General features: G+C 64.4%; 370 protein-coding genes, 10 tRNA genes and 1 pseudogene. 182 read left to right on the top strand and 199 right to left on the bottom strand.

Annotated elements, in window-relative coordinates; genetic code table 11:
* Positions 1-253: 253 nt before the first annotated feature.
* A complete protein-coding gene (locus AADZ90_RS13820; protein ID WP_411997041.1) occupies positions 254-3,382 on the bottom strand; it encodes an HYR domain-containing protein in 3,129 nt (1,042 codons plus the stop codon).
* Between the two features lie 929 nt (positions 3,383-4,311).
* Positions 4,312-5,214, bottom strand: a complete 903-nt coding sequence (locus AADZ90_RS13815; protein WP_367312817.1) for a LysR family transcriptional regulator — start codon at positions 5,212-5,214, stop codon at positions 4,312-4,314.
* Between the two features lie 117 nt (positions 5,215-5,331).
* Here AADZ90_RS13815 and AADZ90_RS13810 point away from each other — a divergent pair, with 117 nt between their 5' ends.
* From AADZ90_RS13810 to AADZ90_RS13790, 5 genes are all read left to right on the top strand, one after another.
* Entirely contained in the window at positions 5,332-5,481 is a 150-nt protein-coding gene (locus AADZ90_RS13810) for a hypothetical protein (protein ID WP_367312816.1), read from the top strand.
* A 34-nt stretch (positions 5,482-5,515) separates the two neighbouring features.
* The gene (locus tag AADZ90_RS13805) at positions 5,516-6,001 is read left to right on the top strand and encodes a hypothetical protein (protein ID WP_411997040.1); all 486 of its coding nucleotides are present in this window, start codon (positions 5,516-5,518) and stop codon (positions 5,999-6,001) included.
* An 81-nt stretch (positions 6,002-6,082) separates the two neighbouring features.
* Positions 6,083-7,054, top strand: a complete 972-nt coding sequence (locus AADZ90_RS13800) for an SDR family NAD(P)-dependent oxidoreductase (protein WP_367310591.1) — start codon at positions 6,083-6,085, stop codon at positions 7,052-7,054.
* Positions 7,055-7,154: 100 nt separating this feature from the next.
* Complete coding sequence (locus AADZ90_RS13795) at positions 7,155-8,189, top strand: aldo/keto reductase (protein WP_367310590.1); 1,035 nt, start codon at positions 7,155-7,157, stop codon at positions 8,187-8,189.
* A gap of 591 nt (positions 8,190-8,780) precedes the next feature.
* Positions 8,781-9,875: an agmatine deiminase family protein gene (locus tag AADZ90_RS13790; RefSeq protein ID WP_367310589.1), complete on the top strand. Its 1,095-nt coding sequence runs from the start codon at positions 8,781-8,783 to the stop codon at positions 9,873-9,875.
* A 597-nt stretch (positions 9,876-10,472) separates the two neighbouring features.
* Here the strand turns inward: AADZ90_RS13790 and AADZ90_RS13785 are convergent.
* Both AADZ90_RS13785 and AADZ90_RS13780 read right to left on the bottom strand, forming a co-directional pair.
* The gene (locus AADZ90_RS13785; protein WP_367310588.1) at positions 10,473-11,795 is read right to left on the bottom strand and encodes an acetamidase/formamidase family protein; all 1,323 of its coding nucleotides are present in this window, start codon (positions 11,793-11,795) and stop codon (positions 10,473-10,475) included.
* 320 nt (positions 11,796-12,115) lie between these two features.
* Complete coding sequence (locus AADZ90_RS13780; RefSeq protein WP_367310587.1) at positions 12,116-12,745, bottom strand: hypothetical protein; 630 nt, start codon at positions 12,743-12,745, stop codon at positions 12,116-12,118.
* A 220-nt stretch (positions 12,746-12,965) separates the two neighbouring features.
* On the opposite strand from AADZ90_RS13780, the gene AADZ90_RS13775 reads away from it, so the two are divergent.
* Positions 12,966-13,298, top strand: coding sequence for a hypothetical protein (locus tag AADZ90_RS13775; protein ID WP_367310586.1), 333 nt, complete (start codon positions 12,966-12,968; stop codon positions 13,296-13,298).
* A gap of 99 nt (positions 13,299-13,397) precedes the next feature.
* On the opposite strand, the gene AADZ90_RS13770 is transcribed toward AADZ90_RS13775, so the two are convergent.
* Positions 13,398-14,114, bottom strand: coding sequence for an LrgB family protein (locus AADZ90_RS13770; RefSeq protein WP_367310585.1), 717 nt, complete (start codon positions 14,112-14,114; stop codon positions 13,398-13,400).
* Positions 14,111-14,464: a CidA/LrgA family protein gene (locus AADZ90_RS13765; protein ID WP_367310584.1), complete on the bottom strand. Its 354-nt coding sequence runs from the start codon at positions 14,462-14,464 to the stop codon at positions 14,111-14,113. Before AADZ90_RS13765 ends, AADZ90_RS13770 begins: the two co-directional genes overlap by 4 nt.
* Before the next feature lie 371 nt (positions 14,465-14,835).
* On the opposite strand from AADZ90_RS13765, the gene rpsF reads away from it, so the two are divergent.
* From rpsF to AADZ90_RS13740, 5 genes are all read left to right on the top strand, one after another.
* Positions 14,836-15,189, top strand: a complete 354-nt coding sequence (gene rpsF / locus AADZ90_RS13760) for a 30S ribosomal protein S6 (RefSeq protein WP_367310583.1) — start codon at positions 14,836-14,838, stop codon at positions 15,187-15,189.
* Positions 15,190-15,205: 16 nt separating this feature from the next.
* The gene (rpsR, locus tag AADZ90_RS13755; protein WP_367310582.1) at positions 15,206-15,433 is read left to right on the top strand and encodes a 30S ribosomal protein S18; all 228 of its coding nucleotides are present in this window, start codon (positions 15,206-15,208) and stop codon (positions 15,431-15,433) included.
* Between the two features lie 12 nt (positions 15,434-15,445).
* On the top strand, positions 15,446-16,099 hold the full coding sequence (gene rplI / locus AADZ90_RS13750; protein WP_367310581.1) for a 50S ribosomal protein L9: 654 nt from the start codon (positions 15,446-15,448) through the stop codon (positions 16,097-16,099).
* Positions 16,100-16,247: 148 nt separating this feature from the next.
* Positions 16,248-17,195 carry a 1-phosphofructokinase family hexose kinase gene (locus AADZ90_RS13745; protein WP_367310580.1) on the top strand — a complete coding sequence of 316 codons (948 nt, stop codon included), beginning with the start codon at positions 16,248-16,250 and terminating at the stop codon, positions 17,193-17,195.
* A gap of 226 nt (positions 17,196-17,421) precedes the next feature.
* The gene (locus AADZ90_RS13740; RefSeq protein WP_367310579.1) at positions 17,422-17,901 is read left to right on the top strand and encodes an SMI1/KNR4 family protein; all 480 of its coding nucleotides are present in this window, start codon (positions 17,422-17,424) and stop codon (positions 17,899-17,901) included.
* Positions 17,902-18,165: 264 nt separating this feature from the next.
* Here the strand turns inward: AADZ90_RS13740 and AADZ90_RS13735 are convergent, their stop codons facing one another.
* The gene (locus tag AADZ90_RS13735; protein ID WP_367310578.1) at positions 18,166-19,098 is read right to left on the bottom strand and encodes an L-lactate dehydrogenase; all 933 of its coding nucleotides are present in this window, start codon (positions 19,096-19,098) and stop codon (positions 18,166-18,168) included.
* Entirely contained in the window at positions 19,095-21,476 is a 2,382-nt protein-coding gene (ppsA, locus tag AADZ90_RS13730; RefSeq protein ID WP_367310577.1) for a phosphoenolpyruvate synthase, read from the bottom strand. The genes AADZ90_RS13735 and ppsA overlap by 4 nt, the downstream gene beginning before the upstream one ends.
* A 131-nt stretch (positions 21,477-21,607) precedes the next feature.
* Here ppsA and AADZ90_RS13725 point away from each other — a divergent pair, with 131 nt between their 5' ends.
* Positions 21,608-21,979, top strand: coding sequence for a hypothetical protein (locus tag AADZ90_RS13725; protein ID WP_367310576.1), 372 nt, complete (start codon positions 21,608-21,610; stop codon positions 21,977-21,979).
* A 54-nt stretch (positions 21,980-22,033) separates the two neighbouring features.
* Positions 22,034-22,744, top strand: coding sequence for a DUF1194 domain-containing protein (locus AADZ90_RS13720; protein ID WP_367310575.1), 711 nt, complete (start codon positions 22,034-22,036; stop codon positions 22,742-22,744).
* 51 nt (positions 22,745-22,795) lie between these two features.
* Here the strand turns inward: AADZ90_RS13720 and AADZ90_RS13715 are convergent, their stop codons facing one another.
* From AADZ90_RS13715 to AADZ90_RS13700, 4 genes are all read right to left on the bottom strand, one after another.
* Positions 22,796-23,215, bottom strand: coding sequence for a hypothetical protein (locus AADZ90_RS13715; protein WP_367310574.1), 420 nt, complete (start codon positions 23,213-23,215; stop codon positions 22,796-22,798).
* 23 nt (positions 23,216-23,238) lie between these two features.
* Positions 23,239-24,576 (bottom strand): CdiA family toxin C-terminal domain-containing protein, encoded by a 1,338-nt coding sequence (locus AADZ90_RS13710; RefSeq protein ID WP_411997039.1) that lies wholly within the window; start codon positions 24,574-24,576, stop codon positions 23,239-23,241.
* 868 nt (positions 24,577-25,444) lie between these two features.
* Positions 25,445-26,785 carry a trigger factor gene (gene tig / locus AADZ90_RS13705; RefSeq protein WP_367310572.1) on the bottom strand — a complete coding sequence of 447 codons (1,341 nt, stop codon included), beginning with the start codon at positions 26,783-26,785 and terminating at the stop codon, positions 25,445-25,447.
* Between the two features lie 23 nt (positions 26,786-26,808).
* Positions 26,809-26,893, bottom strand: a tRNA-Leu gene (locus AADZ90_RS13700).
* 196 nt (positions 26,894-27,089) lie between these two features.
* On the opposite strand from AADZ90_RS13700, the gene AADZ90_RS13695 reads away from it, so the two are divergent.
* Positions 27,090-27,575 (top strand): Hint domain-containing protein, encoded by a 486-nt coding sequence (locus AADZ90_RS13695; protein WP_367310571.1) that lies wholly within the window; start codon positions 27,090-27,092, stop codon positions 27,573-27,575.
* Positions 27,576-27,708: 133 nt separating this feature from the next.
* Positions 27,709-29,526, top strand: coding sequence for a translational GTPase TypA (typA, locus tag AADZ90_RS13690; protein WP_367310570.1), 1,818 nt, complete (start codon positions 27,709-27,711; stop codon positions 29,524-29,526).
* A gap of 72 nt (positions 29,527-29,598) precedes the next feature.
* On the opposite strand, the gene alaS is transcribed toward typA, so the two are convergent.
* Positions 29,599-32,256: an alanine--tRNA ligase gene (gene alaS, locus AADZ90_RS13685; protein ID WP_367310569.1), complete on the bottom strand. Its 2,658-nt coding sequence runs from the start codon at positions 32,254-32,256 to the stop codon at positions 29,599-29,601.
* Here alaS and alaE point away from each other — a divergent pair.
* Complete coding sequence (gene alaE / locus AADZ90_RS13680; protein ID WP_367310568.1) at positions 32,197-32,766, top strand: L-alanine exporter AlaE; 570 nt, start codon at positions 32,197-32,199, stop codon at positions 32,764-32,766. The two genes, alaS and alaE, sit on opposite strands and share 60 nt — an antisense overlap.
* Before the next feature lie 116 nt (positions 32,767-32,882).
* Here alaE and recA read toward each other — a convergent pair whose 3' ends face one another.
* The gene (gene recA, locus AADZ90_RS13675; protein WP_367310567.1) at positions 32,883-33,956 is read right to left on the bottom strand and encodes a recombinase RecA; all 1,074 of its coding nucleotides are present in this window, start codon (positions 33,954-33,956) and stop codon (positions 32,883-32,885) included.
* 29 nt (positions 33,957-33,985) lie between these two features.
* Here recA and AADZ90_RS13670 point away from each other — a divergent pair, with 29 nt between their 5' ends.
* Complete coding sequence (locus AADZ90_RS13670; RefSeq protein ID WP_367310566.1) at positions 33,986-34,810, top strand: gamma-glutamyl kinase; 825 nt, start codon at positions 33,986-33,988, stop codon at positions 34,808-34,810.
* Here the strand turns inward: AADZ90_RS13670 and AADZ90_RS13665 are convergent.
* The 4 genes from AADZ90_RS13665 to AADZ90_RS13650 form a co-directional block, all read right to left on the bottom strand.
* A complete protein-coding gene (locus tag AADZ90_RS13665; RefSeq protein WP_411997038.1) occupies positions 34,807-37,068 on the bottom strand; it encodes a hybrid sensor histidine kinase/response regulator in 2,262 nt (753 codons plus the stop codon). The two genes, AADZ90_RS13670 and AADZ90_RS13665, sit on opposite strands and share 4 nt — an antisense overlap.
* 147 nt (positions 37,069-37,215) lie before the next feature.
* Positions 37,216-38,385: an RsmB/NOP family class I SAM-dependent RNA methyltransferase gene (locus AADZ90_RS13660; RefSeq protein WP_367310563.1), complete on the bottom strand. Its 1,170-nt coding sequence runs from the start codon at positions 38,383-38,385 to the stop codon at positions 37,216-37,218.
* Complete coding sequence (guaB, locus tag AADZ90_RS13655; RefSeq protein ID WP_367310562.1) at positions 38,386-39,834, bottom strand: IMP dehydrogenase; 1,449 nt, start codon at positions 39,832-39,834, stop codon at positions 38,386-38,388.
* Between the two features lie 73 nt (positions 39,835-39,907).
* The gene (locus AADZ90_RS13650; protein ID WP_367310561.1) at positions 39,908-40,159 is read right to left on the bottom strand and encodes a DUF6356 family protein; all 252 of its coding nucleotides are present in this window, start codon (positions 40,157-40,159) and stop codon (positions 39,908-39,910) included.
* Between the two features lie 104 nt (positions 40,160-40,263).
* On the opposite strand from AADZ90_RS13650, the gene AADZ90_RS13645 reads away from it, so the two are divergent.
* The 5 genes from AADZ90_RS13645 to AADZ90_RS13625 all read left to right on the top strand — a co-directional run bounded on the left by AADZ90_RS13645 (position 40,264) and on the right by AADZ90_RS13625 (position 44,735).
* Positions 40,264-40,731 (top strand): Lrp/AsnC family transcriptional regulator, encoded by a 468-nt coding sequence (locus tag AADZ90_RS13645; protein WP_367310560.1) that lies wholly within the window; start codon positions 40,264-40,266, stop codon positions 40,729-40,731.
* A 202-nt stretch (positions 40,732-40,933) separates the two neighbouring features.
* A complete protein-coding gene (locus AADZ90_RS13640) occupies positions 40,934-42,925 on the top strand; it encodes an ASKHA domain-containing protein (RefSeq protein ID WP_367310559.1) in 1,992 nt (663 codons plus the stop codon).
* A 189-nt stretch (positions 42,926-43,114) separates the two neighbouring features.
* Positions 43,115-43,714 (top strand): fasciclin domain-containing protein, encoded by a 600-nt coding sequence (locus AADZ90_RS13635; protein ID WP_367310558.1) that lies wholly within the window; start codon positions 43,115-43,117, stop codon positions 43,712-43,714.
* Positions 43,715-43,792: 78 nt separating this feature from the next.
* Complete coding sequence (locus AADZ90_RS13630) at positions 43,793-44,623, top strand: class I SAM-dependent methyltransferase (RefSeq protein ID WP_367310557.1); 831 nt, start codon at positions 43,793-43,795, stop codon at positions 44,621-44,623.
* Positions 44,624-44,661: 38 nt separating this feature from the next.
* Positions 44,662-44,735 (top strand) — tRNA-Gly (locus AADZ90_RS13625).
* A 104-nt stretch (positions 44,736-44,839) separates the two neighbouring features.
* Here the strand turns inward: AADZ90_RS13625 and AADZ90_RS13620 are convergent.
* From AADZ90_RS13620 to AADZ90_RS13575, 10 genes are all read right to left on the bottom strand, one after another.
* Positions 44,840-46,024 carry an MFS transporter gene (locus tag AADZ90_RS13620; protein WP_367310556.1) on the bottom strand — a complete coding sequence of 395 codons (1,185 nt, stop codon included), beginning with the start codon at positions 46,022-46,024 and terminating at the stop codon, positions 44,840-44,842.
* Between the two features lie 16 nt (positions 46,025-46,040).
* Entirely contained in the window at positions 46,041-46,823 is a 783-nt protein-coding gene (locus tag AADZ90_RS13615) for a hypothetical protein (protein ID WP_367310555.1), read from the bottom strand.
* Positions 46,824-47,888: 1,065 nt separating this feature from the next.
* A complete protein-coding gene (locus AADZ90_RS13610; RefSeq protein WP_411997037.1) occupies positions 47,889-49,658 on the bottom strand; it encodes a sensor domain-containing protein in 1,770 nt (589 codons plus the stop codon).
* Between the two features lie 591 nt (positions 49,659-50,249).
* Positions 50,250-50,705, bottom strand: coding sequence for a hypothetical protein (locus tag AADZ90_RS13605; RefSeq protein ID WP_367310553.1), 456 nt, complete (start codon positions 50,703-50,705; stop codon positions 50,250-50,252).
* A gap of 267 nt (positions 50,706-50,972) precedes the next feature.
* A complete protein-coding gene (locus AADZ90_RS13600; RefSeq protein ID WP_367310552.1) occupies positions 50,973-52,772 on the bottom strand; it encodes an NAD(P)-binding domain-containing protein in 1,800 nt (599 codons plus the stop codon).
* Positions 52,773-52,979: 207 nt separating this feature from the next.
* A complete protein-coding gene (locus AADZ90_RS13595) occupies positions 52,980-54,041 on the bottom strand; it encodes a DUF1513 domain-containing protein (protein WP_367310551.1) in 1,062 nt (353 codons plus the stop codon).
* Positions 54,041-54,985, bottom strand: a complete 945-nt coding sequence (locus tag AADZ90_RS13590; protein ID WP_367310550.1) for an imelysin family protein — start codon at positions 54,983-54,985, stop codon at positions 54,041-54,043. The genes AADZ90_RS13595 and AADZ90_RS13590 overlap by 1 nt, the downstream gene beginning before the upstream one ends.
* A complete protein-coding gene (locus AADZ90_RS13585) occupies positions 54,985-56,526 on the bottom strand; it encodes a di-heme oxidoreductase family protein (protein ID WP_367310549.1) in 1,542 nt (513 codons plus the stop codon). Before AADZ90_RS13585 ends, AADZ90_RS13590 begins: the two co-directional genes overlap by 1 nt.
* 77 nt (positions 56,527-56,603) lie before the next feature.
* Entirely contained in the window at positions 56,604-57,008 is a 405-nt protein-coding gene (locus AADZ90_RS13580) for a hypothetical protein (RefSeq protein WP_367310548.1), read from the bottom strand.
* A gap of 21 nt (positions 57,009-57,029) precedes the next feature.
* A complete protein-coding gene (locus tag AADZ90_RS13575; RefSeq protein ID WP_367310547.1) occupies positions 57,030-58,301 on the bottom strand; it encodes an imelysin family protein in 1,272 nt (423 codons plus the stop codon).
* A gap of 581 nt (positions 58,302-58,882) precedes the next feature.
* Between AADZ90_RS13575 and AADZ90_RS13570 the strand changes: the two are divergent.
* The 4 genes and pseudogenes from AADZ90_RS13570 to AADZ90_RS13555 form a co-directional block, all read left to right on the top strand.
* Positions 58,883-59,266 (top strand): annotated as a pseudogene (locus tag AADZ90_RS13570) (integrase core domain-containing protein); the annotation flags it as partial.
* 179 nt (positions 59,267-59,445) lie between these two features.
* Positions 59,446-60,864 (top strand): DUF4123 domain-containing protein, encoded by a 1,419-nt coding sequence (locus tag AADZ90_RS13565; RefSeq protein ID WP_367310545.1) that lies wholly within the window; start codon positions 59,446-59,448, stop codon positions 60,862-60,864.
* On the top strand, positions 60,857-62,269 hold the full coding sequence (locus AADZ90_RS13560) for a hypothetical protein (protein ID WP_367310544.1): 1,413 nt from the start codon (positions 60,857-60,859) through the stop codon (positions 62,267-62,269). Before AADZ90_RS13565 ends, AADZ90_RS13560 begins: the two co-directional genes overlap by 8 nt.
* 2 nt (positions 62,270-62,271) lie before the next feature.
* Positions 62,272-62,586, top strand: a complete 315-nt coding sequence (locus AADZ90_RS13555) for a hypothetical protein (RefSeq protein WP_367310543.1) — start codon at positions 62,272-62,274, stop codon at positions 62,584-62,586.
* A gap of 356 nt (positions 62,587-62,942) precedes the next feature.
* On the opposite strand, the gene AADZ90_RS13550 is transcribed toward AADZ90_RS13555, so the two are convergent.
* From AADZ90_RS13550 to AADZ90_RS13540, 3 genes are all read right to left on the bottom strand, one after another.
* Entirely contained in the window at positions 62,943-63,254 is a 312-nt protein-coding gene (locus tag AADZ90_RS13550; RefSeq protein WP_411997036.1) for an integrase core domain-containing protein, read from the bottom strand.
* A 139-nt stretch (positions 63,255-63,393) separates the two neighbouring features.
* Positions 63,394-63,479: transfer RNA gene (locus AADZ90_RS13545), tRNA-Leu, on the bottom strand.
* Positions 63,480-63,674: 195 nt separating this feature from the next.
* Positions 63,675-67,298 (bottom strand): vitamin B12-dependent ribonucleotide reductase, encoded by a 3,624-nt coding sequence (locus tag AADZ90_RS13540; RefSeq protein WP_367310542.1) that lies wholly within the window; start codon positions 67,296-67,298, stop codon positions 63,675-63,677.
* Between the two features lie 410 nt (positions 67,299-67,708).
* Between AADZ90_RS13540 and AADZ90_RS13535 the strand changes: the two genes are divergently transcribed.
* On the top strand, positions 67,709-68,170 hold the full coding sequence (locus AADZ90_RS13535) for a hypothetical protein (RefSeq protein WP_367310541.1): 462 nt from the start codon (positions 67,709-67,711) through the stop codon (positions 68,168-68,170).
* A gap of 70 nt (positions 68,171-68,240) precedes the next feature.
* Here the strand turns inward: AADZ90_RS13535 and AADZ90_RS13530 are convergent, their stop codons facing one another.
* From AADZ90_RS13530 to pdxH, 5 genes are all read right to left on the bottom strand, one after another.
* Entirely contained in the window at positions 68,241-69,224 is a 984-nt protein-coding gene (locus AADZ90_RS13530) for a hypothetical protein (protein WP_367310540.1), read from the bottom strand.
* Between the two features lie 150 nt (positions 69,225-69,374).
* Positions 69,375-69,451 (bottom strand) — tRNA-Pro (locus tag AADZ90_RS13525).
* Positions 69,452-69,508: 57 nt separating this feature from the next.
* A complete protein-coding gene (locus AADZ90_RS13520; RefSeq protein WP_367310539.1) occupies positions 69,509-69,973 on the bottom strand; it encodes a DUF192 domain-containing protein in 465 nt (154 codons plus the stop codon).
* On the bottom strand, positions 69,970-70,494 hold the full coding sequence (locus AADZ90_RS13515) for a cold-shock protein (protein WP_367310599.1): 525 nt from the start codon (positions 70,492-70,494) through the stop codon (positions 69,970-69,972). The genes AADZ90_RS13520 and AADZ90_RS13515 overlap by 4 nt, the downstream gene beginning before the upstream one ends.
* 118 nt (positions 70,495-70,612) lie before the next feature.
* Positions 70,613-71,248: a pyridoxamine 5'-phosphate oxidase gene (gene pdxH, locus AADZ90_RS13510; protein WP_367310538.1), complete on the bottom strand. Its 636-nt coding sequence runs from the start codon at positions 71,246-71,248 to the stop codon at positions 70,613-70,615.
* Between the two features lie 111 nt (positions 71,249-71,359).
* Here pdxH and fabI point away from each other — a divergent pair, with 111 nt between their 5' ends.
* The 8 genes from fabI to trpE all read left to right on the top strand — a co-directional run bounded on the left by fabI (position 71,360) and on the right by trpE (position 79,493).
* On the top strand, positions 71,360-72,193 hold the full coding sequence (fabI, locus tag AADZ90_RS13505; RefSeq protein WP_367310537.1) for an enoyl-ACP reductase FabI: 834 nt from the start codon (positions 71,360-71,362) through the stop codon (positions 72,191-72,193).
* Positions 72,190-72,798 carry a LysE family translocator gene (locus tag AADZ90_RS13500; RefSeq protein ID WP_367310536.1) on the top strand — a complete coding sequence of 203 codons (609 nt, stop codon included), beginning with the start codon at positions 72,190-72,192 and terminating at the stop codon, positions 72,796-72,798. The genes fabI and AADZ90_RS13500 overlap by 4 nt, the downstream gene beginning before the upstream one ends.
* Positions 72,795-73,406: a LysE family translocator gene (locus tag AADZ90_RS13495; protein ID WP_367310535.1), complete on the top strand. Its 612-nt coding sequence runs from the start codon at positions 72,795-72,797 to the stop codon at positions 73,404-73,406. Before AADZ90_RS13500 ends, AADZ90_RS13495 begins: the two co-directional genes overlap by 4 nt.
* A gap of 12 nt (positions 73,407-73,418) precedes the next feature.
* Positions 73,419-73,922 (top strand): xanthine phosphoribosyltransferase, encoded by a 504-nt coding sequence (gene gpt / locus AADZ90_RS13490; RefSeq protein WP_367310534.1) that lies wholly within the window; start codon positions 73,419-73,421, stop codon positions 73,920-73,922.
* 200 nt (positions 73,923-74,122) lie between these two features.
* Positions 74,123-75,289, top strand: a complete 1,167-nt coding sequence (locus AADZ90_RS13485; RefSeq protein WP_367310533.1) for an aminotransferase — start codon at positions 74,123-74,125, stop codon at positions 75,287-75,289.
* A 15-nt stretch (positions 75,290-75,304) separates the two neighbouring features.
* On the top strand, positions 75,305-76,027 hold the full coding sequence (locus tag AADZ90_RS13480; RefSeq protein ID WP_367310532.1) for a hypothetical protein: 723 nt from the start codon (positions 75,305-75,307) through the stop codon (positions 76,025-76,027).
* A 111-nt stretch (positions 76,028-76,138) separates the two neighbouring features.
* A complete protein-coding gene (locus tag AADZ90_RS13475; protein WP_367310531.1) occupies positions 76,139-77,995 on the top strand; it encodes a peptidylprolyl isomerase in 1,857 nt (618 codons plus the stop codon).
* Entirely contained in the window at positions 77,985-79,493 is a 1,509-nt protein-coding gene (trpE, locus tag AADZ90_RS13470; RefSeq protein ID WP_367310530.1) for an anthranilate synthase component I, read from the top strand. Before AADZ90_RS13475 ends, trpE begins: the two co-directional genes overlap by 11 nt.
* A gap of 324 nt (positions 79,494-79,817) precedes the next feature.
* Here the strand turns inward: trpE and AADZ90_RS13465 are convergent, their stop codons facing one another.
* Complete coding sequence (locus AADZ90_RS13465) at positions 79,818-80,057, bottom strand: hypothetical protein (RefSeq protein WP_367310529.1); 240 nt, start codon at positions 80,055-80,057, stop codon at positions 79,818-79,820.
* Positions 80,058-80,206: 149 nt separating this feature from the next.
* On the opposite strand from AADZ90_RS13465, the gene AADZ90_RS13460 reads away from it, so the two are divergent.
* Positions 80,207-81,364, top strand: a complete 1,158-nt coding sequence (locus tag AADZ90_RS13460; RefSeq protein WP_367310528.1) for an aromatic ring-hydroxylating oxygenase subunit alpha — start codon at positions 80,207-80,209, stop codon at positions 81,362-81,364.
* Complete coding sequence (locus tag AADZ90_RS13455; protein ID WP_367310527.1) at positions 81,339-81,578, top strand: hypothetical protein; 240 nt, start codon at positions 81,339-81,341, stop codon at positions 81,576-81,578. Before AADZ90_RS13460 ends, AADZ90_RS13455 begins: the two co-directional genes overlap by 26 nt.
* Positions 81,579-81,661: 83 nt before the next feature.
* Here AADZ90_RS13455 and AADZ90_RS13450 read toward each other — a convergent pair whose 3' ends face one another.
* Complete coding sequence (locus AADZ90_RS13450) at positions 81,662-83,686, bottom strand: divergent polysaccharide deacetylase family protein (protein ID WP_367310526.1); 2,025 nt, start codon at positions 83,684-83,686, stop codon at positions 81,662-81,664.
* A gap of 150 nt (positions 83,687-83,836) precedes the next feature.
* Here AADZ90_RS13450 and AADZ90_RS13445 point away from each other — a divergent pair, with 150 nt between their 5' ends.
* The 6 genes from AADZ90_RS13445 to lexA all read left to right on the top strand — a co-directional run bounded on the left by AADZ90_RS13445 (position 83,837) and on the right by lexA (position 88,679).
* Complete coding sequence (locus AADZ90_RS13445; RefSeq protein ID WP_367310525.1) at positions 83,837-84,418, top strand: anthranilate synthase component II; 582 nt, start codon at positions 83,837-83,839, stop codon at positions 84,416-84,418.
* Positions 84,415-85,431: an anthranilate phosphoribosyltransferase gene (gene trpD, locus AADZ90_RS13440; protein WP_367310524.1), complete on the top strand. Its 1,017-nt coding sequence runs from the start codon at positions 84,415-84,417 to the stop codon at positions 85,429-85,431. The genes AADZ90_RS13445 and trpD overlap by 4 nt, the downstream gene beginning before the upstream one ends.
* Positions 85,432-85,438: 7 nt before the next feature.
* On the top strand, positions 85,439-86,251 hold the full coding sequence (trpC, locus tag AADZ90_RS13435; protein WP_367310523.1) for an indole-3-glycerol phosphate synthase TrpC: 813 nt from the start codon (positions 85,439-85,441) through the stop codon (positions 86,249-86,251).
* Positions 86,251-86,727: a cyclic pyranopterin monophosphate synthase MoaC gene (moaC, locus tag AADZ90_RS13430; protein ID WP_367310522.1), complete on the top strand. Its 477-nt coding sequence runs from the start codon at positions 86,251-86,253 to the stop codon at positions 86,725-86,727. Before trpC ends, moaC begins: the two co-directional genes overlap by 1 nt.
* Positions 86,724-87,896 carry a molybdopterin molybdotransferase MoeA gene (locus AADZ90_RS13425; RefSeq protein WP_367310521.1) on the top strand — a complete coding sequence of 391 codons (1,173 nt, stop codon included), beginning with the start codon at positions 86,724-86,726 and terminating at the stop codon, positions 87,894-87,896. Before moaC ends, AADZ90_RS13425 begins: the two co-directional genes overlap by 4 nt.
* A gap of 78 nt (positions 87,897-87,974) precedes the next feature.
* The gene (gene lexA, locus AADZ90_RS13420; RefSeq protein WP_367310520.1) at positions 87,975-88,679 is read left to right on the top strand and encodes a transcriptional repressor LexA; all 705 of its coding nucleotides are present in this window, start codon (positions 87,975-87,977) and stop codon (positions 88,677-88,679) included.
* Here lexA and AADZ90_RS13415 read toward each other — a convergent pair.
* Positions 88,663-90,747, bottom strand: coding sequence for a ComEC/Rec2 family competence protein (locus tag AADZ90_RS13415; protein WP_367310519.1), 2,085 nt, complete (start codon positions 90,745-90,747; stop codon positions 88,663-88,665). The two genes, lexA and AADZ90_RS13415, sit on opposite strands and share 17 nt — an antisense overlap.
* A gap of 75 nt (positions 90,748-90,822) precedes the next feature.
* Between AADZ90_RS13415 and gltX the strand changes: the two genes are divergently transcribed.
* The 4 genes from gltX to AADZ90_RS13395 all read left to right on the top strand — a co-directional run bounded on the left by gltX (position 90,823) and on the right by AADZ90_RS13395 (position 94,559).
* Entirely contained in the window at positions 90,823-92,223 is a 1,401-nt protein-coding gene (gene gltX / locus AADZ90_RS13410) for a glutamate--tRNA ligase (RefSeq protein WP_367310518.1), read from the top strand.
* 81 nt (positions 92,224-92,304) lie between these two features.
* Positions 92,305-93,594: a citrate synthase gene (gene gltA / locus AADZ90_RS13405; protein WP_367310517.1), complete on the top strand. Its 1,290-nt coding sequence runs from the start codon at positions 92,305-92,307 to the stop codon at positions 93,592-93,594.
* 114 nt (positions 93,595-93,708) lie between these two features.
* On the top strand, positions 93,709-94,161 hold the full coding sequence (locus tag AADZ90_RS13400; RefSeq protein WP_367310516.1) for a DUF6647 family protein: 453 nt from the start codon (positions 93,709-93,711) through the stop codon (positions 94,159-94,161).
* A gap of 98 nt (positions 94,162-94,259) precedes the next feature.
* Entirely contained in the window at positions 94,260-94,559 is a 300-nt protein-coding gene (locus AADZ90_RS13395) for a hypothetical protein (protein ID WP_367310515.1), read from the top strand.
* A gap of 3 nt (positions 94,560-94,562) precedes the next feature.
* Here the strand turns inward: AADZ90_RS13395 and AADZ90_RS13390 are convergent, their stop codons facing one another.
* The 10 genes from AADZ90_RS13390 to AADZ90_RS13345 form a co-directional block, all read right to left on the bottom strand.
* Positions 94,563-95,339, bottom strand: a complete 777-nt coding sequence (locus tag AADZ90_RS13390; RefSeq protein ID WP_367310514.1) for an enoyl-CoA hydratase-related protein — start codon at positions 95,337-95,339, stop codon at positions 94,563-94,565.
* 69 nt (positions 95,340-95,408) lie between these two features.
* The gene (locus AADZ90_RS13385; protein WP_367310513.1) at positions 95,409-95,849 is read right to left on the bottom strand and encodes a cytochrome c-type biogenesis protein; all 441 of its coding nucleotides are present in this window, start codon (positions 95,847-95,849) and stop codon (positions 95,409-95,411) included.
* Complete coding sequence (locus AADZ90_RS13380; RefSeq protein ID WP_367310512.1) at positions 95,846-97,813, bottom strand: heme lyase CcmF/NrfE family subunit; 1,968 nt, start codon at positions 97,811-97,813, stop codon at positions 95,846-95,848. The genes AADZ90_RS13385 and AADZ90_RS13380 overlap by 4 nt, the downstream gene beginning before the upstream one ends.
* A 52-nt stretch (positions 97,814-97,865) precedes the next feature.
* Complete coding sequence (locus AADZ90_RS13375; protein WP_367310511.1) at positions 97,866-98,438, bottom strand: holin family protein; 573 nt, start codon at positions 98,436-98,438, stop codon at positions 97,866-97,868.
* Positions 98,429-99,040 (bottom strand): holin-associated N-acetylmuramidase, encoded by a 612-nt coding sequence (locus AADZ90_RS13370; protein ID WP_367310510.1) that lies wholly within the window; start codon positions 99,038-99,040, stop codon positions 98,429-98,431. The genes AADZ90_RS13375 and AADZ90_RS13370 overlap by 10 nt, the downstream gene beginning before the upstream one ends.
* 149 nt (positions 99,041-99,189) lie before the next feature.
* Positions 99,190-99,648, bottom strand: coding sequence for a cytochrome c maturation protein CcmE (gene ccmE, locus AADZ90_RS13365; RefSeq protein WP_367310509.1), 459 nt, complete (start codon positions 99,646-99,648; stop codon positions 99,190-99,192).
* Positions 99,645-100,673, bottom strand: coding sequence for an N-acetyl-gamma-glutamyl-phosphate reductase (gene argC, locus AADZ90_RS13360; protein WP_367310508.1), 1,029 nt, complete (start codon positions 100,671-100,673; stop codon positions 99,645-99,647). The genes ccmE and argC overlap by 4 nt, the downstream gene beginning before the upstream one ends.
* Positions 100,674-100,747: 74 nt before the next feature.
* Positions 100,748-101,557, bottom strand: coding sequence for a glutamate racemase (locus AADZ90_RS13355; protein ID WP_367310507.1), 810 nt, complete (start codon positions 101,555-101,557; stop codon positions 100,748-100,750).
* On the bottom strand, positions 101,535-102,440 hold the full coding sequence (locus AADZ90_RS13350; RefSeq protein ID WP_367310506.1) for a lysophospholipid acyltransferase family protein: 906 nt from the start codon (positions 102,438-102,440) through the stop codon (positions 101,535-101,537). Before AADZ90_RS13350 ends, AADZ90_RS13355 begins: the two co-directional genes overlap by 23 nt.
* A gap of 65 nt (positions 102,441-102,505) precedes the next feature.
* The gene (locus AADZ90_RS13345) at positions 102,506-105,925 is read right to left on the bottom strand and encodes an indolepyruvate ferredoxin oxidoreductase family protein (protein WP_367310505.1); all 3,420 of its coding nucleotides are present in this window, start codon (positions 105,923-105,925) and stop codon (positions 102,506-102,508) included.
* Positions 105,926-106,071: 146 nt separating this feature from the next.
* Here AADZ90_RS13345 and AADZ90_RS13340 point away from each other — a divergent pair, with 146 nt between their 5' ends.
* Positions 106,072-106,971: a LysR family transcriptional regulator gene (locus AADZ90_RS13340; RefSeq protein WP_367310504.1), complete on the top strand. Its 900-nt coding sequence runs from the start codon at positions 106,072-106,074 to the stop codon at positions 106,969-106,971.
* Between the two features lie 450 nt (positions 106,972-107,421).
* Here the strand turns inward: AADZ90_RS13340 and AADZ90_RS13335 are convergent, their stop codons facing one another.
* Positions 107,422-108,558: a hypothetical protein gene (locus tag AADZ90_RS13335; RefSeq protein WP_367310503.1), complete on the bottom strand. Its 1,137-nt coding sequence runs from the start codon at positions 108,556-108,558 to the stop codon at positions 107,422-107,424.
* Between the two features lie 113 nt (positions 108,559-108,671).
* On the opposite strand from AADZ90_RS13335, the gene purL reads away from it, so the two are divergent.
* Together purL and AADZ90_RS13325 are read left to right on the top strand one after the other, a co-directional pair.
* Complete coding sequence (purL, locus tag AADZ90_RS13330; RefSeq protein WP_367310502.1) at positions 108,672-110,846, top strand: phosphoribosylformylglycinamidine synthase subunit PurL; 2,175 nt, start codon at positions 108,672-108,674, stop codon at positions 110,844-110,846.
* Positions 110,843-111,322, top strand: a complete 480-nt coding sequence (locus AADZ90_RS13325; protein ID WP_367310501.1) for a GNAT family N-acetyltransferase — start codon at positions 110,843-110,845, stop codon at positions 111,320-111,322. Before purL ends, AADZ90_RS13325 begins: the two co-directional genes overlap by 4 nt.
* Position 111,323: 1 nt before the next feature.
* Here the strand turns inward: AADZ90_RS13325 and AADZ90_RS13320 are convergent, their stop codons facing one another.
* The gene (locus AADZ90_RS13320; RefSeq protein WP_367310500.1) at positions 111,324-112,007 is read right to left on the bottom strand and encodes an ArsR/SmtB family transcription factor; all 684 of its coding nucleotides are present in this window, start codon (positions 112,005-112,007) and stop codon (positions 111,324-111,326) included.
* A 69-nt stretch (positions 112,008-112,076) separates the two neighbouring features.
* Between AADZ90_RS13320 and AADZ90_RS13315 the strand changes: the two genes are divergently transcribed.
* The 3 genes from AADZ90_RS13315 to AADZ90_RS13305 are packed head-to-tail and all read left to right on the top strand — an operon-like array spanning position 112,077 to position 113,959.
* Positions 112,077-112,406, top strand: coding sequence for an NIPSNAP family protein (locus tag AADZ90_RS13315; protein ID WP_367310499.1), 330 nt, complete (start codon positions 112,077-112,079; stop codon positions 112,404-112,406).
* Positions 112,403-113,215 carry an isocitrate lyase/PEP mutase family protein gene (locus AADZ90_RS13310; RefSeq protein ID WP_367310498.1) on the top strand — a complete coding sequence of 271 codons (813 nt, stop codon included), beginning with the start codon at positions 112,403-112,405 and terminating at the stop codon, positions 113,213-113,215. The genes AADZ90_RS13315 and AADZ90_RS13310 overlap by 4 nt, the downstream gene beginning before the upstream one ends.
* A gap of 9 nt (positions 113,216-113,224) precedes the next feature.
* Positions 113,225-113,959 (top strand): SDR family NAD(P)-dependent oxidoreductase, encoded by a 735-nt coding sequence (locus AADZ90_RS13305; RefSeq protein WP_367310497.1) that lies wholly within the window; start codon positions 113,225-113,227, stop codon positions 113,957-113,959.
* A gap of 7 nt (positions 113,960-113,966) precedes the next feature.
* Here the strand turns inward: AADZ90_RS13305 and modC are convergent, their stop codons facing one another.
* Genes modC through modA form a run of 3 tightly spaced genes read right to left on the bottom strand, consistent with a single transcriptional unit; the run spans position 113,967 to position 116,447 of the window.
* A complete protein-coding gene (modC, locus tag AADZ90_RS13300; protein WP_367310496.1) occupies positions 113,967-115,013 on the bottom strand; it encodes a molybdenum ABC transporter ATP-binding protein in 1,047 nt (348 codons plus the stop codon).
* The gene (gene modB, locus AADZ90_RS13295; RefSeq protein WP_367310495.1) at positions 115,010-115,711 is read right to left on the bottom strand and encodes a molybdate ABC transporter permease subunit; all 702 of its coding nucleotides are present in this window, start codon (positions 115,709-115,711) and stop codon (positions 115,010-115,012) included. The genes modC and modB overlap by 4 nt, the downstream gene beginning before the upstream one ends.
* Positions 115,701-116,447, bottom strand: a complete 747-nt coding sequence (gene modA / locus AADZ90_RS13290; RefSeq protein WP_367310494.1) for a molybdate ABC transporter substrate-binding protein — start codon at positions 116,445-116,447, stop codon at positions 115,701-115,703. Before modA ends, modB begins: the two co-directional genes overlap by 11 nt.
* A 131-nt stretch (positions 116,448-116,578) precedes the next feature.
* Between modA and AADZ90_RS13285 the strand changes: the two genes are divergently transcribed.
* Complete coding sequence (locus tag AADZ90_RS13285; protein WP_367310493.1) at positions 116,579-117,808, top strand: 3-deoxy-D-manno-octulosonic acid transferase; 1,230 nt, start codon at positions 116,579-116,581, stop codon at positions 117,806-117,808.
* Here the strand turns inward: AADZ90_RS13285 and AADZ90_RS13280 are convergent.
* On the bottom strand, positions 117,754-118,911 hold the full coding sequence (locus tag AADZ90_RS13280; RefSeq protein ID WP_367310492.1) for an acetoin utilization protein AcuC: 1,158 nt from the start codon (positions 118,909-118,911) through the stop codon (positions 117,754-117,756). The genes AADZ90_RS13285 and AADZ90_RS13280 overlap by 55 nt on opposite strands.
* A gap of 109 nt (positions 118,912-119,020) precedes the next feature.
* Here AADZ90_RS13280 and AADZ90_RS13275 point away from each other — a divergent pair, with 109 nt between their 5' ends.
* The 10 genes from AADZ90_RS13275 to AADZ90_RS13230 all read left to right on the top strand — a co-directional run bounded on the left by AADZ90_RS13275 (position 119,021) and on the right by AADZ90_RS13230 (position 129,408).
* Positions 119,021-119,497, top strand: coding sequence for an NUDIX hydrolase (locus AADZ90_RS13275; protein ID WP_367310491.1), 477 nt, complete (start codon positions 119,021-119,023; stop codon positions 119,495-119,497).
* Between the two features lie 54 nt (positions 119,498-119,551).
* Positions 119,552-119,989: a DUF1178 family protein gene (locus AADZ90_RS13270; protein WP_367310490.1), complete on the top strand. Its 438-nt coding sequence runs from the start codon at positions 119,552-119,554 to the stop codon at positions 119,987-119,989.
* A gap of 123 nt (positions 119,990-120,112) precedes the next feature.
* Positions 120,113-120,757, top strand: a complete 645-nt coding sequence (locus AADZ90_RS13265) for an SDR family NAD(P)-dependent oxidoreductase (protein ID WP_367310489.1) — start codon at positions 120,113-120,115, stop codon at positions 120,755-120,757.
* 182 nt (positions 120,758-120,939) lie between these two features.
* Positions 120,940-122,175 (top strand): aspartate kinase, encoded by a 1,236-nt coding sequence (locus AADZ90_RS13260; RefSeq protein WP_367310488.1) that lies wholly within the window; start codon positions 120,940-120,942, stop codon positions 122,173-122,175.
* A 277-nt stretch (positions 122,176-122,452) separates the two neighbouring features.
* Positions 122,453-123,682 (top strand): DEAD/DEAH box helicase, encoded by a 1,230-nt coding sequence (locus tag AADZ90_RS13255; protein ID WP_367310487.1) that lies wholly within the window; start codon positions 122,453-122,455, stop codon positions 123,680-123,682.
* A 159-nt stretch (positions 123,683-123,841) separates the two neighbouring features.
* A complete protein-coding gene (locus AADZ90_RS13250; protein ID WP_367310486.1) occupies positions 123,842-125,008 on the top strand; it encodes a sensor histidine kinase in 1,167 nt (388 codons plus the stop codon).
* A gap of 30 nt (positions 125,009-125,038) precedes the next feature.
* Positions 125,039-126,181, top strand: a complete 1,143-nt coding sequence (locus AADZ90_RS13245; RefSeq protein WP_367310485.1) for a cytochrome P450 — start codon at positions 125,039-125,041, stop codon at positions 126,179-126,181.
* Positions 126,182-126,327: 146 nt separating this feature from the next.
* The gene (locus AADZ90_RS13240) at positions 126,328-127,875 is read left to right on the top strand and encodes a phosphate ABC transporter substrate-binding/OmpA family protein (RefSeq protein ID WP_367310484.1); all 1,548 of its coding nucleotides are present in this window, start codon (positions 126,328-126,330) and stop codon (positions 127,873-127,875) included.
* Between the two features lie 200 nt (positions 127,876-128,075).
* Complete coding sequence (locus AADZ90_RS13235) at positions 128,076-128,387, top strand: ArsR/SmtB family transcription factor (RefSeq protein WP_367310483.1); 312 nt, start codon at positions 128,076-128,078, stop codon at positions 128,385-128,387.
* Complete coding sequence (locus AADZ90_RS13230; protein WP_367310482.1) at positions 128,380-129,408, top strand: permease; 1,029 nt, start codon at positions 128,380-128,382, stop codon at positions 129,406-129,408. Before AADZ90_RS13235 ends, AADZ90_RS13230 begins: the two co-directional genes overlap by 8 nt.
* Before the next feature lie 55 nt (positions 129,409-129,463).
* Here AADZ90_RS13230 and AADZ90_RS13225 read toward each other — a convergent pair whose 3' ends face one another.
* The gene (locus AADZ90_RS13225) at positions 129,464-129,925 is read right to left on the bottom strand and encodes an Lrp/AsnC family transcriptional regulator (protein WP_367310481.1); all 462 of its coding nucleotides are present in this window, start codon (positions 129,923-129,925) and stop codon (positions 129,464-129,466) included.
* A gap of 135 nt (positions 129,926-130,060) precedes the next feature.
* Between AADZ90_RS13225 and cysG the strand changes: the two genes are divergently transcribed.
* The 6 genes from cysG (at position 130,061) to AADZ90_RS13195 (ending at position 135,520) form a co-directional block, all read left to right on the top strand.
* The gene (cysG, locus tag AADZ90_RS13220; protein WP_367310480.1) at positions 130,061-131,455 is read left to right on the top strand and encodes a siroheme synthase CysG; all 1,395 of its coding nucleotides are present in this window, start codon (positions 130,061-130,063) and stop codon (positions 131,453-131,455) included.
* The gene (locus AADZ90_RS13215; RefSeq protein WP_367310479.1) at positions 131,455-131,760 is read left to right on the top strand and encodes a DUF2849 domain-containing protein; all 306 of its coding nucleotides are present in this window, start codon (positions 131,455-131,457) and stop codon (positions 131,758-131,760) included. Before cysG ends, AADZ90_RS13215 begins: the two co-directional genes overlap by 1 nt.
* Positions 131,757-133,427, top strand: a complete 1,671-nt coding sequence (locus tag AADZ90_RS13210; RefSeq protein ID WP_367310478.1) for a nitrite/sulfite reductase — start codon at positions 131,757-131,759, stop codon at positions 133,425-133,427. The genes AADZ90_RS13215 and AADZ90_RS13210 overlap by 4 nt, the downstream gene beginning before the upstream one ends.
* Positions 133,417-134,172 carry a phosphoadenylyl-sulfate reductase gene (locus tag AADZ90_RS13205; protein WP_367310477.1) on the top strand — a complete coding sequence of 252 codons (756 nt, stop codon included), beginning with the start codon at positions 133,417-133,419 and terminating at the stop codon, positions 134,170-134,172. The genes AADZ90_RS13210 and AADZ90_RS13205 overlap by 11 nt, the downstream gene beginning before the upstream one ends.
* A gap of 45 nt (positions 134,173-134,217) precedes the next feature.
* Positions 134,218-134,634, top strand: coding sequence for a DUF934 domain-containing protein (locus AADZ90_RS13200; RefSeq protein WP_367310476.1), 417 nt, complete (start codon positions 134,218-134,220; stop codon positions 134,632-134,634).
* Positions 134,635-134,701: 67 nt separating this feature from the next.
* Positions 134,702-135,520 (top strand): ferredoxin--NADP reductase, encoded by an 819-nt coding sequence (locus AADZ90_RS13195; protein WP_367310475.1) that lies wholly within the window; start codon positions 134,702-134,704, stop codon positions 135,518-135,520.
* A 7-nt stretch (positions 135,521-135,527) separates the two neighbouring features.
* Here AADZ90_RS13195 and AADZ90_RS13190 read toward each other — a convergent pair whose 3' ends face one another.
* Positions 135,528-136,397 carry a hypothetical protein gene (locus AADZ90_RS13190; RefSeq protein WP_367310474.1) on the bottom strand — a complete coding sequence of 290 codons (870 nt, stop codon included), beginning with the start codon at positions 136,395-136,397 and terminating at the stop codon, positions 135,528-135,530.
* 203 nt (positions 136,398-136,600) lie between these two features.
* Between AADZ90_RS13190 and infC the strand changes: the two genes are divergently transcribed.
* Together infC and AADZ90_RS13180 are read left to right on the top strand one after the other, a co-directional pair.
* Positions 136,601-137,116, top strand: a complete 516-nt coding sequence (gene infC, locus AADZ90_RS13185) for a translation initiation factor IF-3 (RefSeq protein WP_367310473.1) — start codon at positions 136,601-136,603, stop codon at positions 137,114-137,116.
* Positions 137,117-137,182: 66 nt separating this feature from the next.
* Positions 137,183-137,959, top strand: a complete 777-nt coding sequence (locus tag AADZ90_RS13180) for a transglutaminase-like domain-containing protein (RefSeq protein WP_367310472.1) — start codon at positions 137,183-137,185, stop codon at positions 137,957-137,959.
* Here AADZ90_RS13180 and AADZ90_RS13175 read toward each other — a convergent pair.
* Positions 137,940-138,959 carry a M20/M25/M40 family metallo-hydrolase gene (locus AADZ90_RS13175; RefSeq protein WP_367310471.1) on the bottom strand — a complete coding sequence of 340 codons (1,020 nt, stop codon included), beginning with the start codon at positions 138,957-138,959 and terminating at the stop codon, positions 137,940-137,942. The genes AADZ90_RS13180 and AADZ90_RS13175 overlap by 20 nt on opposite strands.
* Positions 138,960-139,118: 159 nt before the next feature.
* Between AADZ90_RS13175 and AADZ90_RS13170 the strand changes: the two genes are divergently transcribed.
* Entirely contained in the window at positions 139,119-141,077 is a 1,959-nt protein-coding gene (locus AADZ90_RS13170) for a DUF4139 domain-containing protein (RefSeq protein ID WP_367310470.1), read from the top strand.
* A gap of 669 nt (positions 141,078-141,746) precedes the next feature.
* On the opposite strand, the gene AADZ90_RS13165 is transcribed toward AADZ90_RS13170, so the two are convergent.
* From AADZ90_RS13165 to AADZ90_RS13150, 4 genes are all read right to left on the bottom strand, one after another.
* Positions 141,747-142,769, bottom strand: coding sequence for a molybdopterin-binding protein (locus AADZ90_RS13165; RefSeq protein ID WP_367310469.1), 1,023 nt, complete (start codon positions 142,767-142,769; stop codon positions 141,747-141,749).
* Positions 142,769-143,740 (bottom strand): XdhC family protein, encoded by a 972-nt coding sequence (locus AADZ90_RS13160; protein ID WP_367310468.1) that lies wholly within the window; start codon positions 143,738-143,740, stop codon positions 142,769-142,771. The genes AADZ90_RS13165 and AADZ90_RS13160 overlap by 1 nt, the downstream gene beginning before the upstream one ends.
* Positions 143,727-144,194 carry a DUF1203 domain-containing protein gene (locus tag AADZ90_RS13155; RefSeq protein ID WP_367310467.1) on the bottom strand — a complete coding sequence of 156 codons (468 nt, stop codon included), beginning with the start codon at positions 144,192-144,194 and terminating at the stop codon, positions 143,727-143,729. Before AADZ90_RS13155 ends, AADZ90_RS13160 begins: the two co-directional genes overlap by 14 nt.
* Before the next feature lie 188 nt (positions 144,195-144,382).
* Positions 144,383-145,636 carry a vWA domain-containing protein gene (locus tag AADZ90_RS13150; RefSeq protein ID WP_367310466.1) on the bottom strand — a complete coding sequence of 418 codons (1,254 nt, stop codon included), beginning with the start codon at positions 145,634-145,636 and terminating at the stop codon, positions 144,383-144,385.
* Positions 145,637-145,728: 92 nt separating this feature from the next.
* Between AADZ90_RS13150 and AADZ90_RS13145 the strand changes: the two genes are divergently transcribed.
* Positions 145,729-146,124, top strand: a complete 396-nt coding sequence (locus AADZ90_RS13145; RefSeq protein WP_367310465.1) for a hypothetical protein — start codon at positions 145,729-145,731, stop codon at positions 146,122-146,124.
* 2 nt (positions 146,125-146,126) lie between these two features.
* Here the strand turns inward: AADZ90_RS13145 and AADZ90_RS13140 are convergent, their stop codons facing one another.
* Entirely contained in the window at positions 146,127-147,026 is a 900-nt protein-coding gene (locus tag AADZ90_RS13140) for an AAA family ATPase (RefSeq protein WP_367310464.1), read from the bottom strand.
* A gap of 121 nt (positions 147,027-147,147) precedes the next feature.
* On the opposite strand from AADZ90_RS13140, the gene AADZ90_RS13135 reads away from it, so the two are divergent.
* Positions 147,148-148,368, top strand: a complete 1,221-nt coding sequence (locus AADZ90_RS13135) for an acyl-CoA dehydrogenase (RefSeq protein WP_367310463.1) — start codon at positions 147,148-147,150, stop codon at positions 148,366-148,368.
* A 100-nt stretch (positions 148,369-148,468) separates the two neighbouring features.
* Positions 148,469-149,395 (top strand): phosphoadenosine phosphosulfate reductase, encoded by a 927-nt coding sequence (locus AADZ90_RS13130; RefSeq protein ID WP_367310462.1) that lies wholly within the window; start codon positions 148,469-148,471, stop codon positions 149,393-149,395.
* On the opposite strand, the gene AADZ90_RS13125 is transcribed toward AADZ90_RS13130, so the two are convergent.
* A complete protein-coding gene (locus tag AADZ90_RS13125; protein WP_367310461.1) occupies positions 149,386-149,580 on the bottom strand; it encodes a hypothetical protein in 195 nt (64 codons plus the stop codon). The genes AADZ90_RS13130 and AADZ90_RS13125 overlap by 10 nt on opposite strands.
* A gap of 151 nt (positions 149,581-149,731) precedes the next feature.
* Here AADZ90_RS13125 and pyrC point away from each other — a divergent pair, with 151 nt between their 5' ends.
* From pyrC to AADZ90_RS13105, 4 genes are all read left to right on the top strand, one after another.
* Complete coding sequence (gene pyrC / locus AADZ90_RS13120) at positions 149,732-150,772, top strand: dihydroorotase (RefSeq protein ID WP_367310460.1); 1,041 nt, start codon at positions 149,732-149,734, stop codon at positions 150,770-150,772.
* Between the two features lie 40 nt (positions 150,773-150,812).
* Positions 150,813-151,487 (top strand): orotate phosphoribosyltransferase, encoded by a 675-nt coding sequence (locus AADZ90_RS13115; RefSeq protein ID WP_367310459.1) that lies wholly within the window; start codon positions 150,813-150,815, stop codon positions 151,485-151,487.
* Complete coding sequence (locus AADZ90_RS13110) at positions 151,484-152,431, top strand: hypothetical protein (protein WP_367310458.1); 948 nt, start codon at positions 151,484-151,486, stop codon at positions 152,429-152,431. The genes AADZ90_RS13115 and AADZ90_RS13110 overlap by 4 nt, the downstream gene beginning before the upstream one ends.
* Before the next feature lie 264 nt (positions 152,432-152,695).
* Positions 152,696-154,186 (top strand): replicative DNA helicase, encoded by a 1,491-nt coding sequence (locus AADZ90_RS13105; protein WP_367310457.1) that lies wholly within the window; start codon positions 152,696-152,698, stop codon positions 154,184-154,186.
* Positions 154,187-154,433: 247 nt separating this feature from the next.
* On the opposite strand, the gene AADZ90_RS13100 is transcribed toward AADZ90_RS13105, so the two are convergent.
* Entirely contained in the window at positions 154,434-155,411 is a 978-nt protein-coding gene (locus AADZ90_RS13100) for a DMT family transporter (RefSeq protein WP_367310456.1), read from the bottom strand.
* Positions 155,412-155,527: 116 nt separating this feature from the next.
* Here AADZ90_RS13100 and AADZ90_RS13095 point away from each other — a divergent pair, with 116 nt between their 5' ends.
* Entirely contained in the window at positions 155,528-155,962 is a 435-nt protein-coding gene (locus AADZ90_RS13095; RefSeq protein WP_367310455.1) for an Rrf2 family transcriptional regulator, read from the top strand.
* 325 nt (positions 155,963-156,287) lie between these two features.
* Here AADZ90_RS13095 and AADZ90_RS13090 read toward each other — a convergent pair whose 3' ends face one another.
* Both AADZ90_RS13090 and lon read right to left on the bottom strand, forming a co-directional pair.
* Positions 156,288-156,986, bottom strand: coding sequence for a putative DNA-mimic protein (locus AADZ90_RS13090; RefSeq protein ID WP_367310454.1), 699 nt, complete (start codon positions 156,984-156,986; stop codon positions 156,288-156,290).
* A 142-nt stretch (positions 156,987-157,128) separates the two neighbouring features.
* Positions 157,129-159,540 (bottom strand): endopeptidase La, encoded by a 2,412-nt coding sequence (gene lon, locus AADZ90_RS13085; protein WP_367310453.1) that lies wholly within the window; start codon positions 159,538-159,540, stop codon positions 157,129-157,131.
* A gap of 378 nt (positions 159,541-159,918) precedes the next feature.
* Here lon and AADZ90_RS13080 point away from each other — a divergent pair, with 378 nt between their 5' ends.
* Positions 159,919-160,947, top strand: coding sequence for a Hint domain-containing protein (locus AADZ90_RS13080; RefSeq protein ID WP_367310452.1), 1,029 nt, complete (start codon positions 159,919-159,921; stop codon positions 160,945-160,947).
* A 3-nt stretch (positions 160,948-160,950) separates the two neighbouring features.
* On the opposite strand, the gene tgt is transcribed toward AADZ90_RS13080, so the two are convergent.
* Positions 160,951-162,081, bottom strand: coding sequence for a tRNA guanosine(34) transglycosylase Tgt (tgt, locus tag AADZ90_RS13075; RefSeq protein WP_367310598.1), 1,131 nt, complete (start codon positions 162,079-162,081; stop codon positions 160,951-160,953).
* Between the two features lie 122 nt (positions 162,082-162,203).
* Between tgt and AADZ90_RS13070 the strand changes: the two genes are divergently transcribed.
* The 8 genes from AADZ90_RS13070 (at position 162,204) to AADZ90_RS13035 (ending at position 169,528) form a co-directional block, all read left to right on the top strand.
* Positions 162,204-162,566, top strand: coding sequence for an SUF system Fe-S cluster assembly protein (locus AADZ90_RS13070; RefSeq protein WP_367310451.1), 363 nt, complete (start codon positions 162,204-162,206; stop codon positions 162,564-162,566).
* Positions 162,567-162,588: 22 nt separating this feature from the next.
* Positions 162,589-163,020, top strand: a complete 432-nt coding sequence (locus AADZ90_RS13065) for a hypothetical protein (protein ID WP_367310450.1) — start codon at positions 162,589-162,591, stop codon at positions 163,018-163,020.
* Between the two features lie 355 nt (positions 163,021-163,375).
* The gene (locus tag AADZ90_RS13060) at positions 163,376-164,596 is read left to right on the top strand and encodes a glycerophosphodiester phosphodiesterase family protein (RefSeq protein ID WP_411997035.1); all 1,221 of its coding nucleotides are present in this window, start codon (positions 163,376-163,378) and stop codon (positions 164,594-164,596) included.
* Between the two features lie 183 nt (positions 164,597-164,779).
* Positions 164,780-166,423: a mechanosensitive ion channel family protein gene (locus AADZ90_RS13055; RefSeq protein ID WP_367310449.1), complete on the top strand. Its 1,644-nt coding sequence runs from the start codon at positions 164,780-164,782 to the stop codon at positions 166,421-166,423.
* Between the two features lie 234 nt (positions 166,424-166,657).
* Positions 166,658-167,503: a LysR family transcriptional regulator gene (locus tag AADZ90_RS13050; RefSeq protein ID WP_367310448.1), complete on the top strand. Its 846-nt coding sequence runs from the start codon at positions 166,658-166,660 to the stop codon at positions 167,501-167,503.
* Positions 167,504-167,545: 42 nt separating this feature from the next.
* Positions 167,546-168,169 (top strand): hypothetical protein, encoded by a 624-nt coding sequence (locus AADZ90_RS13045; protein ID WP_367310447.1) that lies wholly within the window; start codon positions 167,546-167,548, stop codon positions 168,167-168,169.
* 79 nt (positions 168,170-168,248) lie between these two features.
* On the top strand, positions 168,249-168,986 hold the full coding sequence (locus AADZ90_RS13040; RefSeq protein ID WP_367310446.1) for a DUF3307 domain-containing protein: 738 nt from the start codon (positions 168,249-168,251) through the stop codon (positions 168,984-168,986).
* Positions 168,983-169,528, top strand: coding sequence for a sugar O-acetyltransferase (locus tag AADZ90_RS13035; RefSeq protein ID WP_367310445.1), 546 nt, complete (start codon positions 168,983-168,985; stop codon positions 169,526-169,528). The genes AADZ90_RS13040 and AADZ90_RS13035 overlap by 4 nt, the downstream gene beginning before the upstream one ends.
* A 225-nt stretch (positions 169,529-169,753) precedes the next feature.
* On the opposite strand, the gene AADZ90_RS13030 is transcribed toward AADZ90_RS13035, so the two are convergent.
* Positions 169,754-170,680: an HNH endonuclease gene (locus AADZ90_RS13030; RefSeq protein WP_367310444.1), complete on the bottom strand. Its 927-nt coding sequence runs from the start codon at positions 170,678-170,680 to the stop codon at positions 169,754-169,756.
* Between the two features lie 429 nt (positions 170,681-171,109).
* Here AADZ90_RS13030 and AADZ90_RS13025 point away from each other — a divergent pair, with 429 nt between their 5' ends.
* Genes AADZ90_RS13025 through tpiA form a run of 3 tightly spaced genes read left to right on the top strand, consistent with a single transcriptional unit; the run spans position 171,110 to position 172,514 of the window.
* The gene (locus AADZ90_RS13025; RefSeq protein WP_367310443.1) at positions 171,110-171,472 is read left to right on the top strand and encodes a HesB/IscA family protein; all 363 of its coding nucleotides are present in this window, start codon (positions 171,110-171,112) and stop codon (positions 171,470-171,472) included.
* Between the two features lie 3 nt (positions 171,473-171,475).
* Positions 171,476-171,805 carry a TfoX/Sxy family protein gene (locus tag AADZ90_RS13020; RefSeq protein ID WP_367310442.1) on the top strand — a complete coding sequence of 110 codons (330 nt, stop codon included), beginning with the start codon at positions 171,476-171,478 and terminating at the stop codon, positions 171,803-171,805.
* A 1-nt stretch (position 171,806) separates the two neighbouring features.
* Complete coding sequence (gene tpiA / locus AADZ90_RS13015; RefSeq protein WP_367310441.1) at positions 171,807-172,514, top strand: triose-phosphate isomerase; 708 nt, start codon at positions 171,807-171,809, stop codon at positions 172,512-172,514.
* Here tpiA and AADZ90_RS13010 read toward each other — a convergent pair.
* The 8 genes from AADZ90_RS13010 to AADZ90_RS12975 all read right to left on the bottom strand — a co-directional run bounded on the left by AADZ90_RS13010 (position 172,511) and on the right by AADZ90_RS12975 (position 180,362).
* The gene (locus AADZ90_RS13010; protein WP_367310440.1) at positions 172,511-173,575 is read right to left on the bottom strand and encodes a tartrate dehydrogenase; all 1,065 of its coding nucleotides are present in this window, start codon (positions 173,573-173,575) and stop codon (positions 172,511-172,513) included. The genes tpiA and AADZ90_RS13010 overlap by 4 nt on opposite strands.
* Positions 173,576-173,663: 88 nt before the next feature.
* Positions 173,664-174,548, bottom strand: a complete 885-nt coding sequence (locus AADZ90_RS13005; protein WP_367310439.1) for a LysR substrate-binding domain-containing protein — start codon at positions 174,546-174,548, stop codon at positions 173,664-173,666.
* Positions 174,549-174,618: 70 nt separating this feature from the next.
* Positions 174,619-175,125: a hypothetical protein gene (locus AADZ90_RS13000; protein ID WP_367310600.1), complete on the bottom strand. Its 507-nt coding sequence runs from the start codon at positions 175,123-175,125 to the stop codon at positions 174,619-174,621.
* Complete coding sequence (gene hemP, locus AADZ90_RS12995) at positions 175,053-175,214, bottom strand: hemin uptake protein HemP (protein WP_367310438.1); 162 nt, start codon at positions 175,212-175,214, stop codon at positions 175,053-175,055. Before hemP ends, AADZ90_RS13000 begins: the two co-directional genes overlap by 73 nt.
* On the bottom strand, positions 175,214-175,381 hold the full coding sequence (locus AADZ90_RS12990; RefSeq protein WP_367310437.1) for a hypothetical protein: 168 nt from the start codon (positions 175,379-175,381) through the stop codon (positions 175,214-175,216). The genes hemP and AADZ90_RS12990 overlap by 1 nt, the downstream gene beginning before the upstream one ends.
* 380 nt (positions 175,382-175,761) lie before the next feature.
* Positions 175,762-178,116 (bottom strand): TRAP transporter large permease, encoded by a 2,355-nt coding sequence (locus tag AADZ90_RS12985; protein ID WP_367310436.1) that lies wholly within the window; start codon positions 178,114-178,116, stop codon positions 175,762-175,764.
* 18 nt (positions 178,117-178,134) lie between these two features.
* Positions 178,135-179,187 (bottom strand): TRAP transporter small permease subunit, encoded by a 1,053-nt coding sequence (locus AADZ90_RS12980; protein WP_367310435.1) that lies wholly within the window; start codon positions 179,185-179,187, stop codon positions 178,135-178,137.
* A gap of 92 nt (positions 179,188-179,279) precedes the next feature.
* Complete coding sequence (locus AADZ90_RS12975) at positions 179,280-180,362, bottom strand: TRAP transporter substrate-binding protein (protein ID WP_367310434.1); 1,083 nt, start codon at positions 180,360-180,362, stop codon at positions 179,280-179,282.
* A 631-nt stretch (positions 180,363-180,993) separates the two neighbouring features.
* Between AADZ90_RS12975 and AADZ90_RS12970 the strand changes: the two genes are divergently transcribed.
* A complete protein-coding gene (locus AADZ90_RS12970) occupies positions 180,994-182,739 on the top strand; it encodes an acetolactate synthase 3 large subunit (protein WP_367310433.1) in 1,746 nt (581 codons plus the stop codon).
* A gap of 389 nt (positions 182,740-183,128) precedes the next feature.
* On the top strand, positions 183,129-183,695 hold the full coding sequence (gene ilvN, locus AADZ90_RS12965; RefSeq protein ID WP_367310432.1) for an acetolactate synthase small subunit: 567 nt from the start codon (positions 183,129-183,131) through the stop codon (positions 183,693-183,695).
* A gap of 45 nt (positions 183,696-183,740) precedes the next feature.
* Here ilvN and AADZ90_RS12960 read toward each other — a convergent pair whose 3' ends face one another.
* Together AADZ90_RS12960 and AADZ90_RS12955 are read right to left on the bottom strand one after the other, a co-directional pair.
* A complete protein-coding gene (locus AADZ90_RS12960) occupies positions 183,741-183,986 on the bottom strand; it encodes an EF-hand domain-containing protein (protein WP_367310431.1) in 246 nt (81 codons plus the stop codon).
* 317 nt (positions 183,987-184,303) lie between these two features.
* Entirely contained in the window at positions 184,304-185,410 is a 1,107-nt protein-coding gene (locus tag AADZ90_RS12955; protein WP_367310596.1) for an anhydro-N-acetylmuramic acid kinase, read from the bottom strand.
* A gap of 68 nt (positions 185,411-185,478) precedes the next feature.
* Between AADZ90_RS12955 and tyrS the strand changes: the two genes are divergently transcribed.
* Complete coding sequence (gene tyrS, locus AADZ90_RS12950; protein ID WP_367310430.1) at positions 185,479-186,732, top strand: tyrosine--tRNA ligase; 1,254 nt, start codon at positions 185,479-185,481, stop codon at positions 186,730-186,732.
* Between the two features lie 79 nt (positions 186,733-186,811).
* The gene (locus tag AADZ90_RS12945) at positions 186,812-187,732 is read left to right on the top strand and encodes a GNAT family N-acetyltransferase (RefSeq protein ID WP_367310429.1); all 921 of its coding nucleotides are present in this window, start codon (positions 186,812-186,814) and stop codon (positions 187,730-187,732) included.
* Here the strand turns inward: AADZ90_RS12945 and AADZ90_RS12940 are convergent.
* From AADZ90_RS12940 to AADZ90_RS12930, 3 genes are all read right to left on the bottom strand, one after another.
* A complete protein-coding gene (locus AADZ90_RS12940) occupies positions 187,729-188,697 on the bottom strand; it encodes a DUF3179 domain-containing protein (protein ID WP_367310428.1) in 969 nt (322 codons plus the stop codon). The two genes, AADZ90_RS12945 and AADZ90_RS12940, sit on opposite strands and share 4 nt — an antisense overlap.
* 73 nt (positions 188,698-188,770) lie before the next feature.
* Positions 188,771-189,316 (bottom strand): peptidylprolyl isomerase, encoded by a 546-nt coding sequence (locus AADZ90_RS12935; RefSeq protein ID WP_367310427.1) that lies wholly within the window; start codon positions 189,314-189,316, stop codon positions 188,771-188,773.
* Positions 189,309-189,815 carry a peptidylprolyl isomerase gene (locus AADZ90_RS12930; RefSeq protein WP_367310426.1) on the bottom strand — a complete coding sequence of 169 codons (507 nt, stop codon included), beginning with the start codon at positions 189,813-189,815 and terminating at the stop codon, positions 189,309-189,311. Before AADZ90_RS12930 ends, AADZ90_RS12935 begins: the two co-directional genes overlap by 8 nt.
* Positions 189,816-189,944: 129 nt before the next feature.
* Here AADZ90_RS12930 and AADZ90_RS12925 point away from each other — a divergent pair, with 129 nt between their 5' ends.
* Together AADZ90_RS12925 and AADZ90_RS12920 are read left to right on the top strand one after the other, a co-directional pair.
* On the top strand, positions 189,945-191,135 hold the full coding sequence (locus AADZ90_RS12925; protein WP_367310425.1) for a phosphoglycerate kinase: 1,191 nt from the start codon (positions 189,945-189,947) through the stop codon (positions 191,133-191,135).
* Between the two features lie 153 nt (positions 191,136-191,288).
* Positions 191,289-192,218, top strand: a complete 930-nt coding sequence (locus AADZ90_RS12920) for a class I fructose-bisphosphate aldolase (protein ID WP_367310424.1) — start codon at positions 191,289-191,291, stop codon at positions 192,216-192,218.
* 196 nt (positions 192,219-192,414) lie between these two features.
* Here the strand turns inward: AADZ90_RS12920 and AADZ90_RS12915 are convergent, their stop codons facing one another.
* Positions 192,415-193,989: an acyl-CoA dehydrogenase family protein gene (locus AADZ90_RS12915; protein ID WP_367310423.1), complete on the bottom strand. Its 1,575-nt coding sequence runs from the start codon at positions 193,987-193,989 to the stop codon at positions 192,415-192,417.
* 101 nt (positions 193,990-194,090) lie between these two features.
* Here AADZ90_RS12915 and AADZ90_RS12910 point away from each other — a divergent pair, with 101 nt between their 5' ends.
* Positions 194,091-194,390 carry an FtsB family cell division protein gene (locus AADZ90_RS12910; RefSeq protein ID WP_367310595.1) on the top strand — a complete coding sequence of 100 codons (300 nt, stop codon included), beginning with the start codon at positions 194,091-194,093 and terminating at the stop codon, positions 194,388-194,390.
* On the opposite strand, the gene AADZ90_RS12905 is transcribed toward AADZ90_RS12910, so the two are convergent.
* Positions 194,387-194,719, bottom strand: a complete 333-nt coding sequence (locus tag AADZ90_RS12905; RefSeq protein WP_367310422.1) for a hypothetical protein — start codon at positions 194,717-194,719, stop codon at positions 194,387-194,389. The genes AADZ90_RS12910 and AADZ90_RS12905 overlap by 4 nt on opposite strands.
* Before the next feature lie 244 nt (positions 194,720-194,963).
* Between AADZ90_RS12905 and pdhA the strand changes: the two genes are divergently transcribed.
* The 6 genes from pdhA to AADZ90_RS12875 are packed head-to-tail and all read left to right on the top strand — an operon-like array spanning position 194,964 to position 199,847.
* Positions 194,964-195,977 carry a pyruvate dehydrogenase (acetyl-transferring) E1 component subunit alpha gene (gene pdhA / locus AADZ90_RS12900; protein WP_367310421.1) on the top strand — a complete coding sequence of 338 codons (1,014 nt, stop codon included), beginning with the start codon at positions 194,964-194,966 and terminating at the stop codon, positions 195,975-195,977.
* Entirely contained in the window at positions 195,977-196,543 is a 567-nt protein-coding gene (locus tag AADZ90_RS12895; protein ID WP_367310420.1) for a hypothetical protein, read from the top strand. Before pdhA ends, AADZ90_RS12895 begins: the two co-directional genes overlap by 1 nt.
* A gap of 16 nt (positions 196,544-196,559) precedes the next feature.
* On the top strand, positions 196,560-197,936 hold the full coding sequence (locus AADZ90_RS12890) for a pyruvate dehydrogenase complex E1 component subunit beta (RefSeq protein ID WP_367310419.1): 1,377 nt from the start codon (positions 196,560-196,562) through the stop codon (positions 197,934-197,936).
* A complete protein-coding gene (locus AADZ90_RS12885; protein WP_367310418.1) occupies positions 197,933-198,196 on the top strand; it encodes a hypothetical protein in 264 nt (87 codons plus the stop codon). Before AADZ90_RS12890 ends, AADZ90_RS12885 begins: the two co-directional genes overlap by 4 nt.
* Positions 198,186-198,491, top strand: coding sequence for a hypothetical protein (locus tag AADZ90_RS12880; RefSeq protein WP_367310417.1), 306 nt, complete (start codon positions 198,186-198,188; stop codon positions 198,489-198,491). Before AADZ90_RS12885 ends, AADZ90_RS12880 begins: the two co-directional genes overlap by 11 nt.
* An 18-nt stretch (positions 198,492-198,509) precedes the next feature.
* Positions 198,510-199,847, top strand: coding sequence for a pyruvate dehydrogenase complex dihydrolipoamide acetyltransferase (locus tag AADZ90_RS12875; protein WP_367310416.1), 1,338 nt, complete (start codon positions 198,510-198,512; stop codon positions 199,845-199,847).
* Positions 199,848-199,963: 116 nt separating this feature from the next.
* On the opposite strand, the gene AADZ90_RS12870 is transcribed toward AADZ90_RS12875, so the two are convergent.
* The 4 genes from AADZ90_RS12870 to cysE are packed head-to-tail and all read right to left on the bottom strand — an operon-like array spanning position 199,964 to position 203,004.
* Positions 199,964-200,578, bottom strand: coding sequence for a CDP-alcohol phosphatidyltransferase family protein (locus AADZ90_RS12870; protein ID WP_367310415.1), 615 nt, complete (start codon positions 200,576-200,578; stop codon positions 199,964-199,966).
* On the bottom strand, positions 200,575-201,525 hold the full coding sequence (locus AADZ90_RS12865; RefSeq protein WP_367310414.1) for a phosphatidate cytidylyltransferase: 951 nt from the start codon (positions 201,523-201,525) through the stop codon (positions 200,575-200,577). Before AADZ90_RS12865 ends, AADZ90_RS12870 begins: the two co-directional genes overlap by 4 nt.
* On the bottom strand, positions 201,522-202,190 hold the full coding sequence (locus tag AADZ90_RS12860) for a lysophospholipid acyltransferase family protein (protein WP_367310413.1): 669 nt from the start codon (positions 202,188-202,190) through the stop codon (positions 201,522-201,524). Before AADZ90_RS12860 ends, AADZ90_RS12865 begins: the two co-directional genes overlap by 4 nt.
* Positions 202,191-202,203: 13 nt before the next feature.
* A complete protein-coding gene (cysE, locus tag AADZ90_RS12855) occupies positions 202,204-203,004 on the bottom strand; it encodes a serine O-acetyltransferase (RefSeq protein ID WP_367310412.1) in 801 nt (266 codons plus the stop codon).
* A gap of 84 nt (positions 203,005-203,088) precedes the next feature.
* Between cysE and AADZ90_RS12850 the strand changes: the two genes are divergently transcribed.
* Positions 203,089-203,427 (top strand): TraR/DksA family transcriptional regulator, encoded by a 339-nt coding sequence (locus tag AADZ90_RS12850; RefSeq protein WP_367310411.1) that lies wholly within the window; start codon positions 203,089-203,091, stop codon positions 203,425-203,427.
* On the opposite strand, the gene AADZ90_RS12845 is transcribed toward AADZ90_RS12850, so the two are convergent.
* The 23 genes from AADZ90_RS12845 to argE form a co-directional block, all read right to left on the bottom strand.
* Positions 203,369-203,719 (bottom strand): DUF7742 family protein, encoded by a 351-nt coding sequence (locus AADZ90_RS12845; RefSeq protein ID WP_367310410.1) that lies wholly within the window; start codon positions 203,717-203,719, stop codon positions 203,369-203,371. The two genes, AADZ90_RS12850 and AADZ90_RS12845, sit on opposite strands and share 59 nt — an antisense overlap.
* A 6-nt stretch (positions 203,720-203,725) precedes the next feature.
* Complete coding sequence (locus tag AADZ90_RS12840; RefSeq protein ID WP_367310409.1) at positions 203,726-207,622, bottom strand: baseplate multidomain protein megatron; 3,897 nt, start codon at positions 207,620-207,622, stop codon at positions 203,726-203,728.
* Complete coding sequence (locus AADZ90_RS12835) at positions 207,622-208,056, bottom strand: NlpC/P60 family protein (protein ID WP_367310408.1); 435 nt, start codon at positions 208,054-208,056, stop codon at positions 207,622-207,624. The genes AADZ90_RS12840 and AADZ90_RS12835 overlap by 1 nt, the downstream gene beginning before the upstream one ends.
* On the bottom strand, positions 208,053-208,931 hold the full coding sequence (locus AADZ90_RS12830) for a DUF2163 domain-containing protein (RefSeq protein ID WP_367310407.1): 879 nt from the start codon (positions 208,929-208,931) through the stop codon (positions 208,053-208,055). The genes AADZ90_RS12835 and AADZ90_RS12830 overlap by 4 nt, the downstream gene beginning before the upstream one ends.
* The gene (locus AADZ90_RS12825; RefSeq protein ID WP_367310406.1) at positions 208,928-209,563 is read right to left on the bottom strand and encodes a phage distal tail protein, Rcc01695 family; all 636 of its coding nucleotides are present in this window, start codon (positions 209,561-209,563) and stop codon (positions 208,928-208,930) included. Before AADZ90_RS12825 ends, AADZ90_RS12830 begins: the two co-directional genes overlap by 4 nt.
* Positions 209,564-209,573: 10 nt before the next feature.
* Positions 209,574-210,224, bottom strand: coding sequence for a phage tail tape measure protein (locus AADZ90_RS12820; protein ID WP_367310405.1), 651 nt, complete (start codon positions 210,222-210,224; stop codon positions 209,574-209,576).
* Positions 210,211-210,420: a rcc01693 family protein gene (locus AADZ90_RS12815; protein ID WP_367310404.1), complete on the bottom strand. Its 210-nt coding sequence runs from the start codon at positions 210,418-210,420 to the stop codon at positions 210,211-210,213. Before AADZ90_RS12815 ends, AADZ90_RS12820 begins: the two co-directional genes overlap by 14 nt.
* Positions 210,417-210,728 (bottom strand): gene transfer agent family protein, encoded by a 312-nt coding sequence (locus AADZ90_RS12810; RefSeq protein ID WP_367310403.1) that lies wholly within the window; start codon positions 210,726-210,728, stop codon positions 210,417-210,419. The genes AADZ90_RS12815 and AADZ90_RS12810 overlap by 4 nt, the downstream gene beginning before the upstream one ends.
* Entirely contained in the window at positions 210,728-211,141 is a 414-nt protein-coding gene (locus AADZ90_RS12805) for a phage major tail protein, TP901-1 family (RefSeq protein ID WP_367310402.1), read from the bottom strand. The genes AADZ90_RS12810 and AADZ90_RS12805 overlap by 1 nt, the downstream gene beginning before the upstream one ends.
* A gap of 12 nt (positions 211,142-211,153) precedes the next feature.
* Positions 211,154-211,558, bottom strand: coding sequence for a DUF3168 domain-containing protein (locus AADZ90_RS12800; protein WP_367310401.1), 405 nt, complete (start codon positions 211,556-211,558; stop codon positions 211,154-211,156).
* Positions 211,555-211,887: a head-tail adaptor protein gene (locus tag AADZ90_RS12795; protein ID WP_367310400.1), complete on the bottom strand. Its 333-nt coding sequence runs from the start codon at positions 211,885-211,887 to the stop codon at positions 211,555-211,557. The genes AADZ90_RS12800 and AADZ90_RS12795 overlap by 4 nt, the downstream gene beginning before the upstream one ends.
* Complete coding sequence (locus AADZ90_RS12790) at positions 211,884-212,483, bottom strand: head-tail connector protein (protein ID WP_367310399.1); 600 nt, start codon at positions 212,481-212,483, stop codon at positions 211,884-211,886. The genes AADZ90_RS12795 and AADZ90_RS12790 overlap by 4 nt, the downstream gene beginning before the upstream one ends.
* A 145-nt stretch (positions 212,484-212,628) precedes the next feature.
* Positions 212,629-213,810 carry a phage major capsid protein gene (locus tag AADZ90_RS12785; protein WP_367310398.1) on the bottom strand — a complete coding sequence of 394 codons (1,182 nt, stop codon included), beginning with the start codon at positions 213,808-213,810 and terminating at the stop codon, positions 212,629-212,631.
* A 34-nt stretch (positions 213,811-213,844) separates the two neighbouring features.
* Positions 213,845-214,399, bottom strand: a complete 555-nt coding sequence (locus AADZ90_RS12780) for an HK97 family phage prohead protease (RefSeq protein ID WP_367310397.1) — start codon at positions 214,397-214,399, stop codon at positions 213,845-213,847.
* Positions 214,399-214,635, bottom strand: a complete 237-nt coding sequence (locus AADZ90_RS12775) for a GTA head formation protein, RCAP_rcc01685 family (protein ID WP_367310396.1) — start codon at positions 214,633-214,635, stop codon at positions 214,399-214,401. The genes AADZ90_RS12780 and AADZ90_RS12775 overlap by 1 nt, the downstream gene beginning before the upstream one ends.
* Entirely contained in the window at positions 214,628-215,788 is a 1,161-nt protein-coding gene (locus AADZ90_RS12770; RefSeq protein ID WP_367310395.1) for a phage portal protein, read from the bottom strand. Before AADZ90_RS12770 ends, AADZ90_RS12775 begins: the two co-directional genes overlap by 8 nt.
* A gap of 108 nt (positions 215,789-215,896) precedes the next feature.
* Entirely contained in the window at positions 215,897-216,334 is a 438-nt protein-coding gene (locus AADZ90_RS12765; protein ID WP_367310394.1) for a rhodanese-like domain-containing protein, read from the bottom strand.
* On the bottom strand, positions 216,324-216,839 hold the full coding sequence (locus AADZ90_RS12760; protein WP_367310393.1) for a YHS domain-containing (seleno)protein: 516 nt from the start codon (positions 216,837-216,839) through the stop codon (positions 216,324-216,326). The genes AADZ90_RS12765 and AADZ90_RS12760 overlap by 11 nt, the downstream gene beginning before the upstream one ends.
* 54 nt (positions 216,840-216,893) lie before the next feature.
* A complete protein-coding gene (locus AADZ90_RS12755) occupies positions 216,894-217,538 on the bottom strand; it encodes a DedA family protein (protein ID WP_367310392.1) in 645 nt (214 codons plus the stop codon).
* Positions 217,539-217,568: 30 nt separating this feature from the next.
* Positions 217,569-218,918 carry an MATE family efflux transporter gene (locus tag AADZ90_RS12750; RefSeq protein WP_367310391.1) on the bottom strand — a complete coding sequence of 450 codons (1,350 nt, stop codon included), beginning with the start codon at positions 218,916-218,918 and terminating at the stop codon, positions 217,569-217,571.
* Positions 218,919-219,020: 102 nt separating this feature from the next.
* Complete coding sequence (locus tag AADZ90_RS12745) at positions 219,021-219,293, bottom strand: hypothetical protein (RefSeq protein ID WP_367310390.1); 273 nt, start codon at positions 219,291-219,293, stop codon at positions 219,021-219,023.
* Positions 219,294-219,579: 286 nt separating this feature from the next.
* Entirely contained in the window at positions 219,580-220,740 is a 1,161-nt protein-coding gene (locus AADZ90_RS12740) for a M20 aminoacylase family protein (RefSeq protein ID WP_367310389.1), read from the bottom strand.
* Between the two features lie 81 nt (positions 220,741-220,821).
* Positions 220,822-221,988 carry an acetylornithine deacetylase gene (argE, locus tag AADZ90_RS12735; protein ID WP_367310388.1) on the bottom strand — a complete coding sequence of 389 codons (1,167 nt, stop codon included), beginning with the start codon at positions 221,986-221,988 and terminating at the stop codon, positions 220,822-220,824.
* Between the two features lie 223 nt (positions 221,989-222,211).
* Between argE and AADZ90_RS12730 the strand changes: the two genes are divergently transcribed.
* The 6 genes from AADZ90_RS12730 (at position 222,212) to AADZ90_RS12705 (ending at position 228,958) form a co-directional block, all read left to right on the top strand.
* Positions 222,212-223,222, top strand: coding sequence for an ABC transporter ATP-binding protein (locus tag AADZ90_RS12730; protein WP_367310387.1), 1,011 nt, complete (start codon positions 222,212-222,214; stop codon positions 223,220-223,222).
* Complete coding sequence (locus AADZ90_RS12725) at positions 223,215-224,276, top strand: ABC transporter ATP-binding protein (protein WP_367310386.1); 1,062 nt, start codon at positions 223,215-223,217, stop codon at positions 224,274-224,276. The genes AADZ90_RS12730 and AADZ90_RS12725 overlap by 8 nt, the downstream gene beginning before the upstream one ends.
* Positions 224,276-225,994 (top strand): peptide ABC transporter substrate-binding protein, encoded by a 1,719-nt coding sequence (locus AADZ90_RS12720; protein ID WP_367310385.1) that lies wholly within the window; start codon positions 224,276-224,278, stop codon positions 225,992-225,994. The genes AADZ90_RS12725 and AADZ90_RS12720 overlap by 1 nt, the downstream gene beginning before the upstream one ends.
* Positions 225,995-226,048: 54 nt before the next feature.
* Positions 226,049-227,086 carry an ABC transporter permease gene (locus AADZ90_RS12715; protein ID WP_367310384.1) on the top strand — a complete coding sequence of 346 codons (1,038 nt, stop codon included), beginning with the start codon at positions 226,049-226,051 and terminating at the stop codon, positions 227,084-227,086.
* Positions 227,079-228,095: an ABC transporter permease gene (locus AADZ90_RS12710; protein WP_367310383.1), complete on the top strand. Its 1,017-nt coding sequence runs from the start codon at positions 227,079-227,081 to the stop codon at positions 228,093-228,095. Before AADZ90_RS12715 ends, AADZ90_RS12710 begins: the two co-directional genes overlap by 8 nt.
* A gap of 89 nt (positions 228,096-228,184) precedes the next feature.
* Positions 228,185-228,958, top strand: coding sequence for a lysophospholipid acyltransferase family protein (locus tag AADZ90_RS12705; protein ID WP_367310382.1), 774 nt, complete (start codon positions 228,185-228,187; stop codon positions 228,956-228,958).
* A 20-nt stretch (positions 228,959-228,978) separates the two neighbouring features.
* Here the strand turns inward: AADZ90_RS12705 and AADZ90_RS12700 are convergent, their stop codons facing one another.
* The 10 genes from AADZ90_RS12700 to AADZ90_RS12655 all read right to left on the bottom strand — a co-directional run bounded on the left by AADZ90_RS12700 (position 228,979) and on the right by AADZ90_RS12655 (position 235,819).
* Complete coding sequence (locus tag AADZ90_RS12700) at positions 228,979-230,274, bottom strand: DUF3422 family protein (protein ID WP_367310381.1); 1,296 nt, start codon at positions 230,272-230,274, stop codon at positions 228,979-228,981.
* Between the two features lie 96 nt (positions 230,275-230,370).
* A tRNA-Asp gene (locus AADZ90_RS12695) sits at positions 230,371-230,447 on the bottom strand.
* 37 nt (positions 230,448-230,484) lie between these two features.
* Positions 230,485-230,561: transfer RNA gene (locus AADZ90_RS12690), tRNA-Asp, on the bottom strand.
* A gap of 122 nt (positions 230,562-230,683) precedes the next feature.
* A complete protein-coding gene (locus AADZ90_RS12685; RefSeq protein ID WP_411997034.1) occupies positions 230,684-231,637 on the bottom strand; it encodes an NAD-dependent epimerase/dehydratase family protein in 954 nt (317 codons plus the stop codon).
* 10 nt (positions 231,638-231,647) lie between these two features.
* Positions 231,648-232,619: a glycosyl transferase family 90 gene (locus tag AADZ90_RS12680; protein ID WP_367310380.1), complete on the bottom strand. Its 972-nt coding sequence runs from the start codon at positions 232,617-232,619 to the stop codon at positions 231,648-231,650.
* A 77-nt stretch (positions 232,620-232,696) separates the two neighbouring features.
* Entirely contained in the window at positions 232,697-233,635 is a 939-nt protein-coding gene (locus tag AADZ90_RS12675) for a pirin family protein (RefSeq protein WP_367310379.1), read from the bottom strand.
* A gap of 92 nt (positions 233,636-233,727) precedes the next feature.
* Positions 233,728-234,024, bottom strand: coding sequence for a hypothetical protein (locus tag AADZ90_RS12670; RefSeq protein WP_367310378.1), 297 nt, complete (start codon positions 234,022-234,024; stop codon positions 233,728-233,730).
* A 286-nt stretch (positions 234,025-234,310) separates the two neighbouring features.
* Positions 234,311-234,386: transfer RNA gene (locus AADZ90_RS12665), tRNA-Val, on the bottom strand.
* Between the two features lie 34 nt (positions 234,387-234,420).
* On the bottom strand, positions 234,421-234,987 hold the full coding sequence (locus AADZ90_RS12660; protein ID WP_367310377.1) for a histidine phosphatase family protein: 567 nt from the start codon (positions 234,985-234,987) through the stop codon (positions 234,421-234,423).
* A gap of 367 nt (positions 234,988-235,354) precedes the next feature.
* On the bottom strand, positions 235,355-235,819 hold the full coding sequence (locus AADZ90_RS12655; protein ID WP_367310376.1) for an Lrp/AsnC family transcriptional regulator: 465 nt from the start codon (positions 235,817-235,819) through the stop codon (positions 235,355-235,357).
* Positions 235,820-235,920: 101 nt separating this feature from the next.
* On the opposite strand from AADZ90_RS12655, the gene AADZ90_RS12650 reads away from it, so the two are divergent.
* The gene (locus tag AADZ90_RS12650; protein WP_367310375.1) at positions 235,921-237,111 is read left to right on the top strand and encodes a PrnB family protein; all 1,191 of its coding nucleotides are present in this window, start codon (positions 235,921-235,923) and stop codon (positions 237,109-237,111) included.
* Positions 237,112-237,315: 204 nt separating this feature from the next.
* Here the strand turns inward: AADZ90_RS12650 and AADZ90_RS12645 are convergent.
* Positions 237,316-237,390 (bottom strand) — tRNA-Val (locus AADZ90_RS12645).
* A 180-nt stretch (positions 237,391-237,570) separates the two neighbouring features.
* Here AADZ90_RS12645 and AADZ90_RS12640 point away from each other — a divergent pair.
* Both AADZ90_RS12640 and AADZ90_RS12635 read left to right on the top strand, forming a co-directional pair.
* A complete protein-coding gene (locus tag AADZ90_RS12640) occupies positions 237,571-238,473 on the top strand; it encodes a 5'-methylthioadenosine/S-adenosylhomocysteine nucleosidase (protein WP_367310374.1) in 903 nt (300 codons plus the stop codon).
* Positions 238,474-238,654: 181 nt separating this feature from the next.
* Positions 238,655-239,044 (top strand): tautomerase family protein, encoded by a 390-nt coding sequence (locus AADZ90_RS12635; protein WP_367310373.1) that lies wholly within the window; start codon positions 238,655-238,657, stop codon positions 239,042-239,044.
* A gap of 150 nt (positions 239,045-239,194) precedes the next feature.
* Here AADZ90_RS12635 and AADZ90_RS12630 read toward each other — a convergent pair whose 3' ends face one another.
* A complete protein-coding gene (locus tag AADZ90_RS12630) occupies positions 239,195-239,920 on the bottom strand; it encodes a hypothetical protein (RefSeq protein WP_367310372.1) in 726 nt (241 codons plus the stop codon).
* Positions 239,921-239,998: 78 nt separating this feature from the next.
* Here AADZ90_RS12630 and AADZ90_RS12625 point away from each other — a divergent pair, with 78 nt between their 5' ends.
* From AADZ90_RS12625 to AADZ90_RS12610, 4 genes are read left to right on the top strand one after another with little or no spacing between them, the layout of a single operon-like run.
* Entirely contained in the window at positions 239,999-240,190 is a 192-nt protein-coding gene (locus AADZ90_RS12625) for a DUF6494 family protein (RefSeq protein WP_367310371.1), read from the top strand.
* Positions 240,191-241,255, top strand: coding sequence for an iron-sulfur cluster carrier protein ApbC (apbC, locus tag AADZ90_RS12620; protein ID WP_367310370.1), 1,065 nt, complete (start codon positions 240,191-240,193; stop codon positions 241,253-241,255).
* Positions 241,252-241,959, top strand: coding sequence for a biotin/lipoate--protein ligase family protein (locus tag AADZ90_RS12615; RefSeq protein WP_367310369.1), 708 nt, complete (start codon positions 241,252-241,254; stop codon positions 241,957-241,959). The genes apbC and AADZ90_RS12615 overlap by 4 nt, the downstream gene beginning before the upstream one ends.
* A complete protein-coding gene (locus AADZ90_RS12610; protein ID WP_367310368.1) occupies positions 241,956-242,438 on the top strand; it encodes a DUF6505 family protein in 483 nt (160 codons plus the stop codon). Before AADZ90_RS12615 ends, AADZ90_RS12610 begins: the two co-directional genes overlap by 4 nt.
* A 15-nt stretch (positions 242,439-242,453) precedes the next feature.
* Here the strand turns inward: AADZ90_RS12610 and AADZ90_RS12605 are convergent, their stop codons facing one another.
* The 3 genes from AADZ90_RS12605 to fabF form a co-directional block, all read right to left on the bottom strand.
* Complete coding sequence (locus AADZ90_RS12605; RefSeq protein ID WP_367310367.1) at positions 242,454-243,158, bottom strand: hypothetical protein; 705 nt, start codon at positions 243,156-243,158, stop codon at positions 242,454-242,456.
* Between the two features lie 334 nt (positions 243,159-243,492).
* Positions 243,493-244,665: an endolytic transglycosylase MltG gene (gene mltG / locus AADZ90_RS12600; protein WP_367310366.1), complete on the bottom strand. Its 1,173-nt coding sequence runs from the start codon at positions 244,663-244,665 to the stop codon at positions 243,493-243,495.
* A gap of 3 nt (positions 244,666-244,668) precedes the next feature.
* On the bottom strand, positions 244,669-245,919 hold the full coding sequence (gene fabF, locus AADZ90_RS12595) for a beta-ketoacyl-ACP synthase II (protein ID WP_367310365.1): 1,251 nt from the start codon (positions 245,917-245,919) through the stop codon (positions 244,669-244,671).
* Positions 245,920-246,085: 166 nt separating this feature from the next.
* On the opposite strand from fabF, the gene AADZ90_RS12590 reads away from it, so the two are divergent.
* A complete protein-coding gene (locus tag AADZ90_RS12590; RefSeq protein WP_367310364.1) occupies positions 246,086-247,030 on the top strand; it encodes a PilZ domain-containing protein in 945 nt (314 codons plus the stop codon).
* 125 nt (positions 247,031-247,155) lie between these two features.
* Here the strand turns inward: AADZ90_RS12590 and AADZ90_RS12585 are convergent, their stop codons facing one another.
* From AADZ90_RS12585 to AADZ90_RS12565, 5 genes are all read right to left on the bottom strand, one after another.
* A complete protein-coding gene (locus tag AADZ90_RS12585; RefSeq protein ID WP_411997033.1) occupies positions 247,156-247,749 on the bottom strand; it encodes a hypothetical protein in 594 nt (197 codons plus the stop codon).
* A 104-nt stretch (positions 247,750-247,853) separates the two neighbouring features.
* Positions 247,854-248,087, bottom strand: coding sequence for an acyl carrier protein (locus AADZ90_RS12580; RefSeq protein ID WP_367310362.1), 234 nt, complete (start codon positions 248,085-248,087; stop codon positions 247,854-247,856).
* Positions 248,088-248,277: 190 nt separating this feature from the next.
* Positions 248,278-249,015 (bottom strand): 3-oxoacyl-[acyl-carrier-protein] reductase, encoded by a 738-nt coding sequence (gene fabG / locus AADZ90_RS12575; protein WP_367310361.1) that lies wholly within the window; start codon positions 249,013-249,015, stop codon positions 248,278-248,280.
* A gap of 45 nt (positions 249,016-249,060) precedes the next feature.
* Complete coding sequence (gene fabD, locus AADZ90_RS12570; RefSeq protein WP_367310360.1) at positions 249,061-249,990, bottom strand: ACP S-malonyltransferase; 930 nt, start codon at positions 249,988-249,990, stop codon at positions 249,061-249,063.
* 115 nt (positions 249,991-250,105) lie between these two features.
* Positions 250,106-251,821 carry an NAD(P)H-hydrate dehydratase gene (locus AADZ90_RS12565; RefSeq protein ID WP_367310359.1) on the bottom strand — a complete coding sequence of 572 codons (1,716 nt, stop codon included), beginning with the start codon at positions 251,819-251,821 and terminating at the stop codon, positions 250,106-250,108.
* 173 nt (positions 251,822-251,994) lie between these two features.
* Here AADZ90_RS12565 and AADZ90_RS12560 point away from each other — a divergent pair, with 173 nt between their 5' ends.
* The 4 genes from AADZ90_RS12560 (at position 251,995) to AADZ90_RS12545 (ending at position 255,666) form a co-directional block, all read left to right on the top strand.
* Positions 251,995-252,333 (top strand): P-II family nitrogen regulator, encoded by a 339-nt coding sequence (locus AADZ90_RS12560; RefSeq protein WP_367310358.1) that lies wholly within the window; start codon positions 251,995-251,997, stop codon positions 252,331-252,333.
* Between the two features lie 39 nt (positions 252,334-252,372).
* Positions 252,373-253,779: a type I glutamate--ammonia ligase gene (gene glnA / locus AADZ90_RS12555; protein WP_367310357.1), complete on the top strand. Its 1,407-nt coding sequence runs from the start codon at positions 252,373-252,375 to the stop codon at positions 253,777-253,779.
* A 444-nt stretch (positions 253,780-254,223) separates the two neighbouring features.
* Positions 254,224-255,264 carry a CE1 family esterase gene (locus tag AADZ90_RS12550; protein WP_367310356.1) on the top strand — a complete coding sequence of 347 codons (1,041 nt, stop codon included), beginning with the start codon at positions 254,224-254,226 and terminating at the stop codon, positions 255,262-255,264.
* 51 nt (positions 255,265-255,315) lie between these two features.
* Positions 255,316-255,666: a hypothetical protein gene (locus AADZ90_RS12545; RefSeq protein ID WP_367310355.1), complete on the top strand. Its 351-nt coding sequence runs from the start codon at positions 255,316-255,318 to the stop codon at positions 255,664-255,666.
* Between the two features lie 239 nt (positions 255,667-255,905).
* On the opposite strand, the gene AADZ90_RS12540 is transcribed toward AADZ90_RS12545, so the two are convergent.
* A complete protein-coding gene (locus AADZ90_RS12540) occupies positions 255,906-256,649 on the bottom strand; it encodes a heme-dependent oxidative N-demethylase family protein (protein WP_367310354.1) in 744 nt (247 codons plus the stop codon).
* A 60-nt stretch (positions 256,650-256,709) separates the two neighbouring features.
* Between AADZ90_RS12540 and dddP the strand changes: the two genes are divergently transcribed.
* From dddP to AADZ90_RS12525, 3 genes are all read left to right on the top strand, one after another.
* Positions 256,710-258,038 (top strand): dimethylsulfonioproprionate lyase DddP, encoded by a 1,329-nt coding sequence (gene dddP / locus AADZ90_RS12535; protein ID WP_367310353.1) that lies wholly within the window; start codon positions 256,710-256,712, stop codon positions 258,036-258,038.
* Positions 258,039-258,129: 91 nt separating this feature from the next.
* Complete coding sequence (locus tag AADZ90_RS12530; RefSeq protein WP_367310352.1) at positions 258,130-259,470, top strand: ABC transporter substrate-binding protein; 1,341 nt, start codon at positions 258,130-258,132, stop codon at positions 259,468-259,470.
* Between the two features lie 22 nt (positions 259,471-259,492).
* Positions 259,493-260,185 carry a metal-dependent hydrolase gene (locus AADZ90_RS12525; protein WP_367310351.1) on the top strand — a complete coding sequence of 231 codons (693 nt, stop codon included), beginning with the start codon at positions 259,493-259,495 and terminating at the stop codon, positions 260,183-260,185.
* 12 nt (positions 260,186-260,197) lie between these two features.
* Here AADZ90_RS12525 and AADZ90_RS12520 read toward each other — a convergent pair whose 3' ends face one another.
* The 4 genes from AADZ90_RS12520 to AADZ90_RS12505 form a co-directional block, all read right to left on the bottom strand.
* Positions 260,198-260,377 carry a hypothetical protein gene (locus tag AADZ90_RS12520; protein WP_367310350.1) on the bottom strand — a complete coding sequence of 60 codons (180 nt, stop codon included), beginning with the start codon at positions 260,375-260,377 and terminating at the stop codon, positions 260,198-260,200.
* A 22-nt stretch (positions 260,378-260,399) separates the two neighbouring features.
* Positions 260,400-261,281, bottom strand: coding sequence for an MBL fold metallo-hydrolase (locus tag AADZ90_RS12515; RefSeq protein WP_367310349.1), 882 nt, complete (start codon positions 261,279-261,281; stop codon positions 260,400-260,402).
* A 683-nt stretch (positions 261,282-261,964) separates the two neighbouring features.
* Positions 261,965-262,654, bottom strand: a complete 690-nt coding sequence (locus AADZ90_RS12510) for a Crp/Fnr family transcriptional regulator (RefSeq protein WP_367310348.1) — start codon at positions 262,652-262,654, stop codon at positions 261,965-261,967.
* 86 nt (positions 262,655-262,740) lie between these two features.
* Positions 262,741-265,812, bottom strand: coding sequence for an ATP-binding protein (locus AADZ90_RS12505; RefSeq protein WP_411997032.1), 3,072 nt, complete (start codon positions 265,810-265,812; stop codon positions 262,741-262,743).
* A gap of 112 nt (positions 265,813-265,924) precedes the next feature.
* On the opposite strand from AADZ90_RS12505, the gene AADZ90_RS12500 reads away from it, so the two are divergent.
* The gene (locus AADZ90_RS12500; RefSeq protein WP_367310346.1) at positions 265,925-266,488 is read left to right on the top strand and encodes a YybH family protein; all 564 of its coding nucleotides are present in this window, start codon (positions 265,925-265,927) and stop codon (positions 266,486-266,488) included.
* Positions 266,489-266,684: 196 nt separating this feature from the next.
* Positions 266,685-267,311, top strand: coding sequence for a TetR/AcrR family transcriptional regulator (locus AADZ90_RS12495; protein WP_367310345.1), 627 nt, complete (start codon positions 266,685-266,687; stop codon positions 267,309-267,311).
* On the opposite strand, the gene AADZ90_RS12490 is transcribed toward AADZ90_RS12495, so the two are convergent.
* Positions 267,308-268,003, bottom strand: a complete 696-nt coding sequence (locus AADZ90_RS12490; RefSeq protein WP_367310344.1) for an NAD(P)-dependent oxidoreductase — start codon at positions 268,001-268,003, stop codon at positions 267,308-267,310. The two genes, AADZ90_RS12495 and AADZ90_RS12490, sit on opposite strands and share 4 nt — an antisense overlap.
* An 83-nt stretch (positions 268,004-268,086) precedes the next feature.
* Here AADZ90_RS12490 and AADZ90_RS12485 point away from each other — a divergent pair, with 83 nt between their 5' ends.
* Complete coding sequence (locus tag AADZ90_RS12485) at positions 268,087-268,515, top strand: DUF1801 domain-containing protein (protein WP_367310343.1); 429 nt, start codon at positions 268,087-268,089, stop codon at positions 268,513-268,515.
* 120 nt (positions 268,516-268,635) lie between these two features.
* Positions 268,636-269,235: a YceI family protein gene (locus AADZ90_RS12480; RefSeq protein WP_367310342.1), complete on the top strand. Its 600-nt coding sequence runs from the start codon at positions 268,636-268,638 to the stop codon at positions 269,233-269,235.
* A gap of 52 nt (positions 269,236-269,287) precedes the next feature.
* Here AADZ90_RS12480 and AADZ90_RS12475 read toward each other — a convergent pair whose 3' ends face one another.
* Genes AADZ90_RS12475 through AADZ90_RS12460 form a run of 4 tightly spaced genes read right to left on the bottom strand, consistent with a single transcriptional unit; the run spans position 269,288 to position 272,582 of the window.
* A complete protein-coding gene (locus tag AADZ90_RS12475; RefSeq protein WP_367310341.1) occupies positions 269,288-270,565 on the bottom strand; it encodes a cytochrome b/b6 domain-containing protein in 1,278 nt (425 codons plus the stop codon).
* Positions 270,566-270,585: 20 nt separating this feature from the next.
* Positions 270,586-271,371, bottom strand: coding sequence for a metal ABC transporter permease (locus tag AADZ90_RS12470; RefSeq protein ID WP_367310340.1), 786 nt, complete (start codon positions 271,369-271,371; stop codon positions 270,586-270,588).
* Between the two features lie 21 nt (positions 271,372-271,392).
* Positions 271,393-272,115, bottom strand: coding sequence for an ATP-binding cassette domain-containing protein (locus AADZ90_RS12465; RefSeq protein ID WP_367310339.1), 723 nt, complete (start codon positions 272,113-272,115; stop codon positions 271,393-271,395).
* Positions 272,112-272,582 carry a Fur family transcriptional regulator gene (locus tag AADZ90_RS12460; RefSeq protein ID WP_367310338.1) on the bottom strand — a complete coding sequence of 157 codons (471 nt, stop codon included), beginning with the start codon at positions 272,580-272,582 and terminating at the stop codon, positions 272,112-272,114. The genes AADZ90_RS12465 and AADZ90_RS12460 overlap by 4 nt, the downstream gene beginning before the upstream one ends.
* A 67-nt stretch (positions 272,583-272,649) precedes the next feature.
* Between AADZ90_RS12460 and AADZ90_RS12455 the strand changes: the two genes are divergently transcribed.
* Positions 272,650-273,546, top strand: coding sequence for a zinc ABC transporter substrate-binding protein (locus AADZ90_RS12455; protein WP_367310337.1), 897 nt, complete (start codon positions 272,650-272,652; stop codon positions 273,544-273,546).
* Here AADZ90_RS12455 and AADZ90_RS12450 read toward each other — a convergent pair whose 3' ends face one another.
* From AADZ90_RS12450 to AADZ90_RS12435, 4 genes are all read right to left on the bottom strand, one after another.
* Positions 273,547-274,452, bottom strand: a complete 906-nt coding sequence (locus AADZ90_RS12450; protein WP_367310336.1) for a mechanosensitive ion channel family protein — start codon at positions 274,450-274,452, stop codon at positions 273,547-273,549.
* A gap of 23 nt (positions 274,453-274,475) precedes the next feature.
* Positions 274,476-275,030: an arsenate reductase ArsC gene (locus tag AADZ90_RS12445; RefSeq protein WP_367310335.1), complete on the bottom strand. Its 555-nt coding sequence runs from the start codon at positions 275,028-275,030 to the stop codon at positions 274,476-274,478.
* Positions 275,031-275,112: 82 nt separating this feature from the next.
* Positions 275,113-275,415 carry a hypothetical protein gene (locus AADZ90_RS12440; RefSeq protein ID WP_367310334.1) on the bottom strand — a complete coding sequence of 101 codons (303 nt, stop codon included), beginning with the start codon at positions 275,413-275,415 and terminating at the stop codon, positions 275,113-275,115.
* 545 nt (positions 275,416-275,960) lie between these two features.
* Positions 275,961-276,932, bottom strand: a complete 972-nt coding sequence (locus tag AADZ90_RS12435) for a Gfo/Idh/MocA family protein (protein WP_367310333.1) — start codon at positions 276,930-276,932, stop codon at positions 275,961-275,963.
* A gap of 108 nt (positions 276,933-277,040) precedes the next feature.
* Between AADZ90_RS12435 and AADZ90_RS12430 the strand changes: the two genes are divergently transcribed.
* The gene (locus AADZ90_RS12430) at positions 277,041-279,005 is read left to right on the top strand and encodes a calcineurin-like phosphoesterase C-terminal domain-containing protein (protein WP_367310332.1); all 1,965 of its coding nucleotides are present in this window, start codon (positions 277,041-277,043) and stop codon (positions 279,003-279,005) included.
* Positions 279,006-279,039: 34 nt separating this feature from the next.
* Here the strand turns inward: AADZ90_RS12430 and AADZ90_RS12425 are convergent, their stop codons facing one another.
* The gene (locus AADZ90_RS12425; protein ID WP_411997031.1) at positions 279,040-279,411 is read right to left on the bottom strand and encodes a DUF1428 domain-containing protein; all 372 of its coding nucleotides are present in this window, start codon (positions 279,409-279,411) and stop codon (positions 279,040-279,042) included.
* A 64-nt stretch (positions 279,412-279,475) separates the two neighbouring features.
* Here AADZ90_RS12425 and AADZ90_RS12420 point away from each other — a divergent pair, with 64 nt between their 5' ends.
* A complete protein-coding gene (locus tag AADZ90_RS12420; protein ID WP_367310330.1) occupies positions 279,476-279,928 on the top strand; it encodes a MarR family winged helix-turn-helix transcriptional regulator in 453 nt (150 codons plus the stop codon).
* A 135-nt stretch (positions 279,929-280,063) separates the two neighbouring features.
* On the opposite strand, the gene rpoH is transcribed toward AADZ90_RS12420, so the two are convergent.
* Together rpoH and AADZ90_RS12410 are read right to left on the bottom strand one after the other, a co-directional pair.
* Positions 280,064-280,966, bottom strand: coding sequence for an RNA polymerase sigma factor RpoH (gene rpoH, locus AADZ90_RS12415; protein ID WP_367310329.1), 903 nt, complete (start codon positions 280,964-280,966; stop codon positions 280,064-280,066).
* Positions 280,967-281,130: 164 nt separating this feature from the next.
* On the bottom strand, positions 281,131-282,150 hold the full coding sequence (locus AADZ90_RS12410; protein ID WP_367310328.1) for an RluA family pseudouridine synthase: 1,020 nt from the start codon (positions 282,148-282,150) through the stop codon (positions 281,131-281,133).
* Here AADZ90_RS12410 and AADZ90_RS12405 point away from each other — a divergent pair.
* On the top strand, positions 282,149-282,448 hold the full coding sequence (locus AADZ90_RS12405; protein ID WP_367310327.1) for a DUF6476 family protein: 300 nt from the start codon (positions 282,149-282,151) through the stop codon (positions 282,446-282,448). The two genes, AADZ90_RS12410 and AADZ90_RS12405, sit on opposite strands and share 2 nt — an antisense overlap.
* 5 nt (positions 282,449-282,453) lie before the next feature.
* On the opposite strand, the gene AADZ90_RS12400 is transcribed toward AADZ90_RS12405, so the two are convergent.
* A tRNA-His gene (locus AADZ90_RS12400) sits at positions 282,454-282,530 on the bottom strand.
* A 52-nt stretch (positions 282,531-282,582) separates the two neighbouring features.
* Complete coding sequence (locus AADZ90_RS12395) at positions 282,583-283,056, bottom strand: GNAT family N-acetyltransferase (RefSeq protein WP_367310326.1); 474 nt, start codon at positions 283,054-283,056, stop codon at positions 282,583-282,585.
* Positions 283,057-283,084: 28 nt separating this feature from the next.
* Here AADZ90_RS12395 and AADZ90_RS12390 point away from each other — a divergent pair, with 28 nt between their 5' ends.
* On the top strand, positions 283,085-283,279 hold the full coding sequence (locus tag AADZ90_RS12390) for a DUF6324 family protein (RefSeq protein ID WP_367310325.1): 195 nt from the start codon (positions 283,085-283,087) through the stop codon (positions 283,277-283,279).
* On the opposite strand, the gene AADZ90_RS12385 is transcribed toward AADZ90_RS12390, so the two are convergent.
* On the bottom strand, positions 283,263-283,721 hold the full coding sequence (locus tag AADZ90_RS12385) for an MmcB family DNA repair protein (protein ID WP_367310324.1): 459 nt from the start codon (positions 283,719-283,721) through the stop codon (positions 283,263-283,265). The two genes, AADZ90_RS12390 and AADZ90_RS12385, sit on opposite strands and share 17 nt — an antisense overlap.
* Positions 283,722-284,154: 433 nt before the next feature.
* Between AADZ90_RS12385 and AADZ90_RS12380 the strand changes: the two genes are divergently transcribed.
* From AADZ90_RS12380 to AADZ90_RS12370, 3 genes are read left to right on the top strand one after another with little or no spacing between them, the layout of a single operon-like run.
* On the top strand, positions 284,155-285,012 hold the full coding sequence (locus tag AADZ90_RS12380) for a glycosyltransferase family 2 protein (RefSeq protein WP_367310323.1): 858 nt from the start codon (positions 284,155-284,157) through the stop codon (positions 285,010-285,012).
* Positions 285,005-286,267 (top strand): hypothetical protein, encoded by a 1,263-nt coding sequence (locus tag AADZ90_RS12375; protein WP_367310322.1) that lies wholly within the window; start codon positions 285,005-285,007, stop codon positions 286,265-286,267. Before AADZ90_RS12380 ends, AADZ90_RS12375 begins: the two co-directional genes overlap by 8 nt.
* Complete coding sequence (locus AADZ90_RS12370; protein ID WP_367310321.1) at positions 286,264-286,989, top strand: COG3904 family protein; 726 nt, start codon at positions 286,264-286,266, stop codon at positions 286,987-286,989. Before AADZ90_RS12375 ends, AADZ90_RS12370 begins: the two co-directional genes overlap by 4 nt.
* On the opposite strand, the gene AADZ90_RS12365 is transcribed toward AADZ90_RS12370, so the two are convergent.
* The 7 genes from AADZ90_RS12365 to AADZ90_RS12335 form a co-directional block, all read right to left on the bottom strand.
* Positions 286,956-287,270, bottom strand: coding sequence for a hypothetical protein (locus AADZ90_RS12365; protein ID WP_367310320.1), 315 nt, complete (start codon positions 287,268-287,270; stop codon positions 286,956-286,958). The genes AADZ90_RS12370 and AADZ90_RS12365 overlap by 34 nt on opposite strands.
* On the bottom strand, positions 287,260-287,832 hold the full coding sequence (locus AADZ90_RS12360; protein ID WP_367310319.1) for an HdeD family acid-resistance protein: 573 nt from the start codon (positions 287,830-287,832) through the stop codon (positions 287,260-287,262). The genes AADZ90_RS12365 and AADZ90_RS12360 overlap by 11 nt, the downstream gene beginning before the upstream one ends.
* Positions 287,833-287,880: 48 nt before the next feature.
* Positions 287,881-288,318 (bottom strand): transcription antitermination factor NusB, encoded by a 438-nt coding sequence (gene nusB / locus AADZ90_RS12355; protein WP_367310593.1) that lies wholly within the window; start codon positions 288,316-288,318, stop codon positions 287,881-287,883.
* A gap of 35 nt (positions 288,319-288,353) precedes the next feature.
* A complete protein-coding gene (locus tag AADZ90_RS12350) occupies positions 288,354-288,884 on the bottom strand; it encodes a 6,7-dimethyl-8-ribityllumazine synthase (RefSeq protein WP_367310318.1) in 531 nt (176 codons plus the stop codon).
* Positions 288,884-290,008 carry a 3,4-dihydroxy-2-butanone-4-phosphate synthase gene (gene ribB / locus AADZ90_RS12345; protein WP_367310317.1) on the bottom strand — a complete coding sequence of 375 codons (1,125 nt, stop codon included), beginning with the start codon at positions 290,006-290,008 and terminating at the stop codon, positions 288,884-288,886. The genes AADZ90_RS12350 and ribB overlap by 1 nt, the downstream gene beginning before the upstream one ends.
* 126 nt (positions 290,009-290,134) lie before the next feature.
* Positions 290,135-290,695 carry a hypothetical protein gene (locus tag AADZ90_RS12340; protein WP_367310316.1) on the bottom strand — a complete coding sequence of 187 codons (561 nt, stop codon included), beginning with the start codon at positions 290,693-290,695 and terminating at the stop codon, positions 290,135-290,137.
* Positions 290,692-291,279: a riboflavin synthase gene (locus tag AADZ90_RS12335; protein ID WP_367310315.1), complete on the bottom strand. Its 588-nt coding sequence runs from the start codon at positions 291,277-291,279 to the stop codon at positions 290,692-290,694. The genes AADZ90_RS12340 and AADZ90_RS12335 overlap by 4 nt, the downstream gene beginning before the upstream one ends.
* A 139-nt stretch (positions 291,280-291,418) precedes the next feature.
* On the opposite strand from AADZ90_RS12335, the gene AADZ90_RS12330 reads away from it, so the two are divergent.
* Positions 291,419-292,711 (top strand): capsule polysaccharide biogenesis protein, encoded by a 1,293-nt coding sequence (locus AADZ90_RS12330; RefSeq protein ID WP_367310314.1) that lies wholly within the window; start codon positions 291,419-291,421, stop codon positions 292,709-292,711.
* A 369-nt stretch (positions 292,712-293,080) separates the two neighbouring features.
* Positions 293,081-295,102 carry a capsule polysaccharide biogenesis protein gene (locus AADZ90_RS12325; protein ID WP_367310313.1) on the top strand — a complete coding sequence of 674 codons (2,022 nt, stop codon included), beginning with the start codon at positions 293,081-293,083 and terminating at the stop codon, positions 295,100-295,102.
* 4 nt (positions 295,103-295,106) lie between these two features.
* Here AADZ90_RS12325 and AADZ90_RS12320 read toward each other — a convergent pair whose 3' ends face one another.
* The 4 genes from AADZ90_RS12320 to AADZ90_RS12305 form a co-directional block, all read right to left on the bottom strand.
* Positions 295,107-296,912, bottom strand: a complete 1,806-nt coding sequence (locus AADZ90_RS12320) for an ABCB family ABC transporter ATP-binding protein/permease (protein WP_367310312.1) — start codon at positions 296,910-296,912, stop codon at positions 295,107-295,109.
* A gap of 69 nt (positions 296,913-296,981) precedes the next feature.
* Positions 296,982-298,145, bottom strand: a complete 1,164-nt coding sequence (locus AADZ90_RS12315; RefSeq protein ID WP_367310311.1) for a LysM peptidoglycan-binding domain-containing protein — start codon at positions 298,143-298,145, stop codon at positions 296,982-296,984.
* Positions 298,146-298,269: 124 nt separating this feature from the next.
* Complete coding sequence (locus AADZ90_RS12310; RefSeq protein ID WP_367310310.1) at positions 298,270-298,731, bottom strand: host attachment family protein; 462 nt, start codon at positions 298,729-298,731, stop codon at positions 298,270-298,272.
* Positions 298,732-298,904: 173 nt separating this feature from the next.
* Positions 298,905-299,504, bottom strand: a complete 600-nt coding sequence (locus tag AADZ90_RS12305; protein ID WP_367310309.1) for a superoxide dismutase — start codon at positions 299,502-299,504, stop codon at positions 298,905-298,907.
* Positions 299,505-299,549: 45 nt separating this feature from the next.
* On the opposite strand from AADZ90_RS12305, the gene AADZ90_RS12300 reads away from it, so the two are divergent.
* Complete coding sequence (locus AADZ90_RS12300) at positions 299,550-300,830, top strand: glycosyltransferase family 61 protein (RefSeq protein WP_367310308.1); 1,281 nt, start codon at positions 299,550-299,552, stop codon at positions 300,828-300,830.
* Positions 300,831-300,834: 4 nt separating this feature from the next.
* Here the strand turns inward: AADZ90_RS12300 and AADZ90_RS12295 are convergent, their stop codons facing one another.
* The 7 genes from AADZ90_RS12295 to AADZ90_RS12265 all read right to left on the bottom strand — a co-directional run bounded on the left by AADZ90_RS12295 (position 300,835) and on the right by AADZ90_RS12265 (position 307,739).
* Complete coding sequence (locus tag AADZ90_RS12295) at positions 300,835-301,914, bottom strand: glycosyltransferase family 2 protein (protein ID WP_367310307.1); 1,080 nt, start codon at positions 301,912-301,914, stop codon at positions 300,835-300,837.
* A 76-nt stretch (positions 301,915-301,990) separates the two neighbouring features.
* Positions 301,991-302,521 (bottom strand): sarcosine oxidase subunit gamma, encoded by a 531-nt coding sequence (locus AADZ90_RS12290; RefSeq protein ID WP_367310306.1) that lies wholly within the window; start codon positions 302,519-302,521, stop codon positions 301,991-301,993.
* Entirely contained in the window at positions 302,514-305,519 is a 3,006-nt protein-coding gene (locus tag AADZ90_RS12285; protein WP_367310305.1) for a sarcosine oxidase subunit alpha family protein, read from the bottom strand. Before AADZ90_RS12285 ends, AADZ90_RS12290 begins: the two co-directional genes overlap by 8 nt.
* Positions 305,516-305,845 carry a sarcosine oxidase subunit delta gene (locus AADZ90_RS12280; protein ID WP_367310592.1) on the bottom strand — a complete coding sequence of 110 codons (330 nt, stop codon included), beginning with the start codon at positions 305,843-305,845 and terminating at the stop codon, positions 305,516-305,518. The genes AADZ90_RS12285 and AADZ90_RS12280 overlap by 4 nt, the downstream gene beginning before the upstream one ends.
* Positions 305,846-305,869: 24 nt before the next feature.
* Complete coding sequence (locus tag AADZ90_RS12275; protein ID WP_367310304.1) at positions 305,870-306,022, bottom strand: hypothetical protein; 153 nt, start codon at positions 306,020-306,022, stop codon at positions 305,870-305,872.
* A 57-nt stretch (positions 306,023-306,079) separates the two neighbouring features.
* Positions 306,080-306,337 (bottom strand): hypothetical protein, encoded by a 258-nt coding sequence (locus AADZ90_RS12270; protein WP_367310303.1) that lies wholly within the window; start codon positions 306,335-306,337, stop codon positions 306,080-306,082.
* Between the two features lie 154 nt (positions 306,338-306,491).
* A complete protein-coding gene (locus AADZ90_RS12265; protein ID WP_367310302.1) occupies positions 306,492-307,739 on the bottom strand; it encodes a sarcosine oxidase subunit beta family protein in 1,248 nt (415 codons plus the stop codon).
* A gap of 132 nt (positions 307,740-307,871) precedes the next feature.
* Between AADZ90_RS12265 and ccmI the strand changes: the two genes are divergently transcribed.
* The 4 genes from ccmI to AADZ90_RS12245 all read left to right on the top strand — a co-directional run bounded on the left by ccmI (position 307,872) and on the right by AADZ90_RS12245 (position 310,508).
* On the top strand, positions 307,872-309,038 hold the full coding sequence (ccmI, locus tag AADZ90_RS12260) for a c-type cytochrome biogenesis protein CcmI (RefSeq protein ID WP_367310301.1): 1,167 nt from the start codon (positions 307,872-307,874) through the stop codon (positions 309,036-309,038).
* A complete protein-coding gene (gene ruvX, locus AADZ90_RS12255; protein WP_367310300.1) occupies positions 309,038-309,511 on the top strand; it encodes a Holliday junction resolvase RuvX in 474 nt (157 codons plus the stop codon). Before ccmI ends, ruvX begins: the two co-directional genes overlap by 1 nt.
* Positions 309,508-309,756, top strand: coding sequence for a DUF1289 domain-containing protein (locus AADZ90_RS12250; RefSeq protein WP_367310299.1), 249 nt, complete (start codon positions 309,508-309,510; stop codon positions 309,754-309,756). The genes ruvX and AADZ90_RS12250 overlap by 4 nt, the downstream gene beginning before the upstream one ends.
* Before the next feature lie 317 nt (positions 309,757-310,073).
* Positions 310,074-310,508, top strand: a complete 435-nt coding sequence (locus AADZ90_RS12245; RefSeq protein WP_367310298.1) for a hypothetical protein — start codon at positions 310,074-310,076, stop codon at positions 310,506-310,508.
* A 253-nt stretch (positions 310,509-310,761) separates the two neighbouring features.
* Here AADZ90_RS12245 and AADZ90_RS12240 read toward each other — a convergent pair whose 3' ends face one another.
* Together AADZ90_RS12240 and dusA are read right to left on the bottom strand one after the other, a co-directional pair.
* Positions 310,762-311,583 (bottom strand): sulfite exporter TauE/SafE family protein, encoded by an 822-nt coding sequence (locus AADZ90_RS12240; RefSeq protein ID WP_367310297.1) that lies wholly within the window; start codon positions 311,581-311,583, stop codon positions 310,762-310,764.
* Positions 311,584-311,645: 62 nt separating this feature from the next.
* Positions 311,646-312,644 (bottom strand): tRNA dihydrouridine(20/20a) synthase DusA, encoded by a 999-nt coding sequence (gene dusA / locus AADZ90_RS12235; protein ID WP_367310296.1) that lies wholly within the window; start codon positions 312,642-312,644, stop codon positions 311,646-311,648.
* Positions 312,645-312,888: 244 nt separating this feature from the next.
* On the opposite strand from dusA, the gene AADZ90_RS12230 reads away from it, so the two are divergent.
* The 5 genes from AADZ90_RS12230 to AADZ90_RS12210 all read left to right on the top strand — a co-directional run bounded on the left by AADZ90_RS12230 (position 312,889) and on the right by AADZ90_RS12210 (position 318,876).
* Positions 312,889-313,953: a hypothetical protein gene (locus AADZ90_RS12230; protein WP_367310295.1), complete on the top strand. Its 1,065-nt coding sequence runs from the start codon at positions 312,889-312,891 to the stop codon at positions 313,951-313,953.
* Positions 313,950-315,497, top strand: a complete 1,548-nt coding sequence (locus AADZ90_RS12225; protein ID WP_367310294.1) for an ABC transporter transmembrane domain-containing protein — start codon at positions 313,950-313,952, stop codon at positions 315,495-315,497. Before AADZ90_RS12230 ends, AADZ90_RS12225 begins: the two co-directional genes overlap by 4 nt.
* Positions 315,498-315,499: 2 nt before the next feature.
* Positions 315,500-317,092, top strand: coding sequence for a sensor histidine kinase (locus AADZ90_RS12220; protein ID WP_367310293.1), 1,593 nt, complete (start codon positions 315,500-315,502; stop codon positions 317,090-317,092).
* Positions 317,093-317,209: 117 nt separating this feature from the next.
* The gene (locus AADZ90_RS12215) at positions 317,210-317,881 is read left to right on the top strand and encodes a response regulator transcription factor (RefSeq protein WP_367310292.1); all 672 of its coding nucleotides are present in this window, start codon (positions 317,210-317,212) and stop codon (positions 317,879-317,881) included.
* A 212-nt stretch (positions 317,882-318,093) separates the two neighbouring features.
* Complete coding sequence (locus AADZ90_RS12210; RefSeq protein ID WP_367310291.1) at positions 318,094-318,876, top strand: SDR family NAD(P)-dependent oxidoreductase; 783 nt, start codon at positions 318,094-318,096, stop codon at positions 318,874-318,876.
* On the opposite strand, the gene AADZ90_RS12205 is transcribed toward AADZ90_RS12210, so the two are convergent.
* A complete protein-coding gene (locus AADZ90_RS12205) occupies positions 318,873-319,409 on the bottom strand; it encodes an RSP_2648 family PIN domain-containing protein (RefSeq protein ID WP_367310290.1) in 537 nt (178 codons plus the stop codon). The genes AADZ90_RS12210 and AADZ90_RS12205 overlap by 4 nt on opposite strands.
* A complete protein-coding gene (locus AADZ90_RS12200; RefSeq protein ID WP_367310289.1) occupies positions 319,406-320,587 on the bottom strand; it encodes an RSP_2647 family RNA methyltransferase in 1,182 nt (393 codons plus the stop codon). The genes AADZ90_RS12205 and AADZ90_RS12200 overlap by 4 nt, the downstream gene beginning before the upstream one ends.
* Before the next feature lie 212 nt (positions 320,588-320,799).
* Between AADZ90_RS12200 and AADZ90_RS12195 the strand changes: the two genes are divergently transcribed.
* Complete coding sequence (locus AADZ90_RS12195; RefSeq protein ID WP_367310288.1) at positions 320,800-321,750, top strand: hypothetical protein; 951 nt, start codon at positions 320,800-320,802, stop codon at positions 321,748-321,750.
* A 152-nt stretch (positions 321,751-321,902) separates the two neighbouring features.
* The gene (locus tag AADZ90_RS12190) at positions 321,903-322,469 is read left to right on the top strand and encodes a porin family protein (RefSeq protein ID WP_367310287.1); all 567 of its coding nucleotides are present in this window, start codon (positions 321,903-321,905) and stop codon (positions 322,467-322,469) included.
* Positions 322,470-322,518: 49 nt separating this feature from the next.
* On the opposite strand, the gene AADZ90_RS12185 is transcribed toward AADZ90_RS12190, so the two are convergent.
* Positions 322,519-323,496, bottom strand: coding sequence for a threonine dehydratase (locus AADZ90_RS12185; protein ID WP_367310286.1), 978 nt, complete (start codon positions 323,494-323,496; stop codon positions 322,519-322,521).
* 140 nt (positions 323,497-323,636) lie between these two features.
* On the opposite strand from AADZ90_RS12185, the gene edd reads away from it, so the two are divergent.
* From edd to eda, 6 genes are all read left to right on the top strand, one after another.
* Complete coding sequence (edd, locus tag AADZ90_RS12180) at positions 323,637-325,439, top strand: phosphogluconate dehydratase (protein ID WP_367310285.1); 1,803 nt, start codon at positions 323,637-323,639, stop codon at positions 325,437-325,439.
* A gap of 53 nt (positions 325,440-325,492) precedes the next feature.
* Positions 325,493-326,092 (top strand): hypothetical protein, encoded by a 600-nt coding sequence (locus AADZ90_RS12175; RefSeq protein ID WP_367310284.1) that lies wholly within the window; start codon positions 325,493-325,495, stop codon positions 326,090-326,092.
* Between the two features lie 187 nt (positions 326,093-326,279).
* A complete protein-coding gene (locus AADZ90_RS12170) occupies positions 326,280-327,119 on the top strand; it encodes a glycosyltransferase (protein WP_367310283.1) in 840 nt (279 codons plus the stop codon).
* Between the two features lie 418 nt (positions 327,120-327,537).
* Positions 327,538-328,713 carry an ABC transporter substrate-binding protein gene (locus AADZ90_RS12165; RefSeq protein WP_367310282.1) on the top strand — a complete coding sequence of 392 codons (1,176 nt, stop codon included), beginning with the start codon at positions 327,538-327,540 and terminating at the stop codon, positions 328,711-328,713.
* Between the two features lie 109 nt (positions 328,714-328,822).
* Positions 328,823-329,428, top strand: a complete 606-nt coding sequence (locus AADZ90_RS12160; RefSeq protein WP_367310281.1) for a pyridoxamine 5'-phosphate oxidase family protein — start codon at positions 328,823-328,825, stop codon at positions 329,426-329,428.
* 98 nt (positions 329,429-329,526) lie between these two features.
* Positions 329,527-330,168 (top strand): bifunctional 4-hydroxy-2-oxoglutarate aldolase/2-dehydro-3-deoxy-phosphogluconate aldolase, encoded by a 642-nt coding sequence (gene eda / locus AADZ90_RS12155; RefSeq protein ID WP_367310280.1) that lies wholly within the window; start codon positions 329,527-329,529, stop codon positions 330,166-330,168.
* Here eda and AADZ90_RS12150 read toward each other — a convergent pair.
* Together AADZ90_RS12150 and glnE are read right to left on the bottom strand one after the other, a co-directional pair.
* The gene (locus AADZ90_RS12150; RefSeq protein WP_367310279.1) at positions 330,152-330,421 is read right to left on the bottom strand and encodes a hypothetical protein; all 270 of its coding nucleotides are present in this window, start codon (positions 330,419-330,421) and stop codon (positions 330,152-330,154) included. The genes eda and AADZ90_RS12150 overlap by 17 nt on opposite strands.
* 32 nt (positions 330,422-330,453) lie before the next feature.
* Positions 330,454-333,216, bottom strand: a complete 2,763-nt coding sequence (gene glnE, locus AADZ90_RS12145) for a bifunctional [glutamate--ammonia ligase]-adenylyl-L-tyrosine phosphorylase/[glutamate--ammonia-ligase] adenylyltransferase (protein WP_367310278.1) — start codon at positions 333,214-333,216, stop codon at positions 330,454-330,456.
* A 169-nt stretch (positions 333,217-333,385) separates the two neighbouring features.
* Between glnE and AADZ90_RS12140 the strand changes: the two genes are divergently transcribed.
* The 4 genes from AADZ90_RS12140 (at position 333,386) to AADZ90_RS12125 (ending at position 335,658) form a co-directional block, all read left to right on the top strand.
* Positions 333,386-333,835 (top strand): DUF2852 domain-containing protein, encoded by a 450-nt coding sequence (locus AADZ90_RS12140; RefSeq protein WP_367310277.1) that lies wholly within the window; start codon positions 333,386-333,388, stop codon positions 333,833-333,835.
* Between the two features lie 65 nt (positions 333,836-333,900).
* Entirely contained in the window at positions 333,901-334,350 is a 450-nt protein-coding gene (locus AADZ90_RS12135) for an RDD family protein (protein ID WP_411997029.1), read from the top strand.
* A 94-nt stretch (positions 334,351-334,444) separates the two neighbouring features.
* Positions 334,445-335,260 (top strand): arginyltransferase, encoded by an 816-nt coding sequence (locus AADZ90_RS12130; protein WP_367310275.1) that lies wholly within the window; start codon positions 334,445-334,447, stop codon positions 335,258-335,260.
* Positions 335,257-335,658, top strand: coding sequence for a VOC family protein (locus tag AADZ90_RS12125; RefSeq protein WP_367310274.1), 402 nt, complete (start codon positions 335,257-335,259; stop codon positions 335,656-335,658). Before AADZ90_RS12130 ends, AADZ90_RS12125 begins: the two co-directional genes overlap by 4 nt.
* On the opposite strand, the gene AADZ90_RS12120 is transcribed toward AADZ90_RS12125, so the two are convergent.
* Positions 335,655-337,214, bottom strand: coding sequence for a trimethylamine methyltransferase family protein (locus tag AADZ90_RS12120; protein WP_367310273.1), 1,560 nt, complete (start codon positions 337,212-337,214; stop codon positions 335,655-335,657). The genes AADZ90_RS12125 and AADZ90_RS12120 overlap by 4 nt on opposite strands.
* A gap of 121 nt (positions 337,215-337,335) precedes the next feature.
* A complete protein-coding gene (locus AADZ90_RS12115) occupies positions 337,336-337,614 on the bottom strand; it encodes a DUF3572 domain-containing protein (protein WP_411997028.1) in 279 nt (92 codons plus the stop codon).
* Positions 337,615-337,694: 80 nt separating this feature from the next.
* On the opposite strand from AADZ90_RS12115, the gene AADZ90_RS12110 reads away from it, so the two are divergent.
* Positions 337,695-339,071 carry a diguanylate cyclase gene (locus tag AADZ90_RS12110; RefSeq protein ID WP_367310271.1) on the top strand — a complete coding sequence of 459 codons (1,377 nt, stop codon included), beginning with the start codon at positions 337,695-337,697 and terminating at the stop codon, positions 339,069-339,071.
* 9 nt (positions 339,072-339,080) lie between these two features.
* On the opposite strand, the gene AADZ90_RS12105 is transcribed toward AADZ90_RS12110, so the two are convergent.
* The 4 genes from AADZ90_RS12105 to AADZ90_RS12090 form a co-directional block, all read right to left on the bottom strand.
* The gene (locus tag AADZ90_RS12105; RefSeq protein WP_367310270.1) at positions 339,081-339,485 is read right to left on the bottom strand and encodes a periplasmic heavy metal sensor; all 405 of its coding nucleotides are present in this window, start codon (positions 339,483-339,485) and stop codon (positions 339,081-339,083) included.
* A gap of 70 nt (positions 339,486-339,555) precedes the next feature.
* The gene (locus AADZ90_RS12100; RefSeq protein WP_367310269.1) at positions 339,556-339,900 is read right to left on the bottom strand and encodes a hypothetical protein; all 345 of its coding nucleotides are present in this window, start codon (positions 339,898-339,900) and stop codon (positions 339,556-339,558) included.
* Positions 339,890-340,483, bottom strand: coding sequence for a sigma-70 family RNA polymerase sigma factor (locus AADZ90_RS12095; protein ID WP_367310268.1), 594 nt, complete (start codon positions 340,481-340,483; stop codon positions 339,890-339,892). The genes AADZ90_RS12100 and AADZ90_RS12095 overlap by 11 nt, the downstream gene beginning before the upstream one ends.
* Positions 340,484-340,583: 100 nt before the next feature.
* Positions 340,584-340,994 carry an EF-hand domain-containing protein gene (locus AADZ90_RS12090; RefSeq protein ID WP_367310267.1) on the bottom strand — a complete coding sequence of 137 codons (411 nt, stop codon included), beginning with the start codon at positions 340,992-340,994 and terminating at the stop codon, positions 340,584-340,586.
* A 157-nt stretch (positions 340,995-341,151) separates the two neighbouring features.
* Between AADZ90_RS12090 and AADZ90_RS12085 the strand changes: the two genes are divergently transcribed.
* Together AADZ90_RS12085 and AADZ90_RS12080 are read left to right on the top strand one after the other, a co-directional pair.
* The gene (locus AADZ90_RS12085; RefSeq protein ID WP_367310266.1) at positions 341,152-341,544 is read left to right on the top strand and encodes a DUF983 domain-containing protein; all 393 of its coding nucleotides are present in this window, start codon (positions 341,152-341,154) and stop codon (positions 341,542-341,544) included.
* Positions 341,541-342,263: an NUDIX hydrolase gene (locus AADZ90_RS12080; RefSeq protein WP_367310265.1), complete on the top strand. Its 723-nt coding sequence runs from the start codon at positions 341,541-341,543 to the stop codon at positions 342,261-342,263. The genes AADZ90_RS12085 and AADZ90_RS12080 overlap by 4 nt, the downstream gene beginning before the upstream one ends.
* On the opposite strand, the gene AADZ90_RS12075 is transcribed toward AADZ90_RS12080, so the two are convergent.
* The gene (locus AADZ90_RS12075) at positions 342,202-343,029 is read right to left on the bottom strand and encodes a fatty acid desaturase (protein WP_367310264.1); all 828 of its coding nucleotides are present in this window, start codon (positions 343,027-343,029) and stop codon (positions 342,202-342,204) included. The two genes, AADZ90_RS12080 and AADZ90_RS12075, sit on opposite strands and share 62 nt — an antisense overlap.
* Before the next feature lie 177 nt (positions 343,030-343,206).
* Here AADZ90_RS12075 and AADZ90_RS12070 point away from each other — a divergent pair, with 177 nt between their 5' ends.
* A complete protein-coding gene (locus AADZ90_RS12070; RefSeq protein WP_367310263.1) occupies positions 343,207-344,067 on the top strand; it encodes a helix-turn-helix domain-containing protein in 861 nt (286 codons plus the stop codon).
* Here AADZ90_RS12070 and AADZ90_RS12065 read toward each other — a convergent pair whose 3' ends face one another.
* Together AADZ90_RS12065 and AADZ90_RS12060 are read right to left on the bottom strand one after the other, a co-directional pair.
* Positions 344,068-344,325, bottom strand: a complete 258-nt coding sequence (locus AADZ90_RS12065) for a hypothetical protein (protein ID WP_367310262.1) — start codon at positions 344,323-344,325, stop codon at positions 344,068-344,070.
* Positions 344,322-344,819, bottom strand: a complete 498-nt coding sequence (locus AADZ90_RS12060) for a lipocalin family protein (protein ID WP_367310261.1) — start codon at positions 344,817-344,819, stop codon at positions 344,322-344,324. Before AADZ90_RS12060 ends, AADZ90_RS12065 begins: the two co-directional genes overlap by 4 nt.
* A 38-nt stretch (positions 344,820-344,857) precedes the next feature.
* Here AADZ90_RS12060 and AADZ90_RS12055 point away from each other — a divergent pair, with 38 nt between their 5' ends.
* Positions 344,858-345,460: a YceI family protein gene (locus tag AADZ90_RS12055; RefSeq protein ID WP_367310260.1), complete on the top strand. Its 603-nt coding sequence runs from the start codon at positions 344,858-344,860 to the stop codon at positions 345,458-345,460.
* Positions 345,461-345,523: 63 nt separating this feature from the next.
* On the top strand, positions 345,524-347,236 hold the full coding sequence (gene metG, locus AADZ90_RS12050; protein WP_367310259.1) for a methionine--tRNA ligase: 1,713 nt from the start codon (positions 345,524-345,526) through the stop codon (positions 347,234-347,236).
* Here metG and AADZ90_RS12045 read toward each other — a convergent pair.
* Complete coding sequence (locus tag AADZ90_RS12045; RefSeq protein WP_367310258.1) at positions 347,233-348,369, bottom strand: AI-2E family transporter; 1,137 nt, start codon at positions 348,367-348,369, stop codon at positions 347,233-347,235. The two genes, metG and AADZ90_RS12045, sit on opposite strands and share 4 nt — an antisense overlap.
* Positions 348,370-348,498: 129 nt before the next feature.
* Between AADZ90_RS12045 and AADZ90_RS12040 the strand changes: the two genes are divergently transcribed.
* Together AADZ90_RS12040 and AADZ90_RS12035 are read left to right on the top strand one after the other, a co-directional pair.
* Complete coding sequence (locus AADZ90_RS12040; RefSeq protein WP_367310257.1) at positions 348,499-349,290, top strand: lytic murein transglycosylase; 792 nt, start codon at positions 348,499-348,501, stop codon at positions 349,288-349,290.
* Positions 349,290-349,880, top strand: coding sequence for a YdeI/OmpD-associated family protein (locus AADZ90_RS12035; RefSeq protein WP_411997027.1), 591 nt, complete (start codon positions 349,290-349,292; stop codon positions 349,878-349,880). The genes AADZ90_RS12040 and AADZ90_RS12035 overlap by 1 nt, the downstream gene beginning before the upstream one ends.
* A 73-nt stretch (positions 349,881-349,953) precedes the next feature.
* Here AADZ90_RS12035 and AADZ90_RS12030 read toward each other — a convergent pair.
* Positions 349,954-350,038: transfer RNA gene (locus tag AADZ90_RS12030), tRNA-Leu, on the bottom strand.
* Between the two features lie 41 nt (positions 350,039-350,079).
* Positions 350,080-350,622: a tetratricopeptide repeat protein gene (locus AADZ90_RS12025; RefSeq protein ID WP_367310255.1), complete on the bottom strand. Its 543-nt coding sequence runs from the start codon at positions 350,620-350,622 to the stop codon at positions 350,080-350,082.
* Between the two features lie 80 nt (positions 350,623-350,702).
* Here AADZ90_RS12025 and AADZ90_RS12020 point away from each other — a divergent pair, with 80 nt between their 5' ends.
* Positions 350,703-351,440, top strand: coding sequence for a rhomboid family intramembrane serine protease (locus tag AADZ90_RS12020; protein WP_367310254.1), 738 nt, complete (start codon positions 350,703-350,705; stop codon positions 351,438-351,440).
* A gap of 271 nt (positions 351,441-351,711) precedes the next feature.
* Positions 351,712-352,059: a GFA family protein gene (locus tag AADZ90_RS12015; protein ID WP_367310253.1), complete on the top strand. Its 348-nt coding sequence runs from the start codon at positions 351,712-351,714 to the stop codon at positions 352,057-352,059.
* An 8-nt stretch (positions 352,060-352,067) separates the two neighbouring features.
* Here AADZ90_RS12015 and AADZ90_RS12010 read toward each other — a convergent pair whose 3' ends face one another.
* Together AADZ90_RS12010 and AADZ90_RS12005 are read right to left on the bottom strand one after the other, a co-directional pair.
* On the bottom strand, positions 352,068-352,820 hold the full coding sequence (locus AADZ90_RS12010) for a Crp/Fnr family transcriptional regulator (protein WP_367310252.1): 753 nt from the start codon (positions 352,818-352,820) through the stop codon (positions 352,068-352,070).
* Between the two features lie 167 nt (positions 352,821-352,987).
* Positions 352,988-353,776 carry an inositol monophosphatase family protein gene (locus tag AADZ90_RS12005; protein ID WP_367310251.1) on the bottom strand — a complete coding sequence of 263 codons (789 nt, stop codon included), beginning with the start codon at positions 353,774-353,776 and terminating at the stop codon, positions 352,988-352,990.
* A gap of 70 nt (positions 353,777-353,846) precedes the next feature.
* Between AADZ90_RS12005 and AADZ90_RS12000 the strand changes: the two genes are divergently transcribed.
* Genes AADZ90_RS12000 through ygfZ form a run of 3 tightly spaced genes read left to right on the top strand, consistent with a single transcriptional unit; the run spans position 353,847 to position 357,123 of the window.
* A complete protein-coding gene (locus tag AADZ90_RS12000; RefSeq protein ID WP_411997026.1) occupies positions 353,847-354,605 on the top strand; it encodes a tyrosine-protein phosphatase in 759 nt (252 codons plus the stop codon).
* Positions 354,602-356,389 (top strand): ABC transporter ATP-binding protein, encoded by a 1,788-nt coding sequence (locus tag AADZ90_RS11995; RefSeq protein ID WP_367310249.1) that lies wholly within the window; start codon positions 354,602-354,604, stop codon positions 356,387-356,389. Before AADZ90_RS12000 ends, AADZ90_RS11995 begins: the two co-directional genes overlap by 4 nt.
* Positions 356,386-357,123 (top strand): CAF17-like 4Fe-4S cluster assembly/insertion protein YgfZ, encoded by a 738-nt coding sequence (ygfZ, locus tag AADZ90_RS11990; protein ID WP_367310248.1) that lies wholly within the window; start codon positions 356,386-356,388, stop codon positions 357,121-357,123. Before AADZ90_RS11995 ends, ygfZ begins: the two co-directional genes overlap by 4 nt.
* Before the next feature lie 26 nt (positions 357,124-357,149).
* Here ygfZ and AADZ90_RS11985 read toward each other — a convergent pair whose 3' ends face one another.
* Positions 357,150-357,695, bottom strand: coding sequence for a GNAT family N-acetyltransferase (locus tag AADZ90_RS11985; RefSeq protein ID WP_367310247.1), 546 nt, complete (start codon positions 357,693-357,695; stop codon positions 357,150-357,152).
* The gene (gene efp / locus AADZ90_RS11980; RefSeq protein ID WP_367310246.1) at positions 357,679-358,242 is read right to left on the bottom strand and encodes an elongation factor P; all 564 of its coding nucleotides are present in this window, start codon (positions 358,240-358,242) and stop codon (positions 357,679-357,681) included. Before efp ends, AADZ90_RS11985 begins: the two co-directional genes overlap by 17 nt.
* A gap of 222 nt (positions 358,243-358,464) precedes the next feature.
* On the opposite strand from efp, the gene AADZ90_RS11975 reads away from it, so the two are divergent.
* Entirely contained in the window at positions 358,465-358,794 is a 330-nt protein-coding gene (locus AADZ90_RS11975) for a DUF6280 family protein (RefSeq protein ID WP_367310245.1), read from the top strand.
* A gap of 64 nt (positions 358,795-358,858) precedes the next feature.
* On the opposite strand, the gene AADZ90_RS11970 is transcribed toward AADZ90_RS11975, so the two are convergent.
* Positions 358,859-359,428, bottom strand: a complete 570-nt coding sequence (locus tag AADZ90_RS11970) for a cobalamin biosynthesis protein CobQ (protein WP_367310244.1) — start codon at positions 359,426-359,428, stop codon at positions 358,859-358,861.
* Positions 359,429-359,474: 46 nt separating this feature from the next.
* Between AADZ90_RS11970 and AADZ90_RS11965 the strand changes: the two genes are divergently transcribed.
* Positions 359,475-360,929 (top strand): cobyric acid synthase, encoded by a 1,455-nt coding sequence (locus AADZ90_RS11965; RefSeq protein WP_367310243.1) that lies wholly within the window; start codon positions 359,475-359,477, stop codon positions 360,927-360,929.
* An 18-nt stretch (positions 360,930-360,947) separates the two neighbouring features.
* Here AADZ90_RS11965 and AADZ90_RS11960 read toward each other — a convergent pair whose 3' ends face one another.
* The 3 genes from AADZ90_RS11960 to AADZ90_RS11950 form a co-directional block, all read right to left on the bottom strand.
* The gene (locus tag AADZ90_RS11960) at positions 360,948-361,997 is read right to left on the bottom strand and encodes a hypothetical protein (RefSeq protein ID WP_367310242.1); all 1,050 of its coding nucleotides are present in this window, start codon (positions 361,995-361,997) and stop codon (positions 360,948-360,950) included.
* A gap of 73 nt (positions 361,998-362,070) precedes the next feature.
* Entirely contained in the window at positions 362,071-363,450 is a 1,380-nt protein-coding gene (locus AADZ90_RS11955) for a TolC family outer membrane protein (RefSeq protein WP_367310241.1), read from the bottom strand.
* 35 nt (positions 363,451-363,485) lie between these two features.
* Positions 363,486-364,139 carry a protein-L-isoaspartate O-methyltransferase family protein gene (locus AADZ90_RS11950; protein ID WP_367310240.1) on the bottom strand — a complete coding sequence of 218 codons (654 nt, stop codon included), beginning with the start codon at positions 364,137-364,139 and terminating at the stop codon, positions 363,486-363,488.
* Positions 364,140-364,225: 86 nt separating this feature from the next.
* Between AADZ90_RS11950 and AADZ90_RS11945 the strand changes: the two genes are divergently transcribed.
* From AADZ90_RS11945 to AADZ90_RS11935, 3 genes are all read left to right on the top strand, one after another.
* A complete protein-coding gene (locus AADZ90_RS11945) occupies positions 364,226-364,777 on the top strand; it encodes a hypothetical protein (RefSeq protein ID WP_411997025.1) in 552 nt (183 codons plus the stop codon).
* Positions 364,774-365,610: an AAA family ATPase gene (locus tag AADZ90_RS11940; protein ID WP_367310238.1), complete on the top strand. Its 837-nt coding sequence runs from the start codon at positions 364,774-364,776 to the stop codon at positions 365,608-365,610. The genes AADZ90_RS11945 and AADZ90_RS11940 overlap by 4 nt, the downstream gene beginning before the upstream one ends.
* A gap of 342 nt (positions 365,611-365,952) precedes the next feature.
* The gene (locus AADZ90_RS11935; RefSeq protein ID WP_367310237.1) at positions 365,953-366,129 is read left to right on the top strand and encodes a hypothetical protein; all 177 of its coding nucleotides are present in this window, start codon (positions 365,953-365,955) and stop codon (positions 366,127-366,129) included.
* Positions 366,130-366,698: 569 nt separating this feature from the next.
* On the opposite strand, the gene AADZ90_RS11930 is transcribed toward AADZ90_RS11935, so the two are convergent.
* From AADZ90_RS11930 to AADZ90_RS11920, 3 genes are all read right to left on the bottom strand, one after another.
* On the bottom strand, positions 366,699-367,973 hold the full coding sequence (locus AADZ90_RS11930) for a TRAP transporter large permease (RefSeq protein WP_367310236.1): 1,275 nt from the start codon (positions 367,971-367,973) through the stop codon (positions 366,699-366,701).
* Complete coding sequence (locus tag AADZ90_RS11925; RefSeq protein WP_367310235.1) at positions 367,973-368,500, bottom strand: TRAP transporter small permease subunit; 528 nt, start codon at positions 368,498-368,500, stop codon at positions 367,973-367,975. The genes AADZ90_RS11930 and AADZ90_RS11925 overlap by 1 nt, the downstream gene beginning before the upstream one ends.
* Before the next feature lie 78 nt (positions 368,501-368,578).
* Positions 368,579-369,574, bottom strand: coding sequence for a TRAP transporter substrate-binding protein (locus AADZ90_RS11920; protein ID WP_367310234.1), 996 nt, complete (start codon positions 369,572-369,574; stop codon positions 368,579-368,581).
* Positions 369,575-369,782 lie beyond the last annotated feature (208 nt).

Genomic DNA, 369,782 nt, shown 5'->3' with positions numbered 1-369,782 from the left:
AACTCGTAGAACAGTGCCGCCTGCGCTTCCTGCTTTGGTCCCATCATCCCCAATTCCTCCCTATGGAAAGAATTGAATCAGCGACTTACGCATCGATCAAGGACGAGTTCTTCAACGAAATACGCCGATCCTTGCTCTTTGGTCAAACGCGAGGCGCGGACTTGCCATACCTTCACCGATTCGACTTTTGCTTTCATTTGTGCATGCGGGTTCCCTTATATGAGCGGCATATCCGGGGTTTTGGGCTACCCCCTCAGAACGATATGTTGAAGCCAAGCGATAGCGCGACCGACTCGTAGCTGTCATCGCCCAACCCGTCATAGCTGACCCCAAATTCCAAGACTGAGCTGTTGTGGTTGGTTAGGCTGAACCCGGTATTGATCCGGCCACGCAAGCCTTCCTCGATGCTCGGCGCTGCCCCTGCGGCTGAGGTAGACTCGAATGTCCAAATGCCGTCGATGCCGAAATACGGCGCGAACATCTGGCCGCTCTTCACAGCCATATCGGTCGAGAATCGTGCTTTAACCTCCGCCTCACCCTGCCGGGTTTCCTGTTCAGGGATGGTTACGTTCACACCGTCAACATAAGCATCGGTCGTCTCCGTGAAGTACGTGAGTCTGAATTCCGGCTGCACATTCAGCATGCCGAAATCACGATCTCCGATAAGTGCAGCAGTAGCCAGGAACCGGGTCGAATCGAACGAATCCGAGAACGTGCCAAGAGGAGAAATCGTGTTATCGGCACGACCCCATTTCAACGACGCATCGAAGAACAGACGCTCGGCCATGCGCCGCGTGTAGTAGGGCCCGATCATCCAACCGGTGCCTTCGATACTGCTTGGACCTGCCGTGTCCATCTGCTCTGTGCGGTCGATCTGCGCGGCAAGCCCCATCAGCGTATTGTCCGAGATCCGCTTGTCGAAGCCGAAATGCAGAATGAAGAAGTCGCCGTCCGACGTGTCCTGATCAAAGCGGGCAACCGTGGCTTCGGTCCAAAAGTCCCAGAGTGCATCAGGCCCGTCGAATGATGAGGTCGAGAAGCCGAGCTTTGTTAAGTCTTGACCCACATTGACGCTCAGCGGCGTGTCAAACGGCAGACGTTGGCCAAACATGGTCACGCCTGCGTCGCCGGCTTGCCCCGTGAAACGGCCAATGCGGCGTGCAGCATCGGGCTGGTTGGCGATGATAAGGCGCCCCCGAGCATCGATAAACGACTGGATCATGTCGCTTGTCGTCTCAACAGAATCGACCAGTGTCACCGTGCAGACATAGCTTTCGCCCGGGGCGAATGTCAGGCCCAGCGTCTGCGCTCTGGTATCGACCGCGCCCGCGGGATTTGAGCAGTTACCACCGGTCACGCCGAAGCCGCCTGCAACTGTGAAGCTGGCAGCATAGGTGCCCGGCACGACCTGAAGCGCGCCCGAACTGCCGGTGCCGCCCGTCACTGCCACATCGACGTTGAAGGCCGGTGTGCCGGACGTAAAGCTGATCACCGTGTCCGCCGGGCTGTTGATGATGAACTCAACTGTACCCGGCGAAACAACCGCGATGGTCACTGTAAAGCTCTGGTCGGCGGTATTGCCCGATCCATCCGTCGCACGGTGGGTTACGGTCGTGGTCCCCACAGGGAAGGCGCTACCGGAGGCAGGGCCTGCGATCCGTGTCACTGTGACTGACTCACCATTATCGGTGGCTGTTGGCGTTGGATAATCTACTACCGCCGAGGTTTGATTGAAGTCGATATCGACGTTGATATCGGCTTGGGTCGAGGTGAAAACCGGCACCTCAGCATCCATCACCGTTACGGTGAAGCTTTGGTCAGCTGTGTTGCCAGCCCCGTCGGTCGCGCGATGGGTGACCGTGGTGGTGCCAAGCGGAAAAGCCGATCCCGAGGCGGGTCCCGCAATCCGGGTCACCATGGCCGGTCCCGCATTGTCGGTTGCCGTGGGGGTTGGATAACTGACCACAGCGGTGGTTTGCCCCGGATCAGTATTCACAGTGATCGGTGCTTGCGATGAGGTGAACACGGGCAGCTCGCCATCTGTCACCGTCACAGTAAAGCTCTGGTCGGTGGTGTTGCCCGCGCCATCGCTTGCCTGATGCGTGACAGTCGTGGCGCCGAGTGGGAAAGCAGAGCCCGAGGCCGGGCCAGCGGTTCGTGTCACGGTTGCCGTCCCTGAATTGTCGACCGCGGTCGGGGTTGGGTAGGTCACGATCGCAGTGTTCAGACCCGGATCGGTATCCACTGTGATCGGTGCCTGCGAAGAGGTGAATGCAGGTGCTTCGCCATCGTCCACCGTAATAGTAAAGCTGTGGTTGGCGGTGTTGCCAGCATCGTCGATGGCGGAAATAATGATAGTCGTGACGCCAATCGGGAAGGCGGATCCGGGCCCCAAGCCGGCTGTGGGAGATGAGATAATGGTGAATGAGACGGCGCCGGCATTATCGTCTGCAAAAGCGTTGAAGTTGACCACCGCTGTGGATTGACCTGGATCGGTGTTCACCGAGATATCGGCAGGCACTGTGATGAAGACCGGTGGCTCGTTGTCGACAACGGTCACTACGAAGTCTGCCTGTGCGGTGTTGCCTGCTGCATCCGAAGCGGTGTGCGTCACGGTGGTGGTACCGACCGGGAAGGCTGCACCCGAAGCCGGACCGGCGGTGCGTGTCGGGCCAGCGGTGACGCCGATGTTGTCGGTTGCGGTGACCGAGTAGGTGACTACCGCTGTGGGCTGACCTGGATCGGTGTTGACCGTGATATTGGCAGGCACGTTAATGACTGGCGGGGTCGTGTCCGTGACCGCACCGCCGGGAACGCCGGAGCAGCCGGTTGCAGCGAAGGCACCGCCACCCGCAGGATCAAACGCCGACGAGGTGAAAAGCGCCGGGCCACTGGCGGTGAACCTGTCGGTATTGGTTGGTGTCGTGCTTTCAAAGATCTGCATGCGGAATGGGCGCAGCGTTGGTGCCACGAGCGCATCGACGGATCTAGCCCTGTCGCCGACACGGATGCTCACACCGCTATTCAGGGTGGTGCCCACGGGAATGACGAAGCCATTGCTGGCGATTATATCATTATTGGCATCTATCAGCCGCACGATGAACCGATCACCCTGGGGGTTGAAAAGCCCGTCAGCGACATCGTTTGTCACCCCCGTAACATCCAGATTATAAGTGATTTCGGTATCTGAGCAGAATGCTCCGGTAGTACCAGCGGCATTCTGCGACCCGGAAACTGCTATCCCGCCATTAACAGTGATTGCCTCAGCGCCAACTGCCAAAAGCAGCAGCGCGATGATCCCGAAGCATTCTCGATACAGTCTGCGCGGGCGTTGTGCCCGCCAACCCGAAACCCAAGCTACAATCATCAGAACTGCTGTCAAAATTCGCCGCATTGAACGTTCCCATCCTTTTGGAGCCAGGCACATGTCCAACGGATGATTCATGTCCTCGACCAACAACACACGATTGACCCCGCGCCCGTGGCTCGGTTTCAAACTAGCCTGTTGTCTGCGCCGAAAGGGCCTTGGCCCCCGGATCGTCCTGAAATCGGCATCTTGGCGATGCGGCGTTTTAGCATCGCCGGTTCTCAGACGAATCCAATAAAACCGCTGGTCAGGATTCAGGCAAGCGTGTTTCCGCCGATGGCAATTAGGGGCCGCCTTTCGTGTCTTTTTGGCGACATTCTAACATCCGCTAAAAAAGCAGAATTTGCTGCACAATGCATTGATGACCGTTGGCAAAAGCGGGCATCAATTAAAGGTTGTTTCTTTCAGCGAAGATGCCTGTACAGATGATCATGTCGCGAACCGCCTAAATCATCCATTAGCTCAAATAGATTGAATGACTGAAAGGCCCCGAACTCCAATTCGGTCCGATTAGTCTCTCGCACTTGCAGCGAATGTCTCCTTCGACGGGCCGCGCCGCAGCGTGTCGGTCGCGTGGTCAAGGTCGGCTTCGGGCCGCTGATGCCCATAGTCGGATTTCTGAGCGCGTCGCGCGGCAGCGCAGCAAATTTGGATCGAGCCCACACTCACTGATGTTGCACGATGCTCGAATGGCGGGTTCGGCGGTCACGCAGCCCACATCGGAATGCGTATCGGCAGACCCTTCACCTGTCTTTGTATGCAGTCAAAGCGCGACGACCGACCCATCTGAAACGCAAAAGCTGTCTCGGCTGGTCGTTTCACCAGCCTGCTCTCGAGGCGACACTCTGAAAGTCGGGGGATGACCTAACCGTCCCTTTTCGGAGAGTTCGCAGGCATTTTCTGGGACGAGTCACCGAGCTTCGTGTTGGGGGAGCCCTCCAACCTCACGTGGCGGCCAGCGACGGTTCCGCCTTGGCCTGCGCCGCCATCGCGTCAAGGAAGACGCGCAGCTTCGCCGGGCGGAAGGGGCCTGGCAGGAAGACGCCGTGCAGCGGGAAGGCCGGGCTGTGCCAGTCCTCCAGCACCCGCACGACCCGGCCGTCCGCCAGCGCGTCCTCGCAGGCCCAGAGCGGCGACAGCACCATCCCCTGCCCCGAGAACATGAGCTCCCGGACCGCCGCCATGCTGTTCACCGCGATCCGGGATCGGCCGACCGCGACCGAGACCCGCTCCTCCCCGCGGACGAGGTGCAGCTTCATCTCGGGCGCGGGGCGGTAGAAGATGAAGGAGTGCCGCGCCAGGTCCTCCGGCCGCTCGGGCCGGTCGTACCGCTCGAAATAGGAGGGGGCAACGACGATGGCGCGCGGCACCTCGCCGAACCGGCGGGCGATCAGCGCGCTATCCGAAAGCGTGCCGATCCGCACCGCCACGTCCACGTTCGACTCGCGCAGGTCGGCGAACTCGCTCCCGAGGTTGAGTTCGACCGAGAGGTCCGGGTGCTCCGACAGGAGGCGGTCGACCACCGGTGTCACGAAGCGCGCGCCGAAATCGACCGGCGCCGTCACCCGCAAGAGGCCCCGCGGCGTATCGGCAAGCCCTGCGATCTCGGCCTCGAGCGCGGCCTGCTCGGCCACGATGCGCCGCACCCCGTCGTAATAGGCCTGCCCCGCTTCGGTGGGCCGCGACCGGCGGGTCGAGCGGATCAGAAGCTTCGCACCCAGCCGTTCCTCCAGCTTGGCGATCCGTCGCGTGACGGAGGACGGGTCCGCCTTCGCCTCGGCCGCGGCGGCCTTGAGGCTTCCGGTCTCCACCACGCGGAGGAAGAGCTCAACATTGGGGTCTGCCATAAATTGCATATAGCGCAATTAATAAGTGCATGACTAGGGGCTACTCGACACATCAGGCAATCGCTATTTCTCGGTCATCACAGACGGAAGACCAAGGATCACTCAAAGGAGCCAGTCATGCTGAAGATCGCCGCCCTCTCCATCGCCATCGCCCTCGGCAGTAGCCTCTCGGAAGAGGTCCGGCTTGCCCCGCAGGAGAACACCATCGCCACGCCCGAAATGCTCGCCGCCTACGAGGCCGCGGCCCGGGCCGACGCAACCAACTGACCTCACCCAACCCCCTCAGAAAGGACCCAGACCCATGTTCAAGATCCTCCTCCCCGCCGCTGTTGCCGCTCTCATCGCCGCTCCGGCGCTCGCCAGCGATCAGCTTGCCGCCCAGCTGGGCGTCGCCCCCGGCACCTACTCCACGAGCGAGCTGATCCAGCTCAGCCGCGCGGTCCAGGACAACGACCACCAGCGCATCCGCCAGATCACCGGCGGCGCGGTCCCCTCGACCCAGAGCGTCGGGATCTCCGCCGGTCATGCGCAACTTGCCGCCCAACTCGGCGTCGATCCGGCCAGCTACAGCGTGAACGAGCTGATCGTCCTGCGGCGGGCGCTGGAAGACAATGACAGCGTGACCGTGAACCGCCTGACCGGTGGCAGCAACGGCATCGTCTCGACCCGCAACACGCCGGGCGCCGGTCACCTGCAGCTTGCTGCGCAGCTGGGCGTCGACCCGATGGCCTACACCACGGCCGAGCTGACGCGGATGAAGTTCGACCGCTTCAGCGACGACGACTGAACCCACGGGTGGTGCGTGGAGGTGGCCCCCTCCACGCGCCGTCCCGAAACGTCACCCATTTCAGGATCAAGGACCCTCACCATGACCAAGGACACCGACATTAACACCGACCGCCCCGCCGATCCCTCCCGCCGCCTGGCCCTGGGCGGCGCGCTTGGCGCCACCGCGGCCGCCATGATCGGCGCTCGCGCCGCCAATGCCCAGGCCGCGCCCACAGGCGAGCTGACCGGCAAAACCGCCTTCATCACCGGCGGTGCACGCGGCATCGGCCTCGCCTCGGCCGAGGCGATGGCCCGCGCAGGCGCCAACATCGTCCTCTTCGATATCGCCACGCCGAACCTGCCCCACGTCAGCTACACCTTGCCCAGCGAGGCCGACCTTGCCGCGGCGCAGGCGCGGATCGAGGCGCTTGGTGCCGAGTGCATGACCTACAGAGGCGATGTGCGCAGCCTGGAGGACCAGCAGGCCGCGATGCGCCAAGCGGTGGACCGCTTCGGCAGCGTCGACATCGTGCTCGCCAATGCGGGCGTCGGCTATGCAGGCGCGATCGCCGGCGCCACGGCGGGCGAAATCTCGACGCTCTACGAGGTCAATGTCGGCGGCTACATGAAGACGACCCAGGCCGCCGTGCCGCATCTGCGGGCCGCCGGAGGGGGCCGGATCATCTACATATCCTCCGGACTTGCGCGCACGGGCAATGACATCTTCGGCGTCTATGGGTCGACCAAGTGGGCCGTGAACGGCTTCGCCAAGAGCGCGGCGATCGCCTATGGCCGCGACAACATCATGTGCAACGTCGTGGCGCCGGGCCTCGTGCGGACGCCGTTCGCGGACAACGCGGCCGTGCTGGGCCAGATGATGCCGGGTGCCGACAACCCCACCTTCGACGCGGTGTCGGCCATGATCGCGCAGGGCACCCCGATCGGCGTCGGCCACCTGGAGCCCGAGGAGGTTGCGGAATCGGTGATGTTCTTCACCAGCCACGCCACCCGGAGCATGACCGGCGAGGTGCTCGATGTCAGCTACGGCTCCGCCGCGACCAGCATCGCCTGACCGGCCCACGACGACCGCGCGCGTCGGCCCGAGGGTCGGCGCGCATCCCCGGCGCGGCTCGAACCCGCGCCACGCGACCCACATGACTAGGACTCACCCCATGCGTTACCGTCGTCTCGGCCAGTCTGGCCTCTTCGTCTCGGAACTCTGCCTCGGCACCATGACCTTCGGCGGATCCGAAGGGATGTGGGGCCAGATCGGCCGTCTCGGGCAGGCGGAGGCCGACGCCATCGTCGGCACCGCGCTCGATGCGGGGATCACCTTCATCGACACCGCCAACGTCTACGCCGAAGGCCGCAGCGAGGAGATCGTCGGCCAGGCGCTCCGCAACCTGAACGTGGCCCGCGACGACGTGGTGATCGCCACCAAGGTCCACGGCCCCATGGGCGACGGCCCGAACGCGCGTGGCGCTTCGCGCGGGCATATCATGACCCAGGTCGAGGCGAGCCTGCGGCGCCTTGGGCTCGATCATATCGACCTCTACCAGATCCACGGCTTCGACCCCGCGACGCCGATCCTCGAGACGCTGGACGCGCTCGACACGCTCGTCCGCCGGGGCGATGTGCGCTATCTCGGCCTCTCGAACTGGGCGGCCTGGCAGGTCGCCCGCGCGGTCGGCCTCGCGGAGGCGCGCCGCCTTGCGCCCATTATCTCGCTGCAAGCCTATTACAGCCTCGCCGGGCGCGACCTGGAGCGGGAGATCGTGCCGATGCTCCGCGCGGAAAACATCGGCCTGATGGTGTGGAGCCCGCTCGCGGGCGGCTTCCTGTCGGGCAAGTTCCGGCGCGACGGCGGGGCGGCCGAGGGGCGCCGCGCGAGCTTCGACTTCCCGCCCGTCGACAAGGACCGCGCCTATGGCATCATCGATGTCCTGGACGCGGTGGCCCGCCGCCGCGAGTGCACGGTCGCTCAAGCGGCCCTGGCATGGCTCCTCCACCGACCGGTCGTCACCAGCGTGCTCGTCGGCGCGAAGCGGGTCGATCAACTGAAGGACAATATCGGCGCGACAGAAGTGATCCTCGAACAGGACGATCTGAACGCCCTCGACGCTGCCAGCGCTTTGACGCCCGAATACCCGGGCTGGATGATCGCGACCCAGGGAGAGAGCCGTCAGGCCATGATCGACGCGGAGTAGTGAACGGTCTCCCCCAAGCTTCGATCCTTGCGGGCCACGGGCGGGATAATCGATGCCGAACCCTTCTCGTCTCGTCTGGCGCACGGGACAGGCGTGCCTGGCGCGCCAATTCGATGGACGCGGGAGGGTAAACCCAGAGAAACAGAAGGTCGTAGATACGCGGCGGAGGTCCGCTTCGGTCCCGCGATCCAGAATTGAACTGCTCACGCCTACTCGCAGCCGCGGCGAATGCCAGTAAACGGGACCGCCGCCGCAGCATCCTGGTTCCGTCGCCAAGGTCTGCAAAGGGCAGCCCTGCCACCGCCAGGAGCTGGCGCCATCGCACATGCTCCACCGCCTCTGAGGTCTGGTCTGAGCTCCAAACCTGCCGTTGATCAATGGGGCGAGATGCAGCGGTTGCAGCCCGCTTTGCTGCCGTTCGCTACAATAGCAAAATCCAGAGTTTCTCGAACTCGCGATCAGCGGGACGAAGCCGACATTCGACATCTGGAGCCGAAGGTCCGCATTAGGCCTGGTGTTCCAGACTGGTATGGTCTGCGGGACGTTCCGACGCCAAAGTGGGTCGACCGGTAGGGAGCTAGCACAGCAGCGATGATGACACGCAGAACGACATTGACCGCATTCGCGGGGGCTTCGATCGCGTTAGGCCTCGCGCACTCACTCGCGGCTGAACCGCCCCGGCGTTGGCGCGTGCCGGACGAGGGCGATCGCCATGAGAGGACCTTCATGCAGTGGCCGGTGAGCCGTGACGTGTACCCCGAGGCGTGGTTCCTTGACGACGTTCAGCAAGCCATCGCGCGCGTCGCAAACGCGATTGCGGCCTTCGAACCCGTTGTCATGCTGGCGGCGCACGAGCACCATGCGGCGGCAAGGCGGCGCCTGTCGGCGGCCGTCGAACTCTGGGACATTCCGACCGACGATCTGTGGGCGCGAGATAGCGGCCCCCTCTTCGTCTTGGACAATCGCGGCGGCCTTGCGGTGCGCCATCTGAACTTCAACGGATGGGGTGGCAAGCAGGCGCATCCACATGACGGGCTGGTCGCGGCGCGCGTGGCGCAGCGGTTGGGCGTGTCCCTCCTGGACAACGGTCTGGTCGGCGAACCGGGCGGCGTGGAGGCCGACGGCGACGGCACGCTGATCGCGCACGAAAGCTCCTGGGTGAACCCGAACCGTAATCCGGGCCGGACACGGACCGAGGTTGAGGCGCTGTTGCTCGATGCCTACGGTGCGGACCACATGATCTGGGCGCCTGGCCTCGCGGGCGAGGACATCACCGACTTCCACATCGACGCGCTCGCGCGTTTTGCTCGGCCCGGCGCAGTGATGATCCAGCTTCCTCCGTCCGATAATACGAACGATCCATGGGTCCGGTCTTCTTACCAGACACGCGACATTCTTGCGAATGTGACGGATGCAAAGGGGCGAGCGCTGGAGGTTGTGGAGATCGCCGACCCCCTTCACCCGCGGGTTCGCGATGCCGATTTCGTGCCGTCTTACGCTAACCATTACGTGTGCAACGGCGCAGTGGTGATGGCGCAGTTCGGTGACCGCGACGCAGACGCAGTGTCCTACGCGGCCATCGCGTCGCTCCATCCCAACCGGGAGATCGTCACGCTCAACGTCGACGCGCTTGGCTGGATCGGCGGGGGGATCCACTGCGCTACGCAACAGCAGCCGGCGGTGTAGAAGACTGATATGGTGTTCAAACTGGGTGCATCTGCGTAGGACTGACTTCTGAAACGCTTTGCCCGTCGCGATAGGGTTGGCTCCGAACATTTGAAACGTTTCCAGACGAGGGTCTAAGGGCTATTGAAACGGCCTTCCCGTGGCCTCATTCACCAAAGCAGCCATTCGCGGCGCAGCATCAGACACTCTGGGCTCATAATTGTCACCGGAGCATCTGCAGCATCCAAGCCTTTGCCATGAGGTCGACCTTCGAGGGCGGCCCAAAAGGTGCCACTGGCCACGTGATCAGATGACGCAATGCAACCTTGCCACAGCCGCTTTCGTGCAACTTGCACTTTTGTTGGCCTCACCGACCGTCAGCGAACAAGACTTATCTCCCCTGTTCGGGCAAGGCTTGCTTCGTCCCCTATCGCTGATGCCTCTTACGCCGTGAAGTGTCGGGCTGGATCCCAGCCGCCCAACGCGTTGTTGCCGAGTCTGGCACTCAACGCGCAGGGTCCAAGTTCGAGACGATAGGGCCTTACCTCGTTGTACGCGCTGGCGTCCCGTCCGATAGGAAGCGCGGCAGAGCACATCTGTCCCCTGCCGCACCTGCAATCAGAGTCCATATTGCTCCCGGGCGTAGTCGCCCAGACCCACGGTATCGAGCTTGCCCAGGGGCGCGAGGAACGTCACCTGGATCACGCCCGGTGCGCGTCCGATCTCGATGGCGCCGTTGACCGTCGCCCGGTTGCGGACTTCAGCCACCGTCATGTCCAAAAGCTTTGCCGCACGCGCCAGCCCGTTCTCGATCGCGTCGTTCAGGTTGGCCGCCGTCCCGATGACCGAAATCGGTGCCAGCGCCTCGATCTCGGACACTTGCCATTTCTCGGCCAGGCGCGCGCCCTTCGCCTTCTCGGCATCGGTGAACGGCTTCGCCAGGGGAGGCAGGTCTTCTTCCAGCGGAAAGAGGACCGGACCGTCCAGCGGGTAGTTCTTCACCACCTCGACCTGCAGCGTCACGCTGCCCGCGACATCCATCGTATGGCCAGCGATTTCACCATCACCCTGACCGGCATGCATGTCGCCCATATAGACGCCCGCCCCCTTCACCTTCACCGGACACACGAGGATCGCACCGGCGCGCACGGCATCGATATCCATATGTCCATCGGTCTTGTGTTCGGCCAATTGTTCGGCGGTGATGGCGTAATCATGGGGGGCGCCCACCAGAAATGCACCGAAATCGCCCGCATTGTGGCTGTCGGGCATCGGCATCGACGGGCAGGTGCCAAGTTGCCCCATGAAGGGCCGCATCCGCACCAGCGTGCCCGGCATGTCGGAGGGCGCAAAATTCAGGATCGAGTGCTGGCGGCTTTCATCCGGCAAGGCCGCATAATGATCGGCGCTCTTTGCAATCGTCTCGGCGCCGTCTTTCGGCAGCGTCAGGCCGACGCTGCGCGTGTCGTCGAAGGTGACGGTATAGCCGTGCACGATCTCGAACGGTTTGACCGCATTGCCGCACGCATCGCATTTGACCGCGTCTTGACCAATCCCCTCGATATGGGTCTCGGGCCAGACCGTGGCGCAGGTGGGGCAGCGCGCGGCCACATAGGGGTCTCCCAGGCAGAACCCCTCGGGAGAGCTGTCGTGGCCGGACGCCGTCGCGCTTGAGGTGACCGTTATGTCCCGAATGCGAATGGCGACGCCATCGCCGATCTCGGCGCCATCAACAAAGACAGGCTGTGTCACTTCGTGGCCGCCCCGCAGGCTTGGCGTGATCATCGGGCCCCAGCAACCTGGCGCGGTGTTGGCGATGATCGTGCCACCATCCTCGATCGGGCCTAGCATGGGAGCATCCGGGTCAAGGACGCTATTGGTGAATTCGTGGACGACCACGCTGCGCCGTGCCCGGTTTTTCGGTGTGCTTCCGTCCGCCATTCTACCTCACCTCCCGTTTGAAGCTCCGTCCCGCAAGGATAGGTTACAGGGTGCAAACCGCAAGATTTTACCTGCTCAACCGCGGTTAGTACCGGTACGGACTTTGCCTTGCGCAAGCCCGAGAGGGATACTGTGTTGCGGCCCGGAGCCGACCCTGAACACAAATGTCAAATGCGGCGGACCCGTCCGCAGAGCTGCCAAGAGCCGAACCAGCCCGGTCTCGGATACCGCCCCTGATCAAACCATCCGCCCACAAACAAAAACCGGCCGGGGCTGCCCTCCCCGGCCGGTCTTCCTGCCCGATCGCGCGTCCGCACCCCTCAGGCGGCCGCGTCCACATCGTCTCGCTGGATCCCGTCGACCGATCCGCCTTCCCCAAGCAGATCGACGCTCAGCCGGTCCCGCAGCTGCCGCAGGTAAACTTCATCCCCCGTCGCGATCAGAAGCATCGGCGCCCCGTCGCGGTAGCGCATCAGAAGCTGCGCCTGACCGGGCACGCCCGTGTTCCGGTCGAGCATCAGATCACTCACCGCCTGGAAGCCGTAGCGGTCAGCGATGGTGCGCCGTCCGGCGCGGGTGCGGAGCATCTCGCGGATCTCGCCCTTCACGATGTCGACATGCAGCTCCGGGATCGATCCGCGGGTGGCGAAATGCAGGCACAGGCCCGCGACCGATCCGAACGCGATGCTCGAGACCAGCTTCATCGTCATGATCCCCTCGGCGACCGAGCTGCCGGGCAGGAACAGAAGCGCCATCGAGGCGACGCCGAAGGCCATCGCCAGAACCAGCGCCAGAAGCTGCCCCAGCTGGACCGAGAATGACGGCGTCTCGCGCGAACAGATGATGTATCCGAACTCCGTCTCCTTGACGGAGAAGCCCGCCAGCAGGGCGGGATCGGCGGTCATGTTGATCGTCTGGTCGGGATTTCCGAATTGCGGCAGGGCCGTCATCGCTCCGATCCTCTCTTTCTGAGGGTCAATCCTGTCTTGTAGGCAATTTCCCGCCGGACGGTGGCGGAAAAGTGGCCGACGATGGGTATTGCGGGGGAATTGTCTTGCCTTAACGTCGGCGAAGCAGCGCCGATTGTGACAGCTTGCCGCAGCTGCAGACCTCCTTTTTTCGAGGCTCCACACCATTTCTCTCACATTAACCTTATGAAAGGACTCAACAATGCGTCTTGTTCTTGCCTCTGTTTTTGCGCTCGCCCCGTTTGCCGCCCTCGCCGCCACCCAGATCACCCCGATCTCCGACGTCCAGCGCGGATCGTCGGTGACGATCCAGGGCACGGTCGAGCGCATCCTCGACAGCGACGAATTCCGCATCGCCGACGCCACCGGCAACCTGCGCGTCTATGTCGGCCCGAACGTGGTCCCGGCGAATGTCGGCGAAACCGTCACCGTCTCCGGCATCATGGATGACGAGATCATCCGCCCCGAACTCTATGCCCGCGAAGTCGTCCGCGCCGACGGCACGACGGTTCGGCTGAACCGCAGCTACTACTAGGGCGATCGCCTGCGCCCGCCGCCGCCCGGCATCGGGACAGCGGCGGCGGGCAACCGCCCACGCGGCCCCGTCGTGAAGCGGGGATGCGTCGCAGCCGCCTCACACCCACCAACGGACAAGGATCGGGACGATCAGGCTGGTCAAAAGCGCGTTCAACGCCATTGCGATCCCCGCATACGCCCCCGCGACTGGGTTCACCTGAAACGCCCGCGCGGTCCCGATACCATGGGCCGCAACGCCGACCGAAAAGCCCCGGGCCCGCCAATCCGAGATCCGCATCAGGTTCATCATCGGCGTGACGGTCATCGCGCCGATGATACCGGTCAGGATGACCAGGACGGCGGTCAGCGTGGGGATGCCTCCGATTGCCTCGGATATACCCAGCGCGACTGGCGCCGTCGTCGATTTCGGCGCAAGTGACAGAAGAATGTCCTCCGGCAAGCCGAACGCCTGGGCCAGCAAGATGGCGGACCCTGCCGCCACGACGGACCCCGCGAACAGTGCAAGAGCGATCGGCGCGAGCGATCGGCGGATCGTGTCACGGTTGTCCCAGAGTGGAAGAGCCAGGGCCACGGTCGCGGGGCCAAGCAGGAAATGAATGAACTGTGCGCCCTCGAAATAGGTCGCGTAATCCGTATTCGAGACCCAGAGAACAGGCGCGATAAGCAGGACCGAGAACAGCACAGGGTTCGCCCAGGGAGGATTGCCGAGTTTGCGGGCACCGCCATCGGCGAGCAGATAGGCCAAAAGCGTGGCGGTCAGCCATGTCAGCGGAGAGGCGGAGAGATAACTCCAGAGCTCGGCAACCTCGGTCATGCGGGGTCCGCTCCCGTCCAGCGGCGCACCAGGAGAAAGGTCCCGACCGTCGCCATCATGGCGAGCCAGGTCGAAAGCACCAACACCGCGAGAAGCGGCGCCCAATCCCGTGACAGAACGTCGAGATTGCCGATGACACCGACACCTGCCGGGACAAACAAGAGAGACAGGTGCGCCAGCACGACGCTCGTGGTTGGCCGCAACCTGTCTGCTAGGGTCGGTCGCAAGGCAATAAGCGTGAGGAGAAGCGCCAGCCCCAGGACAGGACCGGGGATCGGCAAGCCGAGGCTTCGTGCCGCGACTTCCCCGATCAATTGACATCCCAGAAGGGTTCCGAGCGAAGGCAGCATCCTATGTCTCCACATCAGCGGGTGTTTGAAAGGGTCTCTTCCGTCCGAGTGTCCGGGAACGAGATCGCCAAGTCACGCGGGAATGCCGGATTTGTCCAGGCGCCTGACCGGCCGTCAGATTGACGGTTGATGTAAAGCACCGCATCCGAACCGGTGGCCAACGGAGGTCTGCCTTGCCCCCCAAGACGGGCCACAGCCCCAATTCAGGAACCGCTCCCCTACCCTCCACTTCCGCCTTGCACCACCGCCCACCTTCTGTATAACGCGCCGGTCCTTCCGCTGATCATATGAACGGCGTGGTCTCTCGTGGCCGGGTGCGGAAGGCGCATAGCCCGGTCTTTGAAACGCGCCTTGGAAAACAGGAACCTCTCATGCCGCTTTACGAGCATGTCTTTATCGCGCGTCAGGACTTGTCCAACACGCAGGCCGAAGGGCTCATCGAACACTTCGGAACCGTCCTCTCGGACAACGGCGGCAAGCTCGTCGAAAACGAGTATTGGGGCGTCAAGACGATGGCCTACAAGATCAACAAGAACCGCAAGGGCCATTACGCCTTCCTGCGCACCGACGCCCCTGCCCCCGCCGTGCAGGAGATGGAGCGTCTGATGCGCCTCCACGAAGACGTCATGCGCGTTCTGACCATCAAGGTCGACGCCCACGAGGAAGGCCCCTCGATCCAGATGCAAAAGCGCGACGACCGCGAGCGTCCGCGCCGCGACCGCTGAGAAGGAGATCAGACAGATGGCAGCCAAACCGTTTTTCCGCCGCCGCAAGAGCGATCCCTTCGCCGGCGACAACGCACCCAAGATCGACTACAAGGACACCAAGCTCCTGCAGCGTTACATCTCCGAACGGGGCAAGATCGTCCCCTCCCGGATCACCGCCGTCGGCGCCAAGAACCAGCGCAAGCTCGCCCAGGCGATCAAGCGTGCCCGGTTCCTGGCGCTCCTGCCCTACGCCGTGAAGTAAGGAGAGGCCGAAATGGATATCATCCTGCTAGAACGCGTCGCCAAGCTCGGCCAAATGGGCGAGGTCGTCTCGGTGAAAGAAGGCTACGCGCGCAACTTCCTCCTGCCCCAGGGCAAGGCGCTGCGCGCGAACGAGGCCAACATCAAGCGCTTCGAAAGCGAAAAGGCCCAGCTCGAGGCGCGCAACCTCGAAGGCAAGGCAGAGGCCGAGAAGCTCGCCGGAAAGCTCGACGGGGAAACCTTCGTCGTGATCCGCTCCGCCTCCGACGGCGGCTCGCTCTACGGGTCGGTCTCGACCCGTGACGCAGCCGACGCGGCGACCGAGGCGGGCTTCAGCCTCGACCGCAAGCAGGTCGCGCTGACCGCCCCGATCAAGGAACTCGGCATCCACGAGGTCCACGTGAACCTCCACCCGGAAGTCGACGCCGTGATCAAGCTGAACGTCGCCCGCTCCCAGGAAGAGGCAGAGCTTCAGGCCCAGGGCAAGTCGATCCAGGAACTGGCCGCGGAAGAAGAAGCTGCTGCCGAATTCGAGATCGAACAGCTCTTCGACGATATCGGCGCCGCCCAGCTCGACGAGTTCGAGACGGAGGATGAGCAGCGCACCGGAGAGCCCGCCGTTCAGGAAAAGGCGGAGCTCGACGAAAAGCTCGGCGACGACGACTAAGCCGACCGCCAGACCGTTCAGTTGAAAGCCGGGCCGCAAGGTCCGGCTTTTTTCGTCCTGCCCGCGGCATTTCGGCCCGCGACACCGCCTTGCCTCCGGCGGGCTCTTTGCCTCCTATGGCCGGGAAAGGACCCAGGAAGGAACGGCCATGACGCGGATCGTGACGGTCACCATGAACCCGGCGCTCGACGTGTCGGCCGATGCGCCCGCGATCGTCCCCGGCCCCAAGCTGCGCTGCACCGATGCGCGCCTCGATCCCGGCGGCGGCGGCGTCAACGTCTCCCGCGCGATCCGTTTCCTCGGCGGGCACTCCACCGCGCTGGTCGCCGCGGGCGGCATCACGGGCGATCTCTTGTGCGAGCTTCTGGCCGCCGAAGGGGTCGATGTGATCCGGCAGCCCATCGGTGGCCTCACCCGCCAATCCTTCGCCGTCCTCGCTGCCGATACCGGCGATCAATATCGCTTCGTCCTGCCAGGCCCCCTCTGGCTGGACCAGGAAATCGCGGCCCTCTTCACCACGATCGAACCGCACCTGACCGACGGCGCGCTCATCGTCGTCTCGGGCAGCCTGCCGCCCGGCGTCACGCCCGACACCCTGATCCGCCTCAACCGGCTGACCCGGCAGCACGGCGCGGGCCTGATCCTCGACACGTCCGGCGCAGCCCTGGTCCAGGCCGTGGCGACCACAGACACGCCGTTCCACGTCCTGCGCGTCGACGGGGAAGAGGCCGACCTCCTCGCAGGCCGCCCCCTCGACGGGCCCCAGGATATGGCAACCTTCGGCAGAACCCTCCTCGACCAGGGCAAGGCCGATCACATCGTCATGGCCTTCGGCGCCCAGGGCACCATGGGCCTCTCCGCCACCGATTGCTTCTTCTGCCGCCCGCCGCTCATCCAGACGCTCAGCGCGGTCGGCGCCGGCGACAGCCTCGTCGCCGCCGTCACCCTCGCCCTCTCCCGCGGCGAAACCTTCCGCGACGCCGTCCGCTTCGGCACCGCCGCCGCGGGGGCCGCCGTCATGACCCCCGCCACCGCCCTTTGCGAGCTCGAGCAGACCGAACGCCTCCTCCCCCAGATCGAGGTGACGCCGATCTAGAGAGACCCCGGACAGCCAGCTCCGTGGGATAGGTGGTTCCGATGCCACGGCATCGGTCTCATTTCATCATAAGAGTGCAGTTTTACGCATAATAATGTAAATCTCGCCGAGTGGCAGAGTGCATTACCGCAAGTCCGCTAAGAGCCCAAAGCGATGTTGACAATTTAGGCCGCTGCCGGTCATTTCCGACTTAGATCAAGCTTTTTCGTGTCAGGTAAGAACTCAGATGGAACTGAAACTCTTCGCAGAGAAGTGGGGCGATCAAGACAGAATTCCCAAGCCGGTGGAGGCTAGCGAGCTACAGGAAGTTGAGCAGACTTTTGGCATCGTTCTTCCAATCGACTACGTTGAGCAGGTCACAGCCATAGGGCTGCCATGGCCTCCTCACCTCCTTTCAGCAATCGCAGACGAACAGGTAGAATTGCACGACCTGTCAGAGCTTTGCACGCCTAACGAAATCGTCAGCGAAACAGAAGGCTGGCACCCCATCGGCTTGCCCGAAAACCTTCTGGTCATTGGTAATGACAGCATGGGCAGCAAGTTTTGTTTCGATATGAAGGAGTTGGAGGGCGACAGAAAGTCGGTCGCCGCGATATTCTTTTGGGATCATGACTTCAACGATACGGCGAAAGTCGCCAACTCATTCTCGGAATGGATTGCGCAATATTTGGGGCCATGGAGCGACGAGTGGTTTGCCACTAGTTAAGGCTGTTCGGAGCTTTCGAACGGCAGCAAAGTCTCGCACGGCCGCCTTCCGTACAAGTATGGGTCAGATCCGCAAAGATATTCGGAAGCGTGTTCGGCACACGCTTCCGAATTTATTGTTTCTGGACGCTTCATTCGGCGCTGGGGCCTGCATGGTCCAAAGGCCGCACTCTTTTGAGGAAATGACAATCGGGTTCACCCATGACTCCTCCGAATACCGGCACGCCTACGCAAAGCAATCAACGCCCGGTGACAGACGCCAAGCTTAGAAGGTCAGCGACGTCGACAGGTCCGAAATCACCTTGGCGCTCGCGGTCAGCGCCTCCCGCTCGCCCTCATCCAACGCAGGCATCAGGTCGGCGATCGCCCCATCCTTGCCCACGATCCGCGGCAGCGACAGCGCCACCTCGCTGAATCCACAGATTTCGGGCATGGTCACCGACACGCTGAACACCGCCTTCTCGTCATCGAGGATCGCTCGCACGATCCGCGCCAGCCCGGCGCCGATCCCGTAATAGGTCGCCCCCTTGCCGGCGATGATCGTATAGGCCGCGTCGCGCACATTCTGGCCGATCTCCTCCCGGATCTCCGGGCCCAGCGGCCGCCCGACCTGATCTGCGAAAGAGGTGATCGGCACGTTGCCTGCCGTGGCGCTCGACCAGATCGACACCTCGCTGTCGCCGTGCTCGCCCAGCACATAGGCATGGACCGATTGCGGCGCGATCCCCAGATGCGCGCCCAGCAAGCTACGAAACCGCGCCGTATCCAGAATCGTCCCCGACCCCACCACCCGCTCGGCCGCCAGACCCGACAGCTTCCAGGTGGCGAAGGTCATCACGTCCACGGGGTTCGACGCGACCAGAAGGATGGCGTCCGGCGCATGGGTCATCACCGACCCCACGACCTCGCGAAAGACCGCAACATTGCGGTCCAGCAGATCCAGACGGCTCTCGCCCGGCTTCTGGCTCACCCCCGCGGCGATGATGACCACCGCGGCCTCCGTCAGGCTGTCATAGCCCGCCGCCCGCACGATCACCGGCTCGGCAAAGGGGATGGCATGGGCGATGTCCTGCGCCTGCGCCTCGGCCAGATCGGCATCCCGGTCGATCAGGACGATCTCGGTCCCGACGCCCATCAGCGCCATCGCGTAAGCGGCAGAGCTTCCGACCTGCCCGGCGCCGACAATACCGACCTTCACCCTTCCGCCTCGGCCACGTTCTTTTTGACCGCCAGAAAGCTGTCCGGCGTCACCGAGATCGAATCGATCCCCGCCTGCACCAGCACCTTCGCAAAGGCCGGATCGTTGCTCGGCGCCTGCCCGCACAGGCCCACCTTGGCCCCCGCCGCATGGGCCTTCTCGATCAGCGTCTCGATCATCCAGACGACCGACGGGTCCGCCTCCGAAAACAGCGGCGCCAGCTCCTCGGAATCCCGGTCGATCCCCAGCGTCAGCTGCGTCAGATCGTTCGACCCGATCGAGAAGCCGTCGAACCGCTCCGCAAACTCCGCCGCCCGGATGACGTTCGACGGGATCTCTCCCATCACATAGACCTCCAGCCCCTTCTCGCCCCGCGTCAGCCCGTTCTCCGCCATCACGCCCAAGACGCGGTCGGCCTCTTCCGGTGTCCTGCAGAACGGGATCATGACCACGACATTGTCGAACCCCATCTCTTCGCGCAACATCCGGATCGCGCGGCATTCCAGCGCAAACCCCTCCCGATACCGGTCCGAGTAATAGCGCGACGCGCCCCGGAACCCGATCATCGGGTTCTCCTCATCCGGCTCGAAGGCATGCCCGCCCAGAAGCTCCGCATATTCGTTCGTCTTGAAATCACTCATCCGGATGATGACCGGCTTGGGATAGGCCACTGCCGCAATCCGCGACAGGCCCCGCGCCAGCCGCTCCACAAAGTAATCGGGCTTGTTCTCATAGCCCCGCGTCAGCGCACCGATCCGCTCCTTCGCGTCCTGATCCGTCAACGTGTCGTAATTCACCAGCGCCATCGGATGGATCTGCACGGCGCCGTTCACCACGAACTCCATCCGCGCCAGGCCCACCCCGTCGAACGGCAGCCGCCACCACCGGAACGCTGCCGCCGGATTGGCGAGGTTCAGCATCACCCGCGTTGTCGTCTCGGGGATGTCGCCCAGCGTCATGTCCTCGACCGAGATCGTGGCGCTCCCCGCATAGACGACGCCCTCATCGCCCCCCGCGCACGAGAGCGTCACCTCCTGCTGGTCATGCAGCACATGCGTCGCGTCCCCCGTGCCGACGATCGCAGGCACCCCCAGCTCGCGGCTCACGATGGCCGCGTGCGAGGTCCGCCCGCCGTGATCGGTGATGATCGCGGTCGCCCGCTTCATGATCGGTACCCAATCCGGATCCGTGGTCGAGGTCACCAGGATCGAGCCATCCACGAACCGCTCGATGTCGCTGGCATGTTCGATCAGGCAGACCCGCCCCGAGGTCACGGCCGACCCCACGCTCAGGCCGCGCACGATCTCCTCGCCGGTATCGGTCACGCTGTAGGATTTCAGGACGCCTGTATCGATCCGCGACTGCACCGTCTCGGGCCGGGCCTGCACGATGAAGAGCTCCCCCGTCTCGCCATCCTTGGCCCATTCCATGTCCATCGGCTGCCCGTAATGGGCCTCGATCGTCACCGCCTGCCGCGCCAGATCCAGGATCTCCGCATCGCTCAGAACAAACGCCAGCCGCTCGGCCTTAGAGGTCGGCACGTTCCGCGTCTCGCCGCCCTTCTGGGCCGCGTAGATCATCTTCTGCTCTTTCTCGCCCAGCTTCTTCTCGACGATCGGCGACAGCTTCGCCGTCTCCAGAAGCGGCTTGAACACCTGATACTCGTCCGGGTTCACCGCCCCCTGCACGACGTTCTCGCCCAGCCCCCAGGCCGCGTTGATCAGCACCACCTTGTCGAACCCCGATTCCGTGTCGATCGAGAACATCACCCCCGACCCGCCGATATCCGACCGCACCATCTGCTGGACGCCGACCGACAGCGCGATCTGGCTGTGATCGAACCCCTTCACCTTGCGGTAGCTGATCGCCCGGTCGGTGAAGAGAGAGGCAAAGCACTTCCGGCACGCCGCCAGCAGCGCATCCGCGCCCCGCACGTTCAGAAACGTCTCCTGCTGCCCGGCGAAACTGGCATCCGGCAGATCCTCCGCCGTCGCGCTCGACCGGACGGCCACCGGCACCTCCTTGACCCCTGCCCGCTCGGACAGCTCCTCATAGGCGGTCGTGATCGCCGCGCGGATGTCCTCCGGCCAGTCTCCCCGCACGATGGCCGCCCGGATGATCCGTCCCGCCTCCTGCAGGCTGATCTTGTGATCCTCCAATTCCGCGACCGTCTCGGCGATCATCGTGACCAGATCGTTGTGATTTAGAAACGCCCGATAGGCGTCCGACGTCGTGGCATAGCCCGGCGGCACCTTGATCCCGGCGCCGGCCAGCGCCTGCACCATCTCGCCGAGAGAGCTGTTCTTGCCGCCGACAAGCGCCACGTCCCCCCTGGCAAGAGTGTCGAACCATATGACAGACTTGATAGGACCGGACATGTGATGCTCCTCTACGTGCGGTGTCTTCCGCTTTATGGTGGCGGACGCGGCAGAACGGATTGACCTCTGTCAAAGCGCAGCATCACCGCCCGGGGCATGTCTCGGGCAATCGATTGGGAGAAAGGTGCCTCATGCCCGCAGACCTGCTTGAAACGCTCCGCGCCAAGGTTCAAACCGCGTCCGTGCTCGACCACGCCCTGCTGGTCGAAGTCACCACCGCGCTCCAAAGCGTTTACCCGCAGGCCCCAATCCCCCCGGAGGATTCCACGGACACGACCGAGGACGCGATCCATATGGTGGATGCCTGCCTGCCCGGCTGGACGATCTCGCTTCGCGGCAAGGCGCGCGAACCCGATGGGCACTGGCGGTGCTCCCTGCGTGAGGGATCGACCCGCGACAACGATGCCGCCATCGGCATCGGCACGGGGCCGACCGTCGCCCTGGCGCTGACCGACGCGATCCTCTGCCTCGCCCTTTTCCAGCGCAAACGGACCGAGGCCTGAGGCGACCTTCGAAACGTCCATGACAAACCGCCCCGCGCGCCTACCTCCCACCCCATGCGCACAGCCCTTCTCTGCCTCGCCGCCCTGGCAGGCCCCGCCGCCGCCCAGGATGTGGATCTCGAGCTTGTTCTGCTGGCCGACGCCTCCGGCTCCATCACCGAGGCCGAGATCGCCTTCCAGCGCGACGGCTACGCCGCTGCCCTGAGGGATCCCGAGGTGATCGCGGCGATCGAAGGCACAGCCTACGGCTCCATCGCGCTCACCTACGTGGAATGGGCGGCCAACACCGCTACCGTCGTCGACTGGACCATCATCGACGATGCAGAATCCGCAGCCGCCTTCGCCGCCGCCCTTCCCGGCCCGCCGCGCCAGGCCGCGGGGCGCAACGCGATCGGCGGCGCCCTTCTCGACGCCAAGCGCCTGATCGAACGGAACGAGATCGACGGCTGGCGCAAGGTCATCGACTTCTCCGGCGACAGCCCCAACAGCTTCTCCGGTCCGCCCATCGCCACCGCCCGGGAAGAGGTGATCGCCGCCGGCATCACCATCAATGCCCTGCCGATCCTCTGCCGCTTCTGCGACACCCCCGCCCGCTATCCGGATCTCGGCGCGATCTACGAGGAGCGGATCATCGGCGGCCCCGGCGCCTTCGTCGTCACCGCCGAAAGCGAGGCCGACCTGGCCGACGCGATCAAGCGCAAGCTCATCCTCGAAATCTCCGGCACCCAACCGGAAGAGACCCGGATTGCCCGCTCAACTCCCTGACCGACCCGCAAGTGCAGTATGAGCAAACTGCACGGCGCGTCGGACAACTCTTCAAACCTTCCTCGCTTTCCAGCGTTGATGAGCTCGATCCAAATCATCTACGTAGCCCTCCAATCTACCGAGCGACTTCAATACAGGCGCTCGTTCACTTGGATGTAGGGTAAGGTAGTAACGCGCTGTTGCTCGCATCGCTTCCTTGAATTTCCCAAAAGTAATTCGATACGAGTCCGGATAATCGAAGAGCTCAAATGAATCGAACGCCTCGGCGGGCTCCGCCTCATCTTCGCAGAAACTCGTCGGAGAATGGATTGCGACATAGTTTTCAGTACCAAACCACCTCCCATTCTCAATTATCTTCTCAATCTTCTTGTCAAGGCTCTCCAGTTGATGCTTGTGCTCAATGAACTCCAGGAAGATCGAAGTAGCACTACTATCAACTCCAGAATCTATTAGTTCTTTCTCAAGGCTCATATGGTTACCCATCTTCAACTTACCTACCAAGGCGCCACATAGAACGTATTGACGATGCGATTGTCTGCATTCCACCGTCCCTCAAACTCGATTCCGTTGGCCGCTCGACCTTGCCACTTCTTTGGCGGGGTTCCAGTGTGTCGTATCAGAGAGTTCCTGAATGCCTGGCGCCCCATACGGGCCATGTCCTGATGCGATATCACTGAGCTGTCGTAAACGGTCTTCGGTTCGAAACCTGACTTGTACTGACCGGGAACAAACTGCCTGTTCGGTCCGTGATGATCGGTTTGAGGCTTCAGAACACCAATCTCGTAATATATCCGAGAAACTCCTCGCATCGTTGGATGAGACTCTTCTTTGGTGATCCGACCACCCTCGTACTCAATTTGACGGAGCATCTCCGCTCGGTCATGACTACCAGAAATTCCGTTCTTTCTTGGATAGATCGTTCGACCTTGGTTGTCCGTCTTGGTGGGCCGCGTCCTTATATGCTCAAAATCAAACCGAACCCGCGCTCCCATCAGTTTCAACACCGTCCGCGCCTTGCCAATGAACTTGGCATTCAGCTGCGTCGCCGCCACAGCGCCTGACCGCTGTTCCAGTTTGTGCCGGGTATCCCGGACCGTCGCGCTGTCCTTATTCTGGCTCCCCTTCCCCAGTCCGCCCTTCGCCCCCTTTGGCACACTGCTCGGCCCCTGTAGCACTGCAATAGCTTCCAGATCGCCGACCCCGGCAAAGGACCCGCCCCGCAACACCGCTGCCGTTGCCGAGAACAGCCCCTCTATCTCGGCGATCAGAGCGTCGGTCCAGTCGCCAAACCGCGCTTTGAACTCCGCCGTCCACGATGGTTTCTCTGCTGCCAGATCCGCCGCAACACGGGCCATCCACAGATCGATTGTCTCCAGCACAACCGCCGCATCTTCCATCGGATTCTGATCGGCGTATCGGCCCAGCATCCCGTCGGCATCGTCATAAATCGCACCATCCGGTCCCACGAACTGTACCGGTCCGTCACCTGACGCCGCGTTATTGAACGTCTGTTCAACCTCGTTCCATATGTCGCCGTAGACCTCCGCAGGTGTTGCCGTGGGCCGTAGATGCGCGTCGGCCGGTCGCTTCTGATAGGCCAGCATCAGCTGCCCTTCCGCCTCGTTCCGGGCGGTCAGCGAAAGATCAGCAAAGACCCCAAGCGCCGCGCGGGTGGCCAGATCGATTTCCGCAAACATCTCAAGCGCCGCGATACGCGTCGTCCCGGATCGGCGGTGCAGCCCGCGATTGCTGACATCCGCGAACAGCGCATGCGCCTGACGTCCAACTTCGGCAGGGCTGCCCGACAATGCCAGCGGCCCGTCATAGGTCACCGGCGTGTCGCTTAGATAGAGGACCTCGGCATCGTCTTCTACCAATGCTTCGTCATCACGGTAGTAGCGGCTGAAATGGTCGATCCCGAACCCAACCTCAACGATGGTGTCTGTCTCATCCTCTGCGAGGAACGGGGCTGGAATGTAAGGGATCGGAATCCGCCCAGAGCGGCCCGACGCGGGCAGCGTCGTATAGGCACCGTTGACCGGGTGTTCGTATTCTCGCGCGCAAGCATCATCAGAATCTCTTCCCCGAAGGGGCGTCCGGCAAAGTCTGTCAGTTCAACTTCGATCCAGTTTTCCTGACAGGGACCGCACTCCATCTCGCGTTCCTGAAGAAGGCTGATGTACCAGCCAGGTAATTCCCCGGCGAAAGCTTCGACGTCTGAGAGGCGCAGCATCTGAAAATCCGCAAATCAATTCTATCCGCAAATCCGCGGCCAAACTGACTCTTGTTCGGGACCTTCAGCAAGCCAAGGTTGAACGGATTCGATGGCATCAAGTGCGGCATCCCGCTCTACAAAGCCGGGAAGTGTCTTCATTTAAGATGCAATCGTTCGAAAGTGAGAATACTGGATCTGCAACGAAAACAGTCCGAAGCTGTTGCGCTCAAAGGCCATCGTACCCTGTCTTAACCACGCGAAATCCGGCCCTCCCCTCCGACGTGATGCCGACGCAATGCCGACCGGATGCCGCGTGGCCGTTTTCCTGAATTAACCCGCAAAACCGGGTCGATTCTCGCTCGGGCTCCGCTGCCCGCCAAATGGACCCCGTCCCGACCCCTCACGATCTCTTCACACCTGTGGCAGCGCAAAGAAAAAGGCCGCCCCAACGGGACGGCCCTTTCGGTATGTCGCGACGTGGCGGCTCAGACGTCGTCTTCCGCCTCGAGCTCCTCCACGGCCTTCTGCAGCTCGTCCTTGGTAACCTCCTTCTCGGTCACCTTGGCCGTGTCGAAGATATGATCGACGACCTTGTCCTCAAAGATGGGCGCCCGAAGCTGCTGCTGCATCTGGGGATTTTTCTGAATGAACTCAAAGAACTGCCGCTCCTGCCCCGGATACTGGCGCGCCTGCGCCATCACCGCCTGGCTCATCTCGGCATCCGATACCTCGACCTTCGCCTTCTGGCCCACATCGGCAAGGAACAGCCCCAGCTTCACCCGCCGCTCGGCCAGCTTCATATGCTCGTCCGTCGGCTCGACTTTCTCATGATCATGCCCCTCGACGTCCGGGTTTTCCTCGTGCCACAGCTGGTGCGCGATCTGATCCGCCTCGGCCTGCACCAGCGACGGCGGCAGATCGAACGCCACCTTCCCGTCCAGCACATCCAGCAGCTTCCGCTTGGCCACCGCCCGCGCCGCCCCGGTATACTCCGCCTCCAGCCGCTCAACGACCTGCGCCTTCAGCGCGGCGAGGTCCTCGGCGCCAAACTGCTTGGCCAATTCGTCATTTATTTCAGCGGCTTGGGGCGCCTTCACGTCCTTGACCGTGACGTCGAAAACAGCGGACTTCCCGGCCAGATCCGGGGCCTGATAATCCTCCGGAAAGCTCAGCTCGACCGCCTTCTCCTCGCCGACTTTCACGCCCACGAGTTGATCTTCGAAGCCCGGAATGAAAGAGTTCGACCCCAACACCAGCGGATAATCCTCCGCCGCACCGCCCTCGAACGCCTCCCCATCGATCTTGCCGACGAAGTCGATGACGACCTGATCACCCTCCTTCGCCTTCGACCCCTTCTTCCGGGATTCAAAGCTCTGCGCCGTCTCCGCCAGGTTCTGCAGTGCTTCGTCGACCGAGGCGTCATCCGCCTTCACGACCATCCGCTCCAGCTTGATGTCGCTGAAGTCAATCTCCGGCACATCTGGCAGCGCCTCATAGGACAAGGCGACCTCAACATCGTCGCCTACCTTCCAGTCTTCATTGGTCATTTTGACGTCCGGCTGCATCGCGGGCCGGTCGCCGGTTTCCTCGAAATGCTTGGACATGGCACCGTCGATGCTCTCCTGCATCGCCTCGCCCATCAGCCGGTCGCCGAACTGCTTTTTTAGCAGCGCCAGCGGCACCTTGCCCTTGCGAAAGCCCTTCATCTCGATCGTCGGCTGCGCCTCGGTCAGCTTTTCCGTGACCTTGGCCTCCAGCTCGTCGGCCGTCACGGTGATGGCATAGCCGCGCTTGAGGCCATCGTTGAGGGTCTCTGTGACCTGCATTTCGGTTCCTTTTCGTCTTTATCTGGTGCGGATGAAGGGACTCGAACCCCCACGCCTCGCGGCGCCAGAACCTAAATCTGGTGCGTCTACCAATTCCGCCACATCCGCATGTCGCTAGGGCCGTCCCCTGGGGGCCGACCCGGAATTGCGCGGTGTCTAGCAAAGGAAAAAAGGGGATGCGAGCGTAAAATCCATGTAAAATCGGCTGGAAGGCACCCCAATTCCGACTCAATCTCGGCCCTATTCCTGACTCAATCTGCCGCCAATGCTTGGCCTACGAGGCAGCAGAAGTAGGAAACATGCCATGAATCCGAATACGGACAGGCTGGACAGCAGCTTCAAGCCCCACTGGGGCGATGAAGCACCGGCGCAGGAGGAAAACGGCCTCCTTGAAGGCGCCATCGTTCTTACCGCCGACGGGGCGCTTCCCGTCGAATATCTCCAGCCCGGCGACCGCGTGATCAGCCGCAATAGCGGCATGGTCAAGCTGGTGGAGATCACGGTGACGGAAATCATCCGCGCCCCCCTTGCCGTCTGCGCTGACGCGCTGGGCAAGAACCGGCCCGAGGGCGACATCCTTCTGGCCGGCGATGTTGAGATCAACCTGCGCGACTGGCGCGCCAAGGCCCTCTTTGGCGAGACGGAACTGACCGTGCGCGCCGACCGGCTGGCTGATGGTGAGCACATCCGCAAGCTCTCCCCCGTCCGCTGGCGCATGTTCAGCCTGCGGTTCGAGCGGGACGAGGTCATCTATGCCGACGGGCTCGAGGTTCTGGCGCCCGCCGCCTGAGACCTTGCCCCTATGAGTTTCGACGGCCGGGCCTTCCCGGCCGTTTTTCATTTCGACCCAGCGAAACACTGGCTTTCTGCGTCGCAGCACGTTAGGAGCCCCGCAACGCATTCCCAGCTACAGCAAGGCCCCCATGGATCTCCGCAATATTGCGATCATCGCCCATGTCGACCACGGCAAGACGACCCTGGTCGACGAGCTGCTCAAGCAGTCCGGCGCCTTCCGTGAAAACCAGGCCGTCGCCGAACGCGCCATGGATTCCAACGACCTCGAGCGCGAGCGCGGCATCACCATTCTCGCCAAGGCGACCTCAGTCGAATGGAACGGCACTCGGATCAACATCGTCGACACCCCCGGCCACGCCGATTTCGGCGGTGAGGTTGAACGCATCCTCTCAATGGTCGACGGCGTGGTCCTCCTCGTGGACGCCGCCGAAGGCCCGATGCCGCAGACCAAGTTCGTGACATCCAAGGCGCTCGCCCTCGGCCTGCGCCCGATCGTGGTCCTCAACAAGGTCGACAAGCCCGATGCGGAGCCCGATCGCGCCCTGGACGAGGTTTTCGACCTCTTCGCAGCTCTCGACGCAACGGATGAACAGCTCGACTTTCCAACCCTTTACGCCTCAGGCCGCTCTGGCTGGGCGGACGACACGCTCGACGGACCACGCAAGGATCTCTCCGCGCTCTTCGACCTCATCGTCTCTCACGTCCCTGCCCCGCGGCAAGCGGCTCAGGCTGGTGAGCCCTTCCGAATGCTCGCAACGACCCTCGCCGCGGATCCCTTTATCGGTCGTCTTCTGACCGGCCGCATCGAAAGCGGATCCCTCAAGGCAGGCGATACGCTCAAATCCCTCTCCCGCACCGGAGAGAAAATCGAGCAGTTCCGCGTTACCAAGATCCTCGCATTCCGTGGTCTGTCACAGCAGCCGATCGAGGTGGCGCAAGCGGGCGATATCGTAAGTATCGCTGGAATGGCAAAGGCCACCGTCGCGGACACGCTTTGCGACCCGGCGATCGACGTTCCTCTTCCTGCGCAACCCATCGATCCGCCCACGATCTCCGTCACCTTCGGCATCAACGACAGCCCGCTAGCCGGGCGCGACGGCAAGAAGGTGCAGTCCCGGGTGATCCGGGATCGCCTGATGAAAGAGGCGGAGTCCAATGTCGCAATCCGCGTGACCGACACGCCCGGTGGCGAAGCATTCGAGGTCGCGGGCCGGGGCGAACTGCAGATGGGCGTCCTCATCGAAAACATGCGCCGCGAGGGGTTTGAGCTTTCGATTTCACGACCTCAGGTCCTCTTCCGGGAAGAAGATGGCCAGCGACTGGAACCCGTCGAGGAAGTCACGATCGACGTCGATGACGAGTATTCCGGCGCCGTGATTGAAAAACTGACCGGTCCCCGGAAGGGGGATCTCGCCGAGATGAAACAGCAAGGCGGCAAGACGCGAATCATCGCCCACATCCCATCGCGCGGCCTCATCGGCTATCACGGCGAGTTTCTAACGGATACGCGCGGGACCGGCGTGCTCAACCGTGTCTTTCACGACTGGGCGCCCCACAAAGGCCCGATCCCGGGTCGCCGCGCGGGCGTCTTGATCTCGATGGAGACAGGTACTTCGGTGGCCTATGCGATCTTCAACCTGGAAGATCGCGGCCGCTTCTTCATCGGCGCGCAGGAGGCCGTCTACCAAGGCATGATCATCGGTGAACACAGCCGCGACAACGATCTCGAGGTGAATCCGCTCAAGGGCAAGAAGCTGACCAATGTCCGCGCGTCGGGCAAGGATGATGCCGTCACGCTGACCCCGCCGGTGCGGATGAGCCTTGAGGAGGCGATCGCCTATATCGACGACGACGAGCTCGTCGAGGTCACGCCAAACGCAATCCGCCTGCGCAAGCGCCACCTTGATCCCCATGAGCGAAAGCGGGCAGCAAGGGCCGCAAGCTAGGGCCGCTCATCCGTCCTCCCGGACGTTCTCGCTCAAGCGAGAAGCGCCCGAATGGAAGCGCCGAGCAGACCTTCAACCAGCGATCACAGCCTCGGCCGCTTCGATGGCGGCGGAGGCAGCGGTCACGTCCCGCCCGCCCCCCTGCGCAAGATCTGGCCGGCCGCCCCCGCCTCTGCCGCCGAGTTTCTCGACCGCCGCGCGCACAAGATCGACCGCCGAGATCCGAGTTGTCAGATCTGCCGTGACACCGGCTGCAACGGCCGCCTTCCCCTCAGAATCGGCAATCAGAAGGACGACGCCGGTCCCCATCTGCGCCTTGAAATCATCGATAAGCGCCGGCAGATCCTTGCCAGTCACACCTTCCATGACCTGCGCCCGAAAGGGAACGCCGGCGACATGCCGCGGTGCGGCCTCTTCCGCCGGTCCGCTGGATACGGCCAGTTGGCGGCGGAGTTGGGCGACCTCAGCGGCCAACGACTTACGTTCGTTGAGAAGCGCCTTGATGCGGGAGACGACCTCGTCCTCGCCTATCTTCAATGCAGCTTCGATCTCGCTCAGCCTCTTGTCGCGCCCGCGCAGATGCCCCAACGCCTCCGCGCCCGTCACAGCCTCGATCCGTCGGATGCCTGCTGCCGAGGCGCCCTCCGAGACAAGAGCGAAAACGCCGATCTCGCCGGTCCGTTTCACATGTGTCCCACCGCAAAGCTCGATCGAATAGGTCTCTCCATCCGTGCCCTTGCCCGAACCGGCCTGCTGTCCCATCGAAACGACGCGTACTTCGTCCCCGTACTTCTCCCCGAAAAGCGCCTGCGCTCCAAGCGCGCGTGCATCATCTGGCGTCATCAACCGCGTCTCGACCGGAGCATCCTGCCGGATCATCGCGTTCACCTCACCCTCGATCGCGGCGTATTCGTCAGGCGTCAAAGCTTTGGCATGCGAGAAATCAAAACGCAGCCTGTCCGGTGCGTTGAGCGAGCCACGCTGGATCACATGGTCACCCAATTGCTGGCGAAGCGCTTCATTCAGAAGGTGGGTTGCGGAATGGTTCGCCATGATTTCCTGCCGACGGAGACCATCCACTGTCAGGGTCACCGCATCCCCCACCGCGACGGGCCCGCCAGCCGCGCCGTAATGCACAAAAAGACCCTGCCGGCGCTGCACATCGTCGATGGCAACCGAGATACCTTGGCCGCTGACCATTAATCCCGCATCGCCGACCTGACCACCTGCCTCCCCATAGAACGGCGTCTGATTGACCACGATCCCGACCCGCTCGCCTTCAGCAGCTTGCTCGATACGCACGCCATTTTTGACAATCGCCTGGACCACGCCCTCAGCACTCAAGGTCGCGTAGCCGAGAAAGTCGGTTGGTCCGACCTCGTCGAGGATGTCGAACCAGACGCTCTCATCCGCCATCTCACCTGACCCTGCCCAAGCCGCGCGGGCCTGCGCGCGTTGCGCTTCCATCGCGGCATCGAACCCCACGATATCCACCTCGCGCCCCTGTTCCCGCAGCGCGTCCTGGGTGAGGTCGAGTGGAAAGCCGTATGTATCATAGAGCTTGAATGCCACCTCGCCTGGCACGGACGCATCCCCCGGCAGCGCCTCAAGCTCGTCCTCGAGAAGGCCCAGACCCCGTTCAAGCGTCTTTCTGAACCGGGTTTCTTCGGCCAGCAAAGTTTCTTCAATCGCCGCTTGGCCCTGCGGCAATTCCGGATAGGCTGCCCCCATCTGGCGGACGAGTTCCGGGACCAGCCGATGCATCAGTGGTTCCTTTGCGCCCAGTAGATGGGCGTGCCGCATCGCCCGCCGCATGATCCGCCGCAGGACGTAGCCACGGCCTTCGTTCGACGGCATCACCCCCTCAGCGATCAGGAAAGAGGTCGACCGCAGATGATCGGCGATCACCCGGTGATGCACGATGTGATCTTCGCCGATGCCTGTGTTAGAAGCGTGCGCGCTCGCCTCGACCAGAGCCTTCATCAGGTCGGTTTCAAAGACGTTGTTCGTTCCCTGCAAGAGCGACGCGATCCGCTCGAGACCCATGCCGGTGTCGATCGACTGGTTCGGCAACTCTGTCCGGGTGCCGTCTTCGAACTGCTCGTACTGCATGAAGACGAGGTTCCAGATCTCAATAAAACGGTCGCCATCTTCTTCCGGGCTACCCGGCGGGCCACCCCAGATCTGATCGCCATGGTCGTAGAAGATCTCCGATGATGGTCCACAAGGGCCCGTCGGGCCCATCATCCAGAAGTTGTCATCTGTCGAGATCTGGATGATCCGGTCATCAGGCAGCCCGGCCACCTTCTTCCAGATATCCGCGGCCTCATCATCTGTGTGATAAACAGTGACGAGCAGCTTCTCCGCCGGGATCTCCAGTTCTTTCGTCAAGACCTCCCAGGCAAACGGGATCGCCGCCTCCTTGAAATAGTCACCGAAGGAAAAGTTCCCGAGCATCTCGAAAAACGTAAGGTGGCGTGCGGTATACCCAACGTTGTCTAGGTCGTTGTGCTTGCCGCCCGCCCGCACGCATTTTTGCGACGTCGTCGCGCGGGTGTAATCCCGCGTCTCGGCTCCGGTGAAGAGGTTCTTGAACTGCACCATCCCCGAATTGGCGAACATGAGCGTCGGATCGTTCCGTGGCACGAGCGGCGAAGATGCCACGACCTCATGATCCTGGCTCTCGAAGTAGTCGAGAAAGGTCGAACGGATATCGGCGAGACTGGTCATCAAAGGGTTCCGCTGTCAGAGTTGCGCCAAAATAGGTGCCGTGCCGGGCGGGGTAAAGCCGAGATGGAGAACCGTTGGAAGAGCTTTGTGGCCGATACGACGGCCCTTGTGATCTTCTTCACGGCGACGGGCATCCTTAATGAACGCTTCATTGCCGGAATGGACTGGGACGAAGTGCTGCGCAGCCGCCTGATTGGTGCGCCGCTTATGGTGCTGACTGCGCGGCCCTATGGCTTCTGGCGTGATTGGGTGCTGATCCGGACTGCTCCTTTGACACCAACAGCCCGCCTATTTTGGGACAGTACCGCGCTACTCGTCTTCCAGACCCCGATTTACACTGCGATCATTGTCGCCAGCGGTGCGGATGGCGCCGAGATCCTGCGCGGCACGCTTGGGGCCGCATTGATCATGTTGGCGCTTGGACGGCCTTATGGGGTATTTCTCGACTGGATCCGCAGTCTCTTCGGTCTGCCGCCTGGCGGTCAAAAGCCGATGTCCCTCGGCGACTAGTTGAGGCGGTCTAGAATGAGAAAAGGGCGGCTCTTCAGCCGCCCTCCTCCTGATGTATTCTCTGCCCTCTCGTCAAAGAACACGGGGTGTTTGTGCAGTTGGCCGTCTGTGTTCCGTCAACTTTCTAGAAGGGCGTCGTCATCCTCGCTCTGGGCCATGTCGAAATCGAGCCCATGCGCTGCACGGATTTTGTCTTCGATTTCCAGCGCCATATCACGGTTTTCCTTGAGGAATACCTTGGCGTTTTCGCGCCCCTGCCCGATCCGCTCATCCCCATAGGAGAACCAGGCGCCCGATTTCTCGACGATCCCAGCTTTCACACCGAGATCCAAAAGCTCGCCGGTCTTGGAGATCCCTTCGCCATACATGATGTCGAACTCGACCTGCTTGAACGGCGGCGCGACCTTGTTCTTGACGACCTTGACCCGAGTCGCGTTACCGACGACCTCGTCACGGTCCTTCAGCGCGCCGATCCGACGGATGTCGAGCCGGACAGAGGAGTAGAACTTCAGCGCATTACCGCCCGTCGTGGTTTCGGGGCTGCCGAACATGACACCGATCTTCATCCGGATCTGGTTGATGAAAATCACCATGCAATTCGACCGTGCGATCGACCCGGTCAGCTTGCGCATCGCCTGGCTCATCAGGCGGGCATGAACACCGACGGATGAATCGCCCATGTCACCTTCCAGCTCGCTTTTGGGCGTCAGCGCGGCGACGGAGTCCACGACGACCATGCTGACTGCGCCCGACCGCACCAGCGTATCTGTGATCTCTAGCGCCTGTTCGCCGGTATCTGGCTGCGAAATCAGAAGCTCATCCAAATCGACGCCCAGCTTGCGCGCGTATTGCGGATCGAGCGCATGCTCGGCATCGACGAAAGCGCAAACACCACCCTTCTTCTGCTCTTCGGCCACGCAATGGAGCGTCAAAGTCGTCTTCCCTGACGATTCGGGTCCGTAGATCTCGATGATCCGGCCTTTCGGCAGACCACCGATCCCGAGCGCAATGTCGAGCCCCAGCGACCCGGTTGACGTCGCTTCGATATCGCGCAGCGCATTGTCGCCGCCGAGCTTCATGATCGAGCCCTTGCCGAATTGCCGCTCGATCTGTGCGAGCGCCGAATCCAGCGCCTTCTGCTTGTCACCCGACCGCTTGTCGCTCATTTGGAGGAGGTCCGCCGTTGCCATGTCCTGTATCCCTTATTTCACGCGGCCGCTTGGGCGGCAATCGCACGTTTGTTCTGCTCTTGTTCTTCCGCTTATGCGGCCGAACCCAGAACATTTCAAGAAAATTCAACGCAAAGCCAGATTTCACGTTCTGCATTAACAGGGGGTTACTGCCAGCGGGTCGACTGGCGTTTTTTACCCTCCGCCGCGATACTGGCAGGCAAATCGGAAGGAATAGGCTGCCGCGGATGCTCGTATTTTGGAACCAGGGGCTGGTCTTACTCGCCATGCCGAAAACGGCAACAACCGCTCTCCTTGGCGGTCTGCGCAAATATGCCACAGCGATCGTCACCCAGCCGCCAGAGATCAAGCATGTCCCGTATTATCGCTACAGGCGGTTCCTGCACCCTTTCTATCAACGCGCCGGCGGGAAGGAGATGGAAACGGTCGCCGTGGTGAGGGAACCCTCGGACTGGCTCGGTAGCTGGTATCGCTATCGCCACCGGGAGGCGATAGCGGGAGAGCGGAACAGTACCCGCGACATCAGCTTTGACGACTTCGTCGCTCAATACCTGGAAGAGAAGCCAAAGCCCTTTGCGCGGGTCGGATCACAATCGAAGTTTCTGCGCGACAATGACGGCGTGATTGGGGTCACCTATCTTTTCCCCTACGAGGATCTCGATGATCTCGTTGAGTTCTTCTCGGACCGGATCGGCGAAGTCATCACACTGCCGGTCAAGAATGTCTCTCCCAAGATGAACCTTTCTCTTGATCCAGCTCTGAAGAAAAGACTTATGGCCGAGCGGGCGGAGGAGTACGAAGTTTGGGACGCTGCCCGGCAGCAAACACTCGCCCGACGGGAAGCCACGGGTTAGAAAAGCTGCCTGTGAACGGTCATCGTGAGGTCGGTCAGCGAGAAGGGCTTCGGCAGAAAGACGGAGTTCGGGATCTGCGCCTCGTCGTCTCCGAAGGCGTCTTCCGCATAGCCGGAGACAAAAACAACCTTAGTGTCGGGCCGCGTCTTCAGCGCCTCCCGTACCCAGCTTGGCCCGTCCATCCCGGGCATGATGACATCGGTTACGAAGATATCGACATGGAGCTCTGAGTCCGAAAGCGTCTCAAGCGCTGCCTCGGCGCAGTCGGCTTCAAGCACCGTATAGCCGCGTAACCGCAGCGCACGCGAGGCAAACGCCCTCACCGGTGCTTCGTCTTCCACAAGAAGGACGACGCCGTTTTCTGAATCGCCAAGTGGCGGCAAGGTCCGCTCTGGCGACTCCGGTTTGGGTTCTGCAATCGCATCGTGAACCGGGAAGTATAGGGTGAAGGTCGTTCCCTCTCCGACCGTTGAGTCGGCGAAGATAAAGCCGCTCGTCTGCTTGACGATGCCATAGGCCGTTGAAAGACCAAGCCCGGTCCCCTCCCCCGTGCGCTTGGTCGTGAAAAAGGGTTCGAAGATCTTTTGCAGTTTGTCGCGGGGGATCCCGACACCTTCATCGATCACACGCACGACAACGTAGTCGCCTGCAGGCAGGATGGCCCGGTCGCGCGCGAGCGGCTCCTCCAAAACAAGCGTACCCGTCTCGAGCCGAACTTCACCTCCGAACGGCATCGCATCACGCGCATTGACCACCAGGTTCATGATCACCTGCTCAAGCTGGCGCTTATCGGCGCGGATCCGTTGCGGCGCCGGATCATGGTTAAAGGTGAGGCTGACCTTCTCCCCCACCAGCCTGTTCAGCAGATGGGTCAGGTCCGACATCGTGTCGCGCAGGTCCAACACTTCCGGCCGCAGGTTCTGCTTGCGCGAAAAGGCCAGGAGCTGACCGACAAGGCTCGCCGCGCGGTTGGCATTCTGATTGATCTGGATCAGATCCCCGTAATCCGGATCTCCCTGATCATGACGTAGCAACAGTAGATCGCAATGCCCCGAAATCGCGGTCAAAAGATTGTTGAAATCATGCGCCACCCCACCGGCAAGTTGACCAATGGCCTGCATCTTCTGGCTTTGGACGAATTGCGCTTCGAGCGTCTTCAACTCTGTCACGTCGTTCATCACAGCAACAAGAACCGTCCGTCCATCTTCCTCCATTCGGTTGAGCGCCACTTGGACAAAAGTTTCCCGGGTCGTCTGCGTCGCTCTCAGGAATTCCGGCCGGTTCAACCCCTGTCCCTCTACCGCTTGTTGAAGCCAGTCTGTTAAAGGGCGACCAAGCCCCTCGACCAGATCGGAAAGGCGCGCATCACGGCCCAACGGCAGCCCCAAAAGCGCCCGCGCCTCTCCGTTTGAAGCGAGGACATCACCGTTTGGTGCGATCTTGAGCAACGGAACCGGCAAAGCCTCGATCCCGGCCCATTCCGCCTCATGCTCGGATGCAGGTATCGCACCGGGCAGAAGATAGATTTCCCGCCGGCCGCCCTGCGCCGCTACTTCAGCCACCAGACAGGAAAAAACGCCATCAGCACCATCGATGTGGTGGATCTGTCCGGAACGGATGGGGAGATCCCGAAAGATGCCATCAAGTGTCTTGATCCGCCCACCGGCGATCCGGCGGAATGCTTCGTTCATGAACAGGATCGTGCCTGTCCTAGTTGCTGTGAGCATTGGCAGACTTCGGGTGTCAGTTCCCCGCCCAGCATCATCGACACTTGTCAGTGTATCGATGCGCCAAAGGAACGTCCCGTTCTCCGTCCGGTTAGTCGAAAGTCCGATGCTATCGCGGCGCGTGACCACCTCTTCCCGCGCGGCGCCATCGCTCTCTGCCCTGGCTTGAAGGCGATAGATGACCCCCTCCGGATCGGCGATCATGTCAGACAAGACCGCCGCAAAGGGCTGCTCCTGATCGCCAGCGAACTGCTCTCGCGCAACCTTGTTTCGGTGCAGAATCTGACCCTCCGGCGTGACCAGAAAGCAGGCGGCAGCTTCATGCTCGGTCAAGTCCTGCGCAGCCTCAACTCCGGCGCGGCCCGCGTTTGCATTGTTTCGCTGCACAATCAGCCGAACAGCTTCAACGCAGAGAAAGACCGCCCCAACCGCAAGAAGCGCCAGTGCGACCCACTGATCTGCAGACAACGTTGAAATGGCGACAAGGACGCCACCGGAAAGTGACAGGAGCGAGAGACCAGACGGTCCCATCAGCCTGCGGGTCCATTTAGGGGATGCATAAAGCGAGATATGAGACACGAAAACTGAAAACCTGCTACCGCCGCCCCCGGCATCGCTGCGTTCTGCCTTTTCCTCGCCGGCTTGCTGCGATTTCCCGAAGTTACCAGAACCTGCCATTCAATCAATCCCCGGTTGTGCCCCCGTCAAAATAGCGAGGTAAAAGCCGTCCCCTTCATCCGAGGGAGCCCATCGAAACGCCTGAACCAACGAAAACCGATGGTTCCTGACCAGAAACTCATCGACTTGCATGTCATTTTCGTCGTGAAAGAGAGAGCAGGTCGCATAGGCAAGGATACCTCCGGGAGCCACCCGCCGGGCGGCCTTATCGAGGATATCCGCCTGAACGCGCCGCAGCTCCGCCAGACGATCCGGTGTCAGCCGCCATTTCGCCTCCGGGCTGCGCCGCCATGCCCCGCTGCCTGAGCAGGGCACATCGCAAAGGACTGTATCGTAGATTCCGTCAGGCCTCTCGAGGATCACCACCTTAATGCCGGCACGCTCTGCCCGCTCCGGCAAATCTCGCAGACGCTGCGGGTTTGCATCATGGGCAAAGAAATCTCCATCGAGACGCGCGGCGATGGCGAGCGTTTTGCCTCCACCCCCAGCACAATAATCCAGAAATCGCCCGCCAGGCATCAGAGGAACACGATCACTCAGGGCCTGCGACGCGGCATCCTGCAACTCAAATTGGCCGTCTGCAAACAGGGTGGTAGACCGCAGGCGGCGCGCGCCCTCACCGATTTCAAGCGCAGTATCCGAAAGCACGAGCGGCCGCGCCTCGATACCGTCTTGCTTCAGCGTAGCAGCGACCGCCTCCCGCGAGATGCGGCGGCGATTGCTACGGATGTGAACAGGCGCCCTCTCCCGCAAGACGGCAGCGACCCGATCGGCATTGTCGCCTAAATCCCGGCCAAAAGTGGCATAAACCCAATCGGGTAAGTCAGCCTTGACTTGCGGTGGAAGGGCTGACCAGTCTGCGGCCTTCTCATCCACTGACAAAGGGTCAGGTGCATATCCCTCTCCGGTAAACAAGCCAGACGGCTCCTGCCCGTTCTGCCTCAAAAGACCGAGGATGAGCCCACGGCCGTCCTCGGCACCGCCCATGGCGGCGGCGGAACGTCGGCGTCGCAAAGCCGAGAACACCAGATCCCGCACTGCGGCCCGGTCCTTTGAACCGGCATAACGGCTATTTCGGCCCCAAGTCGTTAGTGCCTGCTCAGCGGCTGCCCCAGCCAAGATGCGATCAAGAACCTCAATCGCCGCGGCAGCGCGACCACCGGGGGTCATCTACATCGCCCGATAGTTCGGCGCCTCGCGGGTAATCTGCACATCATGTACATGGCTTTCTTTCAGCCCAGCCCCGGTGATCTTCACGAACCGACACCGCGTCCGCATCTCCTCCACTGTCGCGCAGCCGGTATAGCCCATGGCGGCCCGCAGCCCGCCCACAAGCTGGTGGATCACGGCACCCGCCGATCCCTTATAAGGCACCTGCCCTTCAATCCCCTCGGGAACCAGCTTGTCGCTCGCCGCATCCTTCTGGAAGTATCGGTCTGCCGAACCTCGCGCCATCGCGCCGAGCGAACCCATCCCGCGATACGACTTAAAGGACCGCCCTTGGTAGAGGATGACTTCACCGGGACTCTCATCGGTACCCGCGATCATTGATCCGACCATGGCACAAGAGGCCCCAGCCGCGATCGCCTTAGCAAAGTCGCCGGAGAACTTGATCCCCCCATCGGCGATCACTGGTACACCGCCGGCACCCTCCACCGCATCCATGATCGCAGTCAACTGCGGTACGCCCACGCCTGCTACCATGCGAGTCGTGCAGATCGATCCTGGCCCGATCCCCACCTTCACAGCATCCGCGCCAGCATCGATGAGCGCCTTCGCCCCCTCGACGGTCGCCACGTTCCCGGCAACAACCTGCACCTCGTTGGACAGACGCTTTGCCCGCTCGACTGCCCGCGCAACGCCCTCCGAATGCCCATGCGCCGTATCGATAACAACCATGTCGACACCTGCATCCACGAGCGCTTCTGACCGCGCATGGCCCGCATCACCAACGGTCGTCGCCGCAGCGACACGCAGCCGCCCCAAACCATCCTTGCAGGCCTGCGGGTTCAGCACCGCCTGCTCGCTGTCCTTCAGCGTCAAAAGGCCTGTCAGCTTTCCCTCGCCATCGACTACCAACAGTTTCTCGATCCGCCGTGCTCGCATCAGGCTGCGCGCCTCATCAAGGTCAGCAGGTTCTCGCAGCATCGCGAGGTTCTCTGACGTCATCATCGCCCGCACGGGCGTCGAATCATCCTCCGCAAAGCGCATATCCCGGTTGGTCACGATCCCAACCACTCGTTTGCTTTCGTCCACCACTGGAAAGCCGGTGATGCGATACCGCTCCATCAGCACCTTTGCGTCACCAAGCGTCTGATCCGCCGTCAGCGTCACAGGCGTGTATACCACCCCGCTCTCAAACCGCTTGACGCGCCGAACCTCCATGGCCTGCGCGTCGACATCCAGATTCCGGTGAATCACCCCCATCCCACCGGCCTGCGCCATCGCGATCGCCATCCGCGCTTCGGTCACGGTATCCATCGCAGATGACAGAAGCGGGATGTTCATCGCGATCGACCGCGTCACCCGCGTGCGGGTGTCCGCAGTCGACGGCAGCACCGACGATGCCGCCGGCACAAGAAGCACGTCATCAAAGGTAAGCGCCTCGCGAATCTCCATCCTGCTCGTCCCCCGGGATGTGACGTTTGGCGCGTCCCTATCTCACGATTGCCCGGGGGCGAAAAGGGCTAACTCAGTCGGACGTGCCGGGACTGCGCCTCAGGAGCATATCATTCAGCGCCCGCACCTCGCGACTGGCCGTGGTTTCGCAGAGCGCCGGGATCAACGCGTGCAATGCTGCCGCGGCCGCAGCGCGCAGAAGACGAAAGGAAAACCGCATCGCAAAGCCGAAATGCTGCCAGTAGCTCTCCCCCACCTTCTGCGGATGGGCGGTGAATGCCGAAAGAATGCTGGTCTGTTTCCCGGTGATATCCTGATCCTGCATGGACGCTCCCTCGATTGATTTCAGAGAAGAATGCCACTCCTTCTGAAGAATTGCGTCCCAATTGAAGGATTGATTTGGCAAATCACGGGATGATATCCCAAGCCATGTCACATGTCCTTGATCAGACCGACCGCAAGATCCTCGATGTCCTGCAAAAGGACGCCACGATCAGCATGGACCGGCTGGCGGACCGCATCCACCTCTCCCGCAATGCCTGCTGGCGCCGGATACGCCTGATGGAAGAGGCTGGGATCATCCGGGCCCGCGTGGCGCTCGTCGATCCCGCAGCCCTCGGCCTCGGCCTGACCGCCATCGTCCTGATCCGCACCAACCAGCACGAACCTGGATGGCTCGATACCTTCGCCAAAGCCGTCCGTGACATGCCCGAGATCATCGGCGCTCACCGAATGAGCGGGGATCTCGACTACGTACTCCGCGTCCGTGTACCCGACGTCCAGGGCTACGATCGCTTCTACCAACGCCTGATCGCCAAGGTCCCCATCGCCGACATCTCGGCCAGTTTCGTCATGGACGACATCAAGGACACGACCGCCCTCCCAACAAATACCTGATCTCAATCTCTTCAGCCTCAGCAACCATTAACCTTAACGCACGTGTCCGGAGAAACATCGCTCCTCATCTTGCCAAAAATACTCCCGCCGGAGGCATCAGCACACTCAAGTCACGCCGTCGCCCGATGACGACGAAATGCCGCTCGCAACCACGCTCTGCCCCCGCTACTCTCCATGATCGAGCAGAAACAGGCGCCCAACCATGACCGACCCCCTCGTCATCTTCACGCCCTCCGGCAAGCGCGGCCGGGTTGCCCCCGGCACGACCGTGCTCGACGCGGCGCGACAACTCGGCGTCGACCTCGACAGCGTTTGCGGCGGTCGCGGCATCTGCTCGAAATGCCAGATCCAGCCAGGCACCGGCGCCTTTCCGAAGCATGGCATCACCGTTGCAGAAGACGCCCTGTCCGCGTTCAACGCCGTCGAGCAGCGCTACGACGACAAGCGGGGCCTCAAACCGGGCCGCCGCCTCGGCTGCCAGGCGCGTATCCAATCAGACGTTCTGCTCGACGTCCCGCCCGAAAGCCAGCTCCACAAGCAGGTCGTGCGCAAGGCCGCCACCCACCGCGACATCCGTCTCGACCCGGCGATCCGGCTGGCCTATGTCGAGGTCGCCCAGCCCGACATGCACGATCCCTCCGGCGATCTGGAGCGGCTGAAAGCGGCGCTCGCCGCGCAGTGGGAGATCGACAACCTTCAGACCGACCTCGCGATCCTCAAGAACCTCCAGACGACCCTGCGCAAGGGCGACTGGAAGGTCACCGCCGCGATCCATCACACATCAGGCGCCTCACGCCTCGCCGCACTCTGGCCGGGTTACTACGAAGGTCCCGTAGCGGGCCTTGCCATCGACCTCGGCTCAACGACAATTGCCGGACACCTTTGCGATCTCCGCACCGGCGCAATCCTCGCCTCCTCCGGTCTCATGAACCCACAGATTCGCTTCGGCGAAGACCTCATGTCCCGCGTCAGCTACGCTATGATGACCGAAGGCGGCGCGGGCGAGATGACCGCCGCCGTCCGCGACGGCCTCGCCGATCTCGTCCGCGCTCTCGCTGACGAGGCGCAGATCCCGGCCGAGGCCATCCTCGACGTCACCCTCGTCTGCAACCCGGTGATGCACCACCTCGCCCTCGGCCTCGACCCTTACGAACTCGGCCAGGCGCCCTTCGCGCTTGCCACCGCCGATGCGCTCGACCTCAAGGCGGGTGACCTTGGCCTCCCCACGGCACCGTTCGCCGGCCTCTATATCCTGCCTTGTATCGCCGGTCATGTCGGTGCCGACGCCGCCGCCGTCGCCCTCTCGGAGGAGCCGGACCGCGCCGAGGCCCTGACGCTCATCGTCGATGTCGGCACCAATGCCGAAATCATGCTCGGCCAAAAGGGTCGCGTCCTCGCCTGCTCCTCCCCTACGGGACCGGCCTTCGAAGGCGCCCAGATTTCCGCAGGCCAGCGCGCCGCCCCCGGGGCCATCGAACGGGTCGAGATCGATCCCGCGACCAGGACCCCCCGCTTCAAGGTCATCGGCTCCGACCTCTGGTCCGACGACCCCGCCTTCGACAGCCCCGTCACCGGCATCTGCGGCTCGGGCATCATCGAGGTCATCGCCGAGATGCGCCGCGCGGGCCTCGTCGATGCCACGGGCCTCATCGGCAGCCCGGAACAAACCGCCTCGACCCGTATCCTCCCCGACGGGCGCACCTATGCCTTCCTCCTCCACGATGGCGAGCCGCAGATCACCGTCACCAATGCCGATATCCGCGCGATCCAGATGGCCAAGGCCGCGCTCTATGCAGGCGCCCGCCTGCTGATGGACAAGTTCGGGACGGATGCCGTGGACCGGATCGTCCTTGCCGGCGCCTTTGGGGCGCACATCTCTCCAGATCACGCGCTCATCCTCGGCATGATCCCCGACGCAGACCCCGTCAACGTCACCTCGGCTGGCAATGCCGCAGGCACCGGCGCCCGGATCGCGCTGCTCGACAAGACCGCCCGCCCCCGGATCGAAACCCTCGTCCGCAAGATCGAAAAGATCGAAACCGCCATCGAGCCGCGCTTCCAGGAACACTTCGTCGCCGCCAGCGCCATCCCCAACGGCGCCGATCCCTTCCCGCTCACGCGCGCCCGCGCAAACCTGCCCGAACCGAGCTTCCAGGCAGGTGCCGACCGCCCCCGCCGCCGAAAACGCGCCTGAACATCCCGACCTATCGGCCCGACACCCCACAACTTTCTTTCGTATCGCGGCCGGCCAGCGCATGATCCGAAAACCCCCTGCGACAGGCTGACCCGGTTCCCGGATTTCCCGGAACGATCGCCCCACCACACTTCGTTGTGACCGCGAGCCGCCCGTGAGGGCAGCAGAAAGAGACTGAAGGAGTTTACTATGCGTACGATGACCAAAGCCGCTCTGATGGGTGCCACGATGCTCGGCCTTGCCACCACAGCGAATGCTGAAATCATCAACGAGCAATACCTCGACCGGAATGACACGATCGTCGAAAATGCTGCCAAAGTGCAGAATTTCTCGACCCTCGTGGCAGCAGTCGAGGCAGCAGGTCTTGCAGATGCGTTGATGGGTGATGGTCCCTATACCATCTTTGCACCGCTCGACACTGCATTTGCCGATCTTCCGGCGGGCACCGTTGAGACGCTACTGGAGCCGGAAAATCGTGAGCAGCTTGCGACCATCCTCCAGGCGCACGTCATTCCGGGTGCATACACGTCCGAAGAGCTGATTGCCTTATTCTCCGCCGCGCCGAACAATGCCGGCGACGATTTCGACGGCCGCCTAAATGTAATTGATGCGACGACCTTTGCTGTTCCGACGATTAACGATCGTCAACTGCAAATTGAGCGTGTCAACGATCGTCTGGCCGTCTCGTTGGGTGATGACGCCGAAGAGATCCGCGTCGTTGAAGGCGATATCGTAAGCTCGAACGGTGTGATTCACGTTATCGACGGCGTGCTGATCCCGCAGATGTAAGAGCCCGATAGAGTTGTAAGTCAGGGTCGCCTTCGGGCGGCCCTTTTTCTATGCGCAACAAACCCGTAGAGCTCTGCCATGAGCAACGCAGATCAAGCCGCCTATTGGGCCAGCCAGACCAACTGGGCCACGCACCAGTCCGCGACGAATGCGATCATGCGGCCGGTCCTAGATCTCGTCCTCAGGCACGCCGGATTGAGCGCGGGATCGAGGATTCTCGACATTGGCTGCGGCACGGGCGCGAGCGTGCTCGCCGCCGCCTCTATTGCGGGACCAGACGGCGCCGTCTTCGGCATCGACATCTCTCCGACCCTGCTCGCCGTCGCCCGCGACCGTCTCAAGGAGGTTCCACAGGCCCATATCATTGAGGCAGACGCGCAGGTGGCGGACCTCCCACCCGAATGTGACGCACTGATCTCGCGCTTCGGCGTTATGTTCTTTTCCGATACGACAGCCGCCTTCGCCAATATCGCAAAAGCCCTGCGCCCCGGCGCCCGCCTCACAATGGCGGCCTGGGCCCACCCCGCCGGAAACCCCTGGTTCAAGCGCCCAGCCGAAGTCGCAGCCAGCGTCCTCGGCCCACAGCCCAAGACCGACCGCACCGCCCCGGGCCCCTTCGCCTGGGAAGACCCCGCCCGCATCCTCCCCATGCTCGAGGCAGCTGGCCTCGCAGAGGTGAGATGTAAAGAAGAAGGCGTTGATTTGACGTCGGATACTGCCAAATCCGCCGCGCAGCTCAGCCTCGTCCTGGGGCCTGCGGCAGCAGCTCTGCGGCAGGCAGAAGCCAACCAGGCGCAGCAGGCGGCGGTTCTTGCCGGACTTGAGGAGATGTATCGGGACTATGAGACCGGCGCCGGCATCCGCATTCCGGCCCGGATAAACCTCTATACGGCAAGGGTTTCAGCTTGACGCCGTCGGCGGGCGGGCAGTATCAGACGCGCTATTGTGCGGGTATGGTGAAAAGGTATCACGCGAGCTTCCCAAGCTTAAGTTACGGGTTCGATTCCCGTTACCCGCTCCAGCCCGGCTGATCCTCTCTCCTGTGAAGTTGTCCGCCGTTATGTTTAGGAAAACGGAGGATCAGTGCTGCTATAAGCACGAAGGGCATCAACGTTCGTTCGACTATCATATGCTGTCAGCTAGCCCCTTGCTCGCCTTCAGCGCGCAGAAAACCGCAACGATACACAAGAGGCCTATCGCAAGTGCGGCATACACAAAATCCGTCTCGACAAGGAAGGCAACCGTGGCAATGCCGCCGAGCCGTGCGAAGGTGATATCCAAGCTTGTTGAGATAGCGCTCATTCCTTTTGGTGCAAATCTCAGGATCAATTGCGTTGACGGCGCGTTGCTGCACGCCAGACCTGAACCGACAAGGACCGATGACACGACAAGAAGTAAGAGTATCTCACTATAATATGATAGCCACAGCCCAGCAGCAATGAGGAGCGGCGCGGAAAACATGATCGGCCTGATATCGGGTCTGTCCACCATGTTCCGCAGCAGAGCACTCAGAGCGGAGAAGGTCAGCCAAAGGATTGATAGCGCAAAGCCGGTGCTGGCCCAATTGACTTCGTTATCTGACATCCAAACCGGGAGCTGAAACAGATAGTAGGTGATAGATCCGTAAGTACAGAACACATAGACGAATGTCACCCAGAGGTCTCTGGTTCGAAACAGCTCTGAGTAGCCCGTCGTCGAGCCGGGACGTGGTGCAAGATCATCTGTGATTTGCGATCCGTTTAGAATCATCAATGCGATTAATGCTACGGTTGCGGTGAGAATGAACGCTAGATTCCAACCGTGCGCACCAAGAAAACTGCCGTATAAAAGCGGCGCGAAAGCGGCAACGTAACCGGCAATACTGCCCCAAACGATCAACACTTTTCCCGGCTTCTGAGGTGAGGCCCGCGTCAAAAGAAGCGGCACAAGCGGCGAAAAGATGCCGCCACCAAAGCCTTGCATCGTGCGCCCGATGATGAGTGTCCCGAAACTGTCCGCGGCAGCCACCAAAAATGATCCAATGGCGAAGACGGCGACCCCATAACCGAAGACCTTCTTCGTGTTGAAGGCGTCACCGCACCACCCGCCAAGCAGAACTCCAACTGCCACAGCGATGCCATAGGAGTTGAAGACCCAGGCCAGTTCGCCGATCGACAGTCCAAACTGCAATTGGATCGCTGGCAACAGCAGCGGAACCAGCGTGATCTCTATCACGAATGCGATGTTTGCCGCGATTGGTCCGATAACCGCTGCGCGCGGTGACACGACTACTGAGTCGGGCTTCCCGACTTCCGGCGTATGGGATGTCATCTGTCAATCTTGCTGCTCAGGCATGCGCCTTTGCGTCTAGGAGGCCGTTCGCATCAACTGAAGTGGCGGCGGAATGGGCTCCTGAAACGCTGGCAGCGCGTTGAAGGCGCTGCGGCGATCGCGCAAGCATGTTGACTATGTCGCTTGCCCCCATCCAGATCAGATAGTCTTCTTCGGTCACCTGTTGATCCGGGCCCAGCCAGCGGCCGGGTTCACAATGACAATAACCGTAGCGAAGATGGGCACCCTTGGCAGCCAGTTGTTTGGGTACAAGCGCAAATACGAAAGACGGATTCCACGCTCCAACCATGATCTCGAACAAGACGCGCGACAGAAGGGTCGTCATGCCCTGGCTACGCGGACCGCCAAGACCGCGGGCACGGAGCCAAAATTCGCCCTGATAGCAGACTTTGCCCGTGATCTTCTGGAGCGCTTCCGGACCGGAATAGAATGTAAGATCAGGATCGGGCGTCGTATCGGGGGTAATGTATTTGTGGCGATGGCTACTCAAGTGACTTGCAAGTGAGATGCCAGATAGGTCGAGAAGACGTGCTGCCTGAGTGTGAATCAACTCACCACTTGCATCGAAGCCACAGATCCAGAAACCGTTGGCACTATCGATATACGAACTCGCGACATCAAACATCGGGTAGATCGGGCCGCGATCTGTCTGCAGACTTCGGTATGCGCGGAACTTGGCAAAATCATCGCCTACCTCGACGTGAATTCCCGCCGCTTCGAGATCACGGAGGATGCCGGACAGGTGTGTTGTCAATTCAAACAGTCTGGTTGGCTGCATCTCAATCCCACTTGTCCATTATTCCGGTCTGGTGTGCAGGCTCCCATCAAATGGTTAACGATGTGTTAGCTTCTTGATGTGGTCTGCAAGATATCGAGACGATCTTCTGTTCTTGTCTCTCATTTGGATTGCCTGATCGGCAGGCTCTAACAAGGAATGTATGATCTGGCCGCTTTGCAAAGCAGCTCGCTTCTCTCCCTATCTGGTAAAAGTCGGAGATATGTGCCGCACACTGTCGGGCGTGCTGGTTCAGGTTCATCATTAAGATGAACCTGGCTCGGAGGGCGGACATCTTGATCAGTACCCGCAGTGCGGCCACCGCCCAGCCACTCCGGCAAGAATAGGTCCGAGTTGCCTACCCATGCAGGCATTCGGACTCACACCCCGGCCGTACTGATGCGAAAGCGACAATAAGAAGGAAAATCCCTAGAATTGAGAGAACCTCACCTGTCACCTCGCGGCATTGCCAACCGCCTGTTTTCAAATCATTTCTCAAGGCCCTCCAAAGCCAGACCGACCTATGGAGCCGGGTACCCGCTCCGATCCTGCATCCAAGTCGCTGAAAATACGGCATCTCGGGGGCAAGAGCTTATGTACATTCACGTTTTGGTCAAATCTGGCCTGAATTATCGGCGAGCGAAAGGAGTTGCGATGAGTCTCGCCAAGCTGTTTGACAGATCGGTTCTGGTGTCCCGCCCGCCGCCAGGTGCGGTGAACGTGCGCATCGGAGATGCCGTTGAAGGCCCAGGTGGGAGGTGGATCCCATGTGCGTCCGCTATCGCGGATGGAGCCTATGTATCCTGTGTCTATGAAGTCGGACCTGGCCGCAGACAGGTTTGTGCCGCCACCCCCCCAACATCCTGTGCAAACGAGGCGCTTTACCGCGCAACCCAGCTCGCCGCGACGGCGGCCGCATAGGACATCTAAAGTACGGATCGCGATCCGTGCGCTTCTCGATAGCGGGACCAAGCTTATGTGATCGGTCTTGCCGACTCGAAGCGCCGGCACCGCAGCCACGAAGCAAACGATCTTCGGATCACTAAGCGTAGAATACCCGGGGGGCCATCAAATCGCTTGACCAATACCGCGCCTCATGTTGCCAGCAAGGGTCCATGGCCGAGGGGACCAGAACTTGCCCCTTGTTTCGATGAGCTTTTCGAGCAGATCGTCCTCACTCATCGGTCTGCCAAAGTAAAAGCCTTGCAGATAATCGCAGCCCATATCGCTAACGAGCCGTGCGTGTTCTTCTGACTCCACGCCTTCAGCAACCATGCGCATGCCGAGGCTCTTCCCGATACCGATGATAGATGCGACCAACGGCCTGACGCTCACATCCGCGACGACAGGTTGGATGAAGTGGCGATCGATCTTCAGGATCGCAGGTCTGATTTTTAGCAAACCCTGCACCGAAGCGTGTCCTGTCCCGAAGTCGTCAAGCGCGATCGTTAGACCCATCTCATCAAGCTCGTTTATGGTCCACTGAACCACGTCACCCATCCGATCAAGGTAAACCGACTCTAGGATCTCGACAGTCAGTCTTGCCGGATCAATACCGGAACTCTTGATGTCGTGTATGAAAGTTGGATCTGCCAAGCGGGCCGAGGAGACATTCACCGCAACGCGCGGAAGGTCGACACCCGCTTCATCAAAACGGGACAGAGCTCCATGCAGGCTCGCAAAGATGATCTCATCAATTCTCTTGAGGATACCCATACTCGCTGCGGTATCAAGAAATGCCGCCGGCGCGAGAAGGCCTTTCGTCGGATGAGACCATCTTACTAGGACCTCGGCGCAAGCAATTCTACCGGTCTGCGCATCGATCAATGGCTGAAAGTAAGGAATGAATTCATGTCTATCGCAGGCAAGCAGCAGGTCCGAAGCCAGTTGCTTGGTTGCAAGGGCGTTGGCGTGCATCTCTTCGGTAAAGAAAGACCACCGTCCCTTTCCTTGAGATTTCGCGTGATAGAGCGCTGCATCGGAATCTGCGACGACCTGTTCCGGATCGTCCATATGGGCATTGGCAATTGCCACCCCGACACTGGCGCTGCAGGCGGTCGACTTGCCTTCGTATCTGAATGGCGCCTGCATCCTCTGGACAATCTCATCGGCCAGATTGCTTATATTGAGGGCACTCTCCCCTAGCGGCTTCATAACTATGAATTCGTCACCGCCAAGACGAGCGACCAGATCAGATATATCGGTCAAGTCGCGCAAGATATTCGCGACAGAAACCAAAAGGCGATCTCCAGCATCATGTCCCAACGTATCGTTTACGAACTTGAAGCGATCCAAGTCGATGTAGAGCACCGCAAATTCCGTTCCGTCCTTTTTTAAGTTCTCGATCCAGGTTTTCAACTCAACCTCGAAATGCCGCCGGTTTGAAAGGCCCGTCAGCGCGTCTTCATTCGCATCCTTGGCCACTGACTTTGCGAGCTCATGCAAGCGGGCGTTCTCCCTCTCCAGACGGTGAACTTTTTTTGCAATTCTCGCGTAGCTTTCCTGATCTGATATCGGGGAACTCTCTATCGGGCGCTTAGCGGGCTCTGAGCGTTCCTCCTCCAATTCGATGATTGAGCAAAGCCACCAGTGATTTCCCGTTTCTGAATCTGATAGGTGTGTCCAAGTCATCCGCTGCCAATAGACTTCGCCGTTCTTGCGGTTATTGAGAGTCTTGGTCGAAAAATTCTCCCAATTCATCAGTTTTTCAATGATGTACAGGTGAACACCCTGCTCCAAATCAGGACCGATCAAGATGGTTCCACGTTGCCCAACAGCCTCGGCAGATTGGTATCCGGTGATCGTGGTAAAGGCTTTATTGCACCACTGAAGCTCCATGACCGCTCCGTCGTCATTCGACGCCAAAGCAAGTGCAAGGCCTTCGGTGCACTTGTCATTGATTTGATTGAATATATGAGCAGGTATCACGTTCAGGGCCTAGACGGTTCCACCAATCCTATGACACCCAAACGACTAGGAACGGTTAAACCGCGGACAACATGCTGACTTTTTTAAGGAAAAATGGAACGATTGAGGTGACCCGCCCCCTTTGAACGCAGCCATCCAGCATGGAAGACTGGATTGACCAAACGACAAGAGCGATGGGTGCTAAGCGGTGCAAAACCGACGGGTTATCTCGAGGTTGCCCGGGCAAGGTTCTGTTGCTGAAGCCGGGTCCGATCTCTCTCACCGTGTCAGCAGGTCTTCGCCCAAACAGCCGGGTCTTGAAGGCCGGCTAACGGCCCAAATTCATGTTGGACTATATCGGCATTCCGTCGGGCATGCACCCGTCAAAGACCATCATAAACGCTCGGCCCGTTGCAAACCCCCTTATATTTTCTGGATAATGACTGACCTCGGCGGCGCTCTGTTAATCGGGCCAATTGTTGGCGTGATGAGGAGTCTTGACGGCCGGAAAGAGTCGGTCCGCTACAGTGCGAACATCCCGATCCAGGTTGTCAGTGCGATCGGAACCGCGACCGGGAGGTACCTCTTGCGCAAGATAGCCCAACGGCTTTCGTCGTTACGGAACAGTTTGTAGATCATCGCGGCGAGGAACGAGAAGACGAAGACCGAGGCGATGAAGACAGCCAGCAGCAGCAACCACCACTCGAACGGAAGGAAGAGCGCTGCGGCAGGCGCGAGCTTTGCCCCACCAGCGGGGAACGTCCCGAGTGCAAAGAGTGCCAAGGCCGCGGCGAAGACGATGGCGGCGCCGAGGAGCGTGATCCAGATCGGAACTGCGGCTGGGGCGATGATCAGCTTGAGAACGAACAGGCCGATCAGGGCGTAGACGGAAACATTCTTTATGCTGCCGTGACGGATATTGACGAAAACGACCCAGCCGAGCACGAAAGCCGCCGCCAGATCCACCCATGCCGCCATAATGCGCGCTCCTTAGCCAAAGACCCGATCATCCGTAGGTCAATCGAAGCCCGACCGCCATCATGCGACGGTTATCGTGTTCATCAGCGTGGCCGGGACGCCACCACCGCTTGAGGTACCAAGTTGCCTCACGAAGCGTAACGAGATGGTAGACAACCTCGCCATGAAAGCCACCTGCCCCACCAATGCTTCGCTGACAAAGCTGTTATCGGCTTGGCCTCAACCCAAGGCGGATAGGCGGGCTGGTTTGTGAAGATCTGGCATTCCTTAAGACAGATGATGGACTTCCTGCAGCCCATAAACTGGCGTTTCGATTCCTTCGAAGCGGGCCTTGATCTGCAGCGATAGGAATTGGGAGTAGTGGCGTGATTGATGAAGGTTGCCGCCGTGGAACCACAGAGCCTCCTGCTGCGTGGGCTTCCACATGTTGCGCTGCTCGCCCTCCCAAGGGCCCGGATCCTTCGTGGTGTCCGAGCCCAGCCCCCAGACCTTGCCAACTTTGTCGGCCATCTCCTGCCCGGCGAGATCCGCGATCCACCCGTTCATGGAGTTATAGCCCGTCGCGTAGATGATGACGTCCGCGTCGAGGTGGGTGCCATCGTCCAGGATCACACCCGTCTCGTCGACCTCGACGACCTGCCCCCGCGCCAGCTTGATCTCTCCGTCGATGATGAGCTGGCTCGCGCCGATATCGATGTAATATCCCGACCCGCGCCGCAGGTACTTCATAAAGAGGCCGGACTCGTCGTCCCCCCAATCGAGCCAGAACCCCGCCTTTTCAAGCCCATCGTAGAAGTCCTTGTCCTGCTCCTTCATGGCCGCATAGGCCGGGATCTGGAACTCATGCAGGATCGCATAGGGCAGCGATGCAAAGATCAGATCCGCCTTCTCGGTGGTGACACCGGCCTTCACCGCACGTTCCGAGTAGAGATCGCCAAGGCCGATTTCCATTAACGTGTCGGACCGGACGATGTGGGTCGAGGATCGCTGGACCATGGTTACGTCGACGTCGTTTTCCCAAAGCGCGGCCGCGATATCGTGCGCGGAGTTGTTAGAGCCGACAACGACCGCCTTTTTGCCGCGGTATTTGTCCGGCCCCGGATGCTGCGAGGAATGGTGCTGATCGCCCTTGAACTTATCCATTCCGGGCGGGCTTGGCATGTTCGGCTTTCCGGACATACCTGTCGCCATAACCAGCTGCCTGGGTTTGAGAACCACCTCTTGACCGTCGCGATCGACGACCACGGTCCATTCCTTGGCATCCTCGTCATAGGTTGCGGACTTGGCGGTCGTCCGGGTCCAGTAATTGAGCTCCATCACCTTGGTATACATCTCGAGCCAGTCGCCGATCTTGTCCTTGGGCGAGAAGACGGGCCAGTTCTCGGGAAATTTGATGTAGGGCAGGTGGTCGTACCAGACGGGGTCGTGCAGGCAGAGCGACTTGTACCGCTTGCGCCAGCTGTCGCCCGGGCGCTCGTTGCGTTCCACGATTATGGTCGGGACACCCAGTTGGCGCAGGCGCGCACCAAGCGCGATGCCGCCCTGACCACCGCCGATGATCAGGCAATAGGGCTGGGTGGTGGTGCCAAGCTCCGCCTCTTCCTTGTCGCGTTCTTCCTTCCAGGTCGTGCGGTTCTTGCCCGCGCCGTGCTTGGCGCCAAGAGGGCGCTGGACCCCTTTCGGCTCCTCGTGCCCCTTGAGCGCGACCATCGTCGTCAGAAGCGTCCAGATCAGGCCGTCCTTCAGGCGGATCAAACCGTAGCCGCGCGCCACCTCGGTTTCGAATTCGATCCAGGCAGTGGTCACGCCGCCATCCTCCGTCGGCACCTCCCCTTCGGCGACCTTCCAGCCCGTGGGCTTGGTCACCGCAAGCTGACGGCGCAACATGTCGGCGACCTGGTCCTTGCCTTCGACGGTCTTGATGTTCCAGGTGAAGGTGACGAGGTCCCGCCAATAGCAATCGTCCTGAAACATGGCCGTTGCGGCATCGATGTCGCCGCTTGCCAAAGCCGCGCCGAAACTGTCGAGAAATGCCTGCGTCTGGTCAGCTAGTGTCGTATCAAGCATCTTATCCTCCCATTGCCCACCTTTTGGGCAGGCACTCTAGAGGAACCATGCCAATCCAATCCAGAGATTTGGCTGGCCGTTACCAAGGCGTCGGTTGCGAACGCGAGTCTAGGGTTGCACCGTTAGGCGGGTTCCCTCCCCAGCAGGGCACACGTTGGCCCAGCTCTGTTGAGCTCGGCGGGTTCGAGAAATAGGCTCAACCTGGGCTCAGATTGCGATCAGGTGGTTGTCCCATCGCAGGTCGTGGCTCGACTTGGCGGCTTCGCCGAATGTCGCGACCTGGCCGAGCCCGTCGGTGAGGAGGAAGCTGTCCCAGGTGGCTCCCACGCCGCAGACATCTGCCTGGCGGTGGACGGCGGCCGCTCTCAGATCCGGGCCCAGGCAGTAAGCCACGCCGCCTCGGGGGGAGGTGACCGCGATCTCTCGGCCGTCACGGCTGTGGGCGACACTACCCACATAGCCGCCCAAGGCGCGGTTCTCGGCCTCAGACATGTCCGCGAGGGTGAGTGTACCGTCGCGGTAGACGGCCAGCAGCGGTGGCGCGGCAAAGGGGTCTCCCTGCCACTGAAACGCACAGGCGACCTCTCCCGCCGGATTGACGGCGAGGTGGCGGAGGGAGTTCTGGTACAGATCGTCGGGCAAGGCAGCTTGGTCGAAGATGGAGCCGTCTGCACCGATAATGGTTAGGTTCGGGCGCATCGTGTTGAGGTTCAGCTTCTCGCGCCCGGTATCGGGGTGGGTGCGGATGCCGCCATTGGCAACGGCGAGCAGGTTGGCGCCCGGAAGGTGCAGAATGTCGTGCGGGCCGATGCCGCCAGAAGCGATCTCTCCCACCCGCATATAGGCCGCGGCGCGGGCCCAGAGGCCGATCCGGCCCTCACCCGTTTCGATGTCGTTCTCGGTCGTGCAAAGAAGATCGCCTTCGTAGAGAAACGCACCGTGGCCGTAGAAATGGCGCCCGGGCGGAGCATCGAGGCGGTGCAGGACGCGGCCGGTCATGCAGTCGAGAATAAGGGCAAAGGTGCCGGGGCGACGGGCAAAGGCGACGGCTTCTGGCACGTGGGGATGCGCGGCGGCGGCGTGGCCGCGATCCGGCAGGGGAAGGCTAAAGGTCAGGCTGCCGTCGCTGCGCAGACCACAGAGGATGTAGCCGCCGCCGGGGGTCTGCGCAGCGGAGAGATAGGCCGGATGGCCCGCATCCGCCCAGCTGGCAGCGGGGAGGCCGGCACTGGCCACCAGGCCTTTGAGAAACGTGCGGCGCGTGGCCATCAGTCGCCGTCGAGGGCGTTGAAGCCCGCCTCGATGCCGAAGGTTTCTTCGGTCAGTTCCTGGATCTGGCGGACCTGGCTTTGCAGCGCTTCGATCCTCAGGCGGCTGCCGGGCCGCGCCACACCTTCGAAAGCCGGGTCGTCGATGCCTTCCGCCGTCTCGATCGCGCGATCGAATGCGGCGAGAAGCTCCGGCGCGTTGGCCAGCGTCGCGCTGAGATCGCGCAGCGCCATAAGCGAGAGGGTGACGTTCCTGAGGCTGCGACGGGACCGGCGGGCTTCCGCCCTTAAGGGGCGGGGTCGATCGAACGTGCCAAGCGGACGGCCGAGACGCTGGTCGTGAAGAAACTCGAGACCCGTCGCGAGAGAGGTGAAGAGCGCACGCTCGACCTCCTCCTGCGAGCGATAGGCCGGATTTTCCGGGCCCGGATTGCGCATCAGGGCGGCGTGCGCGGTCCAGGCGCCATTCAGCTCTTCCGCCGACCGGCCGAGATCGACGGCTACGGCCTGAAGCAGAGCGCAGAGATACTCGCCCTCGACCGGCGGCTCCGCCAGCAGGCGCTCCATCGCGAAAAGGCCGCGCGCGGCGACGGAAACCTCGGCGAAAGTCGCGGGGTCCAAGACGATCGGATCCGCGTCGCGGGCAAGTTGCCCAAGGGCCCGGCCCGTGCTGTTCTTCGGGTCGGGCCAGAAGGCGATGGCCAGCATCAGGTTCTGGTCTTCGATCGGGCCGAACTGGATATGGCTGATGCCCATCCAGGCGTCGAAGGCCGCGTGGTAGGCCGGTTCAACTGCCACCGGATCGCAGTTGCCAACCTCCCGCAGGGCAAGGGTGGCGTCCTCGAACGCCTCGTAGCCCGGCAGGATGTGGTCGGTGATCGCCCTTTCGACATCTGCGGTCGCAACCGACGGAATGGCCAGCAGGGCCAGGAACGCTCCGCGCATCACAGGCTTTCCAGGAACCGGATCAGGGCGGCGCGGTCTTGGGGATCCATGTCGATCACCTCTTGCTTGGCATCCTCCGCCTCGCCGCCGTGCCAGAGGATCGCCTCGAGCAGGGACCGGGCACGGCCGTCGTGCAGGAAATAGGTGTGGCCGCTGACGGTTTGGGTCAGACCGATACCCCAAAGGGGCGGCGTGCGCCATTCCTGACCGTCGGCACGGCCCGCCGGATGGTTGTCGGCCAGATCCTCGCCCATATCGTGCAGCAGCAGGTCCGTATAGGGCCAGATCAGCTGAAAGCTTACCTCGGGCCGGTCCTCCAGCCTGTGGGTCACGAATTTCGGCCTGTGGCAGGCGGTGCAATTGGCCTCATAGAACATCTCCTTCCCGCGCAGCACCTCCGGGTCATCGATATCGCGCCGGGCAGGCACGCCGAGATTGGCGGAATAGAACGCGACGAGATCCAGACCGACGTCGCCGATCTCAACCCCGTCGTGGATATCGGTGCTGCCGTCGGGCGCGCTCCGGCAGGCAGCCTGCGCTTCCGTGCATTCGCCAAAGCCCGCGGGGTGCAGCGTCGTCGAAATTCCGATGTCGTTCGAGAACGCGTCGGCCGATTGCTGGCGCAGCGTTGGCGCCGTGGCCTTAACGCCGAAGCGGCCCAGCATCGGCACGCCGTATTCGGCGGACATCACGATATTCGGGCGGCCCGAGATGCCGTCGTCGTCCAGATCTTCGGGGTCCGCGCCGGCCAGGATATCCTCGACCGGGATCGCCTCGAGCAGGCCGAGGCCGATCATCTGGGGCGCGACCCGCGGGCTGAAGACGGTCGCGGGATCGAAGGGGCCATAGCCGGGATCAGCGACACCATAGATGGGCTTGCGGAGCGTGGCCGTCTCGCCGCCGGAAAGCGCGACCACGGTCTCCTCATAGGTGATCGTCAGCCACCCTTCGGCCGGGTGGCCCGCAACCGAAAAATCCTGAAGCTGGCGGCCATAGACCGGATCGGGATCGGTGGCGATGTAGCCTTCGATCCGCGCCATTTCTCTGTCTGAGAGGATGCCCATCCGGACGACCATGGAAACGGCGCTGTCCTCCGGCCCTTCGGGCGGGTGGCCACGCCCGTCCTTGAGGTGGCAGCGCTGGCAGGACCGCGCATTGTAGAGCGGCCCTAGCCCGTCGGAGGCCAGCGTCGAGGCAGGCGAGGAGACCCACAGTTTCTTGAAAAGCCCGTTGCCGACCCGGAAATCCATCTCGCCCTCGAAATCGAGCAACGCCGAGGGTTGGGAAAACGCATCCGCCGTGCGGCGGGCGCGGACAGTGGCAGCGCCCGCCGGGCGCGCCTCGAACGCTTCGGGCACGGTGAAATCGGTCGTGGGCCCGGTGACGTCAGCGATCCGCGCAGCCTCCTCCGCGGTGCGGGGGATGACGGACAGATGCAGATCCGCCAAACCCGGCTCGTCCGCCGACAGGCCGGTTCCGAAGCAGATGAAAAGGATCGCAGAAAGACGCACGCGCTGCCCTGATCGGCTCTTTAGGATCATCAATTACCAAGTTTTCCTGTCAGGTTTAGAGGGGGACTTCTTTGATCTGGATCACCAAGACCGCGCACCCGTGGCCTTCAGTTCAGTGTGTCGACCGACGCGAAAGGCGCCTCCAGATCCATCCGTCCGGCGCAGACCGCCTTGTCCTCGAACCCCTGTCCGATCCGGCAGGCGCCAATCACCATGTGGTAGGCCGTGACATCCTCGCACGGCGCGTTCGGCGTCTCGAACACCGCCTCTGCGGTGCCCCCAGCGGGCACGTCCCGAAAGGACGCGCCCTTGGACCGGCCCACCTGCCGGTCGCCGACGAAGGACAGGAAATATGCGTTGACCTCGGTCAGGGCCTCGGCACCGCCATTGGTAAGCGCGACTGTGATCGTGCAGTAATAGTCCCGCATCCCGGTTTCGGTCAGGTCCAGCCGGTACTCGGCCAGCGCCGGTGCGGGCAAAAGGACTGCCGCCATGACTGCAAGGTATCTCATCCCGCACTCCGATCCGTCATCCTACTGAAAGACCGCATCCGGATTATCGAGGCTGTCAGACCCTTCGAAGGCGATCGCCTCCACGCCAAGCGCCGCGACGGCCCGCTCGATCGACCGTGTCTGGGCGACGAGCGCATCGACCGCACTCATGATCAGTTCCTCCCCCGCCGCGTTCCCCTGGGCCAGCATCTGGTCATAGGCAAAACCCGCCTCGGCCGCCGTCTTGATCTCGCCCAACTCGAACATCGTCGCGTCGAGCCGCGCCTTCAGTTCCGCATCGACGGCCTCGTCAGCAGCCGCGACGAGGGAGGAGAGCGACGCCCCCTCGACCACCGTGCCGTCGATGCGGACATAGCGCCCATGATAGACATTCCGGATGCCCAGGCCGTCGTAGAAATGGCTGTTGTGGGTGTTGTCGGCAAAGCAATCATGCTCTTCCTCCGGGTCGTTGAGCATGATGCCCAGCTTCATCCGCTCGCCCGCCTGCTCGCCATAGCTGAGGGAGCCCATGCCGGTCAGGATGGTGGAGATCCCGGCGGTTTCGTCTTCGATGACAGCCTCACGGGCATCGCCGCCCTCCTGCCACTGGGCGACCATCCATTCGAGGTCGGACACCAAAAGGTCGGTTGCAGCCTTCAGGTATGCGCCGCGCCGGTCGCAATTGCGGTTCGTGCAGACATTACCCGCCGCATAGTCGGTCCACGGACGCTCGCCCGCGCCCGGACCGGTGCCGTTCAGGTCCTGCCCCCAGAGGAGAAACTCAATCGCGTGATAGCCGGTGGCGACGTTCGATTCGACCTCGTCGGCCTCGTGCAGCTCGCCTTCCAGCAGCGCGGGCGTGATGTCGGAGGCATCGATTTCGGTGCCGGAGAGGGTGAAGGCCGGGTTGGCGATGACGTTGAGCGCCGCGTAGGGGTTTTCGTCGGTTGCGCCGCCATAGACCGCGTCGACATAGTCAATCAGCCCTTCGTCCAAAGGCCAGGCATTTACCTTGCCCTCCCAATCGTCAACGATGGCGTTTCCGAACCGGTAGACCTCGGTCTGCTGATAGGGCACCCGCGATTGCAGCCAGGCCAGTTTCGCGGCCTGCAACGCCTCGGCGGAGGGATCGTCGATCAGCGCGTTAACAGCCGCTTGAAGCGCCTGAGCGGCCGTCAGACTGTCTTCGTACTTAGCAAGCGCGATATCGGCATAGGTTTCAAGAACCGCCCCGCGTGTCGATGTCTCTTGGGCCGTAACAGCGGTGCCGAGGCAGAGAGTTAGGGCGCTTGTGACGAGGGTCACGGATCTCATAGAGAGCTGTCCTTCATTGTTCTTACCAACTCGAGAGTCGCCGGATGGTCAGGGGCGCATGGGAGGGTTGACGTACTTCAGCTTGCGTCAGGGCGCCGAAAGACCTCCCAGCACAACTCTGCGCGCATGACGTCAGAGGATCCTTCCGCAGACCCCGACTTGCGTTCTGTCAATCTATTGATCGGATTCTGGCTTGCCCACATGAAGTGAGTGGCTAATGAAAGGCTGAGTGAATTTGTCAGATATGTCAACAAGGAACGTGGCGCCTGCCGCGCACCGAGGATCAAACCGGGTGGTAGGGGTGGGAGGGAAAGGAAGGGAGCGACTTTAGCCTGCGATCTTCAGAGAAGCGAGCCTCCGGAGCCATACATCACCGCGACCGATCGCTTCGCGCTGCGAAGTTGAGGCAGCCGGTGCCTCAAACCAGGCAGCATAGGTCGCGGCGCAGTTGACGGATCGCGCTTGTCTCCAACAAGAAGTCTTCGCCTAAACCGAGTTTGGCTTCTTCGATCTTCGCTACGCCTCGCCTGTTGCGTGCTCAGTCAGCATCGCTCGACCCAAAGGAAGGTGCTGCGCAGACGGTCATCCTGCGGGGCGTCCCGGGTCATATCAGATAAGACGATGGCCCGGAGTTCGTGGGTATGGCGGTGCGGGAGTGGATTGCGGCAGTCGGCGCCATAACCGCCTACATCGAGCCTGGCAGCCCTTGGGAGAATGGCTATTGCGAGACCTTTAACGCGAAACTGCGGGATGAGCTGCTCAAGGGTGAGATCTTCTACAGCCTCGCCGAAGCAAGGATCATCATCTAGGGCTGGCGCCAGCACCACAACACGAAGCGCCCGCACTCATCGCTGGGCTATCGGCCACCAGCCCCGGAGGTTGTGCAATGGCCGGCTCCGCCATCCGGCGCCGCTTCGCCGGCCAACCCAACTGTAGCTCTCAGATCCATCATGCACCAAGACTGAAACCGGACCACTTCGTTGGGGCAGGTCACATTATTCGCTCGTATCGACGCGACTAGACGGTTCAGGCGACAAAAAGGATGCAACGTCCACGGGATGGCAAAACGAAGCATTGCGGGCCCGCAGCTCATGGGACAATAAGGGAGTGTTTAGTAAACCGATTATTTCTGGATCTTTAGACCATGACGTCAGTTTCAGTAGCTGAGGACTCTTTCCCTTATCTGACGATCGCACACGTCCCGATTGGAGATCCCGAGGGTGAAGGGATCCTGTCGAAGATCACGATTGAAGATACTGCCGATCTTCAAACGTTCCTATTACTCGATCCTGCGCTGTACGAACGTGTTAACGGCAGTTTTGCGAATTCCGACCTTGATTTACCCTACAAGCCCCTCTTGAACGGACCGCAAGCAAGGGAACTTGCAGATGTCGCACCGGTTCTCCTTCGCTTCGCGAATACCGCCATCGGAGAGAGCCGAAGCGACTTTGAGATAACTTTCCTAGGCCGGCGGGATCTCCTTCGGACGGGGGTCATCTTTCGGGCAGCGACTGGGCTGGACGAAATGGCGGCGCACCTCCGACGTTTCGTCAGACTGCGCGACGAGGCAGGGCGATGGTCATGGTTTCGGCTGGCTGATCCGTCAGTCATGTCAGCCTACATCCCACGGTCGGTTGGGCGGAGGGCGGACAGGGCCGCCGCTTGGTTGCAAGACGCTTCGGGCACGAAGCTACAAAGCATCATCATGCTCCCCGAAGCGACGGCAAAGACCTTAATCGTAGCAACGGTTCGACAGGATGCGCTGCCTGAAAAGCGCGCGCCTGCAGCGCTTGACGAGGATGATCGTCGGATCTTTGTTGCGACTCAACAAGAGCGTTTTCGGGCTGCTTTCCTGGCTGAAATGGCTGCACGGCAGCCAGTACGAATGCGTGGGCTGAAAGAAGAGCATCGCCAGGCTTTCGGCCAGCACTCCCTTAATGCCGCATTGGATTGCGGGATTACCGCGCCGGGCGAAGTTGCCTATTTCGGTCATCTGATGCTGTATCTGGGTGCTCTATGGTATCGTGACCCCCTTCACCGTTGGCTGAACCAGGAGCTGACTGGGGAACGCAGCCCGGCCGACCGCCGGATGACCACGATTTCCCATCGCTTCCGCTCTGCAGCACACGACGTCTTCGGAATGCAGATGGAGAAGTCCGCTGCGATGTTGAGCGAAACGCTCGATGCCCTGGGGGCGCTAATAGCTGCTCACCAAGTAACACCAGATCAAGTCTTACTCAGGCTACAATCGATTTCTGCGCCACGTTTCGGCGACCGCATCCAACCAGATGATGTTAAGGCCCATGCGCAGATCGCTATTGCCCGAGCGGGGGATCGCTACGGAGTTTCTACTGAACGTGACCGGGGTCTCTATCTGGGTCTGTCGCTCTGTTTTGGTCTTGGCTTCGACCGGGACCCACTGACGCCTTGGATTGGCGAGACGCTAAAGGCAGATCAAGGCACGATTTCCGAGCGGCTGGATGCGGTTCTGACCCATGCCCGCAAGAGGGGAGAAAAACTATTGCGGCTGCACGAAGCTGCTTTGGAGGGATCTAATGTATAAGATTACAAAAGAGACAGCGGGCGGGCTGTTGCTCGACCCTGCAACACTGTCGAACTCACTTCCAGGATTTCCACCAGATATTACACGTTGCACTGCCGACTGCCCATTCAACGTCAGGATCGACATTATCGAGAGCGTCCTGACACCGCTCGAGATTGACGGTTTCGACATAGCCGGCTGGAATACATGGCGCAGAAATAAGACCGATGTTACGCCATTCGTTCCTGGCGCGGGGCCACCGGGCAGGGAACTGGTAACCTTCGCGATCCAGGTCAGGGATGACGGCGTCGACCAATTATTCGTGGAGCTTGTCGACGGGCGGTCCGTGCACGGACCAGACGGGCTGACCTTGAAAAGGTGGCAATTGGGGACGTCATCGTCAGGATACTTAGCGGTCGGTTCAGGTGCCGTGCCCGAAGGCAGTTATCAATGGCTTTGGGACGGGTATGTGGATGACGTTCTCTCGACCAAGCTCCTCAAGATGGCAAATCTGCAGATCCGTGTGGTCGGTGTGAAGGGGCAGGCATTTCGAGATCACCGCGCCGCCCTGCGCGGCCGCCCCTTCACCGGATGCCGCGAGCCTGCAGACTGGGTCGACGTGATTGTTGATCGGGGCGCGCGAACCGTTGACGTCGAGTGGCGGATCGCCTTTGACGACGGGGGCGTTGATGGACGAGGCACCTCCCCGCGCAGCTATGCTGTTCTACAAGCGATGGCTCTCGTAGGGATCGCCAGACATTGGGGCCGTAATGCCTCCAATGTTAGTTCATCGACCTTGTCCGTCCCATTAAGTGAGGGCCGGATTACCACGTCGAACGGGAGTTACCAGGTCGCAGTGAAACCGGTCGCGCAGCAACAGGACGCAACCCCAAGCATGACGCTTGAGGTCAGTATGAAAGAAGACTTCGGGCGGTCGGTTAATTCGTCATGTGCCTGCGGTGTAGGCTTCGTGAGAGGGGCAGGTGATCTTTTCAGCGATACAACAAGGACGTGGTACTCGTACGGCTACTTTCTTGCCAGGGAGGAGCAGATAAACGCCAAAAGGCCTACCGCCAGCCAAAAATCTCAGTCAGCGGTTGCGGCCGATGCACAGGCGAAAGCAGATGCCGATTTCGAGCAAACAATTGCGCACGAGATGGGACATGCCGTTTTGGCTACCTATGCTTTCGAAAGTGAAGGGGCAGACAATTACTCTTGGGTTCATAAAGGTAGCTCTCAGGGCCTCACGAGCGGCTATGATACACCTTCAACAGGCGAAAAAGGTTACGAGGCTCCGATCGGGTCTGGCACGGCAGCGGATTTGATGAAGTACTACGACTTCTACATCAACCCAGATCGCTACATTGCCGCAGAGTACGACGTTAAAGCTTTGATCTGGCTGTCAAATGTTACTGTTGGACGATAGAGATGCGGTTTCTTCTTTTCATGCTTGCCCTACCAGCCTGTGTTCCTGTGGGAGCTCCACGGATCGAGGAAACCGGAACAGTACTGCTCGTTGTCAATACCTGTGACGAGCCGATTGAAGTCAGCGCGCGGGCTGCAGACGGCAGTCAACTTGGCCAAGTTCAGGTAGCAAGTAGTGATGCCGATGATTTCCTCGTTCCGTCAGGCGTCCCGCTGACGTTCACCTTGTCGCAGCCTGGCCAGCCAGACCGTGCGATCACGTTTGAAGAGACGCCCGATGGTACCCGCATCCACCGGCATACGACATGCCGATCATGATATCGCCAATGACGAGCCGCATCCAATCTTACCTCCGACAGAACCAAGGATGCGGTGACGATCATAGCCCCTTCAGGTTCTGGCCGGTTGCGGGGAGGAGGAATTCGTCCGTTCGCGCCGCAAGAGCCTCATAGTCGAAGGCACCCACGGCCGAGGATGTGTTGAGGTGGGCGAATAGCATCTCAACTTCCTTCGGCAGCTTTACCGATACCTTGTACTCTGGCTGACCTAAGGCCCGACTTCCCTCCAGTCGTTGGAGCATCCGTCGGGTGATTTCTGGCCTTATGCGCCCTGGGCTTCCGGTCTCGATTTTAGTGTAAGTTCCTGCGGCGCGAGATTGCCGAGGGACGAGTGGGTCAGTGTCGGTTGTAGTCCTCTTTCCATGCGGTGATCTTCTCCCGTGCATCGGCCAGCGATGAGAACAGAGTTTCTTTCAAAAGCTCGCCCGGAAACTGCCGTTGAACGACGCGACGAATGCGTTCTGCGTTGGCTTGCACGGCGCGATGTAGCCAGTCGATCCGCGTTTCCTTGCACCATCTGAACACAGCCATACTGGTCAGTCCCGTCCCATTGTCGCTCACAACGGTTCTGGGCTTCCCGCGTCGGGCCATGATCGCCATCAGCTCCCGCGTGACGCGCAGCCCCGAGAGCGAGGTGTCTACGACCAACTCCTGGCCCTCAAAAGAACCGTACTGAACCTAGCGTTTGCATAGCCTCTCAGTGGCTTTCGAAAAACAGAGTATCGAACCCCAAAAACAGCCTTTCCATTCAACGTCTTAGAGGGGGATGTCAAGAAAGGCGAGCAGATGGTGCCGGTGGAGAGACTCGAACTCTCACGATGTTGCCATCGGGGGATTTTGAATCCCCTGCGTCTACCATTCCGCCACACCGGCCAGCCCGAATCTCCTACCCTTGGAGCATGAGGCACGCAACCACTCACATCATCAGCCCGACCCCGCAAAGAAAGAGGGGGACCCGAAGGTCCCCCAGTTTCGCCGTCCAGGCTCAATTATGTACCGCTCGATATTGTTTTGTTGCCTGCGGCCTGGACGCCGCCAGAGGGAGCGCACCCCCTCAGGGTCTCTTGATCAGCTGCACCCGCTCGTCGCGCCGCAGGTGTTGCACTTCATGCAGGTGCCGTTGCGGACCAGCGTGTAGTTGCCGCATTCGCCGCAAGGGTCGCCCTCGTAGCCTTGCATCTTGGCCTTGTCGCGGACCGTGAGCGCGAGGGTCGAGGTCTCGGCGACGGCCACGGCGGCGCTGGTTTCGGTCGCCAGTGTCTCCAGAGTGGCCAAAGTCTGCCCTGCCCCGCCTTCGAGGACGGTAAAGCCCTGGGGCACGCGGTTGCGGAGATATCCGGTCGAAGCGACTTGCTTGAGCACCTCCAGCGGTGACGAGCCGGTTGCGCCCGGGACCTCGCGGAAGTTGCGCTTGCCTTCTTCGTCGCCCCGGCCGAGCTCGTCAAAGCTGTCGCCCTCTGGCTTCACATGGGCCAGATCCGTCCGGTCGAGGTAGCTGACCGCCAGTTCCCGGAAGATGTAATCGAGGATCGAGGTCGCGTTCTTGATCGTCTCGTTGCCCTGCACCATTCCCGCCGGTTCGAACCGGGTGAAGGTGAAGGCGTCCACGAATTCCTCCAGCGGCACGCCGTATTGCAGACCGACCGACACGGCGATGGCGAAGTTGTTCATCATCGCCCGGAAGCCCGCGCCTTCCTTGTGCATGTCGATGAAGATCTCGCCCAGCGAGCCATCCTTGTACTCACCCGTCCGCAGGTAAACCTTGTGGCCACCGACGATCGCCTTCTGGGTATAGCCCCGGCGGCGCTCCGGCATCTTTTCGCGGTGGCGTGTGGCGATCTCCTTGACGATGATCTTCTCGACCACCTTCTCGGCCAGCACGACGGCCTTCTCCTGGGCCGACCCGCTTTCCAAGACCTCCAGCGCCTCTTCGTCATCCTCTACGAGTGCCGCGGCCAGCGGCTGGGACAGCTTGGAGCCATCGCGGTAAAGCGCGTTCGCCTTCACGCCAAGGGACCAGCTCAGCTCGTAGGCGGCCTTGCAATCCTCGATGGTCGCATCGTTCGGCATGTTGATCGTCTTCGAGATCGCGCCGGAGATGAAGCTTTGCGCGGCGGCCATCATGTGGATGTGGCTGTCGACCGACAGGAACCGCTTGCCCTTCTTGCCGCAGGGGTTGGCGCAGTCGAAGACGGTGTAATGCTCTTCCTTCAGATGCGGGGCGTCTTCCAGCGTCATCGTCCCGCAGACATGATCGTTCGCCGCGTCCACGTCCGCCTTGGCAAAGCCCAGATGCTTGAGCATGTCGAAGGTCGGATCGTTCAGCTTCTCGGCCGGGATGCCCAGCGTGCCGGTGCAGAACTCCTCACCCAGCGTCCACTGGTTGAAGACAAAGCGGATGTCGAAGGCCGACGGCAGCGCCGCCTCGATCTTCTCGATCTCGGCCGGGCCGAAGCCATGGCCGATCAGCGCGGTGTGGTTGATGCCCGGTGCGTTGCCGAGTGTGGCGTGCCCGACGGCATAGGCCACGATCTCTTCGATCTCGGCCGATCCGTAGCCCAGCTTTTCAAGCGCTGCCGGAACCGACCGGTTGATGATCTTGAAGTAGCCGCCGCCGGCCAGCTTCTTGAACTTCACCAGCGCGAAGTCCGGCTCGATCCCCGTCGTGTCGCAATCCATGACGAGGCCGATCGTGCCGGTCGGTGCGATGACCGTCGCCTGTGCGTTCCGGTAACCGTTGGAGACACCCAGCTTCAGCGCCTCATCCCAGCAGGACCGGGCGATCATCACCAGCCGCCCGTCGGGGCAGTTGTCGGCGTCAAGCGGTACCGGCTTGACCGCCAGCCCCTCGTACTCGGTCGACCCATAGGCGGCCGCACGGTGGTTGCGGATGACCCGCAGCATGTGATCGCGGTTCCGCTCGTAGCCTGAAAAGGCGCCCAGCTCTCCGGCGACCTCGGCAGAGGTCGCGTAGGCGACGCCCGTCATGATCGCCGTCAGCGCGCCGCCCAGGGCCCGACCCTCATCCGAGTCGTAGCCCAACCCCATGTTCATCAGGAGCCCGCCGATATTGGCGTAGCCCAGCCCCAGCGTCCGGAAGTCATAGGACAGCTGCGCGATCTCTTTCGACGGGAACTGCGCCATCATCACGCTGATCTCAAGCGTGAGCGTCCAAAGCCGCGTGGCGTGGATGTAGTCCTCAACCTGGAACTGGCCGTCTTCGAAGAAGGTCAGCAGGTTCATCGAGGCGAGGTTGCACGCCGTATCGTCGAGGAACATGTATTCCGAACACGGGTTCGATCCGCGGATCGCTCCATCCTCCGGGCAGGTATGCCAGGCGTTGACCGTGTCGTGGTACTGGATGCCGGGATCGGCGCAGGCCCAGGCCGCATGGCCCACCTGTTCCCACAGATCGCGGGCCTTGATGGTTTTCGAGACCGACCCGTCCACGCGGTTGATGAGGTCCCAGTCGCCATCTTCCTCGACCGCCTTGAGGAAGGCATCGGTCACCCGGATCGAGTTGTTGGAATTCTGCCCCGAGACCGAGCTGTAGGCTTCCGAGTCCCAGTCGGTGTCGTAGGTCGGGAACTCGATGCTGGTATGGCCCTGCTTGGCGTAGTCCAGCACGCGCTTGATATAGGTCTCGGGGATGGCGACCTTCTTGGCCGCTCTGATCGCTGTCTTCAGCGCGGTGTTCTTGGCGGGGTCATAGGCCCCCTCTGCGCTGCCGTCGAAGTCCCGGATCGCGGCGAAGATGCCGTTGAGCTTTTCCTCGTGCATCTTCGATCCGGCGACGATCGAGGCCACCTTCTGCTCTTCGATGACCTTCCAGTTGATGAAGTCCTCGATGTCGGGGTGATCGGCGTCGCAGATCACCATCTTCGCTGCCCGACGGGTTGTCCCGCCTGATTTGATCGCGCCGGCCGCCCGGTCCCCGATCTTGAGAAATCCCATGAGGCCCGACGACCTGCCGCCGCCCGACAGGCTCTCGCCTTCGCCGCGGAGCGACGAGAAGTTGGTGCCGGTGCCCGAGCCGTATTTGAACAGCCGCGCCTCGCGGACCCAGAGGTCCATGATGCCGCCTTCGTTCACGAGGTCATCGGCAACCGACTGGATGAAGCAGGCATGGGGCTGCGGATGCTCGTACGAGCTTTTCGACTTGGTCAGCTTCCCGCTCTTCCAGTCGACGTAATAATGCCCCTGCGCCGGGCCATCGATACCATAGGCCCAGTGCAGGCCTGTGTTGAACCACTGCGGCGAATTCGGCGCGGCCCGCTGGGTGGCGAGCATGTAGCGCATCTCGTCAAAGTAAGCGCGGGCGTCGTCCTCGGACGAGAAGTAGCCGCCCTTCCAGCCCCAGTAGGTCCAGGCCCCCGCCAGCCGGTCGAAGACCTGTTTGGCCGACGTCTCTCCGCCGAACTCGGCACCTTCGGCCGCTTCATGACGGCAAAGCCAGGACGGCACGCCTTTCTCGCGGACCGGCTTGAGCTTCGACGGAACGCCCGCCTTGCGGAAATACTTCTGCGCGATGACATCGCTCGCCACCTGGCTCCACGATCCGGGAATCTCGCAATTCTCAAGTTTGAAGACGATCGTCCCGTCCGGATTGCGGATCTCCGAAGAGGTCTCGGTGAAGTCCAACCCCTCGTAAGCGTCCTTGCCGGATTTCGTGAACCTGCGATCAATCTTCATGGCATCTGTCCCGTTCTCTGCCCCTGCCGGGGTCAACCTTTTCCTCATTCTGGCCCGCTCTTGCGGCGAACCTTCCAACCACTTGGCACGACACCATCCCGCCCTGAAGCGCCCGCTCCACGGCTCGGTCCCTTGTTTTCAAGGCCCGCTTGGGTTTCTCCCGTCTCGCGCCGCCAGCCACTAAATGTTGTGTGCCCCCGGTCGGCTCACACAAACTGACGTATGATTACACAACGGGTCAACGCTAAATTCAGCTCGTCCACAACTTTTTTCATTTGACGTGGATCTTCTGTGGAAAACCGCGATTCTCCTCGGCCTCCTGAGAAACTGCATCGATGCTGCTTGCCTTTCCGCTTTCCCCCCGCTGCACCCCATGCCACGGTGTGTCGGCAATCAATCGGAGATCAGCGATGCGCGCTGCATACCTTGCCTTTCTGATGCTGCCGCTCGCCGCCTGCGCACCGCCTGTCGACGTGGCCCAGTTCGCTGTAGCCGACCGCCCCGGTGCCCAGGCCGCCTACTTTTCCGAATACCCGTCAGACCTCCTCGACGCTGCGCAAGAGGCCTGCTCCGGCCCGGGAGACGAGATCCGTCGCCATCAAGGCGATTCGTTCAGCTGCGAGATGCTGCTGCCGCCAGAGGCCACGGCTGGAATCATCCTCGAATATGATGGCAACCTCGAAGACCTTCCCCGCTTCGTCTTCCGCTTCGATACAGAAGAACGGGGCAGCGGCTATCTGGTCACGACGGACAATTTCGTCCGCGTGCCGCAGCGCGACGGCGGCACGATCCGAATCCGGTTACGGGACATGCGCCTCGAACGGCGGATGGCCATTCTGCTGACCCAGGCCGGAGGCCGCCCTCTCGCATAAGTTCCCGCCATTTTGGCGAGCGCTTCAATGCGTCCGCCAGGCGCCCGCATGTTGCCAGATGCATGGTGCATCAGACATGAGCCCCAAATCCCATCTCCGTCAAAACGGCCCCCATACGCTCGAGCGCTTTTCGTCGCAGTCGAGGTTGGACCATCCCGTGCGCAAAGAAGAAGACGAGAAACTTCTCGTACTCGAACCTCTGGATGAACGCCTGCTCAAGCGCGGCGCCTATATGGTCCGGTTCGCGGATCACGACCATGTTGTGATGGAAATCCACCTGACCGGCGACGACGCCAGGCACGCCATGCATCTGGGCTTCAACCAGAACTGCAGAACTCAGGCTTACTGCTGCGCCGGCCTGGGCCAGCAGGCCATGAATTGAGTGGGTCGTCACCTCAATGCCTGCGCCCGGATCGTGATACCCCATCAGCACCGCGAGTTCCTCGGTCTTTTGGCGTGGGTGGGGCTTGATGTAGATCCGCCGCGTACCACGGTTGGCAATTACGCCGTCGATCAGGTCCGGATAGCTCATATAGTGCCGATAGTACTTCGGTGCCTTGAACCTCTGGGGAAAGATACAGATTGCACCGGGCTCAGGCGTGAAGCCGTCCACCAGCTCCTGATCAAACTTTGACCGATTATCGTCTATGAATTTCGCGCGGAGCTTGCCGGCAAACTCCCTTGCATAGGCCCTGCTCATACCTTGAGGGCGGAAGAGACGCGTGCGCATAGCAGAGTTGTTGCGTGTTCCAACGCGGTCAAGATACCAGAAACCATTCAGGTAGGAGGGGACACAGAAAAGTACGTTGTCTCCCGCAACGGGCATATCGTCCACGACGACATGCAAATGCCTCGGATCTGCTTGAGCCAGCCTTTCCACATCGTCTGACAGCTCGCGCCACTCTATGACATACCCGCGATCCATCAGCACGGAGCGCAGCAGGCTGAGGCAATCCATCCGACCCGCTCTCCCCTTCTCCCACACCGGCCCGCGGCCGTGGAAAAACGCCGTCGGCACCTGATCGGCAGTCTGTCTATTCAATCCCACGGCCATGGATGATCGCTCCTTGGTTCAGCCTCAGAACGGCTTTCCCATGATGCTTGCGCGCAAGAAGCAAGTCATTCAATCGGCAAGGATGCCTCCACATGCCCGGACGGGCTGGGAAGATGCCCAAACCAATAGACAACAATGTCCCTGGAAAGATGGTCGGGGCGGCGAGATTCGAACTCACGACCCCCTGTACCCAAAACAGGTGCGCTACCAGACTGCGCCACGCCCCGGACCACAGCCGCTCTCATATGGCGCTTCTTGCGATTTGAAAAGGGCCTGAAACCAGTTCAGCCGCAGGGAAGTGCGGCAATCTCCTGATTGAAGGCCGGATGGCCCAGCATGGCCCCCTCTGCGATGCCAAGCCGCCCGGCCAGGCCACCGTTGATCTCAAGAACGGCCAGCGTGTCATCTGGGCCGGGGATCGGTGTCACGTCGCCGGGAACCGCATTCTCGTGGATCTGGGTCACGCGCCCGGTTTCGTCGACGAAAATCATGTCGAGGGGGATAAGCGTGTTCCGCATCCAGAAGGCGACACGGCCGGGCGCGTCATAGACGAAAAGCATCCCGTCGAAGGTGGGAAGATCCTCGCGGAACATCAGGCCGCGCGCCCGTTCCTCCGGATCGTCTGCCAGTTCGATGTTGAACTGCGCTTGGCCGAAAGCGCCCGCCACTGTGACCAGATCTTCGGCACAGTCGGCAAGGGCGCCGCTGCCAGCCAGCACGGCAGACGCCGTGAGGCAGGCGCGGATCATTTCAGCGAGGCATCCCATGCGAGGACCGCTGTGGCCATTCGACCGCGCTTGCCCTCGACGACCTTCAGGCCGACGGCCTCACCCGGTTGCAGATCGGCAAGGCCAGAACGGCGCAGCACTTCGATATGGATGAAGATGTCATCCGACAAACCGAACACGTTGGCGAAGCCAAACCCCTTCGTCTTGTCGAACCACTTCACGCGCGCCGGCTCGACCGGGATCTGGGCGAGCATGTCTTCGTCATAGGCGGCGAAGTCGCTCAGCGCGACGGCGTCCCCGGCTTCCGGAGGATCGATGCGGTAGATCGCCGTCGCCTGCATTCCGCGATCGGTCTGCTGGATGTCGATCTCGACGGCGGATCCGTCGGCGACAGAGTTCTGACCGAAATTGCGCAACACGTTGGCATGCAGGAGGATGTCCGGCCCGCCTTCTTCAGCAACAACAAAGCCAAACCCTTTCGCCGGGTCAAACCATTTCACGTGGCCACGCACCTCACCACGTGTCCGCTTCTCGTCATCCATTAAGTTAGTCCGTTCTACCTCTTCTTCTTGCCACGAGAGGTTGTGTGGTTGCTCTAGCGTCATCATTCAAGCCATGAGTTGACGGTTTTCTATTGGTGTCGTTTGTGCGACGTGAATTTCACGGGCTCAAACGTGCTATATTCCACAATCCAGATGGAGCAGACCGTGTCCAGCGAAATCGGTCATGAAGCCGATATTCACCGTTTGCCCAGAACTCGATCTCAAGTGGAATGATGCGGTATCCGCCCCAATGAGGCGGACGCGGTGGATTGTCTCCGAAACGGCGCTCAATCTCCGAGACCCTGGTGATAAGCTGTTCACGTGACGCAATCTCCTGCGATTGATGTGATGCCCAGGCGCCATGGCGGCTTCCGAGCGGGCGCGACCGATAATAGGCGTCTGCTTTCGCCCCATCCTCGCGGCTGACCGGCCCGCGCAAGCGCACCTGGCGGCCCAGCGACTTCCAGTAGAGCAAGCCGGCCGCCTGACCCGACGCTGCAAGCTCCTGACCCTTGGCGCTTTCATAGTTGGTATAGAATAGAAAACCGCCGCCTTTTTGCGCTTGCTCAATTTCTTTCAGCAGAACGATCCGGACATTTGGCACACCGCCCGCATCTACCGTTGCGAGAGACATCGCGTTTGCGTCCACCGGCTCCGTCGCTTCCGCCTCGGCCAGCCATTCAGACGCAAGCGCGACCGGATCCTCTCCGGCAAAGATGCCGCCGCGAGAACTCTGATCGTTTTTGTCAGTCATACGCCTTCCTACCAGATCATCGGCGAAAACCAAGGCCTTGCCGCGTACCGGTCACTCTTGATGGCGCAAGGTCAATCGCCTAGACCGGCGAGGACAGGAAGGTGCGATAAAATGACCGCGAAGCTCATGGACGGGAAGCGCGGGCTCATCATGGGGCTCGCCAACGATAAATCCATTGCCTGGGGCATTGCCGAAGCCCTGGCCGAACACGGCGCTGAACTGGCCTTCTCCTATCAGGGCGAGGCGCTGAAGAAACGGGTTGATCCCCTAGCCGCGCAGGTCGGATCGGACATCGTCCTGCCGTGCGACGTAGGCGACGAGGCCTCGATCGACGCGCTCTTTGACGCACTCGCCGACCGCTGGGGCAAGCTCGATTTCATCGTTCACGCCATCGGCTTTTCCGACAAGAACGAGCTCCGCGGCCGCTATGTCGATACCTCGCGCGACAATTTCCGTATGTCGATGGACATCTCCGTCTACAGCTTCACCGCGGTCGTCCAGCGGGCCGAAAAGCTGATGACTGAGGGCGGCTCCTGCCTGACGCTGACCTATTATGGCGCCGAAAAGGTGATGCCGCATTACAACGTCATGGGTGTCGCAAAAGCCGCACTCGAGGCATCCGTGCGCTACCTGGCCGAGGATCTCGGCAAGCAGGACATCCGCGTGAACGCGATCTCGGCAGGCACGATCAAAACGCTCGCCGCATCGGGTATCGGCGATTTCCGTCTGATCATGAAGTGGAACGAGTATAACGCTCCGCTGCGCCGGACCGTGACGCAGAAAGAGGTCGGCAAGTCCGCACTCTATCTGCTCTCCGATCTCGGCAGCGCTGTGACGGGCGAGGTGTTGCATGTCGATGCGGGCTACCACGTCGTGGGAATGAAAGCGGTCGATGCACCAGACATCTCCAAGGCCGCACCGGACGAGAAAAGGGCGGCGGAGTGAGCGGCGCCGACCTGCTCCTCTTTAATCTTGCGCTCCTTGCGTCCTGGCTGTCCCCCGGCCCCGCCTTCCTCGTCGTCACCCAGACCACCCTGGCCAACGGTCGCCGCGCCGGCATGGCGGCGGCGCTTGGCCTCGCGCTGACCGCGTCGATATGGACACTGGCCGCCCTTCTTGGCCTCGGGATCCTGTTCGAGGTCGTGCCCTGGGCCGCAACCGCCTTGCGCATCGCCGGGGCGACCTACCTGATCTGGATCGCGATAGAGACGTGGCGCAGCGCCAGGGCGCCTCTGACCAGCACGCCCGAGGTCCAGCGCCGAGCCCTCCAGCGGGGCGTTCTCGTAAACCTCGGAAACCCGAAATCGATCCTCTTCGCCGCCTCCGTTCTGGTGGTGATCTTCCCACCGAACCTTGGCTGGCTTGAGGTCGCGACGATCACGGCGAACCACCTTTTACTGGAGCTTGTCCTTTATGCAGCGCTCACCGCCCTCCTCGCCCGCCCGGCCGTGGCGCGCGGCTATGCCCGGCTAAAAACGGCGTTTGACCGGATCGCCGCCGGAGTGATGGGTACCCTCGGCCTGCGCCTTGCTTTCGGCAGCGACCAATGACCCTGTCTGCCCTCCTCACCCTTGCGGGCCTTCAGGCCTTGATCGCAATGAGCCCCGGGCCAGCCGGTGTGCTGACGATCAAGACCGCTGCCGCTGAGGGCGTGAAGTCTGGCCTGCTCCTGTCGCTTGGTCTTGCGCTGGCCATCATCGTCTGGGCGGCCGGCGCGATGGCCGGCCTGTCGCTGATTTTCGAGATCGCGCCCTATCTGCAAACCGCCTTGCGCCTGATCGGTGCGGCGTTCCTGATCTGGATCGGCATCTCTCTCTGGCGCAAGGCGTCCGAGCCGATGCCCGAGATCTCGGCCGCACATGTCAAAAGCCCTGTTGCACTGGTCCGCCTCGGCCTTCTGACCAACCTCGCCAATCCCAAGGCGCTCGCCTATTTTGCAGCCGTCTTCACCGGCATCATGCCGACCGACCCAACCGCCACCGATGCCACTATCATCCTGTCGCTGATCTTCGCCATCGAATTTGTCTGGTACGCCATCCTCAGCCTCGTTTTCTCGCGCCCCGCGCCGCGGCGCGCCTATGCGCGGGCGAAAGGCTGGCTCGACCGGGCGTTCGGTGGCATCGTGGCCCTCCTAGGCGCCAAGATCGCGACCACCTGACGGAGCCCGCCCATGACCGACCGCCTTCCCCACGAAAAGGGCTTTCACATCAGCTGGGACCAGATCCATCGCGATGCCCGCGCGCTCGCTTGGCGGCTGGACGGCCATGGGCCTGACAATGGGGCCTGGCGCGCGGTCGTGGCCATCACCCGCGGCGGGATGGCACCTGCCATGATCGTCGCGCGCGAACTCGACATCCGCACAGTCGACACGATCTCGGTCAAGAGCTACGACCACCAGGACCAGTCCGACGCAAAGGTCCTGAAAAGCCCCCATCCCGACATCATGGGCGACGGCACCGGCATCCTCATCATCGACGATCTGGTCGATTCAGGCAAAACGCTGGAGCTCGTCCGATCGCTCTACCCTCAGGCGCACTTTGCGACCGTCTACGCCAAGCCCAAGGGGCGACCTCAGGTCGACACCTTCATCACCGAGGTCAGCCAGGATACCTGGATCTTCTTTCCCTGGGACATGGCGCTGCAATATGTCCAGCCCTACCGGGGCACCGATTAAGCTGATGGCAGGCGTTGCGTCGTGCATAGTCCTGGCCAGATGAATCCTCGCATCCCTCATCCGGATCGTCGCGCGTTAAGGTCAACGGCGATTAGCCCCAACGCCTTCTCATGGACAACAGCGCGGCGCGGCGCGTCTTTGCCTTTCAAATATCCTCGCCGAAGGCATCCTGCGTCTCCACTGGCACAGGGGCCGCAATCATGAGCCGCACCACCGCCACCTTCTCCCCGCCCGTCATGGAGGCGCGGCGCTGGATCAACGGGCTGCCCGAGACAGCCCGCCCCCTCCTCAATGTCAGCCAGGCTGCGCCGACCGCACCCCCGCCCAGGCCGCTGCTTCAAGCGATGGCCGAAATGGTCTTGAGCGATCCGGGCACACATCTTTACGGCCCCGTCCTGGGCCTGCCCGAGCTCCGGGCCCGGATCGCCGCCGATTGGTCCTCCGCCTATGGTGGACAGATTGCTAACCCACAAGTCGCGATCACAGCGGGCTGCAACCAGGCCTATGCGGCTGCCATCGCAACGCTCTGCGATGAAGGGGATGAGATCATTCTGCCGGTCCCCTGGTACTTCAATCACAAGATGTGGAACGACATGGCGGGCGTCCGCACCATGCCCCTGCCAACGGATGCCGAACTCCTGCCAGACCCCGACGCCGTCCGCATCACCGACCGCACGCGCGCCATCGTCCTCGTCACGCCGAACAACCCCGCGGGCACGGAATACCCCGCCGATCTGGTCGCGGCCTTCGCCCGCATCGCCAGAGAAGCCGGGATCGCGCTCATCCTCGACGAGACCTACCGCGATTTCGACAGCCGCCCCGGCGCGCCGCACCCTCTGTTCCAGGATCCCGACTGGGCCGACACGCTGATCCACCTCTATTCCTTTTCGAAGGCCTACCGCCTGACCGGACACCGCACCGGCGCGATGATCGCGAGCACCGCGCGTCTGGCCGAGGCGGAAAAGTTCCTCGATACCGTCGCCATCTGCGCCCCTCAGCTAGGCCAAAAGGCCGCGCTCTGGGGGATGCAGAACCTCTCCCAATGGCTCGCCGGCGAACGGGCCGAGATCCTCGACCGCCGCGCCGCTGTCGAAGAGGCCGCGCCGAAGCTGGCCAATGCAGGCTGGCGGCTCAAATCCGTCGGCGCCTACTTCGCCTATCTCGAACACCCATTCGACGAAACGTCAGACGCGCTCGCCCGCCGCCTGCCCCGCGACGCCGGCATCCTCGCCCTGCCCGGCACCATGTTCGCCCCAGAAGGCGACCCGCAAGCCGCCCGCCACCTGCGCATCGCCTTCGCCAATATCGACCGCCCAGGGATCGGCGATCTCACCGACCGCCTCGTCCAGCTGGCGGCCGGGGCCTGACGACAAGGCAATCGCGTGGCGCCGATCACCGACATCTGGGCGCATCCCCCAAGCGGACAGCCGCCCGACCTGACAGCCATCCTCGCCGCCCGGTCTGCCGCAGAGGCCGCTGAGCGAAGCGAAGACCTGTACGCGGCCGCGATGGCCGCGACGGAACGGCAGATGGAAGCCGACCTCACCGAGGCGCGCACTATGCAGGCCCAGTTGAAGCAAGAGGGCATCGACTTCGATGTGGACCGGATGATGGCACCGTCCCTGACGGACCGGCTGCTGATGCGCGTGGACGATCTGCGGGACTGGATCGCCGACAGGTTCCAGCCCGATGGCGACCCGTCAGGCGACCTAGCGGGTGCAATGGCCATTCCGCTCGGCCGAACGCACCCGACCAACAGATTGCCGCAGGATTACGAGGCGATTTTTGCCGAGATCCAGCGTTTTCGCGACGCGATCGCCGCGCAGATCACACGGTCCCGGGGCGCACCGCCGCAAGGGATCACGATCCCGGATGCGGCACTCGACTTCGTGGAATACGACGACACGTGGACAGAAGAACAGGCGCTGCTCGACCATCTCTCCGACTACTGCGCCTATTGGCCCCCCTCGGATCACGGCCCCGCCCTCGCCCTGACCGAACGGCAGGAGGACGGCGGATTGCCGATCGAAATCGAACTCATCGTCCACGGCCCCTCCGATCACGCCCGCATCATTGCCCTCCTGAAAGCGCACGGCGCCCTTTGAACGCCAATCGCACAATGGCTTGAAGGCATCGGACGAAGCCTCTCCGATGGCTTGCGCCCCCCTGCCCCGCACCCTATTCCTGCCCGCCAAGCGACGGATGTGGAGGGCCCGATGGCCGAGAAAAAGAAGAACGCGAGCCGGACCGCGGGTTACATCATCATCGGCCTTGCCGCGGTCGGCCTCCTTGGCTTCGGAACGGGCGGCTTCGGCACCAATATCGACAGCATCGGATCGGTCGACGGGCGGGACGTATCCTACCGCGCCTATCAGGAAACGCTGCGCCAGCAGATCGCCCGGGTCGAACAGCAATTCGGCCAGCCGATCAGCTTTCCCCAAGCCCAGGCGCTCGGCCTCGACGCCGCTGCGCGCCAGCAGGTGATCGCCCGCACCGCGCTCGAGGCTGAGGCGGCCGAGCGCGGCCTGTCCGTCGGCGATGCGAATATCCGCGACCAGATCGTCGAAGGCGGTACCTTCTCCGGACCCGGCGGCTTCGACCGCGATTTCTACCGCGAGGCGTTGCGCCGCGCCGGGCTGACCGAGGCGGAATACGAGGCAAGCCTGCGCGCCGAAAGCGCCGCCGCCCTCCTCCGCGCCGCCGTCACCGGCGGCACGCCCGAGGCCACCACCTACGGCGAAGCGATCGCCGCCTATCTCGGCGAGACGCGCGATCTGCTTTGGGTCACGCTCACCGAACAGGATCTGGCAGAGCCGATCCCCGATCCCACCGATGCGGAGCTCTCCGCCTGGTTCGACGAAAACGCCGACACGCTGGCCGAACCCGAGAAGAAACGGATCACCTACGCCTGGATCACGCCCGACATGATCGTCGACACGGTCGAGGTGGACGAGGCCCGCCTGCGCGAGCTCTATGATGAGCGCATCGCGGAATACGTCCAGCCCGAGCGGCGGATCGTCGAACGCCTGATCTTCCCGTCTGAAGAGGCCGCTCAGACCGCCGCCGACGCCATCGCAGCGGGCGACAGCGATTTCGAGGCCGCCGTGTCCGACCGCGGCCTGACCCTCGCCGATGTGGATATGGGCGATGTGACGGCGACCACACTCGGCTCTGCCGCCGATCCGGTCTTTGCGGCAGAAACCGGCGACATCGTCGGCCCGGTCGAAACCCCGCTTGGCCCTGCACTCTTCCGCGTCAACGCCACGCTCGATGCGCGCGAGACGTCCTTCGAGGACGCCCGCGCCGACCTGCGCGAGGAACTTGCCTATGCCCGCGCCCGCCGCCTCCTCGATGATGCCGAGGCGCAGATCGACGATCTCCTGATCGGTGGCGCCACGCTGGAAGAGGTCGCCTCCGAAACCGACCTCACTCTTGGCACGATCGACTACGATCCGTCCGTTTCGGACGATATCGCAGCCTACGACACGTTCCGCGACGCCGCCGCAGCGGTCACGGCCGACGACTTCCCCGAACCCGTCCGGATGAGCGACGGCGGCCTCTTCGCCCTCCGCCTGGACGAGACGATCCCGCCGCGGACGCCGAACCTGTCAGAGGTCCGGGAAGAAGCCATCGCGGCCTGGCAAACCGATCAGCTGCGGTCCGCCCTCGGCGCCCGCGCCACGGAAATCGCAACCGCCCTTGCCTCAGGTGAAGACACTGTTCTCGCCGACCTCGACGTCACCCGGCAGGAGGGTCAAAGCCGCCAGGGCTTCATCGACGGCACGCCGCCGGAATTCCTGACGACGGCCTTCGAGACCGATCCAGGCGACACCGCGATCCTGCCCGATGGGGACCGCACCGTCGTCCTGCGCGTCGAAGGCATCACCCCTGCCGATCTTACCGGCGACGAAAGCGCGGCCCGTCTCGCGGCCCTCGCCCAGCAGGGCACGCAGGCGATCTCGGACGACATCTTCGAATACTTCACCACCTCCATCGTCACCTCCGCCGATATCAACATCAACGAAGCCGCCGTCGGCGCCGTCCACGCCAACTTCTCCGCCAATGTCCGTTGACCCGGCCTTTCCCGAGTTCGAGGCGCGATACAAAGCAGGCGAAAATCAGGTCGTTTACACAAGGCTCGCCGCCGATCTCGACACGCCCGTCTCGCTGATGCTCAAGCTCGCCGCGGCGGGCACCCATTCCTTCATGCTGGAAAGCGTCACCGGCGGCGAGGTGCGCGGGCGCTATTCCATGATCGGCCTCAAGCCCGACCTGATCTGGGAATGCCGCGGCACCACCTCGCGCCTCAACCGCGCCGCGCTCTACAACGATACCGCCTGGCAGGACTGCGCCGAGGATCCGCTCACCGAGATCCGCAGCCTGCTGGACGAAAGCCGCATCGACCTGCCCGCCGGGCTCCCCGCCGCCTCGGCCGGCCTTTTCGGCTATCTCGGCTACGACATGATCCGCCTGGTCGAACGCCTGCCCGACATCAATCCCGATCCCCTCGGCCTTCCCGACGCCGTCCTCATCCGACCCTCGGTCATGGCCGTCCTCGACGGGGTCAAGGGTGAGGTCATCCTCGTCGCCCCAGCCTGGACCAGCCCCGACCTCTCGGCCAAAGCCGCCTACGCCCAGGCGGCCGAGCGTGTTATGGAAGCCCGCCGCGCCCTCGACCGCCCGGCCGTCGCCGCAACCCGCAGCCTGGGCGATCCAGGGGCCGAGGCCGAACCCGTCTCGAACTTCACCAAGGACGCCTACAAACAAGCCGTCGAAAAAGCCCGCGACTACATCCGCGCGGGCGACATCTTCCAGGTCGTCCCCTCCCAGCGCTGGGCCCAACCCTTCGCCGAAGACCCCTTCGCCCTCTATCGCTCGCTCCGCCGCACCAACCCCTCGCCCTTCATGTTCTTCTTCAATTTCGGCGGCTTCCAGGTGATCGGCGCCAGCCCGGAAATCCTCGTCCGCGTCATGGGCGGAGAGGTCACGATCCGCCCCATCGCCGGCACCCGCCCCCGCGGCGCCACCCCTGAAGAGGATCGGCAGCTCGAGGCCGACCTCCTGGCCGACGAAAAGGAATGCGCCGAACACCTGATGCTCCTCGATCTCGGCCGCAACGACACCGGCCGCGTCTCCAAGATCGGCACCGTCCGCCCGACCGAAGAGTTCATCGTCGAGCGCTACAGCCATGTCATGCACATCGTCTCGAACGTGGTGGGCGAACTGTCGGACGATCACGACGCCCTCTCCGCCCTGCTGGCCGGTATGCCCGCCGGTACCGTCTCGGGCGCGCCCAAGATCCGCGCGATGGAAATCATCGACGAGCTCGAGCCCGAAAAGCGCGGCATCTATGGCGGCGGCGTCGGCTATTTCTCGGCAGGCGGCGATATGGATATGTGCATCGCGCTGCGCACCGGGGTGCTGAAGGACGGCCAGCTCTACATCCAGGCAGGCGGCGGCGTCGTCCATGACAGCGACGCCGAGGCGGAATGGGAAGAGACGGTCAACAAGGCCAAGGCCCTGCGCCGGGCCGCCGCGGATGCGGCGCGGTTCTCGGGCGGGAACCAGTGAGAAGCCGACGCCAGAACCTTTCGGACGACACCTTTCAAAGGTCCCGCCCGGCGGACACGCCGGGCATCGCCCGACCTCCCCCCGGAGGGCGATGCCCTCATCGCGCTGCCTCTCCGGGGCTCCGCCCGTTAACGGCTGAAATCATCCACCGGATGATTTCCGAGACGCCGCTCACCCCTCCAAGTCGGGCGATGCCCTCACCGCAAAACCCCGCCGTCCCGGACTTGATCCGGAACCTCCCTCTCAATACCAGACCAGACACCGCCGCAAGGCCGTAGGGCGGGGTTCACCCAGCCGACCACGCCCCGACACTTTTCCGCTCCCTTACCGGCTCTCGATCCGCTCCCGCGGATCGGGATGGCGCGGCGTCGGCACGAACGGCTCCGCCGCCAGGGCGGCCAGCGCCCGATCCACCTTCTTCCGCTGCGCCAGAAGATGGTTGAACTGTGCATCGCAGCCGGAAATCGGCGTCGGATAGCTCCGGATGGACTGCGCCAGCGTCTGCCGCGCCGCCGTCAGCTCTGCGGTTGCGACAATCAGATACTCATCGATCTCGTCTCGCATCATCGACTCCCTCTCTGCATACATATGTATACTGAAATAGGTTCTACATCCAGCGAAATTCCAACGTCGCAGCCAGACAAACAACGGTCGCTCACCCGCTTGCCGAAGACCCGCCTCCTCACCCAAACTGAAATGGAAGGAGGCGAGACATGCCGGACGACCTCTCACCCGTCCTGAAACCGGTGGCCGAGGCGCAGGGCCTGCCCAATGCCCACTACACCAGCGACGAAACCTTCGCCGCCGAACGCGACCGCATCCTCTTCGACGGCTGGACGGCGCTCACCTTCGCCTCAGATCTGCAAAAGCCGAGCGATGCCCGCCCCATCGACTTCCTCGGGATGCCGCTCCTCGTCCTGCGTGACCAGTCCGATACGATCCGCGTCTTCCAGAACACCTGCCGCCACCGCGGCATGATCCTCGTCTCCGAACCCCGCCGGATCGAGTGCGCGATCCGCTGCCCCTACCATTCCTGGTGCTACCGCCTGACGGGAGAGCTCGTTGCCACCCCCCATGTCGGCGGCCCAGGCCACAACACCCATCCGGCCATCGACCGCAATACACTCGGCCTGATCGAAATCCGCTCCCACATCTGGCGTGACATCGTCTTCGTCGATATCCACGGGCAAGCCGCCCCGTTCGAGGATCACGCAGCGGCCACCATCGCGCGCTGGAAAGAATTCGAGGGCCAGACGCTCCACCCCGGCGGCCCCGAAAGCCGCTTCTCCTTCGATGTCGCCTGCAACTGGAAGCTCGCCGTCGAGAATTACTGCGAAAGCTACCACCTGCCGTGGGTCCATCCAGGGCTGAACAGCTATTCCCGGCTCGAAGATCACTACAACATCACCGCCCGCGACCATTCCGGCCAAGGCACGCAGGTCTACCGCCAACTCATCGGCGACGGCGGTCAGCGCTTCCCCGATTTCGCGGATCTCTCCGACAAATGGAGCGAGGGGGCCGAATATATCGCCCTCTACCCGAACCTCCTCCTCGGCGTGCACCGCGATCAGGCCTTCGCCATCATCCTGGAGCCTCGCGCCAAGGATCGGACGATCGAACATGTCGCGCTCTACTATGCCGACGCCGAGGTCGGCACGCCGGCTTACGAGACCCTCCGCACCCGCAATGCCGAGATGTGGCATACCGTGTTCGCCGAGGATGTCTTTGTCGTCGAAGGCATGCAGCGCGGGCGGCATGGGATCCATTTCGACGGCGGCCGGTTCAGCCCGGTGATGGACGCGCCCACCCACGCCTTCCACGCCTGGGTGGCGGGCCGGATGCACGATGGCGACGCAGACGGCCGAGCCTGATCCTCTCAACGACGCGATCCTCGCCGCCCACGCGGCGAGCGACAAGGCGGCGCTCGCGACACTCTACCGGAAAGCGGCCGACCGGCTGGAGCCAGCGGATGAGGACCAGCTCTGCTTTCTTTTGACCCAAGCCTACATCTTCGCGCTCGATGCCGGGACCGCAGAAGCCGAAAACCTTCACCGGCGGCTCGTCAGCCTCGGTCGCGAACGCTGAGGCAAAGCGCCCGCCTGCGACATTCGGTCACTCCGACATGATGCCGACCAAGTGCCGACCGGATGCCGCACACCGATTTCGGGCTATTCGCTGCCTTCCAGCAGCACCGCCGAGATGGGCGCCAGATCGACCTGCCCGGCCCGCGACGTCCCACTCCACTCCTGCAAAGCCGTGATCGTACCGGGCACCAGATCGCCCAAAAGCACCACTGATCCCTGCTGCCGCGCCTGGAATGCGGCCTGATCCAGCACCCGTCGCATCCCCTGCGGATCGGACCCGTCCAGCTCGCGATAGATCGTCGCCGCCGGGATCCCGGCCGCCGCCGCCGCACGCACTGGATCGGTCAGACCGCGCGCCGGCGCGACCAGGCCAAGGCCGCTTTCTCCAAGAATTGCAGTGGCTTGCGCCAGAAGCGCCCGGTCGGATGAAATGGGCTGCAAAGCCGCATCCAGCACCGCCACGGCCTCCGGCACAGTGTCGAGGTAGATGCCGAACGCCTGCTCCAGATCGGCGGGCGTCGCCCCCCGCGGGACATCAGGCACCAGCGCCACTTCGACACCGGCAGACCTCAAGGCGCGCATCCGCTCCGCCGCGTTTTCAGCGCCGGGGTCCAGCCCGACAGTGACGGGAAAACCCAACGCGTCCAGATTGCTGATGGCAACAGGCGTCCGCGCGCTGTCAACCAGCACGATCCCGACCAAGGCGCCAGTACCGGTCCCTTCGAACTCTGCCGCGAACCGCCTGACCGCCGGGGCATCCTCCGGGATGGCCTCGGATTCGGGAGCGGCTTCCTCCGTGGCCTCCTCGGCCTCCGGCTGCCCTGGGCGAAGGATCCGCACGCCGGTTCCGCGGTTGCCGAAGCCCGCCTCACCCTCCGTTCGGATCAAGCCGATCCGCGGTGCGGGCGCGGTGTCCTCTTCGGGCGCCTCATCCTCGCCGGGCTCGGAAACCTCCGCCGGGCCGGTATCCTCTTCCTCGCTCACCGGCGCCTCGGGCGCCTCGTCATCGATGATCTGGAAGGGTAAGGGACGCTCGCCGGGCAAATCGGCCTGTGCCAGGTCTTCACCCGCCTCCTCGACCGGAGCCGGATCAGCGGCGACATCCTCCGGCGGTGCCACCTCTTCTGCGGAAGCGTCGGTACTCTCTTCAGCCACCGCCTCGCCCTCGGGATCCGAGCGGTCCACAATCGACCCCTCGGCGACTTCCTGACCGGCAATAACGCCTTCCGGCGCGGCATCTGGCAAGGTGTCGGCCTCAGCCGGGCGGGCGACCTCGGCAGGTGCACTTGGAACCGCGGGTGCGGGGTCAGAGCCCTCGGTGGCCGCAACGTCGTCCTGTGCATCGGCGGTCACAACCTCGGCCTCCGCGACCGGCTCGGTACTCGCATCATCTCCGCGTTCGAGGACAGAGACCGGAAGGACCGCCGACGTCTCCTCCGTGGCCGACGGGACCAGGGTTTCTGCGTCTTCTTCAGGCGCGGCAAGCTCCGCCGCAGCTATCTCGGCCTCTTCGGCAACGGGCTCGGCAGGCTCGGGGTCGAGCGCGCTGACCTCCTCGGTCTCTATCGCTTCAACCTCCGCAGTATCGGCAACGCCTTCGGCGCTATCGGCGATCGAGGCGACGCTTTCAGGCTCTGCCGCTTCTACGATCGTCATCGCTGGTCTCTCGTCCTCGGACGCGGCAGGCGCCTCGGCCACCGCCGCCGGAGCATCCTCGGCCACCTCCGGCTCGACCGGTGCCTGCGGTTCGGCAGAACGCTCAGGCTCAGCCGCGGGCGCGTCCTCCATCGTTAGCGTCTCGACCGGTTGCTGATCCGTACTCTCTTCAATGGCTTCCGGCACGGCCTCAGTGACTGGCTCTTGGACAATGACGCTCCCCGCCACGTCGTCACCGACCGCGTCCTCCTGGGGCATCTCGGCGACCGGATCCGGCTCCGCGACAGCCTCATCCGCGGAGGGTGCCTCCGGCCGCGCCGCGCTTTCGTTACCATCGGCGTCGGGCTCCACCCGCATGGCCGATGGCGGCATCATCACAAGCGACGCCCCAACGGCCAGGCCGATGCTCACCACGGCGCCGAGCGCCAAACCAGATAGAATTCCGCGTGCCATGGCTCCGGCTCCCGCTTCTGCTCTTGCCCTCGGGGTGCGGGCATATGAACAGACCCGCATAGTAGCCTTGACGGCCCTTCATTTCCCGCCCCATGTATATCCCGGCAATCGCGCCCCGCGGTAGTCCCGAAATGGATATCCGGCACAATCATGCTGCTACTGATCGATAATTACGACAGTTTCACCTGGAACCTCGTCCACTATCTGGGCGAGTTGGGGGCGGATGTGCAGGTCCACCGCAACGATGCGCTGAACGTGCAGGAGGCGATGGGAATGCGCCCCGAGGCCATCCTGCTGTCCCCTGGCCCCTGCGATCCGGACAGGGCCGGCATCTGCTTGGCGCTGGTCGAAGCCGCGGCAGAGACGCGCATTCCACTCATGGGTGTCTGCCTCGGCCATCAGGCCATCGGGCAGGCCTTCGGTGGCAAGGTCGTTCAGCACGCCGAGATCGTGCACGGCAAACTCGCGACCTTCACCCATGACGACAGCGGCGTCTTCGCCGGCATCCCGAGCCCGCTGACCGCGACCCGATACCACTCCCTGGTGGTGGACAAGGACAGCTTGCCGGACACGCTGATCGCGAACGCCAGCCTCGCTGACGGCACGATCATGGGCCTCCGCCACCGTGAGTTGCCGATCCACGGCGTCCAGTTTCACCCCGAAAGCATCCGTTCGGAACATGGGCACGCGATCCTGAAGAACTTCCTCGACCTCGCGCCCGTCGCCGCATGAGCGACCGGCTCCGCCCGCTGATCGGCGCCGCCGCCGAGCGGCCTCTGACCCGCGAAGAGGCCGAGGCTGCATTCACCTGCCTCTTCGAAGGCGACGCGACCCCGTCCCAGATCGGCGGTTTCCTGATGGCCCTGCGCACCCGCGGCGAAACGGTCGAGGAATACGCCGCTGCCGCCCGCGTCATGCGGGACAAATGCGTGAAAGTGAGGGCGCCAGAGGGTGCCATCGATATCGTCGGCACCGGCGGGGATGGCAAAGGCACGCTCAACATCTCGACCGCCACCGCCTTTGTCGTCGCAGGCGCGGGGGTGCCCGTGGCAAAGCACGGCAACCGCAATCTCAGTTCCAAATCCGGCGCCGCGGACGCGCTGACCGAGCTGGGCGTGGAGGTGATGGTCGGTGCAGAGGTAGTCGAAAAGGCACTGAAATCCGCCGGGATCGGCTTCATGATGGCGCCGATGCATCATCCAGCGATCAAGCACGTCATGCCGACACGGGCCGAGCTTGGCACCCGGACGATTTTCAACATCCTCGGCCCCCTGACCAACCCCGCAAGTGTGAAGCGCCAGCTGACCGGCGCCTTTTCTAAGGACCTGATCGGCCCAATGGCAGAAACGCTGGGCCAGCTCGGATCCGAACGAGCCTGGCTCGTTCATGGCTCCGACGGCACCGACGAGATTACGATCACCGGCCCCACAGCTGTCGCCGATCTGGACAATGGCGCTGTCAGTAGCATCGAGATCCACCCGGAGGATGCCGGCCTGCCCGTCCACCCGTTCGACACCATCCTCGGTGGCACCCCGTCCGAGAATGCCGATGCCTTCCGCGCCCTCTTGGATGGCACCCCGTCAGCCTATCGCGACGCGGTCCTCCTCAACGCCGCCGCAGCCCTCGTCGTGGCAGGACGCGCGAGCGACCTGAAAGACGGAACCGAACAGGCACGCGAAAGCATTGATTCAGGCGCTGCCAAGCGCGCGATCGAGGCGCTCGCCGCCGTAACCCGCTCAGAATGAGTTCCCAATGACCGAGACGATCCTCGACCGCATCAAGTCCTACAAGCTGGAGGAGATCGCTGCGCGAAAAGCCGAAACGCCACTCGACGCGGTCGAGGCGAAGGCCCGCGGCGCGTCCTCCCCCCGCGGATTCGCAACCCATCTGACAGAGGCGACGCGCGAAGGCTACGGCCTGATCGCCGAGATCAAGAAAGCCTCCCCGTCCAAGGGCCTGATCCGCGCGGATTTCGATCCCCCCGCGCTCGCCCAAGCCTATGAGGAGGGGGGCGCGGCCTGCCTGTCCGTCCTGACCGATGGCCCGTCCTTCCAGGGTGATGACAGCTACCTAACCGCCGCCCGCGAGGCGACGGAGCTGCCGGTCCTGCGCAAGGATTTCATCTACGACCCATACCAGGTGGTCGAGGCTCGCGCGCTTGGCGCCGATTGCATCCTTATCATCCTCGCCAATACCGATGACACGCTGGCAGCCGAGATCGAGGCGGCGGCGATCGACTGGGGCATGGACGTGCTGGTCGAAGTCCATGACGAAGACGAGCTTGAACGGGCGACCCGCCTGACCTCAAAGCTCCTTGGCATCAACAACCGCGACTTGCGTACCTTCGAAACCAACCTCGACGTGACCCGCCGCCTGACCCGCATCGCGCCGCCCGACCGTATCATCGTCTCCGAAAGCGGCCTGTCGACGCGCGAGGATCTGGCCGATCTCGCCCGCTACGGCGCCCGCGCCTTCCTGATCGGCGAAAGCCTGATGCGGCAGGAGGATGTCGCCAAGGCCACGAGAGAGCTTCTGGCCGATCCGCTGCATCCCGGGGCGATGTGATGGCAGACCTCACCCATTTCGACGAGGCGGGCCACGCGCATATGGTCGATGTCTCGGACAAAGAGGTGACGGCACGGATCGCCGTCGCCGAGAGCTATATCAGGATGTCCGCCGAAACCCTCACCCTGATCGAGGAAGGCCGCGCCGATAAGGGTGACGTCGTTGGCATCGCCCGCCTCGCGGGGATCATGGGGGCAAAGCGCACATCGGATCTCATCCCGCTTTGCCATCCCCTGCCCCTCTCCAAGGCGTCGGTCGAGATCGAGGCGGATCCCGCCCTGCCCGGTCTGCGCATCCGCGCGACCGCCAAGACAACCGCCAAGACCGGGGTTGAAATGGAAGCGCTCACCGCTGCTGCGACGGCCGCTTTGACCGTCTACGACATGGTCAAGGCCGTCGAAAAGACGATGGAGATCGGCGGCCTCCGCCTTGTCCTCAAGGATGGTGGCAAGTCGGGGCGCTTCGAGGCGCCATGATTTCCGTCCAGGAGGCGCTCGACAAGATTCTCGCCCTCGCCCAGCTGACAGAGACCGAGTCGGTCCCGTTGACCGAGGCGAACGGCCGCGTCCTTGCCCAGCCGGTCAAGGCGCTCCGTCCGCAGCCGCCGTTTCCCAGTTCCGCCATGGACGGCTACGCCATCGCAGATCCCAATCCGGCACCGGGCACCTGTTTTCCAGTGATCGGGGAATCTGCAGCAGGCCGTGCCTTCGACCGCGCTGTAGGGCCGGGCGAAGCCGTCCGCATCTTCACCGGCGCCCCGGTGCCAGAGGGCGCGGTCCGGGTCATCATTCAGGAGGACACCGAGCGCGACGGCGACACGATCACGCTCCGCGAGGGCCTCGACAGCCCCACCTACATTAGGCGGGAAGGCAGCGACTTCCCCGCCGATTTCACTATCAACGCGCCCCGACGCCTCTCTCCCAACGACGTGGCCCTCCTGGCCTCCATGGGCGCTGGCCAGATCACCGTTCGCAAACGTCCCACCGTCGGGATCCTCGCCACCGGAGATGAACTCGTCGCGCCCGGCACCCCACCCGGCCCTGACCAGATCATGGCGTCCAACAACTATGGCCTCCACGCCCTTCTCGCCGCCCACGGCGCGGCTCCTCGATTGCTGCCAATCGCCCGCGACACCGCCGCCTCACTCTCGCTCTGCTTCGACCTCGCCGCCGATGCCGATCTGATCCTGACCATCGGCGGAGCCTCGGTTGGCGATTACGACCTCGTCGGAGACATCGCCGCGGACCGGGGCCTCGACCGCGCCTTCTACAAGGTCGCGATGCGCCCTGGAAAGCCGCTGATGGCCGGCCGCCTCGGCCCCTCCGCCATGATCGGCCTGCCCGGAAACCCTGTCTCGGCCATGGTCTGCGGGACCATCTTTGTACGCCCCCTGATCGATGCCATGCTCGGCCTGCCCGCAGGACCAATCCCGCGCGAAGACATACCTCTGGCTCATCCCATCCCCGCCAACGGTCCCCGCGAGCACTACATGCGCGCCCGTCTCGATGGCGGTTCGGTCGAGGTCTTCGACCGCCAGGACAGCAGCCTCCTTCGCGTCCTGACCGAGGCCAACGCGCTCGTCGTCCGGCCACCGAACGCCCCCGCCTGCGACGCCGGAGAGACAGTCCCCACCATCCGCTTGTGAATAAGTTGACACAAAACAAGAACGTCCATAGAACGTTTGTTAACGATGGATCATGCCGCAGAGCGGCGGAGGGACGAAATGCTCACCAAGAAACAGCTCGACCTGCTGGAATTCATCCACCGCCGGGTGCAGCGCGACGGGGTGCCGCCGTCCTTCGACGAAATGAAGGATGCCCTTGATCTCAGATCGAAATCCGGGATCCACCGACTGATCACCGCGCTGGAGGAGCGCGGTTTCATCCGTCGCCTCGCCCACCGCGCCCGCGCGATTGAGATCGTGAAGCTGCCCGATGCGATGGTAAACGCACCGCAGCCCGCCCGCACAGGCTTCACCCCCCGTGTAATTGAAGGCAGCCGCCCGGAAAAGCCCGCCAATGCCCGTCAGATCGAAACCGGCGGCGCGATCGACCTGCCCATGATGGGCCGCATTGCCGCCGGTGTCCCGATCGAAGCGATCAGCGAGGTCTCCCACAACGTTTCCGTCCCCAGCGGTATGGTGTCAGGCAGCGGAGAGCACTACGCGCTTGAGGTAAAGGGCGACTCGATGATCGAGGCGGGGATCAACGATGGCGACATCGTCGTCATCCGCGAAACCTCGACCGCTGATAACGGCGACATCGTCGTAGCGCTGGTCGAGGATCACGAGGCGACGCTGAAACGCTTCCGCCGCAAGGGAAACGCCATCGCGCTCGAGGCCGCGAACCCGGCCTACGAGACGCGCGTTTTCCGCGAGGATCAGGTGAAGGTCCAGGGCCGCCTCGTCGGCCTCATTCGAAGCTATTGACCCATCCGAGGCGCTCCGGGCCACGCAGGCCCGGCGTGTTCCAGGGCCGCCAGCCCGCCTGCTCGCGGGCCGTCACGATCCGGACGGCCTGCCCGTCCTTGTAGATCGCAAGCGCCCCCGTCTCGCGCAGCCGCGCCGGACCGAAGGTCTCGCAGGGATCGGGCCGCTGCAGTTCGGTGTTGAAGACAAGGATCATCGCACCCGCGCAATCCTGCACGCCGGCTGCTGCGACTTTGCCGGACACCTGCATCAGCCGCCACCCACCCAGATCGGCGACCACCCGCTTTCCCTCGACGACGAACCCCGCACGGGCATGGGCCGCCTCTTGATCGGCCCCGTCACCGTCGTTCTCCAACCAGCTTCGCGCCGCGAACCCGTCGCCGCGGACCCGGCTCAGGGCCCGGCCCCTCTCCGTCACAACTCCGATAAGGCCCCCACTCTCTGATACCAGAAGATCCGGCCGCTCGGTCTCGGCCCACAGAAAGGCCGCGATCAGGGCGGGACCAAGGCCGACCCACCGCCCCCGCCCCTGCCAGAGCGCAATGGTCAGCAACCCCAAGGCCAGGATGGGCAGGACGACCGGCATCGGCGTCTTCACCTGCCCAACGGCCCCGTCCAGCCCCGAAACGGTCTCTGCGACGAAAAGGATCCAACGCAGCCCTATCTCCATCAGCCACAAGCCAACCCCCTCCAACCCGAACGGCGCAAGGCACGCCGCCAGCACCGCTGCGGGCATCACAAGCACGCCCATCAGGGGCACTGTCAGCAGGTTCGCAATCAGCCCGTAATGGGCGATCTGGTTGAAATGCAGCGCGGAAAACGGCGCTGTCGCCGCCCCGGCAACTGCCGATGACAGCACCACTGCCCCAACCGGGCGCAGCCAACGGGGGACATGTGACCGCTCAACATCGCGGATCGCGCGAAAGACAACGACAAGCGCGATCGTCGCGGCGAACGACATCTGAAACCCCGGACCCAGCAGCGCCTCGGGCCGCAACGCCAGCACGATCATCGCCGCGATGGCGACGGCCCTCAAAGTGACCGCCCGCCGTCCGACCAGTACCGCGGCGAACATCACCGCGACCATGATGAAGGCCCGTTCCGTCGCGACATTCCCACCCGAGAGGGCCAGATACCCCGCGCCTGTCACCAAGGCCGCGACCGCCGCGATCTCCTTTGTCGGCCACGACAGCGCCACCTGCGGCACCAGAGCCAGCCCATAGCGGACAAGACCGAAGATGAACGCCGTCAACAGCCCCATATGCAGCCCCGAGATAGCGAGCAGATGGGCCAGGTTCGACCTCCGCAAAGCTTCCAGCGTCGCCTGATCCATCCCCGACCGGTCCCCCGTCATGATCGCCGCCGCGACCCCGCCCGCTGGTCCCTCGATCCGGTCTTGCACACCGTCCGAGATCGCCCGCCGCAAACGGTAGATACCCAGCCCCGCCTGCCCCTCCACCGCCGGGGCGCTCTCAAGCACCGGCGTCCGGGTGTAGCCCACGGCCCCCAGCCGGTCGAACCACGCCATGCGCTGGAAGTCGAAGCCGCCCGGCTCCACGGGTCCCGAGGGCGGTGAAAGGTGCCCCGTCAGCATAACCCGCTGCCCCGGCTCCGGCGTAATAAATCCCTGCTCCCCATGCAGCGACACCCGCACTCGCGCGGGCGTCCGCTCCGGTGAGACGCGGGACAGCACGACCCCGTCGAGCGTCAGCCGCGTCTTGTCGCTCTGCGACCGGTCGATGATCACGATCCGCCCCTCGATGGGCCCGTAATACCGCCAGCCCAGTACCGGTTCCGCCACCTGATGCGCCCGCGCCCCGGCCCAGACGAACCCGCCCAGTAAAACCGCCACCGCCACCAGCGCAGGTGCCCACCGTTCTCCGCAAATCCAGGTCAGTCCAACAGCAAGAAGCGCCAACGCAGACGCGCCCACATAAGCGGCAAGCCCAGGCTCCACCCCCGCTCCGAAATAGCCCCCGATCCCGGTGCCGAACGCCACCGGGACCCACAGAAAAAGATGCCCTCGCTGCGCCTGCAGCGCATCGAGCGGCGCGGTCAGGCTCGGCACTTGTCCTCCGGCGACGCTCTCGTATATGGCCCCACCGGTAGCCCCGCCATGGTGAAGGAAAGGTTAAGACCCGCGATGCCAGAGACCGTCGTCACCCGCTTCGCCCCATCGCCGACCGGCATGCTCCACATCGGCAGCGCGCGCACGGCGCTCTTCAACTGGCTTTACGCACGCGGCCGCGGCGGCAAGTTCCTCCTGCGGATCGAGGATACGGACAAGGCCCGCTCCACCGACGAGGCCCGCCAGGCGATCCTTGACGGCCTCACCTGGCTCGGCCTCGACTGGGACGGCGCCCCCATCAGCCAGGCCGACCGCGCCGACCGCCATGCCGAGGTGGCCCACGATCTGCTGGCAAAGAGCGCCGCCTACAAATGCTTCTCAACCCCCGAAGAAATTGAAGCCTTCCGGGAAGAGGCCCGCGCCGCCGGCCGCTCCACCCTCTTCCGCTCCCCCTGGCGCGACGTTCCCGAAAGCGACCACCCCGCCGCTCCCTTCGTCGTCCGCATCAAGGCCCCCCGCGACGGCGCCACGACGCTGCATGACGAAGTGCAGGGCGACGTCACCTGGCAGAACGGGCAGCTCGACGACATGGTCCTCCTGCGCTCGGACGGCACCCCGGTCTACATGCTGGCCGTGGTCGTCGATGACCACGACATGGGCGTCACCCACATCATCCGCGGCGACGACCACCTCGCCAACGCCTTCCGCCAGAACCTGATCTACGAGGCGATGGGGTGGACCAAACCCGTCCTCGCCCACATCCCGCTGATCTTCGGCCCCGACGGCAAGAAGCTCTCCAAGCGCCACGGTGCGACCGGGGCCGCCGAATACCGCGCCATGGGCTACCCGGCAGCCGGAATGCGCAACTACCTCGCCCGCCTCGGCTGGAGTCACGGCGACGACGAGGTCTTCACCGATGCACAGGCCCGCGAGTGGTTCGATCTCAGCGGTATCGGCAAATCCCCCGCCCGGTTTGACTTCAAGAAGCTGGAAAACATCTGCGGCCAGCACATCGCGATGTCCGGCGATGCTGCACTGCTGCATGAAATCGAAGGCTTCCTCGACGCGACCGGCCAACTCCCCCTGACCGAGATTCAGCGCGACGGCCTCCTCAACGCCATGCCACATCTTAAGGAACGCGCGAAGACCCTCCCTGAACTCCTTGAAAAAGGGCGCTTTATCCTCGCCAGCCGTCCTCTCGATATCGAAGAAAAGGCCGCCAAATCGCTCGATCTTGACGCGAAGGCGATCCTCGCGGATTTGACGCCGCATCTGCGAGATGCTAGCTGGAACCGCGACACGCTGGAGGCGGTCACGGGCCAAGTCGCTGCCGCACATGGTCTGAAATTCGGCAAGCTCGCGGCACCACTCAGAGCCGCACTTGCCGGGCGGACCGCAACCCCCAGTGTTTTCGACATGATGCTTGTGCTCGGCCGCGACGAAACCATCGCGCGGATCGAGGACGCTGCCGCCTGACGGGGACCCGGCCCCGCCCGAGCGTAAGTGGCGAACACCGGAGTGACTGCGCCTCCGGGCGTGCCGTGGACGAGGGGACACATGACAGATAAGACCGCGACGCTGACCATCGACGGGCAGACCCATGAGCTGCCCATGCATTCACCCACCGCCGGGCCGGACGTCATCGACATCCGCAAACTCTACGCCCAGGCCGGCGTCTTCACCTATGATCCGGGCTATACCTCCACCGCTTCCTGCGACTCGACCATCACCTTCATTGACGGGGACAAGGGCGAGCTTCTGCACCGCGGCTATCCGATCGACCAGCTCGCCGGGAAATCCCACTACCTCGAAGTCTGCTATCTCCTCCTCTACGGCGAATTGCCAACTGCCGAGGTGCTCGAGGATTTCGAGAATCGTGTGACCATGCACACGATGCTGCACGAGCAGATGCGCAACTTCTTCTCAGGCTTCCGCCGTGACGCCCATCCGATGGCGATCATGGTGGGTGTCGTCGGTGCGATGTCGGCCTTCTACCACGATTCCACCGATATCCATGACCCCTGGCAGCGCGAGGTCGCCTCGATCCGCCTGATCGCCAAGATGCCGACGATCGCCGCCTGGGCCTACAAGTATTCCATCGGTCAGCCCTTCGTTTATCCACGCAACGATTGCGACTATGCGACGAACTTCCTGCGCATGTGCTTCTCGGTCCCGGCCGAAGACTACCATCCCGACCCGATCCTCTCCCGCGCGATGGACCGGATCTTCACCCTCCACGCCGATCACGAACAGAACGCCTCGACCTCGACGGTCCGCCTTGCCTCGTCCTCGGGCGCCAATCCGTTTGCCTGCATCGCCGCCGGGATCGCCTGTCTCTGGGGGCCGGCCCATGGCGGCGCCAACCAGGCGTGCCTCGAGATGCTGCGCGAAATCGGGACGCCCAACCGCATCCCTGAATATATCGAACGGGCCAAGGATAAGGACGATCCGTTCCGCCTGATGGGCTTCGGCCACCGCGTCTACAAGAACTTCGACCCCCGCGCGAAGGTCATGAAGGAAAGCGCAGACGAAGTTCTCAGCCTCCTCGGTGTCGACAACAATCCGACGCTCCAGGTCGCCAAGGAGCTCGAGCGGATTGCGCTCGAAGACGAATACTTCGCCGAAAAGAAGCTCTACCCGAACGTGGACTTCTATTCCGGCATCATCCTCGACGCGATGGGCTTCCCCACCTCGATGTTCACACCGATCTTCGCGCTGTCGCGCACCGTCGGCTGGATCTCCCAATGGAAAGAGATGATCGCCGACCCGCAGAACAAGATCGGTCGCCCGCGCCAGCTGTATTTGGGCGAAACCGCGCGCGACTACGTCGACATCGAAAACCGCTGATACCGGCGCAAATTCGCATCATCGGGCGCGTCTCCTGCCGGAGGCGCGCCCGTTTCGCGACGTAACGCTTTGGTGACGAATCCATGACGTTTACGCTTCAGTTTTATGAAGCGTATGTTGTTTTTCGTGTGCCTGTTGCCCCAACCCGCCACCTCCGACTGCGCCCTCGCGCAGCAACTGGAAGAGCGGATCGCGTCCTACTTCGCCTATCCCCCCTCCGGTACCTGCCCTGACATCACAATCACCGACCTGTCTCGGGCGTCGCAGGGCCAGCGATTCGAAGCGGGCGCCTACTTCCCGCAAACCGATCGCATCGTCCTCGACGAACGTCTCGACCTGACGACTGCACTCGGGCAAAGCTACCTGCTGCACGAACTTGTCCACGCCGCCCAGAACCGGGCGGGACGGGCGGCCCTCGTCGCCTGCCGGGCCGAGATGGAGGGCGAAGCCTACCGTGCTCAGGCCCGCTTCCTGCGCGAAAGCGGCGATAACCGGGCCGCAAATGCGATCACCCGCATCGGCCGCAAGGTCGGAACCTGCTCGCAGGCGCGCTCCTTCGACTATTAAGCGTTTCTTAAGCCCATCATCGTACGACGACTGTCCCGGCGCCTCGCCCGCAAGTTGGGAGAGCCGTCGCCGGACGTGACCGCAGAAGGGGTTTGGCCATGCTGAAGGATGCACGAGGATCCGATAGGACCGACACAAGCGACGACTTCTTTGCCGATTTCGCCCGCGAAGCACTCGGACTGATTCCGCCTTCAGCCAGCTTTGATGGCGGGGCGGCGCCGCCGGATGCAGTGGATCTGCCGGAGGACGGATTCAACGTCCTCCTCGCCACAGGCGCCCTGCCCTTCGAAAACCACGCACCCCTCGTCGATGGACATGTCGCTTACGACCCATCGCTCGACAGCGATCCGCACAATCTGGCCGCCACCGATGGCGCCGAAATCGATCTGGCCTTCTGAAATTCAGCGCCCTTCGTACCGCGCCGGGCGTTTCTCAAGGAACGACATCACGCCTTCCTTGAAGTCCCGCGTTTTGCCGCACTTGCCCTGCAGCTTGGCCTCCAGCGCCAGCTGCCCGTCCAGATCGTTCTCGAACGATCCCCGGATCGCTGTCTTCACATGCCGGTAGGCCTCTGTCGGCCCCGCCGCCAGATGGGCCGCCCGCGACTTCCAGTGACCCTCGAACGCATCGTCGGCAACCGCTTCCCAGATCATCCCCCAGTCCGAGGCCTGCTGCGCCGTCACACGCTCTGCGAACAGCGCTGCACCCATGGCTTTGGCGAACCCGATCTGCCGCGGCAACCAATAGGTCCCGCCCGCATCCGGGATCAGCCCGATCCGCGTGAAGGCCTGGATGAACACCGCCCGCTCGGCCGCGATCACCACATCAGCCGCCAAGGCAAGATTGGCCCCCGCCCCCGCTGCCGCGCCGTTCACCGCGGAAATCGTCGGAATTGAGGACTCGAAGATCGCCTTCAGCATCGGCACGTATTCGTCCCGTAGCGTCCGCTCCATATCCAGATTCGCCGCCGTTCCGGCATCCCCCAGATCCTGGCCGGAACAGAACGCATCGCCCGCGCCCGTCATCACGATGACCCGCGCCTTGTCCTGCACATCCTGCACCGCATGGGTGATCTCGGCCCGCATCTGCGCATTCAGCGCATTCATCACGTCAGGCCGATCAAGCGTGACCACCGCCACGTCGTCCCGCACATCCAGCGCAATTGCCTGATAGTCCATCGCCGCCTCCGGTCCTAAGTCGGCGCCACGATAGTCACCCGGCGCCAAAGGACCAGCCGAAACGGCGCGTCACTCTTTCAGAAGCTCGCGCAGCCGCGCCTCTTCCTCGGCGCTCAGCGTGTCGTCCTCCGGCGCGCGCCGCCGCACGGCGCGCCATCCCACGAACAGCGCGAGAAGCAGCATCACCGGCCCCGCGATCCAAAGGATCAGGGCGGTGCCGCTCACCCCCGGACGCAGCAGGACGAACTCGCCATACCGGGCCACGATGAAATTCACGGCCTCCTCATCGCTGTCCCCGGCCACCAGGCGCTCGCGCACCAGCACCCGCAAGTCCGAGGCGAGCTCCGCATTGCTCTCATCGATGCTCTCATTCTGGCAGACCGGGCAGCGCAGCCCCTTGGAGATCTCGCGCGCCCGCTCCTCGAGCACCGGATCGTCCAGCATCTCTCCCGGCTCCACGGCCAGCGCAGGCACGGCCCAGAGCATCAGGAGGACGGCAAGCCACCTCATTCCGCCGGCACCGCGCCCGTGGCCCGCATCTTCGCGGCCCCCGCAGCCACCCGGTGTCGCCGGTCGGTCAGCGACAGAAGCCCGCCCAACGACATGATGATGCATCCGGCCCAGATCCAGTTGGCGAAAGGCTTGATATAGGTCCGCACGGCCCAGCCCCCGCCATCCTGCGGGTCGCCGATCACGACGTAGAGGTCCCGCAAAACCCCGTTGGCGATCGCGGCCTCCGTCGTCGGCATCCCGGCCACCGGATAAATCCGCTTCTCCGGCGTCAACAGCGCAACCGTCTGGTCGCCCCGCTCCATGCGAATGTCCGCCTCGGTCGCGATGAAGTTCGGCCCCCGGACGTTCTCACGCACCTCCATCAGCGTCACCGTATAGGCGCCGACCTCATAAGGAACGCCCACCTCGGCCACGCTGATATTCTCGACCTCCCACGCCATCAGCGCCGACACGCCCAGGATCGTAACCCCGAACCCCGCATGGGCCACCGCCTTGCCCCAATCGGCCCGCGGCAAGCGGCCAAGGCGGCTCCATCCGCTGCGACCCGTCCGCTTCCACAGGTCATAGCCCGCGCCGCCGACGACCCAGAGGGCCAGCGCCACGCCGACCGGGCCCAGCGCCGTCTTCTCGGTCTGCAGCGCCCAAATCAGCCCGCCCGCGGCGATCGACGCGATGGCGATCGTCGTCAGCGCCCGCTTGTCCTTGCCCAGCCGCCCGCGCTTCCACGCAAGGATAGACCCCAGGGGCAGCAGCAATGCCAGCGCCACCATGAAGGGCGTAAAGGCGACCTCAAAAAACGGCGGGCCCACCGACAGCGGGCGGTCGAAGACCAGTTCGGAGACGAGCGGCCACATCGTCCCCACGAAGACGACGAATGTGCTGACCGCCAGCAGGATGTTATTCATCACCAGCGCGCTCTCGCGGCTGACCGCGCCGAAGACGCCCTTGGCCTCCATCCGGTCAGCCCGCATGGCAAACAGCGTCAGCGCCCCGCCCATGAAAACCGTGAGGATGATCAGAATGAACGTCCCCGTGAACGGATCGTTGGCAAAGGCATGGACCGAGGTCAGAAGACCCGATCGCACGATGAACGTCCCGATCAGCGAGAACCCGAAGGCCAGGATCGCCAGCAGAATCGTCCAGGATTTCAACGCCTCCCGCTTCTCCACCACGATGGCGGAGTGCAGCAGCGCTGCCGCGATCAGCCACGGCATGAACGAGGCATTCTCGACCGGATCCCAGAACCAGAACCCGCCCCAGCCCAACTCGTAATAGGCCCACCATGATCCCAGCGCGATCCCGACAGTCAGGAACAGCCAGGCCGCCAGCGTCCAGGGCCGCACCCAGCGCCCCCAGGCCGCGTCAACGCGCCCTTCGATCAAGGCCGCGACCGCGAAGGAGAACGTCATCGAAAGCCCGACATAGCCGAGATAGAGGAACGGCGGATGGAACGCCAAACCCGGATCCTGCAGGAGGGGATTCAGATCCTGCCCGTTCAGCGGCGGGAATTCCTCCCGCCAGAACGGGTTCGAGGTGAAGATGATGAAGGCCATGAAGGCAGCCGTCAGCGCCGATTGAACCGCCAGCACCCGCGCCCGCAGCCGCTCCGGCAAGCCGCCACCGAACCAGGCCGCACAAGCGCCGAACAGCGTCAGGATCAGGATCCAGAGAAGCATCGACCCCTCATGGTTCCCCCAGACTCCGGTCACCTTGTAAAGCATCGGCTTGTCGGTATGCGAATTCAGCCAGACCAGCCGCAGCGAGAAATCCGAGACGACAAAGGCATAGGTCAGCGCCGCGAACGACAGCGCGACAAGCCCGAATTGCAGCGTCGCCGCAGGCTCTGCCATCGCCATCCAGCCGCGCCAGCCCTTATGGGCGCCGATCAGCGGCACGACCGACTGCACCAGCGCAATCGCGAAAGCGAGGATCAGGGCGAAATGACCAAATTCGGCGACCATGGAAGTCTTATAACCACGGTCGCCCGGGCCGCCAATGACATGTGGCGTCAGGTCACGGGCGAGCCGCCTGCCAATCGCGCAGGGCCGGGTTCTCCGCCGCCGCGACGGACGAGAGCGTCAGCCCCGCCGCCTTCTCCGTCGCCGCGCGCCCCACGACCTTGGGCCGCATCGCCTCCAGCGCCTCCGCATTCGCCACGACCTGCGGCACCTGCGCCATCGTCGCCGCAACGGAACGCTGAAACTCCTGGCTTTTGATCTGATGGCGCGCCCCGAAATAGAAGCTCACAATCGCCCCCATCAGCCACCAGAGCGGGTCGGGCACCAAGGCGATCCCCTGCATCCGCGACGCGAACCAGACCGGATCGACCATCGCCGCGACGAAAAGCCCCAGTGTTCCGAAGGCCAGCAACGGCCGTGGCAGCCGGTTTAGCCCGTCCATCGCGACATCGAACCATCCGCGCTGTGCCCCGAACTCCGCCGCGTACTGTTCCAGCGCCTGCCCCTTCAGCGCCGCCTGCCGCACGCCCGCGGCTTCCGCATTCTCGCGGAACACCTCCGCCGTCTCCTTCACGACGTTCCGACCGCCGCCGAAGATCAGCGTCATCACCCGCCCGATCAGCCCCATGCCGACACCCGTGCCCGATGCTCGGCCTCGGTCAGGTGGTACCGGGGCGAGATGAACTCCTCTGCCCGCTTGATCCAGCCGCCCTTCCCGCCATCCCGGCGGCGCGCGTATTTCCGGCTCGCCGGCCGGCCATCCGCCAGCCGGTAATAATAGTTCCGCCGCGCGATCCCGTAGGCATCGACCAGATGATCTGGCGCGGCCGCGATCGCCTGCCGTGCGGCAGACAGCGTCTGCGGCCCGATCACGCCATCGACCGCAACTTCGATCCGCATGTCCTTGAAAAGCCGCTGCAAGATCTTCACCGCGTTAGCCCCGGCATTGACGTACATGTCAAACACGCTCGCCTGAAGAGCCTCTGGCAACTCCTTGATCCGCGGGCGGACGTAGTAATGTTCCACGAAGATATCCACAGCCTTTTTCCGGCTCAGACGCCGCACATCGGCCACGTCGACATCGCCATCCCGGTCGAGGTCGAGCCCCAGCCGCCGCATCGTGTGGATCGTCACACCGTATTTCGTCGCGCCGCCCGGATCGGCGGGATCGTTCACGAACCCGCCCTCCCGCGCGACGATCTCTTCCGCGATCTGTCTGACTGACTGCATGGGGACCTCCGCTCCGTCTGGCGGAAATCCCTGACGGGCAGTGCCTAAACTCCCCTTACCCCACCGCACGGCCCATGCTGCCGTCGGCGCCAAATCCTACCGAAATCCGCCCCTACCGATCGGACAGTCAACCTTAACGTGCGGTAACCCTAATAGCCCGCTGAGCTCTCCTCCGGCTCCTGATACACCCCCTGCTCTTTCAGGGCGTCGACGACCTCTTTCGGCATGTAGGTTTCGTCATGTCTGGCAAGGATTTCAATGGCTTCGAAGGTTCCATCCACATAGCGCCCCTGCCCGACCATGCCTTGCCCCTCTTCGAAGAGGTCCGGCAGAATCCCGTCGAACCGTACCGGCACCGACGCGCCGCCATCGGTCACCCGAAAGCTCACCGCGGTGCCTTGCCCGCGCAACACCGACCCTTCCTCGACCAGCCCGCCGATGCGGAAAACTTCCGTCGGCCCGGGCGGTTCGGCCACCACCTCGCTCGGCGAGCGGAAGAAGTTGATCCCGTCCCGCATCGCGTATCCGATCAGCGCCGTCGACAGGGCCAAGGCCACCACCGCCAGCACGATGATCTGGATCCGCCGCTGTTTCTTCAGTCCTCTCATGGAAATACCGGGGCAAGTCTCAGCCCCGTCCCCTCTTCGCAACCCAGCATGACATTCGCATTCTGTAAGGCTTGACCTGACGATCCTTTTGTCAAGTTATCCAGAGCCACCACAACCGTAGCCCGTCCCGGTATGCGGTCGTCTACAACCCCGAGATGGCAATAGTTCGATCCCCGCACATGACGCGTCGACGGAAGCTCTCCGAACGGCAGCACAACGACGAACTCTTCCCCTGCATAGGCCGCACTCAGCGCCCCATGCACGGCCGCCGCATCGCCGCTCACATAAATCGTGCCGAGGATCCCCCGGTTCGCCGGGATCAGATGCGGCGTGAACTGCACCCGCACCTCGCGCCCGGCAATCCGCGAGAACTCCTGATCGAACTCTCCCAGATGCCGGTGCGTCCCGCCCGCCGAATAGGCATGCGCCCCTTCCGACAACTCCGCATGAAGCAGGCCTTCCTTCAACGACCGCCCCGCGCCGGAAACACCCGTCTTCAGGTCGATGATTATGTCGTCCAGCCCGATCACCGCCTCCCGGATCAGCGGCACGAGGGCATACTGCCCCGTTGCCGCATTGCACCCTGTCCCGGCGACCAGCCGGGCCCCTTTGATCTCGTCGCGATAGAACTCCGTCAGCCCGTAAACCGCCTCCTTCTGCAGCTCCGGCGCCGAGTGCGGCTTGCCGTACCACCGCTCATACGCCTCCGGATCGCGAAGCCGGAAGTCCGCCGACAGGTCCACGACCCGCACATCGTCCGGCAACTCCGCGATCACCGCTTGAGACGTCGCATGCGGCAAAGCACAGAACACCAGATCCACGCCCTCAAACGACAGATCCTCGATCTTGACCAGATCCGGCAGATCCAGATGCCGCAAATGCGGAAACACCTGCCCCATCGCCATCCCCGCCTTGCGGTCGGCCGACAGCCCCGCGATCTCGATCTCGGGATGGGTCGCGATCAGCCGGACCAGTTCGGCCCCGGTATAGCCCGACGCGCCCAGAACGGCGGCTCTATAAGTCATCTCGGTCTCCTCTCGCCGCTGCCCGCAGGCACACGGCCCGGCCCTAGGGGCCGCAATCGAATATCAAAGTAAGATCACGCAGCTTCGAATTCGATCCGTCGTCGGAGGAATTGTGTCGCACGGTCGGACACGCGCTTGGGATCGCCCGTCGTCAGAAAGACCGACCCGCCATCGCGCGACATCTCCGGATGCCGCTCCAGATAATCGGCAAGCGACGCGGCCACCAGATCCGCCTGGCTGAACACCGTCACATCCGGCCCCAGTGCATCCTGAAACACCTCCGCCATCAGCGGATAATGGGTGCAGCCCAGCACCGCCGCATCCGGCTCCGGCATCTTCCGCTTCAGCGCATCGACATGGGACCGCACCAGTGCCTCGGCGAGGATCAGATCCCCCTCCTCGATCGCGTCGACGACCCCGCCGCAGGCCTGCGCCTCCACATCGACCCCGATCGCCCGGAAGGCCAGTTCCCGCTGGAACGCGCGCGACGACACCGTCGCCGGCGTCGCGAACAGCGCCACATGCTTCACCGCCACTTCGCGCGGGGGAGAGTTGTCGCCCCATTGCCGCTCCGTCAGCGCCTCGATCAGCGGCACGAAAACGCCAAGCACCCGCTTGCCCTCGGGCACGCCCGCCTCCTGCATCCGGCGAAGCGCCGCGGCAGAGGCCGTGTTGCACGCCAGCACGACCAGATCCGCCCCCCGGCCCCACAGATCCTCCACCGCGTGCTTGGTCAGCGCATGCACGTCGTCCGCCGTCCGCACCCCGTAAGGCGCGTTCTCGCTATCCGCATAGTAAACGAAATCCACGTCCGGCAGCCGCTTCTGCGCCGCCGAAAGAACCGTCAATCCACCCAGACCGCTATCGAAGACGCCGACCGCCATTCTTATGCTTCTCCTCGAACTCAAACCCGAGCCTGTCGGCCCGGACCGGCTTTGGAGAAAGCGCATATGTCGTCTGGCGCAGGAAATCCATCAACTCTTTCGGGTCGCTTTTCCGCGCCGCAATCTCGGCCTGCGGAATCGGCGTACCGACCACCACTCGCACCGGCGTATTCACCCGCGCCCGGAACTCCCGGATCAGAAGGCTCATCCGCAGCGTGTAATGCAGATGGCTCGCCAGCTGGAACAGCCGCGAATTGGCCCCCTCGAAAAAGATCGGGATAACCGTCGCATCGGTCCGCGACACCATCTTCGCCGTGAACGACCGCCATTTGGGGTCAAGCGCCTTGCCAAACGGCTTCGGCGCGGTGGAAACGGTGCCGCCCGGGAACACCCCGATCGCGCCGCCGTCCTTCAGATAACGCAGCGATTCCGCCCGCGTCTCCATATTCAGCCGCACCGCCTCCTTCGTCTCATCGAAAGAGATCGGCAGGATCACCCGCTCCAGATCCGGGCTCTTGCGGAACACCTGATGGGCCAGCACCCGGAAATCCCCGCGCGTCACGCTCAGGATATGCCCCATCATCAGCCCGTCGAGGATGCCGTAGGGGTGATTGGCCACCACGATCAGCGGCCCCTCGGCCGGGATGTTCTCCAGCGCGCCTCCGATGACGTCCAGCGTCATTCCGTAACGCGCCGTCATCACCTGCCAGAAGTCGAGGCCCCGAGCCACGTCGTCTTCATACCCCTGCGCCTTCTTGATCAGCCGCAGGCGCCCGGTGGCATTCTCCATCAGGCGGATCATCGTCCGCCCGCCCCGCGTCTCGGCCGAGTGCGAATAGCTGATGTCACGCGCCACCTTCCCGTTGGCGCGGACCAAAGCCATCTCGGATTTCCTGCCCAAACCCATGGCGCGCAAGTTAGGCCCCTGACGGGCCCCGATCAAGAAACCTACTCGGCCGCCTCACGCAGAGGTGCATCACCCGCCCGGATCGTCGCCAGAAGCTCTTCCCGCCGCTTCGCCGCCTTTGCTTCGTTCGCCGCCTTCACCGGCCCGAAGCCCCGGATCTCAAGCGGCAGCGCTGCCAGCGCGACCGCCGCCTCGCGACCGGTTTCGGGCGCCGAGGCGATCACATCCAGATCCCCCTCATATTGCTTGATCAGCGCCCGCTCCATCTTCCGCTCTTCGGTGTAGCCGAACGGGTTGAACGGCGTGCCGCGCAGCACCTTCATCCGCGCCAGCAGCGGATAGGCCCGCTCGATCCACGCCCCAAACCCACGCTTCTTGGGCCGCCCCTGAGCATCTTTCCCCGGCAGCATCGGCGGGGCGAGGTGATAGGTCAGTTTCAGATCCCCCTCGAACTCGGCCTCCGCCTTCTGGCGCGTCGTCATCAACAACCGCGCCACCTCGAACTCGTCCTTATAGGCGAGCAGCTTGTGATAGCCCTGCGCCACGGCCTCCTTCAGCGCCGGATCCGCGAACCGCTCGACCGCTTTCCGATACCGCTTGGCCAGCCGCGCCCCCTGATATTCCGTCAGATGCCGCTCCCGGAACGCGATCTTCTCCTCTAGGCTCTTCGGCAGCTCGACCACCGTCGGCTCGATCACCCGCGCGACCTCCTCGGGGTTCAGGAACGCCCACCGGCCCAGGTCGAAGGCCCGCAGATTCCGCTCCACGGCGGCCCCGTTCAGCTCGATCGCCGTCCGAACGGCGTCCAAGGCAATCGGCACCCCACCGGCCTGCCAGGCCGCCCCAAAGATCATCATGTTCGAAAAAATCGAATCCCCCATCAGCGCCTTCGCCAGCGCCGAGGCATCGAACATCGACAACCGCTCCTGCAGCCGACGCTCCAGGCTCAGCGACAGCCGCTCCGTCGGCAGCCGGAACTCCGGGTTCCGCGTGAAATCGCCGGTGATGATCTCATGGCTGTTCACCACCGCCCGCGTCCGCCCCGCCGAGGTCAGCCCCAACGTCTTCGCCCCCGCGCTCACCACCAGATCGCCCCCGATCAGCGTATCGCACTCCCCCGTCGCCACCCGGATCGCGCTGATATCCTCGGGCCGCTCGGCAATCCGACAATGGATATGCACCGCCCCACCTTTCTGGGCGAGGCCCGCCATCTCCATCATCCCGGCGCCCTTCCCGTCCAGATGCGCCGCCATCGCCATCACAGCCCCGATCGTCACGACCCCCGTGCCGCCGACACCCGTAATCACCACGTTATGCGTCCCGTCGATCGCTGGCAGCGCCGCCTCCGGCAACTCCCCGATCTCCACCTCCGCCGTCGCCTGCTTGCGGATCTTGCCGCCCGAGACGCTGACGAAGGACGGGCAGAACCCTTTCACGCAGGAATAATCCTTGTTGCACGAAGACTGATCGACCGCCCGCTTGCGCCCAAGCTCGGTTTCGACCGGCACGAGGCTCACGCAGTTCGACTGCACCCCGCAATCGCCGCACCCCTCGCAGACATCGGTGTTGATGAAGATCCGCCGGTCGGGATCCGGGAACTCACCCCGCTTCCGCCGCCGCCGCTTCTCGGCCGCGCAGGTCTGGATATAGACGATCGCCGATACGCCGGGCACCTCGCGGATCCGCTCCATCACTTTCGGCAGATCGTCCCGCTCGTGAATATCCAGCCCCTTCGGAAAGACCGAGAAATCGACCTCCTCCTTCGGATCGTGAACCAGCGCGATCTCCTTGACCCCGATCGCCTGCAGCTCCCGGCAAATCTGATCGGCACTCAGATCGCCTTCGTTCTTCTGCCCGCCGGTCATCGCGACCGCATCGTTGTAGAGGATTTTGTAGGTGATGTTCGTCCCCGCCGCGATCGCCGCGCGGATCGCCATCAGGCCAGAATGGTTATAGGTCCCATCGCCCAGGTTCTGAAATACGTGGTTGGTGTTCGAAAACGGCGCTTCGCCGATCCAGTTCGCGCCCTCGCCCCCCATATGCGTGTAGCCCAGCGTCTCGCGGTCCATCCACATCGCCATGATGTGACACCCGATCCCCGCGTAGGCCCGGCTTCCCTCCGGCAGCTTGGTCGAGGTATTGTGCGGGCAGCCCGAACAGAAATAGGGCGTCCGCACCGCCAGCTCTTCCGAATTGTCCGCCCGCTTCGCCTCCGCAATCTTCGCCAGCCCCGCCTCGATCCGGTCGGTCCGGCGGCCTTCCTCGATCAGCACGCCGCCCAGCTTCTCGGCGATCATCACCGGATCCAGAGCGTACCGCGTCGGAAACAGCTCCAGCCGCCGCCCGTTCTCGTAATTGTCGCCCTTGTGCCAGCCATAGACGCGCCGCCCGCGCCGGTCGTCAAAGATCGCCTCCTTGACCTGTACCTCGATCAGCTTGCGCTTCTCTTCGACCACGACGATCAGGCTCAGCCCCTCGGCCCACTCATGAAATCCGTCCATATCCAGCGGGAAGGTCTGGCCGACCTTATAGGTCGTGATGCCCAGCCGCTCCGCCTCCGCCTCGTCGATCCCGAGAAGCGCCAGCGCATGGACCAGGTCCAGCCAGTTCTTGCCGGCGGCCACCAGGCCGATCTTCGCCCCCGGCTTGCCCCACATCCGCTTGTCCATGCCGTTGGCGCGCGAAAACGCTTCCGCCGCATGGCGCTTGAAATCGATCATCCGCGCTTCCTGCGGCACCCAGTGATCGACCAGCCGAATGTTCAGCCCGCCGTCGGGCATCTCGAACTCCGGCAGAACGAACGACATCCGGTCGGGCCGTCCGTCCACGACCGACGTCACCTCGACCGTGTCCTTCATTGTCTTCAGCCCCACCCAGACGCCCGCGAACCGGCTCAGCGCCCAGCCATAAAGCCCGTAATCCAGGATCTCCTGCACCCCCGCAGGCGAAACGACCGGCATATAGGCATCGACCAACGCCCAGTCCGACTGGTGACAGGTCGTCGACGACTCGCCCGTATGGTCGTCCCCCATCGCCATCAGCACGCCGCCATGCCTGGACGTCCCCGCCATGTTGGCGTGCCGCATCACATCGCCCGACCGGTCGACCCCGGGGCCCTTCCCGTACCAAAGCCCGAAGACCCCGTCATACTTGCCCTCGCCACGCAGCTCCGCCTGCTGGGTGCCCCACATGGCCGTCGCGGCCAGATCCTCGTTCAGCCCCGGCTGGAAGGTGACATTCGTGGCGGAAAGGTGCTTGTGCGCCCGCTGCATCTGCAGATCGACCGCCCCCAGCGGCGATCCGCGATACCCGGTGACATATCCGGCCGTGTTCAGCCCCGCCGCCTTGTCCCGCGCTGCCTGCATCAGCATCAGCCGGACAAGCGCCTGCGTCCCGTTCAACAGAACCGGCGATTTCTCCAGATCGAACCGGTCACTCAACGAAACGTCATGACGCGCCATGGCAACACCTCCCGATTTTCGCTCCAATATAGGTCACAAATCCTGACCTACCAAATCATTTATGCGCGACATGCTGCCGTGACCACCCCTACACGAGGGCCCGCGGACACCCTATGCTGCGCGCCAGCCGCGAAAGGATGCGCCCCATGGATTGGGACAAGCTCAGAATCTTCCACGCCGTCGCCGATGCCGGCAGCCTCACCCATGCGGGGGATACCCTGCACCTGTCGCAATCCGCCGTCTCCCGCCAGATCCGCGCGCTGGAGGAGACGTTGAACACCACGCTCTTCCACCGCCATGCCCGCGGCCTGATTCTCACCGAACAGGGCGAGCTGCTGTTCGATGCCACCAAATCGATGAACAAACGGCTCGAGGCCGCCTCCGCCCGCATCCGCGACAGCGAGGAGGAGGTGTTCGGCGAGCTCAAGGTCACCACGACGACCGGCTTCGGCACCATCTGGCTCGCCCCGCGCCTGTCCAAGCTCTACGCACAGTATCCCGACCTCAAGATCGACCTGATGCTCGAGGAACGCGTGCTCGACCTGCCCATGCGCGAGGCCGACGTGGCCATCCGCATGAAGGAACCGTCCCAGGCCGACCTCATCCGCAAGCGCCTGATGACCGTCCGGATGCAGCTTTATGCGGCGCCCGACTACCTCGCCTCGGCGCCCCCGCTCGAGACGATCGAGCAGCTCGTGAACCATCGCCTGATCTGCCAGAACCCGAATTCCTTCCAGGTCGCGGCAGGCAAGGCGCTTGTCGAGCATCTGCTCACCTACGAGGTGCCCAGCCTCCTGACCGTCAACAACTATTTCGGCGTCCTTCAGGCGGTCCTGAACAAGCTTGGCGTCGGCATCCTGCCCGATTACGTGGTCGAGGATTTCCCCGACCTCGTCCGCGTCCTGCCCGACATCACCTCCGGAGACGTCCCCGTCTTCCTGGCCTATCCCGAAGAGCTCAGGCAGTCGAAACGCATCGCCGCGTTCCGCGATTTCGTACAGGAGGAAATTCAGGAAACCCGGCGCAACACGCGCCTCATCGCCTGATTCTCCCGCGACAGGCCCAAAAGTGAGCCATGCGCGCAACGCATGGCCGCATTGTTTCCAAACCGAACAGTTCGGTCTTGATCCGCGTTAACCACAAGCATAGGTCGGTAAGCGAAGGCGCGGTCTAGTGCCGTGACTTCATACCTCCCTGTTGGACTTCGCCGGGCCTCGTGCCCGGCTTTTTTTGTCCGAAGCTCTGGAACGCGATCACCAAAGGCGCCACCCCGCCCGGAATCAAGCGGCACCGCCGCGCCGGGCGAGCGCCTGACCGGCCCGGCGGTCTGGCGCTTTGGGATCGAAGCACTGCCCGTACAATCCGAGGGACGAGCTTGGCTGCCATAAAGTGCGTTGTACGATCGTCGGCGGCGCCAGCCCCCGGTCAGGCGCTCGCCCGGCACTCGACCAAAACGACCACCTAACCGCCAGTCATGCCGTGCCGACACGCCTCGCTCAATACTCCGCCCGCGTCTCCATGATCAGATCGGCCGCGCAGGCACTGATCTCCGCGATCTCTTCGCGGCTGGCCCGGAAGGCATTCGTCTCGTCCTTCGCCATCGCGGCCCGCCGCAGCGCCATCAGCCGCGCCCGGGGGCTGTCCAGAAAGCGCTCCTGCGGAATGACCGTCTCGAGCGGCGAATCGAGGCGGATTACCTCGTAATACCCGCCCGTCAACGCGAACATCGTGAACCCGCAGGCCGCGGCCTCTCCCGGGCAGGCCTCCCGGCACAGATCCGCGATCGGCTGCGCCGCCTGATCGGTCAGCACCCAATCCTCGATCGTCTCCCGCAAGGCACCATCGGCCGTCGGATCGCCAAACCCGTAACCCAGCGCAACGATCCCGGAAAACGCCCGCACGTCCGGATCACGCGAATCCAGCCGCTCTCCCGCGATCTTGCGCAATGCGGCCAGCCCCGCCCCCTGCGGCTCCGGCCGCGCATCGAGATAGTCGAAATACGGCGCCAGCTCGTCCTGAACCACTTTGCTGCTCTTCAGTCGCGCCTTCATCTCGGGGCTTCCGTAGATCGCAACCATCCGCGTCGCATGCGCCGCCGCCTCCGGTTCGCCCAGCGAGACCAGCCGCTCGATCACCTCCGGTTGAGGTTCCGGCCGCCCCGCCCTCATCAGTGCCCGCGCCAGCGGATCGCCATCATCGGCCAGTGGCACCAGCCAGCTCTGCCCGAACCGGTGCCCGTTCGACGTGTCCCGGAACAGCGCCCGCGACTCTTCCCGCGACAGGCCCAGCCGGTAGGGCGACGGCCCGCGATCGGTCGTCTCGATCCGCGCCAGAAGAATCCGCGCCATCGGATGCCCGTCCTGCGCAAACTCCGCCAGCTGCGGCAGGCTGTCTGCGTCGTTGCCTTCCAGCCAAAGGGCCACCGCCTCGTCAAAGGACGACCGCGCCGCGACCGGCAGCGCCATCGCAAGCAAAAAGACCAAAGAAATCGTCCGCCGGATCCGACGCCGCCGAACCACCCGGGCAGCACGGCGCAACAGGCCGACGATTCCCTCGCCGTCCGTCCGCACCATCGTTTCCACCCAACCCCGGGTTACCTGACACACACCATGCACACGCATGATCGCAGCCATCGGTCTCTCCAGCTTCCTGGCGCAACCCTGACGTTAATTCACGCCCGCGTAAACCCTCCCCTTTCCCCTTTGCGCGCTCGCGACTAGAAAGCCGCAACGCTGCGAGGACAAAGATGCCAGAGCCCGAAATCACCCCCGACCTGGTCGAGGCCCACGGCCTCAAGCCCGACGAATACGACCACCTCCTCGCGCTTCTGGGCCGCGAACCGACCTTCACCGAGCTTGGCATCGTCTCGGCCATGTGGAACGAACACTGTTCCTACAAGTCCTCCAAAAAGTGGCTCCGCACCCTGCCCACCACCGGCCCGCAGGTCATCTGCGGCCCCGGCGAAAACGCGGGCGTCGTCGATATCGGCGACGGCCAGGCGCTTGTCTTCAAGATGGAAAGCCACAACCACCCCTCCTACATCGAACCCTACCAGGGGGCCGCGACCGGCGTCGGCGGCATCCTCCGCGACGTGTTCACCATGGGCGCCCGCCCCATCGCCGCGATGAACGCGCTCAGCTTCGGCGAGCCGTCGCACCCCAAGACCAAATCCCTCGTGGCAGGTGTCGCAGCCGGCATCGGCGGCTACGGCAATGCCTTCGGTGTGCCGACCGTGGGTGGCGAAACCCGCTTCCACCCGGCCTATAACGGCAACTGCCTCGTCAACGCCTTCGCCGCGGGCCTCGCGGACGCCGACAAGATCTTCTACTCCGCCGCCTCCGGCATCGGCCGCCCCGTCGTCTATCTCGGCGCCAAGACCGGCCGCGACGGCGTCGGCGGTGCCACCATGGCGTCGGCCGAATTCGACGACACGATCGAAGAGAAACGCCCCACCGTTCAGGTCGGCGACCCCTTCACCGAAAAGCGCCTGATGGAGGCGTGCCTCGAACTGATGGAAACCGGCGCCGTCATCTCGATCCAGGACATGGGCGCCGCAGGCCTCACCTGCTCGGCGGTCGAGATGGGCGACAAGGGCAATCTCGGCATCCGCCTCGATCTCGACAAGGTGCCGGTCCGCGAGGACGGCATGACCGCCTACGAGATGATGCTCTCCGAATCGCAGGAACGGATGCTGATGGTCCTCGATCCGGCGAAAGAGGCGGAAGCCAAGGCGGTCTTCGACAAGTGGGATCTCGACTTCGCCATTGTCGGCGAAACCATAAGCGAAGACCGATTTATCGTTGTCCACGAATACGAGACGAAGGCCGATCTGCCCTTGAAAGCCTTGTCAGGCGAGGCTCCGGAATATGATCGGCCCTACATCTTGTCCGACGAAAGTCCGACAGAAAGCCGACCCGATGCCGCCATCGCAAATCTCGGCCCGATCGAGGCCCTCAAGCGGCTTCTCTCCGATCCCAACCACGCGTCCAAGCGCTGGATCTGGCAGCAATACGACCAGACTGTCATGGGCGACACGATCCGCCCGCCCAGCCGCGGCGCGGGCCTCGTCCGCGTCCACGGAACAGACAAGATCATCGCCTTCACCTCCGACGTAATCCCCCGATATGTAAAGGCAAATCCCGTCGAAGGCGGCAAGCAGGCGGTGGCCGAGGCCTACCGAAACCTCTCCGCCACCGGCGCCACGCCGCTCGCCACCACCGACAACCTGAACTTCGGCAACCCCGAAAAGCCCGAGATCATGGGCCAGTTCGTCGGCGCCGTCAAAGGTATAGGAGAGGCCTGTAAGTCCTTGAATATGCCCATCGTTTCCGGAAACGTCTCGCTCTACAACGAAACCGACGGCCAGCCCATCCTGCCCACGCCCACCATCGGCGCCGTGGGCCTGATCGAAGACCCCGACACCCTCATCGACGGCACCGCCCGCGAGGGGCACGTCCTCCTCCTCCTCGGCGATCCGGGCAGCCATCTCAGCCAGTCCGCCCTGCTTGCAACGCTCGGCGACGAGGCCGGTCCGCCGCCCCCGGTCGACCTCGAGAAGGAAAAGCAACACGCTGATTTCATTCGTGAAAATGTCTCGATGATCCGCGTCTGCACCGACCTCTCCGACGGTGGCCTCGCGCTCGCCGCCTTCGAGCTGGCCACTGAGGCGGGCACAGGTCTCCAGATCGACGAAGCCGCGATCCCGGCGCTCTTCGGCGAGGATCAGGGCCGCTACCTCCTCTCGGTCAATTTCGACTGCGCCGAAGCCCTGCTGATCGCCGCAGGCAAGGCCGACATCCCGCTCACGATGATCGGCAAGGTCGGCGGCGACGCCATCATGTTCGGCGAAGACTCTGCACCGCTGACAGAGCTTACGGATCTCTTTGAAAACGCTCTGAAAAACACCCTTGGCCTCTCATGATCCGTCCCGCGACAAAAGCCGATCTGCCCTTCATCACGGTGCTCCAGCAGCGGCCCGAAAACCGCGCCTTCGTCGCTGAAGACAGCCCTGAAAGGCTGACCGGGCTGCTCCAGGGTGGCGACGAACAACTCCTGATCTGGGAGGATCACGGCGCGCCCGAAGGCTTCTGCATCCTGCGCGGAATCGAAACCAAGAAGACCGTCATCGAACTGCTCCGCCTCGCGGTCGCCAACCCGGGCGAAGGCCGCGGCACCCGCTTCATCGAGGACATGAAAACCCATGTCTTCCAGACGCTTGGCGCCCACAAGCTCTGGCTCGACGTCGCCACGGACAACCCCCGCGCCCGCCGCGCCTACGAGAAATCCGGCTTCACCCACGAGGGCACCCTGCGCGCCCACTGGCCCCGCCGCACAGGCGACCACGCCGATCTTGCGCTTTACGGCCTGTTAAGGGGGGAGTGGCAGAAGGCCGGCTGACTTATCGCGAAACCGGAAAGGCTTCATCAAACGCCACCCGCCCATTGTCGGAAAACCGCACCACCCGGCTTTCAGAGCTCCGCGACAGCCAGCCCAAAGCCTCCATCCGGTCGAGCATCGCACGCCCCAGCCGACCACCCAGATGCGCCCGCCGCTCGCTCCAGTCGAGGCAATCCCGGCAGATCGGCGGACCTTTCGCCTCTAACGCTCTCAAATCAATACCGAAATCCGTAATGAAACCCCGCCCCGCCTCGCTCAGCACGAGCCCTTCATCTTCTGTTAACCAGTCCCGCCGCCGCATCGCGTCATACATCTGAACGCCCCGGTCACCCGCCAGATGGTTGTAGCACCGCCGCGCCTCCCGCAGCGCCGCATCCTTCGGCCCCGGCCGCGTCCGCAGATGCCCCGCCCCGGCGGCCAGCCCCATCAGCCCTTCCAGAACCGCCGCGACCTCGTCCCCCGCCAGCGCCACATATTTATGCCGCCCCTGCCGCTGCACCCTGACGATGCCACCCTCCTCCAGCTTCCCCAGATGCGCACTCGCCGTCTGCGCCGTCACCCCCGCCTCCGCCGCCAGTTCCCGCGCCGTCAAGGCCCGCCCACTCATCAGCGCCGTCAGCATGTTGGCACGAGCGGGGTCGCCGATCAGCGCTGCGACCCTTGCAATATCAGGACCTTCCTTCATAGTTCGATGATAACCGAACCATCGAAGCCGAACAATCCGCTAAGTCTCCACCCCGAAAGGAGACCCACCATGCTCACCTGCATCATCCGCTACCAGATCGACCCGACCAAGACCGACACCTTCCGCACCTACGCCCAGAACTGGGGCCAGGCGATCCCACGCTGCGGTGCCGACCTCGTCGGCTATTTCGCCCCCCACGAAGGCTCTGCCACCCTGGCCTACGGCATCTACCATATCGACAGCCTTGCGGCCTACGAGGCCTACCGCGCCCGCCTCCGCGACGACTCGCTGGGAAAGGAAAACTACGCCTTTGCTCAGTCCGAGAAATTCATCTTGCGCGAGGATCGCACCTTCCACACCCTCGCCTCAACGCCCCATGCCAAAGGACCAACCCCATGACTGATATCGGAGCCACCTTCCGCGCCCTGCACGTACCCGGCGACCCCTTCCTGATGGTAAATGTCTGGGACGCGGGCACCGCCAAGGTCATGGCCGCGATGGGGGCACAGGCGCTGGCCACCTCGTCAGCCGCGCTCGCCTATATCCTCGGTCGTCCAGACGGCGGTACCGTCACCCGCGACGAAGCCCTTGCCCACGCTCAGGACATCGCGGCCGCCACGCCGCTCCCCGTCCAGGGCGATTTCGAGAACGGCTTTGGCGAGGCCCCGGACATCTGTGCCGAAACCGTCCGCCTCGCCGCCGAGGCGGGGCTTGCGGGCATCTGCATCGAGGACACCGCCCTGCCTGACCAATCCGCCTACGACCGCGCCTTGGCTGTCGAGCGCATCCGCGCCGCCGCCGCAGCCGCCCGCGCGCTGCCCAAGGATTTCGTCCTGACCGCCCGCGCCGATGGCCTGCTGACCGGCGCCTATGATGAGGCCGAAGCAACAGCGCGCCTGCAGGCTTTCGAGGAGGCGGGCGCCGACTGTCTCTACGCCCCTCTGCCCCCCGACATGGACGCGCTCGCCCGCCTGACCGCAGCCGTGAACGCCCCGGTCAACGCCCTCGTCGTCGGCGCCTTCGCGAAGGAACCTCGCAGCGCCTATGCCGAAATCGGCGTCGCCCGCCTCTCCCTCGGCTCGGCGCTCGCGCGGGCCACCCAGCGCACGATCCTCGAGGCGGCAGAGGCGATGTTCGGGGGTGACTTCACTCCGCTCACCCGCACCGCTCCGTCATCGAAGATCGACGCGATGCTCACCGGCAGCTAAACACCCGGCATGGACACGAAAAACATCAAGGCCGTCGTCACCGGCGGCGCCTCCGGCCTCGGCGCCGCAACGGCCAAAGCCCTCATCGACGCAGGCGGTCAGGTGACAATCCTCGACCGCGATCCGGCAGGCGCCGACACCGCGAAGACCCTCGGCGCCCGCTTCACGGAAACCGATGTGACCAACGAAGCCTCGACAAAAGCGGCCATCGATGGCGCCGCCGAAGCGATGGCGGGCCTCACCGTCGCCGTGAATTGCGCCGGCATCGCCACCGCCGAGAAGACCCTCGGCAAGGATGGCCCCCACCGGCTGGAAAGCTTCGCGCGCACCATCGACATCAATCTCAAGGGCAGCTTCAACGTGGCCCGCCTCGCCACGCCCCACATGGCCGCGGCAGGCGGTGGCGTGATCGTCAACACCGCCTCCATCGCTGCCTTCGACGGCCAGAAGGGCCAGGCCGCCTATGCCGCCTCCAAGGCGGGCATCGCGGGCCTGTCACTTCCGATGGCGCGCGACCTCGCCCGGTCTAAGATCCGCGTCATGGCCATCGCCCCCGGCATCTTCCGCACCCCGATGCTGGAAGGATTGGGCGAGGAAATTATGGCCGACCTCGCCAAGGACGTCACCTTCCCTGAACGGCTCGGCAACCCGGCAGAATTCGCGGCCCTCGTCCGCTTCATCATAGACTGCGATTACCTGAACGGCACCACCATCCGCCTCGACGGCGGCCTCCGAATGCCGTGACCGACGCCTAAGGTAACCCGTCGAGCAGCGGCTGCGGATCCAGAATCGCGATCAGCCGCCGCCCCGGCGCCAGGTCCAGCGGCTTGGCCCGCTCGATCCCCATCCGCGCCGAAAACTGCGCCTCTCCCGCCTTCAGACCCACCGTGACCTCCCGGCCTGCCATCCGCAGCGCATCGACCGTCACCTCCACCGCGTTGCGGCTGCTCACGGCCTCTCCCCTGACCAACACGACCTTGCGGGGGTCGATCAGGCAGGCCGCCGTATCCCCGACATCGCCATTCACCATAGCGAGCCAAAGCGGGCCGAGCGGCGTCAGAACCTCCGCCTCTCGTCTGGCATCGAAAGATCGGATCGTCCCGGTGACCGTGATCGCCCCTTCCGGCGCAACCAGTCCCGGCACCGGGTGCCGCTCCAGAACCTCCGCGATCGGCCCCGAATCCGTAAGCTGCCCGGCCTCGATCATCACCAGGGTCGTCGCCAGCCGCAGGACCTCTTCCATCGCGTGGCTGACATAGAGGATCGGGATACGAACCTCGCGCGCCAGCCGGTCCAGATACGGCAAAATCTCCGCCTTCCGCCGCGCATCCAGCGAGGCAAGAGGCTCGTCCATCAACAGCAGCCGTGGCTCGCGCAGCAGCGCCCGCCCAATCGCGACACGCTGCTTTTCTCCGCCCGACAGGCGCGCCGGGCGCCGATCGAGCAGCCCTTCGATCCCCAAAAGGCTGACAACCGCGTCAAAGCCCTCCGCCCCGCCGCCGTACCGCAGGTTCCGCCGCACCGTCAGATGCGGAAACAGCCGCCCGTCCTGAAACACATATCCCATCCGCCGGGCGCGCACCGGCACATCGATCCCCGCCGCGCGGTCGAACAGCACCTCACCGCCCACCGCGATCCGGCCCGCATCCGGCCGCAAAAGACCCGCAACCGCGTTCACCACGCTCGTCTTGCCCGCGCCGGACGGTCCATAAAGCGCCGTCACGCCCGGCGGCGCAGCAAAAGCCACCTCCAGCTGGAAATCCCCCAGCCGGTGGCGCAGGTCGACCTCCAGCGTCATCCGCCCGCCACCTGCCGGGCCGCCCGCCGCGCCAGAACTTCGGAGACGGCCAGCGCCGCCATCGCGATCACGATCGACAGCACCGCCAACCGCAGCACGACGCCGTCCTGCCCCGGCACCTGCAGCGCGCCGTAGATGGCCGACGGGATCGTCAGCGTCTCCCCCGGGATCGCGGCGGCGAACGTGATCGTCGCCCCGAACTCACCCATCGCCTTGGCAAAGGCCAGCACGATCCCCGCCAGAAGCCCCGGCCAGATCAGCGGCAGCGTCACCGTCCAGAAGATCCGCCAGCGCGACGCGCCAAGCGTCGCGGCCGCCTCCTCCAGCCCCGGATCGACCGCCTCGATGGCCAACCGCAAGGCCCTCACGAGCAACGGGAAGGCCATCACCGCCGCCGCGACCGCTGCGCCCGTCCAGCGGAAGGCCAGGACGATGCCGAAGGTCTCCGCCAGCCAGGCACCGACGACGCCCTGCTGGCCGAACAGGATCAGCAGCAGATACCCCGTGACAACCGGTGGCAGCACCAGCGGCAGCAACACCAGCCCGTTCAACAGCCCGTGCCCCGGAAACCGCCAGCGCGCCAGCGCGTAGGCCACGAACAGCCCCAGGGGCAGGCTCGCAATCGTCGCGACCAGCGAGACGCGCACGGAAAGCCGCACCGCCTCCCACTCCGCGGGGCCGAGAAAATCAGAGATCATCCGCCCCCGGCCTCAGAAATCCCGCATCGTCGAAAGACACCCGGCCGTCGCCCGTCAGATAGGCGGCGAAGGCGTCTGCCGCCTCGGTCTCAGCCAGGACGGCCAGCGGATAGACAATCGCCGGATGGCTGTCGACGGGCAGTTCGGCGACCACCGACACCGCAGGCTCCGCCAGAGCGTCGGTCGCATAAACCAGCCCCAGCGGCGCCTCTCCCCGCGCGACCAGCGCAAGTGCGGCGCGCACGTTCTCCATCTCCAGCAGGCGGTCCGAAACGCTGTCCCACAGGCCCAGTGCCTCCAGAGAGGCCCGCCCGTAGATCCCGGCGGGAACCGCATCCGTCAGCGCAATCGCAAAGCGGTCATCCGGGCCTAAGAGCGTCGCAACCGTCTCAGGGGTCAGAGGTGCCGCGCTGGCCTCTCCGGGCGCAATCAGCACCAACCGGTTCGACAGGAACGGCACCGCCTCGGCGGCCCCCGCAACACCCTGATCCGCAAGCCACTCCATCCACCGCGGATGCGCCAGGATCGCCAGATCCGCAGGCGCGCCCTGCCGGATCTGCCGCGCCAGCGTGGGCGAGCCCGCATAGGCCACCTGTACGTCATGTCCCGACGCAGCCTGCCACGCCTCGGCGGCCTGATCGAGCGGTCCCTTCAGGCTCGCCGCCGCGAAGACCGTCACGGTCTCCGCCCTCACGGGCGCGGCAAGACAGAGAAACAGGCACAGGATCCGGATCATGCGGCGGACCATGACCGCGGCCCGATGCCGTTGCAAGCCCGGCCGGATGCTGCGGCTCTTGATCGCCGATCGCCCCTCGACAGAGCCGCCTCGCAAAGGCACCTTCGCCGGGAACTTGCCAGATCGACCCAATGCTCTTCTACCGCCTCCTCATCTCCCTTGCAGCGCCCGTCCTCGCGGTCACGTTCCTCTGGCGCGTGATGCGCGGACAGGAGGATACGGCAGCTCTCAAGGCCCGGCTCCTGGGCCCTCCAACCGCCCCGGGCCCGACAATCTGGCTCCATGGCGCCAGCAATGGAGAGCTTGCCTCCGCCAGACCCCTCGCCGAAGCGCTGCTCAGACACTATCCGGGTCACCGTCTCTGGATCACCGCCAACACGGTGACGGGCCGCGACCTCGCCACGGGCTGGGGCCTTCCCCGCACCACCGCCACGGCCGCACCGCTCGACTTGCGCTGGCTCATCGCTCGGGCGCTGCGCAGGCAATCCGTCACCCTCTGCCTGACGCTGGAAAACGAGCTCTGGCCCAACCGTCTCGCCACCTGCGCCAGACGGGCCGTGCCCGCAGCCCTGATCGCCGCGCGGATGACAGCCCGCACCGCCCGGCGCTGGCAAAGGTTTCCCAGTCTTGCTCGTACCACGCTCGGCACAGTCCGGCTCCTCGCCCCGCAATCCCCAGACGTCACGCCCCGCCTCAAAGCGCTCGGCATCCCGGCAAACGCGATCGCCCCGCCGATCGACCTCAAAAGCCTCTACCGACCCGACACCGCTTCCTTATCAGAACCCCTAGTCGCAGCCTTCAACCGCGAGGCCACAATCCTCTTCGCCTCCACCCATGACGGAGAAGACGCCCCCCTGCTCGACGCCTTCGTCCAGGCCCGCGCGACGCAGCCGGACCTCAAGGCGATCCTCGCGCCACGCCATCCGCGCCGCGCCGAGGACATAACCAACCTGATCCGCGATCGGGGCCTCACCGTCGCCCGCCGTTCCCAAAAAGAAAGCCCAAGCGCGGACATCTACCTGGCCGACACGATGGGCGAAATGGCGTTCTGGTACCGCCTGGCCGCGGTCACCTTCGTCGCAGGCTCCCTCGCCCCGCGCGGTGGCCACACGCCCTACGAGCCCGCCGCCTACGGCACCGCCATCCTCCATGGCCCATCCGTCCACAACTTCGAAGGCGCGTACAAAGCTCTTGATCAAGCAGGCGGTGCGCAGCTCTGTGAGGCGCCGGAGGAGATCGCGACTGCGATTCTCACTCATCTGACCGGCTCGTCGATGCCTGCGATCGCTCGCGAGACCCTCGCCGCTCAGGCCGATCTCGACGGCCTCCTCGACCGGATCGCGGCCCTTCTCCCCCCATAAAGTGCCGCGATCCGCGCCCCGATCTCGGGCCGTACCGGCCCCTCCCTCGGCGCATCCGCAAGCGTCGTGAACCAATGCTCCGGCGGCTGCCGCCCGCGCCGGTCTCCGTCCCAGACCAGCCCGCGCAGCACAGCTTCGGCCGCCGGCGGCAAGGGTTCCGGCACCGGGTGCCCGTTCAAGACACCCCAAACGCCGGTCCAAAGCCGCCCGACCGACCACGGGTTGTAGCCGCCTCCGCCCAGCACCAGAAGCCGGGGCGCAAGCGGCATAACCGCCCGCACAACCGCCCAATGGGCCCCGTTCGACAGCGCCAGCCGCGATTGCGGGTCCTCTTCGACCGCGTCGGCCCCGCATTGCAGCACGATGGCTTCCGGCGCGAACCCGTCGATGACCGGCAGGATCAGGTCTTCTCGGATCACCGCCATTTCCCGATCGTTCAGCCCGGCAGGCACCGGTAGGTTCCAGACCTGCCCCGCCCCGCGATCCTCCAAGGCCCCCGTCCGGGGCCACCGCCCTTCCTCGTGAACCGAGATCATCAGACTATCCGGATCGCCTCCGAAGGACGCCTCCACCCCATCCGGATGATGCGCGTCGATATCGACATAAGCGATCCGCCGCACGCCGTGGTGCCGAAGCGACAACATCGCAAAGACCGGATCGTTGAAATAGCAGAACCCGCTCGCCCGGCCCGGCAATCCGTGATGCGTCCCGCCTGCCGGATGGTGGACTATGCCGCCCTGCGCCAACAGCGCCCCCGCTAGGATCGACCCGCCGACCGCCGTCGCAGGCCGCCGGAACATCTCCGGAAAGACCGGGTTCGACGGCGTGCCGAGCCCGTAGAGTTCCACTTCTCCAGGCCGCACCGCGCCGACCCGCTCCGCCCGCGCGACGGCCTCCACGTAATCCGGCGCATGCCACTCCGCCAAAGCGCGCGGCCGCGCCCGCGGCGAGGTCCGGTACTGCGCCTCCGGCAGCCAGCCCAAGGCCCGCGCAAGGTCCATCACCGTCGATACCCGCGGCACCCGCAACGGATGCCAACGGCCATAGCTCGACCCACGATAGATCTCGTGCCCTATAAAAAGGGGTGTCTCAGATGCGCCCATCACAGAGATTTCGCCGCCTTCCGCCGCGCTTTATTTGCATGATAACCCCCCGCACCGTATCAGTAACTTCACGTGTAAACCGTTCGGCAAGATAGACCGCAGATAGATCATGACCATGATGCGCCCGCTCACCAAGGCCCGCAGGCTCAGTCTCGCCGGCGTTTCCAAACGCAGCGTGCGGACCCAGTTCGCGGCACTCTGCTTTCGTGAGAAAAAGGGCGAGCTTCAGGTCTGCCTCGTCACCAGCCGCACCTCCAAGCGCTGGATCCTGCCCAAGGGCTGGCCGATCCATGGCCATACGCCGGCCCGGGCCGCCGCCATCGAAGCCTATGAAGAGGCGGGCTTGCGCGGCCGCACCTACGAAACCTGCCTCGGCGTCTACGAGACCCGCAAGCGCCACGACCAACGCCGGCTGTTTCTGGCCATGGTCTATCCACTGAAGGTGAAGAAAGAGCTCAATAACTGGCCGGAAAAGCACGAGCGACGGCGCAAATGGTTCACGCCGGAAAAGGCCGCCGACAAAGTCGATGAACCGGGGCTGGCCGACATGTTGCGCGGGTTCGACCCAGCGTCGCTCCCGCGTTGAGCCCTTTGCACCGCTTTTCAGCCGCCCTATCTTGTCGATTGGGACCTTAGACAGATGATCAAATACACCCTCAAATGCGGAGATGGCCACGCCTTCGAAAGCTGGTTCCACTCCTCAGACGCCTTCGATGCCCTGCGCGACGCAGGCCGCCTCTCCTGTATCGAGTGCGGCAATACGCATGTCGAAAAAAGCCTCATGGCCCCGAAAGTGCGCCCTGGCAGAGCCTCCGGTCCTCTTCCCGAACCGGCAAACACATCCGACGCCCCTCCGCCGGATTTCGTTAAGGCGGTGGCAAAACTGAAGGCGCATGTGGAAGCGACCTCCGACTACGTCGCCGACCGCTTCGCCTCAGAGGCGCGCGCGATCCATGTCGGCGACGCGCCCGACCGCCCGATCTACGGCGAAGCGAATTCGGGCGAGGTCAAATCGCTCCTCGACGACGGCATCCCGGTCGCCCCTCTCCCCTTCGTCTCCGGTCGCAAGGTCAACTGAGGCGGGTCACCCCTGTCCGATGCGGGCACCTCTCTCCGCGACCGAAAGAGGGCCGGCGGCCATTGCCCGTATCCGCAGGGCAGCCTACCACTCGGCTGAACCGACGCTTTGAAAGACAGATCCATGCTCGCCCTCATCACAGGTGCCAACCGCGGCATCGGCGCAGCCCTGCGCGACATCCTCTCGAAAGATTACGAGGTGATCGGCACCGCCCGCACCGCGCCGAAACAGCCGGGCTGGCAAGATCTCGATCAATCCGACCCGGCCTCGATCGCGGATCTGGCGGCCAGGATCGACCGCCCGCTCGATCTCCTCGTCTGCAATGCGGGGATCTACCCCGACAAGGGGCAGAATCTCGCGACCGGCTACCCGCCCGCCATGTGGGCCGAGGGTTTCGCCACCAACGTCACCGGCCCGTTCCTCCTCGTCCAAGCGCTCCTCCCCCGCCTGCGTGAGGCCCGCGGCAAGATCGCCCTCATCTCCTCCCAGATGGCCTCCCACGAACGGGCGCCCGGCGGCAGCTATATCTACCGCGCCTCCAAGGCAGCCCTCCTCAACCTCGGCCGCAACCTCGCGACCGACCTCAAGCCTGACAGCATCGCCGTGGGCATCTACCACCCCGGCTGGGTCCGCACCGATATGGGCGGCGATCACGCCGCCATCTCACCGGAAGAAAGCGCCCGCGGCCTCGCCCGCGGCTTCGCCGCCCTCTCCCCGGACACGACCGGGGTTTTCGAAACCTGGGACGGCCACCCCCACCCTTACTGACGTCATCTGGCCCCAAATACTCCATCCGCGCTTTCCATTCGCGCAGCACGATGGAACAACGCGTCCGCGAAGGCCGGGCCGGGCGGGTGTCGCGCCACCAGGCGCGCAGTCGCCCGCGTCCGGCCCTTGCCCTTCCGCGCCCCTTTCCCTATCCCGCGCCGGACCCGTAGCCGAGACCACCCATGCCCGTTCTAGTGATGAAATTCGGCGGCACCTCCGTCGCCACCCTCGACAGGATCGCCCGCGCGGCCAAGCGCGTGGGCCGCGAAGTCGCAAATGGCTATGACGTGATCGTCATCGTCTCCGCCATGGCGGGCAAGACCAACGAGCTCGTCAGCTGGGTGGAGGAGACCTCGCCCCTTTTTGATGCGCGCGAATACGACGCCGTCGTCTCCTCCGGTGAACAGATCACCGCGGGCCTCATGGCGCTCACCCTGCAAGAGATGGACGTCCCCGCCCGCTCCTGGGCCGGCTGGCAGGTGCCGCTCAAGACCACCTCCGCCCACAGCTCCGCCCGGATCGAGGAGATCCCGACCGATAACATCATGGCGAAGTTCGGCGAAGGCATGAAGGTCGCCGTCGTCGCCGGATTCCAGGGCATCAGCCCCGAGGGCCGCATCACGACGCTCGGCCGCGGCGGATCCGACACCACTGCGGTGGCCTTCGCCGCCGCCTTCGAGGCGGACCGCTGCGACATCTACACCGATGTCGACGGCGTCTACACAACCGATCCCCGCATCAGCACCAAGGCCCGCAAACTCGACCGCATCGCCTTCGAAGAGATGCTGGAGCTCGCCTCCCTCGGCGCCAAGGTGCTGCAAACCCGCTCGGTCGAGCTCGCCATGCGCTACAACGTGCGCCTGCGCGTGCTCTCCAGCTTCGAGGACAACAACGAAAACGCCGGCACGCTCGTCTGTGCCGAGGAGGACATCATGGAAAGCAAGGTCGTCTCAGGCGTCGCCTATTCCCGCGACGAGGCCAAGGTCACGCTGATCTCCGTCGCCGACCGCCCCGGCATCGCCGCCGCGATCTTCGGCCCGCTCGCCGAGGCGGGCGTCAATGTCGACATGATCGTCCAGAACATCTCAGAAGACGGCCGGACCGACATGACCTTCTCCTGCCCCGTCGATCAGGTTGCCCGGGCCGACGACGCGATGGAAAAGGCCAAGGCGCGGGGAGAGATCAATTACCACGACCTCGTCGCCGACAAGGATGTCTGCAAGGTCTCGGTCGTGGGCATCGGCATGCGCTCCCATGCGGGCGTCGCCTCCCAGATGTTCACCGCCCTCAAGAACGAGGGGATCAACATCAAGGTCATCACGACCTCCGAGATCAAGATCTCCGTCCTGATCGATCGAAAATACATGGAGCTTGCCGTCCAAGCGCTCCACGACGCGTTCGGGCTGGAAACCGCCTGAGGCACGCAACAGGGTCAAACCTGTTGACTTATCGCCGGGAAAGGGCCATCTGCCCTCCAGCGTCTTCTGCCGCGTGAGCGAAAGAGGCAGGCCAACCGGCCCGCCCTGGCAGGACGCCGATATATCACACGCACCCACATCACGCAGGGGTTCGGCGCCGGATTGGCTTAAGGCCAGCGTCCCGGCGCGCCCCGATCGCCCTGTCGTCCGGACCGGGCGGCGCCTGAATTTCGCGCGGCCGGGACAGCCCCCGCCGCCACTCAAGGACATGTATCCCATGGATTTCGACATGCTGGGCCTTGCGCCCCGCCTCATCGCCAAACTGGCCGAACAAGGCATCACAGACCCGACCCCGATCCAGAAAAAGGCCATCCCCCACGCCATGAACGGGCGTGACGTGATGGGCCTCGCCCAAACCGGAACCGGCAAAACCGCCGCCTTCGGCCTGCCGCTCATCCACACCCTGATGCAGGTCGGGGAAAAGCCCGAACCGAAAACGGCCCGCGGCCTGATCCTCGCGCCGACCCGCGAGCTCGCCAAGCAGATCCTCGACAACCTGCGCGCCTATTCCGACGGAACGCATCTCAAGATCGGGCTCGTGGTGGGCGGTGCTTCAATCAATGCCCAGATCAATCGGCTCCAGAAAGGGACCGACCTGCTGGTTGCCACGCCGGGCCGCCTGATCGACCTGCTCGACCGTAAGGCGGTGCGCCTCGACCGGACGGAATTCCTCGTCCTCGACGAGGCCGACCAGATGCTCGACCTCGGCTTCATCCATGCCCTGCGCCGCATCGCGCCGCTCCTGTCAAAGGATCGGCAGACGATGCTCTTCTCGGCCACGATGCCAAAACAGATGGCCGAACTGTCGACGGCCTATCTGAATGATCCGGTCCGCGTCGAAGCCGCTCCTCCGGGCAAACCGGCCGAAAAGATCACCCAAGGCATCCACTTCGTCACGAAATCCGACAAATCCGTCCTCCTTATCGACCATCTGGATGCCCACCGCGACGAACAGGCGCTGGTTTTCACCCGCACCAAGCACGGGGCCGAACGCCTGATGAAGACGCTCGACAAGGCCGGCTTCGCCGCTGGATCCATCCACGGCAACAAGTCCCAGGGCCAGCGCGAACGCGCCCTCAAGGCATTCCGCAACGGCGATCTGACCGTTCTCGTGGCCACCGATGTGGCGGCCCGCGGGCTCGACATTCCCGGCATTCGCCACGTCTACAATTACGACCTGCCGAACGTACCCGACAATTACGTTCACCGGATCGGCCGCACCGCCCGCGCCGGGCGCGACGGGTCCGCCGTGGCGTACTGCGCGCCTGACGAGATGTCCGAGCTTCGCGCGATCGAAAAGACCATGGGCCGCAAGATCCCCGTCCTCGGCGGCACGCCCTGGGCGGCGGAGCAGGCCAAGCCAACCCCCAACCGCCAAAAGCCCAAATCGCGCCCCTCCCAGAAACGCCGCCGGCCCCGCCGCAACAGGGCGGCGCGCGCCGCCTGAAGGTCTGACCCTTCAGCTTTCGTCACATCGTCCAAGTCGGCTAGTCACCGGATCAACCCGTATCTCGGTTTGGCCGACTTGCAGCGCGGCTTATGTCATGGGACATAAGCATGCGCAGCCCGACGGTCGGGCGTGTCATCCCGACGACGGAAGCCAACGATGGACACCCGCAGAGCTGTGGAGAACGAGGATCGCCTGGCCGCCCTGCGGTCGCGCCACCTCCTTGATACGCCGCGCGAAAGCGATTTCGACGCTATCGCCGCCCTCGCCGCAGCGATCTGCGATGCCCCCATCGCCCTGATCAGCCTCGTCGAGGACACGCGCCAGTGGTTCAAGGCCGCGATCGGTGTCGACATCCGCCAGACCACGATCGACCGCTCGATCTGCGCGCTCGCGATCCGGCAAAGCGACCTCTTCGTCATCCCCGACACCACCGCCGACCCGCGCACGGCCGACAACCCCCTCGTCGCCGGCGAGCTTCACCTGCGCTTCTACGCCGGCATGCCGCTCACAGGCGCCGATGGCCTGCCGCTCGGCACGCTCTGCGTCCTCGACACCAAACCCCGCACCCTCAGCGACGTTCAGGCCCAGACCCTCCGAACCCTCGCCCGCCAGGTCATGGCCCAGATCGACCTGCGCAGCGCATTGCGCAACCTCGCCGACGACCAGCGAGAGATCGAACACCAGACGCGCCGCCTGACCGAGGCGCTGGGCCAGCAGGACATCCTCCGCAAAGAGATCGACCACCGCGTCAAGAACTCCCTTCAGCAGGTCAGCGCGCTCTTGGGCCTGCAAGCGACCGAAGCAGGCGACGGCCCCCTCGCCGACGGCCTGCGCGAGGCCCAAGGCCGCGTCCGCGCCATCGCCGAGATCCACGACCAGTTGCACCGCTCCTCAACCTCGGCGACCGTCGATCTCTCCGCCTATCTGGACCGCCTCGCCGACATCCTGCGCAGCCAGGCCCGCCCCGGCATCACGCTCGATCTCCGCTCCGATCCTGTCGAGGTCCCGTCGCGCTATGCCGGATCGCTCGCCCTCTTCGTCAACGAATTCGTCTCCAACGCCCTCAAACACGCCTTCCCCGACGACTACGCAGGGCGGATCGACATCACCTTCCGTCACGACAGCCCCTACCTGCGCGGCGTCTTCCGCGACAACGGCCCGAACAAGACCGACCTTGCCTCGGCGGCGGCCCGGCCCGGCCTCGGGCTCAAGGTCATGCAGGCTTCTGCCGCCCAGATCGGCGGAACACTTCGCTTCGACACCGCCGATAGCGGCGCATCCGCAACGCTGGAGATCCCTCTGGACGACGGCCTCCGAAGCTGACGAAGACGGCCCAGCCTCCGGATCCCTTTCATGCACCGCCTCAGCCAATCGCCAACCGATCCCGCCTTTGTCCAAGATCCTTATCCGTTCTACGCCAAGGCCCGCGCCGCCGGCCCGCTGATCTTCTGGGAAGACTACGGCGCCGTCGCCGCCACCACCCATGAGGCGGTCAATGTGATCCTCAAAGATCGCCGCTTCGGCCGCACCCCGCCGCCCTTCGACATCCCGGATCATCTGACCGATTTCTACGCGCTCGAGGCCCATTCCCTCCTCGAACTCGACCCGCCGCGCCATACCCGCCTTCGCGCCCTCGTCCTGCGCGCCTTCACCTCCGGCGCGGTCGAGGCGCTGCGCCCTCAGATCGCCGAAACCGCCCACAGCCTCATCGACGCCTTCCCGGATGGCCCCTTCGATCTCCTGCCCGCCTTTGCCACGCCGCTGCCGCTCCTGACCATCACCCGCCTCCTCGGCCTGCCCGAGGGGGTGGCACCCCAGCTCCTCGCCTGGTCGAACGCCATGGTCCGCATGTATCAGCCCGCCCGCACCCACGCGGATGAAGAGGCGTCCAACACAGCCGCCCGCGACTTCGCCGCTTTCCTCCGAACCGAGATCGCCGCCCGTCGCACCACCCCCACCGACGACCTCCTCTCCCGCCTCATCGCCGCCCACGATGAAGGCGACAGGCTGAGCGCGCCCGAGCTCGTCTCCACCGTCATCCTCCTCCTCAACGCGGGCCACGAGGCGACCGTCCACACGCTCGGCAACGCGGTCAAAACCCTTCTCGAGGCCGGCGAAACCGCCCGCCGCCCCGTCCCGGTCGAGGAACTCCTCCGCTTCGACCCGCCGCTCCACGTCTTCGCCCGCTACGCGCTGGAAGAGGTCACGCTCTACGGCCACACTTTCGCCCCCGGCGACCGCGCCGACTGCCTGCTCGCCTCCGCCGCCCGGGACGGCGCGCCCGAACACTTCGCCCCCGAAGCCAAGGCCCCGCGCCACACCGCCTTCGGCGGCGGCCTCCACTTTTGCGTCGGCGCCCCGCTTGCCCGGCTCGAGATCGAGGTGGCCCTCACCATCCTCCTCGACCGCTGCCCCACCCTCGCCCTCACAGAGCACCCACGCTATGCCGACATCTACCACTTCCACGGGCTGGAAGGGCTGGTGGTCAGCCGCTGAAGAACAAAGCGGCAGATCATGGATGCGCAGGCGATCTGCCGGCCATGGAAGCCGGGCGGCCACCGCATATATCGCCGCTTCAAAGAGCAAGCCTTCGACTTGACTTAAACACGCGTTAAGAGACGGTCATCGAACCCGGCGGCGACGTGGTTCTCGTGTCGCTGGATGGCGGGTCGCGGATGTCCGGCAAGCTGATCGATTACTCAGACGGCATGTATCATGTTCAAACGAGCCTTGCAGCGGTGAGCGCCCCGGTGGGTTCGGTGACGTGCGAGGGGCCGGGATGCCCGACCTTCGAACTCGCTGCCTTCAAGAGCGACGAACCGGCAGGCGAAGAGGTCGAAACAGAGGCGGCACTCCCCGCGCCCACCCGCCTGCCCGCAGATCTGGTCATGGTTGGCTCCGATAACCTCGGCGAAGACCTCATGCCGCTCATCATGGAACCCTTCGCCGAAGTTCTGGACGCCAGATTGTCCGAGGCAAACGAATTCCCCGACTATATTGCACAATACATCTTCACTCCGAACGATGGCGGCGACCCCTTCGTGCTCGAGGTGGAATCGACCAGCTCGGGCCCCGGCCTCGAACGGCTGATCGCCGGGACGACCGACATCGCCATGTCCTCCCGCGGGGCCGAACCGGACGAGGTCGCGGCGCTTGCGGCGCAAGGCAGGGGCAACCTGCTCGACGTGTCCCAGGAATATGTGGTGGCCGTCGACTCCGTCGTGATGATCGTTCACCCGGACAATCCTGTCGACGCGCTGTCGCGCAGGCAACTGGCTGGCATCTATTCCGGACAGATCAGGAACTGGGCGCAGGTCGGTGGCCCCAATCTCGAGATCGTGCCAGTGGCCCGCCCCGGCGGTTCCGCGCGGCGCAACTTCGAAACCTGGGCGTTCCGCTACCGGCCCGACCCATCCGACAACACGGTCATCGTCGACGGCGGCAAGAAGCTGACCCGCTACGTGATGGAGACGCCCGGCGCCATCGGCTACAGCATCAGCGACAACGTGCTGGACTCCAAGCCGATCGATCTCATCCTCGATTGCGGCGTGCGCACCGATGCCTCCCCCTTCAAGAGCAAGGCAGAGGAGTATCTGATGGGGCGCCGGATCCGCCTCTACATCGACAACCAGAATCCCAATCCGACAGTTCGGCAAATGACCAACCTCATGATCTCGCCCGAGGTCGACGATGAGGTGGACGAGTCGGGCTACTACAGCCTCGGGATCGTCGGTGATCCGCAGGGCCAGGCCCGGCTTCTGGATGCCGCCGTGATCGGCCAGCCGCAGCGCATCAGCAGAGCCGTTCAAAACCGGATCGTCCGCGAACTCAGCGGGGCAGAGCGTCTTTCCCTGACCTTCCGGTTTCCGACCGCGCGGTGGAACTTCGACAGTAAGGCGCTGCGCGATCTCGACCGGCTTGTCGAATACCTGGGCCGTCCGGGAAACCGCGACCGGGAATTCATCTTCGTCGGCTTCGCGGACGCACGCGGGGACTACAACTATAACGTCCAGCTTTCGCTGAACCGGGCGAACGAGGTTCTGTCGAAGGTCCGCGCTCACCCCGGCGGCCGGGACCTTGGCCGAACCAGAATGTCGGTCCTCGGCTACGGCGAGGCCGCACCGGTCGGATGCAACGACAACCAGGTCGGACTGGCCCATAACCGCCGGGTCGAGGTCTGGGTTCGCTGACCTCGATGATCGGCTCCCGAAGCCGAGACCTGAACACACTTTTGGGGAGGGCCCGTCGCGGCCCTCCTTTTCTTTTGTCGCCCACTTTCGGACCGGCTCGAGCGTTCGGCGACCCATAGCATGACGAGCCGTAATAAGGATCCTGCTTGACCACCTCGATTAAACTAATAACCTAGTTATATCGAATCATGAGGCTTGCCATGGACACCACCGAAGCCGCCCAGGGATTTGCCGCCATCGGATCGGAGGCCCGCCTCCACGTGCTCAAGACCCTCGTTCGCGCAGGCGACGAGGGGCTGACGGTGGGCGAGATCCAGTCCCGCACCAGCATCCCTCCCTCGACGCTCGCCCACCACCTGCGCTTCCTCACGGCAGGCGGCCTGATCGAACAGCAAAGATCCGGCCGCACCACCCTCAACCGCGCCGCCTTCGACCAGCTCGAAGCGCTCGCTCAATTCATCCTCAGCGAATGCTGCGCAGACGTCACGCGAAAGGCCGCGAACAATGGCTGACACCACCCAGACCACCCCAAACCGGCTCACCCTCGACCGCGTCCGCTCTGTCTGGGCGCTGATCGCCGCCATTCTCGCGGCAGTCGCCCTCCTCGACCCCGATAACCTGGGCTCAATCCTCACCTCAGCGACAACCTCCCTTGCCCGAACGACCCCCTACATCGCCTTCGCCGTCCTCCTCATCGCCTGGCTCAAGGCCGCAGGCGCCGAGGCGATGATCGCCGAGGCCTTCAAGGGCCGCGAAACCCGCATGATCGTCCTTGCCGCCATGCTTGGCGGCCTCGCCCCGTTCTGCTCCTGCGAGGTCATCCCCTTCATCGCGGGCCTCCTCGCCCTCGGCGCGCCGCTCTCGGCGGTCATGGCCTTCTGGCTCGCCTCCCCGCTCGTCGACCCGCCGACGCTTCTGATCACCGCCGCGGCCCTCGGCTGGCCCTTCGCGGTGGGCAAGGCCGTCTCCGCCGTGGCGCTCGGCCTCTTCGGCGGCTTCGCGATCCGCGCCGTCACCCGCACCGGCTGGTTGAGCGATCCTCTGCGCGTCCGGCAAAACACCGGTTGCGGCTGCGGCCCCTCCCCCTTCAGCGGCCGCCCCGTCTGGCGCGTCTGGACCGAGCCCGACCGCCGCACCACATTCGCCCGTGAGGCCAGGACCAACGCACTCTTCCTCCTCAAATGGCTCGCGCTCGCCTATGTCCTCGAAGCGCTCCTGAAGAGCTACATCCCCGCCGACCTGATCGCGACCGCCGTCGGTGGCGAAGGGATCCTCCCCATCGCCACCGCCGCCCTCGTCGGGATGCCTGCCTATCTCAACGGCTACATCGCCCCACCGCTCCTCGCCGGGCTGATGGACCAGGGAATGACCGCGGGCGCCGCGATGGCCTTCATGGTCGCCGGCGCCGTCAGCTCCATCCCCGCCATGGCCGCCGTCTGGTCGCTGGTAAAGCTGCGCGTCTTCGCCACCTACATCGCCCTCGGCATCGGCGGCGCGATCCTGTCCGGCATCCTCTTCCAGCTCATCGTCTGATGGCGCTAACCTCCGACGTGATGCCGACCATTTGCCGCCCGGATGCCGCACGCCCTCAAAGCGGCAATTCCGCCGTCGCCTTGATCTCCTCCATCGAAAGAAGCGCGGTCACGTTGTAGACCCGCACTTCCGAGATCAGCGCCTGATAGAACGCGTCGTAAGCCCGCGCATTGGCGACCCTAACCTTCAGAATATAGTCGATTTCTCCCGCCAACCGATGCGCCTCCTGCACCTCCGGCCGGGCGCGCAGCGCCTCCAGAAACCGCTTCTGCCAATCCGCCTCGTGCTCCGACGTCCGGATCAGCACGAAGAAACAGGCCTCGAACCCCAGCTTCTCCGCATCCAGCTCCACCACCGTCCGCCCGATCACCCCCGCCTCCCGCATCTTGCGGATGCGGTTCCAGACGGGCGTCTTCGAACTGCCCACCGCCTTGGCAATTTCATCCAATGACCGGCTCGCATCCCGCTGCAGCTCGCGCAGGATGTTCCTGTCTGTGTCGTCGATCCGGAACGCCATCCCGGCCTCCTGCCATTTTCAGAACAAAGCTCTCCGAAGGAGCGTCACTCAGAACATACGTTCCTATTTTTCCGCCTCACTGGCAACAGAACAGAACAATATTCTATATTGAAGCGAGACCCAAGGAGCGCTCCGATGCAGCATTTCCCCATCTTCCTCGCCGTCGCAGGCCGCCGCATCGTCCTCGCAGGCGGTGGCGATGCCGCGATCGCCAAGCTGCGCCTGCTGCTGAAGACAGAGGCGCACCTCACCGTCATCGCCCAAGACATCGCCCCCGAAATCCTCGCCTGGGAGGCGGAGGGCAAGCTCCGCACCATCCGCCGCGCCATGGCCCCCGGCGACGCGCTCTGCGCTAGCCTCTTCTACGCCGCGAACGAAGACGCCACCGAAGACGCCCGCGTAGCGACCCTCGCCCAGGCCGACGGCGCCCTCGTCAACATCGTCGACAACCTGAACGACAGCCAGTTCATCACCCCCGCCATCGTCGACCGCGACCCGGTGACCGTCGCCATCGGCACCGAAGGCGCGGCCCCGGTCCTCGCCCGCAAGATCAAGGCCGATCTCGAGGCGCGCCTGCCCCAATCCCTCGGCCCGCTCGCCCGCCTCGGCAAGGCCTTCCGCGCCGCCGTCGAGGTGCGCCTGCCCATGGGCCGCAAGCGCCGTGAGTTCTGGGCGGAATACTACGACAAAGCCGGCCCCGCCGCCTATGAGGACGGCGAACAGGCTGTCAACGAACTCCTTCCCGCGCTCCTCCACCGCCACGCCACGGCACCCGAACAGGAAGGCCATGTCGATTTCGTCGGCGCCGGCCCCGGCGATCCTGACCTTCTGACGCTCAAGGCCCGCAAGGCGCTCGACCGCGCCGATGTGGTTCTCCATGACCGCCTGGTTCCGGTGGAAATCCTCGAGCTCGCCCGCCGCGAGGCCACCATCATCGAGACCGGCAAGACCGGCTTCGGCGCCTCCATGAGCCAGGACCACATCAACGCCCTGATCACAGACCACGCCCAATCCGGCGCCCATGTCGTCCGCCTCAAATCCGGCGACCCGACCGTCTTCGGCCGCCTCGATGAAGAGATCGAGGCCTGCGATGCCGCCCAGATCCCCTGGCGCATCGTCCCCGGCATCACGACGGCCTCCGCCGCTGCGGCGACCATCGGCCAGAGCCTTACAAAGCGGGGCCGCAACAGCGCGCTCAAGCTGCTGACGGGCCACGACACCAAAGGCTTCACCGATCATGACTGGAAAACGCTCGCCCGCCCGGGAGAGGTTGCGGCGATCTACATGGGCAAACGCGCCGCGCGCTTCGTGCAAGGCCGCCTCCTGATGCACGGCGCCGACCCCGACACCCCGATCACGGTCATCGAAAATGTCAGCCGCCCGGATCAGCGCCTCCTCGAAACGCGCCTTTCGACCCTCGAACCCGCGCTCACCGATGCAGGCCTCACCGGCCCTGCACTGATCTTCTACGGTCTCGCCCCTCGCCGGGCCGAAGCCGCCCTTCCCCAGCTGGCAGAGGAGATTGCCTGATGCCCCGCGCCTTCACGCCCAAGGTCGTCACCGCCAACGCCCTGCTCGACGGGGATGCCGTCTGGCTCACCGAAGACGACTGCTGGACCCGCGACATGGCCGAGGCCGAGCTGATCGATGACGAGGCGCACGCCCAGATCCGGCTCCTCCTCGCCGAAAGCCAGCCAGACGTCGTCGTCGGCGCCTACCTCGCCGACGCGCAAGCAGGCGCGGACGGCCCCGAACCCACCCATTTCCGCGAGGAGTTTCGCACCCGCGGCCCCTCCAACTACGCCCACGGCAAACAGGCGGAGACCGCCGAATGACCTATCAATACAACGACTTCGACCGCGCCTTCCTGGCCGAACGCAACGCCCAGTTCCGCGCCCAGGTCGCGCGCCGCATCGACGGTTCGCTGACCGAGGATGAGTTCAAGCCGCTGCGCCTGATGAACGGCCTCTACCTGCAGCTCCACGCCTACATGCTGCGGGTCGCGATCCCCTACGGCACACTCCGCTCCGCCCAGATGCGTCAGCTGGCGATGATCGCCGAGCGGTGGGACAAGGGCTATGGCCATTTCACCACCCGCCAGAACATCCAGTATAACTGGCCCAAGCTGCGCGACGTGCCCGACATGCTCGACGCGCTGGGGGAGGTCGGCCTGCACGCGATCCAGACCTCCGGCAACACGATCCGCAACGTCACCGCAGACCATTTTGCAGGCGCCGCGGCGGACGAAATCGCCGATCCCCGCCCCGTGGCCGAACTCCTACGCCAATGGTCCACCGACCATCCGGAATTCCAGTTCCTGCCCCGCAAGTTCAAGATCGCGATCACCGGATCGCCCAACGACCGCGCCGTGACCAAGGCCCACGATATCGGCCTGCGCATGGTCGAACGGAACGGCGAACCCGGCTTCGAGGTCATCGTCGGCGGTGGCCTCGGCCGCACACCAATGATCGGCAAGATCATCCGAGACTTCCTGCCCAAGGCCGACCTGCTGCCCTATGTCGAAGCCATCGTGAGCGTCTACAACCTGCTCGGACGGCGCGACAACAAGTACAAGGCCCGCATCAAGATCACCGTCCACGAGCACGGCATCGACGAGATCCGCGCCCGCGTCGAAGAGCGCTTCGCCGCCATCCGCCCGCAATTCTCGGGCGTCGATCAGCAGATGCTGGCAAGCATCGAGGCCCAATTCGCCCCGCCCGACTTCAAGACGGCCCCCACCGACGCCTTCGAGGCAGAGCGCACCCGCAACCCCGCCTTCCGCTCCTGGACCGACACCAATCTGACGCCGCACCGCGCACCGGGCTACGCCATCGTCTCGGTCTCGCTGAAGAAACACGGCGCCACGCCGGGCGACGCCACCGCCGACCAGATGCGCCGCCTCGCCGACCTGGCCGAACGCTACGGCCACGACGAACTGCGCATCAGCCACGAACAGAACGTCATCCTGCCCCACGTCCACCAATCGGACCTGCCCGCACTCTACGCAACCCTCCGCGACGCGGATCTGGCGACGGCCAATATCGGCCTCGCCTCCGATATCATCGCCTGCCCCGGCATGGATTATTGCGCGCTCGCCACCGCCCGCTCGATCCCCATCGCGCAAGAGATCGCGACCCGCATCGACGCGCTCAAGATCGAGCACGAGGTCGGCCACCTCAAGATCAAGATCTCGGGCTGCATCAATGCCTGCGGCCACCACCATGTGGGTCATGTCGGGATCCTCGGCCTCGACCGTGCGGGCGTCGAAAACTACCAGATCACCCTCGGTGGCGACGGCACCGAAACCGCCGCGATCGGCACCCGCACCGGCCCCGGCTTCCCGGCGGACGAAATCGTGCCCGCCATCGAACGCATCATCCTCGCCTATCTCGACCTGCGCGACAGCGAGGACGAAACCTTCCTGCAGACCTACGCCCGCGTCGGCATGGAGCCCTTCAAGACTGCCCTCTACGAGCAAAAGGAAAAGGCCCATGCCGCTTGAAGCGCCCCTTCCCCCGGTGGCCGAACGGGTCGCCACACTCAACGCGGCGACCCGCCACCACGGCGCCATCTCCGTCCTCGAAAAGGCCGTCACCGATCCCGGCGTTGGCCGCCTCGCCCTCGTCTCGTCCTTCGGTGCCGAGTCCGTCGTCCTCCTCCACATGATCTCGGTCATCGACCGCACGACCCCCGTGCTCTTCATCGATACCGAGATGCTGTTCGACGAAACCCTCGCCTACCAGGCGGAGGTCGCCGAGAAACTCGGCCTCACCGACATCCGCCGCATCGGCCCCGCCCGCGCCGACCTTCTGGCCCAGGATGCAGAAGGCGTTCTGCACGTCCACGACCCCGATGCGTGCTGCACGCTCCGCAAATCCGGGCCCCTGCAGACCGCACTCGACGGGTTCGACGCCTGGATCACCGGCCGCAAACGCTATCAGGGCGGCCAGCGCGCCACGCTCGAATTCTTCGAGGAAGAGCCCGAAACCGGCCGGATCAAGATTAACCCGCTGGCCCGCTGGGCCAGGGAGGATACGGCCGAATACATCGCCCAGAACCGCCTGCCCAGGCACCCGCTCGTCGCCAAGGGCTATCCCTCCATCGGCTGCGCCCCCTGCACCTCGCCCGTCGGCGCCGGAGAGGATGAGCGCGCCGGACGCTGGCGCGACACCGACAAGGAAGAATGCGGGATCCATTTCGAAAACGGCAAAATCGTCCGCGGCCCCAAGCGCCGCGCGGCGGCCTGAGGGGGGATGAATGAGTATTTTTGGCCAGATGAAGAGGATCACCCGATGAGCGTCATCGTCACCGATAGTGGCTTCGGCACCGACGACTGGACCGGCGGCTTCGTCGCGCCCGAGACGCTGGCCGCCAACGATTGCGGCCAGCTGGGGCTCGATCTGCTACCCGATGCCGACCTGTCGCAAATCGCGGACAAGCTGCATTGCTTCGCCCTGATCCGCATCGCCTTTCCCAGCTTCGCCGATGGCCGTGGCTTCACGCTGGCCGCTGAACTGCGCCGCATGGGCTACAGTGGCCGCCTACGCGCCCATGGCCACGTCATCGCCGACCAATATGCCATGGCCCGCCGCGCGGGCTTCGACGAGGTCGAGATCGCCGATGATCTGGCCGCCCGCCAACCCGAGGACCAATGGCTGGCCCGCGCCGCGTGGCAGACCCGCGACTACCGGGCGCGCCTGCGCGGCTAAGCCTTCCGTTTTCATCCCCAAGATGCCAGATAGAAAGGCGCGAGGGTCGGCCCTCGCGAATTGAGACATGACCGAGCAGAGCCCCGTGACCCAGACCGCCGCCGCCGCCGTGCCGACGCTTCCTGACGCGCAAACCGTGACGTCGGTCCGCCACTATACCGACCGCCTGTTTGCCTTCCGCGTGACCCGGCCGCAATCCTTGCGCTTCCGGTCCGGCGAGTTTGTCATGATCGGCCTGATGGGTGACAACGGCAGGCCCCTCCTGCGCGCCTATTCCATCGCCTCCCCCTCCTGGGACGACGAGCTGGAATTCTACTCGATCAAGGTGCAGGACGGCCCGCTGACCTCGAAACTCCAGCACATCCAGCCGGGCGACCAGATCATCCTGCGGCCCAAACCCGTCGGCACGCTCGTTCACGACGCGCTGACGCCGGGCAAGCGCCTCTGGTTCTTCGCCACCGGCACCGGCTTCGCCCCCTTCGCCTCGCTCCTGCGCGATCCGGAGACCTACGAGCGCTACGACGATGTCATCGTCACCCATACCTGCCGCGACGTGGCCGAGCTGACCTATGGGCGGGAGCTGGTCGAAAGCCTCGCCGAGGACCCGCTGATCGGTGAATTCGTCGGCGACAAGCTGCGGTATTATCCCACGACCACCCGTGAGGAGAGCCCGAAGATGGGCCGCATCACGACCCTCCTGAAGGACGGAACGGTCTTCAAGGATCTCGGCATCGACGGCATCTCGCCCGAGACCGACCGTGCGATGGTCTGCGGCTCCATGGCGCTCAACACCGACCTCAAGGAGATCCTCGAAGGCTTCGGCCTGCGCGAGGGCGCCAATTCCGACCCGGCGGAATACGTCGTCGAGAAAGCCTTCGTCGGCTAAGGGGGCCTTAGCGCCCCAACGCCCCCTGCAACTGCTGCAGAACCGCCTCGAAGGCTTCGGGGTTGTTCCGCGCCTGTTCGAGCGCGATCCGCAAGGCTGTCTTCTCGAACTCACCCAGGTTCGACTGATCGACCAGCTCCTGGATGCGGGCGAAATCGACCTCCCCGCCGGAAAGCGCCTGGTCGATGATCTCCTCAGGCGTCGCGTCCTCCGGCAAGGGCTCGGGCTGCGTCTCACCGCCATCGGCGGCGGGATCGCCCGCCTCGGGCGCCGGCGCGCTCTCTTCCGGCTCTTGGGCGGCCTGGCGCGCCGCGTCGACCGCCAGACGCGCGGCGGCGATCCGGTCCTCCGCATCCGTCGCGGCATCCGCCGCGACGCGCGACAGGGCCACCGCATCGGACGCGGCCGTCGTTGCGGCCTCGCCGCCCAGGGCTGTCGCTTCGTCCGCGATGGTGCCAGCGGTCGTCAGCGCCGTATCCGCAGCCTCGCGCGCCGCGCGGGCCGCGTCTTCCCCGATAGCCAGGGCAGTGTCGGCCGCGTCCAGATCACCCTCCGATACGGCCAGCCGGGCCTGCCCTGCCGCATCCACTGCCGCGCGCTGATTGGCCTCGGCCTCGTCAACCAGCCTCAGGATCGACCGGAACCCCTCTTCAAAGGAGGCGGGAAGCCCGTCTTCCTCGGCGGCAGCCGCATTATCCGCCGGCGGCTCTTCGACAGCAGGGGTCTCGACGACGTCTGCAGGTGCATCGTCCGCAACAGGCTGAACGTCCTCTTCGGCCCCGCCGAAGACCTCCAGCGGCGATTGACCGACGATCACATACTGATAGCCGAAGAACGCCAGAACGGCGATGACAAGTCCGATAATCAGATTTCTCATGGCGTGTTCTCTCCGCATCCATGGCTCTTGCAAGGAAATAGATCAATGTCGCTCCGATCAAAAGCGATCAGCGGCAAAACACCTGCTATGCCGGGCTTTTGCGGGTTGAAAGCGCCCGGTCGCACAGCTACTTTTCTCCCCTCTGAATCTGCAATCACCGAAGGATAGAACCCATAGCCCGCAGACCTCACAACGCCCCGCCGGTGCGCGACACCGGCCCCCGCGTCAACGACCGTATCCGCGCCAATGAAATCCGCCTGATCGGCGCCGATGGCGACAATGTCGGGGTGGTGACACCCGAACGAGGCATGGCCCTCGCCGAAGAGGCCGGACTGGACCTTGTCGAGATTTCGCCGAACGCCAATCCGCCCGTCTGCAAGATCATGGATTTCGGCAAGTTCAAGTACGAACAACAGAAGCGCGAGAGTGAGGCGCGCAAGAAGCAGAAGACGATCGAGGTGAAGGAGGTCAAGTTCCGGCCCAACACCGACACCCACGACTACGAAGTCAAGATGCGCAACGTTTTCAAATTCCTGGAAAACGGCGACAAGGTGAAGGTCACGCTGCGCTTCCGCGGCCGCGAGATGGCGCACCAGAACCTCGGCCGTGACCTGCTCGAGCGGGTGGCCGAAGACACCAAGGAAATCGGCAAGGTGGAGAACTTCCCCAGGATGGAAGGCCGCCAGATGGTGATGATGATCGGTCCGGTCACCAAATAGCCGATACGGCAAGACCGGAAGACAAGGCCGCGCCCAATGAGGCGCGGCACTTTTTTGGAGGCTGCAATGCGCTTGTCCATCAATGTCGGCCTCCACTACGACTTGCCTGAACCATGCGACCTGCTGCTTCAGGTCGAGGTCGCGCAGCTCGATGACCAACAGGTGTCGAACACCCGGCTTGACCTCTCCGGCACGGGGCCTGTCGCCCGCATCCCCGCCCAGGACGAAATCGGCGAACGGCTGTGGCTCACGGCCAGCGGCGCGCTTGTCTGCACCTATTCCGCAGAAGTCGCGATCGACCGCCCCGCGACCGACCTCAACGACCTCCCCGCCGTCCCGCTCCACGATCTGCCGGGCGAGACGGTGCAGTATCTGATGGAATCGCGCTATTGCCCGGCGCAGGACTTCCAGACACTGGTCGCGACCGATTTCGGCGATCTCTCCGGCGGCGCCAAGATCACCGCGATGTCCGACTGGATCAGCGCCAACATCGCCTATGTTCCCGGCGCCAGCGGGCCCGGCACCACCGCGACGGACACGTTCATCCAGCGCCAGGGCATCTGCCGCGACTTCGCCCATGTGATGATCACGCTCGCCCGTGCCGCGGGCATCCCGGCCCGCTTCGCCAGTGTCTACAGTCCCGATGCCGATCCCCCCGATTTCCACGCCGTGGCGCAGGTCTACCTCGCGGGCAACTGGCACCTCGTGGACCCGACCGGGATGAGCCGCCCGGACAACGCCGCCATCATCGGCATCGGCCGCGATGCGGGCGATGTGGCGTTCCTGACCTCCTATGGCCCCGTCGAACTGCGCAACCAATCCGTCAGCGTCCGGCGCCTCTGACAGCGGCCTCCGAGACGCATTCGACCATCAGCGCAGTCGCCGCCACCACGTCACGCAGGTGATCGAAATCCAGCGTCGCCGGCAGGTCGGATCGTTGGTGGTAATGCGGGTTCCGGAAATCCGCCGTATCGGTGACCATGATCGCGGGCAGCCCGGCCTCCCAGAACGGCACATGATCGCTGCGGCCAAAGTTCCGCACGAACGGCACCCGCCGCTCCAGCATCCGTCCGATGATCGGAAAATCGCACGGATCGCGCAACAGAAGCGTCCGCCCCTCGCCCTGCAGCGCATCCAGGCTCGCCGCATAAAGCCGTGCCAGCCGCCCCGCCGGTTCGCGGTACAGAACCGCGCCCCAATCCCCCGCATATCCCCGCGCTCGCGCCGCCCGCTCAACGCGCGGGAAAAGAAGGCCAAAGCCAGGCGGCATCTTCTGGCTCCCCGGTTCGGCCGACGTATAGGCGATGCTCTCGTAGATGATTGCTCCGGTCAGCGGCCGGTCACCCAACTGCTCCCGCACGAAAGCTCGTGCGCCATGCAGGCCGATCTCCTCCATATCGAAGGCGACGAAGATCAGCGTCGGCTCCAGATCCCACCCTGCCACCAGTCGCGCCACCTCCAGCATCGCCGCCACGCTCGAGATGTTGTCGTCCGCCCCCGGCGTTCCGGGCACCGTGTCGAAATGCGCGCCGATCACGATGGCCTCCCGCCGCCGCCCCGGCTTCACCGCAACGACATTGGCTCCCTTGAGCTCCCGATGACGCACGGCAGGTCCGGCGCTGCCCACGGCAAACGGACGGATCTCAGGCTCCAGCCCCGCCTCAGAGAGGCGCGCCGCGATCCCAGCCTCCGTCTCGCTCATGCGATCGGGAAAATGCTGCCGGTCCTGCGGGCCGAGCAGCGCTTCGGTATCCGCGCGCAACCGCGCCGCGCTCACCTGCCCGCGCAAGGTCCGCGCCCGCTCGGCCGTTGGGGCGGGAAAGGAAGGATCAGAGAAAACCATCCGGATCTCCAACAGCTATCATCGCGCTGTCATGGCATATCAATCCCCCTTTGGGCGATGAAAAGTCATGCAACCCCGCCTCGACGCGCCGCCAAAAATGGCAAGAATGGCGCATGAGGGCAAACGCACGCGCCCCGAGGCATCAACAGGACGATATCGATGACCAAAACCTTTCTCCGCACCGTCAGTTTCATCGCCATGGCCTCCGCCGCCTATGCGCAAGAGGCAGGCCCGGATGTGACCCGCGTCGATCTCGGCCAGTCCGGCATCGCGCTTTACACCCTCACGCAAGAGGATGCAGGCACCGACATCGCGCTGACCGTCCCGCGCGACCATGCCGACGACGTCCTCGCCTCGCTCATCATCCGCGACCCGTCGGGCCGTATCGTCGGCATCACCACCGCGACGCCCGCCAGCGTGCCAGAAAGCCTCCGCGGCACGCCCTTCGCTGGCGGCCTGCCCCGCGGCATCACCGCCGTCCTCTCCTCGATGACCGGTGCCGAGATCCGCGTCACCACCGACCGGGAGGAGGTCACAGGCCGCGTCATGGGCCTCTCCGAACGCAGCGAGGTGGTCGGCGACACGACGATCACCCACCCCGCCGTCCTCCTCCAGCAGGAAAACGGCGCCCTGACCGAGGTCGTCCTGCGCCCCGGCGTCTCCATCGCCATCGACGAGGGCATCGGCAACGCGCTGACCGAAGCCGCCGAAAGCCTGACCGGCGACGACACCGAACGCACCTTCGACCTGACGCTCGAAACCGACGACAACGCCGCCCGCGACGTCGAGCTGTCCTACGTCACCGAAGCCCCCGCCTGGAAAAACTCCTGGCGCCTCCTCCTCGACGAAGGCCGCCTGCAGGGCTGGGCCACGGTCGAAAACCTCTCCGGGCAGGACTGGTCGGACATCTCGCTCACCCTCAGCACCGGCACCCCCGTCGCCTATGACCGCGACCTCCTCTCCCCCCTCCGCATCGGCCGCCAGACCCCGCCAAACCTGATCGCAGGCCGCCCGACCGTGCGGCCAGACGTTGGTTTCGTTAGCCCGGCAGATCGACAGCGCCTCCTCAGGGATGCACCAGCAGGAGCAGTTTTGCGGGTTAGCCCTTCCGCTGACATGATCGCCATGGAAGAAGCCGCCCCTGCTGCCCTCGCCCCCGCCGCCCAATCCGCCCAGGAAATCCGCGGCATCGGCAATGTCCGCTACGCCGTCCCCGAACCCGTCGATCTCCCCGCAGGCCAGACGGCCAACCTCCTCTATATCGACCTCGAGATCGACCCCCAGATCCGCGCCCTCTACCAGCCCGGCCGGTCCCGCGACGTCCTTCTCGCCGTCGCACTGACGGCCGATCAGCCGCTCGCCCCCGGCCTCGTCTCGGTCCGCGACGCCAACGGCTTCGTCGGCGACGCGCCCTTCACCGGCCTCTCCGCCGACCAGACCCGCTTCCTGCCCTACGCCGCCGCGCCCAACGCGACCGTCGTCCAGAACCGCAGCGAGGCCGGCACCCGCATCGACTTCGCCGCCACCGACGGCGCGCTCACGGTCGAACTGCGCACCCAGATCGAAACCCAATACGCCGCCACCGTCCCCGACGGGGTCGAGATCTTCGCCGTCGAACACCCCAAAAGCGGCTACCGCTTCATCGAGACGAACGGCGAGATGGAGGAGAACGAGACCTTCCTGCGCATCTCCCGCGAGGTCACGGAAGGCACCGCGTCGGTCCTGGTCACCGAGGAACAGACCATCTTCCGCCAATACGCCCTCGACGCCAACGGCCTCCGGCAGGCCCTCCAGGTCGTCACCACCGGCAGCGCCGAGGTTGACGAGGCGGACGAGGCGATCCTGGCCGAGGCGAGAGAGGCCGTTCGCGCCGTGACCTCCGCCGAAACCAGCATCGCCGATCTCGACCGCAGCTACGATCGACTCCTGCAGGAGCAACAGCGTCTCCGCCAGAACCTGCACACCGTCACCAACGCCGACCTGCGCCGCCGCTACGAGACGCGCCTGTCCGAGACCGAGGACGAGATCCTGGAAACCCTCGACGCCACCGATGCCGCCCGCACCGACCTCCGGGCCCGCCAGACGGACCTGGGCGACATCATCCGCCGCTTCCGCTAAGCCGGCAGCGGCAGGCGCTCCCCGGCGTCTGCCGCCCGCCCCGGGACGTCCGCGCTCGCGTTCCAGACCGCCCAGCCCCTTTAGGTTCACCGCGGGGGTACCTGACAAAAGCCGGTCCAGACGGCCCGCTACACGAACCGCCCCCGCTCTCGTCGCCCGTTAAACCTAACCAGCATCAACCTTAACGCCCCCTCTCCCCGGGGACATCCTCCTCATCTTGCCAAAAGTACCTCCGCCAGAGGCGCCCGAGCAATCGAAAGGCACGACACCAGATCACAGCGGACCGCAAAAACCACCTGCCGCGCTGCAAGATCCTGGCTCGGGTTACCGCCATCAATCGGCTCGCTCCGGCTTCGGATATGGTCATCGACGCCATCCGAAGCCGGGGCTGTCCACGGTCGGGCGCCCCCCACAACCCTGCCCCACCCAAAGCGTATCGGGTCTGGCCAGATCAATCGGTCCTGGAATTCACATTCGTGCCCAAAAACAAAGGCCCGCGAGCGTCGAACGCGATCAAGAACGCTCCCCCTCCCCGCATCCAGATCAACCTCAACGCCCGCGCGACAGAGCCCCTTCATCTGGCCTCAAATACTCCCGCCGGAGGCTCCAGAAGGCGCAATGAGCGCATCCAGCCGATCCGGGGCGCGCGCGCGCAGCAGCAGCACCCGCCTATTCCCCGACCAGATCCCGCGCCCCGGCGCCGCCCTTCACCCGCGGCACCGGCCGCGACGGCATCTCCTTCAGAAGCCCGCCAACCCCCATTGCGGCGATATCCGCCCCGCTCACCGGCACCCCGCACAACACCCGCTCCAGCACCCAATCCGCCCCGTTCAGCGCAGGCGACCGCGCACATCCCGGCAGTCCGATCACCGGCCGGCCGCCAAGCTCTCCGATGAACAGCAGGTTCCCCGGATCGACCGGCATCCCGAACCGTTCGACCGTACCGCCCGCCACCCGCACCGCGTCCGGCGCCGTATCCCGCGGATCGGACGTGGCCGATCCGGTCAGCACGAACAGCACCTCCGCCTCGGACGCTGCCAGAGCCTCCGCCAGATCCTCCACCCGGTGCGGCACGACCCGATACTCTTCCAAGCCGACGCCAAGCCGCTGCAGCCGCATCTCGAGCGCCCGCCGCCCCTTGTCCCCAAGCGGCAGACCCACCTCCGTCTCGATCAACATCGCCCGCCGCAAGACCGCAGGCCGCACGCGCAACGCCCCCTCGGCCCCCGCACAGGCGGCGGCCAGAGCCGCCTCCGGCACGCCGTAGGCGATGATCTTGATCGTCGCCGCCATCCCCCCGGCCTCCAGCCGGTGCCATTCCGGCACGGTCGCGATGGTGATCATCGGATCGACCCCGTTGATCGCCGCGATCGCGCTTGCATCGACCTCCACGATCCCCGGACCCGTCGCGAACAGGTTCACCCGCCCGGTCCCGGCCGCCCCGATCCGCAGATCCAAAGCCGCGGGCTCCGGCGCGATCGCCGCCGCCAGCCGCGCCGCCGCCGCATCTTCGGCCACGTCCTCCGGCCCCAGCCGCGCGATCCAGACCCGGTCCTGCCCTGCCGCGGCCAGCCGCTCCAGATCCGCCGCCGTCAACACGGCGCCTTTCCGGATCCGCCCGCCATCGACGGCCATCGAATGGGCCAGCACCGCCCCTTCGGCCTCGCTCAGGGGAACCTCGCCGAACTCCATCAGCCCCGCCTCAGCGCCTGGGTCATCTCGGCCAGCACCGCCACCGCGATCTCTCCCGGCGTCGCCGCGCCGATATCCAGACCCACCGGCGCATGGATCCGCCCGATCTGCGCGTTCGTGAACCCGGCCGCCTGCAATCGCGCCACCCGCTTCGCGTGGGTCCGGGTCGACCCCAACGCGCCGATATAGAACGCGTCGGACCGCAAGGCCGCCTGCAGCCCCGGATCGTCAAGCTTCGGATCGTGGGTCAGCGTCACCACCGCGGTCCGCCCGTCGATGCCGTAGGCCTCCAAGGCCGCATCCGGCCAATCATCCAGCAGTTCCGTCTCGGGAAACCGCTCTTCGCTCGCAAAAGCCGGCCGCGGATCGACGACCGCGGGGGCATAGCCCGCCAGCCGCGCCATCGGCACCAGCGCCTGCGCGATATGCACCGCTCCGATGATCCCCAGCCGCAAAGGCGGCGCATGCACCAGATCGAACCGCGCCCCGTCCTCCGAAAGGCCGGACTTCCCGCGCCGAAGCACCGCGTCAGCCCCCTCGCCCATCCCGAGGATCTCCGCCCCGCCCCCCGCCAACGCGACAGACCGCACGAACGGCTCCCGCCGCGCGGCCCGGTCCGCCATCTCTTCAAGCGCGCCGACGGGCAAGACACTGCCCACAGGTTCCACCCGCACCCGAATGCGCCCGCCACAGGCCAGCCCGACGGCAAAGGCCTCGTCATCGCTCACGCCATAATCCAGCATCCTGGCGCCACCATCCTCCAGGGCTTCCAGCGCCTCGACGACCACGGCCCCCTCGACGCAGCCGCCAGAGACCGAGCCTGCCATCCCGCCATCATCGGCGATCACCAACAGGCTCCCCGCCGGGCGCGGCGCCGACCCCCAGGTCTCGACGACCGAGGCCACGGCCACACCCCGCCCGGCCCGATGCCAGTCGAGCGCCGTCTGCAAAAGCGTTTCAGTCTCCGTCACTCCGCACCCTCGTCAGAAAGCAGTTGTTGCGCGCCGACCGCACATCAACATAAGCCACCCCGACCCGCCCGAGAAGGTCGCGCGCATATTCTTCCATCTCCGACCTTGGTCTGATCCGCCCGGTCCCGTAGACGATCCGGTCATCCGCCCCATAGGCCTTCACCAGATAATCCGGCGACTCGAACAGGATCGGCGGCAGCCCCTCGCCCTCCCAAGGCGCACACGGCTCGGCGCAAAGAAAGATCGGCCCCTGCTCCGCATAGGGCTGCGGCACCGGAAACGGCCGGGCCGAGAGAACCAGCATCTGCGCCCCCTCAGGCACATTCCGCAGACAACACCGGCACGGCGTCCCCACACCGCCCGACACGGCCCGCTCCGCTGCCTGCCCGTTCGCATCCGGCCCACCGGCCCGCACGGCATCAACAAAGTCCTGATCATAGGGCAGAAATCTCATGGCACGCTCTCCTCCATTGCCTGCCAAACCCTGCCCCGATCTCCCGCGCCAAACGACCCGATCCCTGCGCATCCCGCTTCATCTGGCCAAGAATACTCGATCGCAACGCCAGCCAGCAGAGATGCCCCTGATCATTGGCAAGGGCGCGGCCGGGCGGGCGGGTGTCGTGCCGCAGGCACGCAGGCGCCCTACCGGCCCAGCGCCGCCATCAGCCGCGCCTTCTCCCCGCCATCCTCCGGCCGCCCCATCGCGTCGGCAAGCCCGGCGAGCGACGCGATATTGTGCCCCGCCCGCAGCGCGTCCACATGGGGCAGCATCGCCGCGATCCCCGCCGCCTTGGGCGCAAAACCGTCGAACCGCAGCAGAGGGTTCACCCAGATCAGCCGCCGGGCCGACAGGTGCAGCCGCTCCATCTCCGCCGACAGCCCCGCGCCCGCCTCGCGGTCCAGACCGTCGGTGATCAACAGAACCAACGCCCCCTGCCCCAGCACCCGCCGCGACCAGTCCCGGTTGAACGCGTGCAGGCACGACGCGATCCGCGTGCCGCCTTCCCAATCCTGCGCCTCCGCCCCCGCCGCCGAAAGCGCCGCATCCACGTCGCGCGCCATCAGATGGCGGGAGATATTGGTCAGCCGCGTCCCGAAGGTGAAGGCATGGACCGTCGCCCAGCCCGCCCCTTTCTCGTTCGCCACCGCATGGAGAAAGTGCAAGACCGCCCGCGAATACTGGCTCATCGACCCCGAAATATCGCACAAAGCGACAAGGTTCGGATAGCGCCGCGCGCGCCGCTTCCGCGCGAAATCCCGCAACTCTCCGCCCCGGCGGGCCGCGTCCCGCATCGTCCGCCGCCAATCGGGCAGCCGCCCATGGGGTGCCGCCACGCTCCGCCGGGTCAGGATCGGCGGCACCGGCAGGCTGAGCTTCGCGATCAGCCGCTTCGCCTCGTCCATCTCGGCCACGCTCATCTGCTCGAAATCGAGCGTCCTCAGCCGCTCCTCCCCGCTCGCCGTGGCCGACGCATCGATCTCGATCTCCGAGCCCTCATCCTCCGCCACCTCCGGCAGATCCCGCGCCACATCGCCCAAGAGCGCCTCCGCCGCCCGCTTCTCCGCCGCCTTCGCCACCCGATCCTCGGCGACGCCTTGCACGGCGGGCGTCAGCATGGCGATCATGTGCTCCAGGTACCGCGGATCCCGCCAGTACAGCCGAAAGATCTGGGCAAACACCTCCCGGTGCTCCGGCCGCGTGCAGAAACAGGCCTGCAGGGTGTAATAGAAATCCCGCTTCTCCCCGAACCCCGCCGCCTCCACCGCCCGGATCGCATCCACCACCCGCGCGGGCCCCGCCGGCAGGCCTGCCTTCCGCAGGGCCCGCGCAAAATGGGTGATGTTGTGGGTGAGCTTCGGGTCCTCCGGCAGCTCCAGTTCCGGCAGCGCGACCATGATCAGACGCCCCGCCGGTTGAGGGTGCGGATGCCTCCGGCGGAGGTATTTTTGGCAAGATGAGGAGAGGTATTATCTATGGGCGGCACATCATGAGCGGGAATACCGATATCATACGACCTCAATACCATCTCAGGCCCACCGCATCCGGCTTCGACGCTTGGGATATACGGCGTCTCGTTCGCAGGGCCGAGAGCATCGCGGCCGCCCCTATTCCGCTCAGCGACATCGCAGAGCTCGATGAGAACTACTGGTTTCACGGGGCGACACCCACCGCTCGCGCCATCGTCGAGCACATCGCATTGATCGACGCCGCCGATCTGAGATACCCGATCCTGCTCGACGCCGAGGGCCGTCTCATGGACGGGATGCATCGGGCCGCCCGGGCGCTGCGCGACGGACATGACACCATCCTTGCCAAACGCTTCGCGGCCACGCCCGCGCCAGATTACCGCAACGCCGATCCCGACACGCTGCCCTACGACTGACCTCACGCCGGGGCCAGCTCCGCCTTGACCTCTTCGAGGATCCGTTTCGCCTCCGATCCCTGCAGCTTCTGGATGTCGTCCTGATATTTCAGGATCGCACCCACCGTATCCGCGATCACCTCCGGCGACAGATCCAGGACGTCCAGGGCCAGCAGGCACTTCGCCCAGTCGATCGTCTCGGCCACGCCCGGCTTCTTGAAGAGGTCCTCCGTCCGCAGCCGCTGCACGAAGGCCACGACCTCACGGCTCAGCGCCTCCGCCGCCTCGGGCGCACGGGCCTGCAGGATCTCGATCTCCCGATCGAAGCTCGGATAGTCGACCCAGTGGTAGAGGCAGCGCCGCTTCAGCGCGTCATGCACCTCCCGCGTGCGGTTCGAGGTCAGGATGACGATCGGCGGCTCGGGTGCGTGGATCGTCCCCAGCTCAGGGATGGTCACCTGGAAATCGCTCAGCGCCTCCAGCAGGAATGCCTCGAACGGCTCGTCCGTCCGGTCGATCTCGTCGATCAGCAGCACCGGCGCGCCGCCGGGCTGCGGCCGCATCGCCTGCAACAAGGGCCGCTCGATCAGGTATTCCTCGGTGAAGAGCTCATCCTTCAGGATCCCCCGATCCGCCCCGCCCGCCGCCTCGGCGGCCCGGATCGCGATCATCTGCTCGGCGAAGTTCCATTCGTAGACGGCCGACGACGCGTCGAGCCCCTCGTAGCATTGCAGCCGGATCAATCGCCGCCCCAGCGCCGCCGAAATCGCCTTGGCGATCTCGGTCTTCCCCGTTCCCGCCTCGCCTTCCAGGAACAGCGGCCGCCCCAGCTTCAGCGCCAGAAACACCACCGTCGCCAGCGCCCGCCCGCAGACATAGTTCTGCCCGGCCAGAACCTGCTGAACCTCGTCGATGCTCTCCATGCCGGGCCTCCCTTGCCGCGTCCCGCAACGCTCATGGGCCGTGCGCCTCGCGTCAAGGGGTCCGATTGCTCATGGGCGCCCAGAGGCGTAAACACAATGCGACCTTCAGAGGAGGAGCCCCATGAACCTCGAAACCAAGATCCGCCCCGGCACCGGCCCGGAGCTTTCCCGCTTCGAATGGGACGATCCCTTCCTCCTCGAGGCCCAGCTGACCGAGGACGAGCGCCTCCTGCGCGACGCCGCCCGCACCTTCGCCGACGATCACCTCGCCCCCCGGGTCGCCGAGGCCTATGAGAACGAGACGGCCGATCCGGCGATCTTTGCCGAGATGGGCGCCGCGGGCCTCCTCGGCGCGACCGTGGCCGAGGAAAACGGCGGGCTCGGCGCGGGCTACGTCACCTACGGCCTCATCGCGCGCGAGATCGAGCGGATCGATTCGGGCTACCGCTCGATGATGTCCGTCCAGTCCTCCCTCGTCATGTACCCGATCGAGGCCTACGGATCGGACGCCCAGCGGCAGAAATACCTGCCCGGCCTCGCGAAAGGCGAGCTGATCGGCTGCTTCGGCCTGACCGAGCCAGATGCCGGCTCCGACCCCGCGGGCATGAAGACGACGGCGAAGAAAACCGATGGCGGCTACGTCCTCAACGGCGCCAAGATGTGGATCTCCAACGCGCCCTTCGCCGATGTCTTCGTCGTCTGGGCCAAGTCAGAGGCCCATGGCGGCAAGATCCGCGGCTTCGTCCTCGACAAGGGCACGCCCGGCCTCTCCGCCCCCAAGATCGACGGCAAGCTCAGCCTGCGCGCCTCGGTCACGGGCGAGATCGTGATGCAGAATGTCGAGGTCGGCGAAGACGCCCTTCTGCCCAATGTCGAAGGGCTCAAGGGCCCGTTCGGCTGCCTCAACCGCGCCCGCTACGGCATCTCCTGGGGTGCGATGGGCGCGGCAGAGGCGTGCTGGCACACCGCGCGCCAATACGGGCTCGACCGCAAGCAGTTTGGCCGTCCGCTGGCCCAGACCCAGCTCTTCCAGAAGAAACTCGCCGACATGCAGACCGAGATCACGCTCGGCCTGCAAGGCGCCCTCCGCCTCGGCCGGATGATGGAGGACGGCAGCGCGTCGCCGGAACTCATCAGCCTCATGAAGCGCAACAATTGCGGCAAGGCGCTCGATATCGCCCGCGCGGCCCGCGACATGCTCGGCGGCAACGGCATCTCTGGATCGTTCCCGGTCATCCGCCACGCCATCAACCTCGAGACGGTGAACACCTACGAGGGCACCCACGACATCCACGCATTGATCCTGGGACGCGCGCAAACCGGCCTTCAGGCGTTCTTCTAAACCAGAATCGGGAAAATCCGGCCTCGAACCTTCCGTTTCGGCCTGCAAGTTAATAAGTTGTTAACCGTGCTTGCTGGGGCACGACGGGACGGATTTTGACATGACTTATTTTGAGGCCGATCTTTCCGGCCTGGACGGGGGTGCCTGGCTTGGGCGCCTCGAAGACATTACCGAAGAGTTCGGGCGCTTCGAACCTCTCGGCCCTGATCACAGCTCCGCCTATCTGGAAGGGGGCGATCAGCTTCTCGTCTCGTTCGAAAGCCGGGCCGATGTGGTCAAGACGCTCAAGCGCGAACCGCTCGGCGTCACCTACCGGCGCCGCAATGGCTGGTCGACGCTGACGATCCTGTCGGACAAGCAAAGCTGGTTCCGCCACCGGGCGATCTACCAGCATTTCGACCAGCTCGCCGATGACGGCTTCTTCGAGCTGTTCGATACCGTCACCTTCATCGGCGAGGGCCCGGGCGGCTATGCGGCGGCCGCCTATTCCGCCGCGGCCCCAGGTGCGACCGTCGTCGCGATCCGGCCCCAGGCCACGCTCGACCCCCGCATCGCCGGCTGGGACGACCGGTTCCGCAAGCAAAGGCGCACCGGGTTCTCCGGCCGCTACGGCTACGCCCCCGACCTGATCGAGGCGGCGGGCCATGCCCTCGTCGCCTTCGACCCGCACCAGCGGCGCGACGCGATGCACGCGGCGCTCTTCATCCGGCCAAACGTCACCCTGCTGCGCTGCCCGTTCAACCGGCTGCGCCTGCGCGAGGATCTGGACGGGATGGGCCTGCTCGACCCGCTGCTCGAAGCCGCGATCGCGGGGCGCCTGACCGAACGGGTCTTCTGGGAGCTCTACCGCAAGCGCCGGACCCACCTGCCCTATCTGCGCGGCCTCGTCATCCTGCTGGAACGGCGCGGGCGCGGCGACCTGGCCGCGCGCGTCTGCCGCTTCGCGATGAAGGAACTGCCGCACCCGTTCTTCGCCCGGCGCCTCGCCAAGCGCCAGACGACCCGGCCGCTCAAGCGTCAGATGTAAAGGATATCGCTGTAGACGTAGCGCGCGATCGCATCCCGGCTCAGGCCGAGAGCGGCCAGTTCGGCATCGGTCTTGGAATTCAGCCGCTCGAACTCGGCAGACCGGTTCTGGGCGCGGGCGACGGTCTCTGCCCCGCGGGCAAGGCCGGAAAAGACGGAACGGAAAGCGTTTCTTGTACGGGCCATCGGGGGCCTCCTTTCTGCTCTGGTCCTCCCTGCCCTAGAGATACGTCATAGAAGCTGACGTAAAACCGCAAATCCCGAAACCCCGCCATGCGCTCCTCGCATGGCTGCGCTCTATGGCCGCTCCCCCGCTTCCGTGCTAGCGCTACGTCCCATGACAACCGAACTGACGATCCGCCGCCCCGACGACTGGCACCTGCACCTGCGCGACCACGCCCTCCTCGCCGCCGTCACGCCCGAAACCGCCTGCCATTTCGGCCGCGCCCTCGTCATGCCGAACCTCGATCCTCCGGTCACCACCGCCGAACATGCCCGCAGCTACGCCCACCGGATCATCCAGGCGGTCCCCGCCGATTGCGATTTCGTCCCCCAGATGACGCTCTACCTGACCGAGGACACCGATCCCGACGATGTCGCGAAGGCCCATGACGAAGGCAGCGCGCTGGCCGTCAAGCTCTACCCGGCGGGCGCCACGACGAATTCCGGCTCCGGCGTCCGCGATATCGAAAAGGTCCGCCCCGTCCTTGCCCGCATGGCCGAAATCGGCATGCCGCTCTGCATCCACGGCGAGGTCACCGACGACGACGTCGACATCTTCGACCGCGAGGCCGTCTTCATCGACAAGGTCCTCAAACCGCTGCGCAAGGCCGAACCGGACCTGCGCATCGTCCTCGAACACGTGACCACCGAAACCGCCGTCGACTATATCCGCGACGCCAAGAAGGGCATCGCCGCGACGATCACGGTCCACCACCTGATCATCAACCGCAACGCCATCCTCGCGGGCGGGATCAAGCCCGATTTCTACTGCCTGCCCGTCGCCAAGCGCGAAAAGCACCGCGTGGCCCTCGTCCAGGCCGCGATCTCGGGCGACCGGCGCTTCTTCCTCGGCACCGACAGCGCGCCCCATACCCGCGACGCCAAGCTGCAGGCCTGCGGCTGCGCCGGCATCTTCACCGCGCCCAACGCGCTCTCCTGCCTCGCCGAGATCTTCGAAACCGCAGATGCACTGCCCAAGCTCGAAGCCTTCACCTCGATCAACGGCGCGCGCTTCTACGGCCTCGACCCCGCCGAGGAGACCATCCGCCTCGTCAAAGGCGACCCGGTCGAGTACCCGATCGAGGTCCTGTCCGATGACGGCCCCGTCCTTGTCTTCGACCCCGGTTTTCCACTGCACTGGCGGGTCGAGACCTGAGGGCGGGATTTTTGAGTATTTTCAGCCAGATGAAGCCCGCATGATTCCCAGCACCTACCCCCCGAAAGACGAGATCGCCCGCCTGACCGCCCGCGCCCTGCTGGAGATCGGCGCGGTCCATTTCAACGCCGCCGAGCCCTATACGCTCGCCTCCGGCCTCAAGGCGCCGACCTATATCGACTGCCGCAAGCTGATCTCCTACCCGCGCATCCGCGCCACCCTGATGGATTTCCTGGCCGTGCAGACCCTGCGCGAGGCCGGGTTCGAAGCCTTCGACAACATCGCGGGCGGCGAAACCGCGGGCATCCCCTTCGCCGCGCTGGTGGCCGAGCGGCTGGCGCTGCCGATGACTTACGTGCGCAAGAAGCCCAAGGGCTACGGCCGCAATGCCCGCATCGAAGGCGCGATGACCGAAGGCCAGCGCGTCCTGCTGGTCGAGGATCTGGCGACCGACGGCGGCTCCAAGCTCTCCTTCGTGGACGCCATCCGCGACACCGGCGCCACCTGCCACTGGACGGCGGTCATCTTCTTCTACGGCATCTTCCCCGACGCCCTGCCCGCGCTGGCGGACCACGGGATCTCGATGATCCACCTCGCCACCTGGTGGGACGTGCTGGCAGAGGCCAAGGCCCAGGGCAGCTTCGACACCGCGACCCTGACCGAGGTCGAGGCGTTCCTGAACGCCCCCCGCGATTGGCAGGCCGCCCGGGGATGAGCGGCACGCGGCCGGACAATGCCGCGCCCGACCTCGACGCGGTGCTCGACGCCGCCTGGCCGGAGCTGCAGAAGGCCCGCCTCAAGACCCATCTCTATGTCGGCATCGCGCTTGCGATCTTCGCGACGATCTTTGCCCTCGTCCTCGCCGCATCTGCGGAATTCGGTCCGTTCGCAGGCATCTTCCTCCTCGTCTTCACGATCATCGCCATCGCCGCCGGATCCGTTCACCTCAGCGGTCTGGCCTACGGCGCCTTGATGCCTGCCATCGTGAAGGTGTCGGGCCTCGATCATGACGAGACCGGCCTGGAAAAGCACGACCGGCTCAAGAATTCCGGCTTCCTGCCCGTCCAGAACACCACCAAAAGCGAGGACGCCTTCCACGGCCAGATCGGCGAGGTTCCGTTCTGCAAGGTCGAAGTCGACATCGCCGACAAGCGCACCTACCGCGACAGCGACGGCGACACCCGCACCAAGACGACGACCTATTTCGACGGCTACGTCTTTCTGCTCGATGGCCTGGCGGCCAACAGCCGCACCCTGATCGTCCAGCACAAGGGGCGCGGCGCCAAATGGCTGCATCGCCGCATGATCCGCTCAGGCTTCAACGAGGCGGCGATCTCGGACCATACCAGCCCCGACGGGGCCACCTTGAGTGTCTATGCCCCCCGCAAGGACGGCGCCCTGACCGAGAACAGCCAGGCCTTCCTCGATCGCATCTTCCGCATCGACGCGGCGCTTCCCGACGGCCAGCGGGTCTTCTCGGCCCTGCAGTCAACGACCGGTACGTACCTTGCCATCAACACGGGGCGTAACCTCTACAGCTTCGGTGGCCTCTTCATCACGAAGGACCGGCTGCGCGCCCAGATCGGCCAGGCCCTCGACGACCTCCAGTCGATGCTCGCCACCCTCGCCATCCTCATCCCGCCCGAGAAACAGGCGTAGGGTGGGTGCTTCCCCCCACCCGTCCCGCCAAGAAACCTGTGCACCGCCTTGTGGACACTAAGGGGATCAACAATCCCCAGAATCGCCCGCTTATCCCCACGCTGGACGGGCCGCCCCATCGCGACACAATATCTGCCCCCTTGCGCCGCTCGAAATCCGCTATCATGCGCCCAAAGCCCTGAGTCGTCCCGTGACTTACCAACAGCGACAGGGTCCCCGCCGGTGCGTAAGACACCCGGATCATAAAAAGACGAGGAGAGAGCAGTGAACCAGATCGCGACGCTTCCGGCGGGCCAGGCGGAGGAGGCGGGGCCAGACCCGATGCCCCATTCCATCGAAGCCGAACAGCAGCTTCTCGGCGCGATCCTCACGAAGAACGATATCTTCGACCGTATCTCCTCGATCATCCAGGCCAAGCATTTCTACGACCCGGTCCACCAGCGCATTTTCGAGACCGCCGCCTCCCGGATCGCCCGCAACGCGCTGGCCACGCCCACGACGCTCAAGACCTTCCTCGAGGACGATCCCGGCCTGCAGGAACTCGGCGGGCCCGCCTACCTCGTCCGCCTCGCCGGCGCCGCCGTCGCCTCCTTCGCGGCCCGCGACTACGCCCAGATGATCTACGACCTCGCCATAAGGCGCGAGCTCATGGCGCTCGGCCAGAACATCGCGACCCGCGCCGCCAAGGTCGATGTGGAAAGCGAACCGGCCGAGCAGATCGTCGAGGCCGAACAAGAGCTCTACAAGCTGGCCGAGACCGGCCAGACCGAAAGCGGCTTCCAGTCCTTCCTGCGCGCCGTCACCGACGCGGTCGAGGGCGCGAACGCCGCCTACCAGCGGGAAGGCGGCCTCGCCGGGGTCTCCACCGGCCTCACCGATCTCGACAAGAAGCTCGGCGGCCTGCACAAATCCGACCTTCTGATCCTCGCCGGCCGCCCGTCGATGGGAAAGACCTCGCTCGCCACCAACGTCGCCTTCAACATCGCCAAGGCCTACCGCAAGGGCGCAAAGCCCGACGGCGGCGAAGGCGCCGTCGATGGCGGCGTCGTCGGCTTCTTCTCGCTCGAGATGTCGGCCGAACAGCTCGCCGCAAGGATCCTGTCTGAGGCCTCCGAGGTGCCCTCCGAACAGATCCGCCGCGGCGACATGACCGAGGCCGAGTTCCGCCGCTTCGTCGAGGCTGCCAAACAGCTCGAGGCCTGCCCGCTCTTCATCGACGACACACCGGCGCTCCCCATCGCCCAGCTCGCCGCCCGCGCCCGCCGGCTCAAGCGGACACACGGGCTCGACGCGCTCTTCGTCGACTACCTCCAGCTCTGCCGCGGCACCGGCAAGGGCGACAACCGCGTCAATGAGATCTCCGAGATCACCCAAGGCCTCAAGGCCATCGCCAAGGAGCTCGACATCCCCGTCGTCGCCCTCTCCCAGCTCTCCCGCCAGGTCGAGAACCGCGACGACAAGCGCCCGCAACTCTCCGATCTCCGCGAATCCGGCTCGATCGAGCAGGACGCCGATGTCGTGATGTTCGTCTTCCGCGAGGAATACTACAAGGAACGCGAAAAACCCGGCGATCATGAGATGGAGAAGATGGCCCTCTGGCAGGAAGAGATGGAGAAGCTCCACGGCAAGGCCGAGGTCATCATCGGCAAACAGCGCCACGGCCCCATCGGCAGCGTCGATCTCAGCTTCGAAGGCCGCTTCACCCGCTTCGGCAACCTCGTGAAGCCCTGGCAGCAGGGCGGCAGCAACTTCTAGACAGAGCGCACCGCCACATAGGTTGCGATACGCTGATGGCCCGGAATCAAGGCCCAACGGGCCAGCGCCGGCCCGCCCCGACGGGCTGGCGCTTTGCCATCTCACGCTGACGTCAGAGGGAAGATGAACACGGCACCATAAAAGCGCTCCGCTCAGCCGTTGCAGCGCCATCCCACGGGCCGCCGCTGGCCCGGCTTGCGTTTCAAACTCGAGGCTCGTCAGATCACCGATCCCGCCAAAGCAAAGCTCACACCCTCACGCCTCCACGACGCCACCGACCCCGGATCCCCCACAGGGGCGGCAGCGCCGCGCCCAGCAGGATCACCGCGATACCGATCGCCGCCATCGACCCGATCGGCGTATCGAAGATGATCGACGCAGCCAGCGCGCCGACCCCCGGCGCCCCGGCCGCGAGAAGGCCGAGCGTCGGTGTCGTCAGACGCGACAGGGCGAAGTTGTAAGCAAGATAGCTGGCCGCCGTCATCCCGAGGATCAGGTAGAGGAAGGCCGGCGCCTCCGACGCGACCGCCCCCGGATCCACCTCGGCGCCGGTCACCACGACACCGGCCCATGCGACCGCTGCACCGCCCGTCACCTGAAGCGGAGCGAGCACGAACCAGGGAAGAACCGCCCCGGTATTGAAGGCCCGTCCCGTGATCATGGCCGCGCTCGTCAGGATCAGGCCAACGCCGCCCAACGCGAACCCCGCGACCGTGTTCGCACCTGTCGCCTCGCGCTCGGAGACGAGCAGGACCAAGCCCGCCATGCTCACCGCGATGCCGACAAGGACGATCGGGCGCAAGGCTTCCTTCAGGATCAGCCGTCCCCCGATGGCCACGAAAGCCGGTCCGAGCGCAAGCAGAAGAACGGCCGTGACGCTGTCGAGGCGTCCGCTCGCGGCCGTATAGACCACCATGAAGGCGCCGGGATGCAGCGCGCCCAGCGCCAGACCCTTGAGGATGGATCTGCGCGGCACCGCAGCCTTGGGGAATACCAGCCAGCGGACGAACCAGAGCACCACGCCCCCTCCGGTCGCCTGGATGGCAACGATCAGAAAGGGGCTGAACGAGGCGACGAGCCATTTCTGCACGACCACCCCGATCGGTCCAAGGCTGAAGGCGAAAAGAGCAGCCATGACGCCGAATGCCGCGCCCGGCGATGGGGCGGCGGAAACGGGCGTCGGCGAATTGGCAGGATCGGCAGGATCGGCAGGATCGGCAGTCATCGGAGCCTCGGAAGAACGGGGCGCAAGCGGTGGTCGCTGCGCGGATGACATGCTACTACTCAAGTAACAATCTAAATGCAACTGAAGAAGTAGCATGATATGCTGGACATGATCTCATGAAGCGCAATTCCCGCCTCTCCCTCGCCCTGCACACGCTCGGCCACATGGCCGCAGATCCCGGGCGCCCGCTGACCTCGGCCGAAATCGCCGGCCATAGCGACACCCATCCCGCCTTCGTGCGCAGGGTCCTGGGGCCGCTCAAGGACGGCGGCATCCTGCGCTCGGAAAAGGGCCATGCCGGCGGATGGTCCCTTGCCCGGCCAGCCGAGGAGATCACGCTGGCCGACGTATATGTCGCCCTGGGCGAGCGGTTCTTGCGCCCCGAGCCAGAGGGTGAGGACAACCCCGTCACCTGCGCCATCGAAAAGGCCCTGCGCGGCGGGGTCGAGATCGCGCTCGACCGGGCCGAAGCGACGCTGATCGCGGAACTCGCGCACATGACGATCGCATCGCTCGCCATAGGCAGGGCTGCACCGCAGGACGCCTCCTGAACCCAGCCGATCTCGGCATCGGCCTCCCGCAACGGCGCTTAGGATGGGTGATTTCACCCATCACCCCACCCCGGAAACAATCCCGCCCATCCGCGGCATTGTCCGCCCTGTTGCGCTGCACCGCAGCAGAACTCTCCGTTACCCGGCCGATGTTGCGTCCAGATGTCCGACGGAAGTCCGACGCGATGCCGACCAAAAGCCGACACGCCAAATCTCCCGGAAAAACCTGCGTTAACGCATGATTCGCCGTACCGGACCGTTTCGACCACCGCGGCCTAGCGCGCGGCCGATCAATCCTCGCTTAACGCCTGTGGCACGCCGCCACTCAGACGAACACGATCGCCGCACCGGTCTCCATCGATTTCCGGCAGGCCTCGATCAGCGACGCGCAGGTGAAGCTCTCGATCCCGTAGCGCTGCCAGGTCTCCTTGCCGTGGCCCTGGCTCTCGCTGGCCTCCCACAAGGCCTCGGATTTCGTGGTCATCTCAAGGGGAAGGGACAGGGCCCCCGCCAGCCGCTCGCATTCCGCCAGCAGGCGCGGCGTGCTGCCGACCATCCCGCCCCGGACCCCCTCGCCGTCGACATCGAACAGCACGTCCGGGAAATCCAGCGGGATATAGACCCCTTCCGCGTCGCCCTGGACGATCAGGTGGTCGAAGGTCCGCTCGAACACCTTTTTTCTCTTCTGAAACAACGATCTGAGCCCGCCGCCCGTCGCGCCTTCGATATCCCGGAAATAGGCTTCGAGGATCGGGTCCGCATGGCTGTCCACGCCCCCCGGCTCGGGCAGCTTGCCCTTGTCCGCATCCAGATGCGCCGCCAGCCGCCGCAGGTAATGCAGGCCGGAATAGCCATACATCCCCCACACATCGGGATCGATATTCGCAGGCTCCCTGTGGGCCGGCAGACGGTGCCGGGACAGCAGCCGGTTCAAGGCCGCAAATTCCGCCAGCAGAGTGTCCCGCCCGTCAGGGTCGCTTTCCGACAGATCCGCCAGCAGACCGACACAGATATCGAGGCCCATCATGAAACTCCTTAAAAACTACTCTTCAAATAAAATCTCGCGAAGGTTGTGCCGCATCCATATGACACTCTAGGCAGAAATCCGCCGACATGAAAAGAGGGCGCCCGATCAAGGCGCCCTCTTTCAATTTTTTCTATGGTTTTCAGTGGTGAGCAGCGGTCCCCCCGGTCCCCTCCGCAGCACGCGCCGCAGCCGCCGCAGCTTCTTCCTCGGCCGCCTCATCCCACTCGATGCCTTCGGGCTCAGCAACCAATGCGTGTTTCAAAACCTCCGACACGTGGCTGACCGGGATGATCGTCAGCCCCTCTTTCACGTTGTCGGGGATTTCCCGCAGATCCTTCTCGTTTTCCTCGGGAATCAGCACCGTCTTGATGCCGCCCCTCAGGGCCGCGAGAAGCTTCTCCTTCAGCCCGCCGATCGCCAGGGCATTGCCCCGCAAGGTCACTTCGCCCGTCATGGCGATGTCCTTGCGGACGGGGATCTGCGCCAGGACCGACACGATGGCCGTCGTCATTGCCAGACCGGCCGACGGCCCGTCCTTCGGCGTGGCCCCTTCGGGGACGTGGACGTGGATATCCCACTTCTCCATCTTCGGCGGCTTCACCCCGATCTTCGGCGCGATCGACCGCGTGTAGGAGGCCGCCGCATCGATCGACTCCTTCATCACATCGCCCAGCTTGCCGGTCGTCTTCATCCGGCCCTTGCCCGGCAGACGCAACGCTTCGATCGACAGAAGCTCGCCGCCGACAGACGTCCAGGCCAGGCCCGTGACGACGCCCACCTGATCTTCCTTCTCGGCCAGCCCGTAGCGGAACTTCTTCACGCCAAGATAATCGTCCAGGTTTTCCGGCGTGATCTCAACGCTTTCGACCTCTTTCTTGATGATCTTGGTGACCGCCTTCCGCGCCAGCTTGGCGAGCTCCCGCTCGAGGTTCCGCACGCCCGCCTCGCGGGTATAGGTGCGGATCATCTCTTTCAGGGCGTCCTCGGTGACCGAGAATTCCTTCTCCTTCAGCCCGTGATTTTTCAGCTGCTTGGGCAGCAGGTGCTGCTTGGCGATCTCAGTCTTCTCGTCCTCGGTGTAGCCGGCCAACGGGATGATCTCCATCCGGTCCAGAAGCGGCCCGGGCATGTTGTAGGAGTTCGCCGTGGTCAGGAACATCACGTTCGAGAGGTCGTATTCCACCTCAAGATAGTGATCGACAAAGGTGCCGTTCTGCTCGGGATCCAGAACCTCCAGCATGGCCGAGGCCGGGTCGCCGCGGAAATCCTGCCCCATCTTGTCGATTTCATCGAGCAGGATCAGCGGGTTCGTGGTCTTGGCCTTCTTCAGCGCTTGGATGATCTTGCCGGGCATCGAGCCGATATAGGTCCGGCGGTGGCCGCGGATCTCTGACTCGTCGCGCACGCCACCCAGCGAGATGCGGATGAACTCGCGCCCCGTGGCCTTGGCGACCGACTTGCCCAGCGACGTCTTGCCCACGCCCGGCGGGCCGACGAGGCACATGATCGGCCCCTTCAGCTTCTTCGACCGCTGCTGGACGGCCAAATACTCGACGATCCGCTCCTTGACCTTCTCAAGGCCGTAATGATCCTCGTCCAGGATCTTCTCGGCGCGCCCCAGATCCTTCTTCACCCGCGACTTCACGCCCCACGGGATCGACAGCATCCAGTCCAGGTAGTTGCGCACCACCGTCGCCTCGGCCGACATCGGGCTCATGTTCTTGAGCTTCTTCAGCTCCGCATCCGCCTTCTCGCGCGCCTCTTTCGACAGCTTGGTCTCGGCGATCTTCTGCTCCAGTTCGGCGACCTCGTTCGAGCCGTCCTCGCCGTCGCCCAGTTCCTTCTGGATCGCCTTCATCTGTTCGTTCAGGTAATATTCGCGCTGCGTCCGCTCCATTTGGGACTTCACGCGGGTCTTGATCTTCTTCTCGACCTGGATGACGGACATCTCGCCCTGCATCAGGCCATAGATCCGCTCCAGCCGCTCGGACACCGACAGCGTCTCGAGCAGCTCCTGCTTCTGCGAGACCTCGACGCCCAGATGCCCGGCGATCAGATCGGCCAGCTTCGCAGGCTCGGTCGCCTCACCGACGGCGGCCAGGGCCTCTTCGGGGATGTTCTTCTTGATCTTCGCATAACGCTCGAAATCGTCGCTGACCGACCGGATCAGCGCACGGATCGCGTCTTCGTCACCCGGGATCTCATCCAGATATTCGCAGGACGCTTCAAAGAACGCGTCGTTCTCGACATATTCGGTGATCCGCACGCGCGCCTTGCCTTCGACCAGCACCTTCACGGTGCCATCGGGCAGCTTCAGCAGTTGCAGCACATTGGCCAGAACGCCGGCCTCATAGATGCCATCCACATCCGGGTCGTCGTCCGACGCGTCGATTTGCGAGGCCAGCAGGATCTGCTTGTCATCCGCCATGACCTCTTCAAGCGCCTTGACGGATTTTTCGCGCCCCACGAAGAGCGGCACGATCATATGCGGGAAGACGACGATATCCCGCAAAGGCAGTACTGGGTAAGACGGGGCGAGAGTATCTCTCATGCTCGGGGTATCCTTTTCTTGGCAGGAAGGCCGCGCCCCGTAATGGCAGCGCTTGGGCCTCCCCCATCGGGTTCGCTAGGATGTGGGGCTCTTCCGGCCCCCTTTCAAGCGAAAGGGAATCTGCGTTCGGCACTCTGACGTTTCCCGCAGGATGTGACAACCGCGCTGCGAGGAAAAGTCGCGTAAGTGCGGCCTACCGGCACCCGCAGCCCCTGTCAGAACGGTCTCTCGCAAAGGTCAAACCATCGCAAATCTGATGTGTTTTGCGCCCTGCACAAATTCGTTCCAGCGCGAACACCGGCCGGACAAATTTCCGTCACCGTCGGCTGTGAACAAGGATCCGTGTGAACAGTAAGATCTTAGTAAAGAGTGAAAAAAATGCCAGTAACGGTCTATGCGCGCGGTGACAGCAACACCGCCAACAACTCTTCCATCAACTCCGATACGACGAACACCGTACCGGTTACTCAACTGACCTTCGAACCAGCCACGGGCGGCGATGTCATTCTCGAAGGCGACGGTGTCGGCGGAACCGATCCCGATACGCTTGTCACCGTAACCCGGGCGGACGGAAGCATCTTCACCACGAATTTCACGGTCGAACTTACAGGGACGCTGGCCCCCAAGAACTCCCTGAATGACGTGAACGGATTCGATGCCAATAACGCGGAAATCGTCGTCGTAACGATTGTCGACCCCGCCACCGGCGACTCGCAGCGCTATTACTTCCTGACCGACGAAACCTTCAATTCAGACCCGGCCTTTGCAGCCGACCTGCCGAACGGGGCACTGAACGTCGAAAATCTCGACACCACCCCCGATGTCGCGATCTGCTTTGCCGCCGGGACGCGGATCGAGACCCCGGAGGGTCTTCGTGCGATCGAGGATCTGAGGGTCGGCGATTTGATCATCACCGATGCCGGACCAAGACCCATCGCCTGGATCGGATCTCGCAAGCTATCCAGGGCGAAACTGAAGCGGGTACCGACCCTCCAGCCCATCCGCATCGCCGCTGGCGCGATGGACGACGCCTTGCCCGCAAAGGACGTCGTCGGCTCGCCAAACCACCGCATCGTGCTTGGCGGCGCCCGGTCCGAGCTCCTATTCGGCGCCGAAAAGGTCCTCTGCGCCGCAAAATACCTCCTCGACCGCCCGGGTGTCACCCAATTCCTGCCGCACGACGGGGTTGAGTACTTCCACGTCATGTTCATCGACCATCGCACCGTCTGGGCCGAAGGGATGGAGGCCGAAAGCCTGTTCATGGGGGCCGAGGCCGTCACCGCGCTCGACGCAGAGGCAAAGGCCGAAATCGCACTTCTCTTCCCAGAACTCGCAGATGGCAACCTGCCCGACTACCCCGCCGTCCACCCGGTCCTCAAAGGCTACGAGGCAAAGCTTCTCGCCTGAGGATCACAGCGGCGGGATATCTCCCTCCGCCCGCGCCGCGTGGAAGCCCGCCTCCCACGCGGCGAACCGCCCTTCGGCGATCGCGCCCCGCATCTCGGCCATAAGCTCCTGATAATAATGCAGGTTGTGCCAAGTCAGCAGCATGCCCGAGATCATCTCGCCCGCGCGGAACACGTGGTGCAGATAGGCACGTGAATAGCTCCGGCAGGCCGGGCACCCACACTCCTCATCCAGCGGCCGCGGGTCGTCCTGATGGCGGGCGTTCTTGATGTTGACCTGCCCGCGCCGGGTCCAGGCCTGCCCTGTGCGGCCGGACCGCGACGGCAGCACGCAATCCATCATGTCGACGCCGCGCTTGACGGCCCCCACGATGTCGTCCGGCTTGCCGACGCCCATCAGATAGCGCGGCTTGTCCTCGGGCAGCATGTCCGGCGCGTAGTCGAGCACGCCGAACATCGCCTCCTGCCCCTCCCCCACCGCCAGCCCACCGATGGCATAACCGTCGAACCCGATCGCGCACAGCGCCTCGGCACTCTCGGCGCGCAACTCTTCCGTCACCCCACCCTGCTGGATCCCGAACAAGGCATGGCCGGGCCGGTCGCCGAACGCTTCCCTGGACCGCGCCGCCCACCGCATCGACAGCCGCATCGCCTCCGCCACCCGCGCGTCATCCGCAGGCAAGGCCGGGCACTCGTCGAAACACATCACGATGTCCGAGCCCAAAAGCCGCTGGATCTCCATCGACCGCTCCGGCGTCAGGCGATGCTTGGACCCGTTGATATGGCTGCGGAACGTCACGCCTTCTTCATCGAGCTTGCGCAGATCGGCCAGGCTCATCACCTGGAAACCGCCCGAATCCGTCAGGATCGGCCGCTCCCAGTTCATGAACGTGTGCAGCCCCCCAAGCCGGTCGATCCGCTCGGCCGTGGGCCGCAGCATCAGGTGATAGGTGTTGCCCAGCAGGATATCGGCGCCGGTGGCCCGCACGCTCTCGGGCAGCATCGCCTTGACCGTGCCTGCCGTCCCCACCGGCATGAAGGCTGGCGTCCGGATCTCGCCGCGCGGGGTCGAAATCGCACCTGTCCTCGCCTTGCCGTCGGTGGCCTGAACCTGAAACCCGAACCGATCCTGCATCTCTGACCCCATGAAGCTGCGCCCGGGCATATGCGGGATCCGGCAGCGATTGCCAAGAACGCCCCATGGACCTTCCCGCCCGCATTTCTTATATCTTCGGTAGGATTTAGCTGAGAGGTCCCATGTCAGAACCGCAGCCCAAGCTGGAAGGCGCCCCTCTGATCGCCCCCTCCACGACCGATCACGCGCTTCACGAGCCTATCGTCGAAGCCTGCCGCTCGGTCTATGATCCCGAGATTCCGGTCAATATCTTCGACCTCGGCCTCGTCTACACCGTCGACATCTCGCAAGAGAACGACGTGAGGATCATCATGACCCTCACCGCGCCGGGCTGTCCCGTCGCGGGCGAAATGCCCGGCTGGGTCGCCGATGCGGTGTCGGCCGTGCCGGGGGTCAAGACCGTCGACGTCGACCTTACGTGGGAACCCCCCTGGGGCATGGACATGATGTCGGACGAGGCACGCCTCGAACTGGGCTTCATGTGAGCCTCCAAGGAAAGCCCTGAAAATGAACGCACTGTTCTCCCGTCTCGTGCTGGGCGCGCTGATCGGCGCCATCGCGGCTCTCGCCGTGGTTCTTCCCCTGCAGGAGCGCCAGCGCAGCGAAGACGCTGCCGCACTGCAGGCCATGGAAGACCGGATGTCCGCAGCGCTGGAGGAGATCAGCGCCAGCGTCAGCGAAACCCTCGCCGCCCTGCCCGAACCCGAAACCGGCCTCTCCGACCGGCTCGATACAATCGGGTCCAACCTCGACGCCCTCGCGACGAGCCTTGAAGAGGCGACAGCCGAAACAACGGACACCTCCGCCGGGGACATCACCCAGCTTCAAGACGACATCGCAGCCCTCCGCGACATGCTGGACACACGGCTCGACGCCCTATCCGACGCCATCGCGCTCCCAGAGCAGGAACTGCCGACGATCGAGGTCGACTCCAACTGAGAAAACGGAGCAGCAGCTACCTGTCTGTTCCCAAAGACAATTCACACAGGCTCCACCCCCGCCCGGATACACGCGGCAAGGCCCCGCCGGCAGAGCCACTGACCGGCCCAAGGGTCTGGCGCGTTGAGACCGGAGCCATGCCCGCGCCATCTGCGGGACGAGCTTGGCCACTCTAAAGCGCATAGTTCAAATGTTGCAGTGCCAGCCCCCGGTCAGGCGCTTGTCTGACGCTCGCCGCGATACTTCGGGGGATTTCCAAGCCAAGCTCGCCAACTGTGTTACAGTCCCGTTACGTCCTACCCACACGCCTGTTACGTCGCTCCGTCATCTGGGGCGAAGTTCACTGGAGACTGCTATGAAGACCCATTACCTCCCCGCCCTTCTCTGCCTCGCCGGACCCGCCCTTGCCCAAGGCTCGGAAACCGGTGCCGACATGATCGATTACGGGCCACGCCCCGCCTACCTCATCGACAAGCTGGAAGATGGCGAACTGAAGGACACCCTCAGTGCCTGCCTCGGCCAGACGCCTGCGAAAAGTGACTTCTCCATCGGCCACCGCGGTGCGCCCCTGCTCTTCCCCGAGCACACCGTGGAATCGAACGTCGCCGCCGCGCGGATGGGCGCGGGCATCCTGGAATGCGACGTGACCTTCACCGCCGATGAGGAACTCGTCTGCCGCCACGCGCAGAACGACCTGCATACGACGACGAACATCCTGACCACCGATCTGGCGGACACCTGCAACACCCCCTTCTCGCCCGCCTCCGGCGACAGCGACGCCACGGCCGAGTGCCGCACGTCCGAGATCACGCTCGACCAGTTCCGCACGCTTGAGCCGAAGATGGACAGCTTCAACGCGGCGGCCACGACGCCCGAGGAAAGCATGGGTGGCGTCGCCGACTGGCGCACGACGCTCTATTCCGACGGCGCGACCCTGATGACCCATGCGGAATCCATCGAACTCTTCGCCTCCCTCGGCGCCAAATTCACGCCCGAGTTGAAGTCCCCCTCGGTCGAGATGCCCTTCAACGGCTTCAGCCAGGAGGATTACGCCCAGAAGCTCGTCGACGAATACAAGGCCGTCGGCATCCCGCCCGAAGACGTGTGGCTGCAGAGCTTCAATCTCGAAGACGTCCTCTACTGGATCGAGGCAGAGCCCGACTTCGGCGCCCAGGCCGTCTATCTCGACGACAGCTACGACATCGACGGCTTCGACCCGATGAACCCGGCGACGTTCCCGGAAAGCATGCAGTCCCTCTACGACCGCGGCGTCCGCTACATCGCGCCGCCGCTCTGGGTGCTCGTGACACTGGATGACGCAGGCGACATCGTGCCCTCAACCTACGCTGAAGAGGCGCAGGCCGCCGGTCTCAACATCATCACCTGGACGCTCGAACGCTCGGGCCCGCTGGCAAATGGCGGCGGCTGGTATTTCCAGTCGATCGCCGACGCGACCGACAGCGATGCGGTCTACTACGAACTCCTTCACGTCCTGGCCCAGGATGTCGGCGTCGAAGGCGTCTTCTCCGACTGGCCCGCGACGGTCACCTTCTACGCGAATTGTTACGGTCTCTAAGGGGATCCCGACGGTCTTTTGATCAAACCTTTTCAGCCAGCATCGGGCGGTCCTTCCGGGGACCGCCTCATTCGTTGAGAAGTGATGGATGTCACAAACAACCAGTCCCAGCACCGGGGAATGAGCCGCTGCCCGTGGAAAGGAGCCAAGGAACCGACCGAAACGCACCGAGTTGGTGACACAATGCGCACTGTTCGTCTTCTCTTGCGCGCGGCTCTGACCTGGCTCCTGCTCGCCACCGCTGCCGCCGCCATCGAACCGACCTTCGAAATCGACGCCTTGAACCAGGGCCTCGGCCCCGCGTCTGACACGCTTGACCGCTCCACGCCGCAGGCGGTGATGGAGGAACTGCTCGACGCGGCCGCCGACGGCGACTTCACCGAGGCTGCGCACCTCCTGAACCTCAACCGCCTCACGCCCCAGGACCAGGCAGCTCAGGGGCCTGCCCTCGCCGAACAGCTCTACGCCGTTATCGACCGCAAGGTGGTGATCGACTGGCAGTTCCTGCTCGAACGGCCCGATGCGCTTGACGCCACGGCGTCGTCTGACAGCGCGACCGCCGGACAGATCCGCCGCTCGCTCCTCCTCTGGATCCTCGAACTCGACGACCGCTCCGTCGCCATCCGCCTGGATCGCGTCCAGCCTGCTGGCGGCGACCCGGTCTGGGTGTTCTCGGATCAGTCCGTCGACAATATCGCAGCGCTTTACGCCCTCTACGGTCCCACCCGGCTGGAACAGGCAATCCCGAAGGTGCTGACCGGCGATGCTTTCTGGGGCCTCATGTGGTGGGAGGTGATCGGCCTTCCGCTCGTCATTGCCCTTGCTGCGATTGCGGGCGGTCTCATGCACCGCGCCTTGTCCTTCATGGCCGCACGAAAAACCGGAGCCGTCGGCCGCGATATCCTTCGCTCGATCAGGACGCCCGCGATCCTGGCCGTCGTCACATTCGTTGTGGCAATCTGTACACGCAACGCCTTTGTCTTTTCGGGTCAGGTCAGCACAATCCTCGGCCCGCTCATCGCGCTCGGCTTCGTCAGCGCGATCCTGATGTTCGTTTTCAACGTGATCGATGTGATCCTCGACCGTATCGTGAGCCTCGACCACGACGCGCTGTCCGATGTCGATCACGCCGCCGAGCGGTCCTTGGCCACGCGGCTCGCCGCGGGACGGCGTGCGCTCATCATCCTGATCGTGCTGATCGGCGGCGGCGTCGTCCTGAGCCAGGCTGATATCTTCAATACGCTGGGCTTCTCAATCCTCGCCTCTGCAGGCGCGCTGACCCTGATCCTCGGCTTCGCCGCGCGCGAGGTGCTGGGCAACATCATGGCCTCGATGCAGATCGCCCTGAACCAGTCCGCGCGCATCGGCGACCGGATCCTCTTCCAGGGCCATCTCTGCGATGTCGAGCGGATCCACTTCACCTACGTCCAGCTTCGCGTCTGGACGGGCGTCCGCCTGATCGTCCCGGTCAGCGAATTCATCTCGGACCCGTTCGAGAACTGGACCCTGAAAGAGCCCGAGATGACGCGCCTCATCACGCTCAAGCTGCGCCACGACGCCGATGTCGGCGCGATGCGCGAGGCTTTCTTCGAGATCGTCGAGACGCTCGAGGCGGGCGAACTCGGTGACCGCGACGGCCTCAAGGTCCATGTCACCGACCAGGATGTCTTCGGGCAGGAGGTCACGTTCTGCCTGCCCTGCGCCAATCCCAACACCGCCTGGGCGATGGCTTGCGAGCTGCGCGAAAAGCTTATCGCCCGGGGGCGGAAGCTTGAGGAGGAAGGCCGCGCCGTCTTCCCCGAAGCGACGCCGGCAGAAGCCGCCTGAAGCCGCCCCAACGTCCGAGCCGCTGCCGGAATGTCGGCGCATGTCCCTGCAACTCGGCTTTCATTTCTGCAAATGCGGCCTGCTCGATCTCGTAAGACGTCCGCTGATGGTCGCACCACAAGGGGCGCGCATAAAGAATGGGTGTCATCGCTCGTACTCCTGTCTCTGCTGGCCCAGAGCTAAGGCGCATCATCCCCCTTGCCTACGGACAGGAACGCGATCAGACTTTCAGTTATGCAAACCGATCTCGATTGGGGCGATCTCGCTCTCTTTGCCGCCGTCGCCCGTGCAGGCAGCCTGGCCGGGGCGGCCGCTGAAACGGGCGCAAGCCCTGCCACCCTCTCCCGCCGCATGACCGCGCTGGAGCGTCGCCTCGGCCGGCGGCTCTTTCTGCACGGGGCGGGCGGCTACACGGTCACCCCCGACGGCCGCGATCTGGCCGAACGCGTCCGCGCGATGGAAGCCGCGTCGGTCGATATCGGCCGCTGGCAGGAGGCGGCGAAAGGTCCCGCCCGCGTCCGCATCTCGGCGGGCACCTGGACGGCACGCCTTCTGGCCCGCAACCTGGCCCGCTACTGGCAGCCCACCGACCCTTGGATGCCGGAATTCGTCTATTGCAACCTCGACATGGATATCGCCCGGCGCGAGATCGACATTGGCATCCGCAACCGCCGCCCGGAACAGCCCTGGCTTGCCGGGCGCCGGACCGGAGAGGTCCATCACGCCGTCTACGCCACCTCAGAGGACGTGACCGGCTGGATCGGCGCCAATTTCGAAACCGCCCGCCTGCCGTCCGAACGCTGGGTGGCTGACCACCATGGGGGCGAGATCACGACGACCGCCAACGATCCCCTCCTGCGGCTCGATCTCGCCGAGGCGGGCCTCGGCCGCGTGGTCCTGCCGACCTTCATCGGCGATACCCGCCCGGCGCTCACCCGCCTGTCCCCGGTAATCGACGATCTCACGGCCGAGGAATGGCTTGTCGCCCACCACGAGGCCCGTCACGAACCGGCGATCCGGGCCGCGCTCGACGCCTTCGCGGGCTTCCTCTCCGCTCCCGACCGCGCCCGCGCCGCCTGACCGGCTGGACAGCCCGCAAGGCCTCCGCCAAGGATGGGCGGCATGACCGACCGACCAAGTGCCGTCCTGACAGGGGATTTCGTCCGTTCCCGCGATGCCGGGCCCGAAAGGCTCGAGGCCGGCTTCGCCGCGCTCCGCCGTGCCACAGCCGAGGCCGAGCCATGGGCCGGAGATCTCCGCCTCACCCGCTACCGCGGCGACGGCTGGCAATGCCTTGTAGGTGACGCGCGCTTTGGCTTGCGCACCGCTCTTCTCTGCGCTGCCCATCTCCGCGCCGAAACCCAACTTGAAAGCCGCATCGCTCTCGGCCTCGGCCTGGTTACAACCCTCGGCAGCACCGACCTCTCCGACGCCGACGGCCCGGCCTTCCACCGCGCAGGCCAGGCGCTGGACGCAATGAAACGCAACCGCCGCCTCGCCCTCGCCCCGGACGACGCACCGCCCCTCGCTCCGGCCCTCGTCACCCTCATCGACGCACTGACCCGCAGCTGGACCGCCGCGCAGGCCGCGGCGCTCATTCCGCTCCTGCCCCCCAGCGCGCCATCGCAGAAAGCCGTGGCCGAAACCCTCGGCATCACCGCCCAAAGCCTCGGCGACCGCCTCGACGCCGCAGGCTGGCCCTACCTCGAAGACGCCCTGATCGAGGCCGAAGAGGCTTTCCGGTGAGCTCCCGCATCAGGCCCCTAAGCCTGATTCCAGACTATCAGGCTCCTAAACCTGATTTCTGCAAATCAGCCCCCGTCTCATGATCGAAACCTTCGCCCTCCTCCTCTTCGCCCACATGCTCGCGGACTTCGTGTTCCAAAGCGACTGGATCGTCGTCAACAAACGCCGCCCGCCCGCCTTCCTGCTGCACATCGCGATCGTCTTCGCCACCGCCCTCGCCGCCACAGGGGCCGTCGCCGACTGGCTCCTTCTCCTCGCCCTCACCGCCGCCCATGCCGTCATCGACGCGATCAAGCTCACCGTCTCGGATCGGCTGAAACCCTTCCTCCTCGACCAGGCGGCCCATCTCATCACGATCGGCGCGCTCGCGATCCACGCCCCCGACCTCTGGGCGACCGGCCTCTGGGCTCAGACCCTCCCGCCCCTCGTCACCGACCCCATCCCGGCGCTCGCCGCCCTCCTCGCCGGCGGCATCGGCGCCGTCATCATGGGCGGCCACGCCATCGCCAAGCTGCTGGACATGCGCGAACGGCGCTGGCTCCGCTACCGCATCCTCAAGGGCAGCCTCCCCGACGCGGGCCGCCTGATCGGCCAGCTCGAACGGGCGCTCGCCTTCGGCCTCGTCACCGCGGGCTACCCCTCCGGCGTGGGCTTCCTGCTGGCCGCCAAATCCGTCCTCCGCTTCAACGCCAGCAAGGACGACCGCCGCGTCGCCGAATACGTCATCATCGGCACGCTGGCCTCCCTCGGCTGGGCGCTAGGCGCCGGCCTCGCCACCCGCCTCCTCCTTCTCGAACTCGGCTGGTTCACCCCATGACGGAACGCGACAAGATGCTGGCAGGCGACCTCTACCGCCCCGGCGACCCAGAGCTCGTCACCTTGCGCAAACGCGCCCAACACCTCATGCGCGACTACAACGCGACGGTCTACGGAGAGGACGAGGCCCGCCGCGCCATCCTTACCGACCTCCTCGCCCCCGGCAGCGCGATCCCCGTCATCCGCCCGCCCTTCTACGTCGATTACGGCGTCCATATCCAAACCGCCGAGGATGTCTTCCTCAACTACGGCTGCGTCATCCTCGATGTCTGCCCCGTCACCATCGGTGCCCGCACCCAGATCGGCCCGATGACCCAGATCCTGACCGCCGACCACCCCCGCGACGCCGCCACCCGCGCCAAGGGCCTGGAAAACGGCAAGCCCGTCTCCATTGGCGCCGATGTCTGGATCGGGGGCGGCGCCCTCCTCCTCCCCGGCATCACGGTCGGCGACGGCGCCACCATCGGCGCCGGCAGCGTCGTCACCCGCGACGTCCCCGAAGGGACCACCGTCGCCGGAAACCCCGCCCGCGCGCTGCGCTAACCCCACCAAGCGCCCCAAAAAACCAACGACCAACCGTCCCACACATCCACAGCGCCCTTAACCCTAACCGCCCGTAACCTTAACGCGCTCGTCGCCATCTCGCCCCCTTCTCATCTTGCTTCAAATACCTCGGGGGAGCCGCCACTCGGCACGAGGGGCGGCGGGAGCAGCGCCCCCTCGCCCTTTCACCAAGGCAAGCCCATAGGAAAGACCGACCTCCGCCAGCTAAAGTCCATCCCAGGAAGCGGGGGCGTCCATCAGCATCTGACCGAAGACGTTCTCGCGATGCCACCGAAGGTTCTCGGGATGCGGAGCGTCTCGGCCATGCACCGGACGCATCAGCTTGCCGTCAGCCGGTAGCAGCCTGCCGACAACCTCGCCTGGCACCTTGTTCCGGGAAACAAGGATCGTCTCACAATCCTCCGCCACCGAGATCAGCCCTCGATCAAACATCCAATGTAACGTGCCGGACAGCGCGAGCCCGTTGCGCACCGAATCGCTCCCCGCCTGCGCGACGGGCCGTATATGCGCCGCCTGGACCTCCGGACGCCCGCCACCATTGCGCAACCGAAGACCGGACATCGCACAGCGATAATCATAGGCCTCGCGCACCTTGCGGCGGAACGCCACATCCCGGAACGGCCGATGGGTCAGCCTCTCCACGACCGGCCGCGTGAAGGGCAGACCTTCCTCGTGAAAGCCGTCGCCAGGCCCGTACCGCATCGCATCGATCCTCTCGAGGTCTTGCGGCAGGCCAAGATCGACGATCCGGGCGAACTCGGCATCGGGCAAGCGGCGCACCGCCAATTGAATCGCGCCACCCTTCCTGGGCGTCCCGTCTGCCTCGGCCAGCGCGCTCTCAAGTGGCCTGCCATCCTGCAGACGGCCAACATTACGATCAAAGGGCAGGAAACTGCCCGGTTCGATCAGCGCAAGATACCGCCCCTCAAACCCCGGTTTCGGGATGACTTTCCCGATCCGCGCAACAGCGAAATAGCCGCGCGGCCCCGCCTTGACCGGTTCGTAGTAGATGATCCAGTCGCCGACCGCCTCGGTGACAGCTTTCAGGTAAGTGCGAGGAAAATCGTAAACGACGTCCGGTTCATCATCGTAGATCGACTCAGCCTTGTGCAAGAGAACGAGCTTGACCATGCAGGCAAGCAAAGCAGTGCTGGGGCCGAGCACAAGCATTTTCGGAAGGCCCGGTAGGCACCCAATCCGCTGATCCAGGGACAAACGGCCGATACCTTCTGATCAGCCGATCGCCAGCTGCGGATAACCTGACCCCCAGCCAGCCCCATATCCAGGCCGCCATCACATCCACCTCCTGACAATCCCGGCGCCCCCGGTTTCATGCCATCCGCCACCACCCGCGCTTGCTGCGTTAACCTTAACGACGGTCAACCTTAACGCCCCCCGCTCCCAAGATCCTCCTCATCTTGCCCCAAATACCTCGGGGGAGCCGCCAGCGGCGGCGGGGGCAGCGCCCCCAAAACCCGGCGCGACAACAGGCCCCTTGCGCTGGGCCTTGAGCCGGGCCCGCTCCGCCCATAAGTTACTCCTAAGCAACGGAGCGCACCCATGTTCGCCATTCCCGGAAAACAGGCTGTCACCCTGACGCCTGCCGCCACCGCCCAGATCGCCCGCCTGATGCAGAAAGGCGGCACCCAGGGCCTACGCATCGGCGTCAAGAAAGGCGGCTGCGCGGGCATGGAATATACGATGGACTACGTGACCGAGATCGATCCCCTCGACGAGGTCATCGAGGAAAACGGGGCCCGCGTCATGATCGCACCGATGGCCCAGATGTTCCTTTTCGGCACCGAGATCGACTACGAAACCTCGCTCCTCGAATCCGGCTTCAAGTTCCGCAATCCCAACGTGACCGAAGCCTGTGGTTGCGGCGAGTCGATCAAGTTCGACGAAACCCTCTCCGCCAGCTGACCCATGGCCGTGAGCGAGGCCGATCTTGCCGCCGCGCTCGACCTCTTCGATGATCTGGGCGACCTGACGACCCGCGCCATGATGGGCGGGCGCCTGATCTACGCCAACGGCTCGCTCTTCGCCTTGGTCCATTCCGATGGCCGCGTGATGCTCAAGGGCACGCCGACCAGCATCCCGCAGATCGAGGCCGCGGGCGGCGAAAAGTGGGTCTATACCCGCTCGAACGGCGTCTCGGGTGCGATGCCCTACTGGATCCTGCCGCCCGACCTTCTTGACGATCCCGCCCGCACCTGCGACCTCGCCAGGCAGAGCCTCGCAGAACTGGAGGGCTGAAATGCCGCAGAAGATCGCCGCCGGGAACTGGAAGATGAATGCGCCCGACAGCGCAGAGGTACAGAAACTGCTTGATGCGCATCCCGCTCCATCCGTCAGCATTCTCCTCTGTCCACCGGCCACGCTGCTTGCGCAACTGTCCAAGTATCTCGACGGCACCCCCATCGCCACCGGCGGCCAGGATTGTCACACCGCGGCCTCCGGCGCCCATACCGGCGACGTCTCCGCCGACATGCTCCGCGCCGCAGGCGCCACCCATGTCATCGTCGGCCACTCCGAACGCCGCGCCGACCATGGTGAGACCGACGCCCTGATCCGCGCCAAGGCCGAGGCCGCGCTGAACGCCGGCCTCACCCCCATCCTCTGCATCGGCGAAACGCTGGAAGAACGCGACGCGGGCCAGACCCTCGATGTCGTCGCCCGCCAGCTCACCGACGGCCGCCCGGAAACCGGCACCATCGTCATCGCCTATGAACCCGTCTGGGCCATCGGCACCGGCCGCACGCCCACGACGGATCAAATCGCCGAGGTCCACGCCCTCCTCCGCGACCATGCGCCCGACACGCCGCTTCTCTACGGCGGCTCGGTCAAAGGCGCCAACGCGGCCGAGATCTTCGCGATCCCGAATGTCGACGGCGCCCTTGTCGGCGGCGCCAGCCTCACGGCCGACGCCTTCTCACCGATCATCGCCGCGCTGGAAGCGTCCTAACCGATCGCCTCGATCACCGCGCGGATCGACCCGTCCGTATCCGCCGTCCCGCCCAGATCCCGCGTCCGCGTCTCGGGCCGGGCAAGCGACGCTTCGATCGCCCCCATCAGCTCCGCCGCGGCCTCGTCCTCGCCCAGATGCTCCAGCATCATCGCCGCCGTCCAGACCGCCGCGATCGGGTTCGCCACCCCCTGCCCGGCAATATCCGGCGCCGAGCCATGGACCGGCTCGAACATCGACGCCGCCGCCCTCTCGGGGTTCAGGTTCGCCGACGGCGCGATCCCAATGGACCCCGCGATCGCCGGCCCCAGATCCGACAGGATATCGCCGAAAAGGTTCGACCCAACCACCACGTCGAACCAATCCGGGTTCCGCACGAAATACGCCGTCAGGATGTCGATGTGATACTGCACCGTCTCAACCCCCGGATGCCGCGCCGCCGCCGCCGCGAAGCGTTCATCCCAGAACGGCATCGTATGCACGATCCCGTTCGACTTGGTGGCCGAGGTCACGTGCCCCCGCCGCCCCTTCGCCAGCTCGAACGCATAGTCCATGATCCGGTCCGTGCAGCGCCGGGTGAAGACCGACATCTGGCTGACCATCTCGTGCTCCGTCCCGCCATGCAGCCGCCCGCCGATCTCGGAATACTCGCCCTCGACGTTCTCCCGCACGACGACGAAATCGATGTCCTCGGGCCCCCGCCCGGCCAGGGGCGACGTGATCCCCTCGATCAGCTTCACCGGCCGCACATTGGCGTAGAGGTCCAGTTCCCGCCGCAGCGGGATCAGCAACCCCCATAAAGACACATGATCCGGCACCCCCGGCGCCCCGACCGCACCCAGATAGATGGCGTCCGCCCCCCGCACCCGGTCAACGCCGTCCTCCGGCATCATCCGCCCCGTCTCGGCGTACCGCGCGCAGGACCAGTCATAGACGTCCCACGCCACGGCAAATCCGTGCCGCGCGGCCACCGCCTCCACCGCGCGCTGCCCCGCCGGGATGACCTCCGTCCCGATCCCGTCGCCTGGGATTGTCGCGATGCGATAGCGCCGTGTCGTCATGGGGTCCCCCTCTCAATGTGGCCGACCCCGCCTTTCAAGCGGCTCGATCACGTCCAGTCTAGACGGGATCATTAAGAAGGCCCACGTCTTAATCCGCGGGCACTTCCGGCAGGTGCTCCAGAAACTGTGCGACCGCGTCCAACGTCTCGCTCGACCGCCAGGCGACGTGGGTCTCGACCAGCGGTCCGCCATCCTCCAGGGGCCGGTAGACCACCGCATCGTGGTGCAGCGACTCCACCCATCGCGGCACGATCGACACGCCAAGGCCCGCAGCCACCATCGCGATGATCGTATGCCGCTCATTCGCCTCCTGCGCGATGTTGGGATCGAACCCGCGCTCGACAAAATAATGATGCACCAGATCGAACAGGATCGGCCGGTGCGACCGGGCCGGCAGCACCAGCGGCTCCGCCGCGATCAGGCGCGTCGGCACGGCCTCCATCGCCGCCGCGGGATGATCCACCGGTAGAACCGCGACCATCGGCTCGGTCAGGACATGCCGCGACAAAAGATAGTCTTCTTTCGGCGGGTTACGAACGAACCCGATATCCAGCGACTTGTTCGACAGCCCGTGGATCGCGGGCCCCGACAGCATCTCGAACACCTTCAGCTCCACATCGGGTGAGGTCCGCCGGAACCGGCGAATGACGTCCGGCAAGATGCCCGCGGTGGCCGAATCCACCCCCCCTAACTTGAGCATATCGCCTCCCGCGCCACCCACGGCGCGTGCCGCAGACGCCGCAGCTTCGGCCTGCGCGACCGTGGCCAGCGCTTCGGGCAGAAATACCTCGCCCGCCCGGGTCAGGCTCACCGTGCGCGTCGTCCGTTCAAACAGCTTCACGCCCAGCCGTTCTTCCAGCCCGCGCACCTGCGCCGACAGGGCGGGCTGCGCCATATGCATCCGCTCCGCCGCACGACCGAAATGCAGTTCCTCGGCCACGGCGATGAAGATCCTGAGTTGCTTGAGTTCCAAAGGGTACCTTCCAGATCGATGCCGGATTGTTCACCCTTTCTATATCAATCGCAACCGTGGGAACGGCCAGCTAATGCAGTTTTCGCCGCCGCTGTGCCCCCTCCGCCGCGAGGATCCGGCGCAGCGCATGGCCATAGCTCCCCGCCAGCAAGGCGATTTGATGGGCGCGGCTCGCCGTGACGATCAGCGCAGCGATCATCACCGCTTCGCGGCGGTGCCCGTCCGAGGCGAGCGCGACGGTATGGGCGAAATTCGCCTCGTCCACTCCGGCGCAGGCGCAGCCGACGCGGTAGCGCTTTAGCGGGCGGCAGGCGGCTTCGCCCACGATCTCGATCAGCGCATCCAGCGTCGCGACCGTTTCTGCTGCAGCGGTGTCGCCGATGGCCGCGCGATAGCTTTCCCAGACCGGGATCTGCCCCGGCACGCCTTCGCTCCACTGGCGCATGTCCCGGATCACCCGCGCCTCGAGCTGTCCCAGCCGGTCGACCGGCCCGGCGCCGTGCGTCACTTCGTCAGGATGAGCTTCCCCGCGCGCGTAATCCGCAAAATATAGGTCTGTCCGTCGAGCACGATCCATGCCTGGCCTTCCTCTCCCACAAGCTCTCTCGCATTATGGGCCGGGATCTTGGTGGCCCGTGGTGGTGCATCTCCTGTCTGGGCGGGCATCATCGCGCCAGCTCCACCCGGTCCAGCAGCGGCTCCAGCTCCGCTTCCTCCGGACAACCGCATTCCAGCGCGTCCCCCAGAACCTCGTTCGGGCAGCAGCATGCCAGTTCGGACGCCGCGGTTTCGGCGGCTTGGATGGGTTTCGGCTGTCTTTTGGCAGGATCCACGGCGCGTGCCTCTCTGGTCGTCAGGGATGCAATCCGGGCTGCCCGTCTCGGGTGGCTGGGATGTAGGAAGGGTGGCTTGCAGCGCCGGGGATGTCAATCCCGACAAAAAGACTTTGTTATTGAATCGGCGGCAAAATGATGAATGCCCCCAAGGGAAACAATCTTGCTCTATCGCAGAACTGTTTCCAGGTGTTGCGCAGGCAACCACCGCACGGTGGGGTAACCAGGGAAAATGTCTGACGGGTGTCCGACAGATGTCCGACAGGATGCCGACGGTATGCCGCCCTCCAAAATCCGAACGAAAACAGGGCCATTAACCACTTTGGGAGGGAAAGGCGTTGCCTCCCCGACCCGGTCAGACCCGTTCGTTAACCTAGCCCTTACTGTGACAGCAGGTTCGGGATGATCGTCACCACCGCCGGGAAGGCCGCCAGAAGCAGCAAGCCCACGACCTGGATCAGCACGAATGGCGCGACACCTTTGTAGATATGGCCCGTCGTCACTTCCTTCGGGGCCACGCCCCTTAGATAGAACAGCGCGAACCCGAAGGGCGGTGTCAGGAAAGACGTCTGCAGGTTCACTGCGATCATGATCGTCACCCATTTCGGGTCGAGCGTGCCGCCATAGATGACTGGCCCGACGATCGGGATCACGATGTAGATGATCTCGAGGAAGTCGAGCACAAAACCCAGTATGAACAGCACCACCATGACGATGAGGAACACCTGCCACTCATTGTCGAAGCTGCGCAGGAACTGCTGGATATAGTGCTCTCCGCCGAAGGAGATCACGACAAGGTTCAAGAGCTGCGAGCCGATCAGGATGGTAAAGACCATGCTCGTCACCTTGGCCGTCTCCCGCACGACGGGCGTCAGGACGCCCCCCATCCAAAGGACGGCGCAGGCATAAAGCAGCCCGAACATCCCGAAGAGGAAGCAGCTGAAGGCCACGAAGAAGGCCAGCCAGCGCTCGATCGGCACGTTGGCGTGGTTGATCCGCAGGTCGAAATTCACGCCGATGACGATCATCAGCACGATGGCCAGCGTCGCGCCAAGGATAACGAAGGCCGATTTTCCCTGATCTTTCAGCTTTCTATAGGCAGCCAGCAGGATTGCTCCGCCAGCGCCCAGCGCCGCCGCCGGTGTCGGGTTGGTGATCCCGCCCAGGATCGAGCCCAGGACAGCGACGATCAGCACAAGCGGCGGGAAGACGACCCGCAACAGCTCGTTCCGCCCCATCATCCCGGCGGCCTTGGCCATTCCATAGATGATCAGGACCAGCGGGATGGCGAGCACTATGGTCCTCAGACCGGGCGACATCGTCGGCCCCATCACCAGGATATCCACCATAAGCGCGAGGATGATCCCCACGCCCCCAATCAGCAGCGGCCGCGGGCTGGCCGTCGGCGCAACACCCCGTGCAACGGCGAAAGACAAGCCAAACAGTAACATGGCAATGGCCAACCCGGTGCCAATGGGTGGCGCGTTGGCAATCCGCTCCTGCACCAACGTCGCCCGCTCTTCGGGGGTCAGTTGGCGGGCCAGTTGGACGCCGCCAGCCTCTTCGATCGCGGCCTGTTCGGCCACTGCCTGATCCCACGCCTGCTGCCCGTGCAGCTCGATCATCGCCTCGGCGCAATCGGGCGGCACGTTCGTCCGCAGCGAGGCGGAAGCGCCCGCCTCCGAGAAGCTGTCGACCGTCACCGATTGGCTGCCGACCATGCCGACCTGTCCCAGCAGGATGACGCCCACGATCAGCGCCGTCGGGATGCCGAGGAACCAGGTGAACGCCTCGTTCCGCGTAATGATCTCTCCTGTCGCCGAAGTGCTCTGCACCGCGGGTGCCTTGGATGGGTTCAGAAGGGCGTATCCGAAGGCATAAAGCCCATAGAGCAGGGCCAGCATGATCCCAGGCAGCAGCGCCGCCTGGAACAGCGTGCCGACCGAGACGACCGCAGGCTCGCCCAGATAGGTCAGCGCGTCCCGGCAGCCGACCAACTGCGCTCGCTGCTCCTGCGCCGCCGAATAGAGATCGCCCGCGAGCGTTCCCAGAAGGACGATCACGATCGAGGGCGGGATGATCTGCCCCAGCGTGCCCGAAGCCGCGATCACCCCCGTCGACAACTGCGGCGAATACCCGTTCTTCAGCATTGTCGGCAGCGACAAGAGCCCCATCGTCACGACTGTCGCTCCCACGATCCCGGTCGAGGCAGCCAGGAAGGCGCCCACGACGACGACCGACACGGCCAGACCACCCGGCAGCGGCCCAAAGACCCGCGCCATCGTCTTGAGCAGATCGTCCGCGATCCGGCTGCGCTCCAGCGTGATGCCCATCAGGACGAACATCAGCACCGCCAGCAGCGTCTCGATCGACTGGCCTGCCAACACCCGTTCGTTGATCCGGTTCACGATAAACGACACGTTCCTGTCGAGCGCCACTTCCCAGCCCTGAACGAAGACGGGCTCGCCGATTCGCGGCAGCTCCGGATATCGGAAGATCGAGACGGAATCCGCCCTCACCCCCTCCGCCAGCAACGCCCGGTACTCCGCCGAGGACGTGTCGATCGCCTGGTGGATCAGCAGCCCCCCACTATCGAGCGCCGCGATGATCGCGAACGAGATGACAGCCGACCCGGCGATTGCGAACGCAACCGGAAACCCCGACAGGATCCCTGCAAAAAGCGTCAGGAAAACGATGATGAGGCCAATCTCGACCCCGTCCAGACCGAATAGCATCCCGGCTGCCCCTTACATCTACGCCAGATGCTCGGGCGCGGCCATCTCGGCCTCACCCTGATCCAGAACGTCTCTATCCAGATATTTGCCTGCGCTCTCTTCGCCTTCCTTCCACTCAAGATACGAGCGAAAGAAGAAGGCCACCGCCTGCAGGAAGACCAGCCCGGTGAAGGCCACCAGCAGCACCTTGAACAGGAAGTAGGCATCGAAACCGTTTGGCGAGAAGCCGATCGTCTCGACATTCCAGCGCAGCGCCCTGCTCTTCATCATCAGCCGGTCTAGCGATTCCGATGCCGACGGGTTGGGCACCACGAGGTGCCGCCACAAGAAGAACCAGCTGTACATCCAGACGATAATGGCCACGGGCATCATGAAGAAGAGCGACCCGAACATGTCGACCACCCGCTTGGCCCGGTGGCCGATCGCAGCATAGACCAGATCGACCCGCACATGTCCGCCCTGAACGAAGGTGTAGGTGCAGCACAGCGTCACGACGAGCGCATTCTCGAACTTCAGCATCTCCGCCCACCAGCTGATATCCTTGGTGAAGGCGGTCCCGAACCCCAGCGATATCTGGGACGATGCAAAGACCCGCTGCATGAACACGATCAGGATCTGCTGCAGCACCATGAAAAGACCGGCCCAGGCGAAAAGTCGTCCGATGAAGTTCGCAACACCCTCAAGACCGACAACCGTGCCCCACATGACGCGGTTGTTAATGAACCCGATGATCGCGACGATCAGGATGATGGTCAGAACGACAAAGAAGAACTCGACCGATCCGCCGTAATAGATAAAGCGCGTCAGCGCCTCCCGATCCGCCCAGTTGAGCCACAAGCCTGGATGGCTCAGCGCATAGGCGACGTTATAGAAAACCTCGATGAAATTGCCGAAGAGCCAGCCGAACGCTTCCAGCACGGCCTGAAATCCGCCGATGGTCTCGGGCTCCTGTCCGTCGGCGATGGCGGCCGCGCGGGCGTCAGGATCACCGAACGCCTGAAGCCCCTCGAACCACTGCTGAAATCCCGTCTCGTAGGGCCAGAGCCGTCCCGCGGCCTCTTCTTCTTCCATCAGGTCCCTCCCTTAGGGCGCATGCCGTCCGCGCCGAAAGATCCGCCCGGCCCATGGCCGGACGGATCTGCATTCAGATCGGCATCTGGCGATCAGCCAAGGATACGGTCGCGCTGCGCCCGATAGGCTCCTTCAGACCGGGTGATCCAGCCCGAAGAGGCGCGCATGGAATCCATCGCGCTGTCGTGGATCTGCTTGTACAGCTCGTCATCCATGTACTGCGCCAGCGTCTCCTGCGCTGCGGCGCCCATCGCATCCCAGACGCTGTCTGGGAATTCGAGCGCCTGAACGCCTTCCGACTGAAGCTGCTGCAGGGCCCGGCCATTGTTGGCCAGGAACTGCGCCAGGTTCCACTGGTGCGCTTCGGCCGAGGCGATCTCGATGATCTTCTGCTGGGCCGGGGTGAGGCTGTCAAAGACGTCGCGGTTGGTTGCGACCGACAGACCTGCGCCCGGCTCGTGGAAGCCGGCGGTGTAGTAGAACTTGGTGATCTCCTGGAAACCGGCCGCCTGGTCGGACCAGGGTCCGATCCACTCGGTGCCGTCGATCGCACCGGTCGACAAGGCCTGATACACTTCGCCGCCCGGAAGGTTCTGCACCGACGCGCCCATCTTGCCGAGCGCCTCGCCACCAAGCCCAGGCATCCGGAACCGCAGACCCTGGAAGTCTTCCGGCCCGGTGATCTCCTGACGGAACCAGCCGCCCGCCTGGGCGCCCGTGTTACCGCCGAGGAACGATTTCAGGCCGAAGATCTGACCCAGCTCGTCATGCAGCTCCATGCCGCCCATATGGTAGTACCAGTTGGTCAGCTCCTGCGCGGTCATGCCGAAGGGCACGGCGGTGAAGAACGCATAACCCGGATGCTGACCCACGAAGTAGTAGTCGGCGCCGTGATACATATCGGCCTGACCGGCGCTGACGGCGTCGAAGACTTCGAATGCGCCCACAAGCTCGCCCGCGGATTTCAGATCGATGGTCAGCTGGCCGTCTGACATCGTCGTGATCGAGTCGGCGACGCGCTGTGCGGCGTCGTGCACCCCGGCCAGACCCCGGGGCCAGGTCGTGACCATCGTCAGCGTCCGCGCACCCTGCGCATAGGCCGGCGCGGCCAGCGTGGTCGCGGCTGCGGCCGATCCGCCGATTGCCGAAGTTTTCAGAAAAGAACGACGATCCATAGATACTCCTCCCGGTTTTTTTCACCCGCCCCCTCCCCCGGGGACTGGCCAGATCGTAACAAGTGGGCGGAGACTAACGGTTGCGAACAGGGTGTAAATAGCGGATTGGCCGTACTTTCCCCCGATCCGGCGCCGATAACGCAAACAGGTCGCGCAACATCACACACATGCGATCGGCCGCCATGGAAACGCATTCTTTACGGGCAACAGCCTAGACTTCGTGCGCCAACCCGAATGCAACACGGCCGCAACATCCGCCCGAATCTCCAGACTGGCCCGCTGCGGCGTCAAACGCGACGCCCGCGCAGACTTCGAGCCGTTATGCTGCAGTGCAGCATTCTGGACCTCGCGACAAGCCAGTCATCCGCGGAAAGAAAATTGCGAAAAACTTCGCTGGCGCGACATTTTCTCCGCACTGCCATGTTGACCTGTCCCGGCTGCCTGCCTAATGTCCGCAAACACGCGAACGGAGACCCCGATGGACCTCGTCCTTCTTATCGTAGGAAAATGGCGCATGGGCCGGTAACGGTAGACCATCACGGTTCCCCATGCGCCCCCGACATCCTCGGGGGCTTTTTTGTGAGCAAAGCAAACTGACCAGATCAAAAACTGACGGATACGGAGAGATAGGATGACACGTCAGATGACCGGAGCGAAAATGGTTGTCCAAGCCCTGCGCGATCACGGCGTGGACACGGTATTCGGCTATCCCGGCGGTGCCGTCCTACCGATCTACGACGAGATCTTTCAGCAGAACGAGATCCGGCACATCCTCGTCCGCCACGAACAGGGCGCCGTCCACGCTGCCGAAGGCTATGCCCGCTCTACCGGCAAGCCCGGCGTCGCGCTCGTTACCTCAGGCCCCGGGGCGACCAACGCCGTCACCGGCCTGACCGATGCGCTGATGGACTCGATCCCGATCATCGTTCTGACCGGCCAGGTTCCGACCTTCATGATCGGCTCCGACGCGTTTCAGGAGGCCGACACCGTCGGCATCACCCGCCCCTGCACCAAGCATAACTGGCTGGTGAAAGAGACCGACCGCCTGTCAGAAACGATCCACGAGGCCTTCCACGTCGCGACCCAGGGCCGCCCTGGCCCTGTCCTGATCGACATCCCGAAGGACGTGCAATTCGCGACCGGCAAATATAAGGCGGCTGAGAAGGTCGAAACCCATTACGCCCCGCGGACCGAAGGCGACCCCGATGCGATCGAAGCGCTGGTCGACCTGATCGAAAAGGCGAAGAGGCCCGTCTTCTATACCGGCGGCGGCGTCATCAATTCCGGCCCAGAGGCGAGCCAGCTGCTCCGCGAACTCGTCGCCGAAACCGACTTCCCCATCACCTCGACCCTGATGGGCCTGGGCTCCTATCCCGCGTCTGGCAAGAACTGGCTGGGGATGCTCGGGATGCATGGCCTCTACGAGGCCAACATGGCGATGCATGATTGCGATCTGATGATCAATGTCGGCGCCCGCTTCGACGACCGCATCACCGGCCGCACCGACGCCTTCAGCCCCGGTTCGAAAAAAGCCCATATCGACATCGATCCATCTTCGATCAACAAGGTGATCCATGTCGACGTGCCGATCCTCGGCGATGTCGGCACCGTCCTCAAAGAGGTCCTGCGCGTCTGGCGCGAGCGCGGCTCGAAGATCGCCGACATCACCCATTGGTGGGACCAGATCAAGAACTGGCGCAAGATCAACTGCCTGGCCTTCACTCAGGAGGGCAAGACGATCAAACCCCAGCACGCCCTCGTCCGGCTCGAGGCGCTGACCAAGGACCGCGACCGCTATATCTGCACCGAGGTCGGCCAGCACCAGATGTGGGCCGCGCAATATCTGGGCTTCGAGGATCCGAACCGCTGGATGACCTCGGGCGGGCTCGGCACGATGGGCTACGGCTTCCCCGCCTCGATCGGCGTGCAACTGGCCCACCCGGACGCCCTCGTCATCAATGTCGCGGGCGAGGCGTCGTGGCTGATGAACATGCAGGAGATGGGAACGGCGGTCCAATACCGCCTGCCGGTCAAGCAGTTCATCCTCAACAACGAACGCCTCGGCATGGTCCGCCAGTGGCAGGAGCTGCTGCACGGCGAACGCTACTCCCATTCCTGGTCCGACGCCCTGCCCGACTTCGTGAAGCTCGCCGAGGCCTTCGGCGCCAAAGGCATCATGGTCAGCGATCCCGCCGACCTCGACGATGCAATCATCGAGATGCTGGCCTATGACGGCCCGGTCATCTTCGACTGCCTGGTCGAAAAGCACGAAAACTGCTTCCCGATGATCCCCTCGGGCAAGGCCCATAACGAGATGCTGCTGGGCGATGCCCAGACGCAAGGGCAGATTACGGCGACAGGGGCAGTGTTGGTGTGATCATGCAAAAACCAAGCCGCTTAAAGGGCTCTGATCCCGCGAAACTGAAGGCAAGGAGCAATTCCCGCCAGCGCAAGACTGCTGCGGATAGCTCAGATAAAGCTGCGCGCAAACACGCCCGAACAATAAAGGCCATGGAAAACCGTCGCATTCGCCGAACCGACCGTGCAGGTTTGTCGGCGTTTTCGGAAGAAGGCGCGGATACCCTTCGTCTGTCGCACGGCGTCAAAGACAGGCACTGGGGGACCGAGAATGCGGCCAAACGGCGTGCTTTGCGACAGGAGGAGCGGGCGCTTCTCGACGCAACGGCTGGCCTACCGCCTTCCGGCCGGCGGCGTGCCATGCTGAGACAAATGGGTCTTCTTATAGACGATTAGGAAAGCCGAAGAATGTCAGCCCTGAAGATAAAAAAAGGCGCCACGAGCCACTCCGCGTACAACCTCCGCCCGACCTTCTCGGACGTGCAGGAGCGGCACACGCTGGCCGTGATCGTCGAAAACGAACCGGGCGTCCTCGCCCGGGTCATCGGCCTCTTTTCCGGCCGCGGCTACAACATCGAAAGCCTGACGGTCGCCGAGATCGACCATGAGGGCCACCGCTCGCGCATCACCATCGTCACGACAGGCACGCCGCAGGTGATCGAGCAGATCAAGGCCCAGCTCGGCCGGATCGTCTCGGTCCACGAGGTCCACGACCTCACGGTCGAAGGCCCCTCGGTCGAGCGGGAACTGGCGTTGCTGAAGGTCAGGGGAACGGGGGAGAAGCGGGTCGAGGCCCTGCGCCTGGCCGATATCTTCCGCGCCAAGGCGGTCGACAGCACGCTTGAGAGCTTCGTCTTCGAACTGACGGGAACGCCTGAAAAGATCGATGCATTCTCGGATCTTCTGCGCCCCCTCGGGCTGGTCGAGATCGCCCGCACGGGTGTCGCCGCCCTTGCGAGAGGCGACGCCCGCTAGACCGTGCCGCGTGCTGGGGGCTACCACGGCACGGCCCGATGCCGCTTAGCCTTCGCTGGCAGGTATCAGCGCAGAGGCTTCCGCTGCGGCCATCTCGTCCATATCGGCGGCGCCGTCGCCGTTCACGTCAATCGCGGTGAAGACGTCTTCGGTCACCTCAGGAAACGCCGTCTGCAGCTCCGGGAAGCTGTAGAGGCCATCGCCATCCGTGTCGATCGACGCATCCAGGTCGTATGCGAAAGCCGGTACGGCCAGAAGGCCGGCGGCGGCGATAGCGGTCAGATACTTCATAGTTCACTCCCTTCGTTGGGTTTATGGAGGCGGCAAGTAACGCCTCGGAACTGAATGAAGGGTGCCGCCGGGCGGAAATCCATGGGGGGTGGCACAAGGCTGATAAACGCGCGGCGAGTGGCCGAGAGCGGCACCCGGCCATCGCGGCTTTTTGCACGTTTGGCACAACTGACACGCGATCGGCGGAACGGCGTTTATCCACAGGAGCCTCTTCGGCAAAGGTCAGCGCATCGGCGCACGATCCCGTTGGCCGCTATTGGATGACGGCCCCGCGATCCAGTGCGTTGGGCCTCTTTGCAAAGCGAATCGATCGCCTCTCAGAGAGCCGCGTTCCGCAGCTCCAACTCCTGCCCCGGCCGGGCCAGACGCCCGCCCCTGACGGGCCACCAGACGCCGGTCGTTCCGGGCGCAGAGGTCGGCAATCCCGCCATCACCCGCGCCGCAAGAAACGCGAAGGCCTGCGCCTCCAGCATGTCTCCGTCGAGGCCCCGATCTTCCACCGGCGCGACCGGCAGGCCCGACCGCTCGGCCAGCATCGCCATGATCGCGCCGTTCCGGCGCCCCCCGCCGCTCACGAGGATCGCCGCAGGCAGGGTCGGGCAATGTTCCAGCCCCCGCACGACCGCCGATGCCGAGATTGCGGCCAGCGTCGCGGCGGCATCAGCATCACCAAGGTGCAGCACTGTCTCCACCAGCCCCGTCACGTCGAGCCGGTCGAGCGATTTCGGCGGCACCTTTCGGTAGAACGGATGCGCCAGCGCTTCTTCCACCAGCGCCTCGCTCGCCGTTCCGGACAAGGCCAGAACCCCATCCGCATCGTGCGACACGCCCTGCCGCGCCTGCATCAGCTCGTCGACCGGCGCATTGGCCGGCCCTGTATCGAAGGCAATCAGTGCCCCCGGCTCAGCGGGATCACCAGCCGCGGGGTCGCACCATGTCAAATTCCCGATTCCCCCGAGATTGAGAAAGGCCAGCGGCGCCTTCGCTCCGATCCACCCCGCGCAAGCGTGGTGATAGAACGGCGCGAGCGGTGCCCCCTGCCCGCCTGTGGCCACATCCTCGCTGCGGAAGTCCCAGACGACCGGTAGCCCCAATGCATCTGCCAAGACTTCCCCGGAGCCGACCTGCAATGTGCGCCCCTCATCCGGCGCATGCGCCAGTGTTTGGCCATGGAAACCGACAATGTTGACCTCTGCGAACTGCCCCAAAAGCTCGATATGGGCCGCCTCGACCACCCGGGCCGCAGCCTCTACCGCAGCGCCGTCCCACTGCCCGAGGGCGGCGCGCAAGACCTGACGCTCTTCGGGCGTGTAGGGGCGATAACCAGACGGCCCGAAACCATGGATACTGTGCCCATCGGTCTCGATCACAGCCGCGTCGATCCCATCGAGCGACGTCCCTGACATGCAGCCCAGAACCCGCATCGCCATCCAGCTTTCCCTCCTTGGGCGCCCCTTCTATAGAGGGCGTGCTCAGACTACGGAACGCTCCCATGACATACCATCCGAAATCGGACTTCATCGCGACACTCATGGCCCGCGGCTTCGTCGCCGACTGCACCGATTATCAGGGGCTGGACGAGGCTTTGGCGAAGGGGATCGTTCCGGCCTATATCGGCTTCGATGCGACGGCCTCGTCGCTGCATGTCGGCTCGCTGATCCAGATCATGCTGTTGCGCTGGCTGCAGAAGACCGGCCACAAGCCGATAACCTTGATGGGTGGCGGAACGACAAAGGTGGGCGATCCGTCGGGACGCGATACCGAACGGTCGCTGATGACGCCTGAGAAGATCGACGCGAATATCGCCGGCATCCGCAAGGTGTTCGCCACTTACCTCACCTATGGTGACGGACCGACCGACGCCCTGATGATCAACAATGCCGAATGGCTGGACGACCTCAACTACCTCGATTTCCTACGGGATATCGGGCGGCATTTCTCGATCAACCGGATGCTGTCCTTCGAAAGCGTCAAGTCCCGCCTCGACCGGGAGCAGTCGCTGTCCTTCCTGGAGTTCAACTACATGATCCTGCAGGCCTACGACTTCCTGGAGCTCAACCGCCGCTATGGTTGTCTGCTGCAGATGGGCGGTTCGGATCAGTGGGGGAATATCGTCAACGGCATCGACCTGACCCGCCGCGTGCTTGACCACGAGATCTATGGCCTGACCTCGCCGCTTCTGACGACGGCCGATGGTCGAAAGATGGGCAAGTCAGCGGGCGGCGCGATCTGGCTGGATGGCGATCTGCTGTCACCCTATGAGTTCTGGCAATATTGGCGGAACACGATGGACGCCGATGTGGGGCGGTTCCTGAAGCTTTTCACCGAGTTGCCGCTGGAAGAATGCGACCGGCTCGGCGCGCTCGCCGGGTCGGAGGTCAACGAAGCCAAGATCGTTTTGGCCAACGAAGTGACCACGTTGCTCCACGGCAAGGACGCCGCCGAAGCCGCCGAAGCGACAGCGCGCGAGGTCTTCGAGCGGGGCGGCACGGGAGAGGATTTGCCGACACTTGCCCTTCAGCCGTCGGATGTGGGCGACGGGATCTCGGCCGCGCAGCTTTTTGTGCGCTCCGGCCTCGCCTCGTCGGGCAAAGAGGCCAAACGCCTGATCGAAGGCGGTGGTGCGCGGCTCGACGATGCTCCTTTGACAGATCCGGGGCGCATGTTCGTCGTGTCCGACATCGCATCGCCACTCAAACTCAGCGCAGGGCGAAAGCGCCACGCCTTGGTGCGACTGGAAGAGTGAACAAGGCACGCGCAGGCAACAGCCGCCTGCGCGGGTCACGTTAAGCGTCCGTTAGCGACTTCCGGGGTATCTCCCCGGTATGGATGGCGCCTTCGACTGCCGCATCGCGGCCACGGCTCTGCAGCAACACCCTGCCTATGCCGACGCGCTTCGCAGCCTTGGCCACAGCGTCGGACGTGTCGGGCTGCATGCGGGGCGGCGGCGCATCGGCACGATGCAGGTTATCGAGCGGCGCTTTCCACTTATTGGTCGCATTGCTTACGGCGCGCGGGGGCCTGTCTGGACGGCTGAGGCCGACGATGTCACGCGGCGCGGAGCTCTTGCAACCCTCGCCGGCCAACGCCGTCCGATCGTCATCGATGCCGAAGCCCCATCGGACGCTAAAGCGCTCGCGGCCGCGGGCTTCTTCAGGCTCTCCCGCGGGCAGCCCCTCGCTCGCCTTGATCTCAGCATGCCCCACGAGCTTCGCCGGGCCTGTCTGCACCAGAAGTGGCGGAACCGCCTCGTTAAAGCGGAAAGCCACAAGCTGAAGCTACATCACGGGCCGATGTCTGCAGATCCCGATCATTGGGTGATCAAAGGGAATGCGCGCCACCGGAAAACGGTCGGGTACCGCGCTTTGCCGGATGCCCTCCTGCTCGCCCTTGCCGCCCAGGCACCTGATCGGGTGCAGCTCTTTTCCGCCTTTCATGAGGGACGCCCCTGCGCGGGGATGGTCTTTGTCCGTCATGGCGTCACGGCCAGCTACTATCTCGGCTGGTCGGGCGAGGTCGGACGGCGCCTGTCGGCCCATAACCTTCTTCTTTGGGAGGCGAGCTGCTGGCTTGCCGATCACGGCCACATCTGGCTGGATCTCCGCGTCTGTCCGGCCAATTCTGGCCTCGCGCGCTTCAAGCTTGGCACCGGCGCGTCATCCTGCACCCTTGGAGGGACCTGGATCAGCAGCCCCCTAACACGTCCCTTTCGCCGTCGGCCTGGATCGTCGGACAGAGGCGCCTAGTTCCCCAGCATCCAGCGGCCGTCCGGCCAGAACGCATGAAACGCGAAAGCGAACATGACATCATGGGCCACGTCCTGCCCCGCCTGATCCCGCACACGGACCGAACCGACGTCCCGCCCCTTTGAGATCTGCTGGGTATCGAGCGCGGACGTCTGACCGGCCTCCCATGTCAGAACAAGGCCCTCCTCGCTCACCACACCCGTGGTCAATCGTGAGACCGGCCAAGCCCGGTCTCCGACACGAACGACCCGGGCCAGCGCGGGAATATCATGTGGAGGAAGCTCTCCGGAATACAGAGAAGGCCGATGCGAGCTGTCATAGCTGACATAAGGGTTGGAGCCATAGTCACGTGACCAGCCAGGCTCCTCCATCACAAGTCCGTCCGGATTGCGCCCATGAAACTGACCCCAACTCTCCATCCAGGTCGGGATCTGTCTCAGCGTGGTGCCGGTCAGTTGGCCAACGATGGCCTCACCCATGGCCTGCTGCCACCAGCTTTCCGTCTCGCGATCATACATGATCATGTCGGAGTTACGCAGTTTACCCGAGACACCAAAGCTCAACGGTCCCGACGCCGTCCGCCGGTCAAAGACGATCCCGGAATTGCAGAGCGGACAGAACGTGATCGCGACCGGCACACCTGCGACCGTATCGTTCACGATCTCGTGCCATGTCAGGTACCGGAGCGGATAGGCATGGGGGATAGCCCCGTCGATTTCCACCGTGATGACCGGTTCCCGGTCGTCCAGCCACCGATCGTCGCTGACCTGGATCATCGTCGGATCGTCGAGCGCCGGAATCCCGTCTTTCGGCGGACCGCCGGACAGGATCTCGACCCAGGACGATAGGCTGGTCCGGCTGAAGTCGGTCCGTGGCCATTCCCGTGCCCAGAACTCAGGGCTCGCCGCAACCGACTGAACAGCAAGAACAAAAGCGGCGAACCCGCTAAGCAAACGCAACAGCATCACCAATCTCCCTGAGGGAAAGATGGCAGGGCCGGCTTGGACGAGCCAGCCCGATGCGCTCACAAAGCTTGCACTATGGCGTGACCCGCACCTCGGCCATCCGGTCGGGGGAGATCGTGACGGCGCCGTTCGGTCCGTTGCCGCGCTTGATTTGATCGATGATCTCCATCCCTGACGTGACCTCGCCCACCACGGTGTATTGACCGTTCAGGTGCGATGCGGGCGCGAACATGATGAAGAACTGACTGTTTGCGGAGTCGGGGCTGGAGCTGCGGGCCATGCCCACGGTACCACGTTCGAACGGCCGGTCCGAAAACTCCGCCGCAAGGTCCGGCCGGTTCGAACCGCCGGTACCCGCCCGTGCCAGATTACCCTCCGGCCCGCCATGCTGGACATCGCCGGTCTGGGCCATGAACCCATCGATCACCCGGTGGAAGACGACGCCGTCATAGGCACCTTCCTCTGCCAGTGTGGTGATCTGTTCCACGTGGTTTGGCGCAACATCCTCAAAAAGATCAATGACGACAGTGCCTTGCGCCTCTCCAGCGATGTTGACCTCAAGGCCCGTTGCCGCGGCAGGACCCGCGGCAAGGACGGCCAGAACTGCGAGACTACGCATCGGCGGCCACCTTCACGCTGATCATCTTGTCGGGGTTCATTGGCGGCTCTCCTCGAATGATCTTGTCGACGTGCTCCATACCTTCAATGACCCGCCCGTAGACCGTGTATTGGCCGTTCAGGAAGTGGTTGTCGCTGAAGTTGATAAAGAATTGCGAATTGGCCGAGTCTGGATTCTGCGACCGTGCCGCACCCAATGTACCGCGGTCATGGGGCAGTTTCGAGAATTCCGCGGGCAGATCGGGCAGGTCCGACCCACCGGTCCCCGCGCGCCCGATATTGAAATCCTTGTCGAAATTGCCGTGCGCCACATCGCCGGTCTGGGCCATGAACCCATCGATCACCCGGTGGAAGACAACACCATCATATGCACCAGCACGAGCCAGCTCCTTCATCCGTTCGCTGTGCTTCGGCGCCACGTCCGGCAAAAGCTCGATGGTGACAGGCCCATCCTTAAGCTCGATGACGATCGTGTTTTCCGGATCTTTGATCTCTGCCACGGAGACCTCCCTTTGCTTTCATTTCGCCAGACCCTAGGGCGCTTGCGGCTGGATGCCAACCGGTCCGCCTTGACCCGGGCGGATGGGCGCGCGATCACCCGCGCAACGGGTCTCCACGGAGGGTGCAAGATGGCATGGACGCGCTTTGACGATCTCGACTTGGTGGGAAAGAGGGTTTTGACGCGGGTCGACATCAACGTCCCGGTCGAGGACGGTCACGTCACGGATGCCACCCGGATCGAACGCATCGTGCCGACGGTGAAGGCCATTCTGGAGCGGGGGGGACGACCGATCCTTCTGGCGCATTTCGGGCGTCCGAAGGGCAAGGTCGTCGACGACATGTCGCTGCGTCAGCTTGTCCCGGCGCTTGAGGAGGCGTTCGGGGCGCGGGTGAGGTTCGCCGCGGATTGCATAGGGGCAGAAGCCGAAAGCGCAGCGGGGTCCCTGGCAGAAGGTGAGGTCTTACTCCTTGAAAACACACGTTTTCATGCGGAGGAAGAGGCGAACGACCCCGCCTTCGCCGCCGAGATGGCGAAGCTGGGCGATGTCTATGTGAACGACGCCTTTTCGGCCGCCCACAGGGCCCATGCCTCGACCGAGGGCGTGGCGCAGCACCTGACGTCGGCCGCAGGGCTTTTGATGGCGCAGGAGCTTGAAGCGCTGGAAAGCGCGCTGGAGGCGCCCGAGCGCCCCGTCATCGCGGTGGTCGGCGGGGCGAAGGTTTCGACCAAACTGGAGTTGTTGGGGCATCTCATCGGCAAGGTGGATCGGCTGGTCATCGGCGGGGGCATGGCGAATACGTTTCTGGCGGCGCAGGGACACGAGATCGGCAAATCCCTGGCTGAGCATGAGATGACGGACACCGCTTGCGAAATCCTTAATCAGGCGGACGCCGGGGGTCGCGAGATCATCCTGCCGTCGGACGTGGTGATCGCGCGGGAGTTCAAGGCGCATGCAGCGCATGAGACGGTGGGCGCACAGGAGTGCCCGGAGGACGCGATGATTCTTGATGCGGGCCCGGCGACGGTCGAGCAGATCAAGGATGCGATAGATGCCTCCAAGACATTGATTTGGAACGGTCCTTTGGGGGCGTTCGAGATCGAACCCTTCGATGCCGCGACCAACGCGGCTGCGCGTCACGCGGCAGAGCGGACGGCGGCGGGGCAGCTGGTTTCGGTTGCGGGAGGCGGAGATACCGTCTCTGCGCTGAACAAGGCGGGCGCTGCGGAGCGGTTCAGCTACATCTCGACGGCAGGCGGCGCTTTTCTGGAATGGATGGAGGGCAAGACCCTTCCCGGGGTCGCCGCTTTGGAGACGTGATCGGCGGGCTTTCGCCGGTTGGCGGCGAAAAGCGCCGGGAAAACCGACTGTTAGCGAAAACAGGCGATCCTGTGAGCGCTAAAAGCGTTGTGCCTCCGTCCGCCCTTGCCTACCCGGAAAGAGCACCCATCAGCGACCGGAAAGGACATCACGATGAAGGCGACGCGCGCGGTTCAACAGATCCTGGCGAATTACGAGGGCGAGCCGCCGGGGGTGAAGGCGCAGCTGTGCCGGATGCTGATGACGGGGAAACTCGGCGGGACGGGCAAGATGATCATTCTGCCTGTAGATCAAGGGTTTGAGCATGGTCCGGCGCGGTCGTTTGCGCCCAATCCGGAGGCGTATGACCCGCATTATCATTACAAGCTGGCGATCGATGCAGGGCTGAATGCCTATGCGGCCCCCCTTGGAATGCTGGAGGCGGGGGCGGATACGTTTGCGGGGCAGATCCCGACGATCCTCAAGGTGAATTCGGCTAACTCCTTGATGCCGGACGACCAATCAAAGAACCAGGCGATCACGGCCAGCGTGGATGACGCGCTTCGGATCGGGGCCTCGGCGATCGGGTTCACGATTTATCCGGGGTCGTCGTCGGGGCTGGAAATGTTCGAGGAAATCAAGGAGATGCGGCGCGAAGCTCAGGCGAAGGGTGTGGCGACCGTCATCTGGTCCTACCCGCGTGGCGAATCCCTGGACAAGGACGGCGAGACGGCGATTGATATAGCCGCCTATGCGGCGCAGATCGCGGCGCTGTTGGGTGCGCATGTCATCAAGATCAAGCTGTCGACCGATTATCTGTCGCTACCGGAAGCGAAAAAAGTCTATGAATCCGAGGGGATAGATGTCTCTTCGCAAGCCGCGCGGGTGCGTCATTGCGTGCAGTCAGCCTTCAACGGGCGGCGGATCATGGTGTTCTCCGGCGGGTCGAAGAAGGGAAGTGATGCAGTCTATGACGACGCGCGCGCCATTCGTGACGGCGGCGGGAACGGGTCGATCATCGGACGGAACTCTTTCCAGCGGAGCCGGGCGGACGCGATGGAGATGCTGGGCAAGCTGATGGATATCTATCGGGGCAAAGCCTGAGGCGGCATCGCGTCGGCATTCCGTCGGCATTCCGTCGGACACATTTTCGGGCATGATTTTGGGAAATCGCCGGTTTTCTGAGGAAATTGGCGATTTTCCCCCGAAAAATTCATAAGTCGCCGCTTATGGGTGATCCCCATGTATAAGCCGCCGCCTATAGGTCGTCCGAACCCATAAGTCGTCCCTTATCGATCGGTCAGACCGGGCCGAGCCGGTCGAGGACACCGCCGGTATCGAGCCCGGTCACCGCCCCGGAGGTCAGCCCGCGATCCGCGTTCAGCCGGGTCGCCACATAGCCGTCGGCCGTGGCGGGCGGCGCGGTGCGGATCAGGACGGAGGCGGTGAGGAGCGTCGCGGTGCGCTCGGCAAAGAGGCGCGCCTCGGCCTCTTCGATCCCGCCGGACCAGCGCGCCTCGTGCGCCTCGAGCGCGATGTCGTAGCGGCGGTCGGCGCCGGTGGCGGCGGCGAGTTCGGCGGTGAGCGCCTCGGCCGCGTCGGGCTCGCGGTGGAGGGTGCGGAGGATATCGAGGCAGATGATGTTGCCCGAGCCTTCCCAGATGCCGTTGAGCGGCGCCTCACGGTAAAGCATCGGCATCGGCGTTTCCTCGATGTAGCCCATGCCGCCCAGCACCTCCATCGCCTCGACCGTGACGGCCGGGCAGCGCTTGTTGGAGAGGTATTTGGCGAGGGCGACAGCGATGCGGGCGAAGGGGCGCTGGTCGGGATCGTCGAAGGCGGCGGCCACGCGCAGGCCGAGGGCGGTGGCGCCTTCCCAATCGAGCGTGAGGTCGGCGAGGACGGACCGCATCAAGGGTTGATCGATCAGCTTGCGCTGGAAGGCGGTGCGGTGGGCGGCCCACCAATGGGCCTCGGCCAGCGCCGCGCGCATGAGGCCGGCGGGCGCCATCGCGGTATCGAGCCGGGTGTGATGCACCATCTCGATGATGGTGGCGACGCCCCTGCCCTCTTCCCCCAGCTGGTAGGCAAGCGCGTCGTCATATTCGATCTCGGCCGAGGCGTTGGCCTTGTTGCCGAGTTTGTCCTTGAGACGCATGAGGCGGATGGCGTTGGGGCCGTCCGGCAGCCAGCGCGGGACGAGGAAGCAGGTCAGGCCGTGGTCGGTCTGGGCGAGCGTCAGGAAGCCGTCGGACATCGGCGCGGAGCAGAACCATTTGTGCCCCGTCAGCCGCCACGCGTCGCCATCGGGATCGGCGCGGGTTGTGTTGGCGCGGACGTCGGAGCCGCCCTGTTTTTCGGTCATCGCCATGCCGAGTGTGGCCGCGGCTTTGTCCTCGATCGGCTTCTCGGACGGGTCGTAGCCGCGGGTGGTGAGTTTGGGCGCCCACGCCTCGGCCAGCGGGCCGTGGAGCGCGGGGATCGCGGCGTAGGTCATCGTGAGCGGGCAGCAGATGCCCGGTTCGACCTGGCTCATCAGGTAGACCTGGGCGGCGTGGGTCGTGTGGCGCCCGCCGGTCCAGGGGCCCGCGGCATAGCCCGCCTCGAGCCCGAGCGTCATCAGGCGGTGATAGGCCGGGTGGAAGGTGACGCGGTCGCGACGGCGGCCGGTGCGGTCGAAGATCTGCGCCTCTGGCGGGTGGCGGCGGGCGGCGTCGCCCAGCGCCCAGGCGTCGAGTTCGACGATGGCGCGGCCGAACGCCTCTTGCGGGATGCCTTTCTGCGCTGTCAGGTGATCCTGCAGCACCGGATCGTCCGCCCAGGGGTCGCGGGGATCGGCGCGTTCCGGCTGGTTTAAGACATCGTGCGTATCCATAAGGGAATCTTAGCGAAAGGGGATTCCCAAAGCGAATCGGATATGCGAGTCTGCGTGGGCACGGGTCCGACAGAGGCCCGGTGAGTAGAGGCACGGGTGATATGGGTGGGCGGCAGCGTCCGGCTTTCGGCGGTTTGCTATATTCGATCGGGGCGCTTCTTTTGGCGCTCTATTTCACCTTTGCCGCCGTGCAGGGGGATTACGGGCTGTTCCAGCGGGCCGAGGTCGACGCGGAGGCGGTTCAGCTTGAGACCGAACTGGAGGCCCTGCGGGCCGAGGTGGCGCGGATGGAGATCCTGACCCGCCGGCTGTCGGATGAGTACCTGGACCTCGATCTTCTGGACGAACAGGCGCGGGACATGCTGGGCATGGTGCGCGCAGACGAGATCGTGCTGCCCTAGACGCCAGCCTCGGCCATACGCTGCAGGCCCATTCCGGCAAAGAGCATCAGCATCAACACGATGAAGCTGGCATAGAAGGTGTAGTAGTAGACCTTGCCCGCAATGCCGAGGCGGTGAACGTTCGCGTACAGCCGGTTAAACGGGACATCGCGCGGCTTGGCGATCAGGAGCGCCAGGAAGAACGGCGTCATGAAGACCAGCAGGATAGCGAAATACGGATCCATATAGTCTGGGGCGCGGACGAAGCCGAAGTTGAAGGCAAGCGCCCCCTTGGGCACTGCGATCAAGGCGAGTGCGGATGGGATGGCGTAAAGAGCGCTTCTAAGCATTTCAGGAGGTTTTCCGACAAGGTGAGTTCCCTTTCGACGTGACGACGGAATCCGGCGCCATTGGGGCGTCGACATGAAATTTGGCGGTTTCCGATTGGGAGGCGGGAACCACAAGAGCGTTTGGCGCTTGTTCCCCAACAAGCCGGACGCCCTTGCGGATTTCGGGGGTCGCAATCCGGCGAGGGCTGGGCTAGGGATGGTTTAGCGTTAAACAATTCCCGGCCCGCCTTTGGGGAGGACATCTATGGCTGCGCGCAAGACGACCAAGAAACCCAATGTCTCGGCCGAGGAGCTGACGCATTACTACCGGGAAATGCTGCTGATCCGGCGGTTCGAGGAGAAGGCCGGCCAGCTTTACGGGATGGGCCTGATCGGGGGGTTCTGTCACCTCTATATCGGGCAGGAGGCAGTCGTCGTGGGTCTTGAGGCCACGGCGGAGGATGGTGACAAGCGCATCACCACCTACCGCGATCACGGGCACATGCTGGCCTGCGGGATGGACCCGAAGGGTGTCATGGCCGAGCTGACGGGGCGCGAGGGCGGCTTTTCCAAGGGGAAAGGCGGCTCGATGCACATGTTCTCGAAAGAGAAGGATTTCTATGGCGGCCACGGGATCGTGGGGGCCAATGTGCCGATCGGGGCGGGGCTGGCCTTCGCCGACAAGTACCGCGGCAACGACCGGGTGACGTTCACCTATTTCGGCGATGGGGCGGCCAACCAGGGACAGGTCTATGAGACCTACAACATGGCCGAGCTGTGGGACCTTCCGGTCGTCTTCGTGATCGAGAACAATCAGTATGCGATGGGAACCTCGGTCAAGCGCTCGACCAAGTCGCCCTCGCTCTGGGAGCGGGGGGCGGCTTACGGCATCCCGGGAGAAGAGGTCGACGGGATGGACGTTCTCGCCGTCAAATCCGCAGGTCAGAAGGCGGTGGACCACTGCCGCGCCGGCAAGGGGCCATACATTCTGGAAGTGAAGACCTACCGCTATCGCGGCCATTCGATGTCGGACCCGGCGAAGTATAGGACGCGGGAAGAGGTCCAGAAGATGCGTGACGAGCGCGATCCGATCGAGGCGGTCAAGCAGATGCTGCTGACCGGAAAGCACGCGAGCGAGGAGGACCTCAAGGCGATCGACAAGGAGATCAAGGACATCGTGAACGAGGCCGCCGAGTTCTCGAAGGAGAGCCCGGAGCCGGATGTCAGCGAGCTCTGGACCGATATCTACGCGGAGGAAGTGCCGCAGGAGGTGGCGTGATGGTGTTGAGAGCGGGGGCTCTCGCACTGGCCGCTTGTCTTGCCTCGCCTGTCTCGTCCCAGACGATCGAAGAGACGGTGACACAGATCAAGAATGCGGTGGATTGGTCGGGCAGGAGCAGCTCGAACACCGAGGAGATCACCTCGGTCCGTGTCCATGAGGACGGTTGCACCATCCGCGTCGGGATCGAACTCGTGCCGGACGGTCACCGGCTGAGCGCGCAGGCCATGGCGCGTGTGGTGGACATCGATCAGAATGCCATCCGGATCATCGACGGCCAGGACTGGCGCGAGGTCGTGCTGGAAAGCGCCGGAAACCGGACGGCGTGGCAGACGACGCTGACGATGGTGGCAAGCTCACCCGAGATCCCGGAAGTGCGGGCCGCCATTGCGAGCGGCGAGGCCGAGGGGGCCTGCGCAGCGGACAGATGCACGATCCGGAATGACGAGAACCGGATCGAGATCCCCGTTTTCGATCGGCTGACGGCCCGTCAGGAACGGGCGCTGATCACATCATTTCGAAATCTCGCGGCCCTGTGCAGACAGGCCGCGACCGCAAACCGCTGACGCGTGAGGACACCGAATGGCAACTGAAATCCTGATGCCCGCGCTCTCTCCCACGATGGAGGAAGGCACGCTCGCCAAGTGGCTGAAGAAGGAGGGCGATGAGGTCTCATCGGGCGATATCATCGCCGAGATCGAGACCGACAAGGCGACGATGGAATTCGAGGCGGTCGACGAGGGGATCCTCGGCAAGATCCTCGTCCAGGAGGGGACGGAGGGCGTGAAGGTAAACGCCCCCATCGCCGTTCTGGTCGAGGAAGGCGAGGATGCCTCGGCTATCGAGGTGTCCGACGAGCCCGCGCAGGCCCCTGCCCCGGCCGACAAGGAACAATCGTCGGAGACCGCGCCGGCCGCGGCGAAGAACCACCCCGAGCCGCAGGTCGACCGCTCCCCCGATTGGGCGGAGGGGACGGAGGTCAAGTCGATGACCGTCCGCGAGGCGCTGCGCGATGCGATGGCCGAGGAAATGCGCGCCGATGACGGCGTCTTCGTCATGGGCGAGGAGGTCGCGGAGTATCAGGGCGCCTACAAGATCACCCAAGGTCTGCTGGACGAGTTCGGCGCCAAGCGGGTGATCGACACTCCGATCACGGAGCATGGATTTGCCGGCCTCGGCGTGGGCGCCGCCTTCGGCGGGCTGAAGCCGATCGTGGAGTTCATGACGTGGAACTTCGCGATGCAGGCAATCGACCAGATCATCAACTCGGCGGCCAAGACGCTCTATATGTCGGGCGGGCAGATGGGCTGTCCGATGGTGTTCCGCGGGCCCAACGGTGCGGCGGCACGGGTCGCGGCGCAGCATTCCCAGGACTATGCGGCATGGTATTCGATGGTGCCGGGCCTGAAGGTCGCGATGCCTTACACGGCGGCGGATGCTAAGGGGCTGCTCAAGTCCGCCATTCGCGATCCGAACCCGGTGATCTTTCTGGAAAACGAGATCCTCTACGGGCGGTCCTTCGATGTGCCCGTGCTGGACGATTTCACCATCCCCTTCGGCAAGGCGCGAATTGCGCGGGCGGGCTCCGACGTGACGATCGTCAGCTTCGGGATCGGCATGACCTACGCGATGGAGGCCGCCGAGCGGCTGGCGGGCGATGGGATCGAGGCCGAGGTCATCGACCTGCGCACCCTGCGCCCCATGGACCGCGAGGCGATCATCGAGAGCGTCAAGAAGACCAACCGCTGCGTGACGGTCGAGGAAGGCTGGCCCGTGGGCTCCATCGGGAACCATATCTCGGCGGTGCTGATGGAGGAGGCGTTCGATTACCTGGACGCGCCGGTGATCAACTGCACGGGCAAGGATGTACCGATGCCCTATGCGGCGAACCTCGAGAAACTCGCGCTGGTCACGACAGACGAAGTGGTCGAGGCGGTGCGGAAGGTGACCTACAAGTGACCCACAAGATCGAGGTTCTGGGCCGCGATGCCGGGGCCGAGACCTACCGGCTGGCCGTCCACCTGCCCGACGGGCGGGTCGAGGTGGAGCTGCCCGAGCGGCTGGCGGGGACGCGGCCGTCGCACCAGACCGTCCATGAACACCTCGCGCGTGACAGCCGCGCCATCCTCCGCGCCGCCCGTGCTCGGCTGGAGGGCCGGACACCGCGCGCGCCCTATGACACTCTCACCCTGATCGGGGAGCCGACCAATGCCGACTGACGGTCAGACATTGGAAGGTTCTTCCTTCCGCGGAATATGTTCCGGCGGCGATTGGTGGGCGGCCTACGATGTGGAGAAATCCCTGTGGTTCAAGCGGATCATCGTCTTTGCCGCTCTTGAGGACCAGAGCCGCGGGGGTCTCACTGTTCGAGGCATGGACGAAACCGATATCGTTGACGACCCGGATACCTTCGCAGACAGCCACGGCAACTTTCGTGGCTATGTTCATTCATCCGATTTCTCCGTTCTCGGCAAGTCTCTCAAGCCGGACGTAGAGAAGCGGTTTCGCCGCTGACTTTTGGGGAGCCAACCAATGCCAACTGAAATCCTGATGCCCGCGCTCTCGCCCACGATGGAGGAGGGCACGCTTGCCAAGTGGCTGGTGAAGGAGGGAGACACGGTCTCGTCCGGGGATCTGCTGGCCGAGATCGAGACCGACAAGGCGACGATGGAATTCGAAGCGGTCGATGAAGGCGTTGTCGGCAAGATTCTCGTCAACGAAGGCACCGAGGGCGTGAAGGTGAACGCGCCGATCGCGGTGCTGCTCGACGACGGCGAGAGTGCGGACGATATCGGTGAGGTGTCGGCTGAGCCGAAGGAGGCGCCGGCGTCCACCGACGCGGCCCCGGCAGAGCCGTCCGAGCAGACGGAACCCGCCCAGGGTTACGGGCGCAACGGATCGGCGGCGCAGACCGCCCCCGCCCCGGAGCGCGGCGATGGAGAGCGGATCTTCGCTTCGCCGCTGGCCCGCCGGATCGCCAAGGACAAGGGGATCGACCTGAGCGACCTTAAGGGCTCCGGCCCCCGCGGGCGCATCGTGAAGGCGGATGTGGAAGGCTACGAGCCGTCGACGGCGGCCCCCGCGAAGGACGCGCCGAAGGCCGCCACCGGCGAGGCCCCGAAGGCCGCGATGGCGACCGGGCCGTCGACCGATGCCGTCCTCAAGATGTACGCCGATCGCGAGACCGAGGAGGTCACGCTCGACGGGATGCGCAAGACGATCGCGGCGCGGTTGGGCGAGGCCAAGCAGACGATCCCGCATTTCTACCTGCGCCGGGATATCCGGCTGGATGCGCTGATGGCGTTCCGGAAGGACCTGAATGCGCAGCTGGAGGCCCGCGGCGTGAAGCTGTCGGTCAACGATTTCATCATCAAGGCCTGCGCGCTGGCCCTGCAGGAGGTGCCGGATGCGAACGCCGTGTGGGCGAGCGACCGGATCCTGAAGCTGAAACCGTCGGACGTGGCCGTGGCCGTCGCGATCGAGGGCGGGCTCTTCACGCCGGTCCTGCGGGATGCGCACATGAAGTCGCTCTCGGCGCTCTCGGCCGAGATGAAGGATCTCGCCACCCGCGCGCGGGACCGCAAGCTGGCACCACATGAATACCAGGGCGGCAGCTTCGCGATCTCGAACCTCGGCATGTACGGGATCGACAATTTCGACGCGGTCATCAACCCGCCCCACGGATCGATCCTGGCGGTCGGCGCCGGGGTGAAGAAGCCCGTCGTCGGCAAGGACGGCGAACTGACGACGGCGATCGTCATGTCGGTGACGCTCAGCGTCGATCACCGGGTGATCGACGGCGCACTCGGGGCGGAGTTCCTGCAGGCGGTCGTGAACAACCTCGAAAACCCGATGGTGATGCTCGCCTGACCCTCCTCATCTTGCCGGAAATACTTCAGGGGATTTTCAAGGGGACAGCGTCCCCTTGAAGGCCTGCGCGGCCTGAGCGCGAAAGCATCACGCGCGGCGCAAGCCGCACCGGCAGATCACCGCATCCGCAGCCTGTTCCGGAGTGTCAGGGCCCGCCGGACGGCGGTTGCGATGGTGCCGAGGACGATGATCCAGAGCGTTAGTGTCAGAAGCACCGTCGAGCCGGTCAGGGCGGCAAAGATCGCACCGGCGGTCAGGGCGGCCATGCGGTGCGGCTTGGCCATCGGGCCGCGATAATCGGACGGCAAGCCCTCGGCGCGGCCGAACTCGCGGATATAGGCGGTCAGGATGGCGAGCGCTCCGGCGGCCCAGCCGAGGGCGGGGAGGCCAGCCGCGGCCCCTGCCCCTGCCAGAAGAAGGAGGTCGGCGGGGCGATCCGGCGCCTCGTTCCAGAGCGGGCCGTCGGGCGCGGCCCGCCCGCCTTCGATGGCGACGAGGCCATCGAGGAGGTTGCAGAGGAGCCGGAGCTGGCAGAAGAGCGCGGCGCCGAGCAGGCACAGCGCGGGGAGCGCGTGGGCGGAGAGCCAGAAGAGCGCTCCGCCGAGGGCTGCGGCGGCGAGCGACAGGGCCGAGATCGTGTTGGGGGAGACGCCCTTGTCGGCAAGCCTGCGGGCGAGATCCTGCGCCCAGCGGGCGCTGCGGGTCTTCAACGGGCGGCGGTCGGCATTCATGCGGCGTACCAGTAGCGGGTCAGGTGGAAGAAGATCGGCGCGGCGAAGACGACCGAATCGAGCCGATCGATGAAGCCGCCATGGCCGGCGATGGAGTGCCCCCAATCCTTGACCCCGTGGGCGCGCTTGATGGCCGACATAACGAGCCCGCCGAGAAAACCCATCAGAGCGATGATGAGCGCGATCAGTCCGGCGGCAAACGGCGTGAAGGGGGTGATCCACCATAGCGCCGCTCCGATGAGCGCTGCGCTGAAGGTGCCGCCAACGAACCCCTCCCACGTCTTCGATGGCGACAGCGTGGGCGCGACCGGGTGACGGCCAAAGAGCTTGCCCCAGACGTATTGCAGCACGTCGCTGATCTGTACCACGAGGACGAGGAAGACGATGAGGAGGATCGAACGCCCCTCGTAACCCGGGATCCGCAGGCTGAGCAGTGCAGGCACGTGGGAGGCGCAGAAGACGCAGATCATCAGCGCCCACTGGGTTTCGGCGATCCGGGTGAGGAAGTCCTCGGTCCGGCCGCCAAGCACCGACACGATGGGGAGGAGGAGAAACGCATAGACCGGGATGAAGATCGAGTAGAGGCCGTACCAATCGGCCCAGATCAGCACGTACTGGATCGGCAGGATGACGAAGAAGGCCACGGCGAGCGCCCAGTGATCGGCCCGGTTGCGATGGGTAAGCGTGACGAATTCGCGAAGGGCTGCGAAAGAGCAGAGCGCGAAGAGCAGGACCACACCGATCCGGCCCATGAGAAGCGCGATGGCCAGCGCCGCCACCATCGCCCACCAGGCATCGATCCGGGCGTTGAGATTATCGATGACGGGGCTCCCCCCTTGTCCGGCAATGCGTGCATGCAGGACCCGCCCGATCGCTGTCGCCACAACGAGGAGGGCGAAGACGCCAAGGAGCACACGCCAGAGATCGGCACCGACCGTCGCAGTCATGCGGGACTGTCCTTGAGCATCAGGACGGCACCGCGGGCGCGGTCGAGGAAGGTCTGCTTGTCGTCGCCCTCCTCCAGCCGGATTGGCGCGCCGAAGGTGACGGAACAGATCACCGGGATCGGAATGATCTCTCCCTTCGGCATGGCGCGGTTGAGGTTGGCGATCCAGACCGGCACGATCTCGACCTTCGGGTGGCGCTCGGCGAGGTGGAAGAGGCCAGGCTTGAACGGCAGAAGATCGGCCCTGGTATCGTTGCGGGTGCCTTCGGGGAAGAGGATAAGCGACGTGCCGGCTTCAAGTGCGCGATCCATGACCTCGATCGGGTCTTCGCTGCGGTTCTCATGGGTGCGGTCGATCAAGACGGCGCGGAACACGTCTTCGCCGATGAAGCGGCGGAGCGGCGATTTGAGCCAGTAGTCAGCGGCAGCGACAGGCCGGACGGCAGCGCGGAGGAAAGGCGGGAGCGCGGCCCAGAGCAAGACGAAGTCGCCGTTGCTGGTGTGGTTCGCGATGTAGATGCGCTGCACCCGCGTCGGGCCGGTTCCGTGCCAAACCGGGCGAACCGCCGTGATGATGTGCGCAAAGAAGACGATCAGCCGGCCAAGCGGGCGCGCGATCAGGCGCATGGCCTTGCGGCGTGGCGTCTGGTCGTCCTCTCTCGTCACGTCTGGAGAGCGGTCAGCCGAGGATCTGGTCCATCATGACCGACGGCTGCGCACAGCCCGCCTCGCCCACGATCTTGGCGGGGACGCCCGCCACCGTTTTCATGGGCGGGACATCCTGGAGGACGACGGACCCCGCGGCGATGCGGCTGCAATGGCCGACAGTGATATTGCCGAGCACCTTGGCCCCCGCCCCGATCAGCACGCCGTTTTCGATCTTGGGGTGGCGATCGTCATGTTCCTTGCCTGTCCCGCCAAGTGTCACGGAATGCAGCATCGAGACATTATCGCCCACCACAGCCGTTTCGCCGATGACGATGGAATGGGCGTGGTCGATGAAGATCCCGCGGCCAATCCGGGCGGCCGGGTGGATGTCGATCCCGAACGCTTCGGATATCCGCATCTGGAAGAAATAGGCCAGATCGCGCCGCCCTTCGGTCCAGAGACAGTGGCCCACGCGGTAGGCCTGGATCGCCTGAAACCCCTTGAAGTAGAGAAGCGGCTGGATCAGGCGCAGGCAGGCCGGATCCCGGTCGAAGACCGCCACGAGGTCGGCCCGGGCAGCTGCGACAAGATCGGGGCTCTTGGTGAACGCCTCATCGGCCAACTCGCGCAGGATCTGTTCGGACATCTCCGGCGAGGCGAGCTTGACCGCGATCCGGTAGGCCAGAGCGCCACCGAGGGACCGGTGATGGAGGACCGAGGAATGGACGAGCCCGCTTAGCAGCGGCTCGTCGGTCACGGCCGCCTCGGCCTCTCCCGTGATGCGGGACCAGACGGGATCGAGTTCAGAGAGGTTTGGTCGGGTATCGGCCATGGCGGGCCCTCCTCGCTGGTGCCGTTCTAGGATAGATAGGGGCAAGCTGCCAAGAACAAAGGCGTGATGGGAGGCGTCACGGAAATGGATGAGACGGAAACGGCGCGGTACCGAAAGCGGCTTCAGGCGCTACGGGCGGGGCTGGATGAGGAAGAAGCGCTTGGGGCCGAGGGGCAGCGGGTGGTGACGTTGGATCAGCAATCGGTGGGGCGCCTCGCCCGGATGGACGCCTTGCAGCATCAGGCGATGGCGAAGGCGCAGGGGGCCCGGCGGGCGGCAGCGCGGGCGCGGATCAACGCGGCTTTGCGGCGGATCGCGGAAGGCGAGTACGGTTATTGCCTCGATTGTGGCGAGGTGCTGGAGGCTAGCCGGCTGGAGAGTGATCCTTCGGTTCCGCGCTGTCTGGACTGCACCCGCGGGTGAGGCAGGACTGATCTCTGCGCCAAGCAGCGAGGCCGGTCAGGACGTCTTCAAGGGCGTCGCACCAAGCAATGTCGTAGCGCGGCGATCGCGGTGCGAGGACGACCTGCGCCGCGGCCGCCGTTAATGTGCCGTCACCCAGACCCGCTGAAGCGCGACCGGTCTTCTTACGGATCCGGTCGGCGATATGGGCCCGTTCGCAAAGCGCATAGACGAGTGCTGCGCGCTTGTCGGGCGGCACCATAAGGGCCGCCCGCGCCGCGAAATCGATATCGACGGACAAGACCGCGCGCATGACCGCTTAGAGCGCGATGGTGGCAAACGGACCGGGGCCGAAGCGCTCGGAAAGTTGCGCAACGGCGATCTCGCCGTTCGACAAGATCCCATCCGACGCCTGCTCGGCCGCCTGATAGATCCAGTCCGGCGAAGAGACGATCGTCTCGCGGATCACCTTGCCGTTCGCCGTGACGCGGACGAGATAGCTCTCGCGTTCCTCCCCCAAGGGCACGTCGAGGCCGGCCCAACTTTCACCGTCGATCCGTGTGCGGCGGATCCAGCTTGCGCGGATGTCGCCGCCGTCGTGCGCGAGGCGCAGATGGCATGGGCGGTAAGGCCGAAGCCCGACGCCTTCGAAAGTTGCGACGGTATAGTCATAGGATGGATCGTCGAGGGGACGGATCGCGGGACCGAAGCGGAAGTGGCGTTCGGTGCCCCTGGCGGCAGAGGGCAGGTCAATCTGGCGCGGGATGCCATCAATCAGGACGAAGCGCGATCCAGGCGGCCAGTCGGCGGGCGCGCCGCCATCGGTGCCCGCCTGACCACGCAGGCGCAGCGAGAGGTCGTAGGTATCCTCCTCGACCAGCTCGGCAGCGGCGAACTGGAACAGCTCCCAATTGCCGGGCGTGCCATCGCCTATTGCAGCGAGGTTACCGCCGGAGAGGATCTGCGCGGGCGAGACGGATTGCAGCGCCCCGCTGACAAGCTTCACTCGGAGAGGTATTCCGCGATCCCAGCGCCCAGGAGGCGCACGGAAGAGCGGGCTTTCGGTTGTGCCGACGATGGCGGCGGCCGCGAAGGTATCTCCAAGCGCGTAGTCGCTGTCCTGCGGCGCAGTGTAGAGGGCGACGGTGCCAGGCCACGGTACGCCTGTGAAGGCGACATGGGGCGCGTGCGGCACCTCGTCCCCACGCATCAGCGGCAGGTCGAGAAAGGTCGCCGCGACCGGAACGGGCGGCACGAAGGAGGGCTGCGGCGCCAGATAGTCCGGCACCTCGTGCGGCCGGTAGCTTTCCGGTTCGACGCGGGTCGCCTCGATCAGGCGGTCTTCGGTCGTTTCGATCCGGTCGACCCGGTAGGAGCCGCCTTGCGGGAGGTCGATGACATCACCCGCGCCAATATCGCTGCGCGATGGCGGCAGCGCGAAGGTCGCCGTGTCGCGAGCGACGCGGGCCTCGGCCAGCCAGCGTTCGGCGATCTGCTGGCCTTCGGCCCGGGTGAGCGTCAGCGAGAGGTCCGATTGCGCAACCGAGGCGCTGTCGTCGCCGGGGAAGACAGCCTCTGCCGCCGCTGAGGCATAATCGACGTCGGCCTCGATGAAGTTGACGCGGACGCGGCCGGAGGTTTCGGCCTTGGCCTGGCGGGTGATCTCGATCGCGCCGGTGCCGTCGCCTTCGACCATCAGGGCGGGATTGACCGTTGCGCCCGCCTTGCCATCGCGGGTCCGGAAGACGAGCTTGCCGCCGCGTTCGATTGCGTCGAAGCCGTAGGCGGTCATCAGCGGCTGAAGCGCGGCGCGTCCGGTGGTGACGTCGCTGGTGACGTAGCCGCGGACGATGCCCCAGAGGGCGGAGACATCGTAGTCGATGATCCCGGCCTCTTCGCAGATCTCGGCCACGACCGATGCGAGCGGTCTTGCCGTCGCACGACCGGTAATCCAGTGGCCACGGGCGTAGTTGGCCCCATCGCTCCAGACCTCGCGATTGTTAGGGAAGAACGGGAAAGGCCGCGCGTCCCAGGCCCAGACATGGGCGCGGGTGGTGTCGACCATTTGGAGGCCGGTCTCGGCCGAAACGGGGTTGTTCTCTGGCAGCGACCAGTGGTGGTGGAGTGCGCGCAGGTATTGCAGCTGCATGAAGTCGTCGCGCAGGCCATTCGAATACTTGGGCAGCGAGGATTCGGACGATTTCGGGTCGAGGAACTTGTTCGGTTCGTTCGTCCCCTTGTCGATTGCGGCGCAGCCGATTTCGGTGAACCAGATCGGTTTCGATCCCGGCATCCAGCCGGTCGGGTCGGCCTGACGCACACCGCCGATCCGTTCGTGATGGGCATTGGACCACCAGTTCTTGATATCCTTGTAGCGCCACACCCACGGCTCTCCATGCGCCTCATCGGTGATGGGCGTCCGGATCTGCGCGGCCTCCGCCTCGGGCGAGGCGTAGTACCAGTCGTAGCCCTCACCGCCCGCGACGTTCGCCGTCAGGTAGTCGAGATTGTAGATCGACCCCCAATGGGCGTCGGCATGGGCATCGCCATCCCGCCAATCGGAGAGCGGCATGTAGTTGTCGATGCCGATGAAGTCGATCGCCTCTTCGGCCCAGAGCGGGTCAAGGTGGAAGAAGCGGTCACCGGTGCCGTCCTGCGGCTGGTAACCGAAGTATTCCGACCAGTCGGCGGCGTAGCCGATTTTGGTGTCCGGCCCGAGGATCTCGCGGACCTCTTGCGCGAGGCGCTTCAGCTGGACCACGGCGGGGAAGCTGTTGCTTTCCCCCCGGATCCAGGTGAGGCCGCGCATCTCTGACCCTATGCAGAAGGCGTCGACGCCGCCCGCGCGCTGGCAGAGATAGGCGTAATGCAGGATGAAGCGACGGTAGGACCATTCCTGTGGCCCGGTATAACGGACTGTGTCGCCGGAGATGTCGAAGTGGTGCGGTTCGGCCTGGCCGAAGAAGGCGGCGACTTCGGTTTCGGCGACGGCCGTGCCGTCGGGCGCGCCCGGCTGGCCGAGCACCTTTGACGACGTGATGCGCCCGCGCCACGGCAGGACGGGCTGGTTGTCGGCATCGCTGTAGGGATCAGGCAAGCCGTTACCGGCAAGTTGCTCCATCAGGATGAAGGGATAGAAGACGACCTTTTGGTCGTGTTCCTGCAGGTCCTTGATCGCTTCGATGACCGAGCGGTCGGACGGCGTGCCGCCATAGACGGCCGCCCCATCCTGCTGGGCAACGAGGGCCGCGGAAGAGCGGTTGGTGCCAGAGACGGCCCAGTCTGCCCCGGTCGGCCATTCGACTTTGGGTTCGATCGTGCAATCGCCGCAGCGCAGGTCGTTGCCGAACCAAGAAACGACGAGGGAAACCGATCCGCAGTTCGGCAATTCCTCCGTCAGGGCGTCGACGGAGGTTTCGAAATCGCCGCGGTTCGACGGCGTGTTGACGTTGACGATCTCGGTCTTGCCATAAGCGATCTGGCGGCGCATCCGCTTCGTCGACAGGGCGTATTCCCCACTGCCGGGCATCATCGCGACGGCATTCACGATCTGCGCCATGTCCTGCTTTGGAAGGTCCCCCGGGACGGGGCGCGTTACCTCGAAAGACAGCTGCGGCACGCGGTTGCCGAACCGGGTGATGTTCAGATCCTCGATCACGACATACGCGATGCCGCGATAGGCAGGCGCATTGCTCGCCCCTTCCACCGCTTCGATCTTGGGATCGGGAAGCTGATCTTCCGTGCCCCTGTAGACCCGCATGTCGAGGTCGGCGGGCGAGATCTCGGTTCCGTCCGCCCAAATCCGCCCGACGCGGCCGATGACGCCTTCGCAAAGGGCCACGGCAAAACTGATCGTGTAGCTGTATTCCTTGATCTCGGGCTCGGACGGGCCGCCGCCCTTTCCGCCCCCACCGCCGCCGCCGCTGAGCTCGATGCGCTCACGAAAGCGGGAGGCCCAGATCACCTGACCGGCGACGCGGGTCCGCCCGTAGATGCGCTGGATCGGCGTGCCTTCGCTGGCGCCGGTCAGGCGGAAGCGGTCGATCCGGCCGACCTCGACCGCTTCGCTGCCCGCGCCCATGAGGCGCTGATCGATGACCCGGCCCAGCGCGGCCCCGGCCGCCCGGCCGATGACAGCGGTCGACAGACCAAGGACGGAGCCGCCGATCGACCCGCCGATCGCCATCCCCGCGGCGGAAAGAACCAGTGTCGCCATTAGTGTGACCCTCCCGGAAAGGCGAAGCGGGCAGCGATGCGCCGCTGCCAGGGGGCGCTGAGCGGGCTTTCGACCACCCCGTGCCCTGAATAGGCGTGAATGAAGGCAGGCTGAGCGCCTGCTGTGGATTGAATGCCGAGGTGCTTTGCGACTGCGCCTGCGCGCATCCGGAAGAGCAGGACATCCCCAGCATTCGCCCGGTCGACCGGTCTAAGCTCCAGATGACGCAGGGCCGCGTGCCAGAGCGTCTCCTCCCCTTGTGGCTCGGACCAGTCGGCGGAATATGGCGGGACGGCTTCCGGTTCTGCGCCGTAGACCTCGCGCCAGACGCCGCGCAACAGGCCGAGGCAGTCGGTTCCCGCGCCGCGGGCGGAGGCCTGATGGCGATACGGGGTGCCGATCCATGCGCGAGCGGCGGTGACGACGGCGCTCATCGCGTACGGCTCCCGCCATCATGCTTGCCGCCGCGGTCAGGCGTGCTGATCAGCCAGTCCTCGCCTGGGATGTCCGGGAAACCACGGAAATTCAGGAAGTTGTCGAACTTGAACTTGCAGGTCTCCACGCGCTTGTCGCAACCCGCGGTGATCGTGAGGCGATCGCCCTCTTTGACCTCCGCCCGGAGCGGCGCCCAAAGCTCAACCACGCGTACGCCGTCGATGACCCGGTCATGCTTGACCACTTCGGAAAGGCCCTGAGCCGCCCCGTCCAGCATCATGAGTGTGCCCCGCTCGAACCAGCGTTCCTCGAACTCAAGCAAGCCGGGAAAACGGAAGACCTCGCCGTCCCCATCTGCGCGGACGCCCTGTTCGGTGAAAAAGCCGTTGATTGTGAGATCGGCCTCGCAGGACGTATCGCCCAAGACAGCGGAACAGCCCGGCTGAAAGACCCGCCCGCGCGGTTCGTTCAGCTTCTCGGCCAGGCCCCGCAGCTCGACCGTGAAAGCCCCGCCCGACCGACGGATCTCGCCAACCGTCCCGCGAAACTGCAACTCGCGCTGATCGGTGTCCGCCCAGTTGACGAGCCACGCCTTGATCTCGGCACCGTCGCAGCGGCCCGCCTCGATGTCGGTGTCCGAAATCGCAGCAGAGGACAGGACACCCATCGCCTCGCTGTTGTCGACGGAAAGCCCCGTCGTCTGGCTGAGCGCGCTGGCCGTCAGACCGCTATCGGCACTGAAGGTGATGCTGTCGAAGACAATATCGCGGTCGTGGTCGGTGAAGCCGTGGACCATGCCGTCTGCCCGGCTGACTGACCAGCACCTAGCTACGCTGGTCGTGCCGGTCTGCAGATGTTCGATCAGCGTGCTCATACCCGCACCTCGACAATCGGGACATTCGGCACTTCGCCCGCACGAAAGCTCGCGACGGAGGTCTGAATGCGATCGATGTCGAACCGGACGGGAACGTCGAATTCAAACCCGGCGGTGATATCGGCCCCCTCCTCAGGCGGCTCGGCGAAGGTGATGAGCCCGCTGGCGAGGTCGATGTCGAAGTCGATGCTTTCCTGCAGCTCAATCTGCTCGATCGCGATCCGTACGGTACCCGAGACTGGTTTCAGGATCGGGCGATCATAGCGCTGGTCGCCGGACGCATAGCGCTTGGTCAGTTGAAACTCTGTCTTGCGGTCTGGCGTCCCAGTGCCGAGCGCCTGATCAAAGGGCGTCACCTCCGCCGAGGGTAGGCACGACTTGTAGTCGCCCCAATCTTTCCAGCGAAACCCGTGAAGCTGCCCCTGCCGCGCCTCGAAGAAGGCGATCAGCGCCTCGACATCGTCGAGCGACCGCAGGCCGACGCCCGCGTCGTAGCGCCGCCGGGAATGGGCCCAGGGCGTGTTCCGTTCCTCGAACCCGTTGGCAAGCGTCACAACCTCGGTCCGCCGCTCGGGGCCCCCGACCGAACCGAAGCTCAGGGCGGCGGGAAATCTTACCTCGTGAAAGCTCATGATGTCCTCCTCAGGCGTTGCGTCGGCCGTGGCCGAGCATCCGGTTCATCTGGACCGCGATCTGCCCATGGCTGCGCTGGAAACCCGCGACGTCTGGCGTGTTGATATTCATGGTCACGTGGGTCGTGCCGCCGCCTTGGGCCCGCACGCCAAGCCTGCCATCCGCACCGCGGGTCAGCGGTATGATCGCCTCCGGTCCCGCCTCGCCCATCAGGCCCATCCCGCCGCGCATGGGGAACGTGACCGGCCCGCTGACGACACCGCCCTTGGCGAACGGCATCACGCGGCCCTGCGAAAACGTCCCACCTTTTTCGAAGGGCATCAGGTCGCTGACGATCGAGTTGATCCCGTCCGAGATCAGACCGCCGAAATGGTCGGTCACCGGCCGCATCGCCGCATTGTAGGCGGTGTCGATGATCGACCGGCCGAGAACGTCCAACGCATCGGCCAGCTTCATTCCATCGAAGGCCAGGCCATCGAAGGCGCGCCGCAAACCCCGGCTGATCCCGCTTTCCAGATTGCCCAGATCGCGCACGGTGCTGTCCATCCCGCTGCGCAGGCTGGCCAGTTCAGCGCCGAAAGCCGCCGTCATTCGGCTTGCCTCGCCAAGGTCGCTTTCCAGCGCGTTGAGCTCTCCGCCCAGATCGTCAAATTCCGCCATTCTCTCCCCCGTCCGCCATGTCCGGATAGGCCGCCGCCAATTCCTCGAGACGCGCCCGGCCGAGCGGCGCGGTCCCGCCGCCCCGCCCGGTCAGAAACATCAGCTCCGCCGGGGTCAGCGCCCAAAACTCCGCCGGGCGCAGGCCCAGCCCCAACATCCCGGCGCGCATTAACCCCGGCCAATCGAGCGCCTTCATGGGCTCGCGAAGGCACGGCTTAGCAAAGCCGCCGCAACCTTGGCCGCGCCCACCGGCCCGCCGCCGATCTCTGCGGTCAGCAGATCCTCCGACCGGCCTTGCCAGCCACCGCCGCGCAGCCCTGCGACGACCAGCGCCAGCACGTCCCGCGACGAAAACCGCCCCTGTTCGAACCGCTCGACAAGATCAATAAGCCCCTCTTCGGCCAACCCAGCCTCAAGCTCGGCCAAGGCCCCCAGCGTCAACTTGCAGACCCGGGCCTGGCCATCGATGACAAGCGTCACCTCTCCTGCGAACGGATTGCCCATCAGAGCGCCGTGAACTGCAGTTCACCGGCCGAGGCCATGGCGACCTCGTACGTCGCCTCGCCCTGCAGCTGGCCCGCATATTCGATCGACGTGATCTGAAACAGGCCTTCGACCGTGCCGAAATCGGGGATGATGATCCTGAGGCTCGGCACTTCGCCGTCGAAGAAAACCTGCCGGAACCGTTCGTCCGTCGCGGCATCCTTGAAAATCCCCGACCCCGAAATCGCGGCGCTTTTCACGCCCGCGCCCACCAGCAATTCGCGCCAGCCGCCCTGGCTTTCCAGCGAGGTCACATCGACGCTTTCCGCGTTGAAGCTGATCCGCGTCGCCCGCAATCCGGCCGCGGTCTCGTAAAGCCCGTCGCCCGTCATGTCGATCTTGATGAGAAGGTCCTTACCGCTCTGAGCTGTCATAAACTTTACTCCTTAATCTACTGATTGCGCGTCATCTTCGACGATCGCACGAAAGATGAGATCGATCCGGCGGACACTCTCCTGAGAGGTCCGCGCGGCCTTCGCCCGCAGGAACACCAGCCCCGCCAGGACACCCCGGTCTAGCGTCAGGTCCGCGGCGGCCAGCGTGTCGCAGACATTGCCCGCCACGTGCTTCGCTCCGCGGAACCCGGCCTCTGAACTGACCACAGACACGGTCAGGTCGTGCCAGGCGACCCGCGCCTCGACGCCTGACCGGTCCCGCACCGTTTCCGGCCCGAGGGTCATGTAGACGTCCGGCACCGTCCCCGAGGGCAGCGCGTCGAAGACCGGCAGTCCGGCGGCGTCGAGCGCACCGTAAATCGCCGTCTGAAGGGCATCCGATATCGCGTAGCTCATGCCGTCACCTCCTCTGCCGTGCAGACCAGGTAGCGGCCGCCCGGATCCCGCTCGCTCACCGCCAGCACGTGAAACACCCGCGACCCGTCGCGGAATCGTTGGCCCGCGACCGGGCGCGACCGGGCGCCTGAGGGCGCGCCACGCACGGTGATCCGGTAGGGCACCTTCGACACCGCCACCTCGACCCCCGCCGCGCGGCGCCCACGCCCCGGCGCCAACTCCGCCCAAAGCGTGCCAAGCACCTCCCAGCCGCCGATGAAGCCTCCTGCCCCGTCGGGTGTTTCGACCGGCGCTTCCAGCACCAGCGCACGGTTCAGATGCGGGCTCATCCCTCACCTCCGCCGAATAGGCGCACGACACGGTAGCGTTCAATCAGCGCCGTCACACCGAACGGCATGCAGCCCTCGCCCAGCGCCGTTTCATGACGGTATTCGTAGTAATGCGCGGCCAGCAGAAGCACCGCCTGCGCCAGGTCCGCCGGCAGCCCCTCCCAGCTTTCGGCAAAGCCCGCGCGAAAACTCAACCGAACAGCCCCGCCCGACGGGATCGTCGGCAATGTGGTTCCAACTGCCGCCAGAACCGGCCGCTGCGCGTCGGGTTCCAGCCGAAAGCGCGATAGCGCCTCGGCGTGCTCGGTCCCATCCGCCTCGATCGTGGTCACGCCGTTCAGCGTTTGCACCGGCGCGATGTAAAGCGGCTGCGCCGCCCTGCCCCGCCACGCGCCGATCCGCAGCGTGAAGTTCCGCGCGATCAGGGCCTTCCCGGTCCGCGCTTCGACAGCAAGGATCGCCGCGCGCAGAAAGCTCTCGAGCAGCCCATCCTGTAGCCCGCTCTCGCCAAAGCCCGTCCCCAGCCGGAGGTGGTCCTTGAATGGTTCGACCGGAAGCGCCTCCACCGGCACCGCGGTCTCTTCGGTCAACATCATCGTCATCTCCAGCTCGAAAGATCTTCATGTGGACGCGCGCCACCGCACCCCTCGGACGGAAGGGAGCAGCTAGACGGTGCGGCTGCCGCGTGACGCGCGCCCGATAGGATGCCCCGCTTGGGGGCATCCCAACCGCAACCCCGGATCAGGAAACCTGGAACTTCAGGACCTTGATCGCCTGGAAGTCGGTGACATCGCCGCCAACGCGCTTGGTCGCGTAGAACAGGACATGCGGCTTGGCCGAGAACGGATCGCGCAGGATGCGCAGGTCCGGCCGTTCGGCGATGGTGTAACCGGCGTTGAAATCACCAAATGCGATCGCGTCCGCCCCGCTGGCGATATCGGGCATGTCTTCGGCGATGAGCACCGGATAGCCGACAAGGCGCGCAGGCTCGCCGGCGGCCAGACCGTCGGACCACAGGAACCGGCCGTCATTGTCCTTGAGCTTGCGGATCTTGCCCGCGGTCTTGGAATTCATGACGAAGGTCGCGTTGGCGCGATATTCGGCACCCAGCGCATAGACCAGTTCGATGATCGCGTCGGCATTGGTGATGTCGCCATCGGTGCCGGTCGGAACATAGCCGATCTCGCCCCACTGCTCGGTGCCCGCAGCGACAACCGGATGGCTCAGGAAGCCACGCGGCTTGTCGACGCCGTTGCCGGTGATGAAGGCTGCGGCTTCCGACCGCGCGAACTTCTGCGCGATGCGGCCCGCAAGCCAGCCCTCGATGTCGAACGCGGCATCGTCCAGCAGACGCTGCGAGGCTTTCGGCAAGGCCGACAGCTCGTGCAGCGGGATCGAGATCCGGTCGATCTTGGGCGTGTCGGTCTCGGCCACGCCGCTCGCCTCAGCGACCCAACCAGCGCCCAGTTCGGTATGATCGACGAGAACGTCGAACGACGTCGCCTCGACCTGCACGACGCTGGCGATCGACCGCAGCGATGCGGTGGAATTCAGCGTCGACTGGATCGTGTCGGACGTCTTGGGATCGACGAGGTAGCCGCCATCGGCCGCAACGCTGGTGCCAAGCGCCTTGCCTTCAAGGTCGAGCCCGCGCAGCCCGTCATCATCACCCGAGCGCAGGTAGGCACCGAAGGCTTCCACATGCGGTGTCTCGGCCTCGGCCTTGGTTTCGAGGGCGGGGCGGCGCGCCGCCAGGGTCTTGCGGTCCAGCATGGTCATGCGGTCATCCTGTTTTTGAAGTCTCAACTGAATGTCGTCTTTGAAGCTCTTGATTTCGCTCGAAAAGGCGCGCATCGCGCCCGCCAGCTCCCCGGCCGGAGACAAAGCCTCCCCGGCCCGAGCCTTCGTCTCGGGTGTGGTCATGGTCTTCCCTTCTCGTGGTCTTCGAAACGCCGGCTCAGGTCCCGGCCAACAGGCGCCGCCCTTCTTCGAGCGCCACCGCCAGATCACGCATCGCCGCCGCGTCAGGGTCGTCCCCCTTGGCGTCGACACGCGCCTCCGGAAGCATCGGGAAGGTCACCAGCGACACTTCCCAAAGCTCCAGTTCCGACAAGAGCCGACCGCCCTTGTCCGATTTTCCCGCCCGGACCGTGCGATAGCCGATCGACAGCCCGTCGATCGCCCCGGCCCGAACCAGGGCCGCCGCTTCGCGTGCCCGCGCGACATCCTCCAAAAGGCGGCCCTTCACGTAGAGCCCGCGCTTGTCCTCGCGCACCTCATCCCAGACGCCGATCGGCTGCGCCGGATCATGCTGCCACAGCATCTTGACGGTCCCGCCGGACTCCTTGAGACGCTTCAAAGATGCCCCGTAAGCTCCTGATGAAACAACATCTCCACCCTGATCACAGATCCCGAACAGCGAGGCGTATCCTTCGATCACCGCCCCCCCGGCCGCCGCCTCGCGTACGGTGACATCGCCGCCCAGACGGCAAAACTTGTGCTCCAGATCCATCAGACCCCTCCTCCCGGCGTCGCCGTCAGGATCGACTGAAACGCCTGCGCCAAAATCACACCCACCACACCGTAAACGGTGAGCCAGAGCCGCCGGTCCAGCCGCTCCATCATCTCTTCGATCTTCACCAACCGCGCATCGAGCTGCGCGAATTGCAGCGCCGCCACCCGTTCATTCGCCGCGATTCGCAGCGCCGGGGCGCAATCAAATGGCTCGAACCCGTCTTTCTCATTCATCGCCCATCTCCACGACAGGCAGCCCCAGCATCCGGCGCTTTTCGACATCGGTCAGGAACCCGGCCTCTCCCACGCGTCGCCAAAGCGCCTCCCGCTCGGCAGACAGCGCCGGCACCTGGTCGAGATCGGCGGCAAGCGTCAGCACCTCGCCTGCGAAATCCGACAGCCAATCGCCCAGCGAACTCAGCACCCGCCCGGCGAGTGGCAGGACCGTCAGCCGGTAGAAGGCCCGGTTCGCCTCCGCATAATTGGCGTAGGTCGCGTCGCCCGGGATCCCCAGCAACATCGGCGGCACGCCGAACGCCACCGCGATCTCCCGCGCGGCCGCCTCCTTCGTTTTCTGGAACTCCATGTCCGACGGCGAAAAGCCCATGGGTTTCCAATCCAGCCCACCTTCCAGCAGCATCGGCCGACCGGCATTGCGCGCGCCCTGGTGCTGGCTCTCCATCTCCATCTGCAGCCGCTCGAACTGATCGGCGCTCAGCTGCCCGTGCCCATCCACACCGCGATAGACGATCGCGCCCGAAGGCCGCGCGGCGTTGTCCAACAGCGCCTTCGACCAGCGCGAGGCCGCATTGTGGACGTCCAGCGCCTGCGCCGCCGCCTGCATCGGCGACAGACCGTAATGGTCATCCTGCGGATGGAAGGCCCGGATGTGGCACACGGGGGAGACGCCGCCGTTCAGATCGAACCGATGCTTGCGCCCCCCCACCGCATACTCATAGGCAACGGGCCAGCCATCCGCGCCGGGCACCAGCCGCATCCGGTCGGACCGAAGGACATGCATCTCCCCCGGCATCTCCTCGCCGACAGCTTCGACATATCCGTTGCCGGTCAGCAGAAGCTGCCCGTAAAGCGATTCCAGAAACGCCTCGCGTCCCTGGGCGCCATTCGGCCGTGTCAGTAAATCGATGACAGGATGGGCATCGTAGCGCGTCGTTCGATCCTGAAGCGTCACCGGCAGGGCGGCGGCAGCCTCTGCGATCAGCTTGACCGCGCGAAAGCCCACCGGATTGCCCGTGAAACCGGTCCGCGTCAGCGAAACCGCATCCCGCGGGCTCCACGCCACACGACCTGCGCTCGCATGCGCGATCACCCGCCCAGTGGCCGAGGCTTTCGCCTCAGGCGCCTTCCGCTTCAGAAAGTCGAACATGCCCGCATCCCCTCGAATCGCTCCGCCGTTTCCAGCGCCGTCGAGGGGCAACCTGCCCGCTATTCCTCAACGCCCCCTTCCGCCTGCGCGCGGTGGGCGTTGCATGAGCTACCCGGTCACCACCGAAATCGGCAGATCCCGGGTGATCCAGCCCGGACCGGCCGGCGATCCCAACATGCCCTCCGGGATATCGATGACATCGGTCAGCCCTGCCGCAGCCATCCGCGCAGCCAGACGCCGCGAGCGGACACCACGTGCGCATATGATAGCGACAGGGCGGCCGTTAGCCGCGGCGGCCACAGATGTCAGGAAATCGTCCCGCCGCATATCTATCGGCACGGCACCTTCCGCGATACCTGTCGCCGTCCATTCGTCAGGCCTACGGATATCGACCAGCAGGATCTCTCCCGCATTGACCGCCCGGTACGCTTCGTCGGGCGTCATCACGGCGCCACTCGCCCCGGCGCCGCCTGACTGCCAGAGTATCGCGGTACCGCCCAGGAGCGCCGCGCCTCCGATCAGAAATGTGCGACGGTCAGTCTGCAACCGGCGCCTCCGACGAGAATTGCGGAATTGCCCGATCAGACGCATCCGCCGCCTCGATACCCGGCCAGTTCCCTTCGGACAGAGAGATGTTGGCAGGAATGTCCTCTTCCCAGAAGGTCACCACATTCGACGTGATGTTGAGGTAGAGCCTGTCGTCTACGATCCGCCAAAGGTTCGGATTGCCCGGCACCTTGCCACCCTGCGCGACGCCATAGGCGCAATGGCCATCATATTGCGGCGCGTAGAAAGCCGGGTCGGTCAGGAACCGCTCCCGGTTCTCCTCTGTCGCGAAAGCGAAGACAGCGCCGTTATACTCCGCCGTGATGTCGGACCGTCCGGGCACCCCGGCAGGTTGCGATTGGCCAACAGGCACCTGCGCCAGGTCACGATAGGCGACCACGTCGTAGCCGGACACCGCAAAACCTGTGTCGTCAACATATTGCGGCCCGGCGAAGGCGGCTCCGGCAAGCCCTGCGAGCAAGGCGGCTGTCATCAGGAATTTCATCGGGAACACTCCAAGTGGATGATGGCCGCACTCTACGCCGCCACTCCTCTTGCGTTACCCCCTCTCGCGCGGAGTTGACCGCCCGCGATTGCGCCGCGAGAAGCGCTGCCGGATGCCGAGCGCCAATCGGAAAAGATAGATAGCGGCAAGGCCAATGACGATGGCGGTGGTGATCGGATTCAGCCACACCTCGATGCGGTGGTACTGTGCCTCAAGGATGTAGCCGGCAAGGGTCAGAAACCCCGTCCAGATCGCGCTGCCAAGTGTGGTCAGCAGCAGGAACCGTGGAAGCGGCATCCGTGAAAGGCCAGCGGGAACCGAGATCAGGGTGCGGATGCCCGGGACCATCCGCCCGAAAAAGACTGCTGCAGCCCCATGCCGGTCAAACCAACCAAGCGCTCGCCTTATGTCGTCAGGCCCCACGGTCAGCCAGAAACCGTGACCATCGACAAACCGGATTAGGCGCCGCTCTCCGAACTTTGCGCCGACCCAGTACCAGAACAAAGCTCCCAGAACCGATCCAGCCGTGCCACTAACCAAAACCGCGACAACATTCAGATCGCCTCTGGCTGCTTTGAAGCCGGCAAGCGGCATAACCAGTTCCGACGGAATCGGTGGGAAAAGGTTCTCCAGAAACATCAGTGCAAAGACGGCAACTGCCCCGCCTGCTTCCATCCAGCCTGAGATGAGATCGAACATGTCAGGGCGACATCATCATCCTGGTCGGCGTCATGCAAGCATCCGGGACCGCTGCACGAAGCGGCCCATCAAAAGAACGCCCGCACAACCCAAACCCGCAACAAGGCCCCACCAGACGCCGACGGCCCCGTATCCCGCTACATGGCCCAGGACATAGCTGAGAGGAATACCAACCAACCAATAGCTCCCCGCAGCCAGCCCCATTGGCCAGGCCGTATCATGCAGCCCCCGCAGAAGCCCCAGCACCATCACCTGCATCCCGTCAGCAACCTGGAACAGCGCCGCCATGAAGATCAGGACGACAGCTACCTTGATCACCTGTGGTGCCTCCGGATCCGACCGATCAAGGAAGATGCCCGCAATCGGTTCCGGAAGCGCGATGAACAGCAAAACGGTGATTAAAGCAAAGAGGCAAGACAAGGTTAGCGCCACACCCGCGCCGCGCATCAGATCCGTCCGGTCCCGCCGTCCATAGGCACTCCCGGCGCGCACCGTCGCCGCATGGCTGAGCCCCAGATGGAACATGAATGTGACCGAGGCCGCCTGCAGCGCGACGCCATGCGCCGCAACCTCCACCGTCCCGATCCAGCCGACCATGATCGCAGCCGCCGCGAAAAGACCTACTTCGCTTAAATGGGTCAACCCGATTGGCAGACCCAGCCGAAACACCTGCGCCATCGCCTCGGTATCCACCCGCCAGATCCGCGAGAAAAGCTTCTCAGCCCTGAAGACGTAGCGGGCGTAAAGCGCCAGCGCGCCGGCCCCGACGCATTGCACAACGACCGAAGCGATCGCAGCACCAGCGACACCAAGTTCCGGAAATCCGAAGCGTCCGAAGATCAGCACCCAGTTCAGCCCAAGGTTCACCAAGGCGCTAAGGATCGTCGCCCAAAGCACCGCCTGCGTCCGCTCAACTGCAGACAAGGCGCTGCGCATTGTGAAAAGGACAAGCGCGGGTGCGATTCCGAGGCCCGCGATCTGCAGGTAAAGCCCAGCATCAGCGGCAAGCTCCTCTGGCTGACCCAGAACCGACAGCAAGCCCGGCCCGACCAGCATCAGCGGCAACATGACGATCCCGAAGCCGACCGAGAGCCAGAGCCCCATTCGGGTCACGCGACGCAGCGTGGTACGGTCCCCCTCAGCATCCGCGGTCGCAACCAAAGGCATGACTGCGAAGGCGAATCCTGCACCAAGCATGATGAACGCGAACAGGACCGAATGGCCCAGAACGCCGGCCGCCAGCGCATCGACGCTATAGCGGCCAAGCATGATGACATCAGTTATTCCGATCGCAAGCGCAGCCAGCTGGCTGCCGATCAACGGCAATCCGAGTTGCAGCAAAGCTTCCGCCTCGCGCCTGTATGGATCTGCATAAGCCATGCCCCGCGCCTAATCGGGACGGATCACAGCTTCAATGGGGTGGCACAAAAGAAAACCGCGCCCGGCCAGCGGACGCGGTCAAAAAAATAAAGAAACACTAAGTCAGTTCTGGCTGGCCGTGTCGGGCGTGCCAGTGCTGCCGTCATCGTCATCGTCATCGTCATCGTCATCACTGGACGCAATCGCCGCAATCACGAGAATACCGGCTGCAACCGCGGCGATCGTGCCAAGGTTACCAGCGGACGTGCCGGGCTGGGACTGTACAACCGGCGGCAGCGGCTCGGGTTCACCGGCTGGAGCAAGAAGACCGCCAGCCGGAGCCAGAGACGGTGTAACAAGGGCAGCTATTGCTGCACCAGCGAGAAGCTTTTTCATGGAGGCCTCCTTAGTCAAAAAGTTCTCTCAACTTGGACATGTAGCAGGCAAATTCTGCTTGTGCAAAGCTTTGACGAAACAAAAGGCGTCGAATAAAAAGATTGGCAGTCTTTCGCCACCTCGTGTCGCGCCAAAAGTCCAGGAATTGAACGCTTCGACCTCAGCGTGCTCCCTTATTTCTATAGCTGTGTGCGACCCGACAAATGTCGGTCGACAGGTTGTCCGCCAAAGCAAAGAAAATTCGTAAAAGTTGAAGTAGTTCTGTCCTGACTGATGCAGGACCCCGTCAAGACGCTGGCAGGCGCATCTCTGCAATCTCGGCCCACCAGGACACACCAGCGGGAATTGCGTCGTCGTTGAAGTTGTATTCCGGGTGGTGAACCATCGCCGTGTCGCCATTACCGACCAGGATATAGGCTCCAGGTCGCTCCTCCAGCATGAAGGCGAAATCCTCTCCCCCCATGACGAGCGGTGCTTCCGAGCAATCCCCCGAGACACGCCTGGCAGCTTCCGCAGCATGGGCGGTCTCGGCATCGTGGTTGACCATCACCGGATAATTTCGGTGATAGTCCACCCGCGCCACCGCGCCAAAGACCGCTGCTTGCCGTTCGGCTATCTCGGTGAGCCGCCGTTCCGCCAGATCCCTTATCTCCGGCGACAAGGTCCGAACGGTTCCTTTCAGATACACCTTCTGCGGGATCACGTTGAATGCGGTGCTTGAGGTCTCGAAAGAAGTTACGGACACAACGATCTGCTCCGTCGGGTCTGCATTCCGGCTTGCGATCGTCTGCAGCGCCGTGACGATCGAGGCAGCGACGATCGTGGTGTCGATCGTCTCCTGCGGCTTGGCGGCGTGACCACCCCTCCCTTCAATTTCGATCTCGAAGATGTCCGTGGCGGCGAAGAACGACCCCGGACGAATCGCAAAGGAGCCGACGGGACGACCGGGCCAATTATGCATCCCGTAGACCTCGTCGATCTTCCATCGGTCCATCAGGCCATCTTCGCACATCTCCCGGCCTCCACCGCCACCTTCTTCGGCAGGCTGAAAGATCACCACAACCGTTCCGGCGAAATTCCGGGTCTCAGCCAGATACTTCGCGGCCCCCATCAGCATTGCAGTGTGTCCGTCATGACCACAGGCATGCATCGCGCCGGGTGTCTTCGATGCATAATCAAGTCCCGTCGCCTCATGGATCGGCAAGGCATCCATATCGGCGCGCAAGCCGATGGTCTTGTCCCCAGGCTTTCGTCCCCGGATCACGCCCACAACGCCGGTCCGGCCAATACCTTCGACCACCTCGTCACACCCGAACGACCGTAGCTTGTCCGCGACAAGGGCCGACGTTCGGTGCGTCTCGAACAGAATTTCGGGATGGGCGTGAATATCGCGCCGCCACTCGGTGATTTCAACCTGAAGATCGGCGATGCTGTTCCTGATCGGCATTTGGGTCTCCTGAAACTGTCCTCTTAGAAATTGCGACGCTCCGGCGTCCCGGCAAGGGCGAGCCGATCACGCCGCGACGAGTCACTCCGCCGCGAGATCGGCGATCAGCCGATCGAGGAACGCTTCCCCGGCTTCGAATTGCGCAACTTCGATGAACTCATCGGCCTGATGCGCCTGCGCGATGTCGCCAGGCCCGCAGACGGCGACAGAATATCCGGCAGCCTGAAAGTGTCCGCCATCCGTGCCGTAACTGACCGTATGGGCACCGTTATCGCCAGTCAGCCGCCGCAAAAGATGTTCCGCTGCGCCATCCTCCTCGGGTTGAAGGCCAGGACCCGGCACGCTCAATTCCACGGAAATCGAGGCGTCGGGTGCGACCTCGCGGATCTCCGACTCGATTCGCGCCGCCTCGGCCCGCAGCTTCTCCAACCATTCGTCTGCGGTTTCATTCGGAACGCAGCGGATATCGGCGACGAACCGGCAGTCCCGCGCGGTGATGTTGTGGGCCGTGCCTCCTTCGATCATCCCCACATGCAGCGTCGTGAACGGGGGATCGAACAGCGCCGCAACCGGCCCTGGCTCGACGGCCATGTTCGCCTCGGTCTGCCGGCGCAGCCACTCAACCAGCCGCGCAGCGGTCATCACGGCTGAGACGCCTTCGTGCATCCGGCTGGAATGCACTTCATGCCCACGCACATGGACTTCGATCCCGTCGCAGCTCTTGTGCCCCGAGACGACCTTCATCCGCGTCGGCTCCCCAATGATCACCGCAGAGGCATCTGGCAGATCCCGGCGCATCGCCGCCGCCAGGTCAGGGGCGCCCAGCAAGCCGATCTCTTCATCCCGGGAGAAAGCAATCTGCAATGGCCGTCTTATCCCCGCCTCAAGCGCTTTCGGCACCGCCGCCAGTGCCAAGGCATCGAAGCCCTTCATGTCGCACGTGCCGCGCCCGTATAGCCGCCCGCGCCGCTCTACGACCGTGAACGGATCGCTTGACCAATCCTGACCATCCACCGGCACAACATCCGTATGCCCCGACAGCACCACGCCGCCCGACACTTCCGGCCCGACATTGGCATAAAGTGACGCTTTCTGCCCCGTCTCATCATAAACGCGATGGGCTTCGACGCCGAACCTTGCCAAGTATTCCTCAACAAAATCTACGAGCGCCAGATTGCTGTCCCGGCTCACGGTCGGAAAGGCCACCAGCCGCTCCAGAAGCGCACGGGCAGACAGGGCTTTCGGCATCCTCAGCATCCTTCAAGTCGGGTGATGAACCACAAGCTGACGCCCCCTGTGGCATAGGTCAAGATCACTGCCCAAATCGCCCGCGTCCCGAAAACCTCCTCTAGGTCACCCCCGGCAAGGGGCTTGCGGGATGGCGGGTTCCTGCTAACGTCGCTCCATCCCGGCAGGACGGAAGGCTGCCGGAGGCAAGACAACAACGATTGTGTAGTTTGGAAAGCGCTGGATGCCCGACGGCACTGCCACACGCAGCGATGTCATCCTTGAAGTGAGCGGCCTGAATACGGTCTTCGACACCAGCGCCGGTGAAGTCCATGCCGTCAACGACGTAAGCTTCGACCTGCGCCCGGGAGAGCTCCTGGGCGTCGTAGGCGAAAGCGGCTCGGGCAAGTCCGTCACCATGATGTCGCTTCTCGGCCTCCTGCCGATGCCGCCGGCGCGGATCCGCAGTGGGACGGTCATGTTCGAAGGCTCCGACCTGCTCAAAGCCAGCGAAAAACGCCTTCGGAAGGTCCGCGGCGGACGCATCGGTTTCATCTTTCAGGACCCGATGACATCACTCAATCCGGTCTTCACTGTTGGCTATCAACTGCGCGAGCCGCTGGTGAAGCATATGGGCCTCTCCAAGGCAGCTGCCCGCGACCGGTCTTGCGAACTCCTGGAGCTTGTCGGCATCCCCGACGCCAAGCGCCGCCTCGCCGACTACCCCCACCAATTCTCCGGCGGGATGCGCCAGCGCGTGATGATCGCCATCGCGCTCGCCTGCGACCCAAAGCTCCTGATCGCGGACGAGCCGACGACGGCGCTCGACGTCACGATCCAGGCCCAGATCCTCGATCTCATGGCCGACCTGCAGGACCGGCTTGGCATGGCGGTGATCTGGATCACCCATGATCTCGGCGTCGTCGCAGGCATCGCAGACCGCGTTATGGTCATGTATGGCGGCCAGATCGTCGAACAGGCCCCAAAGCGCGAGCTCTTCACCAATCCGCAGCATCCCTACACCAAGGCCCTGCTTACAACCATCCCACACATTCGCGGTGTCCGAGCCGAGAAATTGACGGTGATCGAAGGCCAGCCTCCGATCCTATCGGCCGCCCCCACCGCCTGCCCCTTCCGTGATCGCTGCCCAACCGCCATGCCGCGCTGCGCCCGTGAAAACCCGCGCCGCTACGATGTCGGCCACAAGCATGACGCAGCCTGCTTCCTCGTCGAAGGCACTCCCGCCGATGCTTGACGCCCCGCGCTCTTCGCCCAGCGACCGCTCGCTCGTCTCGGTCCGCGACCTCAAGATGCACTTCCCGATCCATGGCGGCCTCCTCCGCCGCCAGGTGGGAGAGGTGAAGGCCGTCGACGGCGTCTCCTTCGACATCGCCGAAGGCGAAACGCTCGGCCTCGTAGGCGAATCCGGCTGCGGCAAATCAACCTGCGGCCGCGCGATCCTGCGCCTCTACGACCCGACCTCGGGCGAGATCATGATGGACGGCACCGAGATCGCGAGGCTGCCGCAGACCCAGCTGCGCAAAATGCGCCCCATCATGCAGATGGTTTTCCAAGACCCGCAAGCGAGCCTCAATCCGCGCATGACGGTCGAGGCGATCATCGCCGAACCGCTCGACGAACACACCTCGATGTCGAAGGCCGAAAAGCGCGAGCGCGTTCTGGAACTGATGGACGCCGTCGGCCTCAACCGCGCCTTCGCGACCCGCTACCCCCACGCTTTCTCAGGCGGGCAGCGCCAGCGGATCGGCATCGCCCGCGCCCTTGCGCTCAACCCGAAATTCATCGTCTGCGACGAACCGATCGCCGCACTTGACGTCTCGATCCAGGCGCAGGTGGTGAACCTGCTGGAAGACCTCCAGCGCCAGTTTGGCCTGACCTACCTCTTCATCTCACACGACCTGTCCATGGTCCGCCACATCGCGACCCGCGTCGCGGTGATGTATCTGGGCAAGATCGTCGAACTGGCCCCGCGCGACGCCCTCTATGGCGAGCCCAGACACCCTTACACCCAGGCGCTCCTCTCCGCCGTGCCGGAACCCGATCCTGACATGCAAGCCGACCGCACGGTTCTGCAAGGCGATGTGCCCTCGCCCGCCAACCCTCCAAAAGGCTGCAACTTCTGCACCCGTTGCCCGCAAGTGATGGGCATTTGCCACGAGATCGACCCCGAATTCCGCGAACTGGCCCCTGGCCATTTCGCCGCCTGCCACCTCTACAATGAGACCTCCCCCAGAACGGAGGCACCGAGGCACAACGAGCCAACCGAAGTCCAACAGGGAGACTTATGATGAAACTCAAAACAGCCCTTCTGGGTGCCGCCGCGAGCGTCGCGGTCACGGGCGCCTGGGCCGACGGCCACGAAGGCGAACGCGGCCGTGACGGGCAGCTCAACATCATCTACTGGCAGGCGCCTTCGACGCTGAACCCGTTCCTCTCAGGCGGCACGAAAGAGATGGAAAGCGCCTCGCTGATCATCGAACCGCTGGTACGCTTTGACTCCCAAGGCGAGATGGTGCCGTGGCTCGCCGAAAGCATCCCGACAGTCGAGGATGGCAGCGTGGCTGAGGATCTGACCTCGATCACCTGGACCCTCAAGGAAGGCGTGCTCTGGTCCGACGGCACCCCATTCACGTCCGAAGACGTCGTCTTCACCTGGCAATATTGCACCCACCCCGAAGGTGGCTGCGCGCAGGCCAGTTACTTCGATGGCGTGTCGGACGTCGTGGCGGTCGATGACCGCACCGTCCGCGTCGAATTCAGCGCGCCCAAGCCCTTCCCTTACACTGCCTTCGTTGGATCGGAGAGCCCGATTATCCAGAAGGCTCAGTTCGAGGAATGCATCGGCGCACGCGCCCCTGAATGCACCGACGCGAACTTCGGCCCCATCGGCACCGGCCCCTTCGTCGTCACCGATTTCCGCCCGAACGATGTCGTAACCTACGAGGCAAACGAAAACTTCCGCGAGGAAGGCAAGCCCGCCTTCGCATCCGTCAACTTCAAGGGTGGCGGTGACGCATTGGCAGCAGCCCGCTCCGTACTGGAAACCGGCGAATTCGACTACGCCTGGAACCTTCAGCTCGCCCCCGAAGTGCTCGACCAGCTCGCCTCGGCAGGCAACGGTCAGGTCGTGACCGCCTTCGCCACCTCGGTCGAGCGTCTGCACCTCAACCAGACCGATCCGTCCCCCTCCCTCGGGGAAGAGCGGGCGACGATGGCCCATCCCCATCCCTTCCTGACCGATCCCATCGTGGGGCAGGCCCTTTCCATGGCAATTGACCGCGATCTGATTGTCGAAGTCGGGTATGGTCCCGCCGGTCAGGTCACCTGCAACGTCCTGCCCGCGCCCGAGGCCTATGCCTCGACCGCCAACGACGATTGCAAGACCCAGGATATGGAGGGTGCCAAAGCCCTGCTCGAGGAAAACGGCTGGACTGACGAAGACGGCGATGGCGTGCGCGAGAAGGACGGCGTGCGTCTCTCTGTCCTCTACCAGACCTCGACCAATGCCGTCCGGCAGGACACCCAGGCCATCATCAAACAGCTCTGGGAAGAACTCGGCGTCGAGGTGGAACTTCGCAACATCGACGCCTCGGTTTTCTTCGGCGGCGATCCGGGCAGCCCGGATACCTTCCAGAAGTTCTATGCCGATATCGAGATGTACACGAACAACTTCGCCGGCGTAGACCCCGAAGCTTACATGGCCAACTGGCGCTGCAACGAGATCCCGTCGCCCGAAACCCAATGGCAGGGCTCGAACATTCAACGCTTCTGCAGCGAGGAATATGATGCCCTCGTCGATCAGATGGCGACGACTTCGGGCCTCGAAGCTCGGGCAGAGCTGGCAAAGCAGATGAACGACATGATCATGCAAAGCTACTCGATCATCCCGCTGGTCCATCGCGGCAACCCCTCGGCCCACGCAAATTCCCTTGGCGGCGTTCAGATGAATGACTGGGATGCCGAGATCTGGAACATCAAGGATTGGTACCGCATCGACGGGTCCTGATCTTTCACAAGGGGCGGCGTCCGCGCCGCCCCAACCACCTTGCCGGGACAGTAAATGTTCACCTTCACCATCCGCAGGACCGCCACCGCGATCCCGATGCTGCTTTTCATCAGCCTCGTGATCTTCCTGCTGCTCGAGCTTGCCCCGGGCGACCCGATGGCCCAAGTCCCCCTGACCGTGCCCGACGAGGTCCGCCAGCGCATGCGCGAGGCGCTCGGCCTCGGCGAACCCGTCCCGATCCGCTTCTACAAATGGATCGTCCAGATGTTCTGGATCGAACCGCAGGTCTTCATTGACTACCTGACCAACCGCAGCTTCCTCCTCGGCTGGCTGCCAGACACTCAGCTTTATAACGGCGAACAGCGCGTCATCTCTTGGCAGAGCCGCTCGCCCGTGATGGACATCATCGTCCAGCGCCTGCCGCAGACGCTCTGGGTCGTCGGTATGGCCTATGTGGTCGGCGTCCTCATCGCGCTGCCCATCGGCATCATCTCGGCCTACCGCCAATACTCCGTCTTCGATCAGGCGGGCACGTTCATCTCGATGATCGGGTTTTCCGTGCCGCCCTTCTTCTCGGGCGTCGTCGTCATCGTCATCTTCTCGGTCCAGCTCGGCTGGTTCCCCTCGATCTATGACACGACCCATACGGTGACCGATTGGGAAAGCTTCAAGGTCCAGCTCCGCCAGATGGTCATGCCGGTCATGGTCCTGGCGCTGCAGACGACCGCCCAGATCAGCCGGTTCATGCGCGCCTCCATGCTCGACAATCTCACGCAGGACTACGTCCGCACCGCCCGCGCCAAGGGGCTGAGCGAGTGGCGCGTCGTCCTCATCCACGTCCTCAGGAACTCGATGATCCCCGTCGTCACGGTCATCGCCCTCGGCGTGCCCTCGATCTTCGGTGGAGCGATCATCACCGAGCAGATCTTCAAGGTGAACGGCATCGGCCAGCTCTTCATCACGGCGCTGCAGGCGAATGACCTGCCGATGGTCCTGACCGTCGCCTTCATCTTCGCCTTCCTCATCGTGCTCTTCAACCTGATCGCCGACATCCTCTACGGCGTTCTCGACCCCCGGATCCGCTATGACTGACCAGACCGCGTCAAAGTCCGCCGCGGCCCCCGCACCGCCCGCCTCCCCGCGGGAGCGTGGTCATTGGGCCAATGTCTGGGCGCAGTTCCGGTCGCACCGTGGAGCGCTGATGGGGTCCGCCGTCTTCCTCTTCATCTGTGCGATGGTCCTCTTCGGGCCGTATATCTGGACGGTCGATCCCGGCTACCAGGACTTCCGCGCCCGCAACATGCGCCACATCCTCGCCTGCTTCTCGCTGCCGTGGGGCGACGTGGCCAATTGCTTCCTCAACCCGTCCGAGATGGTATCGATCAACGTCACCTGGGCCCACCCGCTCGGCACCGACAATATCGGGCGGGACACGCTGGCGCGCCTCCTCTTCGGCGGACGCATCTCGATGGCGGTGGGCCTCACGGCGATGGGCATCGCGCTTTTTCTCGGCACCCTCGTCGGCGTGCTCGCTGGCTATTTCAAGCGCATCGACGGCCTGCTCATGCGCACGACCGACCTCTTTCTCGCGCTGCCCCTCCTGCCTCTCCTCCTGCTGATGGTCCTCCTCTTCCGCGAGCCCCTCTCGGCGGCGTTCGGAACCGAAGGCGGGATCTTCATCCTGATCGTCACCGGTATCGGTATCACTTCCTGGATGCCCACAGCCCGGATCGTCCGCGGCGACGTGCTGGCACTAAAGGAACGCGAATTCGTCCTCGCCGCCCGCTCCATCGGGACGCGCCCCGGCCGGATGATCCTGCGCCATGTCCTGCCGAACGTCATGTCGCCGATCATGGTCTCGGCCACGCTCGGCATCGCCAGCGCCATCATCACCGAAAGCGCGCTGTCCTTCCTCGGCCTCGGCTTCCCGCCCGACTTCCCGACCTGGGGGCGGCTCCTGAACGACGGGGTGCAGTACATGCAGCAATACCCCGAACGGGTCGTCTGGCCGGGACTTTTGATCTCGGTCGTCGTCCTTGCCGTGAACTATGTCGGCGACGGCCTGCGCGACGCGCTCGACCCCCGCATCCGCGGCCGCTAAACAAAAGTGACGCTACGTCACGAACATCGTTCATTGATTTTTGAACATTGTTCATGAATATCGGAGCAGACCTATGAAGGGAGGCCCCGATGACCCGCTACCTGTTCCCGATCGGCTACTGGACCGTCTCGATCCTGTTCGGTCTGATCTCGATCCCGTTGCTCTTGTGGCCCAACCGCAAACCCATGGCCGTCATGCTGCGCGTCTACGCCCGAACGATGGTCTGGCTGCTCGACACGCTTTGCGGCATCGACTTCAGCTTCCGCGGGAAAGAGAACCTGCCGAAGGGCCCCTTCATCGTCGCCGCCAAGCATCAAAGCTGGGGCGATGGCTTCCTCCAGCTGTCGCAGATCCCCGATCTGGGCTTCGTCACCAATGACGGCCTGCTGCGCTATCCGCTGCTCGGCGCGATCTTTCGTAAGCTTGGCGCCATCGTCATCGACTCCGCCGGCGGCCAGGTCTCGCGCAGCAAGATCACCGGGCCAGAACTTACCGCGGCCCGTGCCGAAAACCGCCCGTTCCTGATCTATCCCGAAGGCCGCCTCGTCGCCATCGGCGAGACCGAGCGCTACCGCAGGGGCATCTATCACATGTACCGGTCCTACAATTGCCCAGTCGTCCCCGCCGCCACCGACTTCGGCACCCGCTATCCCCAGCGCGCGCTCTTCCCCCGCCCGGGTCCCGCAACGCTGGAATACCTCGAACCGATCCCGCCGGGCCTCGACAAGGAGACGTTCATGGCCCGCCTCGAAGCCGCGATCGAAAACCGCTCGCTGGAACTGCTCGAAGATCAGGAGGCCGCAGGCACCCTGCCCGAAGGCATCTCCCTGCCGCCGCGTCAGGAACTTCTGCAAGCGGCTTGAAAGTCCCTGCGGATCCGCCCTTAAAGGCTCTTGCGGATCCGCCGCACCATCCACCAGACGGCCAGAATGACCAGCGGCGTCGTGATCGCCATCAGGGCAAGCTTGCCCAACCCGATCTCGGCCCCGAACGGCTCCAGCATATAGACAACAAGGTTCACCGCGTAATAGCTGATCGCCACCGTCGACAGCCCCTCGACCGTCTTCTGCAACCGCAGCTGCAGATCCGCCCGCTTGTCCATGCTTTCCAGAAGCGTCTGGTTCTGCGCCGACCGCTCCACATCCACCCGCGTCCTCAGCAGTGACGACGCCCGCGACGCCCGCTCCGACATCGCTTCCAGCCGCCCCTGCGCCGCCTTGACGGTCCGCATCGCCGGGTCATAGCGGCGCATCATGAATTCCGCGAAGGTTTGCCGCCCGCCGAAGCGCTCTTCCCGCAGAACCTCGATCCGCTGGTTCACGATCGCCTCGTAAGCGCCCGTGGCCCCAAACCGGTACGAGGATCGCGCCCCCATCGCCTCGAGTTCAGACGATACCTCAAGCAGCGCCTTCAGCGTCTGGTCGGGCTTCGCGACGTCACCGGCCATCTCGTCAACAAGCGAGGTCAGCGCTTCGTCCACCCGGGTCAGCTCCGGCCCCATGTCGCGCACCCGCGCGAAGCCCAGCATCGACATCGTCTTATAGGTCTCGATCTCGCACAGCCGCTGGACTATCCGGCCCACCCGGCGCGACCCGCATTCGTCCCGCACGAAAACCGCGAACCGCATATGCCCGTTCTCGTCGATCCGGAAATCGCCTGCGATCGTCGCGCTGTCATCCAGCACCCGGCTGGCCGCCAGGCTCTCCGGCACGAACCACTCGCTGATCTTCTGAACAATGGCTTCTTCACCCGGCCACCCCTGTACCCGGATCAGGGCCGATGTCATTCGCACCCCCGGCGCGTCCGCCAGCCAGTCCTCCGGGTAGGCGTCAAAGGTCGTCCCGTCGAAGGGCCGTTCCGCCACCCCGTCGCCGAATAGTGTATAGGTCACGAACTCAGTATGCGCTTCCCACTTCAGCTGATGCCGCCCGAGCTGGCCGAACCAATGGGTGGCCCCTGGCGACGGATGCGGTGCCCCGTGGCGATCCAGCAAGGCGATCAGATGCGCCCGGTCCACATCCCGGTCCCGGCTCGCCGCATCTTCCGGCCTCTTGATCGCCAGATAGGCGGCATGGCACGGCGCCTCCAGCGTCGGGAACGGCCGCGCATGCAGCTCGTTCGCCAGCTTGTAGCGCAGTTCGTGGTCTTTCACCGGGCTCGTATGGGCGTCACGTGGCATAGGAAGAAGAGTAGCCTACCCTGACACTACGTAAAGCGCCGCTTTCTGCATCGCAGCAAAACTGCGGCGGAAATACCATCGAGAGAAGGGGGGAAATGGCGCGGTTGACGGGGCTCGAACCCGCGACCCCCGGCGTGACAGGCCGGTACTCTAACCAACTGAGCTACAACCGCGCAGAGTGTGGGCCTCGGGGCCCTGATTTGGCAGCGGTGGCGCGGTTGACGGGGCTCGAACCCGCGACCCCCGGCGTGACAGGCCGGTACTCTAACCAACTGAGCTACAACCGCCCGCTGCACGCCTGCGGCGAAACCGCAAGCGTGACGGACCTACTATGACCCAAGTCCGGCCCCGTCAAGCGAGTCGCGATGCATTTTTACAAACGACGCAGCAGCACCCGGCCAGGCGCCGATCAACTCACAGATGCCATCAGGCGGGCACTCTCCCGAAATGCGGCGACGGTCCGGCGAAGACCATCTTCCAACCCGATGCGCGGCGCCCAGTTCAGAACACGTTGAGCCTTCCCGATGTCGGGACAGCGCCGTCGCGGATCATCCACCGCAGCAGCCTCAAAGCGGATTGCCAGATCGGGCCGCCCGCACGCCGACGCCACGGCAGAGGCTAACTTCAGGATCGTGATCTCGTCCGGGTTCCCGATATTGAAAACCTCTCCCGCCAGTCCCTCCCCATCAGCCAGCGCCAGAAGCCCCGCGACAGTGTCACTCACATAGCAGAGCGACCGCGTCTGCTTCCCTGTCCCCTGAACCGGTATCTCACGCCCCTCCAATGCTGCCGCAATGAAGGCGGGCACCGCACGCCCGTCGCCTGAAATCATCCCGGGGCCATAGGTGTTAAAGATCCGCGCCATCCGCACATCCAACCCGTGTTGCCGGTGATACTCCGCACACAGGGTTTCGGCGGCCCGCTTTCCCTCGTCATAACAGGCTCGCGGCCCGGTCGGATTGACCGATCCAGGATAGCCTTCCGGCTGCGGATGAACCTCAGGGTCGCCATAAACCTCGGATGTCGACGCCTGCACCATCCGCGCCCCCGAAGACAAAGCGAGCGACAGCAAACTGTCAGTTCCCACGAAGTTGCACCGCAAAGTCCCCAGCGGATTGGCCTGATAGTGGCGAGGTGAGGCGGGACAGGCGAGGTTGAAGACCAAATCAAACCGCCCTGGCGCCGTCCGCAGCGGCTGCACAAGATCATGCTCGATGACCGCCACCTTCAATCCATCCAAGGCCTCGCGGCGCCCAGTCTGAAAGTTGTCGATCACCGTCACCCGGTCTCCGCGGGCCAGAATCGCGCGCACAAGATGCGCCCCTATGAAACCGGCGCCACCGGCTATCAGAACCTGCCTCAACTCTCCGCCTCTACGTTTCCCAATGCGTATCGATGATACGCCCGGCCAAGGCACTTTCTTCACAAAAATCCAACCCGCGGGCAAAGTTCTGACCCCGCCGGGCGATCTCTGCCGCCTCGCGGTCGTTCGCCCGGACCCACTCGAGGCGCGCTTCCAGATCACCCAGATCGGCCCGCACCGGCACATAATGCTCCCAGGCCCGCAGCCGGTCGTGATACCACATCCGGTAGCCATACGCGCTCTCGACCCACAGAACGCAACACCCCATCAGCATCCGCACCGGCAGGTTGTCCCAAGTATTCGTAAAGCCGTCGATGTCGAGCGCGACCTTCATCGCGCACCACTCATTGCTATGAACCCCGGGCCCAACCATCGCCCCCTGATCAGTCATCTTCTTGTGATAGGTCGGGGGCCCGGACAGCACGAACCGGATATCGAGCCCAAGCCGCTGCCCCATCGCCCAGAGCCGTAAGCGCTGGATCGCATTTGGATGGGCAAGGATGGCCCCCGGTTCCGTTAGAAACACCCCGTCTCCATTCAATCCGCCCCGCCAGACCAGTTCCCCCCGCCGGTCTGCCCAGTCCACAGAATTCGCGGAAGCGAAGTCCGCAACCTCCCGGTAAGCGCACTGCGCAAAGAAGCGAGGGTCAGGCACCGGCACCACATCAGAACTGCGCGACGAGAACGAAAACCGCGCATGTGATGGCCGGTTGCCGTCTGTGACAGAAAATGTCGCCCATTTCGCGATCCTGCTTTGCTGAAACCAGAAGAGGCAGCAGGCGGAGTAGGACCTAAGGAATGCGTACTCTTCCCATGTCGGCTCGGTCGGGGAAAACAGTAGCCAGAACCGGCCGCCGCGGCCGCGTTCCACCTTGATATCCGTCGCGAGGGCCAGTTCGGGGGCAAACCCGATCTCGTAGTCGGGCACCGCTTGCCTTGCCAATTCGAACTGCTGACGAACAGCGCCGCGTATCGGCCGCATGAATCGCCTCATTCTCCTGTTCCTCAAAACAAGAGACGTGTTCACCCGTCGCATTAGCCTCACGGCTGGTCCAGGATCTATTTGTCGGGCAGCGGGATGTGCTCCGCATTGTCATCCTGCGGCAGTTGGAACCGGCCATGCTGCCAATCCTCCGCCCGCCAAGCCTCCTTTGCCGCCTCGATCTTCTCCTTCGAGGACGCCACGAAGTTCCACCAGATATAACGCGGCCCATCCAGCGTCGCGCCGCCCAACAGCATCACCCGTGCACCCTGATCCCCGGCATGCAGGGACACCTTGTCCCCCGGCCGGAACACCATCATCCGCCCCGCCTCGAACACCTCGCCCGCAATCCGCACCGACCCTTCCAGGACGTAGGCTCCACGATCCTCCTGATCATCCGGCAGCGGCAGCCCTGCCCCGGGATCAAGCCGCGCATCCACATAGAATGTCTCCGACGGCGTCTCGACGCCCGCATCGGCGCCATAGGCGCGGCCCAGAATCACCCGCACCTCCTTACCCTCGGCCTCCAGCACCGGCAGCTCGTCCTTGGTCGCATGCAGAAACGCCGCCGCGCTCTCCTCCTTATCCTTTGGAACGGCAAGCCACGTCTGGATCCCGAACAGCGACGAGGGCTCGGCCCGCGCCGGACCATCCATCCGCTCCGAATGAGTGATCCCGTGCCCCGCGATCATCAGGTTCATCGCCCCCGGCTCGATCCACTGATCGGTGCCGAGCGAATCGCGATGATGGATCTTCCCCCGATGCAGATAGGTCACCGTGGCGAGCCCGATATGCGGATGCGGCCGCACGTCGATCCCCTCGCCCGTCAGGAACTCCGCAGGCCCCATCTGATCGAAGAAGATGAACGGCCCCACCATCTGCCGCTTCGGCGCAGGCAGCGCACGGCGCACCTCGAACCCGCCCAGATCGCGGGCGCGCGGCACGATCACCGTCTCGATGGCATCAACCTCGTTGCCGGTCGGGCAATGTGGATCAAGGGCGGGATTCCAGCTCATGTCAGGGCCTCTTTGAAAGGTATCGGGGCGGACTATCCGTGAGTGGTCAGATAGTCCGCCCCGATCCCGGCGCAAAGAGGGGGGAGTGGGCCCTACTCTCCCGTTATGCGCCTCTCTTCCGCCGGGAAGCCGTCTTTGGGCCCTTCGGCGAACTGCTCGAGTTCCGCTGCGGTCAGGATCAGGCGGGAGACGGTCGCGCTCGACCGCTCACCGGCCATCTCGTAAGCCGCGAATTCCACCAGATCCGCCGCGAGCCCCAGCGCCAGCTGCGCCGCCTGCTCTCGGGGCAGACCTGAAAGCCGCGTCGTGATCTGACGCATATCCCTGCGCAGCTGTCCTTCGACATAGCTCGCTACATGTTCTTTCGTCATGATCACCACGTTCGACATCGTGTTGCACCGTCCGTTCTGGATGCGAGGGGATATACGCCGCCCTGCCACATTGGTCTGTCACGCGATTACGTCTCTGACGCGGCGTCAGGATGGCTATGCAGCTGGCGACGCCGCGTCACTGCGCCGGAAAAATGACGGGATCGGGCCGGGCCCGCCGAAACACGTCCATTTCGCGGCGAATTGGGCCAAGGGTTGTGAGCATCACAACCGAAGGCCTAGACGCTTTCCATCGCATCTCCGCCCCGCAGGCCATGCAAGAACCATCGCTGTCCAAGGAAAGGGGTGGTGGGCGATGACGGGCTCGAACCGCCGACATTCTCGGTGTAAACGAGACGCTCTACCAACTGAGCTAATCGCCCCCGGCACGGTCCTAGCCCGAAGCGGGCGCCTCTTTCAAGGCTCGCCGCCCAGCGTGTCGTGACGTCCCGCCCGCACCACATGAACGACGCCCTGCCCGCCCGGCAGATCCGAAAGCCCGTCCATTCCCTGCCCCGTCGCGATCAGCCGCAGCATCCGGCTGGTGATGCCGTGGGTCACCAGCACTGCCGGTCTCTCAAGGTCATCGAGGAAAGACCGGCAGCGCGTATACAGCGCCGGAAACCCCTCTCCGCCCGGCGCACTGTCGTAATAGAGCAATCCATCCTGTTCCTGTGACACGTCCAGCTCAGCCCGGGCGCGGCCCTGCCACTCACCCATTCCGATCTCCATCAGCCGGTCGTCGCTTCGCAATATCCGCGCCCGCCCATCCAGCGCGATCGCCGCCGTCTGCACCGCCCGGCCCAGCGGGCTCATCCAGACATCCAATGCTCCGAAATCGAGCCCCTCCAGCAGCGCCCCCTGCCGCACCGCCTGCTCCCGCCCGCGTTCGGTCAACGGGCTGTCCAGATGCCCTTGCATCCGACCCGCGGCATTCCACTCCGTCTCGCCGTGGCGCAGGATCCAGAGATCAGGATAGGTCATCGGGGGGCCCCAAAGAAGAAAGCGCATCTCGGCAAGGAGGCGCCTGAAGAAAACAGCAGGTCATCAGAGCTTCTAACGCCTGACATCTTGGACACAAATAAAAGAGGCGCTCCACCGACGCGTTGGTAGGTGGCCCAAGACACTCGGTTCAATAAGACGACTTTCGAAAAAGTCCTGGAGATTGCCGTTCATCCAGGTTCAGCAAACCGCCATGCGAACTGCCGATCTGCGCGACACTAATGGATGAGGCGGCTCATCCTAACGCTCGTGATAAGAGCTTTGGCCAAATCGCCGGCGGGCCCAAGCACCAGCGGAGACACCCGATCCAGCTCAGCCCAATCAATGGCGACAGCAGGCACAACAATGGCTAGTCGCGCAGCCGGTTTCGCTGGTCCTTCGACGTCTCCAGGCAAAAGTGCGAGGTGATGCTCCGCACCTGAGGCAACTGACCCAGCGTGTGGGCGTGGAACTCCTTATACTCCTCCAGATCGCCGACCTCGACCCGCAGCAGATATTCGACGTTCCCGGCGATGTTGTGGCACTCAAGGACCTGCGGCGCCGCCTCCATCGCATCCTCGAACACAAGGGCATCCTTATGGAGCTGCTGGGCGAGGCCGACCATGACAAAGACCGTGATCCTGGGTGCCAGCGCGGACCGGTCGATGATCGCACGATAGCCCTTGATCACGCCCGCCCGCTCAAGCTCTTGAACCCGCCTCAGGCAGGCCGAGGGGGACAGACCGACACGCCGCGCCAGCTCGATATTGGTGAGTCGGCCGGACGCTTCTAGCGTTGACAATATTTCTTCGCTTGCACGGTCTAGATCAGACATTTCTTGCTCAAATGGATGCCATACGACCTACTTTGCAAGAAAATTGCCCCGTTTTCCACCGATAATCTCCAAAGGAATTCTCACCCAGAAGGAGGCACCCGGTGCAGGCACTCGACGCTTATGACATGTCCGCAGAGCGCGGATTTCTCTGTCAGTTCAACGCGGGCGACATCAGCCTGACAGGTGATCTGGCCACAGTCGGCGACGTCGCACTGTCATTGCCAAGCCTGCTGCCAACCGGCCGCGTCCGGGCGCTTCTGCGGGACCGGCTGCCGGACATCGATATCGCGGCGGTCCTGCAATCCTGCGGCGACGCCGAAGCGCGGATGGCCATGGTGCACTACTCCTTCATGGTGCAGGCCTATGTCTGGGGCGAGGCCAACCCGCCGGAGGTGCTGCCGCGCTGTCTGTCGGCGCCGATCGTGGCATTGGCCGATCACCTCGGCCAGCAACCGCTTCTCGCCTATAGCGGATACGTCCTCGACAACTGGGCTGAGGTCGAACGCGGCCAGGGGCTGACGCTCGACAATACACGCATGATCCAACAGTTCCTCGGCGGCCAGGACGAGGCGTGGTTCGTCCTGATCCATGTGGCGATCGAAGCGGCAGCCGGCGGGGCGCTGGCTCGAATGCCGAAGGTGGTGGAGGCCACGGCAGCCGAGGATATCGGCGCGATCCGAACCCTGTTGGAGGAGATTGCCCAGGTCTGGGAAGGGATCAACGGCATCTTCGACAGAATGCCCGAGCGGTGCGATCCATATATCTACTTCGCCCGCGTCCGGCCCTACATCCACGGGTGGAAGGACAATCCGGCCATGCCACACGGGCTGCTCTACGAGGGCGTCGAGCGGTTCGGCACCCAAGGCCGGGCGTTCCGCGGCCAGACCGGATCGCAATCCTCGATCGTGCCGTCGATGGACGCGCTTCTCGGCGTCGGACATGCCCACGATCCGATGAAGGCCTATCTCGACGAGTTGCACATCTACCGCCCGCCAGCGCATCGGCGGTTCATTGAGGATCTGCGGGCGCAGAGCGGGCTGCGCAGCTTCGTCGAACGCTGTGGTGACCCCGGATTGACGGAAGCCTACAATGCCAACATCAAGGCCGTGGCCGATTTCCGGTCACGACACCTGGAATATGCGGCGTCCTACATCAACCGGCAGACCAGGGCTGCGACCGGCAACGACACCGAGGTCGGCACCGGCGGAACACCCTTCATGCGCTATCTGAAGAAGCATCGCGACGAGACGCGCGAACGGCTCCTGCCGGTCAGGGAGAAGCAAAGAGCATGATCTCTCTCCCGATGCTCCATCCGGAACGGAAGGCTTGACCGTACTGCCGAGAGGCCCGGACCCATACCGCGGCGGCACCGCGTCCCGTCGAGGTACAGGCGCCGCAGCTAAAAAAGCCCGGCAGCGTTATCTCGCCACGACCCGGCCGTCGGGGGGCGAGCCGCGCTGCACTCCGCGAGAAACCATCTTGGGCATCAGGTTTAATGGTGGGTGATAAGAGATTCGAACTCCTGACATCTTCGATGTGAACGAAGCGCTCTACCACTGAGCTAATCACCCGTGGCGCGTCATGTAGCCAGTCCCGCTGAAGGCCGCAAGGGTCTCGCGGCGGGCGATCGCTGTACCATCTGCCGAATCTTTGGGCGCAAAGCATCTCGCGCAGGGCATCCGGACGCACCGCCGGTTGCCCACCACACTGCAAACCGCTCCCCTGCCGCAACGATCACAAAAGGTGTTCTGATGCTCCGTCCCTGCCTGCCCGCTCTTCTCCTCGCCGCCCCGCTTGCCGCCGACCCGCTCGACCCCACGCCGCGCCTCGCCGTCATGTCCGCGTTCGAGCCGGAATGGACACTCCTCCTCGACATGGTTGAAAGCCCCACCGACCATACCGTCAACGGCAACCGCTTCGTCACCGGCCAGATCGAGGGCCAGCCCGTCGTCCTCTTCCTCTCGGGCATCTCCATGGTCAACGCCGCCATGACCACTCAGCTTGCCCTGAACCATTTCGAGATCGAGGGCATCGTCTTCTCCGGCATCGCCGGTGGCGTCGACCCGGCGCTTGATATCGGCGACGTCGTGGTGGCGGAAAACTGGGGCCAGTACCTCGAAACCGTCATGGCCCGCGACACCGGCGACGGCTACGCAATCCCGCCCTGGATGAGCTCGGATTTCCCCAACTACGGCATGATGTTCACCCGCTCCGTCGGCGTCGTCAGCGAGGCCGCGCCCGAGGGCGAGCAGAAATTCTGGTTCGCCTCTGATCCCGGCTATCTGGACATCGCCGCCACCGTCGCCGAAGAGATCGACCTCGCCGAGTGCAACCCCGACAATGCCTGCCTCTCCTCCCCACCCGAAATCGTGGTCGGCGGCAACGGAGTCTCCGGCTCCAGCTTCGTCGACAACGCCGATTACCGCGCCTACGTCTTCGATACGTTCGACGCCGCCGTCCTCGACATGGAAAGCGCCGCCGTCGCCCATGTGGCCCACGCCAACGGCACCCCCTTCATTGCCTTCCGCAGCCTCTCGGACCTGGCCGGAGGCGGAGATGAGGAAAACGAGCTCCCGGTCTTCTTCAGCCTCGCCGCCGCCAACTCCGCCGAAGTCGTCCGCGCCTTCCTCGCCGCCCTGCCGGACAGACTCTAGCGTCAAAGGACCGGATCAACGCGCTCTCAAAGCACAACAAACCCGACCTCCTACTCCTGCTAGAGTCTATGATCGGGAACGAAGCGGCCGCAATAGGTCACACGACGGTCCGCTTCGCGTGGCAGACACGCGCAAATCGAGGTATTGCTGCCGGAAACGAACACTCGGGAGACGAACGGTTTTGCCCTTCAACAAACTACACGTACCACAAGGCCTTGCAGCTGAGACGTGCCAGGCGATCAATGAAGAGCTTCACGAAAGCCTCGTCGAGACGTGCAGCGTCAACCCCGAAGATCACTTCTGCCTCGTCGCAAGATATCAGCCGGGCGATATGCTGCTTCATCCGACCTTCCTCGGGAACCGCGACCCTGAGGCAACCGTGGTGATCGAGATCGCCCTGCTCGAAGGGCGGACGGACGAGCAGAAGGAGAACCTTTTCAAGAATGTCCGCAACCGCCTCGCCTCGATTGGCTTCGATGCGAACAACTCGATCATCTTCCTTCTGGAGAACAGCCCGGCCGACTGGTCTTTCAGCCCGGCCGGCTCGGTGAAGTCGGTCCTCGGGCTCTAGCTGGCAGGCTCCCGTCTTCGAAAACCGTCATTCATGCTGATTGGCACTGCTCCGGGCGGGGCAAGACTATGAGTTAACCCAATACACCAAAGGCATATCACAAGACGTTGCAATCCCTCCCTGACGGCTCCTGGCAAGAAAGGACCGCCCCTAACGCGACTGTACCGGCTTCCCCAGATCCGCTGCCGCAATGCCCGCGACGAACGCCGTGATCGCCTCCAGCTCCTCCAGCGTCAGCTCGACCGGCGCAATCGGCGACGGCCGTTCCGGGTCGAAGGGCGGCGTCACATCCTCGACCTGCGTGAAGGCACCGTGCGGCGCAAGCACGTAGAACGTCTCGAACCGCGCCTGCCAGTCGCTCAGCGCCCTAAGCGCTGCGAAGGACGGCGTCGAGCCGATGCTCTTCATCCGGTTCACCTCGCCCACCACATGGCAGCGCCCGCACAGTTCAAGTGACAAGTCCGCGCCGGCCACCGCATCGCCTTCCACGGGCGCCGTGACCACGACCTCTTCCACCGTCACATCCGCCGAATAGAGCGCATCGCCCCCGGGCGGAAAGCTTTCGATCGTCCGCTTGCCGATATCGCTCGTCAGGTAGTCCCCCAACCGCTCCGGCCCCGCGCCCTCGCCTGCGAAATGCCAGACCATATCCCCCTCTCGAAACACCGGCACCCCGTCCGTTCCGATCACGGCATCGGCCCCGTCGTCCACGATTTCCACCGCCTGCCCCGTCTTCAGCGAGAACCGCGACAGCACGTGCCGCAGGAACCCGCTCTCCTCCATTTCCTCGGGCGCCGACAGCGTGAACGGCTCCGCCGACACCCCACCCGCAAGCAAAACCACAAAAAATCCGACCGCAAACCGCCTGAGGGTCATGGAAGCCTCCCGCTTCGTGGGTTAGGTATCCAACGCTAGAAAGGACCGCACCGGTCCGTCAATGGAAGGGAGATGTCGATGAGCGACGATTTCAACATGTCGATGCGCAAGTTCTTGAAACAGGTTGGGGTGACGTCGCAGCAAGCCATCGAAGAGGCGATGCGCGAGGCCGACAGCTCCGGCAAGACCTTCGACGCCAAGGTCGTGCTCACCATCGATGGTCTCGACCTCGAACATGTCGTCACCGGACAGATCAAGGGCCAAAGCTAAGTGAGCACCGCAACACGCGAGGATGTTCTGGGCGTCCTCAAGGAAATCAACGCCCCCGACGGCACCGATATCGTCTCGGCGGGCATCGTCCGCGCACTGAATGTCGACGGCGGAACCGTCCGCTTCGTGATGGAAATCCCGGGATCGGCCGCGAAGGCGTTCGAGCCGATCCGGGACACCGCCGAAGCGAAGGTCAAGGCGCTGCCCGGGATCCAGACGGTCTCGGCCATGCTGACGGCGCACACCGCCCAAGCCGCGCCTCCGGACCTCAAGCCGAAGGCAGCCGCCCCCAAGGGTCCGCAGAAGATCCCCGGGATCGACCGGATCGTCGCCATCGCCTCCGGCAAGGGCGGCGTCGGCAAATCCACCGTCTCGGCCAACCTCGCCTGCGCGCTGGCGGCCGAAGGGCGCAAGGTCGGCCTTCTGGATGCCGATGTTTACGGCCCCTCGCAGCCGCGGATGCTCGGCGTCTCGGGCCGCCCGGCCTCGCCCGACGGCAAGACGATCCTGCCGATGCGCAATCACGGCGTCACCATGATGTCGCTTGGCCTCATGACGAACGAGGATCAGGCGGTCGTCTGGCGCGGGCCGATGCTCATGGGCGCTCTCCAGCAGATGCTGACCCAGGTGCAGTGGGGCGCGCTCGACGTCCTCCTTGTCGACCTGCCGCCCGGCACCGGCGACGTGCAGATGACGCTCTCCCAGAAGTCCGAGGTGACAGGCGCCGTCATCGTCTCCACCCCACAGGACGTGGCCCTGATCGACGCCCGCAAGGGGATCGACATGTTCAACCAGCTGAACGTCCCGATCCTCGGCATGATCGAGAACATGTCGACGCATATCTGCTCCCAATGCGGGCACGAGGAGCACGTCTTCGGCCATGGCGGCGTGGCGGCAGAGGCCGAAAAGATGGGCGTCCCCCTCCTCGCCGAGGTACCGCTCCACCTCGACATCCGGCTTGCCGCCGATGGCGGCGCGCCCATCGTGGTCTCCAAACCCGAAAGCCAGCAGGCCCGCGCCTTCCGCGACGTGGCCCGCAAACTGATCGACGCCGGGGCGGCATGACCGCCCCGACCTTCCCGCCGCTCCTCTCGGGTCAGGCCGTCGAGGGCGCGATCGACCCGTTCGACAAGGCCCAGGCGCAGGCGCTCCTCGGCTGCGATGCCGGCCTCGTCGTCCACAACCTCGCCCACGACACGCTACGCGCCGCGATTGTCTTCGCCCCCGAGGTCCCGCTGGAAGACGCCGTCGCCGCCCTGCCGATCTGCGGCATCGGCTTTCAGAACGCGCTCGGCGCGCTCGCCCCGCCCGAGGTCGCGGTCCACCTCGACTGGTCCGGCCCGATCCGCGTGAACGGCGCGCTCTGCGGCGGCCTGCGCATGGCGGCCGCCACCGCCGCGCCGTCCGAACAGCCCGACTGGCTCGTCGTCGGCCTGTCGCTGCCGCTCTGGCCGCCCTCCGAAGACACCGGGCACGACCCGACCCGCACCGCGCTCTACGCCGAAGGCTGCGCCGATGTGGATGCGACCGCGCTTCTGGAAAGCTGGGCGCGTCACACCCTCGTCTGGCTCAACCGCTGGACCGACGAGGGCCTTGCCCCCGTCCACAAGGAATGGCGTGGCCTCGCCCATGGCGTCGGCGAAGAGGTCGCGCTCTTCGGCCACAAGGGCACCTTCCTCGGCATCGACGAACGCTTCGGCATGCTCCTGCGCGACGCCGACGACACCCGCCTCATCCCCCTCACACGCCTGCTGGAGACGTCCGCATGAACTTGGCCCGCGCGATCCATTTCGACGAAAGCGACATGAACGTCTTTCACTCGCCCGCCCGCACCGGCGAATGGTGCATCCCCGGGGGCTTCGAATTCTCCAACTGGTCCGAGGCCGACCTGACCGGCAAGGCCAAGCAGGCCTTCTCCAACGGCTGGCTGGGGCTCGAGACCTTCGGCCGCGTCACCTTCGTCGCCGTCACCAAGGCGGAAGAGGCCGAGGTCGCGGCGCTGACCGACACCCTCGCCCAGCACTTCATCGACCTCTACGGCGCCCCCGACCTCGACACCGCCCGCCCCGTGGCCGAGGCCGAGATCGCCCACATGGCCGAGCTCTGTGACGAGCACGCGCCCAACACGCTCCTCACCGTCGCCCGCGAGCTGACAGATAGCGGCGTAAAGGAAAGCTTCCGCGTGATCGAGGCACAGGAGGCTGACCTCGACCAATTCGCCATCCACGGCTCACTGGACGAGGACTGAACGGCCGACACAGTCCTAGAAACGGATCTTCAGGCTTGCGCCGACCTGCCAGGCATCCAGCTTGTACTTCTTGAAATCCGTGGATCCTGTAAACCCAAGGGAACCGCCCTTGAACACCTTCAGGTCTCCGATGGTCAGCATCAGGCCCTGCTTGTCACCGCCGAAATTCTGGGTCCCGCTCAGACTGTAGCTGCCCCATTTCGCGGTCTTCATCTTGCCGGTGAGGGTGACTTTGGTGTCGTCTCCGAAAAAGGCGTCACTTCCGGCTGGCTTCAGCTTAAGCGTGACACTCGACATGCCATTCAGCTTCAGATCGCCTGACATCTCGTCCAGTTTCTGCGGAACAGACGCCGCGATCTCTTCCGGCGACATCATCATCCAGAGGTACTGATCTGCCAGAAGGGTGGCCTTCGATCCCAGGGTGATCTTATCGCACTTGAACTTGCGCGTGACCGTGCTGTCCTTCACGCTCACCTCGGCCTTGCAGCCCAGCGGCTCCGGCTTCAGCAACGTCGGCTTCGGAACGTCCCCGAATAGCTTCTTCTGCCGCCATTCCGACAGGATCAGCTGGATGTTCAGATCGCTCAGAACCTCAGCGCTATCGACGTTGTGCCGGATAAGGATGACGAGCATGAAATCCTGAAGCGACATAGCCGACAGAACGTTCTTCTCCAGCCAGTCGTGAATATCTTTGACGTAAGTCGGTTCGGGAAAGGCCATGAGCTGCAAACTCCTTGAGCAAAGCGAATAAGAATGCCTTTAGTTATATGGAGCCTTTGCTGTTTCACCAGTGAAAACAGGTGTTGTCATTAGACTTTTACACCAGCCCAGGCCGCCTTCTCGAACCTTCGGAAATCTCACCTTTCCGCAGCGGCTCTCTGACCACCTTAAACGGCATGATCGACCTCGAACTGATGATGACAGAAGTCCGATTCCGGAGATAAGGAAACTTCCGAAAGATCCGTGCCAGAGACACCGTCGAGCATGGTAAACGCACTAGTCCCGCCGGACTGAACGTCGCAAAGGAAGCCGCCGGGGAGACGGCTTAGAGAACTCAGTTCTCCGGCGCCGCCTCCTGCTCCGCTGCGCGCTGCGCTTCGATCTCGCGCCAGCGGGCCACGTTGCGGTTATGCTCGTCCAGCGTCTGGGCAAAGGCATGCCCGCCCGTCCCGTCGGCCACGAAGAAGATGTAGTCCGTGTCGTCCGGATCCAGCGCCGCCGCGATACTCGCCCGCCCCGGATTGGCGATCGGCGTCGGCGGCAGCCCTTCGATGACATAGGTGTTCCACGGCGTCGCCGCGCGCAGCTCGCTCTGCCGCAAGCCGCGGCCCAGAACGCCCTGCCCCCGCGTGATCCCGTAGATCACCGTCGGGTCCGTCTGCAGCCGCATCCCGCGTTCCAGCCGGTTGGCGAAGACGCTCGCCACCTGCCGCCGCTCCTCCGCGACCCCGGTCTCTTTCTCGATGATCGAGGCCAGGATCAGCGTCTCCTCCGGGCTGTTCACCGGCGCGTCGTCCTGCCGCTCGGCCCACAGCTCTTCGAGGATCTCGTCCTGCCGCTCGTCCATCCGCGCCACGATCGTGGCCACATCATCCCCCGGACGGATCTCATAGCTGTCGGGCGCCAGCGTCCCCTCCTCGGGCACCTCCTCCAGATCGGCACCGGTCAGGTCCAGCCCGTTCAGCGCGTTCACGATCTGCCACGAGGTCACGCCCTCGGCCACCGCCACGCGATAGCGCGTGTCGCTCTCCTCGCGCACTTCCAGATAGCGCGCCGCAGGCTCCTCATCGGCCAGGAACTTCGCCGCCTCGACATAGTCGTTCGTCGCCGGATCCAGCTCGCGCACGACCGTCTGCACCTGGTTGACCCCGATGCGATAGACGACCTCGGTCCCGCAGGTCGACGCCCCGCCCCGGGTGACGATATCGACGATCTCCTCCATCGACGCGCCCGCAGGAACAAGGAAGCTCCCCGCCTTCAGCAGCGACGACTTGTCGGTATAATCTGCGCCCATCCGGAAGATCGCGGGCGAGGCGATCGCCCCCTTCTCGTCCAGCTGCGCCGTCACCCGCCGCATGTTCGACCCGGGCTCCACCCGCAGGCAGACCGCTTCATCCAGCGGACCCTCGGCCGTATACGATCCCTGCCCCCACAGGATCACGCCCCCGATCAGGAACAGCGCGACCCCGATCAGCGTCAGCCCGTTAGACGCGATATGTTTCCACATGGCCTAGACCCTCCCGAAAAGAACGCTCGCATTGGTCCCCCCAAAACCGAACGAATTCGACAGTGCCACAGTGATATCCCGTTCCCGCTTTGCCCTCGCCGCCAGATCGACCGGCGTCTCGACCGCAGGATTGTCGAGGTTGATGGTCGGCGGTGCCACCTGATCGCGGATCGCGAGGATCGAGAAGATCGCCTCGATCGCACCCGCCGCGCCCAGCAGATGCCCGGTCGCGCTTTTCGTCGACGACATCGTCACCTTGCCCGCGGCATTCCCCATCAGCCGCTCGACCGCCCCCAGCTCGATCACGTCGGCCATGGTCGAGGTGCCGTGGGCGTTGATGTAGTCGATCGAAGAGGGCTCCAGCCCCGCATGTTTCAGGGCCGCGCGCATCGACCGCTCGCCGCCCTCGCCGTCCTCTGAGGGTGCCGTGATGTGATAAGCATCCCCCGACAGGCCATAGCCGAGGATCTCGGCATAGATCTTGGCGCCGCGGGCCTTCGCGTGTTCGTATTCCTCCAGCACGACGATCCCCGCGCCCTCGCCCATCACGAACCCGTCCCGGTCCGCATCGTAAGGACGGCTCGCCGTCTCAGGCGCATCCCCCCGCTTGGTCGACAGCGCCTTGCACGCATTGAACCCGGCAATTCCAATCTCGCAGATCGCGGCCTCGGCCCCGCCCGCGATCATCACATCCGCATCCCCGTGCTGGATCAGCCGTGAGGCATCCCCGATCGCATGTGCCCCGGTCGAACAGGCCGTCACCACCGCGTGGTTCGGCCCCTTGAAGCCGTACCGGATGCTCACCTGCCCGGAGATCAGGTTGATCAGCGCTCCCGGCACGAAGAACGGAGAGATCCGGCGCGGCCCTTTCTCCTTCAGCGTCAGCGTCGTATTGGCGATGGAGTTCAGCCCGCCGATCCCCGACCCGATCATGACGCCCGTCCGTTCGAGGCTTTCGGTATCGGTCGGCATCCAGCCTGCGTCCTTCACCGCCTGCTCTGCGGCGGCAAGGCCGAACAGGATGAAGGTATCGACCTTCCGCTGCTCCTTCGGCTCCATATAGGTGTCCGGCTCGAAGGCCCCCTCGCCCTCGCGCGGCACCTCGCAGGCATAGGTCGTCGCCAGATGCGAGGCATCGAACTGCGTGATCGGACCGGCGCCCGACTTGCCCGCAAGGATCCTGCTCCAGCTCGCCTCGACCCCGTCCGCCAACGGCGTGACCAGCCCCAGTCCCGTTACCACCACTCGGCGCATGCCCCGCCTCCGCTCGTCGTTTTTCTTGCGCCTGAGGGATATACGCCACCCGCCCCCCTCGCAAGCCTCGCCCGTGGGGTACAGGCGGAGCCGCGCGGGCTTTCACCTCTTCTTAAGCAGTTTGCCGCATGACTGTCCCGACATGACAAGATGCGGAATACCGGCCTTGCCCAAACTCACCCCGTTGCGGTTCGCCCTCGGCCTCGCCCTTGCCCCGGCAGGACTTGCGGCGAAGGATTGCGACACGATCGCGCGCCTCGAACGGGCGCAGACCTCCTATGCACTTCTCGCCGGCGCGCTCGATACGTCGTTCCGGCGCGACCTCGCGGCGCGGCTCCACTTCGACCTGCTGACGCTCGGCCCCGCAACCGTGCGCTACGCCATTGCCGATACCCCCCTTGCCGAACACGAACCGGAGCTGATGCTGTTTCTGCACAATGCGCGCATCCTGTCCGAACAGGCCGCGCTGTCCAGCGCAGCGCTGGCCCACCGCTTCGCCGCCGATCCCCGCCATCAGGCCAATGCCGACCAGACGCTCCGGCGCGTTTCAGCCTATAACTGCGCCGACGACGAGAATGAGGTCGAGGCGACGGATGTCGCCCTTGGCGCCGGCAAGGAAGGCAGCGGCAGCGGCCAGCCTGGCTTCTTCGCCCAGCTGACACGGTTCGAGGATGGCAATGCCGCTCCCGTCTTCGGCGCGGGCTTCGCCGCGATCCTCACAATCGGCTGTGCGGCCGCGCTGGCCCACCGCTACCGCGCCCAGATCAAGGCATTCGCCAACCGGCGGCGGCGCGCGCGGCGCGTCACCCTATGCGTGCCCCTGCGCCTGCGGGCCGAGGCCGACTACTACAACGTGACCACCTCCGACATCAGCCGCAGCGGGCTCAAACTGCACGGCCTCAACCGGAACGAACGGGTGCCCCGCGACCGGCTCGAAATCGAGATCGGCCAGACCTGGTACCAGGCCAAGATCGTCTGGAAGAACAACCTCTTCTTCGGCATCCAGTTCGCCGAACCCCTCACCCGCCGGGAATTCCGCCGTTTTGTGCGGGCGGCCGGCCGGCGCAGCGGGGGCCTCCGAGATGCCAAACCCGCTGCGGCTGCAGCATAGGCCAAAGGTCAGGCGAGACCTCGCGAAGCAACGATTGGGACGGCTTCGCCGCTCCGCTGATGGACCTGATTCCACCAAGGTCAAACGCAAAGGGCAGGCAATCGCGCCGCCCGCAGACCCAAAGATCAGAAGATATCGTCGATGCTAACGGAATCCGCCTGATCCGCGGCTTCCACAATCGAAAACCTATAGGGCGCTTCGACCTCCACGGGTCTCTCCCGATCAAGACGCGTGGACGCCTCCCCGAACAAGGGCCAGATCTGTCCTCCGGCAGGAGCCAGATGAAGAACCACTATGTCTGGCCCGTCCTTCAGATAGATCTTCGGAAGAAGCCCTTCATCCATCTCGAAACTTGCAATGTAGCCATCGGCAGCGACGTGCCGAAAAAGCGAATACAGGAAGAACATGCTCCAGTTCGCCCAGGCGTCATCGTGAAAGACTTCTTCATAATACAGCAGATAAAGCGGATCGCCCGGCATCTCTCGTGCGGGCGGCTGAAGGTCTGTGGAAAACCGCAGGGCGCGTAAGCCCGCCGAATGAAACTCGTCCTCCATCGCTTCTGCAGGCCGGATATGATCGCGCACCACCTCAGGCAACGCGGCAAGATCGTCCGCTTCGGGCTTGCGCCCCTCTGCCGCTGCAGACAGCGCACGCAGAAGGGCATCCGGCGTGTCACGCCGCAGGGTCAATCGAAGACAAACACGATGATAGGACGACATCGGCAGCTTCTCCAGGTCATACCCCCTGCAAGCACAGGAAGCGGACACGCCAATAAAAAAGAGCGCCCGAAAAGGGCGCCCTCAACGTCGTGACAGAGCGGTTGTCAGGTCGCTTCCTTGATGAACTTCACGGCATCTCCGAAGGTCTGGATGGTCTCGGCCGCGTCATCGGGGATCTCGATCCCGAACTCCTCCTCGAAGGCCATGACCAGCTCGACCGTGTCGAGGCTGTCAGCGCCCAGATCGTCGATAAAAGATGCGTTTTCGGTCACCTTGTCTTCTTCGACGCTCAGGTGCTCGACAACGATCTTGCGAACGCGGGATTCGACGTCGCTCATGAATGTATCCTCATTTCCTTACGGGGGTTTGTCCCCCGGCCTTTCGTGGTGCCCCTGCGGGGCGGCTCATAAGCCCTTGGTTCCAAAGGATTTCTTTACGAAAGCCACCGGTCCCCCCAGGCAATCTGCGCCGCCTATATCACACCGCATCGGTCAGGCAAACGCTTTCACACCCCCGTGAAAGAGGCCGTCAGAACATGGCCATACCGCCATTCACATGCAAGGTGGTACCGGTAACATAGGCGGCCTCCGGGCTCGCGAGGTAAAGCACCGCCGCCGCGATCTCGTCCGCCTCGCCCATCCGCCCCGCGGGCACCTGGGCCAGGATCCCGGCCTTCTGATCGTCGGTCAGCTTGTCGGTCATCGCCGTCGTAATGAACCCGGGCGCCACGCAGTTCACGGTGATCCCCCGGCTCGCCACCTCGTAGGCCACCGATTTCGACATCGCGACCAGCCCACCTTTCGAGGCCGCATAATTCGCCTGCCCCGGATTGCCGGTGGCGCCGACGACGGACGAGATATTCACGATCCGTCCCCAACGCGCCTTCATCATCGGCCGCACGACACCCTTCATCAGCCACATGGCGGCGGTCAGGTTGACGTCGAGCACCGACTGCCATTCCTCATCCGACATCCGCATGAAGATGTTGTCCCGCGTGATCCCCGCATTGTTGACGAGGATATCGAGCGACCCCATCGCCTCCGCCGCCTGACCGGGCAAGGCCTTCACGGCATCCCCATCGCTCAGGTTGCAAGGCAGCACATGCGCCCGCTCGCCCAATTCGCCGGCCAGCGCCTCCAACGGTCCCTCGCGCGTCCCCGACAACCCGACGGTCGCTCCGGCCCCGTGCAAGGCCGTGGCGATCGCCCCGCCGATCCCGCCCGAGGCCCCGGTGACCAGGGCCGCCTTCCCGCTCAGATCAAACATGCCCGCTCCTCTTCATCTGGCCAAAAATACTCAATGCCGGTCGTCTCAGCCCTGCGCCGCCGCCCGAACCTCGTCCGGCGTGCCCACCGCCTTGGTCGCGATCGCCCGGTCGATCCGCCGGATCATCCCCGACAGGGCCTTGCCCGCCCCGATCTCCCAGATCTCGGTCACACCCTCATGGGCCATATGCAGAACGCTCTCCCGCCAGCGCACAGATCCGGTCACCTGATCGACCAGCAGCGACCGGATCGTCGCCGGATCCGTCTCCTCCCGGGCGCAGACATTGGCAATAACCGGCACCTTCGGCGCCTCGATATCCACATGGCTCAGCGTCTCGGCCATTACCGCCGCCGCAGGGGCCATCAGCTCGCAATGGAAGGGCGCCGACACGGGCAGCATCACCGCCCGCTTGGCGCCTGCTTCCTTCGCCAGTTCCACCGCCCGCTCGACCGCCGCCTTGTGGCCCGACACGACCACCTGTCCCGGATCGTTGTCGTTGGCCGCCTGGCACACCTCGCCCTGCGCCGCCTTGTGCGCCACGTCGGTCGCCTGCTTGAAGTCGAGCCCCAGCAGCGCCGCCATCGCGCCCACGCCCACAGGCACCGCCTCCTGCATTGCCCGGCCGCGCGTGCGCAAAAGCCGCGCCGTATCGGCGAGCGTCAACGCCCCCGCCGCACACAGCGCCGAATACTCCCCCAGCGAATGCCCCGCGACATAAGCCGCATGGGTGACAGAGACGCCTTCGGCCTCCAGCGCCCGCATCGCCGCCATGGAGGTCGCCATCAGCGCCGGCTGCGCATTCTCGGTCAGCGTCAACTTGTCCTGGTCGTCGCCCCAGATCACCTCGGACAGCGCCTCGCCCAAGGCCGCGTCGACCTCCTCGAACACGGCCCGCGCCGCCGGATAGGCCTCGGCCAGGTCCTTGCCCATCCCGAGGGTCTGCGCCCCCTGCCCCGGAAACACGAACGCTTTCATGACGATCCCTCCCGTTTGCCCGAACACCTACCGGCAAGCCCACAGGCCCACAAGCCATCCTCATCTTGCCGAAAATACCTCGGGTGAGCCGCCAAAGGCGGCGAGGGCAGAGCCCTCAGACTCCAAGCGCCCGAAACATCGTCGGCAACTCTTCCGGCAGATCCTCCGCGATCAGCCCCGGCCCGAAGGACAGCGCACATTCCACATGCAACCAGGCGGCCGTCTCCGCCGCCTGCATCGGGCCAAAGCCCCGCGCCAGAAGTCCCGCGATGAACCCCGTCAGCACATCCCCCGATCCGGCGGTGGCGAGCCAGGGCGCCGCCCGGTCATACGCCGCCGAATTGACCGAACAGTGCCCCTCGGGCGAAGCGATCACCGTGTCCGGCCCCTTGAACAGCACGACGCACCCCGCCCGCGCCGCCGCCTCCCGCGCCGCATCGACCTTGGAATAGGCGGGGCCGCTCATCGGCTGTTCCTCCAGCCTCTTCGCTATGTCCGGAAACAGCCGCGCAAACTCCCCCGCATGCGGCGTCATAACGACCGAGCGATGAGATCTGCAAAGATCGAAGAGCGACTCGTCCTGCGCCACCAGCGTCAAAGCATCCGCATCCAGCACAACGCCGCGCTTAGCGTCCGCTGACGCGTCCAGCACCGCCCGCACCAGCCCCGCTTCCCGCGCCCCGGTCCCCAGCCCCGGCCCGATCCCGATCGCACTGATCCGCGCGTCCCCGAGCATCTCCCGCAGAGCCTCGCCATCCGCCACACTCCGCAGCATCACCGCATCGAGCGCCCCCGCATTCTCCTGCAACGCCCCCGGCGGGCACCCCACGGTCACGAGCCCCGCCCCGATCCGCAAAGCCCCCCGCGCCGCCATCCGCGCCGCCCCGCCCCGGCCAACGCCGCCGGAGTGGATCAGAGCGTGGCCGTGCGCGTATTTGTGACCTCCGATCGCCGCCGCTTTGCCCAGTTCGTCCGGAAACCACGCCTCGAGAAGCCTCACCGCCCCATCCCGCTCGGCAAGCGTTTCGTACGCACCGTGCATGGCTTCCGAGAGCGCCTCTTCGCGGATCGCACCGGCACCCCCTTGCGCGGCAATCTCAAACATACTCCCAAAGCCCTCGCCAATTCGAGAAATCTTCGAAGAAAAGTCCTCCTCGAGCCCGATATCCACAATCACCAGTTTGCTAATCGCATCGACGAGCGGCGTTACATAATGTCCGATCTTCGCTCGATGAAATGTAACGCAGAGATCCGTCGCGGTCGGCACGTTCTGCTGACCCAGAACCCTTCCGCTATCGATGCAAACGCCGGACGGACAATCCACCGCCACCAACTTCATGAAAGCAAAACTGCCAGTTGAACGAGTACCGGACAGGTGCATTCCGACATCACGATCAAGCGGGCGGCTTAAACCCGTCCCGAAAAGGGCATCGATGACGATGCATTCCCGATCGTCGGCACTTGTATTCGCGCGCGATCGAAAGAGCGTCTCGTCGCTCAATGCCACGACCTCCCCCCTCTCGCACCACCGCTCATAATTCACCCGCGCATCCGCCGGCAGCCTCGAAGCATCCCCGTAGAGAAACACCTCCACGTCCCACCCGGCCTCCCACAGCAGGCGGGCCACCACGAAGCCGTCGCCGCCATTGTTCCCCGGCCCGGACAGCACCACCGCCCGGCAGCCCGGGCCCAGCTCCGGCCATTCCTCGACAATGGCCTCCACCACGCCGCGCCCCGCCCGCTCCATCAGCTCCAGCCCGGTCACCGCGCCGGACGCGATCGCCGCCTCCTCGATGGCGCGCATTTGGGCAGCGGTCAGCAGTTCGGTCATCTCTCAGGCATCCTCCGTTTCGCATTCCGCCCAAAAATCGGGCACGACGCACATTCTCTGGGCGCACCCTCTGGAAAGCCGCCGCCGCCCATGGCATCCGCAGAGGGCTATGATTGAGGCTGCCCCTGCGCCATGGTCTCACCACCGCCAAGCCTATGCCAGAGGGAGTCGGCATGAAAAAAATCGAGGCCATCATCAAGCCGTTCAAGCTCGACGAAGTGAAGGAAGCCCTGCAGGAGGTCGGCATCCAGGGCCTCTCCGTCCTCGAGGTGAAGGGCTTCGGTCGCCAAAAGGGCCATACCGAGCTCTACCGCGGCGCCGAATACGTCGTCGACTTCCTGCCCAAGGTGAAGATCGAGACGGTCGTCGGCGACGATCAGGTCGAAACCGCCGTCGCCGCGATCATCGAAGCCGCCAAGACCGACAAGATCGGCGACGGCAAGATCTTCGTCTCCGACGTCGCCCAGGCGATCCGGATCCGCACCGGGGAAACCGGCGAAGACGCCCTCTAATTCCATCCCGAGTACCAAAGTCCAATCAAGGGGAAGACTATGAGCAACAAGGACGTTCTCAAGACCATCAAGGACGAGGAGGTCGATTACGTCGACATCCGCTTCACCGATCCGCGCGGCAAGCTGCAGCACGTGACAGTGATGTCCGATCAGGTGGACGAAGACTTCCTCGAAGAAGGCTTCATGTTCGACGGCTCGTCGATCGCCGGATGGAAGTCGATCGACCAGTCCGACATGAAGCTGATGCCGGATACCGACAGCGCCTACATGGACCCGTTCTACGCCGAGAAAACGCTTTGCGTGCATTGCTCGGTCGTCGAACCCGACACGGGCGAGGCCTATGACCGCGACCCCCGCTCCACCGCCGCCAAGGCCGAGGCCTACCTGAAATCCTCCGGCATCGGCGACACCGCCTATTTCGGCCCCGAAGCGGAATTCTTCCTCTTCGACAACGTCAAGTTCTCGGTCTCGATGCAGAAGGTCTCCTACGAGGTCGACGCGCTCGATGGCGCGTGGAACTCCGACACCGATTACGAGATGGGCAATATGGGCCACCGCCCGGGCGTCAAGGGCGGCTACTTCCCCGTGGCCCCCGTCGATGACGGCCAGGACATCCGGTCCGAAATGCTGTCGACGATGAAGCGCATGGGCATGAAGGTCGACAAGCACCACCACGAGGTGGCGTCCTGCCAGCACGAGCTGGGCCTGATCTTCGACAGCCTGCTGACCCAGGCCGACGAGCTGCAGAAATACAAATACGTCATCCACAACGTGGCCCAGGCCTACGGCAAATCGGCGACCTTCATGCCCAAGCCCATCGCGGGCGACAACGGCACCGGGATGCACGTCAACATGTCGATCTGGAAAGACGGCAGCCCCCTCTTCGCGGGCGACAAATACGCCGATCTCAGCCAGGAGGCGCTCTGGTATATCGGCGGCATCCTCAAGCACGCCAAGGCGCTCAACGCCTTCACCAACCCGTCGACCAACAGCTACAAGCGCCTGATCCCGGGCTTCGAGGCACCGGTGCTGCGCGCCTATTCCGCGCGCAACCGTTCGGCCTCCGTGCGGATCCCGTGGGCCGAAAGCCCCAAGGCCAAGCGCGTCGAATGCCGCTTCCCCGACCCGTCGGCCAACCCGTACCTCGCCTTCGCGGCGCTCCTGATGGCGGGCCTCGACGGCATCGCGAACAAGATCGACCCGGGCGAAGCCTCCGACAAGGATCTCTACGACCTGCCGCCGGAAGAGCTGGCCAACATCCCGACCGTCTGCGCCTCGCTCCGCGAAGCGCTGGACGAACTGGAAGCTGATCACGAGTTCCTGCTCAAGGGCGACGTCTTCACCCGCGACCAGCTCGACGGCTACATGGAGCTCAAGTGGGAAGAGGTCTACGCCTACGAGCACACGCCTCACCCGATGGAATTCAAGCTCTACTACAGCTGCTGATCCAAGGGATCTACGACACAACAAGAGCGCCCCACGGGGCGCTCTTTTGCTTTGAAGCATCAGCGCATTACTGCTGGTCGCAGAGCGCTGACTGGCCCGGACTCAAGCCGAAGGCGCCGGGCCAGCGGCGGCCTGGTGAGGAGGATCAGCGAAAGGTCCAGTGGACCTTTCGCCCGACGAACGCGGGCTGGCGCTTTGCCACCCGCGCGCTGACCTCCGAGGGAAGACGAACACGGCACCATAAAAGCGCTCCGCTCAGCCGTCGCAGCGCCATCCCACGGGCCGCCGCTGACCCGGCTCCCGTCGTGCATCAGGGCGACCTCGTGTGACGCCGACCGCCCGCCCGCACAGGCAACCGTCCAAAACCTGATCCGAAGTCTTAAAATCGCCACATCGCTCGGCAAATTCTCCCGCAGACCCATTTCCAGCGACCCAGACAGATCCATGCCTTTGCTCAAAGCCATCGCCATCACCCTCGTCACGCTCATGGCCACGGCGCTCCACGCGCAGTCCCTCCCCCAGATCGACGCCACGCCCTACCACCGCTGCGGCGGCGTCGACCGGCCCTGCCTCACGCCGAACGGCCAGTACCATATCATCCTGCCCCAGGGCGAAGGTCCCTTCCCCGCCATCCTCTATTTCCACGGCACCGGCGGGTCGGGCGAACGGGTGATGACCACCTTCGACAACATCCTGGTCTGGCCAGCAATCGACGAAGGCTATGCCGTCATCGCCCCCACCGGGCAGATGTCCGATTTCCTCGACCAGACCGACAATTTCCGTCCGATCCGAACGCTCGGCTGGGCAGAAGGCAACGAAGGCGAAACCCGCAACGACAGCAATTTCGTCCGCGAGGTTTTGAACGACGTCGCCTTCACTTTCCCGATCGACGAAAGCCGCATCCTGACCGCTGGCCTCTCGGACGGTGGTGAATTCGCCTGGTACCTCGCCTGCTCCGACACCGACCGGCGGCTGCGTCACTTCGCGCCCGTCGCAGGCACCCTATCGCCCGCCGACGAACAGGTCCGCAGCCGCAGCCGCAGCGACACGCTCCGTGTCTGCCAGAACAGCCGCCATGCATTCCACCTGTTCCACACGCACGGCCGCAACGATCGCGTCGTCCCCTATTCTGGCGCCGCCGCCAGCCGGATCCGTGGCACCGCAGGTGTCGAGGACAGCGTGCAGACGATCCTTGACGGCCGCGGCTGCCGCTCAACCGACAGCGCGACCGAGTCCGGGCTCGACATCACACGCTGGACCGGCTGCATCGCAGGTCAAAGCTATGCCATAGCGTTGCACGACGGCGGCCACTACATCCCCCGCGACTGGGTGAAGACAGTCACCGCCTGGCATCGCGAGAGGCTGGCCGCAAGCGGCCCCGCAGGCCCCAACCGCCTGACGACCGTCGGCGACCGGAGCGCCTTCGGCGGCGGCGGCGCGCTCAACCGGGGATCTGCGCGGGCGAACTCTACAACAGGCGAATAACGCCTCTCAAACGCCCCAATCCTGCCCCACCGACCGGTCAAGCCTTGTCGCATGACCAAAGTGCCCCTCGCCTTGACAGAGCCCGCCCCCCGCCTCGATGGGCCAGGCAAGCCCGCCGAAGCCAGCGACGGCGCGGCCAGCTTCCCCTGGCACAATGAGGGCGCGCGCGCCCGGGCCCCCTACCAGTCGGAACGTGCCGACGACATCGCCGACCGCCTCGACCTCAAATACCAGGACTGGCAGCGCCAGCGTGAGCTCCAGTTTCAGAACAAGCAGCGTTACCAGTTCACGATCTTCACACTGATCGGCTGGATCTGGAAGTTCCGGGCCGGCCGGATCGTCCTCGTGACGATGGCGGGGCTTGTCCTGCTGATGGGCCTCCTCTCGGGTCTCCGGGCCTGATTGGCGATTGTTTCGCCAAACCTCCTGAAGTCAGCGAAAGCCCTTAACTGTCCCCGCCCGTTGCGCGGCCCGGCACCGCACGCTCCGTTACCGGGGCGATGTTGCGCAAAGATGTCCGACAAGATGCCGACGCGATGCCGACCGAACGCCGACAGCCCGCCTGCCTCTGAAAACCATAGGATTAACCTGCGATTCGCCCATCTGCAGCGCACGCCCCGAAATCCCCGCAGCACGCGCCGTTAAGATATCGGCAGAACCTGTGGCGGCGCGCCCAGCGGCCAGACCGAAGTCTCGATGGCAAAAACCACGTCCCGGCTCTCCGGCAGGCGCCAGATCACCTGCCGCTCGGACCGTATGAAGTTGACCTCACGAACCCTCTGATCCCGCGGCATCGCCTCCGACAGGGGCTGAAACAGCGCATCGCTCTCATCTCCCAATAGGTTCGCCCGCCACAACGGCCGCCCCGCCTGCACCCCGTCGAATAGCCGCTGCACCCGGTGCCCCGCGGGCCGGTAGTCCGGCACCGGTTTATGAATGCGCATCAAGGGCTTGCCCAGCTTCTCCGCCAGCGTCCAATGCGACGGAAAGCACAGCACCGCCCCCACCAGCACATGCTCCTCCCCCTGCTTCTGCAAAAGGCAGAAATCGGCCTGCAGAAGCCGCCCCAGCACGCCCAGCGGATCCCCCCGGTCCAGGGCGACGACCCGTCCGTCCGGGCAGCGTATCCCGCTGGCTACAGAAGAAAACCCGACAGTGGGCAGCACGCCCACCACCTGCTCCAGCAGCTCTCCCGCCGCGGCACACCCCTCCGGCAGCAGTGCCAGAACATCGTCCCGCCGCCCCGCCAGCAGCCGTTCCCGCTCGGCCATCTGCGCCGGGTAATCGTCCCGCACCAGCAGCCACGGCCCGTCACCGACAGGCCGCACACCGGGCAGCCCGCGCGCCCTGATCTCCTCCGGCTCGTAACTCAACCCGCGGCTCATGGCGATTTTCATGTCGCAAACAGACCGGACATCACGCTGCCCTTCCCAAAAACTCATCGCATGAACACCCATTACCGCGACCGCCGCAAGATCGATCCGGGCCAGGGCAACACCCTCGGCGACCAGACGCTAAACGACGGAAATCGCGTCGAAATCGGCCCCACCGCGCTCGCCTTCGCGGAATGGCGCGCCGCCGGCCTCGCCCTGCCCGACCTGCCGAAGATGCGCGAACTCCGCTGGCGGCGGCTCACCGATCACATCGCCGCCCGCGACTATGCGGGCCTCCTCCTCTTCGATCCGCTCAACATCCGATACGCGACCGATTCCACCAACATGCAGCTCTGGAACACCCACAACCCCTTCCGGGCGGTCCTCCTCTGCGCCGACGGCTACATGGTGATGTGGGACTACAAGAACGCCCCGTTCCTGAGCAATTTCAACCCGTTGGTGCGCGAAGCGCGCTCCGGCGCCGACATCTTCTATTTCGACCGGGGCGACCGGATCGGCGACGCCGCCGCCCTTCTGGCCGCCGAAATCGCCGACCTGCTCGCCACCCACGCCCCCCGCAACACCCGCCTCGCGGTCGATAAACCGATGATTCATACCATGCGGGCATTAGAGGCGCGCGGCTTCGACGTGCGTCCGGGCGAAGAGCTTACCGAACGCGCCCGATCGGTGAAGAACGCGGAAGAGGTCAAGGCCATGCGCTGCGCCGTCCATGCCTGCGAGGCGGCGATGGCGGTGATGGAGGAGTTCGCCCGCGCCAATACCGGCCGGGCCACGGAAAACGACATCTGGGCGGTCCTCCACGCCGAGAATATCCGCCGCGGCGGCGAATGGATCGAAACGCGGCTCCTCACCTCCGGGCCGCGCACCAATCCGTGGTTCCAGGAATGCGGGCCGCGCACCGTTAACCAAAACGAGATCTTGTCCTTCGATACCGACCTCATCGGCCCCTACGGCATCTGCTGCGACATCTCCCGCACCTGGTGGCTGGGCGACGATCCGGCGCCCAAGCGCATGGCCGAAGCCCACAGACATGCCGTCGAACATATTGATACCAATACGAAACTCCTCCGCCCCGGTTTGAATATCGAGGACTACTCCCGCACAGCCCACCGCCTTCACGACACGTTCCAAAAGCAGAAATACGGCTGCCTGGCCCACGGCGTTGGCCTTTGTGACGAATGGCCCCTCGTCGCATACCCTGATCAGATGGTCCCCGGCGCCTTCGATCACGAGATCACCGAAGGCATGTGCCTCTGTCCCGAGGCGCTCGTCTCGGAAGAAGGCGCCGACTTCTCGATCAAGCTGGAAGAACAGGTGCTCATCACCGAAACCGGGGCCCAGATGCTCTCGTCCTACCCCTACGATCCCCGCTTCGCCTGACCGCTTGCACCTCCCGCCCCACCGCCCGATACTGCCGGTGGGGAGTGTACGGTATCCGGTGAGAAACGTCCTGTAAGGGGAGGATATCACAATGAAAATCGCACTCGGCGCGCTCGCCCTCGCGGCGGGCCCGGCCCTTGCCGGCGGCCACCTGATGTTCACCCCGGGCGAAGGCGACTTCTCCTGGCAGAGCCTGCAGGACTTCGCCGCCGCCCACGACCTCACCGGGCAAAGCCTCACGATCACCGGCCCCGGCACCGGCGAGGACAAGACCAAGATCGAGGCGATGATCGCCTATTTCGAAGACGCGACCGGCGCCGAGGTCAGCTATTCCGGCTCCGACAGTTTCGAGCAGGACATCGTCATCTCGACCCAGGCCGGCTCCGCCCCCAACATCGCGATCTTCCCGCAGCCCGGCCTCGTCGGCGACCTCGCCGCCCAGGGCGCCCTCACGCCCCTTGACCAAGCCACCGCCGACTGGCTCCGCGACGGCTACGCCGCCGGCCAGTCCTGGATCGACCTCGCTACCTTCGACGGTCCTGATGGCGAAGCGCTCTACGGCTTCTTCTTCGGCACCGACGTCAAGTCGCTCGTCTGGTACGTGCCCGAAGCGTTCGACGAGGCCGGATACGAAATTCCCCAAACAATGGAAGAGCTTAAGGCGCTCACCGAAACCATCGTCGACGACGGCGGCACCCCCTGGTGCATCGGCCTGGGCTCGGGCGCGGCCACCGGCTGGCCCGCCACAGATTGGGTCGAAGACATGCTCCTGCGCACCGCCCCGCCCGAAACCTACGACGCCTGGGTCGCGCACGAGATCCCCTTCGACGACCCCGCCATCATAGCGGCGATCGAGGAATTCGGCTGGTTCATCAACACCGACGCCCATGTCGTCGGCGGCTCCCAGGCCGTCGCCACGACCGATTTCCGCGACAGCCCCCAGGGCCTCTTCTCGGTCCCGCCGGCCTGCTACATGCACCGCCAGGCGTCCTTCATCCCCAGCTTCTTCCCCGACGGCACGACGCTGGGCGAGGATGTCGATTTCTTCTACTTCCCGGCCTATTCCGATCGCGACCTCGGCACCCCCGTCCTCGGCTCCGGGGCCGCCTACACCATCACCGACGACAGCCCCGCCGCCCGCGCCTTCATCGACTTCCTGAAGACGCCCATCGCCCACGAAGTCTATATGGCGCAAGGGAATTTCCTGACACCGCACCTAGAGGCCAACCAGGACATCTACCCGACCGAGACCCAGCGCGCCCTGGGCGAGATCCTGACCAGCGCCACCGTCTTCCGCTACGACGCCTCCGACCTCATGCCGGGAGAGATCGGGGCGGACGCCTTCTGGACCGGCATGGTCGACTACACGACCGGCACCCCGGCGGCCGACGTTGCGGCCACCATCGAACAACGCTGGAGCAGCATCCGCTAGACGCGGCCCAAGGAGAACTCAAATGAAGATCATCTGGCTCGGCCATTCCGGCTTCCGCATCGAGATCGAGGATCAGATCCTGCTCGTCGATCCCTGGCTCACCGGCAATCCCAGCTTCCCGGAAGACCGCCGGGCGGAGGCCATCCAGGGCGCGACGGCGATCCTCCTGACCCATGCCCATGGCGACCACGCGGGCAACGTGCTGGCCATCGCCAAGGAAACCGGTGCCCCCGTCGTCGGGATGTTCGACCTGATCGAATGGTGGCAGCACACCGAAAAGATCACCGGCCTCGGCTTCAACAAGGGCGGCACGACCCAGCTGGGCGGCACCAGCGTGACGATGGTCAACGCCGTCCACTCCTCCACGCTCGATTTCGACGATCGCCCGGCGCGCACCGGGTCAGAGGTGGGCTATATCCTGCGCGGCGAAGGGCACCGGATCTATATCACGGGTGACACCGACGTGATGGCCGATATGGGCATCATCGCCGAGCGCTACGATCCCGATATCGGCCTCCTCTGCTGCGGCGGCCACTTCACGATGGACATGGAGGGCGCAGCCTATGCCGCGAAAAAGTTCTTCGATTTCAAGACGATCATCCCCTGCCACTGGGGCACCTTCCCGATCCTCGCCCAAAGCCCCCAGCCCCTGATCGAGGCGCTGCCGGATATCCACGTGATCGAACCGCAGGTGCTGGTCCCGATCGAGATCTGACCCTCCGGCGGCTCAATCGTCGCCGATCTCCACCCCATCCCGCCGGTCGTTGTGCCGGCTCCGCCCGTGGTTGCGGTCCTCGGGCTCGTCCACACCGGTGAACACGACCCCGCCGGCGACGAAACTGTCCGGCCCCTCCGGCTCAAGCTCACACGCCGCCAGGGCCATCAGACACACCAGTCCCGCTGTCATTCTCACGATCATCATCCCTACCTCACAGCCCGTTGACCGGCACCTTCAGCATCGGCCGCCCGTCGTCATCCTTCGGCACTTCGCCCGCCCGCATGTTCACCTGCAGCGACGGGATGATCAGCTTGGGCATCGCCAGCTGCCTGTCCCGCTCCGTCCGAAAGCGCACGAAGTCTTCCCGGCTCTTGCCGCCGCCCACATGGATGTTGTTCGCCTTCTCCTCGGCCACCGAGGTCTCCCAGGCGATGTCCCGTCCGCCGGGCCCGTAATCGTGGCACATGAAAAGCCGCATCTCATCGGGCAACGCCAGGATCTTCTGGATCGAATCGTACAGCTCCCCCGCATCCCCGCCGGGAAAATCCGCCCGCGCCGACCCTCCGTCGGGCATGAACAGCGTATCACCGACGAAAGCCGCATCGCCCATCACATGCACCATGCAGGCCGGCGTATGGCCCGGCGTCGCCATCGCGAAACACGCCATCTCGCCCACCTGATACGTGTCGCCATCGACGAACAACGCATCGAACTGCGATCCGTCGCGCTGGAACTCCGTGCCTTCGTTGAAGATCTTCCCGAAGGTCTCCTGCACCTCCATGATCTTCTCGCCGATCCCGATCCTGCCGCCCAGCTCCTGCTGAATGTAGGGCGCCGCGCTCAGGTGATCGGCATGGACATGGGTTTCGATGATCCACTCCAGCCGCAACCCGCCCTCGCGGATATGGGCGATTATCGCATCGGCATGTCCGTAGGTGATCCGCCCGGCCGCATAGTCGATATCCATGACGCTATCGATCACCGCACAGGCGTCCGAGGCGGGGTCCGTCACGATATAGCTGATCGTGTTGGTCGCTTCGTCGAAAAAGCCCGTCACCTCGGGGTGCACCGCCATATCCACCGGGTAATTCATCGCCTGTCCTCCCGTCCGCACCGCCATTCTGCGTCTGCCCGGACCGGAGGCAAAGGAGAAATCGCCGCAGGCACCCTCCAAAAGAATTTCCCCGGCTCAAAACACGAGCCGGGGAAGAGCATCTCAAAAGACTTTATCGAAACAAAAACAAGTCACTCGTTACCAACCGTCCCTTCCGGACAGCCGCTGCAGGCTCCCGAAGGGAACCGAAACGCCGGGGAGCGTTTCGGTTCAGCGCCCTGCACCACAACCCAGCCGCCAAGTAGCCGGCATCACAGCACAGGCCGCGTCACCGCCACGTCCGGCCCCACTCCAACCGGAACTCCACCGGCCCGAAGACCGGATCGGCGACGATGATATTGGATCACCTGAGACGAACCGAGATTCGTCCCGTCCCGGACCGATACGCCACGGTACCGCCAGCTTCGAACCGCGGGCCCTTGGCTGCACACGGTAACCACTTCGAAGCAGGCGAAACCGCTCACTAGACGCATCGGGCCAAAGCCCCCAGCAACCCTTCGCAAACCACACGGCGCAAAACACGCGCCAGAGTAACAACGGTACCAACTCCCGAAGGCTCCTGGCTGCCACTCCTGTCACCCGTTCGCCTTCGACACCCGTGTGATGCCACGTGTGAACGGCGTGTTCTGTGACCCGCTTCACAGAAGCAAGATTATTTTAACCTAGATGAAACCGATCTCGGCATGGGCCTCGAGCGCCAGACGGTCCTCGACGGTGATCGTCGACCGGCCCACCGTCACGATCCCCTCTTCCCGCCACCGCCCCAGCGTCTTGGACACCGCTTCGCGCGAGGCGCCGATGAAATCGGCCAGCTCTGCCTGGGACAGGGCCAATTTGCCGTCCAAAGCCCCGTGCCGGGTCAGATGCAGAAGCTTGCGCGCCAGCCGCGCGGGCATCGGCAGAAAGACCTGCTCGTGCAATTGTCGGCTGACCGAGCGCAGCCGCTGGCCCGCCAGAAGGATCAGATCGCTTGCCAGATCAGGCTGCCGGGCCACCTGCGCGAACAGATCGGCCCGCCGGACCGATCGCAGCGTACATGGCTCCATCGCGGTCACGGTGGCGGTCCGCCGCCCGCCGTCGAACAACGCGATCTCACCAAAAACGTCTCCCTTGCGGAATACGTCCAGCGCCAGCTTCCGCCCCTCACGTGACACCACGCTGACCTCGACCGTCCCCATCTCGACGACATAAAGCGCATCGCCCGCCTGCCCCTGCTCGAACAGGATCTCGCCATCGGCCAGATGGACAGGTATCGCAATCGTCCGAAACGCCTCAAGCAGCGGGGCGGGAGCATCCGCAAGAAATCCCGTCGTCGCAGCCTTGTCGAAGGCCTGTCGCGCGGCATCGTTCATGTTTGTCGCCCCGTGGAGTGGAAACGGAAAGCGTGCACACTTATCAGATTGTTCGCCCTAAGGATGTCCCGGGCGGGCGATCACAGTCAAGTGACCGCACCCACTGGCTCTGTCAACCCGGACTGACGTCTACATCGCTCGGCCAGCGGCCCCATCCCCAGCGCGCGTGCGGCAGTCTCGGCGGCCTCCAGCAAGGCCGGTCCCTCCTCTGCCGCGCCGCCGCGCAGCAGGGCGCTGCCCCGGACATACCGCGCCCAGGCGGCATTCGCCGCTTCGCCCGACCGGTCGCAGACCTCCTCCAGCTCAGCCGCGATGCGGATCGCCTCCGCATCCTCTCCGGCCCGCAGCATCACCTGCCCGGCCCAGCGCAGGCAGAGCGACCGCATCGCGGCCAGCTTCAGCGCCGTGACCCGCTCCAGCGACAGCCGTGCCATCGGCACCGCCTCCCCGTGCCGCCCGTCCTGCGACAGCGCGTAGGCCAGGCAGGCCAGCACCCGCGGCAGCAGCAGCACCACATCCGTCGTCTCGCACAGCTCCCGCGCCCGCTCCAGATCGGGGATCGCCGCCGGATCGCCCTTCAGGGCGCGCACGCCTCCCAGCGCCAGATGCCCCTGCACCCGGTCGAAGGGGCGGCCATGGGCCTCGCCCACCTCCTTGGCCCATAGCGCCCAGTCTTCGGCCTCATCGAACCGGCCCAGTTCCGCCAGGCACCAGGCGAGATACCCGCCCGAGACGACCGACGGCAGCGCATACATCCCGAAGCGCTGATCGGCATCGGCCTCGCGCAACAGGCGGCAGTTCTCTTCCAGATCGGTGACGGCCTCGCGGAAGGCGCCCGTGGCATAAAGCGACAGCCCCAGAATGAACCGCGTCGTCACGACCAGCCCCTTGTCGCCAAGCGCCTCGCCCCGCGCCAGCGCCTTGCGTCCTGCGGCGATGGCGGCGGCCCAATCGCCCACCAGCCAGTGATAATGCGACAGGTAGGACAGCACCTGCGCGATCCGCGCCTCGTCCCCGATCAGCCGCGCCAGCCGCTCTGCCTCGGCCAGATGGTTCGGGATCTCCCCCTGCCGTCCCACCGGCAAGAGAGCATTGCGCAGGATCAGCCGCAGCTGAACCGCCTCTTCCGCATCGTCCGCGCCGATCAATCCGATCGCGTGCTCGAAGCACCCGATCGCGTGCTGGCTGGCTGACTGAGACATCGCGGTCTCGCCCGCCTCTCGCAAATAGGCCCGCGCCGGCGCCAACTGGCCCGACCGCTCCGCATGATGGGCCAGATCCTCCGGCGCGACCTTCCGTCCATCACCTCGAACCTCCTTAAGCAGCCCGAAGATCCGCCCGTGCTGCTGCACCCGCTCGTCCTTCAGCAGCCCCGAATAGGCCACGTCATGGGTCAGCGGATGCTTGAAAGCGATCTGCCGGTCCTCTCCCACCCCCGAAAGGCGCAGGAAATCCCCCTCCTCCAGCGCCGCCAGGATCGCCTCCAGCCGCCCCGCATCCCGCCCCGCCAAGGGCGCCAGCAACGGCAACCCGGTCCGAAACCCGAACACGGCCGCCAACGTCAAAATTCGCTTCTCCCGTCCCGCCAGTCGGTCGATCCGGGCGGCCACGACATCCTGCACCCGCGCGGGCAGATCCCCCGCCTCCAGCGCCCGGTCCTGCCGCCAGCCGTCGCCGTCTTTCACCAGCACGCCCGAAGCGATCAGCGCCCGCACGATCTCTTCCAGAAAAAACGGGTTCCCCCCGGTCCGCTCACTCAAGGTCGCCCGCAGCTCCGCCAAAGCCGGATCGCTGCCAATCATCGCCACCAGCAGATCCTCGGACCCCGCCGCCTCAAGGCAATCCAGCGCAATCTCCTCCGCCTCCCCGCTGAACCGATACCCTTTCCGGAAACAGCACAGCATCAGAACCGGCAGACCCGACACATCCAGCTGCTGCACCAGATCGGCGCTGTCCCGGTCGATCCACTGCAGATCGTCAAACAGCAGCAGAACCGGCCCTTTCCCCGCCTGCATCTCCAACACCGCCTGCACCGCCGCAAAGATCCGCTTGCGCCGCGCCGTCGCCTCCAGCGCATCCCACGCTTCGTCCGGCGCGTTCCGGAACAGCGCCCGGATCGCGGGCAGATGCGGCGCCAAAGCCGGATCCGCGTCGTCCACGCAGGGTGCCAAGGCCTCCCGGATCCCGCTGAACGCCTGCGGCACCCGGTGCGACAGCCCCGTCGCGGGCAGCACCCGCCAGCGCCCCGCATCCAGCCGCCCCGTGAATTCCTCGATCAGCCGGGATTTCCCGACCCCTGGCTCCCCCGACAGCGTCACAACGCGGCCCGCGCCACCCTCCGCTTCGCCCGCCAGGTCCAGCAGCCGCGCCAGCTCCGCCTCCCGGCCCACCAGCGGCACCGCAGCCCCGTCCGTCGACTTCCGCCAGCGCTTGGCCATCCCGGTCAGCCGGAACAGCCCCACCGGCGCCTCCAGCCCCCGCACATGCCCTTCACCCAACGGCACCACATCCGCGTCCGACCCCACCAGATCCAGCACCGCCTGCGAGATCAGGACCGTCCCCGGCTCCGCCATCTTCTCCAGCCGAGACGCCACATGCGCCGTCCGCCCGAAGGCCGTGTATTGCTGCTCGAACCCCTCGCCGCGCTCCTTCATCACGACGACGCCCGAATTGATGCCCACCCGCACCGACAGATCCGGCCCCTCCCGCGCTTCGGCAAAATGCGCCTGGATCGCGAGGCCGGCATTGCAGGCCCGGAACGCGTGATCCTCCTGCGCGTGCGGCGCCCCGAAAACGGCCATCACCCCGTCGCCCATCGCCTGCACGACGGTGCCGCCGAATTCCCGCGTCAGCTCCGCCAGCGGGTCCAGCACGCTTTCCAGCAGCACCGTCGCCGCCTCAGGATCCTCTGCCAAAAGCTCCAACGACCCCGTCAGATCCGCAAACAGGATGGTGACGTTCTTGCGCTCGCTCTCGAAGGCGCGCACGACGCCGCCTTCCCCCTCCGCATGGAGCCGAACCCCACACCGCCGGCAGAACCGATCCTCGAAATCCACCCGCATGTCGCACCGCGGACATTGCTCCAGCAGCAGCGTATCGCAAACCCTGCACCGCCCGCCGACAGGCTTGGTCTCGCTCTGGCAGGCCGGGCATTCCATCGGCACCTCCGGATCGGGCGATCTTTCAAAGGACTTGCACATGCGGGCCGGGGCGCAGATGGTCCCCTTGCCCCCAGGTCACCCTACCACCTGCGTACCTTCGGAGGAACTAATGTCAAGAATACGCTCCACATTTCAAACGTTTGGCTTTGCCATCCTTACCGCCTTGCTGGCCACCAACGTGCACGCCCAGGCGCGGGACTTCACCGAGGCCGAACGCGCGGCCGTCGGCGAAATCGAAGACCTGCGCAACGGCTGGGTCGAAGCCTACCGCGCCCAGGACGTCGAGGCGATCTCGCGATTCTACCACCCAGACGCGACCTTCGCCGGCACGCTCCAGCCCTTCTGGCTGGAAGGCGGGGACGCGATCCAGGATCTCTGGGCGCGCTACTTCGCGGCCTGGGACAGGGTCAACATCATCTTCCGCCAGCCCACCGTCCAATTCTACGACACGGCCGTCCAGGAAGAGGGGCAAGAGCCGATGGTCGCGGTCGAAACCGGCTATCTCGAAATGTTCATGGTCGAGGATGACGAAACCGACGACCAAGGCCGGACGATCAGAGAGGGGCGGGTCGTCATCACCAACATCCGCTACTCCATCACCCGCGTCTTCACCCGTGAAAACGGCTGGCAGATCGCCAGCATGAATGTGGCCCGCCTGCCCGGCACCGAATAATCAGAACGCGCCGCGGCCTCATGTATGGGGGTGGCCGCGGCGCAATCGCTGATCCGGAAGTCCGCGTCAGATCGCCTTCCGGCCAAGGCGGCGGCCTTGGCAAAACCCCGGTGCATCTTCATGATCCACTTTCCGTCAAGCCTCCTGATCAGCCAACCGGTTGGGCAGGACCCAGACCCGGATTGAAGACCTCAGGATGCCTGACCCCGACACCGCCGACAAAAGCCTGAAATCGCAGGAAATTTCCCTCAAGGCCCTGCCGCTTTTCCTCGAGAAGGGCTATGCTGGCACGTCGATGAGCGCGATTGCCCGCGTCGCCGGGATCACAAAGGCGACGCTCTACCACCACTTCGCCTCCAAAGAGGATCTCTTCGTCGCCGCCACCGTGGCCGACCCAGAAGGGCTGATGGACGATCTCCGTCGCCTTTCCGAAGACAGAACGAGCGATCCCGAGGCCCGGATGCGCGCCGCACTCCGGATCTGCTACGACATGATCGTCGAAAGCCCCGCCGGGCGCCTCACCTCCGTCATTGCCGAAACCGCGGGCCGCATCCCGGCCGTGGCGACCGGCTTCTACACACGCTTCATCGTGCCCTTCGAAATCGCGCTCAACGCGATCCATGCCGATGGTGTGGCCAGCGGCCAGTTCCGGCCCATGCCCCAGCACCATGTCCATGCGCTCGTTGCGGGGCCGCTCCTCGAAATCAGCCTGGGCCGCGCCATGTGGGCCGCGACGCCCGAGATTGCATCGGCGCGCGCCCACCAGACCAGTCCCGACGCCTATATCGACATGCTGATGGGCACGCTCTTGGCCACCGCCTAGCCCATCATCTCGCGCAGCACCGCATCCGGGCCGGAAACCCGCGCCGGCTCCGCCCGTGCGATGGCAGGTGTCTGGCGCAGCCAACTGCCCTCTTCCACGCAGTCCAGCATGAAATGCGCCAGATCCCCGTGCCGGGTCCGGATCAGGTCGCGCGGGATCACATCCTCCGCCACGACATAATCGCCCGTCATCGGCGCATCCAGCAGCCAGCCCGGCCGCACCGCCGTCCAATCGATCGTCTGCTTGCCGCGCAGGAACCACTCCATCTGCTTCATCTCGCTCACGACCGACGACAGCCCGACCAAAGCCGCTGCCCGAAACCAGATCGGCCCGCGCTTCAGAGTTTCGACGAAACTCGCCGAGATCACGACAAGCCGCGTCACACCGCATTCCTCCATGGCCGAGACGATCTTCTGCGTCCCTTCCGTGTAGAGCGGCGGCGGGTTCAAAATGGTCTTGAGCCCCGCATCGAGGCCGAGGGCTGAGATAACCGCATAGGCCCCCTGCATCACCTCCGTCAGGTCATCTTTCATCACGTCCAGCTCGTAATGCACCACCGCATCGCCATCGGCCGCATCGAACGGCCGCTCGTGTTCGACCGCCCGCACCTGATGGCCCCGCGCCTTGGCCTGCCGCACAAGTTCCAGACCCGTCGCCCCGCCGGCCCCGAAAATCACCACTGTCTTGCTCATGACCATACTCCTAACTCTCCCCACCCAACCGGCGAGCCAAGCGGACCGTTCCGCGCTAGACTGCCGCAGGAGGAGAAGCACCGATGTCCGACAACAAGACCCAAGCCACCGATGCCAGCGTCGCGGATTTCATCGCAGCCATCGACCACCCGGTCCGCCGCGCCGATGCCGACCGGCTCGACGCGATCTTCCGCGAGGTGACGGGCTGGACCCCGCAGATGTGGGGCCCCACCATCATCGGCTACGGCCGCTACCATTACCGCTATGACAGCGGACGCGAGGGCGACTTCCTCGCCACCGGCTTCAGCCCGCGCAAGGCCAACCTCTCGCTCTACATCATGCCGGGTTATGCCGACCGCCAGCATTTGCTCGACCGGCTCGGCAAGCACAAGACGGGCAAGGCCTGCCTCTATGTGGGCAAGCTCGCCGATATCGACGAGGCTGTCCTGCGCGAGATCATCCGCGACGGCCTCGACGATCTCGCCACCCGGTGGGAGGTCTTCCCCGAATAGGCAAAGATCCTCTCCTGCGTAGATGCGAACAGGGTCTGCGCGGCCCATGGGAATTGCCTTATGCCCAATTCGCGCGAGATGTGTGGGGTCACACAACGCTCCAAAGGAGAACTCGACGCCATGATCCGCACGCTCACCGCCGCCCTTGCCGCGACAGTGCTCGCCGCCCCCCTCGCCGCCGAACCGGTGCCCTACACGTTCGACGCGAGCCACAGCCAGGTCATCTTCAGCTACAACCACCTCGGCTTTTCAACGACCTACGGCATGTTCTCCGGCTTCGAGGGTGAGATCATGTTCGACGAGGAAAATCCCGAGAATTCCTCAGTCAGCGTCTCCATGCCCGTCACCATGATGTTCACCGGCTGGGAACAGCGCGACCAGCACTTCATGAGCGAGGATTTCTTCAACGCCTCCGCCCAGGCCGATGCCGGCAACGACATGGTGAGCTTCGAATCCACCTCGATCCAGGTCACGGGCGAGAACACCGCGAACATCACCGGCAACCTCACCATGAACGGCATCACCAACGAGGTCGTGCTCGAGACCACGCTCAACCAGTCGCAGCCCTTCCCCTTCGGCCCGAACGAAGGCGTGCCGACGCTCGGCTTTGACGCCACGACGACGCTCAGCCGCGAGGCGTTCGGCGTCGGCGCCTTCGCGCCCGCCGTCGGTGACGAGGTCGAGGTGATGATCTCGCTCGAGGCGCAACAAGCCAGCTAAACCGACTTCATTCCAAGCGACGGGCCGTCCATCTGGGCGGCCCGTTTCCGTTTCAGCGTTCCCGCGCGGTCAGCTCGATCGTCACGCCGACCTCAAATCCCGGATCCGACTCGCCGCTGCCGATCCCGTAATTCCGCCGGTCCAGCACCGTCTCGCCCTGCATCTGCGCCGTCCCGTCTGCAATGGACAGCGTGAACGGCAGCATCACCGGCGCCTCTATTCCTTTCAGCGTCAGCGTCCCGTCGGCAAAATAGGTGCCGTCGCCCTCGCCCGGCAGAATCACCGCGTCAAAGACTGCGCGCGGATGGGTCTCGACATCGAAGTAATCGCTGCCCATCGCCTGCTGCGTCACCGATCCGAGCGTCAGTGACCCGATATCGATCGACACCTCCACCGCGCCCGTCCCGGTGCCCTCGTCGAATTCGATCTCCGCCGTCCAGTCGTTGAACTGCCCGTTCACCGGCGATCCGAACTGTTCGACCGTGATCGACAGCGAACCCGCCTCGACGGCCCAGTTGCCCCCGGCAGATGCCCGGTTCGACTCCGCGACATCCGGGCGCGGCGCGGCCGAGACATCGTACATCCCCAGCCCCGCGCCGATCCCCAACGCCGCCACATAGACCACGACCGTCGCGATCACCGGCGCGCGCCCGTGATCCGGCCGCAACGTCGACAGCTGCGGCAGCTCGGTCCAGCCGAACCACATCCGCCGCAAGGTCGCGTCCCGGTCGATGAAATGGTGCTTCAGTGCGCCGATCACATGCAGCGCCAGCGCAAAGATCAGCACCCGTTCGAAGATGATATGCAGATGCCCCGCCAGCTGCTCCAGCGTGTAGGATTTCGGCACGAAGGGCAGATCCTGCCCGATCGGCAGCCAGATCGGCGCAAACCCGGTCGAGGCCGCATGGCTCACCCACCCGGCCAGCGGCACGAGGATCAGCGAGGCGTAGAGCAGCCAATGCACCGTCTCGGCCAGAAACGTCTCGACCCGGCGCTTGGGATGCAACGGCACGGGCTTCTTCTGGATCAGGCTCCAGAGGATCCGCAGGACCGCCACCCCGAACAGGATGATCCCCAGCGTCTTGTGCAGCGAAAACCAGAACCCCGCCCGGGCGCCATAGGCCGCCGGATCGGCCTCGGCCAGATGGGCCAGATTGCTTGCATAGATCCCTAGCGGGATCAGCGTCGCGATCAGCAGCATCACCGTCCAATGGAAGGTTTTCGCGATGCCCCCATAGCGGATGTCGGTATTGCGAAGCCCCATCTCGGTATCCTCTGCGCGGTCAGCCCAGAACCTAGTCCAGCCATCCGCCCCGGGAAAGTGCTGCAACGCAGAGCACCTGTGTGGTGTTACGTCAACGTCATTTTGACGCGGGACAGCGCGAACAGCGCCAGCGCCGTGCAGACGATCGTCGGGCCCGCAGGCGTGTCCTGCCACGCCGCGATCTGCAAACCGCCCAGCGCAGACGCCGCCCCGATCACCGCCGCGATCCCCGCCATCGCCTCGGGCGTCCGGGCCAGCGGCCGCGCCGCCGCCGCCGGAATGACCAGCAGCGCACCGATCAGCAGAACGCCCACCACCTCGATCGCGATCGCGACCGTCAGCGCCAGCGTCACGGTCAGCACCAGCTCCGTCCGGTCCGGGTCGATGCCCGAGGCGCGGGCCAGGTCCGGATCCAACGTCGCCGTCAGCAGCGCCGTCCAGCGCGCGGCCAGCAGCGCCAGGATCACCACCGCCCCGCCCCAGATCACCGCCAGATCCGTGCGCGACACCGTCAGGATGTCGCCGAAGAGCAGGCTTTCCAGGCTGATCGCCGGGATCGGCAGCAGCGCCGCTGCCACCAGCCCTGCCGCCAGCGCCCCGTGGGCCAGCACACCCAGCGCCGTGTCCCCGGTCAACCGGCGCCCGGTCAGGCTCCCGATCGCGAGCGCCATCAGGAACGCCGTCGCCAGCGCACCGAAGGCGGGCGAGACGTTGAAGGCCAGCGCGAAGGCGATCCCCAGAATGGCGGAATGCGAGGTCGCGTCACTGAAATAGGCCATCCGCCGCCAGACGACGAAGCACCCCAAAGGCGCCGCCGCCAGCGCCGTGCCCAGCCCGGCAAGCATCGCCCGTGTCAGAAAATCGTCAAGCATCTGAGGGTCTTACACTACTCTTTACTCTGCGGCGTGGTCGTGGCTGTGATCGTGCTCGTGCCGGTAAAGCGCCAGCGCCCCGCCCGTGCCCGTACCAAAGAGCGCCCGGTATTCAGGGGCCGAGGCGACAGCATCCGGACGCCCCTCGCAGCAGACATGCCCGTTGAGGCAGATCACCCGGTCTGACGCTGACATGACCACATGCAACTCGTGGCTCACCAGCAGAACCGCACACCCCGTCTCGTTCCGTACCGCTTCCAGCCGCCGGTAGAACGCCGCCGATCCCGGCTGGTCCAGCCCTGTCGTCGGCTCGTCCAGCAAAAGCAGTTGCGGCGCCCCCAGAAGGGCCCGCGCCAGCAGCACCCGCTGCGTCTGCCCGCCCGACAGATCCGCCAGCTGCCGGTCCGCCAGATCCGCCGCCCCCGCATGTTCCAAGGCCGAGTTCAGCTCTGCCTTCGACCGCCGCGCAGGCAGCGACAGGAACCGCTTCACCGTCATCGGCAGCGTCGCATCGGGCCGCAGCCCCTGCGGCACATAGCCGATGCTCAGCCCCGGCTGCCGCACGATCCGCCCCTCCGACGGCACCTCCGCCCCGATCAGGGCCTTCAGCAATGTCGTCTTGCCCGACCCGTTCGGGCCCACGATCGTCACGATTTCCCCCGGCTCGATCGCCAGCGACACATGATGCAGCGCCACACGCCCGTCCCGCCGGACGGTGAGGCGTTCCGCCGAAATCAGGCTCACGGCCGCGCCGCCTGACAGGCCGGGCAGGTTCCCGTCGCCTCGACCGTCGTCGCCTTCACCTTGAACCCCGCCGCCTTCGCCGCCGGCCCCACCGCCGCAGGCGCCTCCGTCTCGGCCACGGTCTCGCAATCGGTACAGATCAGAAAGGCCGGGTTGTGCGCCTCGCCCGGATGGGTGCAGGCGATATAGGCGTTCAGCCGCTCGATCTTGTGGGCCAGACCATGGGCCGTCAGGAACTCCAGCGCCCGATAGGCTGTCGGTGGCTTGGCACTGAACCCGTCCGCCCCCAGCCGGTCGAGGATCTCGTAGGCCCCCAGCGCCTTGTGCCCCGTCAGCAGGATCTCCAGCACCCGGCGCCGCAGCGGCGTGAACTGCAACCCCTCCCGCGCACACAACGCCTCGGCCGCGCCCAGCGTCTGGGCGATGCAGCCGGAATGGTCGTGGGGAGTGAAGCCTGACTGGGACATGCCCCTTGCCCTTAGCAGATGTGCTCTATAACGGGGATATGTTATACTATAACAAAGGACAAGAGAGATGAGACTACTGGCCCTGATCGCGACCTGCGCAGGCGGCACTGCCTTCGCCGAAACCCCGCGCGTCGTCACCGACATCCTGCCGGTCCACTCTCTCGCCGCCGCCGTGATGGAGGGCGCAGGCACCCCCACCCTCCTCCTCGGCCCCGGCACCGATCCGCACCACGCAGCCCTCAAACCCTCCCAGGCCGAAAGCCTGCAAGAGGCCGATATCGTCCTCTGGATGGGCCACGGCCTGACCCCTTGGCTCGAAGAGCCGATCGAGACCCTCGCCGGCAACGCAGATGTCCTTGAACTCGCCGACACCGAAGGCGCCGTCACCCATGAGATGCGCGGCGACCACGATGATCACGGGCACGGGCATGGCCACGATCACGGCGACACCGACCCCCACGGCTGGCTCGACCCCGTCAATGCTCGCCTCTGGCTCGAACTGCTGGCCGACACGTTGGCCGGGGCCGATCCCGACAATGCCACCCTCTACCGCAGCAACGCGGCCCGCGCGATCACCGATATCGACGCCGTGACAGCCGAAATCCGCACCCGCCTTGACGGCGCGCAGGGCGCCGTCCTCGTCGGCCACGACAGCCTGCAATATTTCGAGCAGCGTTTCGGCCTCGCCCATGCCGGCAGCCTGACCGATGCCAGCGATGCCGCCCCCGGCTCCAGCCATATCCGCGAGATGCGCGAGATCGCGGGCAACCGCACCACCGCCTGCCTGCTGACCGACCCCGAGACCTCCGCCGATCTCGTCGCCACCATCACCGACGGCACCGACCTGCCCGTGATCCCGGTCGACCCGCTCGGCACCGATCTCGACCAGGGCCCCGGCCTCTATCCGGCACTCCTGCGCGGGATCGGCGCCGCCTACGCCACCTGCCTGACCAGCACCAGCTGACTACTCCGCCGCCTCCCGGCGGGCCTCGGTGATGGTCTCCAGCGGCTCCTTGAAGGTCAGCGTCCGGTAGGGGAACGGGATCTCGATCCCCGCCTCGTCCAGCGCCCGCTTGACCGCCGCAACCACCTTGTCGCGGCTCTGGCGTTCGTCCAGCGGGGTGGATCCCGTCCACCACGTCACCTCGAAATTGATCGCACTGTCGGCGAATTCCCGGGCGAAGATCTGCACGTCCTTCACGTCGTCGCGCACGCTGTCGACGGCGCGCACGGCATCCTCGATCACCGTCCGCGCCTCATCGACATCCTCGCCATACGCCACGCCGCAGATCACCGTCGTCCGGCGCAGATTGCCCGCCGTCAGGATCGTCACCGGGTTCTTGAAGAACATCCCGTTTGGCGCCACCACGACCTGCCCGTCGGTCTTCCGCACATGGGTCTCGCGCACGCTGATCTTCTCGACCTGCCCCTCGATCCCCTCGCATTCGATGAAATCGCCGATCCGGAACGGCTCGCGCATCAGCAGCATCAGCCCGGCAAAGAAATTCTCCAGCGAATCCTTCGCCGCAAAGGCCACCGCCAGACCGCCCACACCGGCGGCCGCGAAGATATTCCCGATCGAGATCGTGGGGAACGCGATCGTCGCCGCAATCAGCACGCCCATCAGCCACAGCCCCACCGTCGCCACCATCAGGGCCACCTCGATCAGCGCCCGCCGCATCCGGGCCCGCCGCATCGCCTTGGGCAGCAGCCACCGCACCAGCCGGACAAGGCCCCACACGAAGAACAGAAAGACCAGCGCCATCACAAGCTGCGGTAGCACCCGCCAGAACGCGGTCATATACCCTTCCAGCTGGTCCCGCATCGGCCCGGGCAACACGTTCCACAGCTCACTCAGAAAATCGGACATCGCGGCGGCCCCTCCTTTCGGGGTCAACCGGGCGGGGGCAGGACCGGTTCCTCCTGTCGCGGGGCGGCGGGCAAGGTGCCCGGCACCTCGAGCAGCCCGATCCGGTCGACCTCGGCCTGCAGCCAGTGCCGGTCAAGCCGGTCGAGCGGCAGACCCAGGAAGGCCGTCACCCGCAGCTCCAGCGTGCGGTAGGCGTTCCAGAACGCCAGATGCCGCTCCGACAGCGTGCCGGTGGCGGTGACGGGATCGGGCATCCCCCAATGGGCGCGGATCGGCTGCCCCGGCCAAGCCGGGCAAACCTCCCCCTCCATGCGATCACAGACGGTGATGACGAAATCGACGGGCGGCGCCCCGGCGCCCGCGAAAGCCGTCCCGCCTTTCGGCCACAGGGCAGAGGTGTCATGCCTCTTCCGCTTCAGAAGACGGATCGCCGAGGGATGCGGGGCGCCCGCCGGATGCGACCCGGCCGAAAACGCCCGGACCCGCCCTGCCCCGTCGCGGTTCAGGATCGCCTCAGCCATCAGGGACCGGGCCGAATTGCCGGTGCCGAGAATGAGTATCGTTCTGAGGTCATCCATCGCCGTCTCATGGTAAGGCCGACTGGCTTAACTCAAGGTTAATGCAGGCCGGATCACGCCGCCCGAAACCGGGCGGCGCGCCTTATCTGGGGGCGGCGCGGGTCGGGCCGCGGCCCGGGCCGAAGGCGTCGAACAGCCGCCGGAACAGGCCGCCGCCGCCCGGCTCCGCCACATAGCGCGGATCAGAAGTCGGATCGGGCTCGGTCCGCGCCACATGGGAAAAGGTCGGCCCCGACAGCGTCCCGACGACATAATAGCCGGACGTTGGGCCAATCGGATGGATGACCAATCGTTCAGGCGCACTGCGCCGGGTGACATGCCGCTCATGCGGCGGCAAATGGGCAGTCTCGACCCGGTGGTCGACCGCAAAAAACGGGGGATGCATTGGATGTCCTCTCGGGATGGAAATTGCCGCGAGGTCGGGCGGCAGATAGAGTGCTGCGGGGGCGCTAAGGCCTTACCTGATAAGATGTCCTTCCATACGTGCAGCCTCCATTCCGAGTTTCGGTCCGGGCCGGATAACAGATTCGTGCGCTTGACCCAACGGAAAACTCTCGCATAAGCGGAATTCCTGCCATCCCCCGACAGCCGCATCCCATCGTCCGTCGCGAATACGTCGCCCCGACCAATAGGCGGCCGCCTATGGATCGGCGGGCGGGGCTCCCCGGCGACACCCGCCAAGCCCCTGATATTCATCGATTTGGCAAATTCGAATCCCGTGGCCCCTGTCCGACGGAAAGATGACGGAAGGCCGACGGGCCGGTCTTCCCGAAAGTCGCCGATCTCATCCGCTGCAGGGCGGTCCTGCTCCTCCGCGACTGGTTTCGCTTGGACACACAAACTATCTCGCAAGCACCTGATATTGCTTACCTAATATGTCTCCGCAACACCCATCGCGCGCATGGCTCAGACCTCGTAAACCAGTCCGCCCTACCCCGTCTCCCGCGCCTTTTCGAAGACCCGGTCGATCACCACCTGCGTCCCTTTCGAAAATTCCAGCGGGCAGGGATAGTCCGTGCCCTCGCGAACCGACCGGCAGAAGGCCTCGACCTGCCGGACGTACTGGTTGATCGCCGGATACCGCCAGACCTCGAACGCGTCACCTCGGCGCAGCTCGACCTTTGGCTCGGTAAAGGTCAGCGGCCGGAACGGCGCGTTCAGCCGGATGACGCCGTCCTCGCCAAGGAACGTCATCTCCTGATGCCGATGCATCCGCATCGACGTTAGCCATTGCGCCGTAAAGCCTTGAAATTGCGCTGAAACATTGGCGACCACATCCACCCCGTTCTCCCACTCGATCCGGGCGCTGACGATCTCCTCCGGCTCCTGCCCCGTGGCAAATCTGGTGGATCCATAGATATAGACCCCAATATCCGGGATCCCCCCGCCCCCCTTCGCGGCATCGTTCCGGATGTTCCCGGTGTCGCTGGCATTGTTGTAGGCGAACAGCGCCTGCACGTGGCGCAGCCGCCCTATCGCCTTGTCTTCAATCAGGTTTCTGATGTGCTGCCACTGCGGGTGGTGGAGGATCATATAGGCCTCCGCCGCCAGCCGCCCGGCCTTGTTCCGCGCCGCAATGACCCGGTCGAAATCCCCGGCCTCCATCGCCAAAGGCTTCTCGCACAGCACGTGCTTTCCGGCCGCCAAGGCCTTCAGCGTCCAGTCCACATGCAGGTGGTTCGGCAGCGGAATATAGACCGCATCGACCTCCGGGTCAGCCAGCAGCGCGTCATAGCCCACGACCCGCACCCCCGGCGCAAACGCCTGAAACGGCGCCGCTTTTTCAGGAGAGGAGGTCGCCAGCGCCACCAGTTCCGCCCCGCGCGCCGCATGGATCGCGGGGGCCATATCCGTCAACGCAAACTTTGCCGCCCCCAGGATCCCCCATCTCACAGACTCCATCCCGCCCTCCGTCATAAAACTGTCGCTCAACCTTTACGTTAGGTCCGCCTCACTGACATGATCCCCTGACAGTCTGACGGTCCACACCACCTTACGGAAGAGGCTCTCATGCTCACGCGTTCCCTGCTACTGCTCGGCACGGCGCTTGCCGCGCTGCCCGCTTTTGCGAAAGATACCAGTTACATAGGCCAGGTCCAGACGATCGGCGATCCGGCAAATGACGGCACCGCCCGCGGCACCGTCTTTCTTGATACCAACCGCAACAGCCAGCTCGACGCGGGTGAACAGGGGCTCGAAGGCGTCCAGGTCTCCAACGGCCGCGAGGTCGTCCTGACCGGGCCTGATGGCACCTACGAACTGCCCGCCTATGGCGACATGAACCTCTTCATCACCAAGCCCCGGGGCCACATCACACCGGTGGATCGGATGATGGTCCCGCAATTCGCCTATATCCATAAGGAGGACGGCTCCCCGCCCCTGCGCTTCGGCGGGATCGACCCCACCGGCCCCCTGCCCGGTCAGATCAATTTCCCCCTGATCGAAGACCCCGACGCCAGCGACACCTTCGAGGTTCTCGCCTTCGGCGACGCCCAGCCCTATTCCAATCGGGAAATCGGCTATGTCCGCGAAACGGTCGGTAACATGTTGCAAAACCGGGATCTTTCCTCGGTCCAGATGCTGATCTTCCAGGGCGACGTGATGGGCGATGACCTGTCGCTCTATCCCCGTTTCAAGGAGATCGTGGCCACCGGCGGCGTCCCGCAATACTTCGTCGCCGGCAACCACGACCTCGATTTCGACGCCGAAACCGACGACCATTCCATGGACACCTTCCGCCGCGAATGGGGCCCGGAATACTACTCGATGGATATCGGCAACGTCCATTTCATCGTGCTCGACAATGTCCGCTACCCCTGTAACGCGGACGAAACCGACAGCCAGGTCCACGCCTTCTGCGACCCGGCAGCAAGCACGACCTATAACGGCGTCGTCACCGACCGGCAGGTCGACTGGCTCGCCAACAACCTCGCCAACGTGCCCGAAGACAAGCTGATCGTGATGTCGGCCCACATCCCGTTCCAGACCTTCACCGACAACACCGCCGCCAAGCACCAGACCGACAACTTCGCCGAACTCGCTGAAATCCTTGGCGATCGTCCGGTTCTGACACTGGCGGGCCACACCCACACGACCGAGAACATCCTTGAAGGCGTGGATTACGAGGGCTGGGAAGAGAACACCGGCGTCGACGGCGCCCCTTTTCATCAGATCGTCACCGGCGCTGTCTCGGGCAGCTGGTGGGCTGGCGACCGCGGCGATGACGGCGTGCCCCATGGCACCCAGCGCCTCGGCTCCCCGCGCGGCTTCTTCAGTCTGGAATTCGATGGCTCCGACTACGTCGACACCTACCAAGCCTTCGGCCGGGAGGAGGACGAGCAGCTCCACGCCAGCTTCAATACCCCCCGCTTCCGCGACTGGGCCGAACAATTGCTGGCCTATTCCGACCTCTACGGCACCCCGTCCGACGTGATCCCACCGGTGACGATCAACGATCTGGGCGACATGTACATGCTCACCCAGGCCGATCTGGAGGACGGCACCTGGGTCGCGGTAAACGTCTGGAACGGCTCGCAAGAATCGACTGTCCAGGTCTCCATCAACGAAGGCGAGGGCATGGCTGGCACCCTCACCCAGCCCGGAGAAGGCGAAGCCAAGAACAAAGGCCCCGAGTTCGCCGACCCGCTGGCGCTGGCCCGCCAATCCACGCAGTCCGACATGACGATCCGCTCGAATTCGGGCGGTGACGACACGGCGGGCTACCGCACCTGGCAGGGCACCGAATGGATCGGCGTCGCGGGGCCCCTCCAGCGCTGGATGCTCACCGACAATTCCAAGCATCTCTGGCGCGTCGATCTGCCCACCGACTTGGTCGTCGGCGTGCACCGGATGACGGTCTCGACAACCGACCGCTACGGGCGGGAATTCTCGCGGGGCTACACTTTTGAAATTGTGGAGGACATCCCCGATCAGAACTGGCAGGCCGCTCTCTTCGAAAACGAAGACGACAGCTGAAACGAACGGCGGGGCCTCCGAAGGCCCCGCCCCCTCAAGCCGCCTTGGCCTTGGCCGAGAATTGCGCAAGCGGTGTAAAATTCCCCCAGATCATCCGCTTGCCGTCCATCGGCATCTCGCCCATCTCCTGCCATTTCGGATCGGACTGCATCGAAGCATAGGCCGTATCGGCCGTCGCCTTGTCCGGCCACACGATCCAGCTGAACACGACCGTCTCGTCATCTGCCTTCTTCACCGCCATCGGAAATGACGTCACCTCCCCATCCGGCACGTCATCGCCCCAGCACTCCCACATATCGAGCGCCCCGGAGCTTTCGAACAACGGCCAGGAGCGAGTCGCGAAATCGAGGTAGTCCTGCTTGCGCGCAGTCGGAACAGCACAAAGAAATCCACTTACATAAGCCACATCTGAACCCTCCATGATGTGCGGCCAGCTTGACATGGATTCGAGTTGATATCAATCTATTTGCATGACCGAGGAAGCAAAGCTCCGCCACGAGCACACGATCGAGGTTCGCGACCGCTGCCTCTGCTTCCGCACCCAGCGCGCCGCACGGGCGCTCGCCCGCCGTTTCGACGAAGCGTTGCGCCCATTCGGCCTGACCAACGGCCAGTTCTCGCTCCTGATGGCAATGAACCGCCCGGAGCCCGCGCGCCTTGCCCCGCTCGCAGATTTCCTGGCGATGGACCGCACGACGCTCACCGCGGCTCTGAAACCGCTCGACCGCCGCGGCCTCATCACGCTCCAGGTCGATCCCAACGACCGTCGCGGCCGCCTCGTGTCACTAACGGAAGAGGGCAAGGCGCTGCTCTTCGACGCCCTGCCCATCTGGCGCTCCGAACACAACGCGCTTGATGCCGAACTGCGTGAAACCGATCTCGATACGCTGAAGGACGGCCTCGCCGCGCTCAGTCAAACCTGACCTTCATCTGGCCAAAAACAATCACGTCCTGCGGCTGCCGCCCCAATCGCAACGCCGAACCGCCGGGCGCAGAAAGCGCGGCTGGGCGGGCGGGTGTCGTGCCGAAGGCACGCAGGCGCCCTCCCGCCGCCGATCTTACGCCGGAGCCGGAGCCAGCATCCCCTTCTCGGAGGCCAGTTCCCGCATCCGCTTCTGCAGCTTCTCGAAGGCCCGCACCTCGATCTGGCGGATCCGCTCGCGGCTGACGTCGTACTGCCCGGAAAGCTCCTCGAGTGTCACGGTCTCTTCCGACAGCCGCCGTTGCATCAGGATGTCCTTCTCGCGGTCATTCAGCACGTCCATCGCTTCGGAGAGCAGCTCCCGCCGCGCCTCAAGCTCATCGCGCTCGGCATAATCCGTCGCCTGATCCGCATCCTCATCCTCGAGCCAATCCTGCCACTGGGTGGCGGAATCCCCCTCGGTCCCGACCATCGCGTTGAGCGACGCGTCGCCGCCGGACAGCCGCCGGTTCATCGAGATCACTTCGTCCTCGGTCACGCCCAGATCGTTTGCGATCCGCTGCACGTTCTCCGGCCGCAGGTCGCCATCCTCCAGTGCTCCGATCCGGCTCTTGGCCTTGCGGAGGTTGAAGAACAGCTTCTTCTGCGCACTCGTCGTACCGAGCTTCACGAGGCTCCAGGACCGCAGGATGTATTCTTGGATCGCCGCCCGGATCCACCACATCGCATAGGTGGCCAGCCGGAACCCACGCTCCGGATCGAAGCGCTTCACCGCCTGCATCAGGCCGACATTGGCCTCCGAGATCACCTCTGCCTGAGGCAGACCATAGCCGCGATAGCCCATGGCGATCTTCGCCGCGAGCCGCAGATGCGATGTCACCATCTTATGGGCCGCCTCGGTATCTTCCTGCTCGACCCAAGCCTTGGCCAGCATGTATTCCTCTTCGGGCTCCAGCATCGGAAACTTGCGGATTTCCTGAAGATACCGGTTCAGTCCCTGCTCCGGCGACGGGGCCGGCAAAGTCGTATAATTCGCCATCATGTCCCTCCCCATGTTAAGGGCTTTAACACCTATATGGACGGTTTTCGTCGGGTTTCAAGTCCAAGACTAAACAAAACCGTCCTGTTCAGTTCAAAATATGCACCTACGGAGTGTCGCACACCAGACCCATTTCAGTGCTCTCACGCACATGGGATGCGCTGTCACACGTCGCCACGCAGCGCCGCCAGCAAGGCCTCCATATCCGCGGGACGCGGCGCCTCGAAGTGCAAGGCCGCGCCGCTACCCGGATGTACGAACCCCAGCACCCGCGCATGCAACGCTTGCCGTCCGAAGCCGGCCGCAATCTCCGCGGACACCTCTCCCACTGCCTTAGCCGACAGCTTCCGCCGCCCGCCATAGACCGGATCGCCGATCAACCCATGCCCCGCATGGGCCAGATGCACCCGGATCTGATGCGTCCGCCCGGTCTCCAACCGGCATTCCACTCGGGCCGCCACCCCGCCAAACACCTCGACCGTCCGAACCCGCGTCACCGCATGTCGCCCGCCCTCGAAGATCACCGCCTGCCGCTGCCGGTCCGTCCTGTGCCGCGCGAGCCCCGTCGTGATCTTGATCACCCCGCCCGGCTCGACGCTGACCCCACGCACCCCCCGCAGCCGCGGGTCGGCGGGATCGGGCACGCCATAAACGACCGCCTCATAGATACGCTCTACGCTATGCGCCTCGAACTGCGCGGCGAGCCCATGATGCGCCCGATCGCTCTTGGCCACGGCCAGCAGGCCGGACGTATCCTTGTCGATCCGGTGCACGATCCCGGGCCGCGCCACGCCGCCCACGCCCGACAAATGATCGCCGCAATGGTGCATCAGCGCGTTGACGAGCGTTCCCGACGGTGTCCCCGGCGCCGGATGCACGACCATGCCCGCCGGCTTGTTCACCACAATCAGATCGTCGTCCTCATAGACGATCTCCAGCGGGATCGGCTCCGCCGCCAGATGCGTCTCCTCCGCCGGACCAACGGCGATCTCGACCGCGTCGCCCTCCACGACCCGCGCCTTGGCATCCAGCGCAACCGCTCCGTTCACCCGCACGGCGCCGTCCTCCAGCAGCCGCACAATCCGAGAGCGGCTCAAAGCCGCCGCCTCTGGCACATCCCGCGCCAGCGCCTTATCCAGACGCGACGGCGGATCGGCAGCGATGCGAAAGGTGACAGGCTCCATGTCAGATACTCCGGAAAACGGCCCGGAACCGCCGAACCTGCGCTTCCTGCGGCGGCTCGTGACAACGCTCACAGTTGTGATGATCGGAGGCGTCATAACGATCGTCACCCTGCTTGTCATCCGCCTGACCGAAGCCCCCGCTGCGCTCGCCCTGCCCGACACGCTCACGTTGCCCGACGGCACCACGCCCACAGCGGTCACGTTGACCGGCAACCGCCTCCTTGTCGTGACTGATGATGACAGATTGCTCGTCTACGACACAGACGGTGCGCTCCGTCAGACGGTCGTACTCGAATAAAAGGGTGGTACCAGCTCCCAGGCTCGAACTGGGGACCTCCTGATCCACAATCAGGCGCTCTAACCAACTGAGCTAAGCCGGCACACCGCGCGAAATACTCCGCAGGCGCGACGATTGCAAGACCGCCGCAGACGTCAAAACTGAAACTCCCAGTCCAGTTCCTCCAGGTCACATCCGTAGTTTCGCACCGGCCGCGCGGCCACCTGAACCCAACCGGATCGGGCATAAAGCGCGCAGGCCGCCCGATGGCTCGCATGGGTGGAAAGCCGCATCGCCTCGGCACCGCTCGCCTGAGCATACTCCATACAGGTCCGAAGCAGACGATGCCCCAGCCCCTTCCCGCGCCACTCCGGCTCCAGCAGAAAAAGCCTCAGCCGCGCCCAGCCCGGCTCCTCCAACACGCAGAAGATGCATCCAATGGGGGCTCCACCCGCTTCCGCTATCCATCCCCGGCCCTGCCCCGACGCGAAAGAGCTGTCGACCGCCCGCCGGACGACTGGCGCGAAGGTCGCGTCAAACCCGGCCTCGACCCGATAGAGGTTGGCGTGCCGATCAACGATCCAACCACTGTCAGAAGGCTTCGCAATCCTGATTTCCAGACTTGTCACGCGGTTAACGACCCCCTAACTCCGAGTTATGGGTATGAATACCGAACGTGAGATCGAGGCAAACCTCCAGATCGGCCCCACCGATCAGGGCATGGTGCGTATTTTCGTCGAAGCCGCCGGCATCGAAATCCCGATGGATTTCGATACAACCGAAGCGAGAGAAATCGCGGAAGAGATCCTCGCCGCTTCCGCCGCGGCCGACGCCGTCAGATCAAAAAAGTAAACCCCGGATCCCGCATCGCATGAAGCCGCCGTGCCGCATGGCGGGCGAAACGCGCGGTCATCGCCTTGCGCCGGGGTGCTGCCAGCTTGTCCTCCGGCGCCATCCGAACGATTTCGCCGTCATAGGCGTCGGCAAGGATCAGCCCCGTCTCAAGAGGCAACAGCTCTGACGGGAACCCTTCGTCCACGCCCCAGAAGTATCGGTCACAATAGTCCAGATATCCTTCCCATTTCCGGTCAGCGGTGAAATCCGACCGGCTCGACTTGCACTCGACGATCCAGACCTCCCCCTTCGGCCCCAGCGCCATCACATCGACCCTCAGCCCCGGCGCCGGCACGAACTCCTCTACGCAGGCGAAGTCGAGGCTCGCCAGATGCCGGCACACCCCCCGGGCGAGGATCTGGCCCGGCAAGAGGCCGTCTGTGGAGAAGTCATCGGGCATGACGTTAGCTATGAACAATTCATGAACATTGCGCAAGACCCGACCGTTGAGCTTGCGGGCCGTTAACCTTAATGCCCCTGCTTCATCTGGCACTAAATGCTCCCGCCGGAGGCTAATCACACTGCCGGACGCCTCCTGATCCACCATTTCTCATCCGAAACATCGAAGCCCCCGCCACCCTCCCCTACTTCGCACCTTGTTTTAGCCGCATCCCCACCCTAGCTTGAGCGCTGGCGGGTTCTGCCTTTCTCGTGCTCGGTCAAATTCCGGTGGCCTTAAGCAATTCCGAGGGAGCTGGCTCTGTTCGGATCCTGGTCCGTTTATCTGGCGCCCACCTGTACATACAGGTCCTCGGGAATTTAAAGAACCGCACGGCTGCGCGCGGGCCCGCCACTTAACCGCCTAGTGCGCCAAAGTTAAGGACAGCGCGCCGATGGCGACGATCAAGGACGTTCTCCGCGGCAAGACACCCGTCCAGATGCGCCTCAAGGGCGACCTCTGGCAATGGCGCCACAGCTTTGACCCGCCCTCCGGCGACCCGACGACGCTTTTCGCTATTCCTCTGGTTTCGAAACGCCGCTCGGAAGACTGGGGACTGGTGTCGCAGAACCTCGCCGCCACCATCGCCTCGCTCCGCGCGCAGACCTCCTCCCGATGGCAGGCCGTGATCTGCGGCCAGGACGCCCCCGACGGTATCGCCTGGGACGATCAGGTCCGCTTCCTGCCCTTCAAGGGCTCCGACAGCTTCTTCGACAAGGGCCGCAAGCGCCGGGCGCTCATTCGCAACGCCGCCCGCACCCGGAAGGACGACGGCTACCTCTTCCAGTTCGACGCCGACGACCTGCTCCATCCCGGCGTCGTGGCCCACATCCACCAAGACGATAACGGATCGGGCTACTACATCGACCAAGGCTACATGCTCGAACAGCCGGGCGCCCATTTCGCCCCCCTCGACGATGCCCCGAAGCACATCGCCTTCAACCAGATCTGCGGCTCTTCCAACGCCGTCCGCTTCGACTTCCGCCGCCACACGGGCAGCAAAGGCCCCTTAGGCGAAATGAAGTCCCATCGCCGCATCCCCGAACGGATGCGCTATTTCGGCTACGAGATGACGCCGATCCCCTTCCCCGCCGCGCTCTACCTCGTCGGCCATGGCGAGAACATGATCGCCCGGCGCGGCACTCTCGACAGCAAGCTGCGCTATGCGCAAACTCACCGGATCACCGATGCCGATCAGATCGCCCGGATCCGGGCGGAATTCGGCCTCGACAAGGAGACGCGCGATGCCTGAGACGTCCTACGCCCGCGAGTTGGAAGGCCATGTCAGCTGGCTCGACAGCATCACCGGAACGGCTCTTGGCGTGCTCGCCGTCGCCTCGGGCATCTACACCTATCTCGGCGTCTCTTCGCTGCTCGACGATAACGGCGCGCTCACGGTCTTCGCAGCGATGGCCTATTCCATCGCTGTCTCTGTCGGCATCTTCGTCTTCTGGTCCTACATGATGCGGCTTCTGCCCGCCGTCCGCACCGCAGGCGCGCGGATCGGTCTGATCGTCTCGATGGCGCTCGGCTCGCTCGCCATCGTCGCCATGTCCTCCTGGCTGAATGCAGCCGCCCTGGCCGGCGCCGCCGCTGTCGAACAGCACCTGGCGACGACCATCGGCGACTACCAGGACAGCCTCGAACAAGCCAACACCGTCGCCCTCACCGCCCAGGCGCTCGAACGGGACGTCGCCCGCGTCCGCCAAAGCTTCGAGGATCTGTCGGAGCAAGAGGCCGCAGGCACCCTCTCCGGCCTCGCCGGCCGCGGCGCCGTCTTCCGCGTGCTCGAACAGAAATCCGACGAACTCGCAGCCCTCGAAGCCCAGATCGCGTCCCAGGCCCCCCTCATCGACACCGCCTTCAACGAAGGCAACGAGATCCTGTCGCGCATGCGCTCCCTCACCGTCGGCACCGGCCCGGTCGAGGAACGCTCGGTCGAATTCTCGGAAGAGGCCGTGCGCCTCGCCGGTCTCATCACCCGCCTGCGCCAGCTTTCCGTCGCGCCTCTCGTGGCCCGCGCGGCGGTCGACCTTGAAAACTCCGTCGTCCTGCCAGAACTCGACGGCTCTACCGCCAGTGGGCGCACCGATCAAGCGCGCACCATCGACAGCGTCCTCTCGGTCCTCTCCACCCGGGCAGAAGGCCTCGAAAAGGCCGCGCGCGACGTCATGGCGATGGAACAACCGCCCGAGACGACCTACACGCCCATCTCCACCGCCGACGCGGTGATCCTCTATGCGGGCAACTTCATCCCCTCATGGGCGGGTGCCATCGCCATCGACCTGCTGCCCGCCGTCCTCGTCTTCATCCTCGCCGTCACCCAGGCCGCCATCCGCGCGGGCCGCCGCGACACACCAATCGAAGACACGCTGACGCTGACCGAACTGCGCGCCGCCCTCCGCGCCGCGCGCGATGTCGACGACATGCTGACCGAAGAACACGGCGCGCCGCCCCGACCCCGCCCGGCCCAGGTCGAGACGATCAAGCCCGATCGCAGCGCATGACGACCTCCGCCCAGAAGGCGATCCGCTGGATCCTCGGCCTGCAGGTGGGCCTCGCCCTGCTCCTCTTCGCAGGCGATCTGGGCGCGCGCATCCCGCAGCTTCTCTCGCCATCCGTCGCGCCCACCCTCGAACGCCTCGTCTCCCCCGGAGATCAAACCCGTCGCTACGCGCCCCGCCGAATGACAACCGGCCCCGATACCGGCCCCATGCCCCGCCGCCTGACCTTCCAGCCGTTCGGAGATGTCCTGACGATGGAAGGCGGCATCGCCGCCGGCGACGCGGCCCGCTTCGAAGATTTCCTCGACCGCGAAGGGCCCTTCACCCGCATCCGCCTCAACAGCCCCGGCGGGTCGGTGGGCGACGCGCTCGACATCGGCCGCCGCATCCGGGACGCGGGGATCATAACAGAGATGCAGCCCGACACGTTCTGCCTCTCGGCCTGCCCCTACATCCTCGCGGGCGGCACAGAACGGCGCGTCCACATCACCGCTTCGGTCGGCGTCCATCAGCACTATTTCGGCGAAAACATCGTCCTGCCCGCTTTCACCGCGGTCGAAGACATCCAGCGCGGCCAGGGTGAGGTCATGACGTACCTCAATGATATGGGGATCGATCCGCTTCTGATGCGGCATGCCCTCGTCACGCCGCCCGACGAGATCTACGTCCTGCTCCCGGAAGAGCTGGAAACCTACCGCCTCGCGACCGAAATCGGCGCTAGCTGAGGCACCGCCTCACCACCCCGGCCGTCATCATCGTCGCTATCGGCATCCAGTAGCAGCGCGACCGAGAATTGCGCGCCGGAAAAGACGATTCCGTTGAAGAACCACAGCAGGAACACGGCCAGCAGCCCGACATCGGAATTGGAAATCAGGCTCCATAGGCGAACGACATCGAAATAGAGAAGCATCGCGACGAACGCCGCGGCAATTCCGTACCCAATCAGCACGTGCCGGATATAGAACTTCACGATCCGCGGAAGCGGGCGTTTCTGCTCAGACGGCATCTCTCACTCCTCTGGCCAAGGCGACGAAGGCGATCCCCGTCGTCACGAAGTTTATACCCGCAAAGATGCCCAACGCCCAGACCGCCGTGCCGGGCAGCCCCAGAATAAGCAACAGGCCAAGCACCAACGACGCGATCCCCGAAGCCAAAAGCCAGCCCCAGCCCTTGTGGCCCCGGTTTTGCAAGGCCATCGCGGTTTCCACACCGCCCTGCAAACCAAAGACGATCCCCAGCAGGAAGGTCAGCGCGATCAGCCCACCCGTCGGCGAAAAGGCGAGCCATGCCCCCGCGACAAGGTGCAGCAGCCCGATCAGCCCGTTCAGGATCGCCGAATTCCACGTCTTCGTCTGAAATGCCGCGTAAAGCGTGATCGCGCCACTCAGCAGCAGGAACCACCCCACCGTCACCTTCACGAAGATCGAGCCCAGAAACGGAAACAGGATCGCCAGCGTCCCGATCACAATCAGGACGATCCCGAAGATCGTGAACCGCTTGCTGTTCTCCCGGATCCGCTCAGCGAACTCTGCCCGCAGCTTATCCGGATCCGTCGGGGTATCGGCCATCGCGCTCTCCTTTCCAGCCGAACCAGAACGGACGCGCAGAGGTTCCGCCTAAAACGCCTCGGGCCGCGCCTCGCGCGCCATATGATCAAGCACGGCGTTGACGAATTTCGGCTCTTTCCCGTCCGGAAAGAACGCCCGCGCGACGTCGACGAATTCCACGATCACGACCTTCGGCGGCGTCTCACCAGCGATCAGCTCCGCGCCTGCCGCGCGGAACAGGGCCCGTAAGGTCGGATCGATCCGCCCGATCGGCCACTTCGCGACCAGCGCCCGGTCGGTCATCTGGTCGATCCGCGCCTGATCGTTCACCGCCCCTTCCATCAGCGCACGGAACGTCTCCAGATCGCCCTCGGCCATTGCGTAGTCTTCGAAGACCTCGCCGAACCGGTGCGTCTCGAATTCCCGGATTACCGCATCGACGGTCTGATCCGACATCTCCATCTGATAAAGCGCCTGCACGGAAAACAGCCGCGCGGCCGACCGCATCTTGCGCTTCTGATTGCCGGAAAGTTTCGGCTCGGTCACACCGTCTCTCCACCCTTGGCAAGCAGCGTGCTGGTGAAGCCGACGCCCTTGCGCGCGTTCCCCCAGTTCCGCGACAGCGCGATCAGGTGCAACGCCGCCGCCGCGGCGCCGCCCCCCTTGTTCTGACCCTTGGCCTCAGCCCGAACCCGCGCCTGGTCCTTGGTCTCGACCGTCAGGATCCCGTTGCCCACGCACAGCCCCTGCAGCCCCAGCAGCATCAGCCCGCGGGAGCTGTCGTTGCAGACCGTCTCGTAATGGGTCGTCTCGCCCCGGATCACGCAGCCCAGTGCAACGTAGCCGTCGAAATTGCTCATCCGCTCGGCGATCCCGATCGCGATCGGCACTTCCAGGGCACCAGGCACTTCGACCGTCTCATGGGTGCCGCCCGCCGCTTCGATCTCGGTCCGTGCTCCGGCGACCAACTCATCCGCGATGTCCTTGTAGTAGGGCGCCACCACGATCAGCAGCTTCGGGGCCTTCTCGAAGCTCGGCCGCTCCAGCTCGTAATGCTCTTCCGCTGCCGCCATCACCCGATCTCCGATATCTTGCGCACATCCACGATCTCCAGCCCGTACGCCTCGAGCCCCACGACCTTCGGCTGCGGCGAATTGGTCAGCAGGATCATCTTCGACACCCCAAGAGAACTCAGGATCTGCGCCCCCAGCCCGTATTGCCGCAGCGTCTGCGGCGACACTTCCTCGCCCGCGGCAATCTTCATATGCAGGTCGCGCAGCAGCACCAGCGCGCCCCGCCCTTCCGCCGCGATCAGCTCCATCGCGTCGCCGAACTCCCGCGCCCGGCCCATGCCGCCTGTGCCGACGACATCCAGCAGCGGATCCAGCGCATGCATCCGCACCAGCACCGGCTCATCACCCGAGATATCGCCCTTCACCAGCGCGATATGCTCGGCCCCCTGCGTCTCGTCCCGGAAGATCCGCATCTCCCATTCGCCGCCGAACTCGCTCTGTACCACCTCGCGGTCCCGCATCCGCACAAGGTTGTCGTGCCGCCGCCGATAGGCGATCAGATCGCTGATCGTGCCGATCTTCAGGTTGTGAAGCTGGGCAAAGGCCACGAGGTCCGGCAGACGCGACATCGTCCCGTCCTCGTTCATGATCTCGCAGATTACCCCTGACGGGTTCAGCCCGGCCAAACGCGCCACGTCGACCGCCGCCTCCGTGTGCCCGGCCCGCACCAGAACGCCCCCTTCCCGCGCCCGAAGCGGAAAGACATGCCCCGGCGTCGCGATATCGGCGGCCGTCGTGGCGCTGTCGATCGCCACCGAAATCGTCCGTGCCCGGTCCGCCGCCGAAATGCCGGTCGTCACCCCCTCGCGCGCCTCGATCGACACAGTGAACGCCGTCTCGTGGCGCGAGGAGTTCTGCGACGACATCAGCGGCAAACCCAGCGCATCCACCTTCGTCCCCGGCATGGCGAGGCAGATCAGCCCCCGCCCATGGGTCGCCATGAAGTTGATCGCATCGGGCGTCGCCATCTGCGCGGGGATAACCAGATCCCCCTCGTTCTCGCGATCCTCGTGGTCGACAAGGATGAACATCCGCCCATTGCGGGCATCCTCGATGATCTCGTCCACGGACGAGATTGCATCGGTCCAGCTTTCCTCGACCGGTCCGGGCTGTTCGAAACTCATGGGGCGTCCCCTCAGGCAAGCTTGCCGCGGGATAGCGCGCGCGCCGCGCAATGACCAGAGCGGCGCACCTGCGGCGACGCACAGGAATTTGAGTATTTTTGGCCAGATGAAGGGGAAGCGGCGCGCTCAGGCGGCGCCGAAATACCTGTCGGCGGCTAGAAAGCCCGCCGCGCGGGCGGCGGCAACCCATTCCCGCTCCATCGCAGTCTCCCCGACGATAACGACCCCGTCGGCCGGCAGGCCCGCCTCGCGCAGCGGCGCAGCGATCCGGTCGCGCATGGCCGACCAGCTTTCGGCGAAGGACGGCGCGGCGAAGCCGTGGTCGAGGGGTGGCACCGGTAGCTCGGCCAGCGGGAAGCCCGGCTGCGCCGCCGCGATCCGCGCGCAAGCGCGCAAGGCCACCAGCTTGGCCTCCCGATCTTCGGGCAAGACGTCGCCAGCCCGGATCAGCCGCAGGGCATTGGTCGAGAACAGAAACCCGATCACGTCCCGCCCCGTGCTGGCCCGGATCCCGGCATAGGTCTTGTACGGCAGCCCCAGTTCCTCCGCCCGCCGGATCCTCAGCCGCAGCACCTCCACCGGCAGCTTCGGCAACAGCGCCGCCCGCGCCTTGCCCCAGGCATGCCGCCGCCAGCCATAACCCGCCTCCATGGTCGGGCCCTGGTTGTGTCCGATCCCGGGTGTCATGCCGCCTCCGCCAGCCGTGCGACATACCGCGCGAGCGTATCGATCTCGAGGTTCACACCGTCCCCCGCCGCGACCGACCCCCAGGTCGTCACCTCCTTGGTATGGGGGATCAGGTTGATCCCGAACCGACGCCCGTCCACCTCGTTCACGGTCAACGACGTCCCATTCAACGCCACGGACCCCTTCGGCGCAATGAACCGCGCTAGTGCTTCCGGCGCCTCGAAGAGAACGCGCGTGCTGTCGCCCTCTTCCTCAACCGAAACCACTTCGGCAACCCCGTCCACATGACCAGAAACGATATGCCCGCCCAGCTCGTCCCCGACCTTGAGCGCGCGTTCCAGGTTCAGCCGACCACCGACCGCCCAGCCGCCTGCCGTCGTTTTCTCCAACGTCTCCGCACTCATATCCACGTCGAACCAGTCCGGCCCCTTCTCGACCACCGTCAGGCACACCCCGTCGCAGGCGATCGACGCACCAAGATCGACCGAGCCCATGTCGTACCGCGTCCCGATCCTCAGCCGCAGGTCTCCCCGGTGCTCGACCGCGCGCACCTCGCCGATATCCGTCACGATCCCAGTGAACATCGCCGTCTTGCCTCATTGTTAACCAGATCAGACCTACGATGGGCCGGATGTGCAAACAAGCGCTCCGCTGCGCAAAAACAATTGTCCGCCCCCGACCAGGGCAGGTAAAGACACTACCATAGCTGTTCCGAGTATCCCCGTGCCGCAAACCAACATTCAAAGCCGCACCTTCCTGTTCCTGCAGGGTCCCCACGGCCCCTTCTTCTGGCGCCTTGCACGCATGCTGCGGATGGCGGGCGCCGATGTCTGGCGCGTCGGCTTCAACGGCGGCGACGGCGCGTTCTGGCCCGACGGGAAAAGCTACCTTCCCTTCCGCGAAGCGGCCGAGGCCTGGCCCGATCACCTCGACACACTGCTCACCGACAAATTCGTGACCGACCTCGTCCTTTACGGCGATGTCCGCCCCCGCCATGCGGAGGCGATCGCCAAGGCCAAGGCGCGCGGTGTCACCGTCCACGTCTTCGAGGAGGGCTATCTGAGGCCCTACTGGGTCACCTACGAGCGAGACGGCACCAATGGCCATTCCCGCCTGATGACTATGTCGGTGGAGGAAATGCGCGCGGCCCTCGCACTCCGGCAGCAGGATACGATGCCCGTACCCGCCCATTGGGGCGACATGCGCCACCACATCTTCTACGGCGCGCTCTACCACACCTTCGTCCTGGCCGGCGGCGGCCGCTACAAAGGCTTTCAGCGCCACCGCACCCTGTCGGTTCGGCAGGAGATGCTGCTCTATACCCGCCGCCTGGCGCTCATGCCCTTCGTCGCGCTCTCCCGCCGGATCGCCACCACCCGCCTGACGCTCTCGGGCTACCCCTATCACCTGGCACTCATGCAGCTCGAACACGATTCGAGCTTCCAGGCCCATTCGCCTTTCGATACCTCGCGTGAGTTCATAGCCAGCGTCATCTCAGGCTTCGCGGCGGGCGCGCCGCCCCACCACCATCTCGTCTTCAAGGCCCACCCGCTCGACACCGGCCAAAGCCCCCACCGCCGCCATATCCGTGCTCTCGCGCGCGACCACGGTGTGACCGGCCGGGTCCACTTCCTCCACGGCGGCAAGCTTGCAGCACTGCTCGACGATGCCCGCTCGGCCGTCACCGTCAACTCCACCGCCGCCCAGCAGGTCCTGCGCCGTGGCCTACCGCTCCTGGCCTTCGGCGAGGCGGTCTACGGCAAGCCCGAATTCGTCTCCTCCCAGGACATCGAAGCCTTCTTCGCCCAGCCCGACCGCCCCGATGCCGCGGCCTATGCCGACTACCGCCGGTTCCTCCTGGAAACCAGCCAGGTCCCCGGCGGCTACTACGCGGCCCGATCCCGCCGCCGTCTCCTGCGCCTTGTCGTCGACATGATGCTGGCCGAGGAGGACCCATACGACGCCTTCGCCGCTGGCCGCTCTGCTCCCCGCCAGCATCTCCAGGCGGTCGGCTGAGCCTCTGAAACATGCGATCCGGCAGTTTTGGCAAAACAATATTGAACCGGGAAACCCCGATCACCCGCACACTCAATTGACCCCAACACCCGTTAACCTTAGCGCAATCCCTTAAATCAAAGCGCTCCCCTCTTCATCTGGCCAGAAATACTCCCGCCGGAGGCCGAGAACCGTCCCGGCGCGAACCTTTCCAGACCCAACCGGTCAGGAGACGCACGGCCTGCCGCGCCCCGCTCCCCGCAGGGGCGCGGGTCCGCGCGTCAGCGCGGGGACGCTCCCGGCACCGCCACCCGCTTTTCTGGTTGCCGCATCGCTTCCGAACCGCGACACAGGGCCGGATCGCACCGGACCGCAAGGCACCCGACCCGTATGACCGACCCTCAGATGCTGTACGGCACCACGACCGACCGGCCCCGGCGCAACCTCTACGTCTATAACGGTGGCTTCCTCACCCAGCCGCGCATCCGGCGGATCCTCTCGCTTGCCGGATGGGACATTCGCATCGGCAAACCGGGCGACGGCGATTGGATCGGCGTCTGGGGCCAAAGCCCCACCGCTCCCCGGGGCGAAAGGGTCGCGGGCCTCACCGGCAACCCCATCTTGCGCGTCGAAGACCCGTTCTTCCGCTCCGTCCGCACGGGTCGCGACGGCGACCCGCCGCTCGGCCTTCTCCTCGACGAAAGCGGCCTCCATTTCGACCCGTCGACGCCGTCCGACCTCGAACGGATTCTCGCTGAGGACCCCCTCGACGACAGCGCGATCCTCAACCGCGCCCGCGACGCCATCGACCGGATCAAGGCAACCGGCCTCTCGAAATACAACACCGGCGACCCAGCGCTGGCGCCGCCCGACCCCGGCTATGTCCTCATCCTCGACCAGACCCGCGGCGACGCCTCCGTCACCGCCTCGGGCTGCGATCTCAACTCCTTCCGCGAGATGCTGTTCTACGCCCAGGACGAACACCCCCGCGCCCGCATCCTCATCAAGACCCATCCGGAAACCACCGCGGGCCATCGTCCGGGTTATTTCGACACAGATGCCCAGACCGACCGCATCCAGCTGATCAACGCACCCCATACCCCCGCCCGCCTCCTCGAAGGGGCCATCGCCGTCTACACGGTGTCCTCCCAGATGGGGTTCGAGGCGATCCTGGCGGGCCACCGCCCCGTCGTCTTCGGCCAGCCCTTCTACATGGGCTGGGGCCTGACCGACGACCGCAAGCCGCTCGACCGCCGCCAGCGCAGCCTGACCCGCGCTCAGCTCGCCGCCGCCGCGCTGATCCTCTACCCCCACTGGCATTCGCCGTATCACGACCGCGCGGCAACGCTGGAGGACACGCTCGACACGCTCGAGGCTCAGTCCCGTGCCTACCGCGAAGACCGCAACGGCTCCGTCGCCCACGGCTTCCGCCTCTGGAAACGCGCCCCCACACGGCGGTTCCTCCAAGGCCCCGTCCGCTTTCGCGACGACCCAGCCAAGGCCCTCGCCGCCGTGGGAGATGCTCAACGCCTCCTCAGCTGGTCCAGCAGAACCCCGCCAGAGCTCGAAGCCGCTAACGCCATCCGCGTCGAAGACGGCTTCCTCCGCTCCCGCGGCCTCGGCGCCGAGCTGATCCCGCCGCTCTCCCTCGCCTTCGATGATCTCGGCATCTATTACGACCCCGGCCGCGAAAGCCGCCTCGAACGCCTGATCGCCGCGTCCGAAACCCTCTCAGACCCCGATCACCGCCGCGCCGAGGCCCTTATCCGGCGCCTGCGCAACGACCGCCTCTCGAAATACAACCTCCCCGGCACCCTTCCCGACCTGCCCGGCGGCCACCGCATCCTCGTCACCGGCCAGGTCGAAGATGACGCCTCCATCCTCACCGGCACCGGCGCCATCCGCACCAACACCGACCTCCTCAAGGCCGTCCGTGACGCCCATCCCGACGCCATCCTGATCTACAAACCCCACCCGGATGTCGAAGCGGGCCTTCGTCCCGGCGCCATCGACGCCACCCTCGCCGACATCACAGCGACCAACGCCGACCCCATCGCCCTCATCGAAGCCACCGACGAGGTCCACACCATGACCTCCCTCCTGGGGTTCGAGGCGCTGATCCGCCGCAAACCCCTCACCTGCTACGGCACGCCCTTCTACGCCGGATGGGGCCTCACCACAGACCGCGACGCCCCCTGTCCGCGCCGCACCGCGACGCCCAGTCTCGAAGGCCTCGTCCACGCCGCGCTCATCGCCTATCCGCGCTACCACGATCCGGTGACGAACCTCCCCTGCCCGCCCGAAATCGCGCTCGACCGTCTGGCGACGGGGGACCTGCCGCAACCCGGCAAGCTCAACCGCCTTACCGCCAAGCTCCAGGGTCTCTTCGCCAGCACTCCGTTCTGGCGGTAACCCCTTAAGCGGCTTCCTCCTCGTCCGCCTGCTGCCGGTGCCACATCGCCGCATAGCGCCCGTTCCGCCCCAACAGCTCCTCGTGTCGCCCCTCCTCGGCGATCACGCCGCCTTCCAGCACGACGATCCGGTCCGCATCGGCGATGGTCGACAGCCGGTGCGCAATCACGATCACCGTCCGCCCCCGGCTCATCTCCCGCAGCGATCGCTGGATCTCCGCCTCCGTCTCGCTGTCCAAGGCCGAGGTCGCCTCGTCCAGCAACAGGATCGGCGGGTCCTTCAGCAGCGTGCGCGCAATGCCTACCCGCTGCTTCTCCCCGCCCGACAGCTTTAAGCCGCGTTCGCCCACGACAGTCTCGTAGCCCTCCGGCAGGCTCGCGATGAAGTCATGGATCTCCGCCGCCCGCGCCGCCGCCTCGATCTCGTCCTGCGTCGCACCGGCCCGCCCATAAGCGATGTTGTACCCCACCGTATCGTTGAACAGCACCGTGTCCTGCGGCACCACGCCGATGGCCCGATGCAGGCTCTCCTGCGTCACATCCCGCACATCCTGCCCGTCGATCCGCAAGGCCCCGCCGCTCACGTCATAGAACCGGAAAAGCAGCCGACCGATCGTGGACTTCCCCGCCCCCGAGGGTCCGACAATCGCCACCGTCTGCCCCGGCCCGACATCGACCGCGACGCCCTTCAGGATCGGCCGCTCGGCCTCATAGCCGAAGGACACGTCGTCAAAGACGACCTCCCCGCCATCCACCTCCAAGTCCGGGGCACCAGGCTTGTCCTCGACCTCCGCCGGCTGTTCCAGCAGGTCGAACATCTCGCCCATATCCACCAGCGCCTGCCGGATCTCGCGATAGACCGTCCCGAGGAAGTTCAGCGGCATCGTGATCTGGATCATGTAGGCGTTGACCATCACGAAATCGCCGACCGTCAACGCCCCGTTCGCCACGCCCACAGCTGCCATCACCATCACGGCGACCAGCCCGCCCGTGATCAGCAAGGACTGCCCGAAATTCAGGAAGGCCAGCGAATAGGATGTTCGCAGGGCCGCATCCACGTACTGCTCCATCGCGCTGTCATACCGCGCCGCCTCCCGCTCCTCGGCGCCGAAATACTTGACGGTCTCGAAGTTCAGGAGGCTGTCGATGGCCTTCTGGTTGGCATCCGTATCCTGCTCGTTCATCTCGCGGCGGATCTTCACCCGCCACTCCGTCACCTTGAACGTGAAGGTCACGTAAAGCGCGATCGTCCCGACGACGACCACCAGATACCAGACGTCGAACAGCACGAAGAGCACTGCCGCAATCATCATCAGTTCCAGCAGCAGCGGCCCGATCGAGAACAGCAGGAACCGCAGCAGGAACTCGACACCCTTCACCCCCCGCTCGATGATCCGCGACAGGCCGCCGGTCTTACGCGTGATGTGATAGCGCAGCGAAAGCGCGTGGATGTGCCGGAAGGTCTCCAGCGCAAGCATCCTGAGCGCCCGCTGCCCGACCCGCGCAAAGATCGCGTCGCGCAGCTGCTGGAAGCCCACATTCATCAGCCGCGCCATGCCGTAGGCGATGGTCAGCCCGACCGCCCCCAGCGCAAGGAACCGCGCCGCGTCGCTGTCCTCGCCCGCCAGCGCGTCGACAGCGCCCTTATAAAGCAGCGGTGTCCCGACGGCGACGACCTTGGCGATGAACAGCATCGCCAAGGCGATGACAACGCGCCGCTTCACCCAGGCCTGATCCTTCGGCCACAGATACGGCGCGACCTTGCGCACCGTGCGCCAGCCGCTGCGCTGGTCTTCGTTCAGTTCCGCCAAATTTGCTGCCTCGCCACGCGCATCGGCCCCATGACTTAGGCCAAGGTGCGCCGCTCCGCCACCCGTGGCCTATTCCGGCAGAAGAAAGACCTGCCCGGGATAGATCAGATCGGGGTTGCGGATCCGGTCCTTGTTGGCCTCGAAGACCTTCACATAGAGGAACCCGTCGCCATACCGGCTCTGCGCGATGGCCCACAGGGTCCCGCCCGCCTGCACCGTCTCAAGCTTCGGTGCCACGACATCGCCGCTATTCTCCACCGCATCGAGCGCCGCCTCCACCGTCTCCGGCGATTCCCGTCGGAACGGCGTCTCGATCCGGCTGACGACCTCGCCCTCCGTCCCGATCTCGTCGATCCTGAGCGTATAGACCCCGGTATCGACCTCGGGCAGATCCGCACGCCAGCGCCCGTCGGCATCGACCGACGCCGTCTCGACCGGCTCGTTGTCCACATAGACCCGGACGAACCCGTCTTCCTCAGCCCGCCCGCTCAGACGCACGTCGCCCTCGTCGTCATAGGTGATCGCGTCCAACGCCACCGAATCGAGCACATCAGGCCCCGCCCCCGGCGCGATGGCAGGCTGTAACACCTCGACCCCGTCGGGACCGGCCAGAAGAACCGGTGCCGATCCTTCCTCTTCCACTGCCTCAGCCCCGGCCGCCGCCACCGCCTCGCGCGCCGCCGCGCCGGGATCGCCCGGCACCTCTGCACCAGAACCGGCCACAACGGTCTCGGGCCCGCCGCTCAGAACCGGTGAGACGATGACCGTCTCGAGCGACGCGACCTCCGCCTCGCCCGCCAGCCCGATCAGGCTCAGGCTGCGGGGATCGTCGCTCGCCGCAAGCTGCACCACGGTCGCGAACTGCCCGCGCCCGTCGACAGGCGCTTCGCTGATCACCTCTCCGTCCAGCAGAATGCGCACCCTGTCAGCGCCGGAGGCAGCACCGGCGATCACCGCCTGCCCGCCGGGTGCGACCCGCACCAGATCGAAGCGCGGCACCGCGTCTTCCGCAGCCGGCTCTTCCGCTGCTTCGGCAGGCACCTCCGCTGGCACATCCTGTCCAGCCACCTCGGCAGGTGCAGGGTCAGGCACAGGCGCATCTTCAGCTGGCACCGCAACGGTCGCATCGATCGGCTGCGGATCGTCCCGGCCGACCAGCGCCAGCACCACGACGGCAACCGCCGCCAGCACCAGACCGGCAAGCAATCCTGCTAGGGTGCGTCCCAGTTTCACTACGTCCTCATCCCGAAGGGGCCTGTCATCCCGATCATGCCGCGGCGTCCCACACCCGCGTCACGAAACTGACTGACGATAGCAATGCGGCAAGGCCGGGTCAAAGCCTTGCCGCCAAAAGGTTTTAGGTTGTCTCCGAAAGGTCAGCCTTCACGATTTTCTCGATCTCATCCAGCGGATGATTGGTCAGCGTCTTGGGGATCTCGCCGACCACCTTCTTGGTGACTTCCTGATGTAGCTGATCGCGCAACTCGCCCAGAATGTTCGGCGCCGCGACCAGCACGATCCGGTCGAACTTGCCCGAATGCGCCTCCTTATAGAGCTTGTCGGCCAGATCCGCCGCGAAGCGGTCCTTGGCAAGTTCGTGCCAGTCGGTGTCCTGAAAGGCAGACCGCGGGCCGGTATCACCGGGCGCATTCATCCGCCCGGGCCGGTTTGCCGATTGGTCGATGTCCTTGGGGTTCTCCTGCGACTGCTCCGAGACGACCTTGAGGTAAGGATCCTCCCCATCTGTCTGGTTCTCCAGAAACAGCGCCTTCTCGCCATCGGCGATCAGCACCCAGGTTCCATTCGTCAGCTTTGTCATCTCTCTCTCCACGTAGCTCTCATCCGGGTGGGTCACGCAAACCGAAACAGATCTCCGAACCGCCGCTCCCTCCCGGGGAACAGTGCCCCGGGCGGCCCCCACACAGACACAACGCACCGACAAACAAAAAGGACCCACAGCATGCTGCGGGCCCTCTCTAGATCGCATCGCCCTCACATGCGAGAGGCGACGTTCTCCCAATTCACCAGATTGTTGACGAAGTTATCGAGGTAGGCCGGCCGCGCATTGCGGTGGTCGATATAGTAGGAATGCTCCCACACATCGCAGCCCAGAAGCGCCGTCTGCCCGAAGCACAGCGGATTGATCCCGTTCGCCGTCGACGTGACCTTCAGGCTGCCGTCCGCATCTTTGACCAACCAGCACCAGCCCGACCCGAACTGTCCACCGCCGGCGGACTTGAACTCGTCCTTGAACGTGTCGACCGACCCGAAGCTCTCGGTCAGCGCGCTCTCCAGCTCGCCCGGCATCTTGCTGTCGTCCGGCGTCATCCACTCCCAGAACTGCACGTGGTTCCAGTATTGCGAAGCATTGTCGAAAAGCCCCGACTGCGTGACCGACGAGGCGTCATAGGTCCCCTTCACGATCTCCTCGATCGACTTGCCCTCCCATTCGGAGCCTTTGACCATATCCGTGGTCTTCGTCGCATAGGCGGCATGGTGCTTGTCGTGGTGATATTCCAGCGTCTCCTTCGACATGCCTTTCGAGGCCAGCGCGTCGTGGGCATAGGGAAGGTCGGGAAGGTCGAAAGACATGCAGGATCTCCTTGCATATTGGCTTCTGTCATGAGCTAAGCGCAGATGACCCGCATCCAGTTCCATGCGCAAGCCATCGTCTGCTCCGTGCCGCTAAATCACCCCGTCGAAGGTCTTGCCGCAGCTTCTGCAGACCGCTATCCCTCCGGCACTGATCTGGCTGCGGGTGGCGACCGGACCGCGCAACCGACAAGGATATCCATGGGGCAGAAACCGACCTTCAATCAGGAAGACATCCTTCGCGACGAGATCGTTGAGGTCGAGAATGCCCTCGTCGTCCCCCCGCTGAAGGGATTGAAAAACGCGCCGGTCCAAAAATCCGGCGTATTCGACGCCAATGCCTCCTTCGTCGATGCCTCAAGCCTTTATCGGCCGAATGGACGCTTCAACCATCCGCCGGACCTGCCGGACGCGTCCGAGATCCTGACGCTCGAAGGCCGCTATATGTATGGCGGACCGATGTTTGGCCATTTCGGCCATTTCCTGATGGACACCATGTCCCGTATCTGGGCCATCGGACATCTTCGGGACAAGATCGACGGCGTCGTCTTCACGCCCAAGACCAACACCGGAAATGTCGAGCACGTCGTCACAGTTCAGACGCCGATGATCCGGGCCTTCGGTCTCGACAAACCGGTACACCTGATCACCGATCCAACGCGCGTCGATATGCTGTATGTCCCGACCCAGGGCGTCGGGACCGGAAGCGGCTGGGAAATCGCCAGCGAGGCTTTCCGGGAACACATGCGCGAATACGGTGGCAAGACGGTCGCACCGGATGGGCCGGAAAAGATCTACATCTCCCGCTCGGAACTGCCCGTTCAGAGGGCAAGCTACCTTTCCGAAAAGATCCTGGAAAGCCACCTCGAAGCCGCGGGCTATGCGATCATCCATCCGCAAAAGCTGCCAAAGGAAGAACAGATCGCACGTTACCGGGCTGCCCGCTACGTCATCTCGCCGGACGGCTCTCCGCTCCACATGCTGGCCTACGTCGGTCCCAAAGACCAGAAGGTCGCCATCATCGCCCGGCGCGGCGTCGAGATGAACCAAATCTTCCAGAGCCAGATCGAGGCCTTCACAGGCGCCGACGCCGTCACGATCAACTGTCTTCGTGCCGACTGGATACCTGAACGTGCCCGCGTACCCGGCCGATTGTCTTGGGGCGAGGTCGATATGTCAAAGCTCTATCACGAGCTTATGGCGAACGGCTTCCTCCCCGCAGACACGCTTCCCTGGCCGGATATCCCGCAAGACGCCGTGGCTGAAGAACTCGCCAAGATCGAAGACGCAGAGGGGATGAAGTTCCGCCGTTTCCAAGACGATTGACCGGCTATCCGCCGGACGCTGCGGCAAGACACTCCTCGATAAGGTTCCGTACCTTGTTCTGCTTGAGCATCTTCCGATAGATTTCCCTGTGCCGCTTCACAGCGATATCGTGAAGGGGACCCAGAACCGGATCTTTCTTGAAATCCTCGAGGAGGTCCCGGCTTCGCTCTGCCTGCGGCACGATTGTCCTGTCTTCCACATCGTTGCGGTCATAGCTCCGCCAGTAGGAGACATCGCGCCTGATCTCCGGGTTCACCGCGTCGCCGCGACGGCTCTGAACAACAAACGATTCCAATGATTTCAAGGCATAGTGATTGACATAGCCAAGGTCGTGGGTTGGCCCGCCGGCATCATAGAGCTTTCGTGTCTTCTGGACTTTTCCGGTCTTGGGATCCTTGCTCCGGTGCATATAGACCGGATAACTCCGCGTCTGCGAATTCAGAAAGCGGGGATCAACCGGCTTGCCCCCACCGTCCATCCAGATCAGCCCCGGATCGATCGGCTTTTTTAAGCGCGGAATGTGGTTCGTGAAACGGGAATAGATGTCGCCGCGATTGTGGGCCAGCGTTTTCAGGCCAAACATCATGGGGTAAAGCCGCGGACTGTCCCCGCTGAAATCGAAGCGCCGAAAGAATTGCATCGTGACCGGCGCGTCGACGAACTCCTGGATCCCGGCATTGCCGAAGACGACCTGATTGAACGAGATCGCCTGTGCATCGCCGATAACGCCGAACAGGCTGGGCAAATCCTTGTTGCCGATCTGAATATTCAGAAATTCGTCGGCATCCGCTATAAAAACCCAATCCGCCAGACGGAACCTCTTCTGCAATTGGGCATATTCGATCGCCGTCGATTGCAATGTCTTCTCGCCGGCACCGATAACCCACGGATTGGGCAAATGCTGTACGATCCCCATGTCGTCCAGCCGGTCCAGGATCAGATCCGTGCCGTCCGTACAATCGTTCGTCAGGATGATGAAATCGTTGAAACCGATCGACTTGTGATAGGCGATCCACTCCAGAACGAACGGCCCCTCGTCCTTCATGCACGCAACAAGGACAGAGCGCGGTGTGCCGTCGCTCATGGCAACCTCTCAACTCGGGGGCTGCTTGCGATCAGATAAAGGGGGCCCTGCATCGCTATAGGGGATAGAGAGCGCCCTAATTGCGGTCAAGCGGCGGACCTTCCGCGGCGGCGATAAACAACCGCTCGACATACGACCCCACCGACCGAAAGCATAAAATCTCGGCACTTTCTCCGTCGCGCAGCCAGAACGCACCGGCGACCTGCCCGATCCGCGTCCGCCGGAACCGCCCAGGCAGCAGGGCAGCGGCGCGAGTGTCGGCGGGGCTGACCTTCGCCAGCACATCCCGCACGCCTGACCCTTCGACAAAGAACACCGCCCGCATGTCCGAGACATCGGCGACCAGCGCGTGCATGCCCTCCAGCGCGGCCTCGATCCGCTGCCGCGCCTCTGCCACCTCCGCATGAGGCACCATCACCAAAAGCTCGTCCGGCGACATCCAGCAGAGCCCCTTCTCGCCCACGCACTTCGCCTCCAGCGCTTCGGGAAAATCCAGCCCCGTCACACCGGTCGCGACCGACCGCAAGGCCCTGTCGCCCAGATCGCAGCGCACCGCGATCATCCCTCGGGGCCCCGCGCGGCGGACCGAGGCCAAAGGCTCAGACATTCTGCCGCGCCCCTTCGGGGTCATAGAACACCGGATCGACGATCCGCGCCTGAACGACGCTCCCGTCGACCTTGGGAAAGTCCAGAACCTCACCCATCCGCTCCGGACCCCGTTCGACCAGACCCATGGCGATCCCCTTCTCCAGCGTCGGCGAGAGGTAGGTCGACGTCACCCGCCCCACCGTCTGGCGCTGGCCGTTCCCGGTCTCGCCAGTCCCAACCGCGTAAGCCCCATCCGGCAGGACGCTGCCGTCCAACGTCTCGAGACCCACCAGCCGCCAGCGCTCCCCGGTCGCCAGATGGCTCCGCGCTTGCCCGCGCTTGCCGATGAAATCGTCCTTCTTCTTCGAGATCGCCCAATCGAGCCCCAGGTCCTGCGGGATCACCGTCCCGTCGGTCTCGTCCCCGATCATGATGAAGCCCTTCTCGGCCCGCATCACATGCAGCGCCTCGGTCCCGTAGGGCGTCACGCCATGCTCGGCACCGGCCGCCATCAGCGCCTCCCACAGCGCCAGCGCCTGCCCGGCGGGTACCGCCACCTCATAGCTCAGCTCGCCCGAGAAACTGATCCGGAACACCCGGGCGGGCACGCCTGCAATCTCGCCCTCGGCCCAGGCCATGAACGGCAGCGCCTCCGCCGACAGGTCCATCTCCGTCAGCCCCTGCAGCACGTCCCGCGCCTTCGGGCCGACCACCGCGATCTGCCCCCATTGCTCGGTCACGTTCAGCACCCAGACCTTCCAGTCCCACCACTCGGTCTGCAGCCATTCCTCCATATGGGCATGGATCCGGTCCGCCCCGCCGGTCGTCGTGTGGCAAAGGAACGCGTCATCGTCCAACCGCGCCACAACGCCGTCATCCATCAGGAACCCGTTCTCGGAACACATCAGCCCGTAGCGGCAGCGCCCCACCTTCAGGCTGCTCATCATGTTGGTGTAGATCATGTCGAGAAACCGGCCCGCATCCGGCCCCTTCACGACGATCTTGCCCAGCGTCGAGGCATCCAGCAGCCCCAGGCTCTCCCGCGTCGCCTTCACCTCGCGCTTCACGGCTGCCTCGGCAGTCTCGCCGTCGCGCAAATAGCAATAGGGCCGCCGCCACTGCCCCACGGGCTCCCAATCTGCGCCGTGGGCCTCATGCCAGTCATGCAGGGGCGTCCGCCGCACCGGCTGGAACAACTCCCCCCGCGCCTCGCCGGCGATCGCGCCCAGCGCCATCGGCGTATAAGGCGGGCGGAAGGTCGTCGTCCCGACCTCCGGAATGCCGCTTTCCAAAGCCCGCGCCAGTATCGCCAGCCCGTTGATATTGCTCAGCTTCCCCTGATCCGTCGCCATCCCCAGCGTCGTGTAGCGCTTGGTATGCTCGACGCTCTCGAAGCCTTCCCGCGCGGCCAGCTCCACGTCGCTCACCTTCACGTCGTTCTGAAAGTCGAGCCACATCTTCGTCCGCATCTCGGGGCTCGCCCCGTTCGGCATGATCCAGACCGGCTCGATCGGCGCCGCGTCCGGCTCGTCCGAGAGCGTCACGGCCTCTTCCGACACCCGGATGCTCAGCACGCCCGCCACCGCGCTCGCCGCCTCGCGCGCCGACCCCATGACCTCCGCGGTCGACAGCCCGCCCAACCCCGCTGCAAAGACGATCTGCTTCCCATCCGCCCCCTTCGGCGCCGTCTCCGGGTCCGGCTCAAACGCCACCCGCTCCGGGTTCCAGTTCAGCTTCCCGCCCGCCTGCGACCACAGATGCACGACCGGGGACCACCCGCCCGACATCGCCACGCAATCGCAGCCGATCTCCTCCAGCACCGCGCCCTCGCCCGCCTGCAGGCAGACGGCCACGCCCTCGACCCGCTTGCGACCCAGCACCTTGGCCACCCCGCGCCCCGCCTCGACCCGGATCCCGGCCTCGACGGCCCGCTTGGCTAAAGCCCCACCGCCGCCCGCTCGCGCATCCAGCACCGCGGGCACCAAAAGCCCCGCCTCGACCAGAGCCAGCGCCGTCCGGTACCCGTCATCGTTGTTCGTCACGACGACCGTCCGGTCCCCCGGGCTCACCCCGTAGCCCTCGACGTAATCCCGCACGGCTGAGGCGAGCATCACGCCCGGCACATCATTGTTCTGAAACGCTAAAGGCCGCTCGATCGCGCCGGTCGCCGTCACGATGGCCCGCGCCCGGATCTTCCACATCCGCCGCCGCGGCCCATCCTTGCCCGCCAGATGATCCGTCAGCCGCTCCTCGGCCAGCGCGAACCCGTGGTCATAAAGGCCCGAGCCCGTCATCCGCAGACGGCACTCGACGTTTTCCATCCCCGACAGCTCATGCACGACGCGGCCCACCCAAGCCTCCGCCGGCACCCTGTCGATCTCGCCGCCGTCCGTCGGAGCCCGCCCGCCCCAGACCTCGTCCTGCTCGATCAGCAGGACGTCCGCGCCCGACCGCCCCAACTCCCGCGCGACCAGCAGCCCGGCGATCCCGCCGCCCACGACCAGCACGTCGACATGCCGGTTCACATGCTCGTAGGTGTCCGCATCCCGGTCCTTCGGCGCCGCCCCCAGGCCCGCCGATTGCCGGATCACCGGCTCGTAGACATGCTTCCAGAAGGGCCGCGGCTGGATGAAGGTCTTGTAGTAGAACCCGGCCGGAAAGAACTTCGACAGCCGCGCATTCACCGCGCCCACGTCATATTCCAGGCTCGGCCAATGGTTCTGCGACCGCGCCTCCAGGCCCTCATGCAGCGGCGTCATCGTCGCCCGCGCGTTCGGCTCGAACCGCCCGTCGCGACCCAGCCCCATCAAGGCATTCGGCTCTTCCGGTCCCGCCGTCACGACCCCGCGCCGCCGGTGATACTTGAACGACCGCCCCATCAAGGCCTGCCCGTTCGCCAGCAAGGCCGAGGCGAGCGTATCACCCTCATAGCCCTTCAGAGATGTCCCGTTGAACGTGAACGACACCGGCTTCAACCGGTCGATCCGCCGCCCGCCCCTTGCCAGCCGCGTACTCATCCGAACAGCCTCCATGACCAACCGGGCCGCCGCTCGGTCAGCCGCGCCTTGACCTCCTCGGGCGGCTCCAGGGTCTGCGCCGGATAGGTCCCGAACACCTCAAGCGTCGTCGTGCAGCGCGCCGCGTGGAACCACTTCCCGCAGCCATAAGCGTGCCGCCACCGCTCGAAATGCAGGCCCTTGGGGTTCTCCCGCAAAAACAGGTATTCCTCGAACGCCTCGTCCGAGGCCTCGGGACCCTCACGCTTCAGATGCGCCTCGCCGCCCGGGGCCAGCTCGGTCTCGTCGGCCTCGACGCCGCAATAGGGGCAGCGCAGGATCAGCATGGGGTCGGCCCCCATGCGGAAAGTCTAGTATTCGATGAAACTCGCGGGGATCTTCCGCTCTTCCACGCCGAAGGCGTTCCCGGTGATCGCCACGGTAAGGAACAGGCCCACGACGATCGTCCCGAAGGCTCCGGCCAAAAATCCGGCAAAGCGCGTCTGTCTGCGCGATAACTCCATACGTCTCTCCAGCTTGCAAAAAACGGCCGCCCCGCCCCACCGTCGCGGCCGCTCACATCAGTTTCCGGTCGTCTCGCCCTCGGCGCCGCCGTCGGCCTCGCCGGCATCGGTGTCGGCCTCGACCTCCGCCTCCCCGGCATCGGTCTCGCCGCCGGTATTGACCTCGACATTGGTCGTGTCGCCTCCGGCATCGCCGGCGGTGTCGGCGTCATCCGCGCCGCCTGAGAAAAGGAAGAAAAGAACGATGACTGCAACAACCAGCCCGCCCACGATGAACGCCAGCGTGCTGTTAGACGATTTGCCTTCTTCGGCCATTCCAAATGCTCCAATCCAAGTCCCGCCGAAAGGCCAACTGCGACCTCCCGACACAGGTTCCTAGATGTGGATCGCCCGGCGCGTTTCAACGTCCGGCCGCTTGCGCACGGCCCCGCCGCCGCCTGCAGATCGGCGGTTTCCTGCTGCATCTGTCTCAATGCGCCACCCCCGCCGCGACGCTTTCGTCGATGAACCGCCCCTCCCGGAACCGGTCGAGCGAGAAGGCCGCCGCCAACGGCCCCGGCTCCCCCTTCGCCACGGTCTCGGCGGTCGCCCAGCCGCCGCCGGGGATCGCCTTGAACCCGCCGGTCCCCCAGCCGCAATTGATGAAACACCCGCCGAGCGGCGTCTTCCCGATGATCGGCGAGCGGTCCCCGGTCATGTCGACGATCCCGCCCCATTGCCGCAGCATCTTCAGCCGCGACAGCATCGGGAAGGTCTCGATCAGCGCGCGCACCGTCTCTTCGATATGGTGGAAAGAGCCCCTCTGCGTGTAGTTGTTGAACCCGTCCGCGCCGCCGCCGATCACCATCTCGCCCTTGTCGGACTGGCTCATATAGCCGTGGACCGTGTTGGCCATCACCACGACATCCATGCAGGGCTTGATCGGCTCGCTGACCATCGCCTGCAGCGCCACGCTCTCGACCGGCAACCGGAATCCCGCCATCTCGGCCAGCCGCCCCGAATGGCCGGCCACGACCAGCGCCAGCTTGTCGCACTGGATCGGCCCCTTCGTCGTCTCCACCCCCGTCACCTGCCCGTTCGACGACCGCACCGCCGTCACCTCGCAGTTCTGGACGATATGCATCCCCATATCCGAACAGGCCCGGGCATAGCCCCACGCCACCGCATCGTGCCGCGCCGTCCCGCCGCGCGCCTGCCAGAGCGCGCCGAGGACCGGATAGCGCGGCCCGTCGATCGAGATGATCGGACACAGCTCCTTTACCCGCTCCGGCCCGACATATTCCGTCGCCACCCCCTGCAGCGCATTGGCGTGCGCCGTCCGCTGGTAGCCCCGCACCTCGTGATGGGTCTGGGCCAGCATCATCACACCGCGCGGGCTGAACATGATGTTGTAGTTCAGCTCCTGGCTCAGCGTCTCGTAAAGCGCCCGCGCCTTCTCATAGATCGCGGCAGAGGCGTCCTGCAGGTAGTTCGACCGGATGATCGTCGTGTTCCGGCCGGTATTGCCGCCGCCGATCCAGCCCTTTTCCAACACGGCGACATTCGTGATCCCGTGGTTCTTGCCCAGGTAATAGGCCGTCGCCAACCCATGCCCGCCGCCACCCACGACGATCACGTCATAGCGCTCCCGCGGCTCGGGCGAGGCCCAGGCGCGCTCCCAGCCCTTGTGGCCCCGCAAGGCCTCGCGCGCGATGGCAAAGGCAGAGTAACGCTTCATACCGGCTCCCTCGTAACGGCCAGACGATATCTGCACCTCTTGCCATGCAAAACCCCGATCCGCTGCGGCATTTGTCGCACCGAAAACGACAGCGCCTTCCGTCTTCGGCCCGGGACCATTAGGTATCCCCCCATGGTCTTCTGGATCGTCTCCGCAGCGCTCGTCGCTCTCTCCCTCGCCGCACTCGGTCGAGCGCTTCTCGCTCCGCCCAACCGCGCGGGCGGCAACGACATGTCGGTCTACCGCGATCAGCTGGACGAGATTGACCGCGACCGCGCCCGCGGCCTGATCTCGGACGAGGAGGCCGAGCGCATCCGGACCGAGGTCGCCCGCCGCCTTCTCGCCGCCGACGCCCGCGGCACGACTGACCAGACCGACGCCCCCAAGGGGGCGACCCGCGCCGCGCTCGCTTTCGCTGCGCTCGCCATCGCTGGCGGCGGCCTCGGCCTCTATGCCGTCGTCGGCGATCCCGGCCGCCCCGACCTGCCGCACGAGGTGCGCCTCGCTGCCGCTCAGGAGCTGCGCACCGCCCGCGGCAATCAAGAGGCGCTCGAAGCGACCGCCCCCGCGATCACCCCACCGCCGCTGTCCGAGGACGAACAGGATCTCATGCGCCGCCTGAGGGAAGCCGTGGCCGAACGCCCCGACGACCTGCAGGGCCTCACCCTCCTCGTCCAGTACGAATCCCGCCTCGGCCGCTTCGCCGAGGCCCGGATGGCCCAGCAGCGGATCATTGACCTCAAGACCGCAAACGGCACGCTCGACCCCCTTGACGAGGAACGTCTCTGGCAGCTCATGCAGCAAGCCGCAGGCGGCCGCATCTCGCCAGAGCTCGAGGCCCAGATCACCGCCCGCCTGACCAGCAACGCCGCCGATCCCGCCGCGCGCTACTATCTGGGCCTCCTCCACGCACAAACCGGTCGCCCCGACCTGACCTTCCAGCTCTGGCGGCCGATCGTGGAGACACCCGGCACCGGCCTCTACGGCCTTCTCGCCCGCCAGGGGATCGAACGCGCCGCCTTCGAGGCCGGTGTCGACTACGCTCCCCCCCCCATCCTCACCGACGATCCCGACCAGACCGCCGCCATCGAAGGCATGGTCGCAGGCCTCGCCGACCGGCTCGCAACCGAAGGCGGCCCGCCGTCGGACTGGGCCCGCCTCATCCGCTCTTACGGCGTCCTCGGCCGCACCGACGCCGCCACAGCCATCTGGCAGGAGGCGCAGGAGGTCTTCGGCGGCAATGCCCAGGCGATGACCGAACTTCACCAGGCCGCCCGCGCCGCAGGCGTCGCGGACTGATGATCCACGACGACATCGCCACCTTCGCCGCAGCCCTGCCCCGCACCGGTGCCCTCTTCGGCCTCGACCTCGGCACCAAGACGATCGGCGTGGCGACGTCTGACACGCTTCGCTCGGTCGCGACTCCGCTCGAGACCATCCCGCGCAAGAAGTTCACCACCGATGCCGCCCGCCTCCTCGATCTCGCCAATGCGCGGGCGGTGGCAGGCTTTGTCCTCGGCCTGCCCCGCAACATGGACGGCACCGAAGGCCCGCGCTGCCAGTCGACCCGCGCCTTCGCCCGCAACCTCCACCAGATCACCAGCCTGCCGATCACCTTCTGGGACGAGCGCCTGTCGACCGTCGCCGCCGAACGGGCCTTGCTCGAGGCGGATACGACACGGAAACGTCGTGCCGAGGTGATCGACCACGTGGCGGCTGGATTTATCCTCCAGGGTGTGCTGGACAGGCTCAGGCATCTGGAGGCGACATGAGCGACGATATCTGGCAGCGCGACGAGGTCGAAAGCCCCTGCGTGAAGATCTGCATCCTCCACCCCGAGGAGAAGATCTGCACCGGCTGCCTGCGCACGCTGCAAGAGATCGGCGGCTGGTCCCGCATGACGCCCGAGGCCCGTCGTGCAGTGATCGCCGACCTCCCGGCCCGTGCCCCGCGCCTGCAAAGACGGCGCGGCGGACGCGCTCGGCGCCAAAAGCGCGCCGCTCAACGACCGGATTAAGGACGGTAACCCATTGCGCCTCGTAGCCAAATTTTTCTAGAAAAACTTGCACCCTCAAAATCTTCTAGAAGATTTTGCCCACCCAGAATTTTCTAGAAAATTCTGATCCGCCCATAGCATCCGCGACCCGCCGCCCGCATCGTCCTAACGCAACCACAGGGCGTCCCGGCCTTGAGCCGGGACCTCCACTGGCAAGAAAGGCAGCCCTCATCTCCGTGAACCACCGCTCCGCCGTGCCCCAGCGGCGATCTGCCCGACTGACATGCCGACAGTCTCCTGAGAAGCTGTCGCGTAATCTCTTCAGGAGCCTGAGCAGAATGCGCGAAAAAGCCTCCACCACAGCCGCGATCACAGCCTTCCTCGCCTTCGGCATCTTCGTCGTCGGGACGGGCGGAGATCTCGGCCCCGCCCTCAGCCTCTGGGCGTGGTTCGTGACCACCGTGGTCGCCGCGACCTTCGCTTGGGCGGTCTATCCGCAGATGGGCCAACCAGGGACTTCAGGTATCCTGTTCGACCTCATGATCTGCCTCTTCGCGTTTCCGATCGTCGGCGTCATCGCAGGCTTCATCACGTTCCCGCCGCTTGGCCTCGTCCTGGGCGCGCAGGTCGCCGTAACGTTGCCGTTCCACTATCCCGCAACGGCCGGGCCGCTCTACGCCGTCGCGATCCTCCTTGCCCTGCTCTACCCAAGACGGCCTGACGACCCGGATCTGCCGTCCCACCGCAGGGCGGGGTTCGCCGCGCCATACTAATAGGACACGGGGCAACCCCTTCGCTCAGGAAAACAATCTCGCCCACCCGCATCATTGCTCACGCTGTTGCGCCGCAGCGCAGCAGAACGGTCCGTTACCCGGTGCCCGCGGCGGGAAATGCCCGACAGAAAGCCGACGCAAAGCCGACAGGATGCCGACAGCCCGCATCGCCTCATTCTTCCTGCGTTAACGGATGATTCGCGCCACCTCGGGGGTTGCAGCGTCCGTGCTCGCCGTCCGCGGCGTTAACGTTCTATCCGAAAGCTGCCCCGCGCAACATGTTCAGCGCCACGAGGACCAAAAACACCCCGAAGACCCGCTTCAGCGGCTTCGGATCCAGCCGATGCGCCAAGGCCGCCCCGTAAGGCGTTGTTATCAAGGTCATCGCGATCACCAGTCCAAAGGCCACCAGGTTCACCGACCCGATGGTCAGGGGCGGCATCTGCCCTGCCGGCACCACGATCAGGAACCCGATCACAGACGGCACCGCGATCACCACGCCGAACCCCGCCGCCGTGGCGACCGCCCGGTGGATTGGCACGCCGTAAAGCGTCATTACCGGCACCCCGAACGACCCGCCTCCGATGCCCATCAGCACCGACAAAGCCCCCATCGCAAAGGACATCCCGGCCCGCAAAATCCCCCCCGGCATGACCGGTCCCAGCCGCCAGCTCGACCGTCCGGCCAGCATGTAAACGCCCACGATCATTGCCAGAATCGCAAAGATAGCCTGCAGGACGACCGACCCCAACCGCGCCGCCGTCGCCACGCCCAACACCGCGCCCAGCGCGATCCCAGGCGCCCAGCGCTTCAGGATCTCCCAATCCACCGCGCCCTTCTTGTGATGGCTCGCCACCGATCTCAGCGAGGTCACGATGATGGTCGCCAGCGACGTCCCGAGACACAACTGCATCAGCGACGGCCCGCCATAGCCCAAAGCGCTGAAGGCATAGAAGAACGCCGGCACCAGCACGATCCCTCCGCCCACGCCCAGAAGCCCCGCCAGCACTCCGGCGAATGCACCGATCGCCAGCAAAAGAAGGGCCATCAAAGCGAGGAGCATGGGATCGGGCAATGGCATAACCTCCAGGACGCGCCCCCGTCGCTACCGCCAAGCCCTTCCGGAGAAAAGGAAAATCACGCGGCCAAGGCCTGCCCCGCAAGATCCGCGGCCTTGTCGAGCACCTCAAGCCCCGCCCCCGGTCGGGTCGCCTCCTCAGACAGACAGCGCCGCCAGGCCCGCGCGCCCGGCCGCCCGGCAAAGAGCCCCAGCATATGCCGCGTCACCTGATGCAGCCGTCCGCCAGAGGTCAGATGCCCCGCAATATAAGGTTTCATCGCGTCGATCACCGCCCAGACATCCGCGTCGCGACCGGCGCCGAACACCCGCCGGTCGACAGCCCCCAGCACATCCATCGGCGCATGATAGGCCGCCCGCCCGATCATCACGCCGTCCAGCCCCTGCTCCAGAAACTCCAGCGCCTGATCGAGCGTCGCGACCCCGCCATTGACCGAAATATGCAGCTCGGGAAACGCGCGCTTCATCTTGAAAACCAGCGGATAATCCAGCGGCGGCACCTCGCGATTCTCCTTCGGGCTCAACCCCTTGAGCCACGCCTTTCGCGCATGGATGATCACCCGTTCGCATCCAGCCTCAGCGATGTGGCGCAGGAACTCCGGCAGCACTTCCTCCGGCACCTGATCGTCCACCCCGATCCGGCATTTCACCGTCACGGGCACATCGACAGCCTCCCGCATCGCCTCCACACACCGGGCCACCGGCGCGGGCTCGGTCATCAGGACCGCCCCGAATGTCCCCGACTGCACCCGGTCCGACGGGCACCCGCAATTGAGGTTGATCTCGTCATACCCCCGCGCCGCGCCCATCCGCGCCGCCTCTGCCAACTCCGCCGGATCCGACCCGCCCAGCTGCAACGCTACCGGATGCTCCGCCTCATCGAACTCCAGCAGATGCACCGCCCCTCCCCGGACTAAGGCGGGCGCCGTCACCATTTCGGTATAGAGCAGCGCCTCCCGGCTGATCTGCCGGTGCAGGAACCGGCAATGCCGGTCTGTCCAATCCATCATCGGCGCGACCGACAGCCGCGCACCCCTCAAAGCTGCATCTTCGCGCATTGTCTTCTCTGAAACCCCAAGGTTTTCAACGACATCCCTTTCTCGCACCCTAGGCCTTTCCCGCGCGCGTGGAAACCACAGCCGGCGATCCGCAACGCAGCGCCCCACGTCCTACCCCCAGATCTTACCCCAGAGTTCATCCGCCTTTCATCTTCCCGCGCCCCCCGGGTTCATCTGGCTTTCCGGCGCCTCTCACTTGCCTGCTCCAGATTGGCAAGCAGGCAAAGAAACCTTGGAGATAACGATGACCCACTTCACCCCGCTCACCCCCGCCATGTGCGATATCGCCAAATGGGCGTTCACCACCCGCAATGTCCGCCGAGAGGATGTCCGCGGCCTCAGTGCCGACTTTCACCGCGCCAAGGCGGGCGACCTGATCCTTTGCGAGATTGCCCAGATCGGTCATCACAAGAAGATCCAGCTTGCCGAACGCCGCGTTTCCGCCAGCTACCCTGGCGATCTCGTCGTCCTCTGCCTCGGCGACCGCTACGCCCCCGACCAGTTCCTCGCAACCGCCGTGATCGAACCCGACAACCTGGCCCTGGTCGCCGGCGGCGGGGTCGCGGGCCGGGTCGATGCGATCCATGACTTCCTCGACGAACCCACCCGTCTGCGCCCGATCGGCCTGCTCACCGGCGATCTCGACCGTGTCCTGAACGTTGCCGACTACGCCCTGCCCGACCTGCCCGCGAATGACCGCGTGACCGTGCTCGGCGTTTTCGGGGCCTCGATGAATTCCGGCAAGACCACCGCGGCGTCCAGCCTCGCCCACGGGCTCATGCGCTCGGGCTATGCGGTGGCGGGCGTCAAAGCGACCGGTACCGGCGCCTTCGGGGATTTCAACAGCTTCGAGGATGGCGGCGCCCCTGCGCTCGACTTCACCGATGTGGGCATGGCCACGACCTTCCGCATGCCGCTAGACCGGATCGAGCGCGGCTTCGGCACACTTGTTGCCACCGCCGCCGCCCGCGGGGCCGAAGTCGTGGTGGTCGAGATCGCCGACGGCGTCTTCCAGCGCGAAACCCGGGCGATCCTCAGGGGCTCCCGCATCCGGGACCGGCTCGACGGGATCCTCTTCGCCGCGCCAGACGCGCTCAGCGCCCTTGGTGGGGTGCATGTGATGGAGCAGATGAACCTCACCCCCTTCGCGATCTCGGGCATGGTCAGCTGCTCGCCCCTCGCCGCGGCCGAGGCAGCCGAGGTGACGGGCCTCCCCATCCTTTGCCGCGAAGACCTGTGGTCGCCCGAAGCCATCGCGCTGCACGTGACGCCACTGATGCGGCAGGCTAAGGAGAACGAGGCCGCATGACCTCCCTCCCCAAATTCGCCAGCAAGGACCGCGTCACCGACGCGGTCCTTGTCGTTCTCTGCGGCGTGGCCCAAGCCACGGCGCTTGCGGTTGCCACCTTCGCCACGCGGGATGCCTTCACGGCGCTCCATGCCGGCACGGTGCCCGCGACGACCACGCTCGCCTCGCTTGCCGGCGCCGGGATCGTCGCGGCGATCGCGCTTCTCCTCTCCCGACAGCGGTCCGAGGCTCTGGGTCAGAGCTACGCGATCGCCCTGCGCCGCATCATCTACGCCCATCTTGCCGGAATGCCGAAAACCCGCCATGCGGCGCGTCGGGTCGGTGCACTTTCCCTGCGCTTCGTCGGCGACCTTTCCGCGGCGCGGCTCTGGTTCGGGCGCGGCCTGCCGCGGGTCCTCTCCGCGCTGATCGTCCTGCCGGGTGCGGCCTGTATCCTCTTTCTCCTCAGCCCCCAGCTTGCCCTTTCGGGAATCGTGCCCATCGCCGCGGCTCTCATCCTGATGGCCGGTGTCGCGCTCCATCTCGAGGCGCGCCATGCCGCCTTGCGCAAGAAACGCGCCCGGATTGCCATCTCGATGACCGAGCGGATCGCGATCTCGCCAGAGCTCGACCTGATGGGACGCACGCAAACCGAACTGAAGCTCCTCGACGCCGACGGCGCGGTCCTGCGCGACAACGCGCTTGCGCGGATGCGACGCATCTCGGGGCTGCAGGCGATCCTGCAAGGCGGCGTTGCCCTGGCGGGCGTCGCGACATTCTGGGCGGCCGGAACCTATGGCGTGGCCACCGGAACGACCGCCGCCGCCCTGTCGCTTCTCGCGCTCCTCGCCATGCCCCTTCAGGACCTTGGCGAAGCCTGGGATCAGTTCTGCGCCTGGCGTATCGCGCGCGAGAAGGCCGAACGCCTGCTGTCCGAAGACAGCAGCGCCCGGCGCAGACGCCGTCGCGGCGGCCCCGTCGCGCTGGATCTGCGCGGCAAGACCGGCGACGGCCCGCTGGAGCTTACCGTGCCTGCAGGAGAGACCGTCACCCTGCAAGGCGCGCTGGCGCCTAGGCTCGGCGCGATCCTCGCGGGCCTCGACCGGGATACCGGCTGGCAGGTCCTCTATGGCGACGACCCCCGCCTGCCCGTCTGCCTCTATATCGGCGACACCCATGTGGCGCTTCAGGGCACGCTCCGCCGGTCGGCGACACTGCTGAACCGCAAGCGCCCAAAAGATGACAGGATCCGCGAAGAACTCGACGCCTTCGGCCTCGGCCATCTCTGCGACCGCCTCGGCGGCCTGCGCGGCACGGTCGGCGAAGCCGGACGAAACATGAGCCCTACCGAGACCCTGCGGCTCGATCTGGTCCGCGCGGTCCTCGGGCGGGCAGAACTGATCGTCATCGATAGCGTCCGCTGGCGCAGCGATCCCGAAGCGCCCCGGCTTCTGGCGCTGCTCCGCGAACGGCTCGACACCACACTCGTTTGCGTTGACGCAGATGCTTGCAGGAACGACATTTCCGTCAGTCCAATCGCCGCCACGATCACACAGGATGTCTGACTATGCGTTCGACACGGCTTTTCACCATCTACGCGATGATCATCGTGGGCCTCATCCTCGGCCTGTCGGTGCTCGCCCTCTATAGCATCGACAAGGCCCGCTGGTGGGATGCGCGCACCCAGCTGGCGCAGCAATCCTACAGCCTTCACCTTAAGCTCCAGTCCAAGACCTTCCAGCTTTTCAAGCAGCACGGTGACGCGCTGCTGATCGGCGATCGCGACGGCGGCGCGGGCGAGGCGGACCTGCGCGGACGGATCGCGGACAACCTGGCCGACATCCGCACCGTCATCGCCCAGGAAATCCAGATGGTCGGCGACGAAGAGATCGAGGAGCTCGAACGCCTCGACGCGATCGAGGGGGATATCCGCGCGATCACCACGGCGCTGACGACGCTCTACGCCTCGGGCGAGCCGATCGAAAACGCGGTCCAGGTGGAACGGCTCGCGGACCTGCTCGATCAGGAGATCGACATGGACCTCAGCCGCAAGATCGACGCGGCGCTGGCCGAAGAGCTTGAGGAGATGGAAGAGGTCATCGCCGAAGCCGTCGCGTTCCGTACCGCAAACCAGCGCCTCGTCTACGGCTTCCTCGTTCTGTCGCTCACCGTCCTTCTGGCCGCGCTCGTGTCGTTCAACACCCAGATCCGCGCCCCTCTCATCCGCCTGAGAGAGGCCGTCGCGCGTCTGCGCCAGGCGCAATATGACACGCCCATCGACCTGCACGGCAGTCGGGAATTCCGCGACCTCGCCACGGTCCTGCGCGACATGGCTGAAGGGCTGGCCAAGCGCGAAGCCAGCCGCGAAGAGCAGAAAAAGGAACTCGAACGCCGGATCACCGAACGGACGGCCGAGTTGCAGCGGCTGGTCCGCCAGATCGAAACCAACGAGGCGAACCGCAAGCGACTGATGGCCGATATCAGCCACGAGCTGCGCACACCGCTCGCCATCATTCTGGGCGAAGCCGACGTGACCCTCCGGACCAATGGCGACATGCCCGACGATATCTCCGATGCGCTCGCTCGCATCCGTGACTCGGCCAAGCACACCAACCAGATCGTCGATGATATGCTGACCGTCGCCCGCCACGAGGCCGGTCAGTTGCGGCTCGACCGGCGCGACACCGATCTGCGCAAGGTCCTGCGCGACGCAGCCGACATGTTCCCCGGCGCGGTCTCCGTCGACATGCCGTCCCAGCCGGTCCGCGCCATGGTCGACGAAGTCCGGCTCAGACAGTCTGTGCTCGCCGTCTTCCAGAACGCCCGCCGCTACGGCGGCCCGACCATCACCGCCCGGCTCGAGACCGACGGCTCCCGCCTGCGCTTCACGATCGAAGATGACGGGCCGGGTATGACGGACGATGAAAAGGCCCAGGCCTTCCAGCGATTCTTCCGCGGATCGAACGCCAACGGTCAGGCGCTGGAAGGCAGTGGCCTGGGCCTTCCGATCGTCAAGGCCATCCTCGAGGCCCATGGCGGCACCGCCCGGCTTGAAGATGGCGCGACGCGAGGGCTCAGGGTCGTCCTCGACCTGCCGCGAAGCCCTCAGATCCGGGCCGTCGACCCGATCCCCTCTATACCTGCCAGTCGATCCGCATAACCTGCCAGTCGATCTGCATAAACCGCGGCTATATGCTCAAATCCCTCAACGTAAAGCCGATTCAGTTGACCCCGAAACGCCCGCAGGAAAGGCTCATGTTTGCCATGTGGGGTTACCATGAACATCCTTCTTATCGAAGACGAAGAACGTGTCGCCAATTTCGTCCGCCGGGGCCTCAGCGCCGAAGGCTGGACGGTCGATCACGCCCCTGACGGCGAGACCGGCCTCGACTACGCGCTGAACAATTTATACGACGTCATCCTGCTCGACCTGATGCTTCCCGGCGTGCAGGGGCAGGACGTCTGCCGCAAGCTGCGCGCCCGCAAGACGACGACGCCAATCCTCATGCTGACCGCGCTCGACGCGAACGAGGAAAAGGTCGAGGGGCTGCGGATCGGTGCCGACGATTACCTGACCAAGCCCTTCGATTTCGACGAACTCGTCGCCCGGATCGAGGCGCTGCACCGCCGCGCCACCGGCTATGGCGCCGGCACCGACGATGGCCTTGTCACAGTGGGTGACATCGCCTTCGATCGCCATTCCCTCCTGGTCACCGTGGAGGGAGACGAGCTGGAGCTGTCCAAGAAGGAACGCGACCTCCTGTTGCTCTTCATGACCAACAAGGGCCGCGTCCTATCGCGCGAGCGCATTCTCAACACGGTCTGGGGCCTGAATGCAGATCCGCTGACCAATGTGGTCGACGTCTATGTCGGCCGCATCCGCCGCAAGATCGGCGCCGAGGGCAAGCGGATCGTGACCCTGCGCAATGTCGGGTACCGGATGTGCTGACTACGCCGTCGATGAAAAGGTATCGCGCATCTTTCTAGCGCGCGGTTTGCCCTTGGAGGACAAATCGACGGCAATCGCCCATCCCGAACCCGGGGCATCCCGATCTGTTTCCGCCCCGCGCTCTGTCCCGCTTCCGTGGAACATTATTGTCGGCCATGGCATCCTCTTCTGAAGATCACTTGTCGATCTACCACAAGAAAAGGACAGCCCTCATGGCCACTGCTCTCATCACCGGTGCTTCCGCCGGGATCGGCAAGGAACTCGCGCGCACGCACGCCGCCAAGGGTGGGGATCTCATCATCGCCGCTCGGCGCGAGGACGCTCTGCAAGAACTCAAATCCGAAATCGAGGGCAAGAACGGGACCAAGGTCCACGTCTACGCCGCCGATCTCGGCACCCCGGACGGGGCGAAAGCCGTCTGGGAGCAGATCAAGGCCGACGGCCTCACCGTCGACTACTTGATCAACAATGCCGGCTTCGGCGGCCACGGGCTCTTTCACGAACAGGACCTCGACCGGATGCTCGCCATGGTCGACCTCAACGTGAAATCCCTGATGACCCTCACCCACCTCGCGCTCAAGGACATGGTTGCGAAAGGCTCCGGCCGCATCCTCAATGTCGGCTCCACCGCCGGAATGATCCCCGGCCCCCTCCAGGCGACCTACCATGCCACGAAGGCCTTCGTGAATTCCTTCAGCCAAGCGCTCGCCAACGAGGTGCAGGACAAAGGCGTCACCGTAACCGTCCTCGCGCCCGGCCCCGTGAAGACCGAGTTCTTCGACGTCGCCGACATGAAAGGCGCCAAAGGTGCCCAAGGCGACATCGCCAGCGCCGAAGAGGTCGCCCGGATCGGCTACGACGCGATGATGAAGGGCGAGCTGGTCGTCATCAACGACAAGAAGCTGCGCTTCATGCTGGACTGGCTTGTCCCCTTCCTGCCCCGCCGGAAGACGCTATCGATGGCCCGCGACTTCGCCGAGAAGCAGCCTGCCTAAACGCCTCGCTCCAGCGCCTTGCCGAACCGCGGCAGGCGCGCCTTCTTCATCAGCGCCCGCATCTCCCACGGCGCGCCCGACGCGCGGCGGGCGTCCTCAAGAACGTCCGCGGCGACCCGTTCAACCGCCTCGGGCGCCTCGCCCAGCATCCGCAGCAGAAACCCATCGGGATCGACCCGCATCAGCCCTTCCTCGCTGAGCGTCCCCCGCGGAAAATCCTTCGCGTTCACCGTCATGATTGCATCCGCCGACCCGGCCACAGCGACCGCCAGCACATGCACATCCGCATCATCCGGCAACCAAAGCCGCGCCTCAAGCCCGGGCGCAGGTGGTAGCTCAGCCCTCGGCCAGGCATCCCTCAGCAACGCGATCTCCGCCCGCGCGCTCCCGCCGTCCCGCTCCGCCGCCCGCGCCCATTCCTCCAGGATCCGCGCCGACCACATCGGCCGGAACAGCCCCTCACTGGCCACGCCCAGCAGCACCTGCCGCATCACCGTCGGATAAAGAACGCAGGCGTCGAGAACGACCTTCACAGCCGGAACACCAGCGCTTTGAGGTACCCCGTCTCCGACAACTGCGGATGCACCGGGTGGTCAGGCCCCGCAAACCCGGTATAGATCAGCGCCCCCTGCCGCCCGGCCCTGCCGATCCCCCGGACCGAGGCCGCCCGGAACGCCTCCAGATCCGCCGACCCCGAGCACGAGCAGAGGCACAGGATCCCGCCCTCGGCCACCAAAGGCGCCGCCCGTCGCGCGACCTTCTCATAGGCGCGCAGCCCGGCGTTCAAGGCCTGCTTCGACGGCGCAAAGGCCGGCGGATCGCAGATCACGACATCGAACACCGCGCCCTCCCCGGCCAAAGCCTCCATCACCTCGAACGCATCGCCCCGGCGTATGGCCAGCTCGCGCCCCATCGCCCGCGCGCCGCCTTGCGCCAGCTCCAGCGCCGCCGCCGATCCGTCCACCGCCAGCGCCTGCCGCGCCCCGCCTGCCAAGGCGGCCAGCGAAAAGCCCCCCACATGCGAAAACACGTCCAGCACCGACGCCCCACGGCACAGCCGGGCGACGAAGGCGTGGTTCTCCCGCTGGTCGTAGAACAGACCCGTCTTCTGCCCGCCCGTCAGATCGGCCAGATAGACCGCCCCGTTCATCGGCACGCGGGCTGGCCCCTCCGGCGCCGCGCCCACCAGAACGCCCGACACATCGTCTAGCCCTTCCAGCCCCCGCGCCCGGCCGCCTGCATTCTTCAGCACGGTCCGGCAGCCAGTCACATCGACCAACGCCTCCGCCAACGACCCCAGCAAAGCCTCCGCCCAAGCCGCATTCGGCTGCACCACGCAGATCTCTCCGAACCGGTCGATCACAACGCCCGGCAACCCATCCGCCTCTGCATGGACCAGCCGGTAGAACGGCGCCTCATAGATCCGTTCCCGCAAGGCCAAAGCCCGCTCCAACCGCGCCGCAAACCACTCCCGCCCGATCTCCACCTCCGGATCAGGGTCGAGCACCCGCACCGCGATCTTGCTTCCCGGATTGAAAGCCACTGTCGCCAGCGCCCGCCGCTCCCCATCCTCCAGCCGCGCGAGGCTCCCCGGTGCCAACGATTTCGTCCGCCGGTCCAGCACCAGATCGCTCGCATAAACCCACGGCCGTCCCCAGCGCACCGGCCGGGGATCCGCCTTTGGCTTTAGTCGAATGACAGGGCGATCCATCCGCGCGGCCTACGGGAATTCACTCGGCAAGACCAGAAGCCCCATTAACCAAAATCGCCCCAAAGCAGCCATAGAATGGACAGGCCGCCCGACTATCTCCACAAATGGGAAGGTGGGCCCGACACGTCTCTCGCACAGCGGGGCGGTCGTCTTTCAGTCGGCGGATCCATCGGCCCGAGAAGACGACATTTGACCAGATTCATAGGCTTGAGATGTTTTTCCTCCGCACCTTCGCCCTGTCCTTTTCGATCTACTGGCGGTTCCTGATCGTCGTGCCGCTGATCGGCCTTCTCTTCATCGCGTTCTTCGTTGCCGCGATCGGCATTGGCTTCGTGCTGAGCCTCGTCTCCCTTCCACTGGCCGTCATCGTCATCGCGATGTTGATCCTCATCGCCAACGCGATCCCTCTCCTGATCGCCCTCCGCCTTGGCGCCAGCGCGAAGGGGGAGGAGGTCAACGGCACCTATCGTGACCTCTTCCTTCCGGCCCTCGGCTACGGCTTCATCGAGATGCTGGCCGTCATGATCCTCAGCGCCATCGTCGTTTTCGCCGTTGCCGTGCTGTCCCCCTACGGCGTGTCCGAGCTCCAGGATTTCCTATCGGAAGCCGAAACCGTGCCAGAGACCGCTTTCGAGGATGTCAGCACGATCGTGCCCCTCTTCGCGGCACCCTTTCTCATCTTCGTGGCAGCAAGCATCGTCCGCGCGGCGCTTCTCGTCCCGATGACGGCCTCGGCCGTCGGCGCAGGAATGCACGGGCGCAGCTATCCCTTCCTCTGGAAGGTTGGCGGCGGCTTCATCCCGGTCTTCATCATCTGCCTCATCTCGTTTCTGTCGCCCGTCCTGATCGGCATCGCTGGAAATCAAGTTCTCCAGGTCATCGGTCTCGACGATGAGATCAGGCAATTCTGGGACGCCTTCCAGAACAGGCAAACGGGCAGTTTCTTCGACGTACCGTTCGCCACCGAAGGCTATGCCGTCGGTGCGATATCGCTGCTGCTGCTCCTGTGGTTTTTCTGCCTGCAAGCAGCGGCCGGCGTGACCGCGTTCCGAAAGATTGCCACCATCGAGGACCACACGCTCGCGGAAGAACGGCAGGTGGACCGGATGAGCGCCGAAGACCTTCGCGCGATGCGGAAAAGCCGTCAGCAATCGGGGCTTTGAGACCTGAACAGATGGCGGTAACCCGCCGGAACACAATCCAGATTGTCTCATTCCGGGCACAGCTCCAAATAGTCGGAGTGATGCCCGTATCCGGTTCAGCACGCCCACTATAGGTTGCGGCCATCGACAATCGAGCACAGGAACAAAAAGAGATGACACGCTTTGCCATCCTGACCACGGTTCTTGTTAGCGTACCCGCGCTTGTTTCGGCGCAAGACATCCCCACCGGCCCTTATATCGGTGCGACGATCGGCTACACCGAATACGACGACACCGATGTCGACTTCGAAGGCACCGAATACGGCCTTGTCGCTGGTGTCGGCGCAACGCGCGGCCGTCTCTACGGCGCAGTCGAGCTCGACTTCGCCCTGTCGGATGTCGACGCCGATTTCGACAGTGATGTTGCCGGGGATCCAAGCTTTGAGGAAGAGAGCAAATTCGGCATCAGCTTCATCATCGGCACGGCTATTTCGCCGGATTTCCTCCTCTATGGCAAGCTCAGTGCAATCAGCATCGAATACGAGGCCGAGTTTTTTGGCGAAAGCGATAGCGAAAGCTACAACGGCACCTCGCTTGGCATCGGCACTGAGTATTTCTTCGCTCCGAACACGTCCGTCCGTGGTGAGGTCAACGCCTTCGAGATCGAGTTCGACGATGACGGGCTCGACGCCGAGGCTGAAGGTTCGACCGTCAAAGTAGGCATCTTCCGCAGGTTCTGATACCGCCGAACCAGGCAGATACGAAAGGGAGCCGACAGGCTCCCTTTTTCTATGCGGGAACCGGCGTCCGGCCCGCCATGACCTCCAGGAACCAGCCCGTGTCGATATTCCCGCCGCAGAGGATTACGCCCACGCATTTGCCCCGCATCTTCTCCTTCTCCTGAAGCAACGCGGCCAGCGGCGCCGCGCCCGCTCCCTCGGCGATGTTATGGGTCGCGGTGTAATAAAGCCGGATCGCCTCGGCGACCTCGTCGTCGCTCACCGTCACGATCCGCTCGGCCCCCTTGGAATAGATCTCCAGCGCCTCCGGCACCGGAACCCGTACCGCCATCCCGTCGGCAAACGTCGTCGCGCTTCCGGTCTCCACTGGACGGCCCGCCTCGACCGACAGCTTCGTCGTCTGCGCCTCGGTCGAGCAGACACCGATGATCTGCGTCTTCAGCCCAAGCGCATCGCGCGCAAGGATCGTGCTGCAGATCCCGGATCCGCAGCCGATCGGCACATAGATCGCGTCGAGCTCCGCCACCGCGCTCATCAATTCATAGCCATAGGTCGCGACCCCGCGCACCAGTTCGGAATGGAACGGCGGCACGATCATCAGCCCCTCTGCCTCGGCCACCCGAAACGCCTCCTCCCGCGCCTCGTCGAAATCCGCGCCGAACTCGATCAACTCGCCGCCGAAGGCACGCATCGCCGCGTTCTTCTCGACCGAATTGCCGCGCGGCACATAGATCTTCGCCGTCAGCCCCGCCGCATTGGCCGCCCGCGCGATGCTCTGCCCATGGTTCCCCCGCGTCGCCGTACAGACCCCGCGCATCTCCGGATGCGCACGCCGCATCCAGTCGATGAAAGTGATCCCGCCGCGTACCTTGAAGGCACCGGTCGGCGTGTGGTTCTCGTGCTTGACCCAGACCTCGGCCCCCACAGCCTCGGCCAACAGAGGCCAGGCGTATTGCGGCGTCGGCTGCATCTGCCCGTAGACGAGTGCAGCCGCTTTTTCGAGGTCATCGGATGTCAATCGGATCATGAAGCGTCTCCCGTCATGCGCAAAGCCATCCCATATCCCGGTCCCAAGTGAAACCACCCGGGCGACGCGACACCGCGCCCCGTTGTTAGCGCAAACACCCGGTGGTAAAAGAAACTGAACCGCACAGCCGGGAGCCCCCAATGCCCCTCGACGACACCATCGCCCGCGTCACCGACCGCATCCGCGAACGCAGCCACCAGACCCGGTCCACCTACCTCGCCAACATGGCACGCGCGGCCGAGGAAGGCCCCCGCCGCGCCCACCTGTCCTGCGGCAACCAGGCCCATGCCTATGCCGCCATGGGCGACGACAAGGGCAAGCTCACCGACGAAAAGAGCCCGAATATCGGCATCATCACCGCCTATAACGACATGCTCTCGGCCCACCAGCCCTTCGCCACCTTCCCGGACCTCATCAAGGACGCCGCCCGCTCCGCTGGCGCCACGGCCCAGGTCGCAGGCGGCGTGCCCGCCATGTGCGACGGCGTCACCCAGGGCCAGACCGGCATGGAGCTGTCCCTCTTTTCCCGCGACGTCATCGCGCTGGCCGCTGGCGTCGGCCTCTCGCACAACACCTTCGACGCCGCGCTCTATCTGGGCGTCTGCGACAAGATCGTCCCGGGCCTCGTCATCGCCGCCGCCACGTTCGGCTACATCCCCGGCCTCTTCGTCCCCGCCGGGCCCATGACCTCCGGCCTGCCGAACGACGAAAAGGCCAAGGTCCGCCAGCAATTCGCCTCTGGCGAAATCGGGCGCGACAAGCTGATGGAGGCCGAGATGGCCTCTTACCACGGGCCGGGCACCTGCACCTTCTACGGCACCGCCAACACCAACCAGATGCTGATGGAGTTCATGGGCCTCCACCTGCCCGGCGCCAGCTTCGTGAACCCCGGCACGCCCCTGCGCGACGCGCTGACCCGCGCCGCCACCGAACGCGCGGCCGAGATCACCGCACTCGGCAACGCCTACACGCCGGTCAGCGAGATCCTGGATGAAAAGGCGATCGTGAACGGCCTCGTCGGCCTGATGGCCACCGGCGGCTCCACCAACCTCGTCATCCACCTGCCCGCCATGGCCCGTGCGGCAGGCATCCTGCTCGATCTCGAGGACTTCTCCGACCTCTCCGAGGCCGTCCCCCTCATGGCCAAGGTCTATCCAAACGGGCTCGCCGACGTGAACCACTTCCACGCCGCGGGCGGGCTCGCCTACATGATCGGCAACCTCCTCAAGGCGGGCCTCCTGCACGAGGACGTCCGCACCGCCGCCGGTGACGGCCTCGACCTCTACACGCAGGAACCCAAGCTCGACGGCGACCGCCTGACCTACGGCCCCGGTCCCACCGAGAGCCAGAACGACAAGATCCTCCGCCCCGCCTCCGATCCCTTCTCGCCCCATGGCGGGCTCACCCAGCTGAAGGGCAATCTCGGCCGCGGCGTCATCAAGACCTCCGCTGTCGACCCCTCACGCCATATCATCGAAGCGCCGGCCCGCATCTTCCATGACCAGCACGACGTCAAGAAAGCCTTCCAGAACGGAGAGATCACGTCCGACACGATCATCGTCGTCCGCTTCCAAGGGCCCAAATCCAACGGGATGCCGGAACTGCACGCCCTGACGCCCGTGCTGGCGGTCCTGCAGGACCGTGGCCTCAAGGTCGCCCTCGTCACCGACGGGCGCATGTCGGGTGCCTCCGGCAAGGTGCCGTCGGCCATCCATGTCTGCCCCGAAGCGGCCGATGACGGCCCCCTCGCCTACCTCCAGGACGGAGACATCGTCCGCCTCGACGCGACAACCGGCACGATCGAGACGCTGGCCGACCTCTCGGGCCGCGCCCCCGCCACGCCCGACCTCACCGGCAACGGCAACGGCGTCGGCCGGGAGTTGTTCAAGGCCTTCCGCAAGAACTGCGGGATGGCGAGCACGGGAGGGAGTTTGGTAGTTTAACTGACTTGAACATTGTTCATAGATAGTGTTCATTTCCCTTCAAGGAGATGAACATGAAGATTATGAATGCTGTCCTACTAGCTTTACTGATCGTTGGTTGCACTGCCTTTCGAGAGCCGACTTCGTCTCCGGCGTCGAAAAACGAGTTCCCAATTGATCAAACGCAAACATATTTACTTGTCTTTTTACCCTCGGACTTCACCGGAGACACGCTGAACTTCTGCTATACTGAAGGTGGCAAATCCTGCGAAGCCTCAAGACAGTCGCAGCTTCGCACCCATCTTTATTCTTTTCTGACAGTGGCATCGCGTTACTACTCAGGCCCACCAAAGGCTTTGATGCTTGAATACAAAGGACGGTACGCCCTATTTTCGAGAGCTGATTTCACGGATGGCGGACAATACGTCCTCCAAAGCAGAAGCCGTCTAAGGGTCGACTTTTCCCGCATCATCCCAAATGAAGTTCCCGGACTATTCCCAACCGAAGGGATCGTTCCTGTTATTGCCCCCGGACCGGGCAAAGTGGTCGTCGTCTCTCAAACCGAAAAAGGGCCATCCGCACTAGCCTTGGCAGAAGCGATGATAACAGCCAACTTAGGCGGCAGGTCGGCCTCACTTACCTACGACATTGCAACTTGGAGACGCCTTCCCTGACCCTCTCCGCAGTCGCGGCAAACGTAGCAAGCGTAGGATGGGTGATTTCACCCATCACCCATCCAAACAACCGTACGGAGAGTGGTCCTTCGCCCTCGCAACGGTTTACCCACCGCCCCACACCCCCCCTTGCAAACCGCCCCCAAATCGCGTCGCCTCCCCGGAACCGACACCACGCCCCGGCCCCATGACGCACCCTCCCCTCCTCGGCATCTGCCGCTTCTCTTTCCTCGGCCGCTGCGACTGGCGGATCTGGGGCGCCAAGGATCGCTCCGAGGCCGAAATCCGCGCTGAACTCGCCCGTACCCTCTACCAGCCCACACGGATGGAGCCGCGGTTCTGGACGTTCGAACACTTGCTCCTGAACTCGCTGAAGGCCCAGACCGACCCCAACTTCGCCTTCCTCGTCCTCACCTCCCCTGACCTGCCCGCACCGATGTGCGCCCGGCTGCAAGACCTCTGCGCGCCCCTCCCCCAAGTCGACCTCCTGATCTCCGACGCCGAAAGCGTCAGCGACGCCATCCGCCCCCACATCTCCCACCTAGAAGAGATCTACGGCGAGCGTCCCGTCCAGTTCCGCATCGACGACGACGATTGCCTCTCCCCCGACTACATCGAACGCCTGCGCCACATGATGAACCGCATGGCCGGGCTCCAGCCGATCACCTATTCCCGCGCCCGCGGCCTCGTCCTGTCGCTCTACGAAGGGGAACCGGTGGGCTATTATGACCTCAACCGCCCCTACCACAGCGCCGGCGCCGCCCTCCGCCCGCCGCGCGGCAAGACGATCTTCGACTTCGGCCATTTCCGGCTGCAACGGCGTTTCACCGGCATCACCGACCTGAAAGGCTTCGGCTCCCTCGCGCTCAAATATGACGGCCACGACGCCAGCCGTATCGACCCGGACGAAGGCAAACCCGGCCACACCCGCATCGACGCAAAGGCGTTCACCCAGATTATGGACGAACATTTCCCCTTCCTCGCGCAGGTCGATTTCAACGACCTGCGCGGCCTCCTGGCCCCCTGAGCCCGGCCGGTGGGATCGTCCCCAAAAAAGACACAAAGATCGAAATGGCCATAATTGTCGCCGCCCGTTGCGCGCCCATCCATCGCCCGCACCGTTAAACCGGCCCTGGCGGGCGTTTCATGTCCGACAGAATGCCGACCAAACGCCGACCATATGCCGACACGCCGCGCCGCCCATATTTTCCAAGGTTAACAGCCCGATTCGCCCAAATTCATGCGCTGAAGCTGTCTCACACCCCGTCCTCACCCCTCACAAGCCGTTAGGATGTGCGGCAATCCGCCGAAATCCGGCCAATCATGGACAATCCCGCCCAACTCTCCCCAGCGTTGTCAGACCGAAAACAAGATGCTGCCCCAAAATCTTCCGGTTGCCCGCTCATACCGTGTGAAAAGCGAAACCGGATTCGGAGAACCCAGACATGCACGCATCCCTCCCCAAACTGGCCGCCGCTGCCGCGGCCTTGCTGCTGGCGAGCAGCGTCGCTGCAGAACAAGGCGTGACAGACGACAGCGTCACCTTCGCCCAGGTCGCCGCCCTCGAAGGCCCGGCCGCGGGTCTCGGCCTGGGCATGAAAGCCGGGCTTGAAGCTGCCTTCGCTGAAGCCAACCGGAATGGCGGCATTCATGGCCGGCAGATCTACCTGGAATCGTTCGATGACGGCTACGAGCCCGACAAATCGATCGCTCAGATCACCCAAGTGATTGAAAGCGATAAGTATATCGGTCTGATCGGCCCCGTCGGCACGCCCACCACGCTGGTCACCCAGCCCATCGCGACCGAGGCGGAATTCCCGTTCATCGGCCCCTTCACCGGCGCCGGCTTCCTGCGCGACGCGAGCCACGGCAACATCTTCAACGTCCGCGCCACCTACGCCGCCGAGACCGAGGCGTGGATGCAGTACCTCGTCGACTCCCTCGGCATGACCAACATTGCCATGCTCTATCAGGATGACGGCTTCGGCTATGTCGGCCTCGACGGCGTGGAAAAGGCGCTTGACCGCCGCGGCATGAAGCTCTCCGCCCAGGGCACCTACACCCGCAACACGCTCGAGGTTACCGAAGCGCTCGACACGATCGAAGCAGCCAACCCCGAAGCGGTCGTAATGGTCGGCGCCTATGCGCCCTGCGCCGAATTCATCAAGCAGGCCAAGGCCCGCGGCATGGATCCGGTCTTCGTCAACATCTCCTTCGTCGGCTCCAACGCCCTGTCGCGCGAGCTTGGCGAGCAAGGTGAAGGCGTGATCGTCAGCCAGGTCGTGCCCTTCCCGCTCAACTCTTCGATCCCCGCGATCGCCGAATACCAGAGCTCGCTCCTCCTCTCCGGCATGGCGGCCGAGCTTGGCTTCGTCTCACTTGAGGGCTACCTCGTCGGTCGCCTTGCGGTCGAGGCTCTGCGCAACTCAGGCCCCAAGCTGACGCGGGAGAAGTACCTGAATTCGTTCAACTCTCTGCGCAGTGTCGATCTCGGCGGGATCGAACTCGTGTATGATGATGGCGACAACCAGGGCTCCGACGCGGTCTACCTGACCCGCATCACCGACAATGGCAGCTTTGAGGCGGTCGTTGTCGACGGAAAGACCAATCTCGGTCAGTAAGCCGCACCAGGGTTTTCGAAACCGGGGCGCGCAGGAGCACACCTGCGCGCCTTTTTTGTTGTCGCGGTCACTGCTGCCCGATGCCACAAAGAGGCTGAAAGGACGGCACATGACCAACATTATCGATAACATGGAGGCACTTGAGGCGCTCTATGGCAGGCCCAAGGCACCCTCCCTCTTTAAGGTGGCGAACAGGGTCACGCCAGAATACCGCGCCTGGATCGAGGCCTCGCGCTTCTGCGCTCTGACGACGGTCGGCCCAGAAGGTACCGATTGCTCGCCCCGCGGCGATGACGGCCCGGTCGTGCGGATCATGGACGACCAGACGCTCGCCCTGCCCGACCGGCGCGGCAACGATCGGATCGATACTCTGCGCAACATCGTTCGCGATCCGCGCTGTTCGCTGATGTTTCTGGTGACCGGATCGCCCACGGTCATCCGCCTCAACGGGCGTGGCCGGATCACGGCCGACCCCGAGTTGCTGGAAGGCTTTACGATCAAGGGCCGCCCGCCCCGCAGCGTGATCCTGATCGAGATCGACGAACTCTATTTCCAGTGCGCGCGCGCCGTGATCCGCGCCGGGCTTTGGAACTGGCAAGAGGCGCCGGATCTTCCGACCCCCGGCCAGATCCTCGCCGCTATGACTGAAGGCGCGGTCGGCGGGGCGAGTTACGACGCAGAATGGCCCGCGCGCGCGGCGAAAACCATGTGGTAACCTTTTCCTCCGATTGTCCGCCGCGACGACAAGGAAAACCGCTCGCGCTCGCCGCACGTTCCGCGCTATCCCCCTGACGATAACGTAGGGAGAGCCCGATGACGCCAGAGGCCGCAAGCCGCGAAACTGAAGCACTTTGCCGCCGCGCGCCGGTCGTTCCGGTGTTGGTAATCGATGACGCCAGCAAGGCCCGGCCCCTCGCCGAAGCGCTCGTCAAAGGCGGCCTGCCCGCCCTGGAGGTGACGCTGCGCACCCCGACCGCGCTCGACGCGATCGCCGAGATGGCGAAAGTTGAGGGCGGCATCGTCGGCGCGGGCACGCTACTGACGCCCAAGGATGTCGAGCTGGCGAAAGCCGCAGGCGCACGCTTCGGCGTCTCGCCCGGCGCCACCGATGCCCTTCTAGACGCGGCGGAAGAGAACGATCTGCCGCTCCTCCCCGGCGCAGCGACTGCAACCGAGGCGATGCACCTTCTCGAACGCGGCTACACGGTGCAGAAGTTCTTCCCGGCAGAAGCGTCCGGCGGCGCCCCTGCGCTCAAAGCCATCGGCGCTCCCCTCCCGCAGATCCGCTTCTGCCCGACAGGCGGTGTCAGCCTCTCCAACGCACCGGATTATTTGGGGCTTTCCAATACGTTATGCGTTGGCGGCAGCTGGGTCGCCCCCCGCGACGCTGTCGAGACTGACGATTGGCAACGCATCGAAACACTCGCGTCAGAGGCGGTCAGCCGCCTGTCGTAACCCGCCCGCGCCGACCACCGCGCCGGCCCGCATCGGGCGGGACCTCCAACCCGGCGTTCAAGACAGCCGTCATCGGATGATCCGGCGCCTGCGCACCATGTCGCGCAACCAGATCCTGCAATGCAGCATGGGTGTCAGCGCCCTCCGGCAGGGCCAAAGCCCAATCGAGGAAGATGGACCGGCACTCTGCCGGCCCGATCCCGTCGATCCGGTAGGCTTCGGCGATCACTCCCTTCGGATCGATCTCAGTCATCCCATCCTGCCCTGTTGCTGTCTCGAAGGCAGCTAGCCCACCGAACGCTTTCCGGCAAGCGCGCTGTCAATGATCGCAGCGCTCAGCGCCGTGGCATCTCTTAAGTTTTCCGCCAGAGCGGCAATGTCGGATAGCCCTGTCTCCCGCAGCAGAAAGCTGCATGCCCCTTCGCCGACAGCCTCCGGATCGAACGCCCCCTCGGCAACGAGCCGGGCCACCGCTCGCACCTTCCAAAGCAGCCGCTCCACATCGTCAAGCCGCGCGGCATCTTCTGTCCTGATCAGCCCCGCCGACACGCCTGCCTCAAGTTGCTCACGCATGCGCCGTAGATCCGATCCCGCCTGTAACGCGAGAGACTGACCAAAAAGCTCGATATCCTGCAGCCGCCCTGCCCCGTCCTTGACGTTCCACGCCGCCCCCGGCTTCGCCTCGGCGAGCCGCGCCCGCATCTCCACCAGATCGCCGGGCACCCCGGGGCGTTGACCGACCTCCGCGATCAGCGTCCTGCGAAACGCCTCGATCTCCGCTCCCAATGCCGCGCTCCCCGCCACCGGCCGCGCACGCGTCAGCGCCAGATGCTCCCACGTCCAGGCCTCCTCCCGCTGATAGCTCTGAAAGCCCGCCCAGCCCGTCGCGACCGGCCCCTGACGGCCGGATGGCCTCAGCCGCATATCGACTTCGTAAAGCCGCCCCTCGGCCATCGGCGCCGACAACGCCGCCACCAGAGCCTTGGTCAGCCGCGCATAATACTGCCGCGCATCCAGCGGTTTCCGCCCATCCGAGATCGCATCGCCCGGCGCATCGTAAATCACCAGCAAATCAAGGTCCGACACCGCATGAAGCCGCCCTGCCCCCAGCGACCCCATCCCCAAGACCGCCGCCCCCCGCCCGGGCGGCGATCCATGACGACGCGCCAGATCATCGCAAACCACGGGGAAAAGGGCACTCAGGACCGCCTCGGCAAGCTCGGCATAGTGCCGTCCGGCCTCTTCTGCATCGATCAGCCCCTGCAAGTGATGTACGCCGATCCGGAAGCGCCACTCCTTCATCCAGCGCCGCAAAGCATCTAGCCGCGCCTCGTAGTCCTCCTCCTTCGCCATCGCTTCGAAGGCCAACCGCCCCAGCGCCTTTGCGCCGGGCCAAGGGGCAAAGAAATCGCCTCCGATCACAGCATCCAGAACTCCGGAATTCCGTGACAGATACGCGGCGAGCGCGGGCGAGGTCGCACAGATCTCCGCAATCAGATCCACAAGTTGGGGGTTCGCCTCGAAGAGAGAGAACAGCTGCACGCCCGCGGGCAGCCCGCGCAGGAACTGATCAAACTGGGTCAGCGCCTCCTCCGGCCGAGCCGCCCGTGCAAGCCCTTTCATGATCTGCGGCCGCAAGCGCTCGAAGATCTGCACGCCGCGCGCCGACCGCAAAGCGGGATAGGTCAGCCATCGCGCGGCCACCTCCGGATCCAGATCCGCCGCCTCCCCGGCAGGGCGCTGCACCGGCGCGAACAGATCCCGCGTCAGCCCCTCCACCGCCTCGATCCGGCCGAGGATCTCCTCCCGCAAATCCGCCTCGTCCCGGTCCATGAAAGCCGCCAACCGCGCGAAACCCTCATCGCCTTTCGGCAGCGCATGGGTCTGGGCGTCGTTGATCATCTGCAGGCGATGTTCGACCTCCCGATGAGCGCGGTAGTGACGAGACAGCGCCTCTGCCGTCTTCCCCTCGACCCAGCCTGCCCCCGCCAGCGCATCCAGCGCCTCGACCGTGCGCCTCTGCCGCAATGCGGGATCGCGCCCACCGGCAATCAGCTGCCGTGTCTGGGTGAAGAATTCGATCTCGCGGATCCCGCCGCGCCCCAGCTTCAGATCATGCCCCTCCAGCCGCAAAGGCCCGGCGAGCCCCTTGTGGCCGCGGATCCGCGCCTGCATCGCATAGGCATCCTCGATCGCCGCGAAATCCAGATGCTTGCGCCAAACAAAGGGCCGCAACGCGTCCAGAAACCGGTCCCCCGCCGCCAGATCCCCCGCACAGGGCCGCGCCTTTATATAGGCAGCCCGCTCCCACGTGCGCCCAACGCTTTCGTAATAGCGCTCGGCCGCCTCCATCGACAGGCAAACCGGCGTTACGCTGGCATCCGGCCGCAGACGCAGATCGGTGCGAAAGACATATCCCTCCGCCGTCTGGTCGCTCAAAAGCGCAGTTAGCTTCCGCGTTACCCGGATGAACGCCGCCCGGATATCCGCGTACTCAGAAGGATCATAGCGGCTCTCGTCGAACAGACAGATCAGGTCGATATCTGACGAATAGTTCAGCTCTGCCGCGCCCATCTTTCCCATGGCAAGGACGACCATACCGGCATCTCCCTCACCCTCCGGCAGCTTGCCGCGAGCGACCTCAGCAGCGACGAGGCATGTCACGGCCCGGCCCACGGCTGCATCCGCGAAATCGGTCAGCATCCCGGTCACCGCGTCCAGATCCCAGGCCCCGCCCAGATCGGCGAGTGCGACCATCAGCGCGATCCGCCGCTTGGCGCGGCGCAGCTCCGCCGGCAGATCGGACAGGTCGACCGTGCCGATCCGCCCGATCTCAGCCGCGCAACGCACGCTCGGCTCATCGAACGCAAGGGAAAGCCAGTCATGCTCTTTCTGCATCAGACCGCACAGGAAGGGGCTGCACCCTGCGGCGCCGGTGATTAGCTCCGCAACACCCGGCGCAACGCCCGGAAACAGGGTCGCCGCCTCGCGCCCCCGCGCTGAATCGAAAGGGCGCGGCGCCCGGGTCAGATCATCGGCCAACGGCATGATCCGACACTGCGCCCGTGACCGCTGTTGGTCAACGGCGGCGCCCACCAATCCACAGCGTATGTAAAAAAGTTTCACATACCTCTTGACCGAACCAGGACGACGCACCACATCGGGTCATGTGAAAGACATTCACATACGATAGCGCCCAGCCCAGATGGAGACACCTATGCAAACTGCCCCGTCGATGAACACCTACGAGCAAAGGCCCCTTAGTCGGCCTAGTTGGTTCGCCCGAACCGAGACTTGGCTCGATGCCCGTGGCAAAGGCGCCTGGATCGCAGCGATGGTCCTCGGCTTCATCTTCTTTTGGCCCATTGGCCTCGCCCTCCTTGCCTACATGATCTGGAGCAAACAGATGTTCAGCGGAAAATGCTCGTCCCGCCGCCGCGGCAGCATGCGTGGCATGATGATGACCTCGACTGGCAACAGCGCCTTCGACGCCTATCGCGCCGAAACGCTGCGCCGCCTCGAAGAAGAACAGGCGAGCTTCGAACGCTTTCTCGAGCGTCTGCGGGAAGCCAAGGACAAGGCAGAGTTCGATCAGTTCATGGACGAACGCGCCAAACGCGCCTCCCTCGATGACGAGGATGATGCACCCAACGGCCAGCCTGCCTAAGTACCGATACCTGCCACGACGGCCCTCCGGGGCCGTCTGCTATTCTGACCTGACGGATGACTGACATGGACCGCGCCCTGATGACCGACCGCCTGCCCGACCCAGATAGAGAGGCTGCCTTCTATGACGGGGTCCTGATCAAGCGTGGGATCGCCTGGTTCGTCGACATCGCGCTGATCGCGTTGCTTGCAGTTCTGGTCCTGCCGTTCACCGCCTTCATCGGTATCTTCTTCTTTCCCGCCTTGATGCTCGTCCTCGGCTTCCTGTACCGCTGGGTCACGATCGCGAACCAATCGGCGACGTGGGGTATGCGACTGATGGGCATCGAGCTCAGAGATATCGATGGCCATCGCCTGACTGCGGGTCTCGCGCTGGCCCATACAGGCGCCTATACCTTCGCCCTTTTTGTCGCTCCGCTTCAACTGATCTCGGTCGGTGCAATGCTTGTCACCCCGCGCGGTCAGGGCCTCCACGACCTCTTTCTTGGGACCGCGATGCTGAATCGGGCCGCCTAACGCCTGTCCGCTTCGTTAACAATGAGCCTTAAGACGGGTTGGCGTTTCCATTGGCTCACGCTAACGTTTTTCTGAGATTTTTAAGAAAGACGCGATGCGACACACGCTTCCCATAGCGCCGCAATTCTATGTCACCGCCCCTCAGCCCTGCCCCTATCTGGCCGGCCGGATGGAGCGTAAGCTGTTTACCGCTCTGCAAACCGACAATGCTGAGAAGCTCAACGATACGTTGTCAAAGCAGGGCTTTCGTCGCTCTCAGAATGTGCTTTACCGCCCGGCCTGTTCGGAATGCACGGCCTGCCTATCGGCCCGGATTCGCGTCGCCGATTTCGAACCGTCGAGAAGCCAGAAGCGAATCGCGCGACGGAACGCGGGCCTCGAACGGCGGGTAAACTCCCCCTGGGCGACGGACGATCAATACGCGCTCTTCCGAAGTTATCTCGACAGCCGCCATTCCGATGGCGGCATGGCGGATATGGACATCTACGAATTCGCCGCCATGATCGAGGAAACCCCGATCCGCAGCCGCGTAGTCGAGTATATGGAGGATCGCAAGCTCAGTGGGGTCTCGCTTACTGACGTGCTCGATGATGGCCTGTCGATGGTCTACAGCTTCTTCGATCCCGACCTCGAGAAGCGGTCCCTCGGGACGTATCTGATCCTCGATCACGTCGAAATCGCGCGCGAAGCCGGTCTGCCTTACGTCTATCTAGGCTACTGGGTACCAGGCTCGCCCAAGATGGGTTACAAGAGCCGCTTCGGTGCGCTCGAGATCTTCCGCGGCGGCCGCTGGGAAGAGCTGACCGACCCAGACAACTTCGCGTCCGACGCCCACCCCCTCGCCGTCGATCCGATCGCAGAACAGGTCGCCCGCATCCAGCTTCCGGACAGCCGCCCCGCCAAGGGATGACCCGGCGCCACATCCACGCCGTCACCCTTGTCGTCCCCGACTACGACAGCGCGATCGCTTTCTATACCGGCGTTCTGGGCTTCGATCTTCTCTCCGACGAGCCGCAGGAAGAGGGTAAGCGCTGGGTTATGGTCGCCCAGCCGGGCGCCGAGACCGCCCTTCTCCTTGCCTGCGCCGCGACCGAAACCCAACGGCAGGCGATTGGCAACCAGACCGGTGGACGGGTCGGGTTCTTCCTGCACACGGATGATTTCGATGCCGATTACGAGGCGCTTAGGGCTAAGGGTTTGCAGTTCGAAGAAGCGCCGCGCCGCGAACCCTACGGGTCTGTTGCCGTCTTCCGCGATCCCTTCGGCAACCGCTGGGACCTTCTGCAATTGAGTACCGACGAGGCCTAGAAGTCGGTCGATGCGCCGCCCTCGGCCTTCCGTCGGTCAACGAAGTCCGCCAGAGCCTCCCGGCAGGCCGCATCCATCGGCGGCGCCTCGAACTCCCGCAGGATGTTCTGGAACACCCCATGGGCCCGTTCTGCCGTCCAGATCGCGCCATCGGCCTCCCACGCCTCGAAGTTGCGCCAATCCGACAGGAATGGCGAGTGGAACGCCGTCTCGTAGCGCTCCTGCGTATGCGGCGTGCCGAAGAAGTGGCCATGGGCGCCGACCTCGGCAATGGCATCGACAGCAATTTCATCCGGCCCGGCAGCCGTCAGACCGGCATCGAAATAGCGGCCGATATATTCGATGATCTCGCAATCGATCACGAACTTCTCTGGGCTCGCGATCAGCCCTCCTTCCAGCCAGCCAGCCGCATGGTAGACCACGCTCGCCCCCGACTGAACCGCCGACCACAGCGCGTTCGACGTCTCCCAGGCCGCCTGCGCATCCGGTACATTTGCCGCGCAGCTGCCCGAGGCCCGCATCGGCAAGCCGTAGAAGCGCGCCATCTGCCCGGTCATCTGCGTTGCCCGCATGTATTCCGGCGTCCCGAAGGCAGGCGCGCCCGACCGCATGTCGACATTCGAGGTGAACGTTCCGATAATGCAAGGGCATCCCGGCGCGACATATTGAAAAAGAGCAATGGCCGACAGCGCCTCTGCAATCGACAGCGTCACCGCCCCGGCAAGAGTCACTGGCGCCATGGCCCCCGCTAGTGTGAACGGCGTCACCATGACCGCCTGCCCTTTGCGGATCATCCGCAGACAGCCGTCGATCATCGGGTAATCGTGCTTGAGCGGCGAGGTCGAGTTGATGTTGGTGTACATCCGCGGCTCGGCGGCGAAGGCTTCCTCGCTCAGCCCCGCGGCGAGGCGCACCATCTCCATCACATCGTCCACACGCTCCGGCCCCAATGAATAGGCATGCACCACCTTGTCGCAGAGCGTCAGCTTGTCGAAGAGGATGTCCAGATGCCGGACGCTCGCATGGATGTCCTGCGCCTCCACCGGGTAACCGCCCGCGAAGTTGATGCAGTTGAAATACTGCGTCAGTTTCAGAAGATCCGCGCATTGCGCCCGCGTGCCGGGCACCTTCCGGCCCAGTGACAGATCCCAATAATTTGGCGGCGATGATACGTTGCCGAACAGAATGTGTCCGTCGCCAAGCGTGATGGCCCGATCCGGATTTCGGGGTGTGATGGTGAACTGCGCCGGCGCCCGTCCCACCATCTCCATGACCCAGTTGCGGTCCATGCGGACGGTGCGTTCCGTAGTCTTACATCCGGCCTTGCGAAACAGCTCGAGCGCCTCGTCATTCAGAAACTCGATTCCGATCTCTTCAAGGATCCGCATCGCGCCATCATGGATCGCCGCAACACCCTCTTCGCCCAGCGGCTCCACAGGTCGATCAGTGATACGCGCCGGCCCCCATGGGCGTTGCGAGATCGCCGCCTGCCCGCGACGCGCCGCCGCACCTGCGCGCCCACCGCCCCGTCTTCGTCTTGCTCTGTCGTCTGGCACAACTTGCTCCCCCTTCGCGAATAGGAAGACAGGGCCCGGCAAGAAGCGCGGTTCGGAAACCGACTGATCGTGTCGCTTTTCGGCAATCACGTCGGAGGAACACGGTTTCCCGATGTCGAGATCAGGTCCAGTGCACCTGTTCACCGCCTGGTAAGTGATGCCGTGCTGCCATCGGTACATCGTAGGCATGACCCTGCGCATCGCAGAATGCGGTGATCCAGCGGTCATCCATGAGAAGAAAATCAAGCACAGCGAGTTGAAAGTCAGGATCGCCGATTCGCTGTCTCAAATCGCTTTCGCTTACCCCACCGGCCCCCATGAACACATCGCGAAGGTCGTCGTTTGATACGATCCAAGCCAGCGCCTCCAGCGCGATCGTCTCTGCTGCAGCCGGTGTCATTCCGCCCCGAAACACTTTGTTAACCATTTAAGCCGAGAGTGCAGCCAAGGGTGTTAGGGGGCAAGTCTGAGGAATCGCTGATGTCAGGAAAGATCCTGGTCGTTGATGACATCGCGACCAACCGCATCGTCCTGAAGGTCAAACTCACGGCCTCGCTCTACGACATCATTCCGTGCCTCGACATGGCGGAGGCAAAGCGGGCACTCAAGTCGCAGAGGCCGGACCTGATCGTGGTCAATCTCGACCTCCCCGAGGGAGAGGGGCTGACGCTCTGCCAGCTTGTCCGAAGCAATCCGGCGATGGCCGAAATCCCGATCGTCGGCATCGTCGATCCAGGTCCATGCCAACGCAAGCTCGACGCGCTGCGCCTTGGCGTTGATGAGGTGCTTGAACGCCCTGTGGAAGAGGCGCTCCTGCTCGCCCGTATCCGCTCTCTCCTTCGGGCTCGCGACGCGTCTGCCGAGTTACGGATGCGCGAGGATACGCAAAGGGCGCTCGGTTTTGCCGAACCAGTCACAACCTTCCGACAACCTTCGCACGTCGCGCTGGTCTCCGATCGTTCGGGGGTCGCGAAGGCCTGGGAAGTGACGCTTGTCGATAAACGCCAGTACTATCGTGCTTCCGTGATGACACTGACCGAAGCTGTTGCGGCAGACGGTATTGACGTCTTCCTGCTCGACGGGCGCGGACATGACCGCCATGCAACGCTGCGGCTTCTGTCAGAGCTGCAAAGCCGGACCCACACCCGGCACGCTGCGACGATCCTATGCATTTCCGACGACGATCCGGAATTTGCCGCCATGGCACTCGACCTAGGCGCGAACGACCTTCTGATCGCGGGCTTCACGGACACCGAACTGCTCTTGCGGGTCGACGCTCAGGCCAGGCGGAAAGCGCAACGCGATCGCCTGCGCGATGGTGTGCGTACAGGGTTGGAAGCGGCACTGACCGATCCGCTGACCGGCCTCCACAATCGCCGCTATGCCATGTCCCACCTCAGCCGGATGGCGGAAGACGCCCGGAGCCTGGGCCGGGACTATGCCGTGATGATGATCGATATCGACCATTTCAAACGCATCAACGACCGCTACGGCCATCCGGTGGGCGACGCTGTTCTCGTCGCGCTCGCCGCCCGTCTGCGCAAGGCGCTTCGCCCAGAGGATATGCTTGCGCGGATTGGCGGGGAAGAATTCGTCGTCGCCCTTCCCGGCGCCTCGCAGGTTGAAGCATGCGCGACGGCCGAGCGCCTGCGTAAACTGATCGCCGCTTGTCCGATCGACCTTCCGGAAGGGGGCTCGCTGCCGATGACGACCAGTATCGGCGTGGCCATGGCCTGGACGACCGACACACCCGGCAGCCTATCCGAAGCGCTGGTCGGCCGCGCAGACGAGGCGCTCTACCGCTCCAAGGCGGACGGGCGAAACAAGGTGACCCTGTTCGAGACATCAGATGCTTAAGGACCGCCGCTAGGGTCGAGGAAACCTTCGCTCAACAAGACGGTCAGCAAGCGCATCGCGCTCCTCCGGCGCCATCTGTACGATCCGGTCAATCAGGATCGACTGCCCGCGCGTCTGAACCTCGGCGAGAAACGCACGCTCGTCCTCCAGTAGTGGCTGAAGCGCGGCGGGTTCGAACGGATCAGCGCGCAAAGCCGCGGCAAGGCCGCGAATGTTCTCCCGCCGCCGCTGCCGCATCTGACGAAAATATCCCGGCTCTGAAAGGAACTCAGACCGCAAAGCGACCCGATCTTCTTCCGTGAACGCACTGGCCAGCGGGCCAAGACCTAGTTCCATCCGCCCTCCCGACGGGCCGCGCGGGCCACCTGTCGCCAGAACGGTGATCACCAGAGCTATGACCAACGCGTTCATCATCAAAGACGCCGCCAGAAGGACGGTTCTTAGACGCCTCGTGCGGGGTTGAGGCTTACTGTCACTCATAACTTTAGACCTCTTCGCCAAGGAACTCGGCGTCGACGAAAACTGTCACAATCTCGGGCTCGCCGAATAGCCTGACCTCGAAGTTCTCGATCACGGGCGGCGGCATCACCCCGATCCAGAGGCCAGCCAAGCTTGCAGCCAGAACACCCCCGACCGTGGGCCACCCTCCAACCGCCTTGAGCCAAACCCGCCAAAGCGGCAGCGCGCGCCGTTCGGTGACGAGGTGGGCGTCCGCGAGGATCCGTGCCCGCAACCCGGGCGGCAGATCAGATGGATTGTCCCCTGCCTCATCACGCACGGCGTCGAACAACGCTTCAAGCTCCGCTTCGCTCAGTTCCCTAGGATCCATCGTCTTCCAGCCCCAGTTGAGGACGCAGCTCGGACAGTGACGCCGCAAGCGCACGCTTTCCACGCGCTATCAGACTTTCAACTGCAGCTACGCCGATGTCCATGATCTCTCCAATCTCAGGATTTCCCAAACCTTCAAGGTGCCTGAGCCGAACAGCCTGCGCTTGACGCTCCGGAAGCTGGGCAAGCGCGTCAGTCAGAGCAGCTGCGCGAGCCTTTCGATGTAGCTCCGCTTCGACGGATGGACGCTCGTCCGCCGGTTCGGCGATGTCATCCAGCGGAGGCCCCGCCCGACGACGGGCTCGCAGGCGATCGATGCACAGATTTACAGCGACCCGATAGGTCCAGGTCGAGACTTTCGCACCGCCAGGCGTCCAGTCGGGCGCCATTCTCCACAATCGCATCATCACCTCCTGAGTCACGTCCTCGGCCTCGTCCGGATCGCCGAGCGCGCGCCGAGCATGGCCGAGGATTCTGGGCGCCAGCCTATCTGTCAGAAGACGCGCGGCAGTGAGATCCCCGTTGGCGAAAGCCGCAAGCAGCACATCGTCGGACGCCCCATATTGCGAGGTGGCTTCATCCATGGACTTGTGCCGGGCGATTGGACCGGGTGTGCGACAAGGACTCCCTCCTCGATGCGTCGCAGGGCTAGACCACCAGAGCGGCCTTGCACAGGCGGCCCAATCAGTTGCGGCGGCGCTCGAACTCATCGCGGCTGACCTCGCCATCCTGATTGGCATCGAGCCGCCCGAAGATGCGGTTGCGCCCAGCCATCTGCGACAGCTCGACATATTGCAACAATCCGTCGTTGTTGCGATCAAGACGGCCCATCATCCGCTGCATTCTGCGGTCGGTCCGTTCAGAGCGCATCGCCTCCATCTCGGCAGCATTCAACGCGCCATCCCCATCGGCGTCAGCACGAGCGAAACGTTCCTCAAAGGCCATTTCACTAAACTGCTGCATCTCAGCCTCGCTTAGAACGCCGTCGCCATCGGCGTCGATCGCATCGAAAGAGGCGGCGCCGGGACCGCCCTGCGCGGACGCTTCAAGCGTGTAGCCGAGGCCAAGTGCCACGATCAGTATCAGGGATCTCATTGTCGTCTTCCTTCCTGTTCTGCGCGGCCCTGTTCTGGCCGCTTGTCGAAGTTTTCACGGAACGTGTCCGGGTTTCCGTCGCGAATGCCGGGACGTTTTGGCCTAGGCTGTCGGGTTTGGACTTTCGCAGCACGATCGAAGGGACCATCTTGCCCTCATGACAGAAGACATCTCCTCACCCGAAGACGATCGCCCGATGAAACCAGCAATGTGGCGCGGCCTGCGCCGCCGCTGTCCGAATTGCGGCGAGGGCGGCCTGATGGCGAGCTACCTAAAGGTGCGCGACCGCTGCGAGTCCTGCGGCGAGGCGCTTTACCATCACCGGGCCGATGACGGCCCGGCCTATCTGACAATCCTAGTCGTGGGGCATCTCATGGCCCCGCTCCTGCACGTTGCTTTCGTGCAATTCCGACCGGATCCACTTGTTATGGCCGGGCTTTTCACGGTCGGATGCGTGGCGCTCTCGCTTTATCTGCTGCCACGGCTCAAAGGACTGGTCGTCGCGATCCAGTGGGCGCGCCGAATGCACGGATTTGGCGGAACCGCATGAACATACGGGATGCAGCGACGCTCATCCTTGTGCGCGACGGGCGCATCCTTATGGGGCAGCGGGGCGAGAAGGCGGCCTTCATGCCGTCGAAATTCGTCTTTCCGGGCGGAGCTGTGGATCCGGAAGACTTCGCGGTCCCTCTGGCCACAGACATCGCCGAACCCTGCCGGTCGCGACTGACGGAAGAGACCCGGGCAGAGATGGCAGCCGCGCTGCAAGCTGCTGCGATCCGCGAGCTCTGGGAGGAAGCTGGACTGATCCTAGGCCACCGCGGGGCATGGTCGGACACGCCGCCCCCCAATTGGGCTGCGTTTGCGGAGACAGGGCATCTGCCAGACGCATCGGCCATGCGATTTGTCTTTCGCGCCGTCACTCCGGCAGGCCGGCCAAGGCGCTTTGACGCCCGGTTCTTTCTGGTCGATGCCAGCGCGATCTCGGGCGATCCTGACGATTTCTCGCGGGCTGAGGACGAATTGAGCCATCTGAGATGGGTGCCGTTTGAAGAGGTCCGCGCCCTGGACCTTCCCTTCATCACGGAAGTCGTGCTGGCCGAAATCGCGCCACTTCTGTTGTCGTCAGATGCTCCCGCCAGCGTGCCGTTCTTCCGCAACGATGACGAACAGCACCTGGTCAGCCGCCTGGGCGGGCGGTCCCCGCTCAGCTGGTCCGGTGATCCTCTTTCGGGAAGAGCGGGTGCGGCACGGGATCCTTCGACCTGACGAAATGGCGCCGGAAGACATCTGCGTAAGACGCGTAGCGGTATCCCTGATTGCGAGTCAGATAATGATCGCGCCGCGCCTCGTAGAGGGCGGGTAAATCGTACCATGGCACTTTGGGGTGCATGTGATGAACGACATGGAAGTTGTTGTTGAGAAAAAGAAAAGCGAGAAATCCGCGATCTTCGATGATGACGGTTCGTGCCGAGGCACGCTCGTGAGCGCGGTGCTCGAGGAAGGTCCGGATACGCAAGAGCGCAAGAGCACCGTAGACGGCGACAAGGTAGGCAGTTAGCGAAACCGGCGACAACAGGATTATGGCCAGCGTCGAGGCCATCGCCGGCAGGTGGAACAGCCAACCGGCGATCACGCGCGGCTCCCCCCGTACGGCGCGGCGGACATCGCAGAACAGGAAGGCGACGGTTCCGATCAGCGGTCCGAAGAGCATCCGGCCAGCGAGTGTGTTGTTCACTTCGAGAAGCCACCGCAGGGGGCTTGGCAAACGCGCCCATTTCGCGGGGTCGAGATAGTTGGACTCCGGATCTTCGTAGGGATCCGTCAATGCTTCGTCCCGATGGTGCGCCAGATGAGTGTCACGGAACCGCCGGTACGGGATGATGAGGGTGTAGGTAGGCCAGACAAGTGCCTCGTTCAGTCCGGCACTTTCGAATGGGTGTCCATGCAGAACCTCATGCTGCAGCGACGCATAGAGCGCGATGAGAGCCATGAGGGCCAGGATGGCAAGGCCCTGAGGGAGAAAAAGGGCCATAGCCCATCCGACATGAACTGCCACCGCGAGGAGGAGCGTCGGCCAAGCAAAATTTCTATTCAATTTCTGCGTGATACAGGGCGTTTTTGACATTGCTGACAGCCTACTGTCTTAATCAGTGTTGAGGAATGCCAGATTTACGCTCGCAAAAAGCTGCACATGTGCTAATAGGCAGCAATGGTGACAAAAGGCGACAAACGTGACCGCGCTACTGTTTTCCGGACGCGCTTGCGAGAGGCGATGCAGCGCGCCGGCATGTCGCAGAGCGCCCTGGCGCGGGACGTAGGCGTCGACCGTTCGACGATTTCGCAGGTTCTAGCGCCCGAAAGTGTACGTTTGCCTAACGTGCAGGTCGCTGCCGAATGCGCTGTTGCGTTAGGTGTTTCTGCCGACTGGCTGCTAGGCCTCACCGACAGGCCAGAACTCGCCGCGGATCTTCTGGCAGCGGCCATGGCCATGACAGAAGCCTCACGCACCATGATCGATGAAAGGATCTTTGCGTGGCACAAGGAGGCCGCGGGATACAAGATCCGCCACGTGCCCGCGGGCCTGCCCGACATGCTGAAGACTGAAGATATGCTTCGCTGGGAATACGCACCCTCGCTGGGGCGGACGACGGACCAGGCGATCGGCGCATCGAACGACCGGCTGACCTGGATGCGGGGGGCGCGGTCAGATTATGAAATCGCGCTGCCGGTGCATGATATTGAATCTTTCGCAGGCGCGGAGGGATACTACGCGGGCCTGTCCCCCGAGATACGGGCAGCCCAGTTCGACCGGTTTACCGAACTGCACGACCAGCTTTATCCGTCGCTGCGCATCTACTTCTACGACGCGCACAAGCTCTATTCGGCGCCGGTCACGATCTTCGGGCCGCTGCTGGCGGTGATCTATCTGGGGCGTAACTACCTCGCCTTTCGCGATGTTGAACGGGTCGAGGCAATCACGCGCCATTTCGATGGACTGGTTCGCGCGGCGGAGATCCCGTCGCGTGATCTGCCGGGCTATTTGGACGAATTGCGGGCCCGGATCAGCTGATCAGCCGGTTGGATTGCGTCCAAACTCTTCGGTATCCGAGGGGGCCTGCTGGCGACGGATCACACGGGGATCGCAGGCGATCATCGCGGTGTTCGCGTCGCGGATGATGAGGCCGCCGCGGGCCTGGCATTGCTCAAAGCTCATCCGGCCGCCGAGGACGAGACGCTCTTCTACGCCGCCACCGCCACCGGTACCGCCCAGCGACGCGTCGCAGGCGCCAAGCGCGATTAGCAGAAAACAACCCGTTAGTCGGTTCATAAGCCACTCCCCCTAAAGGCGGTCAGGTCGTAGCCGTACCAGGCCAGAACTTCCCGTGCCGCGCGGAGCCTATCACGGGCCGGCGCCGGATCGCGATCCATGATCCAGCCGAAACTGCCGTCTGGCGTCCCGATTGCAACAGTGCGGTATCCATCATCGACCCAGAGGATCCAGAGAGGGGCAGCGCCCTGGACCTGGGAGAGGCGTCCGGGGCCGTCGATGGCCACTTCGATGAGGCGCGCGCCCGGGCGGTCCGGACGCTCGACGATGAGGCGCGGCAGATCGAGGGTCATTGTGTTGCCGGGCAGGCCGAAGATGCCATCCGGGGCGCCTTCGATGACGATCCAATCACCCTGCATCCGCGCCCAGTCAACCGTTGCGCGAGAGGCGATGGGGGCGGCCTGGTCGCGATACACCACCTGCCCGGTTGCGGAGTCCGGGGAGCGGGCGCAGGCGGCGAGGAAGAGGAGGCAAGCGATGGTCAAGAAGCGCACGGATCGGCCTTCCGGTGGCGAAGTCACGGCAATGTGCGATGGCAACTCCGGCGGGACAAGTCACATTGGCGGGCGTGATGCTGCGTCTTTGCGTGATCCTATGGTGCGTTTTTGGGGCGTCGGCCTGGGCCGATCCCGAGCGCTATGCGCTGGACGCGGGGCAAAGCACGGTCGGCTTCACCTATGATTTCACGGGGCGAGAAGTTCAGGGGCAGATGCCTGTCGCGGATGCGGACCTGCTGATCGACCTAGACAGGGTGTCGGCGTCGCGTGTTGCCGTCTCTCTCGACCCGTCGAAGGCGGATGGCGGGTTCGCCTTCGCAAGTCAGGCCTTGCGTTCGGCCCAGGTGCTGGATGCAGCGCGGCATCCGCGGATCACCTTTCAGTCAACTTCGATCACGGGCGATCTGTCCGGGGCGCGGGTGACGGGGAACCTGACGGTTCGCGGCGTGACCCGGCCAGTCACGTTGAATGCAGCGCTTTACCGGCAGCAGGGCACTGCGGCGGGAGAGCGGGACCGGTTGTCGATCATCCTGACGGGGGCAGTCGACCGCACTGCCTTCGGTGCGTCGGGCTATCCCGGCTACGTCGGGCCTGTGATCGACATCACGATCCTCGCGCGGGTCGACCGGGTACGTTAGGCGCTCTGGCCTCCCGCGGGTGGCTGCGCTAAGGCGGCGCGGACCAACCTGCGGGCCCGTACCATGACGCGTCATCTGATCACTTCGGCCATTCCCTATATCAACGGGATCAAGCATCTTGGGAATCTCATCGGCTCCCAGCTGCCTGCGGACCTATTCGCGCGGTATCAGCGGGCGCGGGGGAGCGAGGTGCTGTTTTTGTGCGCGACGGACGAGCATGGGACGCCCGCCGAGCTGGCCGCTGCTAAAGCGGGCCTGCCGGTCGCCGAGTATTGCTGCCAGATGCATGCGACGCAGTCAAAGTTGGCGGAGGGGTTCCGGTTGTCCTTCGACCATTACGGGCGTTCCTCCAGCGCGCAGAACCATAAGCTGACTCAGCATTTCGCGGGGCGGTTGGCCGATGCAGGGCTGATCGAGGAGCGGTCGGAGCGGCAGGTCTACTCCAATGCCGACGGGCGGTTTCTGCCGGATCGGTACATCGAGGGGACGTGCCCCAATTGCGGGTACGAGAAGGCCCGTGGGGATCAGTGCGAGAACTGCACCAAACAGCTGGATCCGACGGATCTGATCGCCCCCCGCTCGGCCATTTCGGGTTCGACGGATCTAGAGGTGCGGGAGACCAAGCACCTATATCTGCTGCAGTCCAAGCTGAAGGATGAGCTTGACGCGTGGATCGACAGCCAGACGGGCTGGCCCGTGCTGACGACTTCGATCGCCAAGAAGTGGCTGCATGACGGCGACGGGTTGCAGGATCGCGGGATCACGCGAGATCTGGACTGGGGGATCCCTGTCAAGCGCGGTAACGCGGATTGGCCGGGGATGGAGGACAAGGTATTCTATGTCTGGTTCGACGCCCCGATCGAATACATCGCCTGCGGCGCCGAATGGGTCGATGCGGGCAAGGGCGAGGATTGGGAGCGGTGGTGGCGCACCGACAAGGGCGCGGACGACGTGCGCTACACCCAATTCATGGGCAAGGACAATGTGCCGTTCCACACGCTGAGCTTTCCCGCGACGCTGATCGGGTCGGGCGAGCCGTGGAAGCGGGTCGATTACCTGAAATCGTTCAACTACCTGAACTACGACGGCGGGCAGTTCTCGACCTCTCAAGGGCGCGGCGTCTTCATGGATCAGGCTTTGGAGATCCTGCCCGCGGATTACTGGCGCTGGTGGCTGCTGAGCCATGTGCCCGAAAGCTCGGACAGCGAATTCACGTGGGAGAATTTCCAAACGTCGGTGAACAAGGATCTGGCGGACGTGCTGGGCAACTTCGTAAGCCGCGTGACGAAGTTCTGCCGGTCGAAGTTCGGCGAGGTCGTGCCGGAGGGCGGCGCGGCGGGAGAGCGGGAAGCGGCGCTGATCGCGGAGCTGACCGAGCGCATCCGCACCTATGAGCGCCACATGGAGGCGATCGAGATCCGTAAGGCGGCAGGCGAGCTGCGGGCAATCTGGGTGGCGGGAAACGAGTATCTGCAGGCGGCGGCACCTTGGGCGAGCTTCAAGGAAGACCCCGAGGCGGCGGCAGCGCAGATCCGCCTGGCGCTGAACCTGATCCGTCTTTATGCGGTCCTGTCGGCGCCGTTCATTCCGGACGCGGCGGAGTCGATGCTTTCGGCCATGAAAACGGACGACACGGCTTGGCCCGACGACGTGAAGGCGGCGCTGGAGATCCTACCCGCAGGCCATGCCTTCGCGGTGCCGGACATGCTGTTCCGCAAGATCATGGATGAGGAACGGGAAGACTGGCAGGTCCGGTTCGCCGGAGTGCGGGCCTAGGCGGCGCGTTTCGTCTCGGCTGACTTTTCTTCATCCGGTTCTTCCGGCTTGATATCGCGGCCAGCGAGGAACAGCCCCAGCCCGGTCATGCCAGGGACGTGTTCCGAAAACACGCGGAGGCCGATCAGCACGGGCACGGCGATGACCATGCCGATCACCGACCACGCCCAGCCCCAGAAAGCGACCGCGAGGAAGACCACGACCGGGTTCAGTTTCAGGCTGCGACCGACCGCGTAGGGCGTGATTAGCTGCCCTTCGATGCTGGTGAGGACCAGATAGGCAAGTGCGGCGAGCGCCGCCGACCCGGCGGTGTCGTAATGGACCAGACCGATCGCGGCAGTGACGATCACGCCGAAGATCGCACCGACGAAGGGGATGAAGTTCAGGACGAACGCCATCGCGCCGAAGAGCACCGGATTGGGCATCCCCAGGAGGAACAGTGCAAGCCCGACAGAGGCGCCAAGCCCCGCATTGATGACCGTGATCGTCAGGAAATAGCGGCTGATCTTGCGTTCGATATCGAAGGCGATCTTGAGCGAACGCTTCTTGTCGCTGAAGGTCGAACTGGCCTGGACAAGCTTTTCGTAAAACATGTCGCCTGACGCGATCAGGAAGAACATCATCACCAGCGTCAGCATCACCTGTGCGAGGAGGGACGGCGTGCTGCTGACGATCTGGCTGAGGAAGCCACCGCTTTCTTCGACCACGACCCGCTCGGGTTCGCCAATCTCTTCCTCTCCACCACCGGAAGCCAGCTTTTCGACCTCTTCACTGGCCTCGGCGACCTTTTCGACTGCGGAGGACAGGCCGCGCAGCTTCTGTTCCACGTCCTGAATGATGCGGGGGGCGTCCTGCGCGTAGCTTTGAAACGGTGTCGAGAGGCCGGCGAGCGCGGAGCCGATCAAGAAAACGAGCGCAATGAGGACCAGGACAGCGCTGATCGCGTCCGGCACCCCGCGCCGCGCAAGGGCGCGCCGCACAGGCGAGAAGGTGAGAGAGAGGAGAAACGCCAGAAGGATCGGCATCAGGAAGGCCCGGGCCAGCACCACGACGGCCCCGAGGCAGAGGATGAACAGGCCAATCACCGCCCAGTTCGCGATCCGGATCCGCCGGTCCAGTTCGTCTTCTTCCATCACGCGATCCTTCGCCCTTACGGGATCTGAACGAAGGTTCCCGCCCACGAGTTCCCGCCCACAGCAGGGTCGTCGGATGGCGTCAGCCATGCTAGATAAGCCTCGGATCCTCTCTAGGGAGTTTGCAAGATGCGCCTGCCAATCCTTCTGACCGCCTGCCTTCTACAGGCCGGTGCCGCCCTTGCCGCCGCATGCGGCAATGATGCCTCGGGCTTCAATTCCTGGAAGGCGCAGTTCGCGCAGGAGGCCTCCGGCGCGGGGATCGGCCAGCGCGGGCTGCAAGCGCTGGCGGGGACGCAATATGCAACGCGGACCATTGTGGCAGACCGGAACCAGAAGAGCTTTAACTACTCGCTGGAGCGTTTCATGCAGGTGCGGGGCTCCGATACGATCGTCTCGCAAGGGCAGCAGCGCCTGGCGCGGGACCGGGCCTTCTACAACAGCCTAGAGCAGGCTTATGGTGTGCCTGCCGGGGTTATCATCGCAATCCACGGGATGGAGACGGGGTTCGGCCGGTTCATGGGGGATGCCAATGTCCTCTCGGCGATCACAACGCTGGCCTATGATTGCCGCCGGTCGGATTTCTTCACCGGGCACGCCTTGGCGGCGCTGCGGCTGGTCGATAACGGCGCTATTTCGCCGGGGTCGATTGGTGCGATGCATGGGGAGCTGGGGCATACGCAGTTCCTGCCCGGCAACGTGCTGCGCTACGGCGTCGATGCGAACCGGGACGGGCGGGTGGATCTGACGAACCAGACTGACGCGCTGGCCTCGACGGCGAATTTCCTGCGTCAGAAGGGATGGCAGCCCGGCCAAGGCTATCAGGAAGGCCAGCCGAACTTCCGGGTAATCCAGGAATGGAATGCCGCGACGGTCTATCAGAAGAGCATCGCGATCATGGCGGCCCGGATCGAGGGTTGATGGCGAGGCGTCCTCTAGAGGACGGTGAGGAGGTCGAAGTTGCCTCCCGCATGGAATTGCGTACCTGGCTGGGGATGAATCACCGGCGCGAGACGGGCATCTGGCTTGTCACCTACAAGAAGTCCGACCCCGACCGCTATGTCTCGATGGGCGAGATTATTCGCGAGTGTATCGCCCATGGTTGGATCGACAGCCTGTCGCGCGGCAAGGACGCAACGCGCACGATGCTTTGGATCTCGCCACGCAAGGCCGGATCGAACTGGAGCCGGATCAACAAGGATATCGTGGACGAATTGGAGGCCGAGGGGCTGATGACCGAGGCCGGTCGCCGCAAGATCGAGGCGTCGAAGATCGACGGGACGTGGATAGCGCTTGATGACGTGGAAGACCTCGTGATCCCCCCGGATTTGCAGGCGGCTTTTGATGCGCTGCCAGGGGCCGAGGAAACGTGGCATGCCTTTCCACGTTCGATCAAACGGGGGGTCCTGGAATGGATCCTCAATGCGAAACGGGACGAAACACGTGCGAAGCGGATCGCTGAGACGGCGGGTGACAGTGCTGATGGCAAGCGCCCCAACCAGTGGCGCTAGGCCGATCGCTCATCTGCCCTGACGGGCCTCTTCGCTGAGCGAGAAGCGCTTGTGAAAGAGCGCCGAGCGGCGCTGGTACCCGCGGCCGGATTCGAACCGGCACGGCTTATCGCCTAGGGATTTTAAGTCCCCTGTGTCTACCATTCCACCACGCGGGCCGGAGCGCGACCATAGCCGCCCGCCAAGCCGCCGCAAGAGGTCAGAGCCGCTCGCCCGGGGGGTTTTCCAGGAGATGCCGTTCGGGCAGCCAGGGATTGAGGGCGAGCGCATCGCGCAACACGCCTTGGGCCTCCTCGTTGCGGCCGAGCCCAAGGAGGCTCAGCGCTTTGCCGGACTGGGCGCCGATATGGTCGGGAGAGATCTCCAACGCGCGATCCAGATCGCCCAGCGCGCCGTCATAATCACCTTGCAGGAAGCGGGCGAAAGCGCGCTGGTTCCAGCCTTCGGCATAGGCTGGACAATAGGTGATCAACGTGTCGAAGGCGATGATTGCCCCAGCAAAATCAAGCATTTCGCGGCGCGACATCCCTTCGTCGAGCAGGTCTTTCGCCCGCTGATCGGGGGCGGTGAGCCAGACCTGCCAAAGTTCGCCCGTGATGCGGCGGGCAGTCATCTCGTCGGGGGCGAGGCGGAGGGCGGCCATCAGATCTGCACGTTTTTCGACCTGTTGATCGTAAGGCGGGCAGTTTTCGGCCAGAACGACACCCGGGCCAAGCAGAAGACAGAGCAGAAACGCACGCATGATTAAATGATCGTGCCATTTGCCGCCCGGTCAAGGCCCATAGCTTGACGCGGGCTGCCGGTATGGTCACCTCTGAGGCCATGTTTCCGATCCGAGACCACAATCCGTCGCAGAATGTGCCGTGGGTGACCTATGGCCTGATCGCTGCCAACATCTTGATTTTTCTCAGCTATGCGGGCCTCTTCAACGATCCGCCCCGGTTGAACGCGCTGTTCTGGGACTGGGCGCTGATCCCGGCACGGGTCAGCGAAGGGGAGGCGTTGAGTGGGTTTCTGACCTCGATCTTCCTGCATGGCGGGGTGATGCACCTGGCCGGGAACATGCTGTTTCTCTGGGTCTTCGGCGACAATCTGGAAGACGAGATGGGGGCGTTGGGCTTCCTGATCTTCTATCTGGCCTGCGGTGTCGCGGCCGGTCTGGCGCAGTACCTGGCCGAGCCGTTCACGCCCATCCCGATGGTCGGTGCCTCGGGCGCGATTGCCGGGGTGATGGGAGGATATCTGCTGCTTTTCCCGAGGGCGAAGGTGGATATCCTCTTCATTTTTATCGTTATTTTCCGGATCATCCCGGTGCCTGCCTGGATCATGCTGGCGCTTTGGTTCGGGCTTCAGGTCCTGCGCGGTGTGGGCGCAGATACCGGCAGCGGCGGAGTTGCCTACTGGGCCCATGCGGGGGGGTTCGTGATCGGCGCGCTTCTGGCGATCCCGTTATGGCTGCGGCTGGGCGGGCCGCGGTTCTGGGTCAGGACGCATGGGCATCCGCCGCATCCGGACGCGACCTACCGGCGAAGTTCGGTCCCGGTGGTCCGCAAGCGGTAGCGGGGTGTCACCCATCGGCGGTGACTTATGGATCGACGTCCGGAAACGGGCGCGAATCAGAGGTTAAGGCGTGACTTTTCGGGGGATCCGGCGTGTCGGCATCCCGTAGGCATTCGGTCGGAGTTCCGTCGGACATATGTCGGGCGAAACCGCCCCCTTAACGGTGCGTGCGATGGCGATCGCGCAACACCCCTCGACAATCCGCCCAAAAGGGCGGGATTGTTCTGCCGGAATTCGGCCCGGTTTTCGGTGCGGAGAGAGGGAGGATGCGATGCGGTTGAGCTGCCATTGCGGCGCGGTGGTCCTGGAGGTCACGCCGTCGGCCCCGCTGAGCGCGGCACGGCGTTGCGATTGTTCGTTCTGCCGGCGGCGGGCGGCGGCCACGGTTTCGGTCCCCGAGGGCGATCTGCGGATTGTGCAAGGGGCGGACAAGCTGACGCTTTACCAGTGGCACACGAAGACGGCGGAACATTACTTCTGCTCGATCTGCGGGATCTATACGCACCACCGGCGGCGGTCGGACCCGACGGAGTTCGGCGTGAACCTTGGCGGGCTGGAGGGGGTGCAACCGCGGGATTACGAACCGCTTGGGTGGTCCGATGGCGTGACCTACGAGTAGGCGACCCGCTAGATCCGGAACTCGGCCAGATGGCTGGTATCGAATTCCGCGATCTCGATCATCTTCTCGACCTCTTCGATCTTTATCCAGTTCTTCTGTTGCGTGATCAGTCCCGCGCGCCGCATGTCCTGAAGCTGCCGGTTGATGTGCACGTTACTGAGGCCAAGGGCGTCGGCAAGATCGATCTGCCTGAGGGGCAATTCGAACCACGGACCGTCCGTCTCGTTGATGAGCCGCAGGCGATGCCACAGCTCAAGAAGGAGATGGCACAGCTTCTTGAACGCCGACAGGCGTCCGAGGCGGAGCGCCTGGTCGCCGAGGATCGCGAATTCGCGTGCCGTGCACCAACTGAACCCGGCCGAGAGCACAGGATATTTCTGAGACACCTCGATGGTGCGCAGGGGATCGATGACCGCGAGTTCGAGATCATGAATGCCCGCGGCGTTGTACGTGGATTTCCGTTGAAAGTTGATGTGCAGGCCCAAGATGTCGCCCGGGAGGGCGAAGCTGAGGATCTGGCGCCTGCCGTCTTCGGTCAAAAGATAGCGGATCGCCCATCCCGAGGTGACGATGAACGTGGCCTTGAGGTCTTGTCCGTCCTGAATGAAATCAACTTGGTCTTCGACCTGAATGCGGTTGATCTGGAGGCTTTCGAGAAAGCTGATTTCCATCTCGGACAGCAGCGTCATCGCGCCGAGTTTCCGGACAATAGCACTAGAGCTTTCCGGTGGTCGAAGGTCTGTGACGATCCCGGTCGACATGACGGCTCCATCGCGAGATATGCGACTTAACTTAAGTTAAATCTCGAGGGTTTACACCCCAAGTCGTGGGTTTGGTGGGACAATTTTTGTGTCAAGCGCGGTTTACACCCTGATTTTCGGAGAGCTTCAGGGGGCGCATGTTCTTCTTTTGATCTTGCGGGTGGAGGCTAGCCGCCCCGGATCACCTTGGCGAACTGGTCGAAGATCGCCTCGTTCGCGCAGAGGATCGTGCCGTCTTCGAGGATGTTGCCGGACGGGTCGATGGGTTCGGCCAGGCCGCCGGCCTCGCGGACGATGATGAGGCCCGCGGCGACGTCCCAGGCGTGGAGGCCGCGTTCCCAGAAGCCGTCGTAGCGGCCGGCGGCGACGTAAGCGAGATCGAGCGCGGCGGCGCCCCAGCGGCGGACGCCGGCGCAGGCGGGCAGGAGGCGGGCGAGGTCCTGGAGTTCGGTGGGCAGGTGTTTGGACGGGCCGTAGGGCAGGCCGGTGGCGAAGACGCTGTCGGCCATGCGGCTGCGGGCCGAGACGCGCAGGCGGCTTTCGTTCATCCAGGCGCCCTGCCCTTTCTCGGCCCAGAAAAGCTCGTCCTTCGCGGGGTCGTAGATGACGCCCGCGACGATCTGGCCCTTGTGTTCCAGCGCGATGGAGATGGCCCAGTGCGGCATGCCGTGGAGGAAGTTCGTGGTCCCGTCGAGGGGGTCGACGACCCAGCGGCGGGTGGGATCCTCGCCAAGGGTCTCTTCGCCTTCCTCGCCGAGGAAGCCGTAGGTCGGGCGCGCCTCCATCAGCGCCTCGCGGATCAGCTGTTCGGCGGCGGTATCGGCGCGGGAGACGAAATCGCCCGGGCCCTTACGGGAGACCTGGAGCTGCTCGACCTCGCGGAAATCCTTGGCAAGCTGGCGGCCCGCGGCGCGCGCGGTCTTGATCATCACGTTGAGATTGGCGCTGCCTGCCATTATCCGGCTCCCCTCGGTTCGCGGGGGCTATAGGCCGGGGCGGAGAGCGGCGCAATGGGCCCGCGACGCGGTGCTGCTGCTTGCGGGGCGCTGGCGGAGGCTCTACATCGCGCGGGTGATGAGCCGCGCCCCCTACCCCCCCTACCTGCCCCGCAAGGCGGTCGAGAGCTATCGTTCGCTCCGCCGCCGGATGCGGAAGATGAGTGCCGAGGAATACGCCACGCCCGAGGGCAAGCGCCTGGCGGCGTGGCACGACAACCTGTTCGATCAGAAATATCTGCGGCACCACTGGACGAACTTCTTCCAGGTGGCGCCCGGGGTCTACCGGTCGAACCATCCGACGCCGGCGCGGATCGCGCAGTACAAGGAGCTGGGGATCAAGACGATCTTGAACCTGCGGGGGCGCGAGAAGCGCGGGCATTACCATGAGGAACGCGCGGCCTGCGCGGCGGCGGGGATCGAGATGGTCGATGCGCGGCTCTATGCCCGCAAGCCCGCGCGGCAGGAGGAGCTGCTGACGGTAATCCACCACCTGCGGACGCTGCCGAAGCCGTTCCTTCTGCATTGCAAGTCGGGGGCGGACCGGGCCGGGTTCGCCTCGGCGCTTTATCTGATGGCGGTGGAGGGGCGGCCGGTGGAGGAGGCACGGCGGCAGCTGGGCCTGCGCTATATCCATATCCGCCAGACGAAGACCGGGATCCTGGACCATATCCTCGACCTCTATGCCGCGCGCGAGGGGGAGATGGGGATCGAGGAGTGGATCCGGACGGAATATGACCGCGACGCGATCCAGGCCTCGTTCGACGCCCTGCCCTGGTGGAAGCGGTGAGGGCGCCCAAGGGCAAACCGACGGAGGAGCCGAGCGTCCTCTTTTTCTGGCTCTGGCGGCGGTATCTGGCCAAGCACAAGTGGTGGCTGGCCCTGGCCATGGCGATGATGTCGATCGAAGGGGCGATGGCGGGGCTGCTGGCCTACATGCTGAAGCCGATGTTCGACGTGGCACTCGCCGGGACGAATATGGGCGCGCTCTGGACGATCGCCTTCATCGTCTTCGGGACCTTCGTGGTGCGCGGCATCATGTCGGTCTGCCAGAAGCTCTTGATCACGCGGATCAAGCAGCGCACGGCGGCCGAGGTGATGGGCGCGCTGGCGCGCCATCTGATGACGCTCGACACCACGTTCCACCAGAACCACCCGCCGGGCTATCTGATCGAGCGGGTGCAGGGGGATGTGGGGGGGATCAACTCTGTCTGGTCGGCGCTGATCTCGGGCGCGGGGCGGGATGCGTGGCAGCTGATCTCTCTGATGACGGCGGCGATCATCATCAATCCGCAATGGACACTGATCGCCCTTGTGGGCCTGCCGGTGCTGGTTCTGCCCGCCTATCTGGCCCAGCGCTATGTGCGGCAGACCTCGCGCGAGGCCCGCGAGCTGTCAGGGAAGATGTCACTGCGGCTCGACGAGATCTTCCACGGGATCAATCCGGTGAAGCTGAACGCGCTCGAGGAATATCAGGGTGATCGCTACGAGGCGCTGGTGGAAGAGCGGAATGCAGTGGCAATGAAAAGCGCCTTCGGCCGGGCGATGGTGCCCGGGATGGCCGATGTGATGGCCGGGATCGGGTTCTTTGCCGTCCTCGTGATCTGCGGGCGGCAGATCATCAACGGCCAGGCCACGCCGGGGGATTTCGTGGCCTTCTTCTTCGCCATCGGATCGGCCTTCGATCCGGTGCGGCGGCTGGCGAGCCTGTCGGGCCTCTGGGCGTCGGCGGCCGCAGGGATCGAACGGGTGCGGGCGCTGTTCGACACGCACCCGTCCCTGACGGTGACCGCCACGCCCCGGCCTGCGCCGCGGGATATGCCCGAGATACGGTTGGAAGAGGTGGAGCTGGCCTATGAGGACCTGCCCGTCTTGCGGCGCGCGTCCTTCGTGGCCGAAGCCGGCAAGACGACGGCGCTGGTCGGGGCCTCGGGCGCCGGCAAGTCGACGGTTTTCAACGTGCTGACGCGCCTGGTGGAGCCGCAGGCGGGCCGGGTGCGCATCGCGGGCGTTCCGATCGAGCAGATCGACCTTGCCGAACTGCGGGGGCTGTTCTCGGTCGTCACGCAGGACGCACTGCTCTTTGACGAAAGCCTGAAGGACAACGTTCTGCTGGGCCGCGACGACGTGAGCGAGGACGAGCTGCAGCGGGCGCTTGATGCGGCCTATGTCACGCCGTTCCTCGACCAGCTGGCGGACGGGGTGGACAGCCCGGTCGGCCCGCGCGGGTCGAACCTGTCGGGCGGACAGCGGCAGCGGGTCGCCATCGCCCGCGCGCTGCTGCGCGACACGCCGATCCTGCTGCTGGACGAGGCGACCTCGGCGCTTGACACCAAGTCGGAGGCGATCGTGCAATCCGCCTTGGACAAGCTGAGCCAGGGGCGGACGACGCTGGTCATCGCCCACCGCCTGTCGACGGTCCGAAATGCCGACAAGATTGTCGTCATGGATCAGGGGCGTGTGATGGAGGAAGGCTCGCACGACGCCCTCCTTGCGAAAGGCGGCCTCTATGCCGATCTCTACCGCATGCAGTTCGAGGACGAAGACAGGGACGGGGCGGAGGTCGAGGCGTGACGGTTCTGAAAGTGTCCGGCAGCGAGGCACGCAAGTTCCTGCAGGATCTGGTGACGAACGATCTGGGGGGGACGTCGGACGGGCTGGTCTATGCGGCGCTGCTGACGCCGCAGGGCAAGTACATCGCTGATTTCCTGATCTTCGAGCGGGACGGCGCGCTTTTCGTCGATGTGGCGGACAGCCACACCGCGGCGCTGGCGCAGCGGCTGAGCATGTACAAGCTACGGGCGGACGTGACGATCGAAGAGGCCGGGCTGGCGGTGACGCGCGGACGGGGCGCGCCCCCCGAAGGTGCCTTTGCGGATCCCCGCCATCCCGCCCTTGGCTGGCGCGGCTATGACGGGCAGCCGGGGGAGGATGTGGATTGGGATGCGATCCGGGTCGCCCATGTGATCCCGGAGGCGGGGCTGGAACTGACGCCCGACAGCTACATCCTGGAGGCCGGGTTCGAGCGGCTGAATGGCGTCGATTTCAAGAAGGGCTGCTTCGTGGGCCAGGAGATCGTCGCGCGGATGAAACACAAGACAGCCCTGCGCAAGGGCCTCGTGAAGGTCGCGGTCGAGGGTGCGGCCGAGCCGGGCACGCCGATCGTGATGGCCGATGGACGGGAGGCCGGAACGCTCCACACACGCGCGGGCGACGAAGCGATCGCGTTTCTGCGGTTCGACCGGGCGAAGGCGGAGCTGACCGCGGGGGAGGCGCGCGTGGTGCCTCTGATGGAGACGGCGGGCTGAAAATCCTTCTCGAAGGATTTTGAGGGTCAAATTCTTCTAGAAGAATTTGGGTTTGCAGAATTTTCTAGAAAATCCTGGCTGGAGACCGGCCCCATCGCTGTCGTGACGGCCGCATCCTTGGTCAGCTTTGCGAACAACGCTGCGGAGGCAGCGTTGAAATCCCACCAGCTGGCCCGCCAGCGGGTGGCGTCGGCCTCGGCGAAGAGGCTTAGTGCCGCATTGATCAGGGCGGTGCCGATGCCGCGGCGGTGATGGGCCTCTGCCACAGCGATCTGCTGGATGTAGCCCTCGCGGTAGGGGTCACGAAACGGATGCTTGGCCGTGTCTTCGATCTGGTGGATCAGGTAGCCCGCGGGCGGTCCCTCCCCCAACCAGGCGGCGAGGATGCCGGTGCCCTGCCCGTCGATCATGGTGTTCAGGTGTCCCAGCCACTCCGCATCGGACATCTCGCGGAAGCTGCCGTCACCCTTCTCCACATGCAGGCGCTGCACCATGTGGCAAAGCGGCAGGATCTGGGGGGCGTCGTCCGCGCGCAGCTCTGCGATGCGCAGGCCGTCAGGCCCGTTCGGCATAGTCCATCGTCTCGGTATTGACGATGATCGCCTCGCCTTCGCCGACGAAAGGCGGCACCATCACCCGCACGCCGTTGTCGAGCAGCGCGGGCTTGAACGAATTGGCCGCGGTCTGGCCTTTTACCACCGGTTCGGTCTCGGCAATCGTGCAGGTCACCTTCTGCGGCAGCGTCGCGCTGAGCGCTTCGCTGTCGTAGAACTCGATCTGGATGGTCATCCCGTCCTGCAGGAACGGGCGGCGTTCGCCGAGGATGTCGGCGGGCAGCTCGATCTGTTCGAACGTTTCCTGATCCATGAAGACGAGGTTGCCGTCGGTCTCGTAGAGGAATTGCTGGTCCTTCTGTTCGAGGCGGACACGTTCGACCTTGTCGGCCGACCGGAAGCGTTCGTTGAGCTTGGAACCGTTGCGCAGGTTCTTGAGTTCAACCTGAGCGAATGCACCGCCCTTGCCGGGCTTTACGTGATCGACCTTGACCGCGACCCAGAGGCCATCGTTATGTTCGAGCACATTTCCAGGGCGGATTTCGTTGCCGTTGATTTTCGGCATTTCTGGCCTCGTGACAGATTCTTGGCGAAAGGTTGATGATTGGTTGACAAGAGCTATATCTGGCAGGTTGTGAGCGGACAAGAGCACCAGATGCGGTAATTGACCGCCTTTGCCATGCGTGGGGTGCATGGCAGATATTCCTAATGAGAAACCCCGAATCGCCTCGAAACCGGGCATAAGGGCCGCTACGGCGGATAACAAGAGCAATAAGAAGGATCGGACATGACTGACTTTGTCGATGGTACCGCGTTCAACAACGAACAGGGAAACCGCGCGCGAAAACTGTTTGCCGCGGTTGTTTTGGCGGCCCTGGATGACGCGATCGCCGATGACAAGAAATATGGCAACGGCCCTGAACAGATTGCCCGCTGGGCCCGCTCGCGCGATGGGCGCGAGGTGCTGTCCTGCGCCGGGATCGACCCGAACGAGCGGGTCGTGCAGGGTCTGATGGATTTCGTGGGCAAGGGTGTGCGCACCTCTGTGGCGCTGTCGCGCGAGGAAAGCGAGCGCCGCCAGGCAGCCGAGCTTCTGGCCCAGCAGAAGGCGGCCTGACGCCTCACCCCCAGTTCCGGTTCTTTGTTCTGCGCGTCCTTCGGGGCGCGTTTTTCTTTTGGCGTCAGAAGATGAAGCGCCAGATGCCCGAGGCGCTCCATTCCATGACCAGCAGGACGAGGGCGGTGGCGCGGATCCAGAGCGCGCGGAAGCGGATGATGATCCAGGCGACGAGCGCGGTCGAAAGAAGCGCCTCGAGCGGGCCGATCCACCAGCCGCCATTGCGGTTGTCCCAGTAGCTGACGGGGCTTTCGTAGATCCACATGGTGAGCGGCCAGAATTGCGGGCGGCCATCGTCGTGGTGGAGCGGGAAGTCGAGCGCGAGGTGCAGGAGTGCGGCGCCGGTCAGCGCGATGGCCCAGCTGCGGCGGGTATAGAGCGCCAGACCGAAGGCGAGCCCCCAGAGGATGAAGCTGTTGTCGATGGCGAAGACCTGCATCCAGGCATCACTGTAATAGAGCTCCCGGAAGACAATCTGGGGGTCGGTGCCGAGGATGGCGAGGTGCCAGCCGACCATGAGGTAGAGCGAGAGATCGGGAATGATGCTGCCTGCAAGCGCGGCGAGCGCGATCTTGGGCGCATCGGGCTTGCCAAAGGCGGCGAGGCCGAAGATCAGGTGGGCTGGAGTGTTCATCTGCGTCCCCTGCGGCCTTCGGGGGAAGCTATAGCAGGAGGTGGCGATGGCAAAGGCGATCATGGTGCAGGGCGCCGGATCGAATGTGGGCAAGTCGCTGCTGGTGGCCGGGTTGGCGCGGGCCTTTTGCCGCCGGGGCTTGGCCATAGCGCCGTTCAAGCCGCAGAACATGTCAAACAACGCCGCCGTGACCGCCGATGGAGGCGAGATCGGCCGGGCGCAGGCGCTGCAGGCGCGGGCGGCGGGGCTGGCGCCGCTGGTGGACATGAACCCGGTGCTGCTGAAGCCAGAAACCGACACGGGCGCGCAGATCGTCGTGCAAGGGCGGCGGTTCGGGACGATGCGGGGAGCGGAATACGGGCGCCGGAAGGGCGAGCTGATCGGGCCGGTGATGGAGAGCTACCGACGGATTGCAGAGGGGCGCGATCTGGTGCTGGTCGAAGGCGCCGGGTCGCCGGCGGAGATCAACCTGCGCGCGGGGGATATTGCGAATATGGGGTTTGCGGAGGCGGCGGGCTGCCCGGTTCTGCTGGTGGGCGATATCGACCGGGGCGGCGTGATCGCGCAGCTGGTCGGGACCCATGCGGTGCTGGATGACGGGGACCGGGGCCGGATTAAGGGATTTGCGGTGAACAAGTTCCGCGGGGATCCGGGGCTGTTCGCGAGCGGGCTGGAGGAAATCGTGGGGCGCACCGGCTGGCCGTCGGCGGGGGTCGTGCCGTGGTTTGCCGACGCCTGGCGGCTGCCCGCGGAGGATGTGCTGGATCTGGCCTCGCGGCCCGGCGGGGCGATCAAGGTGGCTGTGCCGCAGCTGGGCCGGATCGCGAATTTCGACGATCTCGATCCGCTCTCGGCAGAGCCGTCGGTCAGCGTGGAGATCGTGCCACCCGGGCGCCCCCTGCCCGGCGATGCGGATCTGGTGCTGATCCCGGGGTCGAAAGCCACGATCGCGGATCTGGAGACGTTCCGGGCGCAGGGCTGGGACGTGGACCTGCACGCCCATATCCGGCGCGGCGGGCACGTTCTGGGCCTATGCGGCGGGTATCAGATGCTGGGGCGCTGGATCGACGATCCGGACGGGATCGAAGGGCGGCCCGGGCGGCATCAGGGGCTCGGCTGGCTGGATGTCGAGACGGTGATGGTGCCCGAGAAGCGGCTGACGGAGGTCGAGGCCGTTTATGGCGCGACGGGCGACGCGGTGCGCGGCTACGAGATCCATATCGGGCGAACGGAGGGGCCGGACACGGCGCGGGCCTGGCTGAGCGTGGGTGGGCGGATGGAAGGCGCCGCGTCAGCGGACGGGCGGGTAATGGGGTGCTATCTGCACGGCCTCTTCGCGTCGGACGCGTTTCGGCGCGCCTATCTGGGGCGGTTCGGTGCGCTTGAGGGAGATTTGGCCTTCGAGAACGGCGTGGAGGACGCGCTGGACGCCCTTGCCACCCATGTCGAGGCCCATCTGGACCTCGACCTGATCCTGTCGCTGGCGGAGCCCGTGGGTTAGGGTCGAGACCCTGAACGGTCAGTCGAGGTCCTGGCTGGCGAGAACCCGGAAGATCTCGCGCCGGACGAGCTTGCGGACATTGCGCGTGATGCGCTCGCCAAGGGCGCCCTGAAGCTCTTCGTGGACGATCTCGGTGATGACGCGGCGCAGCACCTCTTCGTCGATCTTGCCGCTGTCGCCCATGATCAGGGTGAGATCATCCTGGAGGCTGTCCTGACGGTCGAGCTCTTCCTCGTCAGACGGGGTTTCGTCGTCGCCGGCTGTCGCGGCCCAGGGATCATCCTCCTCGGTCTCGGCCTCGTCTGCGGCGGAGGGGACAAGGCGGAGGCCGACTTCCTGCGCCCGACGCTCGGGCATCTCGGGTTCCTCGGCCTCTTCGAGGTCTGCGCCGATTGCGATTTCGGGCTCTTCCGCCTCAGCGGCGGGATCCTCGGCATGTGCATCCTCCGCCGGTTCCGGCCGGTGGGCGAAGACGGGCGGGGATTGCAGGCTGCCGGTCTCGGGCGCGGACGGCTCCCGGGGGGCGTCCTGCGGTTCGGGTGCAGCTTCGGCCGGGGCAGCCTCTTCGGCGACGGCGGGCGTTACCGGGGCCGCGCCCTCAGCCGGGGCTTGGCGGCCTTTCTGACGGGCGATAGCCGCTTCGAGCTCTGCGATTTTGGTGTCGAGCGCGTTGAGCACCTCGGGCTGAACCTTGGGGGCCTGCGGCGCCTCCTCGACCGGTCCGGCGGTCATCGCACGCAGCGCCGCGACGCTGTCGAGGACGAGCGGCTTGGGTTCCACCGGCGGCAGTTCGGCGTCGATGGCAGGCGGCTCTGCCTCGGTCGCGGTGGGCTCTGCCGGTTTGTCGGTGACGCGCAAGGCCGGGGTCAGGACGAGCCGGCCGGTGGCCGGAGTGTCATCCTTGGCCTTTTCAGGCACGGCATCGGCCGGGGTGAGAACAAGACGTCCGAGCTGCGCGGTCTGCGCGGTGTCCAGCCCCTTGCGGGCGGGACGGTCCTCGTTGGAGACCAGCTTGCGGACGGAGGAAAGGACTTCTTCGATTTCGGCGGTGCCGCGTGGGTCGGACATAGGTCAACTTTCTTCAGCCTCGCAACCGAGACTAGATTTCACGCCCTACCCGCGACAACCCTTAGCATCTTTTTCAATCGTTTCCAATTGCTCTGAGGACACGGTCGAGCGCCCTGCCCTGTTCGGACATGATCGCCGGACCTTCGTTGACCAGATTGTAGTAGGCCGCAGGGTCGTAGGTCTGGATGCCGAGCCCCAGATGGTCGGCGGTCAGCAGCCCCATGCTCTGCAAAACCTGGTAAACGGCGATGACCTGATCGGCCTCGGCCGAGATGCGCAGGGTGCGCGCGTCGAGCAGGTCCTGCTCGGCCTCGAGCACGTCGAGCGTGGTGCGCGCGCCCAGTGTCGCCTCTTCCCTGACGCCCTGGAACGCGATGTCGGCAGCGCGGATTTGCTCTGCAGTAGCGACAAGGCTGGCGGAAGCAGAACGCAAATCGGCATAGGCATTGCCCACATCGGCCTCGACCAGCCGACGGATCGATATGAGATCGCCCCGCTCCGCGTCTCGGCTGGCCATGGCCTGACGGATCTGGCTGGAAAGCCGCCCGCCCTGGTAGATGGTGCCGTTCGCGATGACACCCACGCTTTCGAGCGGATCGAAGCGGTCGTTCAAGTCGTCTTCGTCAACCTGGATCGAGCTTTGCAGCGAGATGCGCGGTTCGAGCCGCGCTTCGGCCTGGTCGACCCTGAGTTCGGCCGCGGCGATGCGGCGCTGACTTGCACGGATGTCGGGATGGGTGCGGAGCGCGACGCCCTTCGCCTCGTCCGTTGAGCCAGGGATCTGCGGCAGGCTGCTTGGGGCCTGCAGACTGCCAGGTTCACGCCCGACGATGCGACCATATTCTTCGACTGCCCGGGTCAGTGCGCCCTGGGCCTGGGCCAGTTCGCTGCGCGCCTCGGCCAGACGCGATTCAGCCAGGGCGACATCGGTCCGGGTCACTTCGCCCACATCGAAGCGGTCGCGGGCGGCCCGCAGCTCTTCGCTGATCAGACCCACATTGTTCTGCCGGACCGCCACGATATCGCGCGCCTCGCGGACGCCGACATAGGCGGACACCGCCTGAAAGAAGACGTTCTGTTCGATCCCGAGGAGCGACTGGCGCGTGGCAAGGACGGTTTCCTGCACCGCGTCGACGCCAAGGCGGTTGGCCCCGCCATCATAGAGCAGAAGCTCGAAGCTTAGCTGCGCGGTCGTGGTAACATTGCTGGCGAAATCGCCGCCGGTCACGTTGGTGAACTGGGATTGGACGACATAGTCGATCACCGGCTGGAGGTTGGCGACGGCCTGGGCCACATCCTCGTCCGCGGCGCGCAGAAGCGCGCGGTTCTGCTCCAGAAGGCCGCTATTCTCGTAGGCCGCGACGAGCGCGTCGGCCAGCGTATCGGCCCGGGCCGGCCCGCTGACGGCGGCAAGCGTGAGAGCGGCGATACCGGCAAAGGTCAATGATCTCATGTCGCGTCCTTGCTGAAAACTCATTCGAGGGCTGACTAGAACTGAAACGCAGCTTCTTTCCGGAAACCATCGAGCACCGGGGCGCCCGCATTGAACTCGTCCCGCCAGGAGAGGCGCCCACCCGTCCGGTGGCCGATCCGCACGGTGCCCAGCCGGCCGTCGACGAAAAGCGCCGCGATCCGGCCACCGTCCTTGAGCTGATCGGTCAGCGCATCCGGCACCGTCTCGACCCCGCCTTCGATCAGGATGATGTCATAGGGTCCGTGCTTGGGCGCGCCATCGGCCAGGGCACCTTCGATGACAGCGGCATTGTCGATGTCGTGTTCCGACAGCGCGGCCTGCGCATCGGCGACGCGGGCGGCGTCATCCTCGACCGCGACGACAGCCTCGCAGAGCTGCGCCAGGAGCGCTGCCGAGTAGCCCAGCCCGCAGCCGATATCGAGCGCGACATCGCCCTGATCCGCATCGAGCGCGTTGATCATCTTGGCCACCACCCGCGGATCCAGGATGACGCGGCCGGGGGCCAGCGGCAGATGCTCGCCCATATAGGCCGCCTCTCGCGCGGCATCGGGCACGAAGGCCTCACGCGGGACGTTGAGCATCGCCTTGATGATCGGGAACTTGGTGACATCGGATGGCCGGATCTGCGTGTCGACCATGATCCGGCGCCGCTCTGCGTAATCTGCCACGGGGCTAAACTCTTCCGTTCAGTTCTTTTCGCCGTGATGCCACAGAACCCGCCGCGCGGCAACGCCCCTTGGGCGGGTTTAGCCGCTTGCGCGGTTTCCGGCACTGGTATATCCCCGCCGATGCTTCGGCGAGTTGGCGGAGTGGTTACGCAGCGGATTGCAAATCCTGCATCGAAACCAAACCAAAGAGCGACTTAGCCGAAAATTGTTGTCAGGACATTCCGGGAACACCTGGCGAACCTGATAACGATACCGTCCAGCTGAGTTCACCGTGGCACGATCGCGCGGGTGCGCGGCTTGCCGCCAGCCTTCGAGATGGCAGTCATTCCGCGTGGCTCGGTTTTTCAGATTGGATCGAAGAGCTGCTGACTGCGCCGGAGCGCGCCTCGATCGCCTGGTCGGCACTGAAAAGCTTGAACGCGGATGAGGCGGAAGAGGTAATCCGAACGGTTCTTCGCTTCGCTGGATACCCGCCTCCGAAGTTCGTTTCGCACATGAGCGATGCTCGCTGGTGGGCAGGTCTCGCCTCTCGCGCAGAGAAAAAGGCCTATATGCTGGCTGCTTTCGAGGCCCTGAGCGAGGCCGATCAGAAGGCCTTTCTCAACCATGTGAACCGCGCTGCAGAGGATGCGACATGACCAGGGATCAAAAGGATAACGTGACGCCGATCTGGCGGCGCGAGCTTTCCGCTCGGGCGAAGGAATTGCACGGCCGGATCGACTTTGCCCGGGAAATCGGGCCTGTGATCGAGCGAGATTACGTCATCAAGGGTTGGCTGGATCGAAACGCGATTAGCGTTGTCTATGGCGATTCCAATGTTGGCAAATCCTTCTGGGCGATCGACGTGGCCCAAGCGGTCCATCAAGGCACGATGTGGAACGATTGCCGCACCCGGGCGGGTGCCGTGCTCTATTGCGCGGCCGAGGGAGGTGCGATGTTCGCCAATCGCCTCGTCGCGCGCAAGGCGAGCTTCATGGTGTTGCAAGGCCCACTCAACCTCGCCGGACCCAGCCCTCAGGGAAAGCCGCTTTCCGAGATCGTGCAGCATCTTGCCGAAGTGCAGAGTGTCCAGTTTTCGCTTGTCGTCATCGACATCTTGGCCCGGGTCATGGGTGGTGCCGACGAGAACACCAGCGGCGATGTGAGCGCCCTCATCCGTAGCGCAGAAATCATCCGGGACGAAACAGGTGCGCACGTCATGTTTGTCCATCACACAGGGAAGGATGCGGCAAGGGGCGCGCGTGGCCATTCCAGCCTCCGCGCCGCCGTCGATACGGAGGTTGAGCTGTCGAAGAGCGACGGAGATCTCCGCCTCGCACGGACTACCAAGCAGCGCGATCAGTGCGGCGGGGCGGAGCATTTCTTCGAACTCAAGGAAGTCCGGCTCGGAACGGATAGCGATGGCGATCCGGTCACGAGTTGCATCGTTCAGACACGAGAGGAGAAGCGACAGAGCACATTCCGCGTCTGATCCCGCCTTCGTGAGGCTCCCCCGCGGGGGGAGACTGTCCTGGCCCGAGGGTGGTTCACCCACCGATGGCTGTTGGCCTGGAGAGGACGCACTGACCGACACCGTATCAGCGCGAGGGGCGATGGCCGCGCACCCTCTTCGTACCGCGGGTAAGCGGCCAGGGAAGATGTGCTCAACGAATAGTTAGGAAGGGAAGATGAGGAAACGCACCTCGAAGCTCACGCATCTGACGACCCCCAAAGGGCCGCGGGGGGGAGGCCCCCTAAAGGGGCCTTCCCACCCCCTCTGAGGAGAGTGACCCAGGACCGTTGAGCCCGCAGGTGTTCGATGGGAGAGACCAACATGACCGACACCAATGATCTGACTGACCCTTGCCGAGACTGCAGCCCTGGCGACGCTAGCGGCTTGTTCGAGACTGAAGCAACGATGGAATGGCCGGTGATGCAGCGATCTCCGTGGCGCGTTGAGATCGTCTCAACGGTGGCCATGATCAGCGAATTCCAAGGGGTGGTTGATTAAGTCCCGGTACAGGGGGGGCGAAAGTCTGAGATCTTTATGGCGCTAGACCCGCCCCCCCTGTCACGCGGAGATTTTTTTCAGGTAAACGAGGAAAACTGGGCGACCCCAGCAGACCACGGGCTGCTCGACGACTTGATTTATCAGCGGAAAGTAAGAGCGTGCAGCGATCACTTGGAATGCTTCTGCGAAAAATGCAATGAAATCAGATCTCTAATTTTGGAAAGCTGCAACGGGCGATCGGATGGCCTGCTACATCCTCAATCCGCGTACGAGCTTGGCCACTAATGCCTCGGCGCTGGAGCAGCATTTTAGATCCGATCTGCAATTGCATAGCTGGCTAAATGGTCATCCGAAGGCTAAGCAGTTGATGGTGTTAGTGGGCGGGAGGCTGCTTCGCCGTGTTTGCAAGGACTTAGTCCCAATCAGTGAGAAACGTCGTCCGTGAGCGGCCTGACGGGCGCCTACCGTTCAGGTATCTTGGATTGCCCCTGATACCGATATCAGCCATCTCGCCCAAACCTCATTTCAAAGACTCGCCGCAATTGCGGCCGCGATCCTCGGCCAGCCGATCAGGTCGCGATCTGATACGGGATGAACAGAGCAAGGTCCTTCCAGAACCAGAGCAGCACTGCGGTCGCCAGCATGATCAGGGCGAACGGCCATGCGCCGCGGACGACCTCTTCGAGGCGGGCCCGTCCGACCGCCTGGATAACGAACAGGTTCAGTCCAACCGGCGGTGTGATCAGGGCAGTTTCGATCAGCACGACGAAGAAGATGCCGAACCAGATGGCATCGATCCCCATCCCCAGAACCGCCGGAAGCAGTACCGGCACCATGATCAGCAACATGGACAAGGCTTCGAGGAAAAACCCGATGATCAGCAAGACCATGCCCACGGCCAGCATGAACATCGCCGGGCTGTCGAATGTCGCCGTCAGCCAGGCGCTGATCGATTGCGGGATCAGGTACAGCGTGATCGCAAAGGAAAAGATCTTGGCGCCGGCCACGATGATCAGGATCATGGCCGTCGTCTTCAACGCCCCCTCCACTGCGTCCTTCAGAAGTGCGAGGTTCATACGACCCATGGCAAAGGTGATCACCATAGCCAGTACGAAGCCGACCCCGGCGCTTTCCGATGGCGTCGCGATCCCGGCATAGATCGATCCGATGATCGCAACCGCCAGTAGGACGGTCGGAAGCGCCAGCAAGGTGGCCCGACCCCGCTCTTTCCAAGGCGTGGGCGACGGCGATGCGCCCCCTTTGACCCGCACATAGATCATCGAATAGACGATGAAGATCCCCGCCAGAAACAGCCCCGGGCCCAATCCCGCGAGAAACAGGGTGGGGATCGAGACCTCTGCAATCACACCATAGAGGATCAGTGGGATCGACGGCGGGATCAGGATGCCTAGCGTGCCGCCTGCCGCCAACTGGCCCATGATGAAGGGCCGGTCATATCCACGCTTCTCCATCTCCGGGATCGCGACCGTGCCGATGGTCGCCGCGGTGGCCACCGAAGAGCCGGAGATGGCGGAAAACAGCGTGCAGGACTTCACGGTCGCCACCCCGAGCCCGCCCGGCCAGTGACCGACCCAGGCTTGCACGGCCGCGAACAGATCTCGGCCGACCCCGCCTTTGAGCAGTACGTTCGACATCAGCAAAAACAGCGGCACCGCCAGAAGCTCAGAACTGTCCATCGCGCCATAAAGCCGTTGCGGCACACCGATCAGGGGGAGGCCCTTCCACCAAAGCAGAAAGACTCCTAGACCCCCCATGGCGAACGCCACGGGAACCCGCAGGATCAACAGCCCGATCAGGGCGCAGATGATCAAAACGGTTTCCATCAATGCGCGCCGAGTTCGTCAGGCTCCGCAGGGGCACCGAGCCCCGTCCAGATCTTCACGATCTCGGCCACTGCCTGCAGGGCCATCAGGCCGAACCCGACCCAAAGCGCCGATTGCGTGAAAACCTTCGGCACCGCCAGCGAACTGTCGGTCGTATGGCCGGACAGGGTCGAGCGCAGCCAGATCTCCCAGCCACCCACGGCGATGACGATGCAGGTCGCGATGATCACGAGCATGGCGAAGGTGTCCGCCAGTTTCCGGCCCGTCGTGCCGGGCTGGCGGAACGCGATATCGATGACGATATGGCTGCGGTGGCGCAGCACATAGGCAATGGCGATGAAGACGCCCCAGACCTGAATGATGCGACTGACCTCGTTCACCCAAATGGTGGGCATGGTCAGCACGTAGCGCATGAAGACCTCGTAACAGATGAACAGGCCCACTGCGAAGAAGGACCACGCCGCGATGCGGCCCGTCCACTCGGCTAGCCAGTCCATGATGTGCACGAATGCGACCAAGCCCCTCATCAGACATATCCTTGTAGTGGATAAGGCGCGGCCCGGATCCCGGAGGGCCGCGTTCGTCTCCAAACCGGGTTGCCCAGTCTACCTGGCCGACGCACGGGCCGCTTCGACCACCTCGGCCGCCAGTTCACCGGCGTCTTCGACAAACCGGTCCGCCACGCCCGAGGTCGCCTCGACCCAGAGCGCACGCTCATCCGGGGTGAGTTCGACAACCGTCATCCGATCGCTGACCTCGGCAATCGCGTCATCTTCTTCGGTATAGATCGCATCGCGAAGTTGCTGTTCCACTTCGGCGGCAGCCTCCAGGATGATCTGCTGCTCTTCGTCGCTCAGCCCTTCGAAGAAGTCGTTGTTGATCACGGCGACAAACTCGATGGCGCTGTCGAAACTCAGGGTCATATGGTCCATCACTTCGTAGAGCGACCGCGACCGGACGGCGGACACACCGGTCATACCGATATCGACCGTGCCCTGCTGATAGGCCAGAAACTGCTCCGATCCGGAAATCAGCGTCGGCGCGCCGCCAAGCGCCTCGATCGTCCAGCCAAGGACGCGCCCATAGGTGCGGACGCGCTGCCCCTCCATATCCGCAGGCGTACGGATGGCCTGTTCGTCGGACAGGTAGACGTTCCGGCCGAAGGCCTGCCACCAGAGCACACGCGCCCCCGTTTCCTCAAGCACCGCGGCATCGAGCAACTCCCGCATGGGCGATCCGGTTGCGGTTGCTGCCCGCAGATGCGCCTCATCCTCGAACAGGAAGGGTAGGTTGATCACATCGACTGCAGGAACCGCCCCGGTGAACCGGCCCAGGAATGCCGAACCGGCATCGATCGCCCCTGATCCGACCGCCTCCGGCACTTCGTTGTCGCGGAAGAGCTGCGCCGACGGGAACAATTGAATGGAGAGCTCTCCACCGGAGCGCTCGCGGATGATCTCGTCAAAGGCCATCCAGTTCTGACCCAGCGAATGGGTCTCTGGCAACTGCAAGGTGACGCGAATGGTCGTGTCGGCCGACGCCGAAACAGCAGAAATGAAGAGTGCCGTCGCCGCGACGGCCCCTTTGGTGAGACTATTCATGACACCTCCCAATGTCTTCTAGGGCCGCGCTCCGCACGGTCTTCCCGAAGAGACTTCAATTGCATTGACCTAGAGTCAAGGCGGCTCAAACCGGATGAGGTGGGTGGCTCCTGCTCCACCGGCATCGAATGTGCCAAAGTGCAGTTGTCAAAGACTGCTAGGAAAGGAGCCACCCAATGACAGTAAAGGCCGTCGGCCTTGATCTGGC

It is taken from the genome of Aestuariibius violaceus (assembly GCF_040779325.2).
Taxonomy (GTDB): Bacteria; Pseudomonadota; Alphaproteobacteria; order Rhodobacterales; family Rhodobacteraceae; genus Aestuariibius; species Aestuariibius violaceus.
This window is presented reverse-complemented; position numbering and strand designations above follow the sequence as displayed.

What these genes read in the sequence shown, in the direction of transcription:
- ribB (WP_367310317.1), bottom strand. Translation starts at nt 290,008, where the DNA reads ATGAGTTTCGAACAGCCCGGACCGGTCGAGGAAAGCTGGACCGATGCA.
- AADZ90_RS13045 (WP_367310447.1), top strand. Translation starts at nt 167,546, where the DNA reads ATGACCGACCGACCAAGTGCCGTCCTGACAGGGGATTTCGTCCGTTCC.
- AADZ90_RS12720 (WP_367310385.1), top strand. Translation starts at nt 224,276, where the DNA reads ATGAAACTCAAAACAGCCCTTCTGGGTGCCGCCGCGAGCGTCGCGGTC.
- AADZ90_RS13395 (WP_367310515.1), top strand. Translation starts at nt 94,260, where the DNA reads ATGCTGAAGGATGCACGAGGATCCGATAGGACCGACACAAGCGACGAC.
- AADZ90_RS11960 (WP_367310242.1), bottom strand. Translation starts at nt 361,997, where the DNA reads ATGTCCGACCCACGCGGCACCGCCGAAATCGAAGAAGTCCTTTCCTCC.
- AADZ90_RS12370 (WP_367310321.1), top strand. Translation starts at nt 286,264, where the DNA reads ATGACGACCTCCGCCCAGAAGGCGATCCGCTGGATCCTCGGCCTGCAG.
- AADZ90_RS13190 (WP_367310474.1), bottom strand. Translation starts at nt 136,397, where the DNA reads ATGAGAAATCTGATTATCGGACTTGTCATCGCCGTTCTGGCGTTCTTC.
- AADZ90_RS13790 (WP_367310589.1), top strand. Translation starts at nt 8,781, where the DNA reads ATGATGACACGCAGAACGACATTGACCGCATTCGCGGGGGCTTCGATC.
- AADZ90_RS13285 (WP_367310493.1), top strand. Translation starts at nt 116,579, where the DNA reads ATGCTCTTCTACCGCCTCCTCATCTCCCTTGCAGCGCCCGTCCTCGCG.
- AADZ90_RS13100 (WP_367310456.1), bottom strand. Translation starts at nt 155,411, where the DNA reads ATGACTGCCGATCCTGCCGATCCTGCCGATCCTGCCAATTCGCCGACG.
- AADZ90_RS12340 (WP_367310316.1), bottom strand. Translation starts at nt 290,695, where the DNA reads ATGACACCCGGGATCGGACACAACCAGGGCCCGACCATGGAGGCGGGT.
- AADZ90_RS12540 (WP_367310354.1), bottom strand. Translation starts at nt 256,649, where the DNA reads ATGAGCCGCGGGTTGAGTTACGAGCCGGAGGAGATCAGGGCGCGCGGG.
- rpsF (WP_367310583.1), top strand. Translation starts at nt 14,836, where the DNA reads ATGCCGCTTTACGAGCATGTCTTTATCGCGCGTCAGGACTTGTCCAAC.
- AADZ90_RS12075 (WP_367310264.1), bottom strand. Translation starts at nt 343,029, where the DNA reads ATGGCCCTTTTTCTCCCTCAGGGCCTTGCCATCCTGGCCCTCATGGCT.
- AADZ90_RS13200 (WP_367310476.1), top strand. Translation starts at nt 134,218, where the DNA reads ATGAGCGTCATCGTCACCGATAGTGGCTTCGGCACCGACGACTGGACC.
- AADZ90_RS12310 (WP_367310310.1), bottom strand. Translation starts at nt 298,731, where the DNA reads ATGACAAAGCTGACGAATGGAACCTGGGTGCTGATCGCCGATGGCGAG.
- AADZ90_RS13635 (WP_367310558.1), top strand. Translation starts at nt 43,115, where the DNA reads ATGCGTACGATGACCAAAGCCGCTCTGATGGGTGCCACGATGCTCGGC.
- AADZ90_RS12100 (WP_367310269.1), bottom strand. Translation starts at nt 339,900, where the DNA reads ATGGATCCTAGGGAACTGAGCGAAGCGGAGCTTGAAGCGTTGTTCGAC.
- trpE (WP_367310530.1), top strand. Translation starts at nt 77,985, where the DNA reads ATGTCCGTTGACCCGGCCTTTCCCGAGTTCGAGGCGCGATACAAAGCA.
- AADZ90_RS13715 (WP_367310574.1), bottom strand. Translation starts at nt 23,215, where the DNA reads ATGAGCCTTGAGAAAGAACTAATAGATTCTGGAGTTGATAGTAGTGCT.
- AADZ90_RS12160 (WP_367310281.1), top strand. Translation starts at nt 328,823, where the DNA reads ATGACCAACATTATCGATAACATGGAGGCACTTGAGGCGCTCTATGGC.
- AADZ90_RS12435 (WP_367310333.1), bottom strand. Translation starts at nt 276,932, where the DNA reads ATGGAGTCTGTGAGATGGGGGATCCTGGGGGCGGCAAAGTTTGCGTTG.
- AADZ90_RS13090 (WP_367310454.1), bottom strand. Translation starts at nt 156,986, where the DNA reads ATGGGCCTCGATATCTGTGTCGGTCTGCTGGCGGATCTGTCGGAAAGC.
- AADZ90_RS13385 (WP_367310513.1), bottom strand. Translation starts at nt 95,849, where the DNA reads ATGAGGTGGCTTGCCGTCCTCCTGATGCTCTGGGCCGTGCCTGCGCTG.
- AADZ90_RS12820 (WP_367310405.1), bottom strand. Translation starts at nt 210,224, where the DNA reads ATGGCGGAATTTGACGATCTGGGCGGAGAGCTCAACGCGCTGGAAAGC.
- AADZ90_RS12200 (WP_367310289.1), bottom strand. Translation starts at nt 320,587, where the DNA reads ATGGATCGCCCTGTCATTCGACTAAAGCCAAAGGCGGATCCCCGGCCG.
- AADZ90_RS12845 (WP_367310410.1), bottom strand. Translation starts at nt 203,719, where the DNA reads ATGCGCGCGGTCTTGTCCGTCGATATCGATTTCGCGGCGCGGGCGGCC.
- AADZ90_RS12280 (WP_367310592.1), bottom strand. Translation starts at nt 305,845, where the DNA reads ATGCTGATCCTGCGCTGCCCCTATTGCGGCGTCGAGGCCGACGAGACC.
- AADZ90_RS12580 (WP_367310362.1), bottom strand. Translation starts at nt 248,087, where the DNA reads ATGAGCGACGTCGAATCCCGCGTTCGCAAGATCGTTGTCGAGCACCTG.
- AADZ90_RS12800 (WP_367310401.1), bottom strand. Translation starts at nt 211,558, where the DNA reads ATGAGCTACGCGATATCGGATGCCCTTCAGACGGCGATTTACGGTGCG.
- AADZ90_RS13205 (WP_367310477.1), top strand. Translation starts at nt 133,417, where the DNA reads ATGCCGCTTGAAGCGCCCCTTCCCCCGGTGGCCGAACGGGTCGCCACA.
- AADZ90_RS13495 (WP_367310535.1), top strand. Translation starts at nt 72,795, where the DNA reads ATGACCCTGTCTGCCCTCCTCACCCTTGCGGGCCTTCAGGCCTTGATC.
- AADZ90_RS12660 (WP_367310377.1), bottom strand. Translation starts at nt 234,987, where the DNA reads ATGACCTATCCTGATCTCTGGATCCTGCGCCACGGCGAGACGGAGTGG.
- AADZ90_RS12625 (WP_367310371.1), top strand. Translation starts at nt 239,999, where the DNA reads ATGAGCGACGATTTCAACATGTCGATGCGCAAGTTCTTGAAACAGGTT.
- AADZ90_RS12705 (WP_367310382.1), top strand. Translation starts at nt 228,185, where the DNA reads ATGACCCGCTACCTGTTCCCGATCGGCTACTGGACCGTCTCGATCCTG.
- AADZ90_RS13110 (WP_367310458.1), top strand. Translation starts at nt 151,484, where the DNA reads ATGAGCGGCACGCGGCCGGACAATGCCGCGCCCGACCTCGACGCGGTG.
- dusA (WP_367310296.1), bottom strand. Translation starts at nt 312,644, where the DNA reads ATGCGCGAAGATGCAGCTTTGAGGGGTGCGCGGCTGTCGGTCGCGCCG.
- AADZ90_RS13660 (WP_367310563.1), bottom strand. Translation starts at nt 38,385, where the DNA reads ATGACCCCCGGTGGTCGCGCTGCCGCGGCGATTGAGGTTCTTGATCGC.
- AADZ90_RS13475 (WP_367310531.1), top strand. Translation starts at nt 76,139, where the DNA reads ATGGCCGAGAAAAAGAAGAACGCGAGCCGGACCGCGGGTTACATCATC.
- AADZ90_RS12095 (WP_367310268.1), bottom strand. Translation starts at nt 340,483, where the DNA reads ATGGATGAAGCCACCTCGCAATATGGGGCGTCCGACGATGTGCTGCTT.
- AADZ90_RS13380 (WP_367310512.1), bottom strand. Translation starts at nt 97,813, where the DNA reads ATGGTCGCCGAATTTGGTCATTTCGCCCTGATCCTCGCTTTCGCGATT.
- tig (WP_367310572.1), bottom strand. Translation starts at nt 26,785, where the DNA reads ATGCAGGTCACAGAGACCCTCAACGATGGCCTCAAGCGCGGCTATGCC.
- AADZ90_RS13055 (WP_367310449.1), top strand. Translation starts at nt 164,780, where the DNA reads ATGCGCACTGTTCGTCTTCTCTTGCGCGCGGCTCTGACCTGGCTCCTG.
- AADZ90_RS12335 (WP_367310315.1), bottom strand. Translation starts at nt 291,279, where the DNA reads ATGTTCACTGGGATCGTGACGGATATCGGCGAGGTGCGCGCGGTCGAG.
- AADZ90_RS12840 (WP_367310409.1), bottom strand. Translation starts at nt 207,622, where the DNA reads ATGGCGACACTGGTTCTTTCCGCCGCGGGGATGGCGATCGGCGGGTCG.
- AADZ90_RS12010 (WP_367310252.1), bottom strand. Translation starts at nt 352,820, where the DNA reads ATGTCGACCGGGATCGTCACAGACCTTCGACCACCGGAAAGCTCTAGT.
- AADZ90_RS12610 (WP_367310368.1), top strand. Translation starts at nt 241,956, where the DNA reads ATGAACTTGGCCCGCGCGATCCATTTCGACGAAAGCGACATGAACGTC.
- AADZ90_RS12020 (WP_367310254.1), top strand. Translation starts at nt 350,703, where the DNA reads ATGTTTCCGATCCGAGACCACAATCCGTCGCAGAATGTGCCGTGGGTG.
- rpsR (WP_367310582.1), top strand. Translation starts at nt 15,206, where the DNA reads ATGGCAGCCAAACCGTTTTTCCGCCGCCGCAAGAGCGATCCCTTCGCC.
- AADZ90_RS12670 (WP_367310378.1), bottom strand. Translation starts at nt 234,024, where the DNA reads ATGTCGAACGTGGTGATCATGACGAAAGAACATGTAGCGAGCTATGTC.
- AADZ90_RS13600 (WP_367310552.1), bottom strand. Translation starts at nt 52,772, where the DNA reads ATGCTTGATACGACACTAGCTGACCAGACGCAGGCATTTCTCGACAGT.
- AADZ90_RS13065 (WP_367310450.1), top strand. Translation starts at nt 162,589, where the DNA reads ATGAACGCACTGTTCTCCCGTCTCGTGCTGGGCGCGCTGATCGGCGCC.
- AADZ90_RS11985 (WP_367310247.1), bottom strand. Translation starts at nt 357,695, where the DNA reads ATGCCGAACGGGCCTGACGGCCTGCGCATCGCAGAGCTGCGCGCGGAC.
- AADZ90_RS12430 (WP_367310332.1), top strand. Translation starts at nt 277,041, where the DNA reads ATGCTCACGCGTTCCCTGCTACTGCTCGGCACGGCGCTTGCCGCGCTG.
- efp (WP_367310246.1), bottom strand. Translation starts at nt 358,242, where the DNA reads ATGCCGAAAATCAACGGCAACGAAATCCGCCCTGGAAATGTGCTCGAA.
- edd (WP_367310285.1), top strand. Translation starts at nt 323,637, where the DNA reads ATGCCCCTCGACGACACCATCGCCCGCGTCACCGACCGCATCCGCGAA.
- AADZ90_RS13610 (WP_411997037.1), bottom strand. Translation starts at nt 49,658, where the DNA reads ATGGAGCTTCAGTGGTGCAATAAAGCCTTTACCACGATCACCGGATAC.
- AADZ90_RS12450 (WP_367310336.1), bottom strand. Translation starts at nt 274,452, where the DNA reads ATGTCCGATTTTCTGAGTGAGCTGTGGAACGTGTTGCCCGGGCCGATG.
- AADZ90_RS13560 (WP_367310544.1), top strand. Translation starts at nt 60,857, where the DNA reads ATGTATAAGATTACAAAAGAGACAGCGGGCGGGCTGTTGCTCGACCCT.
- AADZ90_RS13115 (WP_367310459.1), top strand. Translation starts at nt 150,813, where the DNA reads ATGATTCCCAGCACCTACCCCCCGAAAGACGAGATCGCCCGCCTGACC.
- AADZ90_RS12640 (WP_367310374.1), top strand. Translation starts at nt 237,571, where the DNA reads ATGCTCCGTCCCTGCCTGCCCGCTCTTCTCCTCGCCGCCCCGCTTGCC.
- AADZ90_RS11935 (WP_367310237.1), top strand. Translation starts at nt 365,953, where the DNA reads ATGACCGACACCAATGATCTGACTGACCCTTGCCGAGACTGCAGCCCT.
- AADZ90_RS12150 (WP_367310279.1), bottom strand. Translation starts at nt 330,421, where the DNA reads ATGACTGAGATCGATCCGAAGGGAGTGATCGCCGAAGCCTACCGGATC.
- AADZ90_RS13375 (WP_367310511.1), bottom strand. Translation starts at nt 98,438, where the DNA reads ATGGGGCTGATCGGGCGGGTGATGACGCTGATCTTCGGCGGCGGTCGG.
- fabF (WP_367310365.1), bottom strand. Translation starts at nt 245,919, where the DNA reads ATGCGCCGAGTGGTGGTAACGGGACTGGGGCTGGTCACGCCGTTGGCG.
- metG (WP_367310259.1), top strand. Translation starts at nt 345,524, where the DNA reads ATGACGCGTCATCTGATCACTTCGGCCATTCCCTATATCAACGGGATC.
- ccmI (WP_367310301.1), top strand. Translation starts at nt 307,872, where the DNA reads ATGGTCTTCTGGATCGTCTCCGCAGCGCTCGTCGCTCTCTCCCTCGCC.
- AADZ90_RS12880 (WP_367310417.1), top strand. Translation starts at nt 198,186, where the DNA reads ATGCCGACTGACGGTCAGACATTGGAAGGTTCTTCCTTCCGCGGAATA.
- AADZ90_RS12500 (WP_367310346.1), top strand. Translation starts at nt 265,925, where the DNA reads ATGTCAAGAATACGCTCCACATTTCAAACGTTTGGCTTTGCCATCCTT.
- AADZ90_RS12730 (WP_367310387.1), top strand. Translation starts at nt 222,212, where the DNA reads ATGCCCGACGGCACTGCCACACGCAGCGATGTCATCCTTGAAGTGAGC.
- AADZ90_RS13520 (WP_367310539.1), bottom strand. Translation starts at nt 69,973, where the DNA reads ATGATCCGCGCCTGCCTCACGGCGTCTGCCGTGCTGGCTGGCAGCGGC.
- AADZ90_RS13245 (WP_367310485.1), top strand. Translation starts at nt 125,039, where the DNA reads ATGCACCGCCTCAGCCAATCGCCAACCGATCCCGCCTTTGTCCAAGAT.
- AADZ90_RS13020 (WP_367310442.1), top strand. Translation starts at nt 171,476, where the DNA reads ATGGCCGTGAGCGAGGCCGATCTTGCCGCCGCGCTCGACCTCTTCGAT.
- glnE (WP_367310278.1), bottom strand. Translation starts at nt 333,216, where the DNA reads ATGCCGTTGGCCGATGATCTGACCCGGGCGCCGCGCCCTTTCGATTCA.
- AADZ90_RS13720 (WP_367310575.1), top strand. Translation starts at nt 22,034, where the DNA reads ATGCGCACAGCCCTTCTCTGCCTCGCCGCCCTGGCAGGCCCCGCCGCC.
- AADZ90_RS13210 (WP_367310478.1), top strand. Translation starts at nt 131,757, where the DNA reads ATGACCTATCAATACAACGACTTCGACCGCGCCTTCCTGGCCGAACGC.
- moaC (WP_367310522.1), top strand. Translation starts at nt 86,251, where the DNA reads ATGGCAGACCTCACCCATTTCGACGAGGCGGGCCACGCGCATATGGTC.
- AADZ90_RS12805 (WP_367310402.1), bottom strand. Translation starts at nt 211,141, where the DNA reads ATGACAGCTCAGAGCGGTAAGGACCTTCTCATCAAGATCGACATGACG.
- AADZ90_RS13590 (WP_367310550.1), bottom strand. Translation starts at nt 54,985, where the DNA reads ATGCGCGGAGCGTTCCTGGCCCTGCTGGCCATTCCGTCGGTTGCGACC.
- AADZ90_RS13040 (WP_367310446.1), top strand. Translation starts at nt 168,249, where the DNA reads ATGATCGAAACCTTCGCCCTCCTCCTCTTCGCCCACATGCTCGCGGAC.
- AADZ90_RS12925 (WP_367310425.1), top strand. Translation starts at nt 189,945, where the DNA reads ATGGCATGGACGCGCTTTGACGATCTCGACTTGGTGGGAAAGAGGGTT.
- AADZ90_RS13035 (WP_367310445.1), top strand. Translation starts at nt 168,983, where the DNA reads ATGACGGAACGCGACAAGATGCTGGCAGGCGACCTCTACCGCCCCGGC.
- AADZ90_RS12630 (WP_367310372.1), bottom strand. Translation starts at nt 239,920, where the DNA reads ATGACCCTCAGGCGGTTTGCGGTCGGATTTTTTGTGGTTTTGCTTGCG.
- AADZ90_RS12755 (WP_367310392.1), bottom strand. Translation starts at nt 217,538, where the DNA reads ATGTTCGATCTCATCTCAGGCTGGATGGAAGCAGGCGGGGCAGTTGCC.
- alaE (WP_367310568.1), top strand. Translation starts at nt 32,197, where the DNA reads ATGATCCTGGCTCTCGAAGTAGTCGAGAAAGGTCGAACGGATATCGGC.
- AADZ90_RS12795 (WP_367310400.1), bottom strand. Translation starts at nt 211,887, where the DNA reads ATGAGCCCGCATCTGAACCGTGCGCTGGTGCTGGAAGCGCCGGTCGAA.
- AADZ90_RS12835 (WP_367310408.1), bottom strand. Translation starts at nt 208,056, where the DNA reads ATGAGCGCCGTCGTCACCGCCGCTCGCGCATGGATCGGCACCCCGTAT.
- AADZ90_RS13745 (WP_367310580.1), top strand. Translation starts at nt 16,248, where the DNA reads ATGACGCGGATCGTGACGGTCACCATGAACCCGGCGCTCGACGTGTCG.
- AADZ90_RS12295 (WP_367310307.1), bottom strand. Translation starts at nt 301,914, where the DNA reads ATGAGCGACGGCACACCGCGCTCTGTCCTTGTTGCGTGCATGAAGGAC.
- AADZ90_RS13255 (WP_367310487.1), top strand. Translation starts at nt 122,453, where the DNA reads ATGGATTTCGACATGCTGGGCCTTGCGCCCCGCCTCATCGCCAAACTG.
- AADZ90_RS12045 (WP_367310258.1), bottom strand. Translation starts at nt 348,369, where the DNA reads ATGGAAGAAGACGAACTGGACCGGCGGATCCGGATCGCGAACTGGGCG.
- AADZ90_RS12545 (WP_367310355.1), top strand. Translation starts at nt 255,316, where the DNA reads ATGACCAAAGTGCCCCTCGCCTTGACAGAGCCCGCCCCCCGCCTCGAT.
- nusB (WP_367310593.1), bottom strand. Translation starts at nt 288,318, where the DNA reads ATGCGGTCGGCCGCGCGGCTGTTTTCCGTGCAGGCGCTTTATCAGATG.
- AADZ90_RS12175 (WP_367310284.1), top strand. Translation starts at nt 325,493, where the DNA reads ATGAAGATTATGAATGCTGTCCTACTAGCTTTACTGATCGTTGGTTGC.
- AADZ90_RS13165 (WP_367310469.1), bottom strand. Translation starts at nt 142,769, where the DNA reads ATGGAGTTCGGCGAGGTTCCCCTGAGCGAGGCCGAAGGGGCGGTGCTG.
- AADZ90_RS13025 (WP_367310443.1), top strand. Translation starts at nt 171,110, where the DNA reads ATGTTCGCCATTCCCGGAAAACAGGCTGTCACCCTGACGCCTGCCGCC.
- AADZ90_RS12520 (WP_367310350.1), bottom strand. Translation starts at nt 260,377, where the DNA reads ATGACAGCGGGACTGGTGTGTCTGATGGCCCTGGCGGCGTGTGAGCTT.
- ppsA (WP_367310577.1), bottom strand. Translation starts at nt 21,476, where the DNA reads ATGTCCGGTCCTATCAAGTCTGTCATATGGTTCGACACTCTTGCCAGG.
- pdhA (WP_367310421.1), top strand. Translation starts at nt 194,964, where the DNA reads ATGGCTGCGCGCAAGACGACCAAGAAACCCAATGTCTCGGCCGAGGAG.
- modC (WP_367310496.1), bottom strand. Translation starts at nt 115,013, where the DNA reads ATGACGCTGGAGGTCGACCTGCGCCACCGGCTGGGGGATTTCCAGCTG.
- AADZ90_RS11975 (WP_367310245.1), top strand. Translation starts at nt 358,465, where the DNA reads ATGACTGACTTTGTCGATGGTACCGCGTTCAACAACGAACAGGGAAAC.
- AADZ90_RS12945 (WP_367310429.1), top strand. Translation starts at nt 186,812, where the DNA reads ATGGATGGCGCCTTCGACTGCCGCATCGCGGCCACGGCTCTGCAGCAA.
- AADZ90_RS12550 (WP_367310356.1), top strand. Translation starts at nt 254,224, where the DNA reads ATGCCTTTGCTCAAAGCCATCGCCATCACCCTCGTCACGCTCATGGCC.
- AADZ90_RS13355 (WP_367310507.1), bottom strand. Translation starts at nt 101,557, where the DNA reads ATGGCGGTCGGCGTCTTCGATAGCGGTCTGGGTGGATTGACGGTTCTT.
- AADZ90_RS13125 (WP_367310461.1), bottom strand. Translation starts at nt 149,580, where the DNA reads ATGGCCCGTACAAGAAACGCTTTCCGTTCCGTCTTTTCCGGCCTTGCC.
- AADZ90_RS11925 (WP_367310235.1), bottom strand. Translation starts at nt 368,500, where the DNA reads ATGAGGGGCTTGGTCGCATTCGTGCACATCATGGACTGGCTAGCCGAG.
- AADZ90_RS12140 (WP_367310277.1), top strand. Translation starts at nt 333,386, where the DNA reads ATGCAAACTGCCCCGTCGATGAACACCTACGAGCAAAGGCCCCTTAGT.
- AADZ90_RS13000 (WP_367310600.1), bottom strand. Translation starts at nt 175,125, where the DNA reads ATGGATCGTGCTCGACGGACAGACCTATATTTTGCGGATTACGCGCGC.
- AADZ90_RS13150 (WP_367310466.1), bottom strand. Translation starts at nt 145,636, where the DNA reads ATGGTCGCGCTGCCGGAACTGGAGCTGCCGGAGGACCCGAAGCTCACC.
- AADZ90_RS12110 (WP_367310271.1), top strand. Translation starts at nt 337,695, where the DNA reads ATGTCAGGAAAGATCCTGGTCGTTGATGACATCGCGACCAACCGCATC.
- AADZ90_RS12865 (WP_367310414.1), bottom strand. Translation starts at nt 201,525, where the DNA reads ATGACTGCGACGGTCGGTGCCGATCTCTGGCGTGTGCTCCTTGGCGTC.
- AADZ90_RS12935 (WP_367310427.1), bottom strand. Translation starts at nt 189,316, where the DNA reads ATGCGTAGTCTCGCAGTTCTGGCCGTCCTTGCCGCGGGTCCTGCCGCG.
- AADZ90_RS12455 (WP_367310337.1), top strand. Translation starts at nt 272,650, where the DNA reads ATGAGACTACTGGCCCTGATCGCGACCTGCGCAGGCGGCACTGCCTTC.
- AADZ90_RS12005 (WP_367310251.1), bottom strand. Translation starts at nt 353,776, where the DNA reads ATGGCAGGCAGCGCCAATCTCAACGTGATGATCAAGACCGCGCGCGCC.
- AADZ90_RS13155 (WP_367310467.1), bottom strand. Translation starts at nt 144,194, where the DNA reads ATGAGATTTCTGCCCTATGATCAGGACTTTGTTGATGCCGTGCGGGCC.
- fabI (WP_367310537.1), top strand. Translation starts at nt 71,360, where the DNA reads ATGACCGCGAAGCTCATGGACGGGAAGCGCGGGCTCATCATGGGGCTC.
- alaS (WP_367310569.1), bottom strand. Translation starts at nt 32,256, where the DNA reads ATGACCAGTCTCGCCGATATCCGTTCGACCTTTCTCGACTACTTCGAG.
- ilvN (WP_367310432.1), top strand. Translation starts at nt 183,129, where the DNA reads ATGTCAGCCCTGAAGATAAAAAAAGGCGCCACGAGCCACTCCGCGTAC.
- AADZ90_RS13170 (WP_367310470.1), top strand. Translation starts at nt 139,119, where the DNA reads ATGACCAAAACCTTTCTCCGCACCGTCAGTTTCATCGCCATGGCCTCC.
- AADZ90_RS13630 (WP_367310557.1), top strand. Translation starts at nt 43,793, where the DNA reads ATGAGCAACGCAGATCAAGCCGCCTATTGGGCCAGCCAGACCAACTGG.
- AADZ90_RS12495 (WP_367310345.1), top strand. Translation starts at nt 266,685, where the DNA reads ATGCCTGACCCCGACACCGCCGACAAAAGCCTGAAATCGCAGGAAATT.
- AADZ90_RS12195 (WP_367310288.1), top strand. Translation starts at nt 320,800, where the DNA reads ATGTTTTTCCTCCGCACCTTCGCCCTGTCCTTTTCGATCTACTGGCGG.
- AADZ90_RS13645 (WP_367310560.1), top strand. Translation starts at nt 40,264, where the DNA reads ATGTCACATGTCCTTGATCAGACCGACCGCAAGATCCTCGATGTCCTG.
- AADZ90_RS13450 (WP_367310526.1), bottom strand. Translation starts at nt 83,686, where the DNA reads ATGGCACGCGGAATTCTATCTGGTTTGGCGCTCGGCGCCGTGGTGAGC.
- modA (WP_367310494.1), bottom strand. Translation starts at nt 116,447, where the DNA reads ATGATCCGGATCCTGTGCCTGTTTCTCTGTCTTGCCGCGCCCGTGAGG.
- AADZ90_RS13795 (WP_367310590.1), top strand. Translation starts at nt 7,155, where the DNA reads ATGCGTTACCGTCGTCTCGGCCAGTCTGGCCTCTTCGTCTCGGAACTC.
- pyrC (WP_367310460.1), top strand. Translation starts at nt 149,732, where the DNA reads ATGACAACCGAACTGACGATCCGCCGCCCCGACGACTGGCACCTGCAC.
- AADZ90_RS13230 (WP_367310482.1), top strand. Translation starts at nt 128,380, where the DNA reads ATGGCTGACACCACCCAGACCACCCCAAACCGGCTCACCCTCGACCGC.
- AADZ90_RS12135 (WP_411997029.1), top strand. Translation starts at nt 333,901, where the DNA reads ATGGACCGCGCCCTGATGACCGACCGCCTGCCCGACCCAGATAGAGAG.
- AADZ90_RS13195 (WP_367310475.1), top strand. Translation starts at nt 134,702, where the DNA reads ATGACCGAGCAGAGCCCCGTGACCCAGACCGCCGCCGCCGCCGTGCCG.
- ccmE (WP_367310509.1), bottom strand. Translation starts at nt 99,648, where the DNA reads ATGAGAGGACTGAAGAAACAGCGGCGGATCCAGATCATCGTGCTGGCG.
- AADZ90_RS12080 (WP_367310265.1), top strand. Translation starts at nt 341,541, where the DNA reads ATGAACATACGGGATGCAGCGACGCTCATCCTTGTGCGCGACGGGCGC.
- AADZ90_RS12790 (WP_367310399.1), bottom strand. Translation starts at nt 212,483, where the DNA reads ATGATGTTGACCGAAGAGACCGCGGTGCCGGTGGAGGCGCTTCCGGTC.
- AADZ90_RS12265 (WP_367310302.1), bottom strand. Translation starts at nt 307,739, where the DNA reads ATGAAGCGTTACTCTGCCTTTGCCATCGCGCGCGAGGCCTTGCGGGGC.
- glnA (WP_367310357.1), top strand. Translation starts at nt 252,373, where the DNA reads ATGAGCAACAAGGACGTTCTCAAGACCATCAAGGACGAGGAGGTCGAT.
- AADZ90_RS12760 (WP_367310393.1), bottom strand. Translation starts at nt 216,839, where the DNA reads ATGAAATTCCTGATGACAGCCGCCTTGCTCGCAGGGCTTGCCGGAGCC.
- AADZ90_RS12185 (WP_367310286.1), bottom strand. Translation starts at nt 323,496, where the DNA reads ATGATCCGATTGACATCCGATGACCTCGAAAAAGCGGCTGCACTCGTC.
- AADZ90_RS13565 (WP_367310545.1), top strand. Translation starts at nt 59,446, where the DNA reads ATGACGTCAGTTTCAGTAGCTGAGGACTCTTTCCCTTATCTGACGATC.
- AADZ90_RS12035 (WP_411997027.1), top strand. Translation starts at nt 349,290, where the DNA reads ATGGCGAGGCGTCCTCTAGAGGACGGTGAGGAGGTCGAAGTTGCCTCC.
- AADZ90_RS11970 (WP_367310244.1), bottom strand. Translation starts at nt 359,428, where the DNA reads ATGAACACTCCAGCCCACCTGATCTTCGGCCTCGCCGCCTTTGGCAAG.
- fabD (WP_367310360.1), bottom strand. Translation starts at nt 249,990, where the DNA reads ATGAAAGCGTTCGTGTTTCCGGGGCAGGGGGCGCAGACCCTCGGGATG.
- AADZ90_RS12825 (WP_367310406.1), bottom strand. Translation starts at nt 209,563, where the DNA reads ATGAGCTTTCACGAGGTAAGATTTCCCGCCGCCCTGAGCTTCGGTTCG.
- AADZ90_RS13270 (WP_367310490.1), top strand. Translation starts at nt 119,552, where the DNA reads ATGATCAAATACACCCTCAAATGCGGAGATGGCCACGCCTTCGAAAGC.
- AADZ90_RS12585 (WP_411997033.1), bottom strand. Translation starts at nt 247,749, where the DNA reads ATGTCGTCCTATCATCGTGTTTGTCTTCGATTGACCCTGCGGCGTGAC.
- AADZ90_RS13260 (WP_367310488.1), top strand. Translation starts at nt 120,940, where the DNA reads ATGCCCGTTCTAGTGATGAAATTCGGCGGCACCTCCGTCGCCACCCTC.
- AADZ90_RS12810 (WP_367310403.1), bottom strand. Translation starts at nt 210,728, where the DNA reads ATGGGCAATCCGTTCGCAGGAGAGGTGACGCTTGTCATCGATGGCCAG.
- AADZ90_RS13775 (WP_367310586.1), top strand. Translation starts at nt 12,966, where the DNA reads ATGCGTCTTGTTCTTGCCTCTGTTTTTGCGCTCGCCCCGTTTGCCGCC.
- AADZ90_RS12055 (WP_367310260.1), top strand. Translation starts at nt 344,858, where the DNA reads ATGGCAACTCCGGCGGGACAAGTCACATTGGCGGGCGTGATGCTGCGT.
- AADZ90_RS13585 (WP_367310549.1), bottom strand. Translation starts at nt 56,526, where the DNA reads ATGATCCTAAAGAGCCGATCAGGGCAGCGCGTGCGTCTTTCTGCGATC.
- AADZ90_RS12560 (WP_367310358.1), top strand. Translation starts at nt 251,995, where the DNA reads ATGAAAAAAATCGAGGCCATCATCAAGCCGTTCAAGCTCGACGAAGTG.
- AADZ90_RS13765 (WP_367310584.1), bottom strand. Translation starts at nt 14,464, where the DNA reads ATGCTGCCTTCGCTCGGAACCCTTCTGGGATGTCAATTGATCGGGGAA.
- AADZ90_RS11930 (WP_367310236.1), bottom strand. Translation starts at nt 367,973, where the DNA reads ATGGAAACCGTTTTGATCATCTGCGCCCTGATCGGGCTGTTGATCCTG.
- AADZ90_RS12680 (WP_367310380.1), bottom strand. Translation starts at nt 232,619, where the DNA reads ATGCGGCCGATACGCGGCGCTGTTCGTCAGCAGTTCGAATTGGCAAGG.
- AADZ90_RS13800 (WP_367310591.1), top strand. Translation starts at nt 6,083, where the DNA reads ATGACCAAGGACACCGACATTAACACCGACCGCCCCGCCGATCCCTCC.
- AADZ90_RS12250 (WP_367310299.1), top strand. Translation starts at nt 309,508, where the DNA reads ATGAGCGACGATATCTGGCAGCGCGACGAGGTCGAAAGCCCCTGCGTG.
- AADZ90_RS13785 (WP_367310588.1), bottom strand. Translation starts at nt 11,795, where the DNA reads ATGGCGGACGGAAGCACACCGAAAAACCGGGCACGGCGCAGCGTGGTC.
- AADZ90_RS12830 (WP_367310407.1), bottom strand. Translation starts at nt 208,931, where the DNA reads ATGAGCACGCTGATCGAACATCTGCAGACCGGCACGACCAGCGTAGCT.
- AADZ90_RS12485 (WP_367310343.1), top strand. Translation starts at nt 268,087, where the DNA reads ATGTCCGACAACAAGACCCAAGCCACCGATGCCAGCGTCGCGGATTTC.
- AADZ90_RS12770 (WP_367310395.1), bottom strand. Translation starts at nt 215,788, where the DNA reads ATGTTCGACTTTCTGAAGCGGAAGGCGCCTGAGGCGAAAGCCTCGGCC.
- AADZ90_RS12085 (WP_367310266.1), top strand. Translation starts at nt 341,152, where the DNA reads ATGACAGAAGACATCTCCTCACCCGAAGACGATCGCCCGATGAAACCA.
- AADZ90_RS13305 (WP_367310497.1), top strand. Translation starts at nt 113,225, where the DNA reads ATGGACACGAAAAACATCAAGGCCGTCGTCACCGGCGGCGCCTCCGGC.
- ruvX (WP_367310300.1), top strand. Translation starts at nt 309,038, where the DNA reads ATGATCCACGACGACATCGCCACCTTCGCCGCAGCCCTGCCCCGCACC.
- AADZ90_RS13555 (WP_367310543.1), top strand. Translation starts at nt 62,272, where the DNA reads ATGCGGTTTCTTCTTTTCATGCTTGCCCTACCAGCCTGTGTTCCTGTG.
- AADZ90_RS12775 (WP_367310396.1), bottom strand. Translation starts at nt 214,635, where the DNA reads ATGAATGAGAAAGACGGGTTCGAGCCATTTGATTGCGCCCCGGCGCTG.
- AADZ90_RS12245 (WP_367310298.1), top strand. Translation starts at nt 310,074, where the DNA reads ATGCGCGAAAAAGCCTCCACCACAGCCGCGATCACAGCCTTCCTCGCC.
- AADZ90_RS12365 (WP_367310320.1), bottom strand. Translation starts at nt 287,270, where the DNA reads ATGCCGTCTGAGCAGAAACGCCCGCTTCCGCGGATCGTGAAGTTCTAT.
- AADZ90_RS12380 (WP_367310323.1), top strand. Translation starts at nt 284,155, where the DNA reads ATGGCGACGATCAAGGACGTTCTCCGCGGCAAGACACCCGTCCAGATG.
- AADZ90_RS13615 (WP_367310555.1), bottom strand. Translation starts at nt 46,823, where the DNA reads ATGCAGCCAACCAGACTGTTTGAATTGACAACACACCTGTCCGGCATC.
- AADZ90_RS12460 (WP_367310338.1), bottom strand. Translation starts at nt 272,582, where the DNA reads ATGTCCCAGTCAGGCTTCACTCCCCACGACCATTCCGGCTGCATCGCC.
- AADZ90_RS12325 (WP_367310313.1), top strand. Translation starts at nt 293,081, where the DNA reads ATGACCGACCCTCAGATGCTGTACGGCACCACGACCGACCGGCCCCGG.
- purL (WP_367310502.1), top strand. Translation starts at nt 108,672, where the DNA reads ATGCCAGAGCCCGAAATCACCCCCGACCTGGTCGAGGCCCACGGCCTC.
- AADZ90_RS12750 (WP_367310391.1), bottom strand. Translation starts at nt 218,918, where the DNA reads ATGGCTTATGCAGATCCATACAGGCGCGAGGCGGAAGCTTTGCTGCAA.
- AADZ90_RS12125 (WP_367310274.1), top strand. Translation starts at nt 335,257, where the DNA reads ATGACCCGGCGCCACATCCACGCCGTCACCCTTGTCGTCCCCGACTAC.
- AADZ90_RS12895 (WP_367310420.1), top strand. Translation starts at nt 195,977, where the DNA reads ATGGTGTTGAGAGCGGGGGCTCTCGCACTGGCCGCTTGTCTTGCCTCG.
- AADZ90_RS13250 (WP_367310486.1), top strand. Translation starts at nt 123,842, where the DNA reads ATGGACACCCGCAGAGCTGTGGAGAACGAGGATCGCCTGGCCGCCCTG.
- AADZ90_RS12440 (WP_367310334.1), bottom strand. Translation starts at nt 275,415, where the DNA reads ATGCATCCCCCGTTTTTTGCGGTCGACCACCGGGTCGAGACTGCCCAT.
- AADZ90_RS11940 (WP_367310238.1), top strand. Translation starts at nt 364,774, where the DNA reads ATGACCAGGGATCAAAAGGATAACGTGACGCCGATCTGGCGGCGCGAG.
- tyrS (WP_367310430.1), top strand. Translation starts at nt 185,479, where the DNA reads ATGACATACCATCCGAAATCGGACTTCATCGCGACACTCATGGCCCGC.
- AADZ90_RS12230 (WP_367310295.1), top strand. Translation starts at nt 312,889, where the DNA reads ATGACCCACTTCACCCCGCTCACCCCCGCCATGTGCGATATCGCCAAA.
- AADZ90_RS13315 (WP_367310499.1), top strand. Translation starts at nt 112,077, where the DNA reads ATGCTCACCTGCATCATCCGCTACCAGATCGACCCGACCAAGACCGAC.
- AADZ90_RS12910 (WP_367310595.1), top strand. Translation starts at nt 194,091, where the DNA reads ATGGGTGGGCGGCAGCGTCCGGCTTTCGGCGGTTTGCTATATTCGATC.
- AADZ90_RS12130 (WP_367310275.1), top strand. Translation starts at nt 334,445, where the DNA reads ATGCGACACACGCTTCCCATAGCGCCGCAATTCTATGTCACCGCCCCT.
- AADZ90_RS12350 (WP_367310318.1), bottom strand. Translation starts at nt 288,884, where the DNA reads ATGGCGGCAGCGGAAGAGCATTACGAGCTGGAGCGGCCGAGCTTCGAG.
- cysE (WP_367310412.1), bottom strand. Translation starts at nt 203,004, where the DNA reads ATGGCCGATACCCGACCAAACCTCTCTGAACTCGATCCCGTCTGGTCC.
- AADZ90_RS12215 (WP_367310292.1), top strand. Translation starts at nt 317,210, where the DNA reads ATGAACATCCTTCTTATCGAAGACGAAGAACGTGTCGCCAATTTCGTC.
- AADZ90_RS13070 (WP_367310451.1), top strand. Translation starts at nt 162,204, where the DNA reads ATGTCAGAACCGCAGCCCAAGCTGGAAGGCGCCCCTCTGATCGCCCCC.
- AADZ90_RS12505 (WP_411997032.1), bottom strand. Translation starts at nt 265,812, where the DNA reads ATGGAATGCCCGGCCTGCCAGAGCGAGACCAAGCCTGTCGGCGGGCGG.
- AADZ90_RS13575 (WP_367310547.1), bottom strand. Translation starts at nt 58,301, where the DNA reads ATGAGATCCGTGACCCTCGTCACAAGCGCCCTAACTCTCTGCCTCGGC.
- AADZ90_RS13280 (WP_367310492.1), bottom strand. Translation starts at nt 118,911, where the DNA reads ATGGGCGCATCTGAGACACCCCTTTTTATAGGGCACGAGATCTATCGT.
- AADZ90_RS12515 (WP_367310349.1), bottom strand. Translation starts at nt 261,281, where the DNA reads ATGAATTACCCGGTGGATATGGCGGTGCACCCCGAGGTGACGGGCTTT.
- AADZ90_RS12360 (WP_367310319.1), bottom strand. Translation starts at nt 287,832, where the DNA reads ATGGCCGATACCCCGACGGATCCGGATAAGCTGCGGGCAGAGTTCGCT.
- AADZ90_RS12605 (WP_367310367.1), bottom strand. Translation starts at nt 243,158, where the DNA reads ATGGCCTTTCCCGAACCGACTTACGTCAAAGATATTCACGACTGGCTG.
- AADZ90_RS12700 (WP_367310381.1), bottom strand. Translation starts at nt 230,274, where the DNA reads ATGCCACGTGACGCCCATACGAGCCCGGTGAAAGACCACGAACTGCGC.
- AADZ90_RS13530 (WP_367310540.1), bottom strand. Translation starts at nt 69,224, where the DNA reads ATGGCCGTGGGATTGAATAGACAGACTGCCGATCAGGTGCCGACGGCG.
- AADZ90_RS12745 (WP_367310390.1), bottom strand. Translation starts at nt 219,293, where the DNA reads ATGAAAAAGCTTCTCGCTGGTGCAGCAATAGCTGCCCTTGTTACACCG.
- AADZ90_RS12375 (WP_367310322.1), top strand. Translation starts at nt 285,005, where the DNA reads ATGCCTGAGACGTCCTACGCCCGCGAGTTGGAAGGCCATGTCAGCTGG.
- AADZ90_RS12170 (WP_367310283.1), top strand. Translation starts at nt 326,280, where the DNA reads ATGACGCACCCTCCCCTCCTCGGCATCTGCCGCTTCTCTTTCCTCGGC.
- AADZ90_RS13770 (WP_367310585.1), bottom strand. Translation starts at nt 14,114, where the DNA reads ATGACCGAGGTTGCCGAGCTCTGGAGTTATCTCTCCGCCTCTCCGCTG.
- AADZ90_RS12405 (WP_367310327.1), top strand. Translation starts at nt 282,149, where the DNA reads ATGTCAGATACTCCGGAAAACGGCCCGGAACCGCCGAACCTGCGCTTC.
- AADZ90_RS12710 (WP_367310383.1), top strand. Translation starts at nt 227,079, where the DNA reads ATGACTGACCAGACCGCGTCAAAGTCCGCCGCGGCCCCCGCACCGCCC.
- AADZ90_RS13145 (WP_367310465.1), top strand. Translation starts at nt 145,729, where the DNA reads ATGAGCGGGAATACCGATATCATACGACCTCAATACCATCTCAGGCCC.
- AADZ90_RS13455 (WP_367310527.1), top strand. Translation starts at nt 81,339, where the DNA reads ATGGCGACGCAGACGGCCGAGCCTGATCCTCTCAACGACGCGATCCTC.
- AADZ90_RS13425 (WP_367310521.1), top strand. Translation starts at nt 86,724, where the DNA reads ATGATTTCCGTCCAGGAGGCGCTCGACAAGATTCTCGCCCTCGCCCAG.
- trpD (WP_367310524.1), top strand. Translation starts at nt 84,415, where the DNA reads ATGAGCGACCGGCTCCGCCCGCTGATCGGCGCCGCCGCCGAGCGGCCT.
- AADZ90_RS13080 (WP_367310452.1), top strand. Translation starts at nt 159,919, where the DNA reads ATGCCAGTAACGGTCTATGCGCGCGGTGACAGCAACACCGCCAACAAC.
- AADZ90_RS13815 (WP_367312817.1), bottom strand. Translation starts at nt 5,214, where the DNA reads ATGGCAGACCCCAATGTTGAGCTCTTCCTCCGCGTGGTGGAGACCGGA.
- AADZ90_RS12850 (WP_367310411.1), top strand. Translation starts at nt 203,089, where the DNA reads ATGGATGAGACGGAAACGGCGCGGTACCGAAAGCGGCTTCAGGCGCTA.
- AADZ90_RS12675 (WP_367310379.1), bottom strand. Translation starts at nt 233,635, where the DNA reads ATGAGCTGGAATCCCGCCCTTGATCCACATTGCCCGACCGGCAACGAG.
- AADZ90_RS12785 (WP_367310398.1), bottom strand. Translation starts at nt 213,810, where the DNA reads ATGACCACACCCGAGACGAAGGCTCGGGCCGGGGAGGCTTTGTCTCCG.
- AADZ90_RS12220 (WP_367310293.1), top strand. Translation starts at nt 315,500, where the DNA reads ATGCGTTCGACACGGCTTTTCACCATCTACGCGATGATCATCGTGGGC.
- AADZ90_RS13740 (WP_367310579.1), top strand. Translation starts at nt 17,422, where the DNA reads ATGGAACTGAAACTCTTCGCAGAGAAGTGGGGCGATCAAGACAGAATT.
- AADZ90_RS12815 (WP_367310404.1), bottom strand. Translation starts at nt 210,420, where the DNA reads ATGAAGGCGCTCGATTGGCCGGGGTTAATGCGCGCCGGGATGTTGGGG.
- AADZ90_RS12565 (WP_367310359.1), bottom strand. Translation starts at nt 251,821, where the DNA reads ATGACCGAACTGCTGACCGCTGCCCAAATGCGCGCCATCGAGGAGGCG.
- AADZ90_RS12890 (WP_367310419.1), top strand. Translation starts at nt 196,560, where the DNA reads ATGGCAACTGAAATCCTGATGCCCGCGCTCTCTCCCACGATGGAGGAA.
- AADZ90_RS12225 (WP_367310294.1), top strand. Translation starts at nt 313,950, where the DNA reads ATGACCTCCCTCCCCAAATTCGCCAGCAAGGACCGCGTCACCGACGCG.
- AADZ90_RS13175 (WP_367310471.1), bottom strand. Translation starts at nt 138,959, where the DNA reads ATGGTTTTCTCTGATCCTTCCTTTCCCGCCCCAACGGCCGAGCGGGCG.
- fabG (WP_367310361.1), bottom strand. Translation starts at nt 249,015, where the DNA reads ATGTTTGATCTGAGCGGGAAGGCGGCCCTGGTCACCGGGGCCTCGGGC.
- AADZ90_RS13060 (WP_411997035.1), top strand. Translation starts at nt 163,376, where the DNA reads ATGAAGACCCATTACCTCCCCGCCCTTCTCTGCCTCGCCGGACCCGCC.
- AADZ90_RS13335 (WP_367310503.1), bottom strand. Translation starts at nt 108,558, where the DNA reads ATGGCTGCGATCATGCGTGTGCATGGTGTGTGTCAGGTAACCCGGGGT.
- AADZ90_RS13515 (WP_367310599.1), bottom strand. Translation starts at nt 70,494, where the DNA reads ATGGATGACGAGAAGCGGACACGTGGTGAGGTGCGTGGCCACGTGAAA.
- AADZ90_RS12920 (WP_367310424.1), top strand. Translation starts at nt 191,289, where the DNA reads ATGAAGGCGACGCGCGCGGTTCAACAGATCCTGGCGAATTACGAGGGC.
- AADZ90_RS12470 (WP_367310340.1), bottom strand. Translation starts at nt 271,371, where the DNA reads ATGCTTGACGATTTTCTGACACGGGCGATGCTTGCCGGGCTGGGCACG.
- AADZ90_RS13215 (WP_367310479.1), top strand. Translation starts at nt 131,455, where the DNA reads ATGCCCCGCGCCTTCACGCCCAAGGTCGTCACCGCCAACGCCCTGCTC.
- AADZ90_RS13445 (WP_367310525.1), top strand. Translation starts at nt 83,837, where the DNA reads ATGCTGCTACTGATCGATAATTACGACAGTTTCACCTGGAACCTCGTC.
- AADZ90_RS13640 (WP_367310559.1), top strand. Translation starts at nt 40,934, where the DNA reads ATGACCGACCCCCTCGTCATCTTCACGCCCTCCGGCAAGCGCGGCCGG.
- AADZ90_RS12115 (WP_411997028.1), bottom strand. Translation starts at nt 337,614, where the DNA reads ATGACACCGGCTGCAGCAGAGACGATCGCGCTGGAGGCGCTGGCTTGG.
- AADZ90_RS12940 (WP_367310428.1), bottom strand. Translation starts at nt 188,697, where the DNA reads ATGCTGTTGCGTTTGCTTAGCGGGTTCGCCGCTTTTGTTCTTGCTGTT.
- AADZ90_RS12390 (WP_367310325.1), top strand. Translation starts at nt 283,085, where the DNA reads ATGGGTATGAATACCGAACGTGAGATCGAGGCAAACCTCCAGATCGGC.
- AADZ90_RS11920 (WP_367310234.1), bottom strand. Translation starts at nt 369,574, where the DNA reads ATGAATAGTCTCACCAAAGGGGCCGTCGCGGCGACGGCACTCTTCATT.
- typA (WP_367310570.1), top strand. Translation starts at nt 27,709, where the DNA reads ATGGATCTCCGCAATATTGCGATCATCGCCCATGTCGACCACGGCAAG.
- AADZ90_RS12025 (WP_367310255.1), bottom strand. Translation starts at nt 350,622, where the DNA reads ATGCGTGCGTTTCTGCTCTGTCTTCTGCTTGGCCCGGGTGTCGTTCTG.
- AADZ90_RS13540 (WP_367310542.1), bottom strand. Translation starts at nt 67,298, where the DNA reads ATGAAGATTGATCGCAGGTTCACGAAATCCGGCAAGGACGCTTACGAG.
- eda (WP_367310280.1), top strand. Translation starts at nt 329,527, where the DNA reads ATGACGCCAGAGGCCGCAAGCCGCGAAACTGAAGCACTTTGCCGCCGC.
- AADZ90_RS12655 (WP_367310376.1), bottom strand. Translation starts at nt 235,819, where the DNA reads ATGTCTGATCTAGACCGTGCAAGCGAAGAAATATTGTCAACGCTAGAA.
- AADZ90_RS13780 (WP_367310587.1), bottom strand. Translation starts at nt 12,745, where the DNA reads ATGACGGCCCTGCCGCAATTCGGAAATCCCGACCAGACGATCAACATG.
- AADZ90_RS13345 (WP_367310505.1), bottom strand. Translation starts at nt 105,925, where the DNA reads ATGGCGCGTCATGACGTTTCGTTGAGTGACCGGTTCGATCTGGAGAAA.
- AADZ90_RS13340 (WP_367310504.1), top strand. Translation starts at nt 106,072, where the DNA reads ATGGATTGGGACAAGCTCAGAATCTTCCACGCCGTCGCCGATGCCGGC.
- AADZ90_RS13180 (WP_367310472.1), top strand. Translation starts at nt 137,183, where the DNA reads ATGCGCTTGTCCATCAATGTCGGCCTCCACTACGACTTGCCTGAACCA.
- AADZ90_RS13725 (WP_367310576.1), top strand. Translation starts at nt 21,608, where the DNA reads ATGCCCGCAGACCTGCTTGAAACGCTCCGCGCCAAGGTTCAAACCGCG.
- AADZ90_RS12905 (WP_367310422.1), bottom strand. Translation starts at nt 194,719, where the DNA reads ATGCTTAGAAGCGCTCTTTACGCCATCCCATCCGCACTCGCCTTGATC.
- AADZ90_RS12780 (WP_367310397.1), bottom strand. Translation starts at nt 214,399, where the DNA reads ATGGATCTGGAGCACAAGTTTTGCCGTCTGGGCGGCGATGTCACCGTA.
- gpt (WP_367310534.1), top strand. Translation starts at nt 73,419, where the DNA reads ATGACCGACCGCCTTCCCCACGAAAAGGGCTTTCACATCAGCTGGGAC.
- AADZ90_RS12970 (WP_367310433.1), top strand. Translation starts at nt 180,994, where the DNA reads ATGACACGTCAGATGACCGGAGCGAAAATGGTTGTCCAAGCCCTGCGC.
- AADZ90_RS12070 (WP_367310263.1), top strand. Translation starts at nt 343,207, where the DNA reads ATGGTGACAAAAGGCGACAAACGTGACCGCGCTACTGTTTTCCGGACG.
- AADZ90_RS12420 (WP_367310330.1), top strand. Translation starts at nt 279,476, where the DNA reads ATGACCGAGGAAGCAAAGCTCCGCCACGAGCACACGATCGAGGTTCGC.
- AADZ90_RS12105 (WP_367310270.1), bottom strand. Translation starts at nt 339,485, where the DNA reads ATGATGAACGCGTTGGTCATAGCTCTGGTGATCACCGTTCTGGCGACA.
- AADZ90_RS12040 (WP_367310257.1), top strand. Translation starts at nt 348,499, where the DNA reads ATGCGCCTGCCAATCCTTCTGACCGCCTGCCTTCTACAGGCCGGTGCC.
- AADZ90_RS13580 (WP_367310548.1), bottom strand. Translation starts at nt 57,008, where the DNA reads ATGAGATACCTTGCAGTCATGGCGGCAGTCCTTTTGCCCGCACCGGCG.
- mltG (WP_367310366.1), bottom strand. Translation starts at nt 244,665, where the DNA reads ATGTGGAAACATATCGCGTCTAACGGGCTGACGCTGATCGGGGTCGCG.
- AADZ90_RS13535 (WP_367310541.1), top strand. Translation starts at nt 67,709, where the DNA reads ATGCGCGCTGCATACCTTGCCTTTCTGATGCTGCCGCTCGCCGCCTGC.
- AADZ90_RS13460 (WP_367310528.1), top strand. Translation starts at nt 80,207, where the DNA reads ATGCCGGACGACCTCTCACCCGTCCTGAAACCGGTGGCCGAGGCGCAG.
- AADZ90_RS12305 (WP_367310309.1), bottom strand. Translation starts at nt 299,504, where the DNA reads ATGTCTTTCGACCTTCCCGACCTTCCCTATGCCCACGACGCGCTGGCC.
- AADZ90_RS13030 (WP_367310444.1), bottom strand. Translation starts at nt 170,680, where the DNA reads ATGGTCAAGCTCGTTCTCTTGCACAAGGCTGAGTCGATCTACGATGAT.
- cysG (WP_367310480.1), top strand. Translation starts at nt 130,061, where the DNA reads ATGCAGCATTTCCCCATCTTCCTCGCCGTCGCAGGCCGCCGCATCGTC.
- AADZ90_RS12980 (WP_367310435.1), bottom strand. Translation starts at nt 179,187, where the DNA reads ATGGAAGAAGAAGAGGCCGCGGGACGGCTCTGGCCCTACGAGACGGGA.
- AADZ90_RS12985 (WP_367310436.1), bottom strand. Translation starts at nt 178,116, where the DNA reads ATGCTATTCGGTCTGGACGGGGTCGAGATTGGCCTCATCATCGTTTTC.
- AADZ90_RS12715 (WP_367310384.1), top strand. Translation starts at nt 226,049, where the DNA reads ATGTTCACCTTCACCATCCGCAGGACCGCCACCGCGATCCCGATGCTG.
- AADZ90_RS13370 (WP_367310510.1), bottom strand. Translation starts at nt 99,040, where the DNA reads ATGCAGTCAGTCAGACAGATCGCGGAAGAGATCGTCGCGCGGGAGGGC.
- trpC (WP_367310523.1), top strand. Translation starts at nt 85,439, where the DNA reads ATGACCGAGACGATCCTCGACCGCATCAAGTCCTACAAGCTGGAGGAG.
- recA (WP_367310567.1), bottom strand. Translation starts at nt 33,956, where the DNA reads ATGGCAACGGCGGACCTCCTCCAAATGAGCGACAAGCGGTCGGGTGAC.
- AADZ90_RS13650 (WP_367310561.1), bottom strand. Translation starts at nt 40,159, where the DNA reads ATGCAGGATCAGGATATCACCGGGAAACAGACCAGCATTCTTTCGGCA.
- AADZ90_RS13400 (WP_367310516.1), top strand. Translation starts at nt 93,709, where the DNA reads ATGTTGTTTTTCGTGTGCCTGTTGCCCCAACCCGCCACCTCCGACTGC.
- AADZ90_RS13605 (WP_367310553.1), bottom strand. Translation starts at nt 50,705, where the DNA reads ATGGCGGCATGGGTGGATCTGGCGGCGGCTTTCGTGCTCGGCTGGGTC.
- AADZ90_RS12410 (WP_367310328.1), bottom strand. Translation starts at nt 282,150, where the DNA reads ATGGAGCCTGTCACCTTTCGCATCGCTGCCGATCCGCCGTCGCGTCTG.
- AADZ90_RS11955 (WP_367310241.1), bottom strand. Translation starts at nt 363,450, where the DNA reads ATGAGATCATTGACCTTTGCCGGTATCGCCGCTCTCACGCTTGCCGCC.
- AADZ90_RS13665 (WP_411997038.1), bottom strand. Translation starts at nt 37,068, where the DNA reads ATGGGACCGTCTGGTCTCTCGCTCCTGTCACTTTCCGGTGGCGTCCTT.
- AADZ90_RS12165 (WP_367310282.1), top strand. Translation starts at nt 327,538, where the DNA reads ATGCACGCATCCCTCCCCAAACTGGCCGCCGCTGCCGCGGCCTTGCTG.
- argE (WP_367310388.1), bottom strand. Translation starts at nt 221,988, where the DNA reads ATGCCGAAAGCCCTGTCTGCCCGTGCGCTTCTGGAGCGGCTGGTGGCC.
- AADZ90_RS13140 (WP_367310464.1), bottom strand. Translation starts at nt 147,026, where the DNA reads ATGGAGAGCATCGACGAGGTTCAGCAGGTTCTGGCCGGGCAGAACTAT.
- AADZ90_RS13485 (WP_367310533.1), top strand. Translation starts at nt 74,123, where the DNA reads ATGAGCCGCACCACCGCCACCTTCTCCCCGCCCGTCATGGAGGCGCGG.
- AADZ90_RS12975 (WP_367310434.1), bottom strand. Translation starts at nt 180,362, where the DNA reads ATGGATCGTCGTTCTTTTCTGAAAACTTCGGCAATCGGCGGATCGGCC.
- AADZ90_RS12530 (WP_367310352.1), top strand. Translation starts at nt 258,130, where the DNA reads ATGAAAATCGCACTCGGCGCGCTCGCCCTCGCGGCGGGCCCGGCCCTT.
- AADZ90_RS12270 (WP_367310303.1), bottom strand. Translation starts at nt 306,337, where the DNA reads ATGGCCGAAGAAGGCAAATCGTCTAACAGCACGCTGGCGTTCATCGTG.
- AADZ90_RS12725 (WP_367310386.1), top strand. Translation starts at nt 223,215, where the DNA reads ATGCTTGACGCCCCGCGCTCTTCGCCCAGCGACCGCTCGCTCGTCTCG.
- AADZ90_RS13810 (WP_367312816.1), top strand. Translation starts at nt 5,332, where the DNA reads ATGCTGAAGATCGCCGCCCTCTCCATCGCCATCGCCCTCGGCAGTAGC.
- AADZ90_RS12090 (WP_367310267.1), bottom strand. Translation starts at nt 340,994, where the DNA reads ATGAGATCCCTGATACTGATCGTGGCACTTGGCCTCGGCTACACGCTT.
- AADZ90_RS12065 (WP_367310262.1), bottom strand. Translation starts at nt 344,325, where the DNA reads ATGAACCGACTAACGGGTTGTTTTCTGCTAATCGCGCTTGGCGCCTGC.
- AADZ90_RS13695 (WP_367310571.1), top strand. Translation starts at nt 27,090, where the DNA reads ATGAATCCGAATACGGACAGGCTGGACAGCAGCTTCAAGCCCCACTGG.
- AADZ90_RS12445 (WP_367310335.1), bottom strand. Translation starts at nt 275,030, where the DNA reads ATGGATGACCTCAGAACGATACTCATTCTCGGCACCGGCAATTCGGCC.
- AADZ90_RS12615 (WP_367310369.1), top strand. Translation starts at nt 241,252, where the DNA reads ATGACCGCCCCGACCTTCCCGCCGCTCCTCTCGGGTCAGGCCGTCGAG.
- AADZ90_RS11965 (WP_367310243.1), top strand. Translation starts at nt 359,475, where the DNA reads ATGGCAAAGGCGATCATGGTGCAGGGCGCCGGATCGAATGTGGGCAAG.
- AADZ90_RS12875 (WP_367310416.1), top strand. Translation starts at nt 198,510, where the DNA reads ATGCCAACTGAAATCCTGATGCCCGCGCTCTCGCCCACGATGGAGGAG.
- rpoH (WP_367310329.1), bottom strand. Translation starts at nt 280,966, where the DNA reads ATGGCGAATTATACGACTTTGCCGGCCCCGTCGCCGGAGCAGGGACTG.
- guaB (WP_367310562.1), bottom strand. Translation starts at nt 39,834, where the DNA reads ATGGAGATTCGCGAGGCGCTTACCTTTGATGACGTGCTTCTTGTGCCG.
- AADZ90_RS12955 (WP_367310596.1), bottom strand. Translation starts at nt 185,410, where the DNA reads ATGCGGGTTCTGGGCTGCATGTCAGGGACGTCGCTCGATGGGATCGAC.
- AADZ90_RS13320 (WP_367310500.1), bottom strand. Translation starts at nt 112,007, where the DNA reads ATGAAGGAAGGTCCTGATATTGCAAGGGTCGCAGCGCTGATCGGCGAC.
- tpiA (WP_367310441.1), top strand. Translation starts at nt 171,807, where the DNA reads ATGCCGCAGAAGATCGCCGCCGGGAACTGGAAGATGAATGCGCCCGAC.
- AADZ90_RS12015 (WP_367310253.1), top strand. Translation starts at nt 351,712, where the DNA reads ATGCGGTTGAGCTGCCATTGCGGCGCGGTGGTCCTGGAGGTCACGCCG.
- AADZ90_RS13465 (WP_367310529.1), bottom strand. Translation starts at nt 80,057, where the DNA reads ATGCGAGACGAGATCGATGAGTATCTGATTGTCGCAACCGCAGAGCTG.
- argC (WP_367310508.1), bottom strand. Translation starts at nt 100,673, where the DNA reads ATGACTTATAGAGCCGCCGTTCTGGGCGCGTCGGGCTATACCGGGGCC.
- AADZ90_RS12300 (WP_367310308.1), top strand. Translation starts at nt 299,550, where the DNA reads ATGACCCGCATCCAGTTCCATGCGCAAGCCATCGTCTGCTCCGTGCCG.
- tgt (WP_367310598.1), bottom strand. Translation starts at nt 162,081, where the DNA reads ATGCAGGATCGGTTCGGGTTTCAGGTTCAGGCCACCGACGGCAAGGCG.
- AADZ90_RS12285 (WP_367310305.1), bottom strand. Translation starts at nt 305,519, where the DNA reads ATGAGTACGCGGCTGGCAAGGGGCGGGCGGCGGATCGACCGGTTGAAG.
- AADZ90_RS13225 (WP_367310481.1), bottom strand. Translation starts at nt 129,925, where the DNA reads ATGGCGTTCCGGATCGACGACACAGACAGGAACATCCTGCGCGAGCTG.
- AADZ90_RS12190 (WP_367310287.1), top strand. Translation starts at nt 321,903, where the DNA reads ATGACACGCTTTGCCATCCTGACCACGGTTCTTGTTAGCGTACCCGCG.
- AADZ90_RS12480 (WP_367310342.1), top strand. Translation starts at nt 268,636, where the DNA reads ATGATCCGCACGCTCACCGCCGCCCTTGCCGCGACAGTGCTCGCCGCC.
- AADZ90_RS13130 (WP_367310462.1), top strand. Translation starts at nt 148,469, where the DNA reads ATGACTTATTTTGAGGCCGATCTTTCCGGCCTGGACGGGGGTGCCTGG.
- AADZ90_RS12385 (WP_367310324.1), bottom strand. Translation starts at nt 283,721, where the DNA reads ATGCCCGATGACTTCTCCACAGACGGCCTCTTGCCGGGCCAGATCCTC.
- AADZ90_RS12275 (WP_367310304.1), bottom strand. Translation starts at nt 306,022, where the DNA reads ATGGAGTTATCGCGCAGACAGACGCGCTTTGCCGGATTTTTGGCCGGA.
- AADZ90_RS12915 (WP_367310423.1), bottom strand. Translation starts at nt 193,989, where the DNA reads ATGGATACGCACGATGTCTTAAACCAGCCGGAACGCGCCGATCCCCGC.
- AADZ90_RS12525 (WP_367310351.1), top strand. Translation starts at nt 259,493, where the DNA reads ATGAAGATCATCTGGCTCGGCCATTCCGGCTTCCGCATCGAGATCGAG.
- AADZ90_RS13095 (WP_367310455.1), top strand. Translation starts at nt 155,528, where the DNA reads ATGAAGCGCAATTCCCGCCTCTCCCTCGCCCTGCACACGCTCGGCCAC.
- AADZ90_RS13390 (WP_367310514.1), bottom strand. Translation starts at nt 95,339, where the DNA reads ATGGACTATCAGGCAATTGCGCTGGATGTGCGGGACGACGTGGCGGTG.
- rplI (WP_367310581.1), top strand. Translation starts at nt 15,446, where the DNA reads ATGGATATCATCCTGCTAGAACGCGTCGCCAAGCTCGGCCAAATGGGC.
- AADZ90_RS13310 (WP_367310498.1), top strand. Translation starts at nt 112,403, where the DNA reads ATGACTGATATCGGAGCCACCTTCCGCGCCCTGCACGTACCCGGCGAC.
- AADZ90_RS13325 (WP_367310501.1), top strand. Translation starts at nt 110,843, where the DNA reads ATGATCCGTCCCGCGACAAAAGCCGATCTGCCCTTCATCACGGTGCTC.
- hemP (WP_367310438.1), bottom strand. Translation starts at nt 175,214, where the DNA reads ATGCCCGCCCAGACAGGAGATGCACCACCACGGGCCACCAAGATCCCG.
- AADZ90_RS13805 (WP_411997040.1), top strand. Translation starts at nt 5,516, where the DNA reads ATGTTCAAGATCCTCCTCCCCGCCGCTGTTGCCGCTCTCATCGCCGCT.
- AADZ90_RS13135 (WP_367310463.1), top strand. Translation starts at nt 147,148, where the DNA reads ATGAACCTCGAAACCAAGATCCGCCCCGGCACCGGCCCGGAGCTTTCC.
- AADZ90_RS12870 (WP_367310415.1), bottom strand. Translation starts at nt 200,578, where the DNA reads ATGAATGCCGACCGCCGCCCGTTGAAGACCCGCAGCGCCCGCTGGGCG.
- pdxH (WP_367310538.1), bottom strand. Translation starts at nt 71,248, where the DNA reads ATGACTGACAAAAACGATCAGAGTTCTCGCGGCGGCATCTTTGCCGGA.
- lon (WP_367310453.1), bottom strand. Translation starts at nt 159,540, where the DNA reads ATGAGAGATACTCTCGCCCCGTCTTACCCAGTACTGCCTTTGCGGGAT.
- AADZ90_RS13595 (WP_367310551.1), bottom strand. Translation starts at nt 54,041, where the DNA reads ATGGCCACGCGCCGCACGTTTCTCAAAGGCCTGGTGGCCAGTGCCGGC.
- AADZ90_RS12290 (WP_367310306.1), bottom strand. Translation starts at nt 302,521, where the DNA reads ATGTCTGAGCCTTTGGCCTCGGTCCGCCGCGCGGGGCCCCGAGGGATG.
- AADZ90_RS13350 (WP_367310506.1), bottom strand. Translation starts at nt 102,440, where the DNA reads ATGGCTTTGGTCCGCGCCAACGGGAAGGTGGCGCGTGACATCAGCTAT.
- AADZ90_RS12960 (WP_367310431.1), bottom strand. Translation starts at nt 183,986, where the DNA reads ATGAAGTATCTGACCGCTATCGCCGCCGCCGGCCTTCTGGCCGTACCG.
- gltA (WP_367310517.1), top strand. Translation starts at nt 92,305, where the DNA reads ATGACAGATAAGACCGCGACGCTGACCATCGACGGGCAGACCCATGAG.
- AADZ90_RS13010 (WP_367310440.1), bottom strand. Translation starts at nt 173,575, where the DNA reads ATGACGACACGGCGCTATCGCATCGCGACAATCCCAGGCGACGGGATC.
- gltX (WP_367310518.1), top strand. Translation starts at nt 90,823, where the DNA reads ATGCCAGAGACCGTCGTCACCCGCTTCGCCCCATCGCCGACCGGCATG.
- AADZ90_RS13620 (WP_367310556.1), bottom strand. Translation starts at nt 46,024, where the DNA reads ATGACATCCCATACGCCGGAAGTCGGGAAGCCCGACTCAGTAGTCGTG.
- AADZ90_RS13235 (WP_367310483.1), top strand. Translation starts at nt 128,076, where the DNA reads ATGGACACCACCGAAGCCGCCCAGGGATTTGCCGCCATCGGATCGGAG.
- AADZ90_RS12490 (WP_367310344.1), bottom strand. Translation starts at nt 268,003, where the DNA reads ATGAGCAAGACAGTGGTGATTTTCGGGGCCGGCGGGGCGACGGGTCTG.
- lexA (WP_367310520.1), top strand. Translation starts at nt 87,975, where the DNA reads ATGCTCACCAAGAAACAGCTCGACCTGCTGGAATTCATCCACCGCCGG.
- AADZ90_RS12740 (WP_367310389.1), bottom strand. Translation starts at nt 220,740, where the DNA reads ATGCCGATCAGGAACAGCATCGCCGATCTTCAGGTTGAAATCACCGAG.
- AADZ90_RS12510 (WP_367310348.1), bottom strand. Translation starts at nt 262,654, where the DNA reads ATGAACGATGCCGCGCGACAGGCCTTCGACAAGGCTGCGACGACGGGA.
- AADZ90_RS12210 (WP_367310291.1), top strand. Translation starts at nt 318,094, where the DNA reads ATGGCCACTGCTCTCATCACCGGTGCTTCCGCCGGGATCGGCAAGGAA.
- AADZ90_RS13050 (WP_367310448.1), top strand. Translation starts at nt 166,658, where the DNA reads ATGCAAACCGATCTCGATTGGGGCGATCTCGCTCTCTTTGCCGCCGTC.
- AADZ90_RS13265 (WP_367310489.1), top strand. Translation starts at nt 120,113, where the DNA reads ATGCTCGCCCTCATCACAGGTGCCAACCGCGGCATCGGCGCAGCCCTG.
- dddP (WP_367310353.1), top strand. Translation starts at nt 256,710, where the DNA reads ATGAACACCCATTACCGCGACCGCCGCAAGATCGATCCGGGCCAGGGC.
- AADZ90_RS13275 (WP_367310491.1), top strand. Translation starts at nt 119,021, where the DNA reads ATGACCATGATGCGCCCGCTCACCAAGGCCCGCAGGCTCAGTCTCGCC.
- modB (WP_367310495.1), bottom strand. Translation starts at nt 115,711, where the DNA reads ATGATCTCTGATTTTCTCGGCCCCGCGGAGTGGGAGGCGGTGCGGCTT.